The organism is Cupriavidus sp. USMAHM13, assembly GCF_001854285.1.
GTDB classification, from domain to species: Bacteria; Pseudomonadota; Gammaproteobacteria; order Burkholderiales; family Burkholderiaceae; genus Cupriavidus; species Cupriavidus malaysiensis.
Map to the genome: position 1 here is coordinate 1,638,788 of NZ_CP017751.1, position 451,015 is coordinate 2,089,802.

Below are 451,015 nucleotides of genomic sequence, written 5' to 3' on the forward strand. Positions count from 1 at the left end.
CGCCTGCTCGAAGTGGCGCGTCGCCACGCGCAGGGACGCATCGTCAGCTGCCTCGAGGGGGGCTACAACCTGAGTGCGCTGGCGCGCAGCGTGGCCGCGCACCTGAAAGTGCTGATGGAGGGCTGACGGCGCGCCCGCGCCGCCGGCACTGGAGACTGGATCATGGCTGAATCGGATAACAGGGCGGCCGCGCCCTTGCTGCAGGAATCACTCGACGCGCCTGGCGTGCTGCGCCTCACGCTCAACCGCCCGGACGCCTTCAACGCGCTGTCCGAAGGGCTGCTCGACGCGCTGTCGGCCGCGTTGGCGCGTATCGCTTCCGACCCGGCCGTGCGCGTGGTGGTGCTGGCCGGCGCGGGGCGCGCTTTCTGCGCCGGGCACGACCTGCGCGAGATGCGCGCGCAGCCTTCGCACGATTACTATCGCCGCCTGTTCGAACGCTGCACGCGCGTGATGATGGCGATCCAGAAGATGCCGCAGCCGGTCATTGCCCGCGTGCACGGCATCGCCACCGCGGCCGGCTGCCAGCTGGTGGCCATGTGCGATCTCGCGGTCGCGGCCGACGATGCGCGCTTCGCCGTCTCCGGCGTCAACCTGGGGCTGTTCTGCTCGACGCCGGGTGTGGCGCTGTCGCGCAACCTGGGCCGCAAGCAGGCCATGGAGATGCTGCTGACCGGTGACATGATCAGCGCCCAGGCGGCTCGCGAGCGCGGCCTGATCAACACCGCGGTGGCGCTGCAGGCGCTCGATGCGGAGGTGGCGCGGCTGGCCGCCAGCATCTGCGCGAAGCCGGCGGCGGCGGTCGCGGCAGGCAAGGGCCTGTTCTACCGCCAGCTCGAAATGGGTATCGAGGCCGCCTACCAGCTGGCCGGCCAGACCATGGCCTGCAATATGATGGATGAGTCGGCACTGGAGGGCGTGCAGGCCTTCCTCGACAAGCGTGCGCCCGCTTGGCGGGCATGATGTAACTTATACATAACTTCAAGGTGCTATTCCTGGCGGATTTCCCATCGCTTTATGCGCTATTGGTATAAGAGAATCGGAAAAAATTCGTTTCTGGTATGAGGCGGTTCGCATAGAATAGGCGCCTCGCAGAAAAATAATGTGCGGCAACAGCGCTGGAGACCTTCTCGCCTGTTGCCGTTTTCTTTTCGTCTTCTCTCATGATCGAACTGCAAGGTCTCTCGCAGCGCTTTCCCGGTGCGTCGGGCGAAGTGCATGCATTGCGGGACGTCAGCCTGTCCATCGCGGCAGGCGAGGTCTTTGGCATCATCGGCCGCAGCGGCGCCGGCAAGAGCACCCTGGTGCGCGCCATCAACCTGCTCAACCGTCCGACCAGCGGCCGCGTCATCGTGGCGGGCCAGGACCTGACCGCGCTCGACAAGGGCGCGCTGCGGCAGGCGCGCCGCGAGATCGGCATGATCTTCCAGCATTTCAACCTGCTGTCTTCGCGCACGGTCTACGACAACGTGGCCCTGCCGCTGGAACTGGCCGGCCAGAACAAGCAGCAGATCGCCGCCGCCGTGATGCCGCTGCTGGAGCTGGTGGGTCTCGACAAGCTGAAGGACCGCTACCCGGCGCAGATCAGCGGCGGCCAGAAGCAGCGCGTGGGCATCGCGCGGGCGCTGGCCAGCAAGCCCAAGGTATTGCTGTCGGACGAGGCCACCTCGGCGCTCGACCCGGAGACCACGCGCGCCATCCTGGAGCTGCTGCGCAAGATCAATAGCGAACTCGGCCTGACCATCGTGATGATCACGCACCAGATGGAGGTCATCAAGCAGGTATGCGACCGCGTCGCGGTGCTCGACGCCGGTCGCGTGGTGGAGCAGGGGCGCGTGATCGATGTCTTCCTGCGCCCGCAGCACGAAGTCACGCGTGCCATGATCGGCGACGTGATCGCGCAGGAACTGCCGGCCAGCGTGCTCAAGCGCGTGGAGAGCCGGCTCGGCAACGGCCGCGACCACGTCTACCGCCTGGCTTTCACCGGCGAAGGCGTGGACCAGCCGGTGCTGGCCCAGGCGATCCGCCGCCACGGGCTCGATTTCAACATCCTGCACGGCCACATCGACGAGATCCAGGGGCAGGCCTTCGGTTCGCTGGCCATCATGGCCACCGGCGAACTGGCCGACGTGAAGGCGGCGATGGCATACCTGCAGGAGCAGGGCGTGGTGGTAGAGGAGCTCGAGCATGTGGTCTGAGATGTTTGACCTGTTTCTGACCTCGTTCAACGAGACGCTGCTGATGGTCAGCATCTCGGGCGTGGTCGGTGCGCTGTTCGGCGTGCCGCTGGGCGTGCTGCTGCACCTGACCGACCGTGGCGGCGTGCTGTCGAATCCGCTGTTCAACCGCACCATCGGCGTGGTCGCCAACGCGGTGCGCTCGATTCCCTTCATCATCCTGCTGGTGGTGGTGATTCCGTTCACGCGCTTCATCGTCGGCTCGTCGATCGGTACCGCCGCGGCGGTCGTGCCGCTGACCATCGCGGCCATCCCGTTCATCGCGCGGCTGGTGGAGTCGGCGCTGCGCGAGGTCGACAAGGGGCTGGTCGAGGCAGCCCAGTCGATGGGTGCGACGACCTGGCAGATCGTCTGGAAGGTATTGCTGCCCGAGGCCATGCCAGGCATCGTCGCCGGCCTGACCATCACCTTCGTCAGCCTGGTCGGCTACTCGGCCATGGCCGGCGCGATCGGCGGCGGCGGCCTGGGCGACCTGGGCATCCGCTATGGCTACCAGCGCTACATCACCGAGGTGATGGTGGCGGTGGTGGTGATCCTGATCGTGTTCGTGCAGGCCGTGCAGAGCTTCGGCGACTGGCTGGTCCGCCGCATCAGCCACAAGTAGGCGGGGCCGGAGCGAATCGCGCCGCCGCCAGTCATCTCCAGCCATCACAGACAGGGAAGTCACAAGATGCAACGTCGTAACGTGCTGCAAACCATCCTGGGCGCTGCCGCCCTCGTGTTCGGCGTGGCCGCGGCCGGCCAGGCCGCGGCGCAGGACAAGCCGATCAAGATCGGGGTCACCGGCGGCCCGCACGCCCAGATCATGGAGCAGGTGAAGAAGGTCGCCGCGCGCGACGGCCTTAACATCCAGGTGGTCGAGTTCAGCGACTACATCCAGCCGAACGCCGCACTGGCCGCCGGCGACCTCGACGCCAACAGCTACCAGCACCTGCCCTACCTGGAAGCGCAGATGAAGGACCGCGGCTACAAGTTCGCCAACGCGGGCTTCACCGTGACCTTCCCGATGGGCATCTACTCGAAGAAGGTCAAGTCGCTCGACCAGCTCAAGGCCGGCGCGCGCCTGGGCGTGCCCAACGATCCCACCAACGGCGGCCGCGGCCTGCTGCTGCTGCAGAGCAAGGGCCTGCTCAAGCTGCGTGCGGATGCCGGCCTGAAGGCGACGCCGCTGGACATCACCGAGAACCCGAAGAAGCTGAAGATCGTGGAACTGGACGCCGCCCAGCTGCCGCGCTCGCTGGACGATCTCGACGCCGCCGCCATCAACGGCAACTACGCGGAATCGGCAGGCCTGTCGCCGACCAAGGACGCGATCGCCATGGAAGGACCGAAGGGGCCGTACGCCAACCTGATCGCCGTGCGCGAAGCCGACAAGAACAAGCCTTGGGTGGCCAAGCTGCTCAAGGCCTATCACTCGGCCGAGGTGAAGCAATACATCCAGGCGACCTACAAGGACTCGGTGATTACCGCGTGGTAAGTCGAAAAACAGAGGCGAATTCGCCGCCGCAGGGCATCCTGCGGCACAATTGACCTGGGTTTTCGAGCTTGCCGGGCTATGCCCGGCAATTCTTTACCGATAAAATAGTACGATCGTTCGAAAAACTAAGGCGCCGCCAGACCGGTGGTTATAATGGCGAGCGATGCAAATTTCTGACTATCAGTGATCAGTGGAGTGAGCGCATGAAAGTACTCGTCGCAGTCAAGCGCGTGGTGGACTACAACGTCAAGGTCCGGGTGAAGTCGGACGGCACGGGCGTGGATCTGGCCAACGTCAAGATGAGCATGAACCCCTTTGACGAAATCGCCGTGGAAGAAGCGGTGCGTCTGAAGGAAGCCGGCGTGGCCACCGAGGTGATCGCCGTGTCCTGCGGCGTGGCCCAGTGCCAGGAAACGCTGCGCACCGCGATGGCCATCGGTGCCGACCGCGGCATTCTGGTGGAGTCGAGCGAAGACCTGCAGCCGCTGGCCGTGGCCAAGCTGCTGAAGGCCCTGATCGACAAGGAGCAGCCGCAACTGGTGATCCTGGGCAAGCAGGCCATCGACGACGATTCCAACCAGACCGGCCAGATGGTGGCCGCGCTGGCCGGCCTGCCGCAGGCGACTTTCGCCTCCAAGGTGGTCGTGGCCGACGGCAAGGCTTCGGTGACCCGTGAAGTCGACGGCGGCCTGGAAACGCTGTCGCTGTCGCTGCCGGCGGTGGTGACCACCGACCTGCGCTTGAACGAGCCGCGCTACGTCACGCTGCCGAACATCATGAAGGCCAAGAAGAAGCCGCTGGACACCGTCAAGCCGGAAGACCTCGGTGTCGACGTCAAGCCGCGCCTGACCACGCTGAAGGTCGTCGAGCCGGCCAAGCGCAGCGCGGGCGTGATGGTGCCGGACGTCGCCACGCTGGTGCAAAAGCTGAAGAACGAAGCCAAGGTCATCTGAGCGCGGGGAGAGAGAACATGACTGCACTCGTCATTGCTGAACACGACAACCAAACCATCAAGGCCGCCACGCTGAACACGGTGACCGCAGCCGCCCAGTGCGGTGGCGACGTCCACGTGCTGGTGGCCGGCTCCAATGCAGCGGCCGCCGCTGCCGCCGCCGCCAAGATCGCCGGCGTCACCAAGGTGCTGCTGGCCGATGCGCCGTACTTCGGCGACGGCCTGGCCGAGAACGTGGCCGAGCAGGCGCTGGCCATCGCCAACGACTACAGCCACATCCTGGCGCCCGCCACCCCGTACGGCAAGAACATCCTGCCGCGCGTGGCCGCCAAGCTGGACGTGGCCCAGATCTCGGAGATCTCCAAGGTCGATGCCCCGGACACCTTCGAGCGTCCGATCTACGCCGGCAATGCCATCGCCACCGTGAAATCGGCCGACAAGGTCAAGGTCATCACCGTGCGTGGTACCGCCTTTGACGCCGCCGCTGCCGAAGGCGGATCGGCTGCCGTCGAAAGCCTGCCGGCCGTGGCCGATGCCGGCGTCTCGCAGTTCGTTTCGCGTGAAGTGGCGAAGAGCGACCGTCCGGAACTGACTGCTGCCAAGATCGTCGTCTCCGGCGGCCGTGGCGTGGGCTCTGGCGAGAACTACACCAAGGTGCTGACGCCGCTGGCCGACAAGCTGGGCGCGGCGCTGGGCGCTTCGCGCGCCGCTGTCGATGCCGGCTTCGTGCCGAATGATTACCAGGTCGGCCAGACCGGCAAGATCGTGGCACCGCAGCTGTACATCGCTGTCGGTATTTCTGGCGCGATCCAGCATCTGGCTGGCATGAAGGACTCCAAGGTGATCGTAGCGATCAACAAGGATCCGGAGGCGCCGATCTTCTCCGTGGCCGACTACGGCCTGGTGGGCGACCTGAACACGGTCGTGCCCGAGCTGGTGGCGGCACTGGGCTGAGTCCCGCTGGCTGGCCCCGCGGGGCCGGCACCGACCGCATCGCAAGAGCCGTTCCCGGGGGCACCCGCGAACGGTTTTTTTTCATCCAGTACGCACCTGCCACAGGCCAGCGAGAAGGGCGGCGGGCGAGACCTGCTGCACAACAATCCAGGGCATGCTCTGGGCAAGAGGCGAATCGGCGGCCCTGGACCTCGCCGGGCGCATGCCGTCACGGGCCGGCGGGAGGCGCGACGCCGTCAGGCAAGCGGAAAGGAAAGCAAAAACGGGTGCTTCCGACCGGAAGCGCCCGTTCTCATGGGTGCGCGCGGCAGGCGCCGCTGCCGGGAAGACCGGCGGAGGCCGTTCTCCGGGCCTCCAGGCCATCAGGCCACGGCCGGGCGCGGCGAGGTGTGCCGCTGCGTGTCGTGCAGGTAGCGCGAGACCGACAGGTCGTCGGCGCGGATGGCCGGCTTGGTGCCCGACACCAGATCGGACAGCAGCTTGCCCGAGCCGCAGGCCATGGTCCAGCCCAGCGTGCCGTGGCCGGTGTTCAGCCACAGGCCCTTGACCGGGGTCGGCCCGACGATGGGCGTGCCATCCGGCGTCATCGGCCGCAGGCCGGTCCAGAAGGTGGCGCGACTGACGTCGCCGGCGCCCGGGAACAGGTCGGTGACCACGTGTTCCAGCGTGCGGCGCTTGGCTGGGTCCAGCGAACGGTCATAGCCGACGATCTGCGCCATGCCGCCGACCCGGATGCGGTCGTCGAAGCGCGTGATGGCCACCTTGAACGTTTCATCCAGCACGGTGGAGACCGGGCTGCGCGAGGCGTCGTTCATCGGCACCGTGATGGAGAAGCCCTTGAGCGGATAGACAGGCAGGTCGGAAAGGCCGGACAGGAAGGGCTTGACCATCTGCGTTGACCAGCTGCCCAGCGCCACCACCACCAGGTCTGCCGACATCGGCTCGCCGTCCACCATGGCGCCGGTCACCGCGTCGCCGCGCGTGAGCAGGTTGCCGATGGTGCGGTTGAAGAGGAAGCGCACGCCCTGGGCTTCGGCCATCGCGGCGAGCCGGCGCGTGAACAGCTGGCAGTCGCCGGTCTCGTCATTGGGCAGGCGCAGGCCGCCGGTCAGCTTGTGGCTGACCGTGGCCAGCGCCGGCTCTGCGCTCGCGAGTTGTTCGCGCGAGAGCAGTTCGTAGGGCACGCCGGCCTGGTCGAGGACGGCGATGTCCTTGGCTGCACCAGCCAGTTGCGCTTCGGTGCGGAACAGTTGCAGGGTGCCCTGCGTGCGGCCCTCATAGGCGATGCCGGTGTCGGCCCGCAGTGCGCGGATGCAGTCGCGGCTGTACTCAGCCAGGCGCACCATCCGTTCCTTGTTGACGGCATAGCGGTCGGCGCTGCAGTTCAGCAGCATCTGCCAGATCCAGCGCAGCTGGAACAGCGTGCCGTCGGGGCGGATGCTCAGCGGCGCGTGCTGCTGGAACATCCACTTGATGGCCTTGAGCGGCACGCCGGGGGCCGCCCAGGGCGACGCATAGCCCGGTGAGATCTGGCCGGCGTTGGCGAAGCTCGTTTCCAGCGCCGGTCCGGCCTCGCGGTCTACCACCGTGACCTCGTGTCCGGCCTGGGCCAGATACCAGGCGCTGGTGACACCGATCACACCGCTGCCAAGAACAAGAACGCGCATTTCCACTCACTCCGACTGGTCGACCGGGCATCCGGCGTTGGGGGCGTAACTGGGAGAACCAGTCACGGAAGCATTTACTACTATGCTATTGAAAATACGCTAGTTATAGTTGTCGAAAAATTTCGATAAACAGGAAGAAATCATGAGAACGAGTCGGCAACCCGTGCGCAGCCTGGACCGGCTGGACCGTAGGATCCTGGCCTTGCTGCAGGCGGACGGGCGCATGTCGATGAAGGACCTTGCCGAGGCTGTGGGCCTGACCATCACGCCCTGCATCGAGCGGGTCAAGCGGCTCGAGCGCGATGGTGTCATCATGGGCTACCACGCGCGCCTGAACCCGGTGCTGCTGGGTAGTGCCCTGCTGGTATTCGTGGAGATCACGCTGCGCGACAAGTCGGGCAATATGTTCGAGCAGTTCCGGCGCGAGGTGCTGCGCATCCCGGAGGTGCTGGAATGCCACCTGGTGTCGGGTGACTTCGACTACCTGATCAAGGCGCGCATCCGCGAGATCGGCGAGTATCGCCGCCTGCTGGGTGACATCCTGCTGCAGTTGCCCGGCGCGGCCCAGTCCAAGAGCTATGTGGTGATGGAAGAGATCAAGGAGACCCTGGCCATTTCCGTCGAAGAGAAGGCGCCGGCGGCCGGCGCCGGGCGTAACTGAGGCGCCGGGCTGGCCACGTATGGGAGATTCCGGACGTCCAGGGCGGCCGCCCGCGCCGAGCAAGGGGCGGGGTGCCGTCAGCAACCTGCAGGGACGCTTCGAGCGCGACCGGCGCGAGGCGTTCGACGACGGCTGGGCGCCGGCCGGCGAGATGCCCGCGCGCGCCGACGCGGTGGAGGCCCCCGCCAGCGAGGCGGGGCCGCGGCTGGTCACCCATGTCACCCTCGAACAGGCGCGCTCGATCCTGACGCGTAACGCGTCGCCGGATATTCCCTTCGATGTCTCGCTGAATCCCTATCGCGGCTGTGAGCATGGCTGCATCTATTGCTTCGCGCGGCCGACCCACGCTTACCTCGATCTGTCTCCCGGGCTGGATTTCGAGAGCCGGCTGTTCGCCAAGGCCAATGCCGCCGAGCGCTTGCGCCATGCCCTGTCGCGACCGTTCTATCGCTGCGAGACCATCGCGCTGGGCGTCAATACGGATGCCTACCAGCCCATCGAGCGCGAACACCGCATCACCCGCAGCGTGCTCGAGGTGCTGCACGCTTGCGACCATCCGGTCGCGCTGATCACGAAGTCGGCGCTGATCGAGCGGGATATCGACCTGCTGGCGCCGATGGCGGCCAAGCGCCTGGCCGTGGCCGCCGTCACCATCACCACGTTGGATGCCGGACTGGCGCGCACCCTGGAGCCGCGTGCGGCGGCGCCATCGCGCCGGCTGCGCACGATCCGCACGCTCAGCGAGGCCGGCATTCCGGTGGGTGTCAGCGTGGCGCCCCTGATTCCCTTCGTCACCGAGCCGGACCTGGAGCGCATCCTCGAGGCGGCGCGCGAAGCCGGCGCGGTCTATGCCAACTACATCGTGCTGCGGCTGCCGTGGGAGGTGAGGCCCCTGTTCGAGGAGTGGCTGCAGGCACACTTTCCGGACCGGGCCGAGCGCGTGATGAACCGGGTGCGCGACATGCGCGGCGGCAAGGACTACGACGCGGATTTTGCCTCGCGCATGCGCGGCACCGGCATCTGGGCCGACCTGTTGCGCCAGCGCTTCTACAAGGCGGCCGACCGGCTGGGCTACCGCTACAACCGCTATGAGCTGGACACCTCGCGCTTCCGGCCGCCGGCCCTTCCTGCGCCACCGGCGCCGCGCCAGGGATCGCTTTTCTGAGTGCGCACGGCGGTCGGGGCGCGCGCCCGCTTCCGGCTTCCCCGGCTGCCGCGGCGCGGTTTCGGCGCTACTGTGACAGCGCGCGCGCAGCTTCTACCTGCGATTCGAAGTAGGTCTGGAAACTGATGGCCAGGCCGGCCATCAACAGGCCGGTGCCGATCAGCAGCGAAAGGATCACCAAGATGACGACGGGCCAGCCGGAGCGGGTCGGTGCACCGTGCGGGTTGAAGCGCGCATCCCATTTTTCGTCCGGCCGCAGGCCGTAGACGATCGCAGCCAGGAAGGCCGAGGTCAGCGAGGTGCCGCCGAGCACGGCGAAGACCCAGTTCAATACCGGATTGCCGGCATCGGCCAGCAGCGAGGCCACGCCGATCGTGCCGGCCAGCGTGGCGAGCAGGTGCATCCAGCCGTAGCGGTCGCGCACGCCGGCAAGGTAGAAGCGGTGTGCCCCGAGGCTGCCCAGCAGGAAGGCGAGCGCGACGGTGGCCAGCTTGGACTTGCCGCGTGCCGGGCGGGCATTGGCAGTGGAGGGCGTGGCAGAGGCTTGGCTTGCAGCGGACATGGCAGAACGGGATCCGGTCATGCGGCGGGCAGGCACCCCCGCCGGGCGGCGTGCTGACTGGCGGCCAGCGTGCGGCGGGTCACATTGTAAGCCGTGGCGAGGCGCGATGGCCGTACCTTGCCATCGTCGCCACATGTAGGGTGGGGGCTTGCGGTGGTGGAGCTTGCCGCCCGGGCAAGCTCGTGGAGTTCAGGGGGGGGGCAGGATGCCAGGCGTTGCAGCCAGCCAGGGGCGGGCGCCGATCCGGCCCCTTGCTCAGCGGCCGTTTTCGCGCTCGCGCGCCTGCCAGCCCGGACCCATCCCGGTCGCGCGCGGATCGCCGCGCGCATTGTCGGACGGTCGTTCCCGTTCGGCGGGTGGGGGGCGCTCCTCATTGCGCAAGGCGGCGGGAGAGGGCGCGGGGCGCCCGCTCAGGCGATCGTCGGCGCGGGCCCTTGCTTCCATCCGCTCGATCTGCGCGCGGACATGGTCGCGGCTTTCGGCCCGCACGCTTGCCATCTCCCAGCCGCCTGCTTGCGCGCGCGGGCCTGCCTGGCGGGCATCGGGGCGCGCCTGGTGCCAGAAGGCGACCTGTGCGTGGCTGATCGCCGCGGTGCCGAGCAGGCCTGCAAGCAGTGCCAGGCCGGCCACGCCGTTGCGCAGGGGGGAGCGGGAAAGCATACGGATTTCCAGAAGCCTGTCGCGCGGATGGGTTCACGAGATGGCTTCATGGTACGCATGCGCTCCGAGTGCGCCTATGCGAATCGCGTTACCGGTGTAACGGATTGTTTCCCCGTTTCGGGGCAGTTCGGGTGGCTGGACGGGCAGGGCGCTACGGTGCGTAGCGGATCCGGTAGATGGCACCGGCGAAGTCGTCGCTGACCAGCAGGGAGCCGTCGGGTGCGACCTGCACGTCGACCGGGCGGCCCCAAGGCTTGCCCCGGCGCAGCCAGCCCTCCGCGAACACCTGTTGGCCGGTGACCTTGCCCTGTTGATCCAGCATCACCCGTACCACCCGGTAGCCGACTGGTGTGCTGCGGTTCCAGCTGCCGTGCTCGGCGATGAAGATCGTATTGCGCCGGTATTCCGGCGGAAACGCATTGCCTGTGTAGAAGCGCATGCCAAGGGCGGCGACATGGGCGCCGAGCTTGGCGGCGGGCGGCGCGAATTCCGAGCACGGGCGCTGCTTGCCGAATTCGGGATCGGGGATGTCGCCGGCATGGCAGTAGGGGTAGCCGAAGTGCTGGCCGGGGCGGGACAGGCGGTTGAGTTCGTCGTCGGGCTGGTCATCGCCCATCCAGTCCCGTCCGTTGTCGGTGAACCAGAATTCACCGGAAGCCGGATTCCAGTCGAATCCCACGCTGTTGCGCACCCCCTTGGCCACGACCTGCAGGTCGGAGCCGTCGGGCCGCATCTTCATGATATTGGCGTAGCGGTTCTCGTCCGGCGCGCAGATATTGCAGGGCGCGCCGACCGGCACGTAGAGGTAGCCATCGGGTCCGAAAGCGATGAATTTCCAGCCGTGGTGAGTCTCGCTCGGAAAACGGTCGCTGACCGTCACCGGCTGCGGCGGGTCGTCCAGGCGTGCCTCGATCCCATCCAGCCGGACAATGCGCGAAACCGAGGAAGCGTAGAGCGCGCCGTTGCGGAAAGCGACGCCGACCGGCATGGTCAGGTCGCTGGCAATGGTGCGCACCCGTGGCCGCGGCCCCAGCGGATCGGAGATGGCGTAGACTTTTCCTTTTGCACTTGTGCCGACGAAGAGTGTGCCGCCCGGTGAGAACGTCATGCCGCGGGCATCCGGCACCTTGTCGCTGAGCAGTTCGATGTGGAAGCCCGGCGGCAGTTTGATCTCGTTGAGCGGGAGGGCCGCCGGCACTGGGGCAGCCAGGCACAGCATGCAGGGGAGCAGGGCGGCGCTGCGCCAGGCGGCCAGCGCGCGGCCCGGGTGGAAGTGCGGCAGGATCCTCATGATGCGCTCCTTCGCAGGGGTTCCCGCCACCATGCCTGCCCTGCCGTGCACGGTCAATTGGCTAAGTGTTTGTTTGGCCTTGAGAATTGGGCTATACTCTCGTGTTTCGTGTTCGAACACCCCGTTTTCTGAGGAATTCATCCATGGTCGTCATCCGTCTGGCTCGCGGCGGCAGCAAAAAGCGCCCGTTCTTCAACATCGTCGCTACCGACTCGCGTAACCGCCGTGATGGCCGTTTCATCGAGCGTATCGGCTTCTACAACCCCCTGGCTGCCGACGGCGCCGAAGGCCTGCGCGTTGTCGCCGACCGCCTGACCTACTGGCAAGGCGTCGGTGCCCAGCTGTCGCCGACCGTGGCGCGCCTGGTCAAGCAAGGCGCCGCCAAGGCCGCTGCCTGATCGGCTTGAGCCGGGAGATGCGCCTGGCCATGCCATGTGCGTGGCTGGCAGTCTCCGGCACAGATCTGTCCTCCTGCCGTGACTGAACGCAAGCAGGGCGCCGCGCCGCGGCGGCCGTTGACGTCACCCGCCGCCCCGCAGCCTGCCAGGTTGCCTGCGGCACTGGTTCATGCCGATGCCCTGCCGGAAGATCTGGTTGAGGTCGGCTACGTCGGTGCTGCCTATGGCATCCGTGGCTGGATCAAGGTCCAGCCGCATGCCCAGGACGCCGAAGCATTGCTGAATGCACGTCGCTGGTGGCTGCTCGCCGTACCGCGGCCCGGCCTCGCCGGCAGTGCGGATGCCGGGGTGCCGCCACTGTGCCTGAAGATCGCGCAGGCGCGCGAGCACAGCGGTACGGTGGTCGCGCAGGCTGCCGGCGTGGCAGACCGCAACCTGGCCGAGGCGCTCAAGGGGCGCCGCGTCTGGGTCCGTCGTGCCGACTTCCCGGCGCCGCAGGAAAACGAATTCTACTGGGTCGACCTGATCGGTTGTGCCGTCAGCAACGAGTCGGGGGAATCCCTCGGCGAGGTGTCCGGCCTGATCGACAATGGCGCGCACCAGATTCTGCAGGTCGCCTGCACGCTGCCCGATGGCAAGCCGGGCGAGCGTTTGATCCCCTTCGTCGATGCCTATCTGCGCGAGGTCGATACAGCGGCCAGGCGCATCGTGGTGGACTGGGGGCTGGATTACTGATTGGCCAGCCGCGCGGTGGCGGCGTGGTGGGGGAGGGGCGGATGCAGTTCGATGTGATCACGCTGTTTCCCGAGATGTTTCGTGCGCTGACCGACTGGGGCATCACCAGCCGGGCAGCCCAGCAGCAGCGCTACGCGTTGCGGACCTGGAATCCGCGCGATTTCACCGCTGATAACTACCGCACGATCGATGATCGCCCGTACGGCGGCGGCCCCGGCATGGTGATGCTGGCCAAGCCGCTGGAGGACGCTCTCGATGCGGCGGCTGCCGTGCAGGCGCAGGCCGGCGTCGAGCGGCCGCATACGGTGCTGATGTCGCCGCAGGGCGCGCGCCTGGACCATGCCAAGGTGATGGAACTGGTGCAGCGTCCCGGCCTGGTGCTGTTGTGCGGTCGCTACGAGGCGATCGACCAGCGCCTGATCGATCGGCGCGTGGATGAGGAAATCAGCCTCGGCGATTTCGTGCTGTCGGGCGGCGAATTGCCGGCCATGGCGCTGATCGACGCGGTGGTGCGACATCTGCCCGGCGTGCTGGGCGATGCGCAGTCGGCGGTACAGGACAGTTTCGTCAATGGCCTGCTCGACTGTCCGCACTATACGCGGCCGGAAGTGTATGAAGGCGTGCGCGTACCCGAGATTCTCCTCGGTGGCCATCATGCCGAGATTGAAAAATGGCGGCGCCGTCAGGCGCTCGCCAACACCGCGAGCAAGCGTCCAGACCTGATCGAGGCGGCTCGCAAGCAGGGTTTGCTGACCCGCGCCGACGAGAAGTTTCTGTCGGAGTGGTCCGCGAAGGAAGGGCGGGAGCTCGCTCCCGCCAAGTGAAAACCCCATCCTCTGCCGGGGCCCGGGCAATGCCTGGGGCACACAACGCCGGTATGATGGTCTAGGAGAAAAACGATGAACATCATCGAGCAAATCGAAAAGGACGAGATCGCTCGTCTGACCGCCAACAAGACCATTCCCGCGTTCGCCCCCGGCGACACCGTGGTGGTCAACGTGAACGTGGTGGAAGGTAACCGCAAGCGCGTGCAGGCGTACGAAGGCGTCGTGATTGCCAAGCGCAACCGCGGCCTGAACTCGTCCTTCATCGTGCGCAAGATCTCGTCGGGTGAGGGCGTGGAACGTACGTTCCAGCTGTACTCGCCGCTGATCGCCGGCATCGAGGTGAAGCGCCGCGGCGACGTGCGCCGCGCCAAGCTGTACTACCTGCGCCAGCGCTCGGGCAAGTCGGCTCGTATCAAGGAAAAGCTGGTTTCCAAGGCTTCGACCAAGGCAGCTGCCGCTCAGTAAGGCGGTCACTCCGGCGGCTCCGGCCGTCGGCAGCTTTCCAGGGGCACCTTTGGGTGCCTTTTTTGCATGGTTGCGGCCGCCTCATATGCTGCGGCGCGGCTTCTGTCATACTACTGCCGCTATGCGCCCTGCCTTTGATCCCGAAGCCCTTCCCGTCCTCGATACCGATACGCGCCACCCGGCGATCGCCGCTTCGCGGCTGCAGCCGGGCTTCATCCGGCAGCGCCTGCAGCTGCCACCCCCCTGGCAGCCCGAACTGGTTGACGATTCCCGCGCCAACGACCGCGGCCGCGCCTTGCGCGATGCCGCCGTGCTGATGCCGCTGGTGGAGCGCGAGCATGGGCTGACGGTGCTGCTGACCGAGCGCAATGCCAACCTGAGCGCGCATGCGGGCCAGATCAGCTTTCCGGGCGGCAGCTTCGACGTGACGGACCCGGACCGGATCACGACCGCATTGCGCGAGACCGAGGAAGAGGTGGGGCTGCCGCGCAATTTCGTCGAGGTGGTCGGCACCCTGCCCGATTACATCACCGGCACCGGCTTCCTGGTCAGTCCGGTGGTGGGGCTGGTACGCGATGGCTTCACGCTGCGCCCGAATGCCGGCGAGGTGGCCGATGTGTTCGAGGTGCCCTTGTCATTTCTGATGGACCCGGCCCACCACCAGCGCAGGTTGCTGCGCTGGGTCGACGGTGAGCGCATGTTCTATGCGATGCCGTTCCCGCGCGAGGGTGGCGGCCACCGTTTCATCTGGGGGGCGACCGCGGCGATGCTGCGCAACCTCTACCACCTGCTGGCTGCCTGAGGCGCGGGCCCGCGCCGGGGGCGCGGCCGGGTTCAGGCGGCGGCCTGGCCGGCGGCGCAGTGAGGGCAGCTCTGGCCGACCACGTAGAGCGGGCTCTGCTGCTCCTCGGCGGTGACCACCGCGCGGCAGGCGAAGCATTGCTTGGGGCCGGCCGGTTCCAGCTGCGGGTTCAGTGCGGTGCGGTAGTCGAAGACGAAGCAATCGCCCTGGTAGTGGCTGCCACCGACTTCCTCGAAGTACTTCAGGATGCCGCCCTCGAGCTGGTAGACGTGCTCGACGCCGACTTCCTGCATATGGATGGCGGCCTTCTCGCAGCGGATTCCGCCGGTGCAGAACGACACCACTGTCTTGCCTTCCAGTTCGGCCCGATGCGCGGCGACCTCGGCAGGGAAGTCGCTGAACTTGTGGATGCCGTACTCGACTGCCCCGGCAAAGGTCCCGACCGCCACCTCGAAGGCATTGCGCGTATCCAGCATCACAACCGGGCGCCCGGTGTCGTCATGGCCCTGATCCAGCCAGCGCTTCAGCTCGACCGGTGCCACCGATGGCGCGCGCCCCTCTTCCGGGCGGATCAGCGGCATCTTCATGGTGATGATTTCCTTCTTCAGGCGCACCAGCATGCGCTTGAAGGGCTGGGTGTCCGACACGCTTTCCTTGGGCGCCAGGTCGGCGAAGCGCGCATCCGCGCGCAGCCAGCCGACGACCTCGTCGATGGCGGCGCGCGGGCCGGCCAGGAACAGGTTGATACCTTCCGGCGCCAGCAGCACGGTACCCTTCAGGCCGGCGGCCTCACAGCGCTCGCGTAGTTGCTCGCGCAGCGTCTCGCGGTCTTCCAACGTGACGAACTTGTAGGCGGAGATATTGATGATCTGCATGACGGCGCGTATCGATGCGCAGGCGCCGCCACGCGCGTTCTCGCTATGCGGGCGGTAACTGCCTGATTGGAAAGGCGAAATTATAGCGCCACGGGGCCGGGTGGCGCGCATGCCCCAGCGTCCTCGTCGGACTTGGCCCTGGGGGATGCCAGGCCAGGCGGGCGGGTGGCGGGGCCGGCCGCGGACACAAAGCCGTCAGCCAGGGCCGGCCGAGCCGGTACAATATCGCCCCATGTCCGCACCCCGCTTCGTACACCTCCGCCTGCACTCCGAATATTCTGTCGTCGATGGCATCGTCCGCCTCGAGGACGCCGTCAAGGCCGCCGCGGCCGACGGCATGGGAGCGCTCGCCCTGACCGACCTCGCCAACGCCTTCGGCCTGATCCGCTTCTACAAGGAAGCGCGCGGCGGCGGCGTCAAGCCGCTGGTCGGCGCCGACGTCTGGCTGACCAACGCCGATGACCGCGACAAGGCGCCGCGGCTGCAATTGCTGGTGCAGGACCGCCGCGGTTACCTGAACCTGTGTACCCTGCTGTCGCGTGCCTGGCTGGTCAACCAGTATCGCGGCCGCGCCGAGATCGACCCGGGCTGGTTCGAAGAGCCGGGCGAAGGCGGTGAGCCGCTGGCCACCGGCCTGATCGCGCTGTCCGGCGCCATGGGCGGCGACATCGGCATGGCGCTGGCCAACGGCAACCCGGCCGGCGCCGAACGTGCCGCGCAGCACTGGGCGGCACTTTTTCCGCAGCGCTTCTATATCGAACTGCAGCGCGCCGGCCACGCCGGTACGGAAAGCTATGTGCAGCAGGCGGTGCAGCTGGCCGCCGCACTGCGGCTGCCGGTGGTGGCCACGCATCCGGTGCAGTTCATGACACCGGACGACTACACCGCGCACGAGGCCCGCACCTGCATCGCCGAGGGCGAGCTGCTGGCCAACCCGCGCCGCACGCGCCGCTTCACCACCGACCAGTACTTCAAGACACAGGACGAGATGTGCGCGCTGTTCGCCGACATCCCGTCGGCGCTGCAGAACACCGTCGAGATCGCGCGCCGCTGCAACCTGACGCTGGAACTGGGCAAGCCGCGCCTGCCGCTGTTCCCGACGCCGGACGGCATGTCGCTCGACGACTACCTGGTGCACATGGCCAAGGAAGGCCTGGAGAAGCGCCTCGAAATCCTGTTCCCGGATGCGGCCGAGCGCGAGGCGAAGCGGCCCGAGTATTACGAGCGGCTGGAATTCGAGACCGGCACCATCATCAAGATGGGCTTCCCCGGCTACTTCCTGATCGTGGCGGACTTCATCAACTGGGCCAAGAACAACGGCGTGCCGGTGGGTCCGGGGCGGGGCTCCGGGGCTGGTTCGCTGGTCGCCTACGCGCTGGGCATCACCGATCTCGACCCGCTCAAGTACGCGCTGCTGTTCGAGCGTTTCCTGAACCCGGAGCGGGTGTCGATGCCCGACTTCGATATCGACTTCTGCCAGCACGGGCGCGATCGCGTGATCACCTACGTGAAGGAGAAGTATGGCAAGGACGCGGTGTCGCAGATCGCCACCTTCGGCACCATGGCGGCCAAGGCGGCGGTGCGCGACGTGGGCCGCGTGCTTGACCTGGGCTACGGCTTCGTCGACGGCGTCGCCAAGCTGATTCCGTTCAAGCCGGGCAAGCTGGTCACCATCGAGGAAGCGAAGAAAGAAGAGCCGCTGCTGACCGAGCGCGAGAACAACGAGGAAGAGGTCCGCCAGTTGCTGGAGCTGGCACAGCGCGTCGAGGGCATGACGCGCAACGTCGGCATGCACGCCGGCGGCGTGCTGATCGCGCCCGGCAAGCTGACCGACTTCTGTCCGCTCTACACGCAGGGCGACGACGGTGGCGTGGTCAGCCAGTACGACAAGGATGACGTCGAGGCCGCCGGCCTGGTCAAGTTCGACTTCCTGGGCCTGACCACGCTGACCATCCTCGACTGGGCCGAGCGCTACATCCGGCGCCTCGACCCCAGCAAGGCCGACTGGAACTGCAGCCAGATTCCGCTCGCCGACGCCCCTGCCTTCGATATCCTGAAGACCGCCAATACGGTGGCGGTGTTCCAGCTGGAAAGCCGCGGCATGCAGGGCATGCTGAAGGATGCCAAGCCCGACCGCTTCGAGGACATCATCGCACTGGTGGCACTCTACCGCCCGGGCCCGATGGACCTGATCCCCAGCTTCTGCGCGCGCAAGCACGGCCGCGAGAAGGTGGAGTACCCGGATCCGCGCGTCGAGCCGGTGCTCAAGGAGACCTACGGCATCATGGTCTACCAGGAGCAGGTGATGCAGATGGCGCAGATCATTGGCGGCTACTCGCTGGGCGGCGCCGACCTGCTGCGCCGCGCCATGGGCAAGAAGAAGCCCGAGGAAATGGCCAAGCATCGCGAGCTGTTCCGCGAAGGGGCCGACAAGAACGGCCTGAGCGGCGAGAAGGCCGACGAGATCTTCGACCTGATGGAGAAGTTCGCGGGCTACGGCTTCAACAAGTCGCACGCGGCCGCCTACGCTCTGCTGGCCTACTACACGGCCTGGCTCAAGGCGCACCACCCGGCCGAATTCATGGCAGCCAACATGTCGCTGGCGATGGACGACACCGACAAGGTGAAGATCCTGTTCGAGGACTGCAAGCTGAACGGACTCAAGCTGCTGCCGCCGGACATCAATGCCAGCGAATACCGTTTCGCCCCGACCGACGCCAAGACCATCCGCTACGGCCTGGGCGGCATCAAGGGCTCGGGGCAGGGTGCTATCGAGGACATCCTGCGCGCGCGCGAGGAACGTCCCTTCGATGACCTGTTCGACTTCTGCGAGCGCGTCGATCGTCGCCAGGTCAACCGCCGCACCATGGAGGCACTGATCCGGGCAGGGGCCTTCGACAGCCTCAACAGCAACCGCGCGCAGATGCTGGCGTCGGTCTCGCGTGCGATGGAGGCGGCGGAACAGAAGGCGGAATCGGCCAATCAGGTATCGCTGTTCGACCTCATGGGTGACGCCGGCGATGCGCACAAGCCGGAGCTGGTCGATGAGCCGTTCTGGCCGCCCAAGCGCACGCTGCAGGAAGAAAAGCAGGCACTCGGCTACTACTTCTCCGGCCACTTGTTCGATGCCTACCGCGACGAAGTCCGGCGCTTCGTCAAGGGCACACTGGCCGCGCTGGAGAAGGAGGTGCAGGGTAACGGCGGCGGCTACGGCCGCGACGTGCGCGGCAAGACCATCGCCGGCGTGATCACCGGCATCCGTACCCAGATGACCCAGCGCGGCAAGATGCTGATCGTGCTGGTCGACGATGGCACGGCGCAGATCGAGATGACAGTCTTCAACGAGCTGTTCGACGCCAACCGCCACATGTTCAAGGAAGACGAACTGCTGATCGCCACCGGCAACGCGCGCCACGACACCTTTACCGGCGGCGTGCGCTTTACCGCGGAATCGGTGCTGGACCTGGTCGCCGCCCGCGGCCGTTTTGCCGAAGCGGTTGCTTTGTCCTTCAACGGCAATGCGTCGCTGCAGCGGCTGCGCGAATTGCTGACGCCGCACCTGGCCGGCGAGGCCGGCGGCCCCGGACTGCCGGTGCGTGTCAGCTACGCCGCCGCCAGTGCGCAATGCGAGGCCATCCTCGGCCGGCAGTGGGCAGTGACGCCGTCGGACGAGGCGCTCGCCAGCTTCCGCGAGGCCTTGTCGAGCGAGAATGTCAGCATGGTCTATGGTTGAGGCAAGGGTTTCCGCCAACCGTCCCGCGGCCATCTGGCGCTGGACGGCCTGGAGTCTGCATTGCCAGCCCATGCTCCCCTTACCGCCAGCCTGAATCGATTCCACGTGCCTGCGCTTTTCCCACCTGCCCGCCCGCCCCGTACGATCCTCGTGGTGGCCACGCGCCGTATCGGCGATGTTCTGCTGACGACGCCGATCGTACGCTCGCTCAAGGCGCGCTGGCCCGAGGCTCAGATCGATATGCTCGTTTTCCGGGGCACCGAAGGTGTACTCGAGAACAATCCGGATGTCCGTCGGGTGATCGTGGTAGCGCAGCGTGCCCGTCTCGGCGAGCGTTTGCGCGATGCCGCACGCGTCTGGCGGCGCTACGACCTGGCCTGCGCGGCGCTCAGCTCTGACCGTCCGCGCTTCTATGCCTGGTTTGCTGGCCGCCGGCGCGCCGGGCTGGTCGATCCTGAGCGCGTCACATGGTGGACGCGGTTGATGTTGCACCGTATCGCTTTGAATCGCCACGAGTCGGAGCATACGGTGTCGAGCACGCTTGCTCTGGCCCCGGCCATCGGCATCGAGCCGGTGCCCGAGGTCGTGGCGCCGGGCATCGGTACGGATCCGCAGCGCATCGCCCGTTTCGACGCGCTTTTCGCTGCGCCGGCCTATCGGCCAGGCCAGCCATTGGCGGTGCTGCATCCATACCCGATGTACGCGTACAAGCAGTGGCATGTCGACGGCTGGATCACCGCCTGCGACTGGCTGCTCGGGCAAGGCTTCGCGGTAGCGCTTAGCGGCGGGCCGGCTGCGGGCGAACGCGAGTATGCCGAGGGTATCGCGGCAGGCGCCGCAGGGCCGGTCCTGAACCTGGTCGGGAAGCTATCTTTCGGCGAGAGCGCCGAGCTGTTCCGTCGCGCCAGCCTTTACATTGGTCCCGATACCGGTGCCACCCACGTTGCCGCTGCGACGGGGACTCCGACTATCGCATTGTTCGGCCCATCCGATGCGGTGCGTTGGGGGCCCTGGCCGAAGGGGGGGGTAGCGGGCGGCGGCGATCCGTGGCCACTGCGTGGCTCTGGGCGTCGCGGCAATGTCTACCTACTGCAAGGCGAGGGCGAATGCGTGCCTTGCCGGCAGGAGGGCTGCGAGCGGCGCCTCGATAGCCTGAGCCGCTGCCTGACGGGAATGAGTCCGCAACGCGTAATCCAGGTCGCGGCGGAAATGCTCGGGCTGCCAGCCGGGAGCGCCGACGCGATGGCAGGGCGCCAGCGCATCCAGCTTATCGAGGTCTCCCGCCCGGATGCCGCAGGGGATATGCGGTCCCGACCCTGACGTTCGTCGCCTGCATCGCTCAGGTTTTTCCGCCGTCGCCTGCGCAATTTCCGAAATTTGCTAGTGGCGACAGCACGGTTCGCCCACGATGGCATGAAGATGCTATTGTGAAAGACTTGGTGTGCCGGCCGGTGCAAGCTTGCTGCGCGCCCGAAGCTTGTTCTGATGGTCCGGGCCGTGGCTTGAGCGGCCGGGTCGGCCGCTGCCCATTCCCGGACTCCTTGTGTCGGCACACGTGCCGTAGCGTGCCAGATGCCGAGTTCGGCGGCGACAAGCCATGCCTATCCTCCCTTCGAGATTGCCAGGCAGCCCCGTTCCGCAGCGCTGGCTGTGGGGGGCGTTCCTGTTGTTGTATCCCGCCGCGACGCTGGTAGTGAGAGGCGGGGCGAGTGCGCTGCTGCTGGCAGCATCGCTCGTTGCCGTATATTCGTTGATCGTTTCGCGCTCCCTGCCGGCTCCTGTGCAGGACGCGTCCGCGCGGCTTGCCGTGGGCTTCTGCTTCGCCATGGCCGCGCCACTCTGCGCGGTGGCCCTTAGCGAGCTGTGGCATCGGCAGCTGACACTCGGCGCCTTCGATTCCCCTGCGCGTTTCCTGGCTGCCGCCCCGCTCTTTCTCGCTCTACGCAAGGCGCCGGCGGCCACCCTGCGTTGGGCAGATCTGTCCTTTGGCGTTGGCGCGATGGCCGCCTTGGGCATCAGTGTGTTCGCGCCGCGTGACTGGGGCGATGGCCGGCTTGGCAGTACCTTCCTCAATCCGATCCATTTCGGTGCCATTGCCCTCGTGCTCGGTGTCCTTTCAGCACTGTCTTTGAACTGGTGGGGCAAGGATCCCCTTGGCGTGCGGCTGTTCAAGCTGGCAGGGTTGGCAGCCGGCCTGCTGTCCTCGCTGCAGACCGGTGCGCGCGGCGGATGGCTCGCTATCCCGGTGATCGTCGTTGTCCTGGCCTTCGTGCCCCGGGAGCGGAAAGGGCGTGGGTGGCGTAAGGTGCTCCCGTTCGCTGCTCTGGCGATTGCCTTGGCTGGCTACCTGGCCTCCCACACGGTGCGAGAGCGGATCCACATGATCTGGTCCGATCTGTCGCAGTTCGAGCAGGGACACAAGGACACCTCGATCGGCATCCGGCTTCAGATCTACCAGGCAGTGCTTTCCCTGATTCCACGCGATCCCGTCTTCGGCCTTGGTGCGGACGGGCTTGCCGCCAGCCTGCAGTCCCTGGTCGATACGGGGGGCATGACTCCGATCGCCGCGCAGTTCGGGAGAGGCGAGACGCACAACCAGATGCTGGCCTATGTGGGCAGCTTCGGCATCATCGGCGGACTAGCGCTGGCAGCGCTTTATCTGATGCCTGCCGCGCTGTTCTGGAATTTTCGGGCGGCGCCGGCCAGGTGCGCCGCGCGCGCGGCGCTGATGGGCGTGGTCTTTGTCGTCGCCTTTGTGACGTTCGGCTTGACGGTGGAAACCTTCAACCTGAAGATGACGGCGTCGTTCTATGCGACCGTGATTGCAGTGCTGGCTGCCATCGCTTCGCACAATGCACCTCCGGTGGCGTCGGCCGCCGGGCGCTCCTTGCAGTAGCTTCTACCGTGGACCGACATGTTCAGCATACTGATTCCGTCCTGGAATAATCTGCCGTATCTCAAATTGTGCATCGAAGGGATTCGCCGTCATTCCGCTCTCGCGCACGAGATCATCGTGCACGTCAACGATGGTTCGGATGGCACGCTGGAGTGGGTCCGTTCCCAGGGCATTCGCCACACATGGTCGGCTGGAAACGTCGGCGTCTGCCTGGCACTGAATGATGCCGCGCGCCTTGCTACCTGCGATACGCTGCTCTATCTGAATGACGATATGTACTGCACGCCGGGCTGGGACATCGCGCTCGATGCGGCGCGACGCCGGGCAGGGGGCTCATTTGTTTATCTGGCCGCCAATCTGATCGAACCGGTCGATACGGGCAATGCGCAGGTGATGGTTGCCGACTTTGGCAGGACCCCCGACGATTTCGATGCGGATGGCCTATGCGCTTTCGCTGCCGCAGTCGGGCAGATCGCTGACAGGGATGGCATCGCGTTGCAACCGATGCTGATCAGCCGCCGGCTCTGGCAACTCGTCGGCGGGTACAGTATCGAGTTCGGCCCCGGCATGAGCAGTGACGATGATTTTCTGATGAAGCTCTGGCTGGTGGGGTGCAGGACGTTCCGCGTGGTCGGCGGGGCGCGCGTCTATCACTTCAGTTGTGCGACGACGCGGCGCGTCCGGCGCAATCGCGGTGGGCGCGCATTCCTGCTCAAATGGGGCATCACGCAGCAGGCGTTCGTTCGTGGCCATGTGCGCGCATCGATGTCCGGTGGCAGAGGACGGCCGCCGGCAGCGATCCGCTCCGGATGGCTGGCCAGGATGAAGCGCGCGCTCTACGCCTTCCGCGGCCATCCGACCGCGGACCTCTACGCCTGGGAACCCGACTTGCCGGCGCAATTGGGGCGGGTGCTGGAAACGGCGGAAACGGCGGAAACGGGCGAGAAGCCTGGGGCCGACAGCGCCGCCGCCGGCGCCGCGACGACCTGGAGCGCGGCCCGGCAAGCGTAGGCTGACTGCAGGCGCTCAGTTGGGAATCGGTGCGGCTGGCGATTTCGCACCACGGTATCCGCAGCCAAGCAGAATGCCGCCCAGCAGCATCATCATGTGCCCTTCGGCGAAATCGAGCAGCAGCGAGTTGGCCAGGCAGCCTGCGGTGAAGATGGCGAGCCAGGCCAGCAGAAGATGGCGCGACGGGCCGTCCAGGCGCGCCGCGCCGCGCGCGATCTGCAGCAACAGGTTGAGAAACAGCAGCAGGCCGACAGCGCCGAGCTGGACTGCCATCAGCAGGTATTCATTGTGCGGGTTGTAGGTCATCTGACCCGCTGCTTCCGTCTTGCCGCGTGTCATCTGCTCGAACTCGGTGCCGAGTCCAGCGGCACCGAAGCCCGCCAGTGGCCGTTGCGCGATCAGCAGCAGGCTCTTGCGATAAAACTCCAGGCGCAATCCCGACGAGGTGACGGCGTTGCTGTGCTCGTATTGCCGCACTTCGTCGCGGACTTCCAGCAGGCGCCCGCCGTGCATGGTGAAGGCGATGCCCAGCAGCACCCCCGCCCCAACGACCAGCACCGATGCCATGGCCATGGCGCGGCCCGGCGACCTCTTGCGCTGGCCTTGGATACAGCGCAGCGCCACGAGCAGCACGAAGGGCAGGGCGATCACTTGCCCAGTGCGGCCCTGCAGCATGACGAGGACGTTGATGAGCGAGAGGGCCGCCACGGCCGCCGACGCCCACTGCACGCGCCTCTCGCGGGCACGGAGCGCCATGTCGGCAGCAAGATAGAAGAGCAGTACGCCGAACATGCCGGCGGCGATGCGGTTCTTGAAGACCCAGGCGTGCGTTTCCGGCTCGTGCGCGAGATAGGCCGGGCCGATCTGGGTCAAGCCCAGATAGTTGCTCGTCGACAGCACCACGATCAGGGTCAGGGTGCCGAACAGCGCGTAGCGCACCGCTGGCGCCCAGCCCGAGTCCTTGAAGGCGATCACCGCCAGCGGCAGCAACAGCAGCTTGCGGTATTTGCCGACCCAGCCCCAGGCCTCGTGATGTGGGGCCACCGTATAGGACACGCTGATGATCAGGGCGCCGAGCAGCAGCAGGGCCGCGAGCGAGGCGCCATGGCGCGGCAGCAGCGGCAGGCCGCGCCAGAACTCGGGTGCCAGCAGCAGGCAGGCGGCGAACAGCCCGCAGGCGATATTGGTGCCTGCCGTCGAAACAGGCACCAGGCACAGGGCGGTGACCGCGAAGAGACGGGCTGCGGTCAGTTGCCGGGAAGCGCGGGTGGATTGGGATGGCATGGGGTGAGGGTTGGCCCGTGCGCGCAGCGACGGGTGCGTGTTCCGACGTCGGTTCTTGGCTTGTGGCCGCGAGTCCGCGAGTATATGCGATGCTGTGGCGTGCTTGCCGGGGCGCGGCTGCGCTTATCCTTGCAGGACCCGCTTGAGGCGCGCACGGAGCAGGGCGCGGCGCAGCCGCCCGTCCGCGGGCGGTTCACCCAGGACCGTGGTATGGCCTGCTGCCTGCCCGCGCCGCAGATAGAAGCGGTCGAAGGTGGCCTGCGTCATTCCCCATTTGTTCAGGAACTGGCGCCGGCCGTCGTTCTTGACGATCTTGCCGGTGCTCTTCTGCTGGAAGTGGTAGACCAGGCTGTCACCCACGCCGAGAAAGACGCGGCAGCCGGCATGCCAGAGTTTCATCGAGAAATCGTTGTCGCTGCTCATGCCCGGGCTCAGTTCGCTGCTGTAGCCACCTACCTTGAACCACCAGTCGCGATGCACCAGCGTGGGCGGCCAGGTGGCGCCGAGCCAGTCGGCGCGGGCGAGCCGCGTGGTGGCGGCGACCAGTCCGGCGGCGTCGAAGCGGTCGGCGTCACGGCCGAAATCCTGCACTACCACGCACGGGTTGCCGGTGTCGACCGGCTCGATCATGGTGCCGGACAACATGAACAGGTCCGACGGCATCCGCTCGATATGGCGCACCAGGGCGCTGTCCCAGCCGGGGCAGCAGAACATGTCGTCGTTCATGTAGACGATGTAGTCGCGCGTGGCGCGGGCGGCTGCCAGGTTGACCGCATGGCAGATGCCGATGTTGCCCGGCGAGGCAGTGTGTTCGATGCCTTGTTCGCGTACCCAGTCCAGCGTACCGTCCGAGCCGTCGTTGACGTGCACGATGATCTGGTGGTCATGCGCCGAATGGCGGCGCAGGCTGTCGATGACCAGGCGGAGGTAGGGCAGGTTGTTCCAGGTCGGGATGATGATGGAGAACATGGCAATCAGGGTGCGGGATCGTTGTGGGCGCGTGGAGGAGCGGCATGGTCTGCCGGCTGGCTGGCCTGGCGGGTGGCGACGGGCTCAGGCTGAGGCTCCTAATGCGCGGGCACGGCGGTACTTCTCGTAGCTGACGGTGGCATTCATGCGGGCGATGGCGAAGCCGGTGCGGCCGTCCAGGATGCCGCGCTTGACCAGCAGCGTGCGCAGGAAGGCCCAGGCGCCATGCAGGGCGGGCGAGAGGGGCCCGACCTGCTTGCCGCGCCGGCGCAGTTCGCGAGCGCCGGCCTCGGCATATTGGCGGCTCTTGGCCTCGACCTGCGCGCGCGAGGTATAGCTGTAGTGCAGCAGCGAGGTCTTGAGCCTGGCGACGGGGCTTCGCGGCTCCACGCTTTCGTGGACGAGGTTGTCGGAAAAGCGCGCGCTGCCACGCCGGAACAGGCGCACGATGTAGTCGGGCCGCCAGCCCGAATGATGGACCCAGTGACCGCAGAACTGCGACAAGCGCGGCACGGCGTAGGCATCGGCGCGGCCGTCGGCCATGGCTGCGCGCAGTTCGGCGGCCAGTTCGGGCGTGACGCGCTCGTCGGCGTCGATGCTGAACACCCAGTCGCCGGTGGCGGCGTCGAGCGCACGGTTCTTCTGCGGGCCGAAGCCCGGCCAATCGGTTTCGATCACACGAGCGCCGAGTTCGCGGCAGATGCGGACGGTGTCGTCGCGGCTGCCGGAATCCACCACGACGATCTCGTCGGCGAGGTCCCGCACCGAGCGCAGGCAGTCGCCGATATGCGCCGCCTCGTCGCGGGTGATGACTATGACGGACAGGGAAGGCATCGGGGAGAGTGAGAGGGAATCCGAGGGATTACGGTTACAATGGCTGCCGCCCAGGTGCGCCAATGCGGCAGCAGCATCACACATCTGGCACCGGCTCCGCGTGCCAGATGTGTGATGCTGCTGCGCCGGCGCCGATGGCGGTGGCCGGCCCTTCCACCGGCATGCCGGCTTCACGGGCCTTCTAATCAAGAGTGATGGTGAGTATACAAGCAAAGCCCCAACAGACCACCGCGGAGGACGTGCAAGTCGGCAAGCGGCTGATGGGCTATCTGCGTCCCGAAGCCCGCGTTTTCCTCATCGCGATCCTGGCCATGGCGGTGGTCGCCGCCAGCGAGGGTATCATCCCCAAGGTCGTCAACGACCTGCTGGACAAGGGCTTCGGCGGCGACTACGCGGGGCGGCTGTGGCACGTGCCCGCCATCCTGACCGGCGTGGCGCTGATCCGCGGCGTGGCCCAGTTCGCCTCGGGCTACCTGCTGAGCCTGATCTCCAACCGGGTGCTGCTCAAGATGCGCATGCAGATGTTCGACCGCATGCTGCACGCGCCCGCGCTGTTCTTCCACCGCAACACCGCCGCCTCGCTGATCAATGCCGTGATCTTCGAGGTCAATCAGGTGCTGTCCATCCTGACCAATGTGTTCATCACCCTGGTGCGGGACTCGCTCACAGTGCTGGCGCTACTCATCTACCTGTTCTATACGAACTGGCGCCTGACCCTGATCGTGGCCGTGATCCTGCCGGTGATCGGCTACCTGATGTCGAAGATCAACCGCCGCCTGCGCCGCCTGAACCGCGATCACCAGGCGCTCACCAACAGCGCGGCCTATGTGGTGGAAGAGGCGGCGGGCGGCTTCAAGGTGGTCAAGCTGCACGGCGGCGAGGCCTACGAGATGGACCGCTTCCGCCGCATGTCGGAGCGGCTCAAGGCCTATTCGATGCGCATGGCTGTGGCGGGTGGCCTGAACCAGCCGGTGACCGCTTTCCTGGCCGCGCTGGCGCTGTCGGTGATCATCACCATCGCCATGGTGCAGGCGCAGGGCAACCAGACCACGGTAGGCGGCTTCACCGGCTTCGTGATGGCGATGCTGCTGCTGATCTCCCCGCTCAAGCACCTGACCGATATCAACCAGCCTCTGACGCGCGGCATCACCGCCGCCGAGATGATCTTCCGCCTGATCGACGAGCCGATCGAGCGCCGCGAAGGCGGCCTGCCGCTGGCACGCGCGCGCGGCGACCTGGTCTTCGAGCGGATCGGCTTCCGCTACGGCGAAGCCGGCAAGGCGGCGCTGTCGGGCATCGATTTCCGCGTCGACGCCGGCGAGGTGGTGGCCCTGGTGGGGCCGTCGGGCAGCGGCAAGACCACGCTGGTCAACCTGGTGCCGCGCTTCTTCGATCCGACCGAGGGCCGCATCCTGCTCGACGGGAAGTCCATCGACGGCTACTCGTTGCAGGATCTGCGCCACCAGATCGCTTTCGTCAGCCAGGACGTGGTGCTGTTCAACGACACCGTGGCCGCAAACGTGGCCTACGGCGTGCATCCGCGCGAGCAGATCGACATGGCGCGCGTGGAGCGGGCGCTGGCGGCGGCCTACCTGACCGACGTGGTCAAGGGCTTGCCGGAGGGGCTGGAGACCAATATCGGCGACAATGGCATGAAGCTGTCCGGCGGCCAGCGCCAGCGCCTGGCGATCGCCCGCGCGCTGTACAAGGATGCGCCGATCCTGATCCTGGACGAGGCCACTTCGGCACTCGATTCCGAATCGGAGCGCCAGGTCCAGGCCGCGCTCGAATCGCTGATGCAAGGCCGCACCACGCTGGTGATCGCGCACCGCCTGTCCACCATCGAGAACGCCGACCGCATCGTCGTGCTGGAGCAGGGCCGGGTGGCGGAACAAGGCACCCACGACGAACTGCTGTCCGCCGACGGCCTGTACGCCGGCCTGCACCGCATCCAGTTCGCGGTGCAGTGAGACGGCGCGGCCCCGGCCATCGTGCCGGGCTCCGGGCGCGGGGACGCCGAGCGCCGGCGCGGCAGGGCCGCGGCGGCATTCCAACAGGCCCGTCGAGGCCGGCCGGGGGGAACCCCGTACAAGGAGACAACGATGACTCACGCACCGCAAGCCGCCATCAGCCGCTTTCCCGTTCCCGCCTTGCCGGATCTGCCCGAGGACATCCGCGCGCGCATCCTGGAAGTGCAGGAGAAAGCCGGCTTCGTGCCCAATGTCTTCCTCGCGCTGGCGCACCGGCCGGATGAATTCCGCGCCTTCTTCGCCTACCACGATGCGTTGATGCTCAAGGAGGGTGGCCTGAGCAAGGGCGAGCGCGAGATGATCGTGGTTGCCACGTCGGGCGCCAACCAGTGCCTGTACTGCGTGGTGGCCCACGGCGCCATCCTGCGCATCTACGAGAAGCAGCCGTTGCTCGCCGACCAGGTCGCGGTCAACTACCGCAAGGCCGACATCACGCCGCGCCAGCGCGCCATGCTCGACTTCGCCCTGAAGGTCAGCCAGGCATCGGCCGAGGTGGGCGAAGAGGACTTTGCCGCCCTGCGCGCCCATGGCTTCAGCGACGAGGATGGCTGGGACATCGCGGCCATCACGGCCTTCTTCGGGCTCTCCAACCGCATGGCCAACACCATCGGCATGCGTCCCAACGATGAGTTCTTCCTGATGGGGCGGGTGCCCAAAGCGAAGTAAGGAACGTATCCGCGCGCAGGCCGCGCCAGTCGCGCCAGTCGCTTCAGTCGTCTCAGCGGATCTGGGCGCAGCTGCCGCTCTCGGGATCGAACAGCACCGGCCAGGCATGCTCGTAGGCGCCCGGTGTGCAGTGGCTTTCGCACTGCGCGAAGGCCAGTGTGATGCGGCGTGGATCCTGCCAGACCATCAGCTTGCAGGCGCTGCCGTCGACCGCCTGGAGTTCCACGTGCGGGGTCTGGCGCACCTGGTGGAATTCCCTCAGGTCGAAATGGCAGGTGCCATGGCGCCCCGCCTGCACGTTCCAGATCAGGACCTCGACCGCATTGTGGGCGACGCGCATCAGGGCTTCCTCATGGAAACCGTCTTCCTCGGTACGCCTGCATTCGCCGGCCAGCTCGATATCGCGCTGCGGGATCGGCGTCGGTGCGACCTGTGGCAGGCCCGGGCCGGAGGAGACGCGCGGTGCGCCGACGACGGCTGGAGGGGTGGGCAGCAGAGGTGTCTCGCAGGCGGTGAGAAGGCAAGTCGCCAGCAGTCCGGCCACGCTGCCGGACATGATCGGTGCGATCCGCATGCTGGCTCCTTCCAGGCGCTGCCACGGTCCGCCGCGGTTGGCGAGCCTCGCCTGCATTCTTATTTATAGCCAATGGCGAGGGAAAGACGAGGGCGGAATCGTGTACGCAGGTGGTTCGCCACACACCGCCGGCCCGTCGATGCCGGACGGCGCGGACGGCTGCCGTTCAGCGCGTCGGCGGAAGCACGGACCCGCGGACATGGCGCGGCACGAACCGGTCGCGCAGCCGCGCCGCCGCGGCGCAAGCAACGCATGACAGCGCGGCGCCCGTCGCCACGTCGAGCGGGAAGTGCAGTCCGGCGATGCAACGCATCGCCATCACACAGGCCAGCAGCAAGACCAGCACGGCGCTTGCCACCGACCCCGCGCGCGCCCACAGCAGGCAGGCCAGAGCGGCGGCTGCGGCCGCGTGGCCGCTGGGGAAGCTGTAGGGATCGCCGGCTGCCAGCTGCGGCACCACTTCGGCGAGCAGCAGTGCCGGCCGCGGCGCCTGCACCAGGACCTTGGCGGCGCCGACCAGGCCGATTGCCAAGGTGAAACAGAACAGGCAATAGAGCAGGTCGCGCCAGCCGCCAGCCGCCGCGGACAGGGCGGCTGGCCTGTGCTGGCGGCTGCGCAGCCAGGCGCAGGCGGCGGCGTGCAGCGGGAACAGGCGCGGGTCGAACAGTGCCGAGCTGGCGCGCAGCAGGATCGGGTCGAAGTGCGCGGCCTGGCTGGCGAGCCAGAGCAGCAGCGGAGCATTGCCGGGGACGGCGAGTTCATCGAGGACCAGCATGGATTCCTTGTCGTGGAAAACGGTGGTACAGGCGTGCGGTGCCTGTATGACGGTTTTGCGACAAGGAGGTTCGGCGAGGCCCTCGTGTGTGACCTCTAGCCTGCCCCTCTGGTGCGGCGGCGCCTGCCTGGGTGCGCCTGCCTACATCAGGATAATGTCGTACTGCTCCTGGTGGAAGGTGGACTCCACCTGCAGCGAGATCGGCTTGCCGATGAAGTCGCCCAGCATGGCAAGGTGCTGGCTTTCCTCTTCGAGGAAGAGGTCGATCACTTCCTGCGAGGCCAGGATGCGGAATTCGCGCGGGTTGAACTGGCGCGACTCGCGCATGATCTCGCGCAGTACGTCGTAGCAGACCGTGCGCGGCGTCTTGACCTGGCCCTTGCCCTGGCAGACCGGGCATTGCTCGCACAGCACGTGCGCCAGCGATTCGCGCGTGCGCTTGCGCGTCATTTCCACCAGGCCGAGCTGGGAGAAGCCGTTGACGGTGATGCGGGTGCGGTCGCGCGACAGCGCACGCTTGAGTTCGGAGAGCACGGCATCGCGATGTTCCGCGTTCTCCATGTCGATGAAGTCGATGATGATGATGCCGCCCAGGTTGCGCAGGCGCAGCTGGCGCGCGATGGTGTGGGCGGCCTCGAGGTTGGTCTTGAAGATCGTGTCGTCGAAGTTGCGCGCGCCGACGTAGCCGCCGGTGTTGACGTCGATCGTTGTCATCGCCTCGGTCTGGTCGATCATCAGGTAGCCGCCCGACTTCAGGTCCACCCGGCGCGACAGCGCGCGCTCGATCTCCGCATCGATGTTGTAGAGGTCGAAGATGGGCCGTTCGCCGGTGTAGTGCGACAGCCGAGGCAGCACGGCCGGCGTGTATTCCTCGGCGAACTCGACCAGCTTCTGGTAGTTTTCGCGCGAGTCGACCTGGATCTGGCCGGTGAGGTCGCTGACGAAGTCGCGCAGCACGCGCTGGGCCAGGTTCAGGTCCTGGTACAGCAGGCTGGGCGCCGGCAGGGTGGTGGCGCTCTGCCGGATCGTCGCCCAGATCTTGCGCAGGTAGGCGATGTCGTTGCCGAGTTCTTCGTCGCTGGCTTCCTCCGCGATGGTGCGCACGATGAAGCCACCGCGCTCGTCGGCAGGCACCAGGCCCTGCACGCGCGCGCGCAGGGCTTCGCGGTCGATCTCGCCCTCGATGCGCTGGGAAATACCGATGTGCGGGTCCTGCGGCAGGTAGACCAGGGTGCGGCCGGCGATGCTGACCTGGGTGGACAGGCGTGCGCCCTTGGTGCCGATGGGATCCTTGATCACCTGCACCATCAGCGCCTGCCCTTCGTAGAGCGTCTTTTCGATGGCCAGCGGCGCGCCGTTGCCGCCCTTGTCGCCATCGCGCGGATGCCAGATGTCGGCCACGTGCAGGAAGGCTGCGCGTTCCAGGCCGATGTCGATGAAGGCCGACTGCATGCCGGGCAGCACGCGCACGACCTTGCCGAGGTAGATGTTGCCGACCAGCCCGCGCGTCAGCGTGCGCTCGACGTGCAGTTCCTGCACGGCGGCCTGTTGCACGATGGCTACCCGGGTTTCTTGCGGCGTGATGTTGACGAGGATGTCTTCGGTCATGGTGAATGCGTCGCGTCGCCGGTCGGCCGGCCTTATCGTTGTGGCTGCCGCTGCCACGATCCTGCTGCGGGCGCCGGCACGCGCCGGCAGTCCCTGCGGAACCTTCAGAAGCGCAGTTGCGCCTGCCGCAGCAGCGCCGCTGTCTCGAACAGCGGCAGGCCCATGATACCCGAATAGCTGCCGGCGATCCGCTCGACGAACTCGGCCGCGCGGCCCTGGATACCGTACGCGCCGGCCTTGCCGAGTGGCTCGCCGCTGGCGACATAGCGTGCGATTTCGTCGTCCCGCAGCGGCCGGAAGGTGACTTCGGAGATCGACAGCGCGTGGTGCAGGCCTAGCGTGGAGGCGACCGTCACCGCCGTAAGCACGCGATGGCTGCGTCCGGCCAGCGAGGCCAGCATGCGCGCGGCCTCGTCGGCGTCGGCCGGCTTGCCGAGGATCTCTCCGTCGCGGCACACGGTGGTGTCGGCACACAGGATGGGGTTGTCGGGCAAGGCGCGCAGTTCGCGCCGGCGCAGCGCGGCCTCGGCCTTGAGCGCGCAGACGCGCTGCACATAGTCGTCGGGCGTTTCGCCGGACAGCACCACTTCGAGCGCTTCGGCATCCTCGTCTGCGCCCGCGAGCAGCAGGGTATGGCGCACGCCGATCTGGTCGAGCAGTTCGCGCCGGCGCGGGCTTTGCGAGGCGAGGTAGAGGGTGTCGTGGATCACGGCGGCAACGGGGTGGGGCAAGGCGGATGGAAAGGGGGATCCGGGCGGATCGGAGCGCATGGAGACGGGCGGCGCGGCGCGCCTGCATGCGACTGGCCGCATTCTACCCGGCGCCGGCCGCTTCCGTGCCCGCGGCGCGGCGCCTCAGGCGCGGTGGTAGGGGTGGTTCTGCGTCACCGACCAGGCGCGGTAGAGCTGCTCGGCCAGCAGCACGCGCACCATGCCGTGCGGCAGGGTCAGGCTGGACAGGCGCAGCAGCATCTGCGCGCGTGCCTTGAGCGCCGGGTCGAGGCCGTCGGCGCCGCCGATCAGGAAGGCCACGTCGCCGCCTTCGCGCTGCCAGCCGGTCAGCTGTTCCGCCAGTTGCACCGTGCTGAGGTCGCGCCCGCGCTCGTCCAGCGCCACGATGCGGCACTGGCGCGGCAGCCCGGCCAGTACCGCGTCGATGCGCGCGGCTTCGCGCTGCATCACGGTGGCGGCATTGTTGCTCGACGAGCGGGTCTCGGGTTTCACCTCGCGCAGCTCGATACGCAGCTCGGGCGGCATGCGCTTGGCGTACTCGGCGAAACCGGTCTCGATCCAGCCGGGCATCTTGTGCCCGACCGCGACGATCACGAGCTGCATGGCACGGGGGGCTGGCGGCGTGGCTCAGGCATCGCGCCGGCTCAGGCCTGGCGCGTGGTGCGCTTGCGCGCGGCCGGCTTGGCCGCGGCGCTCTTGGCCGCCGTCTTGCCAGCCGTCTTGGTAGCAGGCTTGGCTGCGGCGCGCGTGGTCTTGGTGGCCGCGGTCTTGGCGGCCGTCTTGCGCGGCGCGGCGGTCTTGGCCGCGGCCTTGCGCGCGGGCGCGGCGCCGCCGGTGCTGGTGGTGCTGGTGGTGCGGGGGCGCGCGGCCGGCTTGCGCAGGGTGGCGATGGCGTCGGGATCGGTGTCCTCGTGGCCGAGCGGCGGCGAGGGTTCCTTCATGCCTTCCGGCAGGCGGGCCAGCGCCGGGCGCAGGCCGCTGGCGCGGCGCGGCGCGGCCGGGAAATCGTCCTCGGCATCGAGCGGCTCGCTGGCCTTGGCCAGGCCCTTGGCGGCGGCCAGCTTCATGCGCACCGGCTTGCCGCCCCAGATTTCCTCGAGGTTGTAGTACTGGCGCAGCTGCGGCTGCAGGATGTGCACGACGGCGTCGCCGCAGTCGACCAGCACCCACTCGCCGGTTTCCATGCCTTCCACCGCGACGATGTGGCCGCCGGCCTCCTTGACCGTATCGCGCACCGAAGCCGCCAGCGCCTTGGTCTGGCGGTTCGAGTTGCCGCTGGCGATCACCACGCGGTCGAACAGCTCGGTCAGGTGGCTGGTGTCGAACACCTTGATGTCCTGCGCCTTGACGTCTTCGAGGCCGTCGACGATGGCGCGCTGCAGTTTGCGAATATCCATGGTGTGTTCTTGTTCAGCTCGGTTCGGTTGCGTTCGGGCGGTCGGCACGGTTCAAGCGGCGCGGTAGAGCCGCTGCTGCGCGATGTAGTGTGCCACGCCCGGGGGAAGTTGGTCATCCGCCGCCAGCCCGTCGGACAGGTGCTGGCGCAGGCCGGTGGAGGAGAGGTCGACGGCGAGCGTCTGGTCGATCCACATATGGCCGGAGGGCGTGCATTGTATCAGCCGGGTGTCGGCCTGGCGCTCCTGCAGCGCAGCGCGCACGGGCCCGTCCAGCGCATCCAGCGCAAAGCCGGGGCGGGTGGCCGTGCACAGGTGCACGTAGGCGAACAGGTCCTGCCAGCCGTGCCAGGTGTCCAGCCGCAGCAACTGGTCGGTGCCCATCAGCCAGGCGATCGAGGCGTGCGGCCCATACTGCTCACGGAGCTGGCGCACGGTATCGATCGTGTAGCTCGGGCCGGCGCGCTCGACCTCCATGCGGCTGACCCGTATCCTGGCGCCGGTGCCGGCCAGTGCGCCGGCGGCCAGCTCGGTCATGGCCAGCCGGTGGGCGGCTGGCGTCACGTCCGCACCCTTCTGCCAGGATTGCCCGGTCGGGATCCAGACCAGTTCGTCCAGGCCGAGGTGGTCGATGCACAGCCGCGCCAGCGCGACATGGCCCATGTGGGGCGGGTCGAAGGTGCCGCCCAGGATGCCAAGGCGGTAGGGGCGTTGGCTTGCCCCCGCGTCCGCTTCGGGGCGGGGGGGGGTGCTGCCTTGCTCGCGGGCGTCGGGGGCAGGGCCTGTTTCCTTGTTATGCATGGTCTCGCGTTCAGGCCCAGGCGCGCGCGGGCAGGAAGTCGGTGTACAGCGCCGCTTCCGCGCTGCCGGGCTCGGGCTGCCAGTCGTAGCGCCAGCTGGCTTGCGGGGGCATCGACATCAGGATGGATTCGGCGCGTCCGCCCGACTGCAGCCCGAACAGCGTGCCGCGGTCGAAGACCAGGTTGAACTCGACGTAGCGGCCGCGCCGGTAGGCCTGGAAGTCGCGCTCGCGCTCGCCGTAGGGCGTGTGCCGGCGGGCTTCCAGGATGGGTTGGTAGGCTGGCAGGAAGGCATCGCCGACCGCGCGCATCATGTCGAAGCTGCGCGCGAAGCCGAGTGCGGAGAAGTCGTCGAAGAAGATGCCGCCGATGCCGCGCGCCTCGCCGCGGTGCTTCAGGTAGAAATACTCGTCGCACCACTGCTTGAAGCGTGGATAGAGGTCGTCGCCGAAGGGCGCCAGGGTATTGCGGCAGGTGCGGTGGAAGTGCGCGCAGTCTTCCGCCACGCCGTAGTAGGGGGTCAGGTCCATGCCGCCGCCGAACCACCAGACCGGATCCGCGCCGGCCTTGGTGGCCAGGAAGCAGCGCACATTCATGTGGACCGTGGGCACGTGGGGATTGCGCGGATGGAACACCAGCGATACGCCCATGGCCTCGAAACCGCGCCCGGCCAGCTCGGGCCGGTTGGCGCTGGCCGACGGCGGCAACGCGTCGCCGGTGACGTGCGAAAAGCCCACGCCCGCGCGTTCCATCACGGCGCCGCCTTCGAGAATGCGGGTGCGGCCGTTGCCGCGCAGGCGTTCGGTGGGCGGCTTTTCCCAGGCGTCGGTGCGGAATGCGCCGCCGTCGATGGCGGCGATCGTGTCGGTAATCTGGTCTTGCAGTCCGAGCAGGTAGTCTCGTACTGCCTGGGAATCGATCATGGCGATGGAGGCGGGCGGACCCGCGGCGGGCCCTTCGGGCCGGGGACGGGGGCCGGGCGTGGCGGCGCCCGGCGTCATGGCGTTGTCATGATTGTACCGGCAGGCCGGAAGACCGGGCGCCGGCACCGGCGCCTGCGCCCGGCATGCCGGCTCAGTGCTTGATCGCCCGGTAGCCGATGTCGCTGCGGTACTGCATGCCGTCGAAGCGGATCTGCTCCACTGCGGCATAGGCCGCGCGCTGCGCCGCCTTGACCGTGTCGGCCAGCCCCACCACGCACAGCACGCGCCCGCCCGATGCCTGCAGAGTGCCGTCCTTGAGCGTGGTGCCGGCGTGGAAGGTCACGCTGTCCGCGGTCTCGGCAGGAATGCCGGTGATGGCGTCGCCCTTGCGCGGCGCGTCGGGATAGCCGTGGGCGGCGATGACCACGCCCAGCGCGGTGCGGCGGTCCCATTCCAGTTCGATGCTGTCCAGCTTGCCGGCGACCGCGTGGTCGAGCACGTCGACCAGGTCGGTCTTCAGGCGCGCCAGGATCGGCTGGGTCTCGGGGTCGCCCATGCGGCAGTTGAACTCCAGCGTCTTCAGGTTGCCGTCCTTGTCGATCATCAGGCCGGCGTAGAGGAAGCCGGTGTAGGGAATGCCGTCCTTCTCCATGCCGCGCACGGTGGGCAGGATGATTTCGCGCAGCGCGCGCGCGTGCAGCGCGGGCGTTACCACCGGGGCCGGCGAGTAGGCGCCCATGCCGCCGGTGTTGGGGCCGGCGTCACCGTCCAGCAGGCGCTTGTGGTCCTGGCTGGTGGCCAGGGCCAGCACGTTCTTGCCGTCCACCATGACGATGAAGCTGGCTTCCTCGCCCTCCAGGAACTCTTCGATCACCACGCGCGCACCGGCGTCGCCGAGCTTGTTGTCGGCCAGCATCATGTCGACCGCGCTGTGCGCTTCTTCCAGCGTCATCGCCACCACCACGCCCTTGCCGGCGGCCAGGCCGTCGGCCTTGATCACGATGGGGGCGCCCTGCGCGTCGATGTAGGCATGGGCCTGCGCGGCGTCGGAGAAGGTCTGGTAGGCCGCGGTCGGGATGCCGTGGCGCTGCATGAAGGCCTTGGCGAAGTCCTTGGAGGACTCGAGCTGCGCGGCGGCCCGGGTCGGGCCGAAGATGCGCAGGCCCTTGGCGCGGAAGATGTCGACGATGCCGGCGGCCAGCGGCGCCTCCGGGCCGACCACGGTGAACTGCACGCCCTCGCGCTCGGCGAAGGCGGCCAGCACCTCGGGGTCGGTCAGCGGCACGTTCTGCAGGCGCTTGTCGAGCGCCGTGCCGCCGTTGCCGGGGGCCACGTAGACAACCTGTACCTTGGGGGACTGGGCCAGTTTCCAGGCCAACGCGTGTTCACGGCCGCCCGAGCCGACAACCAATACTTTCATGATCCACTGCCAGAAGAGATGCGCCCGTGCGATGCGACGGTGCCGAGGGGCGCGGAAAGGGCGGTGCCGGCGCTTGCGCCGCCGGCTGCCGCCAGCCGATTGCGGGAGGCCTGCTTATTCCTCGATGACCGCGTTGGTGAAGACTTCCTGCACGTCGTCCAGGCCTTCGATGGCGTCGAGCAGCTTCTGCATCTTGACCGCATCGTCGCCGGTGAAGCTGACCTCATTCTGCGGCTTCATCACCACGTCGGCGACCTCCGCCTTGAAGCCGGCGCCTTCCAGCGCCGCCTTGACGGCGGCAAAGTCGTTGGGCGGGCAGACCACTTCGATGGAGCCGTCGTCGTTGGTCACCACGTCGTCTGCGCCGGCTTCCAGCGCGGCGTCCATCAGCTTGTCCTCGGGCGTGCCGGGGGCGAACAGGAACTGGCCGCAGTGGGTGAACATGAAGGCCACCGAGCCTTCGGCCCCCATGTTGCCACCGTGCTTGGAGAAGGCGTGGCGCACTTCCGCCACGGTGCGGGTGCGGTTGTCGGTCAGGCAGTCGACGATGATGGCGGCGCCGGACAGGCCATAGCCTTCGTAGCGGATCTCTTCGTAGTTGACGCCTTCGAGGCCACCCACGCCGCGCTGGATGGCGCGCTGGATGTTGTCCTTGGGCATGTTGGCGTCGGTGGCCTTGTCCATGGCCAGGCGCAGGCGCGGGTTGGAGTCCGCATCGCCGCCGCCGAGCTTGGCGGCAACCGTGATTTCCTTGATCAGGCGAGTCCAGATCTTGCCGCGCTTGGCGTCAGCGGCGGCTTTCTTGTGCTTGATGTTGGCCCATTTGGAATGACCGGCCATGATGTTCTCCGAGGCGGAATGCTGTGGCGGCGCGCAGGTTCCCGCCGCCGCCGGATGTGCCTGGCCCGCCCGCCATGCCGATGCGATCGGCCATGGCGGGCGCGCCATGTGCTTGTTATGCCTTGCTGCTGGCTATAATCAACCTTGCATTTTATCACGCGCCCCCGCCGGCGCCGGGGCTGCGCGCCCGCCGGCGCCCGGCGCCACCGCCGACACGAGACCCCGCCATGGCCGAACCCATCGTCATCGCCAAGAACGCCCAGCATGAACTCGCCCTGCTGCCCGGGATGGGCAACCGCCACGGCTTGATCACGGGTGCCACCGGCACTGGCAAGACCGTGACCCTGCAGGCGCTGGCCCAGGGCTTCTCGCGGCTCGGGGTGCCGGTCTTCCTGGCCGACGTCAAGGGCGACCTGGCCGGCATCTCCCAGGCGGGCCAGCCGACCGACAAGCTCAAGGCTCGCCTGCAGGAGCTGCAACTGCCCGAGCCGGCCTGGGGCGCCTGTCCCGCCACGTTGTGGGACGTGTTCGGTGAAAAGGGCCACCCGGTGCGGGCCACGGTGAGCCATATGGGGCCGCTGCTGCTGTCGCGCATGCTGGAGCTGAACGACACCCAGCAGGGCGTGCTGAACCTGGTGTTCCGCATCGCCGACGCCAGCGGCCTGCTGCTGCTCGACGCCAAGGACCTGCGCGCGATGCTGCAGTACGTGGGAGACAATGCCGGGCAGTTCACCACCGAGTACGGCAATATCTCGGCGGCCTCCATCGGCGCCATCCAGCGCAGCCTGATGGCGCTCGAATCGCAGGGCGCCGATGTCTTCTTCGGCGAGCCGATGCTGAACCTGGAGGATCTCATCCAGACCGACAAGGGCCAGGGCGTGGTCAACATCCTCGCGGCCGACCGCCTGCTGAACTCGCCCAAGCTGTATGCCACCTTCCTGCTGTGGATGCTGTCCGAGTTGTTCGAGAAGCTGCCCGAGTCAGGTGACCTCGACAAGCCCAAGCTGGTGTTCTTCTTCGACGAGGCGCACCTGCTCTTCAACGATGCCCCCAAGGCCCTGCTGGACAAGATCGAGCAGGTGGTGCGGCTGATCCGCTCCAAGGGCGTGGGTGTGTATTTCGTCACGCAGAACCCGGCCGACATTCCCGACACCGTGCTCGGCCAGCTCGGCAACCGCGTCCAGCATGCCTTGCGGGCCTTCACCCCGCGCGACCAGAAGGCCGTCAAGGTGGCCGCCACCACCATGCGGGCCAACCCCGCGCTGGACCTGGAACAGGCCATCGGCGAACTGGGCGTGGGCGAGGCGCTGGTGTCGCTGCTCGACGCCAGGGGCACGCCCGGGGTGACCGAGCGCGCCTGGGTGCTGGCGCCGGGCAGCCGCATCGGCCCGATCAGCGATGCGGAACGCAAGCAGTTGATGGCGACGTCGCTGGTGGCCGGCGTCTACGACCAGGCCATCGACCGCGAATCGGCCTATGAAAAGCTCAAGGGCCGCGCGGCCCCGGCGACCGGCGGGGCCGCGGCTCCCGCAGGCGAGGCAAGTGGGGGCGACGGTGGCGGAACCGGCGGCTGGCTCGGCCAGGCCGGCGAAATCCTCGGCACGCTGACGCGCGGCACCGGCAAGAGCGGGCGCGGGGATTCCATCCTGGAGTCGATGGCCAAGTCGGCGGCGCGTACCGTGGGCTCGCAGGTCGGGCGCGAGCTGATCCGCGGCGTGCTCGGCAGCCTGCTCGGCTCGGGCAAGAAGAAGTAGGCGCAGCGGGCAAGGCCGGCGGCCCTGCCGGAGCGGCAGCGCGCCGCTCCATTGCTGCTGCGTTGTCGCCCCAGGTCTGCTCCGGTTGCCGTTCAGTTCCCGCCTGCGGCGGCGCGCGCCGCGTCCTCGCGCATCTTCCTGCGGAACAGCCGGGCGAAGAAGGTGCCCATGCCGATGATGAAGGCGATGACGCCCAGGCTCATCAGGCCGACATCGGTGGTGAACAGGATCTTGATGGCTGCCATGTCTCGTCTCCTTGCTCCTTGCGCGGCATACCGCGCACTGCGGTCAGGGGGCGACTGCGGCGCCGCAGGCTTGTACGGCGCTCAAGGGACGAGTGTAAGGATTCGCGGGCTGCGGACCTTGAGGTCCGTCAAGCCCGCCGCGAATGGCGCCTGCGGCGCTCAGTCTCAGTTCTTGGTGCCGAACAGGCGGTCGCCGGCGTCGCCGAGGCCCGGCACGATGTAGGCATCCTCGTTCAGGTGGCTGTCCAGCGAAGCCACGAACAGCTTCACGCCCGGATGGGCCTTCTGGAACACTTCCACGCCCTCGGGCGCGGCCACCAGCGCCACGAAGGTGATGGCCTCGTCCTTGACGCCGCGCCGCTTGAGCACGTCGACGGCATGCGCGGCGGAATAGCCGGTGGCCACCATCGGGTCGCACAGGATGAAGCTGCGGTCTTCCAGGTCGGGCAGCCGCACCAGGTATTCCACCGGACGGTGCTGCTCGTCGCGGTAGACGCCGATATGGCCGATGCGTGCCGAGGGGATCAGTTCGACCAGGCCGTCGCTCATGCCGACACCGGCGCGCAGCACGGGCACGATGGTCAGCTTCTTGCCGGCGATCACGGGAGCGTCCAGGGTGACCAGCGGGGTGTCGATGCGGCGCGTGGTCAGCGGCAGTTCGCGGGTGATCTCGTAGCCCATCAGCAGCGTGATCTCGCGCAGCAGTTCGCGGAAGGTGCGCGTGGAAGTCTCCTTGTCGCGCATGTGCGAGAGCTTGTGCTGGATCAGCGGGTGATCGAGGATGAACAGGTTGGGAAAGCGCGGATCTTGTTTCATGGCGACGGCGAGGGCTCGGCGGGAGAGGGGAGGCGGGCGGCCGGGTCGGGGCGACCGGGCCGCCGCGCCGGTGTAGGCGGATTGTAATGGAAGCCGGCCGCCGCGCGGTCGGCCGGCCCGCCTTCCTCCGGGACCGCCCCCGGGATCCTGTCTCAGTCCAGCGCGCGGTTCTTCGACTCGATGTCCACCAGGAAGATGGCCAGGGCCGCCACGGCCAGGAAGGATGACAGCAGCGCCAGCGCGAGCGTGAACTGGCTGGCCATGATGGGGGCGACGATGGAGGGGGCGAAGAGGCCGCCGAAGCGCGCCATCGCGCCAGCGGTGCCCATGCCGCTGGCGCGCAGGTCGGTCGGGTAGACCTCGGGCGTGAAGGCATAGAGTGCGCCCCAGGTGCCGAGCAGCGCGAAGCTCATCAGCAAGGTCGAGCCGACCACGATGGCCGGGGACTGGCCCAGGCTGTAGAGCATGCAGCCCGCTGCGCTGAGCAGCAGGAAGCCGATCAGGGTCGGCTTGCGGCCCCAGCGCTCGACGCCGTGGGCGGCCAGCGCGAAGCCGGGCAGTTGTACCAGCGCCAGCAGGATCAGGAAGACCTGGCCACGCATGAAGCCGAAGCCCTGGCCTGCCAGCTTCACCGGAAGGTAGACGAAGACGCCGTAGTAGGCGACAGAGATGAGCATCCAGGCGGCCAGCAGGCAGAGGGTGCGGCGCCGGCATCCCGCGGCGAACAGCGCCAGGACCGATTTGCGCTCGGCCTGCTGCGGTTCCAGCGGCGGGATCTCGGCGCTGACGCGATTGGCGGCTGCCACGCGCCGCAACACCGCGCGCGCTTCGTCGGAACGGCCCGAGCGGTTCAGGTAGAGCGGCGATTCTGGCACGAAGAGGCGGCACACCACGCCGACCAGGGCCGGGATGCCGGTGACGAAGAAGATCAGCCGCCAGGCGCTGTCGCCATGCGTGGCGGCGATCAGGGCCAGCACGGCGAGCAGGATGGTGCCGACCGCCCAGAACGACTCCAGCAGGACCAGCCAGCGGCCGCGGCGGTCGGCGGGGAGAAACTCGGCCATCATGGTGTAGTCGACCGGCAGGGTGCCGCCGACGCCGATGCCCGTCAGCAGGCGCAGCAGCAGCAGCCACTGGAAGTCCGGCGCGAAGGCGGAGGCGACGCCGCAGGCCGCGTCGATCACCACGGCCATCATCAGCACCGGGCGGCGCCCGATGCGGTCGGCCAGGCGGCCGAACACGAAGGCGCCGACCAGCATGCCGACGAAGAACATCGTCCCGGTCTGCAAGGCTGTCGGAACCGGGATGCCGAAGGTCGAGGCGATCGAAGGCGCGGTGAACCCGATCGACAGCACCTGCATCGCGTCGGCCAGCCAGACCAGGCCGAAGATGACGAACAGGCGATACTGGAACTTGCCGACGCCGGCCGCGCGGATACCTTGCTCGATCGTGATGGTGTGCGACATCGCCGGCCTCGGGCCTGGCTGGGAGGGGGAGCCGATCGTCGCCTCTGCGATGGTCGGGGATGGCAGGGATGAAATGGATGATGACATATTGTCCACCTGTTCTGTAAGGCTGGTTCCTGAATCCGGAAGCCAACGTCCATCGCGGCGAGGCCGGGCGCATGATGCCATGCGCGCCACATCGCAATGAAACGTGGTGACGACTGCAGTCTGGAAAAGCGAGAACTATGCCGGGGGCGCCGGCAGCGGGTTCATCGGGCGCATGTGATACGGATACGTCATCGTCTCTCCTTGTTGTCTACCCATGGTGCGTTTCTCGTCTTGTCTCCGGGCCGGTACGCCACGCCTGTGCGCCGTCCTTGTGCCGGCATGCACCGTGGCGCGTCTCGCTGCATGTATGTAGTGCTCGCTACATATCGATTCAGTGTGCGCTACATGAGGGGCGCGGTAAGGTCGATCGGCGGCAGGCCGGCTTCGCTTCGCTCGTTCCGTGGTGGCGCCTGCGCGGGAAGGCGGTGCGCGGCCAGCCTGCCGCGCGGATCTCCGTCAGGGGCGGTGAGCGGGAGCGGCGCGCAGGCGCGCAACCGTGGCATCGACGTCCTGCCACGCGGGTTTGTCGGGGGCAAAGCGTGCGCGCAGGTACCTTGCAAGGTCGGCGACCTGGCCGTCGTCCAGGCTGTCCGCATAGGACGGCATCGCGCCGAGCGCGCTGTCAGGCGGCGCCGGCATGCCTTGCAGCAGCACCTGGATCACATTGTCGGGGCGGTCGGCGTGCAGGTTCGTGTTCAGCGCCAGGGAAGGTTTCACGCCGAACTGGCGCATGCCCTGCCCGGACTGGTGGCATACCGCGCAGGCGCTCTGGTACAGGCGCGCAGCGGGGCCGCTGAGCGAGGCGGCGGCTTGCGCGCTGCGCCGCTCGGCCTGCGCGGCCAGCGCGTCGATGCGCTCGGGTGCGGGAGGCGGCGCGGCGAACGAGGCGATGTAGTGGGCGATGGCCTGCACGTCAGATGCGGGCAACTGGGCGAGTTCCTCCACCACCGGCGCCATCGGGCCGGCGGCGGCACCATGATGGGCGGCGTAGCCGCCGCGCAGGTAGGTGAACAAGGCCTCCTCGGTCCACGGCACCGGTGCGCGCGACAGGGCGGTCAGGGCGGGCGCTTCCCAGCCCTCGGCGCTGCCCCCCGACAGGTAGTGGCGGCCGCCTTTTTCCGCGCCGAGCGCGTTGCGCGGCGAATGGCAGGCGCTGCAATGGCCCAGGCCTTCCGCCAGGTAGGCGCCGCGGTTCCACAGCGGCGAGCGCGCGGCGTCGGGGCGGAATGGCGCGTTGCGGTGGAACAGCAGGTTCCAGCCCGCCAGCAGCGGCCGCAGCTGGAACGGGAAGGCGAGTTCGGTGCGGGGTGCGGTGGCCCGCACCGGCTCGGCCGACATCAGGTAGGCGTACAGCGCCTGCAGGTCGGCATCGCTGATCTTGGCGAAGGCCGTATAGGGGAAGGCGGGATACAGGCGGTGGCCGTCGCGGTGCACGCCTTCGCGCATGGCGCGCTCGAAGGCGGCGAACGACCAGGTGCCGATGCCGGTCTCGGCATCGGGGGTGATATTGGTGCTGTACACCGTGCCGAACGGCGTTTCGAGCGCCAGCCCGCCGGCGTTCTTCGGGCCGCCGGGAGCGGTATGGCAGACGGCGCAATCGCCCGCGGCCGCCACCAGCCGGCCGCGCTCCAGCGTGGCCGCGGAGTAGAAGCCCGGTTCGGGTGGCGCCACCGGTGCGAGCGGTGCGCGCCAGGGCAGCACGGTGGCGCACAGGCTCGCCGCCGCTGTCGCGCCGGCGGCAAGCCAGCCGCGCCGGCGGCGCGCCTTGCCGGCGGCTTGCGCCGCCAGCGCCAGGCGCAGGCGGTCGGCGCTGAACGGCGGTTCGCGCAGGCGCACGCCGGTGGCGTCGAAGATGGCGTTGGCCACTGCCGCGGCGGCCGGCAGCGTGGCCGCGGCACCCGCCGCCAGCGTGGGGCGCGAGGCCAGGGCGCCGGCCATGCGGATGTCCGGCGCCCTGGTCCTGGTGGCAGGGAGAGCGGCTGTGGCCGGCGCCTGCAGTGCCGAGGCGGCCGGAGTCCACGGTGCCCCTGATGCCGCCCAGGTGTCGAACGCCGGCGGCGGAGCGGTCAGTTGCTGTGCGGTCTGCGCTGCCAGTTGCTCCATCGGCGGCGAGGTCGCGGAGGTAGGTCCGGGCGCCGCGGCTTCACTGTCGTGGCCGACGGTGACACGCGTGACCGCGAGCTCACCGGTGGTGCCGTCTATCTCCACTTCGGCCACCCAGGCCGACCAGCTCGGCGCCGCCTCGTCTTCCACTGCATGCGCGTAAGCGAAGCCGCGGCCGCGGCGCACATTGCCGCCACCGCCCGTCGCGCGGACGGGCGGTGGCTCCGAGGACCATCCGGCGCGCTGCGCCACCTCGCGGATCAGTGCCGCGCCGCGCGCGTCGTCGAGGTGGTCGAGCCGCAGCGACACCGGGTCGACCCGGGCGCCGACGGCGATCTCGTCGAAATGCGACTCCTGGGCGAAGACCCGGGCGCGTGCGTTGGCCAGGCTGTCGCCCCGGCCATCGGCCGATCGCGTGCCGGCCGCGCTCGCGTCGGTGCCGGCGGCGTGGATCTCGATATGGGGGATGCGATAGGGCAGCAGCGCCGTGCCGGGCGCACACGCGTTTCCGCTATCGATGGTTTCGGCGAACTCGGCGAACTCGGCGACGTCGGCGACCGGTGCCGCCGTGCGCGTCAGCCAGAGCGCCAGCGGTACGGCCGGGGCACGGGTGCCGCCGAGCGTGGCGGCATAGGCGTGGAGCGCGGCACCGCTGTGCGCGCTGTCGATCCGCCAGTCGAGCGTGGCATCGGCGAGGCCGGCATCGGCTGCGCTCAGGGTTCGCCGCACGCATGCCTGCGCCGCCTGTGCCAGCAGCGCGGCGTCGGCGGCGGCATGGTGCGCGAGCAGGGCGGTGTCGGCGCCATCGTGCGCGCTCTGCCAGCACAGTAGCGTGACCTGTCGCTCGTCGATGTCGAGCAGGGCGGCGAGTTCGGCGCGCAAGGCGCCCGGGCGGGTGCTGGGCAGCCAGACGCGCAATGTGCCGTCGCGCCAGTCGGCGATCGCGGTGCAGGTAGCGGAGTCCGGCTGCATGCCGGCCAGCGGCCAACGGTAGCGCCGCGACTGGCGCGTCTGCGCCTGCTCGAATGCGGCGGCGGCGTTGCCGTGCCGCGCCAGCGTCCGCCGTGGCACCGGCGCAGGGTCCGGCGCGGGCGGCGGAGCCCAGCGGGCGCACAGCGCCTTGGCGGCTTGCGCGGCCTGCTCGGCCGAATCGGCCACCACGCCCGCAAAGTCCTGGCGCACGACCACCGTCCGCGCGCCCGGCGCAGCCGCTGCGGCTTGCGTATCCGCGCCAAGCAGGCGTGCCACGAGCGGCCGCCCGCCCGACCAGCGCAGGCCGGGCGGGCGCAACACATGCGCGGCCAGGCTGTGCGCCGGAGGCGGCTGGTCTCCTGGCCACGTGGCGGGCGCTGCCGGGTGCGGAGCCAGGGTGTCGTTCACGGCTGCGCTCCTGCTTCGTTCCTGCGCTGCAGCAATGCGGCGCGCTGCACCGCGCGCACGATCTCGACATGCGTGCCGCAGCGGCACAGGTTGAAGCGCAGGGCCTCGCGGATCTCGTCCTCGCTCGGGGCCGGGTTGTCCGCCAGCAGTGCCTTGGCGGTCATGATCATGCCGTTGAGGCAGTAGCCGCACTGCGCGGCCTGCTCGTCGATGAAGGCCTGCTGCACCGGGTCGGGCCGCTGCGGCGTGCCGAGTCCCTCCAGCGTGGTGACGGCGCGCCCCAGCACGGCCTTCACCGGCAGCACGCAGGCGCGCGCGGCGAGGCCGTCCACCAGCACCGTGCAGGCCCCGCACTGGCCCAGTCCGCAGCCGTACTTCGGGCCGTTGCAGGCGAGGTCGTTGCGCAGGATATAGAGCAGTGGCGTGTCGGGCGCCACGCAGAGCGTGTGCTCGGCGTGGTTGACATCGAGGGTCAGGGGGCGGGGCGTGTTCATCGGAGCAAGGGGGCGGTTTGCACTGCACGCGTCGCGGCGCCGTTCCCCTTCATGAGCGAGGGGATGCGGCGCCAGGCACCGGCACCGCGTGGTCGCGGTGCGCCGGCTGGGTGGTTCAGGCGGACATCACGCGGCCGCCGAAAGCGCCGGGCGCCCTGCCGGTACCAGCGGCACGTGGAACGCATCGTAGCCGAAACACCAGTCGGGGTTCTCGTTGGAGCGCAGCCAGGTGTTGTTGTGCGAGACCAGCTGGACCTTGCCGGCGCGTTCGGCGCGGTTGGCTTCGTAGAGGGCGAACGCGTTCGCGTAGTCGTCCGCGCCGACTTCGACCAGGCAGCGTGTGAGCATGGCGGCATCCTCGATCGCCATGGCGGCACCCTGGGCCATGTGCGGCTTCATCGGATGGCAGGCATCGCCCAGCAGCACCAGGCGGCCGCGACTCCACAGCGGCAGCGGATCGCGCTCCAGCAGGGGCCACTTGGTGACCTCCACCGTGCCCTCGATCAGCGACTGCACGCCCGCGTGCCAGCCGTCGAAGGCGGCGCGCATTTCCTCGATGCTGCTGGGCACCCAGCTCTTGCTCAGGTCCCAGTCGGGCTCGGGCACGCCCGTTACGTAGTAGATCTCGTCCAGCTTGCCGGTGTCGAAGTAGACCATCATGTGGCGGTCATCGGTCCACCACTTGGTGCAGCGGTCATGCGTGAAGCCCTTGACGCGCGCGATCGGGAATACCGCGCGATGTGCCACATAACCCGTGTACTTGGGCGGTTCGGCACCCAGCAGGGTTTCGCGGATGCGCGAGTTCACGCCGTCGGCGCCGATCACGATATCCGCTGCCTCCATCGTGCCGTCCGTGAAGTGCAGGTGCACCACGTCGCCCTGGTCGCTGACGCGCTCCAGCTTCTTGTCGAAGTGCAGCGTGCCGGGGGCCACGGCTTCGGTCAGCAGCGCATGGAAATCGCCCCGGTGCACGGTCAGGTAGCTGGCGCCGTAGTGCCGCAGCGCGTAGTCGCCCAATGGAATCTGTGCAATCACTTCCCCGCTCACGCCTTCTCGGCTGTACCAGTAGTCCGGGTGGCAGCCCATGGCATTGAGGGCATCCTCGATGCCGATGCGCCGCATGATCTTCATCACGTTCGGTCCCACGTGGATGCCGGCGCCAAGGCGCGAGAACGCCGGTGCCTGTTCGTAGAGCCGGACCTGGAGGCCGGCGCGCTGCATCAGGGCCGCGGCGGCCGTCCCGCCGAGCCCGGCGCCGATGATTGCGATTCGCGGTTTGCCTTGCACGTTCTTTCTCCTGGCAATGACGGGTGGGTGGATGGTGTGGGGAGCGCTGTGTGCCCCTGCATTGAAAAAGAGTGTACACACTCAAAAATGCAAGGTAAAGGAACAATGCAATGAACCTATGGAAAACCCTGATGCTTAGATGGGGTCGGCATGTTGCTGCGCAATATTGGCGAATTTAAGCGCGAAAACGGGGAATCACATATTCAGTGTGCACTGAATGAGTGCCGCCTTGCTGGCGTGGAATCTGTTTGCTTATATAGAGTGTGTACACTACAATCGACCGCAGCCGCAGACAGGCGCCTGGCGCGATGGATCGGAGCGGCGGGTAGGCATTCCCCGGAACAGACAAGATGACGGAGTCGACAGTGCAGAACGTTTTCCGAATCGGCCAGATCGTGCCGAGCTCCAATACGACCATGGAGACCGAGATCCCCGCCATGCTCACTGCGCGGCAACAGATCCGCCCCGAGCGCTTCACCTTCCATTCGAGCCGCATGCGCATGAAGAAGGTGGTCAAGGAGGAACTGGCCGCGATGGACGCGGAGTCCGACCGCTGCGCCGTGGAGCTGTCCGACGCGCGCGTGGACGTGCTCGGCTACGCCTGCCTGGTGGCCATCATGGCGATGGGCCATGGCTACCACCGCCAATCTGAGCAGCGGCTGCAGGCGCATACCGCCGGGAACGGCGGGGCGGCGCCGGTGATCACCAGCGCGGGCGCGCTGGTCGATGCGCTCAAGGTGATCGGCGCCAGGCGCATCGCCGTGGTCGCGCCCTATATGAAACCGCTTACCGAGCTGGTGGTCGACTACCTGCGCCATGAAGGCTACGAGGTGGTGGACTACCGCGCGCTGGAGATTCCCGACAACCTCGAGGTAGGCCGCCACGATCCGGCCAGGCTGCCGGGCATCGTCGCCCAGATGGACATTGCCGAGGCCGATGCCATCGTGCTGTCGGCCTGCGTGCAGATGCCGTCGCTGCCCGCGGTGGCGAAGGTGGAGGCGATGACCGGCAAGCCGGTGGTCACCGCCGCCATTGCCACCACCTATGCGATGCTGCGCGCGCTGGACCTCGAGCCGGTGGTGCCGGGCGCGGGCGCGCTGCTGTCGGGCGCCTACTGAGGACCGGACCATGAGCACCTTCCTGTATGGCGGAAACGTCCTGGCCAACGGCATCCGCCAGCACTACCTGCGCTATGGCGGCAGCGAGGGCGCGCGCGCCGCGCGCGATGCCGTGATCATCGTGCCGGGCATCACCAGCCCGGCCATCACCTGGGGTTTCGTCGGCGAGCGCTTCGGCCAGTGCTTCGATACCTATGTCATCGACGTGCGCGGGCGCGGCCTGTCCGCGGCCGGCGACACGCTCGACTACAGCCTGGACGCGCAGGCCGCCGACGTGATCGCGCTGGCCGGGGCGCTGGGCCTGCAGCGCTATGCCATCGTCGGCCACTCGATGGGCGGGCGCATCGGCGTGCGCGCCGCACGCCAGCAGCCGGCCGGGCTGACGCGGCTGGTGATGGTGGATCCGCCGGTCTCCGGTCCGGGGCGCCGGGCGTATCCCGCGCAACTGCCCTGGTACATCGACTCCATCCGCCTGGCGCGCGCGGGCACCGATGCGGAGGGCATGCGCCGCTTCTGCCCGACGTGGACCGAGGAGCAGTTGCGCCTGCGCGCCGAGTGGCTGCACACCTGCGACGAGCGCGCGGTGCTGGCCAGCTTCGACGGCTTCCACCAGGACGATATCCACGGCGACCTGCCGCACGTGGCCGTGCCCACGCTGCTGATGACCGCCGGCCGCGGCGACGTGGTGGGCGCGCAGGACGTGCAGGAAATCCGTGCGCTGCTGCCGGGCGTGCAGGTCAGCCATGTGGCGGATGCCGGCCACATGATCCCGTGGGACGACGAGGCGGGTTTCTACCGCGCCTTCGGCGACTTCCTCGGTGCTGCGCTGGTGGCTTCGGCCTGATCTTTGCCTTCGGAGGAACAGAGATGTCCGTAAGCGACTACGACCTGACCCGGGCGTGGCAGCAGGTGCTGGCACTGTCGAAGCTGGAGCCCGGCCAGACCGTCACCGTGCTGACCGGTGCCGCCACGCATCCGCAGACGCTGCGCACCGCGCTGGTGGCGGCCGCATCGATGGGCGCCATCGTCAACCGGCTGGACCTGCCGCCGGTCAACGGCGACAAGGCACTGAGCCGCGATGCGCTGGCCTACCTCGGCACCACGCCGCTGACCGGCAACGCGGCCGCCATCGCTGCGCTCAAGGCGAGCGACCTGGTGCTCGACCTGATGACACTGCTGTTCTCGCCCGAGCAGCATGACATCCTCTCCGCCGGCACCCGGATCCTGCTGGCGGTGGAGCCGCCCGAGGTGCTCGTGCGCATGGTGCCGACGGCAGCGGACCGCGCGCGCGTGAAGGCTGCCACGGCACGCCTGGCGCGCGCGCGCCGGATGCAGGTCGTCTCCGACGCCGGCACCGACCTGTGCTGCCGCCTGGGTGAGTTCCCGGCCATCAGCGAATACGGCTTCGTCGACGAAGCCGGCCGCTGGGACCACTGGCCGAGCGGCTTCGTGCTGACCTGGCCGGACGAGGGGGGCACCGACGGCACCATCGTGCTGGACCGCGGCGACATCCTGCTGCCGATGAAGTCCTATGTGCAGGCACCGATCCGCGTCACGGTGGAGGCCGGCTACGTGACCGCCATCGAAGGCGGCCTGGATGCCGAACTGCTGGCCGACTACATGGCCTCGTTCAACGATCCCGAGGCCTATGCGATGTCGCATGTCGGCTGGGGCCTGCAGCCGCGCGCGAGCTGGGCGGCGCTGGCCATGTACGACCGCGAGGCCACCATCGGCATGGACGCGCGCGCCTACGAAGGCAATTTCCTCTGCTCGTTCGGCCCCAACAACGAAGCGGGCGGCAGCCGCACCACCGCCTGCCACATCGATATCCCGATGCGCCGCTGCACCGTGAGCCTGGATGGTGAGCCGGTAGTGGTGCGCGGCCAGGTGATGGATGGACACCACGCACCCGTCGCCACACGGTTCAAGGAGAAGCGCCATGCATGAGGAGGTCCAGACCTACCAGCGGCAGGGCTTCGGCACCGCGATGGAGATCGCGCCGCCGTTCGGGCTGCTGGTCATCGATTTCGTCAACGGCTTCGCCGACCCCGCGGTCTTCGGCGGCGGCAATATCCCCGAGGCCATCCGCCGCACGCAGCCGCTGTTGCGGGCGGCGCGCGAGCAGGGCTGGCCGGTGGCGCACAGCCGCATCGTGTTCGCCGACGACGATGCCGACCACAATATCTTCACGCTGAAGGTACCCGGCATGCTGACGCTGAAGGAGCACGGCCACAACAGTGCCATCGTGCCGGAGCTGGCTCCGGTCGCCGGCGAACTGGTGGTGCGCAAGACGGTGCCATCCGCCTTCTTCGGCACCGCGCTGGCGGCCTGGCTGACGCAGCGCGGCGTGCGGACCTTGCTGGTGGCCGGCTGCGTCACCAGCGGCTGCGTGCGCGCCAGCGTGGTGGACGCGATGTCGCTGGGCTTCCGCCCGCTGGTGGTCTCGGACTGCGTGGGCGACCGCGCGCTGGGCCCGCACGCGGCCAATCTGTTCGATATGGAGCAGAAGTACGCCACGGTGCTCAGCCGCGACGAGGCGCTGGCACAGATCGCGCAGATTGCGCAGATTGCGCAGATTGCGCAATCTGCGCGGAACGGCGCGGCGGGCAGGCGTGCCGAAGCCTGAGCGGCACCGCGCGCGCCGGGCCTGGCATCATGCTTCCAGTTGGTCCGGCGCGTCGTCGTACCCAAGCTATGGCAGGATACCGGCAGCCATGGCCGCCCGCGCGGTGGCCGGTACCCGGCGGTAAAGCATCCAGGATCCATGACGGCGACTCTCTTCGACACCAATCCCGATCCCCGGCAGGATCCCCGGCACGATGCCGCTGCGACGAGCTCCTCCCCGCGCGCGCAGCGCCTGGCGCTGCTGCAGGCCAGCGGCGTGCTGCTGGTGACGCGTGCGCCGCAGGCGGCGGCGCGGCCGGCGCCGGGCCAGCCGGGCGCCGCCTCGGACTACGTGCCGGCCTTGCCGGACATCTTCGTGGCGGTGCGCGAAAGCGGCGAGGTGCTGGCCTTCAACGGCCACGTGGACCTGGGCACCGGTATCCGCACCGCGCTGGCGCAGATCGTGGCCGAGGAACTGGATGTGCCGCTGTCGCGCGTGCGCATGGTGCTGGGCCATACCGAGGCGACCCCCAACCAGGGGCCGACCATCGCCAGCGCCTCGATCCAGATCTCCGCCATACCGCTGCGCCGCGCCGCGGCGCAGGCGCGTGCGTGGCTGCAGGCGCGCGCCGCGCAGCGGCTCGGTGTGCCTGCCGACGCGCTCGGGGCCGAGGACGGCGCATGGCGCGTAGCGGGTCCGGCGGATCCGTGCGTGACGCGGGAACGGATCGGCTACGGGGCGCTGGTGGCGGGAGAGCATATCGAGCTGCCGCTGGCCGACGACGTGCCCACCAAGCCGGTCGAGTCCTACCGCATCGTCGGGCGCGCGGCGGGGCGCGTCGACATCCCGGGCAAGGTATATGGCGAGCTGACCTTCGTGCACGACGTGCGTGTGCCCGGCATGCTGCATGGACGGGTGGTGCGCCCGCCGTATGCCGGCCGCGACAGTGGCGGCTTCGTCGGCACCAGCCTGCTGGAGGTCGACCGAGCCTCCGTCGCCGGGGTGCCAGGCCTGGTCGCGGTGGTGGTGCAGGGCGACTTCGTCGGCGTCGTGGCCGAGCGCGAGGAGCATGCGGTGCTGGCGGCCCGCCGCCTGCGCGTGCGCTGGAAGCCGGTGCCGCCGCTGCCCGCGCTCGACGACCCCGAGCCCGCGCTGTGCGCCAATCCCGCCACGCGCCGCGCGCTGCTGGACGAGGGCGCGACGGTGCCGGCGGGGGCCGCCGCCACGCTGGCGCGGCGCTTCGTCTGGCCCTACCAGATGCACGGCTCCATCGGGCCCTCGTGCGCGCTCGCCGACTGGCGCGATGAAGGCTTGACGGTCTGGTCCGGCACGCAGAATCCGCATGTGCTGCGCATCGACCTGGCACGATTGTGCGGGCTGGACGAGGCGCACGTCGAGATCGTGCGCATGGAGGCGGCCGGCTGCTATGGCCGCAACTGTGCCGACGACGCCAGTGCCGATGCGGTGCTGTTGTCGCGTGCCGTGGGCCGTCCGGTGCGCGTGCAGCTATCGCGCGAGCAGGAGCACCTGTGGGAGCCGAAGGGCGCGGCGCAACTGATGGATGTCAGCGCCACGCTGGGCGCCGGCGGCGAACTGCTGGCTTACGACTTCGTCAGCCGCTATCCGTCCAACGATGCCCCGACGCTGGCGTTGCTGCTCACCGGGCAGGTGTCCAACGCACCGCGCACGCTCGAGATGGGCGATCGCACCGCCGTGCCGCCCTACGCTTATGCCAGCCGCCGCATCGCCTGCGATGACACCCCGGCCATCGTGCGTGCTTCGTGGCTGCGCGGCGTCTCGGCATTGCCGAACACCTTCGCGCACGAAGCCATGATCGATGAACTGGCGGCCTCGGCGGGCGCCGATCCCTTGGATTTCCGCCTGCGGCATCTGCCAGACGAGCGCGCCGCGGAACTGTTGCGCGCCGTGGCCCGGGCGGCGGGCTGGCAACGCGGCGCGCGCGGCTCGCGTGGCGTGCCGGACGCCGACGGGCGCCTGCGCGGACGCGGCGTGGCCTACGCCCGCTATATCCACAGCCGCTTCCCGGGCTTCGGCGCGGCGTGGGCGGCGTGGATCCTCGATCTCTGCGTCGATGCGGCCAGCGGCAGCATCCGCGTCGAACGGATCGTCGTGGGCCAGGACACCGGCATGATGGTCAACCCGGACGGAGTGAGGCACCAGGTCCACGGCAATGTGGTGCAGGCACTGAGCCGCGTGCTGAAGGAGCAGGTGCGCTTCGACGGTGCCGGCGTGGCCAGCCGCGAATGGGGCAGCTACCCCCTGCTGACCTTCCCGGAGATCCCGCCGATCGAGGTGGTGCTGGTGCCGCGCCAGGCGGAGCCGCCGCTGGGGGCGGGAGAATCCGCCTCCCTGCCGGGCGCGCCGGCCGTGGCCAACGCGCTGTTCGATGCCACCGGCCTGCGCCTGTGCCGGCCGCCGTTCACCCCCGAGGCCGTGCAGGCCGCGCTGGCGGCCCGCGATCACGGCGAGCGCGGAGGCTGAGGCGGGGCTGGCGCTAGCGTTCGTCGTCGGCGCCGCCGCGCTCGTCGAATTCGCTCATCTTGCGCAGCAGGTAGGTCACCGCCACGCGTTCGGCCGGGTTCAGGCCGCCGAAGGTCTGCTCGGAGATGCGCTGGGCGAACGGCACGGTCTCGCGCACCAGGTCGAGGCCGGCCGGCGTCAACGTGACCACCACCTTGCGGCGGTCGTTGGGATCGTGCGAGACCGCGATCAGCTTGCGCGCCTTGAGCCGTTCGATCACGCCGCGCACGGTGGCCTGGTCGATCGCGGTGGCGCGCACGATCTCGTTGAGCGAGCAGGATTGCCGCTCATTGACCGCGCACAGCACTACGAACTGCGCGGCGGTCAGCTGCGAATCCGGGATGGTCTGCTGGAAGATCGCCACGTGGCGCTGGTAGGCGCGGCGCAGCAGGTGGCCCACCTGCTCGGTGAAGTCGTAGCCGGTGTCGGCCTGGCCGGCGGGCTGGTCGGGAGAAGAGGGCACGTCGATCGTGGTGCGAGAGAGGAGTGCCCCGAGTATACCGACGAAGGCATGATGCCGATGCGTGATCCCGGCAAGGCGTGCCGGTGACGCAGCGCGGCCCGCTGCGGGACCGGCTGCGTCGTCGGGCACCCGGGCGGGGTTCAGTCGACGGTGATACCCGCGCTCTTGGCCACCTTGCCGAAGCGCTCGTACTCCTGCAGCGTCAGCGCCTGCAGCGCCGCCGCGCTGGAACCCTGCGGGCTGAAGCCGGCCTGCACCAGCTTCTCGCGCACGGCAGCCTGGCCCAGTGCCTCGACGAAGGCAGCGTTGAGCACTTGCACCACCGGCGCCGGCAGGTTGGCCGGGCCGTACACGCCGAACCAGGGATCGACCGCGTAGCCGGGCAGGCCGGCCTCGGCCAGGGTCGGCACGTTGGGCAGCGAGGGCGAGCGGTTCTTGCCCGCCACCGCGAGGGGACGCAGCTTGCCGGCCTGGATGTGCGGCAGCGAGGCCGGCAGGTTGTCGAACATCACCTGCACGTGGCCGCCCAGCATGTCGTTGATGGCGGGGCTGCTGCCCTTGTAGGCCACGTGGACCAGGCTGGTGTGCGTCATCTGCGAGAACATCGCGCCGGCCAGGTGCATCGAAGTGCCGGCGCCGGCGGTGGCGAAGGTCAGGCCGGGATGGGCCTTGGCGTAGGCGATCAGCTCGGGCACGCTCTTGACCGGCAGCGAGGGGCTGACCTCCAGCACGATGGTCGAGTTGCCCAGCAGGCTGATGGCGGTGAAGTCCTTGCGCGGGTCGAAGGGGACGTGCTGGTAGATGTGCGGGTTCAGGGCGTTGGTCGAGATGGCGCCGAAGCCGATGGTATAGCCATCCGGCGCGGCCTTGGCCACCGCGTCCATGCCGATGTTGCCGCCGGCGCCAGGCCGGTTTTCCACCACCACCGGCTGGCCCAGCTTCTGCGCGACCTTCTCGCCCACGGTGCGCGCCACCAGGTCGGTGGTGCCGCCGGCGGCGTAGGGGACGATGAAGCGGATGGGCTTGGCGGGGAAGTCGCCGGCGGCATGCGCGGCCGGCAGCGCCAGCGCCGCCAGGCCGCCGCCGAGCGTGCCGGCCAGCGCCGCCGTCAGCAGCCGGCGGCGCTGGCGTGTCGGGGCGCCGGACGTGCCGGACGTGCCGGACGCGGCAGGCTGGTGCGGATGCAGTGTGGGTGCGGACAGGGTTGCCATCTGGGAGTCTCTCCTTGCTTGGTATTGTCTGGCATTGTTTCTGCCGGGGCAGGCCGCGCCGCGAAGCGAGGCAGGGCGCACAGCATACGGCACCGCGCGCAGCGCTGCCAGCCGTCGCACCGGGGCGGCGCAGGGATGGTCAAGGGAAGGTGTTTCGGGGGGGCGAGGGACGGCCGATGCACGCGGCGCTTTTCGCATACAATCGTCGCGTCGTCCGTCCGACCCTGTTTTGCACCGACTCACTTACGACCGCACGCCATCGCCCCGGCGCGGCGGTGAAGCCATCCTAGCCGTGCCCGCGTCCCCCAAAACCCTGACCCTGCCGGCCGAGGCCCATGCGCCCTCGCGCGGGGGACTGGCCGTTGCCGCCATCGGCGCGGTGCTGTTCTCCGCCAAGGCCATCGTCGCCAAGCTGATGTACCGCTACCAGGTCGACGCGGTGATGGTGATCACGCTGCGCATGCTGTTCGCCGTGCCGCTCTTCATGGCGATCGGCTGGTGGCAGTCGCGCCGGCTGCCGGCACTGTCCTGGCCCGACCGCGGCCGCGTGGTCTTTCTCGGCTTCATCGGCTACTACCTGTCGAGCTTCCTGGATTTTCTCGGCCTGCAGTACATCACCGCGGGGCTGGAACGCCTGATCCTGTTCCTGACGCCATCCTTCGTGCTGCTGGCCACCGCTCTGCTGTTCAAGCGCTCGATCGCCCCGCGCCAGTGGCTGTCGCTGCTGCTCGCCTACGCCGGCATCGTGCTGGTGTTCGCGCACGACCTCGATGTCAGCGGCAACGGCGTGTGGCTGGGCGGCGCGCTGGTACTGGGCAGCGCGGCCACCTATGCGATCTACCTGATCGCCAGCGGCGAACTGGTGCGGCGCGTCGGCTCGCTGCGCCTGGTGGCTTACGCCATGTGCGTTTCCACGGCCTGCTGCGCGCTCCAATACCTGCTGCTGGGCCGCACGCTCGGTGAGCTGGCCCAGCCCGCGCCGGTGCTCTGGCTGTCGGCCGTCAATGCGGTGTTCTGTACCGTGCTGCCGGTCTCGCTGACCATGGTGGCGGTGGCCCGCATCGGCGCGCCGATGGCATCCCAGGCCGGCATGATCGGGCCGGTCTCCACGCTGCTGCTCGGCTTCTGGCTGCTGGGCGAGCCGATCTCCGGCGCGCAGCTGGCCGGCAGCGCGCTGGTGCTGGGCGGCATGTACCTGTTGTCGGCGCGCAAGGCCTGAGCAGCGCGGCGGCATTCCCGAACCTGACGAACAAGACAAGGAGAGTGAGATGGATCTCGGACTGCGTGGCAAGCATGCGCTGGTGTGCGGCGCCAGCAAGGGCCTCGGCTTCGCCTGCGCGGACGCGCTGGCGGCGGAGGGTGTCGACGTGGTGATCGTGGCGCGCGGCGCCGAGGCGCTGGAGAAGGCCGCGGCCGACCTGCGCGCCCGGCATGGCCGCCGCGTGGTGGCGGTGGCCACCGACATCACCACCTCGGCCGGCCGCCAGGCCGCGCTGGAGGCGGTGGCCAAGCTGGGCGACCTGGACATCCTGGTCAACAATGCCGGCGGGCCGCCTCCGGGCAACTTCCGCGACTGGGGCCGCGACGACTGGCTGGCCGCGCTGGACGCCAATATGCTGACCCCGATCGAGCTGATCAAGGCCACCGTCGACGGCATGATCGCGCGCAAGTGGGGCCGCATCATCAACATCACCAGCGGCGCGGTCAAGGCGCCGATCGACGTGCTCGGCCTGTCCAACGGCGCGCGTTCCGGCCTGACCGGCTTCATTGCCGGCCTGGCGCGCGAAGTGGCCCAGCACGGCGTGACCGTCAACAACCTGCTGCCGGGCCCGTTCAACACGGACCGCCTCTTCAAGACCATGGAGGGCGGTGCCAAGAAGGCCGGCCTGAGCGTCGAGGAGGTGGCCAGCAAGCGGGCCGCGCTGAATCCTTCGCGCCGCTTCGGCGATCCGGCCGAGTTCGGTGCCACCTGCGCCTTCCTGTGCAGCCGCCAGGCCGCCTACATCACCGCGCAGAACATCCTGCTCGATGGCGGCGCGTATCCCGGCACCTTCTGAGCGGGTGCTTGCTGAGCTGCCGTTTTCCGAGCCGCGTACCCGGGGCCGCGCCCCGGCGCGCGGCACGCGCCCTGTCTTGCCATGAGGAAATGAGATGACCCGCCCCTGCATCGCGCTGATCGCCCACGATCACAAGAAGGACGATATCGTCGCCTTCGCCGGCCGCCACCGCGATTTCCTCGCCCAGTGCGAGCTGGTGGCCACCGGCACCACCGGCGGCCGGCTGGCCGACGAGCTCGGCCTCGAGGTCACGCGCATGCTGTCCGGCCCCTGGGGCGGCGACCTGCAGATCGGCGCGCGCCTGGCCGAGGGCCGGGTGGCGGCGGTGTTCTTCCTGCGCGACCCGATGACGCCGCAGCCGCACGAACCCGACATCAACGCGCTGGTGCGCGCCTGCGACGTGCACAACGTGCCCTGCGCCACCAACGTGGCCACCGCGGACCTGCTGATCGCCGAACTGTGCCGGCGGCACGCCGCCGCCGAACGGACGGCGTGAGTCTTCCCGGCCGTCCGCGCCGCGCAGGCGCCGGACGGTCTCCTGCCATGCCGTATGCCAACGAGAGGAGAACTGTGATGAGCAAAGCCATCCGTATCACGGAGACCGGCGGTCCCGAGGTGATGCAGTGGGTCGACGTCGAGGTGGGCGAGCCCGGCCCCGGCCAGGTGCGCGTGCGCCACGAGGCGGTCGGCCTGAACTATATCGACGTCTATTTCCGTACCGGCCTGTACAAGCAGCCGCTGCCGGCTGGCCTGGGCATGGAAGGTGCCGGCGTGGTCGAGGCGGTGGGCGCGGGCGTGGGCCACCTGAAGGCCGGCGACCGCGTGGCCTATGCGGGTCGCCCGACCGGTGCCTACGCGCAGGTGCGCGTGATGCCCGCCGACATCGTGGTGCGGCTGCCGGAGTCGATCTCCTTCGAGCAGGGCGCCGCCATGATGCTGCAAGGGCTGACCTCGCAGTACCTGCTGCGCGACAGCTATCGCGTGCAGCCCGGCGATACCGTGCTGTTCCACGCGGCCGCCGGCGGCGTCGGCCTGATCGCCTGCCAATGGCTGAAGGCCCTGGGTGCGACCGTGATCGGCACGGTCGGCAGCGAAGAGAAGGCGGCCCTGGCGCGCGCCCACGGCTGCGACCATACCATCCTCTATACCAGCGAATCCTTCGTCGACCGGGTCAAGGAGATCACCGGCGGCAAAGGCGTGCCGGTGGTCTACGACTCGATCGGCAAGGACACTTTCAACGGTTCGCTGGACTGCCTGGCGCCGCGCGGCACCATGGTCAGCTTCGGCAACGCCTCCGGCCCGGTGCCGCCGGTGGATATCTCGGTGCTCGGCAACAAGGGCTCGCTGCGCCTGACCCGGCCGACGCTGATGACCTACGTGGTGCACCGCGAACTGCTGGAGCCGATGGCGGCCGAGCTGTTCGAGGTGGTGGCTTCGGGCAAGGTCAAGATCGAGGTCAACCAGCGCTACGCGCTGTCCGAGGTAGCGCAGGCGCACCGCGACCTGGAGGGCCGCAAGACCACCGGCTCCACCGTGCTGCTGCCCTGGGCCTGAGCCCGAGCCTCATCGGGCCGGCCTTGCGCGCCGGCCGCGGTGCGGGCCCGCTCGAGGGCCCCCTCAAGGGTCCGCTCAGCGCGCCCGCACCGTGGTGGCGCCGGCGCGCGCCTCGGCCTGCCGCAGCACGTGGGGCGGCAGGCGCTTGAGCATGAAGTGGACGGCGAGCGGAATCAGCACCACGTCGTCCACCAGCCCCAGCCCGGCGATGAAGTCGGGAATCAGGTCGATCGGCGACAGCGCGTACAGCACCAGGCCGGCGGTGGCGGGGCGCAGCCAGGCCGGTGCGTCGGGATGGCGCAGTGCGTGCCAGAGCAGGCGGCCGTCACGCCGCACCAGCGTCAGCAGGGCGGAAAATCTTTTCCACATTTGAGAGGGCTCCTTCACATGCGAAGGCGGCCAAGCCGGTGGGCACCATGAAAAACGCCGCCTGCGGACTATCTTGGTCCGCAGGCGGCGCTTTCAAGTTCCGGCAAGCTGCGCCGCCGGAGAGCGTGGCTGATAGTGCATGCCCGCAGGCATGCACCGTCCGCCATGGCAGGGCGGCAATCAGCCCGGGATCTTGCCTTCCACGCCTTCGACGTAGAACTTGATGCCATGCAGGAAGCCGTCGTCGGCGACCTGGTCCTTGGCCAGCTGTTCCTTGCCGGTGTTGTCCTTCAGCGGACCCTTCCAGATCGGCGCGGTGCCGTCGACGATGCCCTTCTTGCGCGCTTCCACCAGCGCCTTGACGTCATCCGTCACGTCGGCGTTGAACGCCTTCAGGTCGATCATGCCTTCCTTCAGGCCCCACCAGCTGGTGCCGTTGGTCCACTTGTTGTCGAGCACGTCGCCGACCACCTTGTTGTAGTAGACGCCCCAGGAGATCACCGACGCGGCCAGGTGGGCCTTGTCGCCGAACTTGCTCATGTCGCTGTCCCAGCCGAAGGCATGCACGCCCTTTTCCTGGGCGGTCTGCACCACGGCCGCCGAGTCGGTGTTCTGCATCAGCATGTCGACACCCTGGCCGATCAGGGTGGTGGCCGCTTCGCGTTCCTTGCCCGGATCGAACCACTTGTTGACCCAGACCACCTTGACGGTCGCCTTCGGGTTGACGCTGCGCGCGCCCAGCGTGAACGAGTCGATGTTGCGGATCACCTCGGGGATGGGTACCGAGGCCACCACGCCCATCTTGCCGGTCTTGCTCATCTTGCCGGCCACCACGCCGGCTAGGTAGGCGCCCTCATAGGTGCGCACGTCGTACTGGGCCAGGTTGTCGGCGGTCTTGAAGCCGGTGGCATGCTCGAACTTCACGTCCGGGAATTCCTTGGCCACCTTCAGCATCGACTCCATGAAGCCGAAGCTGGTGCCGAAGATCAGCTTGTTGCCCTGGCTGGCCAGGTCGCGGAACACGCGCTCGGCGTCGGCGGCCGATTCGGGCACGTTCTCGACGAAGGTGGTCTTGACCTTGTCGCCGTACTTCTCTTCCACCGCCTTGCGTCCCACGTCGTGGGCGAAGGTCCAGCCGGCATCGCCGACCGGTCCGATGTACACGAAGGCGACCTTGAGCGGCTCGGCCTTCTGCTCGGCCGCCGGAGCGGAGGCGGGCGCCGCCGTCTCGGCCGGCTTCTCGGCCTCCTTCTTGCCGCAGCCGGCCAGGGCCAGCAGCGCGGTGGCGGCCAGGGCTGCCAGGGTCTTCCTGCGCGTCATGATCATGATTCGATTTCTCCTTGTGGTAATGGCTGTTGTGTAGGCAGTGAAAGGGGGGGGGCGGGCTCAGGCGCTGCCGGGCCGGAATGGGCGGCCCAGCGAGGCGGGCATATTGAGGCGGATCCAGGCCGGGTTGCGCGAGATCACCGCGAGCACGACGATGGTGGCGGCATAGGGCAGCATCGACAGGACCTGCGACGGTACCGACACGCCGATGCTCTGCAGGTAGAACTGCAGGATGGTGACGCCGCCGAACAGCCAGGCACCGACCAGCACGCGCCCCGGGCGCCAGGTGGCGAAGGTGGTCAGCGCCAGCGCGATCCAGCCGCGCCCGGCCACCAGGTTCTCCACCCACATGGGCGTGTAGACCAGCGACAGGTAGGCGCCGGCCAGGCCGCAGCAGGCGCCGCCGAACAGCAGCGCGCCGAAGCGGATCAGCCGCACCGGATAGCCGAGCGCGTGCGCCGACTCGGGCGATTCGCCGACCGCGCGCAGCACCAGGCCGGCGCGCGTGCGGAACAGGAACCACATGATGGCGAAGCACAGCAGCACGCTGGCATAGACCATCCAGTGCTGCTGGAAGAAGGCGGGGCCGAAGAAGGGCAGGTCGGCCAGGCCGGGGATGGACCTGGCCTGGGCCGGCATGGCGTAGCCGACGAAGCGCTGGCCCATGAAGGCCGACAGCCCGGTGCCGAAGATGGACAGCGCCAGCCCGGTGGCGACCTGGTTGGTGGCGAGTACCAGCGCCAGCCAGGAGAACAGCGTGGCCATCAGCATGCCGGCGGCGGCACCGGCGAGGAAACCGAGCATCGGCGACTGCGTCTGGTAGCCGACCATGAAGCCGAGCGCGGCGGCCACCAGCATCATGCCTTCGGCACCCAGGTTGAGCACGCCGGCGCGTTCGTTGATCAGCAGCCCGAGCGCCGCGAGCAGCAGCGGCGTGCCTGCGTTGATGGCGGTGGCGATGAGGGGAGCGAGTTGTTCCATGGGTCGGGTTCAGGCAGTCCGGGTGCGCCAGCGCAGGCGGTTCTCGATCAGCGTGTCGCAGGCGAGCAGGAAGAACAGCAGCATGCCCTGGAAGACCCAGCCGATGGCCGACGGCAGTCCGAGGCGCGATTGCGCCATCTCGCCGCCGATGTAGAAGAGGGACATCACGATGCCGCCGAACACCGCGCCCACCGGGTGCAGGCGGCCGACGAAGGCGACGATGATGGCGGTGAAGCCGTAGCCCGGCGAGATCGACGGCAGCAGCTGGCCGATCGGCCCGGTGACCTCGAAGGCGCCGGCCAGCCCGGCGGTGCCGCCGGACACCAGCAGCGCGTTCCACAGCGAACGCCGTGCCGAGAAGCCCGCATAGCGCGCCGCCAGCGGCGCGGTGCCGCCGACCTGCAGCCGGTAGCCGGCGAAGCTGCGGAAGATGAACACCGTCATCAGCACCACCAGCACCAGCATCACGGCGAAGCCCGCGTGCAGGCGCGAGCCGGGCAGCAGGTTGGGCAGCAGGAACTCGGGCGAGAACACCTTGGACTGCGGGAAGTTCATGCCGTTGGGGTCCTTGAGCGGGCCGTTGACCACGTACAGCATGGCCTGCTGGGCGATATAGGTCAGCATCAGCGAGACCAGGATCTCATTGGCGTTGAAGCGGTCGCGCAGGGCCGCCGTCAGCGACGCCCACAGCATGCCGCCGGCAATGCCGGCCAGCGATGCCAGGACCAGCACCACGGTGCCGTTGATGGTGTGGCCAGGCACGTCGAACCACAGCACGGTGGCGCCGGCGAAGATGCCGCCGACGATCAGCTGCCCGTCGGCGCCGATGTTCCACACATTGGCGCGGTAGCAGACCGACAGGCCGAGCGCGCACAGCACCAGCGGCACGGTCTTCAGCAGCACCTCGCCGATGGCGCGCTTGTCCTTGAGCGGGTCGGCCAGGAAGACCTTGAGCGCGGCCACCGGATCCTTGCCCAGCAGCACGAACAGCAGCGCGCCGAAGGCCAGGGTCAGCAGCAGGGCGAAGATGGGCGAGGCATAGGCCATGCGGCGCGAGGGCTCGCCGCGCGGCGCCAGCGCGAAGGGCAGCAGGTCAGCCATGATGGGCCACCTCCGCGGTTTCGTGCCGGCTGGCCGGCCCGCCTTCCCACAGGCCGCTCATCCACAGTCCCACCTGCTCGCGCGTGGCCTGCTCGGTGGGGATGGAGGGCGACAGCCTGCCCTTGGCGATCACATGCAGCCGGTCGCAGATGGCGAACAGCTCATCGAGTTCCTCGGATACCACCAGGATCGCGCAGCCGGTCGCCTTCATCGCCAGGATCTCGTTGTGGATCTGCGCCGCGGCGCCGACGTCGACGCCCCAGGTGGGCTGGGCCACGATCAGGACCTTGGGGCCGCTCTCGATCTCGCGGCCGACGATGAACTTCTGCAGGTTGCCACCCGACAGGCTCTTGGCCAGCGCCTGCGGCCCGGCGGCCTTGACGCGGAAGCGGCTGATGACGGCGGCCGCCAGCCCGGCGGCAGCTTTCGGCGAGACCAGGCCGTGGCGCACATAGGGCGGCGCCTGGTGCGACAGCAGCGTGTTCGCCGCCAGGCTCATGCCCGGTACGGCGCCGCGGCCGAGGCGCTCTTCCGGCACGAAGGACAGGCCGGCGCGGCGGCGCGCGCGCGCGTCGAGCCGGCCTACCGGCTTGCCCGCCAGCGCCACGGCGCCATGGTCGGCGCGCGTATCTTCGCCGGACAGCGCGCCCAGCAGTTCCTGCTGGCCGTTGCCCGAGACGCCCGCGATGCCGACGATCTCGCCGGCGTGGACGTCCAGCGCGATCTTCTCCAGTTCGGTGGCAAAGGCATGCGCGCGCGGCAGCGACAGGCCGCGCACGGTCAGGCGCACCGGTCCGCGCTCGGTGGCGATGCGCGCCTCGCGAGGCGGCTCGCCGCCGATCATCAGGCGCGACAGCGAGGCCGCGGTTTCCTGGCGCGGGTCGCACACGCCGGTCACCTTGCCCATGCGCATCACGGTGGCGTGATGGCAGAGCGCGCGGATCTCGTCGAGCTTGTGGCTGATGTAGAGGATGCTGGTGCCTTCGTCCGACAGCTGGCGCAGCGTGACGAAGAGGGTTTCCACGGCCTGCGGTGTCAGCACCGAGGTCGGCTCGTCGAGGATCAGCAACTGCGGCCTGGCCAGCAGGGCGCGCACGATTTCCACGCGCTGGCGCTCACCGACCGACAGCGTGTGCACGTGGCGGTTGGGCTCGAGCGGCAGGCCGTAGCGCTCCGCCGTGGTGCGGATCTGCTCGGCGAGCTGCTTCATGCCGGTGCCGCGGCTGCCCTGCGGCAGGCCCAGCGCGATGTTCTCGGCCACCGTCAGCGTGTCGAACAGCGAGAAATGCTGGAACACCATGGCGATGCCCAGGTTGCGGGCATCGTGCGGGCTGGAGATGGCGGCGGTGGCACCGTTGAAGTGCACCTCGCCGGCATCGGGTTTGACGGCGCCGAAGATGATCTTCATTAGGGTGGACTTGCCGGCGCCGTTTTCGCCGAGGACAGCGTGGATCTCGCCGGGCGCGACGCTGAGGCTGACGTCGTCATTGGCGGTCACGCCGGGGTAGCGCTTGGTGATATGGGCAAGCGCCAGCCTTGGGGTGGTGGGTTGTGTCACTGAGGCGGCTCGTTTCGTATGGGCAGCAACGTATTGTCGGTATGGCGGAAAACGCGGCAGTGCGAGCGCAGCATGGCGGCGACGCATTGCAGCATTCATCATGCTTCCGTGATGCCTGTCATTTTGCTCGGATTATATAAGCGGGCGGGGCCGCGGCCTGTTGTTTCTCGGTCGTTTCCAGGCCCCGCAACGGTTGCAGGGAAGTTGCAAGTCGCATGCCGGGCATCGGCGGCCGGCTGGGGAGGGGAGGGGGGGCGTACTGCCTGCGCCGGCATGCCGCCCCGGGGTGCCGGGGCGGCGGGCGGGATAAAGACAAAACGCCCGGAGCCCGCCGTGTGTGGCGGGACTCCGGGCGCGTCCGGTGCGGGCCCCGGGGCGGGGCCGTGCGGGATCAGGCGCCGGCAGTCGCCGGGATCTGGGCGAAGCGGCCGTCGCGGTAGTCGGCCAGCGCTTCGTAGATCTGCTCCTGCGTGTTCATCACGAAGGGGCCGTACTGCGCGATCGGCTCGCCCAGGGGGCGCCCGGCGATGATCAGGAAGGCCGCATCCTGGCTGGCGCGCACGACCACGCCGTCGGCGCCCTCGGCATTGTCCAGGATGCCCATGCGCTGGGCTTCCAGTACCGCCGCGTCCGCGCCTTCGCCGACCGTGACCTCGCCGGCGTAGACGTAGACGAAGGCGTTGTGGCCGGCCGGCAGCGCCTGCGCGAACGCCTGTCCCGCCGGCAGGTGCACGTCGAGGTAGAGCGGTTCCGTCACCGGGCGGCTGACCGCGCCGGCGACGCCGTGCGAACTTCCGGCCAGCACGCGCGCGGTCGCGCCGTTGGCCAGCGCCACGCCCGGGATCGCCGCGCTGGGCAGGTCGCGGTACCAGGGCTTGGCCATCTTGTCGGCGGCAGGCAGGTTGAGCCAGAGCTGGAAGCCCTCCATGCGGCCGTCTTCCTGCTCAGGCATCTCCGAATGCACCACGCCGGCCCCGGCCACCATCCACTGGGCGCCGCCATTCTCCAGCAGGCCCTCGTTGCCGGCGCTGTCGCGGTGGCGCATGCGGCCGGCCAGCATATAGGTGATGGTCTCGAAGCCGCGGTGCGGGTGGGCGGGGAAGCCGCCGATGTAGTCGTCCTTGCTGTCCGAGCCGAAGGCATCGAGCATCAGGAAGGGGTCGAGCCGGCGCTGCAGGTTGTGCGTGAGCACGCGGGTCAGCTTGACGCCGTCGCCGTCCGAGGTAGGGATGCCGCGCACCACGCGATCGATGGCGCGCGAGCGGCGCACCGTTTCTTCTGCGGTGGCCGGTACGGTGGGGAAGCGGTTGCGGTGTTCCATGTTGTCGAATCTCCTGTTACGTGGCGGGGGCGAGGGGCGCGGCCGCCACGGTTTATCCACCCTCCCAATGTAAGGCTTGGGCGCGCCGGCGGTAGGGGTGGCGGCAGCAAAACATTGTTCTATCGGCGGCATCATTCGGCAGGAATTGCATTCAGCAGTGCAACACCTCTGGATCGGCGCCAGCCCTTGACCAGCCTCGGCTCGCGGGCATTCCGGCAGGGTACGGGAGCGGGTGCGATGTGCATGGTTTCAAGGGCGAAGATTGCTGAATGTGACAAATTGGATGGAGTTGTGTAAAATAGACATCTCTTTGCCATCCGTTGCTGCGAGTTCATGGGTCGCGAGTCCGCTCGCCTTGCCCTGCCGCAACGGCCGATTGATCCGGCGGCGCGTCGGAAACCTCATATTTGCGCTGCCACTGGCCTTCCGTTACCGGCATCTGCCGGCGTCCGGTTGCGCCGCTTCAGGGATCGTCCGGCCCGCCGGGCCGGCGTCCCGTCAATTGGGCCTCTCGCCGTGTGCATTGCTGCCGCGTGCTGGGGTCCGCCGCTCGTCCACCGGCCTGTCTGCCGGTCATGGCGGGCAATGCAATCTGATCCGGGCCAGGCGGCACCCCACCGCGACCGCTTGCGCCCTTCATGTCATCCGCCAGCCGGTGCCGGACAGTGCTTGGTCCGTGCCGGCCCGGAAAGAGGGGGAATATGTCGAAGCAATCCGTGCGGGCACTGGCCTGGGGATGCGTGACGCTTGCCGCGCTGGCCGCCCTGGCCGCGTGGATCGGCGTGGATGTCATCCGCCGCTACCAGGATCGCCTGCTGTACGACGTGGCCGATCACCTGCGGCTGGTGGCGTGGTCGATGGGACTGGCGCTGGCCACCGGCATCCCGGCCGGCATCGCGCTGAGCCGGCCCTGCATGCAGCGCTGGTCGGACCGGCTGATGCAGGTCTTCAACGTGGGCAATACCGTTCCCTCGCTGGCCGTGCTGGCGCTCGCGCTGGCCGTGTTCGGCATCGGCGAGCGTCCTGCCATCCTGGCGCTGTGGCTGGCCTCGCTGCTGCCCATCGTGCGCAATACCTGCGAAGGCCTGCGCCATGTCTCGCCCGCCTTGCGCGAGGCCGCGCGGGGCATCGGCATGACGCCGGCGCAGCAACTGCTGCGCGTCGAGCTGCCCAATGCCCTGCCCGTGATCCTGGCCGGCGTGCGCATCAGCCTGGTGATCAATGTCGGCACGGTGCCGCTGTCCTTCCTGATCGGCGCCAATTCCCTGGGCGAGCTGATCTTCCCGGGCATCTATCTGAACAACCAGCCGCTGCTGCTGCTGGGTGCGGCCGCCACGGCGCTGCTGGCGCTGGCCCTGGACGGCCTGTTCGCCGCCGCCGGCCACCTGTACCTGAGCCGGCGCGGGCTGGGGCGCTGAATGGCGTCCAACGAGAAGGAGAATCCGATGCAATCGATCCGAGGTGCCATCGCGCGCCTGTTGATCCTGGCCGCCGCCGGCCTGGCGCTGGTGCACACCGCCGCGCATGCCCAGCCCGAGGTGGTCAGGGTGGGCGGCAAGAACTTCACCGAGCAGCTGATCCTGGCCTCGATGACCTCGCAATACCTGCAGGCCAAGGGCGTGCCGACCGAGCTGACCACCGGCCTGGGCAGCACGCTGATGCGCCAGGCGATGGAGAACGACCAGCTCGATGTGGTGTGGGACTACACGGGCACCGCGCTGATCGTTTTCAACAAGGTGGAGGAGAAGCTCGATGCCCAGGCCAGCTATGAGCGCGTCAAGGCGCTCGATGCGGCGCGCGGGCTGGTGTGGCTGGATGCTTCCGCCGTCAACAACACCTATGCGCTGGCGATGCCGCGCCGGCGCGCCGAGGCTGCCGGCGTCACCACGCTGTCGCAGCTCGCGCAGAAGATGCGCGACGCAGGGGAGGGCACGCGCCATCCCTTCGCCGTCGACATGGAGTTCGCCGCGCGGCCCGACGGGCTGGAGCCGCTCAAGCTCAGCTACCAGCTGCCGTTCACGCGGCGCGACGTGATCCAGCTCGATCCGGGCCTGGTCTATACCGCGCTGAAGAACGACCAGGTCGAACTGGGCCTGGTGTACACCACCGATGGCCGCGTCAAGGGCTTCGACCTCGCGCTGCTGGAGGACGACCAGCATTTCTTCCCGGCCTACAACGCTGTGCCGGTGGTGCGCAAGGCCACGCTGGAGCGCCATCCGGAACTGGCCGGCCTGCTCAACGCCCTGTCGGCCAGGCTCGACAACGAGAAGATGACGACGATGAATTACCAGGTCGACATCGAGCAGCAGCCGGTGGACAAGGTCGCGCAGGACTTCCTGCGCAGCCAGGGCCTGATCTGAGGAGAGCGGCATGGACCTGTTGAGCTACCTCCAACATAGCTGGCCGATGCTGCTGCGGCTGACCGGCGAGCATCTGGCCCTGGTCGGTTCGGCGGTGGGCATGGCGGTGCTGATCGGCGTGCCGCTGGGCATCCTGATCACCCGCTTCCGCTGCCTGGCCGCGCCGCTGCTGGCGCTGGCCACCATCGTGCTGACGCTGCCGTCGATCGCGCTGTTCGGGCTGATGATCCCGGTCTTCGCCCGCTTCGGCCACGCGCTGGGCTATGTGCCGGCGGTGACCGCGGTCTTCCTGTATTCGCTGCTGCCCATCATGCGCAACACCTATACGGCGCTGGCCAATGTCGACCCCGGCATCCAGGAGGCGGGGCGCGGCATCGGCATGACGCCGTGGCAGCGCCTGCGCCTGGTCGACCTGCCGCTGGCGGTGCCGGTGATCCTGGGTGGCGTGCGTACCGCCGTGGTGATGAATATCGGCGTGGCCACCATCGCAGCCCTCATCGGCGCCGGCGGCCTTGGGGTGCTGATCCTGCAGGCGATCAGCCAGAGCAATATGAGCAAGCTGGCCATCGGCGCCGTTCTCGTCAGCCTGCTCGCCATCGTGGCCGATGCCTGCCTGCAGTGGCTGCAGAAGGCCCTGACACCGAAAGGAATCCGCTGACCATGATCGAACTCGACCGACTCACAAAATCCTTCCCGCAGAAGGACGGCTCCGCGGTGACCGCCGTCGACGCCGTTTCCCTGACCGTCCCCAAGGGGGAGATCTGCGTGTTCCTCGGCCCGTCCGGCTGCGGCAAGACCACCACGCTGAAGATGATCAACCGCCTGATCCAGCCGACTTCGGGCATCGTGCGCATCGACGGCGAGGACACCACGGAGATCGACGAGGTGGCGCTGCGCCGCAAGATCGGCTACGTGATCCAGCAGATCGGCCTGTTTCCCAATATGACCATCGAGGAGAACATCATGGTCGTGCCGCGCCTGCTGGGCTGGGACAAGCAGCGCTGCCGCGAGCGCGCGCGCGAGCTGATGGCGATGGTGCAGCTCGATCCCGATCGCATGCTGTCGCGCTATCCGCGCGAGCTGTCGGGCGGCCAGCAGCAGCGCATCGGCGTGATCCGCGCGCTGGCCGCGGATGCGCCGGTGCTGCTGATGGACGAGCCCTTCGGCGCGGTCGACCCGATCAACCGCGAGAGCATCCAGAACGAGTTCTTCCAGATGCAGCGGCAGCTTGGCAAGACCGTGATCATGGTGTCGCACGACATCGACGAGGCCATCAAGCTGGGCGACAAGGTGGCGGTGTTCCGGCGCGGCAAGCTGGTGCAGTTCGACCATCCCGATGCGCTGCTGGCGCATCCGGCCGATGACTTCGTGCAGGCCTTCGTCGGCCATGACAATACGCTGAAGCGCCTGTTGCTGGTGCGCGCCGGCGATGCCGCGACGATGCCGCCGGTGTGCCGCCCGGAGATGAGCCTGGGCGAGGCCTTCGCCCTGATGGATGAGCACGACGTGCGCCACCTGCCGGTGCTGGATGCCGGCCAGCGCGCGCTGGGCTACGTCGCGCGGCGCGATGCGCGCGCGCGCCAGGGCAGTTGCGCCGAGGCCTTGCGGCCGTTCGCCGCGGCCGCGGCGGCCGACGAGCACCTGCGCATCCTGCTGTCGCGCATGTACCAGCACAACACCAGCTGGCTGCCGGTGGTGGACGGGGATGGCGCTTATCTCGGCGAGGTCACGCAGGAATCGATCGCGGATTACCTGAGTTCGGGGCGTTCGCGCGGCAATGCGCAGGGCAATGCGCAGGGTAATGCGCGGGTGCTGGCCGCGGCGGCCTGAGGCCGGCTGAGGCTGCCTCAGGCATCGCATCGGCCCGGTTGGGGAAAGGGCGGCCGCAGGGCCGCCCTTTTTTCATTGAACAAGGCCGTGCCATCGGGCGGGGGGCACGGCGCTCCGGCCGCCGCCCGGCTGGGCTCAGCCCTTGACCGGCTCGCCGTCCTTGAGTCGCCACAGGTTCAGCGGATTGGCGTCCTGCAGGGCCGGCGGCAGCAGTTCGGCCGGCACGTTCTGGTAGCACACCGGGCGCAGGAAGCGTTCGATGGCGCTGGCGCCGACCGAGGTCGCGCGCGTGTCGGAGGTGGCCGGGAACGGGCCGCCGTGCACCATCGCGAACGAGACTTCCACGCCGGTCGGATAGCCGTTGAACAGCACGCGGCCCGCCTTGCGCTCCAGCACCGTCAGCAGGTTGCCGGCCTGGGCGTGGTCGGCGGCATCCGCCTGTACCGTGGCCGTCAACTGGCCTTCGAGGTGGCGGGCCACCGCCAGCATCTCGTCGGCATCGCGGCACACCACCAGCAGCGACGACGGTCCGAAGACTTCGGCCTGCGTGCGGTGGTCGGCCAGGAAGCGCGCGGCGGTGGTCTCGAACAGGGCCGGGCGTGCCTGGTTCGGGCCCGCGGCGGCGCAGCCCAGGCCGATGCGCTGCACGCCTTCGACCTCGGTGAGCTGCCCGACCCCTTGCTCGTAGGCGCGATGGATGCCGGGCGTCAGCATGGTCGCGGCGGCCTTGTCCTGCAGCGCGGCGACCGCGGCTGCACGGAAGGCATCCAGCGCGTCACCTTGCTGTGCCAGCACCAGGCCGGGATTGGTGCAGAACTGGCCCGCGCCCAGCACCAGCGAATCGACCAGGTCGCGCGCGATCTGGCCGCCGCGCGACCGCAGCGCGGCCGGCAGCAGGAAGACCGGGTTGATGCTGCTCATTTCCGCATAGACGGGGATCGGCTGCGGGCGGCTGCTGGCGACCTGCACCAGGGCCAGGCCGCCGGCGCGCGAGCCGGTGAAGCCGACCGCCTGGATGGCGGGATGCGCGACCAGCGCGGTGCCGATCGAGGTGCCGCAGCCGACCAGCAGGGAGAACACGCCTTCCGGCAGCCCGGCGTCGGCCACTGCCTTCTGGATCACGCGCCCGACCAGTTCCGAGGTGCCGAGGTGGGCCGAATGCGCCTTGACCACCACCGGGCAGCCCGCCGCCAGGGCCGAGGCGGTATCGCCGCCGGCCACCGAGAAGGCCAGCGGGAAATTGCTGGCGCCGAACACGGCCACCGGGCCCACCGCGATCTTCTGCAGGCGCAGGTCGGGGCGCGGCGGCGTGCGCTGGGGCAGGGCGCTGTCCAGCGTGGCCGACTGCCAGCGGCCGTCGCGCAGTACGCGGGCGAACAGGCGCAGCTGGCCGGCGGTGCGGCCGCGTTCGCCCTGCAGCCGCGCCAGCGGCAGGCCGCTTTCCGCGTGGGCGCGCTCGATCAGGGCATCGCCCAGCGCCTCGATGCCGTCGGCGATGGCTTCCAGCAGGCGGGCGCGGGTCTCGGGCGGGGTGTTGCGGAAGGTGTCGAAGGCGGCCTCCGCCAGGGCGCAGGCGCGCTCGACCTCGGCTTCCCCGCCGCCGCCGAAGACCGGCGCCAGGGTCTCGCCGGTGGCCGGATTGATCGCGTGGAGTCGGGTTTGCTGGCCGCGCACGGCACTGGCGCCGATCAGCATGTCGCCGGTGATGTTCATCTGGGTCTTCCTGCAAGGGGTTGGCGGCACCGGTCCGGGGGGGAGGGGGGCGGGCCGGCCGGAGACATCGGGCAGGCTGTGGTTCAGCCTCCTGTGATAAGACATCCTACAACATGGGATGTGCCACCGCAAGCGGCGTGCAGGCCCTCCTCAGGCCTCGTTCTCCAGGGCGGCGGAGGCCTTGCGCAGGCGCTCGCGGCTGTTGGTCAGGTGCATGCGCATGGCGGCCTTGGCCGCCTCGGGATCGCGCCGCTCGATGGCGTCGAAGATGTTCTCATGCTCGAAATTGACGCGTTCGAGGTACTGCTCGCGCTCGGGCGTGCTGACGTGCAGGCGGCTGCGCGGGATCACCATGGTGCCGAGGTGGCTCATGATGTCGGTGAAATAGCGGTTGCCGGTGGCGCGCGCGATCGCCAGGTGGAAGGCGAAGTCGGAGCCGACCGAATCCTGCCCTGCGGCGGCGGTGCGCTCCAGTTCGTCGAGCGCGCGGCGCATCTCGGCAAGCTCCGCCTCACTGCGCCGCGTCGCGGCCAGGCTGGCGGCCTCGGCTTCGAGGCTGACGCGGAATTCGAGCATGGCCAGCACATCCATCGCCGTGCCGACGGTGGCGGGGTCGAGGCGGAACGGTGTCGGTGCCTCGGCCGGCGGCGGCAGCACGAAGGTGCCGATGCCGTGGCGGGTTTCCACCAGTCCGCTGGCCTGCAGCCGCGACAGCGCTTCGCGCACCACCGTGCGGCTGACACCCAGCGCGGCCATGATCTCCGATTCCGTAGGCAGCTTGTCACCCGGCTTGAGCTGCCCCTGGCGGATGCGCTCGGTCAGGCTGCCGACGGCTTCCTCGGCCAGCGTGCGGCCGCGGCGGCGCGGGGAAGGTGAGGGGGCAAGCGCTTGGTTGGACATGGTGGCGGCGGATCTTGACCGGTTCTGGATAGCCTCATTATACTGCGTGATAAGTCATACGACGACTGATAACATATATGGGCCGGATGCCGATGCGATCCCCGCATGGCGGATCCGACCCTTCCGGAGACCCGGCCGCCATGCCCGAATCCCAGTCCACCGCCGCCGCCACCATCGGCGCTTCCTTCCCTGCCACGCCGGTGGTCACCGAGCTGACCGTGGTGCCCGTCGCCGGGCATGACAGCATGCTGCTGAACCTGTCGGGCGCGCACGGCCCCTTCTTCACGCGCAATATCGTCATCCTGCGCGATAGCGCCGGCCATACCGGCGTGGGCGAGGTGCCCGGCGGGGAAGGCATCCGCCGGACGCTCGAAGATGCCCGCGAGCTGGTCGTCGGCCAGCCGGTCGGCCACTACCAGGCGGTGCTCAACCGTGCCCGCGCCGCCTTCGCCAGCCGCGACGCAGGTGGCCGGGGGTTGCAGACCTTCGACCTGCGCATCGCCATCCATGCCGTCACCGCGCTGGAAGCGGCCCTGCTCGACCTGCTCGGCAAGCACCTCGGGGTGCCGGTGGCCGCATTGCTGGGCGAAGGCCAGCAACGCGACGCGGTGGAGATGCTCGGCTATCTGTTCTATATCGGCGACCGCGCGCGCACGCCCTTGCCCTACCGCAGCGAGGCCGACGCGGACAATGCCTGGTTCCGCTTGCGCAACGAAGCGGCAATGACACCGGAGGCGATCGTGAGCCTGGCCGAGGCGGCGCATGCGCGCTATGGCTTCAATGACTTCAAGCTCAAGGGTGGCGTGCTGCGCGGCGATGAGGAAATGGAAGCCGTCACGGCGCTGGCCGAGCGCTTTCCGCAGGCGCGCATCACGCTCGACCCGAACGGCGCCTGGTCGCTGGCGGAGGCGGTGCGGCTTTGCCGCGACAAGCACGGCGTGCTGGCCTATGCCGAAGATCCGTGCGGCGCGGAGGAGGGCTATTCCGGGCGCGAGATCATGGCTGAATTCCGCACCGCCACCGGCCTGCCTACCGCCACCAACATGATCGCGACCGACTGGCGGCAGATGGGCCATGCCGTGCGCCTGCGCGCGGTGGACATCCCGCTGGCCGATCCGCACTTCTGGACCATGCAGGGTTCGGTGCGGGTGGCGCAGATGTGCGCGGAGTGGGGCCTGACCTGGGGTTCGCACTCGAACAACCACTTCGACATCTCGCTGGCCATGTTCACGCACGTGGCTGCCGCCGCGCCGGGGCGCATCACGGCCATCGACACCCACTGGATCTGGCAGGACGGCGAGCGGCTGACCCGCACGCCGCTGGTGATCGAGGAAGGCAAGGTCAAGGTTCCCACCGCGCCCGGCCTGGGCGTCGAGCTGGACATGGCGCAGCTTGAGCTGGCACACGCGCGCTACAAGCGCCTGGGCCTTGGCGCGCGCGACGACGCTGCCGCCATGCAGTACCTGATTCCCGGCTGGCGCTTCGACAACAAGGCGCCGTGCATGGTGAGGTGATCCGCAGCGGCCGCACGGCCGCGCCTTTGCGCATTCCCATTCCACTCGAAACAGAACACAACGAGGAGACAATATGCTTGCATCCAACCTGGGCGCCGGCAGCCGGGCCGACGGCCGCCTGATCACGACCGTGCGCCGCCTGGCGCGCCACTCGGCCCTTGCGCTGGGCACCGCCCTGGCCCTGGCGGCGCATGCGACGGCGGCCGGCGCGGCCGCGCCGGCCTGGCCGCAGAAGGCTGTGTCGGTGGTCGTGCCGTTCCCGGCGGGCGGTTCCACCGATACCATCGCGCGCATGCTGGCGGCCCCGCTCAACGAGAAGCTGGGCCAGCCCTTCGTGGTCGACAACCGGCCGGGCGCGACCGGCGCCATCGGTGCCACCATGGTCAAGCGGGCGCCGGCCGACGGCTACACCATCATGGTCGCCTCGATCGGCGTCTACGCGGTCAATCCCTTCCTGCAGAAGCACCTGGCCTACGATCCGGCCAAGGACTTCGACCTGCTGACGGTCGCCGTGCGCGCGCCCAATGTGCTGGTGGCACGCACGGACTTTCCCGCCGGCAATGTGCGCGACCTGGTCGCCTACATGAAGAAGAATCCGGGCAAGGTGGCCTTCGCCACCTCGGGCGCCGGCTCTTCCGATCACCTGACCGCCGCGCTGTTCTGGCAGATGAGCGGCACCAGCGGCCTGCACGTGCCCTACAAGGGGGGCGCACCGGCCATCTCTGACCTGCTCGCGGGGCAGACCGACCTGTCCTTCCAGAACATCAACGCGGTGCTGCAGTACATCAAGGCCGGCAAGCTCAAGGCGCTGGCGGTCACCGCCGACAAGCGCGCCGCCGTGCTGCCCGACGTGCCGACCATGGCCGAAGCCGGTGTCAAGGATGTCGAGGTGTACTCCTGGCAGGGCGTGGCGGCGCCGCGCGGCCTGCCGGCCGACGTCAAGGCGCGCCTGCACGCGGCGCTGGTGGGCGCGCTCAACGAACCGGTCATGCGGCACAAGCTGGGCGAGAGCGGCTTCGAGGTGGTAGCCAATACTCCCGACCAGTTCGCGCAGTTCGAGCAGCAGGAACTGCAGCGCTGGAAGACGGTGATCGAAACCGGCAAGATCACGCTCGAATAGCCGTCTCAGGTCGCCAGGCACTCCCGCCGGCGCAAGGTGTACCGCGCCCTGGCGGGACGTGTATGCTGGCGCGGTGATCCGTGTCCTGTTGTCTCCTCCTTGCCTGCTGGTCGAAACGCGCTGGGGCATCCCGCGCGGCTTCGACGGGTTCGCGCCCGGTCCGCTGATCCTGCTGCGGCCGGGGGCGGACGCCGCCTTGCTGGCCCACGAAAAGGTGCACGTCCGGCAGTTCTGGCGCAGCTTCGGCCTGATGCCCTTGTGCTATCTGCTGAGCCGCCGCTGGCGCCTGCGCTACGAACTGGAAGCCTACCGGGAACAGATCCGCCATGCGGGCCCCGATGCCGTGCCGGCCTGCGCGCAGGCGCTGGCGCACGGCTATCGCCTGGGGATCACGGTGCAGCAGGCTCTCGGCCTGCTGATGGCGCCGGGCCCCGCCGAACGCAAGGCGCGCTCATGAGGTGGGGCCGGGCGACACGGCGGCGGCATCCCGGCATCCTCTACAATGGACACGGCCCGGGCGTTGGCCCGGGCCGTTTGAAGGTGGCGGAGACGGTGAGATTCGAACTCACGGATGGGTCACCCCATCGGCAGTTTTCAAGACTGCTGCCTTAAACCACTCGGCCACGTCTCCTGAAAGTGTACGCGCATTGTAGCGCGGCAGCCGGCGCTGGCCGGGCCGCTCATTATAGCAAGGGAGGGCGGTTCCAGGCAGGGGTAGTGGCCTGCCTCGGTGCCGGCCGGGGCAGGTCGCGGCGGCCATGCGGAACCTTGGCCGCCGAGGCGTGCTCCTAGTCATGTCTCGGGTACGGGTACGCGGATCTCAGCGTATTCTCCCGGCTCTTGAGGAGAAACATAGATGCAAGGCAAGATCTGGTTCAGTATTGCGGCGGTGGCCGCTATCGCCGGCCTCGCCGGCTGCGCACAGCCGGGCGGCTACGGCGGCTACGGTGGTGGCTATGGCGGCGGCTATGGCGCGCCTCCGCCGCAGACCACCGGCTACCAGGGCCAGCCGCAAGGCAATACCTACCAGGCGCCGGCGGGCTCGGTGTTCTACGGGCGCGTGGAGTCGATCGAACCGCTCACCAATACGAGGGAGAGTTCGGGTATCGTCGGCACCCTGCTCGGCGGCGCCGCCGGCGGCCTGGTCGGCCACCAGATCGGCGGCGGTTCCGGACAGACCATCGCCACCATCGGCGGTGCCGTGCTTGGCGCGGTGGCCGGCAACCAGGTCGAGAAGCGCGTGGGCAGTTCGACCAGTACCGCTTACCGGGTCAATGTGCGCCTGGACGACGGCCGGCTGGCCACCGTGACCCAGAGCGACGTGAGTGCTCTGCGTGTCGGCGCGCGTGCCCAGGTCGCCAACGACAGGGCCACGCCTTACTGATGCCGCACGCCGGCCGGCGCTGCAGCAAGGAAAACGGCGCCTTCGGGCGCCGTTTTCGTTTCCGTGCCAAGGCAGCTCACGCCTTCAGGAACATCTCCTGCAGGTCGTTGAGGAAGCGCCGGCCGAGTTCCGTGGGCCGGATCTGCGTCAGATCCGCTTCGAGCAGCCCCTTGGCCTCGGCCGCGGCCAGCTGGCGGCTGATGGTGTGCAGCGGCAAGCCGGTGCGCTCGTGGAAGCTGGCGGCCGGCACGCCCTCGGTCAGGCGCAGCGCGTTGAGCATGAACTCGAACGGCAATTCGTCCGCCGACACGTCGTGCGCCTGCTGCACGGCGTTGCCGGACTTCGCCTGCGCCATGTAGGTGGCGGGGTGCTTGTGGCGCATCTGGCGCAGCACGCGGTTGGCGAAGGAAAGCTTGCCGTGCGCGCCCGCGCCGATGCCGAGATAGTCGCCGAAGCGCCAGTAGTTCAGGTTGTGGCGCGATTCGCGGTGCGGCCGCGCATAGGCCGAGGTCTCGTAATGGCGCAGGCCGGACTCGGCCGTGCGGGCCTCGATCAGGTCCTGCATGTCGCTGGCGAGGTCATCGTCGGGCAGCGCGGGCGGGAACCTGGCGAACAGGGTGTTGGGTTCCAGCGTCAGGTGGTACAGGGACAGGTGCGTGGTGCCGAAGCCCAGCGCCGTCTCCAGGTCCTGGGCGCATTCCTGCAGCGACTGCCCGGGCAGGGCATACATCACGTCCAGGTTGACGTTGTCGAAATTGGCCAGCGCGATCTCGACCGCGCGGTGCGCCTCCGCCGTGCCGTGGATGCGGCCGAGCGCGGCGAGGTGGCGGTCGTTGAAGCTCTGGATGCCGATCGACAGCCGGTTCACGCCGCTGGCGCGGTAGCTGGCGAAGCGCTCGGCCTCGAAGGTGCCGGGGTTGGCCTCCATGGTGATCTCGGCGTCGGCATCCAGCGGCAGCAGCGCGCGGATGTCGGACAACAGCCGGTCGAGGCCGCGCGCCGACAACAGGCTGGGCGTGCCGCCGCCGATGAAGACGGTGTGCACCTGGCGCCCCCACACCAGTGGCAGCGATTGTTCCAGGTCGGCGCGCAGCGCATCGAGGTAGTCGTCTTCGGGGATCTCGTGGCTGCCCTCGGCTCCCGGTGCCGCATGCGAATTGAAGTCGCAGTAGGGACACTTGCGCACGCACCACGGCACGTGCACGTATAGCGACAGCGGCGGCAGTGCGGGTAGCGCGATCTGGCCGGGCTGCAGCCAGAGCTGCCGGGCCCGGTCGGGCGTCGCGGGCGATGCGGAGGGCGGGTCGGCCGCGACGGGCCGGATCGGGATCATGGCTGCGCCGCCTGCAGGCCGTTCTTGCCGAGGCGTTCCGTCAGCGCCGCCAGCGCCAGGGCGCGATGGCTGATGCGGTTCTTGTCCTCCGCGCTCAGTTCGGCCGCAGTGCGTCCCAGCTCGGGCAGCAGGAAGTGCGCGTCGTAGCCGAAGCCGCCGGTGCCGCGCGGCGTGTCCACGACTTCACCGGCCCAGCTGCCTTCGCTGATCAGGGGACGCGGATCGTCGGCGTGGCGTACCAGCACCAGCACGCAGTGGTACTGCGCGCCACGGTTCAGCTTGCCGGCCAGTTGCGAGACCAGGTGGGCGTTGTTGGCCGCATCGCTCTTCTCCTTGCCGGCCAGTTGCGCGTAGCGTGCCGAGTAGACACCCGGCGCACCGTCAAGTGCGTCGACGCAGATGCCGGAGTCATCCGCCAGCGCGGGCAGGCCCGACAGCCGGCTGGCGTGGCGCGCCTTGGCGAGCGCATTCTCGACGAAGGTCACGTGCGGTTCCTCGGCCTCGGGGATGCCGAGCTGGCCCTGGGGTACCACGTCGAAGCCGTAAGGCGCGAGCAGGGCGCTGAATTCCTTCAATTTACCGGCGTTGTTCGAAGCCAGGACCAGGCGTTGCATGGCGTGCTCCTTCATGCGAGCGCCAGGGCCTCGCGCTGGTGGCGCACCAGCTCGGCGATGCCTTGCTCGGCAAGGCGCGTCATGGCGTCGAGGTCGGCGCGCGAGAAGGGCGTGCCCTCGGCCGTGCCCTGCACTTCGACGAAGCCGCCGCTGCCGGTCATCACCACGTTCATGTCGGTATCGCAGTTGCTGTCCTCGGCATAGTCGAGGTCGAGCACCGCCACGCCGCCGACCATGCCGACCGAGACTGCGGCGACGAAGTCGCGGATCGGGCTGGCGGTGATCAGGCCGTCGCGCAGCATCATCGACACGGCATCGTGCGCGGCCACGAAGGCGCCGGTGATGGCCGCGGTGCGGGTGCCGCCATCGGCCTGCAGCACGTCGCAGTCGAGCTGTATGGTGTACTCGCCCAGCGCGCCCAGGTCGAACACCGAGCGCAGCGCGCGGCCGATCAGGCGCTGGATTTCCTGCGTGCGTCCCGTCTGCTTGCCGCGCGCGGCTTCGCGGTCCGAGCGGGTGTGCGTGGCGCGCGGCAGCATGCCGTACTCGGCCGTGACCCAGCCCTCGCCGCTGCCTTTCTTGTGCGGCGGGACCTTGGCCAGCACGCTGGCGGTGCACAGCACCTTGGTATCGCCGAAGGCACTCAGCACCGAACCTTCGGCGTGGCGGGTGTATTGGCGGGTCAGGGTGATCGGGCGCAGCGCCTCGGCTGCGCGTCCACTGGGTCGCATGGTTGTCTTGTCTTCAGAATCGGTATCGAGACCCGGATTCTACCGCCCGCGGCCGGCCCGTGCCGGAGGTACGGCCGCGGCTGCGCCCGGCGCCCGGCGCCCGGGACTCGTGGAAGAACCCGGTCCGCCCGGGAGCCGCGCGAGGCCGGGAACAGCGTGCCGCAAGGCCGGAGCCTTGCGGGGCAGCGCCTTGCGACTAGCGCATCAGATTGCTGCTCTTGTCGATGGCGGCACGGATTTCGGCGATCGAACGTTCGATCTCCTCTTCCGAAAGCAGATCGCCCTCGCTGCCGTCGTGCTCAAGGATGGAGGTGGTAAAGGCATTGAGCGGCAGGGTGTCCGTCATCACCGCTTCCTCGCTGGCGGCCTGCGCCTCCAGTTCCCACATCATGCCGATGGCGGTGGTGTTGTCCGCGCCTTCGCCGGCCTGGCGCAGCGCCTGCTCGATCAGGGTGGGGATGGCCTGCACCACGGAGAGCTGGCTGAGCGTATCCACCAGCACTTTTTCATCCAGGCTGCCCCACAGGCCGTCGGAGCAGAGCAGGGCCACGTCGCCGGGTTCCAGCCGCACCGGGCCGCCGATGTCGATCAGCGGCAGGTTGGGTGAGCCGAGGCAGTTGTACAGTTTGTTGCGCTCCGGATGGTTGGCGACGTGCATCGGCAGCACGCGTTCCTGCTGGAGCAGGTTCTCGATCTTGGAGTGGTCGCGCGTGCGCGTAAGCAGTTGGCCGCGGCGCATCAGGTAGAGCCGCGAGTCGCCGGCGTGGGCCCAGTGGATCTGGCCGTTCTGCACCAGGCAGCAGACCACCGTGGTGCGCGGGATGTCGGGCAGGCGCTTGGCTTCCGCGTAGCGGTGGATCTGCCGGTGGGCCAGCATGATCGAGTCCTGCAGGAAGTCGGCCGGATTGCGCACGGCCGGACGTGCCTGGGCCTGGAACTGGTGGGCCAGGGTCTGCAGGGCCTGCTGCGCGGCGACCTCGCCGAGCGCGTGGCCGCCCAGGCCGTCGGCAAGCACCATCAACAGCGCGTCGCGAGTGAAGCAGTAGCCCATGCGGTCCTGATTGCTGCGTCGGCCGCCTTTCCGGCTTTCCTGGTAAACGGAAAATCGCATGTTGGCTGGTTTCGGTTGGGTTCGTGGGTGGCGGCGTCAGGCTTGCCGGCGCTTGCCGGCACACTGGTTCATGATAGCGGCATCCAGGCGGGCATCGGTCGTGTGATTTGCGATGCGCGCCGGGCGCGTGTCGGGACGTCTCCGGGAGCGTGGGTCAGTCGCGGCCGCCGCCGAGGCGCTTGGGCTCGGTGGCCGGGCCGGCCTGGTCTTCGCGGCGGCGCAGCAGCGTCATCAGGCGCGTGGTCGGCGCGGGCTCCGGAGCGGCGGGTGCCGGCGCGGGCGCCTGCTCGCTCAGGGCATTGGTCTGCTCGCGCAGTTCCTTCTGCAGGCGGAACACGCTCTGCGGGCGCTCGGCCGGCGCAAGCCGCAGGCACCACTCGACCAGATCGACCAGTCCCCCCGTATAGCTGGCGCGCAGGCGGGTCATGGCATCGCCCATGCGGTCGTCCTTCTCACGCTGGTTGGCCTCCTGCGGGGGCATGCCGGCCATGCAGGCGTAGAGCGTGGCGCCCAGGCTGTAGATATCGCTCCACGGTCCCAGTTCGCTGTGCTTGCCGTAGAGCTCGGGCGCGGCGAAGCCGGGCGTGTACATCGGCTGGAAGCGCGCGGCCTCCATCGTCAGCGTCTGCCGTGCGGCGCCGAAGTCGAGCAGGATCGGCGACTCGTCCTCGCGCAGGTAGATGTTGCCCGGCTTGATGTCGAGATGAAGCAGTTTGTGGATATGGACTTCGCGCAGCCCGCTCATCAGGGCATGGAAGACCCTGCGGATGAAATGCTCGCGCAGCACCTTGGGGCGGCCCTGCTGGCGCGCCTGCAGGATGTGTTCCTGCAGCGTCTTGCCCATCTCATAGTTCATCACCATGTAGACGGTGCCATTCTCGCGGAAGAAGTTGACCACGCGCACCACGCTGGGGTGGGAGATGCGGGCCAATGAGCGGCCTTCCTCGAAGAAATACTTCAGGCCGAGCCGGAACGACGCGGCGTTCTCGTCCGGGACCACCGGGATCAGTTCACCGGGGCTGCGGCGGGCCAGCGCGCCCGGCAGGTATTCCTTGATGGCGACCGGCGTGCCGGTCTCGTCGGTGGCCAGATAGACGAAACTGAACCCCCCGCTGGCCAACTTCTTTACAATACGATAATTGGACAGCAGCGTGCCGATGGGCAGCGGTGCACTCTTCGGTTGTGACGTGCCCTTGGACTCTGTCATAGGTTTCGGTGACGGGGTTGCCTCCGGATTGTCCCGGCTAATCGCTTGCTTGTAAAGAACACAAATAGGGGCCTGGCGGCCGTCTTTTCCGGCTTTGCCCGGCGTGCCGCGGCACCCCGCCGCACCGGCGCGAGCCGGCCCATTCGCGAGAATATCTGATGATCCACAGCATGACTGGCTATGGCGTGGCTACGCGCCACGCGCCGCTGACGAACGCACAGGGAGAGCCCAGCGGCCGCACGGCCGCCGTTTCGGTCGAGTTCCGCACCGTCAACTCGCGCTTCCTCGACCTGCTGTTCCGCGCACCGGAGGAATGCCGCGCATTCGAGCCTGCCCTGCGCGAGATGCTGATGGCCAAGCTGTCGCGCGGCAAGCTGGAATGCCGCATCAACCTGCAGCGTGCCGACGCCGGCGGTGCCACGCTGGCGCTCAACGATGGCTTGCTGGCGCAGATCCGCGAACTGGAGCGCACCGTGGCCGAGACCTTCCGCGAGGCGGGTTCGCTGCGCATGGGCGAGATCCTGCGCTGGCCCGGCGTGCTGGTCGAGCCGGAGCTGTCGCAGGATGCACTGCGCGAGGCCGTGACCGCGGCCGCCAAGGAAGCGCTGGCACAGTTGCTGGAAGCGCGGCGCCGCGAGGGCGAGGCCCTCAAGGCGGCGCTGCTGGAGCGGGTCGACGCGATGCTGGCCATCGTCGAGCGCCTGACGCCGACCATCCCGCAGTTGATCGCCCATCATCAGGAAAAGCTGACCGAGCGCCTGCAGGAGGCATTCAACCTGGCGGCGCCGGGCGGCATGCCGTCGATGAGCCGCGAGGAGATCGCCGAGCGTATCCGCCAGGAGGCCACGGTCTACGGCATCCGTATCGATATCGCCGAGGAACTGTCGCGCCTGCAGGCTCACCTGAACGAGACGCGCCATATCCTGGGCAAGGGCGGGCAGGTCGGCAAGCGGCTCGATTTCATGATGCAGGAGCTGAACCGCGAGGCCAACACGCTCGGCTCGAAGGCCGCGGCCAAGGAACTCGCCGATGCGTCGATGGAACTGAAGCTGCTGATCGAGCAGATGCGCGAGCAGGTCCAGAACCTCGAGTAAGCCGTCTTCCGGCATCCCGTTTTTCCCGGCCCGGCGCGGCAGCCGGCCGGCATGGCAATACTTCTTCACCAGGCAACATCGGATCATCATGAACGAATCGACCACCAGTACTCTCGACACCGCCTATCCGGGCAACCTGTTCATGGTGGTGGCGCCATCGGGCGCGGGCAAGTCCACGCTGGTCAACGCGCTGCTGGCGCGCGACCCCAGCATCCGTCTGTCGATCTCGCACACCACGCGCGCGCCGCGCCCCGGCGAGCAGGATGGCCGCGAGTACCACTTCACCGGTATCGACGCCTTCCGCGCAGCGCGCGCGCGCGGCGATTTCCTCGAGTGGGCAGAGGTACACGGCAACTACTACGGCACCTCGCGCGTGTGGATCGAGGAGCAGATGGCGCAGGGCAACGACGTGTTGCTGGAGATCGACTGGCAGGGCGCGCAGCAGGTGCACAAGCGCTTCTCCAATGCCGTCGAGATCTTCATCCTGCCGCCGTCGCTGACGGCGCTGGAAGAGCGGCTGAATAAGCGCGGACAGGACGAGCCGAACGTCATCGTGCGGCGCCTGCTGGCCGCCGGCAGCGAGATGGCGCATGCCAGCGAGTCCGACTACGTGATCATCAATGAGGTATTCGAGCAGGCGCTCGAAGAGCTCAGCAGCGTCGTTCGCGCGACCCGTCTGCGCTTTTCGGCGCAGAAGGCGCGCCACAGCGGCCTCTTTGTCGAGCTCGGCATCCACTGAGAGCGGGCGCGCTGGCAACGCTTGCGCCCGCGTGCTGTAAAATGGCTGACATCGCATAGGTTTAGTCCCAAGGTAGATTTGATATGGCGCGTATTACCGTCGAAGATTGTCTGAAACACATCCCGAACCGCTTCGAGCTCGCGCTTGCGGCCACGTACCGGGCACGCCAGCTGGTGCAGGGCCATACCCCCAAGGTGGAGGCGAAGGACAAGCCCACCGTGGTGGCGCTGCGCGAGATTGCTTCCGGCCAGGTCGGCATCGAGATGCTGAAGAAGGTCCCGACCTGATCGCCAGGGCGGCCTGCGGTAACACTCAGTCTGGTGCATGCGCGTACCCAGCCGGATCCCGGAGGCCGCCTCGATGTCTTCTTCCCAGCCTTCCCACGTATCAGCAGTGCCCGGTACCGGCGTGGCGCCGGCCGGCGCGCGTGGCGAAGCGCTCACTGAGACGGAAGCCCATGGCGCTTCCGTCTCGGGCCGCAAGCGCGGCACGCCGGGCCAGGGCCCGGTGACGGCGCGTACCGGGGCGCCCAACCTGCCGGATCCGCTCGGCGGTAACGTGGTGGGCGAACGCGCGGTGGTCCCGCCGATCGCGCAGGCCAAGGCGCGCCAGCAGGAGGCGAGCCAGGCGACGGCGCCGGCCGCGCCCGCGCCAGGGGCTGCCGCCCCGGCCGTCGCCGACGCCCTGTTCATCGATGCGGTGCTGGAGCAGTCCTACCGCCACTTTTTCGGCCCGACCTCCCAGCCGGCCGTTCCTCCCCGCCAGCAGGTCATCTCCATCACCCGTCTGATGGAGAAGCTGTCGTACCTGAAGCCTGCCGACCAGGCCCTGGTGCGGGAAGCCTTCCAGTTTTCCGACGAGGCCCATCTCGGCCAGTATCGCCAGAGCGGCGAGCCCTATATCACTCACCCGGTGGCCGTGGCCGAGTTGTGCGCCGACTGGCGGCTGGATGTGCAGTCCATCATGGCGGCACTGCTGCACGACGTGATGGAAGACCAGGGCGTGACCAAGGGCGAGCTGGCCGAGCGCTTCGGTCCCAAGGTCGCGGAACTGGTCGACGGCCTCACCAAGCTCGACAAGCTCGAGTTCCAGAGCCGCGAGCAGGCGCAGGCGGAGAGCTTCCGCAAGATGCTGTTGGCGATGGCGCGCGATGTCCGTGTGATCCTGGTCAAGCTGGCCGATCGCACGCACAATATGCGCACGCTCGATTTCGTGCCGCCGGAGAAGCGGCGCCGGATCGCGCTCGAGACGATGGAGATCTACGCGCCGATCGCCCACCGTCTTGGCCTGAACACCACCTATCGCGAACTGCTCGAGCTGTCGTTCAAGGTCGGCTCGCCGTTCCGCTACGCCACGCTGGAAAAGGCTGTCAAGGCGGCGCGAGGCAATCGCCGCGAAGTGGTCAAGCGCATCCTGGAGGCCGCGCAGAAGTCCCTGGCCGATGCCGGCATCGTGGCCGAGCTGTCCGGGCGCGAGAAGACGCTGTACAGCATCTACCGCAAGATGCACGACAAGCAGTTGTCGTTCTCGCAGGTGCTGGACGTGTACGGCTTCCGGGTGGTGGTCGAGACGCAGATGCACTGCTATATGGCGCTGGGCGCGCTGCACTCGCTGTACAAACCCATGCCCGGCAAGTTCAAGGACTACATCGCGATCCCCAAGATCAACGGCTACCAGTCCTTGCATACCACGCTGGTGGGCCCGTTCGGCACGCCGGTGGAATTCCAGATCCGCACCCGCGAGATGCACCAGATCGCCGAGGCCGGCGTGGCCGCGCACTGGATGTACAAGCACCAGCCGGAGCAGGCCAACGAGATCCAGCAGCAGGCACACCAGTGGTTGCAGTCGCTGCTCGATATCCAGAGCCAGACCGGCGACTCGCAGGAATTCCTTGAGCACGTCAAGATCGACCTGTTCCCGGACGCGGTCTATGTCTTCACGCCCAAGGGGCATATCCGCGCGCTGCCGCGCGGCGCCACCGCGCTGGACTTCGCCTACGCGGTGCACAGCGACCTGGGTAACCAGTGCGTCGCCGTCAAGATCAACAACGAGTTGCTGCCGCTGCGCACCGAGCTCAAGAGCGGCGATATCGTCGAGGTGGTGACGGCGCCGTACTCGAAGCCCAACCCGGCCTGGCTGGCCTTCGTTCGCACCGGCAAGGCGCGCGCCGCGATCCGCCACTACCTGAAGACCACCAAGCTCGACGAAGCCATCCAGCTGGGAGAGCGTCTGCTGGAGCAGGCCGCGCGCCAGCTCGGCATCGACCTGAAGGCGGTGCCTGCGATGGTGTGGGAGCGCATGATCCAGTGGACCGGCAACAAGCAGCGCGAGGACATCTTCGCCGACCTGGCGCTGGGGCGCCGCGTGCCGGCCGTGGTGGCCAAGCGCATGGAAATCCTGCTGCAGGAACTGTCAGGCGATACCGACAGCTCGCTGATGGCGGCGGTACAGACCTTTGCCGGCGAAGAAGCGCCGGCGGTGGCGGTGACCGGCGACGAAGGCATGTCGATGATTTTCTCGACCTGCTGCCGGCCGATTCCCGGCGACTCCATCGTCGGCTACCTGGGCAAGGGCGAAGGCCTGCAGATCCATGTGCAGGACTGCAAGGTTGCCAAGCGGCTGCACAGCAAGGATCCGGAGCACTGGATCGATGTCATGTGGGCGCACAAGACCACGCGTTCCTTCGATGTCTCCATCAAGGTCATGGTGCGCAACGTCAAGGGTATCGTCGCCCGCGTGGCGGCCGACCTGACGGCGGCCGATGCCAATGTCGCGCACGTGGCGATGGAGCAGAACGTCATCCACCAGGAAGCGACCTACATGCAGTTCATCATCCAGGTGCAGAACCGCCTGCACCTGGCCAACGTGATGCGGGCGTTGCGGCGCGACCCGGATGTGATCCGCATCTTCCGCGACCGTAACGACAACTGAGTCGGCATGCCGCCCGGCGCTTGGTGCGCCAGGCGATGCCGCGCGGCGGCGCGCTCAGGCCGTGCCCGCCTCTCCGGCGCTCCGGCGCGGCGGGTAGCGGACCTCCAGCACTTCGATCTGTTCGACGCCGTTGGGTGTGCGCAGCGGCACCGTGTCGCCCTCGCGGGCCTTGATCAAGGCCTTGGCGATCGGTGAGATCCAGCTGACGCGATGCTGGTCGAGATCCACCTCGTCCATGCCGACGATGGTGATGGTGTTCTCTTCGCCGGCGCCATTGAGATAAGTGACGGTGGCGCCGAAGAAGATCTGGTCGTTGTCGCCTTGCAGCGAGGGGTCGACCACTTCGGCTTTGTCCAGCCTGCGGGTCAGGAAGCGGATGCGCCGGTCGATCTCGCGCAGGCGCTTCTTGCCGTAAAGATAGTCGCCATTCTCGGAACGGTCGCCGTTCGACGCCGCCCACGACACGATCTGGACCACGTCGGGCCGATCCACGTCGATCAGGTGCATCAACTCATCGCGCAGCCGCTGGTAGCCTTGCGCGGTGATGTAGTTCTTGGTGCCGGGCGGCAGCGGTGCCGCGCCTTCCGGCAGGTCGTCATCGTCATCGCCGGACGACTCTTTGACAAACGCCTTGTTCATGTTCGGATCACATCGCTTGGGCTCCCATTATAGGAAGCGAGGATGCCCAGGCCCAGCCCGGCAAAAAAGTGAGTGAAGGGGGTTCACAAAAATGAAAAGTACGATATAATCTTTTTCTCGCGTGCGGCTGTAGCTCAGTTGGATAGAGTACTTGGCTACGAACCAAGGGGTCGTGGGTTCGAATCCTGCCAGCCGCGCCACCTATGAGAAGAAAGGGCTTCCGGAAGCGGAAGCCCTTTTTGCATTGCGACGCCGTGTGCATGGTGTCCCGCCGCGCGCGGGCCATCCCGCATGTCTTGCGCAGTCCAGCGCGGACTACTAGGCTGCAAGTGTCCTGGATCACAAATCCGCTGGTGACGTTTCTGTCGTTTCTGTCGAGAAGACGAAGCCGCCCAATGCAATGCATCGTCGCGAGTGCTCGTCAGGCTCCAAGCCTCGCAACGCTCCGTTCCTGGCCCCGCGCGACTTCCCGGCAGACCGGGTCATTCCACGTATTGAAGAATCAGGGCACTAGCATGCTGTTCGCACACGCGATGCGTGGCGGCCGTCCGCGTTGCTGCGGCTGTCGTCGTCCGCCTTCGCGGACCGCCTGAACGCTTCGCGAGTCACGATCCCCCGCAGCAGGAGGCAGCCCGATGAGAGAGACCGCTTGGCGTGTCGAGGCCTACCGCAGCATGGACGTCTATGTCCGTACGCTGTTGCGTCGCCAGGCCGGTCCGGGGCCGCAGGCAGCGGAAGGGCAGGGCGGCTTGTGGGGCTATGAGGCGCGTGTCTGCCAGCAGGGTGCGGATCCCTCGGATGCGGGCGATACCGATCTGCTGTCGAGCGGGGCGGGCGGGTTTGCCACCCGGCACGCCGCCGAGGTGGCGGCCTTTGTCGCCGGCTATGGCTTGGTCGACCGCCTCCTCGGGCCACTGGAGTAATGATCGAAGGGTGGCGAGTGACGCGGCACTACCGCGTCGAGCCTCTCCTTCTGCAGGAATGCGCTGCCTGTTTTGCTCCGAGTCCGCTTGGGAGAGACTCGCAATACCGGGTGGCCCAGTCCGCCTGAATCGGGTTCGGTGCGGCGGTGCGCCAAACCGGCGCAGCCGCACGGCTGGCCGGCACGGGTCTGGTGCGAAAGCTCTTGCATTGCGCTGCGGAATGGGTCATAATGCATCTCCTTCAGACGCGGGGTGGAGCAGTTGGCAGCTCGTCGGGCTCATAACCCGAAGGTCGCAGGTTCAAGTCCTGCCCCCGCAACCAGTTTCCCTTCAGTTCCCTCGAAGTTGCCCGCATGGCGGCATTGAGGCGGCAAGACGGCCGATTCGGCCAATCTCCCAGGCAGGTCTTCGATTTCGCGATCCCGGTAACGGGGTTGCTGCCCATCGCGCACCCGCGATGCGCTTGCAGGCAGCGCACGTGATCGCATTGGTTCGCATTTGCTCAGCCTCAAATAGAAATGATTCGCATTTTCTTTGAGGCTGATCTTCCCCTACAATGGCACCCTGGCCTGCCCGGAGAGGTGTCTTTTACACCGTGCAGGCCCGTTTCCCGCTACTTGCAAGGTGATCGACGTCATGATGCTGCAGATTCCCGAAGTGCTGTCCCCGCAACAGGTCGCGCAATGCCGCGCCATCATCGAGGCGGCGCCGTGGCAGGATGGCAATGCGACATCGGGTTTCCAGTCGGCGCTGGCCAAGCGCAACCTGCAGCTGCCCGAGGGCTCTCCGGCAGCACGCCAGGCCGGCGCGTTGATCGAGGAGGCCTTGTCCGCCAATGCGCTGTTCTTCTCCGCAGCGTTGCCGCTCAAGGTGTTTCCCCCCTTGTTCAACCGCTATGAAGGCGGCGGCACTTTCGGCAACCATGTCGACAACGCGATCCGCTACCTGCGCGGGAGCAGCTTCCGCGTGCGCAGCGACCTCTCCGCGACCCTGTTCCTGACCGCTCCGGAAGACTATGACGGCGGCGAACTGGTGGTCGAGGACACGTTCGGCCAGCAGCGCGTCAAGTTGCCGGCGGGCCATATGGTGCTGTATCCGGCCAGCAGCGTGCACCACGTGACGCCGGTCACGCGGGGCGCACGGATTTCATCGTTCTTCTGGATTCAAAGCATGGTGCGCGACGACGGCCAGCGTGCGCTGCTGTTCGATCTCGACACGCAGATCCAGCGCGTCGGGCAGGCGCTGGGGCAGCAGGAGGCGGCGGTAGTCGGCCTGACCGGTGTCTATCACAACCTGCTGCGGCGCTGGGCCGACGCCTGAGTGGCCTGCTGGTGGGGAGATCCTAGTGCGGAGGACGCTGCGGGCGCACCGGGATGGCGGCGACGCGACGCCGGGCGGGCTTGAGGCGCCGCTCCGGCCACAGCACATAATTGGTGTGCGGATCCAGCGGCTTGCCCAGATACGAAACCCAGACCTGCACGCCGTGCTCGGTCTCGGCGATGATGGCGGCAACGGCACGCGCCGCCGCAGAGGGGGATTTCAGCAGGTCCGCCAGCGCCTCGACGCCTTGGACCACATGATGCTTCACCCCCCTGAACCATGCGTACTGACGCATGGCAGATAACAGACGCTTGGTCATGGACGCTATTCCCGGACTGAATGGGACGTATGACCTCAGCATACACCGCTTTGTTCAATGCCTGCGCGAGGCAGAGGCCTGAGGATTTTCCCCAGGTCCGGGTGGCGCATTGACACCCCCGGCCCTTTGCTTTAGCGTCGATCGCAGGGGGCGCGGCTGTGCCCCCGCGCACCGTCCGGGTCGCGTCGCGACCGCCGGCGCATCGAGCAAGGAGCTTGCTGATGACCGAAGACATGCTGCTGCAGCTGATGGAGGAAGTCGAGAAGGAAGACCCGATCGACTATGCCAATCTTCCTTTCGATGACGATGCGCTGCGCGCGCTGGTGTGCCGGCTGGTGGCAGAGCGCTCGACCGAGATGGAGGCATCCGGACTGCCCCTCGAAGCCATCCTTGCCACCATGTGGGCGTCCACGGCCAAGCTGGTGCTGGAGAACCTCGTGCTGAACGCCCGCCTGCTGACGCTGCAGGGAACCCCCCAGGACGCCCAGGCCTTGATTGCCCGCATCGCGCGGCGTGCCCGCGGCGACGACTGAGCACTCACGGCCGCGCACGCCGCCGGTGCGGTGGGTGGGGCGCCGGCCGATGCTATCGTTGACACCCATCAAGCGGCGCGGGCGCCGCACCTGTCTGTCCGTCCGCATTTCGCTAGAATACGGTCTTTCGCCCCCGGGGCGGCTCGGCCTCCGCTCGGGTGGCACGGCCGTTACGGCGGTGGCTTTGGAGGACTTCGGGTGATCAAGTGGATTATCGTCGCGGGCTATCTGGGCGCGATCCTGTACGTACATTTCCGCGGCAAGGTGCGCCTGCGCATCTGGCGCCAGCTGCTCGACCACTCGGCGGTGGTGGCACCGCTGAATTGCTTCATGTATGCCTTCTCGGGCGTGCCGCGCACGCCCTACATCCCGGTCGAGCAGTTTCCCGAGCTGGAGAAACTGCGCGCGGCCTGGCCCGAGATCCGCGACGAGGGGCTCGCGCTGGCGGCCATGCGCAAGATCAAGGCCGCCGAGAAGAACGATGACGCGGGCTTCAATTCCTTCTTCAAATATGGCTGGAAGCGCTTCTACCTGAAGTGGTACGAGGCGAACCACCCGTCGGCCGAGACGCTGTGCCCGCGCACGGTCGCGCTGCTGCGCGAGCTGCCGAGCGTGAAGGCGGCGATGTTCGCGGAACTGCCGCCGGGAGGCAAGCTGAACCCGCACCGCGATCCGTTCGCCGGGTCGCTGCGCTACCACCTGGGCCTGTCCACGCCCAATGACGACCGCTGCTTCATCGAAGTCGATGGCGAGCGCCACAGCTGGCGCGATGGCGTTGGCGTGGTGTTCGACGAAACCTACCTGCACTGGGCCGAGAACAAGAGCGAGGCCAATCGCCTGATCCTGTTCTGCGACGTCGAGCGCCCGATGCGCTTCGGCTGGGCGGCGCGGGTCAACCGCTGGCTGGGCCGCAAGCTGATGACGGCGGCAAGCTCGCCTAACGAGGAAACGGACCAGACCGGCATGATCAACCGACTGTTCCGCATCGTCTGGCTGGGCGGCCAGTACCGCCGCCGCTTCAAGGCCTGGAGCCGGCCGCTCTACTATGTGGTGAAGTTCGGCCTGATCGTGGCCGGCATTGCCCTGATCGTCTATCTGTAAGGCTGGCCGTCCCGCGCGCACCGCGGGACGGCGCACGGCTTGCGTGCCGCAGTGAAAGCGGCCGCGGCCGGATCCTTGTCCTATCCCTATCCACTGAGCGCCCGCCTGCGCCGGGCCGCTGCGGAGCCCCTTTCATGCGTTCCTACCTGACCCTTGCCGCTGCCCTGGCAATGGCCTCCTGCGGCGGTACGGCGCCGGCTCCCGGCGCGGCTCCGGTCCGGGCGGCACCGTCGCCGCCAGCGGCAACGGCTGCGACGGTGGCCCCGGCAGCGGCCGGCCGGCCGGCGGGCCCGGCCGCGATCGGCATGCCGAATCCGGCTTCGGCCAATTGCGCACAGCGGGGTGGCACCCTCCAGATCGTCAGTTCCGCCGCCGGCCAGGCGGGTACCTGCAGCTTCCCCAACGGCAAGCAGTGCGAAGAGTGGGCCCTGTTGCGCGGCGAGTGCTCGCCCGACTGAGGGGCCGCTCCTTCAATTGCGCCGGCGATCGGTCTCCTGGGCTTCGTAGTAGGCCCGCTTGGCGGCGTACATCTGTGCGTCGGCGGCCTTGACGGTATCGCTCAGCCGCTCCCCCTGCGCGCAGGTGGCGGTGCCGAGCGACAGCGACAGCGCCGCGCCCGGGTAGAACTGGTTGTTCAATTCCAGGACCTGGGTGATCTGTTCGATGATCAGGTGGGCGCTGCGTTCGTCGGCGCCGGGCAGCAGCACCATGAACTCGTCGCCGCCGACGCGGGCGATGCAGGCCTGCTCGCCCACGGCCTTCTTCAGGACCTCGCCGGTACGGCGCAGCAGTGCATCGCCGTCGCCGTGCCCGTTCAGGTCGTTGACCTGCTTGAGCCCGTTGAGATCGAGCGCGATCACGCTGACCGGCCAGGGACCCTTGCGGCCCAGCCGCGCCAGCTCGTCCTCATAGAAGGCGCGGTTGTACAGCTTGGTCAGCACATCATGCTTGCCAAGGAATTCGACATAGGCCTCGGCCTTCTTGCGCGCGGTGATATCGGTCAGCGACACCAGCACCTGGTCCCAGTCGGCCTCACGGCCCGGGAACACCGACCATTGCATGAAGACGTCGACGGAGCGGCCGTCCAGCGCGTAGTTGATCACCTCGCGCTGCTGCCACAGCTTTTCGTGCCACAGGTCGATCAGCTGCTCGGCGAAGTGGATGCGCATGTCGTCGCGGAACACGTCGCCCAGGCGCGCCATCAGCACCTCCTTGGATGGCGCGCCGAACATCTGCAGGGTCTGCTGGTTGACGTCGATGACGCGGATCTCCTGCATGCAGCGCTGCACGAAATCGGGGTGGACGTTGAGGAAGGTGCGGAAGTCGGTGATGCCGGCCCCGCGCACCTCGTCGAGCAGCATCTTGACCGCGCTGAAATCCTCCACCCACAGCGACACCGGCGAGTGCTCGAACAGGCCGAGCGCGTATTGCTGGCTGCGCCGCAGGTCGCGCTCCACGCGCTGGCGCGCGGTGACGTCCTCGATCGACAGCAGCACGCGCGACCAGTCGTCTTCGTGCCCGGGCATCACGCGGGCTTCGAGGCGGATGTCGAGGCGTTCGCCGTCGAGCGAGTAGTTGACGGTCTGGCTGGAGAAGTGCGCCTGCCCATCCCAGAGCTGGCCCAGTTCCTCCACGTGCTGGTCGAACATATCGTCGCGGAAGATCGTGTCGAGATTGGCGACCAGGTCGGCCAGGTCGGCCGCGCGGAACAGTTCCAGGGTGCGGCGGTTGACCGCGATCACACGGATCAGCGCCGAGCAGTGCGCGACTTCCTTCGGGTGGGCGCGCAGGTGGCTGCGCAGGTCCTCGACACCTTCGGCACGCAGTGCATCGAAGCGCGCCTTGACGGCGCTGAAGTCCTCCAGCCACAGCGATACGGGCGCGAGCTGGAACAGGGAAAGGTAGTCGTCGTCGATCCGAGTGTCGTCGATCCGAGTGTCGATGTCGGTGTCGGCGCTGGTGAAGGTTGTAGTTGTTGTTGTCTGGGCTGTCATGTGAGCGGCTTCCAAAGGGTCCCGTCGGACGCGTGCCGCAGAAGGCCGGAAGGCCGGCGCCCGGTGACCGGCCGGGCAGGCAGGCGCGTCAGCGCCGTAGCATAGGGCAGGGGACGGGAATTTGGGAGCGCTGTTGCAAAAATCGGACCGGTGCCGGCCGCTGCGCGTCGCCGCCGGGCAGGGAGGCAGCGCGGGACTCAGTCGGGCCGGCCGCGGCTGGCGCGGGCCGGCGCGGGGCGGCCGCCGCGCTCGATCTCGGCGATCAGCAGCAGGGTCGTGGTCTGCAGCAGGGAGCCATCGGTGAGGTGTCGCGCCAGCGTGCGCAGGTCGTCGAGGGAGTAGGGCTGGTCCGGGGCATTGTGCGGCATGGCGTCGGATCGGGTTGATGCAAGGAATGCCCTCGATGCTAGGGTGAACCCTGATGCCCTGCCTTGCTCCAGATCATGTAAGCGTCACATTCGGGGCGGGCTCCGGCCGCGCTGCCGCCAGTCCGTTGGCTACCGCCGCCAGCCGCCGCAGCGCGTCTTCCAGCAGCGCCGAGCGCGGCGCGCCGCAGTTGACGCGCAGGAAATGGTCGAAGCGGTTGGAGTTGGAGAACATCACACCGGGCGCCACATGGATGCCTTGGCGCAATGCCAGTTCGAACAGCGTTTCCGAATCGATGCCGGCCGGCAGTTCGACCCAAAGGTGCATGCCGCCGGCCGGCGTGGACAGGCGGGTGCCGGCCGGGAAGCCGCCGGCAATGGCTTCGGCCATCCATTCGCGCTGGATGCGCAACTGGTCGCGCAGCCGCCGCAGGTGGCGCGCGAAGGCGCCGCTGCCCATGAAATCGGCCACCGCGAGCTGGGCCAGCACCTCGTTGGGGCGCGACTGGCTGAACTTGAGCATGGCCACGCGCGCCGTCCAGCGGCCTGCCGCGATCCAGCCCAGGCGCATGCCTGGCGCCAGGAACTTGTGCAGCGACGCGCAGTAGATCACGTTGCCGCTCTGGTCCCAGGACTTGGCCGCGGCCGGGCCGGTCTCGCCGTCGGCCAGCGCCGAGAAGCAGTCGTCCTCGATCAGCACGATGCCGCGCGTCTCGCACCAACGCACCAGCGCCGCCTTGTTGGCGTCGGGCATGATGCTGCCGAGCGGATTCTGCAGGGTCGGCACCACCACCACCGCCTTGATGCTGTCATAGGTCTGCGCGGCCAGTTCCAGCGCTTCCAGCGAGATGCCGCTGTGCGGACTGCAGGGGATCTCCAGTGCGCGCATGCCGAGTCCTTCGAGAATCTGCAGCAGCCCGTAGTAGGTTGGCGATTCGACCGCGATCACGTCGCCGGGGCCGGCCACGGCGCGCAGCGCCAAGTGCAGCGCCTCGGTACAGCCATGGGTGACGACGATGTCCTCGGGCGCCAGGTTGATCTGAGAGAGGAGGGCGTGGCGTGCCAGCGCGGCGCGCAGCTCGGGGTGGCCCTCGGCTTCCGGCGTGCGGCCGTAGAGCTGCGGATGCCGCCGCAGGGCCCGCGTGGTGGCGGCATTGAGCGCGGCCACCGGGTAGAGGTCGGACGCCGCGCTGAGACCGGCCAGGCTGACGCGCACGGCGTGCTGGTGGCTGCGCGCCAGGATGGCCGAGATACGCTGGTGGATGCCGACGTACTGGGCCGGGTCGGGCAGGCGCGCTTCCGGCTCGGCGATCGGCGCGGCCCGTGCCGGCTGCGGCCGGCGCCGCACGAAATAGCCCGAGCGCGGCCGCGCCTCGAGCAGCCCCTCGCGCTCGAGCTCCCGGCAGGCCTGCAGCGCGGTGGACAGGCTGACACCATGCCGTTCCATCAATTGGCGCACCGATGGCATGCGGTCTCCGGGAGTCAGCGCGCCATCGTCGATGGCGCGGCGGTAGCGCGTGGCGAGCTGGTGATAGAGCGGAAGTGTCGCGGAATCCATGCGGCATGATGGCGTCGGAGGCGCCGTGCGAACAGATACAGATAGCGAAATCTGTATCGTAACAGTGGGGGAGTCCTGGTATCTGTTGCGGTCGCTATGCCGTGCTCTTGTGCCTGTTGCGGCCGCATCGCGCTGGCTACGCTGTGCAGGTCCGAGATCACGCCAGGAGCCCCTCATGCCAGCCGATTCCGCCGCCAGCCGGCCCATCCCCCAAACGATTTCCCTGCGCGGCGGCCAGTCACTGCGCCTGTCCGCCACGCCGGGCAGCGTATTGCACGTCGCCGCCGGCCGGGCCCGGCTGCATACCGCGCCGGCCTGGCTGGCGCAGAGCATCCATCAGGCGCAGCACCGCCTGGCGGCCGGTGACGTCTACCGGATCGAGACCGCCGGCTGGATCGTCGTGGAGAGCGAGGCCGGCGCGGAACTGACGCTGCGCCAGGCGCCCGCGCGTCCCGGCAGGGTGGCGCGCCTGCTGGTCCGCTGGCCGGTCTGGGGCCTGCTGCGGCGGCTTGCCGGACGCGGCTGAGCGCCCGGCACGGCGGCCCTGTGGCGGGTCGAAAGGGGGGCTGTGCCGAAAAGCCGATAGAATTGCGCTCCGGCCGTCCCCGCTTTGTCATCCCGGCCGCTGGATTCTTTGCCCATGCTACGTCTCAGTGAAGTCAAACTCCCCCTCGAACACGTTGAAAGTGACCTCGAGGCCGCTGTGCTTTCCCACCTCGCCCAGATCGGCGTCAAGGCGGACGGCCTCGTCGGCTATACCGTGTTCCGGCGCGCGCACGACGCGCGCAAGCGCTCGGACATCAAGCTGACCTACATCATCGATATCGAGGTCAAGGACGAGGAGCGTGCGCGCCAGCGCATGGCCGGCAAGCCGCAGTGGAGCATCGCGCCCGACATGCAGTACCGCTTCGTCGCGCGCGCGCCCGAGGGCGGCACCCCGCGCCCGGTGGTGGTGGGCATGGGGCCGTGCGGCCTGCTGGCCGGGCTGCTGCTGGCGCAGATGGGCTTCCGCCCCATCATCCTGGAGCGGGGCAAGGAAGTGCGCGAGCGGACCAAGGACACTTTCGGCCTGTGGCGGCAGGGCGTGCTGAACCCGGAGTCGAACGTGCAGTTCGGCGAAGGCGGTGCCGGCACCTTCTCCGACGGCAAGCTCTACAGCCAGATCAAGGATCCGAAGCACTACGGCCGCAAGGTGCTGGAGGAGTTCGTCAAGGCCGGTGCGCCGGACGACATCCTGTACAAGGCGCGGCCGCACATCGGCACCTTCCGCCTGGTCAGCATGGTGGAAAAGATGCGTGCCGAGATCCTCGAACTGGGCGGCGAGATCCGCTTCAGCACGCGCGTGGACGACCTCGACATCGACGGCGGCAAGCTGCGCGGCGTCAAGCTCTCCACCGGCGACTACCTGCCTTGCGAGCACCTCGTGCTGGCCGTCGGCCACAGCGCGCGCGACACCTTCGAGATGCTGCATGCGCGCGGCGTGTTCATGGAGGCCAAGCCGTTCTCGCTCGGCTTCCGCATCGAGCATCCGCAGGGCCTGATCAATCGCAGCCGCTTCGGCAAGTTCGCCGGCAACAAGCTGCTGGGCGCGGCCGACTACAAGGTGGTGCACCACTGCAGCAACGGCCGCGCGGTCTACAGCTTCTGCATGTGCCCGGGGGGCACGGTGGTGGCCGCGGCCTCGGAGCCCGGCCGCGTGGTCACCAACGGCATGAGCCAGTACAAGCGTGCCGAGCGCAATGCCAATGCCGGCATCGTGGTGGGCATCTCGCCGGAGGACTATCCCGGCGGTCCGCTGGCCGGCATCGCCTTCCAGCGCCATTGGGAAGAGCGTGCCTTCGTCCTCGGCGGCAGCGACTACCGGGCACCGGGCCAGCTGGTGGGCGATTTCATCGCGCGCCGGCCGTCGACCTCGCTCGGCACGGTCGAGCCTTCGTACAAGCCGGGCGTGACGCCCACCGACTTGTCGACCGCGTTGCCGGACTACGTCATCGAGGCGATCCGCGAGGCCCTGCCCGAGATCGACAAGAAACTGCATGGCTTTGCCATGCACGATGCCGTGCTGACCGGCGTGGAAACGCGTACCTCGTCACCGCTGCGCATCCGCCGCAAGGACGACGATTACCAGAGTGTGAACGTCGAAGGTCTCTATCCCGCCGGTGAGGGTGCCGGTTATGCGGGCGGCATCTACTCGGCGGCCATCGACGGCATCGAGGTGGCGGAGGCGGTGGCCCTGGCCATCACCGGCGGCCGGCGCGGCTGAGCTCCGCCCGCCGGAGATGGCGGACCCGGCGGCGGACTCAGCGCCGGCCCAGGTAGCCGGCCGCGCCGGCTCCCGCCACCAGGCCGCTGGCGAAGCAGGCGGTCAGCAGGTAGCCCCCGGTGGGGGCCTCCCAGTCGAGCATCTCGCCGGCGCAGAACACGCCGGGCAGCGCGCGCAGCATCAGGTGCTCGTCCATTGCCTCGAAGGGCACGCCGCCGGCGCTGCTGATCGCTTCGTCGATGGGACGGGGCCGCAGCAGGCGCAGCGGCAGCGCCTTGATCGCGGCCGCCAGCGCTGCCGGATCGTTCATCGCCTCCTTCGGCAGGCACTCGCGCAGCAGTCCCGCCTTGACCCCCGTGATGCCCAGCCGGCTCTGCAGGTGGCTGGAGAGCGAGCGCGCGCCGCGCGGACGCGCCACTTCGTCGGCCACGCGCCGCGCCTCCAGCCCGGGCGCCAGGTCGAGGCGGATCTCGACCGCGCCGTCGCGCACGATGCGGTCGCGTATCGGCGCCGACAGCGCGTAGACCAGGCTGCCTTCGATGCCGCCGGCCGTGACCACGCATTCGCCTTGCCGATAGAGTTCGCTGCCGTCCGGCCCCTGCAGGCCGATGGCCACGGATTTGAGGGGATGGCCGGCGAAGCGCTCGCGGAAGTGCGCGCTCCAGTCCACGTCGAAGCCGCAGTTGGCCGGCTGCAGCGGCGCGGTGCCGATGCCGCGCGCGGCCAGCAGCGGCACCCAGGCGCCATCGGAGCCCAGCCTGGCCCAGCTGCCGCCGCCCAGCGCCAGCACCACGGCGCCGGCATCGGCATGGACTTCGCCGTCGGGCGTGCCGAAGCGCAGGCGCTGGCCGCCGGCCACCGCGCCTTCGCTCCAGCCCAGCCAGCGGTGGCGCATGCGGAAGGTCACGCCGGCCTCGCGCAACTGATGCAGCCAGGCGCGCAGCAGCGGTGCGGCCTTCATGTCGGTGGGGAAGACCCGTCCCGAGCTGCCGACGAAGGTCTCGATGCCGAGGCCGTGCGCCCACTCGCGCAGCGCCTGCGGGCCGAAAGCGGCGAGCAGCGGCGCGATGTCCGCGCTGCGGCTGCCGTAGCGGGCCAGGAAGGCCGGCGCCGCTTCCGCGTGGGTCAGGTTCATGCCGCCCTTGCCGGCCATCAGGAACTTGCGCCCGACCGAGGGCATGGCATCGAACAACGTGACGGCCAGGCCGCTTTGTGCCAGCCGCTGCGCCGCCATCAGGCCGGCCGGGCCGCCGCCGACCACGGCCACCGCGAGGCGCTCGCCCGCATGCGGTGCGCCGGCGTGGCCGGGATCACCCAGGTGGCGTGGGGTAGTGGTGTCAGGCTGGTCTGCAGTGGGCATCGAGGTGGTCGGGGAGAGGCGCGCGCTGGCGCTTGCGCGGCGGATTATATCGGGTGGCGGGGGTAGAATCGGGGCCCGTACCGAGCTTGCTTCCATGTCCGACCTGCCTTCTCCGGCTGCCCCTGGCAGCGCCACTCCTGCCGGCGACGATGCCGTGCTCGCCGCCACACGCCACTGGCTGACGCGCGCTGTCATCGGGCTCAATCTGTGCCCCTTCGCCAAGGGCGTGCACGTCAAGGGCCAGATCCGCTACGCCATCAGCGCCGCGCGCACGGCGCCGGAGGTGCTCGACGACCTCGAGCGCGAACTGAAGCTGCTGGCGGAGGCCGATCCGGAGCAGGTCGACACCACCCTGCTGATCGTGCCGCATGCCCTGAGCGAATTCCTCGAGTACAACGACTTCCTGTACTTCGCCGAGCGCCTGCTGGCCAGCCTGGGGCTGGACGGTACGCTGCAGATCGCCAGCTTCCACCCCGAGTACCAGTTCGCCGGCAGCGAGCCGGACGATGCCGAGAACTGCACCAACCGCTCGCCTTACCCCATCCTGCACCTGCTGCGCGAAGACAGCATCGCGCGCGCGGCCGAGGCGTTTCCCGACGCGGCGGACATCTACGAGCGCAACCAGGAAACCATGCGCCGCCTGGGCCTGGCCGGCTGGCACGAGTGGATGCGGAAGCCGTCCGGCGACTGACGACCGGGGCGCCGGCAGGCGCATCGCGCTGGCGCAGGCAATGGTGCAGGCGCCTGCCCGGGAGCCCGTTCAGGCCGGCGCGAAGAAGCGTTCACGCAGTTCTTCCAGGCCCAGCGAGTCGATCACGCTGGCCAGCCGCTCGGCCGGGCGGCGGCGCGGCAGGTCCTTGTACTGGGCGATGATCAGCTCGTTCTTCATCGAGTGTTCCCAGCCCACCAGCTCGGTCACCGTCACCTGGTAGCCGTGTGCCTCCAGTTGCAGGCAGCGCAGCACATTGGTCAGCTGGCTGCCGAATTCGCGCGTGTGCAGCGGATGGCGCCAGAGCTCCGTGAGCGGATTGCCGGCCAGCAGCTTGCCCTTGTGCTTGCGCAGCACGCTGGCCACCTCGGCCTGGCAGCAAGGCACCAGCACGATGTGGTGGGCGTGCTTGTGCAGGGCGAAGCGGATGGCATCGTCGGTGGCCGTGTTGCAGGCGTGCAGGGCGGTGACCACGTCGACCGTGGCAGGCAGCGCGTCGGAGGTGATCGAGTCGGCCACCGACAGGTCGAGGAAGGACATGCCGGGGAAACCCAGCCGCGCCGCCAGCTCGCGCGAGCTCTGCACCAGTTCCTCGCGGGTCTCGATGCCGTAGATGTGCGAGGCGTCCTGCAGCGTCTTGAAGAACAGGTCGTAGAGGATGAAGCCCAGGTAGGACTTGCCGGCGCCGTGGTCGACCAGCGTGACCTGGCCGCACGCCTGCTTGCGCTCCTGCAGCAGGGGCTCGATGAACTGGAACAGGTGGTAGACCTGCTTGAGCTTGCGCCGGCTGTCCTGGTTCATCTTGCCGTCGCGGGTCAGGATGTGCAGGGCCTTGAGCAATTCGATCGACTGGCCGGGGCGGATTTCGTGGGTATTCGACATGAAGCGGGAGGATGGGCCGCGCGCGGCGCGGCGCCGGGCTGGCGTGCGCGGCAGGGCGAGCGATGTCCGCCAGTTTACCGAAAGCGGCGGCGCTTGGCAGACGCGGAGGCGGCCGGATGGGGACGCCGCCGTAACGCGTTACGTGACACGTAACGCCGGCGCCGCACGCGGCCGGTGGCTTGGCAGCCCCGCCGGCGCCCGCCCATGCCCCGCCAGGCCAGGCGCGGCAAGGCCTGGCGCCGCACGACACGGTGCCCCCGCGTGGGCGCGGCGCTCTGGCACGCCGATTGCAGAATCCTGCGCAGGGGAGCGGTGGCATCCGCCGCTGACGACAAAGACGAGGAGCAGGGAAATGAGAGCGATCGTGCTGGAGAGCCACCCGCTGATGCGCATGGGACTGCAGAGCCTGCTGCGGCAATTGCCGGAACTGGATGTGGTGATCGGGCTGGAGCCCTACGATTTCGACGTCGTCGACGGCGGCGGCTACGAAACGGCGCTGCTGGTGTACAGCATGGCGGACGATGCCAGCGACAACGCCCACCTGCTGCGCTGCTGGCGCGCGCGCATGCCCGGCGCCCGCGTGCTGGTGCTGTGCGACAACATGTGGATGTGCCAGGCGGAGGCGGATTTTCCCTGGGGTGGCCACCTGAGCCTGCCGAAGACGGCATCGCTGCCGACGCTGGAGGCGGCGGTGCGGCGGCTGCTCGAACTGGACGCCGAGCAGCCGGCGGCACTCGCCTGCCGTAATCCGTGGATGCCGCCGGCACGGGTGGCGTCGCACCGCTAGTCCATTGCGTCAGGCGCAGCCGACGGCGGCCCGGGCCATGCGGTCCGGGCGGCGTAGAATGGCGCGATGCCTACCACTACCTATATCGCCCTGCTGCGCGCCGTCAATGTCGGCGGCACCGGCAAGCTGCCGATGGCGGAACTGCGCGCGCTTTGCGAGGGCCTCGGCTTTAGCGGCGCGCGTACCTATATCGCCAGCGGCAATGTGGTGTTCCGCAGTGAACTGAAGGAAGCGGCCGTCAAGGCCGCGCTGGAAGAGGCGCTGGCCGCCTATGCCGGCAAGCCCGTGGGTGTGCTGGTGCGCACCGGCGCCGAGATGGCGGCCGTGCTGGCAGCCAATCCCTTTGCGCAGGCGGCGCCCAACCGTACCGTCGCCATCTTCCTGGACGCGGCGCCGCCTGCCGATGCGGCGCGCAAGGCCAGCGGGCTGAAGGACGAGCAGATCGCCCTGGGTACGCGCGAGATCTACGTGCACTATGGGTCGGGCATGGCGGCTTCGAAGCTGAAGATTCCCGCGGCGCAGGCCGGCACGGCGCGCAATATGAACACCGTCGCCACACTGGCGCACTGGGCTTGCGATGCTTGAGCGGCCTGGCGGTGGGCGTGTTCACGTGTGCGTGTGCTGCCGCATGCCGGCCGGCCGCACTCCAGTGCCGCGGCCAACCATCGCATGGCAGCATCGAGGCAGGGACTTGCCTGGACCGATGACGCGGTAGATATTAGCGGCATCGAGCGGCCAGTCCGGAGGAGGGGGATGCCGGAAGAATTCGAGGTGCATGGTGCCCATGACGACGCGCTCGACCGCGCCGCCGAGGCCGGGGCGTTCGATCCGCTGGCGGGCCGCATCGCGGTCATGACGGCAATCCTGTCGACGATCGGCGCGGTCTTCGGGTATCAAGGCGGGGCCACCCAGAACGAAGCACTGTTGCTGAAGAACCAGGCCGCCATCCACAAGACCGAAGCGGCCAACCAGTGGGCCTACTACCAGGCCAAGGGGCAGGCGGAGGCCATCGCGGAACTGAGCGCGCAGTTACCCGGCGTCGACCATGAGCGGGCCGCGCGGGAAGCAAAGCGCTACGCGATGGAACGCGAGCAGATCCGCCTGAAGGCCGAGTCGTTCGAGAAGGCCGCGCGGGATGCGGACGAGGCCAGCGAGAAGACAGTGCACAGCCACCATCGCTGGGCGCAGGCATTGGTCGCCACGCAGGTGGCCATCGCCATGGCGGCCATCACCATCCTCACGCGGCGCAGGTGGCTGCAACTCGTCTCGTATGGGATCGGAGCGGTCGGCCTGGTGCTCGGCGTGCTTGCCTGGCTTCGCTTCTAGTGTCCTGGATCACAAATTCGTTGACTAAGCCCGCCCTGAGTCCGTCGATGGGCCGCGCGATGCGTCGTCACGAATGCTCGCAAGGCGCCAGCCTTGCTGCGCTTCGTTCCTGGCCTCGCACGTCTTCTCGGCAGGCTTAGTGATTCCACGAATTCAAGAACCAGCACACTGGCTGGTGACGGGACGGCCATCCGGCGAGGTCGAGGCTGGCTGGAGCGATCGTGGCCGGATGGAACGGCCGGGCGCGAAGAAGCCGTTGTCGGCCTGGCATGAGCCGCCATCGACGTAAAGCAGGGCGCGCGGGGGCACCAGGGCAGGCTTGTGCGGCATGATGCCCGCGGCGCCTACCTGACCGCCAGCGCCTGCTCCAGCATCACCGGATCCGCGAACACGCTGGAGAAGTCCAGCGGCCCGTGGCCGTTGGCGCGGTGTACTTCGAAGATGCGCCGCGCCAGGTCGCCCAGCGGTGCGGCCACGCCGCTCGCCGCTGCGGCGGCGTGCGCCAGGCGCAGGTCCTTGGCCATCAGGTCCGTGGCGAAGCCTCCCGTATAGCCGCGCGAGGCCGGGGCCGATTCCATCACGCCCGGGCAGGGGTTGTACACCTCGAGCGTCCAGTTGCGTCCCGAACTCTGCTGCATGACGGCCGAGACCACCTTCGGGTCGAGCCCGTTGGCGATGCCCAGCCGTAGCGCTTCGCTGGTGCCGGCCATCAGGATGCCCAGCAGCATGTTGTTGCACAGCTTGAGCGTCTGCCCGGCGCCCAGCGGCCCGCCATGGTGGATGGCTCGCCCCATCGATGCCAGCAGCGGCCGCATGCGCTCGACCAGCGCCGCGTCGCCGCCGACCATGAAGGTGAGCGTGCCGGCCGCGGCGCCCGCGGTGCCGCCCGACACCGGTGCATCGAGCAGGGCCGTGCCCGGGCGCGCCTGCGCCGCGATCTGGCGCGGCACGTCCGGCGGCACCGTGCTGCTGTCGAGCAGCACCGCGTGCGGCGCGGCATGCGCGAGAATGCCGTCCGGTCCGCCGTAGGCGGCCAGCACGTGCTCGCCCGCGGGCAGCATCGTGATGACCACGTCGGCATCGCGCACGGCGTCGGCGATCGAGCTGGCCGCCTGTCCGCCTTGCGCGGCCAGGCGTTCCCGTGCCGTGCCCGACAGGTCGAAGCCGCGCACGGCGTGTCCGGCCTTGACGAGATTGGCAGCCATCGGGCCGCCCATATTGCCCAGGCCGATGAAGGCGATTCTCTGTGTGGTCATGACGGTCTCCCGTGTTCGCATCAGGCTGGCATCACTTCAGCGTGATGGTCGTATTCACGCCGGCCGGCCCCGTGCCGCGCGCCTGCCAGCGTGCCGTCACCGTCTTGGTCTGCGTCCAGAACAGGATCGCCTGCTTGCCGTTGGGGCCGAGGTCGCCCAGTTTCGATGCGCGCGAGCCCGTAAAGCTGAACCATGCCACCGGCACGGGAATCGGCAGGTTGATGCCGACCTGGCCGACGTCGATCTCGTTCTGGAACTGGCGCGCCGCACCGCCGTCCTGCGTGAACAGCGCCACGCCGTTGCCGTTCGGATTGGCATTGATGAGGTCGATGGCCGCGTCGAGCGTGTCGACGCCCGTCATGCACAGCACCGGCCCGAAGATCTCCTCGCGGTAGATCGACATGCCGGCGGTTACGCCATCGAACACCGTCGGCCCGATGAAGTTGCCCTCGGGCGCCTGCGCCACGCTGTGGCCGCGGCCGTCGAGCAGCAGCTTGGCGCCTTCTTCCACGCCGGCGCCGATCAGGCGCTCGATGCGCGAACGCGCGCTCTTCGAGACCACGGGGCCGAGGTCCGCGCTGCGGTCCGTGCCCGGGCCCACCTTGAGCTTGCGCGCACGCTCGACGATCTCGGACACCCACTCGCGCGCCTCGCCCACCAGCACGGCCACCGAGGTTGCCATGCAGCGCTGGCCCGCCGCGCCGAATGCCGCGCCCAGCAGGTGGTTGATGGCCTGCTCGCGATCGGCGTCGGGCAGGATCACGCAATGGTTCTTCGCGCCCATCATCGCCTGGCAGCGCTTGCCGGCGTCCGACGCGCGGCGGTAGAGCTGCGTGCCCACATGCGTCGAGCCGATGAACGACACGGCCTTGATGTCCGGGTGCTCGCACAGGGCATTGGCGATGTCCGGCCCGCCGTGCACCACGTTGAGCACACCCGGCGGCAGCCCGGCTTCGAGCGCCAGCTCGGCCAGCCGCAGCGACGCGCTCGGGTCTTGTTCCGAGGGCTTGAGTACGAACGTATTGCCGCACGCCACCGCCAGCGGGAACATGAAGCACGGCAGCATCACCGGGAAGTTGAACGCGGTGATGCCGGCGCAGACGCCGAGCGGCTCGATGAGCGTGTAGACGTCGATGCCGCCGGCGGCATTCTGCGCGTATTCGCCGAGCTGCAGCGATGCGATCGAACAGGCGTGCTCCACCACCTCCAGGCCGCGTCCCACCTCGCCCTCCGCGTCGGGCAGTGTCTTGCCGTGCTCGCGGGTGATCAGCGCCGCCAGCTCGGCGGTGTGATCGCGCAGCAGTTGCTGGAACCGCAGCATGATGCGCATGCGCGCCGCTTGCGAGGTGTTGCGCCACGTCTTGTACGCGGCCTTGGACGAGGCGATGGCCGCGTTCAGTTCGTCTGCCGTCGCGAACGGCACGCGCGCGACCACTTCCTGCGTGGCCGGGTTGATGACATCGCGCCACTCGGTGGTCTTCGATTCGACCCGCTTGCCGTCGATCAGCAGCGGGAGGGTCGGAATGGACATGGATCGCTCTCCTGGGAAAACCGGATCAGATGCTCAATCAAGAAGAAGATGGGGGGGCGAGCCGGGCCGCGGTGGCGGTACCGGTCATCGCGTGCCTGCGCCAGCGTGTCAGCGCGACGCGGACGTCGTCTTGAGCAGCGGGCAGCTCGACTTCGACAGCGGCTGGAAGGCTTCGGCCGCAGGCACCGTGGCTACCGCGGTGTAGTAGTCCCACGGACCCTTCGATTCGGCCGGCGTCTTGACGCGGAACAGGGTCATGTCGTGGATCACGCGGCCGTCGGGACGGATCGAGGCATTGCGCATGATCGGGTCGCGGATCGGCAGCTCGCGCATCTTCTGCGCCACTACCTTGGCATCGACGCTCCCGGCCGCCGCGACCGAGCGCAGGTAATGCAGCACGCTCGAATACACCCCCGCCTGCACCATGGTCGGCTTCAGGTTCTTGTACTTCTGCTGGAAGCGGGCGGACCAGGCGCGCGAGGCGTCGTCGTAGTCCCAGTAGAAGCCGTCGGTGAACATCAGGCCCTGCGCGGTATCGAGGCCGAGGGCGTGCACGTCCGAGAGGAACACGAGCAAGGCCGCGAGTTTCTGGCCGCGCGGCACGATGCCGAACTCGCGCGCCGCCTTGAGCGCGTTGACGGTGTCCTGCCCCCCGTTGGCCAGCGCCACGACCTGCGCCTTCGACGCCTGCGCCTGCAGCAGGAACGAGGCGAAATCCGACGCGTTGAGCGGATGGCGCGACTGGCCCACCACCGTGCCGCCGAGCATCTTGACGTTATCGGCCGCGTCCTTCTCCAGCGAGGTGCCGAACGCATAGTCCACGGTCAGGAAGTACCAGGACTTGCCGCCGCTCTTGACCATCGCGCGGGCCGTGGCGGCCGACTGCGAATAGGTGTCGAACATCCAGTGAAAGCCCGTCGGCGAGCAGTCCTCATTGGTCAGGCGCGTGGTCGCAGGGCCGGAGAACATCACCACGCGCTGCTTCTCCATCGCCAGTTTCTGCACGGCCAGGGCCGCGGCGGAGTTGGTCAGGTCGGCTATCGCATCGACATTGTCGCGGTCGAACCATTCGCGCGCCCGGTTGGCGGCGACGTCCGCCTTGTTCTGGTTGTCCGCCGAGACCAGGCTGATCTTCATGCCCTTGCATTCGGCCGCCAGGCAGTCGTCGATGGCCATCTGTGCGGCCACCACCGATCCTGAGCCACCCATCGCCGAATACGGACCGGTCATGTCGGTCAGCACTCCGATCTTCACCGGCCTGTCGGGCAGTTGTGCAAAGCCTGCAGGGACGTTGACGCAAAAGCCGACGCCGAGTCCCAGCGCGGCCAACCATGGCTTGATCTTCATCGTGTGTCTCCTTGATGTTTTTTCTTGTCTTGTCTTGTCTTGCCTTGCCATCTTTGCGTGGCATCGGGCGAGTATATTTGTGTGAATTTGCTTTGTATGCAGAAAATCTGCATTTAATATGTGCAAAAACACACATAGGAGATGCCCCCATGCCGAGCCGAGCGAGTGGGGCCGGCCAAGTCACGAGGGCGGCGAGGACATCCAGCGCACGGCGTGCGTCAAACGGACCCGGGGGGCCACACGGTGGTTTGCCGGGCGCTCGCCCCGACTGGGATGACCTGCGCTACTTTCTTGAGGTCGCCCGCACGCAGCGGGTGAGCGTGGCGGCGCAGCGCCTTGGAGTCGACCACACCACGGTTTCGCGCCGCGTGCGCGCGCTGGAGCAGGCGCTGGGCACGCTGCTGTTCGACAAGTCGCGCAATGCGGGCTTCGCGCTCACGCCCGAGGGGCAGCAGTTGCAGGTGTACGCCGAGCAGATGGAAGGAACGCTGCAATCGGCCTGCGAGCAGGTGGCCGGCTGGGGGCAGACGCTGTCGGGGCACGTGCGCATCGGTTCCACCGAGGCGTTCGGCACCTACTTCCTTACGCCCTTGCTGTCGCGCTTTCAGCGGCAATACCCGTCGATCCAACTCGACATCCTGCCCGTGCCGCGTTTCGTGAGCCTGTCCAAGCGCGAGGCGGACCTGGCCATCACGATCGAGCGCCCGCGGCGTGGCCCCTATGTGTGCAGCAAATTGTGTGACTACCGGCTGCAGCTCTACGCCACGCCAGCGTATCTCGCCAGTCACGGCACGATCGAGCGGCTCGGCGACCTCAAGGGCCGGCGCTTCATCAGCTACGTCGACGAACTCACCTTCAGCAAGGAGCTGCGCTATCTGGAAGACATCGTGCCCGGCGGCGACGTCGTGCTGCGCAGCACGAGCGTGATCGCGCAATACCATGCTGCGCTGCAGGGTGAGGCGCTGGCGATCCTGCCCTGTTTCATGGCCGCGCAAGACCCGCGGCTTGTGCCGCTGCTGGTGGACGAGGTGGTCGTGGCGCGCAGTTTCTGGATTTATTGCCACGAAGAACTGCGCACGCTCAAGCGCATCACCACGCTATGGGACTACCTGCGCGAGGCCGCGCTGCGCAACGAAGCACTGCTGCAGGGCAGGGCAGGTGAATTGCGGCATGCATGACGGCGATCGCGCCGGGTGCGGTGCGGAACCGCAGCGTCGATGCTTCCCGCCGCGCCAGCGCGGCCAAGCCGTTTCGGTTTGCCGGCCGGCTCGGTGCCCTGGAGCGGATCCCGCCGCCTCACGCGGGCTGCCGTGACCCGAGGCGAGCCGGGCCGTACTCCGTTGTGTATCGATTCAGCGCTTCCAGACGACCGGCGCGGTCGCGGAGCAGACGGTTATCTTCCCGAACCAATTCCTGCTGGTGTGCAACTTGATGTCTTGGTCACCTATCGGTTCGATCGGCCTTTGCCTTCGGTCTGCCAGGCTGTCGGCCACATTGTGCATCGCTGTCCTGCACTCGGCGGCTGCGCTACCGGGCAGAATCGTGAACTGCTGGTACCGGTAGTCGACCGCAAGCTTGAAGCCGTCCGGCACATATTCCACCGTGTATTCCGTCGACATATCGTACGTGGACATCTGGCGGCCAGAGTAGGGCGGCGCCGTGGTGGTGCAAGCAGCGGACACCAGGCATGCCATCACCGCCAGGATCTTCGAGTATTTCACAGCGCGATCTCCGTTCGTGCCCATGGGGCCGAGGGGCTGTCGGCCAGAGGGCATGTCTCGGGCTGGATGGTATCAAAGATGGGCGGCGGAGCAATTTCGCTCGTGGCCCGGTTATCCATCCCCGCATGAAGGCCGGCGTCATCGCATGAGTCACCGCATGACATTCCTGCCCGGTGCAAGACGGGTGCCTGTCCGCACCTTGCGTGGCTTGCTCGGGCTGTTTGCGGGGAGGAGGGGGGGGCTGGACCGGTGTCGGCCGCATGAGGCCAAAATGCCGCATCGATGGCTACATGGCACCCAGAAACAACAAAGCCCAACCGGTGGGCTGGGCTTGGTGCTTGATCTGAATGGTGCCGAAGAGAGGAATCGAACCCCCGACCTTCTCATTACGAATGAGCTGCTCTACCGACTGAGCTACTTCGGCAACATCGTTCCGTGTGAACCGGAACAGCCCGCAATAATAGCAGGGAGTCCTGCCGGTGGGAAGCTTTTTTTGAAGCGGCCGCGCCATGCGGGCCACCTCATCCATCTTCCCGCCAGCGCAGAGGGGTGCCTCAGGCTCCGCCTGCCTGTTGAGCCTGTTGAGCCTGTTGAGCTTGCTGGGCCTGTTCGGCTTCGCGGTGGTACTGCGTGACGCGGTCCACTTCGTTCTTCGAGCCCAGGATCACCGACACGCGCTGATGCAGTTTTTCCGGCTGCACGTCGAGGATGCGCTCGTGGCCGTTGGTGGCGGCGCCGCCGGCCTGCTCGACCAGCATGGCCATCGGGTTGGCTTCGTACATCAGGCGCAGCTTGCCCGGCTTCTCCGGCTCACGCTTGTCCCAGGGGTACATGAAGATGCCGCCGCGCGTCAGGATGCGGTGCACGTCGGCCACCATCGAGGCGATCCAGCGCATGTTGAAGTTCTTGCCGCGCGAGCCGTCGGTGCCGGCCAGGCACTCGTCGATATAGCGGCGCACCGGCGGGGCCCAGTGGCGCATATTGGACATGTTGATGGCGAATTCCTTGGTGTCCTCGGGAATCTGCACATCGGATTGGGTCAGCACGAAGCTGCCGGCCTCGCGGTCGAGCGTGAACATCTGCACGCCGTTGCCGACCGTCAGCACCAGGGTGGTCTGCGGGCCGTAGACGGCATAGCCGGCGGCGACCTGGTGGCTGCCCGGCTGCAGGAAGTCGGCCTCGGTCACGGTCTGGCCCGGCTTGGGCATGTGCAGCACCGAGAAGATGGTGCCGATCGAGACGTTGACGTCGATATTCGACGAGCCATCGAGCGGATCGAACAGCAGCAGGTATTCGCCCTTCGGGTAGCGATTGGGGATCTCGTAGAAGGAATCCATCTCCTCCGAGGCCATGGCGGCGAGGTGGCCGCCCCATTCGTTGGCGTCGAGCAGCACTTCGTTGGCGATCACGTCCAGCTTCTGCTGGGTTTCGCCCTGCACGTTGCCGGTGCCGGCGGAGCCGAGCACGCCGGCGAGCGCGCCCTTGCTGACAGCGTTGGAAATGGCCTTGCAGGCGCGCGCGACCACTTCGATCAGCAGCCGCAGTTCGGGCTGGATCGTGTTGTGCTTGCGCTGCTCCTCGACCAGATATCGGGTCAGGCTGATGCGAGTCATGGTGGTTCTCCTTGGATGGCCGCAATTCTACATGGCCGCCAGGGGCGGGCCGGCGCCGCCGGCCTTCCCGCTTCGGGCGGGTAGCCGGCGGCGGCCCCCGGTGTCAGGCGGCGAGCGCCTTGCCGACGATCTCGCGCACGTCACGCGACAGCGACGGGGCTGCCGACACTTGCTCCAGCGCGGCGCGCATGCCGTCGCGCAGCACCGGCGTGTACTTCTGCCAGCGGTCCATCACGCGCGCCAGCCGCGCCGCCACCTGCGGATTGATGGCATCGAGCGCGAGCACCTGCTCGGCCCAGAAGCGGTAGCCCGCGCCGTCCTCGGCATGGAACTGCGCCGGGTTGCCGGAGCAGAAGCTGAAGATCAGCGCGCGTGCGCGGTTGGGGTTGCGCAGGGTGAAGGCGGGGTGTTCCATCAGCGCGCGCACCGTGTCGAGGGTGCGCTTGCCGGCGTGGGCGCCGACCTCGCCGCGCTGCATGCCCTGCAGCGAGAACCATTTGTCGATCACCAGCGCGTCGTGCTCGAAGCGCTGGTAGAAGTCGGCCAGCGCCGCTTCGCGGCCGGGCGCAAAGCTGTTGACCAGGGCGCTCAGCGCGGCGAAGCGATCGGTCATGTTGTCGGCGGCGTGGTACTGCCGCTCGGCCAGCGCCTGCATGGCGGCGTCGCCGCTGTCGGCCAGGTAGCCCAGCGCCAGGTTGCGCAGCGCGCGCTTGGCGGCGCTGGCCGCGTCGGGGCTGTAGGGTCCCGGCGTGGCGTTGGCCTCGTAGGCGGCCAGCCACTCAGGCTGCAGCGCGCGCGCCAGGCCTTCGCGCAGGAACTGGCGCGCGCGGTGGATGGCGGCGGGATCGGCCACGCTCATGCGCTCGGCCAGGTAGGCCTCGGCCGGCAGCAGCAGGGCCTGCTCGCGGAAGGCGGGGTTGAGGCTGTCGTCGCTCAGCACCGTGCGCACGGCGGCCACCAGTTCCGGGGCCAGGCGCAGTTCGCGGCCGGCCTGGGCGTCCGATACGAGTTGCAGCAGCGCGCGCGTGGCCAGGCGCTGGCCGGCTTCCCAGCGGTTGAAGGGATCGCTGTCGTGCGCCAGCAGGAAGGTGAGCTGAGCGTCGGTGTAGTCGGCGTCGACGATCACCGGCGCGGAGAAATTGCGCAGCAGCGAGGGCAGCGGGGCGGCGCCACCTGGTTGTGCCGGCAGGCCGGTGAAGCGGAAGCTCTGTTCGGCGCCGGTGAAATCGAGCACGCGCGTGGTGTCGCCGGCGCCGGGCGCATCGCCGGCCTCGCCGTCGAGGTGCAGCGGCAGGTCGCGCCCGTCGGCGCCGATCAGGCCGATCGCGAAGGGAATGTGGAAGGGCTGCTTGTCCGGCGTGCCGGCACGCGTCTCGATGCCCACCTTGGGGCAATGCTGCGACAGCGTCAGGGTGAAACTGCCGTCCTTGGCATCCCACGCGCTGCGCACGCTGACCACCGGTGTGCCGGCCTGGCTGTACCAGAGCCCGAACTGGCCGAGGTCGCGCCCGTTGGCGTCGGCCATGGCTGCACGGAAATCGTCGCAGGCGACGGCCTGGCCGTCATGGCGCCGGAAGTACAGGTCCATGCCCTTGCGGAAGCCGTCGCGGCCCAGCAGGGTCTGGTACATGCGCACGACCTCGGCACCCTTCTCGTACACCGTCACCGTGTAGAAGTTGTTGATTTCCTCGTAGCTGTCCGGGCGCACCGGGTGCGCCATCGGGCCGGCGTCCTCGGGGAACTGCACCTGGCGCAGCAGGCGCACGTCCTCGATGCGCTTGACCGCGCGGCCGGATTCGGAGCCCATCATGTCGGCGGAGAATTCCTGGTCGCGGAAGACGGTCAGGCCCTCCTTGAGCGACAACTGGAACCAGTCGCGGCAGGTGACCCGGTTGCCGGTCCAGTTGTGGAAGTACTCGTGGCCCACCACCGATTCGATATTGGCGAAGTCGGTGTCGGTGGCCGTTTCGGCATTGGCCAGCACGTACTTGGTGTTGAAGATGTTGAGGCCCTTGTTCTCCATCGCGCCCATGTTGAAATCGCCGACGGCGACGATCATGAAGCGGTCCAGGTCGAGCTCGAGGCCGAAGCGCCGTTCGTCCCAGCGGATGGCATGGATCAGGGAGTCCATCGCATGGCGCGTCTTGCCGAGGTCCTGCGCCTCGACCCACACCTGCAGCAGCTTCTCCTTGCCGGAGGCCGATACCACCCGTTCTTCGATGCATTCGAGCTTGCCCGCCACCAGCGCGAACAGGTAGCTCGGCTTCTTGAAGGGGTCTTCCCAAACGGCCTCATGGCGCCCCGCAGGCAGTTCGCGCCGGCCCACCAGGTTGCCGTTGGAGAGCAGCACCGGATAGGCGGCGCGGTCGGCGCGCAGGGTGACCCGGTAGGTGGTCATCACGTCCGGCCGGTCGAGAAAATAGGTGATGCGGCGGAAGCCCTCTGCCTCGCACTGCGTGAAGAAGTTGCCGTTGGAGACGTAGAGGCCGGACAGCGTGGTGTTGGCCGCGGGACGGCAGGCGGTGGTGATTTCCAGGCTGCCTTCGCCAGGCAGGCCGGCCAGCGTCAGCGTGCCGTCCTGGGCGGTGGCGGCGAACGCCTGGCCGTCCAGTTTCACGCTGACCAGTTCCAGGTCCTCGCCGGCCAGCACCAGCGCTGCGTCGGCGGCGGTGCGGCGAAAGCGCACGGTGCTGGTGACCAGGGTCCGTTCCGGGTCCAGTTCGAGCACCAGGTCGACATGATCGAAAGCGAAGGCTGGCGGACTATAGTCTTTACGGTAGACGGTGACGGGCGTGTCGGTGCGCAGCATGGCGGTTCTGTCCTCGGATGACCGTTGGGGCGCCGCGCCGCCGCGGCGCGGGCCAAAACCCCATTGTAGCCAAGGGGCCGGGCGCGGGCCGGCGGGAATCCTGGAGCGCGCCCGCGGTCAGAGAGTGCAGGCAACACGACAGGAACGATAGAAGCATGCGAGGGGCGATCATGAAGTGGCGGTATCCGGACAGGTCGGGGCGCGGCATCGCCGCGGGCATGGTGCTGCTGGGCACGCTGTGGCTGGGCGGTTGCGCCAGCACGGTGACCAGCGAGGTGACGGCCTTCAAGCAGGCCGGCTGGCAGAACGATGCGCCGCGCACCTATGCCTTCGATACGGAGAAGGCGCAGCAGGACCAGCTCGATCGGCTGACCTACCAGCAATGGCTGGCCGAGACGCTGGCGCCGCTCGGATTCAGCCAGGTGTCGCGTGCGCAGGCGCGCTACCTGGTCGGCATGAGCTATGAGGCGGCCCCCGGCCTGGTGCGCGTGGTCGACACGGCCTATCCCGATCCCTGGTACGGGCCCTGGGGACCGTACTGGGGACCTTATGCCGCCTACCGCCCTTGGGGACCTTGGGGCCCCGGCTACTGGCCACCCGCGACCGTGGTGCGCGACGTGCCGGTGACGGTGGCCACCTTGTCGGTCGTGTTCAAGGAGGCAGCCGGCGGTCGTCCGGTCTACCAGGTGACGGCGCGGCAGCAGACCGAAGGGGGCTCGTTGCAATCGGCCATGCCCTACCTGATCCGCAGCGCCTTCGCCAACTTCCCGGCGGACGACGGCCGGCCGCGGCGCGTGACGCTGCCGCTGGACAAGGCGGACCGCTGAGTGTCGGCTGGCGGACCCCCGGGCAGGGGAGGGCGGCCCGCCTGGCGGCACGCGTTGCGCGCCTCAGGCGCGGGGCGCTTCCGCCAGAGGCACCGGCCACATGTGCGTGCAATTGTCCACCGTTGCACGCTTGCGGCGCCGCGCAGACAGGCGCGATTGCCACTGCCCGGGTAAAAGCTGTTTTACCTGGGGAATTCCCCTGCTTTGGGCCACTGGCGCGGCATTCGGGCCTTCTCGAACAGGATGCCTGGGCTAAAATGGCCCTTCGATTCTTCCGGCCCCGGCCGCTGGGGACGACCCGCACAGACGCGGGCCGGCCGCGCGGATGAGGCCATTCTTACCGGACGAGCAGAATGAGCAGCAAGACCAGCGGTGATGCACCGCAACATGCCCCCAACAGTCCTGAGGCGCAGTTGCGCCTGGCCGCGCTGGAATACCACCGCAGCCCGACCAAGGGCAAGATCCAGGTCACCGCGACCAAGGCGCTGTCCAACCAGCGCGACCTGTCGCTGGCCTACTCGCCGGGCGTGGCCTATGCCTGCGAGGAGATCGCCAAGGATCCGTCCACTGCGGCCGAATACACTTCGCGCGCCAACCTGGTCGCCGTGGTGACCAACGGCACCGCCGTGCTGGGCCTGGGCGACATCGGCCCGCTGGCCGGCAAGCCGGTGATGGAAGGCAAGGGCTGCCTGTTCAAGAAGTTTGCCGGCATCGACGTGTTCGACATCGAGCTCGACGCGCGCGACCCGGACAAGATCGTCGAGATCGTGGCCGCGCTGGAACCCACGCTGGGTGGCGTGAACCTGGAAGACATCAAGGCGCCCGAGTGCTTCTACATCGAGAAGAAGCTGCGCGAGCGCATGAACATCCCCGTCTTCCACGATGACCAGCACGGCACCGCCATCATTTCGACCGCTGCGCTGCTGAATGGCCTGAAGGTGGTGGGCAAGGATGTCGGCAAGGTCAAGCTGGCCGTGTCCGGCGCCGGCGCCGCCGCGATCGCCTGCCTCGACACCATGGTCAGCCTGGGCGTGAAGCGCGAGAACATCTCGGTGGTCGACTCGAAGGGCGTGATCTACGTCGGCCGCGACGCGAACATGGAGGCCAACAAGGCCCGCTACGCGCAGGACACCTCGGCCCGCACGCTGGCCGATATCGTCAAGGGTGCCGACGTCTTCCTGGGCTGCTCGACCGCCGGCGTGCTGACCGCCGAGATGGTCAAGACCATGGCCGACAAGCCGATCATCCTGGCGCTGGCCAACCCCGAGCCGGAAATCCGCCCGGAAGTAGCCAAGGCCGCGCGTCCCGACTGCATCATCGCCACCGGCCGTTCGGACTACCCGAACCAGGTCAACAACGTGCTGTGCTTCCCCTACATCTTCCGCGGCGCGCTGGACTGCGGCGCGACCAAGATCACGGAAGAGATGAAGCTGGCCTGCGTGAAGGCGATCGCCGAACTGGCCGAGGCCGAGCTGAACGAGGCGGTGGCGGCGGCCTACGGCGGCCGCGAGCTGAAGTTCGGCCCCGACTACATCATCCCCACGCCGTTCGACCAGCGCCTGATCGAGAAGATCGCGCCGGCGGTGGCCAAGGCCGCGGAGGAGTCGGGCGTGGCCACGCGTCCGATCCAGGACCTGGAGGCCTACCGCCAGCAACTGACGCAGTACGTCTACCACACCGGCCTGATCATGAAGCCGGTCTTCACCGCCGCCAAGGCTGCGCCCAAGCGCGTGGCCTATGCGGAAGGCGAGGAAGAGCGCGTGCTGCGCGCGGTACAGGGCGTGGTCGACGAAGGCCTGGCGCGCCCGATCCTGATCGGCCGTCCGCACGTGATCCAGATGCGCATCGACAAGGCCGGCCTGCGCCTGCGGCCGGGCGTGGACTTCGAGCTGATCGATCCCGAGGACGATCCGCGCTACCGCGCCTACCACGAGGAATACCACGCGCTGCGCGCCCGTGACGGTGTCACGCCCGACATGGCCAAGGTGGCGCTGCGCCGCTCCAACACCCTGATCGGCACCATGCTGATGCACATGGGCGATGCCGACGCGCTGCTGTGCGGCACGGTCGGCCGCTTCGAGGCCCACCTCGAGCACGTGCGCGACGTGATCGGCCTGGCGCCGGGCGCCAAGGTGTTCGCGGCGATGAATGCGCTGATGCTGGAAAAGTACACGCTCTTCATCACCGACACCTTCGTCAACGACGATCCCACCGCCGAGGAGCTGGCCGCCATCACCGAGCTGGCCGCCGAGGAAATCTCGCGTTTCGGCCTGCATCCGAAGGTGGCGATGATGTCGCACTCGATGTTCGGCTCGTCGACCCGTCCGTCGGCGCGCAAGATGCGCGCCGCGCGCGAGATCCTCGCCGCCACCGCGCCGCACCTGGAGGTGGAGGGCGAGATGCAGGGCGACGCCGCGCTGGTGGAAGAAGTGCGCCGCCATTTCCTGCCGTCGACCAAGCTGGCCGGCAGCGCCAACCTGCTGGTGATGCCGACGCTGGATGCTGCCAATATCGCTTTCAACCTGCTGAAGATCACCGGTGGGCAAGGCGTGACGGTGGGCCCGATCCTGCTGGGCGCGGCCAAGCCGGTGCATATCCTGAACCCGCAGGCTACGGCACGCCGCATCGTCAACATGACGGCGGTGGCGGTGGCGGAGGTCAACGCCCAGCGTTGATGCGGTGCAGCGCGGGCCCGCCGGCGCGGGCCGCGCGCCGGCGTCCCGGGCGGCGCCGCGCAGACATGAAAAGCCGGACCCGGGGGTCCGGCTTTTTCATGTCCGGCTTCCGCCGCGCCTGCTGCAACAGCTTACTGCAGCAGGTTGTACTGTTCGCGCATCACCACGATGATCGAGCGGGCTGCCGCCAGGCGCCGCGGCAGGTTGTCGACCGGCTCCTGCGGAAAGTCGACTTCAGCGCTCCAGTTGCAGCCGGTGTGGTCGGGCTGGTGCTCCCGCATCGCATGCAACTCGCATTCTCCGCATTCCGGGTTGTTCTCGAGACACTGGTTCAGGATGGACATCAGCTCCGATCTGCTCTTGGCGTAGCGCCGCATGTGTCACCTCGCTATGGTTATTCCGGGGGGAGGCGGGATGCGCCGCGCCTTGATGTCGCCCCCGCAGGCGGACAAGACGCTCCCGTCGCCTATTGGCGATTCAATGCCCGGGTAACCAATCTAGGCAGGGTGGCGAAGGGTCGCCAATTGAATCGGACTATGGAGCAACGGCTTTCGATCCCGCGCGATTGCGATGCTAAGGACGTTGCGGCGCAGCATGCGATGTGGCCGGCGGGGCCGCAGCCCACCCCCGCGGACGCTGCCTCCGGCTGTCAGTCCTGGCCGGATTCGCTCTGCGCGGCCACGGCCTGGCGCAGGTAGTCCAGCAGGAGGTCGTCGATCCAGGTGCCCTTCGTCAAGCCGGGTTCCGCGGCCAGTGCGGTGCGGATCTTGTCCTGCGTGGCTGGTTCCTCACGTTGCGTGAGGCCCAAGGAGGGGCAAAAAAAGAAGCCGCCCGGATGCAGGCGGCGGGGCGGCGGGGCGGCCGGGCAGCCGCCGTCGCCGTGCTTACTGGTCCTGCATCCACTGCCCGAAGCGCACCATGTCGACGTTGCCGCCCGACACGATGACGCCGACCCGCTTGCCGCGGATATCGACCTTGCCCTGCAGCGCCGCCGCGGCGGCCAGGCAGCCGGTGGGCTCGGCCACGATCTTCATGCGGCTGGCGAAGAAGCGCATGGTGTCGACCAGCTCGGCATCGCTGACCGTGACGATGTCGTCCACCAGCGTGCGGATCACCGGGAAGGTGTACTGCCCGAGGTGCTGCGTCTGTGCGCCGTCGGCGATGGTCCTGGGCGTTTCGATATGCACGATCTCGCCACTGCGCAGGCTGCGCTGGCCGTCGTTGCCGGCCTCGGGCTCGACGCCGATCACCCGGCAGCCGGGATGCAGCGCGCGCGCCGCCACCGCGCAGCCCGACAACAGCCCGCCGCCGCCCAGGCAGACCAGCAGCAGGTCGAGCGGGCCGGCGTCCTCGAACAGTTCCTTGGCCGCCGTGCCCTGGCCGGCCATCACGTGCGGGTGGTCATAGGGCGGGATCAGCGTGAGGCCGCGCTCGGCCGCCAGCTGCACGGCCAGCGCCTCGCGGTCCTGCTTGTAGCGGTCGTACAGCACGACCTCGGCGCCGTAGCCGCGCGTGGCCTCGATCTTCACTGCTGGGGCGTCTTCCGGCATCAGGATCACCGCGTGCACGCCGAGCAGGCGTGCCGACAGGGCGATGGCCTGGGCGTGGTTGCCCGAGGAGAAGGCCAGCACGCCGGCGGCCTTCTGCTGCGGCGTGAACTGGGCGATGGCGTTGTAGGCGCCGCGGAACTTGAAGGCGCCCATGCGCTGGAAGTTCTCGCACTTGAAGTACAGCGTGGCGCCGGTGGCGGCATCGGCGGTGGTGGAAGTCAGCACCGGTGTGCGGTGCGCGGCGCCGCGGATGCGCTCGTGGGCGGCGGAGACGTCATCGAAGGTGATGGGCAGGGCGGTCATGGGCGATCTTCCGTTGGCAGGTAGGTATAGACGGTGGAGCGGGCGACCCCGAGGGTCTGGGCCACCTCGGTATAGGCGCGGCGCAGGTTGAGCAGGCCGGCGTCGGCCAGCTCGCGCATGGCCTCGCGCCGCTGTGCCAGCGTCATGCCCAGCGGCGTGGTGTTGCGCGCGGCGGCGAAGCGTTCCAGTGCGGCGCGCACTTCATCGGCGCTGCGCGGCGCCAGCGCTTCGCGCAGCGGCGGCCCGCCGCTGCGGGTCTGCATCAACTGGCCCAGGCTGGCCGTCACCGCGCCCAGCAGCGAGGTGTCGAGGTTCAGGCAGATGGCGGCCACGTATTCGCCGCCGCTGTTCTTCAGGCCGATCGAGGTGCTCTTGGCCGGCCGGCCGTCGGGAAACTGGTTGGGATAGTTCTGGATGACCTCGGGATAGCCGGGGTCGGTGATGCGGGCCAGGCCGATCTCCGTCGCCGGCTCGCCGACCTGGCGGCCCGACAGATTGTTGGCGATGGCCACCACCGCATGCTCCGGGCGGGTCAGGTCGTGCAACACCACCTCGACCAGCGGGGCAAGCGTCTCGCCAAGCGCCTGCACGATCTTGCGTGCCTCGCGCAGCAACAGGCGGTTTTCGTCGTCTCGTTCCATGGTTTGGACTTTATGTCAGGTGCTGACGAAGTGTCAATGTCGGGGCTGGGCGGCGGGAAAGCGCGGGATGCCCGGAGTACGGGCAGGGCGCAGGAAATATAGCGGGCGGCACTCTGTCATGATGGGGCGGTGTCCACGCCAGGTGCTCCGGCGTAAGCCTGCCGTCGCGGCAGGTTATGTGATTGAGGCATCGCATGCGCCGGCGGGCGGAGCGACACATGGACCTGCGCCGAAGCGCGGTCGCTGCGCGCGCAGCCTGCATTGCCACCCCAGCATGAAGGAGACCCCGTGCCATTGAGCCCAGCCCCCTTTGCCCCGAAGCAGTACGCCATCGTCAACGGCAGCCGCATGGCCTACCAGGACGTCGGCGAGGGCGATCCCATCGTCTTCCTGCACGGCAACCCGACCTCGTCCTACCTGTGGCGCAATGTGATGCCGCATTGCCGCGGCCTGGGCCGTTTGGTCGCCTGCGACCTGATCGGCATGGGCGATTCCGACAAGCTGCCGCAGTCCGGCCCGCAGCGCTACGGCTACGCCGAGCAGCGCGACTACCTGTTCGCCTTGCTCGACCAGCTCGACCTGGACGAGCGCGTGGTGCTGGTGCTGCATGACTGGGGCTCGGCGCTGGGTTTCGACTGGGCCCGGCAGCATCCCGCGCGTGTGCAGGGTATCGCCTACATGGAGGCCATCGTTGCACCGCTGACCTGGGTGGACTGGCCGGAGAGCGCGCGCCGCGTGTTCCAGGGTTTCCGCTCGCCGGCCGGCGAAGAGATGGTGCTGGACAAGAACACCTTCGTCGAGCGCGTGCTGCCGGCCTCCGTGCTGCGTCCGCTGGGCGAGGCGGAGATGGCGGCCTACCGCGCCCCCTTCGCGCAGCCGGGCGAGGACCGCAGGCCGACGCTGAGCTGGCCGCGCCAGATTCCCGTCGAAGGCGAGCCGGCCGAGGTGGTCCAGGTGGTCGAGGACTATGCGGCCTGGCTGGCCGGCAGTCCGGTGCCCAAGCTGTTCATCAACGCCGAGCCGGGCTCGATCCTCACCGGACGCCAGCGCGAGTTGTGCCGGCGCTGGCCCGGGCAGCGCGAGGTCACCGTGCGGGGCAGCCACTTCATCCAGGAAGACAGTCCCGACGAGATCGGCGCGGCCGTGGCCGCCTTCGTGCGGGCGCTGCGCAACTAGAACGCGGGCCGGCCGCAAGCAAGAAAGCCCGCTGGCAGGCGGGCTTTCTTGCGTGGCGGGCGGCGCCGCGCGTCAGAACTTGTGGCGCACGCCGATGCCGAAGGTGTCGCCCTGCTCGATGCCGGTGATCTTGTCGTAGTAGTAGGCGGCGTAGACGTCGGTACGCTTGGACAGGTTGTAGTCGTAGGCCAGCGCGAAGGTGTTGCGCTTGAAGCTGCTCTGGCTGTTGGTGGTCTTGTCGTAGGCGTACGAAGCCAGCAGGTTGCCGGCGCCGATGGGCACCGAGGCGCCGATCTGGCCGTTGGTGTGCTTGATGTCGCCGAAGGCGTTGGTGTTCACATTGGTCTTGATGTACTGGCCCTGGGCGAACACCTTGACCACCTTGAAGTCATACGACGCGCCGCCCTGTACCGCGGTCTGCTTGTCGAAGCCGGTCAGGAAGGCGTTGCTGGAGGCGGTCAGGTCGCCCGGCACGCTGTCGAACTTGACCTGCTGGAAGGCCACGGTCGCGGCGAACGGACCATTGAAGTACATCACGTTGCCGCCCCACTTGTTCCTGCCGGTGGCGCCGGGTTGCTCGCCGAAGGCATAGATGAAGTTGGCGGTGAGGCCGCCGAAGTTCGGCGTGGAGTACAGCACGGAGTTGTTCCAGCCCGAATCGCCGACGATGCCGGGATCGAAGACCTTGCTGTTGGCCGCCGAGAAGTAGGTGTGGAACACCATCGGCGAGAACACGTAGGAGTCGATCAGCGGGTTGAACAGGATCGTCGAGACGAAGTACGGGGTGGTGTTGCGGCCCAGCTTGACCGTGCCGTACTTGTCGTTCTGCAGGCCGACGAAGGCATTGCGGCTGAACATGGTGTCGCCGTTGAAGCGACCCATCGCGCCCTGGTCGGTACGGAAGAAGCCGTTCAGGTCGAAGATGGCCTTGGTGCCGGCGCCCAGGTCCTCGGTGCCCTTGATGCCCCAGTACGACGTCTGCATGCCGCCGGAGTTGGCGACCCAGGCGCGGTTGGTCGAGCCGGGGTTCTTGACGCCGCCGACGAACATGTCGGCCTGGCCGTACAGCGTGACGCTGGACTGGGCCATCGCGGTGCCGCTGAAAAGGGCTGCGGCCAAGGCTGCCAGCTTGAGGGCCGGCGTGAACTGCTTCTGCATGGTAAAGACCTCCGTGGTTGATCCTGTTTCGGAACGCTCTGTGTGTGCTGGACCCAGCAGGGTTCTTCTTCTGATTCGGCCGCCTGGATGGCATCGGAAGGGGATCCGGCGGCTTCCTTGTTCGTTCTTCTGGCTCGCTGATGCAGGATGCGTTTTTTGGTTCAGCCGGATACTAAGTCGTTCAAGCGGAACTGTGCAATGCGGTGGATCTGCTTGATGCAAGTTTGCAACTCGACCGCCGGCTCGTTTTCCACGCGCTCGCCGAAGGCCGCGATGATGCCGGCACGGTCGTAGCCGCGCACGGCGAGGATGAAGGGGAAGCCGAATTTCTCGTTGTAGCGCTGATTCAGTGCCTGCAAGCGGGCGAATTCCTCGGGGCTGCAGCGGTCGAGTCCGGCGCCGCTCTGCTCGCGCGTCGACTCCGCGGTCAGCTCGCCGCGCACCGCGGCCTTGCCGGCCAGTTCCGGGTGGGCGCGCACCAGGCGGATCTGGGCGGCATCGCCGGCCGCGTCGACTTCGGCGCGCATGGCGTCGGCCAGCTCGGCCGCATTGGCGAACGGCCGGCGCGCGGCCACGCCCTGGGCCACCCAGGGCGAATGCTCGTAGATGCCCCCCAGCACGGCGATGAACTCCGCCTCGGGCATCGTGTTCAACTGCTTCAGGGTATAGGTCTGGCTCATGCTTGCTTGGCGGAAGTGTGGGGATGGTGCTCGGCCCAGTGGCGGGCAATGTCGACGCGGCGGCAGATCCAGACCTTGTCGTGGCCCTGCACGTAGTCGAGGAAGCGTTGCAGCGCGCGGAAGCGGGCAGGGCGGCCCAGCAGCCGGCAGTGCATGCCGACCGACAGCATCTTGGGACGGTCCAGCCCGGCCGGGTCGCCTTCCGCATAGAGCACGTCGAAGGCGTCCTTCAGGTACTGGTAGAACTGCTCGCCGGTGTTGAAGCCCTGTGCGGTGGCGAAGCGCATGTCATTGGTGTCCAGCGTATAGGGCACCACCAGGTGGGGCTTGCTCTCGCCGTTGCCCAGCGCGACCTCGGTCCAGAACGGCAGGTCGTCGCCGTAGTAGTCGGAGTCGTAGAGCAGGCCGCCGTGCTCCACCACCAGCCGGCGCGTGTTGGGGCTGTCGCGGCCGGTGTACCAGCCCAGCGGCAGCGAGCCGGTCAGGGACTTGATGATCTCCATGCCGATACGCATATGCTCGCGCTCGATGTTCTCGTCCAGGCCCTGGTAGTGGATCCAGCGCCAGCCGTGGCAGGCGATCTCGTGGCCCAGCTCGACGAAGGCGCGGGTCACTTCGGGATGCCGCTGCAGCGCCATCGATACGCCGAACACCGTGAGCGGCAGGCCGCGCTGCTCGAACTCGCGCAGGATGCGCCAGACCCCGGCGCGCGAACCGTACTCGTAGATGCTCTCCATGCTCATGTGGCGGTCGGGGTAGGCCGCCGCACCGATGATCTCGGAGAGGAACTGCTCGGAGCCGGGGTCGCCGTGCAGCACGCAGTTCTCGCCGCCCTCCTCGTAGTTGAGGACGAACTGGACGGCGATGCGTGCGCCGCCCGGCCAGCGGGCGTGCGGCGGCTGGCCGCCGTAGCCGATGAGATCGCGTGGATAGTGTTGGTCTTTCATCTGGGTCTTTTCACATCAGAGGACGGGCGGGCACCGGTGAAGCCCGGGGGCCTCCGCTGGCGCGGGGCAGCCCCGGTGCTGCGCGACGGCGGACGGGGCCGCCGCGCGCTTACTCGGTGCCGTGCGAGTTGGCGGCAGCGTGGCGCATGGCTTCCTCGCGGGACTGGATGCCGTTGTAGAAGAGGTTCAGCACGACGGCGACGATGGTGCCCAGCACGATGCCGCTGTGGGTGAACGGGTCGGTCCACTTCGGCAGGTACTGGAACAGGGTCGGCGCGAGCGTCGGAATCATGCCGAAGCCGATCGCGATCGCGACGATGAACAGGTTGTGGCGGTTCCGGTTGAAGTCGCAGGAGCCCAGGATGCGGATGCCGGTGGCGGCCACCATGCCGAACATCACGATGCCGGCGCCGCCCAGCACGAACTGCGGCACCGAGGCCACCACGTGGGCCATCTTGGGGAACAGGCCGAAGGCGATCAGCACGATGCCGCCGGCCACCGCCACGTAGCGCGAACGCACGCCGGTCACGGTGACCAGGCCGACGTTCTGCGAGAACGAGGTATAGGGGAAGGTATTGAAGAGGCCGCCGATCACGGTGCCCAGGCCGTCGGCGCGCAGGCCGTTGGTCAGTTCGGCGTTGCTCAGCCGCTTGCCGGTGATGTCGGCCAGCGCCAGGAACATGCCGGTGGACTCCACCAGCGTGATCAGCATCACGATGCACATCGACAGCACGGCGGTGAGCTGGAAGGTCGGCATGCCGAAGTGAAGCGGCGTGATGACGGCCACGTAGCTGGCTTCGTTGAGTCCCTCGAAGGAGACCTTGCCCATGGCCATCGACACCAGCGTGCCGACGATGATGCCGATCAGCACCGCGCAGTTGGCGACCAGGCCGCGCCCGAAGCGGGTCAGCAGCAGGATCACCACCAGCACCAGGCCGGCGACGGCGAGGTTGCCGAGGTCGCCGTAGGCGAGGTTGGGCACGTCCTTGACCACGCCGTCGATCACCGCGCGCACCGTGGGCTGGCCGCCGCCGGCCCAGTTGATGCCGACACGCATCAGCGAGAAACCGATCAGCGTGATGACGGTGCCGGTCACCACCGGCGGGAACAGCCCGAGCATGCGGCCCATCAGCGGCGCCACCAGGATGCCGAAGATGCCCGCCGCGATCACTGCGCCGTAGATGCCGAGCAGGCCCACGTTGGGATCCGAGCCGATGGCGATCATCGGAGCCACCGAGGCGAAGGTCACGCCCATCATCACCGGCATGCGGATGCCGAACTTCCACACCCCGAAGGCCTGGATCAGCGTGGCGATGCCGGCCGCGAACAGGTCGGCGTTGATCAGGAAGGCAAGCTGGTCCTTGGGCAGCTTGAGCGCGCCGCCGACGATCAGGGGAACGGCGACGGTGCCGGCATACATCACCAGCACGTGCTGCAGGCCGAGCGCGAGCAGCCTGCCCGAAGGCAACCGCTCGTTGGTGAGGTCCGTGGGGACCGTGGTGCTTGCGCTAGTCATCGAAGTGTCTCCTCTCCTTGGGTTTGGTGGGAACGCCGTCGCGCCGCGGTCTGCAACCCGGTCCCGCACTGCGCGCCCTCTGGGGGGACGCTGTGTCATGAGCAGGATTCGGGCCTTGTCGCGCGGGCCGCGTCATCTGGCGCGGCGGCGGGAACGACAAGGCGCTAGGTGGAGCGGCCCAGCACGCTGCGAAGGTCGAAGGTGCCCGGTTCGTCGGGCTGCACACGGTCCGCGCAGGCGCCAAGGTGGTGCGCCATGCGCGCCTGGGCGAGGGCGGCGTCGCCCTGTTCCAGGGCATCCAGGATCTCTTCGTGCTCGTCGAACGAGCAGGCATTGTTGCCGGGAGCTTCGACGCTGGCGATCATCAGCGTGGTACGCGAGACCAGGCGGCGCATCATGTTGACCAGCAGCGCGTTGCCCGACAGCTCGGCCAGCGCGGTGTGGAACTCGGCCGAGAGCCGGATCCAGGTCGGGCGGTCATGGCTGAGGAAGGCCTGGCGCTCGGCCGCCACCATCTTGCGCAGCGGCGCCACCACGGCGCGCGCATCGCGCATGCCGGCCACCTTCTCCAGCACGGCGCGCTCCATCATCTGGCGCAACTCGAACATATCGTGCGCCTCGTCGGTCGACGGGCTGGCGATGAAGGCGCCGCGGTTCGGCTCCAGGTCGACCATGCCGTCGGCGGCCAGCCGCGACAGTACCTTGCGCACGGTGTGGCGCGCGGTGGCATAGATTTCGCAAAGCGAGTGCTCGGTCAGCTTGGTGCGCGGCGGCAGCCGGTGCTCCATGATCGCGTCGTAGATTTCGTGATACATGCGCTCTTCGACCGGGCCCTTGCGCGCGGGCCGTGCCGCGCTGGGGGCAAGGGTGTCTTCGGCACCGGCAATCAGCTTGAGATTCTTGGACATCGTGGCACCAGCTAAGGGGAGGGGATGCGGCCGCCGGGGGACTGCGGGAGGCGGATGGCGATCCGAAAATTGTTGACAATTATTTGGCTGTGCCTTCAATATTGTCAACAAAACAAAACCATGTTTTCGACAGGCAAGGGTAATCCCCGGATATCCACCGGATTCCTCGGGTTATCCCTGATTTGTCAAACGGACCGGCCGGGCGCATCGTCGCCCGCAATCGGTTCAGCGCCGGGATGCGTTGGAAACACGTACCGAGCGGGCACCGGATTCCCCAATCCGGTGCTAGTGAAGGCAGCGGCGCCCCTCACAACCCACAGCCCTAAGGAAGACAGGATGGGACGCTTGACCACTCACGTGCTCGACACGGCAGCCGGCACGCCCGGACAAGGTATGTCGATCACTCTGCATAAAATTGTCGACAATCGCCGCGAAACCCTGAAGACGGTCGTGACCAACCACGACGGCCGCTGCGACCAGCCCCTGCTGGAAGGCGAGGCCTTCGCCCCCGGCGTGTACGAACTCGAATTCCATGCCGGAGACTATTTCCGCGCGCGCGGCGTGAGCCTGCCCGAGCCGGCCTTCCTCGACGTGGTGCCGCTGCGCTTCGGCATTGCCGATACGGGCGCGCACTACCACGTGCCCCTGCTGGTCTCGCCGTGGTCGTACTCGACCTACCGCGGCAGCTGAGCCGACGGCATCGGGAAACAGGAGACAAGTCATGGAAGGCTATATTCTCGACTGGGCCAATCTGCTGCTGCGCTGGCTGCATGTCATCACCGCCATCGCGTGGATCGGTTCGTCTTTCTACTTCGTCTGGCTGGATAACAGCCTGACCAAGCCCACCGCCGGCGACCTGAAGGACAAGGGTGTCGATGGCGAGCTGTGGGCCGTGCACGGCGGCGGCTTCTACAATCCGCAGAAGTACCTGCTCGCGCCCAAGCAGTTGCCGGAGAACCTGCACTGGTTCTACTGGGAGTCCTATTCCACCTGGATGTCGGGTTTTGCGCTGCTGGTGGTGCTGTACCTGTTCAATGCCAGCACCTTCCTGATCGACAAGAACGTGTTCGACATGTCGCCCGGCGCGGCGGTCGGCTTCGCGGTCTCGTACCTGCTGATCGGCTGGATCGTTTACGACTGCATCTGCCGCATCTTCGGCAAGAACGACGGGCTGGTGGGGGTGCTGGTGGCCCTGTACGTGGTGGCGGCGGCCTTCGTGGCCTGCCACGTATTCTCGGGCCGCGCGGCATTCCTGCTGACCGGCGCGATGATCGCGACCATCATGAGCGCCAACGTGCTGGTGTGGATCATCCCCGGCCAGCGCAAGGTGGTGGCAGCGCTCAAGGCAGGCCAGCCGGTGGATCCGATCCACGGCAAGCGCGGCAAGCAGCGCAGCGTGCACAACACGTATTTCACGCTGCCGGTGCTGTTCGCCATGCTGTCCAACCACTACAGCATGACCTACAGCTTCAAGTACAACTGGCTGGTGCTGGTGATGATCATGGCGGCGGGCGTCTTCATCCGCCAGTTCTTCATCCTCAAGCACAAGGGCAAGATCAACGTCGCCTGGCCCGCGGTGGGCGTGGCCCTGCTGGCCGGCGTGGCGGTGATGATCGCGCCGCAGCCGCGTCCCGCGGTGGCCGCCAGCGACGCCGACGGCGCCGCCAACCAGGTCAGCTTCGCCAAGGTGCAGGAGATCATCAACGCCCGTTGCGTGCAGTGCCACGCGGCCCAGCCGAAGATGATGCCGACCGCGGCCAAGGGGATCATGTTCGACTCGGCGGACGAGATCAAGTCGCACGCGCAGCTGATCTACCAGCAGGCGGTGCAGCAGAAGACGATGCCGCTGGGCAACGTCACGCAGATCACGGATGACGAGCGCGCGCTGCTGGGCCAGTGGTTCGAGGGCGGCGCCAAGACGGCGAACTGAAGGTGGCGGGCCGGCCCGGCGGGCCACAGCAGCCGGGTCGGCAGCGCCGACGCGCCAGGCGCGCGCCGCGAGGGCGCTGCTTGGCAGGAAGATCGGTGATCGACGGTCCGCCGGCCGTCCCCGCGTTCGCGCGGGGTGGCCGGCAGCAGGGCCGGAGAGGGTTTGAACGGGGCCTCGTGCCCCGTTTTTTTATGCCCGCGGCGGGCGTGCCGCAGGCGGCGGCACGCGGGCGGTACGCGAGCGGTACATTCAGCCAGGCTCAGCCGTGCCAGTGGCCCTTGACCCAGGCCCAGCCGCCGCCGGCCTCATAGCGCCACACCCAGTGGCCCGGCACCCAGAAGGCATGCGGCGTGGGCGCAACCGTGATCTGCTCGACGATCACCGGCGGCATCGGCGCCACCGGCTGCTCGACCCACTTGCCGTGCACCCACAGCCAGTCGTTGCCGGCCCACTTCCAGTGGCCGGGCACCCAGTTCCAGCCGTAGCCAGGGGCCGGGCCGCGGTCCTCGTGCACCGGTGCCGGCATGGCCCGCACGACCTGGTGCGGCGCCGGCTCGCGCACCACCACTGTGCGCTCGGTCACGCAGCCGCTCAGCGCGGCGGCGGCGGCCAGCGCGGCCAGGGCCGCCTGCGCGGCACGTGCGGCGCGCCGGCCGTGCATGGCCCGGCGCGGGCGTGTTGTCTGGTTCGACATCAATCCTTCTCCTCGTCAAGATTCGATCCGCCTGGGGCGGCGTGGCCGGCGGCCAGGCCGTTCCAGTGCTGCTTCCTTAACGGGCGAGGGGGAGGGCGGTGAGACAGCAAGTTGTAAGCGCACGTTTCCGCGCCGGCGGGGCCGGCGCGCGTACCGCGCTCAGGCGCCGACGTCCAGCAGCGCCAGCACGCCCAGCACGACGAAGATGGCGGCGGCGATCTTGTGCACCAGTCCGATCGGCAGCTTGTCGGCGAAGCGGCCGCCCAGCAGCACGGCGGGCACGTTGGCCAGCATCATGCCGAAGGTGGTGCCGGCCACCACGGCCAGCACTTCGCCGCTGAAGCGCGCGCCGAGCGCCACGGTGGCGATCTGCGTCTTGTCGCCCATCTCGGCGAAGAAGAAGGCGACGATGGTGGTGCCGAGGATGCCGAGCGCGCCGCGCACCGGCTTGCCTTGCTCGACGTCGTCGAGCTTGTCGGGAATCAGGATCCAGGCCGCCATGGCGATGAAGCCCAGGCCCAGGATCCAGCGCAGCAGCGAGGGGCCGACCATGTGGGTGATCCAGCCGCCGAGCGCGCCGGCCAGTCCATGGTTGACCAGGGTGGCGATCAGGATGCCGAGGATGATCGGCAGCGGGCGCCGGTAGCGCGCGGCCAGCACGAGCGACAGCAACTGCGTCTTGTCGCCCATTTCGGCGAGGGCGACGATACCTGTGGAGACGAGGAAGGCTTCCATTTTTCTTGAGATCACCGGGCCGGACGCATCTGCGAGATGCCAATGACGCACGCCTTCCCCGGCCCTGTCCGGAAAAGCGACGTCATCGGTCTCGCCAGGCCCTGGGCACGGGCCGCGCCGGATGGCAGGCCTTGGTCCCGGAAGCTGCGCACGCCATAACCGCAAGCGGTCAAGTCTGTTGACGTACGCCTCCGCGTTCCGGCTCCCGCATTGCGCGGGACGGTGACGGCGGAGCGGCTACTCCCCAATGGAAGTGCGGATTATAGCGTTGCCGTGGCGGGCAAGTCCACCGCCGCCGGCCGCGGTGCGGGCGCTCTGTCGTGCCGGCGCCATGGCCGGCGGCTGCCCCGCGCCGGCGCGTTCCCGTCGCTTCAGACGGGAACGGGCGAGTTCTCGCTGGTCTGGCGGCCGCGGAAGTCGGTCCAGCACAGCGCCTTGAAGTCATACAGCTTGCAGCGGCGTGCGGTGTCGAAGTACCAGCGCCAGGAGAAGTTCTGCACGATGATGCGGCCCGGCAGCGCGTGCTCGAGCACGGCCTGGGCACGCTTCAGGTGGTAGAGCGGCACGCTCATGTCCACGTGGTGGGCGGTGTGTTCCATGATGTGGTGCAGCGCGGCGCCGATGCCGTAGCGGAAACGCAGGTGCACGGTGGTCGAGACGAAGGGCTGGGCGCGCGTCCACATCGCCTTGGTCTCGTACCAGGCCACGCTGGCGTGGGTGTGGTGCACGTAGAGCACGAAGCCGACCGTGGCGTTCCAGACCAGGAAGGGCACGACGAAGCCCATCGTCAGCAGCATCCAGGCCGACTGGCCGGTGACCGCGGCCAGGGCCAGCAGCGCGCCGATCCAGGCCGCGCCGAAGGCGGCCACCAGCAGGCAGTCCCAGGTGAAGATGGCACGCCGGGACGGCATCTGGCGCTTGCTGGGGAAGAACAGCTTGAGCCACCAGATCTCGATCAGGTAGTACAGGCCGGGGCCGAGGCCGGTGCGGTAGACGCGCTCCAGCGCGCGGCGCCAGCGCGGCAGCGCGCGGTATTCCTCGAGCGAGTAGGGCGCCCACACGAAGTCGAAGCCCTTCAGGTTGGTGTAGCCGTGATGCACCACGTTGTGGCCGATCTCCCACAGGCTGTACGGTGTCAGCGAGGGCAGGAAGGTCAGCCGCCCGAGCCATTTGTTGAGGCCGCGCCGGGGCGTCAGGCTCTGGTGGCAGGCGTCGTGGCCGATGATGAACAGGCGGGCGATCATCAGGCCGGCCAGGATGCCCAGGCCGAGCTTGGCCGCCCAGTGCGGCGCCAGCACCACGCCGGCGAGGACTGCCAGGAACAGCGCGGTGTCGAGCAGGGTCAGCGCCAGCGGCAGTGGCGTGGTGCGCCGGCCCAGCGGGATCAGCCAGCCGCGGATGATCTTGCGCGAGGGCAGCGGCGCATCGGGCGCGATCGGCTCGGGCAGCGGTGCCTGCCGGCGCGCGCCGGGCGCCGGCGCGGCGGTGGTGTCGGGACAGGGCTCCATGGCCCGGGCTTGCAGCTTGGCGGTCATGCGGTTTTTCCAAGGTCGGTGACGCGCGGCGTGCGGCCGGGACCGGTCTTGGCCCGGCGCGCCGGCAGGCCGCGCGCGAAGCGACAGCTTAGTGGCCCTGCATGACGGCCGTGTTGACCGTGGTCAACAGGGGGCGGGCATGGCGCGGCGGCGGGGCGCCATGCCGCGACGAAGTGCCTTGGGCGTCTCTCAGACAGCCTCGCCCATCACATAGACCTGGTCGATGACACGGTCATCGCCCAGCATCGCGAAGGCGAACAACTGCTCTTCCAGCGTTTCGGAGCGGGCGCTGCGGCGTGCGATCAGCGGCGTGGCCTGCGGGTCGAGCACGATGAAGTCGGCCTCGCAGCCGGGCGTGAAGCTGCCGACGCGCTCGGACCAGCCTAGCGCGTCGGCGGCCGCGCGCGTGGCCAGGTAGAACATGCGCAGTGCGGTCAGGTAGTAGCCGCCCATGCGCGCCACCTTGTGCGCGGCGTTCATGGTGCGCAGCATGGAGAAGGAGGTGCCGCCGCCGACGTCGGTGGCCAGCGTGACATTGAGGCGGTTGGCGTCGGACTGGTGGAAGTCGTAGAAGCCGCTGCCGAGGAACAGGTTCGAGGTCGGGCAGTGCGCCACTGCGGCGCCGCTGTCGGCCAGGCGCCGGCGGTCGTCCTGGTCCAGGTAGATGGCGTGGCCGTAGAAGGCGCCGGGGCGCAGCAAGCCGTAGTGGTCGTAGACGTCCAGGTAGCTGCGCGCGTGCGGGAACAGTTCGGCGACCCATCTGACCTCGTCGCGGTTCTCCGCCACGTGGGTCTGGATGTAGGCGTCCGGGTAGGCGCGCGCCAGTTCCGCACAGGTGGCCAGCTGGGCCTCGCTCGAGGTCGGTGCGAAGCGCGGGGTGATGGCGTAGCCGAGGCGGCCTTTGCCGTGCCAGCGCGACAGCAGCTCGGCCGAGTCGCGCGCGCCGGATTCCGCGGTGTCGCGCAGGAATTCGGGGCAGTTGCGGTCCATCAGCACCTTGCCGGTGACCATGCGCAGGTTGCGCTGGTGGCTCTCGGCGAACAGCGCGTCGGCCGAGGCGGCGTGCACCGTGCTCCAGACCACCGCGCTGGTGGTGCCGTTGCGCAGCAGTTCCTCGGTGAAGAAGCCGGCCACGCCGCGCGCGTAGTCCGGGTCCTCGAAGCGGCGTTCCTCGGGGAAGGTATAGGTTTCCAGCCAGTGCAGCAGGCCTGGCGACGGCGAGGCGATGATGTCGGTCTGCGGAAAGTGGACGTGGGTGTCGATGAAGCCCGGCACGATCAGCTTGCCGCGGTGGTCGATCACTTCGGCGCCGGCAGGGATTTCCGCGGCCAGGCGGCCATGGTCGCCGGCGGCGACGATGCGGCCGTCGCGGATGATCAGCAGCCCGTCCTCCCAGTACTGATAGGCGTCCTCATGGAACTGCGGGTCGCGCTGGAAGTGCAGCACGCGGCCGCGCACGGCGCGGGTGGCCTGGCTCGCGTGGCTGGGGGAGGCGTTGGCGGGAGTGGTCGTCATGGGTTCGTCTCAGGGCCCGGCGGCGCGGGCCGCAGCCCTGGCACGCCGGTCGTTCTTGGATTGCGCCTCGCTCAGGCCGCGGCAGGCGTGGCGGGCGGGGAGCGCCAGAAGTGGTCCACTTCGGCGAGGAAGTCGGCCTTCTGCGCTGCGGGCAGGAAGGCCGCTTCGAAACTGTTGCGCGCCAGCTTGTGCGCGTCGGCCGCGTCCAGCGGCAGCGCCTCGAAGACGGCTTCCCAGTTGGCGTTCATGTAGCCGCCGAAGTAGGCGGGATCGTCCGAGTGCAGCGTGACGGCGACGCCGGCATCGAGCAGCCGCTTGAGGGAATGGTCGCGCAGGTCGGGATAGACCTTCAGCTTCTGGTTCGACAGCGGGCACACCGTCAGCGGCACGCGCTCGCGCGCGAGGCGCTCGACCAGCGCGGCGTCGTCGATGGCGCGCACACCGTGGTCGATGCGCTCCACCTTGAGCAGGTCGAGCGCGTCGCGCACGTAGTCGGCCGGGCCCTCCTCGCCGGCATGCGCCACCAGGTGCAGGCCCAGTTCGCGCGCGCGGGCGAACACGCGCGCGAACTTCTCGGGCGGGTTGCCGCGCTCGGACGAGTCCAGGCCGATGCCGACGAAGCGGTCGCGGAAGGGCAGAGCGGCCTCCAGCGTGGCGAAGGCGTCTTCCTCGCTGAGGTGGCGCAGGAAGCAGAGGATCAGGCTGCTGGAGAAATCGTATTCGGTGCGCGCCTGGGCCAGCGCATCGGCGATGCCGTCGATAACGGTCGAGACCGGCACGCCGCGCGCCGTATGCGTCTGCGGGTCGAAGAAGATCTCGGCATGGCGGACGTTGTCGGCCACCGCGCGGCGGACGTAGTCCATGGTCATGTCGAAGAAGTCTTCCTCGGTCAGCAGCACGCTGGCGCCGGCGTAGTAGATGTCGAGGAAGGACTGCAGGTCGGTGAAGGCGTAGGCCGCGCGCAGCGCCTCCACGGTGGGGTAGGGCAGCTTGACCTGGTTGCGCTGGGCGAGCTGGAAGATGCGCTCGGGTTCGAGCGTGCCTTCGATATGGACATGCAGTTCCGCCTTGGGGCTGCGGCGGATGCGTTCGGCGAGCGCGGCGTCGATGGTCATGGGGGCCTCTGATGATTGCCCGGCGGGATTCACCGGGTGACGGGTTGCGCCGTCCCTTGCGGCTGCCGGGCGCTGGCGGTCAGGGCGGCAAGCCGCTGATCGCGCACCTGGAGCAGTTGGGCGACGATGGCAACCGCAATCATAGCTGGAGCCTTGTCGGTGATGCCGGCCACCCCCATCGGGCAGGTCATCTCGGCGAGGCGCGCGCTGTCCACGCCGCGCTCGGCCAGGCGGTGCTCGAAGCGCGCGCGCTTGGTCTTCGAGCCGATCAGGCCGAAGTAGGCGAAGTCGCGCCGCCGCAGGATCTGTTCGCACAAGGCCAGGTCGAGCGCGTGGCTGTGCGTCATCACCAGGAAGTAGCTGCCGAGCGGGGCCGCGTCGACCTCGGCCTCGGGCATGTCGGTGGCCTCGGCGCGCACGTTGGCGGGCAGGCCCGGCGGGAACAGGGTGTCGCGCTCGTCGACCCAGCGCACCTGGCACGGCAGGTTGGCCAGCACCTTGACCAGGGCGTGGCCGACATGGCCGGCGCCGAACAGCACGATCTGCATGGCGTCTGAGACCAGCGTGTCGCTCCAGCCGCCGCCGGCCTGCAGCGCCACCGCCGGCGCCACGGCACGGCTGGGCGCATGGCGCGCGGGACCGGATGGCGGCACCGTGCGCAGCAGCGCGTCGCCGCGCGCGAAGGCCGCCTCGGCCGCATCGAGCCATGGCAGGTCGGCCTCGCTCAGCACCTCGAAGGCGAGCTTGACCACGCCGCCACAGCATTGGCCGAGGGCCGGGCCGAGCGGGATGCGCTCGATGCGGCGCGACGGGCTGCCGCTGCCGGCGTCCAGCATCGTGCGGGCGATCTCCATGCCGCGCCACTCCAGGTGGCCGCCGCCGATGGTGCCGACCAGCGCGTCCGCCGTCACCAGCATGCGCACGCCGGGCTCGCGCGGTGCCGAGCCCTTGACCTCGACGATGCTGACCATCGCCACGGGCACGCCGGCGCGCACCCAGCGGGCGGCATCGGCGAAGCGGAAGGGTTGGAGCGGAGCGTCCTGCATGGTTCGGTCTCTGGGTGGTGGCGGGTTTCGGCTGTCGGTGTCGGCTGTGCTGGATGCGGCGATCGGTGGTTTGCTGCGGTCTTGCCTTCGAGGCTTGGGGGCAGGCTGGCCGCGGGTGGCTCCACGCGAACTGCCTGCGCCCGTCGGTCATCCCCCGCGATCCGTCATTCCTGTGCAGCCACCGCCTCCCTCACCGCGTCCGCGGCATCGAGGATCGCCTCGCCGGTGGCCGGAGCCGTCAGCGGCGGATTGATCCGGTAGTCGCCCAGCGCCGCCACGGCGTCGCGGATGGCGAAGAAGACCGAGAACGGCAGCAGCAGCGGCGGCTCGCCGACAGCCTTGGAGCGGTGGATGCTGTCTTCCACGTTGCGGTTCTGGAACAGCCGCACGTTGAAGGTCTCCGGGCAGTCGTTGACGGTCGGGATCTTGTAGGTGGACGGCGCATGCGTCATCAGCTTGCCGTTCTGGTTCCACCACAGCTCCTCGGTGGTCAGCCAGCCCATGCCCTGGATGAAGGCGCCCTCGACCTGGCCGATGTCCAGCGCCGGGTTGAGCGAGCGGCCGGCGTCATGCAGCACGTCGGCGCGCAGCAGGCGCCATTCGCCGGTCAGCGTGTCGACCAGCACCTCGGAGCAGGCCGCGCCGTAGGCGAAATAGTAGAAGGGACGGCCCTGCAGCTTGCTCTGGTCCCAGTGCAGCTTGGGCGTGGTGTAGAAGCCGTCGGACCACAGCTGCACGCGCGCCACGTAGGCTTCGCGCGCCAGCTCGTCGAAGGGCTGGCGCAGTTCGCCGGCCACCACCAGGTCGTCGCCGAAGCGCACTTCCGACACGTCCACGCCGGCCTTGCGCGCGGCGAAGGCGGCCAGGCGCTCGCGGATCTGGCGGGCCGCGTCCTGCGCCGCCTTGCCGTTCAGGTCGGCGCCGGTGGAGGCGGCGGTGGCCGAGGTGTTGGCCACCTTGCTGGTGTCGGTGGCGCTGCAGCGCACGCGTTCGAGGCGAATGCCCAGTTCGTGCGCCACCACCATCGCCACCTTGGTGTTCAGGCCCTGGCCCATCTCGGTGCCGCCGTGGTTCACCAGCACCGAGCCGTCGTTGTAGACGTGCACCAGTGCGCCCGCCTGGTTGAAGTGGGCCACGTTGAAGGAGATGCCGAACTTCACCGGGGTGATGGCGATGCCCTTCTTCAGCACCGGGCTGGCCGCGTTGAAGGCGCGCGTGGCGGCGCGGCGGACGCGGTATTCGCTGCTGGCCTCGAGCTCGTCGAGCAGTTCGTGGATGACGTTGTCCTCCACGGTCTGTCCATAGGGCGTGACGTTGCGCTCGCCCTTGCCGTACAGGTTGGCGCGGCGCACGTCGAAGGCGTCGCGCCCGACCGCGCGGGCGACGTTGTCGAGGATGTACTCGATGGCGAAGGCGCCCTGCGGGCCGCCGAAGCCGCGGAAGGCGGTATTGCTCTGGGTATTGGTCTTGCCGCAGTAGCCATCGATCTGCACGTCCGGCAGCCAGTAGGCATTGTCGAAATGGCAGATCGCGCGGGTCATCACCGGGCCCGACAGGTCGGCCGAGAAGCCGGCGCGCGACACCATCTCCACCTGCACGCCTTCGAGGCGGCCCTCGGCATCGTGGCCGGCCTGGTAGTCGAAGACGAAGTCATGGCGCTTGCCGGTGATCATCATGTCGTCGTCGCGGTCCGGGCGCAGCTTGACCGGACACAGCAGCTTCCACGCCGCCAGCGCCGCGCAGCAGGCGAACAGGGCCGACTGCGATTCCTTGCCGCCGAAGCCGCCGCCCATGCGGCGGCACTCCACCTGGACCTGGTGCACGTGCCAGCCCAGCATATGGGCCACCGCGTGCTGCATCTCGGTGGGGTGCTGCGTCGAGCACCACACGTGCATGCCGTCGTTTTCCTTGGGGACGGCATAGGAGATCTGGCCCTCCAGGTAGAACTGCTCCTGGCCGCCCAGGCGGATGTGGCCGCTGTCGCGATGGGCCGCGGCGCCGATGCGGGCAGCGGGCTCGCCGCGCGTCAGGTGCATCGGCGGCAGCACATAGCTGCCCGCGGCGTGCGCGGCCTCGGGCGACAGTACCGGCGGCAGGTCTTCGTACTCGATCTCGCCCAGGCGTGCGGCGCGGCGCGCCGCGTCGTGCGAGCTGGCCACCACCAGGAACACCGGTTGGCCGATGAACTGGACCACCTCGCGGGCCAGGATGGGGTCGTCGTGGATGATCGGGCCGCAGTCGTTGACGGCCGGGATATCGTCCGCGGTCAGCACCGCGACCACGCCGCGCGCGGCGCGCACCTTGTCGAGCGAGATCGACCTGATGCGCGCATGGGCGCGCGCACTCATGCCCAGGGCGGCGTGCAGCGTGCCGGCCAGCTCGGGGATGTCGTCGGTGTAGGTGGCGGTGCCGGCCACGTGCAGGTGGGCGGACTCGTGCGGGCGCGAGATGCCGACCTGTGGCGCAGCCTCGGTGGCCACGCTTTCGTCGAGCAGGAAGGGTTCGGTCTGCTTGTTCATGCCGTTCACTCCTTAGACACCGGCGGCGATCACGTCGGCGCCGGCGCCGGGGGCGCGGACGTTGACACTGGCGGCGGGCAGCGCGTCGGCGCGCGTCTCCAGCCAGAAGCGGTAGAGCAGGTTGGCGGCGCCGCGCGCGCGGTAGGCGGCGCTGGCGCGCATGTCGGTCAACGGCGTGTAGTCCTGGCCCAGCGCGGCCATGGCGGCGCGCGCGCTGGCTTCGTCCCAGGGCTGGCCGGTGAGGGCCGCCTCGGCCGCGGCGGCGCGCTTGGGCGTGGCGGCCATGCCGCCAAAGGCGATGCGCGCGCGCGTGACGATGCCGTCCTCGACGTCGATGGCGAAGGCGGCGCAGACCGCGGAGATGTCTTCGTCGAAGCGCTTGGACAGCTTGTAGGTGCGGAAGTGCGCCGGGCCTGCCAGCGGCACGCGCAGCGCGGCGACGAACTCGCCTGCGGCCATGGCGGTCTTCTGGTAGGCCAGGTAGAGGTCTTCGAGCGGCAGGGTGCGGCGCGTGTCGCCATGTTGCAGCACCACTTCGGCACCCAGCGCGATCAGCGCCGGCATCGAATCGCCGATCGGCGAACCGTTGGCGATATTGCCGCCGAGCGTGCCGGCATTGCGGATCGGCAGCGAGGCGAAGCGCTTCCACAGCTCTTCCAGTGCCGGGTGATGGGCCGTGAGCGCGGCGTAGGCCGGCTCCAGCGGCACGGCGGCACCGATCTCGAGCATGCCGTCGCGCGGTTCGACGTAGTACAGGTCCTGTACCTGGCCGATATAGAGCAGGTCGCCCAGTTCGCGGAACTGCTTGGTCACCCACAGGCCGACGTCGGTGCTGCCGGCCAGGATGCGGATGCCCGGCTCGGCGGCCTTGAGCGCGGCGAAGGCGGAGGCGGTGCGCGGCGCATGGAACTGCCGGCCGGCGGCGCTGTAGTGGAAGGTGCCGTCGCGGCGCAGGCCGCGCAGGGCCTCGGCGATGCTGCGCGGCTCGAGCTTGCCGGGCCGCGGCGCGGGCAGCGCCATCATGCGCTGGCCGGCGTCGATGATGGGACGGTAGCCGGTGCAGCGGCACAGGTTGCCGGTCAGGGCGTCGCAGATGGTGCTGCGCGCGGGGGCGTCGCCGCCCGGGGTGTGCTGCTGGTACAGCGCCCACAGCGACATGACGAAGCCAGGCGTGCAGAAGCCGCATTGCGAGCCATGGCATTCCACCAGCGCTTCCTGCACCGGATGCAGGGTGCCGTCGGCCTGGCGCAGGTCCTCGACCGTGATCAGTGCCTTGCCGTCCAGCGTGGGCAGGAACTGGATGCAGGAGTTGACCGCCTTGAAGGCGACCTGGCCGTCGTCCTGCAGCTCGCCGATGACGACGGTGCAGGCGCCGCAGTCGCCCTCGGCGCAGCCCTCCTTGGTGCCCGTGCAGCGCACGTCCTCGCGCAGGTACTGCAGCACGGTGCGGGTGATCGGGGCGTCCGCGACTTCCTGGATCTGGCCGCGATGGTAGAAGCGGATGGGTTGCGTCTCCATGGTCTCGTATTCCGTTAGGTGCCTTGTGTTATGGCGTGAAACATAGCATCGGGCTGGAGCAAGCAATATTCGGCCCAGGTGATGTGCGCCATCAGGGCGGAGAGCGGGCGGCCAGGGTGCGCGCGGATTGACCTGCCGCCGGGTGCCTCGCTTACACTATGCGCCGTTCCCATCCTCCTCGCCACCACCGCCGCCGGCCCGGCCGGCCCCGCGGCGACCGCCCCATGCACGGACGCGACCATCTCGATACCTACCTGCTGCGGGTGCTGCATACCCTGCTCACCGAGCAGAGCGTGACCCGCACGGCCGTGCGCCTGGGCCAGTCGCAGCCGGCCATCAGCAATACGCTCAAGCGTCTGCGCGAAATCACCGGCGATGCCATCCTGGTGCGGGGCAAGAGCGGCATGGTACCGACCGAGCGCGGCCGCGAGCTGCTGCTGCTGGCCGAGCAGAGCCTGGCGGCGATGGACCGCATCGCGCGCCCGCCGCAGCAGTTCGACCCGGCCACCACCACGCGCACCTTCCACCTGGGCGCGCCGGACTACCTGGATGCCTTCTTCCTGCCCAATATCGTCGAGCGGGTGCGCCGGCTGGCGCCCGGCGCCAAGCTGTTCGTGCATCCGATGACCGCCGGCAGCGACTTCCTGGAGGACCTGGAGCAGGGCCAGCTCGACATCGTGGTCGGCAACTGGCTGTCGCCGCCCGAGCACCTGCACATCTCGCCGCTGTTCGAGGACGAGGTGGTCTGCATGCTGGGCGCCCAGCATCCGCTGGCGCGCAAGGGCCTGACGCTGAAGCACTACCTGGAGATGCCGCACCTGGCGCCGGCGCCCTATGCCTCGATGCAGCGCAGCATGATCGACCAGGCGCTGGCCGAGCAAGGCTACAAGCGTAATATCCAGGTCACGCTGCCGTATTTCGGCCTGGTGCCCTACGTGCTGATGAAGACTGACATGGTCTTCACCACGGGCCGCCAGTTCGCCGCCCACTACGCCCAGTACCTGCCGATCCGCATGGTGCCCTCGCCGGTGGTCTTCCCGCGCATGCGCTTCTACCAGCTCTGGCACGAGCGCTGCCACGCCGCGCCCGATGTGCTGTGGCTGCGCCGCATGATCGCCGAGGTGGCGGCCGACCTGCCGCAGGTGGCGGACGCCGCCTGAACCGGCGTTCTCTGCACAATGGCGGTGCCGCGCCGCCCGTGCCGGGTGCCTGCGCGATCCGGATTACACTGCATCCAGCGGCGATCCTGCCGCAGCCGATCACAAGGAGCGCCATGCTGGAAACGGCCGCGCTGGCAGCCGGGTTGTCCTGGACCAGCGGCTTCCGCCTCTACCTGGCCGTGTTCACCGCCGGCCTGCTGGCCCGCCTGGGCTGGCTGCACCTGCCCCCCGGGCTGCAGCCGCTGACGTCCTGGTGGGTGCTCGGCCTGGCCGCGGTACTGGCGCTGGCGGAGTTCCTGGCGGACAAGATGCCGGGCTTCGACTCGGTCTGGGACAGCATCCAGACCTTCGTGCGCATTCCCGCCGGCGCCATCCTGGCGGCGGCCGCCTTCGGCCAGCTCGATCCGCAGTGGGTGGTGGCCGCCGGCCTGGCCGGCGGCACGCTGGCGGGCACCGCCCACGCAGTCAAGGCGGGCACGCGCGCCTTGATCAATGTCTCGCCCGAGCCGTTTTCCAACTGGGTCGCTTCCTTCAGCGAGGACCTCGGCGCCACCGCCGGCCTGCTGCTGTCGTTCTTCCTGCCGCTGCTGTTCCTGGTGCTGCTGCTGGTCTTCCTGGGGCTGGCCGCCTGGCTGCTGCCACGCCTGTGGCGCGGTGTACGCCGCCTGCACGGTGCCCTCGGACGGGCCGCGGCGCGGACGCGGCAGCCGGCCGGGCGCGAGTAGCGGGTATCGTGATGGCGATCGCCTTGTCGTGCCACGGCGCGGATCCTGCCGCCGGCAAGACGGCCCAGCCCGGCATCCACTGCGGCATCCACCCTTGAACCGGCCTTGACCCGAGGCCATGCCTTTTCCCGACCGACGACGATGACCCAGCCGCCAAGCCAGCCATTCCCGCCGCCGACCGCTCCCGCCAGCCCCGGTGCGCCAGCCGCTGCCGCACGCTTTTCCGCCTGGCGCCAGGCCTTGCGCATGGCCCGGCGCGACTGGCTGGCCGGCGAACTGAACCTGCTGCTGTTTGCGCTGGTGCTGGCCGTGGCCGCGCTCAGCAGCGTCGGCTTCCTGGCCGACCGCATGCGGCTGGGGCTGGAGCGCGATGCGCGCCAGATGATCGGCGCCGACGTGCTGCTGGTGGCCGACCAGCCGTTTCCCGCCGGCTTCGCCGACCACGCCCGGCAGGCCGGGCTGGCGGTGGCCCAGACCGTGACCTTCCCCAGCATGGCCACGGCCCGCGGCGCGGCGGCGGGCGACGCGCCGAGCCGGCTGGCCGCGCTCAAGGCCGTCAGTCCGGCCTATCCGCTGCGGGGGCGGCTCAAGACGAGCGCTGCGCCGGGCGGCCCCGAGACGGTTGCCGAAGGCATTCCCGAGCCCGGCACGGTGTGGGTCGATGAAGCCCTGCTCGATGCGCTGGGGCTGCGCATGGGCGATACCGTCCAGCTCGGCAGCCGTGGCTTCCGTGTCGCGCGCATCCTCACCCAGGAGCTGGACCGCGGTGCCGGCTTCATGAACTTCGCGCCGCGCGTGATGCTGGCGCTGTCGGACCTGGACAGCACCGGCCTGGTCGGCTGGGGCAGCCGCGTCAGCTACCGGCTGCTGGTGGCGGGTGCCGATCCCGCCGCCGCTGCCTTCCAGCGCTGGGCCCAGCAGGAGATCGCGCGGCTCGGCCTGCGCAATATGCGGGTCGAGTCGCTGGAGACCGGCCAGCCGCAGATGCGCGCCACGCTCGACCGCGCCGAGCGTTTCCTGTCGCTGGTGGCGGTGCTGTCGGCGATGATCGCCGCGGTGGCGATCGCCATGTCGGCGCGCCGCTACGTGCAGCGTCACACCGATGCCTGCGCGGTCTACAAGTGCCTGGGGCTGTCGCGCGGGCAGATCCTGCGCGCCTTCGGGCTGGAATTCGTGCTGCTGGGCCTGGCCGGCGCTGCCGTCGGGGTGGCGCTGGGCTATCTGGCGCACTATGGCCTGCTGCTGTCGCTGGGCGGCCTGCTGACCGTGACCTTGCCGCCGCCGTCGCCGCGCCCGGCCGCGCTCGGCCTGCTGTCGGGCCTGGTCCTGCTGAGCGGTTTCGCCTTGCCGCCGTTGCTGTCGCTGACGCGCGTATCGCCGCTGCGCGTGCTGCGGCGCGACCTCGGCCTGCCGCCGGTATCGGCCTGGCTGGCCTACGGCTTCGGGCTGGCCGCCTTCGGCCTGCTGCTGCTGGCCGCCGCGCGCGACCTCAAGCTCGGCCTGCTGACGGCAGGCGGCTTCCTCGCGGCAGGCCTGTTGTTCGGCCTGTTGTCGCTGGCGGTGCTGGGCGCGCTGGCGCGGCTGCTGCGCGGGCGCCTGGGCAGCGGCGTGGCCGGGGTCGGCTGGCGTTTCGCGCTGGCGGTGCTGGAGCGGCGGCGCGGCGTCACTGTGCTGCAGACGGTGGCCCTGGCGGTGGGCCTGATGGCGCTGCTGCTGCTCGGCATGACGCGCAGCGACCTGATCGCCTCGTGGCGCGGCGCCACGCCCGCCGACGCGCCCAACCGCTTCGTCATCAATATCCAGCCCGACCAGCGCGACGCCCTGCGCGCCCGGCTCGCCGGCGCCGGTATCCAGGACCTGCTGTATCCGATGGTGCGCGGGCGCCTCACCCATATCGACGGCCGCGCGGTGACGGGGGCCGACTATCCGGCCGAGCGGGCGCGCAACCTGGTCGAGCGGGAATTCAACCTGTCCTACATGGACACCCTGCCCGAGGGCAACCGCGTGGTTGCCGGCAGCTGGCCGCGCGGGCAGCTGGCCGGGGCCTCGGTGGAAGAGGGCATCGCCCGCACCCTCGGCATCCGCCTGGGCGACACGTTGCGCTTCGATGTGGCGGGCCAGCCGGTGGAGGCCAGGGTGACATCGCTGCGCAAGCTCGACTGGAGTTCGATGCGCGTCAATTTCTTCGTGATCCTGCCACCGGCCATGATGCACGGCATGCCGGAGACCTACATCACGGCCTTCCACCTGCCGTCGGCGCAGGCGCCGCTGGATAACCGGCTGGTGGCGGCTTTCCCCAACATCACCGTGGTCAACACCGAGCTGATCCTGCGCCAGGTGCAGCAGGTGCTGGACCAGGTCATCGCCGCGGTCGAGTTCCTGTTCGCCTTCACGCTGGCGGCCGGTGTGACGGTGCTGTATGCGGCGCTGTCCGGCACGCGCGACGAGCGCCGGCGCGACGCCGGCCTGCTCAAGGCGCTGGGGGCCTCGGCCGCGCTGGTGCGCCAGACCCAATACGCGGAGTTCCTGGTGGTGGGCGCGCTGGCCGGCCTGCTGGCCAGCCTGGGCGCGCTCGCGGTAGGCTGGGGGCTGGCCACGCAGGTGTTCGATTTTCCCTACCGCTTCAATCCGTGGATCGTGCCGGCCGGCGTGGTGGCGGGGGCGCTGTGTGCGTTGGCCGGCGGCTGGCTGGGCCTGCGCGAAGTGCTGCGCCAGCCGGCCCTGGCGACCTTGCGCGACGCCTGAGGCAGGCACGGTCGCCGCCGCCGGGGCCCGTCGCCATGAAACGGGGGACCCGGCCCGCCGCCGCGCGTGCGGCCGGATCCCCGTATTCCCCGTATCATGGCGGCTTTCGGCAGCCCTGTTCGGCCGCCCTGATCCAGCCAACACCCCTTACGGCATGACGAGTACGGAACACAACGACACCCCGGGCGACGGCGCAAAGCGCGAAACCAGCGCCTACGAACTGATCGGCGGCGAGGCGCGCGTGCGCGAACTGGTCGACCGCTTCTACGACCTGATGGACCTCGAGCCGGAGTTCGCCGGACTGCGCGCGCTGCATCCCGCCTCGCTGGACGGCTCGCGCGACAAGCTGTTCTGGTTCCTGTGCGGCTGGCTCGGCGGGCCCAACTACTTCATCGAGCGCTTCGGCCACCCGCGCCTGCGCGCGCGCCATCTGCCCTTCGAGATCGGCACCAGCGAGCGTGACCAGTGGATGCGCTGCATGGCGCTGGCGATGCAGGACACGGGCCTGCCGGAGCCGCTGCAGCTGCGCCTGATGGAGGCCCTGTTCCAGACCGCCGACTGGATGCGCAACGTGGCGCGCTGAGCGCGCCGGCGCCGCCTCCGTCCAATTTTTCGACTAGCAGGAGATCGCCAGGCATGACGGACAAGCTTCCCGCCGCCGCCCGCCGCGTGCTCGATTTCTGGTTCGGCACACCCGACTCTCCCGCCTGGGATACCTCGCGCCGCGAGTGGTTCGCCAAATCGGCCGCTTTCGACGACACCATCCGCCAGGCCTTCCTGGCCGAATGGGAGGCCGCCGCCGCGCCCGGTGGCGAGGCGCAGGACGCCGCCTGGGCACAGACGCCGGAAGGCACCTGCGCGCGCATCGTGCTGCTCGACCAGTTCCCGCGCAACCTGTTCCGCGGCGATGCGCGCAGCTTCGCCACCGATGCGCGCGCACTGGCGCTGGCGCGCCGGCTGGTGGCCGGCGGCGGCGACCTGCGCCTGCCGACCAGCTGGCACCGCATGTTCTGCTACCTGCCCTTCGAGCATGCGGAAGAACTCGCGGCCCAGGACGAATCGGTCAGGCTGACGCACCGGCTGCGCGACGAGAGTGGCGGCGCGGTCGACACCGTGGAGTGGGCCGACAAGCACCGCGCCATCATCGTGCGCTTCGGGCGTTTCCCGCACCGCAATGCGATCCTGGGGCGGGCCGGCACGGCCGAGGAAGCGGCCTTCCTGCGCGAGCCGGGCTCGTCCTTCTAGGCCATGGCTGCGCGGGGCAGGGCGGCGCCGGCGGCGCTCAGGCCTCGGCGCGCTTTTCCTGCCACTTGTCGACGGTCACACGCGGTGCCTGCTCCAGCTTGGCGAGCAGACCGGCCGGCGCGGTGTCGACGTGCAGCAGGTCGGCATGGACCTGCTTGAGGAAGCCTTCCTGCACCGCATGCGAGAGGAAGCCCAGCATGCCGTCGTAGAAGCCCGCCACATTGAGCAGGCCGATGGGTTTGGCGTGGTAGCCGAGCTGCTGCCAGGTGACGGTCTCGAACAATTCTTCGTAGGTGCCCACGCCGCCGGGCATGGCGATGAAGGCGTCGGCGCGGTCGGCCATCATCTGCTTGCGCTCGTGCATATTGCGCACCACGTGCAGCTCGCTCAGCCCGCGGTGGCCGACCTCCTTGTCCATCAGCGCCTGCGGGATGATGCCGATGGCGGTGCCGCCATGGGCCAGCACGGCGTCGGCGATGATGCCCATCAGGCCGACCTTGCCGCCGCCGTAGACCAGCGCCAGGCCGCGCTCGGCCAGCGCCTGGCCGAGCGCACGCGCCTGTTCGGCGTATTCGGGACGGTGGCCGGGGCTGGAGCCGCAGTACACGCAGACGGATTTCACTTCGATTCCTTGATGGTCTGGGCGGCCTTGACGGCCGCGTAATCGCGCGCTAGCTGGTCGAAGGCGGCACGCGCCTTGCCGCGCAGGTAGGGCGCGAGGATGGAGAAGATGTGGTAGCTGGAGCCGTGCAGGTAGCCGCGGATCCGTTCCGGGTCGTTGTACTGGCGCGGGTGCTGCACGAACTGGAACGACAGCCAGTAGGTGGCGACCACGACGATATTGGTGCAGATGGCTTCGACCTGCTCGGGCGTGGCCACCATCTCGCCGTCCTCGATGAACTGCCGGCAGATGGCCTGGGCGAAGCGGTTCTTCTGCTCGACGATGCGCTTGAAGTTGGTCTCCAGCATCCGGTTGCGCGCCAGCAGGTCGTTGATGTCGCGATAGAGGAAGCGGTAGTTCCACAGGAACTCGGACATGTACTGGAGGTAGCCCCAGCTTTCGTCGAGCGTGGCCTTGTGGTCGTCGGGCAGCTTCAGGCGGCGCTCCATCTCCTGCTCGAACTGCACGAAGATGGAGTTGATGATGTCGTCCTTGTTGCGGAAGTGATAGTAGAGGTTGCCGGGACTGATCTCCATCGCCTCCGCGATCGTGGTGGTGGTCACGTTCGGCTCGCCCAGTTCATTGAACAGGCGCAGCGAGACGTCGAGGATGCGGTCCCTCGTGCGGCGGGGGCCGGTTTGCGGTTTGGATTCCATGGGCTGCCGTTGGATCGGGGCGTGGGACAGCGATTATAAGCAAACACCGCCCGTTCCCTGGCTTTCCGGGCTCCCCGCTACCGCGCCGCCCGCCGCCCGCCGCCATGCGCCGAAGTCAGGACGCCTGCAGCCAGCGTGCCACCAGCGGCTCGAGGATCGCGATCCAGGTTCCGCCGCACAGGATCAGCGCCAGCATGACCGCCGCGCTGCCGTAGTCCTTGGCGCGCTTGGACAGGCTGTTGCGCTCCAGCGAGATGCGGTCGACCGCGGCTTCGACGCTGGAGTTGAGCAATTCCACGATCAGCACCAGCAGCAGCGTGCCCAGCAGCAGGATGCGCTCGACCACGCTGACCGGCGCCAGCAGCGCGCACGGCGTCAGGATGGCCACCAGCGTCAGTTCCTGGCGGAAGGCGCTTTCCTCCAGCACGGCATAGCGCAGGCCGGACAGGGAGTTGACGGCGGCGCGCCAGGCGCGCGCCAGGCCGCGGTTGCCCTTGTACGGGTTGTGCTCGATGGTGTACTCAGTGCTCGCTTCGGCCGGCGTTGGCACCGGAGCCGGTTTCGCCTTGGAGGGAAGCGGTGCGGATTGCGGCTGCATTTTCGACATGGTCTTGCGGTTGGCGTGAGGCCGTGGCGCCGCCGTGGGCGGCGGCCAGCGGCCGCAGATGAGACAGGAACTGCTCGGTAGCGGCGCGCCACGAGAACAGCTCGGCATGAGCGCGGGCGGTGGCGCGATCGATGCGCAGCGCTTCCAGGCAGGCTTCGCGCAGGTCTTCGTGCATCACGCCGGCCCGGCTCTCGCCCAGCACGTCGATGGGGCCGGTGACCGGGTAGGCTGCCACCGGCAGGCCGCTGGCCAGCGCTTCCAGCAGCACCAGGCCGAAGGTATCCGTGCGGCTCGGAAAGACGAAGACATCGGCCGAAGCATACACCTTGGCCAGCTCGGGCTGGCTCAGCACGCCCAGATAGTTGGCACCCGGATAACGCGCGCGCAGCGAGGCCAGGGCCGGGCCGTCGCCGACCACCCACTTCGAGCCCGGCAGGTCCAGCGCGAGGAAGGCCTCGACGTTCTTCTCGACGGCGACGCGGCCGACGTAGAGGAAGATCGGATGCGCCGTGTTCAACACGTTGGCGCGCTGGGCGGTGAACACGTCCAGGTCCACTCCGCGCGACCACAGCACGGCGTGGCCGATGCCGTAGCGGCGCAGGTCGTCGAGCACTACCGGGGTCGGCGCCATCACAGCCCGGGCCGGCCCGTGGAACCAGCTCAGGAAGCGGTAGGTCCAGGCCAGCGGGATGCCGAAGCGCGCTTGCACGTACTCCGGGAAGCGCGTGTGGTAGGCCGTGGTGAAGTGCACCTTGCTGCGCAGCGCATGCCGGCGCGCTGCCATGCCGAGCGGACCTTCGGTGGCGATATGCAGCGCGTCCGGCGCGAAGGCGCGGATGCGTTCGGCGACCGCGCGGCCGGGCAGCAGCGACAGGCGGATTTCGGGATAGGTAGGGCACGGCACGGTACGGAACTCGAGCGGCGTGAGCAGTTCCACCGTGTGCCCCATGGCCTCCAGCTCGCGGCGCGTCGACTTGAGCGTGCGCACCACGCCGTTGACCTGCGGTTCCCAGGCGTCGGTGACGATCAGGATCTTCATGCTGGCTCCTCGCGGCGCTGGCCGCTTGTGCATCGGTCCGCCTTGCTGCGCGGACATGGTTGGTCTGGGGAGGCGGCGCGCCGGCGGGCGCCGCGCGGGATTCAGGCGGGCAGGGCGGCGCGGCGTCGGCGCGCGCGCGGCGGCGCCGGCGGGTCGAGCAAGGTGGTCCAGTAGACGATCTTCAACTCGCCTTCCATGGTCTCGACCAGTGCCGACAGGCTTTCGACCCAGTCGCCGTCGTTGCAATAGAGCTGGCCGTCGACCTCGCGGATCTCGGCCTTGTGGATATGGCCGCAGATGACGCCGTCGCAGCCGCGCCGGCGCGCTTCTTCGACCATCGCGTGCTCGAAGGAGTTGATGTAGTTGACCGCGTTCTTGACCTGGTGCTTCAGGTATTGCGACAACGACCAGTAGGGGAAGCCGAGGCGCGCGCGCACCCGGTTGAAATGGCGGTTCAAGGCCAGGATCACGGTGTACAGCGAGTCGCCCAGGTAGGCCAGCCAGCGTGCGTGCTGTACCACGCCGTCGAACAGGTCGCCGTGCACCACCCACAGGTGCCGGCCGGTGGCGGTCACGTGGACTGCATCCTCGCGCACCGTGATGTCGCCGAAGGCGAGGCCGTCGAACTGCCGCGCCATCTCATCGTGGTTGCCCGGCACGTAGATCACTTCGGTGCCCTTGCGCGCCTTGCGCAGCAGCTTCTGCACCACATCGTTGTGGCTTTGCGGCCAGTACCAGCCGCGCCGCAGTTGCCAGCCGTCGATGATGTCGCCGACCAGGTAGAGCCGCTCCGATTCGTTGTGCTTGAGGAAGTCGAGCAGGTAGTCGGCCTGGCAGCCCGCGGTGCCCAGGTGGACGTCCGAGACCCAGATGGCGCGGTAGCGCTGCACCGTGTGCGGGGCGGTTTGCCTGGCGTCGTGCTGATTGGCGTCGGAGAGGGCGGGGGTGGCGGCGGGGGCGGGACGGGCTGCCGGGGCATCGAGCCCGGAGGGCGGCATGAAGGCGGCCAGCGCGACTGGCAGGGGCGGGGTCCCGGCAGCACTGCCGCGCAGCTTGTGCGCGGCCCGGGCGAGACAGCCGCGGGCGAATCGGATTGCGTGAACCATGGCGGCACCGGTAAGGGCGATGGCTGCATTGAGCCAGTGCCCCATGACTGCGCAGTGACGAGAACATGAATGTCACATGAAGACCGGGGCGGCCGGGACCGGCCCGCAACCGCTCTCCCCAGGTCTCCCGGGAGGACTCCGATCAGGCCTTGCGCGGCGCGCGTGCCGACGGCGTGGCGCCGGCAGCATGCGGTGCGGCACTGGCGAAGGCATCGAGGGCGGCGAGCACGGCGTCGCGTGCGCGCGGATGGCGCAGCAGCGCCACGTGGCCGACGCCCGCCAGCGGCCAGTGGCGGGCGCCGGGCAGGCAACTGGTGCCGGCCGGGCCGGCGATGGAGTCATGCCAGCTGAACACGGAGGCGAGCAGGGCGCGCTCGGCCGGCCCTTCGGCGTCGGCCAGCGCACGCAACCAGGCGCTGTCGCAACGCATCTGGCGCGCACTGGCGCCGGCCCCCAGGCTGGCCAGTGCGCAGCCCTGGTGCGGCGAGCCCAGTGTGACCAGTCCGGCGCAGGGCGCGCCGCCTTCGGCGCGGCCGCGCACCAGCGCCGCCCGCGCGGCCAGCCCGCCCATGCTGTGGCACAGCAGCAGCGGTGCCTGGCCGGTGCGCGCATGGATGGCGCGCATGCGCGCCAGCACGGTGCCTGCATGGTTGTCGATGCTGTCGAACAGGGGCAGGAGGTCGATCGCCTCGCAGGCGTAGCCCGCCGCCGCCAGCGCCGGCTGCAGGTCGAGCCACACGGCATGATTGCAGGCGTAGCCATGCACCAGCAGCAGTGGCGGCCGCGCCGGCGCGCCGGCGTGCGGCGGGACGAAGGACAGGCTGGAGCGGAAGGGCTCGATCCAGTTGAACATGCGGAACACGGCGGTGCATTCGTACAGGTAGCAGGCCAGTGCCGCGGCCGCCCCGAGCGGGGCGATGGCGGCTGCCTGCGGCACGGCAGGGCGCCGCGTGGCGGGGACGCCCGCGCCAGACAGCGAGATGGCGAAGGCGCCGGCCACGACCAGCCCGAACACCAGTGCGGCCAGCAAGGCCGCCCCCAGCGCTGCCGCCGGCCAGCGCCAGCCGGCCCAGCGGGCCAGTGCCGCGGCGCAGGCCAGCCCCAGGCCGAACTGCCCGGCCAGGGCGAGCCGGCGCAGGGCGCTGGCCGAGAGCGTCATGCCCGCGGCGGCCGCAGGTCGACCAGCCGGGTGCCGGCCAGGCGATCGTGCAGGAAGCGGCGCTGCGGGTCGAGCCAGGCGAGCATCACCCACAGCAGCAGTCCAGCGGCCAGCACGGCCAGGAAGGGGCCCTTGACCAGCCCCAGCGCGTGGCCGACGGCGGCCGAGGGCGGCAGCCACAGCCAGGCGAGCAGATAGCGCCAGGCTGCCTGCGGCCAGCGCGGCGGTTTGCCCTGCGCGGTTTCCACGCGCATGCGCCAGGTCTGCATGGCCAGTGTCTGCCCGTTGCGCTGCCAGAACCAGACGAAGTACAGGCCCATCGCCAGGAAGCTCCATGCCTGCATGGCCAGCGCCGTATCCAGCCCCGATGCGCGCAGGCCGGGCCGGATCACCAGGTAGGCGGCGGTGGATGCGCTCAGCACGCCGAACAGCAGCACGCCCTCGTAGAGCATGCAGGCGAGGCGGCGGCGCAGGGACGGTGAGCGGCTGGCGGCGGGCGGTTCGGCGAAGGTGGCGGCAGTCATGGCGCGGGCGGACGTCGGGCACCGGCAGGCGCCCGCCCGCGGGGATCGCGGGCATCGCGGCATTATGCCAAAGGGCGCCGGCGGCGCGTGCGGCCGCAGGCAGAGGCCAGGCCTGCCGGGTGTTCCTGCTTCAGTTGCGGGGGGTCGCGTCGGCCGGGGTGGTGGCCGCGGTATCGGTGGCAGGCTCGGCCGGATCGGCGGCCTGCGGGGTCGGAGCCGAGGCCGGCGCGGGCGCGCTTTCGGCCACGGCGGCACTGGCCGCCGGCTTGGCCGTGGCCGCCGCCGCCGGGGTGGGGGCGGTCGGCGCGCTGGCCGGCACGGCCGGCCGCGCCAACGGCTTGCCGGTCTGCACGGGCAGGCGCCTGGCCGATGGCAGGGCGCTGACGGCTCCCGGGTGGTGCGGGGTTTCGGCGGCAGCGAGTTTCTTCTTCTGCTCTTCCGGCAGGTGCTGGTACTTGTCCCAGGCCTCGGCCTTCTTGGCCGCCGGCAGCGAGCGCGTGATCTGGTAATTCTCGCGTGCCAGGCGGCGCTGCTGCGGCGTCATCCGGATCCACTCGGTCATGCGCGCCTGCAGCCGGGACTGCTCGGCCGGCGAGAACTTCGGGTAGCGCTCGGCGATCTGCAGCCACTTGCGCCGGTGCAGCTCGCCCAGGCTCTCCCAGGCGGGTTGCAGCGGGGCCAGGATGCGCTGCTGGACCGGGGTCAGTTCGTCCCACTTGGGACGGGCCTGCGCAGCGCCGCGCGCGGGTGCCGGCACCGAGGCGGCCGCGGAAGCGGCCGGTGCGCTGCCTTGCGCGTGCGCGGAGGGCGGATTCAGCACCCAGGCGGCGGCTGCGACCAGTCCTGCGGACACGATCAGAACCAGCCGGCGACGAGGAGCGTCGGAGTGGGGGCGGATCATCGGGCTTATTGGCCGCGCTTGAGGAAAACGTGGAAGCCCTGGTCGGCGTAGGCGGCCGGGGGCAGTTCGTCCAGCAACATGGCGGCATCCACGTCCGCCAGTTCGTCGATGCGCTTCTGCTGTTGCCACTGGTAGATCGCCACCAGCCCGATGGCCAGCACGATCAGCGCCCACAGCAGCGCGAGCCGGCGCAGCCAGCTGCCGGCGCGGTGCAGCGGCGTATCGTCTTCTTCGAAGATGGGCCCGGCATCTGCGCCGGCCAGCGCCAGTCGCGGTACCTTGACCGTGACCTCTGCCTTCTTGTGCGCCAGCGCGATGCGGCGCGCGGCGGCCAGCCGCTCGCTCAGCGCGGGCGGCAACTCCTGCGCCGAGGCGTCGAGGGCCTGGCGCACTTCATGTACAAAGCGGCGTTCCTGGATTTCTCTGTCGTTTCTGCTCATAGTCGGACCCCCCGCGCTCGCAGGGCCTGCGCCAGTGTGTGCGTGGCACGGGAACAGTGCGTCTTGACGCTGCCTTCCGAACAGCCCATGACCGCGGCGGTCTCGGCGACGTCCATATCCTCCCAGTAACGCATCAGGAATGCCTCGCGTTGACGCGCAGGCAGCCGCTGGATCTCCTGTTCGATGATATGCATGGTCTGCGCCCGCTCTACCTTGTCGGCGCTGCTTTCGGCCGATTCGCTGCCGATTTCGGCCTCCAGTGTCTCGAGCAGGTCATTGTCGTCGCCTTCCCGGTCGTCGCGCAGGTTGGAAAACAGCGTGACCCAGGTATTGCGCACCTTCTGGCGGCGGAACCAGTCGTGGATGGTGTTCTGCAGGATGCGCTGGAACAGCGGTGGCAGTTCCGCCGCACCCTTGTCGCCATATTTTTCGGCGAGCTTGATCATGGCGTCCTGGACGATGTCCAGGGCGGCTTCGTCGTCACGTACTGCAAACACGGCCTGCTTGAAGGCGCGCCGCTCGACGCTGGCGAGAAAATCAGAAAGTTCCTGTTCGGTTGCCATGCAGGCAGAAGCAGACGGTGGCTCGTGGTTGGCGCTATTGCGGCCTGGGATGTGCGGCCTGAGGCCTTCGGCACATCCAAAATTGGAGCGATGCTAGCAAAAAAACGGGCTCCCCGACACGTTGTCTCTTTTGTAATACAGGTGTGCTGCCGGTGTGGCGGCGCAGCCGGCGACACGCGGGTGCCGCGGAAAATACCGTGGACCGCGCTGATGCAATACAGTATCATCTCCCGTTCACACGACATCTGTGGTTGTCTCATCCGGCCGCTTATGAGGCGGTCTCCCATGCAGACGCGCACCGCTTGAACCCGTGCCACAAGCCCGGCAGAGAGCATCCAAACAATTTTTTGCCGAAAATTGCAAAGGACTGACATGAACATGCCCAGCGCGGAATTCTCCCACGCAGACAGCAATTCATCCGCCGCACCCGAAATGATCGGGGCGGAAATCCTCGTCCACGCACTGGCCGAAGAAGGCGTCGAGTACGTCTGGGGCTACCCCGGTGGGGCAGTGCTGTATATCTACGACGAGTTCTACAAGCAGAAGAAGATCGAGCACATCCTGGTGCGCCACGAGCAGGCAGCGGTCCATGCGGCCGACGGCTATGCGCGCGCCACCGGCAAGGTCGGCGTGGCCCTGGTGACCTCGGGTCCCGGCGTCACCAACGCGGTGACCGGCATCGCCACCGCCTACCTGGATTCGATCCCGATGGTCGTGATCACCGGCAACGTGCCGACCTCCGCCATCGGCCAGGACGCCTTCCAGGAGTGCGATACGGTCGGCATCACGCGGCCCATCGTCAAGCACAACTTCCTGGTCAAGGACGTGCGCGACCTCGCCGCCACCATCAAGAAGGCCTTCTACATCGCCGCGACCGGCCGTCCGGGCCCGGTGGTGGTCGACATCCCGAAGGACGTCTCGCGCAATGCCTGCCGCTACGAGTACCCGAAGGCGGTCGACATGCGCTCGTACAACCCGGTGAACAAGGGTCACTCGGGCCAGATCCGCAAGGCCCTGGCCCTGCTGCTGGGTGCCGAGCGTCCGTTCATCTATTCGGGCGGCGGCGTGGTGCTGGCCAATGCCAGCGACGAGCTGCGCCAGCTGGCCCAGCTCACCGGTTTCCCGGTCACCAACACGCTGATGGGCCTGGGCGCGTTCCCCGGCACCAGCAAGCAGTTCGTCGGCATGCTGGGCATGCACGGCACGTATGAAGCCAATATGGCCATGCAGAACTGCGACGTGCTGATCGCCATCGGCGCGCGCTTCGATGACCGCGTGATCGGCAACCCGGCGCACTTCACCTCGCAGGCGCGCAAGATCATCCACATCGATATCGATCCGTCCTCGATCTCCAAGCGGGTCAAGGTCGACATCCCCATCGTCGGCAACGTCAAGGACGTGCTGCAGGAGCTGATCTCGCAGCTGCAGGCGAGCGAGACCAAGCCGCGCCGCGAGCCGCTGGCCAAGTGGTGGGAGCAGATCGAGAAGTGGCGTTCGGTCGACTGCCTGAAGTATGACCGCGACTCCGAGATCATCAAGCCGCAGTACGTGGTCGAGAAGATCTGGGAACTGACCAAGGGCGACGCCTTCGTCTGCTCCGACGTGGGCCAGCACCAGATGTGGGCCGCGCAGTTCTACAAGTTCGACCAGCCGCGCCGCTGGATCAACTCCGGCGGCCTGGGCACGATGGGCGTGGGCCTGCCGTACGCGATGGGCATCAAGAAGGCCTTCCCCGAGAAGGAAGTGGTGACCATCACCGGCGAAGGCTCGATCCAGATGTGCATCCAGGAACTGTCGACCTGCCTGCAGTACGACACCCCGGTCAAGATCTGCGCGCTCAACAACCGCTATCTCGGCATGGTGCGCCAGTGGCAGGAGATCGAGTACGACAACCGCTACTCGCATTCCTACATGGACGCGCTGCCCGACTTCGTCAAGCTGGCGGAGGCCTACGGCCACGTCGGCATGCGTATCGAGAAGACCGCCGACGTGGAGCCCGCGCTGCGCGAGGCCTTCCGCCTGAAGGACCGTACCGTGTTCCTGGACTTCCAGACCGACCCGACCGAAAACGTCTGGCCGATGGTGCAGGCCGGCAAGGGCATCTCCGAAATGCTGCTCGGCGCGGAGGACCTGTGATGCGTCATATCATTTCGGTCCTGCTGGAAAACGAGGCCGGTGCGCTGTCGCGCGTGGTCGGCCTGTTCTCGGCCCGCGGCTACAACATCGAGACCCTGACCGTGGCGCCGACGGAAGACCAGTCGCTGTCGCGCATGACCATCGTCACCACCGGCTCGGACGACGTGATCGAACAGATCACCAAGCACCTGAACCGCCTCGTCGAGGTGGTCAAGGTGGTCGACCTGACCGAGGGCGCGCACATCGAGCGCGAACTGATGCTGGTCAAGGTGCGCGCGGTCGGCAAGGAGCGCGAGGAAATGAAGCGTACCGCCGACATCTTCCGCGGCCGCATCATCGATGTCACCGAGAAGACCTATACCATCGAGCTGACCGGCGACGGCGGCAAGCTGGATGCCTTCCTCGACGCCATCGACCGCACCGCCATCCTGGAAACGGTGCGTACCGGCGGTTCGGGCATCGGTCGCGGCGAACGCATCCTCAAGGTCTGAGCAGCACCACAGGCGCAGTATCCACGGCGGTGCGGACCCGCCGGGCCATGTGTCCCAGGGGCGCCGCCAATCCATACCAAGATAGACAGCAAGCGAAGGAACAATCATGAAAGTGTTTTACGACAAGGACGCCGACCTCTCCCTGATCAAGGGCAAGAACGTCACCATCATCGGCTACGGCTCGCAAGGCCACGCCCACGCGCTGAACCTGAAGGACTCGGGCGTCAACGTGACGGTCGGCCTGCGCAAGAATGGCGCCTCGTGGAACAAGGCGGTCAACGCCGGCCTGACGGTCAAGGAAGTGGCCGAAGCCGTGAAGGGCGCCGACGTGGTCATGATCCTGCTGCCGGACGAGCAGATCGCCGACGTGTACAAGAACGAAGTGCACGCCAACATCAAGGAAGGTGCAGCGCTGGCCTTCGCCCACGGCTTCAACGTGCACTACGGTGCGGTGATCCCGCGCGCCGACCTCGACGTGATCATGATCGCGCCGAAGGCTCCCGGCCACACCGTGCGCTCGACCTACTCGCAAGGCGGCGGCGTGCCCCACCTGATCGCCGTGCACCAGGACAAGTCCGGCGCCGCCCGTGACATCGCCCTGTCGTACGCCACCGCCAACGGCGGCGGCCGCGCCGGCATCATCGAGACCAACTTCCGCGAAGAGACCGAGACCGACCTGTTCGGCGAGCAGGCCGTGCTGTGCGGCGGTACCGTCGAGCTGATCAAGGCGGGCTTCGAGACCCTGGTGGAAGCAGGCTACGCGCCCGAGATGGCTTACTTCGAGTGCCTGCACGAGCTCAAGCTGATCGTCGACCTGATCTACGAAGGCGGCATCGCCAACATGAACTACTCGATCTCGAACAACGCCGAATACGGCGAGTACGTCACCGGCCCGCGCGTGGTGACGGAAGAGACGAAGAAGGCGATGAAGCAGTGCCTGACCGACATCCAGACCGGTGAATACGCCAAGAGCTTCATCCTCGAGAACAAGGCCGGCGCCCCGACCCTGATCTCGCGCCGCCGCCTGACGGCCGAGCACCAGATCGAAGAAGTGGGTGCGAAGCTGCGCGCGATGATGCCCTGGATCGCCAAGAACAAGCTGGTCGACCAGTCGAAGAACTAAGCTGGCGCGAGCCGGCAGGCCAAGCGGGGCAAGGCCCCGCAGGCCATGGCCGTCCCGTCTCCCGTCCATGCCCCCTGCTTTCGAGGGGCGATTCGGGCGGAGACGGGACGGCTTTTTGTTATCCTTGTCAGACTTTACTCAACGCACAAGTCCTGCATGAACTATCCTCATCCGCTGATCGCCCGTGAAGGCTGGCCGTTCCTGGCCGGCGCCTTTGTCATCTCGCTGCTGGTCAACGCCGGCGCGGGCTTCTGGTGGGCATTGCCGCTGTGGATCATCACGCTGTTCGTGCTGCAGTTCTTCCGCGATCCGCCGCGCCCGGTGCCGCAGCAGCCCAACGCGGTGCTGGCGCCGGCAGATGGCCGCATCGTCGCCGTGGAGAAGGTGCAGGACGGCTACGCCGGCCGCGAGGCGCTGAAGATCAGTGTGTTCATGAACGTCTTCAACGTTCATTCGAACCGCAGCAGCATCGATGGCACGGTCGAGAAAATCGAATACTTCCCCGGCAAGTTCGTCAATGCCGACCTCGACAAGGCTTCGAGCGAGAACGAGCGCAACGCGGTGGTGATCCGCCGCGCGGCCGACGGCCAGCTCGTCACGCTGGTGCAGGTGGCCGGCCTGGTGGCGCGCCGCATCCTGTGCTACACGAAGGTGGGCGAAACCCTCTCGCGCGGCCAGCGCTACGGCTTCATCCGCTTCGGCTCGCGCGTTGATGTCTACCTGCCGCTGAGCGCGCGTCCGCGCGTGACCATCGGCGAGAAGGTGTCGGCATCGTCGACCGTGCTGGCCGAGCTCGACGTCGCAGGCGGGCAGCAGTAAGCGGCAGCGGCGCACAGGAGAACCGGCATGGGTGCATTCAACCGGCGCAACAAGCGCGTCAGCAACGGCAACGTGACCCATCTGCGGCCGTTCCGCCACAACCAGCTGCGCGGCGACGCGGGCGGCTACGGCCCGCACAGCGACCGCGACGATGCGGACGAGCACGATGACGTGGTCTTCGTGCGGCCGCGCCACCGCGGCATCTACCTGCTGCCGAATGCCTTCACCACGGCGGCCCTGTTCGCAGGCTTCTTCGCCATCGTGCAGGCGATGAACATGCGCTTCGACGTGGCCGCCATCGCCATCTTCGCGGCCATGGTGCTCGACGGCATGGACGGCCGTGTGGCACGCATCACGCACACGCAGAGCGCCTTCGGTGAGCAGTACGATTCGTTGTCTGACATGACCTCGTTCGGCGTGGCGCCGGCACTGGTGATGTACGAGTGGATCCTGCATGACCTGGGCAAGTGGGGCTGGCTGGCAGCCTTCGTCTACTGTACCTGCGCGGCGCTGCGGCTGGCGCGCTTCAACGCGAATATCGGCGTGGTCGACAAGCGCTTCTTCCAGGGGCTGCCGAGCCCGGCGGCGGCGGCGCTGGTGGCCGGCTTCGTCTGGCTGGTGATCGACAACAAGCTGTCGGTGAAGGACCTGTGGATGCCGTGGGTGGCATTCGGCATCACGCTCTATGCAGGCCTGTCGATGGTGTCGAACGCGCCGTTCTACAGTGGCAAGGCGCTCGACGTGCGCTACCGCGTGCCGTTCGGCGTGATGGTGCTGGTGCTGGTGCTGTTCGTGGTGGTGTCCACCGATCCGCCGGTGGCCCTGTTCGGCCTGTTCGTGGTCTATGCGATCTCGGGCTATGTACTGTGGGCCTGGCGTGGGCTGCATGGCCAGCCGGGCGTGGCACGGGTGCGTGACAACGGCAAGGGTTCCTAGCCGGACAGGAGGAACAAGGGCGCTGCGGCGCCCTTGTCCGTTCTGCGGCGGCGTCCGGCCCGGCGTCCGGGTTCGGTATTGTCTGCGCCGTCCGTCTTTGCCTTTGTTTGCAGGCGGACGGCCGCGCATCGGTTACGCTGCGGCTTCGTTTTCCCGCCGCGGTCCTGCCCGTCGCGGCCTTGCCGGGGCGGGAGCTTCACCGTGTAGTGCACAAGCCCCATCAGGAGGTCATCATGAGCGTGCTGGACTTCATCAAGGAAGCAGGAGAGAAACTCTTCGGCGGAGCGGCGCAGGCCGCCCCCGCGCCGGACAGCGGGGCGGCCGATGCGGCCGCCAAGGCGGACGAGGCCAACCGTGCCGCCGGTGCCGCGATCGAGGACTACATCCGCAAGATGGGCCTGGACGCCACCGCCCTGAGCGTGCAGGTCGACGGCTCGCAGGGACTGGTGACGGTCTTCGGCGTGGCGCCGGACCAGGCCACGCGGGAGAAGATCATCCTGTGCTGCGGCAATGTGCAGGGCGTGGACAAGGTCGACGACAAGATGTCGGTCAATGTCGCGTCGGCCGAGTCGCAGTGGCACACGGTGGTCAAGGGCGACACGCTGTGGGCCATCTCGCAGGAGGCCTATGGCAACGGCGCCGAGTACAACCGCATCTTCGAGGCCAACCGGCCGATGCTGTCGAACCCGGACAAGATCTATCCGGGGCAGAAACTGCGCATCCCGCCCAAAGCGTGAGTTCCCCGGGCGCGCGGAAGGGGCGGGTGCCTCGGGATTTTCCCGGGGGCCTCGGCAAGAATTCCGTATTGCGCGCGGCCGCCAAACCGGATATATTGCTCTGCATGATTTCGCGCCAAGCCCTCTCCACCCGCATCCTACTAGGTAGCCTACTAGGCCACCCGGTCGGGACGCGTGCGCGCTGAGGACGATAGAGGACGATCGAGCCCTCGCGCGAAGCCACACAGGATTCAAACGCCCCGGCCTGCCTTGTTGCACGCCGGGGCGTTTTGCATTCAGCAGCCCGCACATCCCGGCAGCAGGCAGGCCGACACTGCACAAAACTGGCCCAGGAGCCCCACCATGTCTGACAAGCTCATCATTTTCGACACCACCTTGCGCGATGGCGAGCAATCGCCCGGCGCCTCGATGACGCGCGAGGAGAAGATCCGTATCGCCCGCCAGCTCGAGCGACTGAAGGTCGACGTGATCGAGGCCGGTTTCGCCGCCAGCTCGAATGGTGATTTCGAGGCCATCCGCGCCATTGCCCAGACCGTCAAGGATTCGACCATCTGCTCGCTGGCCCGCGCCAACGACAAGGACATCGCGCGTGCCGCCGAGGCGCTGAAGCCGGCCAATTCCTTCCGCATCCATACCTTCATCGCCACGTCGGCGCTGCACATGGAGAAGAAGCTGCGCATGACGCCCGACCAGGTCTACGAGCAGGCCCGCCTGGCGGTGCGCTTCGCGCGCCAGTTCACCGATGACATCGAGTTCTCGCCCGAGGACGGCAGCCGCTCGGACATGGACTTCCTGTGCCGCGTGCTGGAAGCGGTGATCGCCGAAGGCGCCACCACCATCAACCTGCCCGATACCGTTGGCTACGCGGTGCCGGAAGGCTATGCCGGCCTGATCCGCTCGGTGCGCGAGCGCATCCCCAATTCCGACAAGGCGATCTGGTCGGTGCATTGCCACAACGATCTCGGCATGGCCGTGGCCAACTCGCTGGCGGCGGTCAAGCTCGGCGGCGCGCGCCAGATCGAGTGCACCATCAACGGCCTGGGCGAGCGTGCCGGCAACACCAGCCTGGAAGAGGTGGTGATGGCGGTCAAGACCCGCCGCGACTATTTCGACCTCGACGTCGGTGTCGATACCACCCAGATCGTGCCGGCCTCCAAGCTGGTCTCGCAGATCACCGGCTTCGTGGTGCAGCCCAATAAGGCCGTGGTCGGCGCCAATGCCTTCGCGCATGCGTCCGGCATCCACCAGGACGGCGTGCTCAAGGCGCGCGACACCTACGAAATCATGCGCGCAGAGGACGTGGGCTGGAGCGCCAACAAGATCGTGCTGGGCAAGCTCTCCGGCCGCAACGCCTTCAAGCAGCGCCTGCAGGAACTGGGCATCGAGATGGAGAGCGAAGCCGAGATCAACGCCGCCTTCACCCGTTTCAAGGAACTGGCTGACCAGAAGGCCGAGATCTTCGACGAAGACATCGTCGCCATCGTCTCCGACGAGGCCACCGAGGCGTCCAACGAACACTACCGCTTCGTTTCGCTGTCGCAGCGTTCGGAGACCGGTGAGCGTCCGCATGCCCGCGTCGTCTTCAATATGGACGGACAGGAGCAGATCGGCGAGGCCGAGGGCAACGGCCCGGTCGATGCCACGCTGCACGCCATCGAGGGCAAGGTCGGCAGCGGCGCCGAACTGGTGTTGTACTCGGTCAACGCCATCACCACCGGCACGCAGGCCCAGGGCGAGGTCACGGTGCGCCTGTCGAAGGCCGGCCGTATCGTCAACGGCGTGGGCACCGATCCCGACATCGTTGCAGCTTCGGCCAAGGCCTATCTGGCCGCGCTGAACAAGCTGCACGACAAGGCCGTGCAGAAGATCAACCCGCAGATCTGATCCGGATCCGCGCTGGCGGTCGACGGCCGATCCGGCCCGAAGACCGGAACGACCCGCCTGCCTCCGACCCGGAGGCAGGCGGGTTTTTTCATGGCCGCGCGGGCTCGCCTCAGCGCCGGCGGTCGGCGTCGTAGAGCGGGTCGGGCGTGACCTGGGTCTGGCGCAGCACGCCGCTGTCGTCGAAGTAGAAGTTGAACATCGAAGGCCACTGGCCCTCGTGCTTGAAACGGTACGACCAGACTTCGCGCTTCATCAGCGGGAAGTACTGCACCGGCTCGCGCGACTTGCCGAAGTGCTCGAGCACGTCACGCTTGGTCCAGATGCCGACCTCGGCCTTGTACAGCTCGGCCGTCTGCAGCATCTGCCGGAAGGCGGTCAGCCGGCCCTGGCTGTCGAAGTCGGCGGCGTAGGCCTGCTGGCCGAGCGGCTGCTTGGAATAGATCCAGCGGCTGGTGCCGTCGCGCAGGGAAAAAATGTCGGTCGGTTGGCCGAAGGTGGCCTGGACCGTGGCCTGTGGTGCGCCGAGCAGCTTCTGGCCTTCCTGCTCGGGAGCCAGCACGGCGCAGGCCGAGAGCGCGGCGGCGGCCAGGACCAGCGCCGATTGCGCGACGATACGCGGAAAAGAGGAGGGCATGGTAATCCTTGGGTTCCTGCGGCACCGGGGCGCGAGGCATGCCGGCAGCAGGCCGATGCGGAGAGTGTAGCGGGCGCATGCCGGGCGTGTGAAGCCGGCGGCAACCCGGCCGGCTCAGGGCCGGCCCCGATTTCCCGCGTGATCTCCCCTCTATTTTCTATTTATTGCGCGGATCCTGCCCCCAATTTCCGCTTGCGATCCGCTGTGTGCCGGACTTGGCCTGGCCCGGCGCGCTCGCGTACCATGCTCGTTTTCTGGCGGGAGGGTGGGCGTGCAAGAGACGGCGGAGAAGGCGGAATCCGGTTGCGGCGCGGGTGCGGGTCGGCGCCTGCGGCCATGGCGCTGGCTGGCGGCGGGGCTGGTGTGCCTGGCGGCTGCGACGGCCGGCGCACAGGAGCCGATCCGGCTGGGCATGATCGACGGACTTTCCGGTCCCTTCGCCAATGCCGGCGAAATGGTGGCGCGCAACCTGCGCCTGGCCATCGAGCAGGTCAATGCGCGCGGCGGCGTCAAGACCGCCGAGGGCATGCGCCCGCTGGACCTGGTGACCTTCGACAGCAAGGGCAATGTCGACGAGAGCCTGATCCAGTTCCGCGCGCTGGTCGACAAGCGCATTCCCTTCGTACTGCAGGGCAACAGTTCGGCCGTGGCGGGCGCACTGGTGGCGGCGGTCAACCGCCACAATGCGCGCGAGCCGGGTGCGCGCGTGCTGTTCCTCAACTATTCCGCGGTCGATCCCGGGCTGACCAACGAGAACTGCAGCTTCTGGCACTTCCGTTTCGATGCCAGCGCCGATATGCGCATGCAGGCCCTGGCCGAGGCCATCCGCACCGACAAGTCGGTGCGCCGCGTCTACCTGATCAACCAGGACTACAGTTTCGGCCACCAGGTTTCGCAGTCGGCGGCCGCCATGCTGGCCGCCAAGCGACCGGACGTGAAGGTGGTGGGGGAGGAATTCCATCCCATCGGCAAGGTCAAGGATTTCGCGCCCTACATCGCCAAGATCAAGGCCAGCGGCGCCGATGCGGTGATCACCGGCAACTGGGGCAACGATCTCACGCTGATGGTCAAGGCGGCGCGCGAGGGCGGCCTCGGCGCCAGGTTCTACACCTTCTACGGCAACAGCCTCGGCGCGCCGGCGGCGATGGGCGATGCCGGCGTCGGCCAGGTGCTGGCGGTGGCCGAATGGCATCCCAATGTCGGCGGTGCCGCGTCGGACGCGTTCTACCGGGCCTTCCGCGCGCGCTACCCGGAGCCCAGGGACGACTACCTGCTGCTGCGCATGCAGGTGATGATCGAGATGCTGGCGCGCGCCATCGAGCAGGCCGGCTCGACCGACGCGGTCAAGGTGGCGCACGCGCTCGAAGGCATGCGCTATGTCAACGCCTTCCATGATGCCACCATGCGCGCGGCCGACCACCAGTTGCAGCAACCGCTCTACGTCTCGGTGATGGCGCGCCAGGGCGGCGAGGTGCGCTTCGACAACGAGGGCTCCGGCTATGGCTTCCGCACGGTGCGCAAGCTGACGGCGGCGCAGGCGATGCTGCCCACCACCTGCCGGATGGAGCGCTACTAGCCTGCCGGCGCGGCCGGCGTGTGCGCCGGCCGCGTTTTCCGCTATAATCGCCGCCTGTCGTTGCCAGGCCAGCCGGCCGGGCGCGGCAGATGCCTGACAAGACACAAGGCACGACGCATGCGGCGCATCCCGCGCTGTGGCGTTCGCAAGTGAAAGGAAATCAACATGGCAGTCGCCGATATCAACAAGTCCGAAGTCATCAAGCAGTTCGCGCGTGGCGCCAACGACACCGGCAGCCCCGAAGTCCAGGTTGCCCTGCTGACCACCCGCATCAACGAACTGACCCCGCACTTCAAGGCCAACATGAAGGATCACCACAGCCGCCGCGGCCTGCTGCGCATGGTGAGCCGTCGTCGTCGCCTGCTGGACTACCTGAAGTCCAGCGATGCGGACCGCTACCGCGCGCTGATCGAAAAGCTGGGCCTGCGCAAGTAAGGCACGGCCGGATGGCGGCACGGAAACTCGGACCGCACGCATTGGCGTGAAGCCGCGATGCCTGCGTCAGCAACGCTGATGCAGGCATTTTGTTTTTGTGGCCCGTCGCTTGCCGGGCGGCCATCCCGCGCGAGTGGATTTCCATTCACTCCACGTCGCCGCGCCGAACGGCCCGGCGCCCGTTGCACCAAGGCGCGCAACGGGGTAACGTAACCTGTTCTTTACCCAACGGATACCGGGGCCAGCCAAGGAAGCAGGGTCTTGTGTCATTCCAGCGCGCCATCGCCGCCCGGGACGGGGTGGCAGGTGGCGCGCTGGAATGGCATAGCACTCCCCTTCGACCGCGACTGGCGCAGACCCGGCAGTTAGCCCGCGGCTGGGAACGCGGGCGTTGCACCCTCGGGTGCAAGCATGAACGAAGACGAAGGAACGCTCATGACCATGTTCAACAAAGTCGTCAAGCAATTCCAGTGGGGCCAGCACTCCGTGCGCATGGAGACCGGCGAGATCGCACGCCAGGCTGGCGGCGCGGTGATCGTCGATGTGGAAGACACCGTGGTGCTCGCCACCGTGGTGGCCGCCAAGACCCCGAAACCCGGCCAGGACTTCTTCCCCCTGACCGTCGACTACATCGAGAAGACCTACGCCGCCGGCAAGATCCCGGGTGGCTTCTTCAAGCGCGAAGGCCGTCCCTCGGAGCTGGAGACGCTGACCTCGCGCCTGATCGACCGTCCGCTGCGCCCGCTGTTCCCGGAAGGCTTCTACAACGACGTGCAGGTGGTTGTCCACGTGCTGTCGCTGAACCCGGAAGTGCCGGCCGACATCCCGGCGCTGATCGCTTCCTCGGCCGCCCTGGCCGTGTCCGGCATCCCCTTCAACGGCCCGGTGGGCGCTGCCCGCGTCGGCTACAAGGACGGCCAGTACCTGCTGAACCCGACCCGCGCGCAGATCGCCAGCTCCGACCTGGACCTGGTCGTGGCGGGTACTGAGCGCGCCGTGCTGATGGTGGAATCGGAAGCCAACCAGCTCTCCGAAGAGGTGATGCTGGGCGCCGTGGTCTATGGCCACGAGCAGATGCAGATCGCCATCAACGCCATCCATGAACTGGTGCGCGAGGGCGGCAAGCCGGAGTGGGACTGGACCGCGCCGGCCAAGAACGAGACCCTGATCGCACAGGTCAGCGAGATCGGCCTGCCGCTGCTGCAGGAAACCTACCAGCTGCGCCAGAAGGCCGCGCGCAGCCAGAAGCTGAAGGAAGTCTACGCGACCGTCGCGGCCAAGCTGCAGGAAGCCGGCGTGGAAGCCGACAAGGTCGAAGTGGGCAACATCCTGTTCGATCTGGAAGCGAAGATCGTGCGTGGCCAGGTCCTGGCCGGCGAGCCGCGTATCGACGGCCGCGACACCCGCACGGTGCGCCCGATCGAGATCCGCTCCTCGGTGCTGCCGCGCGCGCACGGCTCGGCGCTGTTCACCCGCGGCGAGACCCAGGCGCTGGTGGTGGCCACGCTGGGCACCAAGAGCGATGAGCAGATCATCGACGCCCTGTCCGGCGAATACCGCGACCGCTTCATGCTCCACTACAACATGCCCCCGTTCGCCACCGGCGAGACGGGCCGCGTGGGCAGCCCGAAGCGTCGCGAGATCGGCCACGGCCGCCTGGCCAAGCGCGCGCTGATCGCCGTGCTGCCGAAGGAAGACGAGTTCGCCTACACCATCCGCCTGGTATCGGAGATCACCGAGTCGAACGGTTCCTCCTCGATGGCTTCGGTGTGCGGCGGCTGCCTGGCGCTGATGGACGCGGGCGTGCCCGTCAAGGCCCACGTGGCCGGCGTGGCCATGGGCCTGATCCTCGAGGGCAACAAGTTCGCCGTGCTGACCGACATCCTCGGTGACGAGGACCACCTCGGCGACATGGACTTCAAGGTGGCCGGTACCGACCACGGCATCACCGCGCTGCAGATGGACATCAAGGTCCAGGGCATCACCAAGGAAATCATGCAGGTGGCGCTGGCCCAGGCCAAGGACGGCCGTCTGCATATCCTGGGCAAGATGCAGGAAGCGATGGGCCACGCACGCACCGAACTGTCGGCGCACGCACCGCGCATGATCACCATGAAGATCCATCCGGACAAGATCCGCGAAGTGATCGGCAAGGGCGGCTCGACCATCCAGGCGCTGACCAAGGAAACCGGCACCACCATCGACATCCAGGAAGACGGCACGATCACCATCGCGTCGACCTCGACCGAAGGCATGGCGGAAGCCAAGCGCCGCATCGAGGGCATTACCGCGGAAGCCGAAGTGGGCAAGATCTACGCCGGTACCGTGCTGAAGCTGCTGGACTTCGGCGCCATCGTCAACATCCTGCCGGGCAAGGACGGCCTGCTGCACATCTCCGAGATCGTCAACGAGCGTGTCAAGGACATCAAGGACTGGCTGAAGGAAGGCCAGCAGGTGCGCGTCAAGCTGATCCAGGCCGACGAGAAGGGCCGTCTGCGCCTGTCGCTGAAGGCGGCGCTGGCGGAAGAGGGTGGCACCATCACCCCGATCGCGCAAGCCGGCGAGGCAGCGCCCGCACCGGCTGCCGGCTCGACCGAGCAGCAGTAAGCGCGGCAGGCCGCGCCCCGTTCAGGCGGGGCGCGCAGCGGAAAAACGGCTGGCGATGTCCAGCCGTTTTTTTGTTTACACTGCGGCAGTTCCGCGGCTTGCGCGGACGGCGCGGCCCGCGGGCCGGCCCCCGCGCAAGCCGCGTGTCCGCTTCCTTTTTTTCGCGGCACAGGCGCGCAGCATGCGCCGCGCACCATCACAGCAAGGAGTCCCAATGCGAGCCATCGAGATCCGTGAATACGGCGCCCCAGAGGTCCTGCAGGAAACGCAGCGCCCGGATCCCCAGCCCAAGGCCGGCGAGATCCTGATCCGCGTCGCGGCCTCGGGCGTCAACCGGCCCGACGTCTTCCAGCGTACCGGCAACTACCCGGTGCCGCCCGGCGCCTCCGACCTGCCCGGCCTGGAAGTGGCCGGCGTGGTGGCGGGCGGCGATCTCGCGCACGCCGACAACCGCTTCGGCCTCAAGGTGGGCGACCGCGTCTGCGCCCTGGTGCAGGGCGGCGGCTACGCGGAGCTGTGCACGGCGCCGGTGGCGCAATGCCTGCCGGTGCCGGCCGGGCTGTCTGACATCGAGGCCGCGGCATTGCCGGAGACCTTCTTCACGGTGTGGAGCAACGTCTTCGACCGCGGCTACCTGGGTCGCGGCCCGCGCGGCAAGGACGAGACGCTGCTGATCCAGGGCGGCTCCAGCGGCATCGGCACCACGGCCATCCAGATCGCCAAGGCGCTCGGCTTCAAGGTCTTCGTCACCGCCGGCAGCGCCGACAAGTGCGCCGCCTGCGAGGCGCTCGGCGCGGATCGCGCGATCAACTACAAGACCGAGGACTTCGTCGCCGAGATCAAGGCCCTTACCGAAGGGCGCGGCGTCGACGTGATCCTCGACATGGTCGCCGGCCCCTACCTGGCGCGCGAACTGTCCTGCATCGCCGATGACGGCCGCATCGTCATCATCGCGCTGCTCGGCGGCGCCAAGGCAGAAATCCCGCTCGGCGACATCCTGCGCCGGCGCATCACCGTCACCGGCTCCACGCTGCGCCCGCGCCCGGCTGCCTTCAAGGGCGAGATCGCGCGCGCCCTGCACGAGCAGGTGTGGCCGCTGCTGGCCGCCGGCCAGATCAAGCCGGCGATTTTCCGCACCTTCCCGGCCGCGCAGGCGGCCGAAGCGCATCGCCTGATGGAGTCGAGCGAGCATATCGGGAAGATCGTCCTGACCTGGTGAGGGGGGGGGCGCCAAAACCGTTGGCCAAGCATCGTGTCTTGGCTCCCTCTCCCCGCATGGGGAGAGGGCGGGGCAGAGGGGTGGTCTAGCAAGGCGCCACGCGCAACGAAGCCGCCGGTGTGGTCCAGCGCGCCAAGGCAAAGAGAAAGCCGCCTCTTGGTTCTTTGGGTGGCTTGGCCGCCTTTCCGTGCCGACATGGCGCCGTCGCAATCCCCACGTTACAATACTGGGTTTAGTCAAAATGAGGCAGGGGCGATTCGCGTGAGAGACAAGCTCGTCATCGGCAACTGGAAGATGCATGGCAGCCTGGCCGCCAATGAGGCGTTGCTGGCTGCGATCAAGGCGGCACCGGCGCGTGCGCGCCTGGCGGTGTGCGCACCGTTCCCCTACCTGGCGCAGTGCCAGGCCTTGCTGCGCGGCAGCGCGGTGGCCTGGGGCGCGCAGGATGTGTCGGCCGAGGCGCGCGGTGCCTTCACCGGCGAAGTGGCCGCTTCGATGCTGGTCGACTTCGGCGTAAGCTACGCCCTGGTCGGGCACTCGGAGCGCCGCAGCTACCACGGCGAGACCGATGCGGTCGTCGCGGCCAAGGCGCTGCGTGCGCTCGATGCGGGCATCGTGCCGGTGGTGTGCGTGGGCGAAACCCTGGCGCAGCGCGAGGCGGGCGAGACCGAGGCCGTGGTCGGCCGTCAGCTGCAGGCGGTGCTGGATGCGCTGTCGGTCGAGCAGCTCGGCCGCGTCGTGCTGGCCTATGAGCCGGTCTGGGCCATCGGCACCGGCAAGACCGCGACCAGCGCGCAGGCGCAGGCCGTGCATGCCTTCCTGCGGGCGCAGGTGGCGGCGCGCGACGCCGGCGTGGCGCAGGGCATGGCCATCCTGTATGGCGGCAGTGTCAAGCCGGACAATGCCGCCGAACTGTTCTCCATGGCGGATATCGACGGGGGGCTGATCGGTGGCGCCTCGCTCAAGTCGGAAGATTTCCTCGCGATCGGCAACGCCTGAATGCCGGCCGTATCGATCGATTGATCAGGCAAGCGAATCAAACAAATGGCAATTTTCAAAACTCTGTTGGTGGTCCTGCAGGTGCTGTCCGCGCTGGGCGTGATCGGTCTGGTGCTGCTCCAGCACGGCAAGGGCGCGGATGTCGGCGCGGCCTTCGGCTCGGGAGCCTCGGGCAGCCTGTTCGGTGCCACCGGCTCGGCCAACTTCCTGTCGCGCACGACGGCGGTGCTGGCGACGGTCTTCTTCGCCTGCACGCTGGCCCTGACGCTGATGACCAACTACCGTCCGGCGGCTTCGCTGGGGGTGATGGGGGCCGCGCCGCAGGTTGCGCCGGCCGCCGCTTCGGCGCCTGCCGCCAGCGCACCGGCCGCGGCTGCCGCGGCGTCGGCGCCGGCTGCGCCTGCAGTACCGAAATAATCAGGATTCGGACCCCGGGATTCCTGATCTTTTTTGCAGTTGTGCATTGAACAAATCGGGTTTCCTGGGTTAGAATCCAAGTCTTGAAACGATTCCCCAGCGGTGGGTCTCAAACCAGATCGAAAGGTCGAGCGAGAGTCCCGAAGGGTCCTAAAACCCGGCGCCAGGCAACATTGTTTCTCCCCCAGCCGACGTGGTGAAATTGGTAGACACGCTATCTTGAGGGGGTAGTGGCGAAAGCTGTGCGAGTTCGAGTCTCGCCGTCGGCACCAAACAACTTGATCGGAGTTCGCGTCACGGGCCTTTGCGCGTTGTGCGTGAGGTGAACTCCGGCAGTCCGCAAGGCGGCGCCGTGCTTCTACGGAATGGCGCTTGGGGTGGGCAACAGGACGCCGCTTCAGCTGGTGCTGTTGACAACATTCCAGATAAGGCTGGCCGTACCTTGAACCTCGAAGCCTACTTCCCCGTCCTCATCCTCATCATCTTCGGCACCGTGCTTGGCGTGGCGCTGATGTCGATCGGCAGGATCCTCGGTCCCAACAAGCCTGACGCCGCGAAGCTCTCTCCCTACGAGTGCGGCTTCGAAGCCTTCGAGGATGCGCGCATGAAGTTCGACGTGCGCTACTACCTCATCGCCATTCTCTTCATTCTGTTCGATCTCGAGACAGCCTTCCTCTTCCCCTGGGGTGTTGCCCTGAAGGAGATCGGCTGGCCGGGTTTCATCGCCATGGGCGTGTTTCTGCTGGAATTCATCGTGGGCTTCGTCTACATCTGGAAAAAGGGCGCGCTCGATTGGGAGTGATGTGAAATGGCAATCGAAGGCGTTCTCAACGAAGGCTTCGTCACGACTACCGCTGACAAGCTGATCAACTGGACCCGCACCGGGTCGCTGTGGCCGATGACCTTCGGCCTGGCCTGCTGTGCCGTGGAAATGATGCATGCCGGCGCCGCGCGCTACGACCTGGACCGCTTCGGCGTGGTGTTCCGCCCGTCGCCGCGCCAGTCCGACGTGATGATCGTGGCCGGCACGCTGTGCAACAAGATGGCGCCCGCGCTGCGCAAGGTCTACGACCAGATGGCCGAGCCGCGCTGGGTGATCTCGATGGGCTCGTGCGCCAACGGCGGCGGCTACTATCACTATTCCTACTCGGTGGTGCGCGGCTGCGATCGCATCGTGCCCGTCGATATCTACGTGCCGGGCTGCCCGCCGACCGCGGAGGCGCTGATCTACGGTGTGATCCAGTTGCAGAACAAGATCCGCCGCACCAACACCATCGCGCGCAAGGGCTGACATGGCGAGCATCGATACCCTCAAGTCCGCTCTCGAGAAGGTCCTGGGCAAGCGCGTACAGAAGCTGGTCGAGTCGCTCGGCGAGCTGACCCTGATCGTCAAGGCCGAGGACAGCCTGGAAGCCGCCCGCCTGCTGCGCGACGATCCCGCGCTGCGCTTCGAGCAGCTGATCGACGTTTGCGGCGTCGACTATTCCGACTTTGGCGACGGTGCCTGGGAGGGCGCGCGTTTCGCCGCCGTCTCGCACCTGCTGTCGGTCACCCATAACTGGCGCCTGCGCCTTCGTGTGTTCGCGCCGGACGACGATTTTCCGGTGGTGCCGTCGCTGATCGATATCTGGAACTCGGCCAACTGGTTCGAGCGCGAAGCATTCGACTTCTACGGCATCGTGTTCGAAGGCCATCCGGACCTGCGTCGCCTGCTGACCGACTACGGTTTCGTCGGCCACCCGTTCCGCAAGGACTTCCCGGTCTCGGGCTTCGTGGAAATGCGCTACGACCCCGAGCAGAAGCGCGTGATCTACCAGCCCGTGACCATCGAGCCGCGCGAGATCACCCCGCGCGTGATCCGGGAAGACAAGTACGGCGGCGTGCAGCACTGAGAAGCGCAATGGCAGACATCAAGAACTACACCCTGAACTTCGGCCCGCAGCACCCGGCGGCCCACGGCGTGCTGCGCCTGGTGCTGGAACTGGACGGCGAAGTCATCCAGCGCGCCGACCCCCACATCGGCCTGCTGCACCGTGCCACCGAGAAGCTGGCCGAGCAGAAGACCTGGATCCAGAGCGTGCCCTACATGGACCGTCTCGACTACGTGTCGATGATGGTCAACGAGCACGCCTACGTGATGGCCATCGAACGCATGATGGGCATCGAAGTACCGGTGCGCGCGCAGTACATCCGCGTGATGTTCGACGAGATCACCCGCCTGCTGAACCACCTGATGTGGATCGGTGCGCATGCGCTGGACGTGGGCGCGATGGCGGTGTTCCTGTACGCTTTCCGCGAGCGCGAAGACCTGTTCGACATGTACGAGACGGTGTCGGGCGCGCGCATGCACGCGGCCTACTACCGTCCGGGCGGCGTCTACCGCGACCTGCCTGACACGATGCCGCAATACAAGGCGTCGAAAGTCCACAATGAGCGCGCCCTCAAGGTGATGAACGAAGCCCGCTCGGGTTCGCTGCTGGACTTCATCGAAGACTTCACCAACCGCTTCCCGAAGTACGTCGACGAATACGAGACGCTGCTGACCGACAACCGGATCTGGAAGCAGCGCCTGGTCGGCATCGGCGTGGTCAGCCCGGAGCGCGCGCTGCAGATGGGCTTCACCGGTCCGATGCTGCGTGGTTCGGGCATCGAGTGGGACCTGCGCAAGAAGCAGCCCTACGAGGTTTACGACAAGGTCGACTTCGACGTGCCGGTGGGTGTGGGCGGCGACTGCTACGCGCGCTACCTGGTGCGCGTGGAAGAGATGCGCCAGTCCAACCGCATCATCAAGCAGTGCATCGAGTGGCTGCGTCGCAACCCGGGTCCGGTCATCACGGACAACCACAAGGTGGCGCCGCCGTCGCGGGTGGACATGAAGACCAATATGGAAGAGCTGATCCACCACTTCAAGCTTTTCACCGAAGGTATCCACGTGCCCGAAGGCGAAGCCTACGCGGCGGTGGAGCACCCGAAGGGCGAGTTCGGCATCTATGCGATCTCCGACGGCGCCAACAAGCCTTACCGCCTGAAGATCCGGGCGCCTGGCTTCGCGCACCTGGCGGCGCTCGACGAAATGGCCAAGGGCCACATGATCGCCGATGCAGTGACGATCATCGGTACCCAGGACATCGTTTTCGGCGAGATCGACCGCTGAAGACAGGCCGCGGGCTCCCGGACGACGATCCGGGCGCACCCGCGCCGAGCCCGCGACGGGCGCGGCCGGGTGAAACCCGCGGCGCACCGGCAAGCGCCGAGCGCGCGCCGGCGGCGAACGGGCAAGGACGGCAGCGACGGCTGCGAATCTGCGGGGCACCCGGCCAAGGGCGCTCCGGCGTATTACTGCAATGACCATGCTATCAGCAGAAGCTCTCAAGGAAATCGATCGCGCGATCGCCAAGTATCCGGCCGACCAGAAGCAGTCGGCGGTGATGGCGGCACTGGCCGTGGCGCAGGGCGAGGTGGGCTGGGTTTCCCCCGAAGTCATGCAGTTCGTCGCCCAGTACCTCGACATGCCGCCGGTGTGGGTCGAGGAGGTGGCGACCTTCTACAACATGTACGACACCAAGCCGGTGGGCAAGTACAAGCTGACCGTCTGCACCAACCTGCCGTGTGCCCTGTCGGGCGGCGAACGCGCCGGCGAGCACCTGAAGCACAAGCTCGGCATCGACTACAACGAAACCACCCCGGACGGCTGCTTCACCCTGAAAGAGGGTGAGTGCATGGGCGCCTGCGGCGACGCGCCGGTGATGATCGTCAACAACACGCGCATGTGCAGCTTCATGAGCAACGAGAAGCTCGACGCGCTGGTCGACGAACTGAAGGCCGAGGCCGCGAAGGGGAACAAGTAAGATGACCTCTCTGCACGACCGCCACATCAAGCCGCTGATCCTGGCCGGCCTCGATGGCCAGAACTGGCACCTCGAGGACTACGTCAAGCGCGGCGGCTACCAGCAGCTCAAGCGCATCCTCACCGAGAAGATTCCCCCCGAGCAGGTCATCGCCGACGTCAAGGCCTCCGGGCTGCGCGGTCGCGGCGGCGCGGGCTTCCCCACCGGCCTGAAGTGGAGCTTCATGCCGCGTACGTTCCCGGGGCAGAAATACCTCGTCTGCAACACCGATGAAGGCGAGCCGGGCACGTTCAAGGACCGCGACATCATCCGCTACAACCCGCACGCGCTGATCGAGGGCATGGCCATCGGAGCGTACGCGATGGGCATCACCGTGGGTTACAACTACATCCACGGCGAGATCTGGAACGAATACAAGATCTTCGAGCAGGCGCTCGAAGAGGCGCGCGCGGCCGGCTTCCTGGGCGACAACATCCTGGGCTCGGGCTTCAACTTCCAGCTGCATGCGCACCATGGCTACGGCGCCTACATCTGCGGCGAGGAAACCGCGCTGCTGGAGTCGCTGGAAGGCAAGAAGGGCCAGCCGCGCTTCAAGCCGCCGTTCCCGGCCAGCTTCGGCCTGTACGGCAAGCCGACCACCATCAACAACACCGAGACCTTCGCCGCGGTGCCCTTCCTGCTGGCCGTCGGGCCGGAGAACTACATGAAGATGGGCAAGCCGAACAACGGCGGCACCAAGATCTTCTCGATCTCCGGCGACATCGAGCGCCCCGGCAACTACGAGATCCCGCTGGGCACGCCGTTCGCGACCCTGCTGGAACTGGCCGGTGGCATGCGCGGCGGCAAGAAGATCAAGGCGGTGATCCCGGGCGGCTCGTCCGCCCCGGTGGTGCCGGGCGACATGATGATGGCGTCCGACATGGACTACGACTCGATCGCCAAGGCCGGCTCGATGCTGGGCTCGGGCGCGGTGATCGTGATGGACGAGACGCGCTGCATGGTCCGCTCGCTGCTGCGCCTGTCCTATTTCTATTTTGAAGAATCGTGCGGCCAGTGCACGCCGTGCCGTGAAGGCACCGGCTGGCTCTATCGCATGGTCAAGCGTATCGAACACGGAGAAGGCCGCCAGGAAGACCTGGACGTGCTCAACAACGTCGCGGAAAACATCATGGGCCGCACCATCTGCGCGCTCGGCGATGCGGCAGCAATGCCCGTCCGCGGCATGCTCAAGCACTACTGGAAAGAGTTCGAATATCACGTCGAACACAAGCAGTGCATGGTTCCGGCCTACATCTAAGCGTGGCAGAACATGGTTGAACTCGAGATCGACGGCAAGAAGGTTGAGGTTGCTGAAGGCAGCCTGGTGATGGAAGCGGCCCGCCAGCTGGGCACCTACATCCCGCACTTCTGCTACCACCGCAAACTGTCCATCGCGGCGAACTGCCGCATGTGCCTGGTCGAGGTCGAAAGGGCCCCGAAGGCGCTGCCGGCCTGCGCGACCCCGGTCACGCCGGGCATGAAGGTCTTCACCAATTCGGCGAAGGCAGTCAAGGCGCAGAAGTCCGTGATGGAATTCCTGCTGATCAACCACCCGCTGGATTGCCCGATCTGCGACCAGGGCGGTGAGTGCCAGCTGCAGGACCTGGCCGTGGGCTACGGCGGCAGCGAATCGCGCTACAAGGAAGAGAAGCGCGTGGTGTTCCACAAGAACGTGGGCCCGCTGATCTCCATGGAAGAGATGACGCGCTGCATCCACTGCACCCGCTGCGTGCGCTTCGGCCAGGAAGTGGCCGGTGTGATGGAGCTGGGCATGCTGAACCGCGGCGAGCATTCGGAGATCACCACCTTCGTCGGCCAGACCGTGGATTCGGAGCTGTCCGGCAACATGATCGACCTGTGCCCGGTCGGCGCGCTGACCAGCAAGCCGTTCCGCTACTCGGCCCGTACCTGGGAACTGGCACGCCGCAAGTCGGTGTCACCGCACGACGGCCTGGGCGCCAACCTCGTGGTCCAGACCAAGAACCAGCGCGTGATGCGCGTGGTGCCGCTGGAAAACGAAGAGGTCAACGAGTGCTGGCTGTCCGACAAGGACCGCTTCTCGTACGAAGGCGTGAACAGCGCCGACCGCCTGACCAAGCCGCTGCTCAAGCAGGGCGGCCAGTGGATAGAGACCGACTGGCAGACCGCGCTGGAATATGTGGCCAACGGCCTGGCCGGCATCAAGCGCGAGCATGGCGCCGACCAGATCGCCGCGCTGGCCAGCCCGCACAGCACGCTGGAAGAGCTGCACCTGCTGGCCAAGCTGGTGCGCGGCCTCGGCAGTGACAACATCGATTTCCGCCTGCGCCAGGCCGACTTCTCGGCCGGCCTGCAGGGTGCACCGTGGCTGGGCATGCCGGTGGCCGAGGTGAGCACGCTGCAGCGCGTGCTGGTGATCGGCTCCTCGCTGCGCAAGGATCATCCGCTGCTGGCCGCGCGTCTGCGCCAGGCCGGCAAGAAGGGCGCCCGCGTCGCCGTGCTGGGCGCCGGCGGTGAGGACCTGCTGATGCCGCTGGCCGCGCGCATCGACGTGGCCCCGTCGGGCTGGACCGCCGCGCTGGCGGGCATCGCCCGTGCCGTGGCCGCCGCCAAGGGCGTGGCCGCTCCGGCCGGCACCGAAGGCTTCGACGGCGACGCGCAGGCCAAGACCGTGGCCGAAGCGCTGCTGTCGGGCGAGCGCCGCGCAGTCTTCCTCGGCAACGAGGCCGTGCGCCACCCGCAGTTCTCCGCGCTGCATGCGCTGGCACAGTGGATCGCCACCGAGACCGGCGCCACGCTGGGCTTCCTGACCGAAGCCGCCAACACCGTCGGCGGCTACCTGGCCGGCGCGCTGCCGCAGCAGGGCGGCGCCAACGCCCAGGCCCTGCTGGAAACCCCGCGCAAGGCCTACGTGCTGCTGAACACCGAGCCGGAGTTCGACTCCGCGGATCCGCGCCGCGCGCTGGCCACGCTGTCGCAGGCCGGCACCGTGGTGGTGCTGTCGCCGTTCCGCTCGGAAGCGGCGCTGCAATACGCCGACGTGATCCTGCCGGTCGCGCCGTTCACCGAGACCGCCGGCACCTTCGTCAACTGCGAAGGCCTGCCGCAGAGCTTCAACGGCGTGGTGCGCGCGCTGGGCGAGTCGCGCCCGGCGTGGAAGGTGCTGCGCGTGCTCGGCAACATGCTGGAAGTGCCTGGTTTCGACTACGACAACGCCGAGTCGGTGCGTGACGAAGTCCTGGCCAAGCCGGTCGCGCCGCAGCTGAACAACGCCACCCAGGCGGCCATCCGCGTCAGCGCCGCCGGCGCCGGTGTCGAGCGCATCGCCGACGTGCCCATCTATCACGCCGACCCGATCGTGCGCCGTGCCGACTCGCTGCAGCTGACCGCTGCCGCGCGCCGCGCCATGCAGGTCGGCCTGCCGACCGCGCTGTTCGAGAGCCTGGGCATCCAGTCCGGCGATCCGGTGCGCGTGACGCAGGGCGATGCCAGCGTCGTGCTGCCGGGCGTGCTCGAAGCCACGCTGCCCGCCAACACGGTGCGCGTGCCCGCCGCCACCAGCGCTGCTGCCGCGCTGGGCGCGATGTACGGCCAGGTCAAGGTCGAGAAGGCCGTCGAACTCGGTGCCGCCAAGGCGGCTCCGGCGGTCACGGCTTAAGAAGAATAGCGAGAAAGAAACATGATCGACTGGATTACCTCGCAAGGGCACAACCTGTTCGGCGTCGCCTGGACGCCGATCTGGATCCTGGTCCGCGCCGTGCTCATCGTGCTGCCGCTGCTGCTGTGCGTGGCCTACCTGATCCTGTGGGAGCGCAAGCTGATCGGCTGGATGCACGTGCGTCTGGGCCCGAACCGCGTCGGCCCGCTGGGCCTGCTGCAGCCGATCGCCGACGTGCTGAAGCTGCTGCTCAAGGAAGTGATGACGCCGACCCAGGTCAGCCGCGGCATCTACTTCATCGCGCCGCTGATGGTGCTGATGCCGGCGGTGGCGGTGTGGGCGGTGATCCCGTTCCAGGCCGAGCTGGTGATGGCCAACGTCAATGCCGGCCTGCTGTACGTGATGGCCATCAGCTCGGTGGGCGTGTACGGCGTGATCCTGGCCGGCTGGGCCTCGAACTCGAAGTACGCCTTCATCGGCGCCATGCGCGCCGCCGCGCAGATGATCTCGTACGAAATCGCCATGGGCTTCGCCCTGGTGACCGTGCTGATGGTCTCCGGCAGCCTGAACCTGTCGGCCATCGTCAACAGCCAGAACACCGGCTACTTCGCCGGCATGGGCCTGAACGTGCTGTCGTGGAACTGGCTGCCGCTGCTGCCGATGTTCGGTGTCTACTTCATCTCGGGCGTGGCCGAAACCAACCGCCACCCGTTCGACGTGGTGGAAGGCGAATCGGAAATCGTGGCCGGCCACATGATCGAGTACTCCGGCATGGCGTTCGCGCTGTTCTTCCTGGCCGAGTACATCAACATGATCATCATCTCGACGATGACCGCGCTGATGTTCCTGGGCGGCTGGGCTTCGCCGTTCGATGTGCCGGGGCTGAACGCGATCCCTGGTTTCTTCTGGCTGCTGATCAAGGTTTTCCTGCTGCTGTCGGTGTTCATCTGGATCCGCGCCTCGTTCCCGCGCTACCGCTATGACCAGATCATGCGCCTGGGCTGGAAGGTGTTCATTCCGCTGACCGTCGGCTGGCTGATCATCGTGGCGATCTGGATCAAGTCGCCGTGGAACATCTGGCACTGAACGGCCGGAAGGGCCAACGGACGGCGCGCGCCGCAGCGCGCGCCGCGCGGAATCACTAGGAAGCAATCGTCATGCTGCTCGCCATCAAGGACTTCTTCAACAGCCTGCTCCTGAAGGAACTCTTCAAGGGCATGGCTCTGACCGGGCGTTATCTCTTCGCCCGCAAGGTCACTGTCCAGTTCCCGGAAGAGAAAACCCCGATCTCGCCGCGTTTCCGCGGCCTGCACGCTCTGCGCCGCTACCCCAACGGGGAAGAGCGCTGCATCGCCTGCAAGCTGTGCGAGGCCGTGTGCCCGGCGATGGCCATCACCATCGAGTCGGACGTGCGCGCCGACGGCACGCGCCGCACCACGCGCTACGACATCGACCTTACCAAGTGCATCTTCTGCGGCTTCTGCGAGGAAGCCTGCCCGGTGGACGCCATCGTCGAAACGCAGATCCTCGAGTACCACGGCGAGAAGCGGGGCGACCTGTACTTCACCAAGGACATGCTGCTGGCAGTGGGCGACCGCTACGAGCCGCAGATCGCCGCGGCCAAGGCGGCGGACGCCAAGTACCGCTGATCGAGTCCGGGCCCGCTGCCGTGTGGCGGCAGGTCCGGCAAGGCGGGCGGCCAGTCCGGCCGCCGCAGCCAACCGAAATTGAATCGTGCCCTGCGAGGGGCCAAGGCTAGGAAGCCGCAAGCGCGGGCCACCCGGGGGTGTGCGTGCCGTGCGGCCCCAAGAGGATCCGATAGGGACCATGGAACTCACGACCACCATCTTCTACGTCTTTGCGCTGGTGCTGGTGCTCTCCGCACTGAAAGTCATCACTGCGAAGAACCCGGTGCACTCCGCACTGTTCCTCGTGCTGTCGTTCTTCACGGCCGCGGCGATCTGGATGCTGCTCAAGGCGGAATTTCTCGCCATCCTGCTGGTGCTGGTGTACGTCGGCGCCGTGATGGTGCTGTTCCTGTTCGTGGTGATGATGATCGACATCGACATCGAGCACCTGCGGCGGGACTTCTGGACCTACGTGCCGATGGCCTCGATCGTCGGCGCGCTGATCATCGCCGAGATGGCCATCGTGCTGGTGCGCAACTTCATCGGCACCACCAGCCCGGTGGTCAACGCTGCCGCGCAGGCGCCCGGCTACTCGAACACCGCCGCGCTGGGCAAGCTGATCTACACCGACTACATCTTCGCCTTCGAAGTGGCCGGGATCATCCTGCTGGTCGCCATCATTGCCGCCGTGGCCCTGACGATGCGCCGCCGCAAGGACACCAAGTCGCAAGACATCTCCGAGCAGCTGCGTACCCGCCGCGACGATCGCGTGCGCCTGGTCTCGATGCCGGCGCAGGTTGCGCAAGCCGCCGATGCGGCCAACAACAAGAACTGAAGCCACGGAGAAACGCTGTGCTCTCTCTCGCCCATTTCCTCGTGCTCGGTGCGATCCTGTTCGCCATCAGCATCGTTGGTATCTTCCTGAACCGCAAGAACGTGATCGTGCTGCTGATGGCGATCGAGCTGATGCTGCTCGCGGTCAACATCAATTTCGTCGCCTTCTCCCACTACCTGGGGGACCTGGCCGGACAGGTTTTCGTTTTCTTCATCCTCACGGTGGCCGCCGCCGAGTCGGCAATCGGTCTCGCGATCCTGGTGGTGCTGTTCCGCAACCTGGACACGATCAACGTGGACGACATGGATACGCTCAAGGGCTGACCTCATGACTGCTCACGTAAAGACCCCAGATCGCTCACCGACCGCACACCAATAAGCGTCCTATGGCAACCACGCTCAACCCCAACCTGCTGCTGGCGATTCCGCTGGCGCCGCTAGCCGGCGCCGCGATAGCCGGCCTGTTCGGCACCAAGTTCTTCGGCTGCACGACCTCGGATTCCCGCGCCGGCCGGGTGATGGCCCACACGGTGACCATCCTCGGTGTGGCCATCGCCTTCGTGCTGTCGGTGCTCGTGCTGCGCGACGTGCTGGACGGTGCCAGCTTCAACGGCACCATCTACGAATGGATGAGCATCGGCGGCCTGAAGATGGAGGTGGGCTTCCTGGTCGACTCGCTGACCGCGATGATGATGGTGGTGGTCACCTTCGTCTCGCTGATGGTGCACATCTACACCATCGGCTACATGCAGGGCGACCCCGGCTACAACCGCTTCTTCGCCTACATCTCGCTCTTCACCTTCTCGATGCTGATGCTGGTGATGAGCAACAACTTCCTGCAGCTGTTCTTCGGCTGGGAAGCGGTGGGCCTGGTGTCCTACCTGCTGATCGGCTTCTGGTTCACCCGCCCGACCGCCATCTTCGCCAACATGAAGGCCTTCCTGGTCAACCGCGTCGGCGACTTCGGCTTCATCCTGGGCATCGGCCTGCTGCTGGCCTACAGCGGCAGCCTGAACTACACCGACGTGTTCGCGCAGCGCGACCAGCTCGCCACCGTGATCTTCCCGGGTACCGACTGGCTGATGATCACCGTGGCCTGCATCTGCCTGTTCATCGGCGCGATGGGCAAGTCGGCGCAGTTTCCGCTGCACGTCTGGCTGCCTGACTCGATGGAAGGCCCGACCCCGATCTCCGCGCTGATCCACGCCGCCACCATGGTGACGGCCGGCATCTTCATGGTCAGCCGCATGTCGCCGCTGTTCGAGCTGTCCGACACCGCGCTGTCCTTCGTCCTGGTGATCGGTGCCATCACCGCGCTGTTCATGGGCTTCCTCGGCGTCGTCCAGAACGATATCAAGCGCGTGGTGGCCTACTCGACGCTGTCGCAGCTGGGCTACATGACCGTCGCACTGGGCGCTTCGGCCTACTCGGTGGCCGTGTTCCACCTGATGACCCACGCCTTCTTCAAGGCACTGCTGTTCCTCGGCGCCGGCTCGGTCATCATCGGCATGCACCACGACCAGGACATGCGCAATATGGGCGGCCTGCGCAAGTACATGCCCATCACCTGGCTGACTTCGCTGGTCGGTTCGCTGGCGCTGATCGGCACGCCGTTCTTTGCGGGTTTCTACTCCAAGGACTCGATCATCGAGGCGGTGGCGGAATCGCACATCGCGGGCTCCGGCTTTGCCTACGTGGCGGTGCTGGCCGGCGTGTTCGTCACGGCGTTCTACTCCTTCCGCATGTACTTCCTGGTCTTCCATGGCGAGGAACGCTTCGGCAAGGCCAACCACGACCACCACAACCATCATGGCGACCATGAGGATGAGGAGGTCTCGGCGGATCACCACCATGGCCTGGCCCCCGGCGAGAAGCCGCACGAGTCGCCGTGGGTGGTGACCTTGCCGCTGGTGCTGCTGGCCATCCCGTCGGTGATCATCGGTGCCATCGCCATCGAGCCGATGCTGTTCGGCGACTTCTTCAAGCACGGCGTGGCCTTCAAGGATGTGATCTACGTCGGCGAGAACCACCACGCGATGGCCGAGCTGGCCGAGGCCTTCCACGGCTGGGTGCCGATGGCACTGCATTCGCTGACCACCCCCGTGCTGTGGCTGGCCATCGCCGGCGTGGTCCTGTCGTGGTTCTTCTACATGAAGCGCCCCGACATCCCGGAGGCGATCAAGCAACGCTTCTCCGGCGTGTACAAGCTGCTCGAGAACAAGTACTACCTGGATGACATCAACCAGGCAGTGTTCGCCAAGGGTGCGCGCCTGATCGGCGGCGGTCTGTGGAAGGGCGGCGACCAGGGCCTGATCGACGGCCTGGTGGTCAACGGTTCGGCACGTGTGGTGGCTTCGTTCGCCGCCGCCAGCCGCTACCTGCAGTCCGGCTACATCTACCACTACGCGTTCGCGATGATCGTGGGCATGCTGGTGCTGCTGACTCTGACCATCACCGGCGTGATAGGCACCAAGTAAGGAAAACAACGAAATGGTTCTGTCATTCGCAATCTGGCTGCCTATCTTCTTCGGCTTGCTGGTGCTCGCCTTCGGTTCGGACCGCAGCAAGTGCTTCGTGCGCTGGATGTCGCTGTTCGGCTCGCTGGTGAGCTTCGTCGCCACCCTGCCGCTGATGTTCCACTTCGACCGCTCCACGGCGGCCATGCAGTTCGTGGAGAAGTCGACCTGGATCGAACGCTTCAACATCCAGTACCACCTGGGTGTCGACGGCATCTCGATGTGGTTCGTGGTGCTGACCGCCTTCATCACCGTGATCGTGGTGATCTCGGCCTGGGAGGTGATCACCGAGCGCGTGGCCGAGTACATGGCCGCGTTCCTGATCCTGTCCGGCCTGATGGTCGGCGTGTTCGCGGCGCTGGACGGCCTGCTGTTCTACGTGTTCTTCGAGGCCACGCTGATCCCGATGTACATCATCATCGGTGTCTGGGGCGGTCCGAACCGTGTCTACGCAGCCTTCAAGTTCTTCCTGTACACGCTGCTGGGCTCGCTGCTGACGCTGGTCGCGCTGATCTACCTGTACAACAAGACGGGTACCTTCGAGATCCTGCAATGGCATGACGCCAAGCTGTCGATGAACGAGCAGATCGCGCTGTTCGTCGCCTTCTTCATGGCCTTCGCGGTCAAGGTGCCGATGTGGCCGGTGCACACCTGGCTGCCCGACGCCCACGTGGAAGCGCCGACCGGCGGTTCGGTGGTGCTGGCTGCCATCATGCTGAAGCTGGGTGCCTACGGCTTCCTGCGGTTCTCGCTGCCGATCGCGCCGGACGCCAGCCATACGCTGGCCCCGTTCATCATCACCATCTCGCTGATCGCGGTGATCTACATCGGCCTGGTGGCGCTGGTGCAGGCCGACATGAAAAAGCTGGTCGCCTACTCGTCGATCGCGCACATGGGCTTCGTCACGCTGGGCTTCTTCATCTTCAGCGAGATCGGTGTCGAAGGCGGCATCGTGCAGATGATCTCGCACGGCTTCATCTCGGGCGCGATGTTCCTGTGTATCGGTGTGCTGTACGACCGCGTGCACTCGCGCCAGATCGCCGACTACGGCGGCGTGGTCAACACCATGCCGAAGTACGCCGCGCTCGCCGTGTTCTTCGCCATGGCCAACTGCGGCCTGCCCGCGACTTCCGGCTTCGTCGGCGAGTTCATGGTGATCCTGGGTTCGGTCAAGTACAACTTCTGGATCGGCCTGCTGGCGGCGACCGCCCTGATCCTCGGCGCGGCCTACTCGCTGTGGATGGTCAAGCGCGTGGTGTTCGGCGACATGGTGCACCAGCACGTGCGTGAACTGGTCGACCTGAACAAGCGCGAGTTCTTCATGCTCGGTGTGCTGGCCCTGATGACCCTGTACATGGGCCTGTACCCGAAACCCTTTACCGACGTGATGCACGCGTCCGTGGTGAACCTGCTGTCCCACGTGGCACAGTCCAAGCTGTAAGCGGGGGAGAGAGAGAATATGCAACCGTCCTCTTCTAGTCTGGCACCTGTGGCGCCAATCATCTTCCTGGCCGTGGCCATCGCGGCGATCAACTGGATCGACCTGGCGCGCGGCAAGGGCAAGCAGAGCGTCGCCTATCCGCTGTCGCTGCTGGCGACGCTGGTGCTGACGTTCTGGTTCGGCCTGGACGCAGCCGGTGGCGAGACGCACTACGTCTTCGCCAACCTGGTGGTGGTCGACCCGATGGCCAACGTGCTGTCGGCCTTCTGCAGCCTGGGCATGTTCGCCACGCTGGTCTACACCCGCAACTACCTCGCCGAGCGCGACATGTTCGCCGGCGAGTTCTACATGCTGTCGCTGTTCACGCTGGGCGGCCAGATCGTGATGATCACCGGCAACAACTTCCTGACCCTGTACCTGGGCCTGGAACTGCTGTCGCTGTCGTCGTACGCCCTGGTGGCCCTGCGCCGCGATTCGCGCGTGACCTCCGAATCGGCGATGAAGTACTTCGTGCTGGGCGCGCTGGCTTCGGGCTTCCTGCTGTACGGCATGTCGATGATGTACGGCGCGACCGGTTCGCTGAACCTGGGCGAGGTGTTCCGCGTGGTCGAGTCCGGCCGCGTCAACAACACCATGCTGGCCTTCGGCGTGGTCTTCCTGGTGGCCGGCCTGTCGTTCAAGCTCGGCGCCGCACCGTTCCACATGTGGATCCCCGACATCTACCAGGGTTCGCCGACCGCGGTCACGCTGCTGATCGCCGGCGGTCCGAAGGTGGCGGCATTCGCGCTGATGCTGCGCGTCCTGGTCGAAGGCCTGCTGCCGCTGGCGGTGGACTGGCAGATGATGCTGGTGGTGATGTCGGTGGCCTCGCTGGCGATCGGCAACCTGACGGCCATCGTGCAGACCAACCTGAAGCGGATGCTGGCGTATTCCACCATCTCGCACATGGGCTTCGTGCTGCTGGGCATGCTGTCCGGCGTCGCCGGTGGCAAGGCTGACGGCGCTGCCGGCGCCTACAGCGCGTCGATGTTCTACTCGGTGACCTACCTGCTGACCACGCTGGGCACCTTCGGCCTGATCCTGCTGCGCACCAGCAAGGGTTTCGAAGCCGAGACGCTGGAAGACCTGAAGGGCATGTCGCGCCGCAACCCGTGGTTCGCCTTCCTGATGCTGGTGATGATGTTCTCGCTGGCCGGCATCCCGCCGACCGTGGGCTTCTACGCCAAGCTGTCGGTGCTGCAGGCCGTGGTCTCGACCGGCCAGACCTGGCTGGCCGTGGTGGCGGTGCTGTTCTCGCTGATCGGCGCCTTCTACTACCTGCGCGTGGTCAAGCTGATGTACTTCGACGCGCCGGTGGGCGAAGAGAAGATGGAGGCCACCTTCGGCCTGCGTTCGCTGCTGAGCCTGAACGGCCTGGCGATCATCCTGCTCGGCATCTTCCCGGCCGCGCTGATGAACCTGTGCTACACGGCGATCCGCGCCACCCTGGCGTCCTGATCGCGACGGCGGAGCGGCGGCGATGAGCACTTCGGCAGGCGGCTGGTTTGTCATCGTGCTGGCACTGATCTGTGCCAACCTGCCGTTCGTCAACCAGCGGCTGTTCGGCCTGGTGCCGCTGCGCCGGCCGCTCAAGCCGCTGTGGCTGCGCCTGGGCGAACTGCTCGTCTGGTACGGCGTGGCCGGCGCCGCCGGCTTCGCTGTCGAGGCGAGCCTTGGCAATGCTTTCCCGCAAGGGTGGCAGTTCTACGCCATCACCGCCTGCATGATGCTGGTGTTCGCCTTCCCGGGCTTCACCTGGCAATATCTCGTCAAGCACCGCGCCGCGGCCTGAAGCTCCCCTCCGGGAACGGGCCGCGCCCATTCCCGGAGTGTTCATGAGCGACAAGATCGAACTGGCCCGCGCGGCCGCTGCCCCCCATGCCCCCGACGCCTCCGACGCCTCCGACGGCGCCCGCGATGCCGGGTTGAAGGAGACGTGCGTCGCCTCGGCGACCCTGCACCAGGGCAAGTTCCTCACGCTGAAGCAGGATATCGTCGCGCTGCCCGACGGCAAGCACGCGGGCCGCGAGTACGTGCTGCACCCCGGCGCGGTGATGATGATTCCGCTGTTCGACGACGGCCGCGTGCTGATGGAGCGCCAGTTCCGCTATCCCATCGGCAAGGTCATGGTGGAGTTCCCGGCCGGCAAGCTGGACCCCGAGGAGGGCGCCTTGCGCTGCGGCCAGCGCGAACTGCTGGAAGAGACCGGCTACCGCGCGGAGCGCTGGGACTACCTGACGCGCATCCACCCCGTCATTTCCTACTCGACCGAGTTCATCGACATCTTCCTCGCGCGCGGCCTGCAGGCCGGCGAGGCGCAGCTCGACGAAGGCGAATTCCTCGAGACCTTCATCATGCCCGCCGGTCAGTTGATCGACTGGGTGCGCCAGGGCCGCGTCAGCGACGTCAAGACCATCATCGGTGCGTTCTGGCTGGAGAAGGTGCTGTCGGGCGCCTGGGCGCCAGGCGAACTCCCGGCGCCGCGCTGAGGCAGCGGCCGGCGCAGGTTTGCGCCGGCCGGGCTGCACCCGTTCGCCGGGCGCAGGCGCTGGTGTTGGTGCATCTCGTAGGCTTCGTCCCGCGCGACGGAGTTCGCACTGCACGGGTTCGCTCCCCGCTCCCGCTTGCGGAGAGGGGCCGGGGGAGAGGGCAGGCGCCGGCCCGTCGCGGCAGCGCCCGCTGGTCGACGCGCTTGCCTTCGCCCTGCTGCCTTGCCGCCTACTTACCCGTCCAGACTGGCTTGCGCTTCTCGGCAAAGGCCGCCGCGCCCTCGCGCGCGTCGGACGAGGCAAGCACCGGAGCCACCAGCGGGCGCTGGCGCTCGAACATCTCCTCGTTGGACCAGTCGGCCGACTCGGCGACGATGCGCTTGCTGGTGGCAACCGCCAGCGGCCCGTTGGCGCCGACCGCGGCGGCCAGCGCCAGCGCGCCGTCGAGCGCCTGGCCCGGTTCGGCCAGGCGGTTGACCAGGCCATAGGCGTGGGCCGCCTCGGCGCTCATCATGTCACCGGTCAACGCGTACTCCATTGCCACGTGGTAGGGTACGCGGCGCGGCAGGCGCATCAGTCCGCCGGCGGCGGCGACCAGCCCGCGCTTGACTTCCGGCAGGCCGAATTTCGCTGCACGCGAGGCCACGATCAGGTCGCAGGCGAGCGCCAGCTCGAAGCCGCCGGCCAGTGCATAGCCTTCCACCGCGGCGATCAGCACCTTGCGCGGCGGTGCCTCGGTCAGGCCGCCGAAGCCGCGCCCGGGCAGGCTGGGACGCTTGCCGGCGAGGAAGCCCTTCAGGTCCATGCCGGAGCAGAAGGTGCCGCCGGCACCGGTCAGCACCGCCAGGGCCAGCGTGTCATCGGCCTCGAGCCGGTCGATCGCCGCGGCCAGGGCGGTGGCGGTCTCGAAGTCCATCGCATTGCGGGCTTCGGGGCGGTTGAGGGTGATCAGCAGCACATTGCCGCGCGTCTCGAGCTGCAGCGTATCGCTCATTTGCGGTCTCCTCGACTCGGCCGCGCGTCAGCGCGGCTGCATGCGGATGGCGCCGTCCAGGCGGATGGTCTCGCCGTTGAGCATGGGGTTCTCGAGGATGTGCAGCGCGGTCGAGGCGTACTCGTCGGGTGCGCCAAGGCGTGCCGGGTGGGGCACCATGGCGCCCAGCGAGCTACGCACGTTCTCCGGCAGCTTGGCCAGCAGCGGGGTGTCGAACAGGCCGGGGGCGATGGTGCAGACGCGGATCAGGCGCTGGGCCAGGTCGCGCGCAGCCACCAGCGTCATGCCGACGATGCCGGCCTTGGCCGAGGCGTACGGGATCTGCCCGATCTGGCCTTCGTAGGCGGCTACCGAGGCGGTCAGCACGCAGGCGCCGCGCTCGCCGTCGACCGGCTCGTTCTTCGCCATGCGGGCCGCGGCGAGGCGCAGCGTGTTGAAGGTGCCGACCAGGTTGATGCGCACGATCGACTCGTACTTTTCCAAGGAGCCGGGAGAGCCGTCCTTCTCGACCAGGCGCACCGGGCCGCCCAGGCCGGCGCAATGCACCAGGCAGCGCAGCGGCGCGAGCGCCGCGGCGGCGTCGAAGACGCGGTTCATCTGCTCGGTGTCGCACACGTCGGCCTGGACGAAGGTCACCTTGCCCTGCAGCGCGTCGAGTGCCGCCGCGCCGCGCTCGGCCGACAGGTCGCAGATGACCACGGCGACGCCGCGTTCGAGCAGGCGGCGGGCGCTGGCCAGGCCCAGGCCGGAGGCGCCGCCGGTGACGACGGCGGACATTTGCGAATCAAGCTTCATTTCGGGTCTCCTGTTGGTCTATCTTGGGATTCGGGTCGGGATTCGGGTCGGGATTCGGGTCGGGATTCGATGGCGGGGCGGTGGCGCTTCACAGGCGCTCGATGATGGTCGCGTTGGCCATACCGCCGGCCTCGCACATCGACTGCAGGCCATAGCGGCCGCCGCTGTCTTCCAGCGCATGCAGCATGGTGGTCATCAGGCGCGCGCCCGAGGCGCCCAGCGGGTGGCCCAGGGCAATCGCGCCGCCGCGCGGATTCAGGCGCGCCGCGTCGGCGCCCAGTGCCTTCTGCCAGGCCAGTGGCACGCAGGCGAAGGCCTCGTTGATCTCGTAGTGGTCGATCTGGTCCAGGCGCAGGCCGCTCTTCTTCAGCGCGCGCTGGCTGGCGGGGATCGGCGCCGTCAGCATGGCCACCGGATCGTCGCCACACACGTCGAAGGCGACGAAGCGGGCGCGCGGCTTCAGGCCCAGGCGCGCCGCGGCGGCCTCGCTCATCAGCAGGATGGCGGCGGCGCCGTCGCTGATCTGCGAGGCGTTGCCGGCGGTGACGTTCCAGCCGACCTGCGGGAAGCGGGCGCTCAACTCTTCGTTGCGGAAGGAGGCCTGCAGCGTGCCCAGCTTTTCCACCGAGGTGCCCGCACGGATGGTCTCGTCGTGCTCGACCACGCCGTTCGGCGTGACGATGGGCAGGATCTCGCGGCGGAAGTCGCCGCGCTCGCGGGCGGCGGCGGCGAGCTCGTGCGAGCGTGCCGAATAGCCGTCCATCTGTGCGCGCGACAGCTCGTAGCGGGCGGCCACCAGCTCGGCGGCAACCCCTTGCGACACCAGGCCGGGCGCATAGCGGGCTTCCATCGACGGACCGTAGGGGTTCTGGCCGATGCGCGCCGAACCCATCGGCACGCGGCTCATCGACTCGATGCCGCAGGCGATCACGATGTCGTAGGCGCCGGCCATGATGCCCTGTGCGGCAAAATGCACGGCCTGCTGGCTGGAGCCGCACTTGCGGTCGATGGTGGTGGCGGGCACGTGCTCGGGAAAGCCCGCCGCCAGCCAGGCCACGCGCCCGGGGCCCGCGGACTGCTCGCCGGCCTGGGTCACGCAGCCGGTGATGACGTCGTCCACCAGGCCGGGGTCGAGGCGGTTGCGCTCGACCAGTCCCTTCAGCACCTGGGCCAGCAGTTCGGTGGCATGCAGTTCGGTGAAGGCCGAACCCGGTTTGGAACGGCCCATGGGGCTGCGGATGGCGTCGACGATGACGGCTTGCTGCATGCTGGTCTCCTGTGATGCGGCGGATGGCTTCTGGATCGCTGGATGAGACGGCAGACTCGAAATCCAGTGTCTTTTGTCTCGTTGTGATGCTTTATGGTCCGAAAAGTCTAGCGTAAACGTGGAAATATTTGTTGACTGTCTTCTTATCTGAGGTGCAATATGAATTTAATGAGACTGAAGTATCGAAATGTAGAGGGCGAGGCATGAATCATCCGGTAGCGGCGGGGGACCAGGACGGCGAGGGCCGGCTGGTCAGCGCGCTGGCGCGCGGGGTCTCCATCCTGGGCTGCTTTTCGCCGACGGCACAGGAACTGAGCGGGCGCGAGCTGATGGAGATGACCGGCCTGGCCAAGCCCACCTTGTTCCGCCTGCTCGACACGCTGTGCGAGCTGGGCCTGCTGCGCTACTCGGAACGGGTGTCCAAGTACGTGCCCGGCGTCGGCCTGCTGAACCTGGCGGCGCCGGCGCTGGCGCGCATGACGGTGCGCCAGCTGGCGCGGCCCCTGATGCAGGAACTGGCCGACCACATCTGCGGCCAGCTCGAGCTGACCCTGGGCATCGGCCATACGCTCAGCTACGTCGAGATCGTGCAGGGCGTGGGCAGCAAGGTGTTCCGCCCCGAGGTGGGCATGCGCGTGTCGGTCTCGCGCACCGGCTCGGGCCGCGCCTACCTGTCGCTGATGGCACCCGAGGAGCGCGAGGCTTACCTGGCCGGGCTGAAGGCACAGGATCCGCAGCGCGAGGCCTGGCTGCAGGAGCGCCTGGCCGATGCCGCGCGCGACCTCGAGGAGTACGGCTTCTGCCGCGGCCATCGCGACCTGCACCGGGAAATCGAGTCGATCGCCGTGCCCATGCGGGTGCGCCGCGACGGCGAGGCGTGGATCTTCGCCGCCTCGGTGCCGGTGTACAGCGAGCAGAGCAAGCAGCTCGTCGACAACCTGGGGCCGCGCCTGGTGACGCTGGTACGCAGTGTCGAGGCTTCGCTGGGGACGATCGGGTAGTAGAAGGAGAAGGGGTTTCAAACCGGAGGAGACACGCAGTCATGACCAAGCTGCATCGCTGGGCGCAAATACAAGCAGACAAGGCCGCCCAGATCCAGGCCGACACTGGCGCGGTGCTGACCTACGGCGGGCTCGACCGCCGCGCCGGGCGCGTGGGGCGCTGGCTGGTGTCGCTCGGCCTGCTGACGCAGCAGCCGGCCGTTTATGACGCCGCCGTGATCGGGGTGCCCGACGAGGAGTTCGGCGAAGTCGCCAAGGCCGTGGTGCACCTGCGCGACCCGGCCCGGGCCGGCGCCGCCATGGCGCAGGAACTGGTGGATTTCTGCCTGGCCAGGCTGGGCCGCCTGAAACTGCCGCGCACCGTGGTGTTCGACAACCCGCTGCCGCGCCTGGAGACGGGCAAGCTGCTGCGCCGCGAACTCAAGGAGCGCTATCGCGGCCGCCCGGGCGAGGGCTTCGCGGTGCAGGCGCGCCGCGCCGCGCCGCAGCCGACGCCTGAATCCCCATCCCAGCCCATTCCAGTCCATCCCGGGCCGGCGCGTCTCGCGGAGGTGCCGGCCGAGCCTTGCAAGGAAGCCGTCATGCGTAGTGTTTTCCGTGAAGACCACGAACAGTTCCGTACCCAGATGCTGCGCGTCTTCGTCGACGATTGCCTGGCGCTGCACCTGCGCCGCGAGCTGAGCCCGGACCGCGCGGCCATGGCCAAGCTCAATGCCACCGAGATGCAGGGCCGCGTGCTCGACGAGTTCCTGCAACTGCACGGCGGTTACGGCTACATGAGCGAATACGCGATCGGCGGCGCCTGGGTCGACGCACGCGTGCAGCGCATCTTCGGCGGCAGCAGCGAAATCATGCGCGAGATCATCGCGCGCACGCTGTAGCGCCGGGCGCGCGCTGACTAGGCTGCGGCGGCGCCGTGCGCGGGCGCCCGGCCGGCGCGCGGCAGCGGGAAGACCCGCGCCGCCACGTCGCGGAAGCGCTGCGCGGCGGCGCTCTGCTGGTCGGGGCGGTAGGCCAGGGCGAGCCCGATCGCGGCCGCGGCCGGATAGTCCTCCAGTTCCCGGTAGACGATACGCTCGCTGGCGAAGCGCTGCATGATGGACGGCACCAGGGCTACGCCCAGCCCGCTTTCCACCAGCGCGAGCACGGTCTGCACCTGGATGGCTTCCTGCGCCACGCGCGGCACGAAGCCGGCGAGCTGGCAGGCCGACATGGCGGCGCTGTGCAGGCCGGCCGCCTCGTCGGCGGCGTACATGATGAAGCGTTCCCCGGCCAGCTCGGCCAGGCGCAGCGGCCCCTTGCCGGCGAGCGCGTTGCCGCGCGGCAGCGCGGCCACGAAGCCGTCGTGCTCGAGCGGCAGCAGGGTGGCGCCCGAGTGGCGCAGCAGCGGCGTGCGCACCAGCCCGACGTCGAGCGCTTCCTCGTCCAGCCATTGCAGGATGCGCGCCGAGGTGGCCTCGCGCAGCACCAGCTCCACGCCGGGGTACTCGGCACGGAAGATCGGCACCAGGCGCGGCAGCAGCGCGAAGGTGGTGGAGCCGACGAAGCCCACGCGCAGCACGCCGCCGGTGCCGCTGTCCGCGCTGCGCGCGGCATCGGAGAATTGCGCGGCGTGGAACAGCATGCGGCGTGCCTCGGCGAGCGCGGCGCGGCCGCTTGGCGTCAGCGCCACGCCGCGCGCGTCGCGCGTGAACAGCGTGGTGCCGAGTTCGGCCTCCAGCTTCTGGATCGACACCGACAGCGGTGGCTGCGCCATGTGCAGGCGCTCGGCAGCGCGGCGGAAATTCAGCGTTTCCGCCAGCACGACGAAATGCCGGATGCGGCGCAGGTCCATGGGGTTGCGCCGGCTCACTGGCCGGTGAAGACCGGTTGGCGCTTTTCCAGGAAGGCCTGCACCGCTTCGCGATGGTCGGCGGTCTGGTGCGACAGCGCCTGCAAGCCGGCCGACAGTTCCAGCAGCGTGTCCAGGCGGCTGTGCATGCCTTCGCGCATCAGCCGCTTGGCCATGCGCACCGCGTGCGGCGGGTTGGCGGCGATGCGCGCGGCGATGTCGAGGGCCGTCGGCAGCAGTTGCTCGGCCGGCACCACGCGCGAGACCAGGTTCCATTCGAGGGCCTGGCGGGCATCGATCGGCGTGCCGGTGAAGGTCATCTCCGCGGCGCGCGACAGCCCGATCACGCGCGGCAGCAGCCAGGCGCCGCCATCGCCGGGAATGATGCCGAGCTTGACGAAGCTCTCGGCGAACTGGGCCTGCTCCGCGGCGATGCGGATGTCGCACATGCAGGCCAGGTCGAGGCCGGCGCCCATGGCCGGGCCGTTGACTGCGGCGATCACCGGCACCTCCAGGTTGAACAGGGCCAGCGGCAGGCGCTGGATGCCGTTGCGGTAGTCCTGGCGGATCTCCAGGCCGCTGACGGCGCCCGATGCCTGGCGTTCCATGTCGCGGATATTGCCGCCGGTGGAGAAGGCGGCGCCGGCGCCGGTGAGAACCACCGCGCGCACGCTGCGGTCGTCGCGGATGCGCGCGATGGCGGCGAGGAAGTCGTCGACCGCGCTGTTGCCGGTCAGCGGGTTGCGCCGCTCGGGCTCGTTCATGGTCAGGGTCACGATGTGGCCCTGTTGCTCGTATCGCAGGAAATCCGCCATTTGTCCTTGTCTCTCCGTATGGGTTCGTTCTGCTTGCCGCAGTCGCGGCGCACGTTGCTGCGCACGGCCGCCGGGGGCAAGGCTAAGGGAGGCGGACTCGGCTTGTCCAATATCCGTTTGCACAGGAGCGATATCGCCGGGATATTGCGCTGCCGCGCCTGCCGCGCCAAGCCTGCCCAAGGCGCAGGCGGGCCAAGATGGCGCGGTATTCCGACGGCTTGTCCTCGGCGGGGGCGTGCGGGAAGAGCTGTCCAGCGCCGCTGTGGCCAGGGCTTCCAGGGGGCATTCGCCGGCATCCGCCCGATACCGATTCGATATCGGGAGCTTGCAAATCAATATTGGACGGGGCCCGCGCGACGCCCTTACTCTGTCGCATCCGCCGCCGTCCGCGCATCTGATGTTCGGTGCGCTGCCGTCGTCGATGCCACAGGCGCGCGCCGGTAAGCTGCATGCCCTGGCGATCCTGGACGCGACCCGATTCCCGCTGATGCCCGAGGTGCCCACGCTGCGCGAGCTGGGCTTCAACGATACGGAGGCCAGCGCCTGGTTCGGCGTGGTGACGCCGGCGCGCACGCCGCGCGCGGCCATCGCGGCACTGAACCAGGCCATCAACGACGCGCTCAGGCGGCCCGACCTGGTCGACAAGCCGCGTGCCATCGGCGCGCAGCCGATGCCGGGCAGCCCGGAGGCGTTCGGCCGCTTCGTCGAGGACGAGCGCGCGCTGGATCCCGGTCGCCAAGGCGCTCGGGGTCAGGGCGGAATGAGCGGCGCCAGGACCGCAACCGTGACTGTGTATGACCGATTGACCGATAAGGGAGTCGAAGTTTGGACAACTTGCTGAGTGCCTTCCGGCTGGCGGCCTTGCCGGCTGAAGCCGAGGCCTTCCGCGCCGATGTGAAGGCCTTCCTGCGCGACAACCAGCCGGCCGCGCCGGCTGACGTGCGTGCCCGCTCGTGGATGGGTTTCGATGCGGCCTTCAGCCGCCGGCTCGCCGCGCGCGGCTGGGTCGGCCTGACGCTGCCGGCCTCCTACGGCGGTGCCGGCATGGACGCCTTCCGGCGCTTCGTGCTGGTCGAGGAACTGCTGGCGGCGGGGGCGCCGGTGTCGGCGCACTGGATCGCCGACCGCCAGAGCGGTCCGCTGATCCTGAAGTACGGCACCGAGGCGCAGAAGCGCTTCTATCTGCCGCGCATCTGCGCCGGCGACGCCTTCTTCTGCATCGGCATGAGCGAGCCGGGCTCCGGCTCGGACCTGGCCAGCGTGCGCACCCGGGCAACGCGCTGCGAGGAGGGCTGGCGCCTGTCGGGGCGCAAGATCTGGACCACCAATGCCGACCACTGCCACTACATGATCGCGCTGGTGCGCTCCTCCGGCGCGCCGGAGGACCGGCAGCGGGGGCTATCGCAGTTCATCGTCGATCTGTCGCTGCCGGGCGTGACGGTGCGCCCCATCCGCGACCTGACCGGCGATGCGCATTTCTCGGAGGTCAGCTTCGACGATGTGCTGCTGGCGCCAGACGCGCTGGTGGGCGACGAAGGCAGCGGCTGGGAACAGGTGACGGCGGAACTGGCTTTCGAACGCAGCGGTCCGGAACGCATCTACTCGAGCATCGCCTTGCTGGAGCACTGGCTGGCGGGACTGCGGCGCGGCGCGCCGGGCGCGGAGCAGATCGCACTGGCCGGGCGCTTCGCCACCCACCTGTGCACGCTGCGCAGCATGTCGGTGGCGGTCACCGCGCGGCTGGCACGTGGCGAGAGCCCGGTGGTCGAGGCGGCGCTGGTCAAGGACATCGGCACCGAGTTCGAGCAGTCGATCCCGGCCCTGATCGAGGCGCTGTGCGGTGCCGAGCCGGGCGCCGAGATCGATGCCGAACTGGTCCGCACGGTGGCCTACCTGAGCCAGATCTCACCGACCTTTTCGCTGCGCGGCGGAACCCGCGAGATCCTGCGCGGCATGATCGCGCGCGGCCTGGGGCTGCGCTGAGCGGGCCCGTCACCCCATCGAGAGAACCTGAGCGATGTTCGTAGAAGCCATCGAGGCCATCCTGAAAGACCAATGCACGCCGGCCTTCGTGCGCAAGGTGGAGGCTGGTGCGCCGGCTGCGCCGTTGTGGGACGCGCTGGCCGACGCCGGCTTCCTCGAGTTGCTGGCACCGGAGGCCGCGGGTGGCGCCGGGCTTACCCTGGCCGAAGCCTTCCCGGTCTTCACCGCGCTGGGACGGCACGCCGTGCCGGCGCCGGTGGCACAAAGCCTGGCCGCGCGTGCGCTGCTGGCGCCGCACGGCGTGGCCGTACCGGCCGGCATGGTCACGCTCGCGCCGGCGCTGCGCGCCGAAGGCGAGGGTGGCTATTGCGCCCAGACGCCCTTCGGCATGCTTGCCGGCCATGTGCTGGCCGATGCCGGCAGCGACCTCGTGCTGCTGGACTGCGCCGCCGCCGAGCGCGTCGCCTCCGGCGTGCACGGCAGCCAGTGCGCCACGCTGCGCTGGGCGCGCACCGAGCCCTTGCTGCGCCTGCCCGGGGCAGGCGGCGAGGTGCAGGCGTTCGGCGCCGCCCTGCATGCGGCGCTGCTGGCGGGCGCCATGAGCCGCGTGTTCGAGCTGACGCTGCAGTACGGCAACGACCGCGCCCAGTTCGGCAAGTCGATCGGCAAGTTCCAGGCCATCCAGCACCAGCTTGCCGTGATGGCGGAACATGTGGCGGCGGCCGGCACCGCCGCCGAACTCGCCTTCCGCGGCGACCGCCCGGTGCCGGCCCTGCTGGGGGCGGCCATCGCCAAGGCGCGTACCAGCGAGGCCGTCGGCGTGGTCGCGGCCAGCGCGCATGCGGTGCACGGTGCGATCGGCGTCACTGAGGAATATGATCTGCAACTGCTGACACGCCGGCTGCACGAATGGCGCATGGCGCACGGCTCCGAGGCCTACTGGCACCGGTTCGTCGGGGAGGCCCTGCTGGCCTGGCGCGGCAGCGCCAGCGACTTCGCGCGCCAGGCAGCCTGAGCGCCCCGGGGTTGTGCCCGGCGCACCAGCCGTCGCCGCCCCGCTGTCCCGGCGCGGCCTTCGCCTCCGGCGCGGCGCCGCTGCACGAGGCTTCGCAAGCCAGCGTTCCTCCGCCCCCGGGGCGCCGGCATGGCCGCGGCAGCGCCCCTTTCCACCTGCTGTTAAGCTTGTATCGGGCAGGGCGTCCTCGCCTTGCCGTTTTGCATGGCAGAATCCCTGCCGCATCCGCCATTTTTCGGCGCTTGCGGCGGGTTTGGAGCGGTTCGCAAAAAAATTAGCACGACCGTTCACAAAATTTCGATTCACGGATAATATTGCTTTCGACGGGCTGGAAAGATCATGAAGGTGCTCGACCTGCGCTGTGCGCATGACCATCGTTTCGAGGGCTGGTTCGCCTCGGAGGAGGAGGCGCAGAACCAGATCGCGCGTGACCTCGTCCAGTGCCCGGTCTGCGGCGACCACGCCGTGAGCCGGCTGCCGAGCGCGCCGCGCCTGAATCTCTCGGGCGCCGTGGCGCCGGCGCAGGGCTCCGGCGAATCCTCGCCGACCGCACGGCAGGCGGCGCTGCAGGCGCTGTACCTGAAGGCGGTGCGGCAGGTGCTGGCGCAGACCGAGGACGTGGGGGAACGCTTTGCCGAGGAGGCGAGGCGCATGCACTACGAAGAGGCGCCCGAGCGCGGTATCCGCGGCTCGGCGTCGGCCGAAGAGGTGCAGGCGCTGGCCGAGGAGGGCATCGATACCATCCAGCTCGTGGTGCCGGACGCGCTCAAGCAGACGGCCCACTGAATTGCGTCCTGTGCCCGTTCCCGCCGGTGCATGACGCGCAGGCAGAACAACGCGCCGGTCATTTAGACGCCGGCATCATCACTGGAGACGGGCATGGATCTCAACTACTCGGCGGCCGACGACGCCTTCCGCGCGGAAGTGCGCGGCTGGCTGGAGGCCAATCTGCCGGCGGACATCCGCAGCAAGGTGCTGAACCACCGGCGTCCGAACCGCGACGACCTGGTGCGCTGGCACAAGATTCTGGCCGGCAACGGCTGGTCGGCGCCGCACTGGCCCGTGCAGTTCGGCGGCACCGGCTGGAACGCCACCCAGCGTCATATCTGGGATGAAGAGAACGCCCGTGTCGGCGCGCCCGGCGTGCTGCCCTTCGGTGTCGCCATGGTGGCACCGGTGATCATGAAGTACGGCAACGAGCAGCAGAAGCAGTACTACCTGCCGCGCATCCTGGACTGCACCGACTGGTGGTGCCAGGGCTATTCCGAGCCGGGTTCGGGTTCCGACCTGGCTTCGCTGAAGACGCGCGCCCAGCTGACCTCGGACGGCAAGCACTACATCGTCAACGGTCAGAAGACCTGGACCACGCTCGGCCAGCACGCCGACATGATCTTCTGCCTGGTGCGCACCGATCCCGAGGCCAAGCAGCAGGAGGGCATCTCCTTCCTGCTGATCGACATGAAGACCCCGGGCATCACCGTGCGCCCCATCATCATGCTGGACGAAGAGCATGAGGTGAACGAGGTCTTCTTCGACAACGTGCAGGTGCCGGTCGAGAACCGCGTCGGCGAAGAGAACAAGGGCTGGACCTACGCCAAGTACCTGCTCGGCCACGAGCGCACCGGCATCGCCCGCGTGGGCAATTCCAAGCGCGAACTGGGCTTCCTCAAGCGCGTGGCGCGCCAGCAGCAGAAGAACGGCAAGCCGCTGCTCGAGGATCCGGTGTTCGGCGCCAAGGTCGCCGCGCTGGAAGTCGAGCTGATGGCGCTGGAGATCACCGTGCTGCGCGTGGTGTCGAGCGAGGCCGCAGGCAAGGGCCCCGGCCCGGAAGCCTCGATGCTCAAGATCAAGGGCACCGAGATCCAGCAGCTGCTGACCGAGCTGATGGTCGAGGCCGTCGGCCCCTACGCCCAGCCCTTCGATCCGGCCTACCTGGAGTGCGAGCACGAGCATGCCGTGACCGGCTACGACGATGCCGCGCCGCTGGCCGCGTACTACTTCAACTATCGGAAGACCTCCATCTACGGCGGCTCCAACGAAATTCAGAAGAACATCATCAGCAAGATGATCCTGGGGCTGTGAGGAGACACGCGACATGAACTTCAATCTGAGCGACGAACAGAAGCAGCTCGCCGACGCGATCCACCGCTTCATCGACAAGAGCTACGACTTCGAGACCCGCAAGAAGGGCATCCAGACCTCCGCCGGCCACAGTGACTCCGCCTGGGGCGCGCTGGTCGAGCTGGGCCTGACCGCGCTGCCGGTGCCGGAAGCGCAGGGCGGCTTCTCCGGCAAGGCGGTCGACATGATGGTGGTGATGCAGGAGCTCGGCCGCGGCCTGGTGGTCGAGCCCTACCTGGCCACCGTGGTGGCCGCGCACGCGCTGAAGCTGGCCGGCGGCCAGGAAGCGCTGCTGGAGCAGGTGGCCGGTGGCGAACTCAAGCTGGCCACCGCCTTCAACGAGCCGCAAGCCCGCTATGCGCTCAATGACGTGCGCGTCACGGCCAAGGACGGCAAGCTGAACGGCCGCAAGGTCGTGGCCATCCACGGCGCGCAGGCCGACAAGCTGGTGGTGTCGGCGCGCACCGGCGGCGCCGAGGCCGACCTGGACGGCATCTCGCTGTTTCTGGTGGACGTCAAGGGTGCCGGTGTCAGCGTCACCGACTACCGCACCATCGACAACCTGCGCGCGGCCGACATCCAGTTCCAGGATGCGCCGGCCACGCTGCTGGGCAGCGCAGGCAAGGCCTGGCCGATCATCGAGGAGAGCGCCGACTACGCCGCCGTGCTGCTGTGCGCAGAGGCCGTCGGCGTGATGGACACGCTCAACGCCGCCACGCTGGAATACGCCAAGACGCGCCAGCAGTTCGGCGTGCCGATCGCGCGCTTCCAGGCGCTGCAGCACCGCATGGTGGAGATGTTCATCCATGCCGAGCAGTCGCGCTCGATCACGCTGCTGGCCGCGGCGCGCTTCGAAGAGTCGTCGCCCGAGGAGCGCCGCCGCTTTGCCTCCGCCGCCAAGGCACGCGTCGGGCAGGCCGCGCGTGCGGTCGGCCAGGAGGCGGTGCAGATCCACGGCGGCATGGGCGTGACCAACGAACTGCCGGCCGCGCACATGTTCAAGCGCCTGACGCTGATCAACACCACCTTCGGCGACGTGGACCATCACCTGGGCCGCTTCGCCGCACAGCCGGGCTTCCAGCAGGCAGCCTGATGCGCGTCCGCGCGCAGTGAGCAGACAAGCCGCGCCGGTGGTCCGGGCGCGGCTTTTTTGCTTCCGGGCACGTCCCCGGCGGTGGTGCCGGCATGACGCAGGCCTCAACCCAGAACCGGCCCGAGCGGCCACTTGCAGGTCACAATCACCATGCTTTACTTCGAAGACTTCACGGTCGGCAGCAAGCGCGACCTGGGCTCCTACCACGTCACCGAGGAAGAGATCCTGGCCTTCGCCCGCCAGTACGATCCACAGCCCTTCCATACCGACAAGGAGGCCGCCGCCAGGAGCATCTACGGCGGCCTGATCTCCAGCGGCTGGATGACCTGCGGCATCATGATGCGGCTGGTGGTCAACAGCATGGTCGGCAAGTCCGCCAGCATGGGCTCGCCCGGCGTGGACGGCATCCGCTGGCTCAAGCCCGTCTACGCGGGCGACACGCTCAGCGTCACCCTGAGCGTGCTGGAGTCGCGCCCGTCCCAGTCCAAGCCCGACCGCGGCGTGGTGCACACGCTGTGGGAGGCCACCAACCAGCGCGGCGAACTGGTCTGCACGGTCAAGGGCATGGGCATGTACGGGCGCCGGCCCGCCTGAGCGGGAATCCGGCGCGGCAGGCACAATGGGCTGGCATGACGCCGCCGCAGCCCGGCCCTGGACCTGTCGGCCGGGCGCGGTTCACGACCCGGCCCGAGCTGGACGAATTGCCAGCAAAGCAAGACTAAGCACAGCCAACCGAAGCCAACCAAAGCCAACTCAAGACGATAGAAGGAGACAGGATGCGCACCATTGCCTCGCTCGAGGAGCTCGAGAGCCTGCAAGGCCAGGAAGTCGCCGTCAGCAACTGGATGGAGATCACCCAGCAGCAGGTCAACCTCTTCGCCGAAGCCACCGGCGACCACCAGTGGATCCACGTCGACGTGGAACGGGCCAGGCGCGAGTCGCCGTTCGGCGCCCCCGTCGCTCACGGTTTCCTCACCTTGTCGCTGCTGCCCGCCATGATGCAGAGCGCGCTCGACATGCCCGGCGTCAAGATGGGGGTCAACTACGGCCTGAACCGCGTACGCTTCACCTCGCCGGTGCCGGTGGGCAGCCGCCTGCGCGCACGCATCAAGCTGCTCAAGGTGGAGCGCCTGGATCCGCTGCCGAATGCGCCGGGCCTTGTCGGTGCCCAGTCGACCTGGGAAGTGACCATGGAACGTGAAGGCAGCGACCGTCCGGTCTGTGTGGCCGAATCGATCAGCCGCCGCTACTCCTGACGCCGGGCCGCTGTGACGCCGGCAGAGGGCGTACGCGCCACCCTGTCGCTATCCTGCTGGCATCCTGCGTAGATTCCACTTGAAGGGCCGCCATGTGCGGCCTTTTTTCCTGTCGGCCGCGCCATCTTCCGGCGTACCCGGCTGTGCCGGGCGCCTTCCGCATTACAAACGGATACAACTGTAGCGATTCCACAAAGCCTGGCAGGCTTGCGCGGCCCTAGAGTGCAGGCGTGGAGCAGCCGGGCATGGAACCTGGCGCCCCGTTACACGGACAAAGATCGGACGGATAGATATGAAATACATCGGCTTGATTTGCATGGCGGCGGCGGGGCTGCTGGCCAGTGCAGGCGCGCAGGCGCACGTTGACGTGGGGATCGGCATCGGTATTCCGGCGCCGGTCGTGGTCGCGCCGCCGGTGTATGTCGCGCCTGCCCCGGTCTATGCACCGCCGCCGCCGGTCTACGCGGCTCCGGCCTACGCGCCTCCCGTCGTGGTGGCACCGGGCCCCGGCTACTGGGGGCCGGGATGGCGCGAGCGGCACTGGCGTGAGCGGGAATGGCGCGAGCACGAGTGGCGTGACCACGAGTGGCGCGAGCATGAGCGCCGCGAACACTGGCGCTAGCCGGACCTGCGGGGCGGGCGGGCAGCGGAGACAGGACTCCCGCCGGCAGCCTGTTGCACAGCAGCGCGGAGGTCGGGAACTCCGCGCTTTTTCGTTGTGCCACTACGACAAATCGCGCAGAAAGACCCTGTCGCACATGGGGCGACATATTGTCGCACCCCGGCGCACCACGTAGTCTTCCGGATTGCCTTCGGCGTACCCGGATCTAGTGGGAAGGCTTCCTCCACCATCTCCCCGTCACACCCGGCGGGCGCAGGCATGGCAAGGGCTGGCCGGTCCGGCCGCCTGCCGGCCGGCGGTGGCGCCGGCCACTCTCCCTGGCACCGTCAAGGTGCGCATCCCCGACCTGCCTTCGTCATTGTCCGATTTTCCGGACAGTGTGTCCGGTACCTGTGGTTTACCCTGCATGTTGCGTTGCGATAAATTCGCGCCACGATGTTTGCCGCCTCGCCCCCTTCGCCTGCAGATAGCGCTCGCCTATTGAGCCGGCGGGGCAGGCACCGCCATGCGAATACCCCCCAATGCGGACCGCCTGGCCGGTTCGGCGCAGTCGCCCACAAGGTGATGCCCGGATCGGCCTGAAGCAACGGTCGGCCGCATGCTCCCGGGCCAACGCCCCGGGCTCCGCGCTCCGGTTTCCTTTCCCCAGTCCTTCCCCGCCTCGCGCTCCCGCGCCAGGCAGTGAAGCCGCGTCGTGCCTAGCCGCGGCGAACTCAACCCAGTCGTGACATGAAGAAATATAAACCTCCGCGTTGGACGCGGTTCCTGCCCAGCTTGGGCTTGCTGCTGCTTGGCGGCTGCAACATGGGTGTGCTCGATCCGAAGGGCGCGATCGGCATCGAGGAGCGCTCCATCATCATCACGGCCACCTGGCTGATGCTGCTGGTGGTCGTGCCCGTCATCATCATGACGCTGGCATTCGCCTGGAAATACCGCGAGAGCAATAAGGCGGCGCGCTACGAGCCCGACTGGTCGCACTCCACCGCCATCGAGGTGGTGGTGTGGCTGATCCCCTGCCTGATCATCATGGTGCTGGGCTACATCACCTGGAAGTCTTCGCACGACCTGGACCCGTACAAGCCCATCGAATCCGAAGTCAAGCCGATCACCATCGAGGCCGTCGCACTGGATTGGAAGTGGTTGTTCATCTACCCGGACCAGCACGTCGCCACCATCAACGAGATCGCCTTCCCGGTCAACACGCCGGTGAACTTCAAGATCACCTCGGATTCGGTGATGAACTCGTTCTTCATCCCGCAACTGGGCAGCATGATCTATGCGATGGCTGGGATGGAAACCAAGCTGCACCTGATCGCCAACCATGCCGGCGTGTACGACGGCATGTCGTCGAACTACAGCGGCGGCGGCTTCTCGGGCATGAAGTTCAAGGCCAAGGCGATGTCGGGCTTCGAGTTCGAGCAGTGGCTCAAGCAGGTCAAGGCGTCCCCGCGCGAACTGACCCTGGCCGATTACGAAAAGCTGGCCCAGCCCAGCGAGAAGGAGCCGGTGACCCTGTTCGCCAAGGTTGACCCGAACCTGTTCCACGGCGTCCTGCACAAGTACATGGATGGCACCGGTGGCGCCATCGCCGGCGGCGGCACCTCCTACGGTCCCGTCTGCACCTCGCGCAACACGATCGGCACCGGCCAGCAGGTGTCCATGGCCGTGCCCGCCGTCGCGGCGCCGGGCTCGAATTCCTAGGAGCAAGAATGTTTGGCAAATTGACACTGGAGGCCATTCCGTACCACGAGCCCATCATCATGGGCGCGCTGGGCGGGGCAGGCCTGGCAGGGCTGGCGGTATTCGCCCTGATCACTTACTTCGGCAAGTGGAAGCCGCTGTGGAATGACTGGATCACTTCGGTCGACCACAAGAAGATCGGCATCATGTACTCGCTGGTCGCGCTGATCATGCTGCTGCGCGGCTTCGCCGACGCCATCATGATGCGTACCCAGCTCGCGCTGGCCACCAACGGCAACCCGGGCATCCTGCCGCCCGAGCACTACGACCAGATCTTCACCGCCCACGGCGTGATCATGATCTTCTTCGTGGCGATGCCGCTGATGACCGGCCTGATGAACCTGGTCGTGCCGCTGCAGATCGGCGCGCGCGACGTGGCCTTCCCGTTCCTGAACACGCTGAGCTTCTGGCTGTTCGTGGCCGGTGCCATGCTGGTCAACGTCTCGCTGGGCGTCGGCGAATTCGCCCGCACCGGCTGGCTGGCCTACCCGCCGCTGTCCGAGCTGGCCTACAGCCCGGGCGTGGGGGTCGACTACTACTTGTGGGCCCTGCAGATCTCAGGCCTCGGTACCTTGCTGACCGGCGTCAACTTCCTGGTGACCATCCTCAAGATGCGCGCGCCGGGCATGACCCTGATGCGCATGCCGGTCTTCACCTGGACCGCGCTGTGCACCAACGTGCTGATCCTGGCCTCGTTCCCCGTGCTGACCGTGACCCTGGCGCTGCTGGGCCTGGACCGCTACCTGGGCATGCACTTCTTCACGAACGAGATGGGCGGCAACGCCATGATGTACGTGAACATGATCTGGATCTGGGGCCACCCTGAGGTCTACATCCTGATCCTGCCTGCCTTCGGCATCTTCTCGGAAATCATCTCGACCTTCTCGGGCAAGAAGCTGTTCGGCTACAAGGGCATGGTCTACGCTACCTGCTGCATCATGGTGCTGTCGTTCCTGGTCTGGCTGCACCACTTCTTCACGATGGGCTCCGGCGCCAACGTCAATGCCTTCTTCGGCATCACGACCATGATCATCTCCATCCCGACCGGGGTGAAGATCTTCAACTGGCTGTTCACCATGTACCGCGGCCGCGTGCGCATGACCACCCCGGTCATGTGGACCCTGGGCTTCATGGTCACCTTCGTGATCGGCGGCATGACCGGCGTGCTGATGGCGGTGCCGGCGGCTGACTTCGTGCTGCACAACAGCCTGTTCCTGATCGCCCACTTCCACAACGTGATCATCGGCGGCGTGCTTTTCGGCTACCTGGCCGGCGTGACCTACTGGTTCCCGAAGGCCTTCGGCTTCAAGCTCGACGAGCGCCTCGGCAAGTGCGCCTTCTGGTGCTGGCTGGTGGGCTTCTACTTCGCCTTCATGCCGCTGTACGCACTGGGCCTGATGGGCATGACCCGCCGCCTGAACCACACCGACAACCCGGAATGGACCCCGTTCCTGCACGTGGCCGTGATCGGCGCGGTGCTGATCGGCCTGGGCATCGTGTTCCAGGTGCTGCAGATCATCGTGTCGATCCGCAACCGCAAGGCGCTGGCCGACGTGACCGGCGATCCGTGGAACGGCCGCACCCTGGAGTGGGCCACCTCGTCGCCGCCCCCGTTCTATAACTTCGCGCACACTCCGGTGGTGCAGGACCTCGACGCCCTCGCCGACATGAAGGCCCGTGGCGACGTGCCGAAGAAGGAAGCGCACTACGACCAGATCCACATGCCCAAGAACACCGGCGCAGGCTTCTTCATCGGTGCCTTCAGCCTGGTGTTCGGCTTCGCCCTGACCTGGCACATCTGGTGGCTGGCCATCGTCGGCCTGGTCGGCATGATCGTCTCCTTCATCGTCCGCAGCAACGACGACCACATCGACTACTACGTGCCCGCGAAGGAAGTCGAAGCCGTCGAAGCGCGCCATTTTGACCGTCTCGCGTCGCAGGCCTGAACATGTCGACCCAAGTCCTAGACCGTTATCCCGCGCACGCCGCCCCCGCGGCGCATGACCACGCGCACGACCACGACCACGCCCACCACGACACCGCCGGTAACACGGTGTTCGGGTTCTGGGTGTACCTGATGACCGACTGCATCATCTTCGCCGGACTGTTCGCCGCTTTCGCGGTGCTGCGCGGCGAAGTGGCGGGCGGCCCCTCGGGCAAGGAACTGTTCGAACTGAACTACGTCCTGGTCGAGACCTTCCTGCTGCTGTTCTCGAGCCTGACCTCGGGCATGGCGATGGTGGCCCTGCACAACGGCCAGAAGGCCCGCCTGCAGTTCTGGCTGGCCATCACCTTCCTGCTGGGCGCGGCCTTCATCGGCATGGAAATCAACGAGTTCCATCACCTGATCGCCGAGGGTGCCAGCCCGCAGCGCAGCGCCTTCCTGTCGTCCTTCTTCACGCTGGTCGGCACCCACGGCCTGCACGTGGCCAGCGGCCTGCTGTGGATGGCCGTGCTGATGTGCCAGATCGCCAAGAAGGGCCTGACGCCCACCATGAACAAGCGCCTGGCGTGCTTCGCGCTGTTCTGGCACTTTCTGGACATCGTCTGGATCGGCGTGTTCACCGTGGTGTACCTGATGGGAGCGATGTAAATGGAACACAGCAACGTCTCCGCCGGCCACGGCAGCCATGCCGCTGGCGGTGCCAGCCACGGCAGCGTCAAGTCCTATGTGATCGGCTTCGTGCTGGCGGTCATCCTGACCGTGATCCCGTTCAAGATGGTGATGGACGGCTCGGCCGCCCCGTCGACCATCCTGGTGGTGATCCTGGCGCTGGCCGTGGTGCAGATCCTCGTCCACATGGTCTACTTCCTCCACCTCGACCGCTCTTCGGAGCAGCGCTGGAACGTGATCGTGCTGGCCTTCACCGCGCTGATCCTGCTGATCGTGGTGGCAGGCTCGCTGTGGATCATGCACAACATGAACGTCAACATGATGGCGCATTGAACGCCGCGTGCCGCCCGGCGGCACGCGATGTTCCGATGTTCCGACCAACGGGCCCTGCGGGGCCCGTTTTTCTTGGTTGCCGCGCCGGCCGCGTTGCCCCTGGCGCGCCGCCTTGGCGCATGGCCGCCGCACCTACGCCCGATCGTGGTTCACGCCGCACGCGCGGCGCCCGCGCTGCGCCCTTGGCGCCGGCATGCCTGGCGCTTCACCCGTGCGCGCCATGCACCACTCTGCCTCATGCACGCCGATGGTGCGCAGCGTCGCTGCACGCCGTTGGTGCGCCGCCCTGACGGGCGCCCGTTCCACGCCCCGCCGCCGCGCCGGCCGGGCCACCGCACGCGGCGATGGCCTTGGCACGCTAGTTGCAGAACCTGCACCCGGAGTTCGCTGTTCCACAACACACGACAATCTGGGAGCTGCAATGAAACGACGCAATATGCTGAAGCTGACCGCGGTGGCCGCGGCGGCGATGATCGGGTCCAGCACGCTGGCACTGGCGCAGAGCAAGGAGCCGATCAAGGTCGGCATCCTGCACTCGCTGTCCGGCACGATGGCGATCTCCGAGACCTCGCTGAAGGACGTCGCGCTGATGACCATCGATGAGATCAACAAGAGCGGTGGCGTGCTGGGCCGCAAGCTCGAACCGGTGGTGGTGGACCCGGCCTCGAACTGGCCGCTGTTCGCCGAGAAGGCGCGCCAGCTGATCAGCAAGGACAAGGTGGCGGTCACCTTCGGCTGCTGGACTTCGGTGTCGCGCAAGTCGGTGCTGCCGGTCTACGAGGAACTGAACTCGCTGCTGTTCTACCCGGTGCAGTATGAAGGCGAAGAGATGTCGAAGAACGTCTTCTACACCGGCGCGGCGCCCAACCAGCAGGCCATCCCGGCCGTCGAATACCTGATGAGCAAGGAGGGTGGTGGCGCCAAGCGCTTCTTCCTGCTCGGCACCGACTACGTCTATCCGCGCACCACCAACAAGATCCTGCGCGCCTTCCTGAAGAGCAAGGGCGTGGCCGACTCGGACATCGAGGAGGTCTACACGCCGTTCGGCCACAGCGACTACCAGACCATCGTCGCCAACATCAAGAAGTTCTCGCAGGGCGGCAAGACCGCGGTGATCTCGACCATCAACGGCGACTCCAACGTGCCCTTCTACAAGGAACTGGGCAACGCCGGCCTGAAGGCCAAGGACGTGCCGGTGGTCGCCTTCTCGGTCGGCGAAGAAGAGCTGCGCGGCATCGACACCAAGCCGCTGGTGGGCCACCTGGCCGCGTGGAACTACTTCATGTCGGTCAAGAACCCGACCAACGATGCCTTCCGCAAGGAATGGGCGGCCTGGGTCAAGGCCAACAACCTGCCCGGCGGCGACAAGCGCGTGACCAATGACCCGATGGAAGCGACCTACGTCGGCATCCATATGTGGGCCCAGGCCGTCAAGAAGGCCGGCAGCACCGATCCGGACAAGGTGCGTGCGGCCATGTACGGCCAGACCTTCAAGGCGCCGGACGGCTTCACGCTGACCATGGGCGACAACCACCACCTGTACAAGCCGGTGATGATCGGCGAGGTGCGCGGCGACGGCCAGTTCAGCGTGGTGTGGAAGACGCCGAAGCCCATCCGCGCCCAGCCCTGGAGCCCGTTCATCTCGGGCAACGAAGGCAAGCCCGACAAGGTGATGTAAGCGGGGGAGGAGGGCGGCGCCACGCGCCGGCCCCTCCGATCGTACCGCCATGTCCGCGCATGGCGGCCTGGCCGCCACCGGACACCCCCGGAGGAGGCCGGCCGTCCTGCCATCCGTCGCCGACCACAGACCATCATGCTCCGAACCGCATTCCAGTCCGCCGCCTCCCGCCTGCGCGCCGCGCTGGCCGCCGCGCTGCTGCTCGCGGTGCCGCTGCTGCACGCCGCGCCGCTGACGCAGGACGACCTCAAGCCGCTGGCAGGGGACGATTTCGACGCCAAGAGCGCCGCCATCGCCGCGCTCGCCAAGGCGCCGGCCGCGCAGGCCGGCCCCATCCTCAAGGCGCTGCAGGACGATTCGCTGCAATACGCCCCCGGCACCGGCATGGTGATCCAGGACGGCGACAAGATCCTCGACGCCGTCAGCGGCAAGCCGGTCGCGGTCAAGGCCGACGAGCTGGAGGCGCCGACCTTGAACAACAGCCTGCGCTCCCAGGTGGACAGCGCGGCCAGCAGCCTGCTGCTGCAGTCGCCCGACATCGCGGTGCGCACGCAGGCCATCAATACCCTGCTCGACCAGCCCGACAGCGCGTCGCGCGAGACGGTCGAGGCGGCCCGCAAGGCGGAGGCCGACCCCGCGCTGCGCGCCAAGCTGGACGTGATCTGGGCCGGCGCGGCGCTGTCCGACCCGGACCGCAACGCGCGCCTGGAGGCGATCCGCATCCTCGGGCGCGACGATAATCCGCAGAACCGCCTCAAGCTCAAGCCCTTCGTCGAGCGCGATGCGGCGGGCCGCTACCGCGAGCCCGATGCCGAGCTGCGCGTGGCCGCCCAGCAGGTGCTCGACGGCTTGCGCACCGAGCAGCGCCGCGCCGAGCTGATCGGCAACCTGTTCGCCGGCCTGAGCCTGGGCAGCGTGCTGCTGCTGGCGGCGCTCGGCCTGGCCATCACCTACGGCCTGATCGGCGTCATCAACATGGCGCACGGTGAATTCCTGATGATCGGCGCCTATGCGACCTACGCGGTGCAGAGCGTGTTCCGCGCGCATTTCCCCGGCGCCTTCGAGTGGTACCTGCTGGCGGCGCTGCCGGCTGCCTTCCTGGCCTCGGCGCTGGTCGGCTTCGTGCTGGAGCGCCTGGTGCTGCGCCATCTGTACGGCCGCCCGCTCGAGACCTTGCTGGCGACCTTCGGCGTCAGCCTGCTGCTGATGCAGGCCGTGCGCACGGTGTTCGGCGCGCAGAACGTGGAGGTGGCCAATCCGGCATGGATGAGCGGCGGCTTCGCGCTGCTGCCGGCCCTGGTGATTCCCTACAACCGCGTCGTCATCATCGTGTTCGCGCTGGCGGTGGTGGCGGTGGCCTGGGGCGTGCTCAACCGCACCCGCCTCGGCCTGTTCGTGCGCGCCACCACGCAGAACCGCACCATGGCGGCCTGCGTGGGCGTGCGCACCTGGAAGGTCGACAGCTACGCCTTCGCCTTCGGCGCCGGCATCGCCGGCCTGGGCGGTTGTGCGCTGTCGCAGATCGGCAATGTGGGTCCGGACCTCGGCCAGGCCTACATCATCGATTCCTTCATGGTGGTCGTGCTGGGCGGCGTGGGCCAGCTCGCCGGCACCATCGTCGGGGCCTTCGGCCTGGGCCTCGTCAACAAGTTCATCGAGCCGTTCTACGGCGCGGTGCTGGCCAAGATCTTCGTCCTGGTGCTGATCGTGCTCTTCATCCAGAAGCGCCCGCAAGGACTGTTCGCGCTCAAGGGGCGCAGCGCGGAGGCATGATGCAGGGTTCCTTCTCTCGATCCTCGAACGGTTTGCGCCTGGACGTGCCCGAGCGCCAGCCGCTGTTCCCCGCGCGCGGCTGGCTGGCGCTGGCGGTGCTCGCCGCCATCGCCTGCATCGGCGTGCCGCTGTGCGCGCTGGTGCTGCCGCCCGGCCATCCGCTGCACCTGTCGGCTTACGCGCTGACGCTGATCGGCAAGATCATGTGCTACGCGCTGGCGGCCATCGCGCTCGACCTGGTGTGGGGCTACTGCGGCATCCTCAGCCTGGGCCATGGCCTGTTCTTCGCCCTCGGCGGCTATGCCATGGGCATGTACCTGATGCGGGCCATCGGGCGCGAGGGCGTCTACAAGAGCGAGCTGCCGGACTTCATGGTGTTCCTGGACTGGAAGGAACTGCCCTGGTTCTGGCACGGCAGCGAGCACCTGTGGGTGGCGCTGGCCCTGGTGGTGCTGGTGCCCGGCGTGCTGGCCTGGCTGTTCGGCTTCTTCGCCTTCCGCTCGCGCATCAAGGGCGTCTACCTGTCCATCATCACACAGGCGATGACCTATGCGGCCATGCTGCTGTTCTTCCGCAACGAGACCGGCTTCGGCGGCAACAACGGCTTCACCGACTTCAAGCGCATCGCCGGCTTCGCCGTGGCCGCGCCGCAGACCCGCACCGCGCTGTTCGTGCTGAGCTTCGCCGCGCTGCTGGCCGGCTTCATCGCCTGCCGCGCCATCGTCGCCTCCAAGCTGGGCCGCGTGGTGACGGCGGTGCGCGATGCCGAGACGCGCGTGATGTTCTCCGGCTACAACCCGCTCGGCTACAAGCTGTTCGTATGGACCTTCTCGGCGGTGCTGTGCGGTATCGCGGGCGCGCTCTACGTGCCGCAGGTGGGCATCATCAACCCGGGCGAGATGTCGCCGGCCAACTCGATCGAGATGGCGGTGTGGGTGGCCGTGGGCGGGCGCGGCACGCTGGTCGGCCCGGTCGTCGGCGCCTTCCTCGTCAACGGGGCCAAGACCCTGTTCACGGCCTATTTCGCCGAGTACTGGCTGTTCCTGCTGGGGGCGATGTTCGTGCTGGTCACGCTCTACCTGCCGGACGGCGTGGTCGGCCTGTTCAAGCGGCTGCGCGCCGCGCGCCGGCCGCAGGTACCGGCGGTGGCGGCCGCGCCGGCGGCCGGCGCGAGCCATAGCGGAGGTGAGGCATGAGTGCGGCGATGGGTATCAGCAAGAGCGTCGAGGCCGGCGCGCAGGGCGATGCCGGGCTGGCCGAGAGCGGCGACGCCACCGGCCTGGGCCGGGTGCTGGAGCCGGGCGTCATCGACGTCTCGCACGGCCCCATCCTCTACCTGGAGGACGTGACCGTGCAGTTCGATGGCTTCCGCGCGCTCAACAAGCTGACGCTGTCGATCGACCACGGCGAGCTGCGCTGCGTGATCGGCCCCAACGGCGCCGGCAAGACCACCATGATGGACGTGATCACCGGCAAGACCGGACCGCGTAACGCCAGCGTCAACGGCCGCGTGTTCCTGGGCCAGACCATCGACCTGATGCGCATGACGGAGCCGCAGATCGCCCAGGCCGGCATCGGCCGCAAGTTCCAGAAGCCCACCGTGTTCGAGCAGCACGCGGTGTGGGAGAACCTGGAGCTGGCGATGAAGGCGGACAAGCGCTGGTGGGCCACGCTGCGCGCGCGCCTGGACGGCAGCGGGCGCGGCCGCATCGAGCAGACGCTGGCGCTGACCGGTCTGGAAGACGAGGCCTACCGGCCCGCCGGGCTGCTGTCGCACGGACAGAAGCAGCGCCTCGAGATCGGCATGCTGCTGATGCAGCAGCCGCAGCTGTTGCTGCTGGACGAGCCGGTGGCCGGCATGACCGACGAGGAAACCATGCAGCTCGCCGCGCTGCTCAACGGCCTGCGCGGCACCTGCTCGATGATGGTGGTGGAGCATGACATGGAGTTCGTCGCCGCGCTGGCCGGCGAGGCCGGCAAGGTGACGGTGCTGGCCGAGGGCAGCGTGCTGGCCGAAGGCACGCTGGACGCCGTCAAGCGCGACGAGCGCGTGATCGAATCTTATCTGGGACGATGAAGATGCTGCAGGTCAATGCACTGAACCAGTTCTACGGCGGCAGCCACATCCTGCGCGACGTCAGCTTCGAGGTGCCGCACGGCCGCCTGACCACGCTGCTCGGGCGCAACGGCGTAGGCAAGAGCACGCTGCTCAAATGCCTGATGGGCGTGGTGCCCACGCGCAGCGGCAGCATCCAGTGGGATGGCCGCGCGCTGGAAAAGAAGCCGCCCTACGAACGCGTGTCCGCAGGCCTGGCCTATGTGCCGCAGGGGCGCGAGATCTTCCCGCGCCTGACGGTGGAAGAGAACCTGCTGATCGGCGCGGCCAGCCGTGCCCGACCGGCCGGCGTGCCGGAACGCATCTACGAGCTGTTCCCGGTGCTGCGCACCATGCGCCAGCGGCGCGGCGGCGACCTGTCGGGCGGACAGCAGCAGCAACTGGCGATCGGACGCGCGCTGATGAGCGAGCCCGGCCTGCTGATCCTGGACGAGCCGACCGAAGGCATCCAGCCCTCCATCATCCAGGACATCGGGCGCGCGCTGCGGCTGCTGGTCGACGAATTCGGCATGACGGTGCTGCTGGTGGAGCAGTACTACGAGTTCGCCCGCCACCTGGCCGACCACTACGTGGTGATGAGCCGCGGCGAAGTGGTGGCCAAGGGGGCGGGCGCGGACATGGAGCGCGATGGTGTGCGCGAGTTGATCGCGGTGTGAGCGCCGATCGGGTCGCTTGGGCCGCTTGGGCCGCTTGCGCCGATTGCGCCGATTGCGCCGATTGCGCCGATTGCGCCGATTGCGCCGATTGCGCCGATTGCGCCGATCAAGCCGTGCGAGTGCGGCAGCGGCGGCGCGCCGGCGACGGGGCTTCCGGGCCCCGCGGTGGCGCGCTATGATGCCCGCAGCACAGGCGGTCTGGCGGCGCGGTGCCAAGCGCCGCCGGCCGCATCCGTTCTCGCGCCTTGCCGATACGTGCTTCCATTTCCCATGCGCCATCCCGATTTCCCTCCCGCCGTGGCCACGCTTCCTGCCTGGCAGGCCAGCCTGCGCCTGCGCTTCGCCGCGCGGGGCGGGCGCAGCGTGCTGGTCGAGCGCCGCCACCAGGGGCCGCTGCTGGTGCAGAAGCCGCTCTATCCCGAGGGCGCGCCCTGCCACGCGGTGATCCTCCATCCGCCGGCGGGCATCGCCGGCGGCGACGACCTCGATATCGAGGTGGCGGTGGAGGCCGGCGCGCATGGCGTGCTGGCCACGCCCGGCGCAAGCAAGTGGTACAAGTCGCTCGGGCGCGAGGCCGCGCAGCGCGTGACGCTGCGCGTGGCCGCCGGCGCGCGGCTCGACTGGCTGCCGCAGGAGAACATCGTCTACGACGCGGCGCGCGCGCGCATCGCCACCCGCGTCGAGGTCGAGCCGGGCGGCAGCGTGATCGGTTGGGACGCGCTGGTGCTGGGGCGGCGTGCTTCCGGCGAGCAGTGGTCCAGCGGTGCCGTGTGGCTCGACACCTGGGTCGGCGGCGGCGCGCGCGCGCAGTGGATCGAGCAGGCGCACATCACGGCGGACTCACCGTTGCGCGGCGCCCGGGGCGGCATGGACGGGCTGCCGGTGATGGGCACGCTGTGGGCGGTGGGGGAGGGGGCCACGCAGGAGCTGGCCGAGCAGCTGGCGCAGACGCTGCCCTACACGGCGGTGTTGCGTGCGGGCGTGAGCTGCCTGCCGGCGGCGGGCGCGCAGCCCGTGCTGCTGCTGCGCGTGCTGGGTGAGCGCATGGAGGCGGTACGCCAGGTGCTGGTGGCGGCATGGACGCTGCTGCGCGAGCCCATGCACGGGGTGCCGGCGCGGCCGCTGCGCCTGTGGGCCACTTGAGCTCGCCTGAGGCCGGGGCGGTGGACACGCCGATGGATGGGACGGCAAGCCGAGAGAACCAAGAGAACCAAGAGAACCAAGAGAACCAAGGGAACCGAGAGACAAGAGGAATGCGAGCATGGAACTGACACCACGCGAGAAGGACAAGCTGCTGATCTTCACCGCCGCGCTGCTGGCCGAGCGCCGCCGCGCGCGCGGACTGAAACTGAACTACCCCGAGGCGGTGGCGCTGATCACCGCCGCCATCATGGAGGGGGCGCGCGACGGCCGCACCGTGGCCGAGCTGATGCACGAGGGCACCACCGTGCTGGCGCGCGAGGACGTGATGGAAGGCGTGGCCGAGATGATCCCGGAGATCCAGGTCGAAGCCACCTTCCCGGACGGCACCAAGCTGGTCACGGTGCACCACCCGATCGTCTGAGGCCGTGCCGCGCGTCCCTGCCCGAGCCTTTCCTGAGCTGACACCAGAAGAGAGATCCCGATGAACCGCCCCTCCCGCAACATCGTCCGCGCGCGCCTGGCCCTTGGCGCCACCCTGTCGCTGGCCGCTGCCTCCGCCTTTGCCCATCCCGGCCACGATGCCGCCACCGTCGGCGCCAGCCTGTGGGCCGGCCTGCTGCACCCCTTCACCGGACTGGACCACCTGCTGGCGATGACGGCGGTCGGGGTCTGGAGCGCACAGACGGCGCAGGGCGGCAGCGTGCTGCGGCTGCCGCTCGCCTTCGTGCTGCTGATGCTGGTGGGCGCCGCGCTCGGGCTGGGCGGGCTCGCCCTGCCGGCGGTGGAGCCCATGATCGCCGCTTCGCTGCTAGTGCTCGGCCTGCTGGTGGCGGCGCGCGCCGCGCTGCCGGGCCCGGCCGGCATGGCCGTGGTCGGTGGCTTCGCCTTGTTCCATGGCTATGCGCACGGCGCCGAGCTGCCCGCTGCCGCCGCCGCGCTGCCGGCCACGCTGGCCTACGTGGCCGGCTTTGCCTGCGCCACCATGGCTCTGCATCTGTCGGGCATCGGGCTGGGCAGCGCGCTGCGCCGCCAGGGCGGCTGGCTGATGCGCGCGGCCGGGGCCGGCGTGGCGCTGTATGGCATCGGCCTGCTGGCGGCCTGAGCGCCGCGGCGCGGACCCGGTGCTGCCAACGACCAAGCGAGAGCAAACAAGAGGAGAGCACAAGCCCATGATTCCCGGCGAACTGATGCCCGCCGACGGCGAGATCGAACTCAATGTCGGCCGGCCCACGGTCACGGTCACCGTGGCCAATACCGGCGACCGGCCCATCCAGGTCGGCTCGCATTTCCACTTCTACGAAACCAATGCAGCGCTCGACTTCGACCGCGCGGCGGCGCGCGGCTTCCGGCTGAATATCGCCGCCGGCACCGCGGTGCGCTTCGAGCCCGGCCAGAGCCGCACCGTCGAGCTGGTGGCGCTCGACGGCGCGCGCATCGTCTACGGTTTCAACGGCAAGATCATGGGAGCGCTGTGATGAGCGTGAAGATCTCCAGGCAAGCCTATGCCGAGATGTTCGGCCCCACCACCGGCGACCGCCTGCGGCTCGCCGACACCGGGCTGGTGGTCGAGGTGGAGAAGGATTTCACCGTCTACGGAGAAGAAGTGAAGTTCGGCGGCGGCAAGGTGATCCGCGACGGCATGGGGCAGAGCCAGCGCCTGGCCGCCGACTGCGTCGACACCGTGATCACCAATGCCCTGATCATCGACCACTGGGGCATCGTCAAGGCCGACATCGGCCTCAAGGGCGGCCGCATCGCCGGCATCGGCAAGGCCGGCAACCCCGATATCCAGCCGGCCGTCACCATCGTGGTAGGTCCCGCCACCGAGGTGATCGCGGGCGAGGGCATGATCGTCACCGCGGGTGGCATCGACACCCACATCCACTTCATCTGCCCGCAGCAGATCGATGAAGCGCTGATGAGCGGCGTCACCACCATGATCGGCGGCGGCACCGGTCCCGCCACCGGCACCTTCGCCACCACGGTGACGCCCGGGCCCTGGTACATGGGCCGCATGCTGCAGGCGGCCGAGGCCTACCCGATGAACATCGGCTTCCTCGGCAAGGGCAACGCCAGCCAGGCGGCGCCGCTGACCGAGCAGGTCGAGGCCGGCGCGATCGGCCTCAAGCTGCACGAAGACTGGGGCACCACGCCGCAGGCGATCGACACTTGCCTGAGCGTGGCCGATGCCACCGACACCCAGGTCGCGATCCACACCGACACGCTCAACGAGGCCGGCTTCGTCGAAGCCACCATTGCCGCGTTCAAGGGCCGCACCATCCATACCTACCACACCGAAGGCGCCGGCGGCGGCCATGCGCCGGACATCATCAAGGTGTGCGGCGAAGCCAACGTGCTGCCCTCGTCGACCAATCCGACCCGGCCCTACACCGTCAACACGCTCGACGAGCACCTCGACATGCTGATGGTGTGCCACCACCTGGACCCGGCCATCGCCGAGGACATCGCCTTCGCCGAAAGCCGCATCCGCCGCGAGACCATCGCCGCCGAAGACATCCTGCACGACCTCGGCGCGTTCTCGATGATCTCCAGCGATTCGCAGGCCATGGGCCGGGTCGGCGAGGTCATCATCCGCACCTGGCAGACCGCGCACAAGATGGCGGCGCAGCGCGGCAAGCTGCCGGGCGATCCGCACGACGCGCGCGGCGGGCACGACAACTTCCGCGTCAAGCGCTACATCGCCAAGTACACCATCAACCCGGCGCTGACCCACGGCATCGCGCACGAGGTAGGCTCCGTCGAAGTCGGCAAGTGGGCCGACCTGGTGCTGTGGCGGCCGGCCTTCTTCGGCGTCAAGCCGAGCCTGATCCTCAAGGGCGGTATGATCGCGGCGGCGGCCATGGGCGACCCCAACGCGTCCATTCCGACGCCGCAGCCGGTGCACTACCGGCCGATGTTCGCCAGCGCCGGCGGCGCGCTGCACCAGTCCTCGCTGACCTTCGTCTCGCAGGCGGCGCTGGCCGCCGGCGTGGGGGAACGCAACGGCCTGCGCAAGGTGCTGTCGGCGGTACGCGGCACGCGCACCGTCAGCAAGCGCGACATGGTGCACAATGACTGGCAGCCGCATGTCACGGTCGATCCCGAGACCTACCAGGTCGTGGCCGACGGCCAGCTGCTGATGTGCGAGCCGGCCACCGTGCTGCCGATGGCGCAGCGCTACTTCCTCTTCTGACGCGGCACCGTGCCGGACGTGCCGCCCGCAAGCCTGTCATGCTAAAGATCGACAAACACCTCAGTGCACCGCACGGCATCGCGCCCGTGCTGGTCAAGCGCGCCCCCAAGCTGGTGCTGCCCTTCGGCGAGCGCAGCAAGAGCCGGCTGCGCGCCACGCTCGACAACGGCGAGGAAGCCGCCCTGTTCCTGCCGCGCGGCACCGTGCTGCGCGGCGGCGACCTGCTGGTGACCGAAGCGGGCACCTTCGTCGAGGTGCTGGCGGCGCCCGAGCACGTGCTGCAGGTCAGCGCCGCCGATCCGCTGGCGCTGATGCGCGCCGCCTACCATCTCGGCAACCGCCATACCCCGGTGGAAGTCGGGCGCGACTACCTGCGGCTGGAATACGATCCGGTGCTGGCCGACATGCTGGCCCGCCTCGGCGTGCGCGCCGAACGCACGGAGCAGCCGTTCGAACCGGAAGCCGGCGCCTACGGCGGCGGCCACAAGCACGGGCACGACGCGACCTTCGCCGAGGACTACGCGGCCGCGCAGGCGGTGTTCCACGAGCATCATGGGCATGGTCACGATCATGGGCACTCGCACTCGCACTCGCACGGCCATTCGCATCCCCATGGCGATTCGCACGACCATGGCGATCACGTGCATGACGAGCATTGCGGGCACAAGCACTGAGAGGTTTCGCGCAGACGCATGAAAAAGCGATCGCCTGATTCTCTGCCGACGACCGAGCTCCCCTCTCCCGCGTGCGGGAGAGGGGATGGGGGTGAGGGCGGGCGTGTGCCGAAGCCGGAATTCGTCCGCATGCTCCGGGCCAACCAGACGAAGGCAGAACAGCGCCTCTGGTACTTGCTGCGTGACAATCGCTTGATCGGTTTGAAGTTCCGGCGGCAACGGCAGATCGGCCCCTATATCGTTGATTTCGTCTGCTTGGATCTGAAGCTGGTGATCGAGGCGGATGGCGGGCAGCATGGCAAAGATGCCGATGCACGGCGTGATGCCTGGTTCGCGCGGAACGGCTATACCATGCTTCGGTTCTGGAATAACGAGATCCTCGGGCAGACTTCCGCTGTGCTTGAACGCGTGCGCGAGGTAGCGATCGGCCTCGGGCACGTGGATGCGCCGGCCCTCACCCCCGGCCCCTCTCCCGCCAGCGGGAGAGGGGAGCAAACCGGCGCGCGCCGGGTGCCGTTTCGCGAGAATGCGGCTCAGGCAGTCCGGGTGGAATCGTCCGGCGCGCGAAGCCGCCCGAATCCGGCCGACAACGTAAGCGCACCGAAGCTCCCCTCTCCCGCATGCGGGAGAGGGGCTGGGGGTGAGGGCGGGCGCCCGGTAGAGCGGCGCGGCGATGATCTTCCCGTGCGCCAACGAAGAGCCGGCGAACCATGACCGCACTCCCCCAACTCCTCTCCCTGCTCCACCTCGCCTCTCCCGCGCTGCCGATCGGGGGCTTCAGCTATTCCCAGGGCCTGGAGGCCGCCATCGACTGCGGCATGGTGCGCGATGCCGACAGCGCCGAGCGCTGGATCCGCGACAACCTGCTGTCTGTGCAGTCGCAGTGCGAGGCGCCGCTGTGGCTGCTGCTGCATCGTGCCTGGCAGGCCGGCGACCTGGCCGCGGTGCGGCATTGGAACGACTGGTTCCATGCCACCCGCGAGACCGCCGAGCTGAGGCTGGAGACCGAGCAGATGGGCTGGTCGCTGGCGCGCCTGCTGGGGCAGATGGGCTGGGGTGACCCGGCCCTGCGCGACGGCCTGGCCGCGCTGGCGCCGGCCTGCCTGCCGACGGCCTTCGCCGCGGCCTGCGTGGCGCTGCAGGTGGAGGAGGGCGACGGCCTGGCGGCCTACTGCTTCAACTGGGCCGAGAACCAGGTGGCGGCGGCGCTCAAGGCGGTGCCGCTCGGCCAGGTGGCGGGGCAGCACATCCTGCGCCGCCTGCATGCGACGGTGCTGGCGACGGTGGCCGAGGCGCAGCGGCGCGCGGGCGCCGAGCCGCCGCTGCTGTCGACCTTCTCGCCCATGCTGGGCCTGCTGTCGGCGCGCCACGAGACGCAGTATTCCCGGTTGTTCCGCTCCTGAAGGCAGGCGTCCGTCACCAGGCCCCTGCCCGGACTCTCATTCGAATCGCCAAACGAAACCATCATGACTACCCGAACCAAGAAGAACCCGCCGCTGCGCGTCGGCGTCGGCGGCCCGGTGGGCTCCGGCAAGACCACCCTGCTCGAGATGCTGTGCAAGGCCATGCGCGAGCGCTATGACCTGGTCGCCATCACCAACGACATCTACACCAAGGAAGACCAGCGCCTGCTGACCATCTCGGGTGCGTTGCCGGCCGAGCGCATCATGGGCGTGGAGACCGGCGGCTGCCCGCATACGGCGATCCGCGAGGACGCCTCGATCAACCTGGAGGCGGTCGACCGCATGCTGGCGAAGTTTCCCGACGCCGACGTTGTCTTCATCGAGTCCGGCGGCGACAACCTGGCGGCCACCTTCAGCCCGGAGCTGTCCGACCTGACCATCTACGTGATCGATGTGGCCGGCGGCGAGAAGATCCCGCGCAAGGGCGGGCCGGGCATCACCAAGTCCGACCTGCTGGTGATCAACAAGACCGACCTCGCGCCCTATGTCGGCGCTTCGCTCGAAGTCATGGAGAGCGACGCCCGCAAGATGCGCGGCGAGCGGCCCTTCGTGATGGGCAGCGTCAAGTCGGGGCAGGGGCTGGACGAGGTGATCCGCTTCATCGAACGCGCCGGACTGCTGGGCATCTAGCCGCATGGCAGGGCACGCCGTGCTTGCCAGCGCGGCGCATGCTTTGGCATACTGCTGAGCTATGCCAGCCATGCCGACCGCCCTTTCCGCCTGTCGCGCCGCCACCGTTACCGGTGCCGGTGTGTACGGCCGTGCGGTTGCGGCGCTCCCGGCTGAGCACCCGGCCAGTATCGCCGCCGCCCCGTGCGCGGGCGGCGCCTCCCTGGCGCGCTCCCTCGCGCGTTCCACCCCCCTTTCCATCATTCGAATTATCTCGGGTCGCTGAGCTGCGGCTTCGGCCGGTGCTTGGTGGCCCCAGTCCCGGCTGCGCGCGCGCCCAGGCGGCGCCGCGCCGCCGCTTGCGGCCAGCCGGCAGCGTGCCGGCCGGCGATCCGAATCTTGCGAAGATTGCGGGCGCAGCGGGTGCGGCAGCTACGGCGGCCGTGCCGCCTGCTGTCTCGCCCGCGCCGATGGAGAGTCCCATGTCCAACCCGCTCGAGCTGCTGAGCACGCTCGCCCACCTGTACGCCCCTTATCCCACGCTGGCCGAGATCGAGGCCACCGCGGCACGCCTGCAAGGCAAGGTCCTGTCCACGCCGGTCTGGCCCTGGCAGGCCGGCGAACTGCCCGGCCGCCTGCGGCCCGGCACCGAGGTCTGGCTGAAACTGGAGCTGTTCCAGCTCACCGGCACCTTCAAGCTGCGCGGCGCGCTCAACAGCATCCTGCAGCTTGACCAGCCGGCACGCGCGCGCGGCGTGGTCGCCGCCAGCGCCGGCAACCATGCCATGGCGGTGGCTTATGCCGCCCGCGTGGCCGGCGTCAGCGCACGGTTGGCGATGCCGGCCGGCGCCAGCCCGGCGCGCGTCGAGGCATGCCGGGCCTGGGGCGCGCAGGTGGAGCTGCTGCCCGACGTGCACGCAGCCTTCGCGCGTGCCGATGCACTGGTGGAAGAGGAGGGGCGCACCATGGTCCATCCCTATGATGGCCCGCTGATCGCCCAGGGTACGGGCACCGTCGGACTCGAACTGATGCGCCAGGTCGCGTCCCTCGATGCGGTGGTGGTGCCGGTGGGCGGCGGCGGCCTGGCGGCGGGCATCGCCGCCGCGGTCAAGCAGATCAATCCAGCCTGCCGCGTCTACGGCGTCGAGCCCGAGGGGGCCGACGCCATGACGCGCAGCTTCGAGGCCGGCTCGCCGCAGCGGCTCGAACGCGTGCAGACCATCGCCGACAGCCTCGGCGCGCCCTATGCGTTGCCCTACAGCTTCGGCGTGTGCCGCCGCTTCGTCGATGCCATGGTGCGCGTCAGCGACGATGCGCTGCGCGCGGCCATGCACGCGCTGTACCGCGACGTGAAGCTGGCCACCGAACCCGCCACCGCGGCCTCGACCGCGGCCCTGCTCGGACCGCTGCGCGAGGAGCTGGGCGGCAAGCGCGTAGCGCTGATCGTGTGCGGCTCCAATCTCGATGCGCCGACTTTCGCGCGCCATCTGCGCGATGCCGAAGCCCGGGCGTAGGCCGTGCTGGACGCCTGAGCGCGGCGGCGTTCGCCGCCGGGAGGAAGGGGTAGGGCTGGCCGGTGGGAAGGCGCGGCGCGCTTCAGCGCGCGCCGCCCTTGTTGGCGAGGGCGCGCGCGACCGCGGCGACCACGTCCTGTTCGCTGTCCGACAGCGTCGTCATATAGCGCAGCGTGGCCTGCTGGGCCGGGTTCTTGCCGCTGCGGAAGGGCGTGCGCTTCTGCTCCAGCAGCAGTTCGCTGGCCGGCGCCTCGCCGAAGCGCATCAGCTCGCCAGGTGGTACGCCGAGCGTGTCGGCGAGCGCGCAGATATTGATCAAGGCCACATTCCGCACACCGCGCTCGATTCCGCTGACGTACGAACGAGCCAATCCACTCTCCAATGCCAGCTTCTCCTGAGACCAGCCTCGCTGCTTTCTCAGCATTGCAAGTTGTTGTCCGAATAACTTCAGGGGAGTGCTGACCATGGTCCAGGCAGAAATGGAATCGGTCAGAGGCTAAGGGTTTGACCTTGCCAGGGCGACAACTTATAGTGTCACGCACTATCGGTTACAGCCGGCGCGAACTTGAGCGGACCGGCTCTGCGAGGAGCGTGCGATGCAAGTCTTTTCCCTCTTCGACTCACCGTTCAGCGAGGCCGGGCAAGCCGTGGGCCCGGGCCTCGGCCTGCACGCGCGGCTGCTGCCCGACGACTTCGACGGCCTCGGTGGCGGCGGCGCGGACTGCGTGCTGTTGCGCGAGGGCGAGACGCAGCAGGGCGTCGCGGTGGCGGGAGCGCAGCTTTGGACCTGCCTGCGCGGCGCGCTGGCGCTGTCGCTGGCGGGCGAGGACGGCATCGTGCTGCTCGGTGCCGGCGACCTGTTCATGCCGCCCGGAGGTGGCACGCTGCGGGTATGCGCGCTGCTGGACAGCGTGCTGGTGTGCACGGCGCTGGAGGGGGCGGCGCCGGCCGCGCGCGAGCGGGCCGCTTCCTGGCAGGACGGCGCTTTGCTGCGTGCCGACGAGGCTGTCATCACGCTCGATGCGGCGACCCTGCGCGCCGGCGGCGATGGCGTGCCGGGCCGCCACGCCGCGCTGGCCGCCGTGCGCCGCGACGAGCAGGGCTGGGCCGAGGCGCTGGCGCGCCACGGCCTGCGCTGGGCGGTGTGCTATCGCGGGGTGCTGCGCCTGCGCTGGTGGTCGCTCGCGGCGGGAAGCGAGGACGCGGCGCCGGTGCAGGAAGCCTACCTGCAGCCCGGCATGGCCTATGCCCCCGATGCCGGCGAGCGCTACCGCCTGGAGGCCCTGAGCGAACCCGCGGGGCTGCTGTGCGGCCTGCAGCCGCCGGCGTGGCGCGCGGCGGCCTGAGCGGACCGGGGCCGGCACGAACTCCCGGGTGCCACGCCCGGTGGTGCCGGTACCGGTGGCGCCGGTATCAGTGACGCTGGTACTGCGTGGCGCCGAACAGGACCTCGCGCGCCTTGGCATCGTCCTGCAGCGCGCGCCGCTGAGCGGACAGCACCTCCACGCCGCGCTTGACCGCGGGACGCTCGGCGATGACGTTGAACCAGCGCTTCAGGTGCGGGTACTCGTCCAGTTCCACCCCCTGGTTCTGCCAGCTGCGCAGCCAGGGGAAGGTGGCGATGTCGGCGATGGAGTACTGGTCGCCGGCCAGCCATTCATGCCTGGACAACTGCTTGTCGATCACGCCGTACAGGCGCTTGGCCTCGTTGGTATAGCGCTGGATGGCGTAGTCGATCTTCTCCGGCGCGTAGATGCGGAAGTGGTGGGCCTGGCCCAGCATCGGGCCGACACCGCCCATCTGGAACATCAGCCACTGCAGCGCATCGTACTTGCCGCGCACGTCCTCGGGCAGGAACCTGCCGGTCTTGCCGGCCAGGTAGACCAGGATGGCGCCCGACTCGAACAGCGAGATCGGCTCGCCGTCCGGGCCGTCGGGATCGACGATGGCCGGGATCTTGTTGTTCGGGCTGATGGCGAGGAAGTCCTCGCCGAACTGGTCGCCGGCGCCGATATTGATCGGGTGGACGCGGTAGGGCAGGCCGCACTCCTCCAGCATGATATGAACCTTGTGGCCGTTGGGCGTGGCCCAGGTGTAGACGTCGATCATCGGGAAAGGGCTCCTGGCTGTGATCGTTGCGCATGCCACATCGACCGCCGACGTGGCGAACCGGGCGATTTAAGCACAGAAGAAAAAAACGCGCAGACGGGCTGCGCGTTTTCCATGTTGCCGGCAGGGCCGCACGAGGGCGGCCGCCGGCGCGGTGGCAAGCGGGTTCAGAAACCGCGCGTGACCGGCATGTCGATCTCGTTCGGGTTCAGGTTCATGTGCTTGGCCAGCTCCAGCTTGGCGATGGCGTTGCGGTGCACCTCGTCCGGACCGTCGGCCAGGCGCAGCGTGCGCTGGTGCGCCCACCAGTTGGCCAGCGGGGTGTCGCCCGACACGCCGGCGGCGCCATGCACCTGGATCGCCCAGTCGATGACCTTGAGCGCCATGTTCGGCGCCACCACCTTGATCATCGCGATTTCGGCCTTGGCGATCTTGTTGCCCACGGTGTCCATCATGTACGCGGCCTTCAGCGTCAGCAGGCGCGCCATCTCGATCTCGCAGCGGGCCTCGGCGATACGCTCGCGCGTCACGCCCTGGGCCGCCACCGGCTTGCCGAAGGCCACGCGCTTGAGGGCGCGCTGGCACAGCAGCTCGAGCGCGCGCTCGGCCACGCCGATGCTGCGCATGCAGTGGTGGATGCGGCCCGGGCCGAGGCGGCCCTGGGCGATCTCGAAGCCGCGGCCTTCACCCAGCAGGATGTTGCCGACCGGCACGCGCACGTTCTTCAGCTCGATCTCCATGTGGCCGTGCGGGGCGTCGTCGTAGCCGAACACCGGCAGGAAGCGCTTGACGGTGATGCCCGGGGTGTCGGCCGGAACCACGATCATCGACTGCTGCTCATGGCGGCCGGCTTCGGGATCGGTCTTGCCCATCACGATGTAGACCTTGCAGCGCGGATCGCCGGCGCCCGACGACCACCACTTGGTGCCGTTGATCACGTACTCGTTGCCGTCACGCTCGATGCGGCACTCGATATTGGTGGCGTCCGACGAGGCCACGGCGGGTTCGGTCATCAGGAAGGCCGAGCGGATCTCGCCGGCCAGCAGCGGCTCCAGCCACTTGTCCTTCAGTTCCTCGGAGGCATAGCGCTCCAGGGTTTCCATATTGCCGGTGTCAGGCGCGGCGCAGTTGAACACCTCGGCCGACCAGGGCACACGGCCCATGATCTCGCACAGCGGGGCGTATTCGAGGTTCGACAGGCCCTGCGGGGCGCGCGGCGAACGCGGCAGGAAGAGGTTCCACAGGCCCTGCTCGCGCGCCAGCGGCTTCAGTTCCTCGATCAGCTTGACCGGCACCCAGACATTGCCCGCTTCGCGGTTGGCCTGGATCTCGGCGTAGAAGCGCTTCTCGTTCGGGTAGATGTGCTTGTCGAAGAAGGCCAGCAGCTTGGCTTGCAGTTCCTTGACCTTCGGCGAGTAATCGAACTCCATGGGGGTCTCCTCACAACCACAGAAAATGGCCGGCGCCACGCGCGATGGCGGGGCGCCGGAGGGCACGGTCCGTGCCGGCTGGAAACACTGTATCGGAATCGGGTTAATAAGGGAAATGAATTTTCTCGATTTGTCAGTATCAATATCCTGCATTCCATGCCAGAATCGACGCCATGCAGCTCTCCCGTATCGACCTGAACCTCTTCGTGGTGTTCGACGCCATCTACAGCGAAGGCAGCATCACCGCGGCCGCGCGCCAGCTCAACCTGACGCAGCCCGCCGTGAGCCACGCGCTGGGCCGGCTGCGCACGCTGTTCGACGACCCGCTGTTCGAGCGGCGCGGCCAGGGCATGGCGCCCACGCCGCTGGCGCGCTCGCTGGCCTCCGAAGTGCGCGGCGCGCTGCAATCGTTCGCGCGCACTCTCCAGGACACCCCCCATTTCGACCCGACCGCCACGGTGCGGCGCTTCACCATCGGCATGCGCGACGCGCTGGAATCCACGCTGCTGCCGCCGCTGATGGCGCGCGTGACCGCTGCCGCGCCCCAGGTCGAGATTGCGGCGATCCGCTTCGACCGGCGCGAGATGGAGTCGGAACTGCTGGCCGGCACCCTCGACGCCGCCATCGACATCCTGCTGCCGGTGTCGCCGGCCATCCACCACGCCCCCTTCATGGCCGACCCGATGGTGGTGCTGGCACGGCGCGACCACCCGCTGGTCAAGAAAGAACTGACGCTGGAACGCTACCTCGCCGCCGAGCACGTGCACGTCTCCTCGCGCCGGCGCGGCGCCGGGCTGGAAGACCAGGCGCTGCACCGCATGGGCCTGACCCGGCGTGTACGCCTGCGCTGCCAGCACTACGCCGCGGCCTGCCGCGTGGTGAGCTGCACCGACCTGCTGGCGACATTGCCGCTGCGCTATGCGCGCATTGCCAACGAGCCCTATGCCAACCGCTTGCTGACGCTGCCGTTCAAGGTGCCGTCGCTGGAACTGCATCTCTACTGGCATGCGGGTGGGGAGAATGATGGGGCTAACCGGTGGTTGCGGGAGCAGTTGATGGGGGTGATGAATGCGTTGGGGGGTGGGGCGGGGGAGGCGGGGGCTTAAGGGATTTTGTGTCTTGATTGTTTGCGGTGGTTTGGCGGTGTCGGTGATTCCACGGGCATCGGTCTGCGGGGCAACGGCCTGTTTCGACTCCCCCTGCGGGGGAGCCGACCTACTTTCTTTGTCTCGCCAAAGAAAGTAGGCAAAGAAAGGCGACCCGGGTGCGGCGACCCCCCCCTCGCGAATGGGCCCCGGCCGCCGCGCCCGTCCGAACTCGCGGCCTGCGGCCGCTCAGACAGCGGACGGGCTTCGTCGGCGGCCGGGGCCCATTCGCGAGGCGCCGCACACGGGAGGGAAAGGCCAACCGTTGGTCTGCGAGCGGGCTCACTTTTGCATAACGGCCAGGTTTGCTGAGCCTTTGTGTTCGGCCAGCAGCTGGCCGAACACAGCCCACCCGAAGCGAAGCGAGGCGTGGCATCTTTTCCCTGCCGTGTGCGGCGCCTCGCGGGCTGAGGCAAAGAGCGGATTAGAGGGCCCCCTGTCTGAGGATCGCCTTAAGGCGATCCGAGTTGGGGCCCGGCCGCTCTTTGCCTCAGCACGCGAGGGGTTTTTGAGCCGCACCCGGCGCGCCTTCTTTGCCTACTTTCTTGGGCAAGACCAAGAAAGTAGGTCGGCTCCCCCGCAGGGGGAGTCGAAACAGGCCGTTGTCACACAGACCGATACCACTCGAATCCACGCGCAAAAGCCTTGCGTCACGAAAGCGAGTCGGCTCCCCGCAGGGGAGTCGAAACAGGCCGTTGTCTCGCAGACCGACACCCCCCCGAATCCACGCGCTAAATCACGAAAGCCGAAACAGGCCGTGGCCCCGCAGACCGACAGCACCCAAAGACAAGCACGAGATCAAGAGAACCGAAACAAGCCATTGCCACGATCCACCGACGCCGTCAGCCAAGGCCACCAGAGCCTGCCCTAACCCCCATCTACTCCGCCGGCGCAGCCAAAAACGCCTCCGTCCCCTCCGCCTCCAACGAAAAACCATTGAGGAGCGGATAATCCGCCAGCACCACCACATCCGCCACCATCATCTGGATAAAGCGCCAGGCTACCGCAATGGTCACCCCCGCCTGATCCCCCGGCGTCGGCAAGGGGCCCGCATCCGGCAGCAGTTCGCCCTCCAGTTCGGCGCAGGCCGCATGAAGCTGCTGGGTGACGCGTTCCAGCCAGGGCGCGTGGCGCTTTGCCTCGGGACGCAGCCCGCGTTCGTAGACGATCTGCACGGCCTTCTCGCAGGCGGCCAGCGCCAGGCCGACACGGCGCAGCGCGCGCGTGCGGGCGCGCGGCTCGGCCGGCATCAGGCTGCGGCCGGGTGCCAGCACGGTCTCCGCGTAGTCGATGATGAGGGTGGAGTCCATCAGCACCTGGCCGTCGTCGCAGACCAGGGTGGGCGCCTTGACCACCGGGTTGATGGCGCGGAACGCATCGTAGGTGCTGAACACCGACACCGGCTTGTGTTCGTAGGGCAGTCCCAGCAGGCGCAGCGAGATGGCGGTGCGGCGCACATAGGGGGAGTCGAGCATGCCGATCAGTTGCATAGTCGTTCTCGTTCGTCAGTTCAGGTTAATGGTGGGGACGCGCCGCCCAGCGCTCGGGCTAGCTTGGCCTGCCGCCCTCCGCAGCACGTGCCGGTAGGCGCCGGCGCCAGTCTGTGCTACGGTTCCGGCCATGCTGCGCCGCGCTGCGGCGTTGCGCGACAGCACACTGTAGCGCGCCTGGCGGGGCGGGAAAATCGAGAAGTTTTCCGCGCTTCCGTTAGTAGCGCTAACAGATCTGCCGGACCAGCAGGATGGCCCGACAGGATGGCCCACCAGGACGCACCGATGGCGCGGCAACGCCCGGCCGAGTGACAGGATGATTCGACGGAACCCAGCAACGCGGCCGGCGGCCGCCTACCCGGCATGAGCGCGCTGCCGCCCCTGCCGGCGCTGCGCAGCTTCGAAGCCGTGGCCCGGCTGGGCAGCGTGACCCTGGCCGCGCAGGCGCTGCACGTGACCCATTCGGCGGTCAGCCAGCAGATCAAGCTGCTGGAGGCGCAGCTCGGCGTGACCTTGTTCGTGCGCGCCGGGCGCGGCCTGCGCCTGAGCGAGGCGGGGCGGCTCTATGCCCTGCAGGTGCGCGCGGCGCTGCAGCAGCTGGGCGAGGCCACGCGGCTGGTGCAGACGCGCGGCCAGGACGAGACGCTGGTGGTGGCGGTGATGCCGTCCTTCGGGCGCAACTGGCTGCTGCCGCGGCTGCCGCGCTTCCGCCAGCGCCACCCGCGCTACCGCGTGCGGCTGGAGGCCAGCCTGGAGATCCAGGACATGCGCCAGGCCAATGCCGACGTCGCCGTGCGCATCGGCCGCGGCGACTGGGAGGGCTTGTCGCACAGCGAGTGGCTGCACGATGAGCTGGTGCTGGTGGCCGCGCCCGCCTTTCACGGTGGGCGCTTGCCGCGCACTGCGCGCGAGGCCATGGCCGGTCCGCTGATCCGCTCCGCCGAGCCGTGGGCGAGCTGGTGCGAGGCCGCCGGCGTGGCCGAGCCGCCGGCCGGCAGCGGGCTGTGGATCAACGATTCCAACCTCATCCTGGAGGCGGTGCGCCTGGGCCAGGGCCTGGCGCTGGAGCGCCTGAGCCTGGTGGCCGACGCGCTGGCCACCGGCGAACTGGTGCAGGTCACGCCGGTGCGCGTGCCGTACTTCTATCCCTATTGGCTGGTGTGGCCGGCGCGCGAGGAGGCGCGCACCCGGCAGTCGCACTTCATCGCCTGGATGGAGGAAGAGGGCCGCGCCTATGCGGCCGGGCTCGCGGGGCTGCCGGTGCCCGGGAAACGCCCGCGACGCTGAATCCTCGCCGGCGAGGTCCCGTCCTGGCGGCCCTGCCGATCAATCCAGGCGGACGCCACCTTCCTTGACCACGGCCGCCCAACGCGTCCGTTCGCTGGCGAAGAAGCGGTTGGTTTCCGGCGGCGTCATGGTCACCACCTCGGCGCCCTGGGCGGTGAGCTGGGCGCGCACTTCCGGCAGGCGGATGATGCGGATCAGTTCGGCGGACAGGCGCGCCACCAGCGCGTCCGGCATCGCGGCCGGCGCCATCACGCCCTGCCAGGTGCCGGACTCGAAGCCGGGCACGCCCTGCTCGGCGATGGTCGGCACCTGCGCAATCAAGGGCATGCGCGTCTTCTTGGAGACGGCCAGCAGCTTGAGCTTGCCGGCCTGCACCTGCGGCAGCGTGGCCAGCATGCCGTTCATCAGGACCTGGGCGGTGCCGGCGACGGTATCGGTCACGGCCTGCGAGCCGCCCTTGTAGGGCACGTACTGCCACTTGGCGCCGGTGGCCTGGGCCACCGCCACGCCGGCCAGGTGCGGCGCGCTGCCGATCGCGGTGACGGCGAAGTTCAGTGGCGTGCGCCGCGACAGTTCCACCACTTCCTTGAGGTTGCCCGCCGGCACGGACGGATGGACCACCAGCAGGTGCGGCGAATAGGCCAGCATGGCCACGCCGCGCAGGTCCTTGCCGGGATCGAAGCTGAGCTTGGTGTAGACCGAGGGGCTGATGGCCAGGGCGCCGACGTCGCACAGCATCAGCGTGTGGTGGTCGGCGCCGGCCTGCGCCACCATGGCCGCGCCGACATTGCCGTTGGCGCCGGGACGGTTGTCGACCACGATGGGCTGGCCCAGCGCTTCGCCCAGGTGGCGGCTGATCAGGCGCGCGATGATGTCCGACGAGCCGCCGGCCGGGTAGGGCACCACCAGGCGGATCGGACGGGTAGGCCAGTCGGCGGCCCTGGCCGTGCGCGGCGCGCCCAGCAGGGTGGCGCTGCCGAGCGCGGCGAGGGAGGGGATGGCGCCGAGGGCGCCAAGCTGCTGCAGGAAGTGCCGGCGGTTCGAAGGCATGGTGCTGTCTCCAAGGATTTTGTTGTATGTTGTCGTACATCATAAGGTAAAAAACCGGGGCACGCCTGACCTTGCCCGCCTGCCCGCGCGCGGGCCACGGTTGCTTGGATGCAGATCCAATACTGGTATGGATTTCACGGAATTTCAGGGATTTCCCGCAGGCGGCGGCAGGTGCGGGGAACGGCATCGGCATGCCGTCCCGGCGCGTGGCGGCCTCGGGCGGGAGGACGGGATGGGCAATCTCCTTATGTCATCTGATACGATGACTTGGGCGAAGGTGACTTGAGCGGGTCGGTCCAGGCGGGCCGCCCGCCGATCAAGCGCAGGCTTGATCTCCCGCCCCCACTCGCGCAGGATGCCTCCATGTCCAGTTCCCTGCCCCCGAACCCAGGCCCACCCGCGCGGGATCCTTCTGCGCATGCCGCGCGGCTGCCCGGCCTGCTGCGCGGCATGCGCCCGCTCGACCGCGCCGGCGTGGTGCGCGATGCCCTGGCCGGCCTCCAGCTCGCCTCGATGAACGTGCCGCAACTGCTCGGCTATGCCCGCATCGCCGGCATGCCGGCGGTGGCCGGCCTCTACACGGCGGTGCTGCCGGTGATGGCCTTCGCGCTGTTCGGTGCCTCGCGCCACCTGGTGGTGGCGGCCGATTCCGCCACCGCCACCATCCTGGCCGGGCAGGTCGGCGCGATGGCGCCGGCGGGCAGCGCCGAGTACGCCGCGCTGGCGGGCATGGTGGCCTTGATGACCGCCGCGCTGCTGCTGCTGGCGCGCCTGTTCCGCCTCGGCTTCCTGGCCGATTTCCTGTCACGCACGGTGCTGGTCGGCTTCCTGGCCGGGGTCGGCGTGCAGGTGGGCATCGCCATGCTGGGCGACATGCTCGGCATGGCGGTCCATGCCACACGCTCGACCGACCAGGTGCTGGCGCTGCTGCGCCACCTGCCGGAGATCCGCCTGCCCACGTTGGGCATCTCGGTGCTGGTGGTCGCTACGATCCTGCTCGGCAAGCGCTACGTGCCGCGCTGGCCGGTGGCGCTGGTCGCAGTGGTTGCCGGCATCGCTCTCAGCCACGCCACCGGCTTCGCCGCCCGCGGCATCGCCGTGATCGGCCCGGTCGCCGGCGGGCTGCCGGCCCTGCGCCTGCCGCTGGTGGGCTGGCAGCAAGTGCTGGAGCTGGTGCCGGTGGCCGGCTCCTGCTTCGTCATGATCGTGGCGCAGAGCGCCGCTGCCGGGCGGGCCTTCGCCGAGCGCTACGACGAACGCTTCGATGGCGACGCCGACATCCTCGGGCTGGCCGCCGCCAATGCCGGCGCTGCCCTGAGCGGTACCTTCGTCGTCAACGGCAGCCCGACCCAGACCGCCATGGCGGACCAGGCGGGGGCGCGCAGCCAGCTGGCGCAACTGGTGTTCGCCGCCATGGTGGTGGTGGTGCTGCTGTGCCTCAGTGGCTGGCTGCAATACCTGCCGCACTGCGTGCTGGCCGGCGTGGTGTTCACCATCGCGATCGGGCTGGTCGACGTGGGCAAGCTGCGGGCGATCCGCGCCGAGAGCCCGGGCGAGTTCCGCCTGGCGCTGGTCACCGCGGCCGCGGTGGTGCTGGTGGGGGTCGAGCACGGCATCCTGCTGGCCATCGCGCTGTCCCTGCTGCGCCACGTGCGCCACAGCTACCGGCCCCACACCACCATGCTGCTGCCGGGGCCGGACGGGCGCTGGCTGCCGATGCCGGCCGCGCCCGGCAGGGAGACCGCCCCGGGCCTGATCGTCTACCATTTCGGCGCGGACCTCTTCTATGCCAATGACAACGCCTTCGTCGGCGAGGTGCGGCGGCTGGTGGCGCACGCGCCGCGGCCGGTGCGCTGGTTCCTGGTGGACGCCGGCGCGATCACCGACCTGGACTATTCGGCCGGGCGCTCGCTCGGCAATCTGTGCACGCAGCTGGCGCAGCAGGGCGTCCAGGTGCTGTTCGCGCGCGTCAACCACTACCTGCATGCCGACATGGTGCGGCACGGCATCGCCCACATGGTCGGCGAGGCGCGCATCTTCGCCACCATGCACGAGGCGCTGGCCGCCGTCCATGCCGAAGGCGGCATCCCCGGCACCTGGCCGGGCAACGGCATGGAGGCGGCTGCCAGCGGCGGCGCGACAGCCGGCTAGTGGGCTGCCGGCTCCGACGGCGGAGCGCGGAGCCGCGCAGGCCTAGAGCAATGACTTGCCCTGGGCCAGCACCTTGTCGCAGACCTGCTTGGTCATCTCGGCCTTGAGGCCGCCGCCGCTCAGGTCGAGCTGCTGGCCGTTGCCGCTGTCGAGGATGCCCTTGGCGCCGCTGGAATAGCCGCTGTCGGACCCGGCGGAGCCGCCCAGCTTGCCCATCAGCGAGTTCTTGACCGAGCTGGCGGCATTGCCGCCCAGGTAGTTGTTCTTGATGCAGAACTCGAGCAGGCCGGCCACGTTGCCGGTGCTGCCCGAGACCAGCGACTGACCTGACAGCGCGCCGCCGAGGTTGCCCAGGCTGCCGGTCCCGGACGAGGAGCCGCCGCCGGCCTTGTTGAGCAGGTCGCCGAGCTGGGCCTGGGCGCTGCCCGCGGCGAGCAGGGCGGCGCCCAGCAGGACCGCCATGGCGGCGCGGTGGGTGCGAGCCTTCATGAGGATTCTCCTTTCCGCCGTTCGGGGTGTCGGCATGCGGGGGGAGACTTCACTATAGCGGGTCGCACGGCGCGCTTACCCACCGACTGCCTGCAGCGCCAGGTCGTGGCTGTGCCCGAACCACAGCGCACGGTCGCGATGGTCGCGCAGCGCGTCGCCGGTATTCGGGTGCAGCAGCACGTCCAGCGCGCCGTGGTGGAGCGCCAGCCACGCCACCAGCCCGCCCAGCACGTCCGGCGCGAAGGCGATCTGGTAGCTCCAGCAAGGATGTGGCCCGACCGGACGATCGTGCACGCGGCCGAGCGCGATACGCGCGCCGAACGCCGCATCGAGGCCGGCGCGCAGCGCCAGTGCCGCGTCGCGGCTGGCGGCGTCGAAATAGACGTGGGCATGCCAGTCGGCAATGGCGCCGGCCGGGTCGGCGCCCGGATTGCCGTTGGACCGGACTTCGTCATGCATGGCGATTCTCCGCAGGCGGCGCGCCGGCGCGGGGAGGTCCCGTGCCTGGGCGCGCACATGCCGGGCGCGCCGGCCTTGGGCCGGCGGCGCGTCCGGTGGCGGCCACGGTACCACAGCGGCGCGGCGCGTGCCGCTGTGGTGCGCAGGCGACACCCCCCCCTTCGGGGGATCAATTGCAATCGGCGTGTCAGGCAAGAATGCTCTGCGCACGGCCCGGTCATTCGATCCATGCCGCCGCTGCGCATCGCATTTCGGAGGGAGCCCGCTGATGATCGGCATTGATGTTCCGTTGTCGGTCCTGTTGTCGCTGACCGTGGCCTCGCTGGCATGCTACGCGGCGCTCGAGCTTGCCGGCAGCGTCCGCGGTGCCGGCACCAGGCGGGCGGGGTGGGCGACATGGGTCCGCCTGCCGTCGCGCCGGCTGGCCATCGCCTTGCTGCTGGGCGGCACCGTGACCGGCGCCTGGCACCTGGGTTGGCCGATGCTGCGCGCGCTGCCGGGCCGGATCGGCCTGGATGCGCGCTGGCTGGTCACGGCCGCGGCCGTCGCCTGCCCGCTGGCGCTGGCCGGTATGCTGCTGCTGGGGCGGCGCGCCAGGCGGCTGACGCGCGCGCTGCAGCAAGCCCGCCTGCAGCTGCAGTACCTGGGCACGCACGATATGCTGACCGGCCTGCCCAACCGCCAGCAACTGGCCGAACAGATCGCGATCCGCCTGGCCAGCCGCATCGGCCAGGCCATCGAGGCGCGCACCGGCGCCGGGCACGCCGCCACGCTGTTCGTGCTGGGCCTGGATAATTTCCGCGCCATCAACGATTCACTGGGGCACGCGGTCGGCGACGACGTACTCAAGGCCTGCGCGCAGCGCTTGCGCGAGATGGCGCACGAGGGCGACGTGGTGGCGCGCCTGGGCGGCGACCAGTTCGGCGTGCTGATGCATTCGCGGCCCGGCCGCCTCGAGGCCGCCGCGATCGCCACGGCGCTGCGCCAGGTGCTCGGCCGCTACGCGCTGGTGCACGATGTGCGCGTGCGGGTCAGCGCCAGCGTGGGCATCGCCCTGTGCCCGTCCGACGGGCGCGATGCCGAATCGCTTCTGCTGGCCGCCGATGCCGCCATGCAGTATGCCAAGCGCGCCGGCCGCAACACGCACCGCTTCTTCGAGGTCGGCATGCATGCCGACGCGGCGCGCACCCTGACGCTGCAGCGCGACCTGCAGCGGGCCCTGGACGAGGGGCACCTCAGCCTGGTGTTCCAGCCCAAGTACCGCATCGCCGGCCGCGCGCTGGCGGGCGCCGAGGCGCTGATCCGCTGGAACCACCCCGAGCTGGGCAACGTACCGCCGCCGGAATTCATCCCGATCGCCGAACGTTCCGGGCAGATCATCCAGGTGGGAGAGTGGGTGATCCGGGAGGTCTGCCGCTGGATCCGCGACTGGGACAGCGAAGCCCTGCCGCCGGTGCAGATTTCCATCAACCTGTCGGCGGCGCAGTTCGAGGTGCCGGACCTGGCCGGGCGCGTCGACACCATCGTGCGCGCGGCGGGCGTGCGGCCGCAGCGCCTGATGTTCGAGATCACCGAATCGGTGGCGATGCAGAACGCCGAACGTGCCGCCGAGACCATCCGCGCCTTCCACGCGCACGGCTTCGAACTGGCCATCGACGATTTCGGCACCGGCTACTCGAGCCTGGCCTACCTGCAGCGTTTCAAGGTACGCCAGATCAAGGTCGATCGTTACTTCACGCAGGAACTCGATGAGCACGAGACGGAGGGCAAGGCGCTGCTGTCCGCCATCGTCACGCTGTCGCACGCCCTGCAGATGGAGGTGGTGGCCGAAGGCGTCGAGACCGGCAGCCAGCTCGATACGCTGACCAGCGTCGGCTGCGACGAGGTGCAGGGCTTCCTGCTGTCGCGGCCCTTGTCCGTGGCCGCCTTCCGCCAGCATCTCAGGGAGCGCCACGGCGCGGCCCACGCGGCCGGCGCCACCGACGTCACCGACGTGGGCCGGATGCAGGGGCGGGCGGCCGCCGCCGCGCCGGCACCGCAGCCGTCCTGAGCCCCGGCATGCCGAGGCGGCGGGGTCAGGCCCGCTTGGGGATCTCCAGCCCGCGTGCCACCGCCGGCCGCGCCACGAAGGCGGCCAGCACGCGCGCGACGTTGGGGAAGTCGGCGAAGCCCACCAGCTCGCCCGCTTCGTAGAAGCCCACCAGGTTGCGCACCCACGGGAAGGTGGCGATATCGGCGATGGTGTAGTCGTCGCCCATGATCCAGTCACGCCCCGCCAGCCGTTCCTCCAGCACGCCCAGCAGGCGGCGCGCTTCCGCCACGTAGCGGTCGCGCGGGCGCTTGTCCTCGAAGTCGCGGCCGGCGAACTTGTGGAAGAAGCCCACCTGGCCGAACATCGGCCCGATGCCGGCCATCTGGAACATCAGCCACTGGATGGTCTCGTAGCGTGCCGCCGGTTCCTGCGGCAGCAGCCGGCCTGCCTTGTCGGCGAGGTAGATCAGGATGGCACCGGATTCGAACAGCGCGAGCGGCTTGCCGCCGGGGCCGTGGGGATCGAGGATGGCGGGTATCTTGTTGTTCGGGTTGAGCGACAGGAAGGCGGGCGACATCTGGTCCTGGCTGTCGAAGCGCACCAGGTGGGGCTCGTAGGGCAGGCCGGTCTCCTCCAGCATGATCGACACCTTGACGCCGTTGGGCGTCGGCAGCGAGTACAGCTGGATGCGGTCCGGATGCGCGGCGGGCCATTTCTGCGTGATGGGGAAGGCGGACAGGTCGGACATTGGCGGAGCCTGCAGGGCAGGCGCGAGTCGGGAAAACGCCGATGATAATCGAGGCGGCGCCGACCTGCCGGCCGCGTGTCCCGGGCCATCCCGCGCCATCCCGCTCGATTCCCCTTGCCTGCCATGCGGCACAATGGCCATCTGCGCGCGGCGGCAGCGTGCTTGTGCCGCCGCGCTCCGGGTTCCGGCCTGGCCTGGGCCGACCCGAGGCACCCTCCAGGGAAGACCCGATGACAAGACGACACCTCGCGCCTGCGTTCGCCGCCATCGCCACGGCCCAGCTGCTGCTGGCCGCGTGCGGCCACGTTCCGCCAGCGCGGGCGCCGGCCGCCGGCACGCCGCCCGGGGTCGAGGCCGGCTGCCGCGTGTCAGGCGACCGCGGTATCGTGGTCGGCGCCGGCCAGCCGGGCGATACCACGCTGCCGGAGCCGGCTTCCGGCTACCGCACCGGACTGCAGCCGGCCTTTGCCCGGCGCTATATGGTGTCGACCTCGAACGCGCTGGCCAGCGCCGCCGGTTGCGCGGTGCTCGCGCGCGGCGGCAGCGCGGCCGACGCGGCGGTCGCCGTGCAGGCGGTCCTGGGCCTGACCGTGCCCGAGGCTACCGGCCTCGGCGCGGGCGGGCTGCTGCTCTACTACGACGCGGGCAGGAAGACCGTGCAGGCCTACGACGGACGCGAGACCGCGCCCGCTGCCGCCACCGGCGACTACCTGCGCTATATCGACGCCGCCAGCGAACGCCAGGCGCCCCTGCCCAGCGTGCGCGCCAGCGGCCGCGCGATCGGCACCCCCGGCCTGCCGCGCCTGCTGGAGGCAGTGCAGCGGGACCACGGCAGACTGGCCTGGCGGGACCTGTTCGGCGACGCCATCACGCTGTCCACCAACGGCTTCCCCATCGGCGGCCGCCTGGCCGACGCCATCGCTCTCAACGCGGCCAGCCTCAAGCGCGATCGCGCCGCGGCGGCCTACTTCCTCCACGCCGACGGCTCGCCCAAGGCGCTCGGCACGCGGCTGGCCAATCCCGCCTATGCGGACACGCTGCAGCGGCTGGCGGAGCAGGGCGCCGACGCGTTCTACACCGGCAGCATCGCGCAGGACATCGTCGCCAGCATCGCCACCACGCGGGCCGCCGACGGCAGCCCGATCACGCCGGGCAAGACCACGCTGGCCGACCTGGCCGGCTACCAGGCCAAGCGTCGCGAGCCGGTGTGCACCACCTACCGCGAATACTGGATCTGCGGCATGCCGCCGCCGTCGTCCGGCGGCATCACCGTGGCGTCGGCGCTCGGCATCCTGGAACACTTCGACCTGGCACGGTACAAGCCGGCCGCCATCGATGGCGAAGGCGGGCACCCGAGTGTGACGGGCGTGCACCTGGTCAGCGAGGCCGAGCGCCTGGCCTACGCCGACCGCGACAAGTACGTGGCCGACACCGATTTCGTCCCGCTGCCGGGCGGCACCTGGGACACGCTGCTGAACCAGCGCTACCTGCAGGGCCGCGCCCGCTTGATCGACCTGCGCGCCAGCATGCGGACCGCCAGCCCGGGCAAGCTGGGCACGGTGCCGCTCGGCGTCGACCCGGCGCTGGTCGAGCACGGCACCAGCCACTTCAGCATCGTCGACGGCGACGGCAACGTCCTGACCGCCACCACCACCGTCGAGAGCAGCATGGGGTCCTTCCACATGACCCGCGGCTTCCTGCTGAACAACCAGCTGACCGATTTCTCCGCCGACCCCGCCGACCCCGCCGACCCCGCCGGCACGCCCTACGCCAACCGGCTGGCCCCGGGCAAGCGTCCGCGCAGCTCGATGGCGCCGACCCTGGTCTTCCGCAAGGCGGCGGACGGTTCCCGCGGCGACTTCCTCATGGCCACCGGCTCGCCCGGCGGCGGCGCCATCCCGCAGTATGTGGTGAAGACCCTGGTGGGCATGCTCGACTGGGGCCTCGACGCCCAGCAGGCAGCCGGCCTGGTCGACTTCGGCGCCTTCAACTCGCCCATCACCACGCTGGGCGGCGAGCATCCGTATATCGACACGGCCGACGGCGGCAACCGCGACGCGCTGATCACCGGCCTGCGCGCGCTGGGCCACACCGTCGGCACCGCCGCGCAGCCGAGCGGCGTCAACACCATCCTGCGCGTGCGGCGCGACGGCGTGCCGGTCCTGCAAGGCGGCACCGATCCGCGCCGCGAAGGCGTGGTGCTGGGCGACACCATCCGGCCCTGAGCCGTGCGGCGCGCGCAGCGCCGTCGCGGCCCCCCGACGGTGCCGGCCGCCTGTGCCCGATGACCTTGCGCGTAATGGGCAAGGCACGCTCCCTGGTCCAACATGGATCCGAACGCGCGGTACTCCGCGCGAGCGGTTCCCAACCTCACAGGAGCGAAGCCATGTCCACTACTCAACCTACCCGATTCCTGCGCACCGTCCTGCTGGCCGACGCCGCCACCTGCCTGGCGACCGGCTGGCTGCTCGCCTTCGGCGCCGATTTCGTGCACGGCCTCACCGGCATCGCCGCCGGGCTGTCCTTCTACGCGGGCACGGCGTTGTTGCCGATCGGTGCCTTCATTGCGCTGGTGGCGACGCGCCTGCTGGTGGCGCCGGCGGTGTGGCTGGTGATCGCCGGCAATCTCGGCTGGGTTGCCGGGAGTGTGTGGTTGCTGGCGGAAGGGGGAGGCGGGGCGAATGCGCTTGGCATGGTTTTCATCGGTGCGCAGGCGCTGGTTGTCGCGGTGCTGGCTGAGATGGAGTTTTTGGGGGTGAGGAGGATGGTGGGGGGTGGGGGTTTGCGGGTGGAAGGGGTTTGATTTTCTTGTTGTTGGTTTGTCGTTTGGATTCGGGCGGTGTCGGTTTGCGAGGCAACGACCTGTTTCGACTCCCCCTGCGGGGGAGCCGACCTACTTTCTTGGTCTTGCCCAAGAAAGTAGGCAAAGAAGGCGCGCCGGGTGCGGCTCAACACCCCCTCGCGTGCTGGGGCAAAGAGCGGCCGGGCCCCAACTCGGATCGCCTTAAGGCGATCCTCAGACAGGGGGCCCTCTTTTCCGCTCTTTGCCCCAGCACGCGAGGCGCCGCACACGGCAGGGAACAGACGCCACGCCTCGCTGCGCTTCGGGCGGGGGGTGTGCGGCCAGCTTGCTGGCCGCACACCAATGCACGCGTGACTCGATGCCTTGTCGCTTGTTTTCGGGCGGTGTTGGTGTGCGGGGCAACGGCCTGTTTCGACCCCCTGCGGGGAGCCGACTGGCTTTCGTGACGCACGGCTTTTGCGCGTGGATTCGAGTGGTATCGGTCAGTGTGACAACGGCCTGTTTCGACTCCCCCTGCGGGGGAGCCGACCTACTTTCTTGGTCTTGCCCAAGAAAGTAGGCAAAGAAGGCGCGCCGGGTGCGGCTCAACACCCCCTCGCGTGCTGGGGCAAAGAGCGGCCGGGCCCCAACTCGGATCGCCTTAAGGCGATCCTCAGACAGGGGGCCCTCTAATCCGCTCTTTGCCCCAGCACGCGAGGCGCCGCACACGGCAGGGAACAGACGCCACGCCTCGCTTCGCTTCGGGTGGGGGTGTTCGGCCAGCAGCTGGCCGAACACAAAGGCTCAGCAAACCTGGCCGCTATGCAAAAGTGAGCCCGCTCGCAGACCAACGGTTGGCCTTTCCCTCCCGTGTGCGGCGCCTCGCGAATGGGCCCCGGCCGCCGATGAAGCCCGTCCGCTGTCTGAGCGGCCGCAGGCCGCGAGTTCGGACGGGCGCGGCGGCCGGGGCCCATTCGCGAGGGGTCTTCGCCGCACCCGGGTCGCCTTCTTTGCTTACTTTCTTGGGCGAGACCAAGAAAGTAAGTCGGCTCCCCGCAGGGGAGTCGAAACAGGCTGTTGCCTTGCAAACCGACACCGCCTAAACCCACATGACAAGCGTCAAGTCACGAGAGCCGAAACAGGCCGTTGCCCCGCAAACCGACACCGCCCGAAAAAATCTCCCGACGGCTCAAACAAGCAACACCGTTCAAGCCATCAAGACAAGCCACAACCCTTACTGCTTCGCTTTCTGCGCGTACTGCCACCCCATCTCCGCCATCGGCCGCGCCCGCTTGCCCGCATCCAGCGCCTGCGCCGACGAGGCCGTGCCGTCCACCACCCGCTTCATGATCCCCTGCAGGATGCCGGCAATGCGGAACATGCTGAAGGCCAGGTAGAAGTTCCAGTCGCCGGTGATCTCGCGCCCGGTGCGCTGTTCGTACAGCTTGCGGTAGCTGGCTTCGTCGGGGATGCCGAGCGAGGCATAGTCGAGGCCGGCGATGCCGCGGAACTGGCCCGGTGCGATATGCCAGCTCATGCAGTGGTAGCCGAAGTCGGCCATCGGATGGCCCAGCGTCGACAATTCCCAGTCGAGCACGGCCAGCACGCGCGGCTCGGTCGGGTGGAACATCAGGTTGTCGAGGCGGTAGTCGCCATGGACGATGCTGGTCAGGTCGGCGCCTTCCTGCGGGATATGCTGCGGCAGCCATTCCATCAGCGCATCCATCGAGGGGATGGACTCGGTTTCCGACAGCTTGTACTGCTTGGTCCAGCGTTCGATCTGGCGCGAGAAGTAGTTGCCGGGCTTGCCGTAGTCGCCCAGGCCGATGGCCTGGTAGTCGACGCTGTGCAGGGCGGCGATGACGCGGTTCATCTCGTCGTAGATGGCGCCGCGCTCGCTGTTGCTCATGTCGGGCAGCGACTGGTCCCACAGCACGCGGCCGGCGACGTATTCCATCACGTAGAAGTCGCGGCCGATCACCGTTTCGTCGTCGCACAGCGCGTACATCTTCGCCACCGGGACGTCGGTGCCGGCCAGCGCGGCCATCACGCGGTACTCGCGCTCGATGGCGTGGGCCGAGGGCAGCAGCTTGGCGCGCGGGCCGGGCTTGGCGCGCATCACATAGGTGCACTCCGGCGTGATCAGCTTGAAGGTGGGGTTGGACTGGCCGCCCTTGAACTGTTCGACCGTCAGCGGGCCGGCGAAGCCGTCCACATGCTGGCGCATCCAGTCTTCGAGCGCGCCGAGGTCGAAGCGTTGCTGCTCGGCCACGGGCCGGGTGCCTTCGAAGTGCGATACGTTGCTCATGCTGTCTCCGTGTTTTTGTCGCGAGGGTTCCGTGCTTGGGTGCGGCGCGGCGTTCAGCCCGGCAGGGCGCGCAGCCGCAGGTATTGGTTCAGCATCACTTCCATGGTGGTGTGGCGCGGGCCGCTGTGCACCGGGGTCGGGGCCGAATAATTGAGCATGCGCACGACCCAGTCGCCGGGCGCCTGGCCGACATCGAGCACATTGATGCAGCCGGCGGTCTGCAGCAGCGAGCCGAAGAAGACGCGCTGGCCGCAGGTGATCGCATGCGACAGGATGGCGCGGTTGGTGCCGCCATGCAAGACCAGCAGGGCCGTGTCCCAGTCCGGGTCGGCGCGCAGCCGCTGCAGGCCGGGCAGCACGCGGTCGAGGAACTCGCCGACGCTCTCGCCGCCGAGGAAGCGCTGCTGCTCGGCGACCACGCCCTCGAAGGCGCCGAGAAAGGCGTCGCGCAGGCTGTCCTCGGGGATCTCGCTGATCTGGCCGCCGCGGATTTCCTGCCAGTCGCTCCAGGTCTCGGGGGCGTTGCCTTGCATGGCCGGGATCTCGGCCAGCACGCGCCGCGCGGTTTCCACCGTGCGCGGCAGGCCGCTGACGATGACGCGGTCGAAGCGGATGCCTTCGGCGGCGAAGGCGCGGCCGGCGGCGGTGGCCTGCATGCGGCCGGTCTCGTTGAGCACGACCTGCTCGGGCAGCGACTTGCGGCCGCGTTCGTCGAAGTAGTCGACCGCGCCGTGGCGCATCAGGTAAATGCGCCGGCGGGCGGCGGGGGCCAGCTCCATCCTTGTCTCCTCCATGCCTCTGGTGTGCCTTGGGGAGGCGCCTCGCGGCGCCATGTGACAAGGCCGGCGCCTGGTGACGCCGGCCTTGCCGGGGGTGTTCAGCGGTAGTTCGGCTTGCGCTTTTCGAGGAAGGCGCTGATGCCTTCGCCGCCGTCCGGGTGGTGCAGCGCCGCCACGAAGCTGTCGCGCTCGGCCACCAGGTGCTCGGCGAGCGAGGCGCTGGCGGCATGATTGACCAGGTCCTTGATACGGCCTACCGCGTGCGGCGACTCGCCGGCCAGTTCGCCGGCCAGCTTGAGCGCCTCGGCCAGCGCCTGGCCCGGCGCGGCGATGCGGTTGACCAGGCCGAAGTGCTGCAGGCGCGCGGCGTCGACCGGCCGGCCCAGCATCATCAGCTCGCTGGCGAGCTGGCGGGGCAGGGCGCGCGCCAGTTCGTAGGAGCCGCCGCCGTCGGGCGTCAGGCCGACCTTGGCATAGGCCATGACGAACCTGGCGTCGCTGGCGGCGACGACGAAGTCGCAGGCGAGCACCAGCGAGAAGCCGGCGCCGGCCGCCGGGCCTTCGACCGCGGCGATGATGGGCTTGGGGAAGGCGTGCAGGCCTTCGATCCAGCGGTTCAGCACTTCGATGCTGCGCGCTTGCACCTCGGGCGGCTGGGCGCGGTTGCCGAGCAGCCGGTTGAGGTTGCCGCCGGCGCAGAACACGCCGTCGGCGCCGGTCAGCACGACCGCGCGCAGCGAGTCGTCGCCAGCGGCCGTTTCCAGCGCCGCCTGCGAGGCCGCGTAGATGTCCGGGTGCAGCGCATTGCGCGCCTCCGGGTTGGAGATGGTCAGCACCAGGGTGGAGCCGACGCGTTCGGAGAGGAGCTGTGCGGTCATCGGGACGGTCTCGGCGTGGCAGCGTCAGGAGCGGCCGGGTTGGGGGCAGGCGAGGGGCGGGCCCCTCAGGCTTCCTCGGCCAGCAGCGACAGGCCCAGGCCGGCGCGGCGCCACAGCCACGGGCTCGGGCGGTAGCGCATGTCGCCGGTCAGGCGTTCCATATTGCGCAGGGTCTCCAGCACCAGCGCCGGGCCGATGGCGTCGCCCAGGGCTAGCGGGCCCTTGGGGTAGCCCAGGCCCAGGTTGACCGCCAGGTCGATGTCGGACGGCGTGGCGATGCGCTGCTGGGCGATGTCGCTGGCGATGTTGACGATGCAGGAAACGATGCGCTGGGCGACGAAGCCGGCCGAGTCGCGGATCACGGTGACCGGCTTGCCGTCGCTGGCGAACAGGCCGTGCGCGGCGTCGCGCGCGGCGGCGCTGGTGGCCGGCGTGGTCATCAGGGTGCGGCGCTTGGTGGCCTCGAAGGGCAGCAGGGTGTCGATGGCCACCACGCGGCTGGCGTCCAGGCCTTCTTCCAGTGCGCTGGTGGTGGCGTCCAGGCCGAGCGGGGTGACCACGATCAGCGCCTCGGCCGAGGGCTGGTTGCCGACTTCCGGCGTCACGCCCAGGGCGATCAGCAGCTTGACCACCATGTCATGGCCGCGCTGGTTGGCGCGGCTGACCCAGACGCTGGCCGGGCGCGCGGCGGGCACCGCGGCGACGGCCGGCACCTGCTTGGCGCCGTTCTCGTAGCGGTAGAAGCCGGCGCCGGCCTTGCGGCCGATCAGGCCGCCCACCGAGCGGATCGCCGTGATCGGCGAGGGACGGTAGCGCGGTTCCTGGTAGAACTGGTTGTAGATCGATTCCATCACCGGGTGCGACACGTCCAGCCCGGTCAGGTCCATCAGTTCGAAGGGGCCCATGCGGAAGCCGGCCTGCTCGCGCATGATGTCGTCGATGTCGGCAAAGGCGGCCACGCCTTCCTGCGCCACCTTCAGGCCCTCGATGTTCATGCCGCGGCCGGCATGGTTGACGATGAAGCCGGGCATGTCCTTGCAGCGCACCGGGGTGTGGCCCATGCGGCGCGACAGCACCATCAGGGCGTCGCCCACGGCGGGGTCGCCGGACAGGCCGTCGATGACCTCGACCACCTTCATCAGCGGCACCGGGTTGAAGAAGTGGTAGCCGGCGATGCGGCCCGGGTGCCTGGCGCCCACGGCGATCGCGGTGATCGACAGCGAGGAGGTGTTGGAGGCGATGACGGCATCCGCGCGCAGGATGGCTTCCAGCTTGGCGACCAGATCGCGCTTGACCTCGAGCCGCTCGACGATGGCCTCGACCACCATGTCGCAGCCGGCCAGGTCTTCCAGCGCGGTGCAGGGCCGCACGCGCGCCAGCGCCGCGGCGCCTTCCTCGGCACTCAGCTTGCCCTTCTCGGTCAGTTTGGCGAAGGTGTCCTGCAGGTACTGGCGGGCGGCCGCCACGGCCTGCGGGTTGGTGTCGAAGAGATTGACGGCCAGTCCGGCCTGCGCGGCGATCTGGGCGATGCCGCGGCCCATGGCGCCGGTGCCGACGATGCCCAGGGATTCGATGGTGAGAGTGCTCATGGTGCTTCCGGGAAATTGCGGTTAAATTAGCACGATCGTACGTTTTTTGCATCTTTCGTGTAAGACGCAGGATGCAGCCAGCGTGCGCTGATCGGCCAGCGTTTCTGCCCGAGGCTTGCCGAACCGGCCGAAGGCCGACAATATGGCAGCGCCGCGCGCATGTCAGCATGCATGCCCGCATGCACGCGGACACCACCCCCAAGAACATCCGGAGACACACGACATGCTGAAGCTCTGCGGCTTTGCCGCCAGCAACTACTACAACAAGGTCAAACTCGCCCTGCTCGAAAAGAAGGTGCCGTTCGAGGAGGTGCTGGCCTGGGTCGGCGAGACCGACCTTGCGGCCACCCCGGCGGGCAAGGTGCCCTATATCATCACCGATGCCGGCCCGCTGTGCGAGTCCGAGGCCATCGCCGACTACATCGAATCGGCCTATCCGCAGTCGCCGCTGCTGCCGGCCGATGCCTTCGGCGCGGCCAAGGTGCGCGAGCTGGTGGTGTTCATGGAGCTCTACCTGGAGCTGACGGCGCGCGAGCTCTACCCCGAGGCCTTCTTCGGCGGCAAGGTCAGCGACAGCGTCAAGGAGCGCCAGCACAAGCTGCTGTCGCGCTACATCCCCGCCTTCGCCAAGCTGGCCAGGTTCTCGCCCTATCTGGCCGGCGACACGTTCACGCTGGCGGACTGCGCGGCCCTGGCCCACCTGCCGCTGGTCTCTTCCTGCACCAAGATCATCTACGGCACCGACATGCTGGCCGACCTGCCGCTCAAGGACTACCTGAAGCTGCTGTCCGAGCGGCCGACCGTGCAGCAGGTCAACGCCGACCGCAAGGCCAACCTCGAACTGATGGCCAGCCGCCGCAAGTGAGCGGGTGAGTGGGCGAGCGCGGCCGCCGGCCGCGCCGCCGGAGCCGGCAGGAGCCAGTAGACGCAAGACGCCGGGTGCGCGCGCCGGCTATCGTGGCGCCATCCCATTCACGGAGCGGCAGCGATGACGGAACAGCGCGCGCCCGGCGTACGCATCGGCGGCGCCTCGGGCTTCTGGGGCGACAGCAGTGTCGGCCCGGTGCAACTGGTCGAGCACGGCGGTATCGACTACCTGGTGTTCGACTACCTGGCCGAACTGACCATGTCGCTGCTGGCGGCGGCCCGGCTCAAGCACCCCGAGGCGGGCTACGCCACCGATTTCATCACCGGCGCGATGCGCGCGGTGCTCAAGCCCGCGCTGGCGCGCGGCATCCGCATCGTCAGCAATGCCGGCGGGGTCAATCCGCGCGGCTGCGCCGAGGCGCTGCGCCGGCTGGCCGACGAGCAGGGCGTGCCGGTGCGCATCGCGGTGGTCGAGGGCGACGACCTGATGCCGCGCCTGGCCGAGCTGCGCGCGCTCGGCGTGAGCGACATGCAGACCGGCGCGCCGCTGCCCGAGCGGGTGCTCAGCGCCAATGCCTATTTCGGCGCCCAGCCGATCCGCGCCGCCCTCGATGCCGGCGCCGACATCGTCATCACGGGGCGCTGCGTCGACAGCGCGGTGACGCTGGGTGTGCTGATGCACGCCTTCGGCTGGCAGGCCGACGACTACGACAGGCTGGCCGCCGGCAGCCTGGCCGGCCATATCATCGAATGCGGCTGCCAGGCCACCGGCGGCCTGCACACCGACTGGGAGCGGGTGCCCGACTGGGCCGGGATCGGCTATCCGGTCATCGACTGCGCCGCCGACGGCAGCTTCGTGGTCGGCAAGCCGCCCGGCACCGGCGGGCTGGTCAGCACCGCCACCGTGGGCGAGCAGCTGCTCTATGAGATCGGCGATCCGGCCGCCTACCTGCTGCCCGACGTCACCTGCGACTTCACCGCCGTGCGGCTGCGCCAGCTCGGCCCGGACGCGGTCGAGGTGAGCGGCGCGCGCGGGCGTGCGCCGGGGCCGCAGTACAAGGTCTCCGCCACCTATGCCGACGGCTACCGCTGCAATGCGCAGCTCACCGTCGTCGGCGTCGACGCGGTGAAGAAGGCGCGCCGCAGCGGCGAGGCCTTCCTCGCCCGCACGCGGCGCCTGCTGGCACAGGCAGGCCTGCCCGACTTCTCGGCCACCCACCTGGAGGTGCTGGGCACGGCGGCGTCCTTCGGCCCGCACGTGCCGCAGCCCGCGCTCTACGAAGCGGTCATGTGGCTGGCCGTGTCGCATGCGGACAAGCGCGCGCTGGAGCTGTTCGCGCGCGAGATCGCGCCGGCCGGCACCTCCTGGTCGCCCGGCACCACCGGCGTGGGCGGGCGGCCGTCGGTCAGCCTGTCGATCAAGCAGTTCCCGCTGCTGGTGCCCAAGGCGTTCGCCCAGCCCGCCGTGACGCTGGACGGCGAGCCGCTGCCGTTCGCCATGCAGGCCCCGGCGGCGCCAGAGGCCGTCCCGGTTCCGGCCGCAGGCGGGGCGGACGGCGTCTTCGGCGCGCAGCCGCCCCAGCCGGACTGGGTCGAGGTGCCGCTGATCCGGCTGGCCTACGGCCGCAGCGGCGACAAGGGCGATTTCTCCAATATCGGCATCCTGGCGCGCCGTGCCGACTACCTGCCGCTGCTTGCCGCGCAATTGACCGAGGCCGCCGTGGCCGCCTACCTGGCCCACCTGGTCAAGGGCCGGGTCACGCGCTTCGCGCTGCCCGGCATCGGCGCCTTCAATTTCCTGTGCGAGGCGGCGCTGGGCGGCGGCGGCATGGCCTCGCTGCGCAACGATCCGCTCGGCAAGGGCATGGGCCAGGTGCTGCTGAGCATGCCGGTGCGCGTGCCGCCGGGGCTGGCCGCTGCCCTGGACGCCGAAGCGGGCACTGCAGCCGACGCGGCAGCGGCCGCCTGAGCCGCCTGAGCCGCGTGGCGGCCGCCCAGCCGGCCGCCAAGCCGGCCGCCAAGCCGGCCGTCTTAGTCCGGGGCGGGGCCGCAGCCGCCGGCCTTGCCTCTCTACCCGACGCCGTTTCCAGGAGTCCCCGTGAACGACAGTTGCCGTGACCTGCTCGACGAATACCAGGACCTTGCCGCGCTGGCGCAGGCCCTCGGCGCGGAGGAGTGGGCCCGTGCCACCGACTTCCACGGCTGGAGCGCCTGGGACGAGATCGCCCACCTCTGCTTCTTCGACGAGGCCTCCCTGCTGGCCATCGGCGACGCCGATGCCTTCCAGCGCGAGGCGCTGGAGCTGGGCCGGCTGATGGCCGCGGGCGGACATATCAGCGCGGTCGCGCGCGAGCGCTACCGCGGCCTGGACGGCCCCGCGCTGCTGGCGCGCTGGCGCCAGCGCCACGAGGCGCTGGTGGCCGGGCTGGCCGCGCTGGATGCCAGGCACCGGCTGCCCTGGTACGGACCGCCGATGAGCGCGCGCTCCTTCGCCACCGCGCGCCTGATGGAAACCTGGGCGCACGGACAGGACATCTGGGACGCGCTGGGACGGCGCCGCCCGGCCAGCGCACGGCTGCGGCATATCGCCCATCTCGGCGTCGGCACTTTCGGCTGGACCTTCGTCAACCGCGGCCAGCCGGTGCCGGAACCGATGCCCTATGTCGAACTGGCCGCGCCGGACGGCGCCACCTGGCAGTGGGGCGAGCCGTCGGCGCGCCACTACGTGCGCGGCGCGGCCGAGGATTTCTGCCTGCTGGTCACGCAGCGGCGCCACCTGGACGACACCGCGCTGGCCTATAGCGAGGGTCCCGCCACGCAGTGGCTGGCGCAGGCGCAGTGCTTCGCCGGCCCGCCCGCCGACGGCCCCGCGGCCGGCACGCGCGCGCGGCGCGTGGCGGCCGGCGGCGCCGGTTGATGCCGGCCGCCGCGCAGCGCGCGCCGGCCGCGGCGCAGGAGGCCGCGGCGGGGTGGGCGCCGGCCGGCGTGCCGCTCGTGTTGTCGCAGCGCGCCGCCATCGATGCCGCGCTGGCGCGCTGCGTGCCGGAGCAGGACCAGCACTGCCTGTCCGACGCGGCCTTCTCCAACCTCTACCTGTTCCGCCGCCCGCACGCCTACCGCTTCCACGACGGCGCCTTCCCCTACGTTTCCGGCCTGACCTATGACGGCAGCGCGCACGCGTTGCCGCTGTTCGCGCCGGCGGAGGCGCCGCCCGCGGTACTGCAGGCGCTGTTGCGCGCGCACGGGCGCCTGTACCCGCTCTCCGGCGGCCAGCTCGCGCGTCTCGATCCGGTGCGCTTCGCCTGGCAGGCCGTGCGCGACGACGCCGACTACCTCTATCCGGCCGATCACTTCCGCCACTACCGCGGCACGCTGCTCGGCAAGAAGCGCAACCTGATGCGGCAACTGCTTTCCGCCCATGCGGTGACGGCGCGGCCCTACGTGCCGGCGCTGGCCGGCGCGGCCATGGCGGTGCAGGTGCAATGGCTGCGCGACAAGGGCAAGCTGGCCGGCGAGGCCGACGATGAGGCCTGTGCCGAGGCGCTGCGGTTCGTCAACGCGCTCGGCCTGCAAGGCGTGCTCTTCGAGGCCGATGGCGAGCCGGCCGGCTTCGTGCTGGCGCAGCGCATCCGCCCCGGGGTCTACGTGATGCGCTTCGCCAAGGGACTCGACCGCTTCAAGGGCATCTACCAGTACATGTTCCACCACTTCTGCAGCGAAGCCGCGCCGGACGCGGCGTGGATCAATTTCGAGCAGGACATGGGGCTGGACAATTTCCGCCGCACCAAGCTCTCGTACCAGCCGGCCGCGTTGCTGCCCAAGTACCGCGTGACCCTGCGCTGAAGCGGGCATCGGGGGGCGTTTCAAGCGCGCTTGCGCCGCGTCCGAAGCCACGTCCGTGTGGCGTCCCGCCGCGCTTGCAGGGAAATCAGCCAGTATGCGCAAGACGCCTCCGGGGTGCCGCCCGACAATGGCTGGCAGGCGGCGGCGAGGCAAGCGCGGCTCCCCTGGCGGCAGCACCGCGCGGGGCGCCGGCCCTGGCCGCCAAGGACTTCCCCACGGCGCCATTCCCCATGCCCCAGATCGAAACCCGAATCTCCCCGTCGAGCAGCGCCTTCCAGGCCAACCGCGAAGGCATGCTGGCCTTGCTGGCCCGTATCCAGGAGTACGAGCAGCGCGCGGTGCAGGCCTCGGCCGCCTCGCGTGAACGCTTCGCCCGGCGCGGCCAGCTGCTGCCGCGCGAGCGGCTGGCGCTGCTGCTCGACCCGGGCGCGCCCTTCCTCGAACTGAGCACGCTGGCCGGGCTAGGCCTCGACCATGCGGACCTCGACAAGAGCGTGCCGGGCGGCGGCCTGATCGCCGGCATCGGCTTCGTCAGCGGCGTGCGCTGCATGGTCAGCGTGTCGGATGCCGGCATCGACGCCGGCGCATTGCAGCCCAAGGGGCTGGACAAGCAGCTGCGCGTGCAGGAACTCGCGCTGGAGAACCGCCTGCCCTATGTGCAGCTGGTGGAAAGCGCGGGCGCCAACCTGATGCGCTACCGCGTGGAGGACTTCGTGCGTGGCGGCCAGCTGTTCCGCAACCTGGCGCGCCTGTCCGCGGCCGGACTGCCGGTGGTGACGGTCACCCATGGCTCGTCCACCGCCGGCGGCGCCTACCAGACCGGCCTGTCGGACTACATCATCCTGGTGCGCGGCCGCTCGCGCGCCTTCCTGGCCGGCCCGCCGCTGCTGATGGCCGCCACCGGCGAGGTGGCGACCGAGGAGGAGCTGGGCGGTGCCGAGATGCACACCAGCATCTCGGGCCTGGGCGACTACCTGGCCGAGGACGACCGCGACGCGCTGCGCATGGCGCGCGAGATCCTGGCCAAGATCGACTGGCAGCGCGGCGTACCCGGCTTCGGCGAAGCGGCGCCGCGCGCCTTCAAGCCGCCGCGCTTCGATGCGGAGGAACTGCTCGGCATCATGCCGCTGGACCACAAGCGCCCGGTCGACATGAAGGAGGTGATCGCCCGCATCGTCGACGATTCCGACTTCCTCGAGTTCGGCGAGAACTACGGCTCGGCCACCGTGTGCGGCAACGCCCGCATCGAGGGCTGGCCGGTGGGCATCATCACCAACAACGGGCCGATCGATCCGGCCGGTGCGACCAAGGCCACCCACTTCATCCAGGCCTGCTGCCAGGCGCGCACGCCCATCCTCTACCTGAACAACACCACCGGCTTCATGGTGGGGCGCAGCGTGGAGGAGGGGGGCATCATCAAGCACGGCTCCAAGATGATCCAGGCCGTCAGCAATGCCACCGTGCCCCAGATCACGCTGTACTGCGGCGCCTCCTTCGGTGCCGGCAACTACGGCATGTGCGGGCGGGGCTTCGCGCCGCGCTTCTGCTTCTCCTGGCCCAACGCCAAGACCGCGGTGATGGGCGGCGAGCAGGCCGCGCGCACCATGGCCATCGTGGCCGAGGCCGGCATGAAGCGCAAAGGCGGCGAGGCCGACGCGGCCCAGCTCGAAGCGCTGCAGCAACGCATCATCGAGCGCTTCGACAGCCAGATGAGTGTCTTCGTCACCAGTGCACACGTGCTCGACGACGGCGTGATCGATCCGCGCCAGACGCGCAGCGTGCTGGCCAACGTGCTGGCGGTGTGCCGCGATGCGCAGGCGGCGCAGCCGCAAGCCATGCAGTTTTCCGTGGCGCGGCCCTGATCCGGCCAGGATTCCGGCCGCCCGACCGCTTCCTCCTTTCCCCCATTCCATCCGGAGAGCAACCCATGCAGTTGACCCCCGAGCACGAGGCGCTGCGCGCCACCATCAAGCGCTTTATCGCCGAGCAGATCAACCCGCACGTCGATGCCTGGGAAGAGGCGGAAACCTTCCCGGCCCACGAGGTCTTCCGCAAGATGGGCGCGCTGGGCCTGCTCGGCCTGTCCAAGCCCGAGGAGAACGGCGGCGCCGGCCTCGACTACTCCTACAGCGCCGTGCTGGCCGAGAGCCTGGCCGACATCAATTGCGGCGGCGTGCCGATGGCGATCGGCGTGCAGACCGACATGGCCACACCGGCGCTGGCGCACCGCGGCAGCGAGGAGGTGCGGCGCACCTTCCTCGAGCCGGCCATCCGCGGCGAGTATGTCGCCTGCCTGGGCGTGTCGGAGGTCGGCAGCGGCTCCGACGTGGCCTCGGTCCGCACCACCGCGCGCCGCGACGGCGACGACTACGTGATCAACGGCGGCAAGATGTGGACCACCAATGGCACCCAGGCCGATTTCTGCTGCGTGCTGGCCAATACCTCGGAGGGCGCGCCCCACCGCAACAAGAGCCTGATCGTGGTGCCGATGGAGACGCGCGGCGTGTCGGTGGCCAAGAAGCTGCGCAAGATCGGCATGGACGCCTCCGACACGGCCCAGCTCTTCTTCGACGACGTGCGCGTGCCGGCGCGCTGGCGCATCGGCGAGGAAGGCATGGGCTTCACCTACCAGATGGAGCAGTTCCAGGTGGAGCGGCTGTGGGGCGCGCTCAATACGCGCGCCGTCTGCCAGAAGGCGATCGACCTGACCATCGAGTACACGCGCGAGCGCAGCGTGTTCGGGCGCCCGTTGCTGGACAACCAGTGGGTGCACTTCACGCTGGCCGAGCTGCAGACCGAGGTGGAGGCGCTGCGCGCGCTGTGCTGGCACGCGGTGGAGGTCATGGTGGGCGGCGAGGATGCCACCCGCCTGGCCACCATGGCCAAGCTCAAGGCCGGCCGCCTGGTGCGCGAGACCGCCGACCGCTGCCTGCAGTTCTGGGGCGGCATGGGTTATGTGATGGAGAGCCCGATCTCGCGCATCTATCGCGATGGGAGGCTGACCTCGATCGGCGGCGGCGCCGACGAGGTCATGCTGCAGATCCTGTGCAAGTTCATGGGGACGTTTCCGGTGGGGCGGTAGAGACCGGTATGGCGAAAAGGGGACCGAGGTGGCCGCACGTTTTCCGCGCTTGCCTGGAGGGCGTTGGCCATTGAACCCAACGGCCATACGACATCCCCGCTGCGCGGGGCTGCCGGTCACTTTTCTTTGCGTTCTGCAAAGAAAAGTAACCCAAAGAAAGCAGACCCTGCCGGGGGCAGAGCAACAAGGCTTTCCGGCGGCATCTCCAGCTGCGGTGGGCGCGCCGCTTCCGCAGGCCGCTGCCGCGTCCGAGACCGGCGTGGCAGGTGCCTGCCAGCGCCGGGAGCAGGGATCGCGGTCCCCTGATGGCGAGTCGCCGAGGTCGTTCTACCCTCCTGCCGCTACCGAGGCTGGCGGCCACTTCCTGTCCGGCGTGGCCGGTTGCGTGGTGGGGGCGCTGGCACGGTCCGCGCGCGTGCGCTGGCCGGTCCGATGGCTTGCCGCCCGCCTGCCGTCCGCCACCGGTGCCACTGGTTTTCTCCCCTCTCCCGCATGCGGGAGAGGGGCGGGGGAGGGGGCCGGCGCTCGCCATCGCGATCCGGCCACTTGCCCGGCCGCGGAAAGGGCAAGCGCGAAGCAGGCAGAGGCAGGCAGAGGCAGGCAGATGGCACCTTGTATCCCGTCCGCGGAGCCGACCACCCCGCAGGAAGTCCGCATCCAATCAAGACACGCAGCAAGAACACTCCACACCATGACCCAGTCCACCCCTTTCCACAAGATCCTGATCGCCAACCGCGGCGAGATCGCCTTGCGCGTGATGCGCAGCGCCGCTGCGCTGGGCTACCGCACGGTGGCGGTCTATTCGAGCGCCGACGCCGGCGCGCGCCATGTGCTGGAGGCCGACCAGGCGGTCTGCATCGGCGAAGCGCTGCCGGCGCAGTCCTACCTGCGCAGCGAGGCCATCATCGAGGCGGCGCGCCGCAGCGGCGCCGACGCGGTCCACCCAGGCTACGGCTTCCTGGCCGAGAACGCCGACTTCGCGCGCGCCTGCCGCGCGGCCGGGCTGGTCTTCATCGGCCCCTCGCCGGAGGCCATCGATGCCATGGGCAACAAGGCCGGCGCCAAGCGCCTGATGCGGGACGCCGACGTGCCCTGCATCCCTGGCTACCAGGGCGAGGACCAGAGCGACGAACGCATGGCGGCCGAGGCCGCGCGCATCGGCTTTCCGGTCATGATCAAGGCCGCCGCCGGCGGCGGCGGGCGCGGCATGCGGCTGGTCGAGCGCCAGCCGGACTTCCTCGCGCTGCTGCACAGCGCGCGTTCGGAGGCGCAGGGTGCCTTCGGCAATCCCGAGGTGATCCTGGAGCGCGCCATCGTGGCGCCGCGCCATATCGAGATCCAGGTCTTCGCCGACCGGCACGGCAACGTGATCCATCTGGGTGAGCGCGATTGCTCGGTGCAGCGCCGCCACCAGAAGCTGATCGAAGAGGCGCCGTCGCCGGCGGTCGGGCCGGAACTGCGCGCGCGCATGGGCGCCACCGCCGTGGCGGCGGCGCGCGCGATCGGCTACGAGGGGGCTGGCACGCTGGAGTTCCTGCTGGATGCCGCCGGCAACTACTACTTCATGGAGATGAACACCCGGCTGCAGGTGGAGCACCCGGTGACCGAGGCCATCACCGGGCTCGACCTGGTGGCGCTGCAGCTGCGCGTGGCCGCGGGCGAGCCGCTGCCGCTGGCGCAGCAGGACGTGCGTTTCAGCGGCCATGCCATCGAGGTGCGGCTGTGTGCCGAGGATGCCGGCCAGGGCTTTCTGCCGCAGAGCGGCACCATGGTGCGCTGGCAGCCGGCGGCGGCGCTGCGCACCGAACACGCGCTGGCGCCGGGGGCCACGGTGTCGCCGTACTACGACTCCATGATCGCCAAGCTGGTGGCGCACGGCGCCAACCGCGAAGAGGCGCGCCGGCGCTTGCTGCACGGCCTGCAGGACACGGTGGCGCTGGGCGTCACCACCAACCAGGATTTCCTCGCGCGCTGCCTCGCGCATGGCGAGTTCGCCGCCGGCGGTGCCACCACGGCCTTCATCGAGCGCCACCAGGCGGCCCTGCTGCAGGCCGACGAGGCAGGGCGCGCGCGCGCCGCCGCGGTGGCGGCGCTGCTGCTGCACGAGACCGCCTCCGGCGCCGCGCGCGCGGCCAGCCTGCTGGCGCACCGGTTGCCGATCGGCCTGCGCTTCGACATCGACGGCGAAGCCTGCGAATGCGCGCTGCGCTGCCTGGGCGGGCCGCGCTTCGAGGCCGAGGTCCGCCTGGGCGAGGCCACCGAGGCGCGCCGTTTGGCCCTCGAAACCGTGGCGCTGGGCGAAGGCCGGGCGCGCCTGCAGTGCGATGGGGTGGCCGGCAGCGTGGTGTTCGCGCGCGACGGCGAGGCCTTGCTGATGCACCTGGACGGGCGTCCCTGCCGTGTCGAGGACCGCAGCCGCGCGGCCGCTGTGCGTGCCGCCGCCGCGGGTGGCGACGGCAGGCTGCTGGCGTCGATGAACGGCCGCGTGGTCAGCGTGATGGTGGCGGTCGGCGACCGCGTCGAGGCCGGGCAGCCGATGGTCACGCTGGAGGCGATGAAGATGGAGCATATCCATGTGGCGCCGGTGACGGGGCGGGTGGCCGCCTTGCACGTGATCGCGGGCGACCAGGCGGCGGCGCGCCGGCTGATCGCCGAGGTCCTGCCCGAGGCCGCAGAGGCTGGCGAGGCTGCCGAGGCTGCCGAGGCCCGCGCGGCCTGAGCCGTGTCTTCCACCTTCCGACAACTTCCGACATCTTCCGACCATTCCTCGCAGGAGAACCGCTGCCATGAGCGACCACGACATCGTGCTGCACGAGAAGCGCGGCCACGCCTTCTGGATCACCATCAACCGGCCCGACAAGCGCAATGCGCTGAACGCCGACGTCATCGCCGGCATCCGCGACGGCTATCGCCGCGCGCATGCCGATCCCGGCGTGCGCGCCATCGTGCTGACCGGGGCCGGCGACAAGGCCTTCTGCGCCGGTGCCGACCTGCAGCCCGGCAAGGGCTTCGCCTTCGACCTGGCGCGGCCCAATCTCGACTATGCCGACATGCTGCGCGAAGCGCAGCAGGCCACGCTGCCCACCATCGCCCGCGTCAACGGCGCCTGCATGGCCGGCGGCATGGGGCTGCTGTGCATGACCGACATGGCGGTGGCCGACGAGCGCGCTGTGTTCGGCCTGCCCGAGGTCAAGGTCGGCGTCTTCCCGATGCAGGTGCTGAGCCTGCTGCAGGGACTGGCACCGCCGCGCCTGGTGCGCGAATGGTGCATCGGCGGCGAGCCTTTCGGCGCCGCCGAGGCCCAGGCGGCAGGCCTGCTCAATCATGTGGCGCCGGCCGGCGCGCTGGACGGTAAAATCGACTGGCTGGTGGCGCGCCTGGTCGACAAGTCGCCGACCGCGATCCGGCGCGGCAAGTACGCCATGCGGGCCATGGCGGCGATGTCCTTCGACGAAGGCATCGCCTACACCGAGAGCCAGATCGCGCTGCTTGCCATGACCGAGGATGCAAGAGAGGGCATGGCGGCGTTCAACGAGAAGCGCAAGCCGGTCTGGACCGGACGCTGAGCGCCGGCCGCGGATCGCCGGCAATCGCCGGAGGCGCGCCGCCAGCCAGACACGGAGACCTATGACAATGGCTGGACCTTCCATCGATTTCTGGCAAGACAAGTTCGACAGCGGGCAGACGCCCTGGGACCGCGGCGCGCCCGGCCCGCAATTGCAGGCCTGGATCGCCGACGGCACCCTGGCACGGGGCACCGAGGTGCTGGTGCCCGGCTGCGGCAGCGGCTGGGACGTCGCCGAGCTGGCCGCGGCGGGCCTGCGCGTGACCGGTATCGACTACACACCCGCGGCGCTCGAGCGCACGCGGGCGCGGCTGCAGGCACAGGGCCTGTCGGCACGCCTGGAGCAGGCCGACGTGCTGGCCTGGTCGCCGGGCGCGCCGGTCGAGGCCATCTATGAGCAGACCTGCCTGTGCGCCTTGCATCCGGACCACTGGGTGCGCTACGGCGAGCAGCTGCATGCCTGGCTGAAGCCGGGCGGGCTGCTGCTGGCCATGTTCATGCAGGCGCGCCGGCCCGGTGCCGACGAAGGGCGGGTCGAAGGGCCTCCCTACCACTGCGATATCAACGGCATGCGGGCGCTGTTCCCATCGGAGCGCTGGGACTGGCCGAAGCCGCCCTATGCGGCGGTGCGGCATCCGGGCGGCGCGTTCGAACTGGCGGTGGTGCTGCGGCGGCGCTAGGGGCGCGGGCGGACGGCGGGGCTGCATGGTGCGAAGCCCTTCACGCCGAACGAAGCCGAAACGAGATGCGCCAACACCAAGCGCCAAGCACGAGGTCTTGGCTCCCTCTCCCCGCACGGGGAGAGGGCGGGGGAGAGGGGTGGTTTAGCAAGGCGCCACGCTCAAGCGAAGCCAACGGTGTGGTGCAGCGCGCAAGCGCAGAGACGAAGCCAACGGTGCGATCCAGCCCGCAAGCACAGAAACGAAGCCAACCGCGTGACCCCGCACGCCATCGCCAGAACGAAGCCCACGCTGGTAGAAACCCCATCCCGGATAACCCCCGGCCCGGCCTCCCATAGCCACTAGACACAAGAGCCTCCAGGCGAAATTCGCTAAGGTGGCCGCGTGACCGCCACCGGCCGGGCGCTTCGGCGCGGCCGGCGCAGGCGGCGCGGCGGGCGGCCTGGTGCCGCATGGGGAGACGGGCTTGGCGTGGCTGCAACTGACTCTCTCGGGTATCGCGCTGGGCTGCATCTACGCGCTGATCGCCCTCGGCTTCGTGATGATCTACAAGGCGACCGAGACGGTGAACTTCGCCCAGGGCGAGTTCATGATGCTGGGCGCCTTCGCCGCGCTGCTGCTGACGGCGCTGGGCCTGCCGTTCTGGGCGGCGGCGCTGCTGGCGGTGGCGGGCATGGCGGGCTTCGGCGCGCTGGTGGAGCGGCTGGCGGTGCGGCCCATCCTCGGCCAGCCGCAGTTCACCGTGGTGATGCTGACCATCGGCATGGGCTACGTGATGCGCGGCGCGGTCACCATGGTGCCGGGTTTCGGCGCCGAGACGCATGCGCTGGCGGTGCCGTACGCCGGCAAGGTGATCGCGGCGGGCGGCCTGGTGCTGAGCGCCGAGCAGGTGGCGGTGATCGGCGCCACCGCGCTGCTGTGCGCCCTGCTCTATGCGGGCTTCCGCTTCAGCAAGGCGGGAATCGCCATGCAGGCCAGTTCGCAGAACCAGCTCGCCGCCTACTACATGGGCATCCCGGTGCGCCGGCTGAACGGCCTGGTGTGGGGGCTGTCGGCGGCGGTGGCGGCGCTGGCCGGGCTGCTGCTGGCGCCGATCACCTTCGTCCACGCCAATATGGGGCTGCTCGGGCTCAAGGCCTTTCCGGCCGCGGTGGTGGGGGGCTTCGGCAGCCTGCCGGGGGCCGTGGTGGGCGGGCTGGTGATCGGCCTGGTGGAGTCCTTCGCCGGCTTCTACCTGCCGGAGGGGTTCAAGGACGTGGCCGCCTACGTGGTGGTGCTGCTGATGCTGGCGATCCGGCCCAACGGCCTGTTCGGCGGCAACGAGCGCAAGCGGGTCTAGCCGCCGGGCACGGCGCCCGGCGGTCTTCAAAGTCATCGGAAGTCATCGGAAGTCGTCGAAGTTCATCGACGGAGGAGGGACGATGCGGTTCCTGCTGAAGACGGACTACCGCCAGGACCTGCGCCTGGCGGCGCGGCCGCGCCAGGGGCTCTGGTATGGCCTGTTGCTGGTGCTGGCCCTGCTGGCGCCGGCCTGGGCCAGTGCCTACTGGGTGACCCAGCTCGGCTTCGTGCTGGTCTATGCCATCGCCGGCCTCGGGCTGATGCTGCTGGCGGGCTATGCCGGTCTGATCTCGATCGGCCACGCGGCCTTTCTCGGCATCGGCGCCTATGCCCAGGCCTGGCTGGTGGCGCACGGCTGGCCCTTCCCGCTGGCGCTGGCCGCGGCGGCGCTGCTGTCCGGCCTGGCCGGCGTGGTGGTGGGGCTGCCGGCGCTGCGCGTGCGCGGCATCTACCTGGCCATCGCCACGCTGGCGTTCGGCTTCATCGTGGAGGAGGTGCTGGCGCGCTGGGAGAGCGTGACCGGAGGCAATGCCGGCATGCCGGTGCAGCCGCCGACGCTGGCCGGCGTGAGCGTAGCCGGCCCGGCCGGCTTCTACTACCTCGCGCTGGCGGTCTGCGTGCTGGTCACGCTGGGCCTGCTCAACCTGTTGCGCAGCCCGACCGGGCGTGCCTTCATCGCGGTGCGCGATTCGGAGATCTCGGCGCAGAGCATGGGCATCCAGCTGGCGCGCTACAAGACGCTGGCCTTCGCCTTGTCGGCGGCCATCGTCGGCATCGCCGGCGGGCTCTATGCGCACCTGCTGAACTTCATCTCGCCGGAGCAGTTCGGCATCGGCCAGTCGATCGACCTGCTGCTGCTGGTGGTGGTGGGCGGGCTGGGCTCGGTGCACGGTGCCTTCTTCGGCGCGCTGTTCCTGATCATGATGCCGCAGGGCATCGCGCTGGCCAAGGACTGGCTGCCGCCGGCGATCGGCCAGGCCAGCGGCCTGCAGGCGGTGGTCTACGGCGTGGTGCTGATGGGCTTCGTGCTGTTCGAGCCGATGGGCCTGTACGGGCGCTGGCTCAAGATCCGCACCTACCTGGAGTTGTTCCCCTTCTACCGCCAGGGCATGTTCCGGCGCCAGAAGGCCTTCCAGAAATCCGAGCGGCTGCGCTGAAGGAGGGCGGCGATGACTTCGAAAGGATTCGATGCGGCAGGCGGACCCGGCGGCGATACCGGCCTGCTGTCGGTGCGCGACCTGTCGGTGCGCTTCGGCGGCGTGCTGGCGGTGGACCATGTCAGTTTCGACGTAGCGGCCGGCGAAGTGCTGACGCTGATCGGCCCCAACGGCGCTGGCAAGACCACCGTGTTCAACCTGATCAGCCGGCTGGTGGCGCCGAGCGGCGGCAGCATCCGCTGGCAGGGGCGCGAGCTGACGGCACTGCCCGCGCACGCGATCGCCGCGCTGGGCATCGCCCGCACCTTCCAGAACATCGAGCTGTTCGAGCATGCCTCGGTGCTGCAGAACCTGCTGATCGGCTTCCATGTCCACCGCCGCACCGGCTTCTGGGCCGACCTGCTGCACACCCCGTCGGTGCGGCGCGGCGAACTCGCCGCGCGGCGCAAGGCCGAGGAAGTGATGGACCTGCTGCGCCTGCAGCCGCACCGCGACGCGCTGGTGGCGGGCCTGCCCTACGGTGTGCGCAAGGTGGTCGAGCTGGCGCGCGCGCTGTGCACGGGGCCGCGCCTGCTGCTGCTCGACGAGCCCTCGTCCGGCCTCAATGTCGAGGAGACCGAGGACATGTCGTGGTGGATCCGCGATATCCGCAGCGAGCTCGGCGTGACGGTGCTGATGGTGGAGCACGACATGAGCCTGGTCTCGCGCGTGTCCGACCGCGTGCTGGCGATCAACCAGGGGCGCGTGCTGGCGCAGGGCACGCCGCGCGAAGTGCAGGCGCATCCCGGCGTGGCCGAGGCCTATCTCGGCGCGATCGACGACGTGGCTTCGTTGCGGAGGGCGGCATGAGCACCGTGGCCGGGATCCATGCCTTCGCCACCGCGCCGGACCATGGCGCGGCACTGCTCGCGCTGGCCAACCTGGAGAGCGCCTACGGCCCGGTCAAGGCCATCCGCGGCGTCAGCCTGGCGGTGCGGCGCGGCAGCATCGCCACCGTGCTGGGCGCCAACGGCGCCGGCAAGAGCACCATTCTCAAGACCATTTCGGGCGTGCTCGACCCCACCTGCGGGTCCGTCCGCTTCCGCGGCGAGGACATCACCGGGCACGATCCGGCGCGCATCGTGCGGCGCGGGCTGTGCCACGTGCCGGAGGGGCGCGAGGTATTCCCGCTGCTGTCGGTGCGCGACAACCTGATGATGGGGGCCTACACGCGGCACGACCGCGACGGCGTGGCGCGCGACCTGGAAACGGTGTACGGCTACTTCCCCATCCTGCGCGAGCGTGCCGGCCAGCATGCCGGCCTGCTGTCCGGCGGCCAGCAGCAGATGCTGGCGATCTCGCGCGCGCTGATGGGGGCGCCCGAGCTGGTGCTGCTCGACGAACCCAGCCTGGGCCTGTCGCCCAAGCTGACGCGCGAGATCTTCGAGATCGTGGTGCGCATCAACCGCGAGCGCGGCACCACCATCCTGCTGGTCGAGCAGAACGCCAACATGGCGCTGAACGTGGCCGACTACGGCTACGTGCTGGAGACCGGCCGCATCGTGGCCGAGGACAGCTGCGCCGCGCTGCGCGAGAAGGACGATATCAAGGAGTTCTACCTGGGCATGAAGGACGCCGGCGTGCGCGGCGAACGGCGCTGGAAACGGCGCAAGACCTGGCGCTGAGCGGCGCGCAAGGAGACGGCTGACGATGCAGAGCGAGTCCCACCAGTACCGGCCCGGCAGCGGGTCCCGCGGCGAGCCGCTGTCCGAGCGGGCCTTCGATACCGTGCCGCGCCTGTTCTGGCACGCGGTGCGCGTGCGCGGCGACGCGGTGATGATGCGGCAGAAGGATTTCGGCGTATGGCGTGCCTATGGCTGGCGCGAGGTCGGCGAGATCGTCGCCGACGTGGCCGCCGGGCTGGCGGCGCTCGGGCTGCGCCCGGGCGAGGTGGTCTCGGTGCTGTCCAACACCCAGCGCGAATGGGTCTGGACCGACCTCGGCGCGCAGAGCGCGGGCGCGGTGGTCAGCGGCATCTATCCGACCGACGCGCCGGCCCAGGTCGAGTACCTGTGCGCCGACTCGGGCACCGCCTTCCTCTTCGTCGAGAACGAGGAGCAGCTCGACAAGTACCTGGAGGTGCGCGCGCGCCTGCCGCGCGTGCGCAAGGTGGTGGTCTACGACATGGAAGGGCTGGCGGCGCTGGACGATCCCGCCATCCTCGCCTTCGACGCGCTGCTGGCGCAGGGGCGGGCGCTGCGCGCGGCGCAGCCCGGCCTGGTGGAGGAACGGCTGGGGGCGGCCGGGCCGGACGACGTGGCGGTGCTGGTCTATACCTCGGGTACCACCGGCCGTCCCAAGGGCGCGATGCTGTCGCATCGCAACATCCTGCGCAGCTGCCTGACCCTGCGCGACTTCCTGCCGGCTGCGCCGCTCGGCGAGCGCATGTGCTTCCTGCCGCTGTGCCACGTGGCCGAGCGCATCTTCGGCGAGTACCACGCGATCCTGCTGGGTGCCGTGATGAACTTCGCCGAGAGCCCGGACACGGTGTTCGACAACCTGCGCGAGATCCAGCCCGACGTCTTCATGGCGGTGCCGCGCGTGTGGGAGAAGCTCTATTCCTCGGTGGTGATCGCCTTGCGCGAGGCCACGCCGCTGCAGCGGCGCGCCTACGCGCTGGCCCTGCGCGCCGGGCAGGCGCGCGCGGCCTGTATCGAGGCCGGACGGGCGCTGCCGGCGCGCACGCGCGCGGCGGCCTGGCTGGCCGATGCGCTGGTGCTGGGCAATGTGCGGCGCATGATGGGCCTCGACCGCACCCGCATGGCCGTCACCGGCGCGGCGCCGATCTCGCCCGACCTGATCCGCTGGTTCATGGCGCTGGGCATCGTCGTTCATGAGTTGTGGGGCATGACCGAGATCACCGGGGCGGCCACCTGCAACCCGCCCGGGCGCATGCGGCCGGGCAGCATCGGCGTGGCGCTGCCGCACACCGAGGTGCGGGTGTCGGAAGAGGGCGAGCTGCTGGTGCGCGGTCCCCAGGTCTTCCTCGGCTACCTGAACCTGCCGGAGAAGACCGCCGAGACCATCGTCGACGGCTGGCTGCGCACCGGCGACGTGGGGCGGGTGGACGAGCAGGGCTACTTCTACATCACCGATCGCATGAAGGACCTGATCATCACCGCCGGCGGCAAGAACGTCACGCCGTCGGAGTGGGAGAACCAGCTCAAGTTCAGCCCCTACGTGACGGACGCCGTGGTGATCGGCGACCGCCGGCCCTTCCTGACCTGCCTGGTGATGATCGACCACGACAACGTCGAGCGCTGGGCGCAGGAGCACGGCGTGCAGTTCTCCGACTACCGCTCGCTGTGCCGCAGTGCCGAGGTGGTCGGCCTGATCGCGCAGGAGGTGGCGCGCGTCAACGGCCAGTTCGCGCGCGTCGAGCAGATCAAGGCCTTCCGCCTGATCGAGACCCGGCTGAGCGCAGAGGACGAGGAACTGACGCCGACCATGAAGCTCAAGCGCAAGCTGGTCAACCAGAAGTACGGCGAGATGATCGAATCGATGTACGAGGCCAAGGTTGCCTGAGCGGGCGGCGCGCATGGCTCGGGCGGCGCGGACGGCGGGAGGGAGGCGGGCAATGGAGAGCAGGGTGTCGGTGGGGCCGGCCGTGCCGCCGGCGGCGAGCGGCCGGGCGGGGCCGGGCGTGACGCTGTCGCGGCGGGGCGGCATCGGCCTGCTGTGCATCGACCACGCCCCGGTCAACGCGTTGTCGCCGGCAGTGGTGGCGGCGCTCGATGAGGCCGTGGCGGCCTTCGAGGGCGACGGCGGCCTGGACGCGCTGCTGGTCCACTGCGCCGGGCGCACCTTCGTCGCCGGCGGCGACATCGCTGCCTTCGACGCGCCGGACTTCGATGCCGCGCCTTTCAATCGCATCCTGGCGCGGCTCGAAGGCAGCCGGCGCCTGGTGCTGGCCGCCCTGCACGGCACCGCGCTGGGCGGCGGCCTGGAACTGGCACTGGCCTGCCACTACCGCATCGCGCTGGCGGACACGCGCGTCGGCCTGCCTGAGGTGCGCCTCGGCCTGCTGCCCGGCTCGCTGGGTTCGCAGCGGCTGCCGCGCGCCTGCGGGGCGGAGCTGGCGCTGGAATTGATGTTGAGCGGCCGCATGATCGGCGCGGAAGCGGCGCGCGCCGCGGGCATCGTCGACGCGGTGGCCGCGGCCGCGCCGGTGGCGGCAGGGGGCGCCGATGCCGCCGCGCAGGCGCTGGCGGCGGGGCTGGATTTCCTGCACGCACTGATGGCGCGTGGCGCGCCGCCGCGCCGCTTGAGCGAGCGGCCGGTCGCGCTGGCGGGGCTGCCGGCCGGCTTCTTCGCTGCGGTGCGGGCGCGCGAGGCGGCCAGCTTCGCCCGCTATCCGGCGCGCGCGGCCATCGTGCGCGCGGTGGAGGCGGCGGCCACGCTGCCGTTCGCGCAGGGCGAGGCGGTGGAGGCGGAGCTGCTGCGCGCCTGCGTCGTGTCCGAGCCTTCGCGTGCGCTGCGCCATCTGTTCTTCGCCGAGCGGCGCGCCGCGCAGGTGCCGGGCCTGCCCGCCGGCCTGCCGCCGCGCCCGCTGCAGGCGGCGGGCGTGGTCGGCGGCGGAGCGATGGGCAGCGCGATCGCCGCCGCGCTGGCCGGCGTCGGCCTGCGCGTGGTGCTGGTGGAAGCGGATGGCGCGGCGCTGGCGGCCGGCCTGGCGCGCACGCAGGCGGCGGCCCGGCACGCGGCCGCGCGCGGCCGCCTGAGCCTGGCCCAGGCCGAGGCCGGCATCGCGCGGCTGGAGGGAGCGCTGGACCTGGCCGCGCTGGCCGGCTGCGACCTGGTGGTGGAGGCGGTCTACGAGGACATGGCGTTGAAGCAGCAGGTCTTCGCCCGGCTGGGCCGGGTGTGCCGCCCCGGCGCCATCCTGGCCTCGCATACCGCCACGCTCGACGTCGAGGTGCTGGCCGATGCCAGCGGGCGTCCTGCCGACGTGCTGGGCATGCACTTGTTCAGCCCGGCCGGCGCGATGCGGCTGCTGGAGGTGGTGCGGGCGGAGCGCACCGCGCCCGAGGTGCTGGCCACGGCGCTGGCGCTGGCGCGCCGGCTGGGCAAGGTGCCGGTGGTGTCGGGTGTGTGCTACGGCTTCATCGGCAACCGCATGGCCGAGGCCTATCTGCGCGAGACCGAGTTCCTGCTGCAGGAGGGTGTCAGCCCGCAGCGCATCGACGCCGTGGCGCAGGCGCACGGCATGGCGATGGGGCCCTGCCGCGCGCTCGACCTGGCGGGAGTGGATGTGGCCGCGCGCGCCGTCATCGAGTACGGCAAGGCGGGCGGCCTGCCACCCGACCCCGCCTACCGCGCCGTGGTGCGCCGTCTCTACGCGCTGGGCCGCCACGGACAGAAGTCGGGCGTGGGCCTTTACCGCTATGCGCCGGGCGAGCGCACGCCACGGCCCGATGCGGCGGTGGAGGCCATCTGCCGCGCGCTGGCGCGCGAGACCGGCGTGGCGCAGCGCGCCGGCATCGGCGAGCGCGAGATCGCCGAGCGGCTGTTCTATCCGCTGGTCAACGAGGCCGCGCGGCTGCTGGAGGAGGGCGTGGCGAGCCGGCCTGGCGACATCGACATGGTCTGGACCGCCGGCTACGGCTTCCCCGACTACCTCGGCGGCCCGGTCTGGCTGGCCGACCGCGTGGGGCTGGCGCGCATCGTGGCCGGGCTGGAGCGCTATGGCCGCGAGCGCGGCAACGCTTTCGACTACTGGGACGTGTCGCCGCTGCTGGCCTCGCTGGCGCGGCATGGCGGCAGGCTTTCCGACTGGAGCAGGGCGGGCGCGGGCAGCGCGTCCGCGGCCGGGCCGTGGCCGCCCGGCGACGGGCAGGACGGCACGCCGCCGAAGCACTGAGCGCGGCGCCTGCCGGGGCCACCACGACAAGCAAGCCAACCGAAGGAGACAACCATGCAATGGAAGACCGCACTGGCCGCCGCGGCCCTGCTGTTGAGTTCCGCCGCCGGCGCGCAGTCGCGCGGCGTCAGCGACAGCGAGATCCGGCTCGGCCTGATCACCGACCTGTCCGGCCCGATCGCCAACTATGGCAAGGAGTCGCGCAACGGCGCCACGCTGGCGGCCGAGGAGATCAATGCGCGCGGCGGCATCCACGGCCGCAAGGTGCGCGTGCTGGTGGAGGACAGCGGCTACGAGCCGCGGCGCGCGGTGCTGGCGGCGCAGAAGCTGGTGACGCAGGACGGCGTGTTCGCCATCGTCGGGCAGCTCGGCACCGCGCCCAACATGGCCACGCTGCCCTTCCTGATCCAGAACAAGGTCTTCAACTTCATGCCGCAGAGCGCGGTGCGCGAGATGTACGACCCGCCCAGCCCCTACAAGGTGGCACTGGCACCGTCCTACTACCGCAGCGCGGCCATCACCATGGACTGGTTCCTCAAGCAGAAGCCCTACCAGCGCATCGGCGTGCTCTACCAGGACGACGACTACGGCCGCGAGACGCTGGAGGGCGCGCAGGACTACCTGAAGACGAAGAAGATGGACTTCGTCGAGAAGGTCTCGTACAAGCGCGGCGCCACCGATTTCTCCTCGCAGATGGCCAAGCTCAAGGCCGCCAACTGCGACCTGGTGCTGAACGTGTCGACACTGCGCGAGTACGTGGCTTCGGTCGGCGAGGCGCGCAAGATCGGCTTCAACCCGGTCTTCGTCGGTACCGGCGCCAATTACTCGCAGCAGGTGCCGCTGCTCGGCGGCAAGGCCCTGGACGGCGTCTACGGCTCGGCCTTCATCACGCTGCCGTATGGCGATGACCCGAATCCCGCGGTGGCACGCTGGGTGGCCGCCTACAAGAAGCGCTTCAACGAGGACCCGGGCCTGTACTCGATGTTCAGCTACTACGCCATGACCACCTTCGCGCTGATCGCCGACAAGACCGGCCGCAACCTGACCCCGGAAAGCTTCAACGCGGCCATGGAAGCCAGCCCGCTGCCGGCCGACGCGCTCGGCAATCCGGCCTTCGCCGTCAGCAAGGCCAGCCGGCTGAGCAATGCAAGGATCCGCATCACCCGCGTCGCCGGCGACAAGTGGGTGAACGAGAGCGACTACCTGGAGCTGCCCAAGCAGGTCTCGACCGAGAAATGAACGCAGCGGGTCGGCGACCCGCACCCTGCCAACCGATAGGCCATGCCATGACCCTCAACGACCTTGCCTCTTCCCTGGCCGCCGCCCGCGAACGGATCGGCCGCATCGCGCTCGGCGACGTGATCCACCGCTCGGCGCGCCGCTTCGGCGCGCGCACCGCGCTGATCGAAGGCGAGCGCCGCCTCAGCTACGCCGAGCTGGATGCCGCCACCAACCGCTTCGCCCACTACCTGCTGGCGCAGGGCCTGCGCAACGGCGAGCGCATCGGCATGCTGTGCAACAACTCCATCGAGATGATCGTCGCCCTGCTCGGCATCCAGAAGGCGGGGCTGGTATGGGTGCCGATCAATACCGGGCTGGCGCCGGACGCGGTGCGCTACATCCTGGAGCATGCCGAGGTGGCGCGCCTGGTGGCGGATACCAGCGTGCTGGCACGGGCCGGCATCGGCGAACTGGCGCCGGCGCTCGGCATCCCGGTGGTGGCGCTGCAGCAGCCCGGCGAGCCGGCGCCGCCGCCCGGCGCGCAGCCCTTCGCCGCCACGCTGAACGGGCAGCCGGAGACCCTGCCGGCGGTGGATATCGCCAGCGGGCAGCTGGCCCAGATCATGTACACCAGCGGCACCACCGGACCGCAGAAGGGCGTGATGCACTCGCATGCCTCGGTACATTCGGTGCTGGCGCCCAACCTGCTCGACATCGGCGGACGCCCCGGCACCGACGTCTACACCTGCCTGCTGCCGGTCTTCCACTGCGCCCAGCACGGCAATACCATGAGCGCGCTGCTGGGCGGCCACACGGTGGTGGTCACGCGCGGCTTCGACGCGGGCCAGGTGCTGGCGGCCATCGCGCGCCACCGGGTCAGCGTGGTGGTGGCGCTGCCGATGATGTACCGCGCCATGCTCGAGCACCCCGCCTTTCCCGCCACCGACCTGTCCAGCGTGCGCATGTGCATCTACGGCATGGCGCCGCTGCCCAAGACGCTGCTGCTGAAGCTGCAGCAGGCGTTCTGCCCGGATTTCGCACTGTGCTCCGGGCAGACCGAGATGTACCCGGCGGCGACCATCTTCGAACCGGAGCAGCAGCGCCGGCGCTTCGGCCCGTACTGGGGCGTCGGCACGGTGGCCAACGAGGTCGCCGTGATGGATGACGAGGGCCGGCTGCTGGGCCCGGGCGAGACCGGCGAGATCGTCTTCCGCGGCCCCAACGTGATGCTGGGCTACTACAAGGATGCCGAGGCCACCCGGCGGGCGCAGCGCTTCGGCTGGCACCACACCGGTGACCTGGGGCAGATGGACGAGGACGGCCAGCTGCTGTTCCTGGACCGCATCAAGGACATGATCAAGAGCGGCGGGGAGAACGTGCCCTCGATCAAGGTGGAGGAGGTGCTGCTGCGCCATGGCGCGGTGGCCAACGCGGCGGCCGTGGGCCTGTCGCACCAGCGCTGGGGCGAGGCGGTCACCGCCTTCGTCACCCTCAAGCCGGGCGCGGCGGTGGAGCCGGGCGAACTGGACGCGCACTGCCGCGCCCACCTGGGTGGCTTCGAGGTGCCGAAGGACATCGTGGTGCTGGACCTGCTGCCCATGACGTCGACCGGCAAGATCCAGAAGTTCGAGCTGCGCCAGCGCTACCAGGCGCACTACGAGGGCGGCGCCGCCTGACGCCGGCGGCGTCGATCACCGCCTCGCCCCCGCCATGGCGCCGGCTTGCCGGGCGGGGGAGGGTTTTCGATAGCCCAGGAAAGTGGCGGATGCGGCCTATTCAGCCAGCTGACACAAGACATGGCGGGCCGGCTCCGCTACATTGTCAGCGCAGCCCTCCGCCCGATCCGGCTCCGCCGGACGCGGCAGCCACGGCCTCCCGCGCGGGAGGCCGGTCGCAGCGGCGCCCCGTCAGCGCGGGCGCCCCGGCTGCATAGAAAGCGGCCCGCCCGCGCCGCATTCCCGCTGGCGCCGCGCGCGGCCGCGCACAGGAGACGACGCATGCGAATCGACGTGGACGCGGTCCGGCGCCTGTCTGCCGACCGTCTGATCGGCCCCGCCGGCCGGGTCATGTGGCTGACGCGCAGCCGGCTGTTCTATGCGGGGCTGCTCGGCACGCCCTCGGTCCGCAATATGGGCGGGCTCACCATCTACGTGGCGGTGCGCGAGCCCCTGCGCATCCGCGTCGGCGACGGCCCGTGGCAGACCACGGACCTGGCCGTGGTGCCGGCCTACGTGCCGCACTGGATCGCCTGCGACGGCCGCATGATCACCGATATCGGCCTGGAGCCGGAAAGCCTGGACATGGCGCGCCTGCCGGCCTTCCTGCGCGATGGCGTGGGCGCGGTGGAGGCGCCCGAGTTCGTGCGCCACGTCAAGCAGGCCCATGCCTACCTGGCCGCGCGCGGCCGCGACCTGGACCTGCAGGCGGACAGCTTCGACCATCTCTTCTTCGGCGGCGCGCTGGCGCCGCGCCCGCTCGACGCGCGCATCGAGATGGTGGTGCGCCGCATCGCCGAGTCGCCCTCGGCGCCGCTGACGGCGGAAGCCTGCGCGGCGGCCGTGCACCTGTCCTTCTCGCGCTTCCTGCACCTGTTCAAGCAGGAGGTGGGGGTGCCGTTCCGCAGCTTCCGCACCTGGAAGCGGGCCCGCAGCATGCTGCACTACGTCACGCAGGACTCCAACCTGGCCGAGGTCGCACTCGATATCGGCTATCCCGACTCCACCCACTTCAGCCACTCGATCCGGCAGATCTACGGCCTCAAGCCCAGCGATATCTTCGCCGGCTCGCGCCGGCTCGAACTGATCGGCACGGTGGCGGCCGCACCGGGACGGCCTTCCTGACTGCGCCGCCGCCCGCCGGCGACGGGCAGCGCGTGCTTCAGGCGCCTTCCTCGCGCAACGCCGCCTTGTGGATCTTGCCGGCCGGCGTCATCGGCAGCTCGGCGCGCAGCACCACCTGGCGCGGCACCTTGTAGTCGGCCAGGTGTTCGCCGCAGAAGGCGCGCACGTCTTCTGCGCGCAGCGCGCTGCCGGGCCGCGCGACGATGTAGTAGCGGCCCACCTCGCCGAGCACGGGATCGGGCACGCCGATGCCGGCCACCATCAGGACCTCCGGATGGCGCGCGATGACACCTTCGACCTCGGCCGGATAGACGTTGAAGCCGCCCTGGATGTACATGTCCTTCATGCGGCCCTTGAGGAACAGGTAGCCGCGCGCGTCCTGGCAGCCGAGGTCGCCGCTGCGCAGCCAGCCGCCAGCGTCGAAACCGGCCGCGCCGGCGGCGGCGCCGATATAGCCGGGCGCCACGCCGGGGCCGCGGAAGCAGAGTTCGCCGACTTCGCCGGCCGCGGCCGGCTCGCCTTGCGGCGTCAGCACGCGCACCTCGCTGCCGCGGAAGACCTGTCCGATCGACTGCAGCACATCCGCTTCGGCGGCCTGCCACGGCGTCATCACGATGGCGCCGGAACACTCCGACAGGCCGTACAGGTTCATCACCGTGGCCTGCGGCATGCGCCGCTGCAATTGTTCGAGCAGGGCGCCGTCCACGGTCGAGCCGCCCACCACCACCAGCCGCACGCGGCTCAGGTCGACGCCGGCCGAGGCAGGGTGGCTGAGCAGCAGCGTGGCCATGGTCGGCACGCCCGAGAACAGCGTGGGCGGATGGCGCCGCATCATCTCCAGCACCAGCTCGGCCTTGAACACCGGCACCAGTTCCAGCGTGCCGCCGCCCAGCAGGAAGTTCAGCACGCCGCAGGTGATGCCGCCGACGTGGTTCAGCGGCAGCGCCAGCTGCAGGTGGTCGCCCGGCACGGTGCGCACATGCGCGGCCTGCGCGCCGGCGGCGGCCAGCAGGGAGCGGTGGGTGAGGCCGGCGCCCTTGGGTTTGCCGGTGGTGCCCGAGGTGTAGATCACCATGGCCAGGTCATCGGCGTGGACGGCGGCGGCGGCGCGCGCCAGCCGTCCCGGCTGCGGCGCGCTGCGGGCCAGCGCGGACAGCGTGAGCGGGGCCTGCGGCGCCGTCGCCGCGGCGGGCGGCGCGGCCTGTCCGGCATCCGGGGCATCGAGCACCACCACCTGGCGCAGGCTCGGCAGCGCCGGCGCGAGGCGTGCCAGCATGGCGAGGTAATCGAAGCCGTCCAGCTCGGCGATGGTGAAGACGGCCTGCACGCCGGCATCGGCGATCATGTGGGCGATCTCGTTGTCGCGGTAGCGCACGCTCAGCCCGACCACCGCCACGCCGATGCGCGCGGCGGCGTAGAACAGCAGCAGCCACTCGACGTGGTTGAGCCCGATCACGCCGATGCGGTCGCCGCGTGCCAGGCCCAGTTCCAGCAGGCCCTCGGCGACCCGGTCCGCGCCGTCCGCGGTCGCTGCGAAGCTCCAGTGCCGCCCGCGGCAGAGATAGGCGTCCTGTGCCGGCCATTGCCGGCGCGCCAGCGCCAGCGCGGCGCCGATGGTGCCCGGCGCGGAAACTGCTTCCATGGTGTGGTTCCTCCTGGTCGGTTGCGCGATGCCCGGGGCGCGCGCAGCGTCCCGGCACGTGCGGCAAGGTTAGCGGCCGGGGGCGGTGACGGCTTGCGGCTACTGGCTGTGGTGGCGGGGAGGAGGGAGGGGGGCGGCGGGGGCGACCAGTTGGCGCAAGACAGGCCGGCGGGCCGGCCTTAAGGTGCATCGCATCCTTTCACCGCTGTTCCCGCTTCCCCTGAACCCTCTGAACCTGAACCCCCTGAACCTGAACCCGCCGACGAGACCGCCGATGGACCTGATCGACCTGCCCCCGCCGCCGCACTACTTCACTCCCGAGCACGAGGCCTTCCGCCATGCGCTGCGCCAGTTCGTCACCCACGAGATCGCGCCGCACGTCAACGATTGGGACGAGGCCGGCACCTTCCCGCGCGAGCTGTACGGGCGCGCCGCACAACTGGGCCTGCTGGGCCTGGGCTACGACGAGGCCTACGGCGGCACGCCCTGCGACATCTTCCATCACCTGGTACTGGCCGAGGAGTTCGCGCGCGCCGGCTCCGGCGGCGTGCAGGCTTCGCTGTTCTCGCACTCGATCGGCATGCCGCCGGTGGCGGCGGCCGGCGGCGCCGCGCTCAAGGCGCGCGTGCTGCCGGCGGTGATCGCCGGCGAGAAGATCGCCGCGCTGGCCATCACCGAGCCGGGTGGCGGCTCCGACGTGGCGAGCCTGCGCACCACCGCCGTGCGCGATGGCGACCATTACGTCGTCAACGGCGAGAAGACCTTCATCACCTCGGGCGTGCGCGCTGACTTCCTCACCGTGGCGGTGCGTACCGACCCCGCCAGCAAGGGCGCGGGCGGGGTCTCGCTGCTGCTGGTCGACGGCGACACGCCGGGCCTGACGCGCACCGCGCTGCGCAAGATGGGCTGGCTGGCCTCCGATACGGCCCACCTGCACTTCGATCACTGCCGCGTGCCGGCGGCCAACCTGGTCGGCGAGGAGAACCGCGGCTTCGCGCTGATCATGCGCAATTTCAACGCCGAGCGGCTCAGCATGAGCGCGCTGGCCTACGGCTACGCCGCCTGCTGCCTGGAAGAGGCGCTGGCCTGGGCGCGCGAGCGGCGCACCTTCGGCGAGCCGCTGTCGCAGCGCCAGGTGATCCGCCACAAGCTGGTCGACATGGCCCTGCGCGTGGAAGCGGCGCGCAACCTGGTCTACGACCTGGCCTGGCGCCTGCAGCACCAGGCCGGCGATCCGGCCCGCCTGGTGGCGCTGACCTGCATGGCCAAGGTCGAGGCCACGCGCGCCATGCAGTTCTGCGCCGACCAGGCGGTGCAGATCCTGGGCGGCATGGGCTTCATGCGCGGCACGCGCAGCGAACGCATCTACCGTGAGGTCAAGGTGATGATGATCGGTGGCGGCGCGGAGGAGATCATGAAGGACCTGGCGGCGCGGCAACTGGGGATCTGAGGCGGGGTGGCGCAACGCCGGGGCGCTGGACGAAGCCACCAGGATGCACCCAAGCCGCTCGGGGGAACCAACAGGTGTTCTCCCTCTCCTCAGGGGAGAGGGCCGGGGAGAGGGGTGGGATAGCAAGGCGCCACGCCCGAACGAAGCCAACGGTGTGGTCCAGCACGCGAGCACGGAAACGAAGCTGATGGTGTGATTCATGCCACCGCGGCCAGCCGGCGCCGGCCGGTACGAAGGTGCACCGCCACCCGCACCGCGCCCGTCCTGCCGGCGTTACACTACGCCCCTTTTCCGCAGCGCCGCACCGGCATCGAGACGAGGACCCCGCGCCATGACCACCGAACTCCAGATCGAAGACCTGCAGCCAGGCGACGGCAAGGCCGTGGTCAAGGGCGCCTTGATCACCACCCATTACCGCGGCACCCTGGAGGACGGCACGGTCTTCGATTCGTCCTACGAGCGTGGGCGTCCCTTCCAGTGCGTGATCGGCACCGGCCGTGTCATCAAGGGCTGGGACCTGGGACTGATGGGCATGAAGGTGGGCGGCAAGCGCCGCCTGTCCGTGCCGGCGCACCTGGCCTACGGCGAGCGCCAGGTCGGCGCGCATATCCGGCCGAACTCGAACCTGGTCTTCGAGATCGAGCTGCTGGAAGTGCTGACGCGGGACGACTGAGCGCCGCGCGCCCGCACGGTCCGGCGTTCAGAGCCGCTGCAGGCGTTCCAGGGCCAGCGCCAGCGTTTCTTCCTTCTTGGCGAAGCAGAAGCGCACCACGCCCGATTCGCGCGGCTGCGAGTAGAAGGCCGAGACCGGGATGGCGGCCACGCCGATCTCGCGCGTCAGCCACATGGCGAAGTCCGCCTCGCCCAGGTCGGAGATGGCCGAGTAGTCGACGCACTGGAAATAGGTGCCGTCGGACGGCAGCAGCTTGAAGCGCGTGCCGGCCAGCCCGGCGCGGAAATAGTCGCGCTTGGCCTGGTAGAAGGCGGGCAGTTCCAGGTAGGGTGCCGGGTCGGCCATGTAGGTGGCCAGGCCCTGCTGCATCGGCGTGTTGACGGTGAACACGTTGAACTGGTGCACCTTGCGGAACTCCGCCATCAGCGCCCGCGGCGCGGCTACGTAGCCGACCTTCCAGCCGGTCACGTGGTAGGTCTTGCCGAAGCTGGAGACGACGAAGCTGCGCCGCGCCAGTTCCGGATGGCGCGCCACCGACTGGTGCGCCTGGCCGTCGTAGACCATGTGTTCATAGACTTCGTCGGACAGCAGCAGGATGTCGGTGCCGGCCAGCAGCCCGGCCAGCCGTTCCATGTCCTGCGCACGCCAGATCGTGCCGGTGGGATTGTGCGGCGTGTTGATCAGGATCATGCGCGTGCGCGGCGTGATGGCGGCGGCCAGCCGGTCGAACGGGATGGCGAAGTCCGGCGCCTGCAGCGCCACCGGCACCGCCTTGCCGCCGGCCAGCTCGATGGACGGCAGGTAGCTGTCGTAGCAGGGCTCCAGCACGATCACCTCGTCGCCCGGATGGACGGCGCACAGGATGGCCGTCAGCAGGGCCTGGGTGGCGCCGGCGGTCACCGTGATCTCGCTGTCCCAGTCGTAGGCGTGGCCGTACAGCTTGCCGATCTTGGCGGCGATGGCCTGGCGCAGGGCCGGCAGGCCGGCCATCGGGGGGTACTGGTTCCAGCCGGCCCGCATGGCCGCGGAGACCGCCTCGACGATGCGCGGGTCGCAGTCGAAATCGGGGAAGCCCTGGCCCAGGTTGACGGCGTTCTTCTCGGCGGCCAGCGCCGACATCACCGTGAAGATGGTGGTGCCCACGTGCGGCAGTCGGGAGGGCGGCGGGGCCAGCGGAGGCAGCGGCGTCGGGATCAGGCTAGGGTCGGCGGACATGGTGGCGCGGGTCGGAAGGTGGATGGCAGCGGTGGCCGCCTGGGGCGGCCCGGCGGGGCGCGTTGACCCGCCATTCTAGCGGGTTCGGCCTGCCTGACGCAGTGGGCTAGCCGGGCGTGGGCGCGCCGTCCCGGCCGGCCAGCCAGGCCGGAAAGGCCGCAGGAGCCAGCACCTGGACCTGGCTGCTGCGGCGCAGGCGGCCGGCCAGCTTCAGCACCGCCTTGTCCTTCGACACCAGGCAGGCGGCGCCGGAGAAATGGGCCAGTTCGATGAACTTCTGGTCGTCGCCGTCCTTGCATTTCGGCAGGCGCACCGCGCCGGCGGTGGCTTCGTCCGGTGGCGGCAGCAGCGTGGCGAAGCCGTCGACCACGGCCAGCGCGGCGGCATGGTCGATGGCGAAGCGGGCGAACTGCGGATAGTGCAGCACGCGGCGCAGCTCCTCGCGGCAGTCGGCGCGGATCACGGTGGCGATGGCGCCGCTTTCCAGCGCCTGGCGGATGGGTTCGACGCGCGGGTCGCGGAAGACCAGCAGGTCGACCCAGATATTCGAATCGAGCACCACGCGGGGTGCGGTCGGGCGCGTTGCCGGGCTGGCCGGGGCGGCGGTGGGGTCGCTTGGCATTCGTTACAATCGGGGCTTTGTGTTCGGGCCGGCTCCACGGTGAGCCGCCAGCCGCGATTTTGCCATGCTCATCGTCCTGTCTCCTGCCAAATCCCTCGACTACGACACTCCGGCGCGCGTGAAGACCCACACGCTGCCGCGCTTCATCGACCGTTCGGCGCAGTTGATCGAGCGCCTGCGCAAGCTGGCCCCGCAGGACATCGGCGCGCTGATGGATATCTCCGACAAGCTGGCCGTGCTCAATGCCACGCGCTACGCCGAGTGGTCGCCGGAGTTCACCGCCGCCAACAGCAAGCAGGCGGCGCTGGCCTTCAACGGCGATGTCTACGATGGACTGGATGCGCCGGGCCTGGACGCCGACGACCTCGCCTTCGCGCAGAAGCACGTGCGCATCCTCTCGGGGCTGTACGGCCTGCTGCGCCCGCTGGACTGGATGCAGCCCTACCGCCTCGAGATGGGCACGCGCCTGGACAATGCCGCCGGCAAGGACCTCTATGCTTTCTGGGGCGACGACATCACGCAGATGCTGAACGCCGACATGCGTGCGCTCAAGCATGAAGGCCCGCAGGTGCTGGTGAACCTGGCCTCCGAGGAGTACTTCAAGTCGGTGCGGCCCAAGGTGCTCGACGCGCGCATCATCACGCCGGTGTTCGAAGACTGGAAGGGTGGCCGTTACAAGATCATCTCGTTCCACGCCAAGCGCGCGCGCGGCACCATGGCGCGCTTCGCGGTGACAAGGCGCGTGACCGAGGCCGGTAAGCTGAGGAGCTTCGCCGAAGACGGCTACGCCTTCGACGCGGCCGCCTCGGACGATGCCCGCTGGGTCTTCCGCCGCCGCCTCGAAGACTGAACCACGGCCAGGGCCGGCCGCATTGCCCGCATGCCAGCGCAAGGACAGCCATGACTTCCACCCTGCACGTTTCCTCCCGCTTCGATTCCGGTGCCATCGAGATCGAGTCGGTGGCCAGCGCCGACGACATCCGCCTGCGCATCCGCGCCGATTCGCACGCCGACTTCCGCCAGTGGTTCCACTTCCGCCTGCAGGGCGCGGCCGGGCAGGCCTGCACGCTGCGCCTGCTGAATGCGGACGACTGCACCTATCCGGAGGGCTGGCGCGGCTACCGCGCGGTCGCCTCCTACGACCGCACGAGCTGGTTCCGCGTACCCACGCGCTACCAGGGCGGCGAACTGGTCATCGAGTTCACGCCGCAGCATGACAGCGTGTGGCTGGCCTACTTCGAGCCTTATCCCGAGGAGCGCCACCTGGCCCTGGTGGCGACCTGCCAGCGCTCGCCGCTGGCCCGCCTGCGCCACCTGGGCAGCACCGTCGAGGGGCGCGACATGACCCTGGTCACGGTGGGTGAGCCGGGGCCGGGCAAGAAGACCATCTGGATGATCGCGCGCCAGCATCCGGGCGAGACCATGGCCGAGTGGTTCTGCGAGGGCGTGCTGCAGCGGCTGACCGGCACCGGGCAGTGGGCCGGCGATCCGGTGGCGCGGCAGTTGCTGGCGCGCGCCGTCTTCCACATCGTGCCTAATATGAACCCGGACGGCGCCGCACACGGCAACCTGCGCACCAATGCGGCCGGCGCCAACCTCAATCGCGAGTGGATGGCGCCCAGCCTGCAGACCAGTCCCGAGGTCTACCACGTGCTGCGCGCGATCGAGGCGGGCGGCTGCGATATGTTCTTCGACATCCACGGCGACGAGGCACTGCCCTACAACTTCGTTGCCGGCAGTGAAATGCTGCCCAGCTTCACCGAGGCACAACGCGAGGCGCAGGCCCGCTTCATCGCCGAGTTCAAGCGGGCCTCGCCGGATTTCCAGGACGTGCACGGCTATGCGGCCGGCAAGTACAACGCCGATGCGCTGAAGCTGGCGTCGAAGTACATCGGCCACACCTTCGGCTGCCTGTCGCTGACGCTGGAGATGCCGTTCAAGGACAACGCCGACCTGCCCGATGCCGTGACCGGCTGGAACGGCGCGCGCAGCGCGCTGCTCGGCGCAGCGATGCTGCAGGCCGTGCTGGCGCAGCTCGCTTAGTGTCCTCAATCTAAGAATCAGGGCACGGCGCGCCAGCGCAGGTCCGCCGGCCCTGCGGGGCCAGCGGAGGCCGTGGCACAGCGTGTCAGTGCTGCTTCTTGCCGGTGCTCTTGCCCTTGGCGGCGGTGCCGCCGCTCTTGGCGGACGACTTGCCGGCCGTGGACTTGGCCGTGGATGGCTTGGCGGACTTGGACGTCGCCTTGGCGGTGGTGGCCTTGCCGCCGCGATGGGCGTGCGTGGCGGCGCCATGGTGGCGGCCGGCGCGCGCCGCGGGCGCCGGGGCGGCGCCCGCATCGGCGATGGCCGTGCCGTTGCTGTCGAGCAGCTCGTAGGCGAGCATCATGCCGTCGTCGTAGCCGCAGCGGGCCTTGACGGTCTCCCATTCATCGCTGCGGCCGCGCTTGTGCGCGGTGGCGCTGAAGGTGACCACCGAGGTGACCGGCACGGCCTGCTTGCCCTGCGAGAAGCGGCCCGACCAGGATTCGCTGGTGGCCTGGCCGGCGGCGAGCGCGCCGGTGGGGATCTTCAGAGCGTCGAAGCGGGTCGAGCGCGGCACCACCCAGCTGGCGTGCGCGGCACAATCGGCCACGTCCGGCGCGGCATTCTCCGTCTTCATCAACTGCTCGCGCATCTGCGCGCGGTATTCGGCCAGGCTGACGTGGCCGCGGTCGGGCAGGGTGATGGTCTTGGTGGGTTCGGACGGCGCGGCCTTGGCCGGCGGCGCGGCAGCGGGAGAGATGCTGGCGATGTTGGCGGCGATGGCCGAGGACGGTTTCGCGGCGGCCCGCGCATTCTGCGCGGGCATGGCGCCGCCGGTGCCGGTGGCCTGATCGGTGGCGGAGCCCGCCTGGTCCGGCGGCACGGCGCAGCCCACCAGGGCGATGGCGCCTGCCACGGCCGCGGCCAGCGTGGAAAGCCGGCCGCAGATCAACTGGGAAATTCGTCGGATCACGGGGTCGTCTTGCTCGTTTGGCAAAGGGGGATTGACAAAGGATTGCCATGATAGAGGAAAGCATGCCGGCAAAGTTCCGGAATATTGCTTCCAGGCGTAACCGAGCCGCAACCTGGCGTGTGTCGCCGGCCATGCGTGGTGCTCGGTGCGTGTGCGCGCCAGGGCGCACGGAGGGGAGGGGGCGGCGCCTGGCGCCGCCTTTGCCACGGGCCGCGCCGCGACCGCCTGGCGGCGGTGCGGCGGCGGCCCCGGGGTGCTCAGCCCAGCACGCGCGAGGGCGCGGCCTTGACGAAGCGCAGCAGTTCGTCGAGCAGGGCGTTCAGGTCACGCTTGAGTTTGTCGAAGCCCGCGTTCGGCGCCAGGCCGACCTCGTCCATGTACAGCTTGCGGTTGATCTCGAGCTGCAGGCTGTGGCGGCCCGCCTGCGGCTGGCCGACCACGCGCACGATCTCCACGCCCTTGTAGGGGTGGTTGCGCCAGACGTCGTAGCCCATGTCCTTGAGCACGCCCTCCACGCGGTCGGTGAAGCGGGTGTCGCAGGTGGTGCCGTCGCGGTCGCCGACGACGAAGTCCGGATGCTGCAGGCCGGGGAATTCCGTCGCGTACTGCGCGGCTTCGCTCGGCATCGAGTGGCAGTTGATGTGCCAGGCGCTGCCGTGGCTGGCCACGGCGCGCTCGGCCAGCTTCTGCAGCTGTGCGTAGTAGGGCAGGTAGCAGCGCTCGATGCGCGCCTGCACCTCGTCCACGCTCAGCTTGCGGTCGTAGATCGCCTCGCCGGTATCGAGCACGCGCCAGACCAGGCCCTTGCCGAGCCGGGTCTTGGCGGTGGCCTGCTTCGGGCCGGGCCAGGGTGCGTCCAGCAGCGCCTCGTCGATCTCCTCGACGCCGCGGTTGGCATCGAGGTAGCTGCGCGGGAAGCCCGCGCACAGCAGCGGGATGCCGCGTGCCGGGGCATCGCCGTAGAGCTGGTCGACGAAGGTGTCTTCGGCCTGGCGCAGCAGCGGCAGGGGCAGCCCGGCGGCGGGGCGGAAATCCGCCGGGTAGGTGGTGGCGCTGTGCGGCGAATCGAGAAAGAGCGGACTGCTGTGGCCTTCCGGCAAGTGCAGGAAGTAGGGGCTGTCCGCGTTCTTTCGGTCTGCTTCGGTCATGGTGCGGCTTGGCTTAGTCCAGGGAGATCTTGGCGGAAGCGGCGATGCGCTTGTTCTTGGCCACTTCGTTCTTGATCTGGGTGGCGAACTGGGCCGGCGTGTTGCCCACCGGGGTCGCGCCCAGCTTCTCCAGCTTAGCCTTCACTTCCGGCATTGCCAGCACCTTGAGGGCGGCAGCGTTCAGTTTGCTCTGCAGGTCGGCCGGCAGGTTGGCCGGGGCGATCAGGCCGAACCAAGAGGCGTCGTTGACTTCCGGCAGGCCGAGTTCGGCGAAGGTCGGCACATTGGGCAGGGCCGCCACGCGCTTGGGCGAGGCCACCGCCAGGGCGCGCAGCTTGCCGCCTTCGATGAAGGGCAGCGAGGAGGGCAGGTTGTCGAACAGGACCTGGACCTGGTTGGCCAGGGCATCGTTCAGCGCCGGGCCCACGCCCTTGTACGGCACGTGCAGCAGCTGGGTCTTGCTGCTCATCATGAACAGCTCGCCCATCATGTGCGAGACGCTGCCGTTGCCGGCCGAGCCGAAGGCGATCTTGCTGGGCTGCGAATGCGCCAGCGCGATGAAGGACTTCATGTCGGTGGCCTTGACCGCCGGGTTGATGCTCATCACGTTGGGCACCGAGGCCAGGTTGGTGATGGTGGTGAAGTCCTTGGTGGCGTCGTACGACAGGCGCGGGTAGACCGCCGGGTTGATGCCGTGCGTCGAGGCGGTGGCGATGCCGAGGGTGTAGCCGTCCGGCGTGGCCTTGGCCAGGTAGGCGGTGCCGATGCTGCCGCCGGCGCCGCCGCGGTTGTCCACCACCACGGCCTGGCCGAGCTGCTGGCCGAGCTTGTCGGCGACGATGCGCGCCACGATGTCGGTGGTGCCGCCTGCCGGGAACGGCACGACCAGGGTGATCGGGTGCGTCGGGTAGCCTTGCGCGGCGGCGGTCAGCGAAACGCCGGCGGCGAGCGTGGCCGTGGCGGAAGCGAGGAGGCGGAGCATGTGGCGGCGTTGCATGGAAATCCTTCGTTGGTAGGGAGTCTTCACGGGATTCTGCTTGGCGCTGCAAGAAGCGTGCAAACGAAATAAAATCCCATGGTCATTCCATTTGGTAGTGAAGTAGGTGGACGATGCGGCGTGTATGTCCCTCCCTGACCGAACTGCAGGCCTTCGAGGCTGCGGCGAGGCATAGTAGTTTCACGCTGGCGGCCAAGGACCTGCATGTCACGCAGGGCGCCGTCAGCAAGCAGGTGCGCAGCCTCGAGCACTTTCTCGGGGCGGAACTGTTCGAGCGCGTGCGCCAGCGCCTGGTGCTGACCGATGCGGGGCGGCGCTACCTGGCGCGGGTGCAGCCCAGCCTGGCCGAGATCGAGGCGGCCAGCGTCGAGCTGATGGCGCGCCAGGGGCGCGGCGGCACGCTGCATATCGCCAGCCTGCCCACGCTCGGCGCGAAGTGGCTGATCCCGCGCCTGCCCCAGTTCTTCGCGCGCCACCCGGAGGTCACGCTGGAATTCGTGCCGCACGCCCAGGGCTACGATTTCGCGCGGCCTGACCTGGACGCCGCGATCCGCTTCGGCGACGGCATCTGGCCGGGCAGCCTGGCCGACTACATGATCGGGCGCGAAGTGCTGCCGGTGTGCCGACCCGGCCTGCTGGCGGGCGAGCCGGGCGGCATGGCGGCGTCGCCGGCGACGCTGCTGCGCTACCCGCTGCTGCACCACACCACGGTGCCGGAGGCCTGGTCGGACTGGCTGTCGGCGCTCGGCGTCGACGCGCGCGAGGCCTGGGGCGGCGCACGCTTCGACCAGTTCTCGCTGCTCACGCAGGCGGCGGTGTCGGGCCTGGGCATCGCCCTGATCCCGCGCTGCCTGATCGAGGAGGAACTGGCGTTGGGGGCGCTGGTGGTGGCGCATCCGGCGCGCGTGCTGAGCAGGAAGGGCTATTACCTTTGCTATCCCGAGCAGAAGCAGCACCTGCCTGCCTTGCAGACCTTCCGCGCCTGGGTGATGGAAGGCGTGGACGTGGTGGCCTGAGGCCCGCTGCAGGCCGCACACTACCGCACCGCGCACCGCCACACGCAATCGCATCGATCTGCACCGGGCCGCAGCGGGCGGCACCCGCTCGCGCTAATTTTCGCTTACAAATTCGACATGCCGGTTTCGTTCGGCGATCCGCCGCGATCGCGCCTGGCGCGTTTACTCGACATCGGGGCAGGCTGCCGCGCGCCACGGCCATGCGGCAGCGCCCCATCCGATCGACCAGCTGCGCAGCTGCGCGGGAGCCTGACGATGATGGATCGCGCCACCGGGGCCGGCATCGCCCTCAACCGCTTCGGCCTGGGTGCACGGCCCGACGAAGACCTGCCGGCCGACCCCCAGGGGTGGCTGCTGCAGCAGTTCGACCGCTACGAGGCGCGTCCGCCGGCGTGGGCGGCGCAGCCTGGCAGCGCCGACCTGGCGGCCCGCTATGCGCAGCAGCAGCGCGCGGTGCGCGAGCAGCAGGGCGATGCCAGGGCGGCTGCTCGCCAGGCGCTGCAGCAGGGCCTGCGCGAGAGCTACCGCGGCGCGGTCGACGCGCGCGTGGCGTCGGCGCTGCTGACGCCGGCGCCCTTCGTCGAGCGCCTGGTGCATTTCTGGGCCAACCATTTCGCGGTCTCGGCCGAGAAGCCGGTGGTGGCCGGCCTGGCCGGTGCCTTCGAGGCGGAGGCGATCCGCCCTCACGTGCTGGGCCGCTTCGAGGACATGCTGCTGGCGGTCGAACAGCATCCGGCCATGCAGGTCTTCCTCGACCAGGTGCGCTCGGCCGGCCCCGACAGCATGGCGGCGATGCAGGCCACGCGGCGCAATGCCGAGCGCGTCCCCGGCCTCAACGAGAACCTGGCGCGGGAGATCCTCGAACTGCACACCCTTGGGGTGCGCAGCGGTTACCAGCAGGCCGACGTGACCGAGTTCGCGCGCGCCCTGACCGGCTGGAGCGTCGGCGGCCTGGGCCCACGCGACGAGGGCACTCCCGGCGCCTTCCTGTTCCGCGCCCGGCTGCACGAGCCGGGCGCCCGCACGATCCTCGGCAAGGCTTATGCCCAGCCGGGCGAAGGCCAGGCGCGCGCAGTGCTGCACGACCTGGCGCAGGCGCCCGCCACTGCGCAGCACCTGGCCGCCAAGCTCGCGCGCCACTTCGTCGCCGATAATCCGCCGCCGGCGCTGGTGTCGCGGCTGGCCGATGCCTACCTGCGCGGCGGCGGCGAGCTGCCGGCGCTGTACCGCGAGCTGGTGCGTGCGCCGGAAGCCTGGGCGCCGGCACCGGCGAAGTTCAAGACGCCGTGGGACTGGACGCTGTCCTCGCTGCGCGGGCTGGGCGTGCGCGAACCCGGCCGCCTGCCCTACGCACCGCTGCTGGCGCAGCTCGGCCAGCCGGTCTGGCGCCCCGGCTCGCCGGCCGGCTATGACGACATCGCGGCCAGCTGGGCCGCCCCCGACGCGCTGGTGCGGCGGGTCGAGCTGGCCCAGCGCTTCGCCGCGCGCGTGGGCGACCGGCTCGATGCCCGCGCGCTGGCGCCGCGCCTGCTGCCGGGCACCCTGAGCCCGGCCACCGGCGAGGCCGTGGCGCGCGCCGAGAGCCCGGCCACCGCGCTTGCGCTGCTGCTGGTTTCCCCCGATTTCCTGCGGAGATGACCGCCATGCTGACACGCCGACATTTCCTCTGCGTCGCCGGTTCCGGCGCCGGTGCGCTGCTGGTCGCGCCGCGCATGGTGTTCGCCCGCGTCGAGTCGGAGCGCCGCTTCGTCTTCATCATCCAGCGCGGCGCCGCCGACGGGCTGGATACGCTGATTCCCTACGCCGACCCGGGCTATGCGCGCCTGCGCGGCGCGCTGGCCGTCGATCCGGCACAGGCCGCGCGGCTGGACGGCACCTTCGCGCTGCATCCTGCGCTGGCGGAGACCGCGAGGATGTATGCGTCGGGACAGGCGCTGCTGCTGCATGCGGTGGCGTCGCCCTACCGCGACCGTTCGCACTTTGACGGCCAGAACGTGCTGGAGACCGGCGGCAAGGCGCCTTACCTGGTCAAGGACGGCTGGCTGAACCGGCTGGCGGGACTGCTGCCGCGCCGCGACGACGATGCCATCGCCTTCGCGCCGACGGTGCCGGCGGCGCTGCGCGGTGCCGCGCCGGTCAGTTCCTACGCGCCCTCGGCGCTGCCGTCCGCGCCCGACGACCTGCTGCTGCGCGTGGGCCAGCTCTACGCCCGCGACGCCGAGCTGCATCCGCTATGGGCCGCGGCCATGCAGGCGCGCGGCCTGGCCGGCGATGCCGGCGCGCGCCAGGACCCGGCCAGCCTGGGCCGGCTGGCCGCGGGCTTCCTGGCCAGGCCGGACGGGCCGCGTATCGCCATGATCGAGACCGGCGGCTGGGATACCCACAGCGCGCAGGCGCAGCGGCTGGCGGCGCGGCTCAAGGCGCTCGACACCCTGGTGGCGGCGCTGCGCGACGGCCTGGGGACAGCCTGGGAGCGCACCACCGTGCTGGTGGCCACGGAGTTCGGGCGCACCGCCGCCGCCAACGGCACCGGCGGCACCGACCACGGCACCGGCGCGGCGGCCATGCTGCTGGGCGGTGCCGTGCATGGCGGGCGCGTGCTGGCCGATTGGCCAGGCTTGTCGCAGAGCGCTTTGTATCAGGGGCGGGACCTGCGTCCGACCCTGGCGCTGGATGGTGTGATCGCCGCCGCGGCGGCGGAGAGTTTCGGCCTCGACAGCGAGCGCGTGGCGCGCACGCTGTTTGCGCCGGCGGCGGGCGGAGCGCTGCCGCAAGGGTTGGTGCGTACCTGAGAAACGATCGCGGGACGGGAGAAGGGCGGGGAGCCGCGGGGCCTGTGGCCCGGGACGGCGGGAACAAGGGGGAGCGGGGGAGCGGGGGAGCGGGGGCGGCGGCGCGTGCCGGGGACGTGCCGCCACGGCATCGCGCAGGCAGGACGCCGCCGGCAGAGGCTGTCAGGGGCCGGCGGCGTCCGCGGTGCCTGGCCGGCCGCCGGCGTGCGAGGTGCTGCCTGGACGCCTGCCCGGATACTTACTTGGACAGCGTGCGCATGGCCTGTTCGAGTCCGGCCAGCGTGACCGGATACATGCGCGACTTCATCAGCTGGTTGATCACCGAGATCGACTGGCGGTACTGCCACAGCCCTTCCGGCTCGGGATTCAGCCAGGCGAAGCGCGGGAACTGCTCGGTGATGCGGTTCAGCCAGACCGCGCCGGCCTCCGCGTTGTTGTACTCGACCGAGCCGCCGGGCTGCAGGATCTCGTAGGGGCTCATGGTGGCGTCGCCGACGAAGATCAGCTTGTAGTCCGGGGTGTACTTGTGGATCAGGTCCCAGGTGGCGATCTTCTCCGCGTGGCGGCGGCGGTTGTTCTTCCACACGTAGTCATACAGGCAGTTGTGGAAGTAGTAGTACTCGAGGTGCTTGAACTCGCTCTTGGTGGCCGAGAACAGCTCCTCGACGCGCTTGATGTGGTCGTCCATCGAACCGCCCACGTCCATCAGCATCAGCACCTTGACCTTGTTGTGGCGCTCGGGCCGCAGCTTGATGTCGAGCATGCCCGCGTTGGCCGCGGTCGAGTGGATGGTGTCGTCCAGGTCCAGTTCGGTGTCGGCGCCTTCCCGCGCGAAGCGGCGCAGGCGGCGCAGCGCCACCTTGATGTTGCGCGTGCCGAGCTCGACCTGGTCGTCGTAGTCCTTGTAGGAGCGCGCTTCCCACACCTTGATGGCGGTGCGGTTGCCCTTGGACGGCCCGCCGATGCGGATGCCCTCGGGGTTGTAGCCGCCGTGGCCGAAGGGCGAGGTGCCGCCGGTGCCGATCCACTTGTTGCCGCCCTCGTGCTTCTCCTTCTGCTCCTCGAGCAGCTGCTTGAGGCGCTCCATCAGCTTGTCGAGCCCGCCCATGGCCTCGATCTTGGCCTTCTCCTCGTCGCTGAGCTCGCGCTGCAGCGTCTTCTGCAGCCAGTCGAGCGGGATGTCGGACTTCCAGTCGACCAGGCTCTCCACGCCTTTGAAGTAGGCCGCGAAGGTCTGGTCGAACTTGTCGAAGTGCTTCTCGTCCTTGACCAGCGTCATGCGCGACAGGTAGTAGAACTCGTCGATGGAAGGGGCGATGACCTCCGCCTTGAGCGCTTCCAGCATGGTCAGGTACTCCTTGACCGAGACGGGAAGCTTGGCGTGGCGCAGCGAGAAGAAGAAATCGATCAGCATGGTGGTGCTCTCGGTTGGCGCTGGGTGGGCGTCGGCGGCGCGCGCTCAGCGCGGCAGGTCCAGCCGGTACTGCAGGTGTCGCTTCACCGCCAGCCATTCGCTGGCGATGATGGAGAACACCACGGTGTCGCGCAGCGAGCCGTCGGGCATGCGCTGGTGGTTGCGCAGCACGCCGTCCTGCTTGGCGCCGAGCCGCGCGATGGCGGCGCGGCTCTGGTGGTTCATCCAGTGGGTGCGGAATTCCACCGCGATGCAGTCGAGCTGCTCGAAGGCATGCGCGAGCAGCAGCAGCTTGCACTCGGTGTTGACGGCGGTGCGCTGCACACGCCGCGCGTACCAGGTGTGGCCGATCTCCAGGCGACGGTTGACCGGGTCGACGTTGAAGTAGCGCGTGGCGCCCACCACCGCGCCCGGGCGGCCGTCGACGATCTCGCGCACCACGAAGGGCATGGCGTGCAGGCGATCGCGCATGTCCAGCGCGGTGTCGAGCCACGCGCGCGTCTGCTCGGGCGCGGGTACCGAGGTGTACCAGAGCTTCCACAGCTCGCCGTCGGCGGCGGCCGCCTTCACCTCGTCCTCGTGGGCGTGGCTGAGCGGCTCCAGCATGGCGTGCGTGCCGGCGAGCGTGACGGGTTCGATGAAACGTGTCATGGCCAGGGCGTGATGGTCGGCGGGGTCGCGCGCGGCGCGGGTCAGCGGTTGGCGCGGTTCATGAACACCAGGCGCTCGAACAGGTGCACATCCTGCTCGTTCTTCAGCAGCGCGCCGTGCAGCGGCGGGATGGCCGCCTTCTTGTCCGGGCTGTGCAGCGCCTCGGGCGGGATGTCCTCGGCCATCAGCAGCTTGAGCCAGTCGATCAGCTCGGAGGTGGACGGCTTCTTCTTCAGGCCCGGCAGGTTGCGCATGTCGTAGAAGGACTGCAGCGCGGCCGTGACCAGCTCGCGCTTGATGCCCGGATAGTGCACGTCGACGATGCGCTGCATGGTGTCGGCGTCGGGGAACTTGATGTAGTGGAAGAAGCAGCGGCGCAGGAAGGCGTCGGGCAGCTCCTTCTCGTTGTTGGAGGTGATGATCACCAGCGGGCGCTGCCTGGCGCGCACCAGCTCGCGCGTCTCGTAGACGTAGAACTCCATGCGGTCGAGCTCGCGCAGCAGGTCATTGGGGAACTCGATGTCGGCCTTGTCGATCTCGTCGATCAGCAGAACGACCTGCTGGTCGGACTCGAAGGCCTGCCACAGCACGCCCTTGACGATGTAGTTGCGGATGTCGTGCACGCGGTCGTCGCCGAGCTGGGAATCGCGCAGGCGCGACACCGCGTCGTACTCGTACAGGCCCTGCTGCGCCTTGGTGGTCGACTTGATGTGCCACTGCAGCAGCGGCATGCCGAGCGCCGCGGCCACTTCCTCGGCCAGCATCGTCTTGCCGGTGCCGGGCTCGCCCTTGATCAGCAGCGGGCGCTGCAGCGTGCGGGCGGCATTGACGGCCAGCTTGAGGTCATCGGTGGCGACATATTGGTCACTGCCCTCGAAGCGGGCCTGCTGTGACGGGGTGGCGTTGGCGGTTTGGCTCATGTGGCAAAGAGAGGCTAGGGTGGCTGGAATCGCTGGGGCGCCGCGGTCCGGCGGGCCGGGCCGCCGCCTGCTGTCGACGGCGGCGATGGGCCAGTATAAAAGAGCTTTTCCATTCGCGTTTGGTCGCTGATGCGCCAAGGTGCAGGCTGGACGCTCGGGTGCCGGCTGCGGTACAATGCGCCGGTTTGACGCGCCCCCCACGTCCAGTCTTACGCGCCCCGGCGGCCCGCGCTGCCTTCTCTTCGCGGCATCTACCGGGACGCGGCATTCAAGAAATAGAAATGGTTCCAGAGCAGCCACGCGCGCGCCAGCGCCCGGGGCAAGCTGCCTGGCAATCCGCCGTGTTCACGCAGGAGACAAGGAACCCGGCAGGCAGGGCAGTGTTCAGGAGTCGCTTCGGTCAGGCAGGTCGGGCAGGTGATTCAGGCAGGGTTAACACTTCCATTCGCTACGACAATGAAAAAGCTCCTCACGGTGGTTGTGCTGGGCGCTACCGCAATGGCGGCGCAGGCCCAGGAAGTCAAGGGCAATGTGGACGCCGCCAAGAACAAGGTTGCGATGTGCATCGGCTGCCACGGCATTCCCGGCTACCGGGCTTCGTTCCCGGAAGTCTATGAGGTGCCCCTGCTGGGCGGGCAGAACGCCAAGTACATCGAGAACGCGCTGAAGGAATACCAGAAGGGCGATCGGAAGCACCCGACCATGCGCGGCATCGCCGCGACGCTGAGCGACCAGGATATCGCCGACGTGGCGGCCTACTACGCCCAGCAGAAGCCCGATTCCCAGAACAATACGCAGAAATAAGCGCGAGGACGCCGCATCATGAAATCGCTCAAGACGCTCTCGCTCGCCGTTTCCCTGCCGCTGCTGATGGCCGCCGGCTCCGCCGCGGCCGCCGACATCGCCGCCGGCAAGGCCCTGGTGGAAAAGGGTAACTGCGCCACCTGCCACGGTGCCGACCTGAAGTCGCCCATCAGCCCCGAGTACCCGAAGCTGGCCGGCCAGCACGCCAGCTACCTGCTGCACGCGCTGTTGGCGTACCAGACCAGCAACAGTCCGCTGGTCGGGCGTTCCAATGCCATCATGGCCGGCCAGGTCAACGCGAATCCGGCGGTGACGGGCAAGGACGGCAAGCCGCGACCGTTCTCGCACCAGGAACTGCAGGATATCGCGGCCTATATCGAATCGCTGCCGGGCACCCTGGTCCTGAAGAAATAAGGCAGGCAGGCCGGGCCGGCCAGGTCCGGCAGGCGAGAAGAAGAAAAGCCGCCCCGCGTCTGCGCGGGGCGGCTTTTCTTTTTTGTCGCGGCCGCCACAGGGCGGCCGCGACGGCTCAGTTGCCGCTGCCCTTGGCCAGCCGGCGTGCCTTGACGGCATTGGCCAGCGTTTCCAGCACCTTGACCGAATCGTCCCAGCCAATGCAGGCATCGGTGACGGATTGGCCGTAGGTGAGGTTCTCCACCGGCGTGCCCTGCACATGGTCCTGGCGCCCGCCGACCAGGTGCGACTCGACCATCACGCCGACGATGCGCTCGTCCCCGGCGGCCATCTGGCGGCCGATGTCCTCGCACACCGGGATCTGGTTCTCGTGCTTCTTGCTGCTGTTGGCGTGCGAGGCGTCGATCATCAGGCGCGCGGCCAGGCCGGCCTTGGCGATCGCCTCGCAGGCCTCCTGCACGCTGGCGGCGTCGTAGTTGGGCGCCTTGCCGCCGCGCAGGATGATGTGGCAGTCCTCGTTGCCCGAGGTGGAGACGATGGCCGAGTGGCCGCCCTTGGTCACCGAGAGGAAGTGGTGGGGCTGCGAGGCTGCCTTGATCGCATCGACCGCGATCTTGACGTTGCCGTCGGTGCCATTCTTGAAGCCGACCGGGCAGGACAGTCCGGAGGCCAGCTCGCGGTGTACCTGCGATTCGGTGGTGCGCGCGCCGATCGCACCCCAGCTCACCAGGTCCGCGATGTATTGCGGGCTGATCATGTCGAGGTACTCGGTGCCGGCGGGAAGGCCCATCTCGCTGATGTTCAGCAGCAGTTCGCGCGCGGTGCGCAGGCCATCGTTGATCTTGAAGCTGCCGTCCATGTGCGGGTCGTTGATCAGGCCCTTCCAGCCCACCGTGGTGCGGGGCTTCTCGAAGTACACGCGCATCACCACTTCCAGTTCGCCGGCGAAGCGGTCGCGTTGTTCCTTGAGCAGCTTGGCATACTCGAGCGCCGCGCGGGTGTCGTGGATGGAGCAGGGGCCGATGATGACGATCAGCCGGTCGTCCATGCCGTGCAGGATGCGATGCATGGCCTGCCGGGCGCCGTAGATCACGTCCGATGCCTTTTCCGAGCAGGCGAATTCGCGGATCAGGTGCGCGGGCGGCAGCAGTTCCTTGAGTTCGCGAATGCGCAGGTCGTCGGTGTTCTTCAACATGATGGCTCCGGGTCTTGTAGGGTCGTGGGATGCAGGGTTCAGGGCAAGTCTGGATAAAAAAAGCCGCCAGGTTCGCTGGCGGCTTTTTTTGATGTCTGGGGACGCTTACAAGCTTCCCTCTCCTTCCGCCAGCGGTGCGAGATCGCTAAAAAAGTAAAAGTAAAACTTGGCGGACATGGAGGATTTACGGGTCAGCTTGCGTTGTCGGAAGGCTTGGCCGAGGCATTAAATTGCGTTGCTTCCGGTGAAACTGCCGCTTCGGGCGGTTTCATTGTTGGCAACGAAGCATCTTTATAGCGCGTTTTCCGAAGCTTGGCAAGCGCACCCCGCATCGGCGGCGTCGTCGGCCGGCAGCCAGCCCATGCCGCGCACCACGGCGGCGGTGCGCGTTTCCACGCCCAGCTTCACGTAGACGTGCTGCAGGTGCTTCTGCACGGTGCGCGTGCTGATGCCCAGCACGCTGGCGATGTCGCGGTCCGTCTTGCCGCGGGCGAGCCATCGCAGTACCTGGCGCTCGCGCGCGGTCAGCGTGCCCGGCGGGGCTGCGGCGAGGCGCGGGGGGCTCGGGTTTGCCATGGCGGGAAGGGACTACGCAATGGTGCGTATTGGCGCGCCGGGGCGCGTCTACCAAGATGGATGAGGCCAGTATAGACACCGGACGGGCCACCGGGCTTGGCGGCGGCGCACGACGGCACACGGCGGCCGGCGCGGCCGCCGCGCAGGGGAGCGCGCACGCGCGGAAGGGGCAGGCCATGGCAATCAACGAAGAGAAACTCAATGCCTTCATGGGCAGGTTCGTGCAGGACCTCGGCGCCGTCATGCACGCGGCCACGGTGGTGGTGGGCGACGAACTGGGCCTCTACAAGGCCCTGGCAGAGAAACCGATGAGCGCCGACGCCCTGGCCGAGAAGACCGGTACCGACGCCCGCTACCTGCGTGAGTGGCTGAGCGCGCAGGCCGCCAGCGGCTATGTCGACTACGATCCGGCCGCCGACTGCTTCAGCCTGAACGAAGAGCAGGCCTTCGCGCTGGCGCAGGAGGCGAGTCCGGCCTTCATCCCGGGTGCCTTCCAGATCGCGGTAGCGCAGTTCAAGGCGATCCCGAAGATGCTGGATATTTTCCGCAACGGCCGCGGGCTGGGCTGGCACGAGCACGATCCGGCGCTGTTCCGCGGCACCGAGCGCTTCTTCCGCCCGGGCTACGCCGCCCACCTGGTGCCGGAATGGATCCCGGCGCTGGAAGGCATGGAGGCGCGCCTGCAGGCCGGCGCCAGCGTGGCCGACGTCGGCTGCGGCCACGGCGCGTCCACCCTGATCATGGCGCAGGCCTATCCGGCCTCGCGCTTCCACGGCTTCGACTACCACGAGCCGTCGATCCGCTATGCGCGCGAGGCGGCGCAGCGGGCCGGCGTGGCGGATCGCGTGACCTTCGATGTGGCGACCGCCAAGGACTTCGATGGCGGTGCCTACGACCTGGTGGCCGTGTTCGATTGCCTGCACGACATGGGCGATCCGGCTGGCGCGGCGGCCCATGTACGGCAGGCCTTGCGCCCGGATGGCGCGTGGATGATCGTCGAGCCCTTCGCCAACGACCGGCTGGAGGACAACCTGACGCCGATCGGGCGGGTCTTCTACTCGGCCTCGACCTTCATCTGCACACCGGCCTCGCGTTCGCAGGAAGTGGGATTGTGCCTGGGCGCGCAGGCCGGCGAGGCGCGCATGCGCGCAGTGGTGGAGGGGGGCGGCTTCACGCGCTTCCGCCGCGCCGCCGAGACGCCGTTCAACCTGATCTACGAGGCGCGTCCGTAGTGCGGCGGGCGTCCGCCCGCCGCCCGCGCCGGCGCGGTGCTCAGGCCGTGCCGCCGACCGTCATGTTCTCGATGCGCAGCGTGGGCTGGCCGACGCCCACGGGCACGCTCTGGCCGTCCTTGCCGCACACGCCCACGCCCGAGTCGAGCCGCATGTCGTTGCCGATCATGGTCACGTCCTTGAGCGACTCGGGGCCGTTGCCCACCAGCGTGGCGCCCTTGACCGGCGCGGTGATCCTGCCGTCCTCGATCAGGTAGGCTTCGCTCGCCGAGAAGACGAACTTGCCATTGGTGATGTCGACCTGGCCGCCGCCGAAATTGACCGCGTACAGGCCGCGTTTGACGCTGGCGATGATTTCCTGCGGGTCGCGGTCGCCGTTCAGCATGTAGGTGTTGGTCATGCGCGGCATCGGCAGCGCGGCGTAGCTTTCGCGGCGCGCGTTGCCGGTCACCGGCATCTTCATCAGGCGCGCGTTGAGGGTGTCCTGCATGAAGCCGCGCAGGATGCCGTCCTCGATCAGCGTGGTGCACTGGGTCGGATTGCCCTCGTCATCCAGGTTCAGCGAGCCGCGCCGGTTGGCCAGCGTGCCGTCGTCGACCACGGTGACGCCCTTGGCCGCGACGCGCTCGCCCATGCGGCCGGCGAAGGCGGACGAGCCCTTGCGGTTGAAGTCGCCTTCCAGGCCGTGGCCGACGGCCTCGTGCAGCAGCACGCCGGGCCAGCCCGGGCCCAGCACCACGGTCATCGCGCCAGCCGGCGCGGGACGCGCCTCCAGGTTGACCAGGGCCGAGGAAACCGCTTCGTCGACGTACTTCTGCAGCAGTTCGTCGCTGAAGTAGCCGTAGGCGTAGCGACCGCCGCCGCCGGAGGAGCCGATCTCGCGGCGCCCGCCCTGCTCGGCGATCACGGTCACCGAGACGCGTACCAGCGGACGCACGTCGGCGGCGATGACGCCGTCGCCGCGTGCCACCAGTACCACATCGTATTCGCCGGCCAGCCCGGCCATGACCTGCACCACGCGCGGGTCCTTGGCGCGGGCCATGCGCTCGATGCGCTCGAGCAGGGCGACCTTGTCGCTGGCGCTCATGGAGTCGAGCGGATCATTGGGCGTATAGAGGTCGCGTCCACCCTGCGAGGACAGCGCCCCGGCCACCTTGACGCGGCCGCTGCCGGCGCGGCCGATGGTGCGCGTGGCCGCCGCGGCCTGGCTCAGCGCGGCCAGGCTGATCTCGTCGGAGTAGGCGAAGGCGGTCTTGTCGCCCGACACGGCGCGCACGCCCACGCCCTGGTCGATGCTGAAGCTGCCGGACTTGACGATGCCTTCTTCCAGGCTCCAGGCCTCGTTGCGGGTGTACTGGAAATACAGGTCGGCATAGTCGACCTTGTGCGTGAAGATGTCGGCCAGCACGCGCTGCAGCTTGGCCTCGTCGAGGCCGTAAGGGGTCAGCAGCAACTGCTGCGCGGTGGCCAGGTTGCGGATTCCGAGATCGCCGGCGTTCATGGTGTTCCTTTATTGCCTTGATTGCGTCGTCGCACCGGGGTGGCGGCGCGCAGGGAAAATTCGGGGGTGCCCGGCCCGCTTCCGATGGTTCCGGCGGGCCCGATGGTGCCAATGGGTCAGTGCCGCCTATGCTACAGCACGCGGTGGCGCAGCGCAGGCAGGTTCTGGCGGATCTCCGCCAGCCGCGCCGGATCGATGGTGCCGCTGACCACGCCTTCGCCCTCGGGCAGCATCGCCAGCACTTCGCCCCAGGGATCGACCAGCATCGAATGGCCCCAGGTGCGCCGCCCGTTCTCGTGCCGGCCGCCCTGTGCGGCAGCCAGCACGTAGCACTGGTTCTCGATGGCGCGGGCGCGCAGCAGGATTTCCCAATGCGCCTGCCCCGTGGTGTAGGTGAAGGCGGCCGGCATCAGGATCAGGTTGACGCCGTCGCCGCGGGCCAGCGAGCGGTACAGCTCGGGGAAGCGCAGGTCGTAGCAGACCGACATGGCGACCGGGCCGCAGGGCGCGTCGAAGCGCACCGGCTGCGTGCCGGCCAGGATGGAGCGGCCTTCGTCGTAGCTCTCGCTGCCGCGCGTGAAGCCGAACAGGTGGATCTTGTCGTAGCGTGCGACGCGCTCGCCGCGCGGATCGTAGGCCAGCGACGTGTTGTAGACGCGTGCCGGATCCTCGCACCACAGCGGCAGCGTCCCGCCCACCAGCCAGATGCCGTGCCGGCGCGCGGCGTCGGCGAGGAAGCGCTGCACCGGGCCGTCGCCATCGCGCTCGCGCAACGCCACCTTGTCGGTTTCGCGCAGGCCCATCAGGCAGAAGTACTCCGGCAGCAGCACCAGTTCTGCGCCGCCGCGGGCGGCCTCGTCGATCAGGGCGCCGGCGCGGGCCAGGTTGGCCTCGAGCGAGGTACCGCTGACGGTCTGCACCGCGGCGACGCGGAAAAGGTTGGAGGTACTCATCGGTCGGCTTCCTCGAGCGGGCGTGGTGTGGTGCGCCCCGGCGTCACCGGGGCGCGCTGGCGGGCCTAGGGGCGGTCGGATGGCTTGTGGTACGGAGCCCGATTGTCCTCCACTTTATCGATCTGCGGGTTGGCCCAGCTGCCGATGATGTGGTAGTGCTGCGTGAAGGCCTTGGAGAACTCGTCCGCGAACAGCAGTTGCGCCGCCAGCGTGCCGATGCCGAGTGCCGGATTGACGAAGGCGGCCGCCACCGAGGTCGAGGTGGCGTTGATGCGCGGTACCACCGCCACACGCAGGTCCTGGGTCTCGCGCAGCAGGTCGGCCGAGCCGGTCATGGTGGCATTGAGCTGCGAGCCCTTGAGGCGGAAATCGCTGATGGTGCCGATGCCGTTGGCGATGGTGCCGTTGCCGGAGATGGTGTCGAACACGGTGCCCTGGCCGGACAGGCTGCGGAAGTCGAGCGTGGCGATGCGCAGCAGCCCTTGCAGGCTGAGCACGCCGAGCAGGCGCGCCGCGCCCGGCTCGACGGCGAGGATCTGGCCGTTGTCCAGCTGCAGCGACAGCTGGCCCGACAGGCTGGGGTAGTCCATCGAAAGCGGCGAGCCGAGCCAGCCGACGCGGCCTTCCAGCTTGCCGCGGCCGTCGCGCAGCGTGTGCGGCAGGCCCATGCGGTCGAGCAGGGCGCCGGCATTGCGGATATCCAGCTCGAAGCTCAGCTGCGTGCGGCGCGCGGCCTGTTCGTCGCCGCCGCGCAGGCGCCGGGGCAGGCGCCAGCTGCCGCGGCCGTCCAGGGTGGCGGCAGGCTGCTCGATCTTGAGCTGTTCCAGCGTCCATACCGGCTCGCCATCGGCATTGCCGCTCTGCGCCTTCATCTCCAGCTTGCCGAAATCGCGCCCGCGCAGCTCGAAATGGTCGGCGACCAGGTCGATCGCCGGCAGCTCGTCGATATTGGTGGCGATCGCGTCGGCGGCCTTGCCGGCATCGGCCGCGTCGGGGATGTCGAGCCGCGTCAGGCGCAGGCGCAGCGCCCCGGACGGGGTGCCGGCGCGCGGCCGCCAGCTCAAGGCGCCGGCGATCTGGCGCGAGTCGACCTGGAAGCCCCAGCCGTTGTCCTGGCGGCTGATGTCGAGCGTGACATCGTCGAGGTCCCGGCTCAGCACGTGCAGCGTGCGGGCACGTACCGCCAGGCGTTCGGGCAGGTAGCCCGAGGGGCCGCCGGCCGGGGTGCTGCCGCCCTGGCCGCCGCCCTGGCCGCCGATTTCGCCGAGCGCGCTGCGCCAGGCGTCGAGGTCGAAATGTTCGAGCGCCAGCGCGGCGGAGACGCCGCTGGCGGGAGCCGGCGCCGCCTGCTGGACGCCGATGCCGCCGGACTGGACCACCAGCGCGTCATTGGCGTCGCGTTTCAGCAGGTAGCGCGCATTCAGCAGCGCGCCATACTGCAGCAGCATTTCCTGCTGCTCGGCGCGGCCGGCGGCCGGGCGCAGCTCGAAGCGCAGCGGGACCGCGGCCGCGGCACTCTTGCCCAGCGGCGCGGGCAGGCCGAGCGCCATGCCGGCGAGATCGCTGCCGATCTGGACCTGGGTCTGGCCGTCGCGCACGCCGATCACGGCGTTGTAGCCCGCGCCGCCGTCCAGCCTGCCGGCCAGCCCGGCCAGCGCCGTGCCCGCCATCGCCTCGCGGATGCCGGCGGCACTGGCATTGCCGCTGGCGACCACGCGTACCGAGCCGTCCGGCTGGCTGCCGCCGCTGGCGCGCACCTCGCCGCCGAGCATGCGCCCGCGTACATTGTCCAGCTGGAATCCCTTCTCGCTGAAGGCGATGGTGCCGCTGGCGCCGGACAGCGGCGGCAAGGCTGGTGCCAGCACCACATCGTTGCCGGGCAGGCGGAACTGGCCGTCGATCCTGGCGTGGCTGGAGTCGGTCAGCGGCAGGTCCAGCTTCAGCTTCAGCTCGCCGTTACCCTGGCCGCGCGCGTCGGCGGTGGCATGTCCGGTCCAGCCGTGCAGCGGGCTGGCGGCGATGAAGCGCAGGAAGGACTGCAGCGGCCCGGAGGCAGCGCCCTCCAGCAGCAGGTGGCCACGGTCGCTGAGGTCGGCGATCTGGCCGCTGACGTTGTGCAGCACGACGCCGGGGACGCCCTGCACGCCGCCGCGTTCGGCGACGAAGGAGAGGGCGCCGCGCTCGAACAGCAACTGGCCGGAAATATCGGTGAAGAGCGGCCATGCCGGGCCGCCGCCCGGCGCCGGCTGGTGCGGGGCGATCTGGTAGCGCATCTGCTGCACCGGCACCTCCACGCGGAAATCGCCGGCCTTGTCGTGCGGGGCGCCGTGGAACGGGAAGTGGGTCAGGTCGCCATGCAGCAGGAACTTGACATTGGCCGCCTCGCCGCCGGCCAGCGCGCCGCCCAGGTAATGGCGGGTATCGCCCGGCAGGCCGAGCGGCAGGTAGCGCGGGATGCGTGCGATCTGCGCACGGGCCAGTTCGCCGGACAGGTCGGCGATGCCGGCCTGGCTCTCGCCGCCGGCCTGCCAGCTGCCGCGCACGGTGCCGGCCACGTCGGCATTGGCGAAGCGCACGCCGCTGGTGCGCACCTGCAGGCGCCCGCCGTCGCGGCTCCAGCGGAACTCGCCGCTCAGTTGGTCGAAGGGCAGGTCGGGATCCTCGAAGACGCCCGGCAGGCTCAGCGTCGCACCGGTGCTTTCGAGGCGGGCGCTGCCCTGGCGTTCGTCGAAGCTGAAGTTGCCGGACAGGTGCGCGAATCCCGGCAGGCCTGCGATGTGGCCGCCGGCCGGCTGAGCCACGGGCTGGCTGCGCAGCGAGACGTCGCGCAAGGTGCCCTGCACGGCATAGTGGGTGCCGGTGGCACGGCGGTTCAGCAGGCCCGGGTGGTCGCGGCTCCAGCTGGCGTCGAGATTGTCGATATGCCCGGCCGGCTGCAGCGCGCGCAGCTGGCGCAGCACGCCGCTGTCGAGCGGCAGCGAGCCGGCCAGCGCCCGCACCGGGTTGAGGTCCAGGCTGGGGGCCTTCAGCGAGAACTTGCGCAGCTCGCCCTTGCTGCCGGTGGCCCAGTTGACCGTGACCTTGCGCATGCCTTCGCGCCAGCTTGCATCCGTGCCGCCCGGCGCCGCCGCGCTTTCGCCGGCCGGGGGCTGCCACAGCAGCGTGTCGATGGTGAGCTGGTGGTTGCCCTGGCGATCGGCGCGGTGCAGCAGGAAGGCCTGCGCGTTGGCCAGCCGCAGCGGCTCCGGTGCGCCGGCCAGCTGCAGGTCCACCGCGCTGGCGCGCAGGCGTGCCTGGCTGCGCACGATCGCGCCGGCGCGGAACTCGATGCTGCCGTCGCAGCTGAAGCTGCCGTCGGCGACGTGCTGGAACAGGCTCAGGTAGCGCTGCACCACCGGCAGCTGCAGCCGGGCGACGTTCCAGCTGGCCTGGCCGTACCAGGTGCGCCAGTCGCCGGCGCGGTGCAGGTATTCGTGGCGGATGTCGGCCTGCACCACCAGCGGCTGCGGCGACAATGCCGCGGAGTGCGCTTCCAGCCGCAACAGGTGGTGCGCTCCGTCGCGCCTGACGCTGAGGCGGATGTCGCCGACGTCGAGCTGCGGCAGGCGGGCATGGTCGTCGAGCCAGCGCAGCTTGCCGCTGTCCAGCTCCACGCGGCCCTGGCTCATCAGCCAGTCGAGGAAGCGGTTGTCGTTGGAGCGGTCGCTGGACGGGTCCACCGGCATGCCGGCGACCAGCAGCTTGCCGGCCGGCGTGCGCCGCACCAGCAGGTCGGTCTGCTGGGCGGCGACGCGGGTGAAGCGCAGGTCCATGCCGAACAGCGAGTGCCAGGACAGGGCGCCGTCGATATTGCCGGCCGCCAGCAGCAGGTGTCCGTCGTCGTCGAGTATGCGCAGGTTGCCGGCGCGGAAGGCGGGATGCCAGCCGTCCCAGTAGGTGTCGAGCCGGCCGATGGTGACGTGGGCCGCGACCGTGGCCGAGGCGCGGTCTTCCAGCCACTGGCGCGCGGCGCCCGCCTGCGGCCACAGCACGAAGCGGATCAGCAGGCCGAGTGCCAGGGCCAGCAGCGCCAGCACCAGGGCCAGGCGCACCAGGGCGCGCCCCAGGCCGGGCCAGAGCGGGTGGGCGCGCCACTCGGCCAGCAGGCGGCCGAGTGCGCGCATGCCGCCGGGAAGGCCGGCCGCGTTGTCGTGCGGGCCCGCGGCACTGCCGGTGGCGGAGCGCTCTGCGGGAGGGGGCGTGCGGCTGGACATGCGCAGATTATCCGACAATACTAGCCGCTCTCCAATTCGGTGCCTTTCCTTTCTTCGAGCGCCCGCGGGCGCGGGTATTGGGCGGCAACCAGACACGCATTTCAGACCGACAGAATGACTGCTCCCGCATCGACGCGTTCCGAACCGGCGCCTGTCGCCGCCAGCACGGCCACCGGGGAACAGTCCCCGGCCGGCATGTCCGGCGGCGCATTCGCCACAATGCCGGCGGTCGGGATGGCTCCCGCCGGCAACGCTGAGCCGGCATTGTACTCGCCCGCGTATTCCCATTACGCGCGCCGCATGCTGCAGGCCCGCGATGGCCTGGAGGACGTGCTGGCCGAGGCGATGCGCGTGCCGCTGACGCGTGCCTGGATGGAGGCCCGGCTGGCTCTGCTGCAGCAGCCGTCGGCCGATGCCGAGGAGGCCGCCAAGCAGGCGCTGCGGCGCTTGCGCGCCGAGGTGATGTGCGTGGTGATCGAGCGCGACCTGCGCGGCGCAGCCACCCTGGGCGAGGTGACCGCGGCGATGTCGGACCTGGCCGAGCTTGCCATCCAGCACGGCCTGGCGGTGCTCGGCGCCGACCTGGCGGCGACCTTCGGCCGCCCGGTGGGCGCGGGCAGCGGCGAGGTCCAGGAACTGGTCGTGGTCGGCATGGGCAAGCTGGGCGGGCGCGAGCTGAACGTTTCCTCCGATATCGACCTGATCTTTCTCTATGACGAGGATGGCGAGACGCAGGGCGGCACGCGCAGCCTGTCCAACCACGAGTACTTCATCCGCCTGGGCCGGCGCCTGATCAACCTGCTCGCCGACGTGACCGGGGACGGCTACGTGTTCCGCGTCGACATGCGCCTGCGTCCCAATGGCGACGCCGGCCCGCTGGCCTGCAGCCTGGGCATGCTCGAGCAGTACCTGGTGGTGCAGGGGCGCGAGTGGGAGCGCTATGCCTGGATCAAGGGCCGCGTGGTCTCTTCGCTGGCGACGCCGCATGCGCAGCGTACCGCGCGGCTGCTGTCGGACCTGACCCTGCCGTTCGTGTTCCGCCGCTACCTGGACTACGGCGTGATCGCGGCGATCCGCTCGCTGCACGCGCAGATCCGTGCCGAGGCGGCCAAGCGCAGCGGCGGCCTGGCCGGACACGGGGTCAATCAGCGCTCCTTCAACATCAAGCTGGGCCGCGGCGGCATCCGCGAGATCGAGTTCATGGCCCAGGTCTTCCAGCTGATCCGCGGCGGCCAGGATGCTGCGCTGCGGGTGCGCCCCACGCTGGAGGTGCTGGCGGTCGCGGTCGAACGCGGCCTGCTGCCGGCCGGCCAGGCCGAGCAGCTCGCCGATGCCTATCGCTTCCTGCGCCAGCTCGAGCATCGGCTGCAGTACCGCGACGACGCCCAGACCCACCATCTGCCGACCACGCCGGAGGAACAGCAGGCCGTCGCGCAGATGATGGGCTGCGACGACTGGGAAACGCTGCTGGCGCGCCTGCAGGCGCTGCAGGAACCGGTTGCCCAGCAGTTCGAGGCGACCTTCTCCGATCCCGATACCGCGCCCTGCGAGGCGCTGTGGCCGGCCCTGGTGCGCGATGCCGTCGATGAAGTGCAGGGCGGCCCGGCGGCGGAAGCCACCGAGGCGGGCGAGGACGCGCCGTGCGCGCGCCTGCAGGCGGCGGGGTTCAGCGATTGCGGCGCGCTGTTCGACCGCCTGCGCGCGATCCTGGTGTCGCCGCGCTACCGCGCGCTGTCGGAGGCCAGCCGTGCGCGCTTCGACCTGCTGGTCAACCGCGCGCTCGACCTCGCCGCGCGCCAGGAAGACGCCGACAGCACCATCACCCGCTTCCTCGATTTCCTCGACGCCATCAGCCGCCGCGCCTCCTACCTGTCGCTGCTGTCGGAGTACCCGCAGGCGATGGCGCGTGTCGCCCACACCCTGCACGCGTCGCGCTGGGCCGCCGATTACCTGACGCGCCATCCGCAGCTGCTCGACGAACTGCTCGACAACGAGGCGCTGGCGGACGCGCCCGACTGGTCCGCCTTCCAGGCCCGGCTGGACGAGCGCCTGCATGTCGCCGACGGCCAGGTCGAGGCGCAGATGGACATCCTGCGGCGCGAGCACCACGCCGAGACCTTCCGCATCCTGCTGCAGGACCTGCAAGGCCTGTTGACGGTGGAGCAGGTCGCCGACCGCCTGTCCGACCTGGCCGACGCGGTGCTGGAGGTCACGCTGCGCACGGTATGGCGGCAGCTGGCCACGCGCCATTGCGAGTCGCCGCGCTTCGCCGTGATCGCCTATGGGCGCCTGGGCGGCAAGGAGCTGGGCTATGCCTCCGACCTCGACATCATCTTCCTGTACGAGGACGAGCACGAGCGCGCGCCCGATGTTTATGCCGCCTTCGCGCGCCGGCTGATCACCTGGCTGACCAGCCACACCGCCGCCGGCATGCTGTACGACGTCGACACGCGGCTGCGGCCCAACGGGGCCGCCGGACTGCTGGTGACCAGCTTCGATGCCTTCCGCCGCTACCAGCTGCGCGAAGGCGACAACGCCGCCTGGGTATGGGAGCACCAGGCGCTGACGCGCGCCCGCTTCTGCGCCGGCGACCGCGCCATCGGCGCGCGCTTCGAGGCCCTGCGCGACGAGGTCCTGCGCCAGCCCCGCGACGCCGCCACGCTGGCGCCCGAGATCGTCGACATGCGGGCCAAGGTGGCCGAGGGCCATCCCAACCGCGGCGCGCTGTTCGACCTCAAGCATGACCGCGGCGGCATGGTCGACATCGAGTTCACCGTGCAGTACCTGGTGCTGTTGCACAGCGCTGCCCACGCCGAGCTGACGCGCAACAGCGGCAATATCGCGCTGTTGCGCACGGCCGGCGATCTCGGCCTGATCGATGCGGCGCTGGCGCTGGCAGTGGGCGATGCCTACCGCCTGTTCCGCGCGCGCCAGCACCAGCTGCGGCTGGACGGGCACGCCCAGGCGCGCGTCGAGCCGGCTTCGGTGGCGGAACCCGCCGGCCAGGTGCGGGCACTGTGGCAGGCCGTGTTCGGCACCGGCGGCGCGGCGGCCGCGCCGTGACCGGGCGATGACGGCTGGTCCGTCCGGGCCGTCCGGCCCGCACGCCGCCGCGCCGGCGCTATGGGCGGCGGTGGCCGGCGTGGCCGCGCTGTCGGCAATGTTCACGTTTGCGCCGTGGCTGCACGCGCACGGTCTCTATCTGCGCGACGCAGTGCTGACGGGAGAGTGGTGGCGCCTGGTGACCGCGATGTGGGTGCACCTCGGCTGGCGGCACTGGCTGGCCGACACGCTGGCCGCGGCCGGCCTGCTGCTGCTGGGCGGGGTGGCGGCGCGCACGCGCGCGCTGCTGGCCGTGCTGGCGGCATGCGGGCTGGCGGCGCAGGCAGCGTTGCTGCGCCTGCCTGAGGTGGCATGGTATGGCGGCCTGTCGGGCGCGCTGCATGGCCTGGCCGCGTGGACCGGGCTGCGGCTGCTGCAGCGGCCGGGCTGGCCGCGCGTGGCAGGCGTCGCGCTGTGCCTGGGCGTGCTGGTCAAGGTCTGGCTGGAGCAGTCCTGGCTGGCCGCGGTGGTGTTCGAGCCGGCCTGGGGCTTCGGCGTGGTGCGGGCCGCGCATGCGGCCGGTGCGCTGGCGGGACTGCTGCTGTGGCTGGCCGGGGAGTGGCTGGCCGCGCGCCGCGCTGCCTGAGCGGACGGCGGTCCGCGTCGGCGCGCAGGCAGCACCGTGCCCGCCGGTGGCCTGGGCCGCCGGCGGGCGCGACGTCTCACCGGCGCCGGCGCAGCAGGAAGGCCAGCAGGCCGGCTGCCGCCAGCAGCGCGGCCGTCCAGGGCGGCACCGCACCGCCACCACCGCCGCCGCCGCTGGCCGCAGGGGCGGGAGTGGGGGTGGAGGGGGTCGACTGGACGCTGCCCGCGGCCGTCACCGCGCCGAAGGCATCGAGCAGGCCGGCGCCGCACGCGCCGCTGTTGGTCGCGCAGAAGGTGTTGCCCGGGAAGGCGCGTGCCGAGCTCTTCAAGGCGCTGGCGACCTGTGCCGGCGTCAGCGCACCGTTCGCGGCCAGCATCAGCGACACCACGCCGGTGGTCATCGGCGCGGCGAAGCTGGTGCCCGCCGAGCCGACCAGGTTATAGCTGCCGGCAGTGGTCTGGCCGCTGTTGGACAGCGTCAGGACCCAGGAGGGCGAGGAGCAGTTGCCGCTGGAGTCGGCCTGCGAGACCCCGCAGCCTCCGCCCGGGGCGCTCAGCGCCACCTGCGAGCCATAGCTTGCGTAGCTGGCCTTCTCGCCGTTGTTGACGTGCGCCGTGACCGCGATCACGCCACTGCAGTCGCCTGGTGCTTCCACCGCGCCGCCGTTGTTGCCGGCGGCGGCGATCACCACCACGCCCTTGGCGGTCAGGTCATTGACGGCCTGCTGCTCGATCTGGCTGCAGGTGCCTCCGCCGAGGCTGATATTGATCACGCGCGCGGGGTTGGCGTTGTTGGGCACGCCGGGCACCGACAGGCCGCCGGCCCAGCGCATGCCGTCGACGGTGTCCGACAGCAGCGCGCCGCACTGGCCGGCCACGCGCACCGGCACGATGCGCGCGTTCCAGTCCACGCCCGCGATGTTGCTGTTGTTGTTGGTGACGGCGCCGATCACGCTGGCCACGCGCGTGCCGTGCCAGCTGCTCGGCGTCAGCGTCGGGCTCGACGAACTGGTTCCGGGGCAGGTGTAGTTGGCCGGAATGTAGTCGCCCGGATCGGTGGCGTCGTTGCTGCGCGTGGCGCCGTTGGCGCTGACGAAGTTGTAGCCGGGCAGCAGCAGGCGTGCGGCCAGGTCGGGGTGGGGCAGGTAGCCGGTATCCACCACGGCGACGACGATGCTGCTGCTGCCCTGGGTCACGTCCCAGGTCTTGGGCAGGTTGGCGGCACCGGCCTGCGCGCTCGGTGAGCCCATGTAGAGGGCTTGGGGATACTGGCCGGAAGCGTAGTAGGGATCGTTCGGCGCCGTGTCGGTCACGTGCAGCCAGCGGTCGGGCACCACTTCGGCGATGCGTGGGTCCTGGCGCAGCTTCGCCGCGGTCGCCTCGGGATCCGTGCTGCCCCCGGCGACGCTCATCAGCTGGTAGCTGCCGCCCATCTGCCGCTTGACCGAGAGGCCGACGCCGGTGTTCTGCTGGATCTGCAGCATGCGCTGCGAATCGCCGGTGGCGCTGCTTGGGCTGGCGCTGCTGGTGCTGCCGTCGCGCCAGCGCACGATGAAGTTGCCGCTGTAGCGGACGGCGGCGCTGGAAGCGCCCGTGCCGGAAGCAACGGTGCTGCCGTCCGCGGCGCCGGCGGCTGGCGCCAGCAGGGCGGCCGCGACCGTCGCGGCGGCCACGGCGGCGGCCTGACCCAGGCGCCGGCGCCATGGCGCGGCCACGTCGTGTCTGCTGCTGGAAGGGGCCCACGATGTGCTTTGCATCTTCTTCTCCTTGCTCCCTGGCAATGTGCTGTCCTGCATGCCCTACGTGTCCTGCGCCAGCACCTGGCCGGCCTCCCGGGTGGTGCTGCCCGTCGTGCGCATCCCGGCTCCCGGCATGCTGCGGCGCCTCGCTGTGCGCAAAGCGCGCCGACGGCAGCCAGCGGGATATGACAAGCCGGTGACCGGCCCGTGACAAGCCGGCGTGGCGGTCAGTCCGGTGGCATCTCGCGTGTTTTCGGCATTTCGCGGTTAGGCTTGAGCAGGCGGTCCGGCTCGGCGACTTCCACGCGCGGCGCAGCGCGCAGGCGTTCGAGCGCCTGGTCGAGCGTGGCGTCGGCGTTATCGCTGATGGCGGTGACCAGCCAGACGCCGCCGGACATCGGGCGCTTGACGACGAAGCGCGCCGGCCCCTGGATCTCGGCCAGCAGCTTGCCGGCCTCGACCGAGTCGTTCACGGCGGGCGGGCGGAAGCGCACCATGATGTCGCCGAGCGAGCGATCGGCGGTGATGCCGCCGGGCGGCGGCGGCACGGGCTTCGACTGGGCCTGGCAGCCCGTCAGGCCACCTAGTGCCAGCGCCAGGGCCAGGCCCAGGGCACCGGTGAGCAGCGGGCGGACCAGCTTGCGGGTCGACATGGTTCGGATCTCCTGAAGGGGGGTAGGGGGCGCCGCGGTGGCAGCGGCGTCGGCCGGGTCAGACGGCGGCCCGGCGCGGGCGGCGGCCGTCCTTGCTGCCGTGGGTGGCGCTGCCGCCGCGCGCGCCTTGCGCCAGCATTTCTTCGGCATGCTGCAGCGTGGTCGCTGTCACCGTGGCGCCGCCCAGCATGCGCGCCGTCTCGTCGACGCGTCCGCCGGCATCGAGCACGCGGATATGCGAGCGCGTGACCGCGCCGCCGGGGCCGGATGTGGTGGCCTTGCTGACCAGCAGGTGGCTGCCGGCCTGCGCCGCCACCTGGGGCAGGTGGGTCACGCACAGCACCTGGCGGCTGCGGCCGAGCTCCTGCAGGCGGCGGCCGACGACCTCGGCGACCGCGCCGCCGATGCCGGCATCGACTTCGTCGAAGATCAGGGTGGGGGTCGGCGCGGCCTCGCTGGTGATGACCGAGATCGCCAGGCTGATGCGGGCCAGCTCGCCCCCCGAAGCGACCTTGGCGAGCGGGCGCGGGCTGACGCCGGCGTGGCCTGCCACCAGGAACTCGACCTGCTCCAGGCCGTGGCTGAGCCCTTCCTCGAGCGGGTGCAAGGCCACGGCGAAGCTGCCGCCCGCCATCGACAGGCCCTGCATGGCCTCGGTGATGGCGGCCGACAAGGCCGCGGCGGCCGCCTTGCGCGCATCGCTGAGGTGATGCGCGATGGTCAGGTAGGCGGCGCGCGCCGCGGCTTCGCGTGCCATCACCTTGTTCAGGTCCTGCGCGGCCTGCAGGTCGTCGAGCTGCTGGCGGCGTGCCTGCAGCTCGGCGGGCAACTGCTCCGGCGGCAGCCGGTACTTGCGCGCCGTCGCGTGCAGTGCCTGCATGCGCTCCTCGACCGCCTGCAGCCGCTCCGGGTCGAGTTCGAGGCGGTCCACGTAGCGGGTCAGCGAGTGGGCGGCTTCCTCTGCCTGCACCTGGGCGGGCTCCAGCGCCGCCAGCACGTCGCGCAGGGCCGGGTCGATATCGGCCAGCTGGCGCAGCCGCTGGACGATGGTATTGAGGCCGGACAGCACCGAGCCATCGGCTTCGGAGAGTGCGTCGAGTGCGGCGCGGCCGCCGTCGATCAGGCCGGCCGCGTGCGACAGGCGGTTGTACTCGGACTGGATCTCGTCCCACTCGCCCGGCAGCGGTGCCAGCTTGTCGAGCTCGCCGACCTGCCACTCCAGGCGCTCGCGCTCCAGCTGCATCTCGCGCGACTGCTGCTCGACCGTCTCGCGCTGGCGCACGCAGGCGCGCCAGGTGCGCCAGGCCTCGGCCACGGCGCCGGCCTGGGCCGTCAGCCCGGCATGGGCGTCCAGCAGCAGGCGCTGGGCATCGGGACGCAGCAATTGCTGGTGGGCATGCTGGCCATGGATGTCGACCAGCTGGTCGCCGACCTCGCGCAACTGCGCCAGCGTGGCGGCGCCGCCGTTGATGAAGGCCTTGCCACGGCCGCTGGCGTCGACCGTGCGGCGCAGCAGCACGGTGCCGCGCTCGTCGCCCTCGCCAGCCAGCTCGCGTTCGCCGAGCCAGGCATCGAGCGCGGGGTGCGTGGCGAAGGTGGCGCTGACGCTGGCCCGTGCCGCGCCTTCCCGCACCACGCCGGCATCGGCGCGCTCGCCCAGCACCAGGGCCAGCGCATCGATCAGGATCGACTTGCCGGCGCCGGTCTCACCGGTGAAGACGGTGAAGCCGGCGGAGAAGTCGAGGTCGAGCGCGTCGACGATGACGAAATCGCGGATGGAAAGGCTGCGCAGCATCGTTCTGGGTGGCGGGTCAGGTGCAGGTCAGGAGCAGGTCAGGTGCAGGTCAGGTGCGAGCAGGGGGCGGAAGGCGAGGCGGCTCAAAGGCGATTGTCTTCCGACGGATACTCGTGCCAGTGCAGCTTCTTGCGCAGCGTGGCGTAATAGTTATAGCCGACCGGATGCAGCAGCTTGATGGTCTTGTCGGAGCGGCGCACCACGATGCGGTCGCCGGGCAGCAGCGAGGTCAGCGACTGCATGTCGAAGTTGACGCTGGCGTCGCGCGCGGTGGCCACCTCGATGGTCACCTCGGCATCGTGCGGCAGCACGATCGGGCGGTTGGACAGCGCGTGGGGTGCGATCGGCACCAGCACCAGGCCGGACAGCGTGGGATGCAGGATCGGGCCGCCGGCCGACAGGGCGTAGGCGGTGGAGCCGGTCGGGGTGGAGACGATGAGGCCGTCCGAACGCTGGTTGTACATGAAATAGCCATCCACCGAGACGGCCAGCTCCACCATGCCGGAAATGCCGGAGCGGTTGACCACCACGTCGTTGAAGGCCAGCGCCGAGAAGATCTGCTCGTCGTCGCGCACCACGCGCGATTCCAGCAGCATGCGCGTCTCCGCCTCGTAGCGGCCGGCCAGCATGTCGGGCAGCACCGACTGGACGTCTTCCAGCGGGATGTCGGTCATGAAGCCGAGCCGCCCGTGGTTGACCCCGATCAGCGGCACGTCGTGGCCGGCGAGCTGGCGGGCGATCCCCAGCAGCGTGCCGTCCCCGCCCAGCACCACCGCCACGTCGGCCTCGCGGCCGATCTCCTCCGGTGCCAGCGCCGGATAGCCGGTCAGGCCGGTGGCCAGCGCGGTATCGCGCTCGAACACCACGTCCTGGCCGTTCTTGAGGATGCAGGAAGCCAGCTCCTCGAGCCGCGCCTCGATGCCGGCGGTGGAGTAGCGGCCGATCAGGGCCACGGTGCGGAAGGGCGCGCGGGCGGCGCCAGGCTTGGGGTGTGCGGACATGCCGGGATTAGACCATACCGCCGTGACCATTGTCAGCATGGCCTGCCGCCGCGGCGGCAGGCCGTTGCGCGATACGCCCCATCCGGTAAAAGTTGCGTAAAATCGGGGCACTATGGATGAACGTTCGAAAACGCTGCTCAAGACCCTGATCGAGCGCTACATTGCCGAGGGGCAGCCGGTCGGCTCGCGGACCCTGTCCAAGTACTCGGGGCTGGACCTGTCGCCGGCCACCATCCGCAATGTGATGTCCGATCTGGAGGAGATGGGTTTCATCTCCAGTCCGCACACTTCGGCGGGCCGCGTGCCCACGCCGCGCGGCTACCGTCTGTTCGTCGACTCCATCCTGACCACCAAGGCGCCCGAGGGCACGCCCGCCCGCAGCGAACTGGCCGAGCTGATCCAGGACCAGCTCAGCGGCCAGCAGCTGGCCCCGCAGCGTATCCTCAGCAGTGCCGCGCGCACCCTGTCCAACCTGTCGCACTTCGCCGGCGTGGTGATGACGCCGCGGCGTGCCCAGGCCTTCCGGCAGGTCGAGTTCATGCGCCTGTCGGCCAAGCGCATCCTGCTGATCATCGTCACCCCCGAGGGCGATGTGCAGAACCGCATCATCCAGACCGAGCTGGCGTATACCCCGGCCCAGCTGGTGGAGGCGGCCAATTTCTTCAACTCCCACTACGCCGGCATGAGCTTCGACGCCGTGCGCGACCACCTGCGCGGCGAACTGCAGGCGCTGCGCCTGGACATGTCGCAGCTGATGCAGGCGGCGGTGCAGGCGGGCAGCGACGCCATGGCCGAGGAGGATGAGCAGGTCTTCATTTCCGGCGAGCGCAAGCTGCTGGAGGTGGAGGACCTGTCGTCCAGCATGGACAAGCTGCGCCGGCTGTTCGACGTGTTCGAGCACAAGACCAGCCTGCTGCAGCTGCTCGATGTATCCAGCCATGCCGAGGGCGTGCAGATCTTCATCGGCGGCGAGAGCCGGCTGGTGCCGCTGGAGGACATGGCGATCATCACCGCACCCTACGAGGTCGACGGGCAGATCGTCGGCACGCTGGGCGTGATCGGTCCGACCCGGATGGCCTACGACCGCGTGATTCCCATCGTCGACATCACCGCCCGGCTGCTGTCCAGCGCACTCAGCCAGAGTTGACGTTCGTCCCGTGCCGGCGCGCGGCGACCGGCCGGGCCCGTACCCGGCGCGCGCGGGCGCGCCAAACCGGAATTGACATGACGTTTTCGCCAGAACCGGCCTACCAGCACGGCCAGGTGACGCGTACCGCGATCCTGCTGGTCAACCTCGGGACCCCGGACGCGCCGACGCCCAAAGCGGTAGGGCGCTACCTGAAGCAGTTCCTGTCCGATCCGCGCGTGGTCGAGATTCCCCGCGCCGCCTGGCTGCCCATCCTGTACGGGGCCATCCTGCCGCTGCGCTCGCGTGCTTCGGCGCTGAAGTATGAGTCGATCTGGCTGCGCGAGGCCCATATGACGGGTTCGCCGCTGCTCGTATACAGCGAGCGCCAGGCGCACGCCCTGCAACTGCTGCTCAACCAGCATGGGCACGAGGTGACCGTGGCCTGCGCGATGCGCTACGGCAACCCGTCGATCGCGTCGGTGATGGAAGCGCTGCGCCGCCAGGGCGCCGAACGGGTGCTGGTACTGCCGATGTATCCGCAATACTCGGCCAGTACCACCGCGACCGCCTTCGACGAGGCCTTCCGTGTGCTGGCCGCCTGGCGCAACCAGCCGGAGCTGCGCCTGGTCAAGCATTTCCATGACCATCCGGCCTATATCGGCGCGCTGCACCAGCAGGTCGGCGCCTATTGGGCCCAGCACGGCATGCCGGACTTCGCGCGCGGCGACAAGCTGATCCTGTCCTTCCACGGCCTGCCGCGGCGCATGCTCGAGCTGGGCGATCCCTATCACTGCGAATGCCTGAAGACGGGGCGGCTGCTGGGCGAGGCGCTGGGCCTGCAGCCCGGGCAGTACCAGGTGACCTTCCAGTCGCGCTTCGGCCGGGCGGAGTGGCTGCAGCCCTATACCGCGCCCACGCTGCGCGAACTGGGCCGGGTCGGCGCCGGCCGCGTCGACGTGTTCTGCCCGGGCTTCCCGGCGGACTGCATCGAGACGCTCGAAGAGATCGCCATCGAGGGGATGTCCGTGTTCCGTGTGGCCGGCGGCAAGGATTTCCATTTCATTCCCTGCCTCAACGATGCGCCGGCCTGGATCGCCGGCCTGGCCGAGATCGCCTTGCAGCACCTGCAGGGCTGGGATCTCCGTGCGCCGCATCCGCACGAACTCGAAGCCCGGCGCACGCGTGCCCAGACCCGGGGGGCTGCCGCATGAATGTCAGTTTCGAGCCGGAGGCACGGCTGCGCATCGACAAGTGGCTGTGGTGCGCGCGCTTCTTCAAGACCCGCTCGCTGGCAGCGGAGGCTGTCGAGCGCGGGCGGGTGCAGGTCAACGGTCAGGGCTGCAAGAGCTCACGCGAGGTGCGGCCGGGCGACACGGTGGTGTTGGAGGCGCATGGACAGCGTTGGGAAGTGCTGGTGAAAGGCATCGCGGCGGCACGCGGGCCGGCGCCGGTGGCGCAGTCGCTCTACGCCGAGAGCGAAGCCAGCCAGGCGCGTAGGCAGGTCGAGGCGGAGCGCCGCCGCCTGCATAGCGAACCCGCCGCGCAGTGGCACGGCAGGCCGACCAAACGCGATCGGCGGCGCATCGACGGACTCGGAGACTGAGGCGGATCGTGCCGACCCGCTCAGCGCAGGTGCTGCACGATATAGTGCTTGAAGATGGCCTTGCCGCTGCCGTATTCGGTGTCGCGCGGCGTCAGCGCGCCGGACGCGCAGATGAAAACGGTCATCGCCGACAAGGCGGCGAGCAGGCAGATCGCGATGACAGGCAGTTTATGCATGGCAATCCCTTCGGCATGGACCCGCAGGCAATGCATCCGCGCCCCCCGTTATTTTTATCACTTTATTCAAAACCATCTTAGTAGGTGCGGTGCAGCATGGCAACACGGCGTTGATTGCACTGGACGGGGCTTTGTAACCGCGTGTTTCAACGGCTGCCGGCGCGACTCTTGAAAATCGCCCGGCTGCCTCCAGTTGGGGGTTAGACTTGCCGATTGACCTCCCAACGGCCGCGCCAGGCGCGTGCCGTGCTTTATTTACGGATCGACATGGAAGAACATAAGCAGACGCCATCCCCGACGACGCCCGCGGGCGAGGACACCAGCAACGCGGCGCCGGCCCAGGCCGAGGCCGCCGTGGTGGAGGATGTGGCGGCACAGATCGCCGCTCTCGAGGCCAAGGCGCGCGAGCACTACGACATGTACCTGCGCGCGACGGCCGAGGGCGAGAACATCCGCCGCCGTGCCCAGGACGACGTGTCGAAGGCCCACAAATTCGCCATCGAGAGCTTCGCCGACTACCTGCTGCCGGTCATGGACAGCCTGCAGGCGGCGCTGGCCGACGGTTCGGGCGACATCGCCAAGCTGCGCGAAGGCGTGGAACTGACCGCGCGCCAGCTCAGCAATGCCTTCGAGAAAGGCAAGGTTGTCGAACTCAACCCGGTCGGTGAAAAATTCGACCCGCACAAGCACCAGGCCATCTCGATGGTGCCTTCGGAGCAGGAACCCAATACGGTGGTGGCGGTGCTGCAGCGCGGCTACCTGATCGCCGATCGAGTGCTTCGTCCGGCACTCGTCACGGTGTCCGCCCCGAAGTAAGCCACGCGCAGGGCGCGCCGGTCGCGCCGCGGCGCGGGCGCCCCGCGGCGCCAGCAAGACGCCCGGTGCCGGCAGGCCCGGGCGTTTTTTCATGCCGGTCGCCGCCTCGGGCGGCTTTTCCCCGGGAGGGAATCCCATGTGCAGCGACACCAGCCGGCCCGATCGCCGCGAGCAGCGCGGAGGTCCCGAGCATCTCGACCATCGCGCCTTCGACCTGCTCGCCATGCAGGAAGTGGACGGGAGCACCATCGATGCAGCCCTTGCCGCTGCCGGCGAGCGGATGGTCTGCCTGTTCTGCTGGGGCGTCGATTGTTTCAACTGCGAGATGGCCAAGCGGGCCATGCTGGCCAATCCCGAGCCGATCCGGGCGCTCGATCTCCATTGGCTGCACGCCAATGTCTATGCGCATCCCGAACTGGGGCAGCGCTTCGGCCTGCATGGCATTCCGGTCTTCCTGTTCTTCCAGGGCGGCAGGAAACTCGGACGGGCCACCGGCTGGCACGGCCACGGCCAGTTCGCCGCCGCCGTCGCCAATGCGCGCCTGAAGGCCGCCGGCAAGCCGCTCGCCGGCTGAGTGCCGCGGTTCAGCGCGACAGCGCGTAGCCGATGCGGAACTGCCAGGGCGAACGGCGGTTATAGTCCAGCAGGTCTTCGCCATAGCCGATGAAGTACTGCGCCATCAGGTAGCCGGCAGTGCCGGGGATCAGCCGTGCCAGCGGGTAGGTGGCGCGGGCTTCGAGGCTGCCGTAGTCGCTGCGCGTGCCCTTGCGCAGGATGGCGGCGAGCTCCCAGTCGTCGGGTTTGCCGTAGGCCAGGTGCAGGTCCATGTAGCCCCGGTAGCGGCCGATGTCGGCGTTGTCGCTCTTCTCCAGGTAGTAATAGAGCTTGGGAGCCACGCGCCAATGCCAGGCGGCCTGGTCCCCGAGGAAGAAGGTCGGGGTGACGAAGACGGTGTTGATGCTGCGCGACTGGGCGCCATCGCGCCCGTTTGATTCGTGCTCCAGCCCGGTGGCCAGCGACAGCCGCGACAGCAGCGGACCCTTGACCCCGGTGTCGGACAGGTAATAGAAGACGCTCGGCCGGTAGCTGGTATCGCGGAACGGGGCCGACGGCTGGGACAGGTCCCAGATCGAAGTCTGCGTGTAGGCGAAGTACAGATTGTCGAGCAGGCGGCGCGAGGCCGGATCCTTGCCTTCGAAGATGCGGTACTTGAAGCTGAGCTGGAACTTGGCATTGGCGCCGTCATGCGCCCCGAGCAGCAGATACATCGGCTCATGGACGGAAAGCCGGGCGTTATCGCGCAGGTCGGCCGGCGTCGGTGCGGGCGCGCCCTGGGCCACCACCGGCATGGGCGCGGCGGTGGCTGGTGCGGTGGGGCCAGCGGCCGCGGCCGCCGGGCCGGCCCGTTCGTCCGGCTGCGATGCCTGGTTCAGGGTGACCAGTACCGGCGCGGCGTCGACGCCGACCACGTCGAGACGGACCTGGCCACGCAGCGTGGACGGCCAGGCCGCGGCGTAGTCCACCGTGTGGCTCTCCCCCTGGCGCAGCCTCAGCGTGGCTGCGCCGCCGCCGTTCCGGCGCAGTGTCAGGGTCTGCGGCGCCTGCATCTCGCCGGCTGCCATGACTTCCAGCGTATCAGGGATGGCGTAGAGGCGGCTGCCCTGGTCGGCGCGGAGCAGCAGCGTCAACTGCAGGGGCCGGGTGCCGTCGACGACCCGGGGCGGTTGCAGCAGGGAAACTGCGGCGGCGCCGGCCAGCGGCCAGCCGCCGAGCAGCAGGGTGAGCAGGGCGGCGTGCGCGCCGGGGAAGTGCCGGGAGGGGCGGTGCGCTTGCGAAACCCCGAGACATGATTTCCTGGTCATATATCGGATCCGCCACGCCCGGCCGGGGAGGCGCAGCCACGGCGGCAGGTTGCAATGGGCGCAAGCGTAACATGGCCGCGTTGCGGTGCACTCAGGGACCGTGCACCCGGTGCGATGCGGGCTCAGCGGCCGGCGCGGCGCCGGATGCTGTCGACGTAGCGCTCGCCGTCGGGCGGCTGGCCGGTGCGCTGCGCCTGCCACAGCATCTCGCCCAGGCATTCCATGATCTGGTGCTGGGCCTCGTGCGGCGAATCCAGCCGCTGCGACAGGGTCTCGTAGGCCTGGCGGATGCCGGGCGGCTGGTCGATCGAGACCTGCTCCGAGATGGACAGGTGCATCGACAAGTGGAGGAAGGGGTTGGTCTGTCCGCGTTCCGGCGTGAACTGCTCGGCCAGCGCGCCTTCGGTATCGCTGAGCAGCGCGTGGTACTCGGGGTGCTGCTCGATCCAGTCTGCCGCGATAGCTTCCAGCGGCGTCAGGACAGTGCCTTCAGTGTGCTTGCGCCAGGCGTCGCAAAAGAACCGGCGGACTTCTTCTCGGGAGGGATTGAACATGGTGGCGCTATTGTAGACGAGCGGCGCCGGCCGCGCCGGCACCGAGCGTGGGCAGCGGTGCGCGCCGGTAGAATGCAGGGCGGTGCCAGCCCGGCGCAATCCCGGTGCAATCCCGGCGCGCATATCCCGCCGGTCCGCGCCACCCGTTCCCTGGCCGCTTGTCCATTGCCACCGCCACCGCCACCGCCACCGCCACCGCCACCGCGCCGATGACCCGTTCCCCCCTTGCCGCACCCGTCGCGCCCGGCGACAAGCGCGCCGGCGTCCTGCTGATCGCCGTGTCCGCCAGCGCCTTCGGCGCGATGGCCATCTTCGCCCGCTTCGCCTATGCCTCCGGCGCCGATGTCTACGGCCTGCTGGCAGTGCGCTTCAGCCTGGCCGCCGTGGCGCTGGTCGCGGTGATGCGCGCGCGCGGCATCCGGCTGCCGCCGCGGCGGCGCGTGCTGGCGCTGGCAGCGATGGGCGGGATCGGCTACGTCGGCCAGTCCTTCTGCTTCTTCTCGGCGCTCAACCATGCGCAGGCGAGCCTGGTGGCGCTGCTGCTGTATCTCTACCCGCTTTTCGTCACGCTGCTGGCGGCGGTGTTTCTCCAGGAGCGGCTGACTGCCGCCACCGTGTCCGCCTTGCTGCTCTGCTCGGCCGGGGCCGGGCTCACGGTCGGGGGCGGGCAGGGCAGCGCGCTGGGCATCGGCCTCGGCCTGGCGGCGGCATTGATCTACTCCGCCTACATCGTGGTCGGCGCCCGCCTGACCGCAGGCGTGCCGCCGCTGGCGACCACCACCGTGGTCTGCGCGGCGGCGGCCCTGGTGTACGGTGCGGCCGGCCTGCTGCGCGCGGCGGCCGGGGTGCCGCCGCGCTTCCCGGGCGACCTCGGTGGCTGGCTGGCGCTGCTGGCGATCGCGTTGTTGTCGACGGTGCTGGCCATCCTGACGTTCTTCGCCGGGCTGCAGCGCCTCGGCGCGGCGCGGGCGTCGATGCTGTCGACCCTGGAGCCGGTGGTCACGGTGGTGCTGGCAGCCCTGCTGCTGGGCGAGCAGGTCGGCTGGACCCAGGCGCTCGGCGGCACCCTGATCCTGGTCGGAGTGCTGTGGCTGGCACGCCGCGGGCAGGCCGAGGGCGTGCAGGGCGGCCGGCGTGCCGCCAGCAATCAACAGAATTGAATCCCTTGCTCAAAGCGCTTGTCGTGGTACGCGCGGGGGCTTGGGTACAATGCACGCTTTCCCCCTTTCCTACAGGAAACAGCGCATGACGCGGATCGATCAGGCCGCCCTGGCCCAACTCTTCACCGAAGCCCGCACCCACAACGAGTGGCAGGACCGCCATGTGGATGATGCCGTGCTCCACGAGATCTACGAAGCCATGAAGTTCGGCCCGACCGCGGCCAACGGCTCGCCCGCGCGCATCGTCTTCGTCAAGAGCGCCGCCGAGAAGGCGCGCCTGGTCGAGTGCGTGTCGCCCGGCAACGTGGACAAGACCCGCTCGGCGCCGGTGACCGCCATCATCGCCTTCGACAATGCCTTCCACGACCAGCTGCCCAAGCTGTTCCCCCACGCCGATGCGCGCTCCTGGTATGCCGGCCAGCCGGAGAAGATCGCACGCGACGCGCTGATGAACAGCTCGCTGCAGGGCGGCTACTTCATCCTGGCCGCTCGTGCCATGGGCCTGGACTGCGGCCCGATGGGCGGCTTCGACGCGGCCAAGGTCAATGCCGCTTTTTTCCCGGACGGTAAGTGGTCGGTCAACTTCCTGTGCAACCTCGGTTATGGCGAGGCCGACAAGCTGTACCCGCGCAATCCGCGCCTGTCGTTCGACGAGGCTTGCCGCATCGTCTGAAGCGGCACATCGCCAGGTAGCAAAAAGACCCGCTGAGAGCGGGTCTTTTTGCATCCGGCCTCAGGCCTCGGGCCGTCAGCCCTTCGGCGCTTCGGTCTTCTCGCGGAACTCGCACAGCGGCTCGATCACGCAGTGCCAGCATTCGGGCTTGCGCGCCTTGCAGACGTAGCGGCCGTGCAGGATCAGCCAGTGGTGGGCATCGTGCAGGAACTCATGGGGCACCACCTTCAGCAGCTTCTGCTCGACCACGTCGACGGTCTTGCCGACGGCCAGCCCGGTGCGGTTGGCGACGCGGAAGATGTGGGTGTCGACCGCGATGGTGGGTTCGCCGAAGGCGGTGTTCAGCACCACGTTGGCGGTCTTGCGCCCGACCCCTGGCAAGGCTTCCAGCGCGGCGCGGTCGGCCGGCACCTTGCTGCCGTGCTGCTCGACCAGGATGCGGCAGGTCTGGATGACATGCTTGGCCTTGGTCTTGTAGAGGCCGATGGTCTTGATGTAGTCGGCCAGGCCTTCTTCGCCGAGCGCCAGCATCTGCGCCGGCGTGTGCGCCACCGGGAACAGCCGCCGCGTGGCCTTGTTCACGCCGACGTCGGTGGCCTGGGCCGACAGCAGCACGGCGATCAGCAGTTCGAACGGCGAGCTGTACTCCAGCTCGGTGGTCGGCGTCGGGTTGGTTTCGCGCAGGGTTTCGAACAGGGCGCGGCACTTGGCGGCGTTCATGAGGCGGTCTTCTGGTTGTCAGTCGGTCTTGTCGCTGCGCTCGCCGGCCCCGTCATCGGTACCACCGGCGGTACCGCCGACGCCTGGCGTTGCCGCAGGGGCAGGCGGCTGCGCGCCTGCTGCGAGGCGGGCGCGGCGGGCTTCGGCGGCATCGATCTGGGCCTGCACGCCGGCCGGCACGTTTTCGGTGTTGCGCGGCTTGGCCGCGAGCTGCTTCTCGCGCGCGCGGGCGATGGCGGCTTCGATGATGGCGCGCTTGCGCGCCTGGGCGGCACGCTCCGCCTCGTCCTGCGCGGCTTCCTGGGCCAGGGCTTCCAGCTTGGCGGCGGCCTTGGCGGCCAGACGTGCCTCGTTCTCCTCGCGCTCGCGCACCAGGCGCACGCCCCTGGCACGGTAGCGTGCCAGCGCCTCGCCGGCGAGCTGCGGGGACCAGGCGGCCCAGCCGGTGCGCTCGCCGGTGACCGGCACCATGTCGATGCAATCGACCGGGCAGGGCGCCACGCACAGGTCGCAGCCCGTGCACCAGTCGGGCAGCACCGTGTGCATCTGCTTGGGGGCGCCGACGATGGCATCGACGGGGCATGCCTGGATGCACAAGGTGCAGCCGATGCAGCGGCTCTCGTCGATCACGGCCACGGCGCGCGCTTGTTCGTGGCCGCGCGCCGGGTCCAGCGGCAGCACCGGCCTGTCCAGGGCGGCGGCCAGCCGGGCGATGCCCTCGGCGCCGCCGGGCGGGCAGCGGTTGCAGTCGGCTTCTCCCCGGGCCATGGCTTCCGCATAGGGACGGCAGCCGTCGAATCCGCACTTGGTGCACTGGGTTTGCGGCAGCAGGGCCTCGAGGCGGTCGGCGAGGGTCGGGGTGTGACGGGTCACGGCGCTTGGTCGGGTGGTGGGGCAATCGGTTCAGCGGGCGGACGGCCCGCCTTCTGCTCGGGCGGGCGCGGCCGCGCCGCAGGGATTATCCCCGATTTCGCCGCGGCGCAGAAACCACGAAGATGCGCGCTTTACGCGGCGGACCGGCAGATCGCCTGTGCCATAATCCGCGCATCCAGTGATTCGATCCGGCATGGCAAACGAGACCAGAACCAAGAGAGACCCCGAAGGAACACGGCGCCGCATCCTGGCCGCGGCCACCGAAGAATTCGCCAAAGGGGGGCTGGCAGGGGCCCGTGTCGACCAGATCGCACGCCGCGCGGAAACCAACGAGCGGATGCTGTATTACTACTACGGCAGCAAGGAAGGCCTGTTCCTGGCGGTGCTCGAGCGCCAGTACGCCGAGTTCCGCGCGGCCGAGGAAGCGCTCCATATCGAAGACGAGGATCCGGTGGCCGGCGTGCGCAAGCTGGCGCGCTTCATCTGGGATTGGTACTACGAGCATCCGGAGTTCATCCGCCTGGTCAACAGCGAGAACCTGCACGAGGCGCGGCACCTGAAGGAGTCCGCGCATCTCCACCAGCTGATCAACCCGGTGGTCAAGGTGCTGGAGCACATCGTCGCGCGCGGCCAGCGCCAGGGCCTGTTCCGCGCGCAGGTCGATGTCTCCCAGCTCTACCTGACCATCTCGGCGCTGGGCTACTACGTACTCTCCAACCGCTACACCATCAGCGCCGTGATCGGGCGCGACATCGCCGCCCAGGACGAGCACGAGCGCTTCATCGCGCTGCACACCGAGATGCTGCTCGCCTACCTGATGCATAAGTGAATTGAAATGGAAAACGCCCGCGCGGGGCGCGGGCGTTCCGGGTGCGTCGGCGTCGGCAACGGCTGCTGCTGCTCCCGCTGCCGCGTCTCCGCTCAGCGGTACTGGCGGATGAAGTCGCGCAGCTCCGGGTAGATGTTGTCGCGCCAGCGGCGGCCCGAGAAGATGCCGTAGTGGCCGCACTTCTCCGCAGTGATATGCCGCTTGTGCGCATCGGGGATGCCGCTGCACAGATCATGCGCGGCAGCGGTCTGGCCGGCGCCCGAGATGTCGTCCAGCTCGCCCTCGATGGTCAGCAGGGCCGAGGTCTTGATGTCCTGCGGCCGCACCGGCTCGCCCTGGATGTCCCAGGTGCCGTTGGCCAGCCGGAACTCCTGGAACACTTCGCGGATGGTGTCGAGGTAATACTCCGCCGCCATGTCCAGAACCGCGTTGTACTCGTCGTAGAAGCGCACATGGGCCTCCGCGTCGTCGGCGTCGCCCTGGATCAGGCTCAGGTAGTAGTCGTAGTGCGAGGTGACGTGGCGGTCCGGGTTCATCGCCACGAAGCCGGCGTGCTGCAGGAAGCCCGGATAGACGCGGCGGCCGTGGCCCGGATAGTTGGCCGGCACGGTATCGATCACATTGTTCTCGAACCAGGAGAAGGATTTGTTGGTCGCCAGCGAGTTGACCGCGGTCGGGCTGCGGCGCGCATCGATGGGGCCGCCCATCATCGTCATGGTCTTGGGCGTGGCTTCACCGGCCGAGGCCATCAGCGAGATCGCCGCCAGCACCGGGACGGTGGGCTGGCATACCGAGATCACATGCAGCTGTTCCGCGCCGATGTGGCGGATGAATTCCTGGATGTAGCGGATGTAGTCGGCCAGGTGGAAGGGCCCGTGATCGATCGGCACCATGCGCGCGTCGACCCAGTCCGTCACGTAGACCTTGTGGTCCTGCAGCAGCGTGCGCACGGTGTCGCGCAGCAGCGTGGCGTGGTGGCCGGACAGCGGCGCGCACACCAGCACCACCGGCTCGTCCTTGAGCAGCTTGATGGTGTCGGGATCGTCCGCATAGCGCTTGAAGCGCACCAGCTTGCAGAACGGCTTTTCGACGATGGTCTGCTCGACGATGGGAATCTCGCGCCCGTTGGAACGCACCGATTTGATGTCGAAGGCGGGTTTCTCGTAGGCCTTGCCCAGGCGGTACAGCAACTCATAGCCGGCGGCCAGCCGGGTCGCGCCCGGCATCAGCGACATCGGGCTGAGGGGGTTGGTGAAGGTCTTGGCGGTCGCCTGCGCCCATGCGGTCAGCGGGTGCAGCATCGAGCGCTGGAACTCGTGGAGTTGGTAGAGCATTCCGAATACCTGTCAGGCTTGGGGGTATCTGTGTCCGGAGGGCGGAATCGCGCGGGCGGGCAGCAGTTTCCTGGCTGTGTTTAGCGATAAATTGGCGGCCGGAAAATCCGACCGCTGAGTCGATTATGCGCTCAAACGCACGATCGTGCGATGCAGCATATACCCTAGGGTAGGCGCGCGTCGAGACAATGCAATCGAGCACATGGATGAGGAGGCTGCGCCAGAAGCATGACTCCTGTATGGAGGCCGGGTGGCGCGAAAGACAAAAAAGGCGGCCGAAGCCGCCTTTTTTGCAGGAATGCCCGCGGAGTGGCGCTTACATCACTGCGGCGATCGCGTCGACCACCGCATCGATGTTGCGGCTGTTCAGCGCGGCTACGCAGATGCGGCCGGTGCCGACGGCGTAGATGCCATGCTCGTTGCGCAGGCGGTCCACCTGGGCGCTGTTCAGGCCCGAGTAGGAGAACATGCCGCGCTGGTCCTTGACGAAGGAGAAGTCGCCCGGCACACCCTTGGCGGCCAGCTTGTCGACCAGGGCATGGCGCATCAGCTTGATGCGGTCGCGCATCTCGCCCAGTTCCTGCTCCCACATCGCGCGCAGTTCCGGGCTGTTCAGCACGTTGGCCACCACGGTGCCGCCGTGGGTCGGCGGGTTGGAGTAGTTGGTGCGGATCACGCGCTTGACCTGCGACAGCACGCGTTGCGCCTCTTCCTTGCTGGTGGTGACGATCGACAGGGCGCCGACGCGTTCGCCGTACAGCGAGAAGCTCTTCGAGAAGGAGCTCGAGACGAAGAACGACATGCCGGAGTCGGCGAACAGGCGCACGGCGGCGCCATCCGGCTCGATGCCCTCGGCGAAGCCCTGGTAGGCCATGTCGAGGAAGGGGATCAGGTTGCGTTCCTTGACCACTTCCACCACCTGCTTCCACTGCTCGGGCGACAGGTCGACGCCGGTCGGGTTGTGGCAGCAGGCATGCAGCACGATGATGGTGTTGGCCGGGTAGGACTTCAGCGACTCCATCATGCCGGCGAAGTTCAGGCCGTGGGTGGCAGCGTCGTAGTAGGCGTAGTTGACCACGGGGAAGCCGGCCGCCTCGAACAGCGCGCGGTGGTTTTCCCAGCTCGGGTCGCTGATGGCGACCTTGGCATCCGGATAAAGGCGCTTCAGGAAGTCGGCGCCGATCTTCAGCGCGCCGGTGCCGCCGAGCGCCTGGGCCGTCACCACGCGGCCTTCGGTGATCAGCGGGGAGTTCTGGCCGAACAGCAGGGTCTGCACGGCCTGGTCGTAGGCGGCGATGCCTTCGATGGGCAGATAGCCACGCGGCGTGGCGTTGGCCAGGCGTGCCTTTTCCGCCTCTTGCACGGCGCGCAGCAGGGGAATCTTCCCTTCGTCGGTGAAGTACACGCCGACGCCCAGGTTCACTTTGTGGGCACGGGTATCGGCGTTGAAGGCTTCGGTCAGGCCCAGGATCGGATCGCGCGGGGCCATCTCGACGGCAGAAAACAAACTCATTTGCGGTCTCTTGGTCAGCTATGGAACAAAACGGGAAGGCGTAGAATGCTTCGAGCTGCGCTGCGGCATGCGGCAGGCCCGTCTTGAAACGGAGCTGCCAATCCTGAGATTCTAGCGTATCCGCCCATCCCCTGAGGTTTTCCGTCACCGCTTATGTCCAATCTTGCCGCGGTCGCCCCCGACCTGGACGAGGAGAAGTTCGTCACCTTTCCCGGTTCGCCGTTCCAGCTCTACCAGCCCTTTCCGCCCGCCGGCGACCAGCCGGCAGCGATCGCGGGGCTGGTCGAGGGCATCGAGGACGGCCTGTCGTACCAGACGCTGCTGGGCGTGACGGGCTCGGGCAAGACCTTCACCATGGCCAACGTCATCGCGCAACTGGGGCGTCCGGCCATCATCTTCGCGCCCAACAAGACGCTGGCGGCGCAGCTCTATTCCGAGTTCCGCGAGTTCTTTCCGCGCAATGCCGTCGAGTACTTCGTCAGCTACTACGACTACTACCAGCCCGAGGCCTACGTGCCGCAGCGCGACTTGTTCATCGAGAAAGACTCCTCGATCAACGAGCATATCGAGCAGATGCGGCTGTCCGCCACCAAGAGCCTGCTGGAGCGGCGTGACACCGTGATCGTGGCGACCGTGTCCGCCATCTACGGTATCGGCAACCCGAACGAATACCACCAGATGATCCTGACGCTGCGGGCCGGCGACAAGATCAGCCAACGCGACGTCATCGCCCGCCTGATCGCCATGCAGTACACGCGCAACGAGACGGATTTCCAGCGCGGTACCTTCCGCGTGCGCGGCGACACCATCGACATCTTCCCGGCCGAACATGCCGAAATGGCGGTGCGGGTCGAGCTGTTCGACGACGAGATCGACTCGCTGCAGTACTTCGATCCGCTGACCGGGCGCGTGCGGCAGAAGATCCCGCGCTTCACCGTCTATCCGTCCAGCCACTATGTGACGCCGCGCGAGACCGTGCTGCGTGCCATCGAGGATATCAAGGTCGAGCTGCGCGAGCGGCTCGATTTCCTCTACAAGGAGAACCGGCTGGTGGAAGCGCAGCGGCTGGAGCAGCGCACCCGCTTCGACCTCGAGATGCTGTCCGAGCTGGGCTTCTGCAAAGGCATCGAGAACTACTCGCGCCACCTGTCGGGCGCCAGGCCGGGCGAGCCGCCGCCCACGCTGGTCGACTACCTGCCGCCCGACGCCATGATGTTCCTGGACGAGTCGCACGTCCTGATCGGCCAGCTCAACGGCATGTACAACGGCGACCGCGCGCGCAAGACCACGCTGGTCGAGTACGGCTTCCGCCTGCCTTCGGCGCTGGACAACCGGCCGCTCAAGTTCGATGAGTTCGAGGGCAAGATGCGCCAGGTGGTGTTCGTTTCCGCCACGCCGGCGCAATACGAGCAGGAACATGCCGGGCAGGTGGTCGAGCAGGTGGTGCGGCCGACCGGGCTGGTCGATCCCGTCATCCTGGTGCGGCCGGCCACCACCCAGGTCGACGACCTGCTGTCCGAGATCCACCAGCGCGTCAGCGCCGGCGACCGCGTGCTGGTGACCACGCTGACCAAGCGCATGGCCGAACAGCTCACCGAGTTCCTGTCGGAAAACGGCGTCAAGGTGCGCTACCTGCACTCGGACATCGACACCGTCGAGCGCGTGGAGATCATCCGCGACCTGCGCCTGGGCACGTTCGACGTGCTGGTCGGCATCAACCTGCTGCGCGAAGGCCTGGACATCCCGGAGGTGTCGCTGGTGGCCATCCTCGACGCCGACAAGGAAGGCTTCCTGCGCGCCGAGCGCTCGCTGATCCAGACCATCGGCCGCGCCGCGCGCAACGTCAACGGCACCGCCATCCTGTACGCGGACCGCATGACCGATTCGATGCGGCGGGCCATCGGCGAGACCGAGCGCCGCCGCGCCAAGCAGATGGCCCACAACGAAGCCCATGGCATCACGCCGCGCGGCGTGGTCAAGCGCATCAAGGACATCATCGACGGCGTCTACGATGCCGGCGAGGTGCGCGCCGAGCTGCAGGCCGCCGAGGAGCGCGCGCGCTACGAGGACATGAGCGAGAAACAGGTCGCCAAGGAGATCAAGCGGCTGGAAAAGCAGATGCTCGACCACGCCAAGAACCTGGAATTCGAGAAGGCGGCACAGGTGCGCGATCAGCTGGCCGAGCTCAAGCGCCGGGTATTCGGCGCCAGCGGCGACGAGCAGGGCGTGCCGGCGGTCCGTTAGCAGGCGCGGTAAAATCCCGGCCTGCCGGTGTGCGCCGCCGGGCCAAGGCCTGCCTTGTCCTAGCCGCTTTCGGCGCTTTCGGGCCACGCGCCCGCGCCTTGCGCCGCACACCCGCTCAGACCGGATACCGTATCCAAGCTTTTGAAATATATGGAAAAATTCTCGGTCCTGATGATCTGCATGGGGAATATCTGCCGTTCCCCCACCGCTGAAGGGGTGCTGCGCGCCAAGCTGGAGGCGGCCGGCCTGGCCGATCGCGTCGAACTGGATTCGGCCGGCACGCATGACTATCACGTCGGACGCGCGCCGGATCGCCGCGCCCAGCGCCATGCGCTGGCGCGCGGCTATGACCTGTCGGCCCTGCGCGCCCGCCAGGCCGAGGCGGCCGACTTCGAGCGCTTCGACCTGCTGCTGGCCATGGACGAGCAGAACCTGGCCGGCCTGCGCGCCATCTGTCCGCCCGGGCGCGAGGACCGCATGCGCCTGCTGATGAGTTTCGCCACCCGCCACGATGCGGCCGAGGTGCCGGATCCCTACTACGGCGGCGACGCTGGCTTCGAGCGCGTGCTCGACTATATCGAGGACGCTTGCGACGGTGTTGTCGCCAGCCTGGGCGCCCGGCTCGGCCTGCGCTGAGTCCCGCCCGCGCCGGGCCCGGCGGCCGCGCCCGGTGCTGTACCTTCCTGCCGTTCTTCACGAGGTTTCATGCTCCCATCCCTGTTCCGCAAATGGCGCGAATCGCGCAATGCCAGCCTGCAATTGGACGCTATTCTGACTGCGGCCGAGCCGGAGGCGCCGCTCGCGGAACGCAATAGCTGGCTGATCGAGCTGGGCTACTGGATCCGCCGCGACGGCGCGCCGGGCGGCGATGACGCGCGCGCGGACAAGGGGCCGCGCGACGGCAGCGAAGGCGAAGGCGGCGTGGAGCGAAGCCTGCCGCAGCATGTGCGCCTGCGCTATCTGCTGCGCGTGCTGGAGCGCAATCCGGACTGGGCGCTGGCGTTTTCCCGTACGGTGCGTTCCATCCTGCGCGACAACGACCCGACCGCGCTGTTCTGCGACACCGGCGTGGCCTCGCACCCGGGCTTCTGGGGCGAGATGATGGATCGCCTGCAGGCGCGTTTCCTGCCGCCGCCGCCCAACCGCAGCGATATGTCCAGCCTGTTCGCGCTGTTGTTCGTGCACCTCGACGACGCCGAATGGGTGGAGTCGATCGAGGCGGGCCTGGTCGAGCGGCTGACGCTGGTGCTGGGCCTGGCCGACGCGGAGGAGGAGGGCGAGGAGGAGGCGGCAGCGCGGCGCGGCCTCGAGCGCACGCTGGCGGCCAGCATCCAGGTGCTGGTGAGCCAGGTGCGCGCGACAGGCTTGAGCCAGGCCATCCGCTCGCGCCTGAAGGGGCGGGTGGAGGAAACGCCATTTTTCCGCCTGGACAGTGCGGCGCAGGCTCTCTTCGAGGAAGACCTGGCGCACGGTGACGAGGCCTTCGGCCAGCGCATCAACTATTTCCGGGCGCTGCTCGACCATTGCCACGCGGCCGCCCAGCATGTCTACGATGAACTCGAAGAGAATGGCGTCTCGGTGGAGGTGGTGTTCCAGATCGAGCGGATGAAGATCCGGCTGGCCCGCATCGAGTTGCTGCTGGGTGCCTGGAGCGAGCCCGGGCGCCCCGGTGCGCGCCAGCACCTGACCGCCGAGCTGATCCGCTCGACCCAGGCGCGGCGCAGTGTCGGCCACCTGGTGTCGTCCTCGTTCGCGCAACTGGCGCGCAAGGTGGTGGAGCGTTCGGCGGAGACCGGCGAACACTACATCACGCGCGACCGCGGCGAATACCGCGAGATGATGCGCGGGGCGGCCGGCGGCGGGCTGCTGACGGTGCTGACGGTCTACCTCAAGTTCCTGATCTATGGCTTGCATCTCGACAAGTTCATCGAGGGCCTGCTGGCCTCGCTCAACTATGCCGGCAGCTTCTTGCTCATCCACTTTGCGCACTTCACGCTGGCCACCAAGCAGCCGGCCATGACCGGGCCGGCGCTGGCGCACCGCCTGGACGGCGCGAGGCGGCCGGAGGGCAGGGAGATCTTCGTCGACGACACCATCGCCATGATCCGCTCCAACGCGGCCGCCATCTTCGGCAACCTGGCTGCGGTGTTCCCGGTGGCGCTGGCAGTGCAATGGCTGTCGGGCAAGCTGCTGGGCGTGAGCCTGCTGACCCCGGCCAAGGCCATCGCCACCATCGAGTCGTTCTCGATCCTGGGGCCGACGCCGCTCTACGCCATCTTCACCGGTGTGCTGTTGTGGCTGTCGAGCCTGATCGCCGGCTGGGCGGACAACTGGTTCGCGCTGCACCGGGTGCACGATGTGATGGCCTACAACCGGCGCTTGCGCTACGTGCTGGGCGCCAAGGGCGCGCTGGGCGTGGCCGATTTCTGGCGGCGCAACCTGTCGGGCATTGCCGCCAATGTGTCGCTCGGCCTGCTGCTGGGCCTGGGGCCGGAGATCCTGAGCTTCGTCGGGCCGCACATGGAGGTGCGTCACGTCACGCTGTCGACGGGGGCGGTAGGGGCCTCGATCGGCGTGCTGGGGCTGGACGCGCTGCGCATGCCCGCGCTGTGGCTGGCGGTTGCCGGCATCGCGCTGATGGGCTTCCTGAACGTGGCGGTCAGCTTCGCGCTGGCCTTCAATATGGCGCTTCGTTCACGCAACCTGCGCAGCGTGGACCGGCGCGAACTGAGTGCCGCCGTGCGGCGGCGCATCCTGGAGCGCCCGCTGTCGCTGATCGTGCCGCCGCGCCGGCCAGCGGCGGCGCCGGACGCCGGCGGCAGCCGCGCCTGATGCGGTGCAGCAGGGGTACTTGACCGGATTAGTCGGGAAATTTATACTTGAGGAAATTGATCAAGTATTCCCACCCCCATGAGACTGACGACCAAAGGCCGCTTTGCCGTGACCGCCATGATCGACCTGGCCATGCGCCAGGACCAGGGGCCGGTCACGCTTGCCGGCATCAGCCAGCGCCAGAAGATCTCCCTGTCCTACCTCGAGCAGCTGTTCGGCAAGCTGCGCCGGCATGAGATCGTGGAAAGCGTGCGGGGGCCGGGTGGCGGCTACAGTCTCGCGCGCCGCGCCGAGGACGTGACGGTCGCCGACATCATCATCGCCGTCGACGAACCGCTCGATGCCACGCAATGCGGTGGAAAGGGAAATTGTAACGGAGATGACGGCGCCGGGCGCTGCATGACCCACGAGCTGTGGGCCACGCTGAACCAGAAGATGGTCGAGTACCTGGACTCCGTCTCCCTGAAGAACCTGGTCGACCAGCAGCGTGCCAAGCAGCCCGCGGTGCTGCACGACATGCGCGAGGAGCCGGCGCGGGCCGCCGGCGCGCCGGTGCGCGGCAAGGCGGCCGACAAGGCCGACAGTCCCGCGCGCCCGCGCGTGGTCAACTCGGTCTTCAGCCTGGCGCAGTCCTGAGACGGCGGCAGACGGCAAGCAGATCCAGATTTCCGACCGGCAAGGAATTGCGGTCCTGACCCTGATAGAGGCAGTCAAAACAATGAGCACCCCACATTTCCCGATCTACATGGATTACTCGGCCACCACTCCGGTGGATCCTCGCGTGGCGGACAAGATGATCCCCTACCTGCGCGAGCAGTTCGGCAATCCGGCGTCGCGCAGCCATGCCTACGGCTGGGAGGCCGAGCGCGCGGTCGAGGAGGCGCGTGAGCAGGTGGCAGCGCTGGTCGGTGCCGATCCGCGTGAGATCGTGTGGACCTCGGGTGCGACCGAATCCGACAACCTCGCCATCAAGGGCGCGGCCAACTTCTACTCGGGCAAGGGCAAGCACATCATCACCGTGAAGACCGAGCACAAGGCCGTGCTCGATACCACGCGCGAGCTGGAGCGCCAGGGCTTCGAGGTGACCTATCTCGACGTGCAGGAAAACGGCCTGATCGACATGAAGGCGTTCGAGCAGGCGATTCGCCCGGACACCATCCTGGTTTCGGTGATGCTGGTCAACAACGAGATCGGCGTGATCCAGGACGTCGAGCAGATCGGCGAGATCTGCCGCGCCAAGGGCGTCCTGTTCCATTGCGACGCCGCGCAGGCGACCGGCAAGGTGGTGATCGACCTGAACACGCTGAAGTGCGACCTGATGTCGTTCTCGGCCCACAAGACCTATGGCCCCAAGGGCATCGGCGCGCTCTACGTGCGCCGCAAGCCGCGCGTGCGCCTGGAAGCCCAGATGCACGGCGGCGGCCACGAGCGCGGCATGCGCTCGGGCACGCTGGCCACGCACCAGATCGTCGGCATGGGCGAGGCCTTCCGCATCGCCCGCGAGGAAATGGCTACCGAGAACGAACGCGTCCGCATGCTGCGCGACCGCCTGTGGCGCGGCCTTTCCGGTATGGAAGAGGTCTACCTGAATGGCGACCTCGAGCGCCGCGTGCCGCACAACCTCAACGTCAGCTTCAACTTCGTCGAGGGCGAGTCGCTGATCATGGCGATCAAGGATGTGGCCGTGTCGTCGGGCTCGGCCTGCACCTCGGCCTCGCTGGAGCCGTCCTACGTGCTGCGCGCGCTGGGCCGCAACGACGAACTGGCGCACAGCTCGATCCGTTTCACGGTGGGCCGCTTCACCACCGAGCAGGAAGTCGACTACACCGTCGAACTGCTCAAGGCCAAGATCGGCAAGCTGCGCGACCTGTCGCCGCTGTGGGAAATGTACAAGGACGGCGTGGACCTGAATTCCATCCAGTGGGCCGCGCACTGAGCGCAGGCGCCACGCAAGACCCCCATAAAATCCGCAAGAGGTAGCCAAAATGTCATACAGCAACAAGGTGCTCGACCACTACGAAAACCCCCGCAACGTTGGCTCGTTCGACAAGAACGATGATGCCGTGGGCACCGGCATGGTCGGCGCGCCGGCGTGCGGCGACGTGATGAAGCTGCAGATCAAGGTCAACGAGGCCGGTGTCATCGAGGACGCCAAGTTCAAGACCTACGGCTGCGGCTCGGCCATCGCCTCGTCGTCGCTGGTGACCGAATGGGTCAAAGGCAAGACCGTGGACCAGGCACTGGAGATCAAGAACACCCAGATCGCCGAGGAACTGGCGCTGCCGCCGGTCAAGATCCACTGCTCGATCCTGGCCGAGGACGCCATCAAGGCCGCCGTCGAGGACTACAAGAAGAAGCACCCGGGCGCCGAACAGAAGGCCGCCTGAGCCATGCGGGGATGATGCAGCGATGATCACACTGACCGAGAAGGCCGCAAGGCACGTGGCGCGTTACCTGGAGCGCCGTGGCAAGGGCGTGGGCCTGCGCCTTGGCGTGAAGACGACGGGCTGCTCGGGCTTGGCCTACAAGCTCGAGTACGTCGACGAACTGCTGCCGGAAGACAATGTGTTCGAGTCGCACGGCATCAAGGTGATCGTCGATCCGAAGAGTCTGCCGTACATCGACGGCACCGAGCTGGACTTTGCCCGCGAAGGCCTGAACGAGGGGTTCCGCTTCAACAACCCCAATGTCAAGGACGAGTGCGGCTGCGGCGAGTCCTTCCGCGTCTGACGCCGCCCGGCGATGCAGCGCCGTATCGTCGGTTATCACCGTGACGAGGCCGGCGACTGGGTCGCCGAACTGGAGTGCGGGCATGGCCAGCACGTGCGGCACGACCCGCCCTGGCAGTCGCGACCGTGGACGCAATCGGAGCGGGGGCGCACGGCCAGGCTGGGTGCCCGGCTCGCCTGTCGCAAGTGTGAACGCGGCGAGCCTCCGGATACCTGGGCACGGCCGGCCTGAGGGCCGCGCCGGCGCGATCGGAATGCCGGCGATGGCTTGCCTGCCTGGCTGACGGGCGGGTGATCGAGGGGCGGCCTGGCCGCTCCTTTTTGTTGGGGAAGCTGTTGAAAGACGATTTTTTCAAGCTGTTCGGACTGCCGGCGCAGTTTGCCATCGACGAGGCGGCGCTGGATGCCGCCTACCGCACCGTGCAGTCGCAGGCGCATCCGGACCGCTTCGCGCATGCCGGCGACGCCGAGCGCCGCGTGGCCATGCAGTGGGCGGCCCATGCCAACGAGGCCTATCGTACGCTGCGCCAGCCGCTCAAGCGGGCGATCTACCTGCTGGGACTGCGCGGCGTCGACATCCAGGCCGAGAACAACACCGCGATGGCGCCGGATTTCCTCATGCAGCAGATGGAATGGCGCGAGGCGCTGCAGGACGCGGTGGAAGCGCGCGCGGTCGACCAGCTCGACGCGCTGCTGGCGCAACTGCGCCGGGAAAAGCGCGAGCGACACGCGGCGCTCGGCGCGCTGCTGGACGCGGGCGGCGCCGACAATGACGCGGCGGCCGGCGCGGCGGCGCGGCAACTGATGTTCATCGAGAAGATCGAGCACGACACCAGCGAGGCGATCGACCGGCTGGAAGGATAACCGGCCAGGCACGTTTGCCGCGGGCGTGACACAATGGCGCCCCCGGCACGGTCCCGGCCGCCGTGGCACGCATGCCGTGCCGCACCCGACGCGACGGCAACGCGCGCGAAGACAACGCGAAGACAACGCGAAGAATCATCATGGCACTGCTCCAGATTTCCGAGCCCGGCATGTCGCCGGCGCCCCATCAACGCCGGCTCGCCGTCGGCATCGACCTCGGCACCACCAACTCCCTGGTGGCGGCGGTCCGCAGCAGCATTCCGGAGGTGCTCACCGACGAGCGCGGCCGCGCACTGCTGCCCTCGGTGGTGCGCTACCTGGCCGACAAGACCGCGCAGATCGGCTACCGCGCGCAGGACGAGGCCATCCGCGATCCCAAGAACACCATCGTCTCGGTCAAGCGCTTCATGGGGCGCGGCCTGCGCGACGTGGCGCACATCGAGCACAGCCCCTACGACTTCGTCGACGCGCCGGGCATGGTGCAGATCAAGACGGTGGCCGGCGTGAAAAGCCCGGTCGAGATCTCCGCGGAGATCCTCGCCACGCTGCGCCAGCGCGCCGAGGATTCGCTCGGCGACGACCTGGTCGGGGCGGTGATCACGGTGCCGGCCTATTTCGACGATGCACAGCGGCAGGCCACCAAGGACGCCGCGCGCCTGGCCGGCATCGAGGTGCTGCGCCTGCTCAACGAGCCGACCGCGGCGGCCGTGGCCTACGGCCTCGACAACGGTGCCGAAGGCGTCTATGCCGTCTATGACCTGGGCGGCGGTACCTTCGATATCTCCATCCTCAAGCTGACCAAGGGCGTGTTCGAGGTCATGGCCACCGGCGGCGATTCGGCCCTGGGGGGCGACGATTTCGACCAGCGCCTGATGTGCTGGATCGTCGAGCAGGCCGGCCTGCAACCCCTGAGCGCCCAGGACACCCGCCTGCTGATGGTGCGCGCGCGCGCCGCCAAGGAGGCACTGTCCGAGGCCGACGACACGGTGATCGATGCCGTGCTGTCGAGCGGGGAGATCGTGCACCTGCCGCTGTCGGCGCAGCAGTTCGAGGCCATGACTGCGCATCTGGTGCAGAAGACGCTGGCGCCGGTGCGCAAGGCGCTGCGCGATGCCGGCGTCGGCGCCGACGAGGTCAAGGGCGTGGTGCTGGTGGGCGGCGCCACGCGCATGCCGGCCATCCGCAAGGCCGTGGGCGAGTTCTTCGGCCGCACGCCGCTGACCAACCTGGATCCGGACAAGGTGGTCGCGCTGGGCGCCGCCATGCAGGCCAACCTGCTGGCCGGCAACGGCGCGCCGGGCGAGGACTGGCTCCTGCTCGATGTGATCCCGCTGTCGCTGGGGGTCGAGACCATGGGCGGCCTGGTCGAGAAGATCATCCCGCGCAACAGCACCATCCCGGTGGCGCGTGCCCAGGAATTCACCACCTTCAAGGATGGCCAGACCGCGATGGCCGTCCATGTGCTGCAGGGCGAGCGCGAACTGGCGGCTGACTGCCGCTCGCTGGCACGCTTCGAACTGCGGGGCATTCCGCCGATGGTGGCAGGTGCGGCCCGCATCCGTGTGACCTACCAGGTCGATGCCGATGGCCTGCTGTCGGTGTCGGCGCGTGAAACGCTGTCGGGCGTGGAAGCCTCGATCGTGGTCAAGCCTTCCTACGGGCTGGCCGACGACGACATCGCCCGCATGCTGCAGGAAAGCTTCAGCGAGGCCGAGCACGATATGAAGAGCCGCGCGCTGGCCGAGGAACGTGTCGAGGCCGAGCGCCTGCTCGAAGCCACCCAGCGCGCGCTGGAGACGGATGGCGACCTGCTGAGCGCCGCGGAGCGCGCCGCGGTCGAGGCGCTGTCGGCTTCCGTGCGCGAGATCGCTGCCGGTACCGACCATCTCGCCATCAAGGCCGCCGTGGAGGCGTTGTCGCACGGCACCGACGAATTCGCCGCGCGCCGCATGGACCGCTCGATCAAGAGCGCGCTGGCCGGCCGCAAGGTGCAGGAGATCGGCTGAGGCGGCCGCTGCCGCCAAGCCGATTCCCGCCGCACCGTATTCCGCAATCAGGACCTGACATGCCACAGATCATTGTTCTTCCCCACGTCGAGCACTGCCCCGAGGGCGCCGTGTTCGAAGCCAAGCCGGGCACCAGCGTCTGCGACGCCCTGCTGAGCCACGGCATCGAGATCGAGCACGCCTGCGAGAAGTCGTGCGCGTGCACCACCTGCCACGTCATCGTGCGCGAGGGTTTCGATTCACTGAACGAGGCCGAGGAGAAGGAAGAAGACCTGCTCGACAAGGCCTGGGGCCTCGAGCCGAATTCGCGTCTGTCCTGCCAGGCCATCGTGGCCGACGAGGACCTGACGGTCGAGATTCCCAAGTACACCATCAACCACGCCAAGGAAGGGCACTGAGCCCCGCACGACAGGAGAACGCCCCATGAAGTGGACCGATACCTATGCCATCGCGGCCGCCCTCTACGACAAGTTCCCGGACGTCGACCCCTTGACCGTGCGCTTTACCGACCTGCGCCGCTGGGTGCTGGAACTGGACGGCTTCAGCGACGTGCCGGAGCGCTCGGGCGAGAAGATCCTCGAGGCGATCCAGTCCGCCTGGATCGAAGAAGCGGAGTAAGAAGCCAGGGAGTCAGGGAGCAGCGGCCCGCTCGCTGCGGGTCCTTGGGGACGGCCACCGCTCCCCTGGGAGCTTGCTGAAGCGGGCGGCCGCAACCCTGTGACCTGCAACTGGCGGCGCCTGCAACGGGCCGCTAGCAACCGGCAGCCAGCAACCGGCAGCCAGCAACTAGAAGCGATACCCGATCCCGGCCAGGAAGATGTCGGTATCGTGGTCATAGCCCGTCACCACGCGGTTCCAGGTGACGCGCGCCAGCCAATGCTCGCAGGAGCGATCGCCGGCCGACATCGACAGCATGGCCGACACGCGCGACGGCGAAGTGCCGTCGCTGCCGGCCGCGCAAAAAAGAACCCCTGCAGGGGCAGGGGTTCTCGCGGTCGTGCAGGCTGCCGCCGCGCGGCGGCAGCCGGTGCGTCGTCTCAATCCTCGCGGCGCAGGTGCGGGAAGAGGATCACGTCGCGGATATTGGGGCTGTCGGTCAGCAGCATGACCAGGCGGTCGATGCCGATGCCGCAGCCGCCCGTCGGGGGCATGCCGTACTCGAGCGCGCGGATGTAGTCGGCATCGAAGTACATGGCTTCCTCGTCGCCCGCATCCTTCTGCTCGACCTGCTTGCGGAAGCGCTCGGCCTGGTCCTCGGCATCGTTCAGCTCCGAGAAGCCGTTGGCGATCTCGCGGCCGGTAATGAACAGCTCGAAGCGCTCTGTGATGCCGGGCACGGTATCGGAGGCGCGCGCCAGCGGCGAGACCTCCACCGGGTAGTCGACGATGAAGGTCGGCTCCCACAGCTGGCTTTCCGCGGTTTCCTCGAACAGCACCAGTTGCAGCGTGCCCAGCCCGGCATTGAGGAACTGCGGCGCCTGGGTGTTGACGCCGAACTTCTTCAGCTCGACGCGCAGGAAGTCGGCATCGGCCAGCTGCGCATCGGTGTACTGCGGCGCGTACTTCTGGATGGCCTGGGTGATGGTCAGGCGGTGGAAGGGCTTGGACAGGTCCAGTTCGCGGCCCTGGTAGTTCAGCACGGCGTTGCCGCAGGCATCGATGGCGGCCTGGCGGATCAGGTTCTCGGTGAAGTCCATCAGCCAGCGGTAGTCCGTGTAGGCCGCGTAGAACTCCATCATGGTGAACTCGGGATTGTGGCGCGGGCTCACCCCCTCGTTGCGGAAATTGCGGTTGATCTCGAACACGCGCTCGAAACCGCCCACCACCAGGCGCTTCAGGTACAGCTCGGGCGCGATGCGCAGGAACATCTGCATATCCAGCGCGTTGTGGTGGGTGATGAAGGGCTTGGCCGCGGCGCCGCCGGGGATGGGGTGCAGCATCGGCGTCTCGACTTCCATGAAGCCGGATTCGGCCATGTGCTTGCGCAGCGACGAGATGGCCTGGGTGCGGGCGCGGAAGGTGGCGCGAGTTTCCGGCGACACGATCAGGTCGACGTAGCGCTGGCGGTATTTCTGCTCCTGGTCGGCCAGGCCGTAATAGTCGCCCGGCAGCGGACGCAGGCTCTTCGACAGCAGGCGCAGTTCGGTGACCGCCACCGACAGCTCGCCGGTCTTGGTCTTCATCAGCGTGCCGCGCGCGGCCACGATATCGCCCAGGTCCCACTTCTTGAAGCCGGCGTAGACCTCTTCGCCGATGGCGTCGCGGCTGATGTAGAACTGGATGCGGCCGGTGCCGTCCTGCACGGTGGCGAAGCTGGCCTTGCCCATCACGCGCTTGAGCATCATGCGGCCGGCGATGGCCACCTCGACCGGCGCGGCTTCCAGCGCCTCCTGCTCGACGGCGTCGTACTGCGCGTGCAGGGCGGCCGACTGGTGGGTGGGGCGGAAATCGTTGGGGAAGGCCACGCCTTGCTGACGCAGTGCCTGCAGTTTCTCGCGCCGTTCCGCGATGATCTTGTTTTCGTCGGCGGCGGTGGCCGCGGTCGCGGCGTCGGCTGGGGCGCGGTTGGGTTCGGTCATGATGTGTGTGCTGCGCGCGGGCCGGGCCCGCACGGTTTCAGAAAAGGCTTCAGTGGTTGCGGATGTCGTCCAGCTCGGTGCTGCCGAAGTCCGGGCGCTGCAGGTAAGCGGCGATGCGGCGGGCGACATCGTCGGGACTGGCCAGCTGCTCCTGCGCCTTGAGGTCGCGGAAGCGCTGCACCTGGGCGAAGTCGGCGCCGCGGATGGTCGATTGCATGCCGGTGTCGATCACGCCCGGGGCCAGCGCCACGGCGCGCACCTCGCGTCCGGCCGGGGCCTGGGCATACTCGGCATGGATCGAGCGCATGAACATGTCCAGTCCGGCCTTGCCCGCGCAGTAGGCGCTCCAGCCCTCGATGGGCCGGCGCGCGGCACCCGAGGAGATCGCCAGCACCTTGCGCGGACAGCCGAAGCGCTCGCTGGCGGCCAGGAAGGCCGCCGTCATCGTCATCGGCGTGGCCAGGTTGGTCATCAGGTGCGGCACCAGCGTGTCGGCGCGCAGTCCTGCCACCGGCACGATCGGCTCGATCACGCCGGCGTTCAGCACCAGCGTGGCGCTGGCCGGCGGCGTGTCGACCGCCTCCAGCACCGCCTGCAGCCAGCGCGCGCCGGCCTCGGGCTGCGACAGGTCCTGGCAGTGCCAGTCGAGCGCGACGCCGGCCGCGGCCGCCGCCTGCTGCAGGGCGGGCGCGGGGCTGCGGGCCACGCAGACGAGCCGGTTGCCGGGCGCCAGCAGGGCCTGCGCCAGGGCGGCGCCGAGGCCGCGCGAGGCGCCGGTCACGATGTAGAGTTGGTTCGCTGCACTCATGGCTGTGTTCGCTGGTGGAGACGCTGCGGATGACACGGTTGGTGATGCATCGGGCGGCGCGGCAGCCAGCCGCTGGCCGCCGCGCCGGACGGTCCGCCGCGGCGTGCCGCGGCATCTCGGCGTGGCGCGCATCGGCACGCCACGCGGGCCGTGTTACAGGCCCTGTTTCAGGCTGGCCTCGATGAAAGGATCGAGGTCGCCGTCGAGCACCTTCTGCGTGTTCGACATTTCGACGTTGGTGCGCAGGTCCTTGATGCGGCTCTGGTCCAGCACGTAGGAGCGGATCTGGTGGCCCCAGCCCACGTCGGTCTTGGACGACTCCAGCTTGTCGGCCTCGGCCTGGCGCTTGCGCATCTCGTGCTCGTACAGCCGCGACTTCAGCATCGACATCGCTTCGGCACGGTTGCGGTGCTGCGAACGGTCGTTCTGGCACTGCACCACGATGCCGGTCGGCGCGTGCGTGATCCGCACCGCAGAATCGGTCTTGTTGATGTGCTGGCCACCGGCGCCCGAGGCGCGGTAGGTGTCGACGCGCAGGTCGGCCGGGTTGATCTCGACCTCGAAGGAATCATCCACCTCGGGATAGACGAAGACCGACGAGAACGAGGTGTGGCGCCCGCCCGAGGAATCGAACGGCGACTTGCGCACCAGGCGGTGGACGCCGGTCTCGGTGCGCAGGTAGCCGAAGGCGTATTCGCCTTCCACCTTGATGGTGGCGCTCTTGATGCCGGCCACGTCGCCCTCGGACTCTTCCAGCACCTCGGCCTTGAAGCCCTTGCGCTCGCAGTACTTCAGGTACTGGCGCAGCAGCATCGAGGCCCAGTCGCAGGCTTCCGTGCCACCGGCGCCGGCCTGGATGTCGATGAACGCGTTGGCCTGGTCGAGTTCGCCCGAGAACATGCGGCGGAACTCCATGTCTTCGACGATGTCCTTGAAGCCCTGCACGTCGGCCTCGATGGCCTGCAGCGTGTCGTCGTCGCCTTCTTCGCGCGCCAGCTCGAACAGTTCGTCCGCGCCGTCGAGATCAGAGGTGAGCTTGCCGAGGACGCCGACCACGCCCTCCAGCATCTTCTTTTCCTTGCCCAGGTCCTGGGCCCGCTTGGGGTTGTTCCAGACGTCCGGGTCTTCGAGCAGGCCGTTGACTTCGTCGAGGCGGCCTAGTTTGACTTCGTAGTCAAAGATACCCCCGTAGATCTTCCGTCCGGGAACGGAGATCGGAGATGGCACCGGAGATGGCGTTGAGGCGTTCTGCTTCCATGATGTTCTTGCGCTTTCAAAACCTTGAATTATAGCGGAATGCGGCGGATTCTCCGCGGTTTGCAGGCGTGCGGCGGCGAACCCGGCGCATGCGCCGCGGTCTACCCCTGTTGGCGCCGGCCGGCTGCCACGCCGGGCCCGCGGGCCTCCGCGCGGCGCGCAAGGCGCGCGCAGCGGCGATAATAGGCGGCCCGGACCGGCAATGCGTGGACGAGAGGGCACTTGCGTGCCCAATCCCGAGAGCATGAAGCAAACCAATCGAGAACATCCAGAGACTCCAGAGGCAAGAGGAAGGCACGGCGGGCACGGCGGCCGCCGCCGCCTGCTCGCGCTGCTGGCGGCCGCCGCGGTGCTGCCGCTGGCCGCCTGCGGCACGCTGGACGACGGCCCGGTGCCCGACGGCTACTACCGCGTGCAGAGCGGCGACACGCTGTATTCGATCGCCCGCAAGCACCGGCGCAGCGTGCGTGAGCTGGCGCGCTGGAACAGCCTGAGCGACGCCGACCGCATCGAGGTGGGGCAGGTGATCCGCGTGGTGCCGGCGGCAGGCGCCGCGGCTTCGGCGGGAGGCGGCCGGGCATCCGGCGGCAGCGGCGGGCCGGCGGCGGTCAAGGATACCCCCCGGGTGGACGACAGCGGGCCGGCGCGGCCGCCGGCCTCCCGCATCCGCCTGCAGTGGCCGGCCGACGGCAAGGTCGTGGCGCGCTACGCGCCGCCGGCGAGCAAGGGGCTGCGTATCGACGTGCCAGCGGGCGGCGTGGTGCGGGCGGCCGCGGCCGGCCGCGCCATCCATGTGGGCAACCTGCGCGGCTACGGCATGCTGGTGATCGTCAAGCACGACGACGACTGGCTGACCGTCTACGGCAACCTCGACAAGCCCTCGGTCAGTGAAGACAGCCAGGTCGCGGCCGGGCAGGAGGTCGGGCGCATGGGGGCGGGCGGCGGCGAGCTGCATTTCGAAGTGCGCGCCGGCGGCAAGCCGGTCGATCCGTCGGGCTACCTGCCGTCGCGCGGCTAGCGCGGCTGGCGCGGCTGGCGCGGCCGGTGTGGCTCCCGGGCTGGCCGGTGTCCGACAGGGCCCGCCGGGGTCCGCCGGAGTCCGTTATTGCGCGTGCTCGATCACCATCTGCACCCGCGTGACGCCGTTGAAGGTGTTGTTGTCCAGCCGGTAGGCCACCAGCGCGCTGGCGCCGAGCGCCTCGGCGTGGTTGAACCAGATCGCATCGAAGCGGTGCGCGCCGCGCCCCAGCAGCAGCTTCAGGTGCTTGCCCTTGAGCACGGTCTGGCGCACCACGTCGAACTCGCCGCAGAAGGTCGGGGCGGGGAAGCCTTGGCCCCATACCTGCTGGTCGAGCAGGTTGACGAACTCCGGCGAGAAGCAGCCGTCGTCGATGTCGCCGTCGGTCTCGATCACGCGCGCCAGCTGCTCCTCGTCCAGCCACTCCCGGCCTACCGCCTCGAAGGCTTCCATGAACTGGCCGAAGGTGTCGGCGCGCAAGGTCAGGCCGGCCGCCATCGCATGGCCGCCGAACTTCACCAGCAACCCCGGGTGGCGCTTGGAGACGAGGTCGAGCGCGTCGCGCAGGTGGAAGCCGGGGATGGAGCGGCCGGAGCCCTTGATGGTGGCATCGTCGCCGGGGGCGAACGTGATGGTCGGGCGGTGGAACTTCTCCTTCAGGCGCGAGGCCACGATGCCGATCACGCCCTGGTGCCAGGTCTCGTTGAAGACGCTGACCGTGTAGCGCGAGGCCGGGTCCAGGCCCGCCATCGGCTGCTCCAGGATCTGCAGCGCCTCCTGCTGCATGCCGGCCTCGATGTCGCGCCGCTCGCGGTTCATGCCGTCCAGTTCCTGGGCGATCTCCCAGGCGCGGCCGGCGTCGTCGGTCAGCAGGCATTCGATGCCGAGCGACATGTCGGCGAGCCGCCCGGCGGCGTTCAGGCGCGGGCCCAGGCCGAAGCCGAGGTCGAAGGTGTTGGCGCGCGCCGCTTCCCGTCCGGCGGCGCGGAACAGGGCGGCCACGCCGGCGTGCATGCGGCCGGCGCGCATGCGCTTGAGGCCCTGCGCCACCAGGATGCGGTTGTTGCTGTCGAGCTTGACCACGTCGGCCACGGTGCCGAGCGCCACCAGGTCGAGCAGGGTGTCGAGGCGCGGCTGGGTGCGGGCATCGAATACACCGCGCGTACGCAGCTCGGCGCGCAGCGCCAGCAGCACATAGAACATCACGCCCACGCCCGCCAGGTTCTTGCTGGGGAACGGGCAGCCGGGCTGGTTGGGATTGACGATCACGGCCGCCTCCGGCAGCGTGGCGCCGGGCAGGTGGTGGTCGGTCACCACCACGTCGATACCGCGGGCATTGGCCGCCGCCACGCCGTCGACGCTGGCGATGCCGTTGTCCACCGTGACGATCACGTCCGGCTGCTGGCGTGCCGCCAGCTCGACGATTTCCGGCGTCAGCCCGTAGCCGTACTCGAAGCGGTTGGGCACGATGTAGTCGACGCGGGCGCCCAGCATGCGCAAGCCGCGCACGCCTACCGCGCAGGCGGTGGCGCCGTCGCAGTCGTAGTCGGCCACGATCAGCAGGCGGCGGCCGGCGGCGATGGCGTCGGCCAGGTAGGTGGCGGCATGCCCGATGCCCTTCATCTCGCCCGGCGCCACCAGCCCGGGCAGCTCGGTGGCCAGTTCGTCGGGCCGGCTGACGCCGCGCGCCGACAGGATGCGGGCCAGGGTGGGGTGCAGGCCGGCGGCGGCAAGCGACGCAGCGTGCTCGGTCGAGAAGGAGCGGGTGGCGATTCGGGTCATGCGGCGAGGAGGGCGAGGAAGGTGCGGGCAGCGCAGGCGCCGCCCGCACGGGCGGCCGCGACGGGCGGCCGGCCCGGGTGGAAAGGGGAAGGGCGACGGCGCGGTTCGTCCGCGCGGGGGTGCCCGGGGCGCCCGAGGCGGGCGCCGGTACGTCGCGGCGCTGGCGTCATGCCGCCAGCGCCAGGTCGGACAGCAGCGCGCGCCAGTCGCCGCGGCTGCCCAGGCCGCGCCAGAACTTGCGCAGGTCGCCGCGCGTGACGCGGAACTCGGCGAAATGGTTCTCGCCGGCCAGCACCACGGTCAGGGCCTCGCAGCGGCCGCTTTCCAGCGCCGCCAGTGCCGGCGCGAACCAGGCATCCTCCAGGCCGTGCATGGCGTCCAGCCAGCGCCCCCAGTCCTGGCCGATGTGCGCTTCGGCGGCGGCGTCCAGCAGTGCCAGCGCGCTGCCGCCATCGGCCAGCGCGGCCAGCCCGGCCGGCAGCGGCTGGCGGGCCGCCCCGGCGGCGAGGGCCAGGCCGGCGGCGAAGGGGTCGTCGGTGTAGACGGCGTCGGCCAGCCGCGGCACGGCCTGCAGGCGTCCGCCGCCATGCAGCCAGACCGAATTGATCGGCAGTTCCCCGGCGGCTTCGCGGGCCTGGTTGACCGGATGGTCGAACCAGGTCATCTGGATTTCGTTCTGCAGGCGGCGCCAGTCGCGGGCGCGTTCGCCTTCCTGCATCCAGATATCGATATTGCGGCCGGTGGCGCGCAGGGGCGTGGTCGCCTCGAGCGGCCCGAACACCGCTTCGGGCAGGTACCAGCGTCCTGGCGCCAGCGCTTCCAGGCGGATCCCGGACTCGCCCAGCAGCGCGTCCAGGGCGCGGTGCAGCGCCTCCGCCTCGCTGGCGCGCACGCCGAGCCGGGCGGGGTCCATCAGCACCAGGTGGTCGCGCGCGGCGTGGATATGTACCAGTTCCAGGCAGGCCCAGGCCTGTTCGTCGGCACTGCCGCCGTCGGCCAGGCGCATGAAGGGTGCGCTCGGCACCCGCGCGGTGTCCAGGCCGGCGCGGCCGGCCAGCCAGCGTTCGTGCGGCAGGCTGCGCAGATAGGGGTCGTCGTGCCGCTCGCGCGCGCCGGGCGAGGCCCGCGTCAGCAACTTTCCGAGCGCCGGCAGCTCCAACTGGCGCAGCAGGGCAGCGGACATGACGCCTTCGGGGTCATCGTCACCCGTGCCCGGCGGCACGGAAAAAGGCACAATCAGGGTCAGGTGCGTCATCATGATTGCCGAGATTGTAAACTTCCGGCTGGCCGGCGGCGAGCCGGGCCCGGTGGCGCCGGGTGGCGCCGGGTGGCGCCACCGCCGCAAAGGCCGTCCGCCGGGCCGGAGCGGCAGGACCTTACCCGAACAACAGGACACCTCTTGAATTTTCCCTACGAGTGGCAGATCGGCTGGCGCTATACCCGCGCCGGCAAGCGCGCCAGCCGCAATTCCTTCATCTCCTTCATCTCGATGATCTCGATGTCCGGCATCGCCCTGGGGGTGGCCGCGCTGATCGTGGTGCTGTCGGTGATGAACGGCTTCCAGAAGGAGGTGCGCGACCGCATGCTGTCGGTGCTGTCCCATATCGAGATCATGGCGCCCGGTGCGCTGCCAGACTGGCAGCGCACCGCCGCCGAGGCCATGCGCAATAAGGAAGTGATTGGTGCGGCGCCCTATGTGGCAGCACAGGCCATGCTGACGCGCGAGGACGTGGTACGCGGCGTGCTGCTGCGCGGCGTCGACCCGGCCGAGGAGCCCAAGGTCTCGGACCTCGGCAAGCAGTTCCGCGCTGGCGCGCTGGACAAGCTGCAGCCGGGCGGCTTCGGCATCGCGCTGGGCAACGAGCTGGCCAATGCGCTCGGCGTGCAGCCCGGCGACAAGGTCACGCTGGTGGCGCCCCAGGGCACCATCACGCCGGCCGGCGTGCTGCCGCGGCTCAAGCAGTTCACCGTGGTCGGCGTGTTCTCGTCCGGCCATTTCGAGTTCGACAATGCCTTGGCGCTGATCAACCTGCAGGATGCCGAGACCCTGTTCCGGCTGGCGGGCCCCAGCGGCGTGCGCCTCAAGCTGACCGACATGGAGCGTGCGCCGGAAGTGGCCGGGCAGCTGGCCGGCACGCTCACCGGCGATCTCGACGTGCGCGACTGGTCGCAGCAGAACCGCAACTGGTTCGCCGCCGTGAAGACCGAGAAGCGCATGATGTTCATCATCCTGACGCTGATCATCGCCGTGGCCGCGTTCAACCTGGTGTCGACGCTGGTGATGACGGTCACCGACAAGCAGGCCGACATCGCCATCCTGCGCACCATGGGCGCGCAGCCCGGCTCGGTCATGAAGATCTTCATCGTGCAGGGCGTGGCGATCGGTTTCATCGGCACCTTGCTCGGCGTGGCCGGCGGCACCCTGATCGCCACCAATATCGACGTCATCGTCCCCTTCATCGAGCGGCTGCTGCATGTGCAGTTCCTGCCGCGCGACATCTATTTCATCAGCGAACTGCCTTCGGATCCCCGCGTGAACGACATCGCTACCATCGGCATCATCTCCTTCGTGCTGGCCTCCCTGGCCACGCTCTATCCCAGCTGGCGGGCCGCCCGCGTCAATCCGGCGGAGGCGCTGCGCTATGAGTGAGCAGACCGTGATCGGCGCGGGCCTGGCCCGCACGCGGCAGTCCGGCGGCAGCGGCGGCCATGGCGGGCAGGGGGGCGAACCGGTGCTGCAGGCCGAGGGCCTGACCAAGCGCTTCCGCCAGGGCGGGCTCGATGTCGACGTGCTCAAGGGCGTCGACATCCGCATCGTCCCGGGCGAGAAGGTGGCCATCGTCGGCGCCTCCGGTTCGGGCAAGAGCACCCTGCTGCATGTGCTGGGCGGGTTGGACAATCCCGACAGCGGCCGCGTGGCCCTGCAGGGCAAGCCGTTCACGGCGCTGAGCGAGCGTGAGCGCAATGTGGTGCGCAACCGCGCGCTGGGCTTCGTCTACCAGTTCCATCACCTGCTGCCCGAGTTCACCGCGCTGGACAATGTGGCGATGCCGCTGCGCATCCGCGGCCAGAAGCAGGGCGAGGCGCGCGCCGCCGCGCAGGCCATGCTGGAGCGCGTGGGCCTGGGCCGGCGCAGCGAGCACCGTCCGGGCGAGCTGTCGGGCGGGGAGCGCCAGCGCGTGGCCATCGCCCGCGCCCTGGTGGGCCAGCCGGCCTGCGTGCTGGCGGACGAGCCGACCGGCAACCTCGACGACCATACCGCGGGCGGCGTCTATGACCTGATGCTGGACCTGTCGCTCGGCTTCGGCACCAGCTTCGTCATCGTGACCCACGATATCGACCTGGCCAACCGTTGCGATCGCGTGCTGCGGCTGCGCGACGGCCACCTGCACCAGGAGCGCTGAGCCCCCGGCTCCGCGCCAGCGCGATGTGGATCGATACCCACTGCCATCTCGATGCCGCCGAGTTCGATGCGGACCGTGACGCCGTCGCCGCCGCCGCGGACGCCGCCGGCGTCAACGGCATCGTGCTGCCTGCGGTGGCGACCTGGAACTTCGAGGCGGTGCGTGCCTTGTCGCGGCGCCATGCCGGCTGCGTCTACGCGCTCGGCATCCACCCGCTGTGCTCGGCCGAGGCCGGCCAGGCGGACGTCGAGCGCCTGCGCGCCGAGGTCGCGGCGTCGATCGGCGACCCGCGTTTCGTCGGCATCGGCGAGATCGGGCTGGACTTCTTCGTGCCCGGGCTGGACGCCGCGCACCAGACCTGGCTCTATGCCGAACAGCTCAAAATCGCCCGCGAGTTCGAGCTGCCCGTGCTGCTGCACGTGCGCCGTTCGCAGGACCAGGTCGGCGCCCAGCTGCGCCGGCTCGGCGTGCGCCAGGGCATCGCGCATGCTTTCAACGGCAGCATCGACCAGGCCAAGCGCTTTCTCGATCTCGGCCTGAAGCTCGGCTTCGGCGGCAACCTGACCTTCTCGCGCGCGCGGCAGATCCGCCGGCTGGCGGCCGAGCTGCCGCTGGAGGCCATCGTGCTGGAGACCGATGCGCCCGACATCGCGCCTGCCTGGCTGTCCGACGACCAGTTCGGCGAGCAGCACAAGGCGCGCAACACGCCGGCCGAAGTGGCCGGTGTGGCGCGCGTGCTGGGCGAACTGCGCGGCATCGCGCCGCAGCCGCTGGCCGCCGCCATGTGGCGCAACTCGATCGAAGCGCTGCCGCGGCTGGCGGCCTTCGCCGGGATCATGGCGCCGCGGCACACCGTCACAGACTGACACCGCAGCCGGGCGTGAACGCCCGTATAAGCAGGAGCATCGTCATCCGCGCCATGCGCGCAGGGAGTTGCGATGCGCCTGTTCCTGCTGGCTTTCGTCACCGGCTGCTGGTGCCTGCAGCAGCAGCCGGTGCTGCCCGGCCGGGCAGCGGCCGCCGTGCTGCTGCTGGCCGCCGCGCTGCTGGCGGCGTCCGCGTTGTACTGGCGGCGCCGGGCGCGGCCGGCGGCGCGTGCGGCGGTCTGCCTGCTGGGCTTGCTGGCCGGCTTCGGCTGGGCCGGCGGGCGCGCCGTGCAGGCGCTGGATGCCTGGCTGCCCCCCGCGCTCGACGGCAGCGATGTGCGCGTGCGCGGCGTGGTGGCCGGCCTGCCGGCCGAAGCCGAGCGCGGCCTGCGTTTCCGCTTTGCCATCGAGCAGGAGGTTGCCGGCGCAGGCGGTGGAGCTGCTGCCGGCGCGGAAGCAGGTGGCGCGCGCCTGCCGCCCGAGATCCTGCTGGCCTGGAACGAGGCGCCGCCCGGACTGCGGCCGGGCGAGCGGCGCGAGTTCGTGGTGCGCCTGCGGCGGCCGCGCGGGCTAGCGAATCCACACGGGTTCGACTATGCCTACTGGCTGCTCGGCCAAGGCGTGGGGGCGACCGGCTACGTGCGCAGCGCGGGCGAGGGCCACGCCATGGCGGCGGGGGAGCGGCTGGCCTGGCGCATCGCCTCGTGGCGCCACGCGCTGCGCACGCACCTGCGCGCCAACCTGCCGCCGGATGCGCGCTACGGCCCGGTGCTGGTGGCGCTGGTTGTGGGCGACCAGCGCGGCATCTCAGCTGCCGACAGGGAGATATTCAACCGCACCGGCATCGGCCACCTGATCAGCATCTCCGGGCTCCATATCACCATGATCTCCGGCATGGCCGGTGCGCTGGCCGCCTGGGCCTGGCGCCATGCCTTCGGGCTGGGCCGGCGCTGGCGCCGGCCGCCGCCGCTATGGCTGCCGGCGCGGCAGGTCGGCCTGCTGGTGGCGCTGCCGGCAGGCATTGGCTACGGCCTGGTGGCGGGACTCGAGGTGCCTGCCCTGCGCACGGTGGCAATGCTGGTGGTGGCGGTGCTGGCATCCTGGAGCGGACGTACGGTGCCGGGCTCGCTGGTGCTCGGCTGGGCCGCGCTGGCGGCGCTGGTTGTCGATCCATGGGGCGTGATGGCGCCCGGATTCTGGCTCTCCTTCAGTGCCGTGGCGGTGATCTTCCTGGCCGCGGGGCGTCCGCCCGCGGCCCCCGCGGCGGACGGCGCGGACGGCGCCCGCGCGGACCGCTGGCCGGCCCGCCTGCGGGTGGCGCTGGCACAAGCCGCCCATACCCAATGGGTGGTCACGCTGGGCCTGGTGCCGGCCACGCTGCTGTTGTTCCAGCAGACCTCGCTGGTCTCGCCGCTGGCCAACGCGGTGGCCATCCCGCTGGTGAGTTTCGTGGTGACGCCGCTGTCGCTGCTGGCCGCCATCCTGCCGTCGCCGCTGGCCGCACCGCTGCTGGCGCTGGCCCACGCCTGCCTGGCCCTGCTGGGCAGCCTGCTGGCCTGGCTGTCGGCGCCGTCCTGGGCGGTCTGGCGTGCGGCGGCGGCCGGTCCGGTGGCCTTCGCGCTGGCCCTGCCGGGCGTCGCCTGCCTGCTGGCACCGCGTGGCTTCGGCTGGCGCCTGCGCTGGCGCGGGCTGGTGCTGCTGCTGCCGCTGCTGGTGGCGGGGCGGACCCCGGTGGCGGCCGGCGCCTTCCGTGCGACGGCCTTCGATGTCGGCCAGGGCGGTGCGGTGCTGGTCGAGACGCGGCGGCATGCGCTGCTGTTCGACACCGGACCGGCCTACGGCGAAAGCTCCAGCGCGGGCGAGCGGGTCATCGTGCCGCACCTGCGCGCGGCCGGCCTGGGGCGCCTCGATATGCTGATGATCAGCCACGAGCACGCCGACCATGCCGGCGGAGTCGGCGCGGTGCTGGATGCCGTGCCGGTGGCGGCGCTGCGCACCGCGGCGCCGCCCGCGCATGCGCTGCTGTCGCCGCCGCTGCGGTCACCACGCGCGTGGGAGCCCTGCGCCGCCGGGCAGCAATGGGAGTGGGACGGGGTGCGTTTCGCCGTGCTGCATCCGCCGGCGGCGCAGTCGCAGTCGCCGGCCTATGGCAGCAACGCGCGCAGCTGCGTGCTCCATGTGTCGGCGCAGGCCGGTGACGGGGCGGCCCCGAGCCTGCTGCTGACCGGCGATATCGAGCGTGCCGAGGAGGCGGCGCTGCTGTCGTCGTTGCCGGCGCAAGCGCTGCGCGCCAGCGTGCTGATGGTGCCGCACCATGGCAGCGGCACGTCTTCCAGCCCGGCCTTCCTTGCCGCGGTGGCACCGCAGGCCGCTGTGTTCCAGCTGGGCCATGCCAATCGCTTCCGTCATCCGCGTGCCGATGTCTGGGCCCGCTATGGTGCCCAAGGCGTCGCGCGCTACCGCTCGGATGAGAACGGCGCGGTGGTGATCGAGGCCGGGGCGGACGGCGTGGCGATCACGCCGTACCGTCAGCAGGTCCGGCGCTACTGGCGCGAGGCGCCGCCGGCACCGCGCTGAGCATGGCGTGCCGGCCGCGCGGCGCGGATCGCTGGGCGCTCAGGCGCTGCCCTTGCTGCGGCGCGCCGCGCTGGCGGAGCGCTTGGGCCTGGTGTCGCGCGGCGGCATCGACGGCTCCGCGCTGGCGATGCGGCGCTCGCGCAGGTGCGCCTTGGCGCGCTGCAGGCCGGGCGCGACGCTGTCGGCGCGCTCCAGGGCCACGCCGGTGGCCAGCACATCGCCCAGCACCAGGTGGCAGATACGCGAGGTCATGGGGGTATAGACCTCGCTGTCCTCTTCCACGTCGGAAAATACGCAGACGTCCGCGAGCGCCGCCAGCGGCGAGCCGCTGTGCGTGAGCGCCAGCACGCCGGCGCCGCTGCCGCGCGCCAGCGTGGCGGCGGCCAGGATGTCCCAGGTGCGCCCGCTGTTGGAGACCAGCACGGCGACGTCGCCCGGGCGCAGCAGCGCCGCCGACATATTGAAGACGTGCGGGTCGGAGTAGGCGGTGGTGGGAATGCCCAGCCGGAAGAACTTGTGCTGCAGGTCCAGCGCGACGATGCCGGAATTGCCGCAGCCGTAGAACTCGATGCGGCGCGCGTCGGCCAGCAGCCGGATGCCATGTTCGATCTGGTCCGCCGACAGCGCGTTGCGCACGCTCATCAGCGTGGAGAGGGTGCGGTCGAAGACCTTGCCGGCGATGTCGGCGGGACGGTCCTCGGCGCTGACGTCCTGGTGCACGAAGGGTGTGCCGCCGCCCACGTTCTGTGCGAACTGCAGCTTGAACTCGCGGAAGCCGTCGTAGCCCAGCGCGGCGCAGAACCGTGCGATGGTCGGCTGCGATACACCGGCGCGCTCTGCCAGTTCCGGCATCGACAGGCGGATCACGCTGGCGCCGTGCCGTGCCACGTAGTCGGCCAGGCGGCGTTCGGAGGGGCGGAGCGTGTCATAGACGGCGAGGATTCGGTCGCGCATGGAGCAGGGCAGTTGGCAGGTGCGTAGAAAATATGTAGATATTCTACAAGATCGGGTGGCGCATCGTCTTCGCGCGGGAGTCGTGGCGCGGCTAGGGATTTCCCTGAATTTCGCAAAAAATCGGGGGTTTTAGGCGATTGGCGGTTGACGTGGTGTTCGCTTGTCGTTCCGGACTGGATATAATGTAGAAAATCTACATGACCGGATCTCATTCCTCATCCGGTCGACTGCAGCATACTTCCCACGGAGAGTCGTCCCGCCATGCCGCAAACCGTTCATGCCGAAGTCCAGGCCGTGACCGCGCGTATCGTCGCGCACAGCCGTGCCAGCCGCGCTGCCTACCTGGCACGTTGTGAGCGCGCCCAGCGCGAACTGGGCCCGCAACATGGCCTTTCCTGCGCGAACCTTGCGCATGGGTACGCAGCCCTGCCCGCCGCCGACAAGCTGCGCCTGCGCGTCGAGCATGCGCAGAACCTCGGCATCGTCACCGCCTACAACGACATGCTGTCTGCGCACCAGCCTTACGAGCGCTATCCCGGCCTGATCCGCGAGGCGGCGGGCGCGGCCGGTGCGGTGGCCCAGGTGGCCGGCGGCGTGCCGGCCATGTGCGACGGCATCACGCAGGGCAATGCCGGCATGGAGCTGTCGCTGTTCTCGCGCGACGTCATTGCCATGAGCACCGCCGTGGCCCTGTCGCACAACACCTTCGACGCCGCGGTAATGCTGGGCGTGTGCGACAAGATCGTGCCCGGCCTGCTGATGGGTGCGCTGCAGTTCGGCCACCTGCCGGTCGTGTTCGTGCCGGCGGGGCCGATGGCCAGCGGCCTGTCCAACAAGGAGAAGGCCCGGGTGCGCCAGCTCTACGCCACCGGGCAGGTCGGACGCGAGGCGCTGCTGGAGGCGGAGTGCGAGGCCTATCACGGCGCCGGCACCTGCACCTTCTACGGTACCGCCAACAGCAACCAGTTCCTGATGGAGGTGATGGGCCTGCATCTGCCGGGCGCGGCCTTCGTCCATCCCGACACCACGCTGCGTGACGCGCTGACGGCGGCGGCCGCGCAGCGCGCGCTGGCCATCTCGGCGCGCGGCAACGAATACCTGCCGCTGGCGCGCATCGTCGACGAGCGCGCGGTGGTCAACGGCATCGTCGGCCTGCTGGCCACCGGTGGCTCGACCAACCACAGCATCCACCTGGTGGCAATGGCGCGCGCGGCCGGCATCCTCATCGACTGGGACGATTTCGACCGCCTCTCGCGGGCTACGCCGCTGCTGGCGCGGGTCTATCCGAACGGCTCGGCGGACGTCAACCACTTCCACGCGGCCGGCGGTGTCGCCTTCGTGATCCGCGAACTGCTGGATGCCGGGCTGCTGCACGAGGACGTGCAGACCGTCGCCGGTCCCGGCCTGCGGCGCTACACCCAGGAGCCGGTGCTGGACAACGGCATGCTGCGCTGGCGCGACGGCGCCGCTGCCAGTGGCGATGCGCAGGTGCTGGCCACGGCCGCCGCGCCGTTCGCCGCCGAAGGCGGCCTGCGCCTGATGCAGGGCAACCTGGGGCGCGGCGTGATCAAGATCTCGGCGGTGGCGCCGGAGCACCGCGTGGTCGAGGCGCCTGCGCGCGTGTTCGATTCCCAGGAGGCGCTGCAGGCGGCCTTCGCCGCCGGCGAGCTGGACCGTGACGTGGTGGCGGTGGTGCGCTTCCAGGGTCCGGCCGCCAACGGCATGCCGGAACTGCACCGGCTGACGCCGGCGCTGGGTGCGCTGCAGGATGCCGGTCGCCGCGTGGCCCTGGTCACCGACGGCCGCATGTCGGGCGCCTCCGGCAAGGTGCCGGCCGTGATCCATGTGGGGCCCGAGGCACTGGCTGGCGGCATGCTGGCGCGTGTGCGCGACGGCGATCGCATCCGCGTGGACGCCGAAGCTGGCGTCCTGCAATGGCTCGGCGACGCGGCCGAGCTGGCCGCACGCGAGCCCGCGGCGGCGCCTGCCGACGCCTTCGCCGGTTTCAGTGTCGGACGCGGCCTGTTCGGCCTGTTCCGGCGCCAGGCGCGCGACGCCGAAGCCGGCGGCAGCGCGCTGGACCTGTCCGAGGCGGACGCGATGCCGCGCGAGGCTGTCCAAACCGGGGCGGCCGTCGCACAATAGGCTGGCCGTCCGGTATCCCGGCAACCCACCTTCCAATCACCTGGCTTGGTTCCCCGGCGGCGGGCCGCCCGGGAGCCATCGCACGCATGCGAGCGGCGCGATGCACGACAAGCGACAAGGATGGGCACACCATCCGATCCTGATCGACGGAGCAGACATGATCTATATCCTGATGGGCGTATCCGGCAGCGGCAAGACCACGGTCGGCCAGCTGCTGGCACAGCGGCTGCAATGCGGCTTCCATGACGCCGACGAATTCCACAGCGAGGCCAACAAGGCCAAGATGCACGCCGGCGTGCCGCTGACCGACGAAGACCGCTGGCCGTGGCTGGCCGCCATGCGGGCGGCCATCGATGCCGCGCGCGCCGAGGGACGCACGCACGTGTTCACATGCTCGGCCTTGCGCCAGGTCTACCGCGACCGGCTGACGCCGCCCGAGGGCGGCGTGACCTTCGTCTTCATGAAGGGCGATGCCGGACTGATCGGGCAGCGCCTGTCGGCGCGCAGCGGCCATTTCTTCAACCCGGCGCTGCTGCACAGCCAGTTCGAGACGCTGGAGGAACCCGACGGCGCGCTGGTGATCGACATCCGCCGCCCGCCGGAGGCGCTGGTGGACGCCATCCTGGCCGAAGCGCCGGCGCGCGCGGGGGACTGAGGGGCCGTCGGCGGGCTCCCGTACCACCCAGGCCACCGGGCCGCCGGGCGCCGCCGCGCCCGGCGCACGCCACCCGTCTTCCCCGTCTTCCCCGTCTTCCCCGTCTTCCCCGTCTTCCCCGTCTTCCCCGTCTTCCCCGTCTTCCCCGTCTTCCCCGTCTTCCCCGTCTTCCCCGTCTTCCCCGTCTTCCCCGTCTTCCCCGTCTTCCCCGTGCCTGGCAAGTATCTTGCTTGATCCCCACGGGCCTCGGGAATGCCGCAGCTTGCGGCCGGCGCCGGCGCGGGTATGCTGGAAGAGCCAGCATGCGGCACCGCAGCCAGCGCTGCCGGGGCCGCGCAGGGGGGTTCCCCAGATCGCAAGGCTGGGGACGCGAACATGGCCAACAACGGGCGGCCGGCAGTCCGGAACGCCCTCGACACGGAGGATGGGCCATCATGGCGGCGGCGCGGTTTTTCGACGAGATGCTGGACTGGAGGGGCGAAGGGGTCCCGGCCATCCAGGCGGGGCAGGACCTGCCGGCGGGCGCGGTGCGGCCGCACTACCGGCAGTTTGCGGACTGGCTGGCGCGGCAGTCGGAAGCGACCATGGCCAACAAGCGCGCGGAGGCGGACCTGATCTTCCGCCGGGTGGGCATCACCTTCGCGGTGTACGGCGACAAGGACGAAACCAACAGCGGCACCGAGCGCACCATTCCGTTCGACGTGATTCCGCGCATCTTCCCGGCGTCGGAGTGGGCGGTGCTGGAGCGCGGGTTGCGCCAGCGCGTGGCGGCGCTGAACCGCTTCATCCATGACATCTACCACGGCCAGGACATCATCCGCGCGGGCGTGATCCCGCCGGACCAGATCTACAACAACGCGCAGTACCGGCCGGAGATGCTCGGCATCGCGGTGCCGCAGGACATCTACGCCCACGTCGCCGGCATCGATGTGGTGCGCGCCGGCGAGGGCGAGTTCTACGTGCTCGAGGACAATCTGCGCGTGCCGTCCGGCGTGTCGTACATGCTGGAAAACCGCAAGATGATGATGCGCTTGTTCCCGGATCTGTTCGCGCGCAACCGGGTGGCGCCCGTGGCCCACTATCCCGACCTGCTGCTCGACATGCTGCGCAGCGTGTCGCCGCAGGCCATCGCCGATCCCACTGTGGTGGTGCTGACACCGGGCATGTACAACTCGGCCTATTTCGAGCACGCCTTCCTGGCGCAGCAGATGGGGGTGGAGCTGGTCGAGGGCAGCGACCTGTTCGTACAGGACGACTACCTGTACATGCGTACCACGCAGGGCCCGCAGCGCATCGACGTGATCTACCGCCGTGTCGACGACGATTTCCTCGACCCGCTGGCCTTCCGCCCGGATTCGGCGCTAGGCGCCGCCGGCCTGCTGTCGGTCTATCGGGCCGGCAACGTGACCATCTGCAATGCGATCGGCACCGGCGTGGCCGACGACAAGTCGATCTATCCCTACGTGCCGGACATGATCCGCTTCTACCTGGGCGAGGAGCCGGTGCTGGCCAACGTGCCCACCTATATGTGCCGCCGGCCGGACGACCTGCAGTACGTGCTTGACCACATGGGCGAACTGGTGGTCAAGGAAACCCACGGCGCGGGCGGCTACGGCATGCTGGTCGGCCCGGCCGCCACGCGCGCGGAGATCGATGTCTTCCGCGAGGTCGTCAGGGCGCGGCCGGAGCAGTACATCGCCCAGCCCACGCTGGCCTTGTCCACCTGCCCGACCTATGTGGAGTCCGGCATCGCGCCGCGCCATATCGACCTGCGTCCCTTCGTGCTGTCGGGGCGCGAGGTGCGCATGGTGCCCGGCGGGCTGACGCGCGTGGCCTTGCGCGAGGGCTCGCTGGTGGTCAATTCCTCCCAGGGCGGGGGCACCAAGGACACGTGGGTGCTGGAGCGCTGAGACAGCGCCGGCCACGACCATTGCATTGCCAGGAGCCGAACCATGCTGAGCCGCACCGCCGACCATCTGTTCTGGATGGCGCGCTACACCGAGCGCGCGGAAAACACCGCGCGCATGCTCGACGTCAACTACCAGACCTCGCTGCTGCCGCAGTCCGCCGAAGTGGCGGAGCAGGGCTGGTGGGCCATGCTCGACATTTCCGAGCTGACGCGTGCCTTCGACGACAAGTACGGGCTGCTGTCGCGCGACGACGTGATCGATTTCATGGTGCGCGACATGACCAATCCCTCGTCCATCATGAGCTGCCTGCGTGCCGCGCGCGAAAACGCCCGTGCGGTGCGCGGCTCGCTGACGACCGAGGTGTGGGAGACCATCAACACCACCTGGCTGGAGGTGCAGCGCCTGATCGCCGACGGCGAACTGCAGCAGGATCCATCGCGTTTCTTCGAGTGGGTCAAGTTCCGCTCCCACCTGGCGCGTGGCGTGCAGTTCGGCACCATGCTCAAGGACGATGCCTTCCACTTCATGCGCCTCGGCACCTTCCTCGAGCGCGCCGACAACACGGCGCGCATCCTGGATGTCAAGTTCCAGTCGGAAGGCGGCGACGAGAGCGACCCGCAGCGCATGGAGAGCGATTTCTACCACTGGGCGGCGGTGCTGCGTTCGGTGTCCGGCTTCGAGGTCTATCGCAAGATCTACCGCACGGTGATCACCCCGGAACGGGTGGCCGAGTTGCTGATCCTGCGGCCGGACATGCCGCGCTCGCTGGTGTCGAGCATGGAGGAGGTGGTATCGATCCTGGCGCAGGTGCGCAACCAGCAGTCGGGCGAGACCGAGCGGCAGGCCGGCAAACTGCACGCCGACCTGAAGTACGCGCGCATCGACGATATCTTCGCGGTCGGCCTGCATGCCTTCCTGACCAGCTTCCTGGAGCGCATCGGCGGGCTGGGCAACGGCATCAGCGTCGATTTCCTGGTGCCGCCGCTGGCCGCGTGAGCGAGCCGGACCGCTGCCGTGCGCTACAGGATCCGCCACCACACCGTCTACCGTTACGCGGAGCCCGTGCGGCGCAGCGTCCATGAGCTGCGCCTGGCGCCGCGCTCGGGGCCGCTGCAGGCGGTCCATGGCTGGCAGATCGCGGCGCCCGGCCGGCTGTCGGAAGCGCGCGACGGCTTCGGCAACATCGTCCACAGCTTCACCCTCGGCGCGCCGAGCGACACCATCGGCATCACCGCCTGGGGCGAGGTGGAGGTGCTGGGAATGCAGGCCGGGACGCACGGCGCCTTCCAGGACGCCGGCGCCGATGGCGAGGTGCGGGTGTCGCCGCTTTACTTCCTCTCGGCGACGCCGCTGACCGCGGCGCCGGCGCCGTTGCGTGCGTTTGCCGCGCCGTTCCTGGCCGCGCGCCGCGATGTGCCGGCGCTGCTGGCGCTGGCCGCTGCGGTGGCCGCCCGGGTGCGCTACCAGCCCAATGCCACCAGCGTGGATACGGCGGCGGCGGAGGCCTTTGCGCGTGGCGCCGGCGTGTGCCAGGACCAGGCGCAAGTCATGGTGGCGGCCTGTCGTTCCCTGGGCATCCCGGCGCGCTATGTCAGCGGCTACTTCTACGACCCCAAGGCCGAGGCCCTGGCGAGCCACGCCTGGGCCGACATCTGCCTCGATGCCGGGCGCGGCCTGTGGTGCAGCATCGATGTCACGCACCGCTGCCTGACCGGGGGGCGCCACGTGCGCCTCGCGGTGGGGCGAGACTATCCATCGGCTGCACCGATCCGGGGCGTGCGCGAGGGCGGCAGCGGCGAAGCCCTGTCGGTGCGCATCGAGATCATGCCGGCGCAGGCGGGCGCAGCGTAGTCCCGCGGGGGGGGGGGGGCGGGAGGGCGTGGGCGCGCGCAACCGAGGGATGCCTCCAGCGGCGCCGCGGCCGCCGGCGCTAGAATGATGCCCGCAAGATCCCGGCGGCCGGCCTGGCCGCCGGGCCCGCCTTTGCACGACAACCCAAGGTATCCGAGAAGAAGATGACGTACTGCGTGGCCATGCGGCTCGATGCCGGCCTGGTATTCCTGTCCGACTCCCGCACTAATGCCGGCGTCGATGCCGTCGCCACCGCGCGCAAGATGACGGTGTTCGAGGAGCCGGGCGACCGGGTCATGGTGCTGATGACGGCCGGCAACCTGGCCATCAGCCAGGCGGTGCGCCAGATCCTGGTGGAAGGGCGCGACGAGGCGCGCTCGCTGTGGAAGGCGCGTGACATGTTCGAGGCTGCAACCCTGGTCGGCGATGCCGTGCGCCAGGTGCATAAGCGCGACGCCCACGCGCTGCGCGAGGCCGGTATCGAATTCAACGTCAGCATGATCTTCGGCGGCCAGGTCCGCGGCGAGCGGGCCCGCCTGTTTCAACTCTACGCGGCCGGCAACTTCGTCGAGGCCATGCCCGAGAACTGCTACTTCCAGATCGGCGAGGCCAAGTACGGCAAGCCCATCGTGGACCGCGTGGTGCAGCCTTCGATGCCGTTGGGGGAAGCGGCGAAATGCGCGCTGATCTCGATGGATTCGACGTTGAAGTCGAATATTTCGGTGGGTTTGCCACTCGACCTGCTGGTCTATGAAGCGGATGCGCTGCGCGTCACGCGCTTCGTCAACATCGACGAGAAGAACGCCTATTTCCGCATGATCCGCGATACCTGGGGGCAGCGCCTGCGCCAGGTTTTCGGCGAGATCAGCGATCCGCAGTGGGATGCTTCCCTGCCGGCCGAATTCCCGCTGGCCCGCCAGGGCGAAGCCGACCGCTGGGGCCAGCCGGTGCGCGCGCGCCGGCGGCGCCCGGGCACGCCGGCTTGAGGGGGAGGCGATGCGCGAGATCATCCACTTTTCCCATGCCAACGGCTTTCCCGTCTCCACCTACCGCAAGCTGTTCGGCCTGCTCGAGGACGATTTCGAACTGCGCGCCGTCGAACGCTATGGCCATCATCCGGACTATCCGGTCACGCGGGAATGGCCGCACCTGGTCGAGCAGCTGCTGGCCTCGATCGATGAGCGCTACCGCGAGCCGGTCTGGCTGGTCGGGCACTCGCTGGGCGGCTTCCTGTCGCTGATGGCCGCGTTGCGGCGCCCGGCGCGCGTGCGCGGCGTGCTGATGCTCGATTCGCCGGTCATCGCCGGCTGGCGGGCCTCGCTGCTGAAGGCCGCGCAGGCGCTCGGCCTGGACGAGCGGCCCAGTCCGGCGGCCGCCACCAAGCGGCGCCGCACGCACTGGCCCGACGCGGAGTCGGTCTGGCAGCACTTCAAGTCCAAGCCGAACTTCGCCGTGTGGGACGAGGAGGTGCTGCGCGACTATGTCGAGCACGGCACCGAGGCCACGGGCAAGGCGCAGGAACGCCGGCTGCGTTTCGAGCGCCAGGTGGAATACGACATCTACCGGACCCTGCCTACCAGCCTGGGACGCCAGTTGGCGGGCGGGGCGCCGGTGCCCGTGGCCTTTATCGCCGGCACCCGCTCGCGCGAGGTGCGGCAGTGCGGCATGGGTGCCACGCGCAGGCTGGTGGGCGAGCACCTGCGCTTCATCGAGGGCGGCCACCTGTATCCGATGGAGCAGCCCGGACAGACCGCGGTGCTGGTGCGGGAATTGATCGGCGCGATGCGCGCGGCGGGGCACTGATAGCGGTGTCCGGCGGCGTGCGCCGGGCAGGTGCCGCGGGCAAGCGCTGCATAGGCCATGGCGTGCCCGGCCGGCGGCTGCGCGGCGAATTTCGCGGCCGCGTGGGGCGGGCTCTCATGTATAATCCCGATTTCCCCGGCAAGCTCGGTTTATGACCAAATTCGTCTTCGTCACCGGTGGCGTCGTCTCTTCCCTCGGCAAGGGCATCGCTGCCGCCTCGCTCGCGGCCATTCTTGAGTCGCGCGGCCTCAAAGTCACCCTCCTCAAGCTCGATCCCTACATCAACGTCGATCCCGGCACGATGAGCCCCTTCCAGCATGGAGAGGTGTTCGTGACCGAGGACGGTGCGGAGACCGACCTGGATCTCGGCCACTACGAGCGTTTCGTCTCGGCCAAGATGCGCAAGTCGAACAACTTCACCACCGGCCAGATCTACGAATCGGTGATCCGCAAGGAGCGTCGCGGCGAATACCTGGGCAAGACCGTGCAGGTGATTCCCCATATCACCAACGAGATCCAGGCCTTCATCGAGCGCGGCGCGGCCGCCTCGCACGACGGCAAGGCCGACGTGGCGCTGGTCGAGATCGGCGGCACCGTGGGCGACATCGAGTCGCTGCCCTTCCTCGAGGCGGCGCGCCAGATGAGCCTGCGCATGGGCCGCAACCATGCCGCCTTCGTGCACCTGACGCTGGTGCCGTTCATCGCCAGCGCCGGTGAGCTGAAGACCAAGCCGACCCAGCACTCGGTGCAGAAGCTGCGCGAGATCGGTATCTCGCCGACCGCGCTGCTGTGCCGCGCCGACCGCCCGATCCCGGACGACGAGCGCGCCAAGATCTCGCTGTTCGCCAATATTCCGCAGGATGCCGTGATTTCCGTGTGGGATGCGGACAGCATCTACAAGATCCCGCAGATGCTCAACGAGCAGGGCCTGGACCGCCTGATCTGCGAGGAACTGCGCCTGGACCCGAAGCCGGCCGACCTGTCGATGTGGCAGCGCCTGGTCAACGCCCAGGAAAACCCGCAGCACGAGATCACCATCGGCATGGTCGGCAAGTACGTCGACCTGACCGAGTCCTACAAGTCGCTGATCGAGGCGCTGCGCCACGCCGGCATGCACACCGCGACCCGCGTCAACATCGAGTACATCGATTCCGAGGAACTGGAATCGGGCCACCTCGAAGTGCTCAAGCCGCTGGACGCCATCCTGGTGCCGGGCGGCTTCGGCAAGCGCGGCACCGAAGGCAAGATCCGCGCGATCCAGTACGCCCGCGAGAACAAGGTGCCCTACCTGGGCATCTGCCTGGGCATGCAGCTGGCCGTGATCGAATTCGCCCGCCACGTGGCAGGCATGGGCGATGCGAACTCCACCGAGTTCAACCTCGAGACCGAGCACCCGGTGGTCGCGCTGATCACCGAGTGGGTGGACCGCGAAGGCAAGGTCGAGCAACGCAGCGCCGATTCCGACCTGGGCGGCACCATGCGCCTGGGCGCGCAGCGCGTGCCGGTCAGGGAAGGCACCAAGGCTGCGCAGATCTACGGCGCCGAGGTCAACGAGCGCCATCGCCACCGCTACGAGGTCAACAACCACTACGTGCCGCAGCTGGAGCAGGCCGGCATGGTGATTTCCGCGCGTACCCCGACCGAGAACCTGCCGGAGATGATGGAGCTGCCGGACAGCCTGCATCCCTGGTTCGTCGGCGTGCAGTTCCACCCGGAATTCACCTCGACCCCGCGCGACGGCCACCCGCTGTTCAAGGCCTACGTCGAAGCGGCACTGGCCAACCAGCAGCGCAAGGCAGGCTGAGGCCGCGGCAGGCAGGAGAGAGCGATGAAACTCTGCGGATTCGAAGCCGGGCTCGAGCAGCCCTTCTTCCTGATTGCCGGGCCCTGCGTGATCGAGTCGCAGCAGATGGCGCTGGACACCGCCGGTGCACTCAAGGAGATCACCGGCGAGCTGGGCATTCCTTTTATCTACAAGTCCTCGTTCGACAAGGCCAACCGCTCGTCGGGCAAGTCCTTCCGCGGACTGGGCATGGAGAAGGGACTGGAGATCCTGGCCACGGTCAAGCGCGAGATCGGCGTGCCGGTGCTGACCGACGTGCACGAGATCGAGGAGATCAAGCCGGTCGCGGCCGTGGTCGACGTGCTGCAGACGCCGGCCTTCCTGTGCCGTCAGACGGATTTCATCCGTGCCTGCGCGCAGAGCGGCAAGCCCGTCAACATCAAGAAGGGCCAGTTCCTGGCGCCGCATGACATGAAGAATGTCATCGACAAGGCGCGCGAGGCCGCCCGCGAGGCAGGCCTGCCCGAAGACAGCTTCATGGCCTGCGAGCGCGGCGTGTCCTTCGGCTACAACAACCTCGTCTCGGACATGCGCTCGCTGGCGATCATGCGTGAGACGGGTGCCCCCGTCGTGTTCGACGCGACCCACTCGGTGCAGTTGCCGGGCGGGCAGGGCACCAGTTCGGGCGGCCAGCGCGAGTTCGTGCCGGTGCTGTCGCGCGCTGCCGTGGCCACCGGCGTGGCCGGGCTGTTCATGGAAACGCATCCGGACCCCGCCAAGGCGCTGTCGGACGGCCCCAATGCCGTGCCGCTGTCGCGCATGAAGGAGTTGCTCTCGGTGCTGAGAGACCTGGATGCGCTGACCAAGCGCGCCGGCTTCCTGGAAGACAATTTCGGCTGGCCCGCCTGCGCCTGACCGACGCCAGGCCTCGCCGCCGGTTCTCCTTGCGGGGCCGGCGGTGACGGCAGGTATCGAAAGACAATACGAAATCATCGGAGATAGATCATGGCCGCAGGCTATATCATCGCCTACGTCGACGTCACGGACCCCCAGCAGTACGAGGAGTACAAGGTGCTCTCCAGTCATGCCATGCAGGTGCACGGAGCCGAAGTGCTGGTGCGCGGCGGCCAGACCGGGCAGCTCGAGGGCCAGTGGGCGCCGACGCGCGTGGTGGTGCTGAAGTTCCCCAGTTTCGAGGCGGCCAAGGCCTTCCACGACAGCGCGGAGTACCGCGCGGCGCGCAAGGCGCGTGAGCATGCGGCGCACATGAACATGATCGTGGTCGAGGGCGTCTGAAGCCCTGACGCGCCGAAGCGGGCCTGTCGCGGCCCTCTTCCCGGTTTCCAGCATTTGCAGCTTTTGCAGCTAGCGGTACAAAGAATCCACAATCAAAGAGGAATCCATGAGTGCAATCGTAGATATCATCGGTCGCGAGGTTCTGGACTCGCGCGGCAATCCCACCGTGGAATGCGACGTTCTGCTCGAGTCGGGCGTGATGGGCCGCGCCGCGGTGCCGTCGGGCGCCTCCACCGGTTCGCGCGAAGCCATCGAGCTGCGTGACGGCGACAAGTCGCGTTACCTGGGCAAGGGCGTGCTGAAGGCCGTCGAGCACATCAACACCGAGATCTCCGAGGCCATCATGGGCCTGGACGCTTCCGAACAAGCCTTCCTGGACCGCACCCTGATCGACCTGGACGGTACCGAGAACAAGAGCCGCCTGGGCGCGAACGCCATGCTGGCCGTGTCGATGGCCGTGGCCAAGGCTGCCGCCGAGGAAGCCGGCCTGCCGCTGTACCGCTACTTCGGCGGTTCGGGCGCGATGCAGATGCCGGTGCCGATGATGAACATCGTCAACGGTGGCGCGCACGCCAACAACAGCCTGGACATCCAGGAATTCATGATCATGCCGGTGTCGCAGACCAGCTTCCGCGAAGCGCTGCGCTGCGGTGCCGAGATCTTCCACGCGCTGAAGAAGATCCTGGCCGACAAGGGCATGTCGACCGCGGTGGGCGACGAAGGCGGTTTCGCGCCGAACTTCGCTTCCAACGAAGAGTGCCTGAACACCATCGTGCAGGCGGTCGAGAAGGCCGGCTACCGCATGGGCGACGACGTGCTGCTGGCGCTGGACTGCGCCGCCAGCGAGTTCTACCGTGAAGCCGAGGGTGTCTACCACCTGGAAGGCGAAGGCCTGAAGCTGAGCTCGGAGCAGTTCGCCGACTACCTGGCCAACCTGTGCGACAAGTTCCCGATCGTGTCGATCGAGGACGGCATGGCCGAAGGCGACTGGGACGGCTGGAAGACCCTGACCGACAAGCTGGGCAAGCGCGTGCAGCTGGTGGGCGACGACCTCTTCGTCACCAATACCAAGATCCTGAAGGAAGGCATCGACAAGGGCATCGGCAACTCGATCCTGATCAAGATCAACCAGATCGGCACCCTGACCGAGACCTTCGCCGCGATCGAGATGGCCAAGCGAGCAGGCTACACCGCCGTGATCTCGCACCGTTCGGGCGAGACCGAGGACAGCACCATCGCCGACATCGCGGTGGGCACCAACGCCGGCCAGATCAAGACCGGCTCGCTGTCGCGCTCGGACCGTATCGCGAAGTACAACCAGCTGCTGCGCATCGAGGAAGATCTCGGTGATGTGGCCAGCTACCCCGGCAAGAGCGCGTTCTACAATCTGCGCTAAGCTGCCGGGTAGCCGCCGCCGTGCGCCGTCCTTGACGCGTGCGCGACGGCGGCCTCCCTTGCCATTCCGCGGTTCGCCCGGCTTCTGCCGGGCCTTTGCGTCATACGCTCCATGCGCCTGATTTCGCTGCTGTTGTTCGTGCTGTTGCTCGCCATCCAGTATCCGCTCTGGCTGGGCAAGGGAGGCTGGCTGCGCGTCTGGGAGCTGAACAAGCAGGTCGAGGAACAGAGCGTGCACAACCAGGCGCTCAAGCTGCGCAACGCCAAGCTGGAAGGGGAAGTGAAGGACCTCCAGGACGGCACCGGCGCCATCGAGGAGCGGGCCCGCTACGAACTGGGCATGGTCAAGGATGGCGAAGTCTTCGTGCAGTTCGTCGCGCCGCCGCCCAAGGTCAGCGCTACGCCGCCATTGCCGCCGCCGCCCAACTCGCCGGCCGCCACCGGTCGCCACTGAGCCGACCCGGCATCATCCGCCCGTTCCGGGCCCGCCCGCCGTCCGGCCGGGCTGCTCACCGCCTCAAGCTGCCTTCCCCGCGCATCCGGCCGCCATCCGGCGGATCATCCGCGCCGGCTTCGCGCCGGCCGCGCCTCGTCGAGCCTTACCACCACCCGTACGGATAGCCGCCCCAACCCCAGTAGCCGGGTGCGCCGAAGCCGACCGAGCCGCCCCAGCGGCCGCCGCTCCAGCCGCCGTAGTAGACACTCCAGGCGGGGGCCGGCGCGTAATAGTAGCGGGCCAGGGCTTCGGCCTGCCGTTCTTGCGCGATGGCGGCCTCCTGCTCGCGCAGGACCTGCTGGTTCAGGGCATCGAGACGCTGCTTCTGCTGCGGTGTCAGCGCAGCGTCAGACGCGCCGGTGACGCCAGTGGCGCCAGTCGCACCAGTCGCACCAGTCGCACCAGTCGCACCAGTCGCACCAGTCGCGGCATCGGGGGCCAGGCGATAGGTGGGAGGCGAGCCGTTGCTGTCGCGTGGCAGTTCGGCGCAGCCGCCGGCGGTGAGCAGCGCGGCGATACCGGCCAGGGCCGCCGCCCTGGCGCGCGGGCGCGTTTGCCGTAGCGGTGGCAGCGCGGAGCGGCGGACTGGAGGGAAGCGCGTGGACATGGTCATGCCTCGAAGGGATCGACTTCCCGTTGGACCACATGCCCGCGCCGGTGGTTTCCGCCGGCGCGGCGGTTTGCCTCAGTGGTGCTGGTGGGCACCGTCGCCGGCACCGGTCGCGGTCGGTGCCGGGGCGAACAGCTGGGCGCAATCGACCGCGTCGAAGTGGTACTGCTGGCCGCAGAAGTCGCAGCGGATATCGGCAGCGCCGCGTTCGGCCAGCAGGCCTTCGATCTCCTCGCGGCCCAGCGATTGCAGCATGCCGGCCACCTTGGCGCGCGAGCAGGAGCAGCGGAACTGCGGGCGCGCCGGCTCGAACACGCGCAGGCCGGCCGCCTGCAGGTCTTCCCAGAACAGCCGGCGCAGTAGCGTGTCGGGCGATTCCGCCAGCAGTTCCGGTGCCTTCAGCGTGGCGCCGAGCTGGCAGGCACGGTCCCAGGTGTCGAGATCCTGTGCCTGGCCGACGCCGTCCAGCGCGCCGCCGGTCTCGCCGACCACGGCCGCTTCGCGCGCATGGCCGGCTTCCAGCGTGCCACCGTAGGAGGGCAGCTTCTGCAGCAGCATGCCGGCCGCGACCTGGTCGTCGGCTGCCAGCCAGAGCCGCGTGTCGAGCTGCTCGGAGCTGTGCATATAGTGTTCGAGCACCTCGCTCATCGACGCCAGTGGCCCGTTCTCGTCGGCCAGCGGCACGATGCCCTGGTAGGGCTGCTGGCCGGGCAGCTTGTCGTGTGGATCGAGCGTGATGGCGAAACGGCCGCGGCCGCCGACATTGACCAGTTCGGCGAGGGTCGCGTCGTCGGCCAGCTCGACATCCTCTGCCAGCTTGGCGGTCGCGCGCAGGCTCAGGTCGGACAGGCACTCGACCACCAGCATGCGCACCGGGCCGTCGCCGTGCAGCTGCATGACCAGGGCCCCGTTGAACTTGAGGTTGGCCGACAGCAGCGCCGCCGCCGCCATCATCTCGCCGAGCAGCCGGCGCACCGGGGCCGGATAGTGCTGGCGTTCCAGCACCTCCCGCCAGGTGGATTCGAGCCGGACCAGTTCGCCGCGCACGGGGGCCGCGTCGAACAGGAATTTCTGCAGGGTATCTGGGGAGCGGGTATCGGTCACAATCACTCTTCGGTCAAACGGGTTGGGTTGGGCGCCCGGCCTCGGCTCAGTCGAGGCGCTTGAGCTGCGTCTTGTACATGGCCTGGCGCTCGGCGTAGGTCGCCGCGTTGCGGTACAGGTTGGCCACTTCCTGGTCGTTCAGCTCGCGTACCGCCTTGGCGGGCGCGCCGAGGATCAGGCTGCGGTCGGGGAAGGCCTTGCCCTCGGTCACCACCGCACCGGCGCCGACCAGGCAGTTCTTGCCGATCACGGCGCGGTTCAGCACCACCGCCTGGATGCCGATCAGCGAGCCCTCGCCGATGGTGCAGCCGTGCAGCATCGCCTGGTGGCCGATGGTCACGTTGTCGGCGATGTCCAGCGGGCAGCCCGGATCGGTGTGCAGCACCGAGCCTTCCTGCACATTGCTGCCTTCGCCCACGGTGATCGGCTCATTGTCGCCGCGGATCACCACGCCGGGCCAGACGCTGGCGCGCGCCTTCAGCGTCACGTTGCCGATCAGGGTGGCTTCTGCCGCCACGTAGGCGTCGGGGTCGATCTGGGGGGCGAGGTCGCCGAGCTGGTAAAGCGCCATGGAGTCTCCTGGGCAATGGCTGGGGGAAAGATGGGGGCCGCCCGGCGTCTTTAAAGAGCCTTGCAGCAGAGCAGGGGGCGCATGCGGCGCGCGCCCGGCCCTACAATGGCGGCAGCCGAGATTTTACGCCGATGCCAGACCAGCGACTCAACGACCGGTGCGCCACGGGTGCACCCGATGCCGGACACATTGCCCCGGCCGCTCCGGGGCGACCATGCCTGCGCGAGCAGGCTCTCCACGTGCTCTGCCTGACCGATGCCCGCGCCAAGGCGACGGCGGCGCGCGAGCTGTACCGGCGTGCCAGTGCCGAGACCGATGCCGCACTCGGCTGCGGACTCGTGCTGCCGGCGCCTGCCGGTGTCCCCGGCCGTCCCCGGCGGCCCGAGCTGGTGCCTCCGCGCGAGGTCGGGCCACGCCGCTCGCCCCATACCGAACTGGGGCGGGCGACCCTGATCCATGCGCTGTCGCATATCGAATTCAATGCGATCAACCTGGCGCTGGATGCGGTGTGGCGCTTCGCCGATATGCCGCCGGCCTACTACCGCGACTGGCTGCGCGTAGCCGACGAGGAGGCCCTGCACTTCACGCTGCTGGCCGACCATCTCGCCACGCTCGGCCATGCCTACGGCGATTTCCCCGCCCACAACAGCTTATGGGAGATGGCCGACAAGACCGCCGGCGACGTGCTGGCGCGCATGGCCCTGGTGCCGCGCACGCTGGAGGCGCGCGGGCTGGATGCGTCGCCCGCGGTGCGTGCGCGCCTGGCGGCGGCGGGAGACCATGCGGCCGCCGCCATCCTCGACATCATCCTGCGCGACGAGGTAGGCCACGTGGCTATCGGCAACCGCTGGTTCCGCTGGCTGTGCGCGGCGCGCGGGCTCGACCCGGTATCGAGCTACGCGGAGCTGGCGGCGCACCATGGCGCGCCGCGCCTCAAGCCGCCATTCAACCTGCCGGCACGCCGCGCCGCGGGCTTCGACGACGATGAGCTGGCCTGGCTCACGGCGCAACAGGATTAGTCTGCAGAGGCCGGCGTGGCGGCGCGCTCCGCTTCGAGTTGCCGCAACACGCGCCGCTGGATCTTGCCGGTAGTGGTCATCGGCAACTGCTCGATGAACTCGATGGCCTTCGGATACTCGTAGGGGGCGAGACGGCCGCGCACGTGCTGCTGCAGTTCGGCGACCAGCGCGGCGTCGGCCGCGGGCGAGCGCGCCACGCCGGGGCTCAGCACCACGAAGGCCTTGACCACGGCGCCGCGCTCGGGGTCGGGCGAGGGCACCACGGCGCAGTTCGACACGGCTGGATGCTTGAGCAGGCAGTTCTCGATCTCGTTGGGGCCGATGCGGTAGCCCGAAGACTTGAAGACGTCGTCGGCGCGGCCCTCGTACCAGAGATAACCGTCGTCGTCGAAGCGCGCCAGGTCGCCGGTGCGGAACCAGCGCAGGCCGTCGTGGCTCGCATACTTGGCCTCGGTCGCTGCCTCGTTGCGCCAGTACCCGAGAAAGATGACCGGGTCGGCGTGGCCGGCGCGGTCGGTGGCACATACCGCCACCTCGCCGATCTCGCCGCCGGCGCAGGGCCGGCCGTCGTCGTCGATCACGGCCACGCGGTGGCCGGGATAGGGCCGGCCCATCGAACCCGCGCGCGCGGGCCAGCCCAGGCGGCCGTCGTCGTACTGGGCGGCGCAGTTGCCGACCACATAGTTGATCTCGGTCTGCCCGAACATCTCGTTGACGATGACGCCGAAGGCCTCGCGGCACCAGGCGAAGACGGTGTCGCCGACCGCCTCGCCAGCGCTCATCAGCGCGCGCAGCCGCAGCCGGTAGCGCTCGGCCGGGCGCGGGCAGGCTTTCATCATCTGCTTGAGCGCGGTGGGGAAGAGGAAGGTATTGGTGACCTGGTAGCGCTCCAGCAGCGTGAAGGCGACCTCGGCCGAGAAGCGACCCTGGTAGCCCACGATGGGTTTGCCGAAGTAGAGCGCCGGCATCAGCGCATCCCATAGGCCACCGGTCCACGCCCAGTCGGCCGGGCTCCAGAACACGTCGTCGTCCTGCGGGTACCAGCTCTGCGAGCAGACGAAGCCGGGCAGGTTGCCCAGCAGCGCACGGTGCGGCAACAGCGCGCCCTTGGGCTGGCCGGTGGTGCCGCTGGTGTAGATCAGCACCGCGCCGTCGTCGGCGCGCGTCGGCTCGGGCGTGAAGTCGGCCGGCCCGGCGGCCAGCAGCGCCTCCCAGCCATGGTCGGCCCCGGCGGCGGCCGCGCCGACGCCGATCACCGTTTCCAGCGCCGCGCACTCGCCGCGCGCCGCCAGCAGGTTGTCGAGCGAGCCCTCGTCGGCGATGGCCACGCGCGCGCCGCCGTGTTCCAGCCGGTAGGCCAGGGCCTCGGGGCCGAACAGCATCGACAGCGGCATGGCGATGGCGGCCAGCTGGTAGACCGCCATGTGCGCGACCACGGTCTCGATACGCTGCGGCAGGATGATGGCGACGCGGTCGCCGCGCCCCACGCCGAGCGCCCGCAGGGCTCGCGAGAGACGGTTGGCGGCGGCCTGGATGTCGGCGAAGCTGTGGCTCGCGCGCCGGCCGTCCTCGTGCTCCGCATGGACGGCGATGCGCTGCGCGGTGGCGGGGTCGCGTGCCCAGCGCGTGCAGCATGCCTCGGCCAGGTTGAAGGTCTCGGGCACGTCCCAGCGGAACGATTCGTGCAGCGCGGCGTAGTCGTCGCGCCGGGTGGCCGGCAGGGCGGCGGATGGCATCGGGTGTCTCCAGTCGGTCCGAGGCCCGCCGGCCCGCGCACGACGCCGGGCGGCGAGCCGTTATAATCGCGGTAAAAGAACGACCGTTCTTTTTTTTGCTTCCTGCGTCAGCCGGGCGGTGCCGGATCTCCCGCGCGGACGGCCGGGGCCGCCACGGAGACAGCATGACGATCAGAGAAACCTCGCGCTCGCAATGTATCACGCTGCGCGGGCTGCAATACCACGTACGCCAGTGGGGCGAGGAGGGCGCGCCCATGCTGTTCCTGCTGCATGGCTGGATGGATGTCTCGGCTTCCTTCCAGTTCCTGGTCGATGCCTTCGCGCGCGACTGGCACGTGGTCGCACCCGACTGGCGCGGCTTCGGCCTGAGCGACTGGCCGGCGCGCTACCCGGGCACGCGGTCCTACTGGTTCCCGGACTATGTGGCCGACCTCGAGGCGCTGCTCGATCACTACCAGCCGCAGGGCCAGGTGGACCTGGTCGGACACAGCATGGGTGCCAACGTGGCCTGCCTGTATGCCGGCATCCGTCCGCAGCGGGTGCGCCGCGTGGTGGACCTGGAGGGCTTCGGCATGACGGCGACGCGGGCCGAGCAGGCGCCCGGGCGCTATGCGCGCTGGCTGGACGAGTTGCGCGCGCAGCCGGAGATGCGTACTTACGACGACCTGCAAGGCGTGGCGGCGCGGCTGCAGAAGACCAATCCGCGCCTGTCCGACGCGCGTGCTGCCTTCCTTGCCGCACATTGGGCGCGCTGCAACGAGGCGGGGCGCTGGGAGATCCTCGGCGATCCGGCCCACAAGCTGGTCAACCCTGTGCTGTACCGGCTCGACGAGGTGATGGCGATCTGGGCCGAGGTGCAGGCACCGGTGCTGCACGTGGAGGCGCGCGATTCCGCCACGCTGCGCCATATCGCCCACAAGCAGGAGATCGCCGAGTTCAAGCAGCGCTTCGCTGCCTTCCGCGATTTCCGCGAGGCCGTGGTGGATGAGGCCGGCCACATGCTGCATCACGACCAGCCGGAAGCGGTGGCCCGGCTGGTGGAGGACTTTCTTGCCTGAAGCTTGCCTGACGCCGAGCCTGGCGCGTCGCCAGCGGTGCCGTCAGGCGTGCGTGAGCCTTTCCTTGAGCGTGGCGTTGTTGCTGGTGTGCACGTGTACCAGGGCCTTGTCGGGGAAGGCGTAGTGGTAGGCGCGGCGCAGCGCCAGCGCGGCCTCGTGGAAGCCGGACAGGATCAGCTTCTGCTTGTTGGGGTAGTAGGCGATGTCACCGGCGGCGAAGATGCCGCGCCGCGAGCTTTCGTAGGTGGTGGTGTCGACCAGCACGCGGCCGGCGCGCAACTCCAGGTCCCAGTGCGCGATCGGGCCGGGTTCGGTCACCAGGCCATACAGGGCCACCAGTTCGTCGGCCGGCAGCGTCAGCGGCGCCTCGCGCGTGCGCACTTCCACCGCGGCCAGTTGCTCGCCGTCCGGGCCGGGCGCGCACTGCAGGGCCCCCAGCATGCCGATCACGAAGTCCATTTCGCCGGCGGCCACGGCCGCCTTCATCTCGGCGACGCTGGCGTCTGCGGCACGGAAGCCATCGCGCCGGTGCAGCAAGGTGACGCGCGCCGCCACCTTGCGCAGCGCCAGGGCCCAGTCCAGCGCCGAATCGCCGCCGCCGGCGACGACCACGCGCTTGCCGGCGAAGCGTGCCACCTCACGCACGGCGTAGTGAAGGTGGCGCCCCTCGAGCGCGGCCGCTTCCGGCAGCGCGACCCGCTGCGGCGCGAAGGCGCCGGCGCCGGCGCAGACCAGCACCGCCGCCACGTCGAACTGCTTGCCGCCGTCGGTCGTCACCAGCAGGCGCGCATGGCCGTCGCGCTCGACTTCCGCCACGCTGCTGGCGCGCTGGCCGAAATGCATGGGGAAGGCGAACGGCGCGCATTGTTCCAGCAGCCGGTCGACCAGGTCCTGCGCGAGGCAGCCGGGCACGGCGGGAATATCGTAGATCGGCTTCTCGGGATAGAGCTCGGTGCACTGGCCGCCGGGGCGGTCGAGCACGTCGATCAGCTCGCATTGCAGGCCCAGCACGCCGGCCTGGAAGGCGGCGAAGAGGCCGACCGGGCCGGCGCCGATGATCAGGACATCGGTGCGTACCGGAGCGGCGGCAAGCGGGGCGGAGGCGGGAGCAGGGGTGGATTCGGGCATGGCGTGGCGGCCGGCGCGCGGCGCGGCCTCGGGGACGGTTAGGGCGCGAGGCCCGTTCAATCTCCCACTATACCGCCTGGCGGGGCGCCGGCCGTCCACGCCAGCATTGGCGGCAGGGGCATCGGCGCACCTCGCGGCCCGCCGCGCGATGCCTGCGCCATCACAGCGGCAGATCACAGGAGTAGAATGTCCCTATGCTGAATCCCAACGCCCTCAACGCCGATCTGCATTGCCATTCCACCGTCTCGGACGGCACGCTGGCCCCCGCCGTGGTCGCCGAGCGTGCGCACGCCGGTGGTGTCGCGCTCTGGTCGCTGACCGATCATGACGAGGTCGGTGGCCAGGCCGAGGCGCGTGCCGCGGCGGAGGCGCTGGGCATGCGCTACGTGACCGGTGTCGAGGTTTCCGTGACCTGGGCCAGCCAGACCGTGCATATCGTCGGGCTGCAGATCGATCCCGCCTGCCAGGCGCTGATCGACGGCCTGCACGACACGCGCTCGGGTCGCGCACGCCGCGCGCGCGACATGAGCGAGGCGCTGGCCGGCATCGGCATCGCCGGTGCCTACGAGGGCGCGCTGCGCTATGTCGGCAACCCCGACCTGATCTCGCGCACGCACTTCGCGCGCTGGCTGGTCGACCAGGGCTACTGCGCCGACATCGGCGAGGTGTTCGACAAGTACCTGGCGGAAGGGCGGCCGGGCTACGTCGGCCACCGTTGGGCCACGCTGGCCGAGGCCGTGCACTGGATCCGCGCGGCCGGCGGCATTGCCGTGATGGCCCATCCGGGGCGCTACCACTACACCGACCTGGAGCACGACGCGCTGTTCGACGAGTTCAAGCAGCTCGGCGGCGGTGCGGTCGAGGTCGTCACCGGCAGCCACACCCCCGACCAGTATCGCCGCTACGCCGAGGTCGCGCGCCGCTACGGCCTGCTTGCCTCGCGCGGTTCGGATTTCCATGGCCCGGGGGAAGGGCGCGTCGAGCTCGGCGCGCTGCCGCCGCTGCCCCCCACGGTCAAGCCGGTCTGGCACGACTGGTAGCCGCCATTGCCACCACGGTGCCACTGCGGCCGCGCAGCGTGAGTGCGGCCGGCGCCTGCCGACATCGCCCCCATGTCCCAGTTCTTCGATACTCACCCGCTCAATCCGCAGCCGCGCCTGATCAAGCAGGCCGCGCAGATCATCGCCCAGGGCGGCCTGGTCGCGCTGCCGACCGATTCCTGCTATGCGCTGGCCTGCCGCCTGGACGACAAGACGGCGGTGGAGCGCCTGCGGCGCCTGCGCGGCATCGACGACAAGCACCACCTGACGTTGATGTGCCGCGACCTGTCCGAGCTGGGCAACTTCGCGCGCGTCGACAACCGCCAGTATCGCTGGCTCAAGGGCGCCACGCCCGGGGCCTATGTCTTCATCCTGGAGGCCACCAAGGAGGTGCCGCGCCGGCTCTCGCATCCGTCGCGTAAGACCATCGGCGTGCGCGTGCCCGACAACGCCATCGCGCAGGCCTTGCTGGCGGAGACGGGCGAGCCGCTGCTGTCCGCCACGCTGCAGCTGCCCGGCGACGAGGTGCCCCTCAACGATCCGGCGCAGATCCGCGCGCGCCTGGAGAAACTGCTCGATCTCGTCATCTGCGGCGGCCCGGCGCCTGCCCAGCCTTCCACCGTGATCGACCTGACCAGCGGCGAGCCCGTGCTGGTGCGCGCCGGACGGGGTGATATCGCGCGCTTCGGCCTGTGAGCCAGCCCGCCGGCCGCCTGCCGGGGCGACCGGCCCGCCCGGTACAATAGCGTTCCATGGACTCCTCCCTTATCCAGACTTTCGCGGTCTACGCCCTGCCGGTGCTGTTCGCTATCACGCTGCACGAGGCGGCGCACGGCTACGTGGCCAAGCTTTTCGGCGACAACACGGCCTACGTGCTGGGACGCGTCAGCCTTAATCCGCTGCGCCACGTCGACCCCATCGGCACCATCGCGGTGCCGCTGCTGCTGTACTTCCTGACCGGCGGCCAGTTCGTGTTCGGCTACGCCAAGCCGGTGCCGGTCGCCTTCGACCGCCTGCGCAATCCGCGCTGGCACGGCATGTGGGTCGCGCTGGCCGGACCCGGCAGCAATGTGGCGCAGGCCTTCCTGTGGGCCCTGATGGCCCTGGGACTGCTGATGGCGCATGTGCAGGAGCCGTTCTTCGTCGAGATGGCGCGCGCCGGCGTGCTGGTGAACCTGGTCGTGGCGGCCTTCAACCTGTTCCCGGTCCCGCCGCTGGACGGCGGCCGCGTGCTGACCGCGCTGCTGCCGCAGCGTATCGCCTACGCGGTCGCGCGCATCGAACCTTACGGGATCTTCATCGTGCTGGCGCTGGTCGCCGCCGGGGTCATCACGCAGGTCTGGATGCGCCCGGTAGTCAACCTGCTCAGCTCGCTGGTCGAGCTGATGCTGCGGCCGCTGCTCGCCTTGATCCACTGATGTACTGATGCACCGAGCCGCGAGCCATCGCGTCTTTCCCGAATCAATCGCTTCCCCATCACAATCATGACGTTCCCCGATCGCGTTCTCTCCGGCATGCGGCCCACCGGTGCGCTGCACCTGGGCCACTACCACGGCGTGCTGAAGAACTGGGTCCAGCTGCAGGCCCAGCACCCCTGTTTCTACTTTGTCGCGGACTGGCATGCGCTGACCACGCACTACGAGTCGCCCGAGGTGATCGGCCAATCGGTATGGGAGATGCTGATCGACTGGCTGGCCGCCGGGGTCGATCCCGAGCAGGCCACGCTCTTCATCCAGAGCCGCGTGCCCGAGCACGCCGAACTGTTCACGCTGCTGGCGATGGGCACGCCGCTGGGCTGGCTGGAGCGCGTGCCGACCTACAAGGACCAGATCGAGAAGCTCAAGGACAAGGACCTGGCCACCTACGGCTTCCTCGGCTACCCGCTGCTGCAGGCGGCCGATATCCTGATCTATCGCGCCGCCTGGGTACCGGTCGGCGAGGACCAGGTGCCGCACGTGGAGATCACGCGCGAGATCGCGCGCCGCTTCAACTACCTGTACGGGCGCCAGCCCGGCTTCGAGGAGCTGGCGCAGGAGGCGGCAAAGAAGCTCGGTGGCAAGCGCACCAAGGCCTTCCTGGAACTGCGCAAGGCCTTCCAGGAGCAGGGCGCACAGGAGTCGCTGGAGGAGGGCCGCGCCCTGGTGGCGCAGTCGCAGAGCCTGTCGGCGGCCGACCGCGAACTGCTGCTGGGCTACCTGGCCGGCTCGCGCCGCACCATCCTGGTCGAGCCGCAGGCGCTGCTGACCGCCGCGTCGCGCATGCCGGGGCTGGACGGGCAGAAGATGTCGAAGTCCTATGGCAATACCATCCGCATGCGCGAGACCAAGGACTCGGTCGAGAAGAAAGTGCGCACCATGCCGACCGACCCGGCCCGGGTGCGCCGCAGCGATGCGGGCGAGCCGGCGCGCTGCCCGGTGTGGCAACTGCACCAGGTCTATTCCGACGAGCCGACCCGCGAATGGGTGGAAAAGGGCTGCCGCAGCGCCGGCATCGGCTGCATCGAGTGCAAGCAGCCGGTCATCGATGGCATCCTGCGCGAGCAGCAGCCGATGCTGGAGCGGGCGCAGCAATACATGGACAACCCGGCGCTGCTGCGCGACATCGTCGACCACGGCTGCGCGAAGGCCTCCGAAGTCGCGCGCGAGACCATGCGCGAAGTGCGCGACGCCATGGGCCTGGGCTACCGCTGAGCTCCGGCGTGACGATGGCAATCCCTGGCGCCTCGCCGGCCGCCTCCCACCCGGGCCTGGGCGAACCCTCGTCCTGGGTGACGCGCTGGGCGCACCTGGTGCGGCCGGGCGGGCGGGTGCTGGATCTCGCCTGCGGCGGCGGCCGCCATGCGCGCTGGTTCGCGCAGCGCGGCCACACGGTGCTGGGTGTCGACCGCGATGCCCAGGCCGTGGCCGCGCTGCCGGCCGGCGTGGCCGGCAGGCAGGCGGACCTCGAGCAGGGTGACTGGCCGCTGGCCGGCGAGGCACCCTTCGATGCCATCGTCGTCACCAACTACCTGCACCGGCCGCTGTGGCCGCACCTGCTCGGCGCCCTGGCGCCCGGCGGCGTGCTGATCTACGAGACCTTCGCCAGCGGCAACGAGACCGTCGGCAGGCCGTCCAATCCCGATTTCCTGCTGCGCCCGGGCGAACTGCTCGAGGCGGTGCATGGACACCTGCGCGTGGTCGGCTACGAGGACGGCCTGCTGCAAGTGCCGAAAACGGCGTTCGTGCAGCGGCTGTGTGCCGTGCGCGAAACCGCGCGCGAGCAGGGGGCGGCGGGGCCGCCACGCTATCCGCTGCCGGCCTGAGCCCAAGCCCGGGCCGGCGCGCCCGGGCAGGGAACTACCTAGGGGCGGCGCGGTCGAAACCGCGGTCGGCGGGCCGGTGGTATCCGGTACAATCGCAATATTTGCATCTCCAGAAACCCATTCCTATGACACAGATTACCGGCAGCATCGTGGCGATCGTCACCCCGATGCAGGAGGACGGCAGCCTCGACTACCCGGCGCTGCGCGCGCTGATCGACTGGCACGTGGCCGAAGGCACCGACGCCATCGTCATCGTGGGCACCACGGGCGAATCGCCCACCGTCAACGTCGATGAGCACTGCGAGCTGATCCGTGTGGCCGTGGAGCAGGCCGGCAAGCGCATCCCGATCATCGCCGGTACCGGTGGCAACTCCACGCAGGAGGCGATCGAGCTGACCGCCTTCGCCAAGCAGGTGGGTGCCGACGCTTCGCTGCAGGTCGTGCCGTACTACAACAAGCCGACCCAGGAAGGCATGTACCGCCATTTCCGCACCATCGCGGAAGCGGTCGACCTGCCGGTGCTGCTGTACAACGTGCCGGGGCGCACCGTTGCTGACATGAGCAACGACACCATCCTGCGCCTGGCGCAGGTGCCCGGCATCGTCGGTGTCAAGGAAGCCACGGGCAATATCGACCGCGCCGCGCAGCTGATCCACGAAGCGCCGGCCGGTTTCTCCATCTACAGCGGCGACGACCCCACCGCGGTGGCGCTGATCCTGCTGGGCGGCCAGGGCAATATCTCGGTCACCGCCAACGTGGCGCCGCGCAAGATGCATGAGATGTGCGTGGCGGCGCTGAAGGGTGATGTGCAGACCGCGCGCCGCCTGCACATGGAACTGATCGCCCTGAACAAGGCGATGTTCGTCGAAGCCAACCCGATCCCCGTCAAGTGGGCGCTCCAGCAGATGGGCCGGATGCCGGGTGGCATCCGCCTGCCGCTGACGCCGCTTTCGCCGCAATACCACGACACCGTGCGCAAGGCGTTGTCGGCGGCCGGCCTGCTGGCCTGATCACGCGCGTCTCCCGCCGTCATTCCCTTCTCTAGGATTGCGTGTCAATGAAACTGAAGCTTAACCGCGGCGCGCTGCCTGTGCGCCACGCCGCCTTGGTCGTGCCCCTGCTGGCCATCGGTGCCGTGTCCGGCTGCAGCAGCATCAACGATATGATGCAGCCCGACAAGATCGACTATAAGTCCGCCGCCTCCAGCAAGCGCGGCCCCAAGCTGGACGTTCCGCCCGACCTGACCAAGCTGGAGGGCGATCGCCGCTACTCGGTGCCGGGCGCTACCGCGGCCGACGGCAATTCGTCGACGCTGTCCGACTACAAGCAGGCGACCAAGGTGCAGGAGCAGGCTCCGGCCGAGAACGTGCTGCCGGTCGCCAACGGCATCCGCATGGAGCGTGATGGCAACCAGCGCTGGCTGGTGATCAGCAACGGCACGCGCGCCGACCAGCTGTGGGAGACGCTGCGCAGCTTCTGGCAGGAGAATGGCTTCCTGCTGGTGCAGGATTCGCCCGAGACCGGTGTGATGGAGACGGACTGGGCCGAGAACCGCGCCAAGATCCCGCAGGACTTCATCCGCAACACGATCGGAAAGGTCTTCGACGGCCTGTACTCCACCTCCGAACGCGACAAGTTCCGCACGCGCGTCGAGCGCGGTGCCAACGGCACGCTCGAGGTTTACATCAGCCACCGCGGTGCGCAGGAACAGTTGACCGGCATCGACAAGTCCAACACCGTGTGGACCGCGCGCCCGGCCGATCCGGAGCTCGAAGCCACCTTCCTGGCGCGCCTGGCGCAACGCCTTGGCGTGCAGAAGGAGCAGGCGCAGGCCATGGCCAAGAAGACCACCGGCACCAATGCCGCGGCCGCCGAGGTCAATGTGCCGGGTTCCGGCGGCAAGTCCCTGCTGACCCAGGTCAACGGCGTGCAGGCCCTGCAGATGGGCGAGCCCTTCGATCGCGCCTGGCGCGCGGTCGGCCTGGCACTGGATCGCGTCAACTTCACCGTCGAGGATCGCGACCGCTCGCAAGGCCTGTACTACGTGCGCTATGTCGATACGCGCGACGTTGCCGACAGCCGGGGCTTCTTCTCCAAGCTGTTCACCAAGCCGAACGATGCGAAATCGGCGAAGAAGTACCGCGTCGCGCTGAAGGGCGACGGCACCGGCACCGTGGTCACGGTGCTGAACGACGCCGGCCAGCCCGAGTCCAGCGATATCGGCAAGCGCATCCTGTCGCTGCTCGACGAGCAGCTCCGCTAAGACGGCCGTGCCTGCACGGCAATCGACCCGCCGGCACCGCCAGGTGCCGGCATGATGCGCTTCGGTTTCCTCGGTAGCGGCAGCGAAGGCAATTCGCTGCTGATCGAATCCTGTGCGGGGGCAACGGCCACGCGCGTGCTGCTGGACTGCGGCTTCGGCCTGCGCGAGACCGCGCGCCGGCTCGAGCGCCTGAGCGTGCAGCCGGACCAGCTGGACGCGGTGCTGGTGACCCACGAGCATGGCGATCACGTCGGTTCCGCCTACGCTTTCGCCGCGCGCCATGGGCTGCCGGTCTACACCAGCCATGGCACCTGGCTCGCGACCTCGCACTTGCGTGGTGCCGCGCACGCCGATGTGCGGGTTTGCGGTGCCGATCATCCCTTCGCCGTCGGCGATCTCGAGATCCTTCCGTACACGGTGCCGCACGACGCGCGCGAGCCACTGCAGTTTGTACTCGGCGACGGCGACGCGCGCCTCGGCGTGCTGACCGACGCCGGCATGCTGACGCCCTATGTCACGGCGCGGCTGTCGGGCGTTCATGCACTTGTGCTGGAGTGCAACCATGATCGCGAACTGCTGCGCAACTCCGCCTATCCTCCCTCACTGAAGCGCCGCATCGGGGGCGACTTCGGCCATCTGGCCAATGAAGTGGCGGCCGAGATCCTGGCTTGTGTCGTCCATGATGGTCTGGAGCGGGTGGTGGCGGCGCACCTGAGCAAGCAGAACAATACCCGGGAGCTGGCGACCAGTGCGCTGGCGGGGGTGCTGGGGGAGGGGCGGGCGGAGATCCTGGTGGCGGATCAGGAGGCGGGCCTGGACTGGCAGCCGGTGCGCGCCTGAGGCGGGCGGGGAGTGCGGTGGCGGGCAGGCGTCCGCCGATCCCGCACCCAATAAAAAAAGCCGGCCTCGCGGCCGGCTCTTTCTTTCAGCGTCTGGCTGGAATTACTTGCCAGCAGCAGCCGATGCGTCAGCGGCGGGAGCCGATGCGTCAGCAGCCGGAGCCGAGGCTTCAGCGGCGGGAGCCGAGGCTTCAGCAGCCGGAGCCGAAGCGGCTTCAGCGGGAGCGGCAGCAGCGGGAGCCGAGGCTTCGGCCGGAGCAGCAGCTTCTTCCTTCTTGCCGCAAGCGGCGAGGGCCACGGCGGCCAGCAGCGAAGCGATCAGGAGAGACTTCTTCATTGTTCGTCCTTTAACTTTGTAATGACGGAAAACAACCAGGCGATCAATAATTACCGGTAATTATCGCTCTTGTACTGCAAAATAGAGGCCCTCCCGGGTGCCAACAAATGCAGTGGTACACAGTACTAGCCAGCCGACGATTATATCCGCGTTTTCCCGCCTTGTGTAGCGTGGAAATCTGGGGATTCCAGTGTTACGCATTATTACAGTGCTGCTGGCGCCAGCAGCAGCCAGCCTTCCTCCAGCCAGTGATGAAATGTCTCCATCAGGTCGGGAAGATTCGCGCTGGCAGCCACGTCGGCGGCGCTCAGGCTGCGCCGATCCGCCAGCTTGCGCAGCCATTTTGCCAACTCCGCGGGTGGCTCGTAGGCCTCGCCGTTGAGAAAGAAGTGGTTACGATCATAGAGGGCGATCGAGGCAGGAGCCAGCACGATGCCATGAATTCGTGCCAGTTTTTCGAATTTTCGCAGGGAGATCGATGAGGGCTCGCGGAATTCGACGGTCGGCTTCGGCTCGGACAGGTGGGCACCGAGGAACTCCGAGACATCGGCCTCGGACCAGCGCATTGCCTTGAGCCGCGTGCTGACCGCACGCACCAGATCGGCGGGCATTTGCGCAGGATGCTCAGTGGCGTTTTGTCCAGCGTCGCTGTAGCGTCCCGACAACGCTTCATTGTCCTCGACGGTTTCCGACAGCCAGGCCAGGAAGTGGCCGGCAAGTTCGCGATAGGCGGGAGCACGGAATCCGATCGAACAGGTCATGCACTCGCCTTCGGCGATACCGTCATGCGCATACTGCGGCGGCAGGTAAAGCATGTCACCCGGTTCCAGCACCCATTCCTGTTCCGCACTGAAGTCGGCCAGGATCTTGAGTGGCAGTCCGGGAATCAGCTCCAGCGCGGTCTGCGACGAGATACGCCAGCGCCGGCGGCCGGAGACCTGCAGCAGGAAGACATCGTAGGAGTCGAAGTGCGGGCCCACGCCGCCACCGTCGGTGGCATAGCTGATCATCAGGTCGTCGAGGCGCGCGTCCGGCACGAAGCGGAATTGCGCCAGCAGCTCGGCGGCTGCATTATTGTGGAGATTCACGCCCTGCACCAGCAGCGTCCACTGGCGCGTCTTGCGCGAGGGCAGGTTGTCGGCCGCGAAGGGGCCGTGTTCGAGCTTCCAGCGGTTGCGGAAGTGCGTGACGAGGCGCGATTCGACCTCGTCGCGATCGGCCAGTTCCAGAAGAGACTCGGCCGATACCGGGGGCACGATTCCCGGTACGGCTTGTCGAATCAACAGCGGTTTACGTTGCCAGATATCGCGCATGAAGGCAGCCGGCGTCAGGCCGCCCAGCAGGTCCAGCGGCTCGTCCGGGTCGATGGGGCCGGGCGGCAGGGCCTGCGCGTATAATGCGGAATCGTTCATGGAGTCAAGAATTGAAAATCGCTAAGAACACGGTGGTGTCCGTGGTGTACAAGCTGTCGGACGCGCAGGGCAATCTGATCGAGGAGTCGGACGAGCCCATGGTCTATTTGCACGGCGGCTATGATGGCACGTTCCCCAAGATCGAGGAAGCGCTGGACGGCCACGACACAGGCTTCGAGACCCAGTTGCAGCTCGAGCCCGAGGATGCGTTCGGCGATTACGATGCGGAGCTGGTCAAGGTAGAGCCGCGTAACCGTTTCCCGGAGCCGCTCGAAGTCGGCATGCAGTTCGAGGGCGTACCCGAGGACGGTGACGACGACGATTCCATCATCTACACCGTCACCGACGTGGCCGAGGACAAAGTCGTGCTGGACGGCAACCACCCGCTGGCCGGCATGGCGCTGCGCTTCTGGCTCAAGGTGTCGGAAGTGCGTGAGGCGACCGCCGACGAAGTCGAGCATGGCCATGCCCATGGCGCCTCGGGTGTGGAAGTGGTCGACGAGGACGAAGACGGCGAAGAGGGCGGACGTACGCTGCATTGATTCCGCCGCAAGGCGCGTATCCACCAGATCGGGAAGGCCGGCCTTGCGCCGGCCTTCTGCTTTGGTGCGGCCGCGTCATCGCGCCGTCGCACGATCGCAGCGCCGCGGCCGGTCGGGCTCAGTCGCCGTCTTCGCCCGTGCCGCCGGGCGCATCCTTGACGCTCACGCTGAACAACTCCGGTGAGGCCGGCGTGATGCGCAACTCCGCCCATTGTCCGGAGGCGCCCGTCGGCAGCGTGATCCGCTTGAAGTTGCGCAGGGTCTTGCCGTTGGCATCGCGCAAGGGCGTGTCGATGCCGAAGCCCTTCAGGCTGGCATGGATCAGCAGCACCTGGCCGCGGAAGCGCGCCGTCAGCTCGCGCAGCTGCCGCTTGAACTCGAGGAAGCCATCGCGCTTGCGGCGGCTGACGAAAGCATCGAGCAGGGTAGGCCTGCCGCGGTGCTCCCAGCCGTTGCCGAATTGCGGGTCGCCGTGCACGACCAGCACGAGGCCGGCCAGGTTCTGCTGCTGCGCCAGGAAGAAGGCGCGCGCCAGCCACTGGTGGTTGGCTTCGCGCCGGTCCTCGAATTCACCGTTGCGCCCGCCCTCGGCCAGGTAGTGGTTGTTGTCGCCGGGCAGGTTCATTCCCACCATCATGACCGGACCGGCGCGCCAGCGCACGTTCTCGCGGAAGCTGCGGAAGGTGGCCTGGTCGGATTGCCGCATCAGCGGGATGGTGCGCTGGCCGAGCGAGGCATCGCTGGCGTAGAACAGTTCGCGCAGGCGGTTCAGCCGTTCGAGCGGGTCGAAGCTGCCGCTCGCCGCACGCTGGCACTCGGCCCATTCGGCCTCGCCTGGCACATAGACGAGTGGTAACGGTGAAGCGTCGAGCAACCGTTCGCGCGCATCGAGCACGTGGTCGCCGCAGCTTTCGGTGTCACCCTTGATGCCGCCGGCGTGGACCACGAAGTCCAGCCGCTGCTCGCCCAGGCTGGCCAGCAGCCGGCCGACCGCGGCTTCCGCCGCCGGCCACTGCGGCTGGTCCGCCAGCAGCGCCACGCGCACGATCGGGCCGGTCGGGGCCGTCGGGGCCCCGTGGCCGGCCGCAGGGGCCAGGGCGGCCGCCAGCGCCAGCGCGCCGAGCAGGTACGCCCGGGCGCGTGCCACGCCGTGACGGTGGCGAGCAGCCAGGCCCGGCCGTGGCCTGGCGATCGGCGTCATGCGCCAGCGGCCATCTCGACGGCCAGCGCCTTGAGCCGATAGAGGGCTTCCAGTGCATCGCGCGGCGTCATGCTGTCCGGGTCGACGCCCGCCATGGCATCCAGCAGGGCCTGCGCCATCGGCGAGCCGCCGGGTGCCGGCGAGACATCGGTCTCGGCATCCTGCTCGTCCTCCGGGGCCGGCGGTGCGGCGAAGAGGTCGAGCTGGGGCGTCGGCGTGGCATCGGCGGATTGCTGTTCGAGCCAGGCCAGGTGCTTGCGCGCGGCGCGGATCACCGCTTGCGGCACGCCGGCGAGCTGGGCCACCTGCAGGCCGTAGCTCTGGCTGGCCGGCCCGTCCTGCACAGCGTGCAGGAACACGATGCCGTCGCCGTGCTCCACCGCCGACAGGTGGACGTTGGCGGCCTGCGGAAACTCCTGCGGCAGCTGGGTCAGTTCGAAGTAATGGGTGGCGAACAGCGTGTGGCTGCGGTTGTGCGCCAGCAGGTGGCGCGCGATCGCCCAGGCCAATGCAAGGCCGTCGAAGGTCGAGGTGCCACGGCCGATCTCGTCCATCAGCACCAGGCTGGAAGGCGTGGCGTGGTGCAGGATGCCCGCCGCCTCGGTCATCTCCACCATGAAGGTGGAGCGCCCGCCGGCGAGATCGTCGGCGGCGCCGATGCGGGTGAAGATGCGGTCGATCGGTCCGATCACCGCACGGCGCGCCGGCACGTAGGCGCCGACGCAGGCCAGCAGCGTGATCAGCGCGGTCTGCCGCATGAAGGTCGACTTACCGCCCATGTTCGGGCCGGTGATCAGCAACAGCTTGCGCGCCTCGTTGAGCTGGCTGTCGTTGGCGATGAAGGGCACCGACTCGGCGGCGAGCTGGCCCTCGACCACGGGATGGCGGCCCTGCACGATATCGATAACGTTCTCGCCGACGCGCTCCGGGCAGGTCCAGTCCAGCGTCTGCGCGCGCTCGGCCAGCGCCGCCAGCACGTCCAGCCGAGCCAGCGCACCGGCGACGCGCTTGAGTTCGCCGATGTGCGGCAGCAGGTTCTGCAGCAGGCCGTCGTAGAGCAGCTTCTCGCGCGCCAGCGCGCGGTCCTGCGCCGACAAGGCCTTGTCCTCGAAGGCCTTCAGCTCCGGCGTGATGTAGCGCTCGGCGTTCTTCAGCGTCTGGCGGCGGCGGTAGTCATCGGGCACCTTGTCCGCCTGCCCGTTGGTCACCTCGATATAGAAGCCGTGCACGCGGTTGTACTCGACGCGCAGGTTGGCGATGCCGGTGCGGCTGCGCTCGCGCGTCTCCAGGTCGATGAGAAACTGGCCGCAGTTTTCCGAGATGTCGCGCAGTTCGTCGAGCGCGGCGTCGTAGCCGCGCGCGATCACACCGCCGTCGCGGACCGCGGCGGCCGGCTCCTCGGCCACCGCCGCGTGCAGCAGATCCAGGCAAGCCTGCGGCACCTCCAGTTCGCCCACCGTCAGCGCCAGCAGCGGCGCGCCGTCGTCGGCCGCCACGCAGGCCGCCACCTCGGGCAGCGCGCGCAGCGTGTCGCGCAGCGAAGACAGGTCGCGCGGGCGGGCGCTCAGCAGGGCCAGCCGCGCGGTGATGCGCTCTACGTCGGCCAGCCGGCGCAGCGCCGTGCGCAGGGTGTCGGTGCCTTGCTCGATCAGCGTGCCGATGGCCTGCTGGCGCGCGCGTGGCTGCGCGGCGTCGCGCAGCGGATGGTGCAGCCAGTGGCGCAGCAGCCGGCTGCCCATGGTGGTGGCACAGGTGTCCAGCAGCGAGAACAGGGTCGGCGACTCGCCGCCGCGCAGTGTCTCGGTCAGTTCGAGATTGCGCCGCGTGGCGGTATCCAGGCCGACGAACTCGGACTCGCGCTCGACCTGCAGGCTCTGCACGTGGCGCAGCGACTGCCCCTGCGTGTTGGCCGCATAGTTCAGCAAGGCGCCGGCGGCGCCGATGGCCGCGCCCAGGCCTGCGCAGCCGAAGGGGTCCAGGCTGGCCACGCCGAGCTGCTCGCGCAGGCGCCGTGTGCCGGCCTCCTGGTCGAAATGCCACTCCGGCAGCCGCGTACGCGCGCAGCCGAGCGCGGGCAGCTCGATGCCATCGGCATACAGCACCTCGGCCGGGCGGATCCGCTCCAGCTCGCGAGCCAGCTGCGCGACCTCGCACTCCATCAGGCGCAGCTCGCCGCTGGCCAGGTTCAGCCAGGCCAGCCCGATCTTGCTGACGCCGCGGCGCGTGGTCTGCTGGTGCACCGCCAGCAGGAAGGTATCGGACTTGTCCGGCAGCAGTGCCGCATCGGTCAGCGTGCCGGGGGTGACGATGCGCACCACCTTGCGCTCGACCGGCCCCTTGCTCGTTGCCGGATCGCCGATCTGCTCGCAGATCGCCACCGACTCGCCCAGTTTGACCAGGCGGGCCAGGTACTGGTCGACCGAGTGGAAGGGGATGCCGGCCATGCGGATCGGCACGCCGTTCGAGGCGCCGCGCGCGGTCAGCGTGATGTCGAGCAGGCGCGCGGCCTTCTCGGCATCGTCATGGAAGAGCTCGTAGAAGTCTCCCATGCGATAGAAGAGCAGGGTATCGGGGTGGTCGGCCTTGATGCGGAGATACTGCTGCATCATCGGCGTATGGCTGTCCTTGGACGGTTTCTTGACTGCTTGATCCACGTTGGCTTTTTCCTGCTTTTCCTTGTCTGGCATGGTGCGGCGGTGGCCAAGCCGGCGCCGCGACGGTGCGCCATGCGTTTCGGTGCCTGCGTTGCGTGGCGGCGGTGGGCCGACAGCATGCGGCCGGCTTGCCGCCGGGCGCGCTGGTGCCGTAGCCGGTCCCTGGCTGGCCGGCCACGGTCCGCAGCCAATGCTGTTGGAAAGGAAGCGGGCGCGACTCGTATGCACCGGTGCGAAGTTGCGCAACGCAAGGCAAAACAGGCGACAGTTTACCCCAGGCGACAGGTGCCTCGAGCGAGTCGCATGCGGGACGGGCAGGGCGGCCGGGTGCCGGCATTGCGCCGCGGGTGTTCCGGCTGCCGCGGGCAGGGCAGGCAGGGCGCGGTGCGGCTGCCAGCCTTAGTCTCACGCGTCCGGCGACGCGGGGATCCGATAGCCCTCGTCCGACCACTGGGATATCCGCTCCGGTATCAGCCATGATTTTCGCGCTGGTGATTCATGAATATCTTTCCGACAAGGCTTCTGGACATCGGGAGAGACATCGGGAGAGGGCATGCACATGAAGATGTCAGCGCCGTGAATGAAACAACTGTGTCAAAGCTACAACAGATAATTTTGATGGCATGCCTGCAGCGTCACTTGGTGCTGTTCACAAACCAATCGACTGATTGTGATTCATAGAACTCTTTTTGTTCCGGTATGTGGAATCAAAAGTGGCGGAAAAGAAGTTGTATGCGCAACAAACCACGCCCCGGCGCGGATTGCGCCCAGTCCGGGGAGAAGGGCGGAAGTCCTTGCGCGTCGGTTCGGCTCGCGGCGGGCAGGGATCGGCTCGGATCTGCTGAAATCTACTTGGATGCATGGCTTTTGGGGCTGAAATGATCAAAAAACCCGTGCGTATCGATGAAAAGATGCAGGATGGCGCGCCGGTTAGCACTTGCCAGGTGCAAGTGTTCGTCAGGAGGAAGCATGGCGGATGGCGTCCTGCCAGGGGATTGCGCAGCGTTTGCCGAGGTCTATACAATGCGCCCGCACCGCAAGCCATGCGGATTCATCTATACGTAGCCGGCGGCCAATGGACCGTCGGCAATGCAGTGCCCGGGAATGATTGCGGAATAAGAAGGAAGAGGCGGGGATTAAGTGGACAACAATGAAAAGAGTGCCCTCGACGCGATTCGGGAGCTGAACCTTTCGTATCTTGTGCTGGCGCAGCGCATATTGCGGGAGAATATGGCGGTGGGGATGTACCGGCTGGGTATCTCGCGCGACATTGCCGAGGCGCTGGTGGGCGTTTCCACCGGCCAGTTGGTCAAGCTGGCGGCGGGGGAGCAGTCGGTGTGCGGCTTCCGCATCCTCGATGCCTCGCTGCTGACGATGCTGACGCAGACGGCCAAGCACGAGCAGTTGGCCCCCACGCACGCGGCCATCGTGCTTTCCACGCAGCCGTCGCCGCGCATGGCGTGAGGCCGGCCGGGCAGGCGCACACTGTGCCGCCTGCGCGGCCCCCTTTCCGTGCCGTTCCTAAGGGTCTGGGCCGGCAGCGGGCCGTGAGCCTGTTTCAAAGGCCACCGGATGGTTCCGGTGGCTGTCCACCGGGCCGGCATGGCCCGGCCCGAAGGGTCAGAACTGCTCCCACTCCGCCTCGGCTCCGGCCCCGGCATTCGCCAGGCCGCGCGATGTCATCGGCGCGGCCAGGGTAGCGGGGGCGCGGGCTGCAGCGCTGGCTGCCGGCACGCTTGCGGCAGGCTTGGTGTCGGCCGGCGCAGCCCGGGTCGCGGTGGGGCGGACCGTTCGTGTGGCGCGCGCCGCCGATGCGGACGAGGCGGGCACCGCGTTGCTCTGCGCGGATGAGGCGGCGCCGGCGAGCTTGAACGCGCTTACCGTCTGTACCAGCTTGCTGGCCTGCTCCTGCATCGACTGCGAGGCGGCCGAGGCTTCTTCCACCAGGGCGGCGTTCTGCTGCGTCACCTCGTCGATCTGCGCGATGGCCTGGTTGACCTGCTCGATGCCCGAGGTCTGTTCCTGCGTGGCGGCGGTGATCTCGCCCATGATGTCGGTCACGCGGCGCACGCTTTCGACGATCTCGCCCATGGTGTCGCCGGCCTGTCCGACCAGCTGGCTGCCTTCGTCGACCTTCTGCACCGAACTCTCGATCAGGCCCTTGATCTCGCGCGCGGCGGCCGCACTGCGTTGCGCGAGCGTGCGCACCTCGCCGGCGACCACGGCGAAGCCGCGGCCCTGCTCGCCGGCCCGGGCGGCTTCCACGGCCGCGTTCAGGGCCAGGATATTGGTCTGGAAAGCGATGCTGTCGATCACGCCGATGATGTCGACGATCTTCTGCGAGGCATCGTGGATGGCGTGCATGGTGTCGACCACGCGGGCCACCACGGCACCGCCGCGGCTGGCCACGTCGGAAGCGGACAGCACCAGCTGATTGGCCTGGCGTGCGCTTTCCGCGTTCTGCTTGACAGTGGCTGTCAGCTGCTCCATCGACGCCGCCGTCTCTTCCAGCGAACTTGCCTGCTCTTCGGTGCGCGAAGACAGGTCCAGGTTGCCGGTGGCGATCTCCGCCGACGCGCTGCCGATCAACTCGGTGCCGCTGCGCACCTCGCCGACGATGCGCACCAGGCTTTCATTCATCTGCTTGAGCGCCTGCAGCAGCTGGCCGGTCTCGTCGCGGGAGTTCACCTCGATGCGGCTGCCGAGGTCGCCGCCGGCCACGGTCTGCGCGATGGCCACGGCCTGCTGCAGCGGACGCGAAACCAGCCGCGCCAGCCACAGCGCCAGGGCCAGGCCGAGCGCGACGCCGCCTACCAGCAGGCCGATGATCCAGGCGCGCGACGAGGCATAGCGGGTGTCGCTGTCAGCGGAGGCCTGGTTGGCGCCGGCCTCGTTGATGCGGACGATTTCCCCGATGCCAGCCTCCAGGCCGTTGAACCGCTCCAGGCCCTCGCCGCGCATGATGTCCATGGCCGCGTCGGCCTGGTCGGAGCGCGACAGCTCCAGTGCCTTCTGCATCAGCGCGTCGTAGGCGACCTGCTGCTTGTCGAAGGCCTCGTAGGCCTGCTTCTCCTGCTCGCTGGAGATCAGCGCGCGATAGGTTCGCTCGTCCTTCTGCAGCTTGTCGCGGATCTGGCCCATCAGGGCATCGTATTTCTGCTTGGTGGCCGCATCATGCGAGATGATGTGCTGGAGCACGCCGCTGCGCATGCGCGACAGGCCGTATTCGATCTCGCCGGCCGCGCGTATCGACGGCAGCCAGTTGGTGGCCATGTCGGTCGACGCCTGGTTGACCATGCCGAGCTGCAGAATCGAGAAGATGCCGAGCAGCGCGGTCAACGCCAGCAGGGAGACGAAGGCCAGCAGCAGCTTGTGCGCCAGCTTGAGGTTGCGAAACCAGTTCATGCAATTCACCAGCAGGTGGTTCAGTTGGGAAGGGCGTTGTCCTGGCTGAGCGAGGGCAGCGCTTGCCGGCGTCATGCGGCGTGCCGGCGAGGCGCAGGAGATCCCGCCCGGCAAGCGTTCGGCTTGCCAGCGCAGCGGTCTGGTCGGGGTGGGGGATCTGTCCTTCGGTCTGGGTGCTACTGCGCTGGCGCAGTCAGGTGATGACCCGACTAACGGCAGCGGAGGCCCGGAACTTGATGTCCGGATGTGAGGAATGCGAAAGAATCAGAAAGGGCGCAATGACAATCGCCGCTCCTTATGCATCGGCGGGAGCACGATTCCGCACAGGAGCGCTGTCACGGCCGCCTGCGCGAGGCATGGTCCGCCAATGCTGACCGTGCCGCCAACGGCTCCGGCAGGGGGCCACGCAAGCACGTCCCGGCGCCACCCAGGCCGCCGGGACGCGCCTGCCATACAGCCGCGTCAGCCTTCGCTGGTCCACTCCACCTGCGCGCCCAGGCTGCGCAGGTTCTCCACGAAGCGCGGATGGGCGCGGCGGATCGGCGTGGCATTGCGGATCTCGGAGCGGCCGTCGATGCTGGCGGCGACCATGAACAGGGCGATCGCCACGCGGATGATGTAGGGGCTCTCCACCACCGCCGGGGTGAGCGGGTTGCCGCCGAAGGTAATCAGGCGGTGAGGATCGGAGGAGAAGACATGGGCGCCGAACTTGGACAACTCGCCGGTCCAGCCCAGCGCGCCGTCGTAGACCTTGTTCCAGAACATCGCATTGCCCTGCGCACGCACGCCCAGGGCGATGAAGATCGGCAGCAGGTCGACCGGGAAATAGGGCCAGGGTGCGGCCTCGACCTTGGTCAGCACGTTGCTGGTGAAGGGCGTCTGCACCTGCAGCGGGCCCGAACGTGCCACGCGCGACCAGCCGTCCTCGTGCACGATGCCGATGCCGAACTTGGCGAAGGTGCGGTCGATCAGCGGGAAATTCTCCGGTGCGCTGTTGCGCACCACCACGTCGCCACCGGTGATGGCGCCCAGTGCCAGGAAGGTGGTGATCTCGTGGAAATCCTCGTCGAAGCGGAACTCGCCGCCGCCCAGCGGCTTGCCGCCATGCACCGTCAGGCGCGACGTGCCGATGCCCTCGATGTGTACGCCCAGCATGGTCATGAAGCGGCAGAACTCCTGCACATGCGGTTCGGAGGCGGCGTTGGTCAGCGTCGAGGTGCCGTGGGCCGCGGCCGCGCACAGCACGAAGTTTTCGGTGGTGGTGACCGAGGCGTAGTCGAGCCAGTGGTCGGTCGTGCGCAGGGCGCCTTCGCTGCGCACCAGCAGCGAGCCTTCGGCGCGCGTCACCTCGCCGCCGAACGAGCGGAAGATGTCGACGTGCGGGTCGATCTCGCGCACGCCGAGGGTGCAGCCCTTGACGTTGTCTTCCAGGCGCGCCACGCCGAAGCGGGCCAGCAGCGGCGGCACCAGCATGATCGACGAACGCATTTCCTCCGGCAGGCGGTGGCGCTGCGCGTCGAAGGTGGTGGCGCGGTGGTGCAGGTCCAGCGTGCCGGTCTCGCGGTCCCAATGGACGTCGCTGCCCAGCGTCGAGAAGATCTCCAGGATCTTGCGCACGTCCGTGATATCCGGCACGCCGTGCAAGCGTAGCGGCGCGTCGGTGAGCAGGGTGGCGCAAAGCACGGGGAGGACCGCGTTCTTGTTTGCCGAGGGGGTGATGCGGCCGCGGAGCGGGGCGCCGCCATGCACGATGAGATTGGACATGAGTCGGGGTGCGGGAAAACGGAGGGGCCGGTAACGGCGGGCCAATAAGGGCGGTCCGTATTGTACTGGGGACTGGCGGCCGCGTTTCCGAACCGAGAAGGCAAGCAGCGCGGCGGAGTGCGGGAACAGCCGCCTGGGGCGGCCAAGGTCTTGCCGGCGACACATTGTGCGGGTGCCTTGCCTGCCGCCTGCGGAAGTCTTTCGCTCGCGCGCGGCGCCGCCCATACTGAGACAAGAACGATGGCGGGAGAGGCTGAAATGGTCGAAGCAGCGTGGTGGCGGGGACGGGGCATGCTCATCGTGGTGCCAGCCTGCCTGTATCTGGCGGGGGCAGTCCTGCTGGCGGCGGGCATCATCGGTGCAAGCCTGGTGGATGCGATGCCCTGGCACGAGACCAGCTGGCAACTGGCCGGCGCCATGCCGGACACCAAGCTCTACGAGACCCGTCTGGAAAGCATCGGCGGCCGGGCGACCTTCCTGGCCGCGGAACTGACGCGCTGGCTGGGGGGCTTCTGCCATGGCAGGCCGCTTGCGATCGGCTTGCTGGCGGTCTGCGCCGGACTGGCGCTGGCGTGCTTCCTCGCGGCGCATCACCTGGTCCAGGCGCAACGGACCGGCGCACCGGCGGGGTGCCCCTGAGTGCTGCCGTTCGTCTGCCGTTCGTCGGCGCGGATGGTGCCGGCCGGCTTGATGCTTGTCAATTTCGCGCAAAGTCCGGCTGCTATCCTGCTCCGCAACAAAGGAGGGAGGAGGCCTGCATGCAAGAACGGACGCACCGCTACAAGGGGTTCACCATCCGGCTCGCCGTGCCTGACGCCATCGGCGTCGGAGACGGCCACGGCTGGGTGCGCATCACCGGCCCGGACGAGAGTGTCGGTGTGCGCTTCACGCCGGACTGGATGCAACTACCGATCACGATCCGAGAGATCGAAGCCTGCCTGCTGGCTTACGCGACGGGGCTGATCGACAGCGAACTCGCCGGCGGCTTCGGCGTCGACCTCGAAGTCGGCTAGCCAGGGCCGGGGCGCGCGCCGGCAACCTCGTCGAGGACGCGGGCCAGGCGGCAGACGGCGCCGTCCACGGCGTCTTCGGCCACGTTCGCGTAGCCGAAGACGAAGCCGTTGTATTGCGCCTGGGGCGTACCCGGCAACAGGTAGCGGCTGAGCGGGCGCAGCGCCAGCCCCCGTGCCGCCGCGGCGGCACTCACCGTGGTATCGGCCAGCGGCATCTCCAGGCGTGCGCTCAGGTGCATGCCGCCCGCGCTGGCGGAGACCGTCAAGCGCGTGCCCAGGTGGCGTGCCAGCGCGTCCTGCAGCGCATCGCGGCGCTGGGCGTAGAGGCGGCGCATGCGCCGCAGGTGGCTGGTGAATGCCCCGCTGTCGAGGAACTCGGCCAGTGCCAGCTGTTCGGCGACGTGTCCGCCCTGGGGGATGGCGCCGACGGTGCCGGCCAGCAGGGTGGCCAACTGTGGCGGCACCACCATGAAGCCGAGCCGCAGCGCCGGGAACAAGGTCTTGCTGAAGGTACCCAGGTAGATCACCGGCGCATCGGCCTCCAGGCCTTGCACGGCGGGGACCGGCATGCCGTCGCGGCGGAACTCGCTGTCGTAGTCGTCCTCGATGATCCAGGCACCGGCCGCGCGCGCCGCGGCGAGCAGCGCCAGCCGCCGCTCCAGGCTCAGCACCGAGCCGAGCGGATACTGGTGCGAGGGCGTGATGTAGACCAGTCGCGGGGGCACGCGCTGCCAATGTCCGGCCGGCGGCGCGAGCCCGTCGGCATCCACCGGGATCGATTCCAGGCGCAGGCTGGCCGATCGGAAGGCGGCGTGCGCGCCCGGATAGCCGGGATCCTCCACCCAGGCGGTGTCGCCGGCATCGGCCAGCAGGCGCGCGCACAGGTCCAGTCCCGATTGCGTACCGGCGGTGACGAAGACCTGCGCGGCTTCGCAGCGTACCCCGCGTGCCACGCGCAGGTACTCGGCGATGGCGTGGCGCAGCGCCGGCTGGCCGGCGGCCTGGCCTTGGCCCAGGTGGCGTGCCGACAGGCTGCGCCAGGCGCGCTCGATCGAGCGGCGCCAGCGCGCCAGCGGAAAGGCGTCCAGGGCCGGCACGCCAGGCACGAAGGGCAGCATTTCCCCGCTGTGCGGGTCCTCGCGCCCGAGGCCCGCGGCACGGCGCGACAGGCCCGGCGCCGTCGCGGCGCGGTCCGCCGCCAGCAGATTCGCGAGGCGGGGCGACGACAGGCCAAGCCGGGCCACGGAGGTGCCATGGCGGTCGCCGGCGATGTAGCCCTCCGAGGCCAGCCGCTCGTAGGCGTACAGCACAGAGTTGCGCGCCATGCCCAGTTCGGCGGCGAGCACACGCGACGCGGTCAGGCGCGCGCCCGGCGCCAGGCGGCCGTCGAGGATGGCGGCGCGCAGGCTTTCGTACAGCCGCCGTTGCCCCGACATGCGCTCGGGGTGGCTGGCGTGGCTGGTGGCGAGCAACAGACCGTAGTCCATGCGGTGGCTCCAGGAAACTGCGGGTTCGTGGTTCTAGCAATGGTGCCACGCTCTCATTATTCTGGCGATCCGATCTCCTCTTCTCACCCAGAAGGCATCCGTATGGCATCCACCGCGTCATCGCCCTCCGCCCTGAACCCGGCATCCGTTCCCGCCGCAGCCGAGGCGGCCCAGCCAGTCCGGCAGGCGCCGTCGGCGCGCACCCGCATCCGGCGCATGCCGGCGCGCGGCAGCTATGACACTGCCGAGCTGCATGCCATCCTGGATGACGCCTACCTGTGCCACGTCGCCTTTGCCGACGAAGCCGGCACGCATTGCATTCCCACCGCCTGCTGGCGCGCGGGCGACCATCTGTACATCCACGGCTCCAACGGCAGCCGCATGCTGAAGGTGGCCGCCGCCGGTACCCAGGTATGCGTCACCGTGACCCACCTGGACGGCCTGGTGCTGGCGCGCTCGGCTTTCCATCATTCGATGAACTACCGCTCGGCGGTGATCTACGGTGTGTTCGAAACCGTCGAGGAAGCGCACAAGGCCGCCGCGCTCGATGCCTTCGTCGAACATATCGCGCCGGGCCGCTCGCATGAGGTACGGCGCGGCGACCGCAACGAGCTTGGCGCCACCACGGTGCTGCGGCTGGCCCTGGACGAGTCGGTGACCAAGTGCCGCCGTGGCGGGCCCAAGGACGACGAGGCGGACATGGCAGTGCCGGCGTGGGCGGGCGTGCTGCCGATGGCGCTGCGCGGCGGCGCGCCGCAGCCCGATGGGGAGCAGGCCACGCTGCCTGCCTACGTGGGGCGCTGGGACGGGACGGTGGTGCCGGCGGGCAGAGCATCGCCGGACGGCACGGCCTGAGCGCTGGCGCGCGGGCCTCGCCGGCATTGAGATTTCGGTTGGCGGCGCCTATGCTCAGGAAGCGGCCGCGGCGGGCGAGAGACCTGCCTGTGCCGTCCATTCCGCATCCGGGAGAATCGAGATGAGAGCCAAGCTTGCCGCTTTGCCGGCCGTCTGCGCCGCCGCCTGCCTGAGTCTTGCACAGCCGGTGCTGGCCGCCGGCCCCAAGGACAGTCCCAATCCCGCGGACCGCTACGACTACAACTTGCGCAGCGGCAAGGGCGGGCCTGACGGCTCCGGCGGAAAGTTCGACCCCTACACCCAAGGTGCTAACAGCAGCACCAAGTCATCGCTGGCCGATGCGTCGGCGCCGCAGGCGAAGAAGAAGGCGGGCACGAAGTCCCACGGCAAGAAGGGCGCCAGGCAGCCGGCCAAGGCAAGCGAGGCCGGCGCCAGCTGACGCACCAGCGGCGCCGCCGGCGCCCCCGGCGCCTCAGAGCGACGGGCGTTCGCCGATCGACAACTGCAGTTGCACGGCTGCCGCCGCGAGGTCGGCGCGTGCCTGCAGGTAGGCCTGGTAGGTGTCGTCGGCGGAGCGCTGCGCGTCCAGCACTTCCAACAGCGAGGCGGAGCCGTGCCGGTAGGCGCGCCGTTTGCCGTCGAGCACGCGGTCGGCGTCCGGCAGCACTGACATGCGGTATTGTTCCGCGTTGTCGCGCGCGGCGAGGTAGGTGGCATGCGCGCTGCGCACCTCCGTCTGTGCGGTGAGCTCGGCGCCGCGCAGGTCCAGCATGGCCTGTGTGATGCGGGCCTCGGCCTGCTCCAGTTCACCGCGCTGCAGGCGCGAGAACGGCAGCGGAATCGAGACCGAGACGCTCAGCATGCGCGAGCGCGCCACGCCATCGCCCAGCGGCTGACCATCGTCTCCCAGCGTGCCGTTGACGCCGGGCGTCAGGTCGAGGCCGACGTGCACGCTCGGGTCGACCCAGCGGTTGGCGCGGGCCAGCGCCAGGTTGTCGTAGGCGTTCTCCAGCGCCGCGCGCGCGATGCGCACGGTGTCGCGCCGTTCCAGGGCCTGTGCCAGCAGGGCATCGAGCGCCGGTGGCACGGGCGGCAGGTGCTCGCAGTCGAGCGCCATGTCGCCGAAGGCTTCGGCGGTGGGCTTGCCGAGCGGGATGGCCAGCCGGATCTGCGCGCTGCTGGCGGCGGCGCGCGCGCTCTTGACCTCGGCGGCGAAGCGGTCGCGCTCCACGCGCGATTGCGCCAGTTCGAGGCCGCCGACGTCGCCGGCGCGTTGGCGTACCGCATTGGCGCGCGCGATTTCCGCCAGCGCCGCCAGCGAGGACTCCTGGCGCGCCAGCGCGGCGCGGCTGCGGCAGGCTTCCACGAAGGCCGCCGCGGCTTCGCTGTAGAGCCCGTTGCGGAAGCCTTCCACGCCGGCCTCGGTCAGGCGCAGGTTGGACCTGGCGGCCTGGATGCGGCGCGCGCGCTTACCGCCCAGTTCGATCGGCAGGTCCAGCCCCACCTCTTGGGTGCGGGGCGGCTTGGGCGATACGGCGCGGCTCATCTCGATATTGCTGACGCCGTAGGTGACGCTGGGATCGGGCCGTACGCCGGCGATGCTGATCTCCGCCTCGGCGCTGCGGATGGTCTGCTGCTGGGCGGCCAGGGCCGGATTGTGGCGCTCCACTGCGTCGAGGTACTCAGGGAAGCGCAGCCGGCCGGGACCGGGGGGCGCGACCGAAGGCGTCGGTGCGGACGCGGGCGCGTCGGCGGAGATCGGGCCTGCCGCTGCGGCGCTTGCCGCGCTGCTCACAGCGCCGGCCGCCGGCTGGGCGCCGGCATGGGCGGATGCGCTTGCCAGCCAGGCCAGCGCCAGCGTGGAAAAGGCGCTCGCCGCGCCGGCCAGCCGCCGCTGGGGCGGGAATGCAAGGAGTCGGGTCATCTGGGTTCCTCAGGCGCGTGGGGACGGGTCGGCGGCATGTCCGGCCGTGGGGTCCGGCGCCGCGGCCGCGGCGCGGCGTTCGGCGCGGGACTCGATCAGGAAGTAGAGCGCGGGCAGCAGTACCAGCGTCAGCAAGGTGGCGGTGCACAGCCCGCCCACCACCACCGTGGCGAGCGGGCGCTGCACATCGCTGCCCAGGCCGGTGGCCAGCATCGCCGGCGTCAGGCCGAGCGCGGCGACGGTGGCGGTCATCAGCACCGGGCGCATGCGGCTGGCCGCGCCTTCGAGCACGGCCGCGCGCAGCGTGGCGCCGCGCTGGGCGCGCAGCCGGTTGATCTGCGCGATCATCAGCACGCCATTGAGCACCGCCACGCCGAACAGGGCGATGAAGCCGACCGCGCTCGACACATTGAGCGTCATGCCGCGCAGCTGCAGCGCGGCGAGGCCGCCCAGCATGGCCAGCGGCACGGCCAGCAGCACCAGCGCCGGCTGACGCAGATTGCGGAATTCGGCGAACAGCAGCACGAACATCAGTGCGAGCGTCATCGGCAGGATCAGCGCGAGGCGTGCCTGCGCGCGGTTCAGGTTCTCGAACTGTCCACCCCATTCGATCTGCACGCGGCGGCCGTCGACCGGCACCGCCTGCGCGATCGCGGCCTGTGCCTCGCGCAGGAAGCCGGACAGGTCGCGCCCGCGTACATTGAGCCGCACGATGATGTGGCGCCGTCCCATTTCGCGCACGATCACGCTTTCGCCCGCGCTGGTGCGGATGGTGGCCACCTCGGCCAGCGGGATCTGGGCGCCGTTGGCGGCGCTGAGCATCAGCTCGCCGATGGCGTCCGGGCGGTTGCGTGCGGCGGACGGGAAACGCACCGTCATGTCATAGCTCTTCTCACCGACATAGAGTTGTCCGATGGGGGCGCCGCCGATGCCGGTGGAGACCAGCGTGGCCACGTCGGCGGCATTGATGCCGTGGCGGGCGGCCGCGGCGCGGTCCAGTTCGATCTTCAGGTTGGGCAGCGGCGGCTCGACATCGACGGCCACGTCGGCCGCGCCGTGCACGCCGCGCAGCGTGCCGGCCACGCGGCCCGCCACGCTGCGCGCCTCGGCGAGGTCGTCGGCGAAGACCTTGACGACCAGATCGCTGTGCGCGCCGGACAGCTTGTCCTGCACGCCGTCGATCATCGGCTGCATGAAGGCGACCGAGTAGCCGGGCATCTGCGCGTAGCGTGCCGCCAGGCGCCCGATCAGCTTCTGCTTGTCCATGCCGGCCGGCCACTCGCGATAGGGCTTCAGGCCGACGCTGGCTTCGATATGCGAGGGCGTCCAGTAGTCGGTGCCGTCATCGTTGCGGCCGGTCTGCGTGACCACGTAGGACACCTCGGGGAACTCGCGCGTGACGCGGCGCAGTTCGTCGGCCATCCCGGCCGCGCGTTCCAGCGTGATGCCGGGTGGCATCTGTACCTGCAGCCACAGCGAGCCTTCGTCGAGGTAGGGCAGGAAATCGCGGCCGGTGGTCAGTCCCAGTACGGCCAGTCCGGCCAGCGCGGCGGCACAGGCGGCCGCCACCCAGCGCCGGCCTCCGACGCTGCGCGCCAGGAAGGCCTGGTAGTGCCGGCCGAGCCAGTCGAGCACCGGATTGTGGAAGACCGGACGCGGCTTGCGGAAGGCCAGCCAGGCGAGGCCTGGGACCAGCGTCAGCGCGACCAGCAATGCTCCGCCCAGGGCGGCACCCACCGCGTAGGCCATGGGCGCGAACAGCTTGTACTCGATGCGCTCGAAGGAGAACAGCGGCAGGTAGGCGGCGACGATCACCAGCATGCCGAAGCACATCGGCCGCGCCACCTGCAGCGTGGCCGCAATGGCATCGGCGGGTGTCAGCGGCAGGTCCTGCTGGCGCTCGCGCCGGCGCAGCATGTTCTCCACCAGCACCACGGCGCCGTCGACCAGGATGCCGAAGTCGATCGCTCCCAGGCTGAGCAGGTTGGCCGGGATATGGAAGTGCCGCATGAAGATGAAGGCGATCAGCAGCGCCAGCGGGATCGTCAGTGCCACGATCAGCGCCGCGCGCGGGCTGCCCAGGCACAGCAGCAGGACCACGGCGACCAGCACCATGCCCTCGGTCAAGGTCATGCCGACCGTGCGCATGGTGGCCTCGATCAGGTGGCTGCGGTCGAGATAGGGCACCAGCTTGACATCGGGCGGCAGCAGCTTGCCGTTCAGGTCGGCCACGGCGGCGTGGATGCCGGCGAGCGCCTGGGCCGCGTTGTAGTCCTTGAGCAGCAGCACGATGCCGGAGACGGCATCTGCCTGCCCGTCCTTGCCGAGGATGCCGCGCCGCTCGACGTTGCCGTAGCGCAGCGTGCCGAGGTCCTTGACCAGCACCGGGGTGCCATCCTTGCTGGTGACCACCACGTTGCCCATGTCCTGCAGCGAGTGCAGCAGGCCGACGCCGCGCACCACGTAGGACTGTTCGCCGCGGTCCATCACGCCGCCGCCGGCATTGGCATTGTTGGCGTTGAGTGCTTCGGTTACCTGCGCCAGGGTCAGGTGGTACTGGTTGAGCCTGGCCGGGTCCAGTTCGAGCAGGAACTGGGTGGTGAGGCCGCCGAAGTTGGTCACGTCGACCACGCCGGCTACCTTCTTCAAGCGCGGGATCACGGTCCAGGCCTGCAGGTTGGACAATTCGCGCAGGTCGCGCGTGGGCGATTCCAGCGTGTAGCGGTAGACCTCGCCAATGGGTGAGGTGTAGGGGTCGAGGCCGGGTTTGGCGTCGTAGGGCAGGTCCACTTCGGCCAGGCGTTCCTGCAGGCGCTGGCGTGCCCAGTAGCCTTCGGTGCCGTCCTCGAACACCACCGTGACCAGCGACAGCCCGAACAGGCTGCGCGTGCGCAGCACGTGCATGCCGGGCGTGGCCAGCAAGGCGCGTTCGAGCGGAATGGTGATCTGCTGTTCGACCTCCTCGGCTGCCAGGCCGGGCACCTGGGTGACGATCTGCGAGGTCACGTCGGCGATGTCGGGGTAGGCTTCCACGGGGAGCTGGCGCCAGCTGGCCAGGCCGTACAGCGCGACCAGGGCGAACACCAGCCAGACGATGCCGCGGCGGTGGAAGCAGAGGGTGACGAGGCGGTCAATCATTGAGCAGCACTCCGTTCTTCACCACCACCCGCTCGCCGGCGCGCAGGCCGTCGAGCACCTCGGCCATGCCGTCGACCACGTCGCCGGTGCGCACTGTGCGCGCGGCGTAGCGGAACTCGCCGTGCTCGACCATCACCTTGGTGTAGAGGCCGTCCTGCAGCAGGGCCGACACGGGCACCACCAGGGTCTGGCGCGAACGGCCGCTGAAGGTCACGCGCGCAAACATGCCGGGGCGCAGGCGGCCGTCGCGGTTGGCCATGGCGACGCGGACCTTGACCGTGCGCGTGTCGGCGTCGAGGGTCTCGCCCGCATAGCGCACTTCGCCGCTCGCCGGCTCGCCGGGGTAGGCATTGAGGTCGATGCGGGCGCGCTGGCCGACGAAGACGGCGGCGATGTCCTTCTCCGGCACGTTGGCGGCCAGGTAGACGGTGGACAGGTCGGCCACGGTCATCAGCGGCGCATTGGTGTCGTTCCAGTAGCCGCCCGGCGCGCCGTCCAGGGCGATCACGCGGCCGCTGATCGGGGCGCGTATCACGAGCTGGCGGCGTGCGCGCGGGTCGTTGCCGCTGCTGGCGTCGAGCTGGGCCAGGCGGGCCGCGGTGGCTTCGGCTTCGTGGCTGGCCTGGGCATGCGCCAGTTCGGCCTGCTCCAGGTCCTTGCGTGCGGCGATTTCCTCGGCATACAGCGTGCGCTGGCGTTCCAGCTCGAGCCGGGTTTCCTGCAGGGCGGCGCGCGCCTTGCCGGCCTCGGCCTGCGCGCTGCTCAGCTCGGCCGAGTCGAGGGTGACCAGCGGCTCGCCCTGGCGCACGGCGTCGCCGAGGCCGGCGTGCAGCTGCAGGATGCGGCCGGGCAGCGGCGGGGCGATGCGGACCAGGCGCGCGGGATCGGCTTCGATCACGCCCGGCACGGGGATCTGCCGCGCGATCTCCTGCGTGCGGACGGTGTCGACGACCAGCCGGCCGCGCAGCGGCGAGCCGGGCGGCAGGGTGATCTGGCTGCCTTCGAGGATCTTGTCGGTGGCGCTCCGGGACGGAGGTTCCGCTGTCTTGGCCTGGGCCGGGCCGGAGGGTTCGCAGGCGGCCAGCAGCCAGGGGGCGGTGCAGGCGGTGGCCAGGGCGAGCAGGCGCCGCCGGCGCAAGTTGGGGTACGGCATGGGTTCTCCTGGGCGCGGCGATCGAGCGCCGCCACGCATGTCGGGATGCGGTTCGGTGAAGTGGGGCGGCAGCGCGGGCAGGCGGCATCGAGGCCGCTTGGCGTGGCAGGGACGAGCGCAATCCCCAGCGGGCCGGCGGCCGCTGGCCGGACGGGTCTCTGGAGGGAGCAGGCTGTGTCGTGCGAAGCGCTGCGCGCGGAGGGGCGCGGCGCCGAAGGGGCGGGGATTCCAGGCGGGCAGGCCCTGCGGGGCGGGGCTGCGCTCAGGCGGGAATGGCCGTGCGGGTCCGGTGGGGCCGATCCGCCGGCATCAAGGCTCGGGACGGAGGATCAGGCGGGGCCGGGCGCGCCGCACCTTCGGCGCAAGGGATGGCAACTAGGGTCGGGGTCCATGGGGTCTCCTGGTGAGGCCAGCGTGGCGCCGGTGCGGATCAGTGCGTGGTGGCGGCCAGCGCGCGCGCGGGCTGCGGCACGGTTTCCCAGCGCACCGAGCGCACCAGCGGCGTGAAACCCAGCACCTGCACCAGCCGGACCATGGCGGCACGGGCGTCCTGGGGGCACTGCAGCAGTACGCGGACTTCGGTCAGCTCGCGCTGCGCGAGGCTGCGCGCGTGGAGGCTGCGCAGCGTCATCTGGTTGGCGTCGAGCTCGTCGAGGATCTGCTGTGCGATGCGGCGCTCGCCGGCGTCGCGGCACAGCACCACGACCTGGAACAGTTGCGACGCGGGCATCGCTGGCGGCGGGCAGGCGCCGGCGGCGGCCGCGGCCGTGGCGGCAGGGGTGGCGGGCATCAGCTTGTGGAGAAAGCGCATGGCGTGCTCCCTTTGTTGCAATCGGTAAGGCGGATAGCGCGGGCACGGCCCGGGCTGCTATGGCCTTTCGCTCCGGAGGGCGAGGCGCGGGATGCCGTCCGCTGGCCGCCGGGTCGCCGCGCGCTGGCAAGCGGCGACCGTGCGTTGCCATTGGCAACGCGGGACAGGCGCGTCGAGCCGGCCGTCAGGCTGGCGGACACACGGACGATGAGACGGTATTCGAGGCGAGGGGCCGGCCGGGAGGGCTGGCGGGAAGACACCGCTACCTGGAGGGATCAGGCGCGGAAGAGAGAAGAGATTCCGTACCTGTCAGGCAGCGATGCCGATGCGCGATCGACTACTGTCACTGGTTGCAGAGCCCACGGAAATTCCCTTGGATGAAAAGACGGGCGGAGTGTAAGAGTCATGAGGCGCCATGTCAACCCGAACGGGTCGCTTGGCGCATCTTGTTGCAATTGCCACGGCGCGCGCCGCCGCAGCGGCTGCGCGCGCCAGCGGTGCGGCGCCGTCAGGCGGCAGGCTTGGCGTTGTCCAGCGAGAACGGCGACAGCAGGCGCACCATCTGCGCGAAGGCCTTGGGGTTGCCGGCCAGCACTTCACCTTGTTCCATGTGGCGCGATTCGCCAGCGTAGTTGCCGACCAGGCCGCCGGCCTCGGTCACCAGCAGCATGCCCGCGGCCATGTCCCAGGGCTTCAGGCCGGTCTCGAAGAAGCCGTCGAGGCGGCCGCAGGCCACGTAGGCCAGGTCCAGCGCGGCCGCGCCCGGGCGGCGCAGGCCGGCGCAGCTGCGCGTCATCAGCGCGAAGATCTCCAGGTACTCGTCCAGGCCTTCCATGTCGCGGAAAGGGAAGCCGGTGCCGACCAGGCAGTCGGCCAGCTTGTCGCGGCGGGTCACGCGGATGCGGCGGTTGTTGAGGAAGGCGCCGGCGCCCTTGGTGGCGGTGAACAGCTCGTCGCGGGCAGGATCGTAGACCACGGCCTGGGCGGGCACGCCCTTGTGCAACTGGGCGATGGAAACGGCGTACTGCGGAAAGCCGTGGATGAAGTTGGTGGTGCCGTCGAGGGGATCGATGACCCAGGTGTATTCGCTGGTTTCCTCGCCGTCGGTCCAGGACTGGCCGGACTCTTCCGCTAGAATGGCGTGTTCCGGGTAGGCGGTGCGGATGACCTCGATGATCGCGGCCTCAGCCGCGCGGTCCACCTCGGTAACGAAATCGTTGTGCTGTTTGCGCGAGACACGCAGCAGGTCGACGTCCATCGACGCGCGGTTGATGATGGTACCTGCCTTGCGGGCCGCCTTGACGGCGATATTGAGCATCGGGTGCATGAATCTCTCCAAGCCGGCACGGACCGGGCGCGCGATGGCGCGCTGCACGGCTGGCGGCTGACAACACAACGGATTGTAGAAGAACGGTGGTGCGCCGCTTCCGGGTGCTGTAGAAAGCACAAGGCCGGGGCCACGCCCAAGAGGAATCGCACATTGTATAACAAGCCGGCAAATCAGACGAGCCAGACGGGGAGTCGCCTGGACCAGCCAAGTGGGCGCGCTACGGAGCAGGAAGGCTTCGCCCGGGTGCGTTTCGTCCTCGTCGAGACCAGCCACCCCGGCAACGTCGGCTCGGTGGCTCGCGCGCTCAAGACCATGGGGTTCGGCACGGTACCGGGCAGCCTGGTGCTGGTGCGTCCGCGCGAGCCCGGCGTGCGTGAGCATGCCGAGGCCGTGGCGATGGCCAGCGGCGCCGACGACGTGCTCGCCGGCGCCTGCCTCGTCGACGACGTCGAGCAGGCCCTGGCTGGCACCGCGCTGGCGGTGGCTATGACCGCGCGCCAGCGCGAATTCGGTCCGCCGCGGCTGCTGCCGCGCGCCGCGGTGGCGCAGGGGCGTCTCTGCCTGGATGCCGCCGCCGGCGCCTCGATCGCCTTCGTTTTCGGCAATGAGCGATTCGGCCTGCCCAACGAGGTGGTCGAGCGCTGCTCGGCCGTGACCCATATTCCCGCCAACCCCGCCTACGCTTCGCTCAATCTCGCCCAGGCGGTGCAGCTGGTGGCCTACGAGATGCGCCTGGCCCTGCTGGAGGGGGCGCCGGCGCCGGAGGCGGGGATCGGCTATGCTGGAGAGCCCGCCACCGCCGAGCAGGTCGAGGCCATGTTCGGGCACCTGCAGTCGGGCCTGGAAGCCATCGGTTTTCTCGATCCCGCGCACCCGCGCAAGCTCATGTCGCGGCTGCGCCGCCTGCTGGCCCGCACCGGGTTGGAGCGCGAGGAAGTCAACATCCTGCGCGGCGTCGCCAAGCATATGCTGCTGGCCGCGCAGGACGACCGGGGCGGCCGGGACGACCGCCCGGACGGCGGTACGGACGGGCAGGCAGGCTGACCATCGACAGGAGCGGCGAGCGGTGACGGAGATTCCGGCCTTCTACATGCGCAGCGGTGCCGGCAAGGGCGTGTTCTTGCTGGAGGACGACCTGCCCCAGGACGGCGCGGCGCGCGATGCCTTGCTGCTGCGCTTGCTGGCCGCACCGGGAGTCGCCGCGGGGGATGCCGACGGCCTCGAGGGCCGCGTGGCGCTGATGCGCGCCGCGCGCCGAGCCGGCTGCGACGTGGAGTGCCGCATCGGAGCGGTCGCCACCCAGGTGGCGCGCATGGACTGGTCGGGCGAGGACAGTGGCGAAGAAGCTGGCGGGCCCGCGGCCGAATTGCCGGCCGCGGCCGGAGCCTTTGCCATCTGGCGCGGTTTCGTGCCGGCGCGCGACGGCATCACCACGGTACGGATCTGGCTGCGCAACACCGGGCGCGTCGTGCTCGCGCACGTGCCTTGCACCAACGGCCATCCGCTCGAACCGTGCTCCGCACACGAGGGCGGGGGCGGGGACGGCGCGGCAGATCCTGCCGCCACGATCGAACTCGACTATTTTGCGCCGGCCGCACCGCCGCCCGCCGCGGCGGTGCGGCGTGTCACCGTGCGCTCCGGTGCCCGCCGCCTGCTCAGCGGGCTGGTGCACGTGCCGGAGCGATGTTGACGGTCCGGGCCCGGCGGCTTGCCGCCGGCAAAGTCCATGACGGCATCAGGGCAGCAAATCTCTTACACTCCTGATCCCGTTCCCACCGGCCAATGACCATGCCGGCGACCGCGCGATCCGCTTCCGGACGGGCGCGGCGCACGGCATGGCACCACGACACGACACGATGTTCACTCGTCTGAAGGAAGATATCGACGCCATCATGCTGCGCGATCCCGCTGCGCGCAGCCGCCTCGAAGTCCTGACCTGCTACCCCGGCTTCCACGCGGTCATGTTCCACCGCTTCGCGCACGGCTGCTGGAACGCGGGCTTGCGCTGGCTGGGCCGCTGGATCTCGCACTGGTCCCGCTTCCTGACCGGGATCGAGATCCATCCCGGCGCCACCATCGGCCGGCGCGTCTTCATCGACCACGGCATGGGCGTGGTCATCGGGGAGACCGCCGAGGTCGGCGACGACTGCACCATCTACCAGGGCGTGACCCTGGGCGGTACTTCGCTCTACAAGGGCCAGAAGCGCCATCCGACGCTCGGCGCCAACGTGGTCGTCAGCGCCGGCGCCAAGGTGCTGGGCGGCTTCACTGTCGGCGACGGCGCGCGCGTCGGCTCGAATGCCGTGGTGCTCAAGCCGGTGCCGCCGGGTGCGACGGCGGTCGGCGTGCCGGCACGCATCATCCTGCCGGACGCGCCGCCGCAGCAGCAGGCCGCGAAGCAGGAGTTCTCCGCCTATGGCATCACGCCCAATGCGGACGATCCGGTGTCGCTGGCGCTGAAGAGCCTGATCGACAACGCGGCCCGCCAGCATGAGCGCATCGAGGCGGTACTGGCGGCGCTGGATCGGCTCGGCGAGCACCTGGAGAAGACACCCAACGAAAGCTTCGATGCCAGCGACTTGCGCAAGCTCCTGAAATAGGGCACCTCCGCCACCGCGTCCACGCGGCGGCGGGGCTCGCTTGTTCGCCGCGCGGGCCTATGATGTGGCTGTCGCCGGCGCGTTCCGGCGTTTCTGCCAAGGAGCATCGCCATGCCATCGTCCCCCAGGTACTGGTTCCCTGCCAAGCGTTACGGATGGGGCTGGGGCCTGCCTACGTGCTGGCAGGGCTGGTTGGTGTATGCCGTATATGCGCTCCTGGTCGGCATGGCTGTTGCCTGCTTCCCGCCGCACACCCGGCCGGGCGCCTTCATCGGCAGCCAGCTGACGCTCTGCGCGCTGCTGCTCGCTATCTGCTGGCGCAAAGGGGAGCCGCCGCGCTGGCGCTGGGGTGACGATTGAACACGTGGCGGCGGGTGGCCGGCCGCGCGGGGGGCGATCGCTCCTGCAACGCCGGTTCGACTGAGCCGGCGGCCACGGCCGCTCAGTCGTCCAGGGGTACCGTACGGAAACCGGAGTCGTCGAGTTGCAAGGCCGCCGCGCGTGGCGGGCCGCCGTGCGCGCCGTCGAGATCCCAGTCGGTCAGGACCCAACGCTCGCCGGTGCTTTCCAGGTGGCGTGCGGGCCGGTGCGTGTGGCCGTGTACCAGCAGGTCCGTGCCGCTCGCGCGCATCAGCCCGGCCACGGCCTGCGGCGCGACGTCGCCATAGTTGCGCGGCTGCTGGGGCCGCGCGCGGCCGGCTTCGCTGTCGGCGCGCAGGCGGCGCGCCACTGACAGCCTCGCCGCTAGTGGCAGCGCCAGGAAGGCGCGCTGCACCCAGCGGTTGCGCGTCAGGCGCCGGAAGCGCATATAGCGTGCGTCGTCGGTGCAGAGCATGTCGCCATGGCTGAGCAGCACGCGCCGGCCGGCGCAGCGGATCACGGTGGGATCGGGCAGCAACGTGGCACCGGCCGCGGCGGCGAAGCGCTCGCCGAGCAGGAAGTCGCGGTTGCCGTGCATCAGGTAAACGGCCACGCCGCCTGTCGCCAGCGTGCGCAGTGCGGCGGCCACGCCGGCCGCGAAGGGCGTGCCGGTCTCGTCGTCGCCGATCCAGAATTCGAAGAAATCGCCGAGGATGAACAGGGCGTGTGCCTGCATTGCCGCGCGTTCCAGCGCGCGTTCGAAGGCCGCCAGCGTGCGGGGCATGGCGGGCGTCAGGTGCAGGTCGGAAATGAACCACGCCGGCGCGGGCACCTGGAGTTCAGGCACGCCGGACGCCGGCGGGGCAGGGGGGGCGGTCATGGTCGCGGGGCGCACTTGGCCGCAGCAGCCGGCACGGACCCGCGGCCCGCGCCGGTGCGTGAGGCATTACTCGACGATGGTGGCCTTCTCGATGATCACGTCTTCGAGCGGCACGTCCTGGTGGAAGCCGGAGCTGCCGGTGCGCACGCCCTTGATCTTTTCGACCACCTCGGTGCCTTCGACCACCTTGCCGAACACGGCATAGCCGAAGCCTTGCGGCGTCGGCGACGAGAAGTTCAGGAAGTCGTTGTCGACCACGTTGATGAAGAACTGGGCGGTTGCCGAGTGGGGCGCGTTGGTGCGTGCCATGGCGACCGTGTAGCGGTCGTTCTTCAGGCCGTTGCCGGCTTCGTTGTCGATCGGCGCGTCGGTGCCCTTCTGCTTCATGCCGGGCTCAAAGCCGCCGCCCTGGATCATGAAGTTCTTGATCACGCGGTGGAAGATGGTGTTGTCGTAGTGGCCCTTGCGCACGTACGACAGGAAGTTCTCCACCGTCTTGGGAGCCTTCTCGGCATCGAGTTCGAGCGTGATCACGCCTTCGCTGGTTTGGAGCTGAACCTTGGACATCTGCTTTCCTTTCTCTGGGTCAATGCCTACTGGACGATGCTGGCCGACTGGATCACGATCGGCGTGGCCGGCACATTGCGCATCGGCCCGTAGGCGGTAGTCGGGGCGACCTTGATGCGATCGATGGTATCCATGCCATCGATCACCTTGCCGAAGACAGCGTAGCCGTTGCCGTCCGGTGCCGGATAGTCGAGGTTGGGATTATCTACCACATTGACGAAGAACTGCGCGGTGGCGGAGTTCGGGTCGCTGGTGCGTGCCATGGCGATGGTGCCGGCCTTGTTCTTCAAGCCGTTGCGCGCTTCGAGCGGGATCGGCGCGCGCGTCGGCTTCTCGTTCATCTCGCGGTCGAAGCCGCCACCCTGGATCATGAAGCCATTGATCACGCGGTGGAAGATGGTGCCCGCATAGAAGCCGCTCTTGACGTACTCCAGGAAGTTGGCGACCGTCTTCGGCGCCGCGTCCGGGTAGACCTCGACGGTGAACTTGCCGGCACTGGTGGTGAACTGCACCCGCTCGGCCTTGGGCTTGGCCGCCGGCGCGGACTGCGCCAGCGCGGCCAGCGGGCTCAGGGCGAGGGCGCCGGCCAGCATGCCGGCGATGGCGAGGCGTCTGGAAAGGGACATGACGGACTCCTTGGGTGACGAGGGGAATGCCGCGCGGTCGCCCAGCGCGGCGCGCCGCAGCGGCCTGGCGCGAAGCGGGGGGGGGCGCGGCCGGGTGGATCTCAGCGCGCTGCCGGGGACGAGGCCGGGTTCGCTCCTGCGGCGGGTTTGGCCGCGGCAGGTGCGGCGGGCGCTGCCGCCTGACGCAACTGGCCGAGGGCGGCGCTGGCGCGCGCATCACCCGGGCTGCGGCGCAGCGCGTCGGCGTAGGCCTGTTCCGCCAGGCGGCGATAGACGTCGCCCAGGTTGGTGTAGGCCACGGCAAAAGCCGGATTGACGTCGATCGCCAGCAGCAACTCGGCCTCGGCCCGCTTCAACTCGCCGCGCCGGGCATACAGCAGCGCCAGGTTGTTGTGCGGTTCCGGCAACTCGGGAAAGTCCTGGGCAATCTCCGCGAAGGCGCGCTCGGCGTCCTGCTCGCGGCCGCCCTGGGCCAGCGCCCAGGCGCGCTCGAAGCGCGCCTGCACGTTGCGTGGATTGGCCGCCAGCACGCGGTCGAACTGCTCCACGGCCTGGGCGTAATGCTTCTGGCTCACGGCCTTCTCGGCGTCGGCCATGCCCGGGTCGGCGGAGCGCACCGGGGTGGAGGCCGCCGGCGCGGCCAGGGACATGGGCATCTGGGCCTGGGCCAGGCAAGGCAGGCCGGCCAGCAGCACGGCAGCGGTTGCCGCGGCGGCGCCGCGGCGGGCCCGAAGCCGCGCGGCCGCGAATTCGAGGGAGGGCAGGAGCAGGCTCATTTTCGGGCGGTCCGTTATACTCGGCGGCATTCTAGCAAAGCGTGGACGGGCGGTACGCGCTCGGCCGCCCCGCGGCGACCGCCAGGCGCGCTTCCGGTAAGATATGGGACGCGCCAGTCTTGCGCTGGAGCAAGCGCCGGCTCGGCTGGAAGTGATTCAATCAGTGATCCGTACTGCAGTACGCGCCCGGCCAGGCGGCACACCGTCGGCGTGCTTCCCCCATCATTCACTTCGTTTCATGCATTCATTGAATATCTACAACACGCTCGCGCGTGCCAAGCAGCCCTTCGTGCCCATCGAACCCGGCAAGGTCCGCATGTATGTCTGCGGCATGACGGTGTACGACTACTGTCACGTGGGTCATGCGCGGGCCATGGTGATATTCGACATGGTGCAGCGCTGGCTGCGCACCATCGGCTATGAAGTGACCTATGTGCAGAACATCACGGACATCGACGACAAGATCATCCGCCGCGCCGCCGAGAACGGCGAGACCATCGGCGCGCTGACCGAGCGCTTCATCGATGCCCTGCACGAGGACGCGGCGGCACTTGGCGTGCAGCGCCCCGACCACGAGCCGCGCGCCACCCAGTACGTGCCGCAGATGCTCAACCTGATCGACAAGCTCGAGCAGAACGGACTGGTGTACCAGGCCGCGGACGGCGACGTGAATTTCTCGGTGCGCAAGTTCCCCGGCTATGGCAGGCTTTCCGGCAAGTCGATCGAAGACCTGCGCGCGGGAGAGCGCGTCAGCACCAACGAGGCCAAGCAGGATCCGCTCGACTTCGTGCTGTGGAAGTCTGCCAAGGCCAGCGAGCCGGACGAGAGCAAGTGGGATTCGCGCTGGGGTCGCGGGCGTCCAGGCTGGCATATCGAGTGCTCGGCCATGAGCTGCACGCTGCTGGGCGAGCATTTCGACATCCACGGCGGCGGCGCCGACCTGCAGTTCCCGCACCACGAGAACGAGGTCGCGCAGTCCGAGGGCGCCAGCGGCAAGCCCTTCGTCAACTACTGGATGCACAACGGCCACGTGCGCGTGAACGACGAGAAGATGTCGAAGTCGCTCGGCAACTTCTTCACCATCCGCGACGTGCTGAAGGCCTACGATTCCGAGGTGGTGCGCTTCTTCATCCTGCGCGCCCACTACCGCAGTCCGCTGAACTACGGCGAGGCCCATCTCGACGATGCGCGCCACGCCCTGACCCGTCTTTACACGGCCCTGAAGGATGCACAGGCCGACGGCGAGCCGCTCGACTGGAACGAAGCCCATGCGCAGCGCTTCCGCGAGGCCATGTGCGACGACTTCAATACCCCGATCGCGTTCTCGGTGCTGTTCGACCTCGCCGGCGAAGTCAACCGTACCGCTTCGCCCGCCGCCGCGCGCCAGCTCAAGGCGCTGGCCGGCACCCTGGGCCTGTTGCAGCGCGACCCGCATGCCTTCCTGCAAGCGGGCAGCACCTCCGACGGACTGGACGCGACGCAGATCGAGGCCGGCATCGCCGCGCGCAAGGCCGCCAAGGCCGAGCGCAACTTCGCCGAGGCCGACCGCATCCGTGCGGAACTGCTGGCGGCCGGCGTGGTGCTGGAAGACAAGCCGGGTGGCGTGACCGAATGGAGGCGTGCTTGAACGCTGTCGCGCGCAAGACGCCCGCCGCCGCCAGCGCGGCCAAGGCTGCGCCGGCCCGCGCCGGCAAGGCTGCCGGCGTGGCCAAGGCGGACGGCAAGGGCGGCGCCGTGCCGCTGCCGGTCGACAGCGACGTCGAGGTCGTGCGCCCCGCCTACTGGGACGAGGCCTGCGCCGACCTGATGAAGCGTGACCGCATCCTGCGCAAGATGATTCCCACCTATGGCCCGGGCCACCTGGTCGCGCGCGGGGACCCGTTCATCACGTTGGCACGCTCGGTGGTGGGGCAGCAGATTTCGGTCAAGTCCGCGCAGGCGGCCTGGGAGCGGCTCGTCGTCGCCTGTCCCAAGCTGACGCCGGCACAGCTGGTCAAGGCCGGCACCGAGAAACTGGCCGCCTGCGGCCTGTCCCGGCGCAAGGCCGAGTACATCATCGACCTGGCCGAGCATTTCAAGGCCGGCCGCGTGCATGTCAACCAATGGGCGGAGATGGACGACGAGGCGGTGATCGCGGAGTTGACGCAGATCCGCGGCATCGGCCGCTGGACCGCGGAGATGTTCCTGATGTTCAACCTGATGCGGCCCAACGTACTGCCGCTCGACGACATCGGCCTGATCAACGCGATCTCGACGAATTACTTCAGCGGCGAGCCGGTCACACGCAGCGAGGCGCGCGAGGTCGCGGCCAATTGGGAGCCGTGGCGGACGGTGGCCACCTGGTATATGTGGCGCAGCCTGGATCCGCTTCCGGTGACGTATTAGTTTCTTCTCGCGAAGATTTTGCGAGAAAGTGTCGCCGGCGATGTCTGCCGGCGGATAAGATCGGGGGTAAATTCCGGTAGAATGCGCCCCTTCACAGACAGGTACATGTGCCTTCATGAAAACCACCTTCCTGGATTTTGAGCAGCCGATCGCCGAACTCGAGGCGAAGATCGAGGAACTGCGCTTCGTGCAGGACGACTCGGCCGTCGATATTTCCGAAGAGATTTCGCGGCTGGCCGGCAAGAGCCAGCAGCTCACCAAGGACATCTACGCGAACCTGAGCCCCTGGCAGGTCGCGCAGATCGCCCGCCACCCGCAACGTCCGTACACGCTGGACTACGTGCGGGAAATCTTCACCGACTTCCACGAACTGCACGGTGACCGTGCTTTCGCCGACGACCTGTCCATCGTCGGTGGCCTGGCCCGCTTCAACGGGCAGGCGTGCATGGTCCTCGGCCACCAGAAGGGCCGCGACACCAAGGAGCGCGCGCTGCGCAACTTCGGCATGTCCAAGCCCGAGGGCTACCGCAAGGCCAAGCGCTTGATGGAACTCGCCGACAAGTTCGGCCTGCCCATCTTCACCTTCGTCGACACCCCGGGCGCGTTCCCCGGCATCGACGCGGAAGAGCGCGGCCAGTCCGAGGCCATCGGCCACAACCTGTATGTGATGGCCGGCCTGAAGGTGCCCCTGATCGCCACCATCATCGGCGAAGGCGGCTCGGGCGGCGCGCTGGCCATCGCGGTGGGCGACGTGGTGCAGATGCTGCAGTTCGCCACCTATGCGGTGATCTCGCCCGAGGGCTGCGCTTCCATCCTGTGGAAGACCGCCGAGAAGGCCCCCGAGGCCGCCGAGGCGCTGGGCCTGACCGCGCACCGCCTGAAGGCGCTTGGCCTGATCGACAGGATCGTCAACGAGCCGCTGGGCGGCGCCCATCGCGACCCGAAGGGCATGGCCGCGATGCTCAAGCGCTCGCTCGCCGATGCGCTGCGCCAGTTCCAGGGCATGGGCGTGAAGGAACTGCAGGCACGGCGCCACGAGCGCCTGCTGGCCTATGGCAAGTTCAAGGAAACCGGCGCCCGCGAGTGATCCCTCCGCGCGCCTGACCGACAAGGTCGCACAGTCCCTGCGGGGCGGTGCGGCCTTTGTTGTTTCTGGCGGTGCGGCGGGAGCCGTTGCGGTGGCGCTGTCGGGCGGGCGCGATTCGGTGGCGCTGCTGCATGCCGCGCGCGCGGCGCTTGCCGACGGCGCGCTGCCGGCGCGGCTGGTGGCGCTGCACGTGCACCACGGCCTGCAGGCACAGGCCGACCAGTGGGATGCCTTCTGTGCGGACCTGTGCGCGCGCTGGCAGGTCGGCTACTTCGTGCGCCGCGCGGTGGTGCGGCCGCTGGCCGGCGAAGGGTTGGAGGCGGCGGCGCGCCGCGCGCGCTATGCGGCGCTGGCAGACATGTGCCGCGACGCCGGGGCCGGCCTGCTGCTGTTCGCCCACCACCTCGACGACCAGGTCGAAACGGTGCTGCTGCGCTTGTTCCGCGGCACCGGCGTGGCCGGGATGGCCGGCATGCCGGCGGCCAGGCGGCTCGCGCCCGGGTCCGACGTGCTGCTGCTGCGTCCCTGGCTGGACGAGGGCAGGGAAGCCATCGATGCCTACTGCGCGGCGCATGCCTTGCCCTGGGTCGAGGATCCCACCAACGCCGACCCGCGCTTCGCGCGCAATGCGCTGCGCGGCCGCATGCCGGACCTGCTGGCGGCCTTCCCCGCGCTGCGCGCCAATGTCGCTCAGGCGGCCGCGCACTTCGCCCAGGCCGGTGCCCTGCTGGACCAGCTTGCCGCCGAGCGGCTGGCGCGGCTGGCCGGCCCGGGTCGCGACGCGGACACGCTGGCCGAGCTGGACCTGGACGGGCTCCGGGCCTTGCCGGAAGGCCAGGCCGATGCGGTGCTGCGCTTGTGGCTGCGCGAACTCGGCATGCACGCGCCGTCGACAGCGCGGTTGGCGGCGATGCGCACGCAGTTGCTCGACCATGCCGGAGGCGAGCCGGCACTCCATCATCAGGACCTCGTCCTGCGCCGCTTCCAGGGCCGGGTGCTGGCATGCCGCGCGCGCACGCTGCCGGCGCAGGCAACGGTGACGCTGGCCTGGCACGGTGAGGCCAGCCTGGCGGTGCCGGCCTGGCAGGGCGCGCTCCATTTCACGCGCGACGATACCTTCGGCGTGCCGGAGGCGGTGCTGCGCCAGCCGCTTGCGCTGGCTCCCCGGCGTGGCGGCGAACGCATCGTGCTGCGGCCGGGCGGCCGCGCGCGGGCGCTCAAGCAGGCCTACCAGGAGGCCGGCGTACCGGCCTGGCGCCGCACCGCGCTGCCGCTGCTGTGGGCCGGGGATACGCTGGTGCTGGCCGCCGGGCTCGGCATGCACCGGCGCTGGCCGGACGCCGGGACGGGAGCGCGCTGGCGCGTCGAGTGGGTGGAGCAGGGCGGCGACGAGGCCTGGGTGAGGCCTGGATGAAGCCTGGACGAGGCCTGGACGAGGAAGCTCTCACAGGTATCGCCGGCACGCCTGCGTGACTGCCGCGGGACATGGCCGCGCAGTGGCGGCGCCCAGCCTGGTGTGAGATCGAGATGTGGCGTGATGTCCGACTCGTGCGCTGATCGACCTGCTGCCTTGCCTGGCAAGGGTTCTTGGTGTATTTTCAGTGGTTTTGCACAATCGCTGGCGTCGACAAGAAGATGGCTCTCATCGTTCACAAATACGGCGGCACTTCGATGGGTTCCACGGAACGCATCAAGAATGTCGCCAAGCGCGTGGCCAAGTGGCACCGCGCCGGTCACCGCGTAGTCGTGGTGCCTTCGGCCATGTCGGGCGAAACCAATCGCCTGCTGGGCCTCGCCAAGGAGATCTCGGCGCAGCCGAGCCCGCGCGAGCTGGACATGCTGGCCTCCACCGGCGAGCAGGCCAGCGTCGCGTTGCTCGCCATCGCCCTGCACGGTGAGGACATCGACGCCGTCAGCTACACCGGCTGGCAAGTGCCGGTGAAAACCGATTCGGCCTTCACCAAGGCCCGCATCGAGTCGATCGACGACGAGCGCATCCTGGCTGACCTCGACGCCGGCCGCGTGGTGGTCATCACCGGCTTCCAGGGCATGGACGCCGACGGCAATATCACCACGCTGGGCCGTGGCGGCTCCGATACCTCGGCTGTGGCGATCGCCGCGGCCATCGAGGCCGATGAGTGCCTGATCTACACGGACGTCGACGGCGTCTACACCACCGACCCGCGCGTGGTGGAAGATGCCCGCCGCCTGGACCGCATCACCTTCGAGGAAATGCTGGAAATGGCCAGCCTCGGTTCCAAGGTGCTGCAGATCCGCTCGGTGGAGTTCGCCGGCAAGTACCGCGTGAAGACCCGCGTGCTGTCGTCGCTGACCGACCCCCTGCTGCCGCTCGAACAGGAAATGCATTCGGGCACGCTGATCACTTTTGAGGAAGAGTCTGACATGGAAGCAGCCGTCATCTCCGGCATCGCCTTTGCCCGTGACGAGGCCAAGATCACCGTTCTGGGCGTGCCCGACAAGCCCGGCATCGCTTACCAGATCCTGGGCCCGATCGCCGACGCGAACATCGACGTCGACATGATCATCCAGAACCAGTCGGTGGACGGCAAGACCGACTTCACCTTCACCGTGCCGCGCGGTGACTACCAGCGCGCGCTGGCGATCCTGAACGACGGCGTCAAGGGCCACATCGGCGCCGCCACCGTGCTGGGCGACCCGAAGGTGTCGAAGGTGTCGGTGGTGGGCGTGGGCATGCGCTCGCACGTCGGCATCGCCAGCAAGATGTTCCGCACGCTGTCGGAAGAGGGCATCAACATCCAGATGATCTCCACTTCGGAAATCAAGATCTCGGTGCTGATCGACGAGAAGTACATGGAACTCGCCGTGCGCGCCCTGCACAAGGCGTTCGAACTCGAGCAGGCCTGACGCATTCGCTTGCTTGCTGGCGGGGCACGAAAAAAAAGTGCAGTTGTCATCGAATTATCATTGACCAACTGACTTAGCCTCGCTAGAATGCGTGCTTCGTTGTGCAGCCTCCCTTGCACAACGCAAGTTTGGGAGACGTGGCCGAGAGGTCGAAGGCACTCCCCTGCTAAGGGAGCATCCGGGCCAAAACCTGGATCGAGGGTTCGAATCCCTCCGTCTCCGCCAGTTAATGGCGGCGGAACCCCGGAAGATCGCGGTCTTCCGGGGTTTTGTTTTTTTGGGCCTTCTTCAAGGGCTCCCACGCTCCCACGCCCTGACCACTGCTTCACGGCTTGCCTCGCAGCCTGCTCGCAGCCTGCTTCCCGGGGAAGCGGCGTCATGCCATGTTCCCTGTCTTGCCGAGGCGCGATAGCGGTCTCTGTCCGGATCTCTCTCCAGGCATGCCTCCGATTGCCGGGCCGGACCTCGGTGCGCACGTATGCCTGGTGGTCGTTTCTCAGGCGTTGGTGGCGGCAGTTCTCCATGCCGCAAACCAATGATCCCGCTTGCGATCCGGTCTCTCGCGTACCGCGTTGCGCAGGTGCAAGCGCACGAGGTTGGCCACCGCTTCCTGCTGGCCGGCCAGCAGCATGTCGATCCGCGTCAGGGGCCCGCGGCAGCGTCGCTCGGCGTGTCGCGGTCCACCGCCTTGCGGTATTCCAGGAGCCGGCTCCCACCGCTGCGGCTGCCCGGATTGGCATTGCCGGGCGTACAGTACGGATACCGGCGGAAGCGAGAGCCCAGGATGCCCGTGTCTCGCCACACCGCGATGCAGACCAGGACCCGACATGACCCCAAGTACCTCAGCCCGCATGCCCACGTATTTCATTTCGCACGGTGGCGGCCCCTGGCCATGGATGCCACAGGCGTTGCAGACCACGTATGCGCGCCTGGCGGCCGCGCTTGCCGACATGCCGCGCCAGGTGGGACGCAAGCCGAAGGCGATCCTGATGGTGTCGGCCCATTGGGAGGCGCCTGCCTTCACCGTGCAGGGGGCGGAGCGCCCGGGCATGATCTACGACTACTACGGCTTTCCTGAAGAAACCTACCAGGTCCGCTATGCCTCCTCCGGTTCTCCTGCGCTGGCGGTGCGTACCCTCGAACTCGTGCGCGCGGCAGGGTTGCCGGCCGACATCGATGCCGCGCGCGGCTACGACCATGGCATGTTCTCCCCGATGGCCGTCATGATTCCCGAGGCCGACGTGCCGGTGGTACAACTGTCGCTGCTGCGCGGGCTCGACCCCGAGGCGCATATCCGCCTCGGCCGCAGTCTTGCGGCGCTGCGCGACGAGGAGGTGCTGATCGTCGGCAGCGGCCTGAGCTACCACAATCTGCGTGCCTTCGGCCCGGCGGGCCAGGCCGCGTCGGCGGCCTTCGATGGCTGGCTGGGCGATGCGCTGATGCATCACGAAGGCAGTGCCCGAACCGAACGGCTGCTGCGATGGGAGCAGGCACCCGCTGCCCGCCAGGCCCACCCGCGCGAAGAACACCTGATTCCCGTCATGGTAGCCGCGGGTGCCGCCGAGAACGAGGCCGCCACGCGCGTCTATCACGAGGACGGATTCGCCGGCGGCATCTCGGTTTCGAGCTATCGCTTCGGCTGATGTCCGGCACACCTGCGGCGGTCGTCCGCCTCCTGCTCGGTTCCGCCCGGTCCGAGGTGCTGGTCAGCAGCGCGGATGGGCGCCGCCACGCGCTCACGCTGGCGCTCGGCCTGGACAATGTCCGCCCCGGTCCCTTGCGTAGCGAGCCTCCCTCCGCCATGGAACTGGAGGCCGCCATCGAATACGTCGAAAACGTGGTGATGCCGCTCGCGCGTCAGTTGCCCTCCGGTGCCTTGCTCCATGTGGAGGGCGAACTGCCTCCCGGTGTCGAGGCGCTGCGCAGCATCGAAGAGATCGAAGCGCGCTTCAACGAAATCGTGGCCGTGGCGCACGGCAGGCCGGCCGGCCGATCAGGCCTGGCCGACCGGCGCCAAGCAAGCGCCGTGCTGATCCTGCGCGAGTGGATGCACCATCTCGGCTTTGCGGCGATCGGGCGCGGGGATTGAAGGCCGCGCCGCTCGTGGCGGCTGCGCCGGCCCCTTACTCCGTCGTGCTCGGGTGTGCCGGAGCCGTCTTCTTGCCGCTCTTGGTGTGCTTCATCTTGTCCTTGGCGCTGGTCAGGTTCGAGCGTGTGCTCTGGTTGGCGCCCTGCGTGTACGGATCGAACTTGTCCGTCGACCTGGCGGCGTCCGGGACATAGCCGTCCTTGTTGGTGACGTGCATGTCATAGTCATAGCGGTCCGGGGGATTCGCCGGTCCGGCAGCCAGGGCTGCACCGGATGCCAGCAGTGCCATGGTGAACGCGATCAGAAATTGCATGGGGAATCTCCTGCGCGGGTTCAGGTGGGCGCGACGCACTCTGCATCGGCAATGATGCGCGGCGATCGCTCTGTGTCGAGCGCGAGCGCGGGAAGTTTCATCCAACACGCGCTGCACGGCGACTGGGTCAGCATAGAAATCAGCATAGCGGGGCCGCGCCCGGCTGGAAAGGACGTTACCGGTGGAAAGCGCCGCGGCGCGTCCGGGTGACATGATGCAACCGGACTTCGAGAGGATGGAGGCCCCTGGCCGCCGGCCTCTTCGCCGGCCCCTGGCGCGGCGGGGCGCTGCGCAGGCGTCTCTTCTCGTCCATATCGACATTTCCGCTCGAGCGGCCACACGGACCGCGCGGCGGAATTTCCCGCTTGCGGCATTGCGCAACGACGATGGACAGGCTTACGATGGCGGCTCCTCATCCGCGATGGCGAACCCCCGGCAAGGAGTCCGCATGAAGACCAGCGATGTCCGATCGAAGGCGTTCGCGATGCCGTTGACCAGCCCCGCGTTTCCCCTGGGTCCCTACCGCTTCGTCGATCGCGAGTTCCTGATCATCACCTGCCGCACCGATCCGGCCCGCCTGCGCGAAATCGTGCCGGGGCCCCTGCAGATCACCGAGCCGATCGTGCACGACGAATTCATCCGCATGGCCGACTCGACCGGATTCGGCGACTACACCGAAAGCAGCCAGGTGATCCCCGTCGGATGGGCTGGGCGAAGTCGTCCACGACTACCTGGCGCAACGACGCCGACGGCCCATCATCTTCTCCCACCAACGATCAAGACAGGAGTTCGAGCATGAGCACGCTGAACGGAAAGACCGCAGTGGTCACGGGCGCCGCGAGCGGCATCGGCAAGGAAATCGCGCTGGAGCTGGCCAAGGCCGGCGCAGCGGTGGCGATCGCCGACCTGAACCAGGATGGCGCCAATGCCGTTGCCGAAGAGATCCGGCAGGCCGGCGGCAAGGCCATCGGCGTCGCGATGGACGTGACGAACGAGGATGCTGTCAACCACGGCATCGACAAGGTGGCCGAGACCTTCGGCTCGGTCGACATCCTGGTGTCGAACGCGGGTATCCAGATCGTCAACCCGATCGAGAACTATGCGTTCGCTGACTGGAAGAAGATGCAGGCGATCCACGTCGACGGCGCGTTCCTGACGACGAAGGCGGCGCTCAAGCACATGTACAAGGACGATCGCGGTGGCGTGGTGATCTATATGGGGTCGGTGCACTCGCATGAGGCGTCCCCGCTCAAGTCGGCCTACGTGACGGCGAAGCATGGCCTGCTGGGGCTGGCGCGCGTGCTGGCGAAAGAGGGCGCCAGGCACAATGTGCGTTCGCATGTCGTGTGCCCGGGTTTCGTGCGCACGCCGCTGGTGGAGAAGCAGATTCCGGAACAAGCGAAGGAGCTGGGAATCAGCGAGGAGGATGTGGTGAAGAAGGTGATGCTCGGCAATACGGTCGACGGTGTGTTTACCACGGTGCAGGACGTCGCCCAGACCGTGCTGTTCCTGTCGGCATTCCCGAGCGCCGCGCTCACCGGCCAGTCGTTTGTGGTCAGCCACGGCTGGTTCATGCAATGAAGCCGCGCGCTCGCACCGAAAAGCAGGCCATCGATCCGGTCGAGCCGCGCCACGAGGCAGGCGGGGCGGGCGCTCCGCGCGCGCTGCCCTACGAGACGATCGCGCTCGTGCTGCAGGGCGGTGGCGCCCTTGGCGCGTATCAGGCCGGAGTCTTCGAGGGGCTGCACGAGGCGGGCATTCCCCTCGACTGGATCGCGGGCATCTCGATCGGCGCGCTCAACACCGCGCTGATTGCGGGCAATGCGCCCGAGCATCGCGTCGATCGGCTGCGCCAGTTCTGGGAGACGATCTGCCAGCCCGCGTTCTTTCCGGCGATCCCGGTGGCGTTCGAGTCAGCGCTGTTCAACAGCATCGACCAGGTGCGCACGCTCTTCACCGCGTCGCAGGCCGCGAGCGCGATGATGCAGGGCCAGCAGGGCTTCTTCGTGCCGCGCTTTCCGCCGCCGCTGCCGGGCGTGCCCGACCATCCGGAGAAGATCAGCTGGTACGACACCTCCGCACTGCGCGCGACCTTGCTCAAGCTGTGCGATTTCGATCGCATCAACGCCGGCGAGACCCGCGTTTCAGTGGGGGCGGTCAATGTCGGCACCGGCAACTTCGTCTACTTCGACAATGTGCATACGCGCCTCGCGCCGGAGCACTTCATCGCGTCGGGTGCGCTGCCGCCCGCGTTCCCGCCCGTCGAGATCGATGACGAATACTATTGGGACGGCGGCGTCGTGTCGAACACGCCGCTGATGGAGGTGCTGGGCGCACGGCCGCGCCGCGATACGCTCGCCTTCCAGGTGGACCTGTGGAGCGCGCGCGGACCGCTGCCGCGCACCATGGGCGCCGTCACCGAGCGGACGAAGGATGTGCAGTATTCGAGCCGGACGCGCTTCGTTACCGATACGCTGGAGCGCGAGCAACGGTATCGCAACGTGCTGCGCAAGGTGCTCGATCAGTTGCCGGAGGCGCAGCGCCGGAGCGACCCCTGGTGTCTCGAGGCCGAGGCGCTGGCATGCAGCAAGAAATACAACATCCAGCACCTGATCTACCAGCAGAAGGCGCACGAGCGTCACTACAAGGACTATCAGTTCGGGCTGTCGACCATGCGCGATCACTGGTCCGCCGGGCTCGCCGATATCCGCAGGACACTCGCCAACAAGGATGGTCTTGCCCTGCCGGACAATGACGCGGGCTTCGTGACGCATGACGTCCATCGCAAGGCCGTCACGCCGTGACAGGTTTGCCTCGGCATGGGACGGCGGCGTAATTCCGGGCGCGACGGTCAACGCGCTGAGAGGCTGCATCGGGCCGCCAGGGCGCCGGTGCGCTGACCCGCCGATCGGGCCGGCAGCCCGGCCTCACTGCCGTGCCAGCCTCTCAATCCGGAGCAATCGCCCGCACAGTGACTTCGCCCTTGTCGTCGTCCTTTCGGGCATCCCCGTAACCCTGCGGTCCGGCCCCGGCCGCCATGGACAAGGGCTCCACCGGGTAGCCGTGAAGCTCCCACGCATCCAGGCCGCCCTTCAAGGCGCGTATGTGCCGGAAGCCCTTGCGGCGCATCTGCTGCGATATCGTCTTGGCGGTGGCTTCGTTCGGGCAGACGCAATAGACGACGAGGTCATGTTCGAGCAGCGCCTCATCGACTTTCCCAGGGGAGGCGAGGTCGATGAGCATGGCGCCCGGAATGCGGTGCGGCTCTGCCTGGCGGACGGCGTGCGGGCGTGCGTCGAGAATGACCGGAGGGTGCTCCGACCGCATCATCGCATCGAGTTGCTGAGGCGTGATCCGGATATGCGCGAGCCAGCGGCGGAAGCGCAGGCGCTGGATCCACCGGTAGGCCAGGAATACTGCCACGACCGCGAGCAGCGTTTCGGCGACGGTGATGCCGTGCGCGCTGACCGCCAGCATCATGCGGTTCAGCTGCGAACCGAACAGGGTTCCCCCGGCGAGCCACGCGCCCGACCACATCGCCCCTCCGGCGAGGTCCCACGAGAAGAAGATCCTCCGGTCGATCTTGGTGCTGCCCAACAGCGGGGAGGCGACCAGTCCAAGGCCGGGGACGAATTTCGCGACCAGCAGCAGCGGCGCTCCGTACCGCTCGAACCAGGCGTGGGTCCGCCGTATGCTCGAGTCGAGCGACAGCGATACGCGGACCAGTCTCGTGAGGAGATGGCGTCCGTAGCGGCGTCCGAGCGTAAACCACAGTCCGTCCGAGATCAGGACACCGGCGACGGCTGCCGCGAATACCGAACCGAAGGAGACGAAGCCGGCCGCGACCTGCGAGCCGGCGAGCAGAAGCATGGGCGCGGCCGGAACCGGCGCGCCGAGTTGTGTGACCAGCACACTGAGGAACACGGCCCAAGCTCCCCATTCGGAAATGAAAGCGGGGGAAACCATCGGCAACAACTGACTCCGCTCAGGATTGATTAGCGCTGGGGCACAAGCGCTGGGGGCGCCCGACTTGCATGTCGGCGTGCCGCATTGTCGCACAGGCCATGATGCGGTGCCGCGCGGAGCGTGATGCGCTGCCGGCAGGGATGGCAAGTCCTGCGCCGCGGTCGATCGGAGACGCTCCGGAGCGCGCCGGCGACGGCGTGCAATCAGTCGAGGCCCAGGTTGAGGGTCGGGCGCAGCCACTGGATGAAATCGGCGACTTCTTCTCCGATGATCTCGTGCCCCATCTCGTAGAAGCGGGTCTGGTGGCTGACGCCGAGACGCTGCAGCCACGCTTCGGCCAGCTCGGCCCACTTCGCGGGCAGTTTGTCGTCACGCCGGCCGTGCCCGACGAAGGCCGAGAGGGAGCGCAGTGCTTCCACTGGCGCGATATGGCTTTCCAGCTCGGGCAGGATCCGTCCGCTCAACAGGCCGAAGCCGGCGACTTTCTCCGGTGCGCTGAGCCCGACGCTGGCGCTGAGGATGCCGCCCTGGCTGAATCCCGCGATCACGGTCGGCAGCGGCGGCAATGCGTCGAGCAGGCGCAGCAGGCGCAGGCGGCTGTCTTCAGCCTGTTCCGCACGGATGACCGGGCCGTTGGCGGTAAAGCTGACCTGGAACCAGGCGAAGCCTTGCGCGCCGAGTGGCAAGGGGGCCCGCACCAGCAGGACCTCGACGCCGGCGGGCAGATGGCGGGCCAGGCTGGCGAGGTTGTCCTCGTTGCCGCCTACGCCATGCAGCAGCAGGACACGGGCCAGCGGGGCTTCGGCACCGCGGCCGATGCGGAATTGGAGGCCGGAATGCGGCTCCTGCTGGAGTTCGGAGAAGACGATGGTTGCGTTCATGATGGTATGGCTGCGTGCAGCATGTCCTGTGCGGAGGGAACAGTCGAGGGGCAGAAGAGATAGTGGTCCATGGCCAGCACGCCGTGCTGCACGCCGCCTTCGAGCACGCGCAGCGCGTAGTGTTCGCCGGCGGCGCCCAGGGCGACGAAGAGCGGCAGGATATGCTCTTCCGTGGGGTGGGCGCGCTCCGCCTCGGGGGCACGGTTGCGGTAGTCGAGCAAGGCGTCCAGGTCCGCGGCCTGCAGAGCATGCGCCGTCCAGCGGGCAAAGCGCTCCACATATCCTTCGACCGGGGCGCGGGCGGCTCGGAATTCATACAGATTGTGGGTCAGGCTCCCCGAGCCGACCAGCAGGACGCCCGCCTCGCGCAGCGGCCGCAGGGCCCGGCCGAGTTGCCAGGCGCCAAGCGGATCGAGCGGCATGGGCAAGGACACTTGCAGGACCGGGACGTCGGCCGTCGGTACCAGGTGCAGCAACGGCACCCAGGCGCCATGGTCGAGTCCGCGGCGCGGATCGGCGAGCGAGGACCATCCAGCCGCCGACAGCAGCGGGCGGATTTCCTCCGCCATCGCAGGCAGGCCGGGCGCCGGATAGCCGAGCTGGTACAGCGCCGGCGGGAAACCGCCGAAATCGTGCAGCGTCGCGGGCGCCTCGCTCGCGGTGACGCCGACCCCGCCCCGGGTCGTCCAGTGCGGGGACACGACGACGATCGCGCGAGGACGCGGCAGTTCGGCGCCCAGCGCCATCAGGCTTGCCCCCGCCAGGCCGGGTTCGAGGGCAAAGGTCGGGGCGCCGTGCGAAACGAACAGGGTCGGAAAGGCATGGCGCATGGCGGTCATCTCCTGGGCGGCTTGCTTACTTGTGGATCCAGGTCGGGGCGATCGAAGTGCCCAGGCCGGCGCCGTAGCCAAGGTAGATGTTCAGGCCGGCCAGCGGCTCGAGGTAACGGGCATTCACCAGGCCGCCGGCATCGACGCCCTCGAAGCCGAGACTGCGTGCCAGCGCCAGCGCGGTCTGCCTGGCTCGCTCGCTGTCACTGGCGGCGAACACGCTGCCGCGCTGCCCGCCGGCGAACAGCGGGCCATCTGCCAGGACCTGCGCGAACAAGGTGTTGAAGGCCTTGACCAACTCGATGCCGGGCAGCGCCTTGGCAATTTCCTCGGCTGCGCTGCTGCTGTGGCCGATGGTCAAGCCCATGTAGTCCGCGGTCAGCGGATTGGTGATGTCGATGACCACCTTGCCGCGCAGGTCGCCGAGGCTGCGCAGCGCGCCGACGGCATCCGGGTAGGCGGTGGCGACGATCACGACCTCGCTGTCTCCGAGGGCTTGCGCGGCCGGGTAGGCTTCGACATGGGGGAACTGTTCCGCGAGCGCCTGGGCCTTGGCCAGGTCGCGGCCGGTGATCCGGACCTGGTGGCCGGCCCGGTCCAGTTGCCGCGCGAAGGCGGCGCCCATATTGCCGGTGCCGATGAGGGTGATGTGCATCTCGGTGTCTCCAGGTGGAGTGGGAAGATGCCTTCAGTTTATGGATTCAGATTTCGAGATAAAGATGTTCTAATGCGATAAATTGTCTCGATTATCGAGCCTATGACTGATCGTGCACTCGAAATGCAGGTCTTCTGCACCGTCGTCGACAAGGGAAGCTTCATCGCGGCCGCGGAGCCTTTGGACATGTCCAAGGCCGCCGTATCGCGGCATGTCAACGCCCTGGAAGCACGGCTCGGGGTGCGGCTGCTGCAGCGGACGACGCGACGCCTGTCACTGACCGAGGCAGGGCGGGGCTTCTACCAGCAGGCGCGCGAGGTCCTGGGGCTGATGGACGCCGCGGAAAGCGCCGTGGCATCCGGTGCCGTCGAGCCGAGCGGTGTGCTGCGCCTGAGCGCGCCGCTGAGCTTCGGCATCCAGCACCTCGCGCCGCTGTGGGCGGACTTCCTGCGCGCCCACCCACGCATCGAACTGGATATCAGCCTGAATGACCGGGTGGTGGACCTGGTCGAGGAAGGCTTCGACATGGCGGTGCGGATCGCGCGCCTGCAGGACTCCTCGCTCATCGGCCGGCGCCTTGCCAGCACGCGCATGCGTCTCTGCGCCGCACCGTCCTACCTGGCGCGGCATCCACCCCTGGCGACGCCGGCCGATCTCGCCGCGCACCCCGTGATCGCGTACAGCCACTTCGCCACCCGCAATGAATGGCGCTTTACCGGGCCGGAGGGCGAGGTCAGCGTGCAGACGCACTCCACCGTACGCTGCAACAACGGCGACACGTGCCGCGCCATCGCCATCGGCGGCGGCGGCATTCTGCTGCAGCCGAGCTTCATGCTGTACCAAGACCTGCGCCACGGCGACCTGGTGGAGATTCTCCCGGCGTACCGATCCGTCGAGCTGGGCATCTATGCGGTCTATCCCTCGCGCAAGCACCTGCCGCCGAAGGTCCGCGCCCTGATCGGCTATCTGGCGGAGTGCTTCGTCGATGTCGCCTGGGATGATTGAACTCATGCTGCCCGATGCCAGGTGCCGTCCGGCCTTGGGCCAGCCCTTGTGCCGTCGCTCAATCGCTCAATCGCTCAATCGAGCGGAAGTGTCGAGAGTTCCCAGGCCCTCGCTTCGCGCAAGAGCGCCTGGTTCCGCTGAAGCTGTTCGACGGCACCGGCCGCGCGATCGGCGGAGGGCCATTCCGGGAGGGGAGGCGGTCCGGCCGCCTATTGACGCCAAGTGACGAATGAAATGATAATGCGTCGCATTTGCGATTCTGCGTGATCGTGCTGCGCCCTTCCCGGCGATGCATCCCGGTCCACCAGGCCACGCTTCATTTCCAATCCTTCCCTTCCCAGGTACCTCGCCGTCGTAGCGAAGCGCGGGGAGGCGAGATCCTGAGCCGCGTTCCCGATGCCGTCCCGGACCCTGCGAGCGCTGGGGCTGTTCGCCTACTACGAAGAGTTGGTGAACACCTGGACGCGCAAACTGAGCAACCGCCATGCCGCCGAAGACCTGACGCAGGATGCGTTGCTGCGCGTCCTGGAGGCCAAGGCAGCCCCTGAGCAGGCACGGGCCTACCTGCACCGGACGGCGAGGAACCTGGCGATCGACGCGTTCCGGCAGCAGGGCGGCCGCGAGTCGTTGGCGCTTGACAGCATCGAGTCCCATCCCGCAACCTGCGGGGATCCCGAGGCAGAGTGCAGCGCGGTGCAGTTCGCCGCGCAGATCGAAGCGGCGCTGGCCGAGTTGCCGCTGAAGTGCCGGCAGGTGTTCGTGTGGCAACGCCTCGACGGCTGCTCGCAGCAGGAGATCGCCGAGCGCCTCGGTGTCTCGAAGAACATGGTCGAGAAGTACATGATCCGCGCGATGCGGCACCTGCGCGATCGCGTGGGGGCGCTGGGTCCGCACTGAGCACTTCGTCGAGCGCCTCGCCCCATGTCCCGCCCGATGCCGAATCCGTCTCCGTTCCTGTTTCCGTTCCTGTTTCCGCTCCCGCCCGGCTGCGCCCGGTGTCCCGGTAGGTGTCCGACTGCCCCGACCTATGAGTAAAGCCGATCGTTCCCGTGATGCCGCCGCGCGCTGGTTCGCGCGGGCGCAGGATCCCGACATCAGCGCGCAGGAGCGGCAGGCCCTGGCCGAGTGGCTGGCCGCAAGCGAGCGGCACCGGGCCGAGTACGCGGCCCTGGAGCGGATCTGGGGAACTGCCGGCGCCATGGATGCGGCGCGCTTGCGCGCGCTGGCCGAGCCGGCCGGCGGGGCGGGAATGCCTGCGGCGCGGCGGGCGGCGGCGGGCTGGCCGGGGCGGCGAGGCGCCTGGGTGGCTGGCACGTGCGCGCTGGCGCTTGCCGGTGGCTGGCTGGCCTGGCAGTCCGCCGTGCCCGAGCCGGGCGGCAGGGTGGCCGGCGCACAGGTTCCGGCAGCCTACCAGGCCGCGTTCAGCACCGCGCCGGGCGAGCGCCGCACGGTCCGCCTTCCGGATGGCTCACGCATCCAGCTCAACACGCGCAGCCGCGTCGCGGTGCATTTCCAGGCCGGGCGGCGGGACGTCGCCTTGCTCGAGGGCGAGGCGATGTTCGAGGTCGCGCACGACGGCGCGCAGCCATTCATCGTGGACGCGGGCGCCGGATCGGTGACGGTGACCGGCACCCGCTTCGACGTGCGCCGCCGGACGGCCGGCATGGAGGTGGCGGTCGAGTCCGGTTCGGTCGACGTGCGCGGGCACTCCGACGCGCCGCGCAAGGCCGGGGCGGCAGTCAGGCTGACGGCGGGGCTGGGTGCCACGGTCGACGGCAGCGGCGCGGTCGCGCCGGCGGCGCCGGTCGACCTGTCCGCCGCGCTGGCCTGGCGCGACGGCAAGCTGGTGTTCAACGACAGGCCCTTGTCGGAGGTGGCGGCCGAAGTCTCGCGCTATCGCCGGCAGCCGGTGCGCGTGGCCGATGCCGTGGCCGCGCGGCTGCGCGTCAGCAGCGTGTTCAGCGCCGACGATCCCGATGCCCTGCTGGCGGCACTGCCACACTTCCTGCCGGTCGCCGTCCGCCAGCTGGCCGACGGCAGCGCGGAAATTTTTTCGCCATAGATTCAGGTTTTGCGCGCGGGCTTCGTCTTCATGTCGACGGCGCCCGCTGAGGCGGGCCGTCTTCTCCCCGGACGCAACCCGAGAGCAAGCTGACGTGACACCGTTCCAACCCATCTTTCCCGGCGCCCGCCGCGGCACCATGGCCGCCGTGGCCGCCACCCTCCTTGGCGCCGTGGCGGCGCCTGCGCTCGCGGAGGCCGATCGCAAGGCGGCCGTGGCGATCGATATCCGCGCCCAGCCGCTGGCCGATGCCCTGGCCCAGCTAGGCCGCCAGACTTCCATCCAGCTCTTCTTTGCCCCCGCCCTGGTGGCCGGAAGGCAGGCCCCCGCGGTACGCGGCAGCATGCCGCCGGAGGAGGCGCTCGCGGTCCTGCTCCAAGGCAGCGGCATCCGCTACCAGCGCAGCGGCAGCCACGGCTTCGTGCTGCAGCCTGCGGCGCAGGCCGGCGCCGCGGCGGACGCTGTCGCGCCGCCTGCTGCTGCTGCGGGTCCAGTCGACCCGGGCACCATGCTGGCACCCGTGGAGGTGACCGCCTCGCGCACCTCCAGCGACCTGGTGCGTCCCACCCGCCAGGTGACCGTGATCGAGCGCGCGGAACTGGAGGAACTGAAGACCGGGTCGGACAGCCTGGCCACCGTGCTGGCCAAGGTTATCCCGGGGATGGCCGATTCCAGCCATACCATCACCGACTACGGGCAGACGCTGCGCGGGCGCGGCATGCTGGTGCTGCTGGACGGGGTGCCGTTGAACACCAACCGCGATTCGGCGCGCAATCTTGCCAATATCGACCCGGCCCTGGTGGAGCGGGTCGAGGTCTTGCGCGGCAGCAGTGCCATCTATGGTGGCGGCGCGACCGGTGGCATCGTCTCCATCACCACGCGCCCGGCGGGCGGGCCGCCGCAGGCCGATACCACCCTGTCGCTTGGCTCGCCATTGACGCGCTTGCGTGCCGATGGCCTGAGCGCCAACCTGCAGCAGCACTTTTCCGGCAGCGAGGGCATCGTCGATTACGCTTTCGATGTCGGTGCGCGCCGCACCGGCAGCAGCTATGATGCGCGCGGCCGGCGCCTTGCGCCGGAGCCGAGCCAGGGCGACCTGTTCCAGTCGGACAACTACAACATCGGCGGCAAGCTCGGCCTGCGCCTGGCGCCGGAGCAGCGTGTGCAGATCGCGGTCAGCCACTTCAATGCCGACCAGGACACCCGCTTCGCCCCGGATCCGGGCGTGGCCAGGCTGGCGCCGGGAAGCGTGCCGGCGCGCGCCATCGGCGGCCTGCAACTGGCGGAGCAGAACCAGATCCGCAATACCCTCGTCAACCTGGAGTATGAGCACCGCGACCTGTTCGGCAGCACGCTGTCGACCCAGTTCTACTACCGCGACTACTTCAGCCGCTTCACGCCTTTCGATGCGCGCAGCGTGTCGACGCGTGGCGGCAATGTCGACCAGACCATGCAGAATTCGCAGGTGTTCGGCAGCCGCCTGACGGTGAAGACGCCACTGGGCAGCGACAAGCGTACGCGCGTGGTCTGGGGCATGGACTTCGAGCAGGAGCGCAGCGACATGCCGATCGACATCTTCGATGCCAAGGCCTATGATGCCAGCGGCGGGCGCGTCTTCAACAAGACCGGCACGCTCACCTACATGCCGCCCATCACCACGCGCAGCCTGGGCGGCTTCGCCCAGCTGCAGCACAAGTTCGACGAGCAGTGGTCGGCCGAGGGCGGCCTGCGCTACCAGTACGCCCGTGCCAGCTTCAACGATTTCGTACCGCTCTCGCAATCGCGGCTGGCCAATCCCGCCACCGTCGGCGGCAGCGCCGTGGACTACAGCGCCGTGCTGGGCAATATCGGCGTGGCCTACAAGCCGGCCAAGGGCCACGAGTTCTATGCCGCCTTCAGCCAGGGCTTCAGCCTTCCCGATATCGGCCTGCAGGTGCGCAATGCGCGCGCCGGGTTCGACATCGGTCCGTCGGACCTGCAGCCGGTCAAGACGAACAACTACGAGCTGGGCTGGCGCGGCGCCTTCGGCAATACGCTGGCCTCGCTGGCGGTGTTCTACACCACCTCGGAGCTCGGCGACGTGCAGAGCTTCAACAATGGCCTGATCCTGACCCGTACCGCCGAGCGCATCGTCGGCGTGGAAGCCGCCGCCGACTACCTGTCCGATGACGAGCGCTGGGGCGCGGGCGGTACCGCGACGTGGATGCAAGGCCGGGAAACACCGCAGGGCGGGAGCAGCCAGCAGATGAGCGGCTACCGAATTCCTCCGCTCAAGCTGACCGCCTACCTGCAGTACCGCCCGCTGCCGCAGTGGAGCAACCGCCTGCAGGCGACCTTCTTCGCCAGCCATGATTACCGGCTGAACGGCGTCGACAGCTTCGGCCGGCGCGAGGTCGGCAGCTACACCACCGTCGACCTGATCAGCCGTTATCAGATCGGCCGCAAGGACACGGTCACGGTGGGCATCCAGAACCTGTTCAACCGTGACTACTATCCGCTGTACAGCCAGTTGCTGCGCAACAGCAACAACACCAGCCATCTTCCGTCGGCTGGCATCACGCTGACCGCGAGCTACCAGCACCGCTGGTAGCCGCAGGGCAGGCTGCGGCCATCATCCATGGCCGCGATGACGCCATCGAATCGGCGTGCTCACGCGCCGACTCGCCGCGACGCATGCTTCATGCTTATGCCGGCAGGCTCTCGAGCCAGGATTGATAGTGCCGCTTCTGGTCTACCACGGTCGACGGGCAGACATCGGGGCCATAGGCGAAGATCCCGACCATGTCCGTCTCTCCTGGTTCCAGCCCCATCGTCAGCTGGTAGGCCGTCAGCCCCTTGCCCGTCCGCCGGATGGAGTCGATGCAATAGACGTCCAGGCTCGCGCCATAGCAGATCGGATGCAAGCCGGACAATGCCATGATGTCGCGCACCTGGCAGAGTGCCGCAAAGAAATCCGGTCCCATCGTGTCGATGAACTGTTGACGGTAGCTTGCGCGCAGGCGACAAGCGCCGAATTCCTCGCCGATTCTGAACTGGATCGTTTCACCGTCTTGGCCACCCCCAAGCGGCACCTCGACGATGCCTGATGTGGGTACGTCGAGACCGACGGTCATCAGGGAACGGATTGAAGCCATTGATCGTAGTAGTCGCGCTGCTCCGGCACGGTGGCGGGAATCACGGCCAGGCCATCGAAGACCAGCACCAGATCGAATTCCGTGATCGCCCTGCCCATGGTGAGATGGTAAGCAAGCAAGCCCCGGCTCCGCTTGCGAGTGGATCCCGTGGGGTACACGTCGAGGCTCGCGCCGGAACAGAGAGGGTGGAATCCATCGCGCCCGAGTGTCTCGCGTATCCGGCACAAGGCGTCGAAGAAGTCCATTGCGGTCACTTCGATGACATCTTCCCGGTAACGCGCGCACAAGCGGCAGTTCGTGTCATTGTCCCAGCCTTCGAACTGGATCGTGTCGCTGACGTTGTCGCCGACTAGCGGAGCCTGAAATACAAACATCGACAGGAATGCCAGGGCGTCCTGCCCCTGGCTGATCGATTACCGTATCTGCAGTCTAGGTGACTGCCGGCCTCCGGGGCCGCCCGCGCCCTGTCCGGAATGCATGGGTTTCAGCGTGGCGCCGGGCCGGCATTCCGGTCCTGCCGGTCTCATGTGCGGTCTTGCCATCCCTCATGCGCGCCGGGTTCTCGTCGCGCTGCCTGTCAACGCTCTCGCCGCGACAGGTGGCAGCATGGGGCACGACATCCGGCGACGAGCACCTTGCCATGGCGCGGGTCGCTCCATGGGCATGGGTCATCGTTCCCGGCCTGAGGTTGGCACGCTGCTTGCGGCTGACCTGATGCGGCAGTCCGCCGCATGATGGATGCAATGGAGACTGAAATGGGACAGCAACAGCAACCGGGTCAATCGCAATCGAGTGGGCAGCCGGGCCAGAAGCATGACGAGTCGCAGACCGGACAACGCGACAGGAAGCAAGGCCAGACGCAGGGTGGCGGCCAGATGGGCGGCCAAGACCAAGGGCAGGGCCAGCAAGACCGGGGCGGCCGGCAGGGCCAGCAGGGCCAGCAGGGCGGCCGTCAACCATGATCTGCGCGATGATCGGCAAGTGATTGTCGAGGGAGGCGTGGCGGTCACACCCGATGCTGCCGCGACGCACTGCTTAGATTCACTGCGTAGATGATCGGGGTGCCGGGACTTCGCGTTCCGGCCTCTTTTTGCCCCGGTCTCTGTAGGGGTATTCCTACAAGGGAAACAGTCAATCCCCGGCGCGCATTCCATCCATTGCCGACTCAAAGGATGGGATGCGGCACCCTACCCTGGAGTCAGGGTGGCTGGACAGGGGAACTGCTTTGTATCAGCTATATGAGCTGCACAGTACGGCCCGGGCGTCGTTCCTTCCCTGGCTGCAGGCCAATGCAGGCTGGCTGGAGGCCAACGGGAACGCGCTGCCGTTCACGCCTGGCCGCTACCTCGCGGCCGGCTGCCAATTGTTGGCGCGCCTTTGCCAAGGCTATCCCAGGCCGCAATTCGGCTTGACCCGGACCTCGATCGACGGGCATCGCATAGCGGTCGCGGAGTCGGTCGTGCTGGACAAGGCGTTCTGCCGCCTTCTGCATTTCGAGCGCGCGGCTTGCCTCGGACAGCCCGTCGTTCTGCTCGTCGCACCGCTGTCCGGCCACCACGCCACGCTGTTGCGCGACACGGTGCGGACGATGCTGCCCGACTTCGATGTCTATCTCACCGACTGGCGCGATGCCCGCGAGGTTCCGCTCGCGGACGGCGTCTTTCACCTGGACGACTATGTCGCCTACCTGCAGGAGTTCATCGACTACCTCGGGACGAAGTTCCACATCGTCGCGGTGTGCCAATCGACCGTGCCGGCGCTCGCCGCCGTGTCCTTGCGGGCGAGTCGTGGTCAATCCACGCCGCAAAGCATTACGCTGATCGGCGGCCCGATCGACGCCAGGTGCGAGCCCACGACGGTCGGCGAACTGGCGGCAAGCCGGCCGCTCGCGTGGTTCGCGCGCGAAATGATCGACACCGTGCCGGCCTGCTATCCCGGCGCCGGCCGCAGGGTCTGCCCGGGTTTCCGCCAGCAGATGGCATTCATCGCGATGCACCCGGAGCTTCACCTGCGATCGCACCTGGACTTCTACTTCGACATGGTCGCAGGCAATGCCGACAGGGCTCGCAGGCATCGATCCTTCTATGACGACTACAACGCCATGCTCGACATGCCTGCCGAGTATTTCCTGGAGACGGTGCAGATCGTTTTTCAGGAGTGCCGGCTGGCGCGCGGCACCTGGTGCATCGGCGGCGAGTCGGTGCGTCCCTGCGATATCCGCGACAGTGCATTGATTACGGTGGAGGGCGAGCACGACGACATCTGCAGCCCGAGCCAGACCCGCGCGGCGCTCGATCTGTGCGCGGGTATCGGCGCCTCCCGGAAACATGACCTGACTGCCAGCGGCTGCGGCCACTATGGCATCTTTTCCGGTACCAAGTGGCGCACCTGGATCTATCCGCGCGTCCGCGCGCTGATTTATCGGTACGCATGCCTGCCGGCCGCGCACATGTAATGGATGCAAGGCCGCGCAGACTTGCCCGACGCGGCGCAGCGCGCCGCTGCCTTCGCGCCGGTTCGCGCTGGCGCGCACCTTGCGTCGGAACGGTGACAGACCAAAGCCATGGAGGACCAGGCGATGACAGCAAGCCGCAAGAAGACACCGGACGGGCAGCAGGCCGAGCCCAGGCGCCCGGGAGGACAGCGCGCCCGCTCGCAGACCGACGCGCAAGCCGGTGGCAAGAGATCGACCTACCAGGAATCCGTCGACGACGCCCTCGAGATGACATTTCCCGCCAGCGACCCGGTCTCTACCAGTCCGGCCATGCATCCCGTACGCCGGACCCAGACCGGGCGTGACGAAGTGGACTGGCACCTGCAGCCTGGCAGCGAGCGGCCGCCGGTGCGCCACAAGGGCGGCAACAAGGCAGGCCACAAGGCAGGCCACAAGGGCGGCAACAAGGGAGGCATACACCGCTGAAGTCCCGCACGGTCGGCATTGCCGCGCTCGTCGCGCGAGGACCGGTACGGCAGGGCACGGCATTTTTCTTCGAATTTCCCGATCCCGCCTGCAGCCGGCAGGCCTGGATCTTCGCTGCGGACAGGGCACGTCATGTTGCCGGAGGGCCGCGGCCACATGGAGACCATCATGCCCAGAGCATCCAGCATAGCGCGCGCAAAGGTTGACAAGCGGGCGGGCAAGGCGCCGAGCACCCAGGCCGGTCATTTCGTTCGCGACGAAATCGAGGCCGTGCGCAAAGGCAAGCATGGCGTGCGCTCTGCCAAGCAGGCGATCGCGATCGGCTTGTCGGAGGCGCGCCGCGCCGGCATTGACGTCCCGCCGAAGAAGGGGGCCGGCCCGGCAACTTCCAAGTCCGCCGGCAAAGACGCCGGCAAAGACGCCGGTAAGGCGGCGCCGCGACGCGCCAGTTCGGAAAGCAAGGCCAAGCGCAGCAGGGTGGCTACCGAGGTGCTCAAACAGGAGGGCACGGCCGGGGTCTCGCATCGCGCGCTGTCCGCCCAGGCCAAGCGTGCGGCCGGCAGCCGTACTGCTGCCGATCGATCCGCATCCGCCAAGAAGGCTGCCAAGACCAAGGGCGCGGCGGGCCGTTCCGAGGCGGCCCGCAAGGCTGCGCGTACTCGCGCGGCGAGAGGATAGCTGCCTGAAAGGCTGGCCGGCTGTATCGCTGAGTCAACGCATTCCATGGAGAAAGCGCACCCGGGCGGCGGTGCATCCGGGGCGCAGGCCAGGCGCGCAGCATGGCCGCAGCACGGCGATGGCCAGCCTTTGCAACCACGCGCACGGCGCTGGCGGCGCGGTCGATCGCGCGGACATTGCGAATGACGCCGTGGACGGATGGGCCGGCGCCGACGGCGAGGAAATGCACGCCAGCGTATGCCCGCAGTTCGTGCCCTCGTCGAGCCGGGTCGCCAGCTCGCCCGGCGACAGGATGCCGGCGAAATGATGGTCGGCATCGATGACCAGAAGCCGGCGTACCTGGGCACTCTCCCTCTTCTGTCTGGCCAATTCGATCGGATCGGATCCGCTGCACCGGTACCGTCCCTCGGACATGGCAGCGCGCGGTGACGTCGCGGTCGGTCAGCACGCCGACCAGCCTGCGACCGTCGCAGACCGGAATCGCGCCGACGCGCTGCTTTGCCATCATCCGTGCCGCAAGCCGCACCGGGTCCACAGTGCCCAGGTAGGCCGGCTCCGCGTCATGACATCGGCAACGCAGGGCCTGGCCCTGCCCGGGTGTTGCACTGCTGGCATCGCGTTCTCCAATCTTCGAGGCTGCGGACGGCTCGTCGGCGGAACCCCGGGGCGCGCAAGATCCGTTCCCGCTTCCTCACCGGTTCACGGGCCAGGTGCGGCGGATCCTGGCTGCGGCGGGGGGACGGAGCATGCGATGGCAAAAGAACCTGCCCTGCCAGATTGGATGGATTCCGGACGGGCAGCGGTCACGCATGGTTCACGATGCCGCGTTTATGCTGAACGCCACAAAGAATGACAGGAGACATCGATGATCGCCATTTTTGTCAGGGGCGCTTCACATCGGCCGATTTTCATTCCGACCCGCGTGGCCGACACACGGTCGCTGCAGCCGAGCGCGGGCGATTTCGTCAGTGTGTTCTCCATCGACGGCGGCGTCGAATACTGCATCCGTCTGCATGGTCCGGTCGGCCCCGCCTGCTGGCGCGGCACGATCCTCTCCATCGGTCGGGAAGGCGTGCCGGCCGTGGTTGCCCAAGGGATTGAACTGGATGATGTGGTTGAGGTCGACCAGTCCGAAATGGCGAATCTCATCCACTGCCAGCGGATAGGCTAGCGCTGTCTTTGCGACGAAGCGGCCTCCTGCCGGGGGCGTGCCGTTCAGGTCGCCGCCATCATGAGAAATCGAGGCCGATGGGGATTCCCGGAGCCAGGGGCCCTGGAGACAGCCCTTGGCGATCCGGGTCCTGCAGTGCCTGAGGTGGAGCGTGAGCGCACTCGCCAGTGCCGATCCAGGTCCAGGCCGGCGTTGGCAGCGGTTGCCCGCCGACATGTAGTTCTTACCGATCCCGGAAGCTTTTTCCGTAGCCGGCCAGCCGTCGTGCGCCTTGTCGGCACGTGCGGCTCGGCCGGCCTGCTGGCCTGAACGTTGCGTCTTTGCTGGTCTACCGGATGGCGTGGCCGAGCAGCGAGGACAAGATGGCGACAGCAGGCCGAAGGAAAGCACTCGGCGCACCGCACGCCGTGGCGGCCGTTCCGGCCCGGGCGGACGCGCAGGCCGGAACGGCCACGCAGGGCGCGGCCTGCCGGCAGAGCGTAGACGATGCGCTGGAGATGACGTGCCCCGCCGGCAATCCGATTTGCCCAGGACCGGCCATGCCATGGCGAAGACGCTGCTGATCCATTCCGGCGCGCTCGGGGGCCGGGGCGGCCATCGCGAAGTCACGCTCTACAACCTCGGCTGCCTGTTGGCCGAGGCAATGGGCTATGAGTTCGGCGGCGTGTGGAGCGAGGCGGCGCGCGGGCGCGATGTCTACCTGCTGCCTCTGCAGACCGTGGTGGGGATGGAGTCGGCCAGCCGGCTTGGCATCCGCTCCAGCGCCGACCTGTTCGGCGGCGTGGTGCCTTTCCCTTTCGTAGCGACCAAGGCCATCACGCACGGCTTGGTGTCCGCCGACGCGGCCGCGCCGCCGGGATGGGTGCCCGCGCTGGCGAGGCGGCTTCGGAACGTGGTCCTGCCGGGCTACACCGCGTTCTCCAGGCGCGACGCGCGGATCGCGGCGGGGCGCCTGCTGCGCAATGGTTCCGTTCGCGTCAAGGAGGCGGGCAGCGATGGCGGCCGGGGCCAGGGAGTGGTACGCAGCCTGGCGGAACTGGAGGCCTTGCTGGATGCGCAGGAAGCGGACGGCTCGTCCCGCCTGGCCGCGGAGGGCCTGGTGCTCGAACGGAATCTCGAGCGGGTGCAGACCTTCAGCGTGGGACAGTTCAGCGTCGGCGAGATTACTGCCAGCTATTGCGGCGTGCAGTCGTGGACGCGCGACAACCGGGGCGAGCGCGCCTATGGCGGCTCCACCCTGACGGTGGTGCGCGGTGGCTTCGAGCGCCTGCTGGCGCTCGGCGCCCGCCGGGCGCCGCCGGATGTGGTGCGCGCGGCGGTCGCCTATCACTCGGCCGCGCTCGACTGCTTCCCGGGATCATGGGTGTCGCGCAGCAACTATGACGTGGCGCTCGGTGAGGCGCCGGAGTGCGGGCGCCTGCTGGGCGTGCTGGAACAGTCCTGGCGCGCAGGCGGTGCCAGCGGCGCCGAGATCCTGGCGCTGGACGCGTTCCGCAGGAGCCCCGCCCGGCAGGTCGCGGCAGTGGCCACGCGCGAACGATACGGCGCGGTCGCGCTGCCGGCGCACGCGCGACTGCTGTTCGAGGGAGAGGACCGTGAGCGGGGCGTGATGGCCAAGTACGCCATCCTGCTTGCGGATGCGGTGGACGAGGCTGACGGGATGGCTGACGATGGCAGCGCATGAAAGACCGGTGGAGATCCGCGCTGGCAGCGGCACCATCGCCGGCACGTTGATCGCACCGGCGACGGAAATGCCGGGTGTTCTGTTCGTGCATGGCTGGGGTGGAAGCCAGGAGCAGTATCTTGCTCGGGCGCGCAAGGTCGCCGGCCTTGGCTGTGTGTGCCTGACCTTCGACCTGACCGGCCATGCTGCGACCCGTTCGCTCTACGAGACGGTCAATCGCGAGCGCAACCTGGAAGATCTGCTTGCGGCCTATGACCTTCTTACCAGCCAGCCGATGGTCGACAAGCGTGCCATCGCCGTGATCGGCAGTAGCTATGGTGGCTATCTCGCCGCCCTGTTGAGCGAGATGCGGCCGGTGCGCTGGCTGGGACTGCGCGCGCCCGCACTCTATATGGACAGCGGCTGGGAGCTGCCCAAGCGCGAACTGCACCGGACCCAGGACCTGGTGGCCTACCGGCGCGCGGTGGTGCCGGCGCAGAGCAACCGGGCGCTGCGCGCCTGCGCGGCGTTCGAGGGCGATGTGCTGGTGATCGGCTCCGAGCTCGACATGATCGTGCCGCACACGGTGGTCACGTCCTACGTTGATGCCTTCTCGCGCGCGGAGTCCATTACCTACCGCACCATCCGCGGCGCGGATCACGGGCTGACCGAAGAAGAGGCCCAGCGCGCCTACAGCACGCTGTTGATGAACTGGCTGCGGGAAATGGTCACCGGGGCCCGTTCGGGGCCTGTGTCGCCCGGTGCGAGGCCGAACGATCCGGTTGCCGCCACCAAGCTGCTGCAGCGCGCAGTGGAGCCGGCCTAGCTGAGGCAGCCGACTAGGCTTCGCCTGCACCGAGGCGGCGCTTGACGGCGCCTGCGGCCTCCAGCAGTTCCAGTACGCGCGGCCGCCAGCGCGCGGCGTAGGCGCGCAGGCCAGGAGTGCGGCCGCGCGAAGCCTGGTCGCGCAGCAGGGTCAGGTATTGGGCTTGTGCTTCGATGCAGACGGTCTGCAGGTAGATGCCGTCGAACTTATCGGGCGGTACGGTGCGCAGCCGCGCGGCTTCCGCCGCTTCGGGAATCCGTTCCACCGGTTCGACGCCCGCTGCCTTGGCCAGTGCCTCCAGTTCGGCCTGAGCCTGCGTATAGCTGCGCTCCGTGCGCGCGCTCAGTTCCTTCAGGCCGGCATCGCGTGCCCGATTCCGTGCGAGCCGTGCTGCCACGCGCTGCAGCTGGAGTGAGAGCACGGCTTCGTCGAGGAAGCGCAGGTCATTGGTCGTCAGGGCGGTGTCGGGCGGACTCCTGCCGCCGGGGCGGTGCTGATGATCGTCGGGCAGGCCGCCGAAGGTGTCCGGCGGCGCGGTCTGCGGCGGCGTGGGGGCGGAGGGATCGGCGGCCGCTGGCGGCCGGGCAGTATCCTGCGCCAGCCGCTCGCCGGCGCCCGCCGGGGCGAGGCATAGCGGCGGCGTCACGGCGCACAGCACGAGCAGGGCGCGTAGAGAGCGTAGAGAGATGGGGACGATGGTCTTGCGAAGCATGGGGAGACTCCTCGGCTCCAGCGTGGGACGGGAGATCGGTCAGTCGGAGCCGGCGCGCCGGGAGGTGCTGGGGCCTTCGCGGGAGCGCTGTGTCCAGCGGGCTTCTTCTCCGGCCGGCGGCTCGCGTCCATGCGTCCGCTTCGTGGCGACAAGCGCCCGCCGCGATGGCGCACAGGGCGGCGCAGCCGGAGAGTCGGACGCGGGACGGGAGGCTCGTCATCCGCTCCTCGATCTCGGTCAACAGGGAAAGGTCGGTGGGGCAAGGTGATCACTGTTCCGATGCCCCGGTGTCCGCGCCGGCGCCACCGGCGGTCCTGGCGGCGGCTCCGTGCAGGGCCATGCCGGGCTCCCAGGTGGAATAGGGGGGGACCTTGCGGGGATCCTGGCCGCGCAGTCCATTCGCGCCGCGATTCGGCGCGCCGCTGTGCTCCAGGCTTTCCCAGGGGCGGGCCGCTGCGCTGGCGTAGTCGCCGCATGGGATCGCGCTGGCGGGGTCACCCGGATGCGCATCGCGGTCGACCAAGGAGAAGGCCGGTGCGGCCATCGGCACCAGGCTCTGGGCGCCCGCGCCGGCGATCATGGTGCAGAGACCGATAGCCAGCAGGCTGGCGAAGGCAGGTTTGCGTTGCATGAGATCCTCCTCTGCGCGGGAGTCGCCGATGAAAGGGGGGGCTGCATATCACGTGCCTGTTCTTCGTATTGCCGGCAGGCCGCGTCGATAGCCGGCGGCGGGGGGCCGCCAAATGCCTGCGGCTTGGAGCCGCCGATCGCCTCCCCCCGCATTCCGCTCCGGATCGTTGCCGGTGCAGGGAACAGGCAGCCACGCGGTCGCGCGTGCGGTGGCTTCCTTGAATATCCTCGCCGGACGCTGTCCAGCCAAATGAGGCGTTCAGCCTCGCGTCGAGCGGCCGGGATCTCCGCCCCGCATCACCGGTGATGCCCCCGCGGTGTGCCGATCTCCTGAGAGGAAACGAAAGAGGAAACGAAAGAGGAAACGAAAGGAGCATGCAGGGCGACGGAGCGTCGGACACAGGCGGACAGTCTTCGGCAGGAAAATTTCCTAAGCTTCCCAGTAAAGATTACACACCGGGCCGAAAGCCCATGTTTCCCATCCGTGGCAACGAAGGCGCACAGCCAGGGTTTCCCCAGGCGGTTCTGTATTGCCGACGTCCGGGCCAGGTGGCCCGGTAAATGGGGTGATAGCGATGGCTCATTCGATGGCTCATGTCCTGATCGTGGACGACGACGAAGCGACGCGCGAGGTGCTCGAGCAGGTTGTGACGGACGAAGGGCTCTCCGTCGCCAGCACTGGGTCATTGCGCGACGCGGCTGTGCACATCGAGCGGAAGATGCCGGACGCGTTGTTGGCGGATCTGCAGCTTCCCGATGGCAGCGGGCTCGAACTCATCTCCAAGATCGACAGGGCGTGCGCCGACGTCATCGTCACCACCGGCTACGCGGATGTCGAGACGGCGATCGATGCCATGCGTTTCGGCGTGGCTGACTACCTGGTCAAGCCGATCGACCTGTGCTACCTGCGGACACTGCTCGCCAGGATTGCCGGCAAGCCGCGGCCGGCGCGATGCGCAGACAGTCCGGCGGCCGCGCCGGAGCAGGCGTGGCAGGCGGAGCAGGCGGGCTTCGGCTCCATGGTGGGCACCTCGGAAGCCATGCTGCGCATGTACGAAACCATGCGCCGCGTCGCGCCGACCGATGTCAGCGTGCTGCTGATCGGAGAGAGCGGCACCGGCAAGGAATTGGTCGCCCGGACCTTGCACGAGCTCTCGCTGCAGCGCGGCGCGCCGTTCCTGGCGGTCAATTGCGCTGCCATTTCGCCGCTGCTGCTGGAGAGTGAGTTCTTCGGCCACGAGCGGGGGAGCTTTACCGGTGCGAATCGGCGGCATGATGGCTACTTCGCCCAGGCAGAGGGAGGAACCCTGTTCCTGGATGAGATCACCGAAATGCCGGCCGAGCTGCAGGTCAAGCTGCTGCGCACGCTGGAGTCCGGCACCTATATGCGAGTGGGCGGGCAGCAGGAGTACCGCGCGAACGTTCGCATCATTTCCGCGACGAACCGGGATCCCTGCCAAGCCATCGCGGAGAACAGACTGCGTGCCGACCTGTTCCATCGGTTGAGCGTCTTCCCCATCATGATGCCGCCGCTGCGCGAGCGCGGCGACGATGTGGTGATGCTTGCGGAGGCGGTGCTGGAGCAGCTCAACAGCCGCTATGGCAGCCACAGGCGGTTCGGTAGCGCCGCGCTGGACGCCCTGCGCCGCCATGCCTGGCCCGGCAACGTCAGGGAGCTGCGCAATGTCGTGCAACGTGCCTACATCATGGCGGACCGTGACGTCGTGGATGAGATCACGCTGCCTCCCCCTTGCGCCGCGCCGTCGCCCCGCGATCGCTCCACGGTCTCCTTTCGCATCGGGTGCTCGATTGCCGAGGCGGAGATGCAATTGATCTTTGCCACCCTGGCGGCCTGCAAAGGCGTGAAGAACCATACGGCCAGCATGCTCGGGGTCAGCCTCAAGACGCTTTACAACCGCCTGGAGTACTACCGGGCGCGCGGCGAGCTGCCGTCCTGGCTGCAGGAGGGCTGTGCCCGGCGCGGGGCGGACAGCTAGTCCGCTGAATCATTGCTGAATCATTGAATGGGGAGGTGAAAGACATGGCCTGCGGGAATCAGCGCCAGGCGCGGAGCACAGCCATCGCGCGATGGCGAGCCTTTGCAGCGATGCGATGCGCCCGCATGGCATGGCAGGCACCGACCGAACCCTGGGATTCAGTGGGCCAGGATATCGTGAGCTTACGGGTGCGACCATGGTGCGCACGCCCTTGCGATCCAGCATGCGCCGGCAGCCGGAGGCCCGGCTCGCCAGCACGGTCGAATCCGTGCATGCGCCGCGCGCGAGGCCGGTCGCAGGCGGCCGCCTTCTTGTGGCAGCGCCCGCCACGCTCACCGCGCCGCGCGCTCGCTTGCGCCGTCCCTTGCCTGCTGCGCCAGGCGCACCAGTTCCACCAACGCTTGTTCCGCCGCTTCGCGCCCGCGCTTGCCGTGGTCGTTGACCAGCCTGCCGTCGACCTGCCGCAGGACATCCGGCAGCCGCAAGGCGGCGGCGAGCAGTGCGCGTTCGTCGGCGCTGAGCGGGGGCGGGGCGCCGGTGCGCAGCAGCCGTACGACGAGCCAGCCGGATCCAAGGAGGGTGAGCAGGCCGAGCATCGCGGCGATGGCCGGCCAGGGGCCGGCCTGGTGGCGCGCCAGGATGGCAGCCGCGGGCGTGAGGATCCAGCCGGCGCTCACGGCCAGGCAGGCCAGGATCAGCGGGCGCATCGGCATGCGGTCCGGGCAAGGGTGCTGGCGCGCGCACGCGCCTGGTCTCTGGCTGATGCCGTCAAGCTTCGGCTCCTTGTGTTGTTCGCGGTCGGGCATGGGCAGTTCTGGCGCGCGCAAGCCGACCATTGCGCATGCCTGGTATGACGGCTGCGCGTGCGCCGGGGTGGAATGCTGGCGGTGCCGTCGCGCGCCGCGCGAACCGCGCAAGCTGATCCCGGCCTTGAACGACATGATGGCGCGGCCCAGCGAGGCGGATGACGACCGGGCGGCAATGCGCTGACGCAGCCAGGCCGGAGCCTTGCGCGCCTTCGTGGCGAGGCATCGCGCGGCCCATCGACGGGCTTAGGGCTGGCTTCATCAACCAAGCTGTGATTGAGGACACTAGCCCGCTTCCGCCGCCGGATTGGCGCTGGCCCGCAGGCAGTCGAGCGCCAGCGCCACGGCCTGGCGGCTGACGCTGTCCGGCCGCCAGTACATCGCCACCGCGCCGGAACTGCCGAGTGGCATCGGCATGGCCAGCACGCGCAGCACGTTCAGGCGCTCGAAGCGCGCCGCGGCGCGGTGCGAGGCGACGCCGATCAGGTCCGCCTGGTTGAGCAGCGTGACATTCAGCATGGCCGAATTGGACTCGACGCAATGCTGCGGCATGGCCTGCCCGGCGCTGGCCAGCGCCGATTCCAGCGCGGTGCGCACCGGCGTGCCCGGCGGCCACACGATCCACGGGTAGCGGAACAGGTCGTTCCAGTCGACCGCGGTGCGCTGCGCCAGCGGATGCTGCAGGCCCACCACGAAGTTGACCGGATCGCGATACAGCGTTTCGGTCTCCAGCCCCGGGTCGAGCTGGGCGTTGGCGGCACGGCCCACCACCACGTCGATCTCGCCGCGCACCAGCGCAGGCATCAGCTGGTTCATGGTGCTCTCGACCAGGCGCACCTGCGCGCGCGGCATCTGCCGCACCAGGCGGGCCACCGCCATCGGCACGGTGTCGGCGGCCGAGACGCCCGAGGTGCCGATCGATACCAGTCCGCTGCCGCCATCGCGCAGCGCCAGCATGTCGTCGCGCGCGCTGTCGAGATGGCCTTCGATGCGCCTGGCATGCTCGATCAGCGCCATGCCGTAGGGGGTGGGGCGCAGGCCGCGCGCGTGCCGCTCGAACAGCGGCAGGCCGATGTCCTCTTCCAGGTCCTTCAACCATTTGGAGAGGGCCGGCTGTGTCGTATTGAGCGCCTCGGCGGACTGGCTCAGGTTGCCGGTCTGGCCGACGGAGAGCAGCATCTGCAGATGGCGCAGCCGCAGGCGGTGGGTCCAGTCGGTGGTCATCTGCGTTCGTCCAGATATACGATAAATCGTATGGATGAGAAGAATTCGTGATTTTACATGGTATAGCTCGCCGCCCTATAAATACAGCCATCCCGATCACGAACGAAGCGGTCCGGGCCATGCGGCCCGCAGCCGCACCGGCCTTCGCGCCGGGCCATCAAGAGAGACAGGAGACCCGTATGTCCGACTCCGCGCAAGCGTCCGCCCGCGCAGCCTACTACGAGCACATCGCGCGCCATAGCATGTCGCCGCTGTGGGAATCGCTGCACAGCCTGGTGCCGAAGGCGCCGCAGCCGCAGGCGGTGCCCGCCATCTGGAAGTACGCGCAGTTGCGCGAACTGGTGATGGAGGCGGGGCGCGTGATCAGCGCGGAGGAGGCGATCCGCCGTGTCCTCGTGCTGGAGAATCCCGGCCTGCCCGGCAAGTCGAGCCTGACCCCCAACCTGTATGGCGGCCTGCAGCTGATCCTGCCGGGCGAGGTCGCGCCCAGCCACCGGCACACCCAGTCGGCGCTGCGTTTCATCGTCGAGGGCAAGGGGGCCTGGACCGCCGTCGACGGCGAGCGCACCACCATGCATCCCGGCGACTTCATCATCACACCGTCGTGGACCTGGCATGACCACGGCAATCCTTCGGTGGACGAGGGCGGCGAGCCGGTGGTGTGGCTGGACGGCCTCGATATTCCCCTGCTGCGCCAGCTCGACGCCGGCTTCGCCGAGAACTATCCGGAGGCCATGCAGCCGGTCACGCGGCCGGAGGGCGACAGCTTCGCGCGCTTCGGCCACAACATGATGCCGGTGCGCCATGCCAGCACCGACCCGACCTCGCCGGTCTTCAGCTATCCGTATGCCCGCAGCCGCGAAGCGCTCGATACGCTCTACCGCCACGGCGACCTCGACCAGTGGGACGGGGTCAAGCTGCGCTACGTGAACCCGACCACCGGTGGCTGGCCGATGCCCACCATGGCCACCTTCATGCAGTTCCTGCCCAAGGGCTTCCATGGCAGGAGCTACCGCAGCACGGATTCCACCGTCTACTGCGTGGTGGAAGGGCAGGGCCGGGCCAGCATCGGCGCGCACACCTTCGCCTTCGATCCGCACGACGTCTTCGTCGCGCCGTCGTGGCAGCCGGTGCGGCTCGAGGCCGACAGCGACGCGGTGCTGTTCAGCTATTCGGACCGGCCCGTGCTGGCGGCGCTGAACCTGCTGCGCGAAGCGCGCGACTGACGCCCCGGCGGCCCCGCGCCCACGCGGGCCTGCCGCGGCAGTACTTTTTCTCCGATCCGACACACAGCGAGCTCCTGCGCCACGGCCAGGGCCGTGGCCGGCGCTCGCCTCCAGCAACCCGACTGAAAGAGTCCATATCATGGCATTCGTTTTCCCGCCCGAAGCACCGGTCGCCATCCCCGTCGCCGGCAGCGATGACCAGTTCGCGGTCCGCCGCGTCTACTGTGTCGGCCGCAACTACGCCGCCCACGCCCGCGAGATGGGCTTCGACCCCGATCGCGAGCCGCCGTTCTTCTTCTGCAAGCCCGACAACGCCATCGTGCCGGTCGCCTACGGCGAGACGCTCGCGCTGCCGTACCCGGCGCAGACGCAGAACTACCACTATGAAGCCGAGCTGGTGGCGGTGATCGGCAAGAGCGGCGCGGATATCCCGGAGGCACAGGCGCTCGACTACGTGTGGGGCTATGCGGTCGGCCTCGACATGACGCGCCGCGACCTGCAGATGAAGATGCGCGAGATGGGCCGTCCGTGGGAGATCGGCAAGGCCTTCGACCTGTCCGCCCCGCTCGGCCCCATCCATCCGGCCAGCGTGGTCGGCCATTTCGAGCAGGCCGGCGTGTGGCTGGATGTGAACGGCGAGACCCGGCAGAAGAGCGACGTGTCGCACCTGATCTGGTCGGTGGCCGAAACCGTGGCCTACCTGTCGAAGTTCTTCCGCCTCGAGCCGGGCGACGTGATCTTCACCGGCACGCCGGAAGGGGTCGGCGCGGTCAAGGCCGGCGACACCATCCGGGTCGGTGTCGAGCGCCTGGGCGAACTGAACGTGAAGATCGTCTGAGACGCGGACCGGGCGCCGCAGCACGGCCGACCGCTGAGGCGGCGATGCTGCGGTGCCTTCCTCGCCTCCCATGCATTCGACGTACCCGCAAGGAAATCCACCGTGCAGCTTTACAGCTTCTTCAACAGTTCGACCTCGTACCGCGTGCGCATCGCGCTGCGGCTCAAGGGCGTCGAACACGAGTATCTGGGCGTCAACATCCGCACGGGCGGACATCGTGACAAGCAGTATGTGAACCAGGTCAACCCCTCCGCCTCGGTGCCTGCCATCGTGGACGGCGATTTCCACCTGGGGCAGTCGCTGGCGATCATCGACTGGCTGGACGCGCGCTATCCCGAGCCGCGCCTGCTCCCGGCCGACGCCGGCCTGCGGGCGCGCGTGCTGGAGCTGTCCACCCTGATCGGCTGCGATATCCATCCGGTCAACAACCTGCGTATCCTGAAGTACCTGCAGGACGTGCTGAAGGTCACGCCGGAGCAGAAGGACGCCTGGTACCGGCACTGGATCGCCGAGGGCATGGCCGGCGTCGAGCGCCTGCTGGCGCAGGCTGCCGAAGCCTACGGCGGGCCGTGGTGCTTCGGCGCGCAGCCCACGCTGGCGGACTGCTGCCTGGTGCCGCAGATCGCCAATGCCCTGCGCATGGGCTGCGACCTGGACGCCTTCCCACGCAGCCTCGCGGTGTACCGCCACGCCAGCGAGCATCCCGCCTTCGCCGCGGCCGAACCCCGGCGCCAGCCCGACTACACGGCATGAACACGGCATGACGGCAACCGCGCGCCGCACGCCGCGTGCCGCGAGCCGTGAACGAACCAGGCAGTCCAGGAGACATTGCATGAACACATCCACCTCATCGCGCCGCGTGATCGTCGTCGGCGGCGGCATCGGCGGCCTGGCCGCGGCACTCGCGCTGGCGCGCGAGGACGTCCAGGTGCTGCTGCTGGAGCAGGCCGCGCAGATCGGCGAGATCGGCGCCGGCATCCAGCTCGGCGCCAATGCCTTCAACGCGCTCGACGCGCTCGGCGCGGGCGAGGCCGCGCGCAACCGCGCGGTCTTCACCGATTCGCTGACGCTGATGGATGCCACCAACGCCAAGCAAGTCGCGCGCATCGAGACCGGCGCGCGCTATCGCGAGCGCTTCGGCAATCCGTACGCGGTGATCCATCGCGCCGACATCCACCTGTCGATCCTCGAAGCGGTGCAGGACAACCCCCTGATCCAGTTCCGCACCAATACGCAGGTGGGGGCGCTCGAACAGGACGATGGCGGCGTCACCGTGATCGACCAGCACGGCGAACGCTACCGGGCCGACGCGGTGATCGGCTGCGACGGCGTCAAGTCGGCGATCCGCGCCGCACTGATCGGCGACGAGCCGACCGTGACCGGCCACGTGGTCTACCGCGCGGTGGTCGAGGTCGAGAACATGCCGAAGGACCTGCAGATCAACGCGCCGGTGGTGTGGGCCGGACCGCATTGCCACCTGGTGCACTACCCGCTGCGCGGCGGGCGCCAGTACAACCTGGTCGTCACCTTCCACAGCCGCGAGCAGGAGACGTGGGGCGTGCGCGACGGCAGCAAGGAGGAAGTGCTGTCCTACTTCGAGGACATCCATCCGCTGCCGCACCAGATGCTGGACCGCCCGACTTCCTGGCGCCGCTGGGCCACCGCGGACCGCGATCCGGTGCCGCAATGGAGCTTCGGCCGCGCCACCCTGCTCGGCGACGCTGCGCATCCGATGACGCAGTACCTGGCCCAGGGCGCCTGCCAGGCCCTGGAAGATGCCGTCACGCTGGGCGCCGCGGTGCGGGAATGCGGCGGCGACTTCGCGGCCGCATTCCGGCTGTACGAGGCGGCGCGCATCCCGCGCACCGCGCGCGTGCTGTACTCGGCGCGCGAAATGGGCCGTATCTACCACGCCAAGGGCGTCGACCGGCTGGTGCGCAATTCGCTGTGGACCGGCCGCACGCAGGAGCAGTTCTACGACGCGTTGCAGTGGCTGCACGGCTGGCAGGCCAAGGACTGCCTGCAGGACATTCCCACCTGAACCGCCTCACCCGGAGCCCTTGCCGGGGCGCCGCGCCGTGCGGCGCCCCGGCGGCTGCCAGGACGATCCGGCACGGCCCGCCACAGCGGGCCGGCAGGACGCGCGGCGGATCATCGCCAGACCATAAGATCGAACAGGAGACACCGTGACAACCCATGCCCCTTCGCGCATCGAGGCGTTCATCGATGCACGTCCCTTCACCGCCTTCCAGCGGACCTTGCTGATCCTCTGCTTCCTGGTGGTCGCCATCGACGGCTTCGATACCGCGGCCATCGGCTTCCTGGCGCCGGCCATCCGTGCCGAGTGGCACGTGGCCCCGGCGGCGATGGCGCCTTTGTTCGGCGCCGGCCTGTTCGGCCTGATGACGGGCGCGCTGGTGTTCGGCCCGCTGGCGGACCGCTTCGGGCGCAAGACGCTGCTGGTGGCCACCACCGCCTTCTTCGGCCTGGCCAGCCTGGCCTCGATGCTGGCGCCCGACCTGCAGGCCCTGGTGGTGCTGCGCTTCCTGACCGGCCTCGGCCTCGGCGGCGCCATGCCCAACGCCATCACGCTGACCTCGGAGTACTGCCCGCGCCAGCGCCGCTCGGGCCTGGTCACGCTGATGTTCTGCGGCTTCACCATCGGCTCGGCGCTGGGCGGCCTGGCCTCGGCCCAACTGCTGCCGGTGGTCGGCTGGCGCGGCGTGCTGGCGCTCGGCGGCATCCTGCCGCTGCTGCTGGTGCCGGTGCTGGCGCTGCGCCTGCCCGAGTCGCTGCGCTTCCTGGTGGCGCGCCAGCGCCCGCAGGCGCAGGTGCTGGCCATCGCGCGCCGGCTCGACCCGGCCCTGCCGGATTCGCATCGCTTCGTGCCCGATGCCGCCAGCGCGGCCTCCCCGGTGCGCGAGCTGTTCCGCGGCGGCATGCTGGGCGGCACTCTGCTGCTGTGGGCCACCTTCTTCGCCAGCCTGCTGATCGTCTACCTGGTGTCGAGCTGGACGCCGACCTTGCTGGCCAATATCGGCGTGCCGCTGCAGCGCGCGGCCCTGGTCACGACCATGTTCCAGGTCGGCGGCACGGTCGGCGCCATCGCGCTGGGCCGGCTGATGGACCGCTTCGATCCCTACCGCGTGCTCGGCCTGTCCTACCTGTGCGCCGCCGGCTTCATCCTGCTGTGCGCCACCTCGGCCGCTTCCACCGGGATGCTGGCCGCCGCCATCTTCGGTGTCGGTTTCTGCGTCAGCGGCTCGCAGGTCGGCGTCAACGCGCTGTCGGCGGCCTATTACCCCACCAGCAGCCGCGCCACCGGTGTCAGCTGGTCCAACGCGGTCGGCCGTTGCGGTTCGGTGCTGGGCTCGATGGCGGGCGGCAGCATGCTGGCGATGAACCTGGGCTTCCAGGCCATCTTCAGCTCGCTGGCGGTGCCCGCTGTGATCGCGGCGGCGGCGCTGACGCTGATGGGCGTGCTGAGCCGCCGGCGCGCGCGTGCCGGCGGCCTGGCCCCGGCCGGTGCCGAGCGCTGAGCGCTGGGCAGGTCGGCGCCGATGGCGTGTTCTGCCAGCGTGTGCATGCAGTTGACCTCGCCTTGTCGCGGCGACGCAATGAGTCAGATTCATCATCGCCCATGACGGTGTGGTGGGGCCGCCTGGCGCCAAGCGTGCGCATCCCGGGGCGTCGAACCTCCAGCGCGGCTCGACCACCCGCTGCTAAGGTTGCGCCGCCGGGCGCGCCGGCAGGGTGAAGACGAACACCGCGCCGTGACCGGCGCGCTCGACCAGGCGGATCGTGCTGCCGTGCAGCTGCAGCATGCGGTGCACGATCATCAGGCCAAGCCCGCCGCCGCCGCGGCGGCCGTCAGCGCTCAGCGAGCGCTGGAACAGGTCCTGGCGCAGCGCCGCCGGGATGCCGGGGCCGGTGTCGGCGACCGTCACCTCGACGCCGCCGCCGGCGGCGGCGAGCGCCAGTTCGATGGCGCCGCCTGCGGGGGTGTGGCGCACGGCGTTGTCGAGCAGGTTGGTCAGGACCCGCTCGATCATGCCGACGTCGCCGCGCACGGTGGGCACCTGGGGCGGGATCTCGGCGCGCAGCGCGATCTCCCGCGCGCGCGCGGCCAGTTCGAATTTCTGGAACACGTCCTGCACGATGTCGACCAGCGCGATATCTTCCAGCGCCGGCTGCACGTGGCCGGACTCCAGCCGTGCCAGCTCGAACAGTTCCTGCGCCAGCTTGCCGACCTTGGTGCTCTGCGCCAGCGCGATGGCCAGATAGCGGCGGCGCTCTGCCACGTCCAGGGTTTCCGCCTTCAGCGACAGGGTTTCCAGGTAGCCATGCAGCGAGGTCAGCGGCGTGCGCAGGTCGTGCGAGATATTGGCGATCAGCTCGCGCCGCTGGCGGTCCTGGCGGGTGAGGGCGCGCCATTGCTCGCCGATGCGGCCGGCCATCTGGGCGAAGGTGGTCTCCAGCAGCGCGATCTCGTCGCGGCTGCGCTGCGCGGCGGCCGGTGAAGGCGGCGAGGGCGGCACCACGGGCGGCTGCAGGTCGGGCGTGCCGTCGGCATCGAAGCGGCGCATGGCCTCGGCGAGCCGCCGCAGCGGACGGGTGATCAGGCCGAAGGCGATCAGGCCGGCCACCAGGCCCAGCAGGGCGACCAGGGCCATCGACCACAGGGTGTTGCGCAACACCGAGCTGGCGGCGACGCGCGCGGCCAGGCGGTCGTGCGCCTCGCCCTGCAGGACCACGTAGATGTAGCCGGAGGGCGCCTGTCCGCCGCGCTGCAGCGGCGCGGCGCTGAACACCTTGCGCGCGTCGGCGCTGCGCGGATCGTCGCCGAGGATGGGCAGCGGCTCGCCGGCGATGAAGCGGCGCACCGGCTCCAGGTCGACGCGCGTGCGCTTGACCCGTCCCGGCGGCGCGTCATCGCCGCGGATATTGCCTTCATTGTCGAGCAGGTAGATCTCGGTGCTGGGGTTGACGCCCATCAGCTGGCCGAACAGGCGCCGCACGGCGTCCGGGCGCAGGCCGTGCTCGTCCATCAGCGAGGCGCTCTGCGCGATATGGCGGGCGATGTCGCGCGACAGGTCCTGCACGACCTCTTTCTCATGCATCTCGCTGGAGCGGATCTGCAGCCAGGCCGAGGCGCCGCAGCACGCCAGCAGCAGCACCGAGAAAACCAGCGACAGCCGCTGCGAGAGGGTCAGGTTCATCGCGTCTCCCCGCTGTCGTCCGTGCCCGGCGCGACGAACTTGTAGCCGCGTCCCCATACGGTGAGGATGCGCGCCGGCTGGGCCGGATTGGCTTCGATCTTGGCGCGCAGCCGGTTGATGTGGGTGTTGACCGTGTGCTCGTAGCCCTCGTGCTGGTAGCCCCACACCGCATTGAGCAGGTCCATGCGCGAGAAGGCCTTGCCGGGGTGGCGCGCGAAGTGGTGCAGCAGGTCGAACTCGCGCGGCGTCAGCTCGATGCGGGTGCCGTCGACCGAGACCTCGCGCGTGAGCGGATCGATGCGTACGCCGCCGATCTCCACGGTGCCGGCCTCGATGCGCGAGTCCCTGGCCAGGGCATCCACGCGCCGCAGCAGCGCCTTGACGCGCGCCACCAGTTCCAGCACTGAGAACGGCTTGGCGAGATAGTCGTCGGCGCCCAGTTCCAGCCCGAGGATGCGGTGCACCTCGCCGGAACGCGCGCTGGTGATGATGATGGGCGTGTAGCGCGCCATCGCGCGTGCGCGGCGGCAGATCTCCAGCCCGTCGACGCCGGGCAGCATCAGGTCCAGGATCAGCGCGTCCCAGCCGCCTTGCTCGAGCAGGCGCAGTCCTTCGTTGCCGTCGGCGCTGTGCACCACCGTGTAGCGCTCGTCGCGCAGGTGCAGGCTGAGCACGTTGGCGATGTCGATGTCGTCTTCGACGATCAGGATCCGTCTGGGCTGTTCCATGGCAGGGCGGGAGAGGCGGGAGGCTGGCAGGTTGCGGCCCCATTCTGCAGGATTTCCGGCGCCGAGTTATCACAATAAATTTAACTTTCCGTGAGGACTTCGGGACGGGGCGGCCGCTACGCTGCGTGCATTCCCATCCGCCAGGCGTGGCCCGCCGGGTTCCGGGGCGAGCGGTGGCGCGGGGTGGAGCATTCTTTCCAGGAGTCGATCATGGCAACACGCAGACACTTTCTGGCCGGTGGCGCGGCCGCCCTTGCCGCGCTGGCGGCGGCCGTGCGGCTGCCGGCTCGCGCGGCCGCCGCTGCCTCCGGCAGTTCGCCTGCCCAGGCCGCGGCCGGTTTCGCCGTCACGCACAGCGATGCCGAGTGGCGGCGCCTGCTGACGACCGAGCAGTATGCGGTGCTGCGGGAGGAGGGCACCGAACGCCCCTACTCGAGCCCGCTCAACGGCGAGCACCGCGCCGGGCTGTTCTCCTGCGCCGGCTGCGGGCTGGACCTGTTCTCCTCGCGCACCAAGTTCGACAGCCATACCGGCTGGCCGAGTTTCTGGGCACCGCTGGAGCATGCGGTAGGCACGCGTACCGACAGCACCTTCGGCATGATCCGCACCGAAGTGCATTGCCAGCGCTGCGGTGGACACCTCGGCCATGTGTTCGACGACGGCCCGCGCCCGACCGGGCTGCGCTACTGCATGAACGGCGTGGCCATGCGCTTCCGCACGGCGGCGGTGTGAGCGCCGCCATCGCTGCACCGCCAAGACCCTCATCACCCTCATCACCCTCATCACCCTCATCACCCTCATGACCCTCGTGACCTTGATGACCTTGATGACCCTCACGACGCCGACGATCCGACCGGGAGTCCCATCATGCTGCTAGCCTTGCTCGCCTACCTGGGCGGCGCGCTCACCATCCTCAGCCCCTGCATCCTGCCGGTGCTGCCCTTCGTCTTCGCGCGCGCCGACCAGCCTTTCGTGCGCAGCGGCTTGCCGCTGCTGGCCGGCATGGCGCTGACCTTCGCCGGCGTGGCCACGCTGGCGGCGGTCGGTGGCGGCTGGGCGGCGCAGGCCAACCAGGCCGGCCGCTGGGTGGCGCTGGCGCTGCTGGCCGCGTGCGGGGCGGCGTTGCTGCTGCCGCGCCTGGCCGAGCACCTGACACAGCCGCTGGTGCGGGCGGGCAACCGCCTGTCGGCGCGCGCGCAGCGGGACGACCGTCCGCCCGGCATCGGCGGCTCGCTGCTGCTGGGCGTGGCCACCGGCCTGCTGTGGGCGCCGTGCGCCGGGCCCATCCTCGGGCTGGTGCTGACAGGCGCGGCGCTGCACGGCGCCAGCGTCGGCACGACGCTGCTGCTGGCGTCGTATGCGGCGGGCGCGGCCACCTCGCTGGCGGTGGCCTTGCTGCTGGGCGGCAAGGTGTTCGCGGCGATGAAGCGCTCGCTGGGGGCTGGCGAGTGGATCCGGCGTGGCATCGGCGCCGCCATGCTGGCGGGGGTGGCGGCAATCGCTTCCGGACTCGATACCGGGGTGCTGACACGCCTGTCGACGGTCGCCACCAGTGGCCTGGAGGCGCGCCTGCTGGCAGTGCTGGGGGCGCGCGATCGCGCCGCCAGTGCCGATCATGCCGCGGCCGCCGGCGGCGGTGCCGACGTCGACGGAGCCAGGATGATGCGCGCATCGGCACAGGCCGGCGCCGCCGGCGACGCGATGCGTGCCGCCGGCGGCGCGGCGATGCTGCGCATGGCCGCCCAGCCCGCGGCGGCGCTGCCGGTCGAAGGCATGCTGCCGGCGCTGGACGGCGCGGTGCAGTGGCTGAACTCGCCCCCGCTGAGCGCGCAGGCGCTGCGCGGCAAGGTGGTACTGGTCGATTTCTGGACCTACTCTTGCATCAACTGCCTGCGCACCCTGCCTTACGTCAAGGCCTGGGCGCACAAGTACCGCGACCTCGGGCTGGTGGTGATCGGGGTGCACGCACCCGAATTTGCCTTCGAGCGCGATCTCGGCAACGTGAAGAAGGCGGTACGCGAGCTGGGCGTCGACTATCCGGTTGCCGTCGACAACGACTACGCCATCTGGCGCGCCTTCGGCAACGAGTACTGGCCGGCGCACTATTTCGTCGACGCGCAAGGGCGTATCCGCCACCATCACTTCGGCGAAGGCGAGTACGCGCAATCGGAGCGCGTGATCCAGCAACTGCTGGCCGAGGCCGGTCATCCGCAGGCCACCGCGGTGCCGCCGGGCCTGGAGGGGGCACCCGCCCAAGGCGTGCAGGCGGCCGCCGACGGTGGCGACATGCGCTCGCCCGAGACCTATGTCGGCTATGCCCGTGCCGACCACTTCGCCTCGCCCGGCGGCGCCGCGCGCGACCGCGCCCAGCGCTACCTGGCGCCGGCCCGGCCTGCGCTCAATCAGTGGGGGCTGGAAGGCGACTGGAGCGTGGGCGCCGAACAGGCACGGCTGGTGCAGCCCGATGGACGCATCGTCTACCGCTTCCATGCGCGCGACCTGCACCTTGTGCTGGGGCCCGGGCCGCAAGGGCGGCCGGTGCGCTTCCGCGTGCGCATCGACGGCATGGCGCCGGGCGCGGCGCACGGTGCCGACGTGGCGGCGGACGGACAGGGCGTGGTGGCGGCGCAGCGCCTTTACCAGCTGGTGCGGCAGCAGGGCCCGGTGGCGGACCACACCTTCTCGATCGAGTTCCTGGATGCCGGCGTGGAGGCCTATGCCTTTACTTTCGGCTGAGCCGCGATACGCGATCCCCGTGCGATTGCCTGATAACAGCAGAGATCACCAGAGATCACCAGAGATCACCAGAGATCACCAGAGATCACCAGAGATCACCAGAGATCACCAGAGATCACCAGAGATCACCAGAGATCACCTGAAGGAGCGTTTCCCATGAACCAGATCCTGAATCCCTCCAGGCCGCGCCGCCGCTTCATGCTGGCGGCCAGGCTGGCCGGCGCCGCCGTGCTGGCGGGCGGCGCCCTGGCCCTGGCACAGGTCGCGCTGCCCGCCGAGAGCGCGGGCCGCCTTCCTGCACCGGCGGCCGACGAGGCCGCCGGGGCCACCCACGACGCCACGGCGGTGCTCGCCGGCGGTTGCTTCTGGGGCGTGCAGGGCGTGTTCGAGCACGTACGGGGCGTCAAGCGGGTGCTGGCCGGCTATGCCGGCGGCGCCGCGGCCACCGCCCGGTATGAGCGGGTCGGCGGCGGGGACACCGGCCATGCCGAGTCGGTGCGCATCGACTATGACCCGGCGCAGGTCAGCTACGGGCAACTGCTGCAGATCTTTTTCGCGGTGGCGCACGACCCCACCGAGCTCGATTACCAGGGGCCGGACCACGGCACCCAGTACCGTTCGGCGATCTTCCCCGCTACGCCCGAGCAGCACCGCATCGCGCAGGCCTATATCGCCCAGCTCGAACGCGCCAAGGTGTTCCACGCGCCGATCGTCACGCGTATCGAGGACGGCAAGGCCTTCTATCCGGCCGAGGCCTACCACCAGGATTTCCTGGTGCGCCATCCGGCCTATCCGTACATCGTCATCAACGACCTGCCCAAGGTGGCGGCCCTGCGCCAGTTCTTCCCGCAGCGCTACCGCGCCGAGCCGGTCCTGTCAGGGGTGCCGGGAGCCTGAAAGGGGGGGGGGCGCGCGCTGCGGCAAGGCACGCCATCGACGCGCGGCCGCGGGACGCACGGCCGCGGGACACATGGCCGCGGGACACATGGCCGCGGTATCGGGGAGGCGATTCGCCTGCTATGCTCAGGCGAGCCGCGCGCGCTTTCCTCGGCGAGCCTCTCCCTGATCCATGCATATCGACACAAGCCCAAGCCCTGCCAATAGCAATGGCGCGACATCCTGTCCACTCGACGCCTTCGGTTGCGCCGGTGACAAGCTCGCCGACGACCAGGAACTGGTGGGCAGCGACGTCCGCTTCCACCGCAAGCGCACGGCCGGCGAGGGGGCTAGCCAGGTGGTGATGCCGGCAGCGCCGCGCGGTTTTCTCGTCGGCGTGTCCTTGCGCGAGGGACACCGCCGCCGCATCTTCGACGGCCGCCGCGGACGGACGCACGAATTCGCCGCCGGCTCGGTCTATGTGCGCAGCCTGGGCGAGGACTACAAGGCAGACTTCGACAACGGCTTCGACTTCATCCTGATCGAACTGCCGCGCCCCTTCATCGAGCGCACCGGCACCGAGCTGGGGCAGGCCTCGCTGCACGGGCTGCGCGCCGTGGCGGGCGAGCCCGACCCGGTGCTGGCTCATCTGGCGCGGGCGCTGGTGCCCGCGCTGCAGCAGCCGTCGCACGCGCAGCGGCTGTTCATCGACCAGCTCGGTCTGGCCGTCGGCACCCATCTGCTCGGGCGCTACGGCGAGGCGGGTGCTGCCGCGGCGGCTGCGGCCAGGCGCCTGGCGCCGCGCTGCCTGGCCAAGGCCAAGGAAATGCTGGCGGCCAACATCGCCGGTGACCTGTCGGTCGCCGATGTGGCGGATGCCTGCGGCTTGTCGCGCAGCCATTTCACGCGCGCCTTCCATGCCTCGACCGGCCAGACGCCTCACCAATGGCTGATGGCGCAGCGGCTCGAACATGCCTGTGCGCTGCTGCGCGATTCCCGGCTGCCGCTGGCCCAGGTGGCTGTCGCCTGCGGCTTTGCCGACCAGAGCCATTTCACGCGCGTGTTTTCGCGTACGGTCGGCGCGGCGCCGGGCAACTGGCGCCGTCAGGTGTGCGCCTGAGCGGGGCGGGGGGCGCACTTCAGCCGGCGCGCCCGGCGCCGCGCTGACGGGCGAGTGCCTGCTCGACGCAGCGGATCATGTCGATATCGAGGAAGGGTTTGCTGAGGAAGCCGCAACCGTCGAGCTCTTTCGCACGCTCGCGGTAACGCGCTTCCGGGAAGGCCGTCATGAAGACCGCCGGGATGTCGAGCCCGCGCGCGCGCAGTTCGGCGTGCAGCGCGAAGCCGCTCATCGCGGGCATCTGCACATCCGTGACCAGGCAGCGGATGGCATCCAATCCGGGCGAGCGCAGCAGGTCGGGGCCGCTCGCGTACAGCTCGACGGCCAGGTTGAAGGAGCGCAGCAGGCTCCCCAGTGCTTGTCTTACGGAGACGTCGTCGTCCACGATGGCGATCACCGGGGTTGCGGTCACGTGGCCTTCCTTGTTAGTCGCGAGGGCGGCCGGAGTCCGCCGCACGGACGCCGGCGCTCGCATTGCGCGCATTGGACTCAGCCTAGCGCCGGCGCCGGGCAGGTGGAATCATACGTAGGTATTGTGCGGCGTGGGCGGATGCCGGCCGCGCCCGCGGCTATACTGGGCCGCGCCGGACGTGGCGTACCCGGCGCCGATATCACGTATTTCCCAATCCCCGATGAATCCCTTGCATCACTACCGGCTCAGCTACTTGCTGGATGGCGAAATCGCTTTCCTGCGCGGGACCGCGCCGGGATGCGAGCCCGTGCTGCTGGCCGTGGCCGGTGCGGCCGCGGACGCCGGCGCGGTACAGCGCCGCTTCGAGCACGAGTACTCACTGCAAGCCGTGCTGCGCCCGCAGTGGGCGGTGGTGCCGGCTGCGCTGACGCGCTTCGATGGCCGGCCCGCGCTGGTCGCCGCCGATGCCGGCGGCATGCCGCTGGCCCTGTCGATGGGCGGGCCGCTGCCTGTGCCCGATTGCCTCGATATCGCCATCGCCGTGACCGAAGCCCTGGCGGCCATGCACGACGCCGGCCTGGTGCACCTGGATATCAAGCCGGCCCACCTGCTGGTGGCGCCGGACCGGCAGCGGGCGTGGCTCACGGGTTTCGGCATCGCGGGCGCCGCCGCCACGATCCGCACGCGGCCGGCGGCGCCGATGCTGGCCGGCACGCTGGCCTACATGGCGCCGGAGCGGGCGGGCCGGGGCGGCATGCCGGTCGACGCGCGCGCCGACCTGTACGCGCTCGGCGTGGTCTTCTACCAGATGCTGACCGGTGTGCTGCCGCTGGAGGCCGACGAGCCGGTCGGCTGGGTCCACAGTCATCTTGCCCGGCAGCCGCTGGCGCCCGCCGAGCGCCAGGCCGGCGTCCCTTGGGAACTGTCGGCCATCGTGATGCGCTTGCTGGCGAAGGCACCGGCCGAGCGCCATGCCGGCGCGCATGCCCTGCTCGCCGATCTCAGGGCCTGCCGCAATGCCTGGCGCAGCGGCAGCGGGCTGCCGGCTTGTGCCGAGGCCGATGGCGATACCGCCGCCCCGGCCGGGCTGTACGGGCTGTACGGACGCGGGCGCGAACTCGAAGCCCTGCGCAGGCTGCAGCACGCGGCGATGGCGCCGGGCGTGCCGGCACCGGCGCTGTCCACGGTGCTGGTGACGGGGCGGGCGGGCATCGGCAAGTCCGCGCTGATCGGCGCCTTCTGCCGTGCACAGGAAGCCGCCGGCGGCGTGGTGGCACGGGCGAAGGCGCATCCGCAACGTGGCGGCACTCCGCTGGCGGCGGTGGCGGAAATCTGTGCCGACCTCGCGCGCCAGTCCTGCGATTCGGCGCAGGCGCGGCGCCAGGGCTGGGCGGCGGCCATGGCGGCTGCACTGGGCGACGACCTGGGCGCGTTCAGCGAGGTGGTGCCGGCGTTCGCCGCCTGGCTGCCTCCGCAGGCGGGCCGCGAGCCGCGCGCCGGCCTTACCGCGGCGCGCTTCGCGCAAAGGCTGCGCCGCCTGCTGGCGGTGTTCGGCACCGTGGCGCCGCCCCTGACCGTGGTGCTGGACGACCTGCAATGGATGGATGCGGGCTCCCTCGAGGTCTTCGCCGCGCTGGCCCGCCGCGGACCCGCCCAGCCCTTGCTGGTGATCTGCTCCTGCCGCAGTGAGGCGCTTGGCGATCCGGTACCCGGCCACTGGCTGGCGGAACTGCGTGCCCAAGGGGGCCTGCGCGGCGAACTGGCACTCGACGCGCTGGATGGTGCGGCGTTGTCCGCGCTGGTCGCCGGCACGCTGGGCTGCGGCAGCGACCGGGCGCAGGCGATCGCGCGGCTGGTGGCACGCCGGACCGGGGGCAACCCGCTGTTCTTCCTGCGCTACCTCTATGCCCTGCAGCGAGCCGAGCTGCTGCCGGCGGAGGGCGGTGGCGTTCCCGAGGGCGAGGTGCCGGGTGGCTTCGACGCCGACGCCGCGCAGGCCGACCTGCCGGCCTTGCTGGGCCGGGAACTGCGTCAGCTGCCGCAGCCCGCGCGCACATGGCTCGGTGCCCTGTCTTGCCTGGGCGGCAGCGTCTCGCCAATGGCCGCGCGGCTGGCCTGGCAGGCCGCGCAAGCGGCGGGCGAGGCGGCGCAGGACGGTGCCGCCCTGGAGGCGGTGGCGGCGCCCGCCCTGGCGGCGGGCCTGCTGGTGCCGGCCGGGGACGGCTTCCTGTTCTCGCACGACCGCGTGCAGGAGGCTGCTTACGCAGCGCTGGAAGCGTCCGGCCGCTCGCTGATGCATCTGCGGCTGGCACGCCTGCTGGCGCGCGAGCCTGCCGACAAGCTGTTCGCCGCCGCCGACCAGTTCCGGCGGGGCGGGGCGGCCATCACCGACGAGGCGGAGCGCATCGCGGCGGCCCGCCTGATCCTGGAGGCCGGCGCGCGCGCGCTGCGCACCACCGACTATCGATCGGCCAGCGCCTATTTCGCTGCCGGCGAGCGCTTCCTGCCCGCGCAGCCGTGGGAGCGCGAGCCCGCGCTGGCGTTGGCGCTGGCTCAGGGCCGCGCCGAGAGCGAGTTCGCCAGCGGGCAGCCGGCTGTCGCGGCCGCCATCCTGGAGCCGCTGGCCGGGAGGGCGCCCGACGTTTCGTCGCTGGCCGAGATCACGCGCCTGCGTGTGGCCGTGCATACGGCGCTGGACCAGGCGGACCGGGCAGCCGAGATCGGGCTGGAGTTCGTGGCCGGCGCGGGACTGGTGTTCCTGCCGGGCGCCGACTGGCAGGTGGAGCAGGCCTATCGCCGCTTCCTGCAATTGCTCGGCGGGCGGCCGCTCGAAGCGCTCGCCCGTCTGCCGCGCATGCAGGATGCGACCTGGCGCGCCACCATGAGCGTGCTGACGGAAATGATGTCGCCGGCGTCCTGCCTCGATGCCAACCTGCGTGACCTGATTCCCGCCTGGATGGCATCGATCAGCCTGTCGCACGGCAATGATGAGGCGTCCTGCATGGCCTACGTCCACCTCGGCATGGCCTTCGGGCCGCGCCTGGGCGACTACCCGTCGGGCTACCGCCTGGGCCGGCTCGGCGTGGAACTGGCGGAGCGGGAGGGCACGGGACGCATGCGCGCCAAGGCCAGGATGCACTTCGGTGCCTTCCTGCTGCCCTGGACCCAGCCGCTGCAGGGCGGGCGCGAACTGATCGAACACAGTTTCGACGAGGCCAGGCGGAGCGGCGACGTCAACCTGGCGGGGGACAGCCGCCACCGGCTCGTGACCCAGTTGCTGAGCGGTGCCGAGCCGCTGGCGGACGTGGAGGCCAAGGTCAACGCCGGCCTGGCCTTCGGGCACGCGCAGCGGCTGGGCCGCGTGAACGATATCCTCGGCGCGCAATCGCGCTATATCGCGGTGCTGCGCGGGCGCGCACCGTGCTGGACGGCGCCTCTGCCCGGCGAGCCTGCGCCGCAGGCAATCGAGGCCCGCCTGGGCGCGGACAGGCGCCTGGCGGTGGCTGCCTGCTGCTACTGGGTCCGCAAGCTGCAGGCGTGTTTCGCGCTGGATGACTGGCGCGGCGCGCTGGAAGCGGTGGAACGGGCCGAGCCGTGGCTGTGGACGGTGAGCGGCTTCCTCGAGGCCGCGGACTATCACTTCTTCAGTGCACTGGCGCTGGCCTGGGCGCCGCCGGAGGGCGGGCGCGCGGCAAGCGACGCCGATAGCGGACGGATGGCAGCCATGGCCCGGCACCGGGAACCCATCGAGGCCTGGGCGCGGCAGAGCCCGGTCAACTTCGGCGCGCGTGCCGCCTTGCTCACGGCCGAGGCGACGCGCCTGGGCGGGGATGTGCTGCAGGCGATGCGGGGCTACGAACAGGCCGCACGGCTGGCGCGCGAGCAGGACCTGCTGCACGAGGAAGCGTTGGCCTATGAGTTGTGCGCGCGTTGCTGTTTCGGTCAGGCCTTGTCCACGGTCGGACTGGCCTATCTGCGCCGCGCGGTCGATGCCTACGGACGCTGGGGCGCGCAAGGCCAGGTGGCGAAGCTCGAGGCGCTGCTGCGCGCCTTGGACAACACCGCCTCCGGCCTGGCCAGCGCGGCCCACGACAGCGTGCCAGGCGCGGCCGAGCTGCCGGCCACTTATATCGGGCCGGCCGCGCAGCTGGACCTGGACACCGCCATCCGCGCCACCCAGGTGCTGGCCGGCGAGATGCGCCGCGAGCGCTTGATCGAGGCGCTGCTGACCACTACGCTCGAGCATGCCGCCGCACAGCGCGGACTGCTGTTCCTGTGGCAGGGCGGCAGCTTGCGGCTGGCCGCGCTGGCGACCACGCAGCCGGCCGGCATTTCGGTTGAACTCGATCCGGGGGAAGCGTCGGGAGAGGTGCCGTACCCGCGCACGATCGTCGCGGCGGCGCTCGCCGTGCGGGCGGACCTGATCCTCGACAATGCCAAGGCGCATGCGCGCTACGGGCAGGATCCCGATGTGCGGGCGCGCAGCGTGCGCTCGGTGGCCTGCCTGGCGCTGGTCAAGCAAGGCGAACTGGTGGGGCTGCTCTACCTGGAGAACAACCTGGCCGACGGCCTGTTCGGCGGGCGCCGCATCAGCCTGCTGCCCATGCTGGCCTCGCAGGCCGCCATCTCGCTGGAGAACGCGCGGCTCTATGACGAGCTGTTGCGGGAGAACCAGGAGCGCGAACGGGTGCAGGCGGAACTCGCGCACGCGTCGCGGGTGGCCACGCTGGGCGAGCTGGCTGCCTCGATCGCGCACGAGGTCAACCAGCCGCTGACCGGCATCGTCACCTACGGCGGCGCCTGCCTGCGCTGGCTCGACCGGCCCCAGCCCGAGCTGGGCGAGGCGCGCCAGGCGGTCGAGAGCATGATTGCCGAAGGCCTGCGCGCGAGCGAGGTGATTCGCCGCATCCGCGCGCTGGCGCGCAAGGACGAAGTGCGCCGGCAACCCTTCGCACTGGGCGAGCTGGTCGGCGAGACCCTGGCGATGGTGCGGCACCAGGCCGAGTCGCACGGCATCGCCATCGTGCGGCACGAAGCGCCGGGCCTGCCCGACGTGGCGGGGGACCGCATCCAGGTGCAGCAGGTGATC

Annotated in this window: 413 protein-coding genes, 6 tRNA genes, 3 pseudogenes and 1 riboswitch (2 of these 423 cut by a window edge); of the genes and pseudogenes, 253 read left to right on the forward strand and 169 right to left on the reverse strand. The window is 69.0% G+C overall.

Annotated elements, in window-relative coordinates; translation table 11 throughout:
* From BKK81_RS07135 to BKK81_RS07165, 7 genes are all read left to right on the forward strand, one after another.
* Nucleotides 1-126, forward strand: the final stretch of a protein-coding gene (locus tag BKK81_RS07135) for a histone deacetylase family protein (protein WP_071011660.1). It extends 798 nt beyond the left edge of the window; only the last 126 of its 924 coding nucleotides appear in the window; its start codon lies off the left edge, out of view; it ends in the stop codon at nt 124-126.
* 36 nt (nt 127-162) lie between these two features.
* The gene (locus BKK81_RS07140; RefSeq protein ID WP_071011661.1) at nt 163-963 is read left to right on the forward strand and encodes an enoyl-CoA hydratase; all 801 of its coding nucleotides are present in this window, start codon (nt 163-165) and stop codon (nt 961-963) included.
* Nucleotides 964-1,163: 200 nt separating this feature from the next.
* Nucleotides 1,164-2,198 carry a methionine ABC transporter ATP-binding protein gene (locus BKK81_RS07145; RefSeq protein WP_071011663.1) on the forward strand — a complete coding sequence of 345 codons (1,035 nt, stop codon included), beginning with the start codon at nt 1,164-1,166 and terminating at the stop codon, nt 2,196-2,198.
* A complete protein-coding gene (locus BKK81_RS07150; RefSeq protein WP_071011665.1) occupies nt 2,188-2,841 on the forward strand; it encodes a methionine ABC transporter permease in 654 nt (217 codons plus the stop codon). Before BKK81_RS07145 ends, BKK81_RS07150 begins: the two co-directional genes overlap by 11 nt.
* A 66-nt stretch (nt 2,842-2,907) precedes the next feature.
* Complete coding sequence (locus BKK81_RS07155; RefSeq protein ID WP_071011666.1) at nt 2,908-3,714, forward strand: MetQ/NlpA family ABC transporter substrate-binding protein; 807 nt, start codon at nt 2,908-2,910, stop codon at nt 3,712-3,714.
* A gap of 203 nt (nt 3,715-3,917) precedes the next feature.
* Nucleotides 3,918-4,667 carry an electron transfer flavoprotein subunit beta/FixA family protein gene (locus BKK81_RS07160; protein ID WP_071011668.1) on the forward strand — a complete coding sequence of 250 codons (750 nt, stop codon included), beginning with the start codon at nt 3,918-3,920 and terminating at the stop codon, nt 4,665-4,667.
* Between the two features lie 17 nt (nt 4,668-4,684).
* Complete coding sequence (locus tag BKK81_RS07165; protein ID WP_071011670.1) at nt 4,685-5,620, forward strand: electron transfer flavoprotein subunit alpha/FixB family protein; 936 nt, start codon at nt 4,685-4,687, stop codon at nt 5,618-5,620.
* A gap of 362 nt (nt 5,621-5,982) precedes the next feature.
* Here BKK81_RS07165 and BKK81_RS07170 read toward each other — a convergent pair whose 3' ends face one another.
* Entirely contained in the window at nt 5,983-7,287 is a 1,305-nt protein-coding gene (locus BKK81_RS07170) for a D-amino acid dehydrogenase (RefSeq protein WP_071011672.1), read from the reverse strand.
* A 142-nt stretch (nt 7,288-7,429) separates the two neighbouring features.
* Between BKK81_RS07170 and BKK81_RS07175 the strand changes: the two genes are divergently transcribed.
* Both BKK81_RS07175 and BKK81_RS07180 read left to right on the forward strand, forming a co-directional pair.
* Entirely contained in the window at nt 7,430-7,948 is a 519-nt protein-coding gene (locus BKK81_RS07175; RefSeq protein ID WP_071011673.1) for an Lrp/AsnC ligand binding domain-containing protein, read from the forward strand.
* 19 nt (nt 7,949-7,967) lie between these two features.
* A complete protein-coding gene (locus tag BKK81_RS07180) occupies nt 7,968-9,113 on the forward strand; it encodes a PA0069 family radical SAM protein (protein WP_071011674.1) in 1,146 nt (381 codons plus the stop codon).
* Between the two features lie 67 nt (nt 9,114-9,180).
* Here BKK81_RS07180 and BKK81_RS07185 read toward each other — a convergent pair whose 3' ends face one another.
* The 3 genes from BKK81_RS07185 to BKK81_RS07195 form a co-directional block, all read right to left on the reverse strand.
* Complete coding sequence (locus tag BKK81_RS07185) at nt 9,181-9,675, reverse strand: TM2 domain-containing protein (protein ID WP_071011675.1); 495 nt, start codon at nt 9,673-9,675, stop codon at nt 9,181-9,183.
* A gap of 255 nt (nt 9,676-9,930) precedes the next feature.
* Nucleotides 9,931-10,335, reverse strand: coding sequence for a hypothetical protein (locus BKK81_RS07190; RefSeq protein ID WP_071011677.1), 405 nt, complete (start codon nt 10,333-10,335; stop codon nt 9,931-9,933).
* 151 nt (nt 10,336-10,486) lie between these two features.
* A complete protein-coding gene (locus BKK81_RS07195) occupies nt 10,487-11,626 on the reverse strand; it encodes a PQQ-dependent sugar dehydrogenase (protein ID WP_083383991.1) in 1,140 nt (379 codons plus the stop codon).
* Between the two features lie 143 nt (nt 11,627-11,769).
* Between BKK81_RS07195 and rpsP the strand changes: the two genes are divergently transcribed.
* The 5 genes from rpsP to BKK81_RS07220 all read left to right on the forward strand — a co-directional run bounded on the left by rpsP (nt 11,770) and on the right by BKK81_RS07220 (nt 14,853).
* The gene (gene rpsP / locus BKK81_RS07200; protein ID WP_071011679.1) at nt 11,770-12,024 is read left to right on the forward strand and encodes a 30S ribosomal protein S16; all 255 of its coding nucleotides are present in this window, start codon (nt 11,770-11,772) and stop codon (nt 12,022-12,024) included.
* Nucleotides 12,025-12,102: 78 nt separating this feature from the next.
* Nucleotides 12,103-12,759, forward strand: coding sequence for a ribosome maturation factor RimM (gene rimM, locus BKK81_RS07205; protein WP_071011680.1), 657 nt, complete (start codon nt 12,103-12,105; stop codon nt 12,757-12,759).
* A 41-nt stretch (nt 12,760-12,800) separates the two neighbouring features.
* Nucleotides 12,801-13,583, forward strand: coding sequence for a tRNA (guanosine(37)-N1)-methyltransferase TrmD (trmD, locus tag BKK81_RS07210; protein WP_071011682.1), 783 nt, complete (start codon nt 12,801-12,803; stop codon nt 13,581-13,583).
* Nucleotides 13,584-13,658: 75 nt separating this feature from the next.
* Nucleotides 13,659-14,051 carry a 50S ribosomal protein L19 gene (gene rplS, locus BKK81_RS07215; RefSeq protein ID WP_071011683.1) on the forward strand — a complete coding sequence of 131 codons (393 nt, stop codon included), beginning with the start codon at nt 13,659-13,661 and terminating at the stop codon, nt 14,049-14,051.
* A 121-nt stretch (nt 14,052-14,172) separates the two neighbouring features.
* Nucleotides 14,173-14,853, forward strand: a complete 681-nt coding sequence (locus BKK81_RS07220; protein WP_071011685.1) for a CoA pyrophosphatase — start codon at nt 14,173-14,175, stop codon at nt 14,851-14,853.
* A gap of 32 nt (nt 14,854-14,885) precedes the next feature.
* Here the strand turns inward: BKK81_RS07220 and BKK81_RS07225 are convergent, their stop codons facing one another.
* Nucleotides 14,886-15,728 carry a sulfurtransferase gene (locus BKK81_RS07225; protein WP_071011687.1) on the reverse strand — a complete coding sequence of 281 codons (843 nt, stop codon included), beginning with the start codon at nt 15,726-15,728 and terminating at the stop codon, nt 14,886-14,888.
* Between the two features lie 232 nt (nt 15,729-15,960).
* On the opposite strand from BKK81_RS07225, the gene dnaE reads away from it, so the two are divergent.
* The 4 genes from dnaE to BKK81_RS07245 all read left to right on the forward strand — a co-directional run bounded on the left by dnaE (nt 15,961) and on the right by BKK81_RS07245 (nt 23,368).
* Entirely contained in the window at nt 15,961-19,461 is a 3,501-nt protein-coding gene (dnaE, locus tag BKK81_RS07230) for a DNA polymerase III subunit alpha (RefSeq protein ID WP_071011688.1), read from the forward strand.
* A gap of 105 nt (nt 19,462-19,566) precedes the next feature.
* Complete coding sequence (locus tag BKK81_RS07235) at nt 19,567-20,781, forward strand: glycosyltransferase family 9 protein (protein WP_071011690.1); 1,215 nt, start codon at nt 19,567-19,569, stop codon at nt 20,779-20,781.
* A 277-nt stretch (nt 20,782-21,058) separates the two neighbouring features.
* Complete coding sequence (locus BKK81_RS07240) at nt 21,059-22,357, forward strand: O-antigen ligase family protein (protein WP_083383992.1); 1,299 nt, start codon at nt 21,059-21,061, stop codon at nt 22,355-22,357.
* A gap of 18 nt (nt 22,358-22,375) precedes the next feature.
* The gene (locus BKK81_RS07245; RefSeq protein ID WP_071011691.1) at nt 22,376-23,368 is read left to right on the forward strand and encodes a glycosyltransferase family 2 protein; all 993 of its coding nucleotides are present in this window, start codon (nt 22,376-22,378) and stop codon (nt 23,366-23,368) included.
* A gap of 15 nt (nt 23,369-23,383) precedes the next feature.
* Here the strand turns inward: BKK81_RS07245 and BKK81_RS07250 are convergent, their stop codons facing one another.
* The 3 genes from BKK81_RS07250 to BKK81_RS07260 form a co-directional block, all read right to left on the reverse strand.
* Nucleotides 23,384-24,652, reverse strand: coding sequence for an O-antigen ligase family protein (locus tag BKK81_RS07250; protein ID WP_071011693.1), 1,269 nt, complete (start codon nt 24,650-24,652; stop codon nt 23,384-23,386).
* A 123-nt stretch (nt 24,653-24,775) separates the two neighbouring features.
* Nucleotides 24,776-25,621: a glycosyltransferase family 2 protein gene (locus BKK81_RS07255; RefSeq protein WP_071011695.1), complete on the reverse strand. Its 846-nt coding sequence runs from the start codon at nt 25,619-25,621 to the stop codon at nt 24,776-24,778.
* 84 nt (nt 25,622-25,705) lie between these two features.
* Nucleotides 25,706-26,455, reverse strand: coding sequence for a glycosyltransferase family 2 protein (locus BKK81_RS07260; protein WP_071011697.1), 750 nt, complete (start codon nt 26,453-26,455; stop codon nt 25,706-25,708).
* A 194-nt stretch (nt 26,456-26,649) separates the two neighbouring features.
* On the opposite strand from BKK81_RS07260, the gene msbA reads away from it, so the two are divergent.
* Both msbA and BKK81_RS07270 read left to right on the forward strand, forming a co-directional pair.
* Nucleotides 26,650-28,425, forward strand: coding sequence for a lipid A export permease/ATP-binding protein MsbA (msbA, locus tag BKK81_RS07265; protein WP_071011698.1), 1,776 nt, complete (start codon nt 26,650-26,652; stop codon nt 28,423-28,425).
* 132 nt (nt 28,426-28,557) lie between these two features.
* Nucleotides 28,558-29,151 carry a peroxidase-related enzyme gene (locus tag BKK81_RS07270; RefSeq protein ID WP_071011700.1) on the forward strand — a complete coding sequence of 198 codons (594 nt, stop codon included), beginning with the start codon at nt 28,558-28,560 and terminating at the stop codon, nt 29,149-29,151.
* 52 nt (nt 29,152-29,203) lie between these two features.
* Here the strand turns inward: BKK81_RS07270 and BKK81_RS07275 are convergent, their stop codons facing one another.
* The 10 genes from BKK81_RS07275 to BKK81_RS07320 form a co-directional block, all read right to left on the reverse strand.
* Entirely contained in the window at nt 29,204-29,725 is a 522-nt protein-coding gene (locus BKK81_RS07275) for a hypothetical protein (RefSeq protein WP_231907997.1), read from the reverse strand.
* A gap of 166 nt (nt 29,726-29,891) precedes the next feature.
* A complete protein-coding gene (locus tag BKK81_RS07280; RefSeq protein ID WP_071011702.1) occupies nt 29,892-30,500 on the reverse strand; it encodes a phosphatase PAP2 family protein in 609 nt (202 codons plus the stop codon).
* 141 nt (nt 30,501-30,641) lie between these two features.
* Nucleotides 30,642-32,108, reverse strand: a complete 1,467-nt coding sequence (rng, locus tag BKK81_RS07285) for a ribonuclease G (protein WP_071011704.1) — start codon at nt 32,106-32,108, stop codon at nt 30,642-30,644.
* A gap of 104 nt (nt 32,109-32,212) precedes the next feature.
* Complete coding sequence (locus tag BKK81_RS07290; protein ID WP_156811356.1) at nt 32,213-32,815, reverse strand: Maf family protein; 603 nt, start codon at nt 32,813-32,815, stop codon at nt 32,213-32,215.
* Between the two features lie 147 nt (nt 32,816-32,962).
* Complete coding sequence (gene rlmH, locus BKK81_RS07295; protein WP_071011707.1) at nt 32,963-33,442, reverse strand: 23S rRNA (pseudouridine(1915)-N(3))-methyltransferase RlmH; 480 nt, start codon at nt 33,440-33,442, stop codon at nt 32,963-32,965.
* A 41-nt stretch (nt 33,443-33,483) separates the two neighbouring features.
* Entirely contained in the window at nt 33,484-34,236 is a 753-nt protein-coding gene (rsfS, locus tag BKK81_RS07300) for a ribosome silencing factor (RefSeq protein ID WP_071011709.1), read from the reverse strand.
* A gap of 51 nt (nt 34,237-34,287) precedes the next feature.
* The gene (locus tag BKK81_RS07305; RefSeq protein WP_071011711.1) at nt 34,288-35,034 is read right to left on the reverse strand and encodes a nicotinate-nucleotide adenylyltransferase; all 747 of its coding nucleotides are present in this window, start codon (nt 35,032-35,034) and stop codon (nt 34,288-34,290) included.
* A gap of 10 nt (nt 35,035-35,044) precedes the next feature.
* On the reverse strand, nt 35,045-35,956 hold the full coding sequence (gene hemF, locus BKK81_RS07310) for an oxygen-dependent coproporphyrinogen oxidase (RefSeq protein WP_071011712.1): 912 nt from the start codon (nt 35,954-35,956) through the stop codon (nt 35,045-35,047).
* Nucleotides 35,957-36,107: 151 nt separating this feature from the next.
* Nucleotides 36,108-37,376, reverse strand: a complete 1,269-nt coding sequence (gene purD / locus BKK81_RS07315; protein WP_071011714.1) for a phosphoribosylamine--glycine ligase — start codon at nt 37,374-37,376, stop codon at nt 36,108-36,110.
* A 114-nt stretch (nt 37,377-37,490) separates the two neighbouring features.
* Nucleotides 37,491-38,216, reverse strand: a complete 726-nt coding sequence (locus tag BKK81_RS07320; RefSeq protein ID WP_071016190.1) for a YebC/PmpR family DNA-binding transcriptional regulator — start codon at nt 38,214-38,216, stop codon at nt 37,491-37,493.
* Between the two features lie 227 nt (nt 38,217-38,443).
* On the opposite strand from BKK81_RS07320, the gene BKK81_RS07325 reads away from it, so the two are divergent.
* The gene (locus BKK81_RS07325) at nt 38,444-39,970 is read left to right on the forward strand and encodes a helicase HerA-like C-terminal domain-containing protein (RefSeq protein WP_071011716.1); all 1,527 of its coding nucleotides are present in this window, start codon (nt 38,444-38,446) and stop codon (nt 39,968-39,970) included.
* A 92-nt stretch (nt 39,971-40,062) separates the two neighbouring features.
* Here the strand turns inward: BKK81_RS07325 and BKK81_RS07330 are convergent, their stop codons facing one another.
* The 6 genes from BKK81_RS07330 to BKK81_RS07355 all read right to left on the reverse strand — a co-directional run bounded on the left by BKK81_RS07330 (nt 40,063) and on the right by BKK81_RS07355 (nt 47,848).
* Nucleotides 40,063-40,215, reverse strand: a complete 153-nt coding sequence (locus BKK81_RS07330; protein ID WP_071011718.1) for a DUF3149 domain-containing protein — start codon at nt 40,213-40,215, stop codon at nt 40,063-40,065.
* Nucleotides 40,216-40,380: 165 nt separating this feature from the next.
* Nucleotides 40,381-41,031, reverse strand: coding sequence for a uracil phosphoribosyltransferase (gene upp, locus BKK81_RS07335; RefSeq protein ID WP_071011719.1), 651 nt, complete (start codon nt 41,029-41,031; stop codon nt 40,381-40,383).
* Nucleotides 41,032-41,183: 152 nt separating this feature from the next.
* A complete protein-coding gene (locus BKK81_RS07340) occupies nt 41,184-42,497 on the reverse strand; it encodes an MFS transporter (protein ID WP_071011721.1) in 1,314 nt (437 codons plus the stop codon).
* Between the two features lie 543 nt (nt 42,498-43,040).
* A complete protein-coding gene (locus BKK81_RS07345) occupies nt 43,041-46,067 on the reverse strand; it encodes a cytochrome c (RefSeq protein WP_071011722.1) in 3,027 nt (1,008 codons plus the stop codon).
* Entirely contained in the window at nt 46,064-46,561 is a 498-nt protein-coding gene (locus BKK81_RS07350; protein WP_071011724.1) for a (2Fe-2S)-binding protein, read from the reverse strand. Before BKK81_RS07350 ends, BKK81_RS07345 begins: the two co-directional genes overlap by 4 nt.
* Before the next feature lie 126 nt (nt 46,562-46,687).
* On the reverse strand, nt 46,688-47,848 hold the full coding sequence (locus BKK81_RS07355; RefSeq protein WP_071011725.1) for an FAD-dependent monooxygenase: 1,161 nt from the start codon (nt 47,846-47,848) through the stop codon (nt 46,688-46,690).
* Between the two features lie 416 nt (nt 47,849-48,264).
* On the opposite strand from BKK81_RS07355, the gene BKK81_RS07360 reads away from it, so the two are divergent.
* The 5 genes from BKK81_RS07360 to BKK81_RS07380 all read left to right on the forward strand — a co-directional run bounded on the left by BKK81_RS07360 (nt 48,265) and on the right by BKK81_RS07380 (nt 54,073).
* Nucleotides 48,265-48,966, forward strand: a complete 702-nt coding sequence (locus BKK81_RS07360) for a maleate cis-trans isomerase family protein (protein WP_197523967.1) — start codon at nt 48,265-48,267, stop codon at nt 48,964-48,966.
* 10 nt (nt 48,967-48,976) lie between these two features.
* Nucleotides 48,977-49,810 carry an alpha/beta fold hydrolase gene (locus tag BKK81_RS07365; RefSeq protein WP_071011728.1) on the forward strand — a complete coding sequence of 278 codons (834 nt, stop codon included), beginning with the start codon at nt 48,977-48,979 and terminating at the stop codon, nt 49,808-49,810.
* 23 nt (nt 49,811-49,833) lie between these two features.
* Entirely contained in the window at nt 49,834-50,913 is a 1,080-nt protein-coding gene (locus BKK81_RS07370) for a 2,5-dihydroxypyridine 5,6-dioxygenase (protein WP_071011729.1), read from the forward strand.
* Nucleotides 50,906-51,592, forward strand: a complete 687-nt coding sequence (locus BKK81_RS07375; RefSeq protein ID WP_071011731.1) for an N-carbamoylsarcosine amidohydrolase — start codon at nt 50,906-50,908, stop codon at nt 51,590-51,592. Before BKK81_RS07370 ends, BKK81_RS07375 begins: the two co-directional genes overlap by 8 nt.
* Before the next feature lie 138 nt (nt 51,593-51,730).
* Nucleotides 51,731-54,073 (forward strand): xanthine dehydrogenase family protein molybdopterin-binding subunit, encoded by a 2,343-nt coding sequence (locus tag BKK81_RS07380; protein ID WP_071011733.1) that lies wholly within the window; start codon nt 51,731-51,733, stop codon nt 54,071-54,073.
* 13 nt (nt 54,074-54,086) lie between these two features.
* Here BKK81_RS07380 and BKK81_RS07385 read toward each other — a convergent pair whose 3' ends face one another.
* Nucleotides 54,087-54,575 (reverse strand): MarR family winged helix-turn-helix transcriptional regulator, encoded by a 489-nt coding sequence (locus tag BKK81_RS07385; RefSeq protein WP_071011734.1) that lies wholly within the window; start codon nt 54,573-54,575, stop codon nt 54,087-54,089.
* Nucleotides 54,576-54,715: 140 nt separating this feature from the next.
* The gene (locus tag BKK81_RS07390; RefSeq protein WP_083383994.1) at nt 54,716-55,786 is read right to left on the reverse strand and encodes a Bug family tripartite tricarboxylate transporter substrate binding protein; all 1,071 of its coding nucleotides are present in this window, start codon (nt 55,784-55,786) and stop codon (nt 54,716-54,718) included.
* 292 nt (nt 55,787-56,078) lie between these two features.
* Here BKK81_RS07390 and BKK81_RS07395 point away from each other — a divergent pair, with 292 nt between their 5' ends.
* The 4 genes from BKK81_RS07395 (at nt 56,079) to BKK81_RS07410 (ending at nt 59,397) form a co-directional block, all read left to right on the forward strand.
* A complete protein-coding gene (locus BKK81_RS07395) occupies nt 56,079-57,005 on the forward strand; it encodes a DMT family transporter (protein ID WP_156811166.1) in 927 nt (308 codons plus the stop codon).
* A 49-nt stretch (nt 57,006-57,054) separates the two neighbouring features.
* Nucleotides 57,055-57,843: an SDR family oxidoreductase gene (locus BKK81_RS07400; protein WP_071011736.1), complete on the forward strand. Its 789-nt coding sequence runs from the start codon at nt 57,055-57,057 to the stop codon at nt 57,841-57,843.
* A 94-nt stretch (nt 57,844-57,937) separates the two neighbouring features.
* Nucleotides 57,938-58,339, forward strand: coding sequence for a methylglyoxal synthase (locus BKK81_RS07405; RefSeq protein WP_071011737.1), 402 nt, complete (start codon nt 57,938-57,940; stop codon nt 58,337-58,339).
* 77 nt (nt 58,340-58,416) lie between these two features.
* Complete coding sequence (locus BKK81_RS07410; protein ID WP_071011739.1) at nt 58,417-59,397, forward strand: quinone oxidoreductase family protein; 981 nt, start codon at nt 58,417-58,419, stop codon at nt 59,395-59,397.
* Between the two features lie 75 nt (nt 59,398-59,472).
* Here BKK81_RS07410 and BKK81_RS07415 read toward each other — a convergent pair whose 3' ends face one another.
* From BKK81_RS07415 to BKK81_RS07440, 6 genes are all read right to left on the reverse strand, one after another.
* Nucleotides 59,473-59,766 carry a YkvA family protein gene (locus BKK81_RS07415; RefSeq protein ID WP_071011740.1) on the reverse strand — a complete coding sequence of 98 codons (294 nt, stop codon included), beginning with the start codon at nt 59,764-59,766 and terminating at the stop codon, nt 59,473-59,475.
* Between the two features lie 180 nt (nt 59,767-59,946).
* On the reverse strand, nt 59,947-61,092 hold the full coding sequence (locus tag BKK81_RS07420) for a BMP family ABC transporter substrate-binding protein (protein WP_071011742.1): 1,146 nt from the start codon (nt 61,090-61,092) through the stop codon (nt 59,947-59,949).
* 60 nt (nt 61,093-61,152) lie between these two features.
* Entirely contained in the window at nt 61,153-62,073 is a 921-nt protein-coding gene (locus BKK81_RS07425) for an ABC transporter permease (protein ID WP_071011743.1), read from the reverse strand.
* A 9-nt stretch (nt 62,074-62,082) separates the two neighbouring features.
* Nucleotides 62,083-63,174: an ABC transporter permease gene (locus BKK81_RS07430; RefSeq protein ID WP_071011745.1), complete on the reverse strand. Its 1,092-nt coding sequence runs from the start codon at nt 63,172-63,174 to the stop codon at nt 62,083-62,085.
* Nucleotides 63,167-64,732, reverse strand: a complete 1,566-nt coding sequence (locus BKK81_RS07435) for an ABC transporter ATP-binding protein (protein ID WP_071011747.1) — start codon at nt 64,730-64,732, stop codon at nt 63,167-63,169. The genes BKK81_RS07430 and BKK81_RS07435 overlap by 8 nt, the downstream gene beginning before the upstream one ends.
* A 391-nt stretch (nt 64,733-65,123) precedes the next feature.
* Nucleotides 65,124-66,053 carry a pirin family protein gene (locus BKK81_RS07440; RefSeq protein ID WP_071011749.1) on the reverse strand — a complete coding sequence of 310 codons (930 nt, stop codon included), beginning with the start codon at nt 66,051-66,053 and terminating at the stop codon, nt 65,124-65,126.
* A 701-nt stretch (nt 66,054-66,754) separates the two neighbouring features.
* On the opposite strand from BKK81_RS07440, the gene BKK81_RS07445 reads away from it, so the two are divergent.
* From BKK81_RS07445 to BKK81_RS07460, 4 genes are read left to right on the forward strand one after another with little or no spacing between them, the layout of a single operon-like run.
* Complete coding sequence (locus BKK81_RS07445; RefSeq protein ID WP_071011751.1) at nt 66,755-67,471, forward strand: ABC transporter permease; 717 nt, start codon at nt 66,755-66,757, stop codon at nt 67,469-67,471.
* 27 nt (nt 67,472-67,498) lie between these two features.
* The gene (locus BKK81_RS07450) at nt 67,499-68,413 is read left to right on the forward strand and encodes a glycine betaine ABC transporter substrate-binding protein (protein WP_197523951.1); all 915 of its coding nucleotides are present in this window, start codon (nt 67,499-67,501) and stop codon (nt 68,411-68,413) included.
* A gap of 10 nt (nt 68,414-68,423) precedes the next feature.
* Nucleotides 68,424-69,071 carry an ABC transporter permease gene (locus tag BKK81_RS07455; RefSeq protein ID WP_071011754.1) on the forward strand — a complete coding sequence of 216 codons (648 nt, stop codon included), beginning with the start codon at nt 68,424-68,426 and terminating at the stop codon, nt 69,069-69,071.
* A 2-nt stretch (nt 69,072-69,073) separates the two neighbouring features.
* Nucleotides 69,074-70,243: an osmoprotectant ABC transporter ATP-binding protein OsmV gene (locus BKK81_RS07460; RefSeq protein WP_071011756.1), complete on the forward strand. Its 1,170-nt coding sequence runs from the start codon at nt 69,074-69,076 to the stop codon at nt 70,241-70,243.
* 135 nt (nt 70,244-70,378) lie between these two features.
* Here the strand turns inward: BKK81_RS07460 and BKK81_RS07465 are convergent, their stop codons facing one another.
* Together BKK81_RS07465 and BKK81_RS07470 are read right to left on the reverse strand one after the other, a co-directional pair.
* Nucleotides 70,379-71,956, reverse strand: a complete 1,578-nt coding sequence (locus BKK81_RS07465; RefSeq protein ID WP_071011758.1) for an aldehyde dehydrogenase (NADP(+)) — start codon at nt 71,954-71,956, stop codon at nt 70,379-70,381.
* A gap of 150 nt (nt 71,957-72,106) precedes the next feature.
* Nucleotides 72,107-72,856 carry a FadR/GntR family transcriptional regulator gene (locus BKK81_RS07470; RefSeq protein ID WP_071011759.1) on the reverse strand — a complete coding sequence of 250 codons (750 nt, stop codon included), beginning with the start codon at nt 72,854-72,856 and terminating at the stop codon, nt 72,107-72,109.
* Nucleotides 72,857-72,996: 140 nt separating this feature from the next.
* On the opposite strand from BKK81_RS07470, the gene gudD reads away from it, so the two are divergent.
* The 3 genes from gudD to BKK81_RS07485 all read left to right on the forward strand — a co-directional run bounded on the left by gudD (nt 72,997) and on the right by BKK81_RS07485 (nt 75,947).
* Nucleotides 72,997-74,370: a glucarate dehydratase gene (gene gudD / locus BKK81_RS07475; protein ID WP_071011761.1), complete on the forward strand. Its 1,374-nt coding sequence runs from the start codon at nt 72,997-72,999 to the stop codon at nt 74,368-74,370.
* Nucleotides 74,371-74,443: 73 nt separating this feature from the next.
* Nucleotides 74,444-75,490 carry a Bug family tripartite tricarboxylate transporter substrate binding protein gene (locus BKK81_RS07480; protein ID WP_083383996.1) on the forward strand — a complete coding sequence of 349 codons (1,047 nt, stop codon included), beginning with the start codon at nt 74,444-74,446 and terminating at the stop codon, nt 75,488-75,490.
* Between the two features lie 73 nt (nt 75,491-75,563).
* On the forward strand, nt 75,564-75,947 hold the full coding sequence (locus BKK81_RS07485; RefSeq protein ID WP_071016198.1) for a hypothetical protein: 384 nt from the start codon (nt 75,564-75,566) through the stop codon (nt 75,945-75,947).
* A gap of 84 nt (nt 75,948-76,031) precedes the next feature.
* Here the strand turns inward: BKK81_RS07485 and BKK81_RS07490 are convergent.
* Nucleotides 76,032-76,121 (reverse strand) — tRNA-Ser (locus tag BKK81_RS07490).
* Between the two features lie 225 nt (nt 76,122-76,346).
* Here BKK81_RS07490 and BKK81_RS07495 point away from each other — a divergent pair.
* Nucleotides 76,347-76,874 (forward strand): glycine zipper 2TM domain-containing protein, encoded by a 528-nt coding sequence (locus BKK81_RS07495; protein ID WP_071011763.1) that lies wholly within the window; start codon nt 76,347-76,349, stop codon nt 76,872-76,874.
* 76 nt (nt 76,875-76,950) lie between these two features.
* Here BKK81_RS07495 and hemW read toward each other — a convergent pair whose 3' ends face one another.
* The 5 genes from hemW to BKK81_RS07520 all read right to left on the reverse strand — a co-directional run bounded on the left by hemW (nt 76,951) and on the right by BKK81_RS07520 (nt 81,870).
* Complete coding sequence (gene hemW / locus BKK81_RS07500) at nt 76,951-78,207, reverse strand: radical SAM family heme chaperone HemW (RefSeq protein ID WP_071011765.1); 1,257 nt, start codon at nt 78,205-78,207, stop codon at nt 76,951-76,953.
* Entirely contained in the window at nt 78,204-78,821 is a 618-nt protein-coding gene (rdgB, locus tag BKK81_RS07505) for an RdgB/HAM1 family non-canonical purine NTP pyrophosphatase (protein WP_071016200.1), read from the reverse strand. Before rdgB ends, hemW begins: the two co-directional genes overlap by 4 nt.
* 11 nt (nt 78,822-78,832) lie before the next feature.
* Nucleotides 78,833-79,552, reverse strand: a complete 720-nt coding sequence (rph, locus tag BKK81_RS07510) for a ribonuclease PH (RefSeq protein WP_071011767.1) — start codon at nt 79,550-79,552, stop codon at nt 78,833-78,835.
* Nucleotides 79,553-79,748: 196 nt separating this feature from the next.
* A complete protein-coding gene (locus tag BKK81_RS07515; protein WP_071011769.1) occupies nt 79,749-80,663 on the reverse strand; it encodes a PP2C family protein-serine/threonine phosphatase in 915 nt (304 codons plus the stop codon).
* A 154-nt stretch (nt 80,664-80,817) separates the two neighbouring features.
* Nucleotides 80,818-81,870: a serine/threonine-protein kinase gene (locus tag BKK81_RS07520; protein WP_071011771.1), complete on the reverse strand. Its 1,053-nt coding sequence runs from the start codon at nt 81,868-81,870 to the stop codon at nt 80,818-80,820.
* A 158-nt stretch (nt 81,871-82,028) separates the two neighbouring features.
* On the opposite strand from BKK81_RS07520, the gene BKK81_RS07525 reads away from it, so the two are divergent.
* From BKK81_RS07525 to BKK81_RS07540, 4 genes are all read left to right on the forward strand, one after another.
* Entirely contained in the window at nt 82,029-82,964 is a 936-nt protein-coding gene (locus BKK81_RS07525; RefSeq protein WP_071011773.1) for a YicC/YloC family endoribonuclease, read from the forward strand.
* 88 nt (nt 82,965-83,052) lie between these two features.
* Complete coding sequence (gmk, locus tag BKK81_RS07530; RefSeq protein ID WP_071011774.1) at nt 83,053-83,703, forward strand: guanylate kinase; 651 nt, start codon at nt 83,053-83,055, stop codon at nt 83,701-83,703.
* Nucleotides 83,704-83,786: 83 nt separating this feature from the next.
* Nucleotides 83,787-83,990: a DNA-directed RNA polymerase subunit omega gene (rpoZ, locus tag BKK81_RS07535; protein ID WP_006578656.1), complete on the forward strand. Its 204-nt coding sequence runs from the start codon at nt 83,787-83,789 to the stop codon at nt 83,988-83,990.
* Nucleotides 83,991-84,210: 220 nt separating this feature from the next.
* A complete protein-coding gene (locus tag BKK81_RS07540; RefSeq protein ID WP_071016202.1) occupies nt 84,211-86,634 on the forward strand; it encodes a RelA/SpoT family protein in 2,424 nt (807 codons plus the stop codon).
* 54 nt (nt 86,635-86,688) lie between these two features.
* Here BKK81_RS07540 and greB read toward each other — a convergent pair whose 3' ends face one another.
* Complete coding sequence (gene greB, locus BKK81_RS07545) at nt 86,689-87,273, reverse strand: transcription elongation factor GreB (protein WP_071011776.1); 585 nt, start codon at nt 87,271-87,273, stop codon at nt 86,689-86,691.
* 123 nt (nt 87,274-87,396) lie between these two features.
* On the opposite strand from greB, the gene BKK81_RS07550 reads away from it, so the two are divergent.
* The 4 genes from BKK81_RS07550 (at nt 87,397) to BKK81_RS07565 (ending at nt 89,516) form a co-directional block, all read left to right on the forward strand.
* Nucleotides 87,397-87,473 (forward strand) — tRNA-Arg (locus tag BKK81_RS07550).
* Between the two features lie 435 nt (nt 87,474-87,908).
* Nucleotides 87,909-88,196 carry a hypothetical protein gene (locus BKK81_RS07555; RefSeq protein ID WP_071011777.1) on the forward strand — a complete coding sequence of 96 codons (288 nt, stop codon included), beginning with the start codon at nt 87,909-87,911 and terminating at the stop codon, nt 88,194-88,196.
* A 246-nt stretch (nt 88,197-88,442) separates the two neighbouring features.
* Nucleotides 88,443-88,518, forward strand: a tRNA-Met gene (locus BKK81_RS07560).
* A gap of 314 nt (nt 88,519-88,832) precedes the next feature.
* The gene (locus tag BKK81_RS07565; RefSeq protein ID WP_071016204.1) at nt 88,833-89,516 is read left to right on the forward strand and encodes a Fe2+-dependent dioxygenase; all 684 of its coding nucleotides are present in this window, start codon (nt 88,833-88,835) and stop codon (nt 89,514-89,516) included.
* A gap of 22 nt (nt 89,517-89,538) precedes the next feature.
* Here the strand turns inward: BKK81_RS07565 and BKK81_RS07570 are convergent, their stop codons facing one another.
* A complete protein-coding gene (locus BKK81_RS07570) occupies nt 89,539-89,835 on the reverse strand; it encodes a hypothetical protein (RefSeq protein ID WP_071011778.1) in 297 nt (98 codons plus the stop codon).
* Nucleotides 89,836-90,056: 221 nt separating this feature from the next.
* Here BKK81_RS07570 and BKK81_RS07575 point away from each other — a divergent pair, with 221 nt between their 5' ends.
* From BKK81_RS07575 to BKK81_RS36325, 3 genes are all read left to right on the forward strand, one after another.
* Nucleotides 90,057-90,368 (forward strand): hypothetical protein, encoded by a 312-nt coding sequence (locus BKK81_RS07575; RefSeq protein ID WP_071011779.1) that lies wholly within the window; start codon nt 90,057-90,059, stop codon nt 90,366-90,368.
* Between the two features lie 198 nt (nt 90,369-90,566).
* Entirely contained in the window at nt 90,567-91,469 is a 903-nt protein-coding gene (gene lpxO, locus BKK81_RS07580; RefSeq protein ID WP_071011781.1) for a lipid A hydroxylase LpxO, read from the forward strand.
* A gap of 305 nt (nt 91,470-91,774) precedes the next feature.
* A complete protein-coding gene (locus tag BKK81_RS36325; RefSeq protein ID WP_231907998.1) occupies nt 91,775-91,927 on the forward strand; it encodes a putative hemolysin in 153 nt (50 codons plus the stop codon).
* A 12-nt stretch (nt 91,928-91,939) separates the two neighbouring features.
* On the opposite strand, the gene BKK81_RS07590 is transcribed toward BKK81_RS36325, so the two are convergent.
* The 3 genes from BKK81_RS07590 to BKK81_RS07595 form a co-directional block, all read right to left on the reverse strand.
* Nucleotides 91,940-93,463, reverse strand: a complete 1,524-nt coding sequence (locus tag BKK81_RS07590) for a sensor domain-containing diguanylate cyclase (RefSeq protein ID WP_083383997.1) — start codon at nt 93,461-93,463, stop codon at nt 91,940-91,942.
* 197 nt (nt 93,464-93,660) lie between these two features.
* On the reverse strand, nt 93,661-93,831 hold the full coding sequence (locus BKK81_RS35250; RefSeq protein WP_156811168.1) for a hypothetical protein: 171 nt from the start codon (nt 93,829-93,831) through the stop codon (nt 93,661-93,663).
* A gap of 73 nt (nt 93,832-93,904) precedes the next feature.
* A complete protein-coding gene (locus BKK81_RS07595) occupies nt 93,905-95,386 on the reverse strand; it encodes an aminotransferase-like domain-containing protein (RefSeq protein ID WP_071011784.1) in 1,482 nt (493 codons plus the stop codon).
* 175 nt (nt 95,387-95,561) lie between these two features.
* Between BKK81_RS07595 and BKK81_RS07600 the strand changes: the two genes are divergently transcribed.
* Nucleotides 95,562-95,912, forward strand: a complete 351-nt coding sequence (locus BKK81_RS07600) for a hypothetical protein (RefSeq protein ID WP_071011786.1) — start codon at nt 95,562-95,564, stop codon at nt 95,910-95,912.
* Between the two features lie 114 nt (nt 95,913-96,026).
* Complete coding sequence (locus BKK81_RS07605) at nt 96,027-97,649, forward strand: NAD(P)/FAD-dependent oxidoreductase (protein WP_071011787.1); 1,623 nt, start codon at nt 96,027-96,029, stop codon at nt 97,647-97,649.
* 37 nt (nt 97,650-97,686) lie between these two features.
* Here the strand turns inward: BKK81_RS07605 and BKK81_RS07610 are convergent, their stop codons facing one another.
* On the reverse strand, nt 97,687-98,883 hold the full coding sequence (locus BKK81_RS07610; RefSeq protein ID WP_071016208.1) for a TIGR03862 family flavoprotein: 1,197 nt from the start codon (nt 98,881-98,883) through the stop codon (nt 97,687-97,689).
* A gap of 220 nt (nt 98,884-99,103) precedes the next feature.
* Between BKK81_RS07610 and BKK81_RS07615 the strand changes: the two genes are divergently transcribed.
* Nucleotides 99,104-99,700, forward strand: coding sequence for a DUF1415 domain-containing protein (locus BKK81_RS07615; RefSeq protein ID WP_071011789.1), 597 nt, complete (start codon nt 99,104-99,106; stop codon nt 99,698-99,700).
* Between the two features lie 69 nt (nt 99,701-99,769).
* Here the strand turns inward: BKK81_RS07615 and BKK81_RS07620 are convergent, their stop codons facing one another.
* Nucleotides 99,770-100,600: a class I SAM-dependent methyltransferase gene (locus tag BKK81_RS07620; RefSeq protein WP_071011791.1), complete on the reverse strand. Its 831-nt coding sequence runs from the start codon at nt 100,598-100,600 to the stop codon at nt 99,770-99,772.
* Nucleotides 100,601-100,952: 352 nt separating this feature from the next.
* On the opposite strand from BKK81_RS07620, the gene BKK81_RS07625 reads away from it, so the two are divergent.
* The 3 genes from BKK81_RS07625 (at nt 100,953) to BKK81_RS07635 (ending at nt 102,713) form a co-directional block, all read left to right on the forward strand.
* Nucleotides 100,953-101,387, forward strand: coding sequence for a response regulator transcription factor (locus BKK81_RS07625; RefSeq protein WP_071011792.1), 435 nt, complete (start codon nt 100,953-100,955; stop codon nt 101,385-101,387).
* A gap of 66 nt (nt 101,388-101,453) precedes the next feature.
* On the forward strand, nt 101,454-101,972 hold the full coding sequence (locus tag BKK81_RS07630) for a DUF1697 domain-containing protein (RefSeq protein ID WP_071011794.1): 519 nt from the start codon (nt 101,454-101,456) through the stop codon (nt 101,970-101,972).
* 168 nt (nt 101,973-102,140) lie between these two features.
* Nucleotides 102,141-102,713 carry a DUF4337 domain-containing protein gene (locus tag BKK81_RS07635; RefSeq protein WP_071011796.1) on the forward strand — a complete coding sequence of 191 codons (573 nt, stop codon included), beginning with the start codon at nt 102,141-102,143 and terminating at the stop codon, nt 102,711-102,713.
* Nucleotides 102,714-103,057: 344 nt separating this feature from the next.
* On the opposite strand, the gene mmsB is transcribed toward BKK81_RS07635, so the two are convergent.
* From mmsB to BKK81_RS07650, 3 genes are all read right to left on the reverse strand, one after another.
* Nucleotides 103,058-103,969 carry a 3-hydroxyisobutyrate dehydrogenase gene (mmsB, locus tag BKK81_RS07640; RefSeq protein ID WP_071011798.1) on the reverse strand — a complete coding sequence of 304 codons (912 nt, stop codon included), beginning with the start codon at nt 103,967-103,969 and terminating at the stop codon, nt 103,058-103,060.
* 31 nt (nt 103,970-104,000) lie between these two features.
* Nucleotides 104,001-105,500 carry a CoA-acylating methylmalonate-semialdehyde dehydrogenase gene (locus tag BKK81_RS07645; protein WP_071011800.1) on the reverse strand — a complete coding sequence of 500 codons (1,500 nt, stop codon included), beginning with the start codon at nt 105,498-105,500 and terminating at the stop codon, nt 104,001-104,003.
* Between the two features lie 108 nt (nt 105,501-105,608).
* Nucleotides 105,609-106,847 (reverse strand): ABC transporter substrate-binding protein, encoded by a 1,239-nt coding sequence (locus BKK81_RS07650; RefSeq protein ID WP_071011801.1) that lies wholly within the window; start codon nt 106,845-106,847, stop codon nt 105,609-105,611.
* 248 nt (nt 106,848-107,095) lie between these two features.
* Here BKK81_RS07650 and BKK81_RS07655 point away from each other — a divergent pair, with 248 nt between their 5' ends.
* Nucleotides 107,096-108,025 carry a LysR family transcriptional regulator gene (locus tag BKK81_RS07655; protein ID WP_071011803.1) on the forward strand — a complete coding sequence of 310 codons (930 nt, stop codon included), beginning with the start codon at nt 107,096-107,098 and terminating at the stop codon, nt 108,023-108,025.
* 174 nt (nt 108,026-108,199) lie between these two features.
* On the opposite strand, the gene BKK81_RS07660 is transcribed toward BKK81_RS07655, so the two are convergent.
* The 4 genes from BKK81_RS07660 to pepN all read right to left on the reverse strand — a co-directional run bounded on the left by BKK81_RS07660 (nt 108,200) and on the right by pepN (nt 112,990).
* Nucleotides 108,200-108,568, reverse strand: coding sequence for a hypothetical protein (locus tag BKK81_RS07660; protein WP_071011805.1), 369 nt, complete (start codon nt 108,566-108,568; stop codon nt 108,200-108,202).
* Between the two features lie 348 nt (nt 108,569-108,916).
* Nucleotides 108,917-108,992, reverse strand: a tRNA-Thr gene (locus BKK81_RS07665).
* Nucleotides 108,993-109,122: 130 nt separating this feature from the next.
* Nucleotides 109,123-110,181: a class 1 fructose-bisphosphatase gene (locus BKK81_RS07670; protein WP_071011806.1), complete on the reverse strand. Its 1,059-nt coding sequence runs from the start codon at nt 110,179-110,181 to the stop codon at nt 109,123-109,125.
* Nucleotides 110,182-110,284: 103 nt separating this feature from the next.
* Nucleotides 110,285-112,990, reverse strand: a complete 2,706-nt coding sequence (gene pepN / locus BKK81_RS07675; RefSeq protein ID WP_071011808.1) for an aminopeptidase N — start codon at nt 112,988-112,990, stop codon at nt 110,285-110,287.
* Between the two features lie 218 nt (nt 112,991-113,208).
* On the opposite strand from pepN, the gene BKK81_RS07680 reads away from it, so the two are divergent.
* Nucleotides 113,209-113,817: a DUF4136 domain-containing protein gene (locus BKK81_RS07680; protein ID WP_071016210.1), complete on the forward strand. Its 609-nt coding sequence runs from the start codon at nt 113,209-113,211 to the stop codon at nt 113,815-113,817.
* Nucleotides 113,818-114,170: 353 nt separating this feature from the next.
* Complete coding sequence (locus BKK81_RS07685) at nt 114,171-116,492, forward strand: NADP-dependent malic enzyme (protein ID WP_071011810.1); 2,322 nt, start codon at nt 114,171-114,173, stop codon at nt 116,490-116,492.
* A 131-nt stretch (nt 116,493-116,623) separates the two neighbouring features.
* Here BKK81_RS07685 and BKK81_RS07690 read toward each other — a convergent pair whose 3' ends face one another.
* The 4 genes from BKK81_RS07690 to BKK81_RS07700 all read right to left on the reverse strand — a co-directional run bounded on the left by BKK81_RS07690 (nt 116,624) and on the right by BKK81_RS07700 (nt 118,986).
* Nucleotides 116,624-116,869: a hypothetical protein gene (locus tag BKK81_RS07690; RefSeq protein ID WP_071011811.1), complete on the reverse strand. Its 246-nt coding sequence runs from the start codon at nt 116,867-116,869 to the stop codon at nt 116,624-116,626.
* Between the two features lie 272 nt (nt 116,870-117,141).
* On the reverse strand, nt 117,142-117,300 hold the full coding sequence (locus BKK81_RS35255; protein WP_156811170.1) for a hypothetical protein: 159 nt from the start codon (nt 117,298-117,300) through the stop codon (nt 117,142-117,144).
* A gap of 76 nt (nt 117,301-117,376) precedes the next feature.
* Complete coding sequence (locus BKK81_RS07695; RefSeq protein WP_071011813.1) at nt 117,377-118,345, reverse strand: threo-3-hydroxy-L-aspartate ammonia-lyase; 969 nt, start codon at nt 118,343-118,345, stop codon at nt 117,377-117,379.
* Entirely contained in the window at nt 118,342-118,986 is a 645-nt protein-coding gene (locus BKK81_RS07700; RefSeq protein ID WP_071011815.1) for a helix-turn-helix transcriptional regulator, read from the reverse strand. Before BKK81_RS07700 ends, BKK81_RS07695 begins: the two co-directional genes overlap by 4 nt.
* Before the next feature lie 288 nt (nt 118,987-119,274).
* On the opposite strand from BKK81_RS07700, the gene BKK81_RS07705 reads away from it, so the two are divergent.
* A complete protein-coding gene (locus BKK81_RS07705; protein ID WP_071011817.1) occupies nt 119,275-120,162 on the forward strand; it encodes a haloalkane dehalogenase in 888 nt (295 codons plus the stop codon).
* Nucleotides 120,163-120,234: 72 nt separating this feature from the next.
* Here the strand turns inward: BKK81_RS07705 and BKK81_RS07710 are convergent, their stop codons facing one another.
* The 5 genes from BKK81_RS07710 to BKK81_RS07730 form a co-directional block, all read right to left on the reverse strand.
* Nucleotides 120,235-121,320 (reverse strand): porin, encoded by a 1,086-nt coding sequence (locus tag BKK81_RS07710; RefSeq protein ID WP_071011818.1) that lies wholly within the window; start codon nt 121,318-121,320, stop codon nt 120,235-120,237.
* A gap of 161 nt (nt 121,321-121,481) precedes the next feature.
* Entirely contained in the window at nt 121,482-122,000 is a 519-nt protein-coding gene (gene uraD, locus BKK81_RS07715) for a 2-oxo-4-hydroxy-4-carboxy-5-ureidoimidazoline decarboxylase (protein ID WP_071011820.1), read from the reverse strand.
* Complete coding sequence (puuE, locus tag BKK81_RS07720) at nt 121,997-122,947, reverse strand: allantoinase PuuE (protein WP_071011822.1); 951 nt, start codon at nt 122,945-122,947, stop codon at nt 121,997-121,999. Before puuE ends, uraD begins: the two co-directional genes overlap by 4 nt.
* Nucleotides 122,948-123,056: 109 nt before the next feature.
* Entirely contained in the window at nt 123,057-124,463 is a 1,407-nt protein-coding gene (locus BKK81_RS07725; RefSeq protein WP_071011824.1) for a nucleobase:cation symporter-2 family protein, read from the reverse strand.
* Nucleotides 124,464-124,627: 164 nt separating this feature from the next.
* Nucleotides 124,628-125,371 (reverse strand): GntR family transcriptional regulator, encoded by a 744-nt coding sequence (locus BKK81_RS07730; RefSeq protein WP_071011825.1) that lies wholly within the window; start codon nt 125,369-125,371, stop codon nt 124,628-124,630.
* 336 nt (nt 125,372-125,707) lie between these two features.
* On the opposite strand from BKK81_RS07730, the gene uraH reads away from it, so the two are divergent.
* Both uraH and BKK81_RS07740 read left to right on the forward strand, forming a co-directional pair.
* Complete coding sequence (gene uraH, locus BKK81_RS07735) at nt 125,708-126,061, forward strand: hydroxyisourate hydrolase (protein ID WP_071011828.1); 354 nt, start codon at nt 125,708-125,710, stop codon at nt 126,059-126,061.
* Between the two features lie 31 nt (nt 126,062-126,092).
* Nucleotides 126,093-127,301 (forward strand): urate hydroxylase PuuD, encoded by a 1,209-nt coding sequence (locus BKK81_RS07740; protein ID WP_071011830.1) that lies wholly within the window; start codon nt 126,093-126,095, stop codon nt 127,299-127,301.
* 259 nt (nt 127,302-127,560) lie between these two features.
* Here the strand turns inward: BKK81_RS07740 and BKK81_RS07745 are convergent, their stop codons facing one another.
* From BKK81_RS07745 to xdhA, 8 genes are all read right to left on the reverse strand, one after another.
* Complete coding sequence (locus BKK81_RS07745) at nt 127,561-127,995, reverse strand: YXWGXW repeat-containing protein (RefSeq protein ID WP_071011832.1); 435 nt, start codon at nt 127,993-127,995, stop codon at nt 127,561-127,563.
* 159 nt (nt 127,996-128,154) lie between these two features.
* Nucleotides 128,155-128,730: a TMEM165/GDT1 family protein gene (locus tag BKK81_RS07750; protein ID WP_071011833.1), complete on the reverse strand. Its 576-nt coding sequence runs from the start codon at nt 128,728-128,730 to the stop codon at nt 128,155-128,157.
* Between the two features lie 53 nt (nt 128,731-128,783).
* Nucleotides 128,784-128,996: riboswitch (yybP-ykoY riboswitch) on the reverse strand.
* A 105-nt stretch (nt 128,997-129,101) separates the two neighbouring features.
* On the reverse strand, nt 129,102-130,238 hold the full coding sequence (locus BKK81_RS07755) for a fatty acid desaturase (RefSeq protein WP_071016212.1): 1,137 nt from the start codon (nt 130,236-130,238) through the stop codon (nt 129,102-129,104).
* A gap of 216 nt (nt 130,239-130,454) precedes the next feature.
* Nucleotides 130,455-131,780, reverse strand: a complete 1,326-nt coding sequence (gene guaD / locus BKK81_RS07760; RefSeq protein ID WP_071011835.1) for a guanine deaminase — start codon at nt 131,778-131,780, stop codon at nt 130,455-130,457.
* A 71-nt stretch (nt 131,781-131,851) separates the two neighbouring features.
* Nucleotides 131,852-132,895 carry an adenosine deaminase gene (locus tag BKK81_RS07765; RefSeq protein WP_071011836.1) on the reverse strand — a complete coding sequence of 348 codons (1,044 nt, stop codon included), beginning with the start codon at nt 132,893-132,895 and terminating at the stop codon, nt 131,852-131,854.
* A 29-nt stretch (nt 132,896-132,924) separates the two neighbouring features.
* Nucleotides 132,925-133,941, reverse strand: coding sequence for a xanthine dehydrogenase accessory protein XdhC (gene xdhC, locus BKK81_RS07770; RefSeq protein WP_071011838.1), 1,017 nt, complete (start codon nt 133,939-133,941; stop codon nt 132,925-132,927).
* 164 nt (nt 133,942-134,105) lie between these two features.
* Nucleotides 134,106-136,460, reverse strand: a complete 2,355-nt coding sequence (gene xdhB / locus BKK81_RS07775) for a xanthine dehydrogenase molybdopterin binding subunit (RefSeq protein WP_071011839.1) — start codon at nt 136,458-136,460, stop codon at nt 134,106-134,108.
* Between the two features lie 12 nt (nt 136,461-136,472).
* Nucleotides 136,473-137,978: a xanthine dehydrogenase small subunit gene (gene xdhA / locus BKK81_RS07780; protein ID WP_071011841.1), complete on the reverse strand. Its 1,506-nt coding sequence runs from the start codon at nt 137,976-137,978 to the stop codon at nt 136,473-136,475.
* 224 nt (nt 137,979-138,202) lie between these two features.
* Between xdhA and BKK81_RS07785 the strand changes: the two genes are divergently transcribed.
* The 5 genes from BKK81_RS07785 to BKK81_RS07805 all read left to right on the forward strand — a co-directional run bounded on the left by BKK81_RS07785 (nt 138,203) and on the right by BKK81_RS07805 (nt 143,853).
* A complete protein-coding gene (locus BKK81_RS07785; protein ID WP_071011843.1) occupies nt 138,203-139,138 on the forward strand; it encodes a LysR substrate-binding domain-containing protein in 936 nt (311 codons plus the stop codon).
* A gap of 113 nt (nt 139,139-139,251) precedes the next feature.
* Complete coding sequence (locus BKK81_RS07790) at nt 139,252-139,863, forward strand: DUF4126 domain-containing protein (RefSeq protein WP_071011844.1); 612 nt, start codon at nt 139,252-139,254, stop codon at nt 139,861-139,863.
* A gap of 141 nt (nt 139,864-140,004) precedes the next feature.
* Entirely contained in the window at nt 140,005-142,608 is a 2,604-nt protein-coding gene (locus BKK81_RS07795) for an ABC transporter permease (protein WP_071011846.1), read from the forward strand.
* Between the two features lie 154 nt (nt 142,609-142,762).
* The gene (locus BKK81_RS07800; protein ID WP_071011851.1) at nt 142,763-143,191 is read left to right on the forward strand and encodes a group II truncated hemoglobin; all 429 of its coding nucleotides are present in this window, start codon (nt 142,763-142,765) and stop codon (nt 143,189-143,191) included.
* A 53-nt stretch (nt 143,192-143,244) separates the two neighbouring features.
* On the forward strand, nt 143,245-143,853 hold the full coding sequence (locus BKK81_RS07805) for a DUF924 family protein (RefSeq protein ID WP_071011853.1): 609 nt from the start codon (nt 143,245-143,247) through the stop codon (nt 143,851-143,853).
* Nucleotides 143,854-143,890: 37 nt separating this feature from the next.
* On the opposite strand, the gene BKK81_RS07810 is transcribed toward BKK81_RS07805, so the two are convergent.
* The 10 genes from BKK81_RS07810 to BKK81_RS07855 form a co-directional block, all read right to left on the reverse strand.
* Entirely contained in the window at nt 143,891-144,475 is a 585-nt protein-coding gene (locus BKK81_RS07810; RefSeq protein ID WP_071011855.1) for a TIGR00730 family Rossman fold protein, read from the reverse strand.
* Entirely contained in the window at nt 144,472-145,170 is a 699-nt protein-coding gene (locus tag BKK81_RS07815; protein WP_071011858.1) for a TetR/AcrR family transcriptional regulator, read from the reverse strand. The genes BKK81_RS07810 and BKK81_RS07815 overlap by 4 nt, the downstream gene beginning before the upstream one ends.
* Before the next feature lie 115 nt (nt 145,171-145,285).
* On the reverse strand, nt 145,286-145,768 hold the full coding sequence (locus BKK81_RS07820; protein ID WP_231907999.1) for a diacylglycerol kinase: 483 nt from the start codon (nt 145,766-145,768) through the stop codon (nt 145,286-145,288).
* Nucleotides 145,692-146,816, reverse strand: a complete 1,125-nt coding sequence (locus BKK81_RS07825) for a glycosyltransferase family 4 protein (protein ID WP_071011860.1) — start codon at nt 146,814-146,816, stop codon at nt 145,692-145,694. The genes BKK81_RS07820 and BKK81_RS07825 overlap by 77 nt, the downstream gene beginning before the upstream one ends.
* Before the next feature lie 101 nt (nt 146,817-146,917).
* Nucleotides 146,918-147,922 carry a UDP-2,3-diacylglucosamine diphosphatase gene (locus BKK81_RS07830; RefSeq protein ID WP_071016214.1) on the reverse strand — a complete coding sequence of 335 codons (1,005 nt, stop codon included), beginning with the start codon at nt 147,920-147,922 and terminating at the stop codon, nt 146,918-146,920.
* Nucleotides 147,923-148,064: 142 nt separating this feature from the next.
* On the reverse strand, nt 148,065-149,081 hold the full coding sequence (locus BKK81_RS07835; RefSeq protein WP_071011861.1) for an esterase/lipase family protein: 1,017 nt from the start codon (nt 149,079-149,081) through the stop codon (nt 148,065-148,067).
* Complete coding sequence (locus tag BKK81_RS07840; RefSeq protein ID WP_071011862.1) at nt 149,078-149,605, reverse strand: RDD family protein; 528 nt, start codon at nt 149,603-149,605, stop codon at nt 149,078-149,080. The genes BKK81_RS07835 and BKK81_RS07840 overlap by 4 nt, the downstream gene beginning before the upstream one ends.
* 130 nt (nt 149,606-149,735) lie before the next feature.
* Nucleotides 149,736-150,506 (reverse strand): DUF3106 domain-containing protein, encoded by a 771-nt coding sequence (locus BKK81_RS07845; RefSeq protein WP_071011864.1) that lies wholly within the window; start codon nt 150,504-150,506, stop codon nt 149,736-149,738.
* A 5-nt stretch (nt 150,507-150,511) separates the two neighbouring features.
* Nucleotides 150,512-150,946: a DUF3619 family protein gene (locus BKK81_RS07850; protein ID WP_071011865.1), complete on the reverse strand. Its 435-nt coding sequence runs from the start codon at nt 150,944-150,946 to the stop codon at nt 150,512-150,514.
* Nucleotides 150,943-151,509, reverse strand: a complete 567-nt coding sequence (locus tag BKK81_RS07855) for an RNA polymerase sigma factor (RefSeq protein ID WP_071011867.1) — start codon at nt 151,507-151,509, stop codon at nt 150,943-150,945. The genes BKK81_RS07850 and BKK81_RS07855 overlap by 4 nt, the downstream gene beginning before the upstream one ends.
* A 372-nt stretch (nt 151,510-151,881) precedes the next feature.
* On the opposite strand from BKK81_RS07855, the gene BKK81_RS07860 reads away from it, so the two are divergent.
* The 7 genes from BKK81_RS07860 to BKK81_RS07890 all read left to right on the forward strand — a co-directional run bounded on the left by BKK81_RS07860 (nt 151,882) and on the right by BKK81_RS07890 (nt 159,635).
* Entirely contained in the window at nt 151,882-153,645 is a 1,764-nt protein-coding gene (locus tag BKK81_RS07860) for an acetolactate synthase 3 catalytic subunit (RefSeq protein ID WP_071011868.1), read from the forward strand.
* Nucleotides 153,645-154,136: an acetolactate synthase small subunit gene (ilvN, locus tag BKK81_RS07865; RefSeq protein ID WP_071011870.1), complete on the forward strand. Its 492-nt coding sequence runs from the start codon at nt 153,645-153,647 to the stop codon at nt 154,134-154,136. Before BKK81_RS07860 ends, ilvN begins: the two co-directional genes overlap by 1 nt.
* A 106-nt stretch (nt 154,137-154,242) precedes the next feature.
* A complete protein-coding gene (gene ilvC / locus BKK81_RS07870) occupies nt 154,243-155,259 on the forward strand; it encodes a ketol-acid reductoisomerase (protein WP_071011872.1) in 1,017 nt (338 codons plus the stop codon).
* A gap of 156 nt (nt 155,260-155,415) precedes the next feature.
* Entirely contained in the window at nt 155,416-156,078 is a 663-nt protein-coding gene (locus BKK81_RS07875) for a phosphatidylserine decarboxylase (protein WP_071011873.1), read from the forward strand.
* Between the two features lie 27 nt (nt 156,079-156,105).
* Nucleotides 156,106-157,014: a CDP-diacylglycerol--serine O-phosphatidyltransferase gene (gene pssA, locus BKK81_RS07880; protein WP_071011875.1), complete on the forward strand. Its 909-nt coding sequence runs from the start codon at nt 156,106-156,108 to the stop codon at nt 157,012-157,014.
* Between the two features lie 233 nt (nt 157,015-157,247).
* Nucleotides 157,248-157,751, forward strand: coding sequence for a peptidoglycan-binding protein LysM (gene lysM, locus BKK81_RS07885; protein WP_071011876.1), 504 nt, complete (start codon nt 157,248-157,250; stop codon nt 157,749-157,751).
* Between the two features lie 342 nt (nt 157,752-158,093).
* Nucleotides 158,094-159,635, forward strand: coding sequence for a 2-isopropylmalate synthase (locus BKK81_RS07890; protein ID WP_071011878.1), 1,542 nt, complete (start codon nt 158,094-158,096; stop codon nt 159,633-159,635).
* Nucleotides 159,636-159,744: 109 nt separating this feature from the next.
* Here the strand turns inward: BKK81_RS07890 and BKK81_RS07895 are convergent, their stop codons facing one another.
* Nucleotides 159,745-160,269 (reverse strand): hypothetical protein, encoded by a 525-nt coding sequence (locus tag BKK81_RS07895; RefSeq protein ID WP_071011880.1) that lies wholly within the window; start codon nt 160,267-160,269, stop codon nt 159,745-159,747.
* Nucleotides 160,270-160,597: 328 nt separating this feature from the next.
* Here BKK81_RS07895 and BKK81_RS07900 point away from each other — a divergent pair, with 328 nt between their 5' ends.
* From BKK81_RS07900 to BKK81_RS08010, 23 genes are all read left to right on the forward strand, one after another.
* The gene (locus tag BKK81_RS07900) at nt 160,598-161,845 is read left to right on the forward strand and encodes a branched-chain amino acid ABC transporter substrate-binding protein (protein ID WP_071016216.1); all 1,248 of its coding nucleotides are present in this window, start codon (nt 160,598-160,600) and stop codon (nt 161,843-161,845) included.
* Nucleotides 161,846-162,010: 165 nt separating this feature from the next.
* Complete coding sequence (gene rpsO, locus BKK81_RS07905; RefSeq protein WP_071011883.1) at nt 162,011-162,280, forward strand: 30S ribosomal protein S15; 270 nt, start codon at nt 162,011-162,013, stop codon at nt 162,278-162,280.
* Nucleotides 162,281-162,715: 435 nt separating this feature from the next.
* Complete coding sequence (gene pnp / locus BKK81_RS07910; protein ID WP_071011884.1) at nt 162,716-164,887, forward strand: polyribonucleotide nucleotidyltransferase; 2,172 nt, start codon at nt 162,716-162,718, stop codon at nt 164,885-164,887.
* Between the two features lie 214 nt (nt 164,888-165,101).
* On the forward strand, nt 165,102-166,106 hold the full coding sequence (locus tag BKK81_RS07915; protein ID WP_071011886.1) for an NAD(P)H-quinone oxidoreductase: 1,005 nt from the start codon (nt 165,102-165,104) through the stop codon (nt 166,104-166,106).
* A gap of 255 nt (nt 166,107-166,361) precedes the next feature.
* Nucleotides 166,362-167,105 (forward strand): triose-phosphate isomerase, encoded by a 744-nt coding sequence (gene tpiA, locus BKK81_RS07920; protein WP_257786949.1) that lies wholly within the window; start codon nt 166,362-166,364, stop codon nt 167,103-167,105.
* Between the two features lie 45 nt (nt 167,106-167,150).
* Nucleotides 167,151-167,522 carry a preprotein translocase subunit SecG gene (gene secG / locus BKK81_RS07925; RefSeq protein WP_071011888.1) on the forward strand — a complete coding sequence of 124 codons (372 nt, stop codon included), beginning with the start codon at nt 167,151-167,153 and terminating at the stop codon, nt 167,520-167,522.
* A gap of 187 nt (nt 167,523-167,709) precedes the next feature.
* Nucleotides 167,710-167,794, forward strand: a tRNA-Leu gene (locus BKK81_RS07930).
* A 170-nt stretch (nt 167,795-167,964) separates the two neighbouring features.
* Nucleotides 167,965-168,324: an NADH-quinone oxidoreductase subunit A gene (locus BKK81_RS07935; protein WP_071011889.1), complete on the forward strand. Its 360-nt coding sequence runs from the start codon at nt 167,965-167,967 to the stop codon at nt 168,322-168,324.
* A 6-nt stretch (nt 168,325-168,330) separates the two neighbouring features.
* Nucleotides 168,331-168,813: a NuoB/complex I 20 kDa subunit family protein gene (locus tag BKK81_RS07940; RefSeq protein ID WP_020203631.1), complete on the forward strand. Its 483-nt coding sequence runs from the start codon at nt 168,331-168,333 to the stop codon at nt 168,811-168,813.
* A gap of 1 nt (nt 168,814) precedes the next feature.
* Nucleotides 168,815-169,414, forward strand: coding sequence for an NADH-quinone oxidoreductase subunit C (locus tag BKK81_RS07945; RefSeq protein ID WP_071011891.1), 600 nt, complete (start codon nt 168,815-168,817; stop codon nt 169,412-169,414).
* An 8-nt stretch (nt 169,415-169,422) separates the two neighbouring features.
* Nucleotides 169,423-170,676, forward strand: coding sequence for an NADH-quinone oxidoreductase subunit D (locus BKK81_RS07950; RefSeq protein WP_071011893.1), 1,254 nt, complete (start codon nt 169,423-169,425; stop codon nt 170,674-170,676).
* A gap of 196 nt (nt 170,677-170,872) precedes the next feature.
* The gene (gene nuoE / locus BKK81_RS07955; RefSeq protein WP_071016220.1) at nt 170,873-171,370 is read left to right on the forward strand and encodes an NADH-quinone oxidoreductase subunit NuoE; all 498 of its coding nucleotides are present in this window, start codon (nt 170,873-170,875) and stop codon (nt 171,368-171,370) included.
* A 1-nt stretch (nt 171,371) separates the two neighbouring features.
* Nucleotides 171,372-172,667: an NADH-quinone oxidoreductase subunit NuoF gene (nuoF, locus tag BKK81_RS07960; RefSeq protein WP_071011895.1), complete on the forward strand. Its 1,296-nt coding sequence runs from the start codon at nt 171,372-171,374 to the stop codon at nt 172,665-172,667.
* A gap of 12 nt (nt 172,668-172,679) precedes the next feature.
* Nucleotides 172,680-175,046 carry an NADH-quinone oxidoreductase subunit NuoG gene (gene nuoG, locus BKK81_RS07965; RefSeq protein WP_071011897.1) on the forward strand — a complete coding sequence of 789 codons (2,367 nt, stop codon included), beginning with the start codon at nt 172,680-172,682 and terminating at the stop codon, nt 175,044-175,046.
* A 21-nt stretch (nt 175,047-175,067) separates the two neighbouring features.
* Nucleotides 175,068-176,132, forward strand: a complete 1,065-nt coding sequence (nuoH, locus tag BKK81_RS07970; protein ID WP_071011898.1) for an NADH-quinone oxidoreductase subunit NuoH — start codon at nt 175,068-175,070, stop codon at nt 176,130-176,132.
* 71 nt (nt 176,133-176,203) lie between these two features.
* A complete protein-coding gene (nuoI, locus tag BKK81_RS07975) occupies nt 176,204-176,695 on the forward strand; it encodes an NADH-quinone oxidoreductase subunit NuoI (RefSeq protein ID WP_071011900.1) in 492 nt (163 codons plus the stop codon).
* Between the two features lie 178 nt (nt 176,696-176,873).
* On the forward strand, nt 176,874-177,509 hold the full coding sequence (locus BKK81_RS07980) for an NADH-quinone oxidoreductase subunit J (protein ID WP_071011901.1): 636 nt from the start codon (nt 176,874-176,876) through the stop codon (nt 177,507-177,509).
* A gap of 17 nt (nt 177,510-177,526) precedes the next feature.
* Complete coding sequence (gene nuoK / locus BKK81_RS07985) at nt 177,527-177,832, forward strand: NADH-quinone oxidoreductase subunit NuoK (RefSeq protein ID WP_010809122.1); 306 nt, start codon at nt 177,527-177,529, stop codon at nt 177,830-177,832.
* A 62-nt stretch (nt 177,833-177,894) separates the two neighbouring features.
* Nucleotides 177,895-179,985, forward strand: a complete 2,091-nt coding sequence (gene nuoL / locus BKK81_RS07990) for an NADH-quinone oxidoreductase subunit L (RefSeq protein ID WP_071011903.1) — start codon at nt 177,895-177,897, stop codon at nt 179,983-179,985.
* Nucleotides 179,986-179,998: 13 nt separating this feature from the next.
* On the forward strand, nt 179,999-181,465 hold the full coding sequence (locus BKK81_RS07995) for an NADH-quinone oxidoreductase subunit M (RefSeq protein ID WP_071011905.1): 1,467 nt from the start codon (nt 179,999-180,001) through the stop codon (nt 181,463-181,465).
* A gap of 18 nt (nt 181,466-181,483) precedes the next feature.
* Nucleotides 181,484-182,962 carry an NADH-quinone oxidoreductase subunit NuoN gene (gene nuoN, locus BKK81_RS08000; RefSeq protein ID WP_071011907.1) on the forward strand — a complete coding sequence of 493 codons (1,479 nt, stop codon included), beginning with the start codon at nt 181,484-181,486 and terminating at the stop codon, nt 182,960-182,962.
* 22 nt (nt 182,963-182,984) lie between these two features.
* On the forward strand, nt 182,985-183,296 hold the full coding sequence (locus tag BKK81_RS08005; RefSeq protein ID WP_071011909.1) for a DUF2818 family protein: 312 nt from the start codon (nt 182,985-182,987) through the stop codon (nt 183,294-183,296).
* Between the two features lie 43 nt (nt 183,297-183,339).
* Nucleotides 183,340-183,993, forward strand: coding sequence for an NUDIX domain-containing protein (locus tag BKK81_RS08010; RefSeq protein WP_071011911.1), 654 nt, complete (start codon nt 183,340-183,342; stop codon nt 183,991-183,993).
* Between the two features lie 229 nt (nt 183,994-184,222).
* Here the strand turns inward: BKK81_RS08010 and BKK81_RS08015 are convergent, their stop codons facing one another.
* From BKK81_RS08015 to BKK81_RS08025, 3 genes are all read right to left on the reverse strand, one after another.
* A complete protein-coding gene (locus BKK81_RS08015; protein WP_071011913.1) occupies nt 184,223-184,987 on the reverse strand; it encodes a crotonase/enoyl-CoA hydratase family protein in 765 nt (254 codons plus the stop codon).
* A gap of 27 nt (nt 184,988-185,014) precedes the next feature.
* The gene (locus BKK81_RS08020; RefSeq protein WP_071011914.1) at nt 185,015-185,782 is read right to left on the reverse strand and encodes an SDR family NAD(P)-dependent oxidoreductase; all 768 of its coding nucleotides are present in this window, start codon (nt 185,780-185,782) and stop codon (nt 185,015-185,017) included.
* Between the two features lie 88 nt (nt 185,783-185,870).
* Nucleotides 185,871-187,049, reverse strand: a complete 1,179-nt coding sequence (locus BKK81_RS08025) for a thiolase family protein (protein WP_071011916.1) — start codon at nt 187,047-187,049, stop codon at nt 185,871-185,873.
* Nucleotides 187,050-187,252: 203 nt separating this feature from the next.
* Between BKK81_RS08025 and BKK81_RS08030 the strand changes: the two genes are divergently transcribed.
* The 3 genes and pseudogenes from BKK81_RS08030 to BKK81_RS35265 all read left to right on the forward strand — a co-directional run.
* Complete coding sequence (locus BKK81_RS08030; protein ID WP_071011918.1) at nt 187,253-188,050, forward strand: IclR family transcriptional regulator; 798 nt, start codon at nt 187,253-187,255, stop codon at nt 188,048-188,050.
* A 41-nt stretch (nt 188,051-188,091) separates the two neighbouring features.
* Nucleotides 188,092-188,394 (forward strand): annotated as a pseudogene (locus BKK81_RS35260) (AMP-binding enzyme); the annotation flags it as partial.
* Between the two features lie 279 nt (nt 188,395-188,673).
* Nucleotides 188,674-188,931: pseudogene (locus tag BKK81_RS35265) on the forward strand (acyl-CoA dehydrogenase family protein); the annotation flags it as partial.
* Nucleotides 188,932-188,948: 17 nt separating this feature from the next.
* Here BKK81_RS35265 and BKK81_RS08040 read toward each other — a convergent pair.
* A complete protein-coding gene (locus BKK81_RS08040) occupies nt 188,949-189,884 on the reverse strand; it encodes a LysR family transcriptional regulator (RefSeq protein ID WP_071016222.1) in 936 nt (311 codons plus the stop codon).
* Between the two features lie 14 nt (nt 189,885-189,898).
* Nucleotides 189,899-190,696, reverse strand: coding sequence for a crotonase/enoyl-CoA hydratase family protein (locus BKK81_RS08045; protein WP_071011921.1), 798 nt, complete (start codon nt 190,694-190,696; stop codon nt 189,899-189,901).
* A 325-nt stretch (nt 190,697-191,021) separates the two neighbouring features.
* Here BKK81_RS08045 and BKK81_RS36330 point away from each other — a divergent pair, with 325 nt between their 5' ends.
* From BKK81_RS36330 to BKK81_RS08180, 28 genes are all read left to right on the forward strand, one after another.
* A complete protein-coding gene (locus BKK81_RS36330) occupies nt 191,022-191,537 on the forward strand; it encodes a tripartite tricarboxylate transporter substrate-binding protein (protein WP_231908000.1) in 516 nt (171 codons plus the stop codon).
* Entirely contained in the window at nt 191,522-192,679 is a 1,158-nt protein-coding gene (locus BKK81_RS08055) for an acyl-CoA dehydrogenase family protein (protein ID WP_071011925.1), read from the forward strand. The genes BKK81_RS36330 and BKK81_RS08055 overlap by 16 nt, the downstream gene beginning before the upstream one ends.
* Before the next feature lie 34 nt (nt 192,680-192,713).
* The gene (locus BKK81_RS08060) at nt 192,714-193,694 is read left to right on the forward strand and encodes an acyl-CoA dehydrogenase (protein ID WP_071011927.1); all 981 of its coding nucleotides are present in this window, start codon (nt 192,714-192,716) and stop codon (nt 193,692-193,694) included.
* Between the two features lie 339 nt (nt 193,695-194,033).
* Complete coding sequence (locus BKK81_RS08065; RefSeq protein ID WP_071011929.1) at nt 194,034-194,480, forward strand: DUF1178 family protein; 447 nt, start codon at nt 194,034-194,036, stop codon at nt 194,478-194,480.
* A 93-nt stretch (nt 194,481-194,573) separates the two neighbouring features.
* Entirely contained in the window at nt 194,574-195,776 is a 1,203-nt protein-coding gene (locus tag BKK81_RS08070) for an acyl-CoA dehydrogenase family protein (RefSeq protein WP_071011931.1), read from the forward strand.
* A gap of 13 nt (nt 195,777-195,789) precedes the next feature.
* Nucleotides 195,790-196,908: an acyl-CoA dehydrogenase family protein gene (locus BKK81_RS08075; RefSeq protein WP_071011933.1), complete on the forward strand. Its 1,119-nt coding sequence runs from the start codon at nt 195,790-195,792 to the stop codon at nt 196,906-196,908.
* Between the two features lie 150 nt (nt 196,909-197,058).
* Nucleotides 197,059-197,502, forward strand: coding sequence for a MaoC family dehydratase (locus BKK81_RS08080; protein ID WP_071016224.1), 444 nt, complete (start codon nt 197,059-197,061; stop codon nt 197,500-197,502).
* Nucleotides 197,503-197,684: 182 nt separating this feature from the next.
* Nucleotides 197,685-198,164: a MaoC family dehydratase gene (locus BKK81_RS08085; RefSeq protein ID WP_071011934.1), complete on the forward strand. Its 480-nt coding sequence runs from the start codon at nt 197,685-197,687 to the stop codon at nt 198,162-198,164.
* 292 nt (nt 198,165-198,456) lie between these two features.
* Entirely contained in the window at nt 198,457-198,786 is a 330-nt protein-coding gene (locus BKK81_RS08090) for a hypothetical protein (protein ID WP_071011936.1), read from the forward strand.
* Nucleotides 198,787-199,515: 729 nt separating this feature from the next.
* Nucleotides 199,516-200,487, forward strand: coding sequence for a ubiquinol oxidase subunit II (gene cyoA / locus BKK81_RS08095; protein ID WP_071011938.1), 972 nt, complete (start codon nt 199,516-199,518; stop codon nt 200,485-200,487).
* 8 nt (nt 200,488-200,495) lie between these two features.
* Nucleotides 200,496-202,472, forward strand: a complete 1,977-nt coding sequence (gene cyoB, locus BKK81_RS08100; protein WP_071011940.1) for a cytochrome o ubiquinol oxidase subunit I — start codon at nt 200,496-200,498, stop codon at nt 202,470-202,472.
* 2 nt (nt 202,473-202,474) lie between these two features.
* Nucleotides 202,475-203,119, forward strand: coding sequence for a cytochrome o ubiquinol oxidase subunit III (gene cyoC, locus BKK81_RS08105; protein ID WP_071011944.1), 645 nt, complete (start codon nt 202,475-202,477; stop codon nt 203,117-203,119).
* Nucleotides 203,120-203,473: a cytochrome o ubiquinol oxidase subunit IV gene (locus BKK81_RS08110; RefSeq protein ID WP_071011945.1), complete on the forward strand. Its 354-nt coding sequence runs from the start codon at nt 203,120-203,122 to the stop codon at nt 203,471-203,473.
* Nucleotides 203,474-203,894: 421 nt separating this feature from the next.
* Nucleotides 203,895-205,151 carry an urea ABC transporter substrate-binding protein gene (urtA, locus tag BKK81_RS08115; protein ID WP_071011946.1) on the forward strand — a complete coding sequence of 419 codons (1,257 nt, stop codon included), beginning with the start codon at nt 203,895-203,897 and terminating at the stop codon, nt 205,149-205,151.
* 135 nt (nt 205,152-205,286) lie between these two features.
* A complete protein-coding gene (gene urtB, locus BKK81_RS08120) occupies nt 205,287-206,924 on the forward strand; it encodes an urea ABC transporter permease subunit UrtB (protein ID WP_071011948.1) in 1,638 nt (545 codons plus the stop codon).
* Nucleotides 206,921-208,120: an urea ABC transporter permease subunit UrtC gene (gene urtC / locus BKK81_RS08125; RefSeq protein ID WP_071011949.1), complete on the forward strand. Its 1,200-nt coding sequence runs from the start codon at nt 206,921-206,923 to the stop codon at nt 208,118-208,120. The genes urtB and urtC overlap by 4 nt, the downstream gene beginning before the upstream one ends.
* Before the next feature lie 8 nt (nt 208,121-208,128).
* Nucleotides 208,129-209,001 (forward strand): urea ABC transporter ATP-binding protein UrtD, encoded by an 873-nt coding sequence (gene urtD, locus BKK81_RS08130; protein WP_156811360.1) that lies wholly within the window; start codon nt 208,129-208,131, stop codon nt 208,999-209,001.
* Nucleotides 209,002-209,003: 2 nt separating this feature from the next.
* The gene (urtE, locus tag BKK81_RS08135) at nt 209,004-209,696 is read left to right on the forward strand and encodes an urea ABC transporter ATP-binding subunit UrtE (protein WP_071016226.1); all 693 of its coding nucleotides are present in this window, start codon (nt 209,004-209,006) and stop codon (nt 209,694-209,696) included.
* Between the two features lie 270 nt (nt 209,697-209,966).
* Nucleotides 209,967-210,839, forward strand: coding sequence for an urease accessory protein UreD (locus BKK81_RS08140; RefSeq protein WP_071011952.1), 873 nt, complete (start codon nt 209,967-209,969; stop codon nt 210,837-210,839).
* Between the two features lie 118 nt (nt 210,840-210,957).
* Nucleotides 210,958-211,260: an urease subunit gamma gene (locus BKK81_RS08145; RefSeq protein ID WP_071011954.1), complete on the forward strand. Its 303-nt coding sequence runs from the start codon at nt 210,958-210,960 to the stop codon at nt 211,258-211,260.
* Between the two features lie 60 nt (nt 211,261-211,320).
* Nucleotides 211,321-211,941 (forward strand): HupE/UreJ family protein, encoded by a 621-nt coding sequence (locus tag BKK81_RS08150; RefSeq protein ID WP_071011956.1) that lies wholly within the window; start codon nt 211,321-211,323, stop codon nt 211,939-211,941.
* A gap of 67 nt (nt 211,942-212,008) precedes the next feature.
* Entirely contained in the window at nt 212,009-212,314 is a 306-nt protein-coding gene (locus BKK81_RS08155; protein ID WP_071011958.1) for an urease subunit beta, read from the forward strand.
* On the forward strand, nt 212,314-214,032 hold the full coding sequence (ureC, locus tag BKK81_RS08160; RefSeq protein ID WP_071011960.1) for an urease subunit alpha: 1,719 nt from the start codon (nt 212,314-212,316) through the stop codon (nt 214,030-214,032). Before BKK81_RS08155 ends, ureC begins: the two co-directional genes overlap by 1 nt.
* 38 nt (nt 214,033-214,070) lie before the next feature.
* Complete coding sequence (gene ureE / locus BKK81_RS08165) at nt 214,071-214,706, forward strand: urease accessory protein UreE (protein WP_071011962.1); 636 nt, start codon at nt 214,071-214,073, stop codon at nt 214,704-214,706.
* A gap of 129 nt (nt 214,707-214,835) precedes the next feature.
* The gene (locus BKK81_RS34145) at nt 214,836-215,420 is read left to right on the forward strand and encodes an endonuclease domain-containing protein (protein WP_156811172.1); all 585 of its coding nucleotides are present in this window, start codon (nt 214,836-214,838) and stop codon (nt 215,418-215,420) included.
* Entirely contained in the window at nt 215,417-216,109 is a 693-nt protein-coding gene (locus BKK81_RS08170) for an urease accessory protein UreF (RefSeq protein WP_071011963.1), read from the forward strand. Before BKK81_RS34145 ends, BKK81_RS08170 begins: the two co-directional genes overlap by 4 nt.
* Before the next feature lie 60 nt (nt 216,110-216,169).
* Nucleotides 216,170-216,799: an urease accessory protein UreG gene (gene ureG / locus BKK81_RS08175; RefSeq protein ID WP_197523969.1), complete on the forward strand. Its 630-nt coding sequence runs from the start codon at nt 216,170-216,172 to the stop codon at nt 216,797-216,799.
* Nucleotides 216,800-217,260: 461 nt separating this feature from the next.
* Complete coding sequence (locus BKK81_RS08180; protein ID WP_071011967.1) at nt 217,261-218,292, forward strand: threonine ammonia-lyase; 1,032 nt, start codon at nt 217,261-217,263, stop codon at nt 218,290-218,292.
* Between the two features lie 82 nt (nt 218,293-218,374).
* Here the strand turns inward: BKK81_RS08180 and BKK81_RS08185 are convergent, their stop codons facing one another.
* Nucleotides 218,375-218,758, reverse strand: a complete 384-nt coding sequence (locus tag BKK81_RS08185) for a helix-turn-helix domain-containing protein (RefSeq protein WP_071011969.1) — start codon at nt 218,756-218,758, stop codon at nt 218,375-218,377.
* A gap of 130 nt (nt 218,759-218,888) precedes the next feature.
* Here BKK81_RS08185 and BKK81_RS08190 point away from each other — a divergent pair, with 130 nt between their 5' ends.
* Nucleotides 218,889-219,638: a hypothetical protein gene (locus tag BKK81_RS08190; protein ID WP_071011971.1), complete on the forward strand. Its 750-nt coding sequence runs from the start codon at nt 218,889-218,891 to the stop codon at nt 219,636-219,638.
* A 67-nt stretch (nt 219,639-219,705) separates the two neighbouring features.
* Here the strand turns inward: BKK81_RS08190 and BKK81_RS08195 are convergent, their stop codons facing one another.
* Both BKK81_RS08195 and BKK81_RS08200 read right to left on the reverse strand, forming a co-directional pair.
* Complete coding sequence (locus BKK81_RS08195; protein ID WP_071011972.1) at nt 219,706-220,401, reverse strand: glutathione binding-like protein; 696 nt, start codon at nt 220,399-220,401, stop codon at nt 219,706-219,708.
* Nucleotides 220,402-220,568: 167 nt separating this feature from the next.
* Complete coding sequence (locus tag BKK81_RS08200) at nt 220,569-221,831, reverse strand: acyl-CoA dehydrogenase family protein (protein WP_071011974.1); 1,263 nt, start codon at nt 221,829-221,831, stop codon at nt 220,569-220,571.
* Between the two features lie 173 nt (nt 221,832-222,004).
* On the opposite strand from BKK81_RS08200, the gene BKK81_RS08205 reads away from it, so the two are divergent.
* The gene (locus BKK81_RS08205; RefSeq protein WP_071011976.1) at nt 222,005-222,937 is read left to right on the forward strand and encodes a LysR family transcriptional regulator; all 933 of its coding nucleotides are present in this window, start codon (nt 222,005-222,007) and stop codon (nt 222,935-222,937) included.
* Between the two features lie 917 nt (nt 222,938-223,854).
* Here BKK81_RS08205 and BKK81_RS08210 read toward each other — a convergent pair.
* The gene (locus tag BKK81_RS08210; protein ID WP_071011978.1) at nt 223,855-224,466 is read right to left on the reverse strand and encodes a glutathione S-transferase; all 612 of its coding nucleotides are present in this window, start codon (nt 224,464-224,466) and stop codon (nt 223,855-223,857) included.
* A 363-nt stretch (nt 224,467-224,829) separates the two neighbouring features.
* Between BKK81_RS08210 and BKK81_RS08215 the strand changes: the two genes are divergently transcribed.
* Complete coding sequence (locus BKK81_RS08215; protein WP_071011980.1) at nt 224,830-225,753, forward strand: LysR substrate-binding domain-containing protein; 924 nt, start codon at nt 224,830-224,832, stop codon at nt 225,751-225,753.
* 39 nt (nt 225,754-225,792) lie between these two features.
* Here the strand turns inward: BKK81_RS08215 and BKK81_RS08220 are convergent, their stop codons facing one another.
* Complete coding sequence (locus tag BKK81_RS08220; protein ID WP_071011981.1) at nt 225,793-226,803, reverse strand: Bug family tripartite tricarboxylate transporter substrate binding protein; 1,011 nt, start codon at nt 226,801-226,803, stop codon at nt 225,793-225,795.
* 450 nt (nt 226,804-227,253) lie between these two features.
* Between BKK81_RS08220 and BKK81_RS08225 the strand changes: the two genes are divergently transcribed.
* Entirely contained in the window at nt 227,254-228,954 is a 1,701-nt protein-coding gene (locus BKK81_RS08225) for a SulP family inorganic anion transporter (protein ID WP_071016228.1), read from the forward strand.
* A 42-nt stretch (nt 228,955-228,996) separates the two neighbouring features.
* Here the strand turns inward: BKK81_RS08225 and BKK81_RS08230 are convergent, their stop codons facing one another.
* Both BKK81_RS08230 and BKK81_RS08235 read right to left on the reverse strand, forming a co-directional pair.
* A complete protein-coding gene (locus BKK81_RS08230; protein ID WP_071011983.1) occupies nt 228,997-229,443 on the reverse strand; it encodes a DUF2501 domain-containing protein in 447 nt (148 codons plus the stop codon).
* A 75-nt stretch (nt 229,444-229,518) separates the two neighbouring features.
* On the reverse strand, nt 229,519-229,902 hold the full coding sequence (locus BKK81_RS08235) for a DOPA 4,5-dioxygenase family protein (RefSeq protein WP_071011985.1): 384 nt from the start codon (nt 229,900-229,902) through the stop codon (nt 229,519-229,521).
* 268 nt (nt 229,903-230,170) lie between these two features.
* Here BKK81_RS08235 and BKK81_RS08240 point away from each other — a divergent pair, with 268 nt between their 5' ends.
* A complete protein-coding gene (locus BKK81_RS08240) occupies nt 230,171-231,952 on the forward strand; it encodes a putative bifunctional diguanylate cyclase/phosphodiesterase (RefSeq protein WP_071011987.1) in 1,782 nt (593 codons plus the stop codon).
* A 25-nt stretch (nt 231,953-231,977) separates the two neighbouring features.
* Here BKK81_RS08240 and BKK81_RS08245 read toward each other — a convergent pair whose 3' ends face one another.
* On the reverse strand, nt 231,978-232,682 hold the full coding sequence (locus tag BKK81_RS08245; protein ID WP_071011989.1) for a glutathione binding-like protein: 705 nt from the start codon (nt 232,680-232,682) through the stop codon (nt 231,978-231,980).
* Nucleotides 232,683-232,912: 230 nt separating this feature from the next.
* Here BKK81_RS08245 and BKK81_RS08250 point away from each other — a divergent pair, with 230 nt between their 5' ends.
* Entirely contained in the window at nt 232,913-234,907 is a 1,995-nt protein-coding gene (locus BKK81_RS08250) for a gamma-glutamyltransferase family protein (RefSeq protein ID WP_071011991.1), read from the forward strand.
* 161 nt (nt 234,908-235,068) lie between these two features.
* Nucleotides 235,069-235,485, forward strand: a complete 417-nt coding sequence (locus BKK81_RS08255) for a hypothetical protein (RefSeq protein ID WP_071011992.1) — start codon at nt 235,069-235,071, stop codon at nt 235,483-235,485.
* 1,213 nt (nt 235,486-236,698) lie between these two features.
* Here the strand turns inward: BKK81_RS08255 and BKK81_RS08260 are convergent.
* From BKK81_RS08260 to BKK81_RS08275, 4 genes are all read right to left on the reverse strand, one after another.
* Nucleotides 236,699-237,772 (reverse strand): phosphotransferase, encoded by a 1,074-nt coding sequence (locus BKK81_RS08260; protein WP_071011994.1) that lies wholly within the window; start codon nt 237,770-237,772, stop codon nt 236,699-236,701.
* A gap of 53 nt (nt 237,773-237,825) precedes the next feature.
* Nucleotides 237,826-238,551 (reverse strand): histidine phosphatase family protein, encoded by a 726-nt coding sequence (locus BKK81_RS08265; RefSeq protein WP_071011996.1) that lies wholly within the window; start codon nt 238,549-238,551, stop codon nt 237,826-237,828.
* A 98-nt stretch (nt 238,552-238,649) separates the two neighbouring features.
* The gene (locus BKK81_RS08270; RefSeq protein WP_071011998.1) at nt 238,650-239,429 is read right to left on the reverse strand and encodes an oxepin-CoA hydrolase, alternative type; all 780 of its coding nucleotides are present in this window, start codon (nt 239,427-239,429) and stop codon (nt 238,650-238,652) included.
* A gap of 65 nt (nt 239,430-239,494) precedes the next feature.
* The gene (locus BKK81_RS08275) at nt 239,495-241,018 is read right to left on the reverse strand and encodes a 3-hydroxyacyl-CoA dehydrogenase (RefSeq protein ID WP_071011999.1); all 1,524 of its coding nucleotides are present in this window, start codon (nt 241,016-241,018) and stop codon (nt 239,495-239,497) included.
* Between the two features lie 223 nt (nt 241,019-241,241).
* Here BKK81_RS08275 and BKK81_RS08280 point away from each other — a divergent pair, with 223 nt between their 5' ends.
* The 18 genes from BKK81_RS08280 (at nt 241,242) to BKK81_RS08365 (ending at nt 265,513) form a co-directional block, all read left to right on the forward strand.
* Nucleotides 241,242-241,883, forward strand: a complete 642-nt coding sequence (locus tag BKK81_RS08280; protein WP_071012001.1) for a glutathione S-transferase — start codon at nt 241,242-241,244, stop codon at nt 241,881-241,883.
* Between the two features lie 123 nt (nt 241,884-242,006).
* Complete coding sequence (locus BKK81_RS08285; protein ID WP_071012002.1) at nt 242,007-243,854, forward strand: acyclic terpene utilization AtuA family protein; 1,848 nt, start codon at nt 242,007-242,009, stop codon at nt 243,852-243,854.
* Nucleotides 243,855-243,983: 129 nt separating this feature from the next.
* On the forward strand, nt 243,984-244,802 hold the full coding sequence (locus BKK81_RS08290; RefSeq protein ID WP_071012004.1) for a TIGR03084 family metal-binding protein: 819 nt from the start codon (nt 243,984-243,986) through the stop codon (nt 244,800-244,802).
* Nucleotides 244,802-245,728 (forward strand): phosphatidylglycerol lysyltransferase domain-containing protein, encoded by a 927-nt coding sequence (locus tag BKK81_RS08295; RefSeq protein ID WP_071012006.1) that lies wholly within the window; start codon nt 244,802-244,804, stop codon nt 245,726-245,728. Before BKK81_RS08290 ends, BKK81_RS08295 begins: the two co-directional genes overlap by 1 nt.
* A 230-nt stretch (nt 245,729-245,958) precedes the next feature.
* A complete protein-coding gene (locus BKK81_RS08300; protein WP_071012007.1) occupies nt 245,959-247,590 on the forward strand; it encodes an acyl-CoA carboxylase subunit beta in 1,632 nt (543 codons plus the stop codon).
* A gap of 65 nt (nt 247,591-247,655) precedes the next feature.
* Nucleotides 247,656-248,810 carry an acyl-CoA dehydrogenase family protein gene (locus BKK81_RS08305; RefSeq protein WP_071012009.1) on the forward strand — a complete coding sequence of 385 codons (1,155 nt, stop codon included), beginning with the start codon at nt 247,656-247,658 and terminating at the stop codon, nt 248,808-248,810.
* Between the two features lie 691 nt (nt 248,811-249,501).
* The gene (locus BKK81_RS08310) at nt 249,502-251,529 is read left to right on the forward strand and encodes an acetyl/propionyl/methylcrotonyl-CoA carboxylase subunit alpha (RefSeq protein ID WP_071012010.1); all 2,028 of its coding nucleotides are present in this window, start codon (nt 249,502-249,504) and stop codon (nt 251,527-251,529) included.
* Between the two features lie 67 nt (nt 251,530-251,596).
* The gene (locus tag BKK81_RS08315) at nt 251,597-252,376 is read left to right on the forward strand and encodes an enoyl-CoA hydratase/isomerase family protein (protein WP_071012012.1); all 780 of its coding nucleotides are present in this window, start codon (nt 251,597-251,599) and stop codon (nt 252,374-252,376) included.
* 67 nt (nt 252,377-252,443) lie between these two features.
* Nucleotides 252,444-253,055: a methyltransferase domain-containing protein gene (locus tag BKK81_RS08320; RefSeq protein ID WP_071012014.1), complete on the forward strand. Its 612-nt coding sequence runs from the start codon at nt 252,444-252,446 to the stop codon at nt 253,053-253,055.
* Between the two features lie 466 nt (nt 253,056-253,521).
* Entirely contained in the window at nt 253,522-254,394 is an 873-nt protein-coding gene (locus BKK81_RS08325) for a branched-chain amino acid ABC transporter permease (RefSeq protein ID WP_071012016.1), read from the forward strand.
* A gap of 82 nt (nt 254,395-254,476) precedes the next feature.
* A complete protein-coding gene (locus BKK81_RS08330) occupies nt 254,477-255,553 on the forward strand; it encodes a branched-chain amino acid ABC transporter permease (RefSeq protein ID WP_071012017.1) in 1,077 nt (358 codons plus the stop codon).
* Between the two features lie 12 nt (nt 255,554-255,565).
* A complete protein-coding gene (locus BKK81_RS08335) occupies nt 255,566-256,402 on the forward strand; it encodes an ABC transporter ATP-binding protein (protein WP_071012019.1) in 837 nt (278 codons plus the stop codon).
* Nucleotides 256,399-257,217, forward strand: a complete 819-nt coding sequence (locus BKK81_RS08340; protein WP_071012020.1) for an ABC transporter ATP-binding protein — start codon at nt 256,399-256,401, stop codon at nt 257,215-257,217. Before BKK81_RS08335 ends, BKK81_RS08340 begins: the two co-directional genes overlap by 4 nt.
* Nucleotides 257,218-257,242: 25 nt before the next feature.
* Nucleotides 257,243-259,117 carry an AMP-dependent synthetase/ligase gene (locus tag BKK81_RS08345; protein WP_071012022.1) on the forward strand — a complete coding sequence of 625 codons (1,875 nt, stop codon included), beginning with the start codon at nt 257,243-257,245 and terminating at the stop codon, nt 259,115-259,117.
* A gap of 52 nt (nt 259,118-259,169) precedes the next feature.
* On the forward strand, nt 259,170-261,452 hold the full coding sequence (locus tag BKK81_RS08350; RefSeq protein WP_083384007.1) for a 3-hydroxyacyl-CoA dehydrogenase NAD-binding domain-containing protein: 2,283 nt from the start codon (nt 259,170-259,172) through the stop codon (nt 261,450-261,452).
* A 54-nt stretch (nt 261,453-261,506) separates the two neighbouring features.
* Entirely contained in the window at nt 261,507-262,691 is a 1,185-nt protein-coding gene (locus BKK81_RS08355; RefSeq protein ID WP_071012025.1) for an ABC transporter substrate-binding protein, read from the forward strand.
* A 47-nt stretch (nt 262,692-262,738) separates the two neighbouring features.
* Complete coding sequence (locus tag BKK81_RS08360; RefSeq protein WP_071012027.1) at nt 262,739-264,349, forward strand: class I adenylate-forming enzyme family protein; 1,611 nt, start codon at nt 262,739-262,741, stop codon at nt 264,347-264,349.
* A gap of 321 nt (nt 264,350-264,670) precedes the next feature.
* Nucleotides 264,671-265,513 carry a helix-turn-helix transcriptional regulator gene (locus tag BKK81_RS08365; RefSeq protein WP_231908002.1) on the forward strand — a complete coding sequence of 281 codons (843 nt, stop codon included), beginning with the start codon at nt 264,671-264,673 and terminating at the stop codon, nt 265,511-265,513.
* 37 nt (nt 265,514-265,550) lie between these two features.
* Here the strand turns inward: BKK81_RS08365 and BKK81_RS08370 are convergent, their stop codons facing one another.
* Complete coding sequence (locus BKK81_RS08370) at nt 265,551-267,155, reverse strand: class I adenylate-forming enzyme family protein (RefSeq protein ID WP_071012028.1); 1,605 nt, start codon at nt 267,153-267,155, stop codon at nt 265,551-265,553.
* A 274-nt stretch (nt 267,156-267,429) separates the two neighbouring features.
* Here BKK81_RS08370 and BKK81_RS08375 point away from each other — a divergent pair, with 274 nt between their 5' ends.
* The gene (locus tag BKK81_RS08375; protein ID WP_071012030.1) at nt 267,430-268,605 is read left to right on the forward strand and encodes an acyl-CoA dehydrogenase family protein; all 1,176 of its coding nucleotides are present in this window, start codon (nt 267,430-267,432) and stop codon (nt 268,603-268,605) included.
* 331 nt (nt 268,606-268,936) lie between these two features.
* A complete protein-coding gene (locus BKK81_RS08380) occupies nt 268,937-269,278 on the forward strand; it encodes an FKBP-type peptidyl-prolyl cis-trans isomerase (protein WP_071012032.1) in 342 nt (113 codons plus the stop codon).
* Nucleotides 269,279-269,305: 27 nt separating this feature from the next.
* On the opposite strand, the gene BKK81_RS08385 is transcribed toward BKK81_RS08380, so the two are convergent.
* Together BKK81_RS08385 and BKK81_RS08390 are read right to left on the reverse strand one after the other, a co-directional pair.
* On the reverse strand, nt 269,306-270,493 hold the full coding sequence (locus tag BKK81_RS08385) for a pyridoxal phosphate-dependent aminotransferase (RefSeq protein ID WP_071012033.1): 1,188 nt from the start codon (nt 270,491-270,493) through the stop codon (nt 269,306-269,308).
* Between the two features lie 106 nt (nt 270,494-270,599).
* The gene (locus tag BKK81_RS08390; RefSeq protein ID WP_071012035.1) at nt 270,600-271,115 is read right to left on the reverse strand and encodes a putative toxin-antitoxin system toxin component, PIN family; all 516 of its coding nucleotides are present in this window, start codon (nt 271,113-271,115) and stop codon (nt 270,600-270,602) included.
* A 64-nt stretch (nt 271,116-271,179) separates the two neighbouring features.
* Between BKK81_RS08390 and yaaA the strand changes: the two genes are divergently transcribed.
* Entirely contained in the window at nt 271,180-271,965 is a 786-nt protein-coding gene (gene yaaA, locus BKK81_RS08395) for a peroxide stress protein YaaA (protein WP_071012036.1), read from the forward strand.
* Nucleotides 271,966-272,015: 50 nt separating this feature from the next.
* Complete coding sequence (locus BKK81_RS08400; protein WP_071012038.1) at nt 272,016-273,158, forward strand: M14 family metallopeptidase; 1,143 nt, start codon at nt 272,016-272,018, stop codon at nt 273,156-273,158.
* Nucleotides 273,159-273,243: 85 nt separating this feature from the next.
* Here the strand turns inward: BKK81_RS08400 and BKK81_RS08405 are convergent, their stop codons facing one another.
* The 3 genes from BKK81_RS08405 to BKK81_RS08415 all read right to left on the reverse strand — a co-directional run bounded on the left by BKK81_RS08405 (nt 273,244) and on the right by BKK81_RS08415 (nt 276,255).
* Entirely contained in the window at nt 273,244-274,110 is an 867-nt protein-coding gene (locus BKK81_RS08405) for a BspC domain-containing protein (protein ID WP_231908003.1), read from the reverse strand.
* 257 nt (nt 274,111-274,367) lie between these two features.
* Nucleotides 274,368-275,258 carry an N-formylglutamate amidohydrolase gene (locus tag BKK81_RS08410; protein ID WP_071012039.1) on the reverse strand — a complete coding sequence of 297 codons (891 nt, stop codon included), beginning with the start codon at nt 275,256-275,258 and terminating at the stop codon, nt 274,368-274,370.
* A 13-nt stretch (nt 275,259-275,271) separates the two neighbouring features.
* On the reverse strand, nt 275,272-276,255 hold the full coding sequence (locus BKK81_RS08415) for a Bug family tripartite tricarboxylate transporter substrate binding protein (RefSeq protein WP_071012041.1): 984 nt from the start codon (nt 276,253-276,255) through the stop codon (nt 275,272-275,274).
* Between the two features lie 113 nt (nt 276,256-276,368).
* On the opposite strand from BKK81_RS08415, the gene BKK81_RS08420 reads away from it, so the two are divergent.
* The 3 genes from BKK81_RS08420 to BKK81_RS08430 all read left to right on the forward strand — a co-directional run bounded on the left by BKK81_RS08420 (nt 276,369) and on the right by BKK81_RS08430 (nt 280,063).
* Nucleotides 276,369-277,271, forward strand: coding sequence for a LysR family transcriptional regulator (locus BKK81_RS08420; protein ID WP_071012043.1), 903 nt, complete (start codon nt 276,369-276,371; stop codon nt 277,269-277,271).
* Between the two features lie 249 nt (nt 277,272-277,520).
* Nucleotides 277,521-278,909 (forward strand): DUF1800 domain-containing protein, encoded by a 1,389-nt coding sequence (locus tag BKK81_RS08425; RefSeq protein ID WP_442873396.1) that lies wholly within the window; start codon nt 277,521-277,523, stop codon nt 278,907-278,909.
* A gap of 5 nt (nt 278,910-278,914) precedes the next feature.
* Complete coding sequence (locus BKK81_RS08430; protein WP_071012046.1) at nt 278,915-280,063, forward strand: DUF1501 domain-containing protein; 1,149 nt, start codon at nt 278,915-278,917, stop codon at nt 280,061-280,063.
* 238 nt (nt 280,064-280,301) lie between these two features.
* Here the strand turns inward: BKK81_RS08430 and BKK81_RS08435 are convergent, their stop codons facing one another.
* From BKK81_RS08435 to BKK81_RS08445, 3 genes are read right to left on the reverse strand one after another with little or no spacing between them, the layout of a single operon-like run.
* Nucleotides 280,302-281,477 (reverse strand): vWA domain-containing protein, encoded by a 1,176-nt coding sequence (locus BKK81_RS08435; protein WP_071012047.1) that lies wholly within the window; start codon nt 281,475-281,477, stop codon nt 280,302-280,304.
* Between the two features lie 45 nt (nt 281,478-281,522).
* Nucleotides 281,523-282,128 carry a GNAT family N-acetyltransferase gene (locus BKK81_RS08440; protein WP_071012049.1) on the reverse strand — a complete coding sequence of 202 codons (606 nt, stop codon included), beginning with the start codon at nt 282,126-282,128 and terminating at the stop codon, nt 281,523-281,525.
* A gap of 41 nt (nt 282,129-282,169) precedes the next feature.
* On the reverse strand, nt 282,170-283,048 hold the full coding sequence (locus tag BKK81_RS08445; protein WP_071012050.1) for an AAA family ATPase: 879 nt from the start codon (nt 283,046-283,048) through the stop codon (nt 282,170-282,172).
* A 456-nt stretch (nt 283,049-283,504) separates the two neighbouring features.
* On the opposite strand from BKK81_RS08445, the gene BKK81_RS08450 reads away from it, so the two are divergent.
* Both BKK81_RS08450 and BKK81_RS08455 read left to right on the forward strand, forming a co-directional pair.
* Nucleotides 283,505-283,852 carry a c-type cytochrome gene (locus BKK81_RS08450; RefSeq protein WP_071012052.1) on the forward strand — a complete coding sequence of 116 codons (348 nt, stop codon included), beginning with the start codon at nt 283,505-283,507 and terminating at the stop codon, nt 283,850-283,852.
* 18 nt (nt 283,853-283,870) lie between these two features.
* Nucleotides 283,871-284,266, forward strand: coding sequence for a c-type cytochrome (locus BKK81_RS08455; protein WP_071012054.1), 396 nt, complete (start codon nt 283,871-283,873; stop codon nt 284,264-284,266).
* A 115-nt stretch (nt 284,267-284,381) separates the two neighbouring features.
* Here BKK81_RS08455 and aroG read toward each other — a convergent pair whose 3' ends face one another.
* Together aroG and BKK81_RS08465 are read right to left on the reverse strand one after the other, a co-directional pair.
* Nucleotides 284,382-285,461, reverse strand: coding sequence for a 3-deoxy-7-phosphoheptulonate synthase AroG (gene aroG, locus BKK81_RS08460; RefSeq protein ID WP_071012056.1), 1,080 nt, complete (start codon nt 285,459-285,461; stop codon nt 284,382-284,384).
* 291 nt (nt 285,462-285,752) lie between these two features.
* On the reverse strand, nt 285,753-286,037 hold the full coding sequence (locus tag BKK81_RS08465; RefSeq protein WP_071012058.1) for a response regulator transcription factor: 285 nt from the start codon (nt 286,035-286,037) through the stop codon (nt 285,753-285,755).
* A gap of 176 nt (nt 286,038-286,213) precedes the next feature.
* On the opposite strand from BKK81_RS08465, the gene BKK81_RS08470 reads away from it, so the two are divergent.
* Nucleotides 286,214-287,269, forward strand: coding sequence for a class I SAM-dependent methyltransferase (locus tag BKK81_RS08470; RefSeq protein ID WP_071012059.1), 1,056 nt, complete (start codon nt 286,214-286,216; stop codon nt 287,267-287,269).
* 40 nt (nt 287,270-287,309) lie between these two features.
* Here the strand turns inward: BKK81_RS08470 and tldD are convergent, their stop codons facing one another.
* From tldD to BKK81_RS08485, 3 genes are all read right to left on the reverse strand, one after another.
* Nucleotides 287,310-288,770 (reverse strand): metalloprotease TldD, encoded by a 1,461-nt coding sequence (gene tldD / locus BKK81_RS08475; RefSeq protein ID WP_071012061.1) that lies wholly within the window; start codon nt 288,768-288,770, stop codon nt 287,310-287,312.
* A 131-nt stretch (nt 288,771-288,901) separates the two neighbouring features.
* The gene (locus tag BKK81_RS08480; protein WP_071012063.1) at nt 288,902-289,723 is read right to left on the reverse strand and encodes a carbon-nitrogen hydrolase family protein; all 822 of its coding nucleotides are present in this window, start codon (nt 289,721-289,723) and stop codon (nt 288,902-288,904) included.
* Nucleotides 289,724-289,788: 65 nt separating this feature from the next.
* A complete protein-coding gene (locus BKK81_RS08485; protein ID WP_071012064.1) occupies nt 289,789-293,976 on the reverse strand; it encodes a YhdP family protein in 4,188 nt (1,395 codons plus the stop codon).
* Between the two features lie 195 nt (nt 293,977-294,171).
* On the opposite strand from BKK81_RS08485, the gene glnE reads away from it, so the two are divergent.
* The gene (gene glnE, locus BKK81_RS08490; protein ID WP_071012066.1) at nt 294,172-297,039 is read left to right on the forward strand and encodes a bifunctional [glutamate--ammonia ligase]-adenylyl-L-tyrosine phosphorylase/[glutamate--ammonia-ligase] adenylyltransferase; all 2,868 of its coding nucleotides are present in this window, start codon (nt 294,172-294,174) and stop codon (nt 297,037-297,039) included.
* A 7-nt stretch (nt 297,040-297,046) separates the two neighbouring features.
* A complete protein-coding gene (rrtA, locus tag BKK81_RS08495) occupies nt 297,047-297,664 on the forward strand; it encodes a rhombosortase (protein WP_071012068.1) in 618 nt (205 codons plus the stop codon).
* A gap of 76 nt (nt 297,665-297,740) precedes the next feature.
* Here the strand turns inward: rrtA and mprA are convergent, their stop codons facing one another.
* The 4 genes from mprA to BKK81_RS08520 all read right to left on the reverse strand — a co-directional run bounded on the left by mprA (nt 297,741) and on the right by BKK81_RS08520 (nt 302,851).
* A complete protein-coding gene (mprA, locus tag BKK81_RS08500) occupies nt 297,741-299,420 on the reverse strand; it encodes an MprA protease, GlyGly-CTERM protein-sorting domain-containing form (RefSeq protein ID WP_083384009.1) in 1,680 nt (559 codons plus the stop codon).
* 209 nt (nt 299,421-299,629) lie between these two features.
* Nucleotides 299,630-300,055 carry a hypothetical protein gene (locus tag BKK81_RS08510; RefSeq protein ID WP_071012072.1) on the reverse strand — a complete coding sequence of 142 codons (426 nt, stop codon included), beginning with the start codon at nt 300,053-300,055 and terminating at the stop codon, nt 299,630-299,632.
* A 58-nt stretch (nt 300,056-300,113) separates the two neighbouring features.
* Entirely contained in the window at nt 300,114-301,850 is a 1,737-nt protein-coding gene (gene recN, locus BKK81_RS08515) for a DNA repair protein RecN (protein ID WP_071012074.1), read from the reverse strand.
* Between the two features lie 83 nt (nt 301,851-301,933).
* A complete protein-coding gene (locus tag BKK81_RS08520; RefSeq protein WP_071012076.1) occupies nt 301,934-302,851 on the reverse strand; it encodes an NAD kinase in 918 nt (305 codons plus the stop codon).
* 112 nt (nt 302,852-302,963) lie between these two features.
* Here BKK81_RS08520 and hrcA point away from each other — a divergent pair, with 112 nt between their 5' ends.
* From hrcA to BKK81_RS08535, 3 genes are all read left to right on the forward strand, one after another.
* Nucleotides 302,964-303,998: a heat-inducible transcriptional repressor HrcA gene (gene hrcA, locus BKK81_RS08525; protein ID WP_071012077.1), complete on the forward strand. Its 1,035-nt coding sequence runs from the start codon at nt 302,964-302,966 to the stop codon at nt 303,996-303,998.
* Nucleotides 303,999-304,075: 77 nt separating this feature from the next.
* Nucleotides 304,076-305,191 (forward strand): ferrochelatase, encoded by a 1,116-nt coding sequence (gene hemH / locus BKK81_RS08530; RefSeq protein ID WP_071012079.1) that lies wholly within the window; start codon nt 304,076-304,078, stop codon nt 305,189-305,191.
* Nucleotides 305,188-305,583, forward strand: coding sequence for an RNA-binding S4 domain-containing protein (locus BKK81_RS08535; RefSeq protein ID WP_071012081.1), 396 nt, complete (start codon nt 305,188-305,190; stop codon nt 305,581-305,583). The genes hemH and BKK81_RS08535 overlap by 4 nt, the downstream gene beginning before the upstream one ends.
* A 20-nt stretch (nt 305,584-305,603) precedes the next feature.
* On the opposite strand, the gene BKK81_RS35960 is transcribed toward BKK81_RS08535, so the two are convergent.
* Nucleotides 305,604-305,759: a hypothetical protein gene (locus BKK81_RS35960; protein ID WP_167366668.1), complete on the reverse strand. Its 156-nt coding sequence runs from the start codon at nt 305,757-305,759 to the stop codon at nt 305,604-305,606.
* Nucleotides 305,760-306,026: 267 nt separating this feature from the next.
* Between BKK81_RS35960 and grpE the strand changes: the two genes are divergently transcribed.
* The gene (grpE, locus tag BKK81_RS08545; RefSeq protein ID WP_071012084.1) at nt 306,027-306,575 is read left to right on the forward strand and encodes a nucleotide exchange factor GrpE; all 549 of its coding nucleotides are present in this window, start codon (nt 306,027-306,029) and stop codon (nt 306,573-306,575) included.
* 136 nt (nt 306,576-306,711) lie between these two features.
* Nucleotides 306,712-307,149, forward strand: a complete 438-nt coding sequence (locus BKK81_RS08550) for a thioredoxin family protein (RefSeq protein WP_071012086.1) — start codon at nt 306,712-306,714, stop codon at nt 307,147-307,149.
* A gap of 10 nt (nt 307,150-307,159) precedes the next feature.
* Here the strand turns inward: BKK81_RS08550 and BKK81_RS08555 are convergent, their stop codons facing one another.
* Entirely contained in the window at nt 307,160-308,437 is a 1,278-nt protein-coding gene (locus BKK81_RS08555) for a phospholipase A (RefSeq protein ID WP_071012088.1), read from the reverse strand.
* A 122-nt stretch (nt 308,438-308,559) separates the two neighbouring features.
* Nucleotides 308,560-308,991, reverse strand: a complete 432-nt coding sequence (locus BKK81_RS08560) for a DUF1841 family protein (RefSeq protein ID WP_071016234.1) — start codon at nt 308,989-308,991, stop codon at nt 308,560-308,562.
* Between the two features lie 209 nt (nt 308,992-309,200).
* On the opposite strand from BKK81_RS08560, the gene BKK81_RS08565 reads away from it, so the two are divergent.
* Both BKK81_RS08565 and BKK81_RS08570 read left to right on the forward strand, forming a co-directional pair.
* Nucleotides 309,201-310,151, forward strand: coding sequence for a DMT family transporter (locus tag BKK81_RS08565; protein WP_071016236.1), 951 nt, complete (start codon nt 309,201-309,203; stop codon nt 310,149-310,151).
* An 85-nt stretch (nt 310,152-310,236) separates the two neighbouring features.
* A complete protein-coding gene (locus BKK81_RS08570) occupies nt 310,237-310,824 on the forward strand; it encodes a malonic semialdehyde reductase (RefSeq protein ID WP_071012089.1) in 588 nt (195 codons plus the stop codon).
* Between the two features lie 75 nt (nt 310,825-310,899).
* On the opposite strand, the gene nth is transcribed toward BKK81_RS08570, so the two are convergent.
* Both nth and rsxB read right to left on the reverse strand, forming a co-directional pair.
* Nucleotides 310,900-311,544, reverse strand: coding sequence for an endonuclease III (gene nth / locus BKK81_RS08575; RefSeq protein ID WP_071012091.1), 645 nt, complete (start codon nt 311,542-311,544; stop codon nt 310,900-310,902).
* An 18-nt stretch (nt 311,545-311,562) separates the two neighbouring features.
* Complete coding sequence (rsxB, locus tag BKK81_RS08580; RefSeq protein WP_083384010.1) at nt 311,563-312,417, reverse strand: electron transport complex subunit RsxB; 855 nt, start codon at nt 312,415-312,417, stop codon at nt 311,563-311,565.
* 193 nt (nt 312,418-312,610) lie between these two features.
* Between rsxB and BKK81_RS08585 the strand changes: the two genes are divergently transcribed.
* Nucleotides 312,611-313,246, forward strand: coding sequence for a TetR/AcrR family transcriptional regulator (locus BKK81_RS08585; RefSeq protein WP_071012092.1), 636 nt, complete (start codon nt 312,611-312,613; stop codon nt 313,244-313,246).
* 92 nt (nt 313,247-313,338) lie between these two features.
* Here the strand turns inward: BKK81_RS08585 and BKK81_RS08590 are convergent, their stop codons facing one another.
* Together BKK81_RS08590 and BKK81_RS08595 are read right to left on the reverse strand one after the other, a co-directional pair.
* Nucleotides 313,339-314,580, reverse strand: coding sequence for a polyhydroxyalkanoate depolymerase (locus BKK81_RS08590; protein ID WP_071012094.1), 1,242 nt, complete (start codon nt 314,578-314,580; stop codon nt 313,339-313,341).
* A gap of 316 nt (nt 314,581-314,896) precedes the next feature.
* Entirely contained in the window at nt 314,897-316,093 is a 1,197-nt protein-coding gene (locus tag BKK81_RS08595; RefSeq protein ID WP_071012096.1) for an amino acid aminotransferase, read from the reverse strand.
* A 153-nt stretch (nt 316,094-316,246) separates the two neighbouring features.
* Between BKK81_RS08595 and uvrB the strand changes: the two genes are divergently transcribed.
* The 12 genes from uvrB (at nt 316,247) to iscX (ending at nt 327,386) form a co-directional block, all read left to right on the forward strand.
* Nucleotides 316,247-318,337: an excinuclease ABC subunit UvrB gene (gene uvrB, locus BKK81_RS08600; protein WP_071012097.1), complete on the forward strand. Its 2,091-nt coding sequence runs from the start codon at nt 316,247-316,249 to the stop codon at nt 318,335-318,337.
* A 150-nt stretch (nt 318,338-318,487) separates the two neighbouring features.
* On the forward strand, nt 318,488-318,973 hold the full coding sequence (locus BKK81_RS08605) for a low molecular weight protein-tyrosine-phosphatase (RefSeq protein ID WP_071012099.1): 486 nt from the start codon (nt 318,488-318,490) through the stop codon (nt 318,971-318,973).
* 69 nt (nt 318,974-319,042) lie between these two features.
* The gene (locus BKK81_RS08610; RefSeq protein WP_071012100.1) at nt 319,043-321,169 is read left to right on the forward strand and encodes a site-specific recombinase; all 2,127 of its coding nucleotides are present in this window, start codon (nt 319,043-319,045) and stop codon (nt 321,167-321,169) included.
* Between the two features lie 78 nt (nt 321,170-321,247).
* On the forward strand, nt 321,248-321,805 hold the full coding sequence (gene iscR, locus BKK81_RS08615; protein ID WP_071012102.1) for a Fe-S cluster assembly transcriptional regulator IscR: 558 nt from the start codon (nt 321,248-321,250) through the stop codon (nt 321,803-321,805).
* 82 nt (nt 321,806-321,887) lie between these two features.
* The gene (locus BKK81_RS08620) at nt 321,888-323,105 is read left to right on the forward strand and encodes an IscS subfamily cysteine desulfurase (RefSeq protein WP_071012103.1); all 1,218 of its coding nucleotides are present in this window, start codon (nt 321,888-321,890) and stop codon (nt 323,103-323,105) included.
* Nucleotides 323,106-323,154: 49 nt separating this feature from the next.
* On the forward strand, nt 323,155-323,556 hold the full coding sequence (gene iscU, locus BKK81_RS08625) for a Fe-S cluster assembly scaffold IscU (protein WP_019448564.1): 402 nt from the start codon (nt 323,155-323,157) through the stop codon (nt 323,554-323,556).
* A 22-nt stretch (nt 323,557-323,578) separates the two neighbouring features.
* The gene (gene iscA / locus BKK81_RS08630) at nt 323,579-323,899 is read left to right on the forward strand and encodes an iron-sulfur cluster assembly protein IscA (protein ID WP_071012105.1); all 321 of its coding nucleotides are present in this window, start codon (nt 323,579-323,581) and stop codon (nt 323,897-323,899) included.
* Nucleotides 323,900-323,911: 12 nt separating this feature from the next.
* Nucleotides 323,912-324,130 carry a DUF3565 domain-containing protein gene (locus BKK81_RS34150; RefSeq protein ID WP_083384011.1) on the forward strand — a complete coding sequence of 73 codons (219 nt, stop codon included), beginning with the start codon at nt 323,912-323,914 and terminating at the stop codon, nt 324,128-324,130.
* A 104-nt stretch (nt 324,131-324,234) separates the two neighbouring features.
* On the forward strand, nt 324,235-324,762 hold the full coding sequence (gene hscB / locus BKK81_RS08635) for a Fe-S protein assembly co-chaperone HscB (RefSeq protein WP_071012106.1): 528 nt from the start codon (nt 324,235-324,237) through the stop codon (nt 324,760-324,762).
* Nucleotides 324,763-324,902: 140 nt separating this feature from the next.
* On the forward strand, nt 324,903-326,768 hold the full coding sequence (gene hscA / locus BKK81_RS08640) for a Fe-S protein assembly chaperone HscA (protein ID WP_071012108.1): 1,866 nt from the start codon (nt 324,903-324,905) through the stop codon (nt 326,766-326,768).
* 59 nt (nt 326,769-326,827) lie between these two features.
* Nucleotides 326,828-327,166, forward strand: a complete 339-nt coding sequence (gene fdx, locus BKK81_RS08645; RefSeq protein WP_071012109.1) for an ISC system 2Fe-2S type ferredoxin — start codon at nt 326,828-326,830, stop codon at nt 327,164-327,166.
* Nucleotides 327,167-327,191: 25 nt separating this feature from the next.
* Complete coding sequence (gene iscX / locus BKK81_RS08650; protein ID WP_071012111.1) at nt 327,192-327,386, forward strand: Fe-S cluster assembly protein IscX; 195 nt, start codon at nt 327,192-327,194, stop codon at nt 327,384-327,386.
* Nucleotides 327,387-327,554: 168 nt separating this feature from the next.
* Here iscX and BKK81_RS36740 read toward each other — a convergent pair whose 3' ends face one another.
* The 4 genes from BKK81_RS36740 to prfB all read right to left on the reverse strand — a co-directional run bounded on the left by BKK81_RS36740 (nt 327,555) and on the right by prfB (nt 331,413).
* Nucleotides 327,555-327,683 (reverse strand): hypothetical protein, encoded by a 129-nt coding sequence (locus tag BKK81_RS36740; protein ID WP_257786951.1) that lies wholly within the window; start codon nt 327,681-327,683, stop codon nt 327,555-327,557.
* A 122-nt stretch (nt 327,684-327,805) separates the two neighbouring features.
* Nucleotides 327,806-329,347, reverse strand: coding sequence for a lysine--tRNA ligase (lysS, locus tag BKK81_RS08655; protein WP_071012112.1), 1,542 nt, complete (start codon nt 329,345-329,347; stop codon nt 327,806-327,808).
* A gap of 49 nt (nt 329,348-329,396) precedes the next feature.
* Nucleotides 329,397-330,155, reverse strand: coding sequence for an SDR family oxidoreductase (locus BKK81_RS08660; RefSeq protein ID WP_071012114.1), 759 nt, complete (start codon nt 330,153-330,155; stop codon nt 329,397-329,399).
* Between the two features lie 153 nt (nt 330,156-330,308).
* A protein-coding gene (prfB, locus tag BKK81_RS08665; RefSeq protein ID WP_156811176.1) for a peptide chain release factor 2 occupies nt 330,309-331,413 on the reverse strand; the annotation gives its coding sequence in 2 pieces (ribosomal slippage) (nt 330,309-331,331 and nt 331,333-331,413; 1,104 coding nt in all).
* 243 nt (nt 331,414-331,656) lie between these two features.
* On the opposite strand from prfB, the gene BKK81_RS08670 reads away from it, so the two are divergent.
* On the forward strand, nt 331,657-332,430 hold the full coding sequence (locus BKK81_RS08670; RefSeq protein ID WP_083384012.1) for a peptidoglycan DD-metalloendopeptidase family protein: 774 nt from the start codon (nt 331,657-331,659) through the stop codon (nt 332,428-332,430).
* 84 nt (nt 332,431-332,514) lie between these two features.
* On the opposite strand, the gene recJ is transcribed toward BKK81_RS08670, so the two are convergent.
* Entirely contained in the window at nt 332,515-334,212 is a 1,698-nt protein-coding gene (gene recJ, locus BKK81_RS08675) for a single-stranded-DNA-specific exonuclease RecJ (RefSeq protein ID WP_071012116.1), read from the reverse strand.
* A gap of 166 nt (nt 334,213-334,378) precedes the next feature.
* On the reverse strand, nt 334,379-335,470 hold the full coding sequence (locus BKK81_RS08680) for a hypothetical protein (RefSeq protein ID WP_071012118.1): 1,092 nt from the start codon (nt 335,468-335,470) through the stop codon (nt 334,379-334,381).
* A gap of 141 nt (nt 335,471-335,611) precedes the next feature.
* On the opposite strand from BKK81_RS08680, the gene BKK81_RS08685 reads away from it, so the two are divergent.
* The 4 genes from BKK81_RS08685 to BKK81_RS08700 all read left to right on the forward strand — a co-directional run bounded on the left by BKK81_RS08685 (nt 335,612) and on the right by BKK81_RS08700 (nt 341,059).
* Nucleotides 335,612-336,862 carry a lipoprotein-releasing ABC transporter permease subunit gene (locus tag BKK81_RS08685; protein ID WP_071012119.1) on the forward strand — a complete coding sequence of 417 codons (1,251 nt, stop codon included), beginning with the start codon at nt 335,612-335,614 and terminating at the stop codon, nt 336,860-336,862.
* Complete coding sequence (gene lolD / locus BKK81_RS08690; RefSeq protein ID WP_083384013.1) at nt 336,855-337,616, forward strand: lipoprotein-releasing ABC transporter ATP-binding protein LolD; 762 nt, start codon at nt 336,855-336,857, stop codon at nt 337,614-337,616. Before BKK81_RS08685 ends, lolD begins: the two co-directional genes overlap by 8 nt.
* A gap of 23 nt (nt 337,617-337,639) precedes the next feature.
* Entirely contained in the window at nt 337,640-338,482 is an 843-nt protein-coding gene (locus BKK81_RS08695) for a TatD family hydrolase (RefSeq protein ID WP_071012121.1), read from the forward strand.
* A gap of 72 nt (nt 338,483-338,554) precedes the next feature.
* Nucleotides 338,555-341,059 (forward strand): DNA internalization-related competence protein ComEC/Rec2, encoded by a 2,505-nt coding sequence (locus BKK81_RS08700; protein WP_071012123.1) that lies wholly within the window; start codon nt 338,555-338,557, stop codon nt 341,057-341,059.
* Nucleotides 341,060-341,098: 39 nt separating this feature from the next.
* Here the strand turns inward: BKK81_RS08700 and BKK81_RS08705 are convergent, their stop codons facing one another.
* Nucleotides 341,099-342,013 (reverse strand): MurR/RpiR family transcriptional regulator, encoded by a 915-nt coding sequence (locus BKK81_RS08705; RefSeq protein WP_071012124.1) that lies wholly within the window; start codon nt 342,011-342,013, stop codon nt 341,099-341,101.
* Nucleotides 342,014-342,274: 261 nt separating this feature from the next.
* On the opposite strand from BKK81_RS08705, the gene edd reads away from it, so the two are divergent.
* The 12 genes from edd to ftsB all read left to right on the forward strand — a co-directional run bounded on the left by edd (nt 342,275) and on the right by ftsB (nt 355,305).
* Nucleotides 342,275-344,158 carry a phosphogluconate dehydratase gene (gene edd / locus BKK81_RS08710; RefSeq protein WP_071012126.1) on the forward strand — a complete coding sequence of 628 codons (1,884 nt, stop codon included), beginning with the start codon at nt 342,275-342,277 and terminating at the stop codon, nt 344,156-344,158.
* A 157-nt stretch (nt 344,159-344,315) separates the two neighbouring features.
* Nucleotides 344,316-344,813, forward strand: coding sequence for a gluconokinase (locus tag BKK81_RS08715; protein WP_071016243.1), 498 nt, complete (start codon nt 344,316-344,318; stop codon nt 344,811-344,813).
* Nucleotides 344,814-345,247: 434 nt separating this feature from the next.
* On the forward strand, nt 345,248-346,723 hold the full coding sequence (locus BKK81_RS08720; protein ID WP_071012128.1) for a circularly permuted type 2 ATP-grasp protein: 1,476 nt from the start codon (nt 345,248-345,250) through the stop codon (nt 346,721-346,723).
* Between the two features lie 42 nt (nt 346,724-346,765).
* Nucleotides 346,766-347,719 (forward strand): alpha-E domain-containing protein, encoded by a 954-nt coding sequence (locus tag BKK81_RS08725; protein WP_071012129.1) that lies wholly within the window; start codon nt 346,766-346,768, stop codon nt 347,717-347,719.
* Between the two features lie 18 nt (nt 347,720-347,737).
* Complete coding sequence (locus BKK81_RS08730) at nt 347,738-348,574, forward strand: transglutaminase family protein (RefSeq protein WP_071012131.1); 837 nt, start codon at nt 347,738-347,740, stop codon at nt 348,572-348,574.
* Between the two features lie 164 nt (nt 348,575-348,738).
* Complete coding sequence (locus BKK81_RS08735; protein ID WP_071012132.1) at nt 348,739-349,560, forward strand: peptidase; 822 nt, start codon at nt 348,739-348,741, stop codon at nt 349,558-349,560.
* Between the two features lie 10 nt (nt 349,561-349,570).
* Nucleotides 349,571-350,377, forward strand: coding sequence for an alpha/beta fold hydrolase (locus BKK81_RS08740; RefSeq protein ID WP_071012134.1), 807 nt, complete (start codon nt 349,571-349,573; stop codon nt 350,375-350,377).
* A gap of 151 nt (nt 350,378-350,528) precedes the next feature.
* Nucleotides 350,529-352,181: a CTP synthase gene (locus BKK81_RS08745; RefSeq protein WP_071012136.1), complete on the forward strand. Its 1,653-nt coding sequence runs from the start codon at nt 350,529-350,531 to the stop codon at nt 352,179-352,181.
* Between the two features lie 24 nt (nt 352,182-352,205).
* The gene (gene kdsA / locus BKK81_RS08750) at nt 352,206-353,075 is read left to right on the forward strand and encodes a 3-deoxy-8-phosphooctulonate synthase (protein ID WP_071012137.1); all 870 of its coding nucleotides are present in this window, start codon (nt 352,206-352,208) and stop codon (nt 353,073-353,075) included.
* A gap of 90 nt (nt 353,076-353,165) precedes the next feature.
* On the forward strand, nt 353,166-353,456 hold the full coding sequence (locus BKK81_RS08755) for a DUF1330 domain-containing protein (RefSeq protein ID WP_071012139.1): 291 nt from the start codon (nt 353,166-353,168) through the stop codon (nt 353,454-353,456).
* A gap of 106 nt (nt 353,457-353,562) precedes the next feature.
* Nucleotides 353,563-354,852 carry a phosphopyruvate hydratase gene (gene eno, locus BKK81_RS08760; RefSeq protein ID WP_071012141.1) on the forward strand — a complete coding sequence of 430 codons (1,290 nt, stop codon included), beginning with the start codon at nt 353,563-353,565 and terminating at the stop codon, nt 354,850-354,852.
* Between the two features lie 111 nt (nt 354,853-354,963).
* Nucleotides 354,964-355,305 carry a cell division protein FtsB gene (ftsB, locus tag BKK81_RS08765; RefSeq protein ID WP_071012143.1) on the forward strand — a complete coding sequence of 114 codons (342 nt, stop codon included), beginning with the start codon at nt 354,964-354,966 and terminating at the stop codon, nt 355,303-355,305.
* 145 nt (nt 355,306-355,450) lie between these two features.
* Here ftsB and BKK81_RS08770 read toward each other — a convergent pair whose 3' ends face one another.
* From BKK81_RS08770 to BKK81_RS08780, 3 genes are all read right to left on the reverse strand, one after another.
* A complete protein-coding gene (locus tag BKK81_RS08770; RefSeq protein WP_071012144.1) occupies nt 355,451-355,954 on the reverse strand; it encodes a hypothetical protein in 504 nt (167 codons plus the stop codon).
* Nucleotides 355,955-356,032: 78 nt separating this feature from the next.
* On the reverse strand, nt 356,033-357,061 hold the full coding sequence (gene hslO, locus BKK81_RS08775) for an Hsp33 family molecular chaperone HslO (protein ID WP_071012146.1): 1,029 nt from the start codon (nt 357,059-357,061) through the stop codon (nt 356,033-356,035).
* A 46-nt stretch (nt 357,062-357,107) separates the two neighbouring features.
* Nucleotides 357,108-357,632, reverse strand: a complete 525-nt coding sequence (locus BKK81_RS08780) for a gamma carbonic anhydrase family protein (RefSeq protein ID WP_071012147.1) — start codon at nt 357,630-357,632, stop codon at nt 357,108-357,110.
* Nucleotides 357,633-357,763: 131 nt separating this feature from the next.
* On the opposite strand from BKK81_RS08780, the gene BKK81_RS08785 reads away from it, so the two are divergent.
* The gene (locus BKK81_RS08785) at nt 357,764-358,651 is read left to right on the forward strand and encodes a ferritin-like domain-containing protein (RefSeq protein WP_083384014.1); all 888 of its coding nucleotides are present in this window, start codon (nt 357,764-357,766) and stop codon (nt 358,649-358,651) included.
* On the opposite strand, the gene BKK81_RS08790 is transcribed toward BKK81_RS08785, so the two are convergent.
* The gene (locus BKK81_RS08790; RefSeq protein ID WP_071012149.1) at nt 358,648-360,387 is read right to left on the reverse strand and encodes an acyl-CoA synthetase; all 1,740 of its coding nucleotides are present in this window, start codon (nt 360,385-360,387) and stop codon (nt 358,648-358,650) included. The two genes, BKK81_RS08785 and BKK81_RS08790, sit on opposite strands and share 4 nt — an antisense overlap.
* Nucleotides 360,388-360,551: 164 nt before the next feature.
* Here BKK81_RS08790 and BKK81_RS08795 point away from each other — a divergent pair, with 164 nt between their 5' ends.
* Complete coding sequence (locus BKK81_RS08795) at nt 360,552-361,445, forward strand: alpha/beta fold hydrolase (protein WP_071012150.1); 894 nt, start codon at nt 360,552-360,554, stop codon at nt 361,443-361,445.
* Nucleotides 361,446-361,487: 42 nt separating this feature from the next.
* Here the strand turns inward: BKK81_RS08795 and BKK81_RS08800 are convergent, their stop codons facing one another.
* Entirely contained in the window at nt 361,488-362,573 is a 1,086-nt protein-coding gene (locus BKK81_RS08800; RefSeq protein ID WP_071012152.1) for an NAD(P)/FAD-dependent oxidoreductase, read from the reverse strand.
* A gap of 194 nt (nt 362,574-362,767) precedes the next feature.
* On the opposite strand from BKK81_RS08800, the gene BKK81_RS08805 reads away from it, so the two are divergent.
* The 8 genes from BKK81_RS08805 (at nt 362,768) to BKK81_RS08840 (ending at nt 370,017) form a co-directional block, all read left to right on the forward strand.
* Nucleotides 362,768-363,613, forward strand: a complete 846-nt coding sequence (locus BKK81_RS08805) for a 3',5'-nucleoside bisphosphate phosphatase (RefSeq protein ID WP_071012153.1) — start codon at nt 362,768-362,770, stop codon at nt 363,611-363,613.
* A gap of 72 nt (nt 363,614-363,685) precedes the next feature.
* Nucleotides 363,686-364,309 (forward strand): L-threonylcarbamoyladenylate synthase, encoded by a 624-nt coding sequence (locus tag BKK81_RS08810; RefSeq protein ID WP_071012155.1) that lies wholly within the window; start codon nt 363,686-363,688, stop codon nt 364,307-364,309.
* A 56-nt stretch (nt 364,310-364,365) separates the two neighbouring features.
* Nucleotides 364,366-365,031: a site-2 protease family protein gene (locus BKK81_RS08815; RefSeq protein WP_071012156.1), complete on the forward strand. Its 666-nt coding sequence runs from the start codon at nt 364,366-364,368 to the stop codon at nt 365,029-365,031.
* A 66-nt stretch (nt 365,032-365,097) separates the two neighbouring features.
* Nucleotides 365,098-366,303, forward strand: coding sequence for a tryptophan--tRNA ligase (locus BKK81_RS08820; RefSeq protein ID WP_071012158.1), 1,206 nt, complete (start codon nt 365,098-365,100; stop codon nt 366,301-366,303).
* A 14-nt stretch (nt 366,304-366,317) separates the two neighbouring features.
* The gene (locus BKK81_RS08825; RefSeq protein WP_071012160.1) at nt 366,318-366,914 is read left to right on the forward strand and encodes a class I SAM-dependent methyltransferase; all 597 of its coding nucleotides are present in this window, start codon (nt 366,318-366,320) and stop codon (nt 366,912-366,914) included.
* A gap of 125 nt (nt 366,915-367,039) precedes the next feature.
* Nucleotides 367,040-367,924 (forward strand): 4-hydroxy-tetrahydrodipicolinate synthase, encoded by an 885-nt coding sequence (gene dapA, locus BKK81_RS08830; protein ID WP_071012162.1) that lies wholly within the window; start codon nt 367,040-367,042, stop codon nt 367,922-367,924.
* Nucleotides 367,925-367,971: 47 nt separating this feature from the next.
* Complete coding sequence (bamC, locus tag BKK81_RS08835) at nt 367,972-369,177, forward strand: outer membrane protein assembly factor BamC (RefSeq protein WP_071012163.1); 1,206 nt, start codon at nt 367,972-367,974, stop codon at nt 369,175-369,177.
* A gap of 51 nt (nt 369,178-369,228) precedes the next feature.
* Nucleotides 369,229-370,017 (forward strand): MBL fold metallo-hydrolase, encoded by a 789-nt coding sequence (locus tag BKK81_RS08840; protein WP_071012165.1) that lies wholly within the window; start codon nt 369,229-369,231, stop codon nt 370,015-370,017.
* 102 nt (nt 370,018-370,119) lie between these two features.
* On the opposite strand, the gene BKK81_RS34160 is transcribed toward BKK81_RS08840, so the two are convergent.
* Nucleotides 370,120-370,353: a hypothetical protein gene (locus BKK81_RS34160; RefSeq protein ID WP_083384015.1), complete on the reverse strand. Its 234-nt coding sequence runs from the start codon at nt 370,351-370,353 to the stop codon at nt 370,120-370,122.
* A gap of 203 nt (nt 370,354-370,556) precedes the next feature.
* A complete protein-coding gene (locus tag BKK81_RS08845; RefSeq protein WP_083384016.1) occupies nt 370,557-371,765 on the reverse strand; it encodes a cupin domain-containing protein in 1,209 nt (402 codons plus the stop codon).
* 11 nt (nt 371,766-371,776) lie between these two features.
* Here BKK81_RS08845 and BKK81_RS08850 point away from each other — a divergent pair, with 11 nt between their 5' ends.
* A complete protein-coding gene (locus BKK81_RS08850; protein WP_071012166.1) occupies nt 371,777-372,307 on the forward strand; it encodes an FKBP-type peptidyl-prolyl cis-trans isomerase in 531 nt (176 codons plus the stop codon).
* 118 nt (nt 372,308-372,425) lie between these two features.
* On the opposite strand, the gene BKK81_RS08855 is transcribed toward BKK81_RS08850, so the two are convergent.
* On the reverse strand, nt 372,426-373,508 hold the full coding sequence (locus BKK81_RS08855) for a hypothetical protein (protein WP_231908004.1): 1,083 nt from the start codon (nt 373,506-373,508) through the stop codon (nt 372,426-372,428).
* Nucleotides 373,505-376,117 carry a DNA mismatch repair protein MutS gene (mutS, locus tag BKK81_RS08860; RefSeq protein ID WP_071016251.1) on the reverse strand — a complete coding sequence of 871 codons (2,613 nt, stop codon included), beginning with the start codon at nt 376,115-376,117 and terminating at the stop codon, nt 373,505-373,507. Before mutS ends, BKK81_RS08855 begins: the two co-directional genes overlap by 4 nt.
* A 1,185-nt stretch (nt 376,118-377,302) precedes the next feature.
* Here mutS and flhD point away from each other — a divergent pair.
* A complete protein-coding gene (gene flhD / locus BKK81_RS08865) occupies nt 377,303-377,626 on the forward strand; it encodes a flagellar transcriptional regulator FlhD (RefSeq protein ID WP_071012168.1) in 324 nt (107 codons plus the stop codon).
* A 156-nt stretch (nt 377,627-377,782) separates the two neighbouring features.
* Here flhD and BKK81_RS36810 read toward each other — a convergent pair whose 3' ends face one another.
* Nucleotides 377,783-379,567, reverse strand: coding sequence for a methyl-accepting chemotaxis protein (locus tag BKK81_RS36810; protein ID WP_083384018.1), 1,785 nt, complete (start codon nt 379,565-379,567; stop codon nt 377,783-377,785).
* A 462-nt stretch (nt 379,568-380,029) separates the two neighbouring features.
* A complete protein-coding gene (locus BKK81_RS08875) occupies nt 380,030-381,331 on the reverse strand; it encodes a UDP-N-acetylglucosamine 1-carboxyvinyltransferase (protein WP_071012170.1) in 1,302 nt (433 codons plus the stop codon).
* Nucleotides 381,332-381,589: 258 nt separating this feature from the next.
* Here BKK81_RS08875 and BKK81_RS08880 point away from each other — a divergent pair, with 258 nt between their 5' ends.
* Together BKK81_RS08880 and BKK81_RS08885 are read left to right on the forward strand one after the other, a co-directional pair.
* The gene (locus BKK81_RS08880; RefSeq protein WP_071012171.1) at nt 381,590-381,970 is read left to right on the forward strand and encodes a hypothetical protein; all 381 of its coding nucleotides are present in this window, start codon (nt 381,590-381,592) and stop codon (nt 381,968-381,970) included.
* A 119-nt stretch (nt 381,971-382,089) separates the two neighbouring features.
* On the forward strand, nt 382,090-382,344 hold the full coding sequence (locus tag BKK81_RS08885; protein ID WP_071012172.1) for a hypothetical protein: 255 nt from the start codon (nt 382,090-382,092) through the stop codon (nt 382,342-382,344).
* Here BKK81_RS08885 and pdxR read toward each other — a convergent pair.
* Nucleotides 382,341-383,831, reverse strand: coding sequence for a MocR-like pyridoxine biosynthesis transcription factor PdxR (gene pdxR / locus BKK81_RS08890; RefSeq protein ID WP_071012174.1), 1,491 nt, complete (start codon nt 383,829-383,831; stop codon nt 382,341-382,343). The genes BKK81_RS08885 and pdxR overlap by 4 nt on opposite strands.
* Before the next feature lie 102 nt (nt 383,832-383,933).
* Between pdxR and BKK81_RS08895 the strand changes: the two genes are divergently transcribed.
* Together BKK81_RS08895 and BKK81_RS08900 are read left to right on the forward strand one after the other, a co-directional pair.
* Entirely contained in the window at nt 383,934-384,686 is a 753-nt protein-coding gene (locus BKK81_RS08895) for a pyridoxamine 5'-phosphate oxidase family protein (protein ID WP_071012176.1), read from the forward strand.
* A gap of 121 nt (nt 384,687-384,807) precedes the next feature.
* Complete coding sequence (locus BKK81_RS08900) at nt 384,808-385,125, forward strand: hypothetical protein (protein WP_071012177.1); 318 nt, start codon at nt 384,808-384,810, stop codon at nt 385,123-385,125.
* A 33-nt stretch (nt 385,126-385,158) separates the two neighbouring features.
* Here the strand turns inward: BKK81_RS08900 and BKK81_RS08905 are convergent, their stop codons facing one another.
* From BKK81_RS08905 to BKK81_RS08925, 5 genes are all read right to left on the reverse strand, one after another.
* A complete protein-coding gene (locus BKK81_RS08905) occupies nt 385,159-386,610 on the reverse strand; it encodes a TolC family protein (protein ID WP_083384021.1) in 1,452 nt (483 codons plus the stop codon).
* Between the two features lie 9 nt (nt 386,611-386,619).
* Complete coding sequence (locus BKK81_RS08910) at nt 386,620-389,748, reverse strand: efflux RND transporter permease subunit (RefSeq protein WP_071012182.1); 3,129 nt, start codon at nt 389,746-389,748, stop codon at nt 386,620-386,622.
* The gene (locus BKK81_RS08915; RefSeq protein ID WP_071012183.1) at nt 389,741-390,901 is read right to left on the reverse strand and encodes an efflux RND transporter periplasmic adaptor subunit; all 1,161 of its coding nucleotides are present in this window, start codon (nt 390,899-390,901) and stop codon (nt 389,741-389,743) included. The genes BKK81_RS08910 and BKK81_RS08915 overlap by 8 nt, the downstream gene beginning before the upstream one ends.
* A gap of 430 nt (nt 390,902-391,331) precedes the next feature.
* Nucleotides 391,332-391,712 (reverse strand): hypothetical protein, encoded by a 381-nt coding sequence (locus BKK81_RS08920; RefSeq protein WP_071012185.1) that lies wholly within the window; start codon nt 391,710-391,712, stop codon nt 391,332-391,334.
* 508 nt (nt 391,713-392,220) lie between these two features.
* Nucleotides 392,221-393,039 carry an inositol monophosphatase family protein gene (locus BKK81_RS08925; protein ID WP_071012187.1) on the reverse strand — a complete coding sequence of 273 codons (819 nt, stop codon included), beginning with the start codon at nt 393,037-393,039 and terminating at the stop codon, nt 392,221-392,223.
* A gap of 153 nt (nt 393,040-393,192) precedes the next feature.
* Between BKK81_RS08925 and BKK81_RS08930 the strand changes: the two genes are divergently transcribed.
* The 4 genes from BKK81_RS08930 (at nt 393,193) to BKK81_RS08945 (ending at nt 396,002) form a co-directional block, all read left to right on the forward strand.
* Entirely contained in the window at nt 393,193-394,086 is an 894-nt protein-coding gene (locus tag BKK81_RS08930; RefSeq protein ID WP_071012188.1) for an RNA methyltransferase, read from the forward strand.
* 22 nt (nt 394,087-394,108) lie between these two features.
* Nucleotides 394,109-394,732, forward strand: coding sequence for a PrpF domain-containing protein (locus BKK81_RS08935; RefSeq protein WP_071012190.1), 624 nt, complete (start codon nt 394,109-394,111; stop codon nt 394,730-394,732).
* A 166-nt stretch (nt 394,733-394,898) separates the two neighbouring features.
* Nucleotides 394,899-395,642, forward strand: a complete 744-nt coding sequence (gene cysE / locus BKK81_RS08940; protein WP_071012191.1) for a serine O-acetyltransferase — start codon at nt 394,899-394,901, stop codon at nt 395,640-395,642.
* 111 nt (nt 395,643-395,753) lie between these two features.
* Nucleotides 395,754-396,002 carry a hypothetical protein gene (locus BKK81_RS08945; protein WP_071012193.1) on the forward strand — a complete coding sequence of 83 codons (249 nt, stop codon included), beginning with the start codon at nt 395,754-395,756 and terminating at the stop codon, nt 396,000-396,002.
* Nucleotides 396,003-396,084: 82 nt separating this feature from the next.
* Here BKK81_RS08945 and BKK81_RS08950 read toward each other — a convergent pair whose 3' ends face one another.
* From BKK81_RS08950 to BKK81_RS08965, 4 genes are all read right to left on the reverse strand, one after another.
* On the reverse strand, nt 396,085-396,882 hold the full coding sequence (locus tag BKK81_RS08950; protein WP_071012195.1) for a UDP-2,3-diacylglucosamine diphosphatase: 798 nt from the start codon (nt 396,880-396,882) through the stop codon (nt 396,085-396,087).
* Between the two features lie 66 nt (nt 396,883-396,948).
* The gene (locus tag BKK81_RS08955; protein ID WP_071012197.1) at nt 396,949-397,449 is read right to left on the reverse strand and encodes a peptidylprolyl isomerase; all 501 of its coding nucleotides are present in this window, start codon (nt 397,447-397,449) and stop codon (nt 396,949-396,951) included.
* Nucleotides 397,450-397,475: 26 nt separating this feature from the next.
* Nucleotides 397,476-398,075, reverse strand: coding sequence for a peptidylprolyl isomerase (locus BKK81_RS08960; protein ID WP_071012198.1), 600 nt, complete (start codon nt 398,073-398,075; stop codon nt 397,476-397,478).
* A 101-nt stretch (nt 398,076-398,176) separates the two neighbouring features.
* Entirely contained in the window at nt 398,177-398,851 is a 675-nt protein-coding gene (locus BKK81_RS08965; protein WP_071012200.1) for a tetratricopeptide repeat protein, read from the reverse strand.
* Between the two features lie 238 nt (nt 398,852-399,089).
* Between BKK81_RS08965 and cysS the strand changes: the two genes are divergently transcribed.
* The 6 genes from cysS to BKK81_RS08995 all read left to right on the forward strand — a co-directional run bounded on the left by cysS (nt 399,090) and on the right by BKK81_RS08995 (nt 405,434).
* A complete protein-coding gene (cysS, locus tag BKK81_RS08970; RefSeq protein ID WP_071012201.1) occupies nt 399,090-400,478 on the forward strand; it encodes a cysteine--tRNA ligase in 1,389 nt (462 codons plus the stop codon).
* A complete protein-coding gene (locus BKK81_RS08975; protein WP_083384022.1) occupies nt 400,463-401,236 on the forward strand; it encodes a DNA-3-methyladenine glycosylase family protein in 774 nt (257 codons plus the stop codon). The genes cysS and BKK81_RS08975 overlap by 16 nt, the downstream gene beginning before the upstream one ends.
* Before the next feature lie 115 nt (nt 401,237-401,351).
* Nucleotides 401,352-402,323, forward strand: a complete 972-nt coding sequence (locus tag BKK81_RS08980) for an acetyl-CoA carboxylase carboxyltransferase subunit alpha (RefSeq protein WP_071012203.1) — start codon at nt 401,352-401,354, stop codon at nt 402,321-402,323.
* On the forward strand, nt 402,289-403,737 hold the full coding sequence (gene tilS, locus BKK81_RS08985; protein WP_197523953.1) for a tRNA lysidine(34) synthetase TilS: 1,449 nt from the start codon (nt 402,289-402,291) through the stop codon (nt 403,735-403,737). Before BKK81_RS08980 ends, tilS begins: the two co-directional genes overlap by 35 nt.
* A 221-nt stretch (nt 403,738-403,958) precedes the next feature.
* Nucleotides 403,959-405,209: an aspartate kinase gene (locus BKK81_RS08990; protein WP_071012207.1), complete on the forward strand. Its 1,251-nt coding sequence runs from the start codon at nt 403,959-403,961 to the stop codon at nt 405,207-405,209.
* 131 nt (nt 405,210-405,340) lie between these two features.
* Nucleotides 405,341-405,434 (forward strand) — tRNA-Ser (locus BKK81_RS08995).
* Nucleotides 405,435-405,705: 271 nt separating this feature from the next.
* Here BKK81_RS08995 and BKK81_RS36745 read toward each other — a convergent pair.
* The gene (locus BKK81_RS36745) at nt 405,706-405,840 is read right to left on the reverse strand and encodes a hypothetical protein (protein WP_257786753.1); all 135 of its coding nucleotides are present in this window, start codon (nt 405,838-405,840) and stop codon (nt 405,706-405,708) included.
* Between the two features lie 196 nt (nt 405,841-406,036).
* Here BKK81_RS36745 and BKK81_RS09000 point away from each other — a divergent pair, with 196 nt between their 5' ends.
* Together BKK81_RS09000 and BKK81_RS35970 are read left to right on the forward strand one after the other, a co-directional pair.
* Nucleotides 406,037-406,852: a DODA-type extradiol aromatic ring-opening family dioxygenase gene (locus BKK81_RS09000; protein ID WP_071012212.1), complete on the forward strand. Its 816-nt coding sequence runs from the start codon at nt 406,037-406,039 to the stop codon at nt 406,850-406,852.
* On the forward strand, nt 406,852-407,298 hold the full coding sequence (locus BKK81_RS35970) for a hypothetical protein (RefSeq protein WP_071012214.1): 447 nt from the start codon (nt 406,852-406,854) through the stop codon (nt 407,296-407,298). Before BKK81_RS09000 ends, BKK81_RS35970 begins: the two co-directional genes overlap by 1 nt.
* 34 nt (nt 407,299-407,332) lie before the next feature.
* Here BKK81_RS35970 and BKK81_RS09010 read toward each other — a convergent pair whose 3' ends face one another.
* On the reverse strand, nt 407,333-407,611 hold the full coding sequence (locus BKK81_RS09010) for a hypothetical protein (RefSeq protein ID WP_071012215.1): 279 nt from the start codon (nt 407,609-407,611) through the stop codon (nt 407,333-407,335).
* 448 nt (nt 407,612-408,059) lie between these two features.
* Between BKK81_RS09010 and BKK81_RS09015 the strand changes: the two are divergent.
* From BKK81_RS09015 to BKK81_RS09025, 3 genes and pseudogenes are all read left to right on the forward strand, one after another.
* Nucleotides 408,060-408,329: pseudogene (locus BKK81_RS09015) on the forward strand (acetoacetate decarboxylase family protein); the annotation flags it as partial.
* Between the two features lie 77 nt (nt 408,330-408,406).
* Nucleotides 408,407-409,192 (forward strand): 3-hydroxybutyrate dehydrogenase, encoded by a 786-nt coding sequence (locus BKK81_RS09020; protein WP_071012217.1) that lies wholly within the window; start codon nt 408,407-408,409, stop codon nt 409,190-409,192.
* Nucleotides 409,189-410,415, forward strand: coding sequence for a patatin-like phospholipase family protein (locus BKK81_RS09025; protein WP_071012218.1), 1,227 nt, complete (start codon nt 409,189-409,191; stop codon nt 410,413-410,415). Before BKK81_RS09020 ends, BKK81_RS09025 begins: the two co-directional genes overlap by 4 nt.
* A gap of 142 nt (nt 410,416-410,557) precedes the next feature.
* Here the strand turns inward: BKK81_RS09025 and BKK81_RS09030 are convergent, their stop codons facing one another.
* From BKK81_RS09030 to BKK81_RS09045, 4 genes are all read right to left on the reverse strand, one after another.
* On the reverse strand, nt 410,558-411,577 hold the full coding sequence (locus BKK81_RS09030) for a VTT domain-containing protein (RefSeq protein ID WP_071012220.1): 1,020 nt from the start codon (nt 411,575-411,577) through the stop codon (nt 410,558-410,560).
* Between the two features lie 203 nt (nt 411,578-411,780).
* Entirely contained in the window at nt 411,781-412,458 is a 678-nt protein-coding gene (locus tag BKK81_RS09035) for an alpha/beta hydrolase (protein ID WP_071012221.1), read from the reverse strand.
* A complete protein-coding gene (locus BKK81_RS09040) occupies nt 412,455-413,288 on the reverse strand; it encodes a DODA-type extradiol aromatic ring-opening family dioxygenase (protein ID WP_071012223.1) in 834 nt (277 codons plus the stop codon). The genes BKK81_RS09035 and BKK81_RS09040 overlap by 4 nt, the downstream gene beginning before the upstream one ends.
* Before the next feature lie 25 nt (nt 413,289-413,313).
* Entirely contained in the window at nt 413,314-413,943 is a 630-nt protein-coding gene (locus BKK81_RS09045; RefSeq protein ID WP_071012225.1) for an NADPH-dependent F420 reductase, read from the reverse strand.
* 123 nt (nt 413,944-414,066) lie between these two features.
* On the opposite strand from BKK81_RS09045, the gene BKK81_RS09050 reads away from it, so the two are divergent.
* The 4 genes from BKK81_RS09050 to BKK81_RS09065 all read left to right on the forward strand — a co-directional run bounded on the left by BKK81_RS09050 (nt 414,067) and on the right by BKK81_RS09065 (nt 419,600).
* The gene (locus BKK81_RS09050) at nt 414,067-414,948 is read left to right on the forward strand and encodes a LysR family transcriptional regulator (RefSeq protein WP_156811183.1); all 882 of its coding nucleotides are present in this window, start codon (nt 414,067-414,069) and stop codon (nt 414,946-414,948) included.
* Nucleotides 414,949-415,344: 396 nt separating this feature from the next.
* The gene (locus tag BKK81_RS09055) at nt 415,345-415,845 is read left to right on the forward strand and encodes a sigma-70 family RNA polymerase sigma factor (protein ID WP_071012229.1); all 501 of its coding nucleotides are present in this window, start codon (nt 415,345-415,347) and stop codon (nt 415,843-415,845) included.
* A gap of 130 nt (nt 415,846-415,975) precedes the next feature.
* Nucleotides 415,976-417,010: a FecR family protein gene (locus BKK81_RS09060; RefSeq protein WP_071012231.1), complete on the forward strand. Its 1,035-nt coding sequence runs from the start codon at nt 415,976-415,978 to the stop codon at nt 417,008-417,010.
* Between the two features lie 139 nt (nt 417,011-417,149).
* Complete coding sequence (locus BKK81_RS09065; RefSeq protein ID WP_071016258.1) at nt 417,150-419,600, forward strand: TonB-dependent receptor; 2,451 nt, start codon at nt 417,150-417,152, stop codon at nt 419,598-419,600.
* A 94-nt stretch (nt 419,601-419,694) separates the two neighbouring features.
* Here the strand turns inward: BKK81_RS09065 and BKK81_RS09070 are convergent, their stop codons facing one another.
* From BKK81_RS09070 to BKK81_RS09080, 3 genes are all read right to left on the reverse strand, one after another.
* The gene (locus tag BKK81_RS09070) at nt 419,695-420,123 is read right to left on the reverse strand and encodes a hypothetical protein (RefSeq protein ID WP_071012233.1); all 429 of its coding nucleotides are present in this window, start codon (nt 420,121-420,123) and stop codon (nt 419,695-419,697) included.
* Nucleotides 420,123-420,518, reverse strand: a complete 396-nt coding sequence (locus tag BKK81_RS09075) for a hypothetical protein (protein ID WP_071012235.1) — start codon at nt 420,516-420,518, stop codon at nt 420,123-420,125. Before BKK81_RS09075 ends, BKK81_RS09070 begins: the two co-directional genes overlap by 1 nt.
* Before the next feature lie 294 nt (nt 420,519-420,812).
* The gene (locus BKK81_RS09080; protein ID WP_071012237.1) at nt 420,813-421,100 is read right to left on the reverse strand and encodes a hypothetical protein; all 288 of its coding nucleotides are present in this window, start codon (nt 421,098-421,100) and stop codon (nt 420,813-420,815) included.
* Nucleotides 421,101-421,369: 269 nt separating this feature from the next.
* Between BKK81_RS09080 and BKK81_RS09085 the strand changes: the two genes are divergently transcribed.
* The 3 genes from BKK81_RS09085 to BKK81_RS09095 all read left to right on the forward strand — a co-directional run bounded on the left by BKK81_RS09085 (nt 421,370) and on the right by BKK81_RS09095 (nt 423,742).
* Nucleotides 421,370-422,599, forward strand: coding sequence for a polyhydroxyalkanoate depolymerase (locus tag BKK81_RS09085; RefSeq protein ID WP_071012238.1), 1,230 nt, complete (start codon nt 421,370-421,372; stop codon nt 422,597-422,599).
* Between the two features lie 123 nt (nt 422,600-422,722).
* Nucleotides 422,723-423,064 (forward strand): hypothetical protein, encoded by a 342-nt coding sequence (locus BKK81_RS09090; protein WP_156811185.1) that lies wholly within the window; start codon nt 422,723-422,725, stop codon nt 423,062-423,064.
* 168 nt (nt 423,065-423,232) lie between these two features.
* On the forward strand, nt 423,233-423,742 hold the full coding sequence (locus tag BKK81_RS09095; protein WP_071016260.1) for a DUF6496 domain-containing protein: 510 nt from the start codon (nt 423,233-423,235) through the stop codon (nt 423,740-423,742).
* 33 nt (nt 423,743-423,775) lie between these two features.
* On the opposite strand, the gene BKK81_RS34165 is transcribed toward BKK81_RS09095, so the two are convergent.
* Nucleotides 423,776-424,156 carry a hypothetical protein gene (locus tag BKK81_RS34165; protein WP_231908070.1) on the reverse strand — a complete coding sequence of 127 codons (381 nt, stop codon included), beginning with the start codon at nt 424,154-424,156 and terminating at the stop codon, nt 423,776-423,778.
* A gap of 451 nt (nt 424,157-424,607) precedes the next feature.
* Between BKK81_RS34165 and BKK81_RS09105 the strand changes: the two genes are divergently transcribed.
* The 3 genes from BKK81_RS09105 to BKK81_RS09115 all read left to right on the forward strand — a co-directional run bounded on the left by BKK81_RS09105 (nt 424,608) and on the right by BKK81_RS09115 (nt 427,402).
* Nucleotides 424,608-424,913: a hypothetical protein gene (locus BKK81_RS09105; RefSeq protein WP_071012244.1), complete on the forward strand. Its 306-nt coding sequence runs from the start codon at nt 424,608-424,610 to the stop codon at nt 424,911-424,913.
* Between the two features lie 544 nt (nt 424,914-425,457).
* Nucleotides 425,458-426,597, forward strand: coding sequence for a DUF3182 family protein (locus BKK81_RS09110; protein ID WP_071012246.1), 1,140 nt, complete (start codon nt 425,458-425,460; stop codon nt 426,595-426,597).
* Nucleotides 426,584-427,402: an alpha/beta hydrolase family protein gene (locus tag BKK81_RS09115; protein WP_071012248.1), complete on the forward strand. Its 819-nt coding sequence runs from the start codon at nt 426,584-426,586 to the stop codon at nt 427,400-427,402. Before BKK81_RS09110 ends, BKK81_RS09115 begins: the two co-directional genes overlap by 14 nt.
* Before the next feature lie 13 nt (nt 427,403-427,415).
* On the opposite strand, the gene BKK81_RS09120 is transcribed toward BKK81_RS09115, so the two are convergent.
* Nucleotides 427,416-428,114: a DUF4142 domain-containing protein gene (locus BKK81_RS09120; protein ID WP_071012250.1), complete on the reverse strand. Its 699-nt coding sequence runs from the start codon at nt 428,112-428,114 to the stop codon at nt 427,416-427,418.
* 268 nt (nt 428,115-428,382) lie between these two features.
* The gene (locus tag BKK81_RS09125) at nt 428,383-428,745 is read right to left on the reverse strand and encodes a hypothetical protein (RefSeq protein WP_071012251.1); all 363 of its coding nucleotides are present in this window, start codon (nt 428,743-428,745) and stop codon (nt 428,383-428,385) included.
* A gap of 586 nt (nt 428,746-429,331) precedes the next feature.
* Between BKK81_RS09125 and BKK81_RS09130 the strand changes: the two genes are divergently transcribed.
* On the forward strand, nt 429,332-430,741 hold the full coding sequence (locus BKK81_RS09130) for a sigma-54-dependent transcriptional regulator (protein ID WP_071012253.1): 1,410 nt from the start codon (nt 429,332-429,334) through the stop codon (nt 430,739-430,741).
* 332 nt (nt 430,742-431,073) lie between these two features.
* Here the strand turns inward: BKK81_RS09130 and BKK81_RS35285 are convergent, their stop codons facing one another.
* Together BKK81_RS35285 and BKK81_RS09145 are read right to left on the reverse strand one after the other, a co-directional pair.
* Nucleotides 431,074-431,682, reverse strand: a complete 609-nt coding sequence (locus BKK81_RS35285; RefSeq protein WP_156811187.1) for a hypothetical protein — start codon at nt 431,680-431,682, stop codon at nt 431,074-431,076.
* 150 nt (nt 431,683-431,832) lie between these two features.
* Nucleotides 431,833-432,771: a LysR substrate-binding domain-containing protein gene (locus tag BKK81_RS09145; RefSeq protein ID WP_071012258.1), complete on the reverse strand. Its 939-nt coding sequence runs from the start codon at nt 432,769-432,771 to the stop codon at nt 431,833-431,835.
* A 242-nt stretch (nt 432,772-433,013) separates the two neighbouring features.
* Between BKK81_RS09145 and gtdA the strand changes: the two genes are divergently transcribed.
* The 5 genes from gtdA (at nt 433,014) to BKK81_RS09170 (ending at nt 438,374) form a co-directional block, all read left to right on the forward strand.
* The gene (gene gtdA, locus BKK81_RS09150; protein WP_418235894.1) at nt 433,014-433,997 is read left to right on the forward strand and encodes a gentisate 1,2-dioxygenase; all 984 of its coding nucleotides are present in this window, start codon (nt 433,014-433,016) and stop codon (nt 433,995-433,997) included.
* 139 nt (nt 433,998-434,136) lie between these two features.
* Nucleotides 434,137-434,835, forward strand: coding sequence for a fumarylacetoacetate hydrolase family protein (locus BKK81_RS09155; RefSeq protein ID WP_071012261.1), 699 nt, complete (start codon nt 434,137-434,139; stop codon nt 434,833-434,835).
* A gap of 102 nt (nt 434,836-434,937) precedes the next feature.
* A complete protein-coding gene (gene maiA / locus BKK81_RS09160; RefSeq protein ID WP_071012263.1) occupies nt 434,938-435,588 on the forward strand; it encodes a maleylacetoacetate isomerase in 651 nt (216 codons plus the stop codon).
* A 79-nt stretch (nt 435,589-435,667) separates the two neighbouring features.
* Nucleotides 435,668-436,876: a 3-hydroxybenzoate 6-monooxygenase gene (locus BKK81_RS09165; RefSeq protein ID WP_071012265.1), complete on the forward strand. Its 1,209-nt coding sequence runs from the start codon at nt 435,668-435,670 to the stop codon at nt 436,874-436,876.
* Between the two features lie 145 nt (nt 436,877-437,021).
* The gene (locus tag BKK81_RS09170) at nt 437,022-438,374 is read left to right on the forward strand and encodes an MFS transporter (RefSeq protein ID WP_071012272.1); all 1,353 of its coding nucleotides are present in this window, start codon (nt 437,022-437,024) and stop codon (nt 438,372-438,374) included.
* Nucleotides 438,375-438,557: 183 nt separating this feature from the next.
* Here the strand turns inward: BKK81_RS09170 and BKK81_RS09175 are convergent, their stop codons facing one another.
* A complete protein-coding gene (locus BKK81_RS09175; protein ID WP_071012274.1) occupies nt 438,558-440,054 on the reverse strand; it encodes a sensor histidine kinase in 1,497 nt (498 codons plus the stop codon).
* Nucleotides 440,051-440,782 carry a response regulator transcription factor gene (locus tag BKK81_RS09180; protein ID WP_071012275.1) on the reverse strand — a complete coding sequence of 244 codons (732 nt, stop codon included), beginning with the start codon at nt 440,780-440,782 and terminating at the stop codon, nt 440,051-440,053. The genes BKK81_RS09175 and BKK81_RS09180 overlap by 4 nt, the downstream gene beginning before the upstream one ends.
* Nucleotides 440,783-440,992: 210 nt before the next feature.
* On the opposite strand from BKK81_RS09180, the gene msrB reads away from it, so the two are divergent.
* From msrB to BKK81_RS09200, 4 genes are all read left to right on the forward strand, one after another.
* Nucleotides 440,993-441,514, forward strand: a complete 522-nt coding sequence (gene msrB, locus BKK81_RS09185; RefSeq protein ID WP_071012277.1) for a peptide-methionine (R)-S-oxide reductase MsrB — start codon at nt 440,993-440,995, stop codon at nt 441,512-441,514.
* 135 nt (nt 441,515-441,649) lie between these two features.
* Nucleotides 441,650-443,518 carry a cytochrome c biogenesis protein DipZ gene (locus BKK81_RS09190; RefSeq protein ID WP_071012278.1) on the forward strand — a complete coding sequence of 623 codons (1,869 nt, stop codon included), beginning with the start codon at nt 441,650-441,652 and terminating at the stop codon, nt 443,516-443,518.
* A 156-nt stretch (nt 443,519-443,674) separates the two neighbouring features.
* Entirely contained in the window at nt 443,675-444,415 is a 741-nt protein-coding gene (gene msrA, locus BKK81_RS09195) for a peptide-methionine (S)-S-oxide reductase MsrA (protein ID WP_071012280.1), read from the forward strand.
* A 172-nt stretch (nt 444,416-444,587) separates the two neighbouring features.
* The gene (locus BKK81_RS09200; protein WP_071012281.1) at nt 444,588-445,514 is read left to right on the forward strand and encodes an AraC family transcriptional regulator; all 927 of its coding nucleotides are present in this window, start codon (nt 444,588-444,590) and stop codon (nt 445,512-445,514) included.
* 19 nt (nt 445,515-445,533) lie between these two features.
* Here BKK81_RS09200 and BKK81_RS09205 read toward each other — a convergent pair whose 3' ends face one another.
* Nucleotides 445,534-445,926, reverse strand: coding sequence for a response regulator transcription factor (locus BKK81_RS09205; RefSeq protein ID WP_071012283.1), 393 nt, complete (start codon nt 445,924-445,926; stop codon nt 445,534-445,536).
* A gap of 220 nt (nt 445,927-446,146) precedes the next feature.
* Here BKK81_RS09205 and BKK81_RS09210 point away from each other — a divergent pair, with 220 nt between their 5' ends.
* Nucleotides 446,147-451,015, forward strand: the 5' portion of a protein-coding gene (locus tag BKK81_RS09210; protein WP_071012284.1) for an AAA family ATPase. 345 nt of this gene lie beyond the right edge of the window; the window shows 4,869 of its 5,214 coding nt (coding positions 1-4,869); its start codon is at nt 446,147-446,149; its stop codon lies off the right edge, out of view.

Coding starts and splice junctions, on each gene's coding strand:
- BKK81_RS07765 (WP_071011836.1), bottom strand. CDS start 132,895: ATGACCATCGACGCCGCGCTCGCCGAACGCATCCGCCGCAGCCCCAAG.
- xdhA (WP_071011841.1), bottom strand. CDS start 137,978: ATGGAGACGCAACCCATCCGCTTCTACCATCGCGGCCAGATCCAGGAA.
- BKK81_RS07155 (WP_071011666.1), top strand. CDS start 2,908: ATGCAACGTCGTAACGTGCTGCAAACCATCCTGGGCGCTGCCGCCCTC.
- yaaA (WP_071012036.1), top strand. CDS start 271,180: ATGCTCATCGTCCTGTCTCCTGCCAAATCCCTCGACTACGACACTCCG.
- fdx (WP_071012109.1), top strand. CDS start 326,828: ATGCCACAGATCATTGTTCTTCCCCACGTCGAGCACTGCCCCGAGGGC.
- BKK81_RS07730 (WP_071011825.1), bottom strand. CDS start 125,371: ATGTCCAAGAATCTCAAGCTGATTGCCGGTGCCGAAGACACCCTTGCC.
- rng (WP_071011704.1), bottom strand. CDS start 32,108: ATGACCGAAGACATCCTCGTCAACATCACGCCGCAAGAAACCCGGGTA.
- BKK81_RS08090 (WP_071011936.1), top strand. CDS start 198,457: ATGAAATACATCGGCTTGATTTGCATGGCGGCGGCGGGGCTGCTGGCC.
- iscA (WP_071012105.1), top strand. CDS start 323,579: ATGATCACACTGACCGAGAAGGCCGCAAGGCACGTGGCGCGTTACCTG.
- BKK81_RS08155 (WP_071011958.1), top strand. CDS start 212,009: ATGATTCCCGGCGAACTGATGCCCGCCGACGGCGAGATCGAACTCAAT.
- BKK81_RS08595 (WP_071012096.1), bottom strand. CDS start 316,093: ATGAGTTTGTTTTCTGCCGTCGAGATGGCCCCGCGCGATCCGATCCTG.
- BKK81_RS07595 (WP_071011784.1), bottom strand. CDS start 95,386: ATGGATTCCGCGACACTTCCGCTCTATCACCAGCTCGCCACGCGCTAC.
- BKK81_RS08535 (WP_071012081.1), top strand. CDS start 305,188: ATGAATGTCAGTTTCGAGCCGGAGGCACGGCTGCGCATCGACAAGTGG.
- BKK81_RS09020 (WP_071012217.1), top strand. CDS start 408,407: ATGAGCACGCTGAACGGAAAGACCGCAGTGGTCACGGGCGCCGCGAGC.
- BKK81_RS08255 (WP_071011992.1), top strand. CDS start 235,069: ATGTCCACTACTCAACCTACCCGATTCCTGCGCACCGTCCTGCTGGCC.
- nuoG (WP_071011897.1), top strand. CDS start 172,680: ATGGTTGAACTCGAGATCGACGGCAAGAAGGTTGAGGTTGCTGAAGGC.
- BKK81_RS08510 (WP_071012072.1), bottom strand. CDS start 300,055: ATGTCGACCCGCAAGCTGGTCCGCCCGCTGCTCACCGGTGCCCTGGGC.
- BKK81_RS08265 (WP_071011996.1), bottom strand. CDS start 238,551: ATGGAGCTGGCCCCCGCCGCCCGCCGGCGCATTTACCTGATGCGCCAC.
- BKK81_RS09125 (WP_071012251.1), bottom strand. CDS start 428,745: ATGCAACGCAAACCTGCCTTCGCCAGCCTGCTGGCTATCGGTCTCTGC.
- uraD (WP_071011820.1), bottom strand. CDS start 122,000: ATGAGCCAGACCTATACCCTGAAGCAGTTGAACACGATGCCCGAGGCG.
- BKK81_RS07390 (WP_083383994.1), bottom strand. CDS start 55,786: ATGGCAACCCTGTCCGCACCCACACTGCATCCGCACCAGCCTGCCGCG.
- urtB (WP_071011948.1), top strand. CDS start 205,287: ATGCTCCGAACCGCATTCCAGTCCGCCGCCTCCCGCCTGCGCGCCGCG.
- BKK81_RS07750 (WP_071011833.1), bottom strand. CDS start 128,730: ATGGAAGCCTTCCTCGTCTCCACAGGTATCGTCGCCCTCGCCGAAATG.
- BKK81_RS08975 (WP_083384022.1), top strand. CDS start 400,463: ATGGAGGCGTGCTTGAACGCTGTCGCGCGCAAGACGCCCGCCGCCGCC.
- BKK81_RS07430 (WP_071011745.1), bottom strand. CDS start 63,174: ATGGCTGACCTGCTGCCCTTCGCGCTGGCGCCGCGCGGCGAGCCCTCG.
- BKK81_RS08250 (WP_071011991.1), top strand. CDS start 232,913: ATGACAAGACGACACCTCGCGCCTGCGTTCGCCGCCATCGCCACGGCC.
- eno (WP_071012141.1), top strand. CDS start 353,563: ATGAGTGCAATCGTAGATATCATCGGTCGCGAGGTTCTGGACTCGCGC.
- BKK81_RS08725 (WP_071012129.1), top strand. CDS start 346,766: ATGCTGAGCCGCACCGCCGACCATCTGTTCTGGATGGCGCGCTACACC.
- msrB (WP_071012277.1), top strand. CDS start 440,993: ATGGCAACACGCAGACACTTTCTGGCCGGTGGCGCGGCCGCCCTTGCC.
- BKK81_RS08955 (WP_071012197.1), bottom strand. CDS start 397,449: ATGTCCAAGGTTCAGCTCCAAACCAGCGAAGGCGTGATCACGCTCGAA.
- pdxR (WP_071012174.1), bottom strand. CDS start 383,831: ATGGACTACGGTCTGTTGCTCGCCACCAGCCACGCCAGCCACCCCGAG.
- BKK81_RS07445 (WP_071011751.1), top strand. CDS start 66,755: ATGTCGAAGCAATCCGTGCGGGCACTGGCCTGGGGATGCGTGACGCTT.
- BKK81_RS08070 (WP_071011931.1), top strand. CDS start 194,574: ATGGATCTCAACTACTCGGCGGCCGACGACGCCTTCCGCGCGGAAGTG.
- BKK81_RS09010 (WP_071012215.1), bottom strand. CDS start 407,611: ATGCAATTTCTGATCGCGTTCACCATGGCACTGCTGGCATCCGGTGCA.
- BKK81_RS08195 (WP_071011972.1), bottom strand. CDS start 220,401: ATGATCGACGTCTACACCTGGGCCACGCCCAACGGCCACAAGGTTCAT.
- BKK81_RS36745 (WP_257786753.1), bottom strand. CDS start 405,840: ATGCTGCTGGCCGGCCAGCAGGAAGCGGTGGCCAACCTCGTGCGCTTG.
- BKK81_RS07330 (WP_071011718.1), bottom strand. CDS start 40,215: ATGGCAGCCATCAAGATCCTGTTCACCACCGATGTCGGCCTGATGAGC.
- rpoZ (WP_006578656.1), top strand. CDS start 83,787: ATGGCGCGTATTACCGTCGAAGATTGTCTGAAACACATCCCGAACCGC.
- BKK81_RS07460 (WP_071011756.1), top strand. CDS start 69,074: ATGATCGAACTCGACCGACTCACAAAATCCTTCCCGCAGAAGGACGGC.
- BKK81_RS07800 (WP_071011851.1), top strand. CDS start 142,763: ATGACGAGTACGGAACACAACGACACCCCGGGCGACGGCGCAAAGCGC.
- bamC (WP_071012163.1), top strand. CDS start 367,972: ATGAAACTGAAGCTTAACCGCGGCGCGCTGCCTGTGCGCCACGCCGCC.
- BKK81_RS08420 (WP_071012043.1), top strand. CDS start 276,369: ATGCGGCGTGTATGTCCCTCCCTGACCGAACTGCAGGCCTTCGAGGCT.
- BKK81_RS08275 (WP_071011999.1), bottom strand. CDS start 241,018: ATGAGCACTCTCACCATCGAATCCCTGGGCATCGTCGGCACCGGCGCC.
- BKK81_RS07995 (WP_071011905.1), top strand. CDS start 179,999: ATGGTTCTGTCATTCGCAATCTGGCTGCCTATCTTCTTCGGCTTGCTG.
- BKK81_RS08795 (WP_071012150.1), top strand. CDS start 360,552: ATGACGATCAGAGAAACCTCGCGCTCGCAATGTATCACGCTGCGCGGG.
- BKK81_RS07575 (WP_071011779.1), top strand. CDS start 90,057: ATGACCGAAGACATGCTGCTGCAGCTGATGGAGGAAGTCGAGAAGGAA.
- BKK81_RS08110 (WP_071011945.1), top strand. CDS start 203,120: ATGGAACACAGCAACGTCTCCGCCGGCCACGGCAGCCATGCCGCTGGC.
- BKK81_RS07170 (WP_071011672.1), bottom strand. CDS start 7,287: ATGCGCGTTCTTGTTCTTGGCAGCGGTGTGATCGGTGTCACCAGCGCC.
- purD (WP_071011714.1), bottom strand. CDS start 37,376: ATGAAAGTATTGGTTGTCGGCTCGGGCGGCCGTGAACACGCGTTGGCC.
- BKK81_RS08245 (WP_071011989.1), bottom strand. CDS start 232,682: ATGTCCGACCTGTCCGCCTTCCCCATCACGCAGAAATGGCCCGCCGCG.
- BKK81_RS09130 (WP_071012253.1), top strand. CDS start 429,332: ATGGCTCATGTCCTGATCGTGGACGACGACGAAGCGACGCGCGAGGTG.
- cysE (WP_071012191.1), top strand. CDS start 394,899: ATGTTCACTCGTCTGAAGGAAGATATCGACGCCATCATGCTGCGCGAT.
- BKK81_RS07805 (WP_071011853.1), top strand. CDS start 143,245: ATGACGGACAAGCTTCCCGCCGCCGCCCGCCGCGTGCTCGATTTCTGG.
- urtD (WP_156811360.1), top strand. CDS start 208,129: ATGGGTATCAGCAAGAGCGTCGAGGCCGGCGCGCAGGGCGATGCCGGG.
- BKK81_RS08215 (WP_071011980.1), top strand. CDS start 224,830: ATGAGCGCGCTGCCGCCCCTGCCGGCGCTGCGCAGCTTCGAAGCCGTG.
- BKK81_RS08700 (WP_071012123.1), top strand. CDS start 338,555: ATGCGCCTGTTCCTGCTGGCTTTCGTCACCGGCTGCTGGTGCCTGCAG.
- BKK81_RS08185 (WP_071011969.1), bottom strand. CDS start 218,758: ATGGTCAGCACTCCCCTGAAGTTATTCGGACAACAACTTGCAATGCTG.
- BKK81_RS08570 (WP_071012089.1), top strand. CDS start 310,237: ATGACGCGGATCGATCAGGCCGCCCTGGCCCAACTCTTCACCGAAGCC.
- BKK81_RS07305 (WP_071011711.1), bottom strand. CDS start 35,034: ATGCATAACAAGGAAACAGGCCCTGCCCCCGACGCCCGCGAGCAAGGC.
- BKK81_RS09025 (WP_071012218.1), top strand. CDS start 409,189: ATGAAGCCGCGCGCTCGCACCGAAAAGCAGGCCATCGATCCGGTCGAG.
- BKK81_RS08180 (WP_071011967.1), top strand. CDS start 217,261: ATGTCCAACCCGCTCGAGCTGCTGAGCACGCTCGCCCACCTGTACGCC.
- BKK81_RS07625 (WP_071011792.1), top strand. CDS start 100,953: ATGAGAGCGATCGTGCTGGAGAGCCACCCGCTGATGCGCATGGGACTG.
- BKK81_RS07515 (WP_071011769.1), bottom strand. CDS start 80,663: ATGCGATTTTCCGTTTACCAGGAAAGCCGGAAAGGCGGCCGACGCAGC.
- upp (WP_071011719.1), bottom strand. CDS start 41,031: ATGAAACAAGATCCGCGCTTTCCCAACCTGTTCATCCTCGATCACCCG.
- BKK81_RS09000 (WP_071012212.1), top strand. CDS start 406,037: ATGACCCCAAGTACCTCAGCCCGCATGCCCACGTATTTCATTTCGCAC.
- ftsB (WP_071012143.1), top strand. CDS start 354,964: ATGCGCCTGATTTCGCTGCTGTTGTTCGTGCTGTTGCTCGCCATCCAG.
- BKK81_RS08670 (WP_083384012.1), top strand. CDS start 331,657: ATGAAGCAAACCAATCGAGAACATCCAGAGACTCCAGAGGCAAGAGGA.
- BKK81_RS07245 (WP_071011691.1), top strand. CDS start 22,376: ATGTTCAGCATACTGATTCCGTCCTGGAATAATCTGCCGTATCTCAAA.
- BKK81_RS08435 (WP_071012047.1), bottom strand. CDS start 281,477: ATGCTGATCGATTTCTTCTTCTCGCTGCGCCACGCCAAGCTTCCCGTC.
- rdgB (WP_071016200.1), bottom strand. CDS start 78,821: ATGCAACGCCTGGTCCTGGCTTCGAACAACGCCGGTAAATTGAAGGAA.
- BKK81_RS08085 (WP_071011934.1), top strand. CDS start 197,685: ATGCGCACCATTGCCTCGCTCGAGGAGCTCGAGAGCCTGCAAGGCCAG.
- BKK81_RS07175 (WP_071011673.1), top strand. CDS start 7,430: ATGAGAACGAGTCGGCAACCCGTGCGCAGCCTGGACCGGCTGGACCGT.
- BKK81_RS08320 (WP_071012014.1), top strand. CDS start 252,444: ATGGCTGGACCTTCCATCGATTTCTGGCAAGACAAGTTCGACAGCGGG.
- BKK81_RS08230 (WP_071011983.1), bottom strand. CDS start 229,443: ATGAAGGCTCGCACCCACCGCGCCGCCATGGCGGTCCTGCTGGGCGCC.
- urtA (WP_071011946.1), top strand. CDS start 203,895: ATGAAACGACGCAATATGCTGAAGCTGACCGCGGTGGCCGCGGCGGCG.
- BKK81_RS08465 (WP_071012058.1), bottom strand. CDS start 286,037: ATGGCAAACCCGAGCCCCCCGCGCCTCGCCGCAGCCCCGCCGGGCACG.
- BKK81_RS07945 (WP_071011891.1), top strand. CDS start 168,815: ATGGCGAGCATCGATACCCTCAAGTCCGCTCTCGAGAAGGTCCTGGGC.
- greB (WP_071011776.1), bottom strand. CDS start 87,273: ATGAACAAGGCGTTTGTCAAAGAGTCGTCCGGCGATGACGATGACGAC.
- BKK81_RS07220 (WP_071011685.1), top strand. CDS start 14,173: ATGCGCCCTGCCTTTGATCCCGAAGCCCTTCCCGTCCTCGATACCGAT.
- BKK81_RS07255 (WP_071011695.1), bottom strand. CDS start 25,621: ATGTTCTCCATCATCATCCCGACCTGGAACAACCTGCCCTACCTCCGC.
- BKK81_RS07275 (WP_231907997.1), bottom strand. CDS start 29,725: ATGCGGATCGCACCGATCATGTCCGGCAGCGTGGCCGGACTGCTGGCG.
- mmsB (WP_071011798.1), bottom strand. CDS start 103,969: ATGACCACACAGAGAATCGCCTTCATCGGCCTGGGCAATATGGGCGGC.
- BKK81_RS08205 (WP_071011976.1), top strand. CDS start 222,005: ATGCAGCTCTCCCGTATCGACCTGAACCTCTTCGTGGTGTTCGACGCC.
- BKK81_RS07400 (WP_071011736.1), top strand. CDS start 57,055: ATGGATCTCGGACTGCGTGGCAAGCATGCGCTGGTGTGCGGCGCCAGC.
- BKK81_RS34145 (WP_156811172.1), top strand. CDS start 214,836: ATGCTCCGGGCCAACCAGACGAAGGCAGAACAGCGCCTCTGGTACTTG.
- BKK81_RS07710 (WP_071011818.1), bottom strand. CDS start 121,320: ATGCAGAAGCAGTTCACGCCGGCCCTCAAGCTGGCAGCCTTGGCCGCA.
- BKK81_RS08340 (WP_071012020.1), top strand. CDS start 256,399: ATGAGCACCGTGGCCGGGATCCATGCCTTCGCCACCGCGCCGGACCAT.
- BKK81_RS07855 (WP_071011867.1), bottom strand. CDS start 151,509: ATGGCAACCGAACAGGAACTTTCTGATTTTCTCGCCAGCGTCGAGCGG.
- BKK81_RS07320 (WP_071016190.1), bottom strand. CDS start 38,216: ATGGCCGGTCATTCCAAATGGGCCAACATCAAGCACAAGAAAGCCGCC.
- BKK81_RS09055 (WP_071012229.1), top strand. CDS start 415,345: ATGCCGTCCCGGACCCTGCGAGCGCTGGGGCTGTTCGCCTACTACGAA.
- BKK81_RS07520 (WP_071011771.1), bottom strand. CDS start 81,870: ATGACAGAGTCCAAGGGCACGTCACAACCGAAGAGTGCACCGCTGCCC.
- BKK81_RS08295 (WP_071012006.1), top strand. CDS start 244,802: ATGCCGGCCGCCGCGCAGCGCGCGCCGGCCGCGGCGCAGGAGGCCGCG.
- BKK81_RS09180 (WP_071012275.1), bottom strand. CDS start 440,782: ATGGAACAGCCCAGACGGATCCTGATCGTCGAAGACGACATCGACATC.
- BKK81_RS07745 (WP_071011832.1), bottom strand. CDS start 127,995: ATGTCGAACCAGACAACACGCCCGCGCCGGGCCATGCACGGCCGGCGC.
- BKK81_RS08720 (WP_071012128.1), top strand. CDS start 345,248: ATGGCGGCGGCGCGGTTTTTCGACGAGATGCTGGACTGGAGGGGCGAA.
- BKK81_RS08270 (WP_071011998.1), bottom strand. CDS start 239,429: ATGACCGCACAGCTCCTCTCCGAACGCGTCGGCTCCACCCTGGTGCTG.
- BKK81_RS07150 (WP_071011665.1), top strand. CDS start 2,188: ATGTGGTCTGAGATGTTTGACCTGTTTCTGACCTCGTTCAACGAGACG.
- BKK81_RS09110 (WP_071012246.1), top strand. CDS start 425,458: ATGGCGAAGACGCTGCTGATCCATTCCGGCGCGCTCGGGGGCCGGGGC.
- BKK81_RS09120 (WP_071012250.1), bottom strand. CDS start 428,114: ATGCTTCGCAAGACCATCGTCCCCATCTCTCTACGCTCTCTACGCGCC.
- nuoN (WP_071011907.1), top strand. CDS start 181,484: ATGCAACCGTCCTCTTCTAGTCTGGCACCTGTGGCGCCAATCATCTTC.
- rpsO (WP_071011883.1), top strand. CDS start 162,011: ATGGCAGTCGCCGATATCAACAAGTCCGAAGTCATCAAGCAGTTCGCG.
- BKK81_RS08300 (WP_071012007.1), top strand. CDS start 245,959: ATGCCCCAGATCGAAACCCGAATCTCCCCGTCGAGCAGCGCCTTCCAG.
- BKK81_RS36740 (WP_257786951.1), bottom strand. CDS start 327,683: ATGCTGTCGATGTCGGCCGGCGATCGCTCCTGCGAGCATTGGCTGGCG.
- BKK81_RS08060 (WP_071011927.1), top strand. CDS start 192,714: ATGTTCGTAGAAGCCATCGAGGCCATCCTGAAAGACCAATGCACGCCG.
- BKK81_RS07375 (WP_071011731.1), top strand. CDS start 50,906: ATGCATGAGGAGGTCCAGACCTACCAGCGGCAGGGCTTCGGCACCGCG.
- msbA (WP_071011698.1), top strand. CDS start 26,650: ATGGTGAGTATACAAGCAAAGCCCCAACAGACCACCGCGGAGGACGTG.
- BKK81_RS08695 (WP_071012121.1), top strand. CDS start 337,640: ATGTGGATCGATACCCACTGCCATCTCGATGCCGCCGAGTTCGATGCG.
- BKK81_RS09190 (WP_071012278.1), top strand. CDS start 441,650: ATGCTGCTAGCCTTGCTCGCCTACCTGGGCGGCGCGCTCACCATCCTC.
- BKK81_RS08350 (WP_083384007.1), top strand. CDS start 259,170: ATGGAGAGCAGGGTGTCGGTGGGGCCGGCCGTGCCGCCGGCGGCGAGC.
- BKK81_RS07695 (WP_071011813.1), bottom strand. CDS start 118,345: ATGACCGCCCTGCCCATCACCTTCGATGACGTCTCCGCCGCCCACGAG.
- BKK81_RS08370 (WP_071012028.1), bottom strand. CDS start 267,155: ATGGAAGCAGTTTCCGCGCCGGGCACCATCGGCGCCGCGCTGGCGCTG.
- BKK81_RS07260 (WP_071011697.1), bottom strand. CDS start 26,455: ATGCCTTCCCTGTCCGTCATAGTCATCACCCGCGACGAGGCGGCGCAT.
- puuE (WP_071011822.1), bottom strand. CDS start 122,947: ATGAAAGACCAACACTATCCACGCGATCTCATCGGCTACGGCGGCCAG.
- hscA (WP_071012108.1), top strand. CDS start 324,903: ATGGCACTGCTCCAGATTTCCGAGCCCGGCATGTCGCCGGCGCCCCAT.
- BKK81_RS08735 (WP_071012132.1), top strand. CDS start 348,739: ATGACGTACTGCGTGGCCATGCGGCTCGATGCCGGCCTGGTATTCCTG.
- BKK81_RS09105 (WP_071012244.1), top strand. CDS start 424,608: ATGATCGCCATTTTTGTCAGGGGCGCTTCACATCGGCCGATTTTCATT.
- BKK81_RS07350 (WP_071011724.1), bottom strand. CDS start 46,561: ATGAACACGCCCCGCCCCCTGACCCTCGATGTCAACCACGCCGAGCAC.
- BKK81_RS09145 (WP_071012258.1), bottom strand. CDS start 432,771: ATGACCACCGACTGGACCCACCGCCTGCGGCTGCGCCATCTGCAGATG.
- BKK81_RS08485 (WP_071012064.1), bottom strand. CDS start 293,976: ATGTCCAGCCGCACGCCCCCTCCCGCAGAGCGCTCCGCCACCGGCAGT.
- BKK81_RS08755 (WP_071012139.1), top strand. CDS start 353,166: ATGGCCGCAGGCTATATCATCGCCTACGTCGACGTCACGGACCCCCAG.
- BKK81_RS07725 (WP_071011824.1), bottom strand. CDS start 124,463: ATGACTAGCGCAAGCACCACGGTCCCCACGGACCTCACCAACGAGCGG.
- rplS (WP_071011683.1), top strand. CDS start 13,659: ATGAACATCATCGAGCAAATCGAAAAGGACGAGATCGCTCGTCTGACC.
- BKK81_RS07950 (WP_071011893.1), top strand. CDS start 169,423: ATGGCAGACATCAAGAACTACACCCTGAACTTCGGCCCGCAGCACCCG.
- BKK81_RS08145 (WP_071011954.1), top strand. CDS start 210,958: ATGGAACTGACACCACGCGAGAAGGACAAGCTGCTGATCTTCACCGCC.
- BKK81_RS08005 (WP_071011909.1), top strand. CDS start 182,985: ATGAGCACTTCGGCAGGCGGCTGGTTTGTCATCGTGCTGGCACTGATC.
- BKK81_RS08965 (WP_071012200.1), bottom strand. CDS start 398,851: ATGAGCCTGCTCCTGCCCTCCCTCGAATTCGCGGCCGCGCGGCTTCGG.
- BKK81_RS07270 (WP_071011700.1), top strand. CDS start 28,558: ATGACTCACGCACCGCAAGCCGCCATCAGCCGCTTTCCCGTTCCCGCC.
- dapA (WP_071012162.1), top strand. CDS start 367,040: ATGACACAGATTACCGGCAGCATCGTGGCGATCGTCACCCCGATGCAG.
- BKK81_RS07370 (WP_071011729.1), top strand. CDS start 49,834: ATGTCCGTAAGCGACTACGACCTGACCCGGGCGTGGCAGCAGGTGCTG.
- BKK81_RS08815 (WP_071012156.1), top strand. CDS start 364,366: ATGGACTCCTCCCTTATCCAGACTTTCGCGGTCTACGCCCTGCCGGTG.
- BKK81_RS07190 (WP_071011677.1), bottom strand. CDS start 10,335: ATGCTTTCCCGCTCCCCCCTGCGCAACGGCGTGGCCGGCCTGGCACTG.
- BKK81_RS08470 (WP_071012059.1), top strand. CDS start 286,214: ATGGCAATCAACGAAGAGAAACTCAATGCCTTCATGGGCAGGTTCGTG.
- BKK81_RS07820 (WP_231907999.1), bottom strand. CDS start 145,768: ATGCAGCCGCAATCCGCACCGCTTCCCTCCAAGGCGAAACCGGCTCCG.
- BKK81_RS08440 (WP_071012049.1), bottom strand. CDS start 282,128: ATGACACGTTTCATCGAACCCGTCACGCTCGCCGGCACGCACGCCATG.
- BKK81_RS09040 (WP_071012223.1), bottom strand. CDS start 413,288: ATGCGCCATGCCTTTCCGACCCTGTTCGTTTCGCACGGCGCCCCGACC.
- BKK81_RS08810 (WP_071012155.1), top strand. CDS start 363,686: ATGTCCCAGTTCTTCGATACTCACCCGCTCAATCCGCAGCCGCGCCTG.
- pepN (WP_071011808.1), bottom strand. CDS start 112,990: ATGCTGCGCACCGACACGCCCGTCACCGTCTACCGTAAAGACTATAGT.
- BKK81_RS07980 (WP_071011901.1), top strand. CDS start 176,874: ATGGAACTCACGACCACCATCTTCTACGTCTTTGCGCTGGTGCTGGTG.
- rpsP (WP_071011679.1), top strand. CDS start 11,770: ATGGTCGTCATCCGTCTGGCTCGCGGCGGCAGCAAAAAGCGCCCGTTC.
- BKK81_RS07845 (WP_071011864.1), bottom strand. CDS start 150,506: ATGATCCGCCCCCACTCCGACGCTCCTCGTCGCCGGCTGGTTCTGATC.
- BKK81_RS08780 (WP_071012147.1), bottom strand. CDS start 357,632: ATGGCGCTTTACCAGCTCGGCGACCTCGCCCCCCAGATCGACCCCGAC.
- BKK81_RS08910 (WP_071012182.1), bottom strand. CDS start 389,748: ATGATTGACCGCCTCGTCACCCTCTGCTTCCACCGCCGCGGCATCGTC.
- BKK81_RS08790 (WP_071012149.1), bottom strand. CDS start 360,387: ATGCCATCCGCCGCCCTGCCGGCCACCCGGCGCGACGACTACGCCGCG.
- BKK81_RS08220 (WP_071011981.1), bottom strand. CDS start 226,803: ATGCCTTCGAACCGCCGGCACTTCCTGCAGCAGCTTGGCGCCCTCGGC.
- BKK81_RS07790 (WP_071011844.1), top strand. CDS start 139,252: ATGCTGGAAACGGCCGCGCTGGCAGCCGGGTTGTCCTGGACCAGCGGC.
- hemW (WP_071011765.1), bottom strand. CDS start 78,207: ATGATCCCGATCCGGCCCGTCGCGGCCGACCCGCCCTCCGCATCGCCC.
- BKK81_RS07365 (WP_071011728.1), top strand. CDS start 48,977: ATGAGCACCTTCCTGTATGGCGGAAACGTCCTGGCCAACGGCATCCGC.
- BKK81_RS07455 (WP_071011754.1), top strand. CDS start 68,424: ATGGACCTGTTGAGCTACCTCCAACATAGCTGGCCGATGCTGCTGCGG.
- BKK81_RS08610 (WP_071012100.1), top strand. CDS start 319,043: ATGCTCCCATCCCTGTTCCGCAAATGGCGCGAATCGCGCAATGCCAGC.
- rsfS (WP_071011709.1), bottom strand. CDS start 34,236: ATGGATATTCGCAAACTGCAGCGCGCCATCGTCGACGGCCTCGAAGAC.
- BKK81_RS08400 (WP_071012038.1), top strand. CDS start 272,016: ATGACTTCCACCCTGCACGTTTCCTCCCGCTTCGATTCCGGTGCCATC.
- uvrB (WP_071012097.1), top strand. CDS start 316,247: ATGTCCAATCTTGCCGCGGTCGCCCCCGACCTGGACGAGGAGAAGTTC.
- BKK81_RS08820 (WP_071012158.1), top strand. CDS start 365,098: ATGACGTTCCCCGATCGCGTTCTCTCCGGCATGCGGCCCACCGGTGCG.
- BKK81_RS09050 (WP_156811183.1), top strand. CDS start 414,067: ATGCAGGTCTTCTGCACCGTCGTCGACAAGGGAAGCTTCATCGCGGCC.
- BKK81_RS07620 (WP_071011791.1), bottom strand. CDS start 100,600: ATGTCGAATACCCACGAAATCCGCCCCGGCCAGTCGATCGAATTGCTC.
- aroG (WP_071012056.1), bottom strand. CDS start 285,461: ATGTTGAAGAACACCGACGACCTGCGCATTCGCGAACTCAAGGAACTG.
- BKK81_RS08285 (WP_071012002.1), top strand. CDS start 242,007: ATGACGGAACAGCGCGCGCCCGGCGTACGCATCGGCGGCGCCTCGGGC.
- BKK81_RS09165 (WP_071012265.1), top strand. CDS start 435,668: ATGAACACATCCACCTCATCGCGCCGCGTGATCGTCGTCGGCGGCGGC.
- BKK81_RS07795 (WP_071011846.1), top strand. CDS start 140,005: ATGACCCAGCCGCCAAGCCAGCCATTCCCGCCGCCGACCGCTCCCGCC.
- BKK81_RS08280 (WP_071012001.1), top strand. CDS start 241,242: ATGCTGAAGCTCTGCGGCTTTGCCGCCAGCAACTACTACAACAAGGTC.
- BKK81_RS08010 (WP_071011911.1), top strand. CDS start 183,340: ATGAGCGACAAGATCGAACTGGCCCGCGCGGCCGCTGCCCCCCATGCC.
- BKK81_RS07280 (WP_071011702.1), bottom strand. CDS start 30,500: ATGCTGGTCCTCGATGAACTCGCCGTCCCCGGCAATGCTCCGCTGCTG.
- BKK81_RS09035 (WP_071012221.1), bottom strand. CDS start 412,458: ATGAACGCAACCATCGTCTTCTCCGAACTCCAGCAGGAGCCGCATTCC.
- BKK81_RS08990 (WP_071012207.1), top strand. CDS start 403,959: ATGGCTCTCATCGTTCACAAATACGGCGGCACTTCGATGGGTTCCACG.
- BKK81_RS08430 (WP_071012046.1), top strand. CDS start 278,915: ATGCTGACACGCCGACATTTCCTCTGCGTCGCCGGTTCCGGCGCCGGT.
- BKK81_RS08585 (WP_071012092.1), top strand. CDS start 312,611: ATGGCAAACGAGACCAGAACCAAGAGAGACCCCGAAGGAACACGGCGC.
- cyoC (WP_071011944.1), top strand. CDS start 202,475: ATGTCGACCCAAGTCCTAGACCGTTATCCCGCGCACGCCGCCCCCGCG.
- BKK81_RS07140 (WP_071011661.1), top strand. CDS start 163: ATGGCTGAATCGGATAACAGGGCGGCCGCGCCCTTGCTGCAGGAATCA.
- BKK81_RS07895 (WP_071011880.1), bottom strand. CDS start 160,269: ATGCCCTCCTCTTTTCCGCGTATCGTCGCGCAATCGGCGCTGGTCCTG.
- trmD (WP_071011682.1), top strand. CDS start 12,801: ATGCAGTTCGATGTGATCACGCTGTTTCCCGAGATGTTTCGTGCGCTG.
- BKK81_RS08025 (WP_071011916.1), bottom strand. CDS start 187,049: ATGCAGCAAGCCGTCATCGTCGACGCCATCCGCAGCCCCATGGGCCGT.
- BKK81_RS07875 (WP_071011873.1), top strand. CDS start 155,416: ATGAACTATCCTCATCCGCTGATCGCCCGTGAAGGCTGGCCGTTCCTG.
- BKK81_RS08045 (WP_071011921.1), bottom strand. CDS start 190,696: ATGGCGGATTTCCTGCGATACGAGCAACAGGGCCACATCGTGACCCTG.
- BKK81_RS08390 (WP_071012035.1), bottom strand. CDS start 271,115: ATGCCAAGCGACCCCACCGCCGCCCCGGCCAGCCCGGCAACGCGCCCG.
- BKK81_RS07380 (WP_071011733.1), top strand. CDS start 51,731: ATGACGGCGACTCTCTTCGACACCAATCCCGATCCCCGGCAGGATCCC.
- recN (WP_071012074.1), bottom strand. CDS start 301,850: ATGCTGCGCAGCCTTTCCATCCGCGATTTCGTCATCGTCGACGCGCTC.
- BKK81_RS08555 (WP_071012088.1), bottom strand. CDS start 308,437: ATGACCAGGAAATCATGTCTCGGGGTTTCGCAAGCGCACCGCCCCTCC.
- BKK81_RS07740 (WP_071011830.1), top strand. CDS start 126,093: ATGGAAGGCTATATTCTCGACTGGGCCAATCTGCTGCTGCGCTGGCTG.
- BKK81_RS36325 (WP_231907998.1), top strand. CDS start 91,775: ATGCCGAATCCGGCTTCGGCCAATTGCGCACAGCGGGGTGGCACCCTC.
- BKK81_RS08745 (WP_071012136.1), top strand. CDS start 350,529: ATGACCAAATTCGTCTTCGTCACCGGTGGCGTCGTCTCTTCCCTCGGC.
- pnp (WP_071011884.1), top strand. CDS start 162,716: ATGACCATGTTCAACAAAGTCGTCAAGCAATTCCAGTGGGGCCAGCAC.
- BKK81_RS08345 (WP_071012022.1), top strand. CDS start 257,243: ATGCAGAGCGAGTCCCACCAGTACCGGCCCGGCAGCGGGTCCCGCGGC.
- BKK81_RS07325 (WP_071011716.1), top strand. CDS start 38,444: ATGGCCGAACCCATCGTCATCGCCAAGAACGCCCAGCATGAACTCGCC.
- BKK81_RS07645 (WP_071011800.1), bottom strand. CDS start 105,500: ATGTCCATTCCGACCCTCCCGCTGCTGATCGACGGCAAGCGGGTCGAA.
- BKK81_RS07465 (WP_071011758.1), bottom strand. CDS start 71,956: ATGAACATCACCGGCGACATGCTGATCGGCGCCAGTGCCGTGCGCGGC.
- BKK81_RS07825 (WP_071011860.1), bottom strand. CDS start 146,816: ATGAAGATCCTGATCGTCACCGACGCCTGGGAACCGCAGGTCAACGGC.
- BKK81_RS07615 (WP_071011789.1), top strand. CDS start 99,104: ATGTCCGACCTGCCTTCTCCGGCTGCCCCTGGCAGCGCCACTCCTGCC.
- BKK81_RS08140 (WP_071011952.1), top strand. CDS start 209,967: ATGCGCCATCCCGATTTCCCTCCCGCCGTGGCCACGCTTCCTGCCTGG.
- BKK81_RS07480 (WP_083383996.1), top strand. CDS start 74,444: ATGCTTGCATCCAACCTGGGCGCCGGCAGCCGGGCCGACGGCCGCCTG.
- BKK81_RS08210 (WP_071011978.1), bottom strand. CDS start 224,466: ATGCAACTGATCGGCATGCTCGACTCCCCCTATGTGCGCCGCACCGCC.
- BKK81_RS07405 (WP_071011737.1), top strand. CDS start 57,938: ATGACCCGCCCCTGCATCGCGCTGATCGCCCACGATCACAAGAAGGAC.
- BKK81_RS08920 (WP_071012185.1), bottom strand. CDS start 391,712: ATGCGCTTTCTCCACAAGCTGATGCCCGCCACCCCTGCCGCCACGGCC.
- BKK81_RS08260 (WP_071011994.1), bottom strand. CDS start 237,772: ATGAGCAACGTATCGCACTTCGAAGGCACCCGGCCCGTGGCCGAGCAG.
- BKK81_RS07890 (WP_071011878.1), top strand. CDS start 158,094: ATGTCTGACAAGCTCATCATTTTCGACACCACCTTGCGCGATGGCGAG.
- xdhC (WP_071011838.1), bottom strand. CDS start 133,941: ATGCAGGACGCTCCGCTCCAACCCTTCCGCTTCGCCGATGCCGCCCGC.
- BKK81_RS07525 (WP_071011773.1), top strand. CDS start 82,029: ATGATCCACAGCATGACTGGCTATGGCGTGGCTACGCGCCACGCGCCG.
- BKK81_RS08560 (WP_071016234.1), bottom strand. CDS start 308,991: ATGTTCAATCCCTCCCGAGAAGAAGTCCGCCGGTTCTTTTGCGACGCC.
- BKK81_RS07850 (WP_071011865.1), bottom strand. CDS start 150,946: ATGAGCAGAAACGACAGAGAAATCCAGGAACGCCGCTTTGTACATGAA.
- BKK81_RS07630 (WP_071011794.1), top strand. CDS start 101,454: ATGCCTACCACTACCTATATCGCCCTGCTGCGCGCCGTCAATGTCGGC.
- BKK81_RS08855 (WP_231908004.1), bottom strand. CDS start 373,508: ATGACGCCGATCGCCAGGCCACGGCCGGGCCTGGCTGCTCGCCACCGT.
- BKK81_RS07225 (WP_071011687.1), bottom strand. CDS start 15,728: ATGCAGATCATCAATATCTCCGCCTACAAGTTCGTCACGTTGGAAGAC.
- BKK81_RS07755 (WP_071016212.1), bottom strand. CDS start 130,238: ATGGAGCCCTGTCCCGACACCACCGCCGCGCCGGCGCCCGGCGCGCGC.
- BKK81_RS07250 (WP_071011693.1), bottom strand. CDS start 24,652: ATGCCATCCCAATCCACCCGCGCTTCCCGGCAACTGACCGCAGCCCGT.
- BKK81_RS08770 (WP_071012144.1), bottom strand. CDS start 355,954: ATGTCCACGCGCTTCCCTCCAGTCCGCCGCTCCGCGCTGCCACCGCTA.
- BKK81_RS07440 (WP_071011749.1), bottom strand. CDS start 66,053: ATGGAACACCGCAACCGCTTCCCCACCGTACCGGCCACCGCAGAAGAA.
- ilvC (WP_071011872.1), top strand. CDS start 154,243: ATGAAAGTGTTTTACGACAAGGACGCCGACCTCTCCCTGATCAAGGGC.
- BKK81_RS08565 (WP_071016236.1), top strand. CDS start 309,201: ATGACCCGTTCCCCCCTTGCCGCACCCGTCGCGCCCGGCGACAAGCGC.
- rrtA (WP_071012068.1), top strand. CDS start 297,047: ATGACGGCTGGTCCGTCCGGGCCGTCCGGCCCGCACGCCGCCGCGCCG.
- BKK81_RS07415 (WP_071011740.1), bottom strand. CDS start 59,766: ATGTGGAAAAGATTTTCCGCCCTGCTGACGCTGGTGCGGCGTGACGGC.
- BKK81_RS07590 (WP_083383997.1), bottom strand. CDS start 93,463: ATGACAGCCCAGACAACAACAACTACAACCTTCACCAGCGCCGACACC.
- BKK81_RS07555 (WP_071011777.1), top strand. CDS start 87,909: ATGAGAGAGACCGCTTGGCGTGTCGAGGCCTACCGCAGCATGGACGTC.
- BKK81_RS08040 (WP_071016222.1), bottom strand. CDS start 189,884: ATGGACCTGCGCCGCATCCGGCATTTCGTCGTGCTGGCGGAAACGCTG.
- BKK81_RS09065 (WP_071016258.1), top strand. CDS start 417,150: ATGGCCGCCGTGGCCGCCACCCTCCTTGGCGCCGTGGCGGCGCCTGCG.
- msrA (WP_071012280.1), top strand. CDS start 443,675: ATGAACCAGATCCTGAATCCCTCCAGGCCGCGCCGCCGCTTCATGCTG.
- BKK81_RS07240 (WP_083383992.1), top strand. CDS start 21,059: ATGCCTATCCTCCCTTCGAGATTGCCAGGCAGCCCCGTTCCGCAGCGC.
- BKK81_RS08225 (WP_071016228.1), top strand. CDS start 227,254: ATGCGCCCGCTCGACCGCGCCGGCGTGGTGCGCGATGCCCTGGCCGGC.
- BKK81_RS07840 (WP_071011862.1), bottom strand. CDS start 149,605: ATGACTGCCGCCACCTTCGCCGAACCGCCCGCCGCCAGCCGCTCACCG.
- BKK81_RS08945 (WP_071012193.1), top strand. CDS start 395,754: ATGCCATCGTCCCCCAGGTACTGGTTCCCTGCCAAGCGTTACGGATGG.
- BKK81_RS08875 (WP_071012170.1), bottom strand. CDS start 381,331: ATGTCCAATCTCATCGTGCATGGCGGCGCCCCGCTCCGCGGCCGCATC.
- lysM (WP_071011876.1), top strand. CDS start 157,248: ATGAGCGTGCTGGACTTCATCAAGGAAGCAGGAGAGAAACTCTTCGGC.
- BKK81_RS35970 (WP_071012214.1), top strand. CDS start 406,852: ATGTCCGGCACACCTGCGGCGGTCGTCCGCCTCCTGCTCGGTTCCGCC.
- BKK81_RS08080 (WP_071016224.1), top strand. CDS start 197,059: ATGCTTTACTTCGAAGACTTCACGGTCGGCAGCAAGCGCGACCTGGGC.
- BKK81_RS08660 (WP_071012114.1), bottom strand. CDS start 330,155: ATGAGTGCAGCGAACCAACTCTACATCGTGACCGGCGCCTCGCGCGGC.
- BKK81_RS08925 (WP_071012187.1), bottom strand. CDS start 393,039: ATGCACCCGATGCTCAATATCGCCGTCAAGGCGGCCCGCAAGGCAGGT.
- BKK81_RS08200 (WP_071011974.1), bottom strand. CDS start 221,831: ATGGAGTTCGATTACTCGCCGAAGGTCAAGGAACTGCAAGCCAAGCTG.
- BKK81_RS07185 (WP_071011675.1), bottom strand. CDS start 9,675: ATGTCCGCTGCAAGCCAAGCCTCTGCCACGCCCTCCACTGCCAATGCC.
- glnE (WP_071012066.1), top strand. CDS start 294,172: ATGTCCGGCGGCGCATTCGCCACAATGCCGGCGGTCGGGATGGCTCCC.
- nuoI (WP_071011900.1), top strand. CDS start 176,204: ATGCTGCTCGCCATCAAGGACTTCTTCAACAGCCTGCTCCTGAAGGAA.
- BKK81_RS08550 (WP_071012086.1), top strand. CDS start 306,712: ATGTGCAGCGACACCAGCCGGCCCGATCGCCGCGAGCAGCGCGGAGGT.
- BKK81_RS08450 (WP_071012052.1), top strand. CDS start 283,505: ATGAAAAAGCTCCTCACGGTGGTTGTGCTGGGCGCTACCGCAATGGCG.
- BKK81_RS07650 (WP_071011801.1), bottom strand. CDS start 106,847: ATGAAGATCAAGCCATGGTTGGCCGCGCTGGGACTCGGCGTCGGCTTT.
- cyoA (WP_071011938.1), top strand. CDS start 199,516: ATGAAGAAATATAAACCTCCGCGTTGGACGCGGTTCCTGCCCAGCTTG.
- BKK81_RS07425 (WP_071011743.1), bottom strand. CDS start 62,073: ATGGAACAACTCGCTCCCCTCATCGCCACCGCCATCAACGCAGGCACG.
- BKK81_RS08015 (WP_071011913.1), bottom strand. CDS start 184,987: ATGAGCGATACGCTGCAGCTCGAGACGCGCGGCAATGTGCTGCTGATC.
- BKK81_RS08590 (WP_071012094.1), bottom strand. CDS start 314,580: ATGCTCTACCAACTCCACGAGTTCCAGCGCTCGATGCTGCACCCGCTG.
- BKK81_RS07450 (WP_197523951.1), top strand. CDS start 67,499: ATGCAATCGATCCGAGGTGCCATCGCGCGCCTGTTGATCCTGGCCGCC.
- rlmH (WP_071011707.1), bottom strand. CDS start 33,442: ATGCAGCTCGTGATCGTCGCGGTCGGGCACAAGATGCCCGGCTGGATC.
- BKK81_RS07700 (WP_071011815.1), bottom strand. CDS start 118,986: ATGGAACGAGACGACGAAAACCGCCTGTTGCTGCGCGAGGCACGCAAG.
- BKK81_RS08410 (WP_071012039.1), bottom strand. CDS start 275,258: ATGACCGAAGCAGACCGAAAGAACGCGGACAGCCCCTACTTCCTGCAC.
- BKK81_RS08190 (WP_071011971.1), top strand. CDS start 218,889: ATGCAAGTCTTTTCCCTCTTCGACTCACCGTTCAGCGAGGCCGGGCAA.
- BKK81_RS08825 (WP_071012160.1), top strand. CDS start 366,318: ATGGCAATCCCTGGCGCCTCGCCGGCCGCCTCCCACCCGGGCCTGGGC.
- BKK81_RS08385 (WP_071012033.1), bottom strand. CDS start 270,493: ATGTCCGCCGACCCTAGCCTGATCCCGACGCCGCTGCCTCCGCTGGCC.
- BKK81_RS08355 (WP_071012025.1), top strand. CDS start 261,507: ATGCAATGGAAGACCGCACTGGCCGCCGCGGCCCTGCTGTTGAGTTCC.
- BKK81_RS07410 (WP_071011739.1), top strand. CDS start 58,417: ATGAGCAAAGCCATCCGTATCACGGAGACCGGCGGTCCCGAGGTGATG.
- lolD (WP_083384013.1), top strand. CDS start 336,855: ATGAGTGAGCAGACCGTGATCGGCGCGGGCCTGGCCCGCACGCGGCAG.
- grpE (WP_071012084.1), top strand. CDS start 306,027: ATGGAAGAACATAAGCAGACGCCATCCCCGACGACGCCCGCGGGCGAG.
- BKK81_RS08845 (WP_083384016.1), bottom strand. CDS start 371,765: ATGAACGATTCCGCATTATACGCGCAGGCCCTGCCGCCCGGCCCCATC.
- BKK81_RS08960 (WP_071012198.1), bottom strand. CDS start 398,075: ATGTCCCTTTCCAGACGCCTCGCCATCGCCGGCATGCTGGCCGGCGCC.
- BKK81_RS08480 (WP_071012063.1), bottom strand. CDS start 289,723: ATGAGTACCTCCAACCTTTTCCGCGTCGCCGCGGTGCAGACCGTCAGC.
- BKK81_RS07830 (WP_071016214.1), bottom strand. CDS start 147,922: ATGGTTCACGCAATCCGATTCGCCCGCGGCTGTCTCGCCCGGGCCGCG.
- BKK81_RS07470 (WP_071011759.1), bottom strand. CDS start 72,856: ATGTCCAACCAAGCGCTTGCCCCCTCACCTTCCCCGCGCCGCCGCGGC.
- BKK81_RS08915 (WP_071012183.1), bottom strand. CDS start 390,901: ATGCCGTACCCCAACTTGCGCCGGCGGCGCCTGCTCGCCCTGGCCACC.
- BKK81_RS08315 (WP_071012012.1), top strand. CDS start 251,597: ATGAGCGACCACGACATCGTGCTGCACGAGAAGCGCGGCCACGCCTTC.
- BKK81_RS09090 (WP_156811185.1), top strand. CDS start 422,723: ATGACAGCAAGCCGCAAGAAGACACCGGACGGGCAGCAGGCCGAGCCC.
- BKK81_RS08065 (WP_071011929.1), top strand. CDS start 194,034: ATGAAGGTGCTCGACCTGCGCTGTGCGCATGACCATCGTTTCGAGGGC.
- xdhB (WP_071011839.1), bottom strand. CDS start 136,460: ATGAACAAGCAGACCGAACCCTTCCTGCTCGACGAAAGCGTGGCCACC.
- BKK81_RS08360 (WP_071012027.1), top strand. CDS start 262,739: ATGACCCTCAACGACCTTGCCTCTTCCCTGGCCGCCGCCCGCGAACGG.
- BKK81_RS35960 (WP_167366668.1), bottom strand. CDS start 305,759: ATGCATAAACTGCCTGTCATCGCGATCTGCCTGCTCGCCGCCTTGTCG.
- dnaE (WP_071011688.1), top strand. CDS start 15,961: ATGTCCGCACCCCGCTTCGTACACCTCCGCCTGCACTCCGAATATTCT.
- mprA (WP_083384009.1), bottom strand. CDS start 299,420: ATGCAAAGCACATCGTGGGCCCCTTCCAGCAGCAGACACGACGTGGCC.
- BKK81_RS08880 (WP_071012171.1), top strand. CDS start 381,590: ATGGTCGAAGCAGCGTGGTGGCGGGGACGGGGCATGCTCATCGTGGTG.
- BKK81_RS08715 (WP_071016243.1), top strand. CDS start 344,316: ATGATCTATATCCTGATGGGCGTATCCGGCAGCGGCAAGACCACGGTC.
- BKK81_RS07495 (WP_071011763.1), top strand. CDS start 76,347: ATGCAAGGCAAGATCTGGTTCAGTATTGCGGCGGTGGCCGCTATCGCC.
- ilvN (WP_071011870.1), top strand. CDS start 153,645: ATGCGTCATATCATTTCGGTCCTGCTGGAAAACGAGGCCGGTGCGCTG.
- BKK81_RS08705 (WP_071012124.1), bottom strand. CDS start 342,013: ATGCGCGACCGAATCCTCGCCGTCTATGACACGCTCCGCCCCTCCGAA.
- BKK81_RS08680 (WP_071012118.1), bottom strand. CDS start 335,470: ATGATGACGCACCTGACCCTGATTGTGCCTTTTTCCGTGCCGCCGGGC.
- pssA (WP_071011875.1), top strand. CDS start 156,106: ATGGGTGCATTCAACCGGCGCAACAAGCGCGTCAGCAACGGCAACGTG.
- rph (WP_071011767.1), bottom strand. CDS start 79,552: ATGCGACCCAGTGGACGCGCAGCCGAGGCGCTGCGCCCGATCACCCTG.
- iscR (WP_071012102.1), top strand. CDS start 321,248: ATGAGACTGACGACCAAAGGCCGCTTTGCCGTGACCGCCATGATCGAC.
- BKK81_RS07670 (WP_071011806.1), bottom strand. CDS start 110,181: ATGACTCGCATCAGCCTGACCCGATATCTGGTCGAGGAGCAGCGCAAG.
- hemF (WP_071011712.1), bottom strand. CDS start 35,956: ATGATCGATTCCCAGGCAGTACGAGACTACCTGCTCGGACTGCAAGAC.
- BKK81_RS08020 (WP_071011914.1), bottom strand. CDS start 185,782: ATGAAGCTTGATTCGCAAATGTCCGCCGTCGTCACCGGCGGCGCCTCC.
- tldD (WP_071012061.1), bottom strand. CDS start 288,770: ATGAACGCCGGCGATCTCGGAATCCGCAACCTGGCCACCGCGCAGCAG.
- urtE (WP_071016226.1), top strand. CDS start 209,004: ATGCTGCAGGTCAATGCACTGAACCAGTTCTACGGCGGCAGCCACATC.
- BKK81_RS08335 (WP_071012019.1), top strand. CDS start 255,566: ATGACTTCGAAAGGATTCGATGCGGCAGGCGGACCCGGCGGCGATACC.
- BKK81_RS08030 (WP_071011918.1), top strand. CDS start 187,253: ATGAATCATCCGGTAGCGGCGGGGGACCAGGACGGCGAGGGCCGGCTG.
- BKK81_RS08620 (WP_071012103.1), top strand. CDS start 321,888: ATGAGCACCCCACATTTCCCGATCTACATGGATTACTCGGCCACCACT.
- gudD (WP_071011761.1), top strand. CDS start 72,997: ATGCCCGAATCCCAGTCCACCGCCGCCGCCACCATCGGCGCTTCCTTC.
- BKK81_RS07685 (WP_071011810.1), top strand. CDS start 114,171: ATGAGCAGCAAGACCAGCGGTGATGCACCGCAACATGCCCCCAACAGT.
- BKK81_RS07860 (WP_071011868.1), top strand. CDS start 151,882: ATGAACATGCCCAGCGCGGAATTCTCCCACGCAGACAGCAATTCATCC.
- hemH (WP_071012079.1), top strand. CDS start 304,076: ATGACGTTTTCGCCAGAACCGGCCTACCAGCACGGCCAGGTGACGCGT.
- BKK81_RS08950 (WP_071012195.1), bottom strand. CDS start 396,882: ATGACCGCCCCCCCTGCCCCGCCGGCGTCCGGCGTGCCTGAACTCCAG.
- cyoB (WP_071011940.1), top strand. CDS start 200,496: ATGTTTGGCAAATTGACACTGGAGGCCATTCCGTACCACGAGCCCATC.
- edd (WP_071012126.1), top strand. CDS start 342,275: ATGCCGCAAACCGTTCATGCCGAAGTCCAGGCCGTGACCGCGCGTATC.
- nuoH (WP_071011898.1), top strand. CDS start 175,068: ATGATCGACTGGATTACCTCGCAAGGGCACAACCTGTTCGGCGTCGCC.
- BKK81_RS07690 (WP_071011811.1), bottom strand. CDS start 116,869: ATGCGGCGCTACGCCAAGAGCAGATCGGAGCTGATGTCCATCCTGAAC.
- BKK81_RS07635 (WP_071011796.1), top strand. CDS start 102,141: ATGCCGGAAGAATTCGAGGTGCATGGTGCCCATGACGACGCGCTCGAC.
- BKK81_RS34150 (WP_083384011.1), top strand. CDS start 323,912: ATGCAGCGCCGTATCGTCGGTTATCACCGTGACGAGGCCGGCGACTGG.
- iscU (WP_019448564.1), top strand. CDS start 323,155: ATGTCATACAGCAACAAGGTGCTCGACCACTACGAAAACCCCCGCAAC.
- BKK81_RS08365 (WP_231908002.1), top strand. CDS start 264,671: ATGCGAATCGACGTGGACGCGGTCCGGCGCCTGTCTGCCGACCGTCTG.
- BKK81_RS08240 (WP_071011987.1), top strand. CDS start 230,171: ATGATCGGCATTGATGTTCCGTTGTCGGTCCTGTTGTCGCTGACCGTG.
- BKK81_RS08310 (WP_071012010.1), top strand. CDS start 249,502: ATGACCCAGTCCACCCCTTTCCACAAGATCCTGATCGCCAACCGCGGC.
- BKK81_RS07570 (WP_071011778.1), bottom strand. CDS start 89,835: ATGACCAAGCGTCTGTTATCTGCCATGCGTCAGTACGCATGGTTCAGG.
- BKK81_RS09075 (WP_071012235.1), bottom strand. CDS start 420,518: ATGTTTGTATTTCAGGCTCCGCTAGTCGGCGACAACGTCAGCGACACG.
- BKK81_RS07915 (WP_071011886.1), top strand. CDS start 165,102: ATGCGAGCCATCGAGATCCGTGAATACGGCGCCCCAGAGGTCCTGCAG.
- BKK81_RS08885 (WP_071012172.1), top strand. CDS start 382,090: ATGCAAGAACGGACGCACCGCTACAAGGGGTTCACCATCCGGCTCGCC.
- urtC (WP_071011949.1), top strand. CDS start 206,921: ATGATGCAGGGTTCCTTCTCTCGATCCTCGAACGGTTTGCGCCTGGAC.
- BKK81_RS07160 (WP_071011668.1), top strand. CDS start 3,918: ATGAAAGTACTCGTCGCAGTCAAGCGCGTGGTGGACTACAACGTCAAG.
- BKK81_RS09060 (WP_071012231.1), top strand. CDS start 415,976: ATGAGTAAAGCCGATCGTTCCCGTGATGCCGCCGCGCGCTGGTTCGCG.
- BKK81_RS07195 (WP_083383991.1), bottom strand. CDS start 11,626: ATGAGGATCCTGCCGCACTTCCACCCGGGCCGCGCGCTGGCCGCCTGG.
- BKK81_RS08895 (WP_071012176.1), top strand. CDS start 383,934: ATGGCATCCACCGCGTCATCGCCCTCCGCCCTGAACCCGGCATCCGTT.
- cysS (WP_071012201.1), top strand. CDS start 399,090: ATGCATTCATTGAATATCTACAACACGCTCGCGCGTGCCAAGCAGCCC.
- BKK81_RS08170 (WP_071011963.1), top strand. CDS start 215,417: ATGACCGCACTCCCCCAACTCCTCTCCCTGCTCCACCTCGCCTCTCCC.
- gmk (WP_071011774.1), top strand. CDS start 83,053: ATGAACGAATCGACCACCAGTACTCTCGACACCGCCTATCCGGGCAAC.
- nuoF (WP_071011895.1), top strand. CDS start 171,372: ATGACCTCTCTGCACGACCGCCACATCAAGCCGCTGATCCTGGCCGGC.
- guaD (WP_071011835.1), bottom strand. CDS start 131,780: ATGACGACCACTCCCGCCAACGCCTCCCCCAGCCACGCGAGCCAGGCC.
- BKK81_RS36810 (WP_083384018.1), bottom strand. CDS start 379,567: ATGAACTGGTTTCGCAACCTCAAGCTGGCGCACAAGCTGCTGCTGGCC.
- BKK81_RS07600 (WP_071011786.1), top strand. CDS start 95,562: ATGCCAGCCGATTCCGCCGCCAGCCGGCCCATCCCCCAAACGATTTCC.
- BKK81_RS08805 (WP_071012153.1), top strand. CDS start 362,768: ATGCTGAATCCCAACGCCCTCAACGCCGATCTGCATTGCCATTCCACC.
- BKK81_RS08305 (WP_071012009.1), top strand. CDS start 247,656: ATGCAGTTGACCCCCGAGCACGAGGCGCTGCGCGCCACCATCAAGCGC.
- ureE (WP_071011962.1), top strand. CDS start 214,071: ATGCTAAAGATCGACAAACACCTCAGTGCACCGCACGGCATCGCGCCC.
- lysS (WP_071012112.1), bottom strand. CDS start 329,347: ATGACCGAACCCAACCGCGCCCCAGCCGACGCCGCGACCGCGGCCACC.
- BKK81_RS07835 (WP_071011861.1), bottom strand. CDS start 149,081: ATGACGCTCTCGGCCAGCGCCCTGCGCCGGCTCGCCCTGGCCGGGCAG.
- BKK81_RS34165 (WP_231908070.1), bottom strand. CDS start 424,156: ATGTCCGAGGGACGGTACCGGTGCAGCGGATCCGATCCGATCGAATTG.
- BKK81_RS08330 (WP_071012017.1), top strand. CDS start 254,477: ATGCGGTTCCTGCTGAAGACGGACTACCGCCAGGACCTGCGCCTGGCG.
- BKK81_RS07360 (WP_197523967.1), top strand. CDS start 48,265: ATGGAGACCGAGATCCCCGCCATGCTCACTGCGCGGCAACAGATCCGC.
- BKK81_RS08150 (WP_071011956.1), top strand. CDS start 211,321: ATGAACCGCCCCTCCCGCAACATCGTCCGCGCGCGCCTGGCCCTTGGC.
- BKK81_RS09115 (WP_071012248.1), top strand. CDS start 426,584: ATGGCAGCGCATGAAAGACCGGTGGAGATCCGCGCTGGCAGCGGCACC.
- BKK81_RS34160 (WP_083384015.1), bottom strand. CDS start 370,353: ATGAAGAAGTCTCTCCTGATCGCTTCGCTGCTGGCCGCCGTGGCCCTC.
- recJ (WP_071012116.1), bottom strand. CDS start 334,212: ATGACCCGAATCGCCACCCGCTCCTTCTCGACCGAGCACGCTGCGTCG.
- BKK81_RS08740 (WP_071012134.1), top strand. CDS start 349,571: ATGCGCGAGATCATCCACTTTTCCCATGCCAACGGCTTTCCCGTCTCC.
- BKK81_RS08785 (WP_083384014.1), top strand. CDS start 357,764: ATGCCAGACCAGCGACTCAACGACCGGTGCGCCACGGGTGCACCCGAT.
- nuoL (WP_071011903.1), top strand. CDS start 177,895: ATGGCAACCACGCTCAACCCCAACCTGCTGCTGGCGATTCCGCTGGCG.
- BKK81_RS09095 (WP_071016260.1), top strand. CDS start 423,233: ATGCCCAGAGCATCCAGCATAGCGCGCGCAAAGGTTGACAAGCGGGCG.
- BKK81_RS08800 (WP_071012152.1), bottom strand. CDS start 362,573: ATGCCCGAATCCACCCCTGCTCCCGCCTCCGCCCCGCTTGCCGCCGCT.
- BKK81_RS08445 (WP_071012050.1), bottom strand. CDS start 283,048: ATGAGCCAAACCGCCAACGCCACCCCGTCACAGCAGGCCCGCTTCGAG.
- nuoE (WP_071016220.1), top strand. CDS start 170,873: ATGCTATCAGCAGAAGCTCTCAAGGAAATCGATCGCGCGATCGCCAAG.
- BKK81_RS08375 (WP_071012030.1), top strand. CDS start 267,430: ATGGACCTGATCGACCTGCCCCCGCCGCCGCACTACTTCACTCCCGAG.
- nth (WP_071012091.1), bottom strand. CDS start 311,544: ATGAACGCCGCCAAGTGCCGCGCCCTGTTCGAAACCCTGCGCGAAACC.
- BKK81_RS09175 (WP_071012274.1), bottom strand. CDS start 440,054: ATGAACCTGACCCTCTCGCAGCGGCTGTCGCTGGTTTTCTCGGTGCTG.
- BKK81_RS07180 (WP_071011674.1), top strand. CDS start 7,968: ATGGGAGATTCCGGACGTCCAGGGCGGCCGCCCGCGCCGAGCAAGGGG.
- BKK81_RS08840 (WP_071012165.1), top strand. CDS start 369,229: ATGATGCGCTTCGGTTTCCTCGGTAGCGGCAGCGAAGGCAATTCGCTG.
- uraH (WP_071011828.1), top strand. CDS start 125,708: ATGGGACGCTTGACCACTCACGTGCTCGACACGGCAGCCGGCACGCCC.
- BKK81_RS08520 (WP_071012076.1), bottom strand. CDS start 302,851: ATGTCCGCACACCCCAAGCCTGGCGCCGCCCGCGCGCCCTTCCGCACC.
- BKK81_RS07680 (WP_071016210.1), top strand. CDS start 113,209: ATGGTGCTGCTGGGCACGCTGTGGCTGGGCGGTTGCGCCAGCACGGTG.
- ureC (WP_071011960.1), top strand. CDS start 212,314: ATGAGCGTGAAGATCTCCAGGCAAGCCTATGCCGAGATGTTCGGCCCC.
- BKK81_RS08075 (WP_071011933.1), top strand. CDS start 195,790: ATGAACTTCAATCTGAGCGACGAACAGAAGCAGCTCGCCGACGCGATC.
- mutS (WP_071016251.1), bottom strand. CDS start 376,117: ATGATGCAGCAGTATCTCCGCATCAAGGCCGACCACCCCGATACCCTG.
- BKK81_RS07940 (WP_020203631.1), top strand. CDS start 168,331: ATGGCAATCGAAGGCGTTCTCAACGAAGGCTTCGTCACGACTACCGCT.
- BKK81_RS09030 (WP_071012220.1), bottom strand. CDS start 411,577: ATGGTTTCCCCCGCTTTCATTTCCGAATGGGGAGCTTGGGCCGTGTTC.
- BKK81_RS09070 (WP_071012233.1), bottom strand. CDS start 420,123: ATGACCGTCGGTCTCGACGTACCCACATCAGGCATCGTCGAGGTGCCG.
- hrcA (WP_071012077.1), top strand. CDS start 302,964: ATGGATGAACGTTCGAAAACGCTGCTCAAGACCCTGATCGAGCGCTAC.
- BKK81_RS35250 (WP_156811168.1), bottom strand. CDS start 93,831: ATGCCGCACAATGCCCCGGACCAGCCCTACTCCCTCGACGACCTGCGC.
- BKK81_RS08980 (WP_071012203.1), top strand. CDS start 401,352: ATGAAAACCACCTTCCTGGATTTTGAGCAGCCGATCGCCGAACTCGAG.
- tilS (WP_197523953.1), top strand. CDS start 402,289: ATGGCAAGTTCAAGGAAACCGGCGCCCGCGAGTGATCCCTCCGCGCGC.
- BKK81_RS07420 (WP_071011742.1), bottom strand. CDS start 61,092: ATGATCATGACGCGCAGGAAGACCCTGGCAGCCCTGGCCGCCACCGCG.
- BKK81_RS07610 (WP_071016208.1), bottom strand. CDS start 98,883: ATGGCGGCGCAGCGGCTGGCACAAAGCGGCCTGGCCGTCACGTTGTTC.
- BKK81_RS08905 (WP_083384021.1), bottom strand. CDS start 386,610: ATGACCCGACTCCTTGCATTCCCGCCCCAGCGGCGGCTGGCCGGCGCG.
- BKK81_RS07565 (WP_071016204.1), top strand. CDS start 88,833: ATGATGCTGCAGATTCCCGAAGTGCTGTCCCCGCAACAGGTCGCGCAA.
- iscX (WP_071012111.1), top strand. CDS start 327,192: ATGAAGTGGACCGATACCTATGCCATCGCGGCCGCCCTCTACGACAAG.
- BKK81_RS07165 (WP_071011670.1), top strand. CDS start 4,685: ATGACTGCACTCGTCATTGCTGAACACGACAACCAAACCATCAAGGCC.
- kdsA (WP_071012137.1), top strand. CDS start 352,206: ATGAAACTCTGCGGATTCGAAGCCGGGCTCGAGCAGCCCTTCTTCCTG.
- BKK81_RS08235 (WP_071011985.1), bottom strand. CDS start 229,902: ATGCATGACGAAGTCCGGTCCAACGGCAATCCGGGCGCCGACCCGGCC.
- BKK81_RS08455 (WP_071012054.1), top strand. CDS start 283,871: ATGAAATCGCTCAAGACGCTCTCGCTCGCCGTTTCCCTGCCGCTGCTG.
- BKK81_RS09045 (WP_071012225.1), bottom strand. CDS start 413,943: ATGCACATCACCCTCATCGGCACCGGCAATATGGGCGCCGCCTTCGCG.
- BKK81_RS07815 (WP_071011858.1), bottom strand. CDS start 145,170: ATGGAATCCAAACCGCAAACCGGCCCCCGCCGCACGAGGGACCGCATC.
- secG (WP_071011888.1), top strand. CDS start 167,151: ATGGCAATTTTCAAAACTCTGTTGGTGGTCCTGCAGGTGCTGTCCGCG.
- BKK81_RS07340 (WP_071011721.1), bottom strand. CDS start 42,497: ATGTCGCACACCATCACGATCGAGCAAGGTATCCGCGCGGCCGGCGTC.
- BKK81_RS08900 (WP_071012177.1), top strand. CDS start 384,808: ATGAGAGCCAAGCTTGCCGCTTTGCCGGCCGTCTGCGCCGCCGCCTGC.
- BKK81_RS07785 (WP_071011843.1), top strand. CDS start 138,203: ATGCACGGACGCGACCATCTCGATACCTACCTGCTGCGGGTGCTGCAT.
- BKK81_RS08415 (WP_071012041.1), bottom strand. CDS start 276,255: ATGCAACGCCGCCACATGCTCCGCCTCCTCGCTTCCGCCACGGCCACG.
- BKK81_RS07605 (WP_071011787.1), top strand. CDS start 96,027: ATGCTACGTCTCAGTGAAGTCAAACTCCCCCTCGAACACGTTGAAAGT.
- gtdA (WP_418235894.1), top strand. CDS start 433,014: ATGTCGCCGCTGTGGGAATCGCTGCACAGCCTGGTGCCGAAGGCGCCG.
- BKK81_RS35285 (WP_156811187.1), bottom strand. CDS start 431,682: ATGTCGTTCAAGGCCGGGATCAGCTTGCGCGGTTCGCGCGGCGCGCGA.
- BKK81_RS08605 (WP_071012099.1), top strand. CDS start 318,488: ATGGAAAAATTCTCGGTCCTGATGATCTGCATGGGGAATATCTGCCGT.
- BKK81_RS07145 (WP_071011663.1), top strand. CDS start 1,164: ATGATCGAACTGCAAGGTCTCTCGCAGCGCTTTCCCGGTGCGTCGGGC.
- BKK81_RS08380 (WP_071012032.1), top strand. CDS start 268,937: ATGACCACCGAACTCCAGATCGAAGACCTGCAGCCAGGCGACGGCAAG.
- BKK81_RS09155 (WP_071012261.1), top strand. CDS start 434,137: ATGGCATTCGTTTTCCCGCCCGAAGCACCGGTCGCCATCCCCGTCGCC.
- BKK81_RS09200 (WP_071012281.1), top strand. CDS start 444,588: ATGCATATCGACACAAGCCCAAGCCCTGCCAATAGCAATGGCGCGACA.